The organism is Pseudoalteromonas sp. SD03, from assembly GCF_040937955.1.
GTDB classification, from domain to species: domain Bacteria; phylum Pseudomonadota; class Gammaproteobacteria; order Enterobacterales; family Alteromonadaceae; genus Pseudoalteromonas; species Pseudoalteromonas tetraodonis.
Window position 1 is genome coordinate 2,881,770 of the sequence record NZ_CP162514.1, and the last position, 461,373, is coordinate 3,343,142.

Genomic DNA, 461,373 nt, shown 5'->3' on the forward strand with positions numbered 1-461,373 from the left:
TCAAGTAGCTTAATAACGACCGGTGCGCCACCTACCATTTCGAGTAAGTCTTTTACGTCATCTGGCTTGCTAGCAAAGCCTGTTACTGGCATGCCTACGCCTTTGCGTGATAATAATTGTAGAGAACGTAATTTATCGCGCGAACGAGAAATAGCCACAGATTCATTAACCGGATAAACACCCATCATTTCAAACTGGCGTAATACAGAACAGCCATAAAAAGTAACTGATGCGCCAATACGCGGAACAATGGCATCAAAATCTTTTAGGTTTTCGCCGCGGTAATGGATTTCAGGTTGATCTGAGTTTATATTCATATAACAACGTAGCGCGTTAATCACTTTTACTTCATGACCACGTTGCTCAGCCGCTTCAATTAAACGACGCGTTGAATATAAATTTTTGTTGCGAGATAAAATACCAATTTTCATAGTTAAAACCTTAACTAAATTATGTTGAGCAAGCACATATAAGTATGTTTGCTACTCAAGTAATTCTTATAATAAATGTGATAAAGCCGGATCAACGACTATACGATTTTCCATAGCTGTGCGTCCTAATAACATTCTAAACTTCATTGACGCACGACTTGTTAATGTAATTTCTATTGGCCAACTAAATTCGCCAGCATGTAATGTAGTTTCAATAAAGTAACGCAATTCTTTTTGGCCACTAGAGCTGGTAACGTACTTCATTTTTTTAACTTTGGCATTGCAGGTAATTTGCGTTTGCTCGTCTTCTTGCAATGGTTGGGCTATAAATTTAACCCATTTTTCGCCTTCCACTTCATATTCTTCAATATTAATTGCATGAATACAGGAAGTACGCGCACCGGTATCTATTTTTGCTTTAATTTGCTCGATGCCCAGCTCGGGTAAACTCAACCACTCACGCCAACCAACTGTTATTTTTGTCGTCATAAATGTGCCCTTAGTAAAAAAAGTGTTTTATACGCTACAGCAAATAAAACACCAACAAAATAAATTAATCTACTCGATAAGCCGATTTGATTGACCTTTTAAGTTAACTCGTTTAACAATGCAGCTCTTACGTATGCATTTAACCATAAGCTAAAACATAAGTTTTTGTTGCTAAACTCAGTTTAACATATACAAAGTAAAGCTAAATTTTATTTATTTAACTAGGGTCTGTTGACCTTTACGAATTAATATTTGTTCAAACTAGGGGCAATTTAATCGCGGCGCGAGGTTTGTAACCTAGTGGGCTAAGTAAAAATCGAGCAACAAAGAGTTAACTGCCCCTAGGCAGAACCCTTCGGGCAGCGCCTATTTGGCATTGATGCTGTGTTATCGTCTATGTATGGGGAATAACCACACTCTGCCTTGCCTAAATACCAAATAGACTGCTGAAAATTTAACCTTGAAAGATAAACAGATCCTAAATACATTACAGTTAACTGTATTAAAAATATACTATCGATGAGAAATTATTATGATTAATGGCTTACTTCATGCGCTTATTCTTGATGAAAAAGGCGGTGCACGCCCCATAGAAAACAGCAAGCAATTACACCAATGGCAACCTACTGATGGAAAACTGTGGGTGCATATGGACTACAGCCAAACAGATGCGGTGGATTGGTTAAAAAACTGCGGGCTGTTAAACGACTATGAACTGGAATCACTCACTGCTGATGAAACGCGTCCACGAATAACGCCAACAACTAATGGCCATATGTTATTTTTACGCGGGATCAACTTAAACCCAGCACAAAGCCCTGAAGACATGGTATCTATTCGGTTATTTATAAATAACGATGTGGTGATCACCACGCGTAAGCGCCGATTATTATCAGTGCAAGATATTCTAGCCTCGTTGAATAATAATGAGGGACCATGCAGTATTTCTGAATTGGTGTGTACATTAGCGCACAAGCTCACTTCACGTATGCAAACAGTAATTGATGAGCTAGATGAAAGCTTAGATGATTTTGAAGAGGAAATTGATGAGCCCAGTAAAAAGTTTGATAACCAAGGCTTGTCGCAACTTCGCCGTCAAACCATCGCGCTAAAACGTTACTTAAAACCACAAAAAGAAGCACTCAGTAGCATGGTTAATAATCATTACCCATGGCTTTTTGACGATGATAAAGCCAAGCTAAATGAAACCACCAATTTACTTATTCGCTATTTAGAAGAGCTCGATAGTTCAATAGAGCGCGCACTTGTTATCCAACAAACCATTACAAATCAGGTCTCTGAGCAATTAAATCAGCGGATGTATGTAATGTCGGTGGTAGCTGCTTTATTTTTACCGCTGGGCTTTTTAACGGGATTATTGGGGGTCAATGTCGGCGGTATACCTGGAACAGAAAGCCCCTATGCATTCACTGCATTTGTGGTGTTTTTAATTGTTTTAACTGGTGGGATTGGTATTTACTTTAAAAATAAAAAGTGGCTGTAATTATAATACAGATCCAATAAGACACAAAAAGGCGAACATATTGTTCGCCTTTTGCATTGGTAATCCTTACTCTTGAAAGTAAGTGCCCCAACCGTCGTATTCAACATCGCATTCAACAGCAAGTTGCGCGAGTTTGTCAACGTCTTCCATTATCACGTCGACATCTAATTCGGCTTCAACAACAATGTCAAAACTCCAAATTTTTTCACCGTCTTCAAGCTCAAGTTCTGCTGGCTCTTCTACATCGTAACCTAGTTTAAACGCAGCCAATGCCGCTTGTTCTAACTTAGTAAAGTCTTCACATACAAAGTGGTGTTCTACTTCATAAAGAATTTCTGGATCGGAACCATCTTCAAGTAGTGAAGTTACGATGTCTTCACTTATTTCACGCCAGTTTTCCATTATTTCTCTCTCACTTGAGCATCTAATTCTGTTATTTTAGCAGCCATAATACTGTGCACACTTTTAGCATGTTCACGGGCACTGATACTGTTATCAAGTGCTATGGGGGCTAACATTTCAATGTAAATTGTACCATTATCCCAGCGATTTAGTTTAATGGTTTTATCGGTTGTGTTCATACATACTGGCACAACAGGCACCTCTGCACTCATTGCGGTATGAAATGCACCGGTTTTAAAGGGGAGTAAACCACGACCATAACTACGCGTCCCCTCAGGGAACATCCACACCGATAAGCCTTTTTGTTTTATTTTAGCCGCTGCTTTTGAGATTGTGCCAGCAGCTTTTGAACGATTTGAACGGTCGATTAAAATATTACCCGACAACCAATAAAGCTGCCCAAAAAATGGGATCCATTTAAGACTTTTTTTGCCAACGCTCACACAATTTTTTGGTACCATGGCTGGAATAGTAAATAAATCGTAGCTATTTTGATGATTCGCTACATACACAGCAGGCCCCACCTTAAGCGCATCGGGATGATATTTTAGTTCTAATTTAACCCCAAGCATTTTAGCCATTGAGCCAAACCAACTTGCAATAACATGCACATTATTAGGATGAAATGGTCTAAATATTGATAACAACAAACCAAAAAAACAACTTAATAATATAAACAACAGCATTATTAAAATACGTATAACAGCTAGCAAGTGCGCCTCTCCAATATAACCACAATCATGTATTGCTTTATTATAACGTTATTTTGTTGCGCAGACGAGAAAATAGCGCACAAGCGTTCGCTGAAATAAAACAGTCATAAAAAAACGGCTTACCTAAGTAAGCCGTTATCTAGTTTAGTCTAATTTTTCGAGTGTTTTAACTTTGCTCAGTATCTGAATTTGGCTCATCAACTTGCTGAGGTGTTAACTCTACCACGGCTTCATCAACGCGCTGTAAACCACGAGGTAACTTGTTCCCTCTGCGGCCTCGCTCGCCATGGTAATGCTCAAGGTCGCTTGGTTTAAGCGTCAATTTACGCTTACCTGCATGCAGCGTAACACTGCTGCCTTGCGGCACAACAGCTAATACTTTTACAAACTCTTCGCGCGCTTGTACTTTAGCGCCCGGAATAGAAATAATCTTATTGCCCTTCCCTTTACCTAGCTTAGGTAAATCACGCAGTGGGAATAACAACATTCGCCCCTCGTTAGAAATTGCCATACAGTAATCACTGGCAACGTCATTAACGCGAATTGGCGAAAGTAACACACCACCTTTTGGCACACTCACTAAGGCTTTACCGTTTTTGTTTTTACTGACTAAATCTTTAAAGTCAGTAATAAAGCCATAACCGGCATCAGAAGCCATTAGCAATACTTGAGCGTCTTCACCCATAACTACGTGCTCAAAGCTTGCGCCTGAGGTTAAGTTAAAGCGCCCTGTCATAGGCTCGCCTTGGCTTCTTGCAGAAGGTAGGCTGTGGGCATCGGTCGCAAATGCACGCCCTGCTGAATCTAAAAATACCGCAGGTTGATTACTTTTACCTCGCGCTGATGCTCTATAGCCATCACCGGCACGGTAATTTAATCCTTCTACATCTAAGTCATGACCCTTACCAACACGTGCCCAGCCTTTATCAGATAGAACAACAGTCACAGACTCTGAAGGGATTAAATCTTTTTCGCTCAGTGCTTTGGCTTCCACACGCTCAATAACAGGTGAGCGACGATCGTCACCATACATTTCTGCGGCTTCTTGAATTTCTTTTTTAAGCAACGTCGACATGCGACGGTCTGAGCCTAATGTTTGCTCTAATTTGTCACGCTCTTTGGCTAATTCGTCTTGCTCACCACGAATTTTAAACTCTTCTAGTTTTGCTAAATGGCGAAGTTTTAATTCTAAAATGGCTTCCGCTTGAATATCGGTTAACTCAAAGCGTTCCATTAATAATGGTTTAGGCTTATCTTCAGAGCGGATAATTTCTATAACTTCGTCAATATTTAAAAAGGCAGCAAGCAAGCCCTCTAAAATATGTAATCTTGCGAGTACTTTATCGAGTCGATATTGCAAACGACGACGCACTGTTTCACGTCTAAAAGTCAGCCATTCAGTTAAAATACTACGTAAGTCTTTAACTTGTGGACGGCCATCTAAGCCCAGCATATTTAAGTTTACGCGGTAATTTTTTTCAAGATCGGTTGTTGCAAATAAGTGCGCCATTAATGGCTCAGCTTTAATTCGGTTTGAACGCGGCACAATCACAATACGGGTTGGATTTTCGTGATCAGACTCATCACGTAAGTCAGCCACCATTGGTAACTTTTTAGCGTTCATTTGCGCTGCAATTTGCTCAAGTACTTTTGCACCCGAACATTGGTGCGGCAAAGCGGTAATGACGATATCGCCCTGCTCTTCACAATACACTGCACGCATTTTAATTGAGCCACGGCCGGTTTTATAAATTTTGTGAATATCAGCTTTAGGCGTAATTATTTCAGCATCGGTTGGGTAATCTGGCGCATGCACTAAATCCAGTAACTCTTCGAGCTCTGTTTTTGGCTTATCAAGTAATAAACAACAGGCACTGGCCACTTCACGCACATTATGCGGTGGTATATCGGTTGCCATACCCACAGCAATACCAGTTACCCCATTAAGTAATATATGCGGTAAGCGCGATGGCAACACTAAAGGCTCATCCATGGTGCCATCGAAGTTTGGCGTCCAATCAACGGTCCCTTGGCCTAATTCTTTGAGTAATACCTCAGAGAATTTAGATAAACGCGCTTCGGTATAACGCATTGCCGCAAATGACTTAGGATCATCAGCTGCACCCCAGTTACCTTGCCCATCCACCAAGGGGTAGCGATAAGAGAACGGCTGCGCCATCAGTACCATGGCTTCATAACAGGCACTATCACCATGAGGATGGTATTTACCTAATACGTCACCCACGGTACGGGCTGATTTTTTGTATTTTGCATTTGCCGATAATCCCAACTCACTCATCGCATAGATAATACGACGTTGCACTGGTTTTAGGCCGTCACCAACGTGCGGTAAGGCACGATCCATGATCACGTACATTGAATAATTTAAATAGGCGTCTTCGGTAAAACGCCCCATTGTTTGTTGTTCAATTCCTTGCATTAGCAAGGTATCTGTATCACTCATTAAAGCTTACCTAGTTTTTCTTATAGCTTACGCGGTAAATTACGTTTGCGTAATCATCGCTTACCAATAGACTGCCATCATTTAATTGTGCAAATGCAACAGGGCGTCCAAATGTCGTTTCGTCTTGCATAAAGCCGGTGATCAGTGGCGTATACTTTGTTACCTTGGCATTTTCTATAGTTGCCACTGCCACTTTATAACCGACCTTTTTAGAGCGGTTCCATGAACCGTGCTCTGCTACAAATAACTGTTGTTTATAGCTATCAGGGAACTGCTTGCCGGTATAAAAATGAATACCTAATGGCGCAACATGCGCACCTAATGCCAATGCAGGTTGAGTGTAGTCAGCAATGTTTTTGCCTTCACCAAACTCCGGATCAACAATAACGCCGCCATGCACGTATGGAAAACCAAAATGTTCTTCTTCTTTAGTGATGCGGTTTAGCTCATCGGGTGGAATATCATCCCCCATCATGTCTCGGCCATTATCGCTAAACCATAGCATTTGCGTGCTAGGGTGAAAGTCAAAGCCTACAGTATTGCGCACACCTTTGGCTAAAGTGGTTATTTCTTTGGTGTCCGTGTTTAACGAAAAAATACGACCAAACCGAGGTTCTTCTTCGCAAATATTACAGGGAACACCCACCGGAATAATCAGCTCGCCGTTTGGCGCAAAGCGTAAAAACTTCCAGCCATGGTGGCGCTCTGACGGTAAATCGCTATAAAACACTTCATACTCAGGGTTTTTGAGGTGCTTATCGATATTTTTAAAACGAATAATACGGTGCACTTCACCGACATATAAGTCACCGTCTTTAATCGCTAAACCCGAGGGCATATTCAGTCCCTCTGCAATCACTATTTTTTTATCTGCAACGCCGTCGCTGTTATGATCAATCAATGCATACACATTACCCGCATTACGCGAACCTGCATACACTATACCTCGGCTTGATACTGCAATTTGCCGAGCATTTTCAACATCATCAGCAAATAAGCTTATTTCAAACCCTGGGGCAGCCGTCAGCTTGTCGAGAATATTTTTCGCCATCACTGGCGATGACATAAAGCCGACTAACAACAGTGTGCTAAATAGTCTTTTCATTTGCCTCTCCTGTAGCCCAAAGGCTTATTAAACTTGTGCTTTGTTACCGTGATCTTCAAGCCATTGGCGGCGATCTGATGAACGCTTTTTAGCAAGTAACATATCCATCATTTCCATTGTTTGCTGCTCTTCATCAAGAGTAAGCTGCACTAAACGACGGGTATTTGGATCCATGGTTGTTTCACGCAATTGTAGCGGGTTCATTTCACCCAAGCCTTTAAAGCGTTGCACGTTTACCTTACCGCGTTTTTTCTCTGCTTCTATACGCGCTAAAATGCCCGTTTTTTCATCTTCATCAAGCGCGTAATAAACATCTTTACCAATATCAATTCTAAACAGCGGTGGCATAGCAACATACACATGCCCAGTTTTTACCAATTGTGGGAAGTGGCGCACAAATAAGGCACACAATAAAGTGGCAATGTGCAGTCCATCCGAGTCAGCATCCGCTAATATACATATTTTATTGTAACGCAGCCCTGATAAATCACTTGAATCGGGGTCAATACCCAATGCCACTGAAATATCATGCACTTCTTGAGAGGCCAAAATTTGCCCTGATTCTACTTCCCAAGTATTTAAAATTTTACCTCTTAGTGGCATGATTGCTTGGAACTCACGATCTCGCGCTTGTTTAGCTGAGCCACCCGCTGAATCACCCTCTACTAAAAACAATTCCGTGCGGTCATTATCAGCAGCACTACAATCGGTCAGTTTGCCTGGTAATGCAGGGCCTGAAGTAACACGTTTACGAACTACTTTTTTAGCCGCGCGTAAGCGACGCTGTGCATTTGAAATACACAATTCAGAAAGTAACTCTGCAGTGTCAGTGTGCTCATTTAGCCATAAGCTAAAGGCATCTTTTACGACACCCGATACAAACGCAGCACATGAACGTGATGAGAGTTTTTCTTTGGTTTGCCCTGCAAATTGTGGGTCTTGCATTTTTACCGACAATACATAACTACAACGTTCCCAAATATCATCTGGGGTGAGCTTTACACCACGTGGTAATAAGTTTCTAAATTCACAAAATTCACGCATCGCCTCTAAAAGCCCTTGGCGCAGGCCATTTACGTGGGTGCCACCTTGTGCGGTAGGAATTAAGTTTACATAACTTTCGGCTGTTGACTCACCGCCTTCAGGCATCCATACAACGGCCCAATCAGCGCCTTCAATAGAACTTGAAAACTCACCTACAAATGGGTCTTTAGGCAGTATCTCATAGCCTTTAACTGCTTCTACTAAGTAATCTTTTAAGCCGGTTTCATAAAACCACTCTTGGGTTTCTTTCGTTTGTTTATTTACAAACTTAATACGCAAACCTGGGCATAGTACCGCTTTGGCTTTTAATAAATGGTTAAGCTTAGTCAGTGAAAAGTTAGCAGAATCAAAATAGCTGGTATCTGGCCAAAAGCGCACGGTAGTACCGGTATTGCGTTTACCCACTGAGCCAATAACATTTAAATCTTCAACTTTATCGCCATGCTCAAAAGCCATTCTAAATTGCTGTGCGTCACGGCGAACCGTTACTTCCACACGGGTAGATAGCGCATTAACGACCGAGATACCTACCCCATGCAAACCACCAGAGAACTGGTAATTTTTATTTGAAAACTTACCACCTGCGTGTAATTTGGTGAATATTAGTTCAACCCCAGGAATACCTTCTTCAGGGTGAATATCTATCGGCATCCCCCGACCATCATCGCTCACTTCAAGTGAGTTATCTTCATGCAAAATGACATCAATACGCGTCGCATGCCCGGCCATTGCTTCATCAACACTGTTATCAATAACCTCTTGGCCTAAATGATTGGGGCGCGATGTGTCTGTATACATGCCTGGGCGGCGTTTTACCGGCTCTAATCCATTAAGTACTTCAATGGCTTCGGCGTTATAATTTTGTTGAGTCATAGTTTTTATCTTTATATACGCTAATATCTGATTTTAAGAAAATCGACAATGCTTGAAAAAGCTCGCTCAAAGCCATTAAAGCTATGATCGCCGCCAAATTCAATTAACTGTTTACATTGTGAGTAATACTTTATTGCGTGCTGAAAATTTAACACTTCATCCCCTGTTTGCTGTAATAAATACAACAGTTCAGGGTGTTTTAACTCTGTCACCGTTAATGCTTTTAACGCATCTATATGACGAGATTGTAATTGGTAATTATAATCTTGATACGGATTATAATTAGGCCCAAGTATAGGCTCTAATAATGTATATGGGGCAACGGCAGGATTAATTACCACCGCAGGAATTTGATAACGCTGCGATAAATACGTGGCAAAAAAACCACCTAACGAGCTGCCCAATAATACGGTATTCGGTGTTAATAGTTGTTCAAGCGCTATAATCGCCTCTATAGGTTCATGATTTAAGCGTGGCACACAATAATCAACATCATAGTGTGCCATAAGCTCACCAAAGCGCACAGCTTTATATGATTTTTCAGAGCTATTAAAACCGTGAATATAGATTACTCGTTTAACCATACCACGTCCGTGCGTATATGCACCTTTTGTTGCTCAGCATTTAAGTGCAGCATACGATAAGCCGCCCCTTTATCTTCTTGCTGCCAAGTAGCACTGTGCTTTGTAAACTGCACGGAACTGGCCGGTGTCGCGTAAATATCAAGCTCTCTAAATTGCTGTTGGTAGTCATTGTGAACATGCCCATGAAACAGCGCATCAACGCGGCCATTATTAACTAATAAATTTAATAGCTGCGGCCCATTTTCTAGCATGTGTTTGTCTAGGTAGCCATTAATAGGCAGTGGGTTGTGATGACAAAATGCAATATGACGATTATCTGAATCGACTAAACACGCCATAATTTCCTCTAAATGCGAGGGCGTCACCCACCCAGCAGGGGTATTTCCTTTAGAATTAATTAATATCAGTTCAAACCCTTGCGCCACAATATGTTTAGCGCGTTGTATTTGCCCGCCACTAATTAAATTGAGCTGATCAATTTCATCATGATTGCCGGGAACCCAAAATACGGGGCAATCAAGGTCACTATTATGAATCAGTTCAGCAAATAATAAATAGGAATTAAAGCTGTGATCTTGGGTTAAATCGCCACCAAATATCAAGGCATCAGGCTGCTGTTTTGCTATATCTGTAAGTGCCCTAGTAAAATGTTCTGCGGTGTTAACCCCAAAATACTCGCCCTGCTTATCGCTAAAAAGGTGACAATCCGTTATATGGGCTATACGAAGCTGGGCTTGCTCAAAATAATACGTATCATCAAACCAAGCCATTATTTACATCCCAATTAAGTGTTGATTGACCTCGCTCTACACAGGCAACCAACCAATCATATAAAAAAGCATTCAACTGATACTTTTCATCTTTTTGATGCATCTTAGGATTAGGGTAGCCATAGGAAGGTTTGATTCGTTGGTGGTAATCATGGTGGACAATTTCGGCTACCTTAGCATCATTATATAAGCGCACTGTTAAATACAAAGGCGAAATACCACTTACCATTCCTGATAACTGTTTAATAGATACATCAAGGGTGTACTTGGCATTGTCATCTATGTTGATGGCAAATTCACTGTGGCCCAGTTTGATTTCTCTAACACTGCCAATCGCTCGTTCACTAGGTAGTAATTTTAAAAGGCGTACGTAATTATGCTCACAAAGTGTTAAATACTTTGGAAGGCTTTGAATGTATCGATTAGTCGTTAAAAGTGCTGTCAAAATACCGCCATTACTATTAAAAAATTAAAAACTATGCCCACTTCTTACGTATTCTGTCGCGATTTAGTGCTAACCATTGCAAGCAAATTACCGTAGCCGCATTATCTATCTCGCCACGATTGAGTCGCTCAAATGCTTCATCTAAATCCATAATATGCGTTTTAATATCTTCACCTTCGGTGTCTAAGCCATATATACCGGTATTAATTTGGCTTAAGTCGGCGTGAGCTAAATATAAATATAAACGCTCTGTAGTACCGCCGGGGCTTGAAAGGTAAGACAACATAAACTCAAGTTCTGTTAAATTAAGCCCGGCTTCTTCAAACGCTTCTTTTTTAACAACCGACTCGTAATCTTCACTGCCATCGGTCATGCCCGCTATACATTCTAACAGCCAAGGCGTGTGTTTGCTTTTAATTGCGCCAATTCGAATTTGTTCAATTAGCAGCACTTGCTCAGTTACTGGGTCATAAGGTAAAACTGCGACCGCATCTCCGCGTTCAAGAATTTCTCGACGAATTACCTCAGACTCTCCACCCGCAAATAAGGCATGCTTAAATTGATAAAGGTTTATTTTAAAAAAACCATCATACAAATTTTCAATTGGTTTTAATCTCACATCGTCATGGGTAAATTTAATACGACTTTTATTCGCCATCTATTCTTTCCTTTTTGAGGGTGCAAATACATCAACGTCATTTAGGTATATATTCTGTTACACTTGAGAACGCTGTTTTACTAATTTTTTTTTTAGTTATTAGTTAAAACAGGTTAACATGCTACTAGTACAAAAATTGTCTAAGGACCGAACATCACATGAAAAAGAACATCCTTGCTGCACTGGTTAGTTTATCATGCGCATTGGGCTCAACCGTAGCCAATGCAGAAGATTTACTTCAAGTTTTTGAAATCGCAACAGCCAACGATCCTACCGTTTTAAAAGCAAAAGCCCAAGCTGATGCACAATCATACCAAAGCGATCGTGCTATGAGCGCACTATTACCGCAAATTGGTTTAAGCATGAGTTATGAAAAAAGTGACTCGACCTCTTTTCAAAGCGTAGGCGATTTATCAAACCAAGTTAAAGTCGAAAGTGAAACGGACCAATTCAGACGTGGTATTAGCTTAAGCCAAACGCTATTTGATTTGGGCGCGTGGAATTCACTCGGCATTGCTGACAAACAAGCACTGCAAGCTAGTGGCCAGTACGATTTTGCTAAACAAGATTTAATAGTACGTGTGGCTGAAGGCTATTTTAACGTATTAAGCGCTATTGATAACCTTGAATTTGTACAAGCTGAAAAACGTGCCATTGAGCGCCAACTTGAACAAACTAAACAACGTTACGCTGTAGGTTTAACGGCTATTACCGATGTACATGAAGCACAAGCACAATTTGATAACTCAGTAGCGCAAGAAATCATTGCTAATAATGCGGTAGAAACAGCCCGTGAGCAACTACGTGAGATCACCGGTAAATACCATGCAAAGCTAGATATGTTAAACACCGAAACGTTTTCTACTGTTAAGCCAAGTACGCCTGCAACTGATTTAGTTAAAATAGCGAAAGACAAAAACTTAAATCTGCAAGTATCAAAAATAACGGTTGATATCGCTAAAGAGCAAATTGAACTTGCTAAAGCAGGGCATTATCCAAAACTAACTTTAAATGCTAGTTACGGCGACTCATTAACAGATAGCGAGTTAAATGGCGCTAGTTTTGACGACCAGCCTCGTTCAGATTCAACATCTGTTGGACTTAACTTTAGCGTACCACTTTACTCTGGTGGCGCAACGGTTGCTGCAACAGATCAAGCACGTGCATTTTACGTTGCTGCGAGCCAAGATTTTGAAACGGATTATCGCGCAGTAACTCGCTCTGTTATTACTTCTTATAACCAAGTGGTATCTGATATTGCGACCTATAAAGCGCTTGAACAAGCGGTTATTTCAGCACAAAGCGCATTAAAAGCCACGGAAGCGGGTTTTGAAGTGGGTACACGTACCATTGTTGATGTGCTCGTCAGTACGCAAAACTTATACAACGCAAAGCGTAATCTTGCTGATGTGCGTTATCGCTATGTTGTGTCAACGCTTCGTCTAAAACAAGCAACAGGCACATTAAGCCGCGAAGACTTAGTGGGTATAAACCAAGGTTTAAACACGGTTAACTAAACACTATATTTCATTATATAACCACTAAAGCCAGCTTTTTGCTGGCTTTTTGTATTTTTGAGCGCATAGCGTTAAACTAGCCTTTTATTTTTTAGAGAAATTTTTGTGGTCAACTCATCCCCTTTTAAAGCCTCTTTTTTAGGTCCTCGTTATTGGCTAACTTGGATTGGTGTCTTATTTTTATATCTCATTTCATGGTTACCGCAAAAAATACAATTAGCTATGGGTAAGCAGCTAGGACGCTTGGTTCATAAATATATGAAGCGCAGAAGGCATATTGCTGAAGTTAATATTAAACACTGTTTCCCCACGATGAGCGAAGTCGAGCAACAACAGCTGGTACTTAAAAATATGGAAAATACCGGTATTGCTATGGTTGAAACCGGTATGGCTTGGTGGTGGCCACAATGGCGGGTCAAAAAAGTATTGGGATCAATAAAAGGGCTTGAGCACTTTGAGCGCGTACAACAATCAGGAAAAGGCGTTTTATTACTTGTTCCACATATACTTCATCTTGAAATGACAAGTCGTGTAATGGGTTTGAAGTACCAAGGTATTGGCTTTTACCGCCCACATAATAATCCGCTTATGGAATACTTTACTACCAATGGGCGTCTTCGCTCTAATGAATACATGGTTGGAAAAAAAGACGTAAAAGGATTATTAAAATCATTAAAAAATAAAAAACTGTGTTATTACTTACCCGATCAGGATTATGGCCGTAACCGCTGTGAGTTTGTGCCTTTTTATGCAGTGCCTGATACAGCAACAACCACCGGAACACTAATGTTTGCAGGTAGTAAAAACTGCGAAACAATGAGCTTAATTGCTTATAGGGATAACAACGGAAAGTATCACTTAGAAATCGTGCCTGAGCTTGAAAACTTCCCAAGCGGCGATAATAAAGCCGATGTAACACGTGTTAATCAGCGCATGGAACAATCAATAAATGCCGCCCCTGAACAATATATGTGGTTGCATAGACGCTTTAAAACACGACCCGATAAAGACGCCCCCTCTTTTTATTAAAGATGGGTTATTAAAATAACAAAGATGAGTGACAGCCATGTGGTTTTGGATTAGATATATACTTTTAGCTTTATTGTTAATTGGTGCAGCCATTTACTTTTTACTAAATGGTACGTCGTCACTTAATTATCAACAAACCACCAACGCTGCTGCTGAAGGGTTATCGCGGTTTTATGCATCAATTCGAGATAGAATTACTGTCAATAAAGACAATGACAAATTTGTCATTCAACTCGAAAAACCCGATCTTAGCCTCGACAGAGCGCTAAACCAACGCTCTTTTGTAGTAGAGCCTATGCCTTTAAATTGGAATGGAGAAGTAGGCCCGCGCCGCTTTCAACGTGACTCAACCTTGCGTACTGTACTGACCCAATATGCTAATAACGAAGGTATTACTTTAATGTGGTACTTAGACAAAGATTACGTAATAAAAGATCACTTTCGTATAGATAGCAGTTTTAACTCCGCTTTATACCGCGTTAGCCGCTCTATTAATGATGACTTTTCAAATGAAGTGTATGCGTTTTTCTGCCCTAAACAACGTGCAGCGGTGATTACCGAGCTACCGTCTGAATTTGTACGCTCAAACTGTTTAAAGCTAAGCAATTAACTACATTCGGTTTAATTTTGTTGATATGCGCTCAAATATTGCTGAGCGCATAACATTAAATTGCTCAATCTAGCCCAAATATTGCCTTCCAAACCGTGCTAACATTATTGATATTTTCACTAAACTCTTCGCGTTTAACGCAGCGACCTTGCTGGTCTAAGCTCAATACATGATAGCGTGAGCGATAGTCTATATACGCTTGAATAAGCTGCTGTTTTTGAATATCGCTGATACAGCCAATTTTAGCCGCATCAGTTAAAATTCTCACATTGTCAGAATTATCGCATAAGTGGGTAAACTCATGGGCATGTTTTAATACCAAGTATTGCGTTATAAACTCAATATCGGTCATGGCACCCACATCTTGTTTTAAGTCAAATTGCTGCGCGTTGCCTTTAGCCAAATGGCCACGCATTTTTTCGCGCATTTTAATCACGTCTGCTTTTAAAGTATCTTCATCACGTTGTTGGCACAATATCTCGGCGCGAATTTGTGCAAATCGTGTTACTAATTCAGCTTGGCCTAAAATCAGCCTCGCTCTAACCAGCGCTTGATGCTCCCATGTCCATGCTTGCGTTTGCTGATAATGATTAAAGCTTTCTAGGTTAATAGCTAATAGCCCTGATGCACCTTCTGGACGCAGACGAGTATCTAACTCATATAAAATACCTGAGGCGGTACGGGTATTAAATAAATGCATTAATCGTTGTGCGAGTTTTAAATAAAACTGCCTTGAGTCAATCGCTTTATCACCATTGGTGTAACTTGTACCATCATGGTTATGCACAAAGACTAAATCGAGATCAGAGTCATAACCCACCTCAAAACCGCCAGTTTTACCATACGCAATAACCGCAAACCCCTTGTTTTCATCATCGGTGTTAGGTGGCATACCAAAGCGTTTTACGCAGTGGTACCACGCAATATTTACAGCCTGATCGACTATCGCTTCAGCCAATGCTGTTAAGTGATCGCTTACTTTCATTACATCAATAACGCCCGTCGCATCAGCTGCGGCAATGCGTAATTGATGGGTTTGCTTAAACTGACGCAGCGCTTCCATTTGCTGCTCTAAATCATCATGTTCAATGCGTAAAAAATACTGTCTTATTTCATCTTTATACGCAGTTAATGGGGTTGGCTTGTAAAGCACAGCAGGGTCGATAAGTTCATCGAGCAAAATTGGATACAGTGAAATATGCTCGCCAATCCATTTACTGTGACAACAAAGTAAAACCAATTGTTTTAGCGTTCCCGGATTTTCATACAGCAACTCTAGATAAGCGGTGCGCGAAATAATTTTATTTAATATTTGGCATACCGTTGCAAAGGCGCTAGCACTGGCATTAAAGTCGTTTAACTGTTTAAGTAATGCCGGCATTAATTTATCAAGAATATCGCGCCCACGATTGCCTACTTTAGCTTTAGAAAGTCGTTGTTTAAAGTCGTATAATGGTGTTTGCCATTCATCTCTGGGCTCATTTAAAAAGCTAACATCGCCGTGATCCCAAGCACTAATAAACGCCCCTTCACAGGTATCAAGTGGTTCAGTTTCTTCGCCTATAACCTGTGTAAATTCGTTATGTATTTGGCTCATCACATGTTCTATTTTCACAAGCGTAGCCGCAAAATCTGTCTGAGCGAGCAACACATTGAGTCGCTGTTGATTTAGCTCATCATCGGGCAGTGTTTGTGTTTGTTGATCATCAAATATTTGTAGGTATTGCTCTACTTTGCGTAAGTATAAGTAATTGCTTTTTAAATCTTTAGCTTCAAGCTCATCAATAACTTGGCTTAGTGTTAACTCTTTTAATGCAATTAATAAAGATTGCGTTTGTAAGTTTGCCTCTCTGCCACCTCGCACCATTTGCAAAGCCTGAACGATAAACTCCACTTCGCGAATGCCACCACCACCTAACTTAATATTATTGGTTAAGCGCTTACGACGCACCTCTTGGGCAATCATAAGCTTCATTTTTCTTAGCGACTCAATAACCGAGAAATCAATATAACGGCGATACACAAAAGGCTTTAATAACGTATTAAACTCCTGCCAATAAATGTTAGGCGTGCCAATTAAGCGCCCTTTTAACATCGCGTAGCGCTCCCAATCACGCCCTTGCTCTTGGTAGTAATCTTCAATGGCATTAAAGCTCATTACCAACGGACCACTTTCCCCAAATGGTCGCAAACGCATATCTACGCGAAAAACTTGGCCATCGACCGTACATTGATTAAGTGCTGTAATTAGCTTTTGGGCAACTTTAGTATAAAAGACAGATGCTTCAAGCGAGCGACGCCCACCTTGGGTTTTAACATTGCGAGGATATGCAAAAATAAGATCGATATCAGATGAGTAATTGAGTTCTTGTCCACCTAGTTTACCCATTCCTAATACCATTAACGGTAACGGGTTGTTGTGCTCATCTAATGGCTCACCATTGGTTTTAGCGACATTTTTATAGGCCCATTGATTAGCACTGTCGATCAGTTTATTAGCAAGTTCACTAATGTATTTAATACTATTTTCAATCGGGTTTTTGCAGCATAAATCTAAAAAAGCCACCTTTAACCAGTATTTTTCTCGGTATTGGCGCAGTAACTTATGGCACTCACTCTCTTCTATTTTAGTTATATCTAGCTGTGCAAAAGGGTCTAAAATTTCTCTATTTTTAATTTCGTGCTCACACAGTAACCAAGACAGTAGCGCAGGTTGAGAGCTTAAGCTGCGCCAAGCAAAATCACTTAACGCCAATAGCCGTATTATCTGCTGCTGGTTTTGTTGCTCTGGGTACAGCGCGGCAAAGCGTGTTTCACCGAGTTTTTGTAATTCAATAGGAAGCTGCGTGTCGTTACTCATCAATACCCTCTTTTATCTCACCAATAACCATACTAGAATGGTTAAAAACCTATCAAGGTAAATCTATTTAGGAACACCATGTCATATTTGTCATTATCTAACACTAGTTTAGTTGCGATTGCTATTAGTTTTGTGGTTATTTGTGTCATCATCATCAGTTTAAGAATTGTTACTCAAATAAAAGCAAAACAAGCACTTAAAGAAGAATTGGCGCAGCATGATAACTTTGCAATGGGGATTAGTTTTGCCTCTGAAATATCTGTTGTTATAGCCACCATGGCCTTTTTATTTGATGAAATTAGTATTAGCACCGCACAATCAAACCCATTAAAAGTGATTTTGTTAATTGTGCTGCTCTTTTCATTTATTAAAATGGGGCATTTAATCCATCGTAAATGGATATTACGCCGCTTTAATGAGGAAGCCGCAATACTAAAGCAAAACGTCTGTGCTGCGCTGGTTGACTCGGGGATGCTTATTGCCAATTGTATTTTAGCGCTGGGTTTATATACATGGACACATACTCAGGGGTTTAGTAATTTATTAATTGCCTCAGTAAGCTTTTTTGTGTTGCAAGGAATGTTTGCTTTGGACAGTAAAATACGTGAATACCGCTTTGCTAAAGCAAATCAAGGCGCCTCATTGCAAAGTAATTTTGGCTTAGAAAATACCTCTATTGGTATTCGCTATGCGGGTAAGTCAATTGGATTAGCACTTGCGGCGTATGCTGGTTTATCTAGTGCGGCCTTTCAAAATGGTAAAATGGTAGAAAACTTATTTACCTTGGTAATGCATTGCGGTGTGATGTGGCTGTTACTATACTGTTTAACGTATATTATAAAAATCATTTCAATGCCTAATATCGACACCGCACTTGAAGTCGATCATCAAGATAATATTGGTATTGCGTGTATTGAATTTGCTGTATTTTGTGCTATTGGTTACTTACTTATAAGTATGTTTTCAATTTAGTACCAAACTGGTTAAATTAAGCCGTTACTAAACGTCCCTATTTAATAGTCTGGTAAATTAACAGGGACTTTAGGCATATGGAAATAAAAACAGCGAGTTATCTCTTAATTGATATAGACAACGAGTTTAGCCATTCATTTATTAAACACTATATAAACTCAAATGATCCAGCTAAAAAAGACATCGTTATCGCCGGGGCTAATACCCAAAAGCTGGTTAAAATGATGTTTGATGAACTCGTTAAGGATTATTGCTATTGCGATATTGAAAACGAAATAAGCATTTCTGAGCTGGCCAGCTACCTACACGAACACCACAATATTCAGGGGGTACTGTTTAACCAAACAGATTACTTGCTCGCCGATGATACACAGCGCTTTATTTATAATTCACTGCATGAAAAACGCTATATGGTTATTCAAACAGAGCAAGGGTATGAAATTAAGCCCATAAAAGATGAATGCCATTCAAACCATTTATCGTGTGATACCGACATAGCTCAAACTGCACAAGAGTTAACAGAGCTTTTAACCCCCGAATATGAAAAATAAATAATTGCACCCAAGCCTTTGCTTACTTACCATAGAGAGATATAACTTCTATGTAAAAAAGTGATTTGCCATGCGAGTGCCCCATATTTATCAATCATCACCGATTGCTCTCAACACCCCTTTAAATCTTGACGATGACGCTGCAGGCCATGTAGGTCGTGTGCTACGAATGAAAGTGGGCGAGCAGGTTTCTATGTTTAATGGTGAAGGGGGTGAATTTCTCAGTGAAATTATTGAAGTGAGCAAAAAAACCGTGGTTGTTATGCCCCTTGAATTTAATCCTCATGACGTTGAATCGCCATTAAAGATTCATTTAGGCCAGTGTGTATCTCGTGGTGATAAAATGGATTTTACCATTCAAAAGTCGGTTGAATTAGGGATCACTGAAATAACACCTATTTTTAGCCAGCGATGCGGCGTAAAACTCAGTGGCGACCGCCTAGAAAAAAAACACCAGCAATGGCAAAAAATAGCCATTGCTGCTGCAGAGCAGTCTGGGCGCAACTTTGTACCAATCATTAATCCTCCCGTAGATTTAAAACACTGGCTTGAACAGCAAACCGATGCAATTAAATTAACCTTACACCCGCGCGCCGAGCACAGCATTAAAACCATTACTGTTCCTGATGGTGGCGTGCGATTTTTAGTGGGCCCTGAAGGGGGATTTACCGATGATGAAATGGCGCAAACTAAACAACAAGAATTTGTAGATATTCGCTTAGGTCCGCGAGTACTTCGCACAGAAACAGCAGCGTTAACCGTTTTAAGTGCACTGCAATTACAATTTGGCGATTTAGCTAATTGAAATAACTAAAAGCACCCACATATCAAGATTACAGTTGTAAAAAACACATAAATTAAGGCACAGCGCATGGCAATTAAGTTAGGTATTATTTCAGATCCTATTAGTGGATTTAATATTAAAAAAGACACCGGTTTTGCAATGATGATGCAAGCACAAACCCGTGGCTACGAAATTTACTACATGGAAATGGATGATTTATCGCTGCGTCAAGGCAATGCCTACGCCACTGCAGCCAAAGCTCAAGTTTTTGATAACGCTCAAAAGTGGTACCAACTTGAAGAAAAAGAAACCATAGCGCTGGCTGATTTAGACGTTATTTTAATGCGTAAAGATCCGCCTTTTGATACTGAATATATTTACGCAACGTATATTTTAGAGCGTGCAGAGCAAGCAGGCACATTAGTGATTAATAAACCACAAAGCTTGCGCGACGCCAATGAAAAACTCTTTACAGCTTGGTTTAGTGAACACACGCCAGATACATTAGTAACACGCAGCCAAAAACAAATCCGTGAGTTTTTAGCCCAGCATAAAGATATTATTTTAAAACCGCTTGATGGCATGGGTGGCGCCTCTATTTTTAGAGTAAAAGCCGATGATGCTAATATAGGCGTAATATGCGAAACCTTAACCGAGCATGGTAGCCGCTTTGCCATGGCGCAAAATTATATCCCAGAGATCACTCAAGGCGATAAGCGCGTATTGGTTGTTGATGGTGAAGTGATTCCTTATTGCTTAGCGCGTATTCCACAAAATGGCGAAACACGCGGTAATTTAGCCGCAGGCGGTCGTGGTGAAGCACGCCCAATTAGCGAATCAGATCTTAAAATTGCAAAGGCGGTCGCCCCTACTTTGAAAGAAAAAGGCTTAATATTTGTTGGTTTAGATATTATTGGTGATAAGTTAACTGAGATTAACGTAACAGCGCCAACCTGCGTAAAAGAAATTGAAGCCGCTTACGATATTTCAATTACCGGCATTTTATTTGACGCCATAGAGAAAAAGCTTAATAAATAAATTATCACTGAATCAGTTCAAAGATATAAAGCGATGACGCTTATCGTGTCATCGCTGAAAACTCGAATAAATTTTTAGTGTTAAAACATGGGACTATGCCATACTCAAGATTCAATAACTAAAAGGGTAAAACTTATGCAGTCATTAGAAAATCACTTTTTAATCGCAATGCCATCAATGCAAGACCCTTTTTTTAAACGTGCCGTCACTTATATTTGTGAACACAACGAAGAAGGCGCTATGGGATTGGTGATCAATCAGCCGATTGATGTCACCGTAGGTGAGTTACTCGACAAAATTGATATTGATAACGATAAATCTCAACATGCCGCGCAAGTGACTGTGTTTGCTGGCGGGCCGGTAAAAACAGACCGTGGTTTTGTACTACATTCACCTAAACCTGGGTACTCGGCAAGCCAAAAGTTGAGCAGTGATATTATGATCACCACCTCAAAAGATGTGTTAGCCACGTTAACCACAGCCCAAGCACCCGAGCAATTTATTATTACTTTAGGCTACTCCGGTTGGGAACAAGGCCAATTAGAGCAAGAGCTATTAGACAATAGCTGGCTGATCATTAAAGCCGATCCTAAAATAATTTTTGATACTCCAGTGGAAAAGCGCTGGGAAATGGCAGTCTCTATGCTTGGTTTTGATGTTAGCCAATTAAGCCCCGAAGCTGGACATGCCTAATAACATAAAAGATATACATGACTAAAAAAATAGTAAAGCCACAAGGTGAGCGCACCGTTATGGGATTTGACTTTGGTACCAAGAGTATTGGTATTGCTATTGGTCAAGAGCTCACTGGCAGTGCGACCAGCTTAAAAGCGGTGAAAGCCCAAGATGGCATCCCTAATTGGGATGACATTGCTGTGCAAGTAAAAGAATGGCAACCCGATTTAATGGTTGTCGGGTTACCGCTAAACATGGATGGCACCTCGCAAGAGGTTACCTTTAAAGCTAAAAAGTTTGCTAATCGTTTGCACAACCATTACGGCATTGCGGTTCATACTCAAGATGAGCGCTTAACGACTGCAGATGCAAAGGCACGGTTGTTTGAACGTGGTGGCTATAAAAATTTAGGTAAAGGTAACGTAGATAATATGTCTGCGGTGATCATTCTAGAGAGTTTTTTTGAAGCCAGTTATGGTGAGTAAAGTACTTAAACACACATAAAAAAAGCGCCTAAGGCGCTTTTTTTATGTGTGTTAAGACTAAGTCATATTGCCTTTGTCATCAAGGCCATCAATGGTCACACCTTGTAAGAAGCCTGCGCCTTGTTGCTCGTTATTACGTAGTTTAATCATCAAGCGTAAGTCATTTGGCGAATCCGCATGATGCAGCGCATCGGCATAATTAATACGTTGCTGTCTGTAAAGCTCAAACAGCGCTTGGTCAAAGGTTTGCATGCCCATCTCTGTTGATTTAGCCATGGTTTCTTTAATGCCACCAATATTACCGTTTTTAATTAGCTCACTGACCATTGGCGTATTAAGTAATACCTCAATGGCAGCAACACGCCCTTCCCCATCAGAGGTAGGAATAAGTTGCTGAGCAATGATAGCGCGTAAATTTAATGCTAAGTCATATTTAAGCTTATCGTGCTTTTCTTTTGGTACTAAGTGCATAATGCGGTCAATGGCTTGGTTAGCATTGTTAGCATGCAAGGTGGCAACACATAAATGACCCGTTTCTGCAAAGCTCAACGCATATTCCATGGTTTCTTGCGAACGAATTTCACCAATTAAAATAACATCAGGCGCTTGGCGCAAAGAGCTTTTAAGTGCCGATTCAAAGCTTTCAGTATCTAAACCCACTTCACGTTGAGTAATAATACTTTTTTGATGTTCATGCACAAATTCAATCGGATCTTCTATGGTTAAAATATGCCCACGTTGATTGCGATTTCTATAACCAATAAGTGCCGCCAAAGACGTTGATTTACCGGTTCCCGTACCACCTACAAATAACACAAGTCCGCGCTTTGACATAATCACATCGGTCAATGCAGAAGGTAATCCAAGCTCTTTAACGTCGGGAATCTTAGTGACGATTCGGCGAATAACCATGCCCGCTCTGTCGCGTTGCCAAAAAGCCGAAATACGAAAGCGCCCTTCGCTAGTTGCAATCGCAAAGTTACATTCTTTAGTGTTATGAAACTCTGCTTTTTGTTTTTCACTCATCGCTGATTCAACTAACTCTAGCGCTTGCTCATCTGTTAATTTATCGTCATTAAGAGGAGTTAGCTCGCCGTTAATTTTAGCGCTAATAGGAAGTTGGCTCGATACAAATAAATCAGAGCCTTTTTTGTCGATCATTATTTGTAAAAAGTGATTTAAAGATAAAGTCATAATAATTCCTTAAGCGCTAAACTGCGTCTTATCTTGCGCTTTTGTATACGCCGCTGAGTGAGTGATAATGCCACGGTTAACTAAGCTTGTTAAACATTGATCCATGGTTTGCATGCCTTGCGACGCACCTGTTTGAATTGATGAATACATTTGTGCAATTTTATCTTCACGGATTAAGTTACGAATAGCAGGCGTTGCCAACATAATTTCGTGTGCAGCCACTCGCCCTCCCCCTACTTTTTTTATCAGTGTTTGCGAAATAACTGCACGTAATGACTCAGAGAGCATAGAGCGGATCATATCTTTTTCTTCGCCAGGGAATACATCAATAATACGGTCAATGGTTTTAGGTGCAGAGGTCGTATGCAAAGTACCAAACACCAAGTGACCGGTTTCCGCAGCGGTCATAGCAAGGCGAATAGTTTCTAAATCTCGTAACTCACCCACTAAAATAACATCAGGGTCTTCACGGAGTGCGCTGCGTAGTGCGTTAGAAAAGCTATGTGTATCACGATGAACTTCCCGCTGATTAATTAAGCTGAGTTTATTATCGTGAACAAATTCGATAGGATCTTCAATAGTCAGCACATGATGATGCTTAGTTTGGTTAATGTAATCGACCATCGCCGCAAGCGTGGTCGACTTACCTGAACCTGTAGGGCCCGTGACTAACACTAGGCCTCGTGGGTTATCTGAAATTTGTTTAAATATTTCAGGTGCGCCTAAATCTTCAAGAGTGAGTACGTCACTCGGGATAGTACGAAACACAGCAGCAGGGCCACGATTAGAGTTAAAGGCATTTACACGAAAACGTGCTAAATTAGGGACTTCAAAAGAAAAATCCACTTCGAGATTTTGTTCATAGTCCTTACGCTGGTTATCGTTCATAATGTCATAAACCAGACTGCTGACTTCTTTATCTCCAAGTGCTGGTATATTAATACGTCGCACATCGCCATCAACACGTATCATAGGTGATACCCCTGATGATAAGTGCAAATCTGATGCTTTATGTTGCACACTAAATGCCAATAATTCGGTGATATCCATTTATGACTCCACAACTAACTGATAAATATATGGTTACAATAGCAGAACGACTCACATCCGCCTACGCTAGAATTGCAGAGGCAGCGCACAAAGCACAACGTAATAGTAACGATATTACGTTACTTGCAGTATCTAAAACCAAACCCGCTACTGATATTATGGCAGCTTATGAGCAAGGGCAACGTCAATTTGGTGAATCTTATGTTCAAGAGGCTGTAGATAAAATAGCGCAACTAGACACATTTAGCGATATTGTTTGGCATTTCATTGGCCCTATTCAGTCAAATAAAAGTGCTTTAGTCGCTGCCAATTTTGCTTGGGTGCAAAGTGTAGACAGACTTAAAATAGCCAAGCGATTAAACAGTCAACGCCCTGAGACAATGCCGCCACTGAATGTACTTATTCAAGTGAATATTAGCGAAGAAGAAGCAAAGTCTGGTTGTCACCTCAATGAAATCAATGAGCTGGCGCAATATATAGATCAATGTGCCCATTTACAGTTGCGCGGACTGATGGCTATTCCCGCTAAAAGTGACGATGCAAACACGCAAATTCAATATTTTGAGCAATTACAAACTTGCTTTGATAAACTACAGACCCAATATCCTCATATAGATACGTTGTCGATGGGGATGAGTAACGATGTAGAGGCTGCCATAGCGGCAGGTTCAACCATGGTGAGGATCGGCACAGATATTTTTGGAACACGAACTTAAAAGGTGATAACAGACATATGTCAGATAAAAAAATCGCATTTATAGGCACAGGTAATATGAGCTACGCCATCATTGGTGGCATGGTAAAAAACGGCTTTAACGCAAATAATATTATTGCGACTAACCGCAACCAAGAAAAACTAGCTAAGGTAGCTGCCGACTTTAAGGTGCAAACCACCAGTGACAATAACGAAGCTATGCGCGATGCCGATGTCATTGTTTTGTCTGTTAAACCACAAATGATGGGCGATTTATGCCAATCATTTCAAGATTCAGGTGTCGACTTTAGCGATAAATTATTTATCTCAGTCGCGGCAGGCTTAACCGTTAAGCGCTTACGTGAAATGCTTGGTCAAGATGTAAAAATGGTACGTTGTATGCCAAATACGCCATCATTACTTGGTCGTGGTGTATCTGGCTTATATGGTGCAGGCGAAACCCAAAGCGAGCATGAGTTTGTACAGCAAGTATTTGAATGTACAGGCATTGTTGTATGGGTTGAAAAAGAGTCGCAAATAAACGACGTGATTGCTGTTACCGGCTCTTCACCGGCTTACTTTTTCTTATTTATGGAAGCCATTGAAGAAAAAGCCAAAGCGCTTGGGTTTAGTGATGAAGACGCACGCCGCTTAGTGCAGCAGACCGCCCTTGGCGCAGCTGAAATGGCACTTAGCCAAACTGATATTAGCATTTCACAATTACGTTCAAATGTGACATCAAAAGGCGGTACCACGCATGCAGCCGTTGAGCATTTAAAAGCACAAGGTTTAACTAAAACCGTAGGCGATGCAATGGATGCGTGTATTGCGCGTGCAGTGCAAATGGAACAAGAACTTTAAAACCATTTTTTATTGAAGGTTATACTATGAATGCCATGCAATTTTTAATTAGCACCTTGTTTGATCTATTTTTAATGGTGGTACTACTGCGTTTTTGGCTACAGTGGGCAAAAGCCGACTTTTACAACCCAATGAGCCAATTTGTGGTCAAAGCCACTTCGTTTGCAGTTAACCCGCTGCGAAAAATCATTCCAGGGCTAGGCGGGCTTGATTTAGCCTCTTTGTTGCTGGCATTTATAGTGGCTGCGGCAAAAATAAGTACCCTAATGTGGCTTATTTATAGCTCTTGGGCTATTCAGCCTGTGCTTATACAGGCGCTAATAACTGTTTTAAAAGAAGGTTTAAATTTAGTCTTTTGGGTGTTAATCATCCGCGCTATTTTAAGCTGGGTAAGCCAAGGCTATAACCCAATTGAAGCGGTATTCCATCAGCTTACTGAGCCAATGTTAAAGCCCATCCGTAAAATTTTACCGCCATTAGGGGGATTAGATTTATCGGTACTGGTACTAATCATCGGCATTCAGTTTTTACAAATGCTGCTAATGGACCTTTTAGCTTAAGCATAACGTAATATAAAAGAGGCCTAGTGCCTCTTTTTTACATACTCAGGAGTTAACTATGCAACGTTTAATAAAGTTTTGTTTTATTGCTTGTCTCGTTTTAGCATTTAATGCGCACAGCGCACAAGAACAAGGCGCTCAATATAAAGAACTAGGCCCTTGGCAAGTTCATTATATAGCCTTTCCATCAACGTTTATTCAGCCACAAATAGCCAAAACATATGACTTGGAACGCAGTGGCTACAAAGGTATTGTTAATATTTCCATCTTAAAAAATGATACTGATAAAACAGCGCAAAAAGCGACATTACAAGGCACCGCTAGAAATTTATTAGGCAATAAACAAAGCCTCAACTTTAAAGAAGTCGTTGAAGGCGATTCTGTTTATTACCTAGCACAAGTAGATTACACCAACGAAGAAATTTTACGTTTTGAAATTGAAATCCAACAAGGTAACCAGTTCCAAACATTAAAGTTTCAGCAAAAATTTTACGTAGATTAAATATGACCAACACCTTAGTACTTGCAACCGGCAATCCCGGCAAAGTAAATGAGCTGGCTAACATGCTCAGCTCGCTTAATATTAATGTAGTACCACAAAGCGACTTTAATGTCAGTGACGTGGCCGAAACAGGCACCACGTTTGTAGAAAACGCGATAATTAAGGCGCGTCATGCAGCTAAAATAACTGGATTACCGGCTATTGCTGATGATTCGGGATTAGAAGTTGATAGCTTAAATGGCGCACCCGGTGTTTACTCTGCTCGCTTTGCAGGTAAAGGCGCAAGTGATCAAGATAATATCGATAAATTACTGGCTGATTTAGGCGATAACCCTAACCGACGCGCTCGTTTTTGGTGTGTGTTAGTACTGATGCGTCACGCGGACGACCCTACCCCACTTATTTGCAGTGCTAGCTGGGAGGGCGAAATTACCCTTAGCCAACACGGTGAAGGTGGCTTTGGCTACGATCCTATCTTTTTTGTGCCATCAGAAAATTGTACCAGTGCAGAGCTGACAAAAGCGCAAAAAAATGCACTGAGTCATCGTGGGCAAGCACTTAAAATGTTACTGCAAGAGCTACAACACAAAGGCGGCCTGTGAACCTTCCTCCACTGAGTTTATATGTGCATGTGCCATGGTGCGTGCAAAAATGCCCTTACTGCGACTTTAACAGCCACGGACAAAAAGGTGACATCCCTGAAGCTGAGTATGTGCAGCATTTAATCGACGATTTAAAAGCTGATTTACACTTAGTACAAGGGCGTAAGATTCACAGTATTTTTATAGGTGGCGGCACACCAAGCCTATTAACCGGCGCGGCATACACCCGTTTACTCAAGGAAGTAGATAGCCTAATTGGCTTAAGCGATAACTGTGAAATAACCCTTGAAGCAAATCCCGGCACAGTAGAAACTGGCCGTTTCAAAGATTATGTAAAAGCAGGCATTAACCGTATCTCTATCGGCGTGCAAAGCATGCAGGACGATAAGTTAAAAGCCCTAGGTCGAATTCATGGTGCCGATGAAGCCAGTTATGCTGCACAGCAAGCCAGTGAAGCAGGGTTAAATAGCTTTAACCTTGACTTAATGCATGGCTTACCAGGGCAGTCTCTTGATGATGCACTGAGTGATTTAAAACAAATTATTGCGCTCAATCCACCGCATATTTCTTGGTATCAGCTCACCATTGAGCCCAATACGCAATTTGCTTCAAAACCGCCGACTTTGCCACAAGATGAAACCTTATGGGATATTCAAGAGCAAGGCCAAGCATTATTAGCACAAGCTGGCTATCAGCAATATGAAATATCAGGGTATGCAAAACCTGGCTATCAATGCCAACATAACTTGAATTATTGGCGGTTTGGCGATTATCTTGGCATTGGCTGCGGCGCTCATGGTAAGGTTACTGATGCGAAAACGGGGGTGATAACACGCACTGAAAAGGTAAAACACCCTCGGGGCTATATGGATATTATTAAACCCTACTTGTACAAAAGCTGGCAAGTAGAGCAAGACGACTTAGCGTTTGAATTTTTTATGAATCGCTTTCGTTTAATAGAGCCATGCCCTATAAATGATTTTAATGCGCTGACGCAGCAACCACTGCAAAGCCAACAGCATGCACTAGATAAAGCCATTAATGCCGGTTTACTAACAAAAACAGACAGCCACTGGCACGTTACACTCCAAGGGCAACGTTTTTTAAATGATCTACTTGCGTTATTTGTTTAGTGACAATAATAGGTTTCTAACAACAAAAGGGAAACGAATGCGTAAACTTACTCTAATTGCTGCCACCATTAGTGTGGCACTGCTTGCAGGTTGCCAACAAGCAACACAACAATCAACGCCTGCACCTGCGGTTCAAGCTCAACCTGTTCAAAGTGAAATTGACAAAGCGAATGCTTTTTTTGAAGACACTTTTAATCGTGATGTAATGAGCAGCCCGGTTTATCAAACCTACATGGGCATCAAAAAAGATTACGATAAATGGGATGACAACAGCGAAGAAAAAGCCCTTAAAGACTTGGCACAAGCTAAAGCCGATTTGGTCACACTCAACAGCATTAATCGTGCGCAATTAGATACAGCAACCCAAGTAAGTTATGATTTAAAAAAACAAGATTTAGAAGCCAGCATTGCTGATTTCAAATGGCGTTACCATAACTACCCTGTAAACCAAATGTTTGGTACGCACTCTATGGTGCCAGCTTTTTTAATCAACCAGCATCAAATTAGCAACGTAAAAGAAGCTAACGATTACATTGCTCGTTTAAATGGGGTACCGGGTGTATTTGATCAGCTTATTACTGGCTTAGAAATTCGCGCCGATAAAAACATCATCGCGCCTAAATTTGTATTTCCACACGTCATTGATTCAAGCAAAAACATCATTAAAGGTGCGCCGTTTGAACAAGGTGAAGATTCTACGCTTTTAGCTGACTTTAAACGCAAAGTTAATGCCTTAGAAATAGACCAAGCTGAAAAAGATGCACTTATTAGTAAAGCGACTGAAGCATTAAAAACAGCGGTTAAACCTGCTTACTCTAAGTTAATTAACTACATTGCACAGTTAGAAAAACGTGCTGATGACCGTGACGGTGCTTGGAAATTCCCTGATGGCGAAGCGTTTTACAATAACGCACTGAAACGCACCACCACGACAGACCTTACAGCAAAAGAGATTCATGCCATTGGCCTTGCTGAAGTATCACGTATTCATGATGAAATGCGTGCCATTAAAGATAAAGTCGGTTTTGAGGGCGACTTAAACGCCTTTATGCAGTTTATGAAAACCGACAAGCAATTTTATTTAGCTAACACTGAAGCTGGTAAAGCACAGTACCTAAGTGAAGCTAAAGGCTTAATTGATAACATGAAAACACGCTTAGATGAGCTGTTTATTGTAAAACCAAAAGCCGACATGATTGTAAAACGTGTTGAAGCATTCCGTGAAAAAGCGGCAGGTAAAGCGTTTTATCAACAACCTGCGCCAGATGGTTCTCGCCCAGGTATTTACTACGCCAACCTATACGACATGGAAGCAATGCCTACTTACCAAATGGAAGCCTTGGCTTATCATGAGGGGATTCCGGGTCACCATATGCAAATTGCCATTTCACAAGAACTTGAAGGTGTACCTAAGTTCCGTAAATTTGGTGGTTACACAGCCTACATTGAAGGCTGGGGGTTATACTCAGAATTACTACCAAAAGAAATGGGCCTTTACGAAGACCCGTATTCAGATTTTGGTCGCTTAGCCATGGAATTATGGCGTGCATGTCGTTTAGTGGTTGATACCGGTATTCACGCAATGAAGTGGACGCGTCAAGAAGGTATTGATTACTACGTTAACAACACCCCTAACGCCACTTCTGACGGTGTGAAAATGGTTGAGCGTCACATTGTAATGCCATCTCAAGCAACGGCTTACAAAGTAGGTATGCTGAAGATTTTAGAACTACGTGAAGATGCTAAAATGCAACTTGGCGATAAGTTTGATATCCGCCAGTTCCACGATGTAGTGCTTAAAAATGGCCCTGTACCATTAAACGTACTAGAAAACTTCGTTAATGAGTGGATTGCCAGCAAACAAGCTTAATTTTTAAGTATTTACTTAAAGGTATAAAAGGTCGCAATTGCGGCCTTTTGTTTTATAAAGCAAAAAATTAAGCTAGGATAAAGTTGGAACTCAAGGAGAACAGAATGGATCTAAGCATACAGCTACTCAATGCGCGTATTAAACAACAGCAGTTTGATGAGCTAGATAACGATTTTAAAAAGCTCACTGAGGCACAGCAAGTAATACAGCTTAATTACCTGTTTGAAAGTGCGCTACGCATGAGTATTAAATACGATTTTATGCAAAACCTCGCCGTGCGTATTTTAACCACTAATACGCCACCAGCGCCGTTTATTGAAAAACTAACCAGTTTAGACGCGCTGAGCTTTTTTACGCCTGCACTTAAATTAAATAAGGGATTTATTAGTACAGACGACTCTGGCAATAACGCCCTGCATAATGTATTTAAGCAAGCAATGCCCACACAACTGCCTTTTAACTATGTTCGCTCGTTAATGTTATTTGAATCTAACGAAGAGTTACTACATGCATTAGCACATACAAATAAGCAAGGGCTCACTCCGGTTGCCAGTTACATCGCCTATGCACATAAGCCAAACATTCCGGTAAAACATGAATTTTCGGCCTTGCTCGCATTAATGGAAATAGAGCAAAAACAAAATCCTGCAGCAAAATTACAAATACTTGAGGCATTAAAAAATAATCCCCCAAGCGAGATAACCTTGCTACTGAGCGCCGCTTATTTACAGCGCTCTACTGAACAAGTGGCGGCTCTAATCTGATAAGTAATATTCTACGCTGGTAACAACACGTACGTTTTTAATTTGCGGCGTGTTTGAATCCCGATCGCTAATGCTAAACTGCCCTTGGCGAGCGGTTTTAATTTTACCTAAGCGTGAATTTGAATCTTTAGCAAACTTATCTGCCACTTCTCGGGCTTTTTCTGTGGCTTCTTGCACCATGGCTGGTTTTATATCGTTAAGCCCAGTAAAAATATACTCAATACGGGTTTGATAGTTGTCTTGCACAATAGCTATATTTTGTTTAGCTAGCTGACTCACTTTGCTCAGTGCGTTTTTAACTTTATCAGGAGCATTGGAGTAAACAATAATATTTGAGCTAATAACATACCTAAACTTTTGATTATCATTCGCGTATTCACGGGCTTGCTTATCTATAATAGATTGAGTGCCTGTCGATATTTCTTGATCATCAAAGCCGTGTAACTTTAAAAAGGCAATCACCGCATCGTTTTTTTGCTCAACTCGCTCAACAAGCTTTTCAAGATTGTTGTCGGCATCGTTAAACTGCAAAGGCCAAATAACGGTATCAGCCACAACTTCACGTTCAGCTAATCCTTTTACCTGCACCGTGCGCTCCATCCCTTTAATATCAAGCGCAGCCCCTTTTATAATAAAACCCAATGCAATTAGGCCAATGCTTAAACACGCTGCTGCCATAACAACGGTTACATTCGATATTTTATTCACCTTAGTCTCCTTGACCGATATCAATAATAAGCACGTTCACGCTCGAAAAAACACTATAAACAGGTTACATTGAGAAGGTATAGATAGCAAAACTTAATCAGCCAAGGAAACGCAATGAGTCTAAAACGTATTAGCCAGTTTTTTAATCCAAGCTCAGTCGCTGTTATTGGGGCATCAAACACCCCTACTCGGGCTGGTAATGTGGTAATGCGTAATTTATTACAAGGCGGGTTTAAAGGGCCCATCATGCCTGTTACACCCAATCATACTGCAGTGCATGGCGTATTGGCTTACTCAAGTATTGAAGCCCTCCCCAAAGTACCTGATTTAGCCGTTATCTGTACCAATAAAAACACCTTAATGAAAATTATTGAGCAGCTAGGTACGCTGGGGTGCCAAAGCGCTATTATTATTGCTGATGGCCTAACAGGTACCCAAAAACAAGAACTTAAAGATAACGCTGCAAAGCATAAAGTGACGCTGCTTGGCTCAAATTGCTTAGGGTTACTAATTCCGCATATAGGTTTAAACGCGAGTTTTTCGCACACTGTTGCCACGCCAGGTAAACTGGCTTTTGTGTCGCAATCAGCGGCTGTTTGTTCAACGATTCTTGATTGGGCTAAAAATAAAGAAATTGGCTTTTCATACTTTGTATCTATGGGAGATTGTTTAGATATTGAGTTTGACGAAATACTCGACTTTTTAGGCCGCGACGCTAAAACCAAAGCTATCCTACTTTACATAGATAACATTAATGATATTCGCAGCTTTATTTCTGCCGCGCGTGCGGCGGCATTTTCTAAGCCCGTGATCGCTATTAAAACAGGCAGAACCAGTGCAGGCGCTCTTGCCGCTGAAATACACACCGGCGGAAAACAAAGCTCAGATGCAGTATATGATGCCATGTTTCAACGTGCAGGGATGTTGAGAGTAAATGATTTACGCGAACTCTTTGCCGCCACTCAAACCTTGGCAATGCACCCCAAATTACTGCAAGTAGAGCAGCTAACTATATTAACTAATGGCGGCGGCCCTGGAGTGATGGCCGTTGATGAACTTATTCAAAGCTCAGGTAAACTTGCTCAGCTTAGTGATGAAACGCGCGAAGCACTCAATAAAGTGATCCCACATTCAGACACAACATCAAACCCTGTCGATATATTTGGCGATTCTGCGCCAGTGCGTTACAAACACGCATTAGAAATACTGCTTAATGCTAAAGAAGTTAAAAACTTACTGATCATTCATACTCCATCGGCATTGGCCCCGAGTGAAAATTACGCTCAGGTTATTGTTGAGGCACTGAACAAATTACCAAAAATGGCACGCCCGTATGTGATCACTAATTTCATGGGAGAAGATGCCGCCTTCGCAGCCAGACGCATCTGCGCAAATAACGCCATTCCGACCTATCGTACCCCAGAAGGCGCAGTAGGTGCCTTTATGCATTTAGTAAGCTATCGTCGTAACCAAAAACATTTAACCCAAACGCCAGAATCAAACACCGATGATGCGACTATTAATAAAGTAGCAGCGAAAGCAGCTATTAAAGAGTTTTTAAATGATGAGCAACATTACTTATCAACCCATCAAGCGAGTCAAATTTTAAGTAGCTACGGTATAGACTGTATCCAAACTGAAGTAGCCTACACCCCTACCGAGGCAAAAGAGCAAGCAATAGAGCTAGGTTTTCCGGTCGCATTAAAATTGATGAGCCCCAGTATTCCCTCTAAGTCTGAAGTCGGTGGCGTAGTACTCAACCTCAATGATGCACAAGAGGTCGAGCAAACGGCATTTGCCATGCTGTTAAGAATAAAAAACACCTACCCTGATGCTATTATTGATGGCTTTTCATTACAAAAAATGGCACCGAGAGCAGGCGCCAATGAGCTGCGCATAGCCATTAAAACAGAGCCTAATTTTGGGCCAGTTATTTTATTAGGTGAAGCTGGCACAGGGCTTGAGTACGCTCAAGCGGCGGTGGCCTTGCCACCACTGAATATGAACCTAGCTAAATATTTAATTGCCGCCGCCCATGATAAGGGAGTTCTTAAAGATCGCATTCTGCCAGAAAAAGTAGATAAATATCGTTTATGTGCGCTACTGACCCGAATTTCTCAACTCGTTGTCGATCAACCCGATATCACCTCATTAGAGCTAAATCCTATTTTAGCCAGTAATGGGCAGTTTTTAGTCCTTGATGCCACCATGAACTTAAATCAGTATCAGGTTCAGGCGCACCGAAAACGTTTATCAATCCGCCCTTATCCTATTGAGTTGGTTGAAACCGTGACCCTAAAAAATAAGACCTTAGCAACGCTCAGACCAATCAAACCAGAAGATGAGCAGGCACATCAAGAGTTTGACCGCTCCTTAAGCAAAGAAGATAGGTACAAGCGCTTTTTTGGTGAATTGCCACAATTTAACCATGATCAACTCGCTAAAATGACGCAAATTGATTACGACCGCGAAATGGCGTTTATTGTTACCCAAACACAAGACGAGCAACAACACACATTAGGGGTTTCGCGAGTGATTATGGATCCCGACAACTTACAAGCAGAGTTTGCCATTGTGGTACGTTCTGATTGCCAAGGACTTGGGTTAGGGCGTATTTTAATGAACGCGGCTATTTCTCACTGCAGACGCCAAGGCGTGAAAACGGTTGAAGGTATCACCCTGCCAGAAAATACCGGCATGATTGAGTTGGCTCGTAAACTCGGGTTTAAAATAAGTCGTGATTTTGAAGAAGGCAGTATCAATATGCTGCTCACATTGTAATAGGTACTATGCGTAAACTAAGACAAACCATAAACCAAGTATTTGAAGCGTCAGGTAAGTATCAGCGAGCGGGACACATTTTAGATGTCATACTGATCAGCATAATTATGATTAATGTGGTGGCGATTGTGCTTGAGTCGGTGCACAGCATCGCAACCGAGTACTATAGCGAGTTTTTAATCTTGGAGCTGGTATCAGTGGCTATATTTAGTGCTGAATACCTAATACGTGCTTGGACTTGTGTCGATCGCGTAAAGTACGCCTCCATGAATTGCTCAAACACACAAAAACGGATTCGATATATTTTATCACCTCTGGCAATTATCGATTTAATTGCCATTTTGCCTAGTTTATTAATGTTTTTCTTTGCTATCGATTTACGTTTTTTACGGGTACTGCGGTTGTTGCGGGTATTTAAGCTCACCCGTTACTCTCGAGCAATGCAATTGTTATTGCAGGCGTTTATTGATGAGTCGAGTTCATTACTGGCGGCATTTTTTATTATGTCTGTGGTACTTATTTTAGCCTCTTGCGGTATTTATTTATTAGAGCACGACATTCAACCAGACAAGTTCGGCTCTATTCCTGCAGCCATGTGGTGGGCAATGGCAACCCTAACTACGGTTGGTTATGGCGATGTTGTGCCTATAACGCCTATTGGTAAACTATTTGGTGGCGTAATCACTTTGGTGAGTATGGGGATGGTTGCCATACCAACCGGTTTATTAGCGTCGAGTTTCTCAGAGCAAATACGCAAACGTCGCCAGCTATTTGAAGATGCCACCCACGAGAAAATAACCGATGGTAAGCTCACTGATGAGCAGATGCATCACCTTGAGGAGTTACGCTACAAGCTAGGGCTAAGTAAGCTAGAGGCCAATAAAGCGATAAAAGCAGAGCTTAATAAACGCAGCTCACACTTATTTTGCCGTCACTGTGGTAAGCGTCCTTAATAAAATAATGTATTAAGCGGCGCTTTAAGCTTGTGAGAATACAGGGTGCCAATCGTGCTCAATAAGCTCAAGCACCTGCTCTTTTGGCACCGCTTTACTAAACAAGTAGCCTTGAAAGTAGCTGCAACCTTGCGCTTTTAAAAAGGCCAGCTGATGTGCGCTTTCAACCCCTTCAGCAATACACTCTTTACCTAAACTGCTTGCTAAAGTTAGTGTAGATTGAATAATCGCTTCGTTATCCAAATCAATACCAATATCTTGCACAAAGCTGCGATCTATTTTTAATACATCAATCGGAAAGCGCTTCAAATAGGTTAACGAGGCATACCCTGTTCCAAAATCATCCATGTACAACTTACAGCCTAGTTGTTTTAATAAGTCCATATTTTTAAGCGCATGTTCTGAGTCGCGCATTAAAATAGACTCTGTTATTTCAAATACAATAGCCTCGGGCGGCAGTGCTGCATTGTTTAGTGCTTGACGAATTTCAGGGACGAGTCCGATAAATTCAAAATCCAGTGCTGAGAGGTTAATTGATAGGTATAGATCAGGACACACTTTACGCCAACGAGCTAACTGCACCAAAGCACGCTTAAATGTTTGTAGCATTATTTTAGTGATTAAACCTATATTTTCAGCTACGTTTGCAAACTCTTGCGTACTCGCTAACTGATTATCAGGCCAGCGTAGTAACACCTCAAAGCCCACTGTTTTTTGCGTAGACGCATTAATAATGGGTTGATAATAATTACAAAATTCATGTTCATGATAAGCTTTGATCAACTGTGATTCTAAATGCATCGCTCTTTCAACACGTTGATTCATTTCTTGTTTGTAAAACTTATAACACCCTTCCAAGCCATCTTTAGCATAATAAAGCGCCACATTTGATGCTTTCAATAGTGCTTTATAATGCGCGGCATCATCAGGGAAAATAGCCACACCAATACTTAGGTGCACATTGACGCTTTGCTGATTCATAACAATGTCTTTACTCACGCAATCCATTAGTTTGGTGCATATAAGTAATACTTCTTCTATTTGCTGAATATCTTCAACTAGAATTACAAATTCATCACCGCCTAAACGCGCGACGCTATCACAAGGACGTAATGCTGTTTTCAAGCGGTTCGCCACCAGCTTTATTATCTCATCGGCGTTTTCTGTGCCAAATGAATCATTAAAATACTTAAACCGTTTTATATTAACGTGTAACAAAGCCACTTTACGCTGATGGCGGCGCGCCTGATCGATGGCATGTATAGCTCTGTCGTTAAACAAGGTTCTGTTTGGCAGCCCAGTAAGTGAATCGTAATTAGCCAGTATATGCAGTTCGCTCTCAGCTGACTTTTGTGCATGAATATCCGTTAAAATAATCACAAAACTACTCAGCCTTTGGCTTTCATCAGCCACGGCGCTTATTTTAACCAGTACATGGCGTTGCTCTTTGTTTGCCAGAACGACAGTGTCTTCACATGAAAAATGTTCGCCCACTTCAAGCTTTTGCATAATTCGTAAATAATCAAAATAGCTACTGCGGGACATTCCCAAATTAAGCGCACGGGTTGAACGAGGCTCTGCTGATAAGCCAAAAGCGCTTTGCAGTGATTTATTTGAGGCACGTATATTAAAGTTTTTATCTAAGATAAACACCCAATCTCGGGTTTGTTCAAACGCGGCGGTAAATAACCGTGCATGCTCTTCAAACACCCTTTCGCGTGTCATATTGGTATACGTACCGGCTACTTTTTGCGGCGTTTGTTTGTCCCACTCAACCACCTTGCCAAAATCTTTGTACCAGCGCCAATGACCTTTGGCGTGGCGTAATCGGTAGGTACAATTAAAATATCCTTTATCTGTTGATAAAAATTCTAACCACTCCAACCTAAAAATAGCACGCTCTTGAGGGTGAATCTTTTCTAGGTAGTCATCTAAACTCACCGAGTCATCCTCGTAGCCTAATTCGTTGACTAATCTAGGCTGATAAATATTTAACTGGCTCGCCTGCCAATCCCATACACCCGACTCACTTCCCTCTAGCGCAAGCTTTAAACGCGCCTCACTGTCTTGGCTTTCTTTGTGTGCTGCCAATAAGATACGCTGTATTTTGTTGCGCCTCATTACCCATGCAGTCACTATGGTGATCAATAAAACGGTATAAAGCGCTAAAAAGTAAGGGGCACGCCATAGCGGATATTTCACTTTAATATTTAACGTGGCTGGCGCAGTATAGTCGCCGGTCAGTGGATCTTTTGCCCAGACTTTTAACTGGTAACTGCCGGGGTTTAATTTAGGAAACACCACTCGATTATTTCGGGTATAACTTTTTTTGCCTTTATCAAGCTGATATTCGTAAATAATGCGCTCTTGGAAGCTGAATGACATCGCTGAAAATGCAATTTCAAGCCCGATATCATCATGATTTAAAGTGATATTTTTTAATGGCTGCTGTAAATTTATAGACAAATCTCGAGACATTAAGTTAATGCGCGTGATATTGACGTGATCTAATAAACCTTGGCTATTTTTATTGTCTTTAGGATCAAAGTAGGTAAAGCCCTTGAGGCTACCGAAGGCAATTCGGCCATCCGCTAACTTAGCCATAGCGCCATTATTAAACTCAGCAGAGAGCACCCCATCTGATGTTGTAAATTGCTGAAAATGAATTGTTTCAGGATTTAGTCGCCATATTCCTTTATGACTACTCATCCAAATCATTCCCTCTTCATCAAGAACCATATCGTACAACAAGGTGCCTAGTTTATTTTTATCTAAATCAATTGTGTGTACTAACTCATAGGTCGTTGCATCAATACCAATCAGCCCAAAATTAGATAACGATAGCCAAAGTATGCCTTGCCCATCTACCACGTAAGAAAGAATACTAACGGCTACATTATCATGGTGTTTAGGCACTTTATAAATAGTGTTTAAACTTAAATCATTGGGGTTAAATTGATATAAAACGCCACCACTAAAAAATAATGGCTTCTCGGGTTGGTTCGGTAATGGGGGTAAAAAGCCATGCGCTAAAAAAGGGTCAAATTGTGCTAATTCGCCTTTTAAGTGAACTAATTGTCGGCTATCAATATTATATTTAAACATGCCATGATCTGGGTGTACAAAATACAAATCTCCGTTTGGTAGCAATGTCAGGCCATGCATCCAATCATTTAAAAAAATCTGATTGGTAGGACTGTTAGTTCTTGGTTGGGTAAGTTGCTGAGTTTGCGGGTCAAAAATGAATAATCCTCGGTTTGAGTGCAACCAGAGTTTATCTTTGTAAGGCATTATTTTGAAAATAGTAAACTCTGTGGTCAGTAAATCGACTTTATAATCTTTTAAATACACCTTTGAGCGATTACTTTTTAAATCAACCGCAGTTAAACCATTGTGTGTGCCTAACCATAGCTTTTCTTGGAACTCCTTAATTGACCATACCGAATGATGTGATAAACCATCCCCAACCAGTGCATTCCCCTCTACATTATAAAACTTGTAATTGTCGCCCGATAAATAAAACGCACCATCGGTTTTAGTGGCTAGCCACATTCCGCCCGATTTATCTTTCACCATATCAATAATACTGTTATCGGCGAGGGTGTACTTACTCTGTTGGATACGTTTATTTTTAACCACTTTTTTAGTGGTTAAATTAAAACAAAGCAGGCCTTTATCTGTTGCTAAATCGAGCACTCCTTGCTGATTATCAATATCCCAAACATTCAAATCGGCCAGTAATTTTTGGCTTGTAAATGATTGCTCGCGGTTGTTAAACATTGCCTCTAAATTACTAATATCAACAGCGTATAAGCCCTTAACTGCACCTACAAGCAACTGATTGTTATTACCTAGCGCAAATGATTTCACATTATTTTGATAAATATGTACATCCGTTTCGCTCAAGTGCTCGAGTGGCCTTACCTGCTGTGTTGCGATGTTAAAAACATACGCGCCGTCTGTGCTACCGATAAAAATATAACCGTTATAATGAAACAAAGTACGCACAAACGCATTTTCAAATTGCTCAGGAAGTGTAAATAAGGAGGTAATAGAGCCGTTGTCTATATCGAGTTTTGCAAACTCTCGGCCTTGTCCAATCCATAAGATTTTATCATCGGTGGCTAACATAGTAAAAACGGACTGCTGTAGTATTTGCTCTTCTGTGACAGGTTTTTCTATGTATTGTTGGTAGGTATCCGTTTTCGGATCGTATCTAAACAAGCCTGCTAATAAGGAGGCAATCCAGATATGCCCTTGTTGGTCTTGATATATGCGATCGATGATCGCCTCTTCTAACTCACCATTTGGGCCATTGATTGGAATAACTTGATAGCCATCGTATCGGTTAAGACCTCCTTCAGTAGAGAGCCATAAATACCCATTGTTATCAATAAGCATGGTATTAACGTAACTTTGAGATAAGCCTTCGCTTGGGGATAATCGTTTTACTTGCGCTGTTACTTCAACGCTTATGAGCATAAACAGCACAAATATGGCTGTGATAAACCCATTAATACTCATACCCATGCTTGTCCTATTACTAATTTATGTTTTATTGATATTTCAATGCGGTAATATTTCGGTGCTTATAAGCATCAAATAGCGTTAATAATGCAGGAGTATATGTTAACACTTGGTTAAAACCAAGTGATTGATAAAAATCAGTAAGGCGTTGATAAGCAAAGGTGTAAACAGGTTCTGTTTGCGCATTTAAAAGGGCAACTAATAACTGGGTTGCCACCCCCTTTGAACGATAAGAAGGAGCCACGAACACCGTTGATAAAAATAAAAAAGTGGGCTTATTCTGTAACCGGCAGGCGGCAATAATCGTATTATTATCGTAAGCGACCCAGACTTGATCCTGTTTGTTAGCACGGCCGCGGACGTTATGTAACGTATAAAACTTATTAACTAAGGGCGTTTTAATTGATTCTAATTGTTTAATTACAAGCATAGTAGGCAAACCCTAGCTAAGCATAATTGCCAAATACTGCTCAAATTTTTGTTTTAAAACACCTTGCTCTGCAACAGGACGACTATGCAGAGTGTCGTACACTTGCTCACGCGTTTTTTTACCGCGCTTAATTTGATAAGCCCAAAATGAGGCCTCGTAATCTAACTGAATTTGATACTTTTGCTCTCGCGGCAAGTTACACAGATTAAAACTCATATTCACTCCAATTATTAGGGGCTATAAACTTATTGTTGCCTGCATGAATACAGGTAAGAGCCGTGAGCAGCACACGGAGGCTTTTACTAGCCCACTAGGTTAAACAACTCGCGCCGAGCGCCCCTAGTTTGAACAAATTTTCATCCGCAAAGGTCAACAGCCCCTAGCTCAATAAAACGTAGATTATACGTTTAAACTTATAAAAAACTAACTCTATAACTAATAAAAATAAGCGACTGTAAATAATTCAACGTAATCAATAATTGTTGGTGGTAACTTTTGCAAGATTACTAATGCAAACTGTGCAAAAGACAGACAATTTGTTACTATGGCTGCTTATTATCTTGCCGCAATTAATTGGAAATACTGACGTGCTTAAACGCTTTAACGGATTGCTGGTATTACTGTGCTTAGTTTTTAGTAATATGTCTTTTGCGCACAGTTATAGCTACACATTTAATCGCCCGCAAAACACTCAACAAGCAAACTATACCATTGAGCTATTACAATTGGCCTATGCAGATATGGGCTTTAAACTAAATATTGTCGATTTTAATCGTCAAAATGCATTATTTGCAGCGGATAATGGCATGTTAGATGGACAGCTTGCTCGCGATATCAGTATTGAAAGTGCCTATAAAAATTTAATTCGAGTTAACTATCCACTCTTTAAATTTAACCTTGAACTTTATAAACGCTGTGAGCCCAGCTCCACTAAAACCATAGATAGCGTTGCTATTATTTCCAGTTACCCTGTGCAACAGCGATATTTAGACAGTATTGATTTTCAAGGTAAGGTAATTGAAGTTAAAAATAATAATACGCAGCTTAACTTACTGATCCAGCAAAAAGTACAAGGAGCGTTACTTATTGATTTTGCGATGGCAAATAAAACCATTCCCCCCTCTTTAGGCTGCTATGAAAAACAAGTAGTTGCAACCTACCCGCTTTATCATTATTTACATAACAGTCATGCGGATATTGCTCCCCAGCTAGAAGCAACACTGGATAAGTTACACAATAACGGCACAGTTGCAAAACTCAGGTCAAAATACAACCTACATTTTTAAAAATCAAAACCTTGTTGATCTGCTTGCGGTGATGATTGTGCCACTTTATTTTTTTGCTGTAAGTAACGTTTATAGCGCTGCTGGCATAAACTCAATACTTTTTTCTTTTGGGAATTCGTTAACGAATTCCAAGAAAAACGTTCATCGCGACTGCGATAGCAGCCTTTGCAATAACCGCGATTATTAACTAAGCAAATACCTTTACAAGGGCTAGGAATATCAAATATTTCAATTTGTTGCATTTTACCCTCCGGTATTAAAAGCATAGCCTGAGTATAGCGCTATTTTTGTGCAAAAAAAAAGCAGCAAATAAATTGCTGCTTTGTTGTTAGCTTAAACTGTTAATTACTGCTCACAGCTTTGTTCATCTACTTGTGTTTTTCGATGAAATGGCTTGGCATACATAGCTAAAACCAAAGCCCTTAACTCTTCTGGCACCTTGGCCAAACGTTCTTCAAACTGTGCTGCGTCATTTTTATTGATCACCGCCTCAGTGCAGCCAGCAGCAATAAAGTTGCCTGGGTGTAAGTAAAACGAATCAATAATTTGCTTATCAATGGTTTTTGCCAGTTCATCGGCACTGTCACAACCTGACTCAATGGGCTGACCAAACGATAAATGCACATGCCCTTTGGCTGAACTAAACCCTTCAACAATGCTGGCAATATCTTCACCCGCCGATTTAACATACTTGCCATGATGTTGTTTATGATATAGCTCTTTTGCCTTGGCAATTGCACATGGTTCGTATTGGTAAGAGATTGCAACCGGCACCACTTTGAGCTCTTTAATGTATTCGCCAAATTCTTTCTTTTGTTTACGGCCATTAAGTTGCAACATTTTTAAAAGCGCAGGATCAGTTTGATCAACCCCATCTTTAGCGCGCCCTTCTTTTTGTGCAATCCAAATTGAGTGCCCGCTACTGAGTGAATCATAAATATAAGCCGATAACTGAGTAAGCGCTTTTAACATCTCTTTTGGGGCTTTCGCTGAGCGTTTCACAATAAAACTTTTATTTAAGCGCATAAGCTCAGTAATGTAAGGAATCTGCAGCAAGTTATCGCCAATCGCAATTCTCACTGTTTTCATTTTATGCTGGAATAAGCCCCAATTAACCAGTGCAGGATCAAGTACAATATCTCTGTGGTTTGAAACAAAAAGATAGGCTTGATTAGGGTCTAAGTCTTCTAAGCCAGAAAAAGTGACTTTTGAGGTGGTACGTTTTATTAATTTATTTAAGTAATGTGCCACTTCATTTTGTACATCTTCAACCGTTTTAACTTTGCCCCACTTTTTGCGCAACTGATGCTTTATTATAGCGCGTGCTAAAAACCCAACTGCGGATATAAAGCGTGGCAAATTGTATTTTGCAATTACATCAATAAACGCATTATCGTTAATTAATCGCGTTAATGAGGCGGCAACTTCATCGTCATTGTAAGGTCTTATATCTGCGTACTTATCTTCTAATTCAATCATTTACTGCATCTACAAAGTTAAAAACGGCGCGTTAAAACGCCCCGCTGTGTCTGATTTTGATTATAACTCAATCAAAAATACGAAACTAGCAATACTAAAGTTCGATTTACTGAGTTTTCATAGCGTTATAGTTTAACGCCGAGCCAAGCTGTCTTGCTAACAACGCATACGTATAAACTATGGCTATTAATTATTAATTTAAATGGGTAGACCCTACTAACAGCACTTTGTTCAAGTTAACTTAGCAAGGCAGTTGATCATAATAACATGCAAGTTAACCGTCAGTGGGCAGACCACATTTAAATATGGCTCTACAACTGCTAATGTAAACGCAACATGATAAACCCAATAACATTCAAATAGATGATACTCTTTTTATCACAAGCATTTTGCGTACAGGGGTTATTATTCCCTTAACACATACACTATTAGGACACACCGTGAACATAACAATTCTTGATAACGCTACACTGGCAAACACCTCACTTGATTGTATCTCAGCACTGGGAAAGCTTACCGTGCATCAGCTAACTAGCCCAGAGCAAGTGCTAGCACATAGCCAAAATGCAGAGGTGTTAATCACCAATAAAGTAGTGATTAATCGTGACACCATGGCACAATTAACATCACTCAAACTTATTTGTGTTAGTGCCACCGGCACCAATAATGTTGATTTAAATGCCGCGAAAGATTTAGGCATTGCGGTAACCAATGTTGCTGGTTATTCAACCCCCTCGGTTGTGCAGCATACCTTTTCGTTAATTACTAACTTATTAGGCAATACTCATCGCTACCAAGCGGACTGCCAACAAGGCGCATGGCAAAAAAGTGAAATGTTTTGTCGCCTTGATTACAGCTTTAATGACATTCAGGGTAAAACATTAGCCATTATTGGTGGGGGAACTCTGGGCAATGCTGTATCTAAAGTGGCTGAAGCCTTTGGTGCTCATGTCATTGTTGCAGAGCGCAAAGGTGCTGAGTGTCGCCAAGGACGCACGCCTTTTGAAACCGCAATAAAAACAGCGGATATTATCAGCGTACATTGCCCACTTAATGATGAAACGCGTGACTTAATTACGCTTAATGAATTAAAAATGATGAAACCAACTGCGCTTATTATTAACACCGCGCGCGGGGGGATCATTAACGAAGCCGACTTAGCACAAGCCTTAAAAACCAATGTGATTGCTGGTGCAGGTGTTGACGTACTAACCAAAGAGCCTGCTGAGCACAACAATCCACTGGCCAATTACACGGGAGATAACTTACTACTAACCCCACATATAGCGTGGGCCAGTACCGAATCTATTGTGCGCTTGGTTAAAGAAGTGAGTTTAAATATCGCTGCATTTAGTCAACAAGAGTCGCGTAATCGCTTGGTTTAATGCCGTTAAATTAAGTTAGTCAAAATAACTAAAAAGTGGCTTTTTAATTTTATTTCTTAAAAAAGCCACTAACTCAAAAATCACTTTAAAAATAAGCAATTGATTTTTAAGGATTAAAAAACTGGCCTAGTCTTTGCTCTAAAGTCTGTAATTAATCATCTAGGATAATAAAAAATGAAAAAAACACTTTTAATCGCCGCCCTCACCGCTCCTTTTTTAACTGGCTGTGTTATTGCTGTATCCGATGGCGAAGCGGAAGGTCATTGGGCTGGTAATAGTTCTTCTAGCTGGCAGGCAACACATAAGAATAATCGTGAAATTATTTCAGGCTTGGCAATGGATAGCTCTTATCAGTCGGTATTAAAAACCCTAAAAACACCTGACTTCACCGAATTACTCAAAAAAGAAGAGGATGTTTACCAAGTCTTATTTTATGCAACGCACAGCATCCATTCAGATGGTAAAATGACTAAAGATGAATGCACACCGTTGGTATTTAAAAATGATAAATTAGTTGGTATTGGTGCCTCAGCACTGCAAATGCTGACAAACTAAGTAACTACAGCATTTATTGGGCGCTAATTTGATTGCGCCCTAACTTTTTCGCGTTATACAAACCGGAATCAGCTTCTTCTAACAATGCTTTTTCAGTGTAAGCTTGGCTACTCTCACTAGAAGCAATACCAATGCTAATGGTGACGTGTGTAGCGTTTAAAGACGCATTATGTTCAATATTCAAATCATTAACGGCGTTACGTAACTTGTTGGCAAAAGCGATTGCACCTTGCTGATTGGTTTCTGGTAATACGGCCACAAATTCTTCACCGCCGTAACGCGCAACAAAATCACTGCCACGCTCACATTGCGCGGCTAACGTTTTTGCCACTGTTTTTAAACATTCGTCTCCAGCTCGGTGGCCATAGTAGTCGTTATAACGTTTAAAATGATCAATATCTATGAGTAAAACGCACAAAGGAGAGTAGTTACGCTTACTTCTACGCCACTCTCTTTCTAAGTTCTCATCTAAATAACGTCTATTGGGTATTTCTGTTAAGCCATCAATAGAGGCAAGCATTTCTAGCAAATCATTTTTTTGCTTAATTAATAACTGGTTCCGCACTCTAACTTTCACAATAGCGGCACTAAATGGCTTACCAATATAATCCATTGCGCCGAGCTCTAGCCCCTTTGCCTCATCTTCATGACGGTTGTTTGCAGAGATAAAAATAATAGGAATAGCCTGACTTATACTGTTCTCTTTTAGCTGTACGAGTACTTCATAACCATTCATACCAGGCATCATGATATCTAAAATGATTAAGTCTACTTGTGTGTGTTTAACAAACGCCAGCGCGTCTTCGCCGCTTGTCACTAAGTAAACATCATGCTCATCACTTAAGGTTTTTTCTAAAATGATTCGGTTAAGCGCATCGTCATCTACAATTAATATTTTTGCTTTATTTATCATTGCTTACATCTAAAATTTTTATATAAATATGAACTTGTTTTAACTGTATTATCAGCTCTTTAATTGCAGCATTGGCGCTCTTGTCGCCCACTTTTAATAATTGCTCAGTATGTTGAGCACATAATAACAATCGGTTAAACCCTAAGTTTCCTGCTATCCCTTTTAGACTATGCACTAAGCGTACCATTTCAATAGTAGGTATGTCTTTTTGAAGCTCAGCTGAATATGACTCACTTAACACCGCTAACTTAGTAAGCATGCTTTGCAATAGCTTCTCATCATCATTGAACTGTGTCAAAGCGAAGGTTTTATCAAAAAAGCAAGGCTTAGATATGCCTAAATCAGCTATCGATGCAAATAAAATAGGCGCAACCACGGGCTTAGTTAAATGTTTATTCATACCACTATTCAATGAACGTGCAATATCGGCAGGCTCACAATGTGCAGTTAATGCAAAAATAGGCAATTGCTGGGCGTCAAACTGTTGGCGTATTATTTGGGTTGCTTGATAGCCATCAATACCCGGCATTTGAATATCCATTAAAACTAAATCGGGGCGTAATATATTCACCCATTCAACTCCCTGTTTAGCATCACTAGCAGTCACAACATTCACTTCGGCTTTACACAATATACTGCTAATAATGTCGAGATTGAGCGGGTTATCATCTATGGCTAATACTAAGGTTCCCGCTATTTCTTCTTGTGGTTTATCCGCTTTATATTGAGTTACTTTCTTTAACTTTTCAGGGGTTAAACTAAGTAACCGCTGCGCCAATGCACTGCGCGGTAAATACTGGCTAATAAAAGAGTCATTTATTGAAAGTTGATTCGGTTGCGAGTGCTCTATAACGATGAGTGAAGTAGTACGAGTGTTTAATACTGCTTTTATTGCTGACGTGAGAAAGGCAGGTACGTCATCAGCATCGATTACAATGCTATGCGCTTGTTGCAAACAATCAGGATCAGTTACGACTATTTCAAGAGCTTGATTATTGAAAAAAGGATGCGCGGTAATAACCTGATTAAGCAACTGACTCTTCGCGCTGGTGATCAGTAATAGCCTATCTGTAAAGCTTGCTGATTTCTCGGTATCTGTCGCTAAATCAAGCGTGAAGTAAAAATGACAGCCATGGCCTTTATCACTACTGATTGCAATTTCACCTCCCATTAATGCCACACTATGCTTTACAATTGCCAGCCCTAAGCCAACCCCTTGATGCAAGCGAGTAGATGATTCATCACCTTGTGTAAAGGCATCAAATAAACGGCGTTGATCCGCTTGAGCAATCCCCACTCCCGTATCGATAACCTGAAAACAAATACGCTGCTCTGTATGGCTCTGGCTCGGCTGTAATGTCATTTTTAATGTCACACTGCCTTTATTGGTAAACTTAACGGCATTGGTAAGTAAGTTACCTAATACTTGTTGCAAACGAATTGTATCGCCGACTAAAAATGGAGAAATTTGCGAGTCTATGTCGATTTTTAGCTGTATCTGTTTTGTTTGGCATAAAGGTAAAATTAAACTTTCGCAGGTATCAATCAAATCAACTAAGCACAATGGCGCTAATTGCAGCGTTGCTTCTTTACTTTCAACACGGGCAAAATCAAGCATACTATTTAGCATCTGCAACAAATTATTGGCCGCATATTTTGCTTGGCTAGTTTGTTGAATTTGCCGCTGTGTTAACCCGTGCTCTGCGAGCATATCCAATAATCCCAACACGGCATTGAGGGGGGTGCGTATTTCGTGGCTTAAATTAGCAATAAAACGGCTTTTAGCTAACGTGGCACGCTCTGCATCATCTTTGGCTTTGGTAAGTTCTGTAACATCTTGAATATGAATAACATAATAAAGCGGCTGACTATTTTCATTCCAAATTAACGACATACTCAACTGTAACCAGGCATTTAATTGGGTATGAGCCAAGGTTAAGTGAAACACCCTTTTCTTATTATTTAATAATTGCTGTAGTAATGCTTCAAGCTCCTGCCATTGCGTATTATTAAAAAGCGCATAAAAAGGAGTATCGGTTAATTTATCATGCTTGGAAAATAATTTTCGTGCGGCTTTGTTTACCTGTAAAATAGCGTACTCAAGCGAGAGTAAAAACACCCCATTTGCGGCAAATTCAATTGCGCTTCTAAATATAGATTCAGACTCTTTTAATGCATACAAAGTATGTTGTTGTTCTGTAATATCACGACCAACCCCCATAGTTCCTAATAATTGTTGCTGTTCATTGTAAAAGGGAGCAATGGTTAACTGATAAGTTCGCTCAGCAACATCTATGCGCTGCTGAATTTGCATTCTATGCTGTAATACTTGATATTCCAGCAAACTAATTTGTTCATACTCGTTACTTATGTTGTGTATTTGCTGCCCAAGAAGTTCACCTTGAGTTTTTCCAATAAACAACTCAAACGCTTTATTACAGCCTAAAAAAATGCCTTCTGTATTTTTAAAATAAATAAAATCAGGCACGCTATTAAGTACTGTGTTTAATAACGCTAAATGACGCTCTTTTGCTTGGTCGCTATGTTTTAGCTTTTGCGATTGTTGCCGTACTTGATCATCTAACTTTTGATTAGCATTTTGCAAAGAAATAACTAAATGTTCATTTTTCGCAAAAATAGCTTTTACCCGAGCAAACCAAGGTTGCCAGTTTAACGGTATTTGGTAATTTAAATACCCGCTATTGTCATCGTTATGATGCTCTAAATAACGCATCAACTCGGTCATAGGTTTGATAAATATACGTTTGCTTAACCAAAAAAAGATGTAAAACATCAAACATAAAAATAAGGCTAACGAAATAAACTCTATCAATACTTCATACACAATACCGCTTGAGAGAGTGTGCTTGTCAGCAAGAAACGCCAGATGAATAGGGTTCTTTTTCGAAGGCTGAATTAAAAATAATGAGTCTGCTCGCGCATTACTCTTTTGTGAGGGGCTATTAATATTAGGCCAATAGGTCGATAACTTTATGGCTTGATTAATTGGCTGCTGTGAACTGGCAATAATTTCATTCTCTTGGTTGATAAAAACATACTCGCCTTGCTTTGAGGTTATTTTTTTCAACCAACTAGAAATAGCCTGTAAGTCATATATTAAAACAATATAATCTGAGGAGTTAAGCTCTCGCTGTCGGCCAACTGCAAAATATGCGTTATTGTCTACTTTAATAACGGCACTTGAAGTGAGTTTGTTCGCTGAAGGTAAAGGTTTAAAGTCGCCATTAAGTACCTGCGTTAAAATATAACTTTGTGTATTGTTACGCCGAGCTAAATAAGCAAAGCCGCGCTCATCAACATAGGCTACAGAATGCAGCGACGAAAGCAGCGCTAGAGCAGTATTGAAAGACGGAGCCAGCGACATGACTTTTTGCCAGCGTGATAATGCCTGTTCGGAATAGCTAAATTGGCCTTTTCCTACTATTTCGCCATTAAAATGTGCTATCTGGCTATAATAATAATGCGCGTATTGATTAATGTTTTTTGTGAAGGCCTGATTCGCTGGTTGTGGGGCATGTTTGTCATACATAATAAACATCGCATTAAGTAAATCGTCGATGGCTTGCATATCATGATCAAGCTGCGCCGATAACGCACTAAAATCGGTGGTCTTTTTTGTTATTGCACGGTCCATTTTTATATCATAAAAATGCAAACACAAAAAAGAGGCCACCAATAAAGGGATTGCTAACGCCACAAAAACAGAGCGATGATAATGTTTTAGCGGTAAAAAATTCAACGACCTACCTAATTATTAGCTCAAAAATCAAACTGTAGACTATAGAGCCAAGATGTTAAGCGCAAGTTATAAATTTTCCTCGGCGAACGAAGCCAGTCGACTGCGTACTACCCCATTAAGATTTACGGTAGCGCCACCTTCAAAGTGCTTAAACCGCTCTACAATATAGGTAAGCCCCGAAGTAACCGCCGTTAAATAATTACTGTCTATTTGTGCCAAATTCCCAGTACAAATTAGTTTTGTTCCTTCTCCGCAGCGGGTAATAATGGTTTTTAGCTGAGAAGCTGTTAAGTTTTGGCTTTCATCTAAAATCACCACCGCATTTTGAATACTGCGTCCGCGCATAAAGTTCACCGACTTAAACTGAATGTTGGCTTTTTCCATAATGTAATTACGGCTCGAAATTGGGTTTTCATCACCTTTATGCAGCACTTCTAAGGTATCTGTTATGGCAGCCAACCAAGGCGCCATTTTTTCTTCCTCGGTACCAGGCAAAAAGCCAATTGATTCTGCAATTTCAGGGGTATTACGGGTTACAATGACTTTGTCGTAAATACCTTTTTCAATCACCATCTCTAGCGCACACGCAAGTGCCAGTAAAGTTTTGAGGTATTCTATACTTAAAATAGACACACCGACCGACCGAGTGATAACATTATTTATCAAGCAATATTTCCAGCTCGATGTGAAAAATAAAGGTATACTTAAGTCAGACCATGAAAAATTATAAAAATAAGTGCATTCTTAACATCGACAACCCAATTTTCGAAAGCTTAGCCCCAAAAGGCAGCTTTTTACAACATTGTTTAATCAACTCAAAATGGGATGATGAAAATGAAAACACATCATCTCTAGCACATTACAATTTACGATTGGCGATATCAAAATTACTACAACTGATAGATGAAAATGAAGCAGAACATCAAGCCTTGGTCCATTTATTAGTAAGTAACCCAGTGACTATAACCATCAAAGATCTAATCAAAGGTTACAAGTCAATTGAGCTAGTGATAATTAATCACTTTCCTTTAAGCAGGGCCAAGAACTACAGCACATTAGTCAGAAGTTTTTTTAAGTCATTCAGTGACCCCATAGAAAATGGTTTTAATGCGACAGAATTGGCTTATCAAACACTATTATCAACAAATGTAGACTTTAAGAAAAACCCTAACATTGACCTTTTTACCATTGGTTTGAAAAACAAAATCAAGTTTACCATTATTGATCCCGATACCTTTCCAAATCTATTTGTAATGGATTCGGTTTTACACAATCTTTTAATCAACTTAGAAAGCACTTCAAAAGAAACTCCTTTTGAGTATTCTGTAATTGTTAGCTTTAAGAAATTGTTACGTGAAATTGACCAGTGGCCTAAAAATTCTCAAATAAAAACATTACTTAACTCTCCATTAAGCCAATTAACGCCAGATAACATTAACGAAGCGCTAATCGATTTTGAGAAAAATTTACATAAGGCATTGCCAAACAGAAAGTTGAATCAGCTAAGTACACTATTTAGACAGAAACTATTTGATCATGGACTAACTGCTCCTGAGCTAAAAAAAGCAAAAGACCTCTTCAAAACCAACTTCAACAGCTCAGGCCAATTAAAATTTAAGCCACAATATACCGTAAATTGTTCGGGCGTAGATCACAGAATTGACACTTTCATACTCGGATCTATTTTACCATCTGGAAGTGTTGGTGAATGCAGCCTAAACAAGCTTGAGACTGACTCAACTGTTATCCCTAATGATAGCGATATGATAAAAGAGCTAGTAGAAGTCCTAATGCTGATTCAAAAAGAAGGCTATAATCACGCTCGATTACTTATTGCTAAAAAGCCCGAAGACTTGATTACTTATAATGTTTCCAAGGGTTTAATAGAGCTAGAGTTATTGATCACCAATCACTTCCCTGACGAAAAGCACGAAAAACTAAAACTCATTCGCGATTTCCTGATCTTATGCGAAACCCCTACTCAAAATGGAAGGTTACTAAAAGATTTTGAGATTGATTCGACTATTAACCCAAGAGAAAAAATTAAAACAATGGCTTTTCAAGGTTATTCCAAAACTAACGGCAAAAAGAGTAATGTTACCGTTAAATTTAACCTGACTAAATTAAAGCCCTTATTAAAACTGAACAGCGTGCTAGTAACGGCGTTAAACAACCTACAAACTTACACAACAACCACGCCGATGCCTTCCACGTCTTTATCTGACATAGAGCGAACTTTAGGCTATATCGTTGATACATCATTTGAGGTGGCTCAAGTAAGGCATATCCTTACTAGCCCAATATCTGAATTAGAGCAAAGAGATTTCAGATTAGGTTTTGCTCAGCTTGAAGATATCATTGAGAAACAGGATATAAAACTAAAGGCAGCTAAAAGCCAAGCTATAAGAACATTCCTAAGTAAACATGCAGGAAAAATTAACAATCTAATCGAAATAAAAAACTGTGGATTTAAATCTCGGTTCAGTGCATCGGAAGAGCTGGATTCGCAAAAATTAATAGAACCTGTCGATGAAAATGGAGACGTCTTACCTAGCCCTATCCTTAACCAGCATCAGTCACTATCTGAGCTTCGTAAAAATGTACAGGAGCATTTTGAAAAGCCAATAAACCAGATACTGAATGCATGTAAGAAAGAGGTTGAATACTACAAGCAACTTATAGCCACTTTTGACAAATACACGGAAAAAGACGTAAACGGCTTCTATATCAAAGATATTCCAGAAACAGTTACAACGCTAGTTAAAGACAACCAAATTGAAGACGGTAGGAAAGCCCTAAAATCACGAGTAAGCGCGATTAAAAAGGAATTTACTAGTGAATTGGTAATGGGAGCCTACCTAAGGCATCAACTATCAATAGGGGTAATGAAAACCACTTACTGCCTACAAAAGTCAGAGTTAATTCCACCATATGTGCAGCATTGGTTTCGAAATACTGCTACTGGTATGAAAGAATTTTTCTGGTCAGGTTTATTTTTGCCTAAAAATATTCTGCTTGTGTGCTTTATAAGATTAGTGATCAGAACAACTTGGAATAAAGATGTAATAGCAACATTGACTCGTGCAAATTTTCCAGAGCAATTATCAGAAGGTGCTTTTGTTCTTGCAGGATTCAAAGGAAAAGTAGGTAAAGAGACTTCGCCTGTTACGATTGAATCGCATGAAAAAGAAATTCGTGAGGTGGTTAGTTTTCTTACTCAACATCATGCCAACATGGTACGAATGGGCTTTAAACCAGAAAGTATTTGGGATACTCCGGGTTCGACAAAATTAAATTTCCTGTCAGCAGATATTTTAGACAGATTACGTGAACACTACACCCTTCCATTTTTTCGCATGGAGTTGCTAGCTAAGCATCAGATAAATCTTCGGAAAGGTATCGACGGTAGCTTAGTTAACTCACAACGAGAACGGAATCATGCAACCAGTAAGGTAACTTCTGGTTATCTAACTCACCCTATAGCAGTGATTGAATATGAAGCCAATAATGCAGACTTCCAGCGAAAATTTGAGACAACGGTTCAGTTTAGACACAAAGAAGCATCAATAGAGAAGTACGGCCTAGATCGCAGCAATATTGACGAAGATTTAATCGTAGCACCAGCGAAGCATAAAGAGGATCTGCCAAATTGGTTCGTTTTAGCAGACGGCTCATCTTGTACAGATATCTTTGCTTCTGTTGACAAGTCTAAGCAAGATAGCCTCTGTAAAGGTCGAAAGTGCCATACAGGAGAAGGATGTGAGTTCAATCGCGTTGAACTGGGTGTTGATGAATTTGTACAAACACTGCGACATCAAGCTTATTACATTGCACGTGGAGAGGTGTTATTGGCAAAGCATGGTAGAGAATATTTTGAGGAGTATATTGCACCGGACATGCGATTTACGTTTGGATTAGTGAAATATGTAGAGTTATCCAATCCTCTAATGTTCAAAGATGCTAAAGGGAGATTAGAAAATGAACAGTAATCTTAAGTACCAATTCTTAAAAGATATAAAGCCAGAAGATATACTGGAAGAGCATGATGATCTACTTTTAGAAAATGCAAAACTGTTACAAGTTACAGATGAAAAACTCGCTATTGACGGTACTGTTTTACATTATCATGCGAAGATCACTGGAGCAAAAGCTAATGAAACGCTGCTGCAAAAAGGATCTGTAGATCTACGAGATATATGGGTTCCCGGTGCTGCGGGATGGCAGCACCCAGTGCCTATATTGGTTTATCCTGACTACGCCAAGGCGCTCATTGAAATCGTCGATATTTATGCAAACAGGGCCAAGCATACACCAACATTTGTAAAAACAGGGGTAATGTCACAACTCAACGTTGCAGCGCAATTCATTGAATATATGTGCTTACATGGTCATCTTGTTTTAAATGGAGTAAATCAAAAGCAAATTGATAAGATGAAGGTAACGCTCAAAGAAGGCGGTATCCCAACTACACTAGCCTTGCATGAACGAGTTAACTCATTTGTCGATTTGTTAATCGAGAATGACGAATTAGAGCCATTTTTAATCAAAGACGGTAATACCGAAAACTCTAAAGTAACGAGTATAAGAGTGCCTAAAATTGCCCAATGTATCGGGGCAGTCAGTCTTGAAAATCAAGTTCCAACTAGTGTTTACCAAAAAGTAACCGAACACCTAAAATCAAAGGGTGTTAAATTCGATATTCGTTTAGCATCCAAAGGAACTCCTGCCCCTTCGCAACCAGCCGTTAAATCATTAAATAATTGGTTTGGTACTTGGAACAGATTTGCAAAGTTAGACAACGAGGATAGATTGCAATTTATTCCTTTTACTAACCCTAATCAGCTTTCTAAGATGCTTGGTAAAGTTGCGGGTAGAACAAGGAACTTGGATCTGCAACATGTCATAAATTTATTGGGCGGCTCTCATCTGTGGGTATATGAATATTCATCTAAAATAATTTCATTGGTAAGTGAAATTACTAAATTAAAAAATAAGTGTATTAACGAAGGGGTGCGCCCAAGAACACTCACTGAGGGTAGATTTCCTGAATTTTTAGCAAGTTCTAGTAAGGTTAAGGAGCTAGAGAAACTAATCGGCATAGAAATTCACAAATCAAGTTTAACAACTTCAGACACTGATTCTGATGCGTCCTCTGTAACCGAGATAATAACGTTATTGATGACCTCTTGTTATGTCATATTGCAAACTTATAACGCAAGAAGACAAGCAGAAATCCAGCACCCACTGATTGGTATTACGGAAGAATTCTTCCGCTGCAAAGATAAAAAATTTAATTGGTATCAAGCGTGCTTTTATAACGAGAAAAATGGTGAACGCCGCTGGTACACAACCAATAATGGCAGCACTAAAGCAATCAAGTGCTTAATTAAACTGAAACAAGCATGGGGAGCTGTTGATGTTGACGGCTTGTTTAATGTACCAAGTTTTCGAATTGATGATCATGGAAACTTCAAACACTATAAATATCACTTTAACAAGGGCAAAGACTCAAAGGTCACTGGCAATGCATTCCTAAAAATGACTTTGGGTGAATCTGAAATACACTCTGATACCCACCCTTTCAGACGCATCTACGCAATAATTTATCACTATCAATATAAAAATGCAGACTTACTGGCCTTGTGTCATCAACTAGGTCATATCGATCCCGAACAAACAACGGTGTATGTGACAGAGCCAGCAGCAAGAGAAACACATGAGCAACTTCATCATAAAACTAAACTGACTCGAAATGAGAAAGCAGAATCTACTATTGCGATAAAAGAAGAAAATAACGCTCTAGATAAAATCATTGCTGAAGTAGGCGTTGAAACAACGGCAAAAGACATTCTGACTTTGCTCATGGGCACCGAAGAGATGGCTGGCAAATATACATCTTATTTGAAAAAGGTTTACCGGGTTTTACAAAAGAGTGTCAGGTTCAATAACTATACAAAAGATAAATATGGGAAAGACTTTAGCGAATTACCTGACGAAGAAAAAAGTAATGAAATTGCTCAAGTTCTTGATGCTAGAGGCCACAAACACAAACCTAAACCACACGCAACTTGCCATAAAAAAGAGAATGAAGCTAAAAAGCATAAGTCTCCTTGTGAGCCATCTGTTTGTAAGGGCTGTGCATACCAAGAAGTAAAACGAACTCAACTAAACATAATGAAAGAAGACTTAATTGCGCTAAAGGCTGTCCTAACTGATTTTTCAATGCTTCCTATTGAACGTATGCGAGCAAAGGAGCAAAGCGATAACTTATCTATTTTGATAGAAAGCCATGAACGCGCAATGGAAAGAAGTAAGAGTATTTTCAAAGGGGGGCAACCTAATGGCTAAGACAAATCAAAACCAAGATCCTCAACAAAAAGAAGCCTTTGAGCGTATTGAACGAAAAGTAGAAATACTTGAAAAGTGGGCAAACGAAGGCATCCCTTTTGTATTGGTTCAAGGTAATAAACAAGTTGATGACAAAGGAAAATATGTCCTTGAATTCTTTCCTACCAGCCCTACAGGACTTAGAAATTGGAACGGTAAACAAAATAGTAAGGAAGTTGTTAAGCAATATGATATTCCGCCATATACAACGTCTGCAAAGTCTTTAGATGCTATACCCACGAGCTTAAAATTAAAAATTTATGGCGATAAAAATAAACTTAACCTTTGGGAAAGGCTGAAGTTTAAGGCCAAGCTGCAAGCCAACACTAAAGAAAAGAACGCCCTACAAGAGCTAGAGGAAGAGCTGAAAATATCTAAAGCTAATCACCAAGGGCTGGCATACGAGTTAATTGAACTTCGAGTGACTAACAAACACTTGGAAGAAGAAAACTGCACGCTAGAGAACCAGATTGAAAGTGTACGTTTGTCTATAAAATCCCAGCTTGATCTGAAGAAAAAACAACTTAAGCAGTCTGATCTAAAGAGCAAGCAGCTTAGCATCGAAAATACAAAGCTGAAAAAGCTTTTAGACGAACATGGTATCGACTACGAAAATGCTGACGAAAGAACCTCTATTATTGATTTTCCGGGGAAGTAAATCATGGTGAATAAGCGCAGAAAATCTTCTCAGGATATCGGTAAACAGAATGCTAAAAAGATAGCAGATTGGGTAAATACTTCGCCTGTTATCCCTTTGTATCAAGGTCGGGTTAACAAGATTCAAATTTTCAAGATGCATAATGTGCCTAAATCAACACTTGATACAAATGAAGATCTACAAAAGATATTTGCGCCTGATGGTCCAATAGAAAAGCTAGTACAAGAACAAAAAGGGCTGGAGATTGAGCAACCTGATGATGTGGTAGAAGAAAATTCAGCAAAAGAAGATTTAGAAAACACGGTTTCCAATAATGAGCTTGAATTGAAAGTTAAGGCATTAGAGACTCAGCTTAACTCTATTCAACTAGATCTTGCTTCGGAACAGTTTTTGTTGGCAACAGGTCGGTATATTCCAAAGCTATACATGGATGTTGGTGACGTGTGATGCAAATAAATAATATATCGTTTAACGAAGAAGTTAAGCAATTAATAGGCGTAGTCACTTTAGTTCGGCACTATACACAAGATAAACGTGGTATCTCATCTATATTTTTATTAAAGGTTGCACGTGAAAAAATAGTCGTTAAGGCTGAATTCGGTGCGATTACGTCAATCCCGCAAACAGGAGAAATCTGGAGAGCGACTGGTGATTATTCCTTTGATAAGGAATATGGCTCACAGTTCATTGTAGATGAGGCTTTAAAGCTGCCCCCCAACGCAGAAATTTCAACTGAGGTACTTTGTGATTTCCTTATCTACAACGCCCATTTTGTCGGTATAAATAGCTATTGGACGAAGAAACTTAATCTCGCTTTTGGTGAAGATTTATTTGCAGTTTTACAAAGTTACTCAGCTAAAAAGTTATCTAACTGTAAAAAGCTAAAAATCTCACCAGTTATGGCTCAAAATCTTTGTGATGGTTGGGCTAAGGCTGTTGGTGAAAGTGAATTAAATCTATTTTTTGAACGACACAAATTACCAGTTGAGTATGTTGAAAGTACTCGTCAACTACTAGGCCGTGACGCAATTAGCTTGATAAAAAAGAATCCATATCTGCTCTATCCTATAACATCTGTAAATGCTGCAAAGCGGACATGGAAGTCACTAGACAAAAAAGTAAGAGCTAACTTTGATATCAATTTAAACGATAAGCGTAGAGCTATTTCATTTGTTGAATCACTACTTTATTCAGCACATAGCAATAACGGTGATATGGCGTTACCTGCTAATGAAGTCAAAGCTGAACTGATTGAAGCAGGCATTGGGCTTGAACTTAATGAAATTGAAGACTGTGCTTTTCAGACACTTTGTTTCAACAAACAAAATGACACTATACAAATCTTAGGTCATCAGGCGATTGAAAAGGCAATTAATGCATTACTTCACAGGCGTTTATCTAAGATAAAGCAGCTATTTGATACGAATTCGTTGGCGTTTGACGAAACGTTATCAATATTAGATCACCACAGTGTTGAACTAAATCCTCTTCAGTTACAGGCATTAGGTAATGCCTTTAATCGACCTGTTTCTTTTATTGTAGGAGAAGCTGGTACAGGAAAGTCTTTGCTATCCCAGATCATCATTGATGTATGCCTTAATAATGGTATTAACGTTTGGAGAGTTAATTCAGTTGTTTGTAATGGAGACAATATACTGCCTAATTTAAAGGGAGAATCTATTAATCGCTTCATTTCACAGGCAAAAAAGCGAAACCTAAAAGGCGCATTGTCAGGAGCACTTATACTGATAGAAAATTCAAATTCAGTTGATATGTTAACGTTATATAAACTATTAAAGGTTGTTCCTCTTAATGCTCACATTTGTTTTATTGGCGATAAATACAAATTGCCACCAATTGGTCCGGGAGCTTTTCTCAAACAGGCTGCTGACTTAAAACATGATGCGATTACAGGGCTTTTTGAAGTCTACGGTTCGACATCGAATTCAGATATCCAACGGATCTCTAACTCTTTATTTAATAATACTGCATCATCAGTATTCGATGCTATTACCGCATTTGACGTGTCAAAAGAACAAAGCCTAAGTATGTACCATACTAAAGATAAATCTCACGAGATGCTTAGTACCATTACAATCAATATTTGGTTCGAATTGACTTCAATGTTAAGTGATGTACCTAAGATCATTTGTTCGAATCCTCAGTTATGCGATGACATAAATTCTCAAGTTCAGCGGATTCGTTTTGACCGGAAAAAAGTAGCAAAGCTAGAAATTGGTGAATCTGTTTTCTACGCGGGGGAGCCAATTATTTTTGCCAAATCTAATAAGTTTATTGATGTATCGGTTGGTACGTTAGCAAACATAGTAGAAGTATACGAAAAGCCTGTCGTTGCATATGGGCGTGAGTGTTGGATGAAGATAGACATTGGTGGTGATTGTATTGATTTGTCATTAGATGATATTGAAAGTATTGCGCTTTGTTATGCAATTACGGTGCACAAAGTTCAGGGGAATCAATTTACTCATTCCTTAGTTATTTTGGATAATTTCTATTTGATTGATAAATCATGGCTTTACACATGTATAAACGCATCTAGAGAGTCGATGTTATTTATCGGTAATAGGAATCAACTAGTCAATACGGTTGATGCCGCAGAGTTTAGCGCTAATAGGCATCATGGTGTTCCACTAAAGTTGGAGGTTTCAGATGAGTAACGGTATTACTGAAACAAAAGTACACTATGATCGTCAAGACCACTATGTTTACCAAGATATCAACGGAGAGGTTCTTTGGGCACCTACAGATTTTATCATTGAGCTGGATAGAAACCCCAAAACTATACGCACTTATCGAAAGGCTATCAGACGATTATTTAAATTTTTGAACTCTGGTAAACATAAAATAAGCTGGCTTGAAATGAATGACTCTCGCATGAGGGAATTTAGGACGTTCTGCTTGAAAGAAACGACAACAGATTCACGATATCGAGGTGATGAAAACGTTGCTAAACAGACGGTCAATAGCGACTTTTTGATGCCAATCTATAACTTTTATCATTGGGTACAAAAGCAAGGTACATATCACCCAAATATTCTTGGTTTTGATCCGGCCAATAAGTTTTCATATCAGATAACATCATCATTACTTTTGAAGGAAATCGCCGTATCTAGAAATGAAAAGCCAAACAATAATTCACTATATCCAGAATTATTTAGAGATTGTGATACCAGAAGCCGAAACAGAAAAGATGCAAGTGAGTATGAGCTAGAAGAACTTAACAATTACATAATTAATGAATATGAGGGCTATGAGCGAGCGTCACTATTGCTAATTGCGCAGATCATGAATGAAACGGGTAGCCGCCCGATTTCTGTTAGTAGCTATCGTAGGCTTCAATTTTCTAAAGAAATCATCGAAAGAGAGTTCTTCCTCAACAAGCAAGATAGTTTATCAATTGTTCCAAAGCTGGCTAAGCAAGGAAATACTATGCCAGTGAGCTTTAGGTTCTCTACAGTGCTCGCTGTCAGGAATTTCATTGAGAATGATTTGGAAGAGTTTCTCACCAACATTGATACTGGCAACTATGAAGGTCATTTATTCTTAGACCCCAACAGCTTTCAACCATTAACCGCTGAGAATATCAGCAAGATCTTCAGTGAAATCACCACAGAACTTGGCTGGCCTAAAGGTAAATCGATTTATTCATTACGCCATAAATTTTCCGGAGATAGTCTTGATAAACATTTGGACGCTGCATTAGAGTTAGGCTTTAGTGCTAATGAAACTGCAATTGCACTTCAGATGGAAAGGGAAATGACCCACCGCAGCGCAGGCTCTCTAGAAGACTATATTTCGAGTCGTAAAAGAACTATGCAACAAACTGATTCATTTAAAAAGTCTTTAAAGATTAACGAACTAGAATCAGACAAAACTCGCCTTGAGCTAGAAAGGCAAAAAGCGATAGAAAGCGCAGAGCAAAAAGATGCAGAGAATCAGGCACTGTTATTAGAAATTCAAAAGCTACAAAGCCAACTAAAAGACGGCGATATTAATTAGTAAATATCTGAATCGGGGATCTCAAGATCTCCTAGATCACCAACCTGCGAATAAAAGGGATGAGTCTCAAATGTAATTTCATCATCATCAGACTCGTTACCTTCCGAAACGGCATAGTCAAAGCTTGTAGTATCGGATTCTAATGAGTCGAGAACGTCACTAAGTTTTGGGTACTTGAATGCAAGATTCTTATTCATCGTAAACCTCTATAGTTCGCCCTGAGTAGTTATAGTATAGAGTGAGGGTCATAGACTCTCCAGTTCAAATGCTAAGAAGTGGTGATTACGATTGAGTTTTTGAAAAAGTAACCTATGAGAGGTTACTTTTGATAGGAGTACAAAATAGTAACCGTTGAAAGGTTATTATTTGGCGGCAAACAAAACCTATAGTAGATTTCAATTCTAGTTTTGGAGTTTTTTTGAATACGCAAGCTTAAGGCCATAATTAGTGAAAATAAAAAATCCACACACGCTCAAGCAAGCTTTAGCAAATATGAAGCTCGAAAACTTGTCTCCATCTCCTGAAGTTAGTGTACTTCTGCAACAAGCATTAGTGGATGAGAACATTGACACAGAGGACATAATAAGCCTATTACGTGCTGCGCACCGTACTGATGAAGTACGTTAGTATACTGAATATTAATCGTCACGGTTAGCAATTACAAAACCGTGACCGATAACATCCAATAGATAACGTAATAATTGAGAAAATTATTTCTTCTACTTTAAGGTCAATTTTGAATATTACTATAATGGCACTTGTTGATTGAAGAGTATGTAAATGAAAACCATAGGTAAACTTGCTAAAGAACTTAACATTAGCATTGAAACAATCCGTTTCTATGAGCGCCAAGGTCTGATAGAGCAACCTTTAAAACCAGAGTCTGGTTACAGAATGTATGGCGATGCCCTTACCAGTCAACTCAAATTTATTCTGAAAGCTAAAGCATTAGGGTTTACGCTGAAAGAAATTGAATCGCTTATGTCACTAAGTGACAGTTGCGCTGATATTGAGTCGATGGGGTTGCAAAAACTTAATCTCATTCGTAATAAAATTGCTGATTTACAGCGATTAGAGAAAGTAATTCAAGATATGACAGATTCTTGCAAGGCCAATCAAGACCCTCAATCCTGCCCGGTAATAAATTCACTTAAATAGCTATTGACCCCGTACTTATGTACGGAGTTTATACTACCTTAAAAATTGAGGTAGATAGTTATGATCAATAAAATTCTAGATAAAGTAGGTTCTGGTGGCGTTTGGCTAGCCGCCCTTAGCTGCACAGCATGTTTTCCTGCACTCGGCTCATTGGCATCTGCTCTTGGGTTAGGTTTTCTTTCACATTTTGAAGGGATAGCGGTGAACACCTTATTGCCATTATTTGCTTCACTAGCGTTGTTAGTTAATTTCTATAATTGGTATCAACATCGAGATTCATTGAGAGGCGTTTTAAGTGTCATTGGCCCAATTGCAGTATTGCTGACCCTTTATCCTTTATGGCAATACGACTGGAGCACTTACTTATTTTACTTTGGGATCATTTGGATGGTCGTAATGTCTATTTTAGATATTGTTAAGCCCATTAAGGAACCAGTATGCAAGGTATAGAACTAGAATCTAAAATCACTTGCCCTGAATGTGGATTTAGCAAAGTTGAAACCATGCCTACAAACGCTTGCCAATGGTATTACGAATGCGAAAGCTGTAAAGCACTACTTAAACCGTTAAAAGGTGATTGTTGCGTTTATTGCTCTTATGGAACAGTTAAGTGTCCTCCTATTCAAGAAGGCAATGCATGTTGCTCAGGTAAGTAGCCTAGTATTCGGTGGTTCTGTGTCAACCAAGTAATATCTTAAATGCGATTGCGATTAACACTAAACCACCAAATAGTTCAGCTTTAGATTCCAGCCATACGCCACTTCTTTCGCCGATATTCACACCAATCCAGCTAAAGGCAAACGTCGTGACGCCTATTATCAAGCAAGCTACGGCTATATCTACCTCAAGCAATGTGATTGCATAACCTGCCGCCATTGCATCAATACTGGTGGCAATAGCAAGAACAAATAGCACACGATGAGTAACATTAGCAATATCTTCTTCAATTCCTTCAGATTGGGACTCATAAATCATTTTGCCACCGATAAATACTAGCAAAATAAAAGCTATCCAAGGTGCATAATCTTCAATCCAAGATGATAAACCTTTACCGCTGTAATAGCCTAAAAGAGGCATAAAGCCTTGGAAAAAACCAAAATAAGCAGCGGCTTTAATAAAGAGCTTTTCAGCATTTACTACTTTTTTAGAACCTAAGCCTATGGATACTGCAAACGCGTCCATACTGAGTGCTATAGCTAATACAAATACTTCAAACAAACCGATTAAACCTGAATAAAATTGTTATAAGATTACGTGACGTATAATTAGTTACTTGACTGATGTTAAACACCTAAGATTTACTGACAATTTTTCTATTATCAAAGCCTTATTTTTACACCAAATTTCAGCCAGATATTCAGTAACAGTGCCAACACTTGAAGGAAACAGAATATTCCCCGCCACTTTGGCGAAAGGTCCATCAGTTTCGAGTAGAACTCTATCTTGAGGTATCCACGATATTACTTTTTTAGCTCTGGCTGAAGTTAGCATGGCTGGCCCAATAGAGAAGAAACAGCCTAGCTCGACGGCTTCTAGAACTTGCTTCTTAGTACCTAAAAACCAATGAAGAATAGAAGTACCAGCATTGGGATGTAACTTAAGTTGTTCAAGAACTTCACCAGTCGCGTTAAGACTATGGATAGTTAGTATTTTGTCATCAAAGCCTTCACATTTTTTTAGAATATGCGTGAAAACCTCTAATTGATCATCAAAGTAATCAGCGTAACCTTTTGAGCCATCCAGTCCAATTTCTCCAATATATCTAGTTCTATCAACTAGCTTATCGAATAGTGCTAATTCATTTTTTCTTAGATGAGCAAGTTGAGGGTGAAGCCCCAAGGCCGTCTTACAGTGTTTTATGCCACTTGTTAACTGGACAGTACCTTCAAAAGCTGAAGGCACCGTAGTTACTGATAGCACGTAATAATTACTGCTTTTTATGTCGTTCAATACCTCTTGATGATCTGGATATAAATCAACGTGGCAATGAAGATCCATCATGACGATTTATCCGCTTGGAGAAATAATTCAACCTCTGCCAATCCTCGCTTAATAGTTGATTCTAATTTTTCTCGTATATCTTTTTCTTGTGGTATTGGCCCTGAACTTCGAAGCCAAGAACGATAGTTATCGGATTGTTTCAATCTAATAATGGCAGTTTGAACCGCTTGGAGATCATCGCGAGTATCTTTTTCTTTGATAAGATCTCTCAACCGCTTTGTCTTGTATGGCGCATCTTGTGTAAAACCAGCATGAAAAACTGACGCTCTTCGAATAAGGCAAGGTACACAATGCCCACACTGTTTATGTTCTCTGTGCCAATGACTGCATGAAACACTTAGGGGAACTGCTTTTCTAATTGCGTCTTGATCAACACATTCCGCTAACATTTCACCTTTAGTTTTGAATTGATAGGGGTTTACAAATTTGACATGAAACCCAGTGTCTCTAAGCAAAGATTCAAGCCTGCTTAGAAAATTAGGATGAGTAGTTCTAGTGCTATGGCTACCAATCCGTCTTCTGGTAAGCGGCGGATTTATAGAAATATAGCCATTCTCTGGGACGACAATAGTTTCAATACTGCTATCGCAATTAGCATTTCTTAAGGCTGATATACCAAGTACCGCCATAGCTAGGAAGTTAAAGCTTCTTCCCCTCATACTAATGTCAGTTTTACCTTCTAAGTGCTTAATAATATGGGGAGACATTGAATAGGACAATTCGCCGAATGGCGGGGATAATAATTGCTTAATGTCTTCTTGCTTAGCGCCATCACCACGATAAGCGTGACTAACCAAGAGAGGCTTTAAATCTGATTCTCCGTTCAAAATATCAATTGCACCAACTGCGCTATCAAGACCACCAGAAAAAAGGCAAACAGAGTTGAGTCCAATTAATGATTTTGCTTTTGCTTTCGCTTGCTCACTTGTTTTAGGAGTCGGCATCGGCATAGTTGTTTTTTCAAAAGTAAACAGCCATTGATCGCCTGTAAGAAAGTTGAGCAAAGAACTCAGTTCAGGTTCTACAAAATTCCACATATCCTCATCAGTTACAGGAACATGCAAATGCATTTTTCTAGCCCATGCATTTTCTGCATTATCCCTTAATTCAAATGTATCAGCAGCGGTAACGGCGGTAGCAATTGTTATCAGATCTATTGAATCAGCATCTACATTCAATCCTAAATCACGAACTGTTTGTAGTAGTTGTTTTGACACCAAGCTGTGCTTAGTGATGTCATTTTGATGCGTATGAAACATTTGGACAGGATGACAATCATCAGAAAAGTCAGGCAAGTTAGCAGGGTCATGGTTAAAGTAAAAATTAGTCATTAAAGCTCTCCCATTCATCAACCGTCATAGCAATAGCATCGGCTTGAATTTTAGTAATATTTTCTTTGCTAATAGTACTGGGGTTGCCATTAGTTACTTTGTCTAACTGCTCTTGTGTAATCACTTTTATTAGTTCCCTTAATTCAACTTCCATTTGATGATGCTTGCTTGCTGGCTCAACATGAAACCAAGCTCTGCCCATGCCTTCAACCACATCCTGAAAAATAAGGTCTGTTAAATAACAGCCTATGGCTTCTTGGATAACTTCGTCAGTAAAACTGTTTGGGTCAAATTCTTCTGTATCGGGGAGTGCTTCTTCTAGTGCGTAATCCAACGCAACTCTTACAGCATCCGAATCGGCATTATCAGGCGCTAAATGGCTAGCAATTTTGTCGATTGCTTGATCAGTCGATAGCCCAGTTAGATCACCTAATGATAAGCTTTGATTATTAACCGTTACGGTGTCGCCACGCATGACACCAAGCAATCCAGAACCAGCAGTTATGCCGCTTGATAGTCTCCTGCTTGTGCTTTTACCTCCGCCAGAGCCTTTTCTAGAGTAACTTTTTAATGAACGCCTTAGATCTGAGGTTGAGCCACCTGTTTGCGCATATTTACCAAATGCTCTTCTGGCACTGGCAAACCTATTTGGAGGCGGTGTTGCTGTAGGTGAACCACCGATTTCTTGTTGAACCTTGTCATTGTCAATATCATTGCTATTGTCATTCTGATCATCAGCTTGATTATTATCAGAGCCAGCTTGCTCATCCCCATCAGTACCTGATGCAGGTTCTATTGTGACAGGATCTCCTTGCTCTGCCCAAGATGGAATAAGTGGACTCTTATTATTTGGTCCTGTTGACGATGCGGACGTACCCATATTACTTAGTTCCCTCTAGTTCTTTTAAAATTGGATTAAGCCATCTTTGGCGGGGCAAGCTTTTTAAAAATGTAAGAAGACTTAAGCTACATTTATCATCCTGCTTGGCAAGTAACACAGCCCCATAAATGCCTGTTGGTCTTTCGGTCCAATCACCAATCAACTTAAAGTTTTCAATCAAACCATCCATGACTGACATGTATTCTTCCTTCGGAGTTGTGGTAATCGCAGTAGAGTTAACGCCACTGACCCTTACCTTTTGCTTCATTAATTCTTCTACGAGTTTTTGAGCGGCTCCAGACATTACCGAATTAACAGCCCCCATTGGAATGCTTTCTCTGCTCAGATATGCCGCTGGTGTCAAATCCATTTCAGTGAACATGGGAGGTAATTTCGACCATTTATCAATAAAAGCTAGGTCGAGTTTCCACTCTTCAGGTAAATTAATTTCGTCAAATTCGACTTCTGAATTTTCAAGATCCGCTAATACTTTTGGATATCCGTTTTCCTTATCAATTAATTCATAAAGCTTGTTGGTAGCCTGAGTGCCTAAGCACCTCTCAAAAATTACCAGCTTAGTGATAGTTTTTTCATCAAGCTGCATTCCTCTGCGATGAGCGGTTTTCTTTCTCATCTTAACCTGATTGAGTAATCGCTTAACTATGCGAGGGTTGCCGTTAATGTTTGTGGATTCAGCTAATAGTGGAGCTAACTGTTCAGCAACCACAAATTTACTTCTGAGTTCGGAATGCTTTTCAATCTCGTGATCTTGAAGTAGCTCGTCAACGGTAATTTGTGGTTGTTTCCACGACAGCCTTAATGACTCTTCAAGGGCACATCTTATCGTTTCTAATTGCGCATCGGTAACGCCGTGATCTTGAGCAGTAAGCATCATTAAATATGCCCTTATCTCCAGAACGCCGGGTCTTGGTACATGCACAGGAATTTGAATAAGCTTGTCTAAATAATCAGTTTGATGTCGTTGAGATGCACCTTTGTGATACTCAGGCACTGCCAAGCGGATCATGTCCTCATCGGCGGCAATAACAAATGCAGTATTGGGTAAAAATAGAAATAACCTGATCGCCTCAAGGGTCGAAATAGCATTAAATGGAGAGCAGCGATCTAAATTATCGACATAGACAATAAGTGGCTTATCAAACTCCTTTAACAGATCAGAATATGCTTTTCGGAATTCTTTAATTTCTTTAGGAGGTGAAAATGATTTATTATCTTTGATCAAACCTTTGTTTTTCTTCGCGACATCCTTAGCGCCATCGACAGCACCTTTTACATCATCAACATCCAGTTCACCATCGTCACCACCACTGAATAGTCCCATGATCTTCTGTATACCACCCATAGTTGGTATACCAGCTAATGCTGCACCACCATCCATTAGCAATCCCATCAGTCTGATCTTATCTATTCGTCCAGCAAACTCTTTTGCTTTTGCACTGAGATTTTTATCGTCTGCTGCTTTTTTAACTAAAGTAGATGCAATTGTTTCTAGTAACGCCGCTTTAGCGTCATCATACCCTTGGAAAGTCCATGCATCGAAATGTACTTGGATATATTCTTGTTCATCACTTTCCAGAGAAGCCTTAGTAAGTTCAAGAATCGTCGATTTTCCAGCGCCCCAATCACCAAAAACGCCTATACTAATAGGCATTAACTCCTTTTCTGTTATAAGATCTTTTATTGACTCAGCCGTTTCATTAAAATTTAAGAAATCAATTTTTGATTCTTTATCAGACCACATAACGTCTCCTTTTATTTATTATTTCTTTTGTTCCATTCTTTCAATAGTTCGGTGAACCGTGGGGCGGCTAACAGAATATTTCTTCGCTAATGCAGAGATCGATTCACCATTTAATTTATCTTTATATAATTCTTTCGCTTGTTTGTCTGATAAAGCAGGCAATCTGCCCATGTGTTTGCCTTTAGCTTTAGCCTCTTCACGACCTTCTGTGGTTCTGGCTTTTATAAGATCCCGCTCAAGTTGAGCGAATATGTGGCTACGCATAATGTTTGAGATTATTTCTCATCAAGCCAGATTGGGTGAGTACTAGGAAATCTTCGTCAGATTTGAGCCTGAAGCAGTCGTAAACGATGGTACAAAATTACTTCAGCTAAAATTCACTTTGATACGAAACCGGACATTAGGCTTAGCGTATCTCATGACAAGTGTTCCAACAATATAGTCGTTGCTCTTACTTTTAAATTTAAATCTTGTTTTAGATCCTCTGTACAATTAGTAACACACCAACGCGACTTTAATGTGGAATTAGGATCATCGGTTAATTTATTCTATCTAGATAGCTCTTCTATTTTTTATCTTTGATAAACATCGGTATAAAACGGGCAGTCCAAATAATGTTAGCAGTGTTTGCTGTCACTACCCCCCAACAATTATTTTCTTGGAATAGCTATTTGAGTTACTTCCCAAACTTTTCATATTGAATAATTTTTATTTGACTCTATAGCCACTATAGATTTTATACTTATTTTAATATTATTACGGAATGTTAAATATGTCAGAAAAATGTAGTGGTCAGTGTCAATCATCTTCTACCAATGAAGATGTAAAAATTGATACACAATTAGATAACTATAGTGGCGCGTTTGTCAGTACATTTAAAGTACCTCAAATGGACTGTCCTTCAGAAGAGAGATTGATTAGGTTAGCACTTGACTCAATTGAGCCTTCAGTTGGGTTGCAATTTGATATTCCTAGCCGTTTAGTCAAGGTTTTTCATGATGAAAATTTAGATGAGATAACAAAAAAATTACAACAACTCAATCTCGGTGCAGAGTTGGCATCAACTAAAGAAAGTTGCAGCACCGAAGCTGCAAAAGCAAAAGATCTAGCCCAAAAAAATGAGATGAAAGAAGCATCAACCCTAAAATGGTTGTTAGCCATTAATGGAGTCATGTTTTTTATAGAAGTAATTGCTGGGTTGATTGCACAGTCTGCTGGCCTAATTGCAGACTCATTAGATATGTTTGCTGATGCTGCTGTGTATGGTTTGGCTATTTATTCGGTAGGTAAAAGTATCAGCATGAAACTTAGAGCGGCACATATATCTGGTGTGCTTCAAGTTATTCTAGCGCTAAGTGCTTTGAGCGAAGTCGTAAGACGCTTTGTTTACGGTAGTGAACCGATCTCTTCTTTAATGATGATATTTGGTGGAATAGCACTAATCGCTAACATTGCTTGTCTATTTTTAATATTTGGTAATAAAGAAGACGGCGCTCATATGAAAGCAAGCTGGATTTTTTCCGCAAATGACGTTATTGCAAATGTTGGGGTAATCTTAGCTGGCTTTTTAGTTACAGTAACAAGCAGCCGTTATCCAGATTTAGTGATTGGTTTGATTATTGCTGTTGTAGTTTTAAACGGTGCTCGCCGTATCTTACAGCTAAAGTATTAAACAAATTCATCATGGCTATTTATTTAAATTTTAAAACCATTAATAGCATCTTTATAGCTAGTTTAAGTCTGCTTCAAACGGCTAAAGGGAAATGAAGTTATGAAAAACAATGCCTACATTCCGCCATTACGATTTCATTGGTTAACTAATTTTTATGACAGCCTCGTTGCTATCACCACGAGAGAAGCATTTTTTAAAAAACTGATTGTAGATAAAGTTGCCAACGTCAAAGGAAACAACCTACTTGATGTTGGATGTGGAACCGGAACGCTAACAAAATTAATAGCTGAAAAATCACCTAAATATACCGTAATAGGCTTAGGTGCAGACCAAACCGCTTTAGATATTTCACAGAAAAAAGTTATAGGCAAGGATCTTAATATTTCTTTTAGACAGGGCTTTGGACAAGAAATGCCTTTTAGTGATAATTCCTTTGATATCGTAGTTTCAAGTTTGTTTTTTCATCACTTAAGCCGTTCAACTAAGCGTGCGACATTAACTGAAATTCGTCGGGTACTTAAACCGGGTGGCATTTTATTAATTGCTGACTGGGGAAAGCCGACTTCAATATTTCAACGGATATTGTTCTTTGTCGTTCAGTTATTAGATGGTTTTGAAACTACAAAAGATAATGTAGATGGAGTCCTTCCTTCTTTAGAGGTTGAATCAGGGTTTACTCATGTTTCAGATTTAAACATAGTCCCAACGACTTTGGGAACTATCAGACTGATTGAAGCGAACTAGATAACAATGAACCTAATGCGTCCGTCATATTTTAAACCATATATATCATACGTGATAATGATTTTAATCGCGGTGCAATCTGTGTTTTTTTCGCTAGAAGAGCTTGAAGTAAACTTAATTGAAAGTTCTTTTAATACATCACTAACTGAGTCTATTACCCCGCTAGAATCTCCAGAAACCTCCAATTTATTTGAGGTGAGTAATAGCCAAACTTTAATTGATAATTGTAATTTTTGTTGCTGTTGTCACTTATTTTTAAATGCAGATTATTCTTGTAATATTTTACAAAAAATAGAATATTTCCTTACCTACGCCTTAGTTTCTCCTGAGCTAAAAGGCTATATGTCGGTGCCATTCCGCCCACCTAAATACGCCTAAATTTTATAGAAAATTAAGAAAGGTCAAATGTTAATGACCTAAATATCACATATAAATTTATAGGAAAGTATACATGGCACTTAATACCTGTGAGCATCGCAAGATAGCAATTTTGAGGTGTGTAACACCTCAGCTTAAATATATCGCGTTTCTCGCGTTGTCACTTTTTACATTTAATGTTTATGCCTTTGAAAAGCAGTTAAATCTTCAAGAGGCAATTCAGTGGACGCTTAAACAAAATCCTGAACTCAAAATATTTGATTTCAAACAAACCGCATTAACAGGACAAGAACAAACAGCAAGTTTAAATCCCGCTTATGAACTAGAAGTTGAAGCTGAGAACTTTGCAGGCTCAGGTGAATTTAATGCATTCGACAGTGCTGAATTAACAGTCGCTCTATCTTCGGTTATCGAAATGGGAGATAAACGCTCAGCGCGGATTGGACTTGTTTCAAAATCAAGAGCACTACTCAATGCTGAGAAAGAAGTCTCTGCGCTTAATTTAATGGCTCAAGTCACTGAGAAGTACGTGGAAGTACTTGCAGCCCAACAAAGAGTGATATTGGCAGATAATGCATTGAGCTTAGCACAAGAAACGTTAGAGATTGTATCTCAGCGTAACCGCGCAGGTGCTACTCCTGAGGCTGAAGTGAAACGTTCAAAAGCAGTTATTGCTCAGGCTAACCTCACCCTTCAATCTGAACAAAAGCGCTTGGAATATCTAAAGCTTTCTTTATCAGCTTACTGGGGAGAAACATCAGTGTCATTCTCTAGAGTAACTGGAGATCTGTTTCAGTTTGGCAATGATAGTGATTTTAGTAGTCTCTTTGCGAAATTAGAGAAAAACCCTGCTATTCAAGTTTATGCAAGTGAGCAGCGACTAAAAGAGGCCGAATTACAGTTGGCTAAAACAGAGTCAACGGCCAATATCAAATGGTCTGTTGGTGTTAGGCGCTCTCAAGAAGCCAATGATACGGCACTGGTCGCTGGCTTTAGCTTACCTTTGTTTGCTGAAAAGCGAAATTCTGGTGCAATCGCTAGTGCGCTAGCAGAGCGTGACCAAGTTGCCATAGAGAAAGAGGCGACTAAGTTGAGGTTTAGAAATCACTTACTACGAGCATACTCCAATAGAAAACAAGCCATATTAACAGCTAATTCATTAAAGCAGTCGGTTATCCCAATGCTTGAAGATGCACTGGAAGATACTCAAGACGCCTATCAAAAAGGTCGATATGGATATCTTGATTATGTATCGGCTAGACAAGAGCTGTTAAATGCTCGGCGAACCCTCATTGATGCGGCATCTGCTGCCCTAATTTATGGCGCAGAGATAGAAAAACTAACAAACGAAGCGCTGTCACTCTAAATAAACATCACTTTAAGTTTAATAACAATTTATTGATTCAGTTATTAACTGAATCGTTTAGGAATTCAAAATGAAAAACTATTTACTCGCACTATTGATTTTTATTGGGTATCTATCACCCATTCAAAGTGTTATCGCTAGTGAAGATGAACATGAAGGCGAAGAAGGCATTAGCAAAATAAACAATAACATGGCAAAAAGGCTTGGTGTTGAAACAGCCTATTTAGCTTCAAAAACGTTGAACCAAACTATCCCTGTATACGGCGCTACGACGATAGGCGCTGAACAATTATTTCAAGTTGGCGCTAGATATAACGGCGTTATAAAGACAATTAACTCCACTGTTGGTGATAAGGTAAAAAAAGGAGATCTATTAGCCGTTATTGAATCTAATGAAAGCTTAAATACCTATAAAATAACATCCCCTGTTTCTGGGACTGTTTTACAGCGAAATGGAAATATTGGCGGTATCACGCAAAACACTAGCTTGTTTGAAATCGTCAATTTTGACACCTTGTGGGCTGAATTTAAGGTGTTTACCAGCCAATATAATCAAATCAAAGTCGGTCAACCTGTTGATATTGAGCATGGTGAACAGGCATTCAACTCAACCATCACCAATATAATTCCAGCTAAAGATCAGTCTTATGTTTTAGCACGTGTACGTTTAAATAACACTGAGCTAAACCTAACCTCAGGCCAATTATTAATGGGCAGCGTAAAGATAAACCGATTTGAGGTGGATTTAGCCGTCGAGAAAGTTGCGATACAAGAACTGGGAGGACAATTTGGTGTCTTTGTAAAAGAAGATGAAGAGTACGAGTTTGCGCCACTTGTGCTCGGACGTTCAGACAAAAACTATATCGAGGTCATTGATGGCCTCAGTAAAGACGCTGAATATGTAAACAAAAACAGTTATCTGATAAAAGCGGATATTTTGAAATCTGAAGTAGAAGACGACGATTAGGAGACGCAATATGATTGAATCAATTTTGCGTCTTGCAATAAATAGACGCTATTTAGTATTAAGTCTGCTGATGGTAATCATCGGCGTTGGCATGTGGAGTTATCAAAAACTTCCCATTGATGCTGTTCCAGATATAACAAACGTGCAGGTACAAATAAACACTTCTGCCCCCGGTTATTCACCTTTGGAAGCGGAACAAAGGGTGACCTTTCCTGTAGAAACCGCCTTAGCCGGATTGCCAAAGCTGTCTCACACCCGCTCCCTGTCAAGATATGGATTATCTCAAGTAACCGTTATCTTTGAAGAGGGAACCGATATTTATTTTGCTCGCAACTTAATCAATGCAAGATTAGCTGCGATAAAAGGCGTTATTCCCTCTGGCTTAGAGCCAGAAATGGGTCCTATTTCGACAGGGCTTGGCGAAATATTTATGTATACCGTACAAGCTTCTCCTGACGCTAAAATGCCTAATGGAGAGCCTTATACCGCTATTGCCTTAAGAGAAATACAAGACTGGATCATTAAACCGCAATTGGCTCAAGTTAAAGGCGTCATTGAGGTCAACAGTATCGGCGGCTACAACAAGCAATATCACATAACGCCTAAACCCGAAAAATTACTTTTTCATCAGGTAACCTTTGAAGAAATATCTGATGCATTACGTAAAAACAATGACAACCGTGGCGCAGGTTATATCGAACAAAACGGACAGCAAGTTTTAGTACGCTCCATTGGGCAACTAGCGACAATAGATGAGATCCTCAATGTCATCATCAAAAAGAACGATGGTATTCCTGTAAAAATAAGTGATGTTGCCAATGTTGCTATAGGCAAAGAACTTAGAACAGGGGCTGCTACTCGTAATGGCATTGAGACAGTGCTTGGTACAACCATGATGCTGATTGGTGAGAATTCTCGCACCGTTGCTTTAGAAGTGGAACATAAGCTCAGCGAAATACAAAAATCTCTGCCAAAGGGCATTACCGCAGAGCCTGTTTACGACAGAACAACGTTAGTAGATAAAGCGATTGCAACCGTTACCAAAAACCTCGTTGAAGGTGCGCTTTTAGTTGTTGTTGTGTTATTTATTCTACTTGGAAATTTACGTGCAGCTCTCATTACCGCTGCTGTTATCCCTATTTCCATGTTAATGACAATCACAGGTATGGTGCAAGCAGGAGTATCTGCCAATTTAATGAGTCTCGGCGCATTGGACTTTGGCTTGATAGTGGACGGGGCTGTAATCATCGTTGAAAACTCTGTCCGTAGGTTAGCACAGGCCCAACACAACGGTCATAGGCAAGACTTAAGAGAACGCCTAAATACCGTTTTTGAAGCCACTTCAGAAGTGATACGTCCAAGCTTGTTTGGTGTGGCAATTATCACTGTTGTTTACATCCCCATTTTCACGCTAACTGGCGTTGAAGGGAAAATGTTCCACCCTATGGCGGCAACTGTCGTTATGGCGTTAATTTCCGCAATGATCCTTTCAGTTACACTGGTTCCTGCTGCTGTAGCTGTGTTTATGAAAGGTAAAATCAGCGAAAAAGAAAGTGTAGTTATTCGTTCAACCAAGTCTATTTATGAACCATTGTTAAAAATGGCGATGAAATTTCGTTGGATTATTGTTTCATTCTCAACGCTGTTAATGGGGTATAGCCTTTGGTTAGCAACTACGCTTGGGACAGAATTTGTTCCTCAATTAAATGAAGGTGATATTGCACTACAGGCATTAAGAATTCCATCGACTGGCCTAGAGCAATCAGTAGAAATGCAAGAAGTACTTGAGCAACGTATTAAAGCGTTTCCTGAAGTTGATAAAGTATTCTCGCGCATCGGCACACCAGAAGTAGCAACTGACCCAATGCCACCGAGTATTGCTGATATCTTTGTTATTTTAAAACCACGTAAAGATTGGGCCGAACCTTCAAAGCCAAAGAGTGAATTAGTTGAAGAAATGGAAGAGGTACTGAAAAACATTCCGGGCAACAACTATGAATTCACTCAGCCTATTCAAATGCGTTTCAATGAATTGATTTCTGGCGTTAGAGCTGATGTCGGCATCAAAATATTTGGTGATGATTTGGATCGGTTATTACTCACCGCAAAAGATATTCTAAATATAGTGAAAACCGTGGACGGTGCTGCTGATGCCCGAATGGAACAGGTCACAGGTGTTCCATCTTTATCAGTAATTCCTAAACGAGAAGCGCTTGGTAGGTATGGTTTGAGCGTTACCGAACTGCAAGACTGGGTTGCTACTGCAATTGGCGGTGAATCTGCGGGGATCATTTATGAAGGAGACAGACGATTTGAGTTAGTTGTTCGTCTACCGGAGCAAATAAGAACGGATATCGATAGCTTGAAGCATCTGCCGCTTCCACTTGAGAATGGTAACTATGTGCCACTTGAAGAAGTTGCAGAGCTTAAATCTGAGTCTTTACCTGCTCAAATTAGCCGTGAGAGAGGTAAAAGAAGAGTTGTGGTTACCGTCAATGTTCGTGGTAGAGATTTAGGCGGTTTTGTCAAAGAAGTGAAAGCTAAAATTAATCAGGAAGGAGAAATTCCAGCAGGATACTGGCTTGATTATGGCGGAACCTTTGAACAGCTAGAGTCAGCGAGTAAAAGATTAAGCTTAGTTGTGCCGATCACACTAATTGTTATCTTAGGTATTTTGGTTATTGCATTTGGTTCATTAAAAGATGCATTGATCATTTTCAGTGGTGTACCGTTAGCATTAACTGGGGGCGTAATTTCTCTTTATTTAAGAGACATGCCTTTATCTATTTCGGCAGGTGTCGGCTTCATAGCATTGTCAGGTGTTGCCGTATTAAATGGCTTGGTTATGTTGGCTTTTATTCGAGATCTTTGGCATGAAAAAGGCGACCTTTACGTAGCGATCATTGAAGGTGCCATCATTCGTTTAAGACCTATTTTAATGACGGCACTGGTCGCAAGTTTAGGTTTTATTCCAATGGCGTTAAACACTGGAATTGGTGCAGAAGTGCAACGACCACTAGCAACAGTTGTTATCGGCGGTATTGTATCTTCTACAATTTTAACTTTGTTTGTATTGCCTATTTTATATCAATGGGCGCATGGCGCTGAGAGTAGTAAACAGCAATCTGACGAAATTTAAAAACAAAAAAGCAGCTTAATTACTAGGTTATGCCTAATTAAGCTGCTTTTTATATTGTATGCCCAACATTTTATTGATAAAGCTTACTGCGCTTCATCCCGACAATTTTCATTTAAAAACTCAAACTCTATCGTTGTATGCGATAAATGATAGGAAGATAATTTAGCTGCAACTTCTTGTTTAAGCCTAATTAATTCTTTAACGTCAAAGTTGTCACTCAGCTCAAGGTGCGCTGTTAAAACGTGACTTTCACCATCTAGTGACCAAAAGTGCATGTGGTGGATACCATTAACTTCAGGAAATTCCATTAGTGATAGTTTAATACGCTTTTGAGTCTCTTTATCGGGTGCAGCTTGAAGAAATAAAACGAGTGTTGATTTCAGGTTTTTGAAAACATTAAACAAGATGAACAGCGTGAACCCTATTGATAAAAGGGGATCTAATATCGGCAGTTCAGCGAACAACAGTACGATAGAGACTATAAGAACGGCAACCCATCCAAGTACATCTTCAAGAAGGTGCCATGTCAGCACTTTCTCATTTAATGTTTCACCCGCTTTTAATTTTAATACAGCATATCCGTTAACGGCAACGCCGAGTATCGCTAGCCCTAACATCCCCTCGACTACAGGCATTTCAGGATTGGACAGCCTTGGAATTGCTTCAAATAAAATCCAAATTGAGCCAATGATTAAAACAATACTGTTTATCAATGCGCCAAAGAGAGTAAGTCTACGATAACCATAACTAAACCTATCTGATGCTTCTTTATTTGAAAAACGACTCAATAACCAAGCAAACCCTATAGACAGGCTATCACCCAAATCATGAACTGCATCTGCCATTATCGCCGTACTGTTAGTGAGCCAACCACCTATAAATTCGATAATAGTGAATGTCACATTAAGGAAAAATGCCCAACCAATACGGTCATCTTTACCATGTTGATGACTATGATTATGGTTGTGCATTTTGTACCTCTAGTACTTTTCTATTTCTTAGTTTTGATACATTCATATTAATCAAGTGACGTATCAAGCGTTGATATATCCAGCGTTTGAACCCCGACAAGTTAGTCCCTTTTTCGAGATAGAACTCATCAGGGGAATCATAAAGCCCAAAGTCATCATGAATACCTTCTTTTTGAATATAGGTATTTTCTCCACGCCAATCTGTATCTGGTGATGAAAAGCACTTTGTTGCAACACCATAACCACAAAAATCATCTTTTACTTGGTCAAATTTCTCCTGTAGAGAGCTTAAGTATTGCTCATCCAATATAAAGCCCTCTAAGTTTATCCAACGCCCTTCAAAGTAAACTTCTACCCAACTATGAATGATGTATTTAGGTGCTAACCAAAATACATAGCTTGGGATAGCACCTTTTTGTAGTTGCTGGTCTATGGTAAACCCATGAAATCGGCATTGAATGCCTAGTCCACGCAATAGTGCCATTAACAGATTACCCTTAGTATTACATTGTCCATAACCATCTGCTAGCACATCGCTTGCTGCAATATCATCGCTTTCATTATAACCAAAGAAAATCTCATCTTTTACAAACTGATAAGCGGCACCAATTTTGTTGAAGTTATCCAAGTTTTTCCACCTACGTTGATCGATCAAGGATTGGATATCTTTGTGTTCAAAATTAACGATATTCGTATTGTTTAAATATTTCTCAGTCATTTTTTATATATCCTTTTCGTTGCATACTTATACTATAGACTCTATAGTAACTATAGAGTCAAATGTCTGGGGGAAATTGATGAAAATAGGCGAATTGTCTAAAAAATCGGGCTGTTCAATACAAACGATTAGATATTATGAAAGAGAAGGATTACTGTTAAATCCAAACCGTTCAGAAGGTAATTTCAGGCTGTATGATAGTAAAGCACTTAAACAATTGGAGTTCGTAAAACATTGTCGCAGCCTAGATATATCACTCAATGATATTAAACGTCTTATCGAATTAAAAAATAAGCCAGAAGAAAGCTGCTCTAGCGTTAATGCATTAATTGATCAGCAACTTGCACTAGTGAATAAACGCATGAAAGAATTAAGGGCGCTTAAAGCTGAATTACAACAGATGGCTAGTGCTTGTGGTTCGAACAATACTATTGAAGCATGCGGGATCATTAAGTCACTAGATAAACTCTGTTAGAGGCATACGGGCAGAATATAGAACATTAATCGACTATTGCATGTCCTAAATGTGGACAGATAAAAACGGAAGAAATGCTGACAAATTCATGTCAGCGGTATCACAAGTATGAGTCACACAAGGTTTTGCCAAACTATTGAATGGTGACTGGTGTGTTTACTTCTCATATGGAACAGCAAAATTCCGCCAATTCTAGAACGACAAAATTAGTTGCAGCCGTTAATGCACTAGAGTGTTTAAATTGAAGTTTATTATTGACTCTTCAACGTCTGCTTTACACTCTGAATTTTCGTTAATAACTCAAAAGCTAACTTCCGCTTTTGGCTAAGTGAAATCATAAGGTATTCATTGATGCTAATGTCCGCAATGTCGGAGGAGCTGCCGTTAGCAAATAGCATCAAATTATCGTAATATAACTGATTGAGTCTCAGATATTATGATTAAAAAATCATACTTTCATAAAAAGAGAGATTGGCGGCATCCCTTTAAAACCTTTCAGTCTAAAATGAGATCAATCTCAATCATTATGCACAGTCACAAATACTCCACATAGGTTGATCATGGCAGTGGCAAACGGATTATCATTTTTGGTATTGAGAGAGCCGTCGATAATATTCAAACAAGCACCTTTCTTATGGATGCTTTCAATTGCCTCAAGAATAGATTTTAACGACCGTCCCAAACGGTCGAGGCGAGTAACAATAACTTCATCACCTTCCCTGATAAAGTCGATGAGTTCCTAAAGCTTTTCTTCATTTCGAATCGAAGCACCAGACTGTTTGCCTTGGAATATTTTTTCACAGCCCTGAGCGTCCAACTTGGACAGTTGAACATTTAAATCTTGTTCTTTAGTTGAAACTCTTGCAAAACCAACTTTCATATATACGAAACCTGTAACTTTCGCACACCTTAACAATTAAATGAACGAAAGTATATTAAATAAATTTCGTACATGAACGTAATAAAAAATAGAAATTCGTACACTACGGATAGAAAATGAATGACAATTCTAACTATAAAGTGACTTAATTATTTCACACGCTTCACTTGTACACGAGCTTGCCATTTGTTGAAGCTCAGCTTGTAGTGCTTTGAGTTCTCCCATTAGATTGTTAACTAAAGCCAATTTAGCCTGTGTCTATCATAAGTTCAAAACTTAAACTTTAGATATAAGCTGAAATTGAGTCAATCGTATTACAAATACTCTTATTGATACTGGCTCATTACTTGCACTTTTTCGAGAACATGACCACATGTAGAGAATAATAGGCTAACAGTGGGAAATATTTACACTATCAATGTAAGGATTACTTATGAAATACTCAAGATTTGCTGCAATGATCATCACCTCAACCATTGCTATGTTTGTCATGATGTATCTCAACACTTACGCAGTATCACATATATGGTTTAGTGAAACGCGTATCTATATGGCGTTGTATATGGGAGCAGGTATGGCAATGATCATGCTGGCCTTTATGCTTGGCATGTACAGTAACAAGAAGCTCAACATGGCTATTTTTCTATTGGCGACAATACTGTTTGCCATATGTCTTTATCTTGTTCGCTCTCAAAGCACAATTTCTGACACTGCTTACATGAAAGCGATGATTCCTCATCACTCCATTGCTATTCTTACTAGTGAGCATTCAACTTTGGAGGATGTACGCGTGCGTGAATTGGCAAATGGTATTATTAAAGCCCAACGAAAAGAAATAAAAGAAATGGAATGGCTGATTAAAGATATTTCTGAAAATGGAAAGGTCAGCTCACAAGCTCAGGCTGAGCAACGACCGCTCCCAAAGTTTGAAGGCACACTGAACAAAGGAGACTAAGATGACTAAGACAGCTACCCTGTACAGAATGGTCACTGACGAACATATCTGCCCCTATGGTTTAAGGTCGAAAGATTTGCTGGAGAGGCAAGGGTATGATGTAGAAGATCATAAGCTCACGTCAAGACAACAAGCTGATGACTTCAAAGCTAAGCATGATGTCAAAACTACGCCACAAACCTTTATTGAAGGAAAGCGTGTCGGAGGATACGATGACTTAAGAGAGTATTTTGGTAAAGATGAAGCAGGTCAAACTGGCACAACCTACACGCCCGTTGTAGCCATTTTCTCGATAGCTGCACTTCTTGCTGTCGCATCTCAACATTTTGCTTCCGGCTCATTTATCTCCATCAGAACACTGATGCTATTTATAGCTTTTTCAATGACGCTCTTAGCGGTGCAAAAACTGAAAGACCTATACAGTTTCACAAATTCGTTTATTACTTATGATTTACTAGCGATGAGATGGATAAGATATGGTTATATTTATCCCTTCATTGAAGCATATGCAGGTATTGGTATGGTTGCCCAACTACAGCCTCTCGCAGTGGCACCATTTTCATTGTTTATCGGCACAGTTGGAGCAATTTCAGTTTTCAAAGCCGTTTACATCGACAAACGCCAGTTAAAGTGTGCCTGTGTAGGCGGCGATAGCAGTGTGCCACTTGGATTTGTATCGCTATCTGAAAACTTATTTATGATCGCGGGAGCATTGATTATGCTGCTGATGTAAAGGTATAGCTCTATTCGGCGGCCCCTTAACTGTTAATATTAGACCTAGGATGCCAGCCCACACCTTTCTAATTCATATGTAACATTTTTTCTGTCGTACTGGCATCAAGATAACCAGAACTGAGCAAACAATCTCAAAGGTTGTACAAAATAACACTAAAGTTTTTTCATTAAGTTTTATTGTTATGCTCTTGTGGTGGCTTTCGCCACCACTTTATTAGTTTTCAAGTTCCACCATATCTTTCGCTGCAATGTCACCAGACACTAGCTTTACAGTTGCGAAATGATCATTCACAATTTTAGTAATTTGTACCGTTCCTACCTTTTCGATAGTGTAGGGATCTTCACCTTCACTCAATACTATTCTTTCATGGAATCTAATAACACTGTATTTTTGCCCAACCTCTGCGCCATGCTTAGCACCAATACAGATTAGAGTTCGATTATCAGAACTTTCTACTACCTGACCTCTCATCATGTATTTATGATAAAAAGTGGTATTGGAACAACCCACTAAATATAAACCGAATGTAAGCAATAAAAGAGCTTTTATATAGGGTGTTTTCATCACTGTTACCTCATTTGACTAACTAATTATCTATACACTTTTTTATGAATTCATTTGTTTTTCCGGCCAGCCCCCGAAGGTGCTTGATGACAACTCCAAGGCTTATGAACAGAGTTATCTTTGATGTTCTGATCAACAAATTTATAGTAACTTTCTTTAGTATGTGTCCACCAATCATCATGAACATCTGCGCCATACTTACGGATTACCTCCTCAATCCCATCAAGGCTTACGTTTGCGGCATCATAGGCAAGGTGTATTTCACCTTCTTTGATGTTGTAACTAACTTCATCTATACCAAAAAGCTGATCTATTTCTTTTACTAACTCGTCACAGCTTTCTTCTGTGACATTGCTAAGCTTTAGGTTTCGAACAACTAAATTTTGCTCTTTAACGCCAACTCTATGATTTAAATCGCTCATAATTTTTCTCCTAATGTTTGTGTGAATGCTGTTGATTGCTATCTTTCATTTCTTCCATTTTACGGTTCATCTGCGGCATCATGTTCCCCATCATTTCTAAATGATGTTCAGCCATCTTGATTTGTTGATGCATTGGCATTTCTTCCATGTTTTTGTGCATGGATTGCATCATCTTCATCATTGAACGGTGATGTTCAACCATCATCTGCTGTTGCTTTTCAGGATCTTTTTCAGTTTTAATGGCATGGACTTCCTTTTTCATTTCCATCATCTTTTTGTGCATTTCTCCCATGTTCTCATGTGGTATTGCCATGCCTTGATGCATATCAGCTTTGTTCGCACCTTCATGCTTATGCTCATTGTTTTGGGCAAATGAGCTAGTGGTTATAAGTAGTGAACTAATAAATAAAATTGATTTAGTTAACGTTTTCATGATTTTTACCTTCTACACTTTTATTAAAATTTGGGATCCAACTTGGTGTCGATTCCATATACCTGTGGTACTCCGAACCAAACTCAGCAATCGCTTGTGCTTCTTCGCGTTTCGCTAGCTTGACGTAAACAACGACTAAGATCGGAAACATCGCAAGTGTTGGGATTGTCGGCCACTGCAATAAAAAGCCGAACATGATTAGAATGAAAGCTACATACTGTGGGTGGCGACACCTTGCATACCATCCAGTTGTAGCCAATTGATGATGTTTTTGCGCGTGATGCAATACATTCCATGCTGAAGACAACATAAAGAAACCTGCAACAATTAACACCATACTCACTATATGAAATGGGTCCCAATGGGCATCACCTTGAAATCCAAAGAAAGTATGTAATAAATGCCCATTTTCATGCGCAAAGAAATTTACTTCTGGATAGGTCTCCGTCAGCCACCCCGACAGAAAATAGATAGTTAAAGGAAAGCCATACATTTCAGTAAATAGGGCAACAATAAAGGCAGAGAACGCGCTTAGACTTCTCCAATCAGTTGATGTTTTTGGTTTGACAAAACTAAAGGCAAAAAAGATAAAAATTGCTGAGTTCAGTATCACCATTGACCATAAGCCATAATCATATGTTTCATTCATCACTGCTCTCCTTTTTATGTGATTCCTTACGTGCCTTTTCTAACCCTTGTATGTAGCCATCGCGATAGGCTGCATTTTTATCCGTGAGTTCTTGAAAGCTCTCTTCCTTTTTTTCATCAGGCGCATGTGAATGATCGTGACCATGTTTACCATGACTGCCATGCATAAATACGTGCATCAAGGGGCATAGCAATAAAATCAAGTAGGGAAGAAATTGCAGCATATGTTGACCATGCTCAAGCACTAAGAAGTAGGTCACTGCGGCAATAAGTGCCAGTGCAGCCCAGCCTGTAGGTGTTGACCAAAAATTAGGGTGTTGATTTTTCATATTGCCCTCCTAAACGACTTTTAAGACACCGCGATACATTTGCATCTGACAGTGAAACTCATGCTCTCCCGGTGATAAGTTCAATAGGGTAATTTGAGTAATTTCATTTAATTTAAGCTGTTCGCTTATATCCAATGAAGGAATAAGCATTGTTTCAGCGCAGGGGGATTGATCTTTGCGCATAAACTTCAGAGTGACAGGTTGGCTAGCAGACACCTGAATTGAGGATGGGGAATACACACCATCCCTCACTTCAATGAGTACTTCATTACCTTGAACGATTGTTTTATTGGGTTTATATAGCCAAAACCACCAAACAATCAGCGCGATTAACATTAAGCCTAATAAGTTAATAACCATCATTGTGATTCTCCTTAATGCTCTTTTGCTTTAAAAAAGCGAAGTCGATTTGCATTTGACACTACAGTCAATGACGAAAACGCCATTGCAGCACCTGCAATTACAGGGCTAAGCAGAATGCCAAAGAAGGGATATAGAACCCCCGCAGCAAAAGGAATCCCGGCTACGTTATAGACAAACGCGCCAAACAAGTTTTGTTTGATATTTCGTAAAGTAGCTTTGCTTACCGCTATGGCATCAGCAAGGCCATGAAGTGAACCACGCATTAGGGTAATGTCAGCACTTTCGATAGCTACATCAGTCCCTGTGCCTATGGCGAAGCCAACATCGGCTAACGCTAGCGCAGGAGCATCGTTGATGCCATCTCCTGTCATACCAACAATTTCGCCGCCTTCTTGTAGCTCTTTCACCTTGTTGGCTTTATCTTCTGGCAGCACTTCAGCAAGAAACTCACTAATACCCACTTTTTTAGCTACGGCGGCAGCGGTTTCCTTGTTATCACCCGTTAACATGATGACGCGTATACCATTAGCCTGAAGCCGTTTGATAGCAGAGATTGAGTCTGACTTGATAGGATCTGCAACAGCAATGATTGCTGCAAGTTCACCATCTACAGCAAAGTACATAGGTGTTTTGGCTTCTTTGGCTAAAGACTGTGCTTGTTCAACAAAGCCTGTGAGGTCTATGCCTTTTAACTTCATTAGTTTATCGTTTCCGAAAAGCAGGGCTTTGTTGTTGCAGCTTGCTTCTACACCAAAACCCGTAATGGCGTTAAAGGCTTCAATTTTTAGTAACTCAATATCCTGATCTAACGCACTTTCAACAATCGCTTGCGCTAAAGGATGCTCTGAGCCGCTTTCTAAACTTGCTGCAAGCTGTAGTACGTCTTTTTCGTCAGTAGCTTTTGCTAAAATAATATCGGTTACCTTAGGTGCCCCTTCAGTAATAGTGCCCGTTTTATCTAAAATCATGGCAGTGATTTTAGAGGCGGTTTGCAGTGCCTCACCGTTGCGAATAAGCACTCCGGCTTCTGCTGCTTTTCCTACTCCCACCATGACAGACATGGGTGTTGCCAAGCCTAAAGCACACGGGCAGGCAATAATAAGCACAGTAGTTGCTGAAACGATGGCAAAAGCAATGGCTGGCTCAGGTCCAAAGTTAAGCCATGCTAGCGCACTTAACACAGAGGTGATCATCACGACAGGTACGAAAAAAGCTGAAATAACATCGGCCAAACGGCCAATCGGCGGTTTCGAATTTTGTGCTCGTTTCACCATATTGATGATCTGTGCAAGCGCCGTGTCTTTACCAACGCGTGTGGCTCTAAATAAAATCATGCCTGATTTGTTCAAAGTACCTGCGACAACCTCATCTTCTTCAGCTTTTTCAGCAGGCATAGGTTCGCCTGTCAGCATGGACTCATCAATAGAGGTGTGTCCTTCCAATACCACGCCATCGACGGGAATTTTTTCACCCGGTTTTACCTTCACAATATCGTTAAATAAAACCTGCTCAATACCTATCTGAACTTCTTTGTTGTCACGAACCACGGTTGCTGTTTTGGCTTGCAAGCCGATAAGACGTTTAATGGCCTCAGAGGTTTTACCTCTGGCTTTGATTTCTAATGCTAAACCTAAATCAATTAAGCCAATGATCATGGCGGTAGCTTCAAAATAAACATGCCGTGCCATCAATGGAACAGCGTCAGGTGCAAACACGACAACCATCGAATACAACCAAGCCGTGCCTGTTCCTAAAGCAATTAGGGTGTCCATATTGGCTGAATGATTTTTGAAGCTCTTCCATGCTCCTACATAGAAATGCTTGCCTGAAAAATACATAACACCAAAAGTTAAAATGCCTACAACCAACCAAGAAATTCGTTCAAGGTTTGTTTCAACCGTCATTTCTCCAACTACAATGCTGTAGATCATCAAAGGAACGCCGAGTGAAAGGGCAATAAACGTATCGCGCATTAGCTTTTTGTAATATGCAAAATCCGCAGCCTCTTTCTCATCAAGCGCATCTGTTGCTGAGCTATCATCAATTGGCTTCGCGTTATACCCCACTGACTCAACAGCTTTGATCAACTCTTTTGTTTTAGCTGTCCCATAAACTGTTACTGTCCTATCAGCAAAATTCATTTCCGCACTGACGACTCCAAGAGTTGCCTTCAACGCCCCTTCAATTTTGCCTACACAGCTAGCACACCCAGCACCTTCAATGATAAGCTGTTGGTTATGTGATACTTTCTCCAACGTATTCTCCTTACTTTTACACGAAGAGGATTGAGCTTTTGCCTGACAGCAACAGCCTGATTCAGTTTTTATATTTGTGTTAGTAGCCACCCTTTTTCCTCCTATGCTTTTTTAATTTGCTCAAAGTTTTCGATGAGATGACAAACCATGTTTGCAGTCGGTGCTTTGTCTTCCATTTCTTCCCATCGAGAAAGCGCAGAAGACATTTTTCCTCGAAGTGCCAACATTGCTTGAAACTGCTTTTCTGTTTCTTCAAGCCGCTCTTTGATCAGGCTTCTGACTAATGGGCACGCACTTTTACCATCTTCAGATTCATTAATAATTTCCTTGATATCTGCAACGGAAAAACCAAGGTTTCTGGCACTTAAAATGAATTTAAGTCTCGATACTTCTTTATTCGAGTATGACTTGTAGCCGTTCACTGACTTAGCAGGTTTTAACAATCCTAATCTGGTGTAATAGCGCACCGTATCAGCAGTCGTTCCAAGGCTTTTTGCCAGCTCCGCAACTTTCATATTCACTCCTCAGTTTTTTAGCTAAGTTTGTACTCTCATCTTCAGCTTAGACCTGTGTCTAAGACACAGGTCAAGTACTAATTCTAGTGAATAAGCTAAAAACTAATTTTTTGGTAAAAGAGAAATCTCGGTCAAAATCGACAGCATTAAGTACTGTAAATAGCAATAGTTTGAGCATGTTCATCATGCCTCCAAAAAATATTGTGCTAATTGTTCAAAACGGTTGGTAATTTAAACCAATCAGTAAATCGTTTTATTTTTGATGGGACTGGCGAAAAAAAGGCGCACTGATCCCGTGATTAGCCAATAATTGGTGGACGATAAAGTAAGAGATGGATACCAGATTTTGGTAGGGGTATACGCTGTAGAATTAGCTCAGAATGAATATTGCAAATACCTTCGTCTTGCGCTTCCACAAGATAGGCATTTAAATGAAAGCTTGTACAAAAACCGCCTTCACAACAAACACAATCACCAGCTTTACATTTTTCACAGTCTTCATCACCATGACGGTTTTTAGAATCTTGCGAATTTTCAGTGTGATAGTGACTATTGTCATTCATTGATTGATGATGCATATTTTTGCTTGGTTGTATAATATGCGTGTCGGAAGATCCATTTTGATGTTCTTCACAATTCATTGGTTTAGCAATAGCAAAGCCATGCTGCGTAAGCAACAGAGTAATTACCACTATTTTAAACCACTTGAAAAGTCCAAACATTTTAATTCCTTATTTATCACCTACAATATTAGCCACTTTATAAAAATAATTTTATGATCTTGATCAACCTTTGAACTAAAACCTAAACTTTTTACTTTTTACTTTTTACTTTTTACTTTTTACTTTTTACTTTTTACTTTTTTAAACAGCTTTAACTTCACAAGTATAAAAGGGGTGTCTAATTTATACTCATGAGATTGAAGCCAAGCATGAGCACCATTAAAAGAAATAAAAACCCTACGCTCATAACTAGGTATTGAGTAATGGATCATTTTTCCAATTGTTCAGCTTTAAGCGCAGTACTTTGCAACAATCGGTTCTATCCCGGGCACATCCAATTCCCGTTCATCAAAAGTGATAAAATGGCCTATTGTACGTCTTTCAATGGCGATGTTTTTTGCCTTGACTCTTTAACCTTAACCATTCGCCAACTTTACTTCTTAGCTGATATTCCACCTTGATAGGTATACACCAGACTGGCACCGATTGAAAACAAGAAGTAGCTTACTATTACTGCTCTTAGTTCTTTCCAAAAAAACTATTAGCTAGGCCTTTCCTAACATAACTAAAATGGTTTAAATCCCAAAAAACGAAAGCTACCATCAATATAGTTGCGGTAGCTCTCATCAAGTCAATATAGTATTTCTTCACATCAGAGCCAGAACTTGATACCTGCAACAAAAGCAGTATCACGAGTACTTTGCCCATTTAACTTCGCAAAGTCGGCTGTATTACCAAATTTATTTGTCCACTCAACGCCAACATAGGGAGCAAACTGGCGGGTAAACTCATAACGAACCCGAAAACCAATAGTACTGCTCGATAAACCACTACCAAGGTTATTTTGGACGTCGTCCTTACCGTAAAGCGTTAACTCTGCACGTGGTTGAACAATTAACTTTTGTGTGAGTAATAGCTCATATTCCGCTCTAAGCGATAGTGCTGTATTGCCTTTTTCGCCCAAGTAGCCAGTCATGTCGAGATCAAACCAATATGGAGCAAGCCCCCTAAGGCCAAAAGCTAGCCACTGTCGGTTTTCACCGTCTTTATTGTAATCAAACCGAATCCCTGCTTGTGTATCCCAATATGTTGAAACAGCATGGCCCCATAAAATATCTGTTTGGTTCTCCTCTAGATTTCCTTTGCTAAAATCACCCTCGGTTTTTATGACTAACCTGTCAAAAGTAGTGCCATACCATGCCTGAAAGTCAAAAACACCTGCGTTTGTTTGCTCATTATATTCAAGACGATCCCCTAGTAGCGCGTAAAATGAATGCTCATCTGCCAAAGTCAGTCGTTTGTCGCTACTGAGTGCATAAGGACCTTCAGTCAAAGTTGTACCTGCTGCATAAGCATGGGGGTCTCTAGCATCTTTAGGTGCATCTCCACCTTGTGCTTGCATTTTAGAATCACCCATCTCAGTCATCTCATCTTTTGCAGATACAGATACACTTATAAGGGGCAAACCTATTAATAATAGTCTTAACGTATTGGTTAGTATTAATTTTTTCATGATACAACTACCTCTCTAAACATACCTGCATCCATGTGGAATAATAAATGGCAATGCCATGCCCAGCGACCTACGTCATGAGGTGTTGTTAAAAAACTAATTCTTTGCGCTGGTTGTACAGGGATAGTATGGCGACGAACCTGTACATCACCTTTTTCATTCTCCAAATCGCTCCACATACCATGCAGGTGCATGGGATGTGTCATCATTGTATCGTTTTGTAAAATAACTCTTAAACGTTGATTATGCTTCATGTGAACTGGCGTGCTTTTTCCAAATTCCAAGCCATCAAATGACCAGCTATAACGCTCCATGTTTCCAGTTAAATGTAATTCAATTTCAGCCTCTGGCTCTTGCTGGTTTGTAATTCCCTCAAGAGAATGTAAATCTGCAAGTGTTAAAACACGGCGTCCATTTTTACGTAAACCTATACCGGGATCATCAAGGTTTGTTCTAGGCATATCAACACGCATATCAACAGAAGCTCCATACTCTGTTTTTGCATGACGCACTTTAGTGCTAGCAACAGCTAATGGGTTTTTAGTCATTCCATGTTTACTATGATCCATTGCCATCGCTCCATGACCCATTGCACTATGATCCATTTTATTAGAATTCATGCCCGACATGTCTGCCATACCTGCCATCGCGGAATGCTCACCACCTTGGGCCATATTCCCCATCATATCTGTCATCGTTAACCATTCAACGGGATCTAGAGCAGGTACTGGTGCATCAATATTAGGTGCCATTGATAAAGTACCTTTAGCATAACCTGAGCGATCCATGCTTTGTGCAAAAATCGTATATGCATCATTTTTTGGCTCGACAAGTACATCATAAGTTTCACCGGGACCAAATCTAAATTCATCTACTGTCACAGGTTCAACATTTTGTCCATCAGCTTGTACAACTGTTAACTTCAGCTCAGGTATTCTTACATCAAAAAACGTATTGCTAGAACCGTTAATAAATCTAAGCCTAACCTTTTCGCCAGCTTTAAACATTCCACGCCAGTTTGTCAAAGGCGCACAACCATTCATTAAAAAAGTCATTGCAGATGCTGATAAGTCTGCAAGATCTGTAGGGTTCATTCTCATTTTATTCCACATTTCCCGGCGTTGTAGCGCATTTGAAACGCTGCTATTTGAAATGTCATCAAAAAACTCTGGAACAGTAGGTTGATTAAAGTTAAATACATCGCTTTGTACTTTTAACTTGCGGAACAAATCCATTGGGTCATCATCAGTCCAATCAGACAATTGGATAACATGCTCATTGTCAGCACTAATAATATCCTTTTCTCTTGGCTCAATAATTAATGCGCCGTACATACCTGTCATTTCTTGAAAGCCACTGTGTGAGTGATACCAATATGTGCCGCTTTGTTGCAGCTTAAATTTATAAACAAAGGTTTCACCCGGCATTATACCTTTAAAGCTAATACCCGGTACGCCATCCATTTGATACGGAAGAATGATCCCATGCCAATGAATTGAACTCGGCACTGATAATTTATTAGTTACCCTGATAGTAACGTCATCACCTTCTCTGAGGCGCAAGGTAGGAGCTGGTATTGAGCCATTGATTGTTGTAGCCATTCTTACAACACCTGTGAAGTTTACGGGTGACTCATCTATCACCAGATCTATTATTTCTCCACTTAGTTCGGGCACAGTACCTGTTATTGTTCCAGCCACTAAAGATGAAGCAGCATGAAGAATGCTTGGAAAAGCAGCTAATATACCGCCAGCAGCTAAACCTTGTACAAAGCGTCTACGCGGTGTAGAAATTTGATGTAATGGATCTTTAATTCTCATTTTACTCTCCGAGGTTTGACCAATAAATTAGTGTGACCAATGAATGTGCGTAATTTTCCATTCACCGTTTTGCTTTTCGAGAACCATTGTTTCCATCCCTTGATAATCACGTTCTTCACCATTGTAAGTACCTTTAGTTTGACTACGCGAGGCAGAGATAGCTGTATTTCCAAGTATCGTCACTTGATGTTCAAGTGTGTCGCTCTTCATCGCTGCTAAATACTTCATATCCGACAACATATGATGATGAGCATATTCATCAGCGCTCCTTTCAACGCGGCCTCCCTCGAAAATGGTGACATCATCCGCTAACTGCGCTCTAGCCTGTTTTTGATTGCCAGTTTCAAGTGCTTGATGAAATGCCAAAACAACTTTTGCGGCTGGTGTATCTACACCTTTAAACAATCCTTTGTCTTTATTCTTATCACCATGAGCGTTTGCTGCGAAACTAAACGTCATTAATAAAACGAGTAGGATATTTATTGTTTTCATTTTCTTTTTCTCTTTTAGGTTTTAATTTGCAGGACCAACAACACTAGTAAGCCCAGCAGTTACAGATAAAATGGCAAAAGCTACTACCATTTCTATCGAGATAGATTTAGATAAAGCCTCTCTGCCTTGACTATTTTTAAGTTGTGGAACGAGTATTAGTTTATGTTTAGCAGCAAGTGCCAAAATAGACACTACAAGGGCCAATTTAAACAACAGTGTTTGTCCGTAACTTGAGCTTATTAGTGCATCAAGACTTCCGACCAATTGAATCACGAGCCAGAGGCCTGCTACCAACAATAGGCTCAATGTAAAACTTGCTTGTTTGCCAAAGCTTTCCATCAGCAAATGAAGTTCTGCATAACTTAGCTGATGGCAAGCCTGTTTTAGTGGCAATAACGCCCCAAACCACCATGCCATAACGAGCACATGCAAAATAAGCAAGCCTTTTTCAATTGTGCCTAACTCAGAAATATGACCCAGTAACGTGAATGAGTATGCAAGGATTAATAAACTCAACATTAAAGCGCTTTGTTTTAAGTACGAGTTCACAGCGAGTTTGAACCTTAAAGCTAAAGCGATTATTGCGGTAACTAGCCCAAGCGCTCGAAGCAAAGCTCCAGTGCCGACAGAGGAGTCCCACATAATAGCCAATATATCAGCGTCTATCGCCCCCTGAATTCCCTCTTCTGCCATTGCACCAGTACTGGCAAAGAACCAAGTAATATTAGCGATCAAAGCCATAACTATATAAGTTCTTGTCCACGTTAAATTCGCTATTACAGTATTAGTATGAGATTCATTATTCTCAAATATTTGCCTGAAAAATGTATAACCTGCAATACAGGCAAAGCCGACGTAAAATACAATTTTTGACAGTACAATGACTGTATTCCAGATATACATTTCCATATCAATCACACCGCCTATTTTAGTGAACCATAAAGCCGAAGCTATGTTTCATTTTATGACCATCGTTACCTAAGAAGGTTACATCCACAGTATAGTTTGCAGGAGCTAATTTAGGTAGTTTCCATGTAAATTTGCTAGTAGCGACTTTAGAAGGCTCGAATCCAAATTTAAATTCTTCGCCTTGTTTATTGGCCAATGAAACTTTTACAACACGTACCTCTTTGGTGAACACCAAAGTTAACTCTTCTGGAGGATTCATTAGCATTGCATTATCAGCAGGCACACTTTTTTCAAGATGCACATGCGCAAATACCGCACTACTAAAAACGACACTGATTACGGTTAAAAATTTAATTAGTTTTTTCATATTTACCTCTATTTTAGTTTATTGAAATTGCTATTTATGGTTTCTTAACTTCGCTAAGCATTACTTTTTAGCTCCGCCTTAGAAAGCTCCTTGTTAAAGGCGTTTAATTCTGGCTTTTTAACGATTGAGTAAATTACTGGGAGCACAATAAGAGTGAGTAGCACAGCACTTGTCATTCCGCCTACCATAGGTGCAGCAATACGACTCATAATCTCCGAACCTGTTCCTGTACCATATAAAATGGGCATCAAGCCGATAATGATTGTTGCAACTGTCATCATTACTGGACGAACTCGTAAGCCTGCACCGTGCAATAATGCATCTTGATATGCATCATCAGAGATAGGTTCAGCTCGCTCTTCAGCTTTTTCCTTAAGCTCAGCAAGTGCCTGATTGAGATAGACCAACATTATCACACCAATCTCAACCGCTACCCCAGCTAGAGCAATAAAGCCCACGCCAACAGCCACAGAGAAGTTAAACCCTTCCAGATACATCAACCATAAGCCACCAATCATCGCCATCGGCAAGGTAACGATAATGATAGCCACCTCACTAAACGCTCTGAAGTTTAAGTAAAGTAGAATAACAATAATGGCGAGTGTTAAAGGCAATACATAGGTGAGCTTTTCTTTCGCTCTTTCCATATATTCGTATTGCCCAGCCCAAGTAATTGAATAACCTGCTGGTAGTTTTAGATTATTAGCCAAGTGTATTTTTGCACTTTCAACATAAGTACCTACGTCAACACCGTCTATATCGATAAACGTCCAGCCATTTAAACGAGCATTTTCACTCTTAATCCCCGGCGGACCGTTCTCAACTCGAATATCTGCGACATCACCTAGTGCAATGCGTTGACCACTTGGTGTTACAACAGGTAATCGTGATAGCTGCTCAGGAGAGTCTCGATAGTCTTGCGGATAGCGTAAGTTAACAGGGTAACGCTCTTGACCTTCTACCGTTTGGGTAACGTTCATACCACCAATAGCTGTAGAAACCACTTGTTGAACATCTTCGATGTTTAACCCAAAGCGACTTGCCTTATCGCGTGAAATATCAACCTTGATATATCGTCCACCTGCAACTCGCTCTGAGTAAACTGATGCTGTGCCTGTAACTTCGGGTAAAATTTGCTCTATTTGTTGGCCGATTTCCTGAATCACATCAAGCTCTGGTCCGGCGACTTTAATACCCACAGGCGTTTTTATGCCTGTTGCTAACATGTCGATTCGGGTCTTGATTGGCATAACCCAAGCATTCGTTAAGCCCGGAAACTTAACCAATTTATCAAACTCAGCTTTTAACGATTCAGTAGTCACACCCTCTCGCCACTGCTCTTGTGGCTTCAATTGAATAAAGGTTTCAATCATGGTTAAAGGTGCAGGATCGGTTGCAGTTTCAGCTCTTCCTACTTTACCAAATACAGTTTCAACTTCTGGCACAGTGCGAATAAGCTTGTCTGTTTGCTGCAATAACTCCCTTGCTTTACCAATTGAAATACCGGGATAGGTAGTAGGCATATACATGAGATCGCCTTCATCCAATGGCGGAATGAATTCACTACCAATTTTATCGACAGGCCAAAAGCCAACGATAGTCACTAATATTGCTGCTACTATTGTCGATTTTGGAAACTTCATGACTTGCTTTAAAACAGGCATGTAGATAGCAATCAATAATCGGTTTAACGGGTTTTTCTTTTCAGAAACAACTTTGCCTCGAATAAAGTAGCCCATCAAAACAGGCACCAATGTGATCGCCAAACCTGCTGATGCCGCCATTGCATAGGTTTTTGTATAGGCGAGCGGAGAGAACATTCTTCCTTCTTGCGCTTCCAAGATAAATACAGGTAAGAATGAGACTGTAATGATCAGTAAGCTAAAAAATAGTGCAGGGCCTACTTCACTCGCAGCCTTAGCAACAATTTGCCAGCGATTTTCATCTGTTAGTGGTGTTTTCTCCATATGCTTGTGCATATTTTCAATCATCACTATTGCACCATCAGTCATCGCACCAATCGCAATAGCGATACCGCCTAAAGACATAATGTTGGCATTGATGCCTTGCATATACATGATAATGAACGACACCAAGATACCTAATGGCAGAGTAATAACTGCCACAATAGATGAGCGAAGATGAAATAGGAAAGCCACACAGACAATAGCCACGACTGCAAGCTCCTCTAGCAACTTGCTCCAAAGGTTATCAACAGCACGATCTATTAACTTCGATCTGTCATAGACAGGGACAACCTCCACCCCCTCTGGTAAAGAAGATTTGAGCGACTCAAGCTTTTCTTTTACCCCATTTATGGTTTGTTGAGCATTTTCACCAAAGCGCATAACGACAACACCACCAACAACTTCGCCTTCGCCATTAAGTTCTGCGATACCACGGCGCATTTGAGGACCAAGGTTAACGTTGGCAACATCTCCAATACGCAACGGCGTGCCTTGTTCGTTAATACCAAGTGGAATTTTCTCTATATCACTAACTGATTGAATATACCCCGTTGCGGTAACCATATATTCAGCTTCAGCCATTTCCACAACGGATGCGCCAGTTTCTTTGTTCCCTTTTTGTAAGGCTATTTGTATTAAACTTAGAGGAATATCGTAAGCTCTCAATTTGTCAGGATCTACTTGCACCTGATATTGCTTAACCATACCGCCAACGGCGGAAACCTCAGACACGCCCGGAACAGTTTGTAGTTCATACTTTAAAAACCAGTCTTGAATACTTCTTAATTGGCTTAGATCATGGTTTCCTGACTTATCTGTTAAAGCGTAGATGTATACCCAACCCACTCCTGTCGCATCAGGTCCTAATTGTGGTTTTGCCGAATCAGGCAGGCTTGATGCTACTTGGCTTAAGTATTCAAGTACTCTGCTTCTAGCCCAATACAAATCAGTATCATCATCAAAAATGATATAGACGTAGGAATCACCAAAAAATGAGTAACCACGAACAGTTTGCGCCCCCGGCACTGATAACATCGCTGTAGTAAGGGGAAACGTCACTTGATCTTGCACTACTTGTGGTGCCTGTCCCGGATAGCTCGTCTTAATTATCACCTGCACATCAGAAAGATCGGGGAGTGCATCTACTGGTGTTTTTTGTAATGAATACAAACCACCAAACGCGATAATTAAGGTAATCAACAAAACAAAGAAACGATTGCCGATAGACCATCTAATAATTGATTCAATCATTATTTTTCTCCCACTTAATGATTAGAATGATCAACAGCAGCTTTATTTTCCTTGCCGTGTTGTTCATCTGATTCAAGAGAAATGTCAGTGATAACTAAGTCATCTCTAACCTCAAAAGTGAAAGTGACATTATCACCGACATTGAAATCAACCATTTCTATATTGTCCGCGACGATAAAATCCATCGTCGCAGCAGGTCTATCCCATTTCTCTATTGGGCCTCTGCTAATATTTAGAACACGCGTATCAACATTAATAGAATTAATTAGACCTGATACTGTTGCAAAAGATACTTCTTCACTCATATCACCAGGCTCACTCATGATATGAATTCCAGTAATTTCATATCCACCGTCTTCGGTTTTGCTCACTTCAAAGTGCAAAGATTGACCTGACTTTAATGAGTCAATATCGACTTTTTCAGCCACAGTAAAATCCATAACCATTTCAGGCCAATCCCAAGCTTCAGCAGGGCCATGTGAAATATTAACCATGCGGTGCCCTGCCATAACACTATTAACATCCCCTTGCATCCAAACAGAGTTAGGCACTTCATCATGAGTCATTCGTTTAAAGTCAGAGCTTTTACTTGATTCAGAATCAATCAAGAATTGGGCAGATGTCACCACAACGTCATCTTCATTTAAGCCGTCTAATATTTCGATGCTGTCGATATCAACCCGGCCAATAGTCACTTCAATAGATTTAAATTGCCCATCACCTAACGCAAGTACTACTCTGTCCTGTTTACCTGTTCTAATAACGGCTTCTTTAGGCACGAGGATGGTGCTATCAGCTTGATTAGCGTGAATAGAGACTTGTGCAAACATATTTGGTTTTAATTGATAGTCTGTGTTATCAAATTTCAATCTCACTCGGAGTGTGCGTGTTTTACTGTTCAATGTTGGATAAACATAATCAACGACACCAGCCCAGTCCTCACCGGGTAAATAATCCAGTGTCATTGATACAGGAAGTCCTTTTTTAATTAAGGCTGCGTCACGTTCAAACACTTCTGCTTCAACCCAAACTTGATCTAGCTGGCCAATGCTTAATAAGGTGTTTCCCGGCTTTACATAAAAACCTTCTCTAACCTTCAAACCATCGACAACACCTGCTTGTGGTGAATAAAAGGTAATTGTTTGCTGAACCTTTCGTGTCTTTTCTAGCTTTTGAACAAAGTCTGCTGAAAGCTGTAACGCTTTTAGGCGATCTTTGGCTGCTGAAATTAAAGAACTATTGTTGCGCTTTAACGCTATTAACAGCTCTTCCTGAGCATTAACTAACTGAGGAGAATATAGTGTATAAAGAGGCTGCCCTTTCTCTACAGGGTTACCTGCTGCTTTGATGTAAAGTTTATCAATCCAGCCATCAACCCGTGGGTGGATATGAATTAGCTTATCTTCATCATATTGAACATAACCTACCGTTGAGATTTCAGTATGCATATTTTTCAGTTCAACAGGTGCAGTGCGAACCCCAAGGTTATTCACTACATGAGGCGCAATTTTTACTGCTCCGGGGCCAAAGTCATCACCAGATGATTCTTCCTCATACACAGGTATTAAATCCATCCCCATAGGCGACTTACCGGGCTTGTCCCGGCGGTAATTAGAATCCATCGGTGCAACCCAATACAGAGGCTTTTTTTCTCCTGATGTTGCTTCATTACTATTACTGTTTGAGCCAGTACCTTGATATAAACTCAATGCTCCAGCACCAAGTGCTGCCCCAATGATGATGGCAATAATTGTTTTTGTATTCGTTGACATTATTTTTCTCCAAATTGCTGACTGGATAAGTGCTGATTAGTTTTGTGTGAAGTTTGCATCGACTTATGTTCAGCATTTGAGTTAGATTGAGAATGCGCAAAGAAATAGTTGATACGAGCAACTGTTTTAAGTGCGTCAACATCAATTCTTAAGGCTGATATTCTGGCATTTAATTCTGCGATTCTTGCTCGAACAACTTCGGCAAAATCGCCATCATCATTTGTATAGGCTGTCAATGACGCTTCTGCTTGGTCATGAGTTTGTTTAAGGAGTTGTTCTTGATAGATAGATTGTCTATCTGATAAGCGTTTAAGCTGTCTTAGTTCTTTTTCTAAAACACTGATCATTTGCTTTGTCAGTAATAGTTTCTCGGTTTTAATAGTCTCTGAATCTGCAATAGAAGCTGCAACTTGCTTATCTTGTCTGTTCTCGGTAAACAAGGGTAAATCAAACGTTACCCCAACAGAAAATAAATCAGCTCGGCTATCACCAGAGGGCATATTGTCGCGATAGGCATAACTAGCATTAACACCCCATTGCGGCTCATATTGCTGTTTGGCTAACTCAATTCCTTTTTCTGAAGCTTTGCGTTTTATATCAATTGCAAGTATGGCTGGGTGATTCGAAAGCTCCTGAGCCAATAGATTTCTTGAGTAATTAGATGCTGTTAGGACTGTTGGATTATTCAGAGTAATTGCAGGTAACTTTTTAGAAACCCTAAACTCTAATGGTTGCGCGTCAAAGTTGAATGATTCATTCAAACGATCCGCATCGTAAATATGAAGCCACTCATTGAGACGAGCGATTGTCGTTTCTAGTTTCTGCTTTTGCGAAGTTAATCTGTCATCTAACTGCACGATTTCCAACTGAGCACGAATAACATCTTGCTGTCTAGTTTTACCAACAACGTTTGAATAGCTAGCTTTAGCCACTTCCGCCATCTGCTCAAAGAGAGACCAATCATCTTCAATCAATTTAATAGTTTGTTGGGCTAAGTAAGCATCTAACCAAAGTTGTGACACTTGGCTTTTCAACTTAGCTTTACGATCCTCTCGTAACAGTGGAAATTTCGTGGACTCAATTTGTAACTGGTCTTTCTTGATCTCTAGACTGTCGCCTCTCGGAAACATTTGAGAGACGCCAACCTTTAGCTGAGTCATTCCTTCCTGATCTAAATCCCAAGTATCTGTTGGTAAATTCATTATCCCTAGCGATACTTTCGGATCAGGCAAAGTACCTGAAGCAATACTTCTATTTTCAACTGCACTTTGTTTCAATCGGCTACCATGAAGCCAAGGATCATTTTGCTGAGCTAAGGTGATAGCTTGTTCAAGCGACACTACTTTCTCAGCTTGAGCTGAGAATACAGATAAGCCGAGTATTAATGCAGTTGAAAGTGAAGTAAGGTTTGAAGAGTTCAATTTCATTAGAATTGCTCCTCGTATGTCTTAACTTTTGCATAGACTTTGCTCGTTCCATCTTTAAATAGAATTAACACGTTGTATGGCATAAAGCGGTCATCGACTTCCATACCGGGAGAGCCAACTGGCATTGCTGGAACTGAAAGCCCAATCGCATTGGGATGTTCTTCTGATAAGAACTGCTGAATAAATTTAGCAGGTATATGACCTTCAAAGGCAAATCCATTTCTACTCACTGCCGTGTGGCATGAACGGTAATTAGGTTTGATACCATACTTAGTTTTGATGTTGCCGATGTTTCGGAAATCTTTGGAATGCGCAACGATCCCTTTGTCTTCAATATGAGTTATCCATTTTTTACAACACCCACAAGTAGGGGTTTTATAAACGATTAACTCCAAAGGTGTTACGTCGTGATTGTCTGCATGGTTATGTTCGTTGGCGTTTGCAAACGCAGGTGAAAGCAGCATTACTACTGCTATTTTTAAATACTTATTGATCATTTTTGCCCCCAGACATCGCTGGAAAATATCTATAGCGCTACGACGCTATATTGACTAACAGAAAAATTAATTACATGTGCGAGAAATTTGGACGCACTAATCCTGTATTAGGCAAAAATTGGTGGACGATAAAGGGAAGTGGAAATTGAATGAGGTTGTTTAGATTGCAGAGCAGCTACAGATTCACTGAATATTTGAATATCTGTCGAATCAATACTGGAATTTAGGACTGTCGTAGATGAGCAAGCATTTGCAGGACAAATACATTCAACGTCACAACAATCTTCTGATTGACCATTACTGCTTTTATTCATATCACCATGATCCATGTTCATGTTCATGTTCATGTTCATGTGTGATTCGTGAGAACCTGATGACATTTCGCAAGGCATAGCAGAATACGCAAATGCTTGCCCTACAAAGGCAACCAGCATAAGCGTCATTACTAAGACTTTTGAAAATGCTTTAGACATAAAATTCTCTTACAAATATACATTTCTAATACTAATGCAAATTTTTGACTAAGTCAATTGATGCTGTATAAACATTTATGAATATTTGATTATCGTCAAATTTTTCAAAGAGGTAAGTGACAAATAATAATCTCATCAGACTTCTTATCTTCGCTATTCAATGGCTTTTATTTTGAGACTTAAGTTGCTCTCTCATTTCTAAAACTCGATCTGCCGAATAAGCTCCTGCTCTCATAACAACCAGTTCAACAAATGAAATATCAATTAACTTATGGTCAGCATCAATCACATAACAACTCCCACTATGTGTGTATATTTCTAACTTATCTTCATCAGCAGATTTGCTAACAATCTTTGAAGTCACGATTTGCTGAAATGGCCGAAACCTGAATGTTTCATCTTCAATAACCCCCCCTGATAAAAACTCGCCAAGAAATATTTTTTCAAATTCTTTATAGTCGTAAACAGATACTATGTAGGCATCCTTTAAATATATTCTATCCAACGTATTCCCTTACTAATAACTAGCCGGGAGCATATCTCGCAGCTCTAATAACTCATTAGGAGAATACATACACTCATGCATTAAATTAAACTCAAATGCATTTACATCAAACTCTTTAGATTCAGCATCTAAGATATAAAAGTCAACACCAAAGCACTTACTTTCTAGACCATTGATTTCCAAAACCTTTATCGTGAATAAAGCATCTCCTTCTTTACCATTTTCATTTTCGTCAGCAAATGTGCCGTAAAGCACCCGTTCAACTTTTTCCTCTGTATCAGATTGAATTGAGATAAGTTTTGCGTTGGTTAGTTTTACTCTAGGTCTCATGCTTGAACTCCTTTCATATCTTCTACAGAAAAAGGACGAAAAAAACTTAGATATTTAACCCCATCAACTTTAAGCAAATTGTTGTCAGCATCAAAATGTGACAGAACACTAGATTGATACAACGAAATGTATTTTTCATAATCGATTGTGTTAAAAAAGTTGGTATCAACGCGCCTCGCATAAAAAACAAGATCTTGCTGTTCGATACGAACAATGAACTTCTGATCGCCATCTAGATTTTTGACTCGTAGACATAAATCAGGTTTGTGCCAATCAGATACAAAGGAAGGAATCAATGGGAAGCCATATACCAAATAGCGCATACCTTCGATTTTGAAGGTTGTTGGATTGAACTGAGCCTTATTTACTTTGCCGCTACTGAATAATTCAAGTGTCAACACCAGCCAGTGCACATGCTTAGAAAATGTATTTCCTTCAGAAATACAGCCTTCAAACTCACCATTATGGTTTACATGATTGATGTACATGTATTTTCTAATGTCATCCAAGGAAAGCTTTTCAAACGGAAACTTGCAAGCGATTAGCCTGAAATAACAACCATGAACTTTTAAATCTGCATATTGAACTATCAACGGATCATCAAAGGCATCAAAGTATGGTCGCCACTCTAAGCGGAAGTCTGCACCTGTATTTACAATAAACTTGGCATTTTCAGGCAACCCTAAAACTTGGTATATCACTGAAACTAACTCTAATGTTTCGATATCTACCAGCATCAGGCTTTCAATACGGTTTGCCATTGACTCAATTTCTTTATGAAGCGATTCAATAATTTCTTGATCATCGTATTCGTTGATCATTAAATATTTCAGGGAATCGTGCTTTAGAATTGAGTCCAGCTTTTTCTTTTCAAATACTTCAGAGAGATATTTATGGGTATCAGAAAAATAAGGGCAGTTATAAACACCTCTAGCCCACAGGCCTTGGGCGTAAAGATCAGGAAACTCTAATAACTCAGCAAACTCTTTTGCTTGTTTATTGAGCTTATTCTTTAATTGATAAAGTGAGATCATTTAGTTCTCCAAACAACTTTCCAATAAACAATGGCCTACCAACACATTGCTTTATTTATTGTTCAAATAACCAAATTTTTACGGATGCTCCGCTTCACTGTTCACGTTTTTCAAGGCGAAAAACATGTGTAGGCGTAGGCTGTCCGTTCAGCCTTCATATTATAATATCGCCAAAAAACAAAATGACAACTTACGTATTTGTACAACTTTAGGTAGATATTTTGAGTTTGAACTCTGAAAAGCTAAGCCCAAACAGGGATACGACCATCTCTTCATTTATATTGGAGCCGGGAAATTTTTTTTCAAAATTTCCAATAATGCTATCTAGGTGGCTAGCTAATATTTTTACTAAAAATATTTCCGAGTTTGGTGAGAGTGCAGACAGTGCTATCAATGGGTTGTCAAAGGATTCAGCTTTTATTTTTACTAGTAAATCGCTGTAACTGTCACAGCCGTAAAGACAAATAGCTAGGGCTTCTTGGGCTTGTCCAAGGGGAATAGTTAATAATTTAGATAATCGTTTTGCCTGCCTTTTTATATTTACTAGCAGGTCTTCTTTATTAAAAGACATCAATACACCAAAAAACGGCAACGCTAGGCCACGCACCTATGTCACTCAGTTTTTGTGAATATTTAATCTTTTAGTTCAGAGTAAATCCATTTCGTCCTGTTTTCGTGGGAACGGGCTTCTCTGAAAAGCCACTGCAAAAAGCAGTGGCTATTGTCGCAATATTATAAGGAAATGTGAATTGTAGTTTGATGCCTACATGTTCTTTTCAGTGAATTCAGCCAAGCTACTACGCTCTACTTCATCAAATATCAATACTGAGCCTTTTTCATAGTTTCTATACACGTTAACAGCCGCGCTAGCACCTGAAGATGCGGGTGTGACAAACTTATCATCAATCTGGGCTAAGTTGCCCAACACGATTGTGCGACAATTTTTGCCACCACGGCTTAACATGCCCTTAATTTGCGCTCTAGTCATGTTTTGAGCTTCATCAATGATTAAAACAGCATCGTCTATTGAACGACCTCGGAAGTAAGCCATACTAGTAAATTCTATATTGGCTTTTTCGATCACATGCTCAACAGTTGCACTAATATTACCTTCATTGTTATCACCTGAATGCATTGATATAAGCGCATCTGTTATACCTGCTAATAACGGCATTGATTTCTCTGTCAGGTCACCGGGTAAAAACCCCGGATCATCGTCCATAAAGTCTCTGGAGCGCACCACAACGATTTTTTTGTACTTTTTTAACTCCAATACTTGATGCAGCGCCGAAGCAACTGCTAAAAAAGTTTTTCCGGAGCCAGCAGGGCCAAGGATGATATTTAAGTCATAATATGGATCTGTTAATTGGCTTAAAGCTACTGCCTGACGCTGATTTTTAGGCAAAATGCCCCATACTTTTTCTTGTTTACGAGGCAATAACTTTGTGAATACCTCAGTATCTGTTACTTCTGAAATTCGCCCAATGTGTCCAGCTTCATCGTACCAATACATGTTTGGCTGAACTTCATCATTAAATAGACTTATTGGGAAAGTATAAACTTCTCCTGAAACCTTGAAGTCTTTGTCTGATTTAATTCGATCAAAAAGATCTCCTTTAAAGGCTTGTACCCCTGTGTATAAAAGATCAATATCTGATATTTGATTATCTACGGCAACGTCTTCTGCCATGACCCCTACGGTTCGAGCTTTCAAGCGCATATTAATGTCACGGCTAACAATTACTACGTCTTTATCTAAGTCCTTCTGAAGATACAGTGCATAGTTAATTATTCTATTGTCAGCGTCACTTCCAATACCGTGCTTTAACTCTTTAGCCATATCGAGCTGGGTATCAATTCCAATAAACAGTTTTCCTCGTTTAGCTGTTTCAGTAGAAGGTAGTGGAATACCAGCTTCCATCTCTTCTGCACTGTGCCCATTTATTATATCTTCAAGCATACGAATACATACACGAGCATCAGCACTAACCGATTTGTTAGTTCTTTCTTTTAAGTTATCTAATTCTTCTAGAACTGTTAGACAGATGTATACGTCTTCACTGTACGCAAGAAGTGACTTTGGATCATGAACTAGTGCCGATGTATCCAATACTCTTGGGTTTTTGTTTTCACTTGGATTATTCATTTTAGTTCTCCTTTGAGAACGATTTTCATTAATTAGCATTTTAGATTTACCTTAGCTTTATTATTTTTGTTTGTGCCTCTTGCAGGTTAAATCCATTATTTATATTTATTGATGAATGGTTCTATTCTTTAAGTCACACTTAATGACATGTTAGAGAGATTAGATCTTAGCCTGTTATAAATACTCAATTTATTCAGTAAGAATAAGGTCTGTAGATAGGTCTGCACAAATATTGAAAAAAAGCTTGCAGTAATACCTGTTTTACCACATCCCGCTGGACCGGTTAAAATAACAAGCTCAATAGACGTGTCGAGCAAGGCATCAAGAGCCATTGCTTGGTAAATATTTTTTGGTTTTATTCCCCATGCACTTTGATGCATCAATCGCTCTGCACCAATATCTTTAATGGTAATATGCTCACCATCATACGATTTAACTCTAGCGGCAAACTGATCGCCATCATCAAGTAAATATTCATTACAAAACACATCAGGAATTAAATCTTTAGGGATATGATGAACTGTTTCACGTCCGTGTTGCTCAGTGCTACACTGACCGACATGCTGCCAAAAATCGCCCTCAATTTTTTTATAACCACTGGTGAGTAAATCAATATCGTCAATTAACTGATCAGTACGATAGTCTTCAACATATTTAAGCCCCGCCCCTTTGGCTTTTAAGCGCATGTTAATATCTTTAGTTACTAATATGACTTTTTTATCGCTGTGCTGGTTTTGTAAATGCACCGCACAATTAATAATACGGTGGTCGTTTTCATTGCCCGGCAAACCAGAAATAGAATCGGCAAATAAATGGTCGTTTACAATAATTAAGCTGCCTGTCGATCCGCCTTTTTTATTCCTTGGCAGCGCCACACCTTGTAACATTTGTTCGGGAGTTGCCTGACTCAACACCCCATCAAGGCCACGAATAGCCACTCGCGCATCGCGGCTCACATCGTGTTTTCTATCTTTTATATGATCAAGTTCTTCCAATACGGTCATTGGGATAACCACTTGGTGCTCTTGGAATGACAAATACGCGAGGGGTTCGTGAAGTAATACATTGGTATCTAGCACATACATTTTACTATCAAAATTTGAAGCTTTTCCCATAGTACTTTCCTTACGTTTTATGATTTTTATGCTATACCCAATAAACTAATCAGTGGTTACTAATAAACTTGATTAATTACTTAGGTATAATTTGAGTTTAGTCTATTTGTCATAAAAGTCTGTTTTATGACAAATATCATTTAGTTTGAATTTTCCACAAAATCGACGCACTAATGAGCGCTTAGGGTTGGTAATAATTCATACTTATAAAATTAATTAAAAGTCAGGCAAATAGCGCCTTGCAGTGGTGTTATCTAACAGGTAACATAGCCGCCTTTTTCTTCATAGACGAGACATACATGAATTTTTCCTTAGGTCAGCGTTGGATAAGTGACACAGAGTCAGATTTAGGATTGGGCACCGTTGTTGCCATTGATGGCCGCCAGGTCAGCATTTTATTTCCTGCCAGTGGTGAAAACCGTGTTTATTCTTCTGCAGAAGCTCCGGTAACCCGCGTAGCATTTAATCCTGGTGATGTGATCCGAAGCGTTGAGGAGTGGGAATTACAAGTTGAGTCAATTGAAGTACAAGGCGAATTACTGTGCTATCACGGTGAACGTGTTGATACCGGTGAAAAAGCACAATTAAAAGAAACTTTTTTAGATCACTTTATCAAGTTCAATAAACCGCAAGACCGCTTATTTGCAGGCCAAGTGGACCGTTTTGATCGGTATACTTTGCGCTATCAAACTTGGTTACATCAGTTTGAACGTCAGCAGTCACCTATTAAAGGCTTAATTGGTCAACGCGCTAATCTTATTCCGCATCAGCTTTATATTGCTCAAGAAGTCGGTAAACGTTTTGCACCGCGGGTATTACTGTCTGATGAAGTAGGCTTAGGTAAAACCATCGAAGCGGGCATGATTTTACATCAACAAATTATCACCGGTCGTGCCAGCCGTGTACTTATTGTTGTGCCTGAGAACTTACAACACCAATGGTTAGTAGAAATGCTACGCCGTTTTAATTTACGTTTTTCTATTTTTGATGAAGAACGCTGCGACGAAGCGTTTGCTGATTCACCTAATGTATTTGATACCGAGCAACTGGTACTTACTAGCCTTGAGTTTTTAACCAAGAAAAAACGCTGGTTTGAACAAGCTACGTTGGCCGACTGGGATTTATTAGTAATCGATGAAGCGCATCATTTAAGCATTAACAACAATAAACCCAGTGCCGAATACCAACGTATGGCTGAGCTGAGCCAAGATATTCCAGGGCTAATTCTTCTTACCGCTACGCCAGACCAACTGGGTCATCGTAGTCATTTTGCTCGTTTACAACTGCTCGACCCAGATCGTTTTTACGACTATGACGTGTTTAAAGAAGAAGAAGCAAACTACAAAGACGTTGCCGAAGCTGCTAATCAGTTATTACAAGAACAAGCACTGGATGACAGCGCAAAGGCCACATTAATTGAGCTATTAAAAGAAACAGATATCACCGATATCCTTGAAAAAGCCCAACAAGGCGACCTTGCTGCACGCAAAGAAATACTCAATATGTTACTGGATCGCCATGGCACTGGGCGCATATTATTTAGAAATAGCCGCAGTGGCATTGATGGCTACCCTAGCCGTAAATTACATGCCTACCCAATGGCATTACCTAAGCAATACAAAACAGCAATGACCGTACTGGGTAATATGAGTGGCATTCAAAATGCCGAGCTCAGTGCGCAACGTGCACTTTTCCCTGAAAAAATATTTCAAGAATTTGAAGGTGAAAGCGCAAGTTGGGGATTATTTGACCCTCGCGTAGATTGGTTAATTGAAACGCTAAAAACACTCAAGCGTGAAAAAGTACTGCTTATTTGTGCTAAAGCCGAAACAGCGATTAGCCTTGAGCAAATATTACGTGAACGCGAAGCAATTAAAGCGTCTGTGTTCCATGAAGGTATGTCGATTATTGAACGTGACCGCGCTGCGGCATTCTTTGCCGATGAATACGATAACGCACAAATATTACTGTGTTCAGAAATTGGTTCAGAAGGTCGTAACTTTCAGTTCTCACATCACTTAGTGTTATTTGATTTACCACTCAACCCCGATTTACTTGAGCAACGTATTGGTCGATTAGACCGTATAGGGCAAACACAAGATGTGAACATTCACGTGCCTTATTTTGAAAACACGGCACAAGAAGTACTACTGCGTTGGTATAACGAAGGCTTAGATGCGTTTGAAAGCACATCAACCACTGGGCAGTTGCTGTATAAAGAGTTTAGCGAAGATTTACTTGAGTACATTGCAGCTCATAATTGTGATGAAGATGAGCTAGATCCACTCCTTGAGCAAGTAGCACAAAAAAATGCAGTATTACGCAAGCAAATGGAAAGTGGCCGAGATCGCTTACTAGAGCTACATTCATCGGGACAAGGTGCTGCTGACTCACTTGTAGCTGACATTGAAAAGCTCGATAACCAGTTTGAACTGCCAAGCTACATGATCAACGTGTTCGACACCTTTGGTGTAAGCCAAGAAGATAAAGGTGAAAACACCATTATTTTAAAGCCCACTGAGCACATGTTAAACGCTTCGTTCCCATCGCTAAAAGACGATGGTATGACAGTAACCTTTGACCGCGATACCGCGCTTTCTCAGGAAGATGTGCACTTTATTAGTTGGGATCACCCTATGGTGCAAGGCACTATGGATATGATTTGTGATGATGATTTTGGTAGTTCATCGGTGGCGTTACTTAAAAACAAAAAGTTACCACCAGGCACCTTTTTTGTTGAGCTAATATTTGTTGCCGAAGCCATGGCACCAAAAGTCCTGCAAGTGGGTCGCTTTTTACCCCCTACGCCAATTCGTATTTTACTCGATAAGAGCAGTAATAACTTAGGTGAAAATGTTGGTTTTGATGGCTTTAATCAGCAACTATCTGCGGTAGGTCGTCAAACAGCAAGTAAATTAGCCGGTGCATTGCAAAGTGCGGTTCATCCAATGATCAATACCGCAAAAGACATGGCGCAACAAAAGCTGGATGTTATTCGTGCCGAGTCATTAGCAAAAATGCAAACATCGTTGAGCGAAGAGCAACAGCGATTAGTTGCACTGAAACAAATTAATCCAAACATTCGCCAAGAGGAAATTACCTTTTACGATAAACAACGCAATGAGCTCACCGCACATATTGAAAAAGCGCAGTTAAAACTCGATGCGATTCGTTTGATTGTGGTTTCGCACTAGAGAACCTAGCTGTCAGTCGTTAGTTAAAGATTACTAACGTGTGTGTATAAAAAGAAAGCGCGATATTTATATCGCGCTTTTTACTTGAGCCTTTGCCCTCGCTCCACTAAAATAGCGCACTTCAAAATCACTGAGGTCTGCCGTGTTAGTTAACTACAATCCCCCTATGAGCCCGTATTTAACTATACTGTTTCAAGATGATGATTTACTTATTGTAAATAAGCCTAGCGAATTACTCACCGTCCCAGGTAAAGACCCAAAACATGCCGATAGCTTAATAAATCGCGTCAACCGTGTTTTTCCTAGTGCTAAAATTGTTCACCGTTTAGATATGGCTACCTCAGGCATACTTTGCTTAGCAATGAACAAAGCCGCTCACCGCCATTTAAGTATGCAATTTCAAGAGCGCGAAACAGCAAAACGTTACATTGCACGAGTATACGGACAACTTGAAACTGAAACAGGCTCCGTTGACTTACCGCTTATTTGCGACTGGCCGAACCGTCCTAAGCAAATGGTTGATCATGACAATGGCAAACCTTCGCTCACTCATTTTAAAGTCCTTGAACGTGAAGCACAGGCAACCCGTGTAGAGCTTACTCCTATTACAGGGCGCTCACATCAGCTGCGCGTGCACATGCTAAGCTTAGGCCATCCTATTTTAGGCGATCGCCTCTACGCCCATAAAGACGCACTTGCTGCTGCTCCTCGGTTACAATTACATGCACAAATGCTACAACTCAAACACCCTGTAACGGAGCAAGTACTTACTTTTGAAGCTGAGCCCGAGTTTTAACACGGTTTAATCTTTTAGCTATTTACAGTAAATAGCTAAACTTTAAGAGCACTACGCCGATACATAAATAAGATTTAAATTAAAAGCTTATTATGTTTATTACGCAGATGTTTAAAGTCATTATTACTACTCTTGTGCTTGGCTGTACGTTAATCAGTTTTCAAGCGCTTAGTGCTGAGTATATTGCTCCCCCTCCTTTTTCAAAAAATATTGATGCGGATATCTCTCGCCTAGCCCAAAGTGATGAAGTAAAGCCTATTTTAGCTGGTGATACTGAGTTTTTAACTTTATACAGTGAATATATGAGTGCGGACTTTAGAGGTGTTGTAATACTTATTCCTGACTGGCAATCAACGCCAACAAACAATGCAGGCATGAACTTTTTACGTAAAGAACTGAATAACCACGGGTATACCTCTTATGCGATGACAGTGCCTGATATTGATTGGCAAGCAGCTCAAGATGATGCAGCAAAAACGATTAATGATCCTGTGGGCACAAATAATGAAACAGCCAACGCAAATACTAAGCCTGACACCAGCACACAAAAACAGCCCCATCATGCTGACTATGTTGAACAAGTAAATACTAAAGTGGTAGATAACTATAAATTAAAACTAGTCGCTCGCTACGAAGCTTTATACCAACAAGCTGCGATGGAGTCTGAGAATATTGTTGTTATTGCACAAGGCACCAGTGCTGGGGTGTTGTTGGAGCACTACGCTGAATTTTCAGACTCAAAAATAAGCGCCTTCATTAGTTTAAGTAGCTACCTTCCTAATACAAAACGTAATGCAAAGTTAAGCCAAATAACATCCTTGGTCACCCCCGCTTTGTTGGATATTTATTTTGCTACAGACAGTAATGATATCTTAATGAACCTTAAAAACCGTCAGCGTTGGGTTAATCGAAATGCAAAGTTTGATTATCGCCAACGTCAGTTGTTTGGATTACGCGATGCGCCGCAGCAACATGCACGGCTAAGCAAAGAAATAGACGGGTTTTTACGCCGCCTTTTTTAAATACTCGTATGCCGCTTGAATATCTTGGCTTTTTTTAACCGCGACTTCCATCATATGCTTAGGTAAACCTTGCGATACGAGCTTATCAGGATGGTGCTGAGCCATGAGCTTTCGGTAGGCTACTTTAATATCACGTTGCGATGCGTCTTTATTTAACCCTAATAAGGCCAATGCTTGCGAACGGTTCATATCATTACTTGGTGGTACATGATGTCCTGAACCTTCACGGTAGCTGCTACTTTGACTTTGCTGCTGTTTAAAACGCTGTTGTTGCTGCCTAAAGTTAAACTCTGCTTGATAACGTTTTAATACAAAGGCAAAGTGTGCTTTAGACACACCTAGCTGCTTACTAACTTCTTGCAGTAATTGCTTTTCTTGTGCAGCAAGTACCCCGTCAGAAAACGCCATTTGAATTTGAATTTCTAAAAATAACTGCAGTAAATCGTAACGTTTAGCAAAACGTTCTTTAAAATCATAAACCGTATCTTTGAGTGAAAAGTCGCTGTCTTTACCCGATTGAAACGCCTGCTGCGCTTCACGGCGCTCTTCGCCTTTTAAGCCCATTTCATCCATAAACAGCGTCGCTGCTTTAATGTGGGTTTCGCTAACACGGCCATTCGACTTGGCAATATGTCCCATTACCGCAAAGCAACTCGAAAAAAACAACGCTTGGCGTTCGTTAACATCATCGCCTTTAAAAAGGTTAGAAAAGCCGCCAGCTTTATCAAAGTCTTTTTTTAAGCTTTTATCAAACATATGGCCTAGGTATAAGCCTAAAATGGCACCAAATATTTTGCCAAACATAAAACCAAAACAGAAACCGAGAATTTTTCCCCACATTTTAAAACTTACCTCTAATGTTTTATATTTAGCTTATGGCGCTAGTTGTTGGTTAAGAGCCGATAAACGCTCTGGTGTGCCTATATCGTCCCATTGGCCAATATAGAGTTCAGTGGAGACTAAATGTTCATTTAATTTTTCACGTAGCAAAGGGCCTAATGGCCGAATGCCTGGGGCTAGCCCCTCAAAAAAGTCAGCTTGATAACGCCCTATCCCTGAAAAGGTATACCGCTGGCTATTTGTCGGTAAGTGGCTCAGTGCAAAATCGCCATCAGGATTATGCGCAGGGTTTTCAACCAATACAATGTGCGCCTCTTTAGGCTGTAAATGTAGCTGCATTAATGCACTGATATCGTAGTCGCTGTAAACATCCCCATTAATCACAATAAATGATTCATCAAGTAAAGGAAGCGCTTGAATAATACCGCCTGCGGTTTCAAGCCCGCCCGTCACTTCTTGGCTATAGGTTATAGTCACGCCCCACGCGCGCCCATCTGCAAAATAGGTTTTTATTTTATCTCCTTCCCACGCAAGGTTAATTATTATTTGAGTAATACCTGCAGCCTTTAGGCGCATAATATGATGCTCAATCAGTGGTTTTCCCGCTACACATAACATAGGCTTAGGTAACTCTGCGGTGAGCGGCATCATACGTTTACCGCGCCCAGCGGCTAATATCATCGCCTTCATGGTTGTTCCTCTTTTAACCGCTGTTGCACCTTTGGCACCACGCTAGTTTTTATCAAAGCCGATAAGTCGCTAAGCTCAGGGTATTGTGCCGCCACCTCTATTACGTATTCAAGTGTAGGGAGTATATTTGCTAAGTAACCTTGTTTACCATCACGCAAATATAAACGACAAAAAATACCCGCCGCTTTTAAATGGCGTTGCAAACCCGTTAAATCAAACCAATATTTAAATTCTGCAAATGACTCGTTAGTTATTAAACCTTGGCGTTTAAATTCGTCGTAACCAAACTCAAGTAAATGATTCAGCTCGTCTTTAGGCAATTTAAAGTAGCAGTCTCTTAAAAGTGAGACTAAGTCGTAACATAATGGGCCTTGTACCGCGTCTTGATAATCAATAATCGCCCATTGCTGCTCGCAGCGCATAATATTACGACTGTGATAATCCCGGTGCATTGTGACTGTGGGTTGCTCAAGCAGTGTATTTATTAGCAGCGCTGTGCTTGTTTGCCAAGTCTGTTGCTGCTCTGCACTGAGCTCTGCGCTAATAAAATCATTAACCAGCCAATTTTTAAAAATATCCAACTCTAATGCAATAAAGTCACGGTCATACGGATTCATTGACGGCGCGGCTGGAATTTTTGCCCACTTGGCACTTAAACTGATCAGTTGCTGGTAATACTCGCTGCGATTGGCATCATCAAGCAAGTCAGCTAAATGGGTGCTACCTAAATCACTTAGAATAAAAAAACCTTGCTGCTCGTCACTATGAATAATGGATGGTAATAAAAACCCCTGCTCAGAAAACACCTTGTTTAATGCAATATAAGGGACGTTGTTAACTTTTTTTGGATCTGAGTCCATCACAATAAAGTTTTTATTTTCAGCGTTTAACCTATAATAACGGCGAAAACTGGCATCTGCAGTTATTGCATTAAGCGCATAGGATTGCTCACCAAAGTGAGTATTAATAAACTGTTGTAAACTCTCAAAGCGTGTCATTTTATAAGCTATCTATTTTTCACTAATTACTTTGCCATTGTTTTCCTTTATTATGTATAGCTTGTAACTAATCACAGAGCATAAAGGTCGATAAATGAGCAAAACCTGGGGCATTTTGATGCTAAGCGTACTGAGCGCACCATCGCTTGCCGAAACTGAACTGACACACAACTTTTGTGGCACTTCAATGCAAACCAGAGCTTGGCAACCGCTTGCTGGCCTTGAGCTTGGAACGGTTGATATCAGCGCTGATGACGTTGAGCTTTTAGGCACACAAAGCGCTGAATTTACTGGCAATGTTGATATTAACACCGTTAACATGAGTTTGTCCGCACAATCAGCACTGATTGATAAACAACGTGGCCTGCTTAATGCCACTGGCCCAATTACCTATCGCGATTATGTAAGCCACGTACAAAGTTCGGGCTTAAATGCCGATTTAAATAACTCAGCATTTAGTTTATTAGGCGCACAATACAGCCTAACACAACAACAAGGTAAAGGCGGCGCGGAAAAGCTCACCATCGATAAGTCTGGCTTAATGCTGATGAATGCAAGCTTTACTGCGTGCCCAGGTAATACGCCTGTGTGGGCTATTGAAGCCGATGAAATAAACTTATCACGTGAAGAAGGCTGGGGCGAAACCTACAATGCCGTGCTACGTATTTTAGATACGCCGGTACTCTATTTACCTTATTTTACTTTCCCACTCGATGAGCGCCGTAAGTCAGGCTTATTAACGCCCAGCTTTTCAAGTTCAGATCGCTATGGGTTAGAAACGATTACGCCTTATTATTGGAACATTGCCCCTAATTATGATGCCACTATTACCCCGCGTTATATGTCACGTAAAGGGCTACAGTTACAAACTGAATTTAGATATTTAACCCCAGAGCACCAAGGTTTAGTGGCTGTAGAATATTTAAATAAAGATGACTCAGAGCCTGAACTTAACGAGCGCTTTTTGTTTCATTGGCAACAAAAAAGTTATATTGGTGAAGACTGGCGAGCCAGTATTGATATTACCAATGTTAGTGATGACAACTACCTAACTGATTTAAACTCCGCTTATGCCAGTAAAACCGATACGCAGCTTTATCGTACCGGCTCGCTAACCCATATGGGCGAAATGTGGCGTACTGATATAAAAGTGCAAAACTTTGAAGTACTAGGTGACCACTTAGAATCATACACGGCGTTACCACAAATTAGCTTTACCCAAACTACCCCATGGAAAATTGATTATTTCGATTTTAGTGTTTCAGGCGAGCTGAGCCATTTTACTAACAGCTCAGCGGTAATTGACCAAGCTACTCGCGTGCACATCGAACCTAAAGCACGCTTTGATTACAAAGAATATGCTTGGTCGTTTTTATCTGAAGTAAGCTTGCTTCAAACTAACTATAAACAAGACGGTGATTTACAGGGTACACAGTATAGCGATAATGTTTCGCGTACTTTGCCTAAAGTGCGCTTATATTCTCAGCTTAACTTTGAGCGCGACACCTCAATTTTTATTGACGATGGTATTCAAACTCTAGAGCCACAAATTCAGTATTTATATACGCCTAATAAAGATCAGTCTGACATTGGCTTATACGATACCACCAAGTTACAAGATGACTTTTTTGGTTTATTCAGGGATGCGCGTTTTTCAAGTGTTGACCGAATTGCCGCAGCTAATCAATTTACGCTCGGGGCTACAACGCGTTTATTTGATAAGAAAAATGAAGAAGTATTTAACTTCAGCGCAGGCCAAATATTTTATTTAAGTGATTCAGCCAAGCCTACAGAGCAAGGGCTTAATAGCGATAGTAACTACAATGCCTTGTTTGCAGCGCAAACCATGTTACATTGGCACCGCCGCTGGTATTTATCGGGTGGTATTCAGTACGACACGGATGGCAAGCAAATTATCCAGTCAAATTTAACCTTAGACTACAAAGGTGACGATAATCAGCTGGTTCAATTGAACCATCGCTATGCAAATGATGTCTCAGGAAATACAATCGAGCAAGCGGGCTTATTTACAAGCATCCCTATCAGTGACGAGTGGCAATTTATTGCAAGTTACCATCGCGATCTTGATAATAACCGCAGTATTGAAGTATTTAGTGGATTACAGTATGAATCGTGCTGTTGGGCGTTCCAAATTACTGGCCATCGCCAAATTGAAACTGATTTAAATCAGTCAATTGGGCAACCCCAAGCCACTTTTGATTCGAGTATTCGTTTGAATTTTGTATTAAAAGGGCTTGGTAGTAAAAGCCGTTACGATGCTCAAAAATTATTACAACAAGGTATTTTTGGTTATCGTAGGCCGTATTTTCTTAATGACTAAACTGCTTTATTTATAGTAAAAATTTACAAATAACTATATCAATTTAGCCGTATTTAGCATTACAACAGTACTATTAGTAAGAGTAGTAAAAAGAATATGAATTTAAAAAAATTATTAACATCAGCAGTTTTAACGTTCAGCTTATGCCAAAGTGCATTTGCCGCCCCTGTCGAAATAGATAAAGTAATTGGTATTGTAAACCAAGGCGTTATTTTAAAAAGTGAAGTAGACACCATTGTTGATCGCGTAAAAAAACAAGCAGAAGAACAAAACCAACAGCTGCCAAAAGACGAAACACTGCGTGTTCAGGCGATTGAGCGTTTAGTAAATCAAACCTTGATGATGCAGATGGCTGAGCGTATGGGCTTAGAAATTTCAGATAGCCAGCTTGACCAAACCCTTGCCAACATGGCTAAAGAGCAAGGCGGTACAATTGCTGATTTGCGTCGTACTATTGAAGCGTCGGGTGAGAGCTTTCAAGCTTACCGCGAAGAAATTCGTAAAGAGATAACCACGCAACAAGTTACGCGTGCAAACGTAGACCGCCGTATATATGTAAGCGATCAAGAAATTGATAACCTACTAAAAATTATGGATAGCCAAGGCCAAAATGCCGAAGAATATGATATTGGTCATATTCTTATCGATATTCCAAGTGGTGCAAGTGCAGACGACGTAAGCTCAGCAAAAACACGCGCAGACAAAGTTATTGAGCTGCTGCAAGACGGCCAAGAATTTAAGCGTATTGCCATTTCATCATCAAGTGGCTCAAAGGCCCTTGAGGGCGGCCAATTAGGCTGGATGGGCATTAACGAAATGCCATCGTTATTTGCAGAAGCTGTAAAAGGTAAAAAGAAAGATGCGATTATTGGTCCACTTCGTTCCGGTGCGGGTTTCCACATCATTAAAGTACAAGACGTACGTGGGCGTCAAGTAGTTGAAACCACCGAAGTTAAATCTCGTCATATTCTTATTAAGCCTTCAATCATTTTAAGTGAAGAAAAAGCACGCACTATGCTAGCTGGCTTTGTTAAAGATTTACGCGCCGGCGATGCTGACTTTGCAGAACTTGCTAAAGAATACTCACAAGACCCCGGTTCAGCACTTAAAGGTGGTCAATACGATTGGACTGATCCAACCACCTACGTGCCTGCGTTTAGAGATACGTTACTATCACTTGATAAAAACGAAATCAGCGAACCATTTAGAAGTCAGTTTGGCTGGCACATTGTGCAGTTACTAGATAAACGTGTTGCAGATAAGACCGAGCAAGCTAAACGTAATCGTGCACATGGCATGTTGTTTAATCGTAAATTTAAAGAGGAAAGCTTTAACTGGCAGCAAGAAATGCGCGAACAAGCCCATGTTGAAATTTTCCCAATAGACGAATAATTATGACCTTAAGAATTGCGGTAACCCCAGGTGAGCCTGCAGGCATTGGCCCAGACTTGCTATTAAAACTGGCACAGCATAGCTGGGATGCGCAACTAGTAGCGATTGCAGATGCATCGCTACTAAAACAGCGCGCTAAGCATTTAGGTTTAAACATTAAATTAATTGAATTTGATGAACAAGCCAAAGCAATGCCAACAGCAGCAGGTAGCTTATATATTAAGCAGATTGATTTAGCAGAGCCCGTTGAGCTTGGCGTTCTTAATGACGCCAATGGGCAATACGTTTTAGATACATTACGTATTGCCAGCGAGAAGAATATGGATGGCACATTTGATGCCATTGTTACGGGGCCTGTTCATAAAGGTATTATTAACCAAGCCGGCATTTCTTTTAGTGGCCATACTGAGTACTTTGCTCAGCAATCAGGTACAGCCGATGTGGTTATGTTATTAGCCACTGAAGGTTTGCGTGTTGCCCTAGTAACTACACATATTCCGCTTGCTTATGTCTCTCGTGCTATTACGCAAGAGCGACTAGTTAAAGTGGCTAATATTCTTAATCATGACTTAAAAACGAAATTTGGCATTGAGCAACCACGTATTTTAGTCTGTGGCTTAAACCCACATGCCGGTGAAGATGGCCATTTAGGCCGCGAAGAAATCGACACGATTACGCCTACGCTCGACCTACTAAGAGCTGAGGGGATGAACTTAATCGGACCTTTACCAGCCGATACGTTATTTCAAGATAAATACCTAAATGAAGCCGATGCAGTGCTGGCTATGTATCACGATCAGGGATTACCTGTGCTAAAATACAAAGGATTTGGTAAGTCAGTGAATATAACTCTCGGCCTTCCATTTATTCGCACCTCAGTCGATCACGGTACTGCGCTTGATTTAGCCGGTACAGGCGATGCTGATGTTGGCAGTTTTGAATTAGCGATCCGCGAAGCAATTAAGCTCGCCCATGAAAAAGCACAGAATCAATGACCGATAAAGTACACTTAGGACACCGCGCCCGTAAACGTTTTGGCCAAAACTTTTTATTCGATGAGTCAATCATCGACAAAATCGTCACCGCTATCGATCCTAAACCGCAAGATAATTTAGTAGAAATTGGCCCAGGTCTAGGCGCTATTACCGAGCCTGTTGCCGATTTAAGTGGCCATTTAACGGTTGTTGAGCTAGATAAAGATTTAGCCCAGCGTTTAATTGAACACCCATTTTTAGGGCCAAAATTAACCGTAAACCAAGGCGATGCAATGAAGTTTGATTTTGCAAGCCTGGTTAAAGATGACAAAAAGCTAAAAGTATTCGGCAACCTGCCGTACAACATTTCAACGCCTTTATTGTTTCACCTGTTTGAATTTGCCGATCATATTGAGCACATGCACTTTATGCTGCAAAAAGAAGTGGTAAAGCGCATGGTAGCAGGCCCTGGTAGTAAAACCTTTGGTCGCTTGAGTGTGATGACTCAGTATTATTGTCATGCGATGCCTGTGGTAGAGGTACCGCCTGAGTGCTTTAAACCGGCACCTAAAGTCGATTCTGCGGTTATTCGCTTAATTCCTAAAAAGGCACAGCAGCGCACCGCTAAAAGCGTTAAAATATTAAACACCGTTTGTTTAGAAGCGTTTAATCAGCGCCGTAAAACGTTGCGTAACAGCCTTGGCAACCTTCTAACCCCTGACGAATTAACCAGCATTGGCATTGATATTACTTTGCGAGCTGAGAGCCTGTCGTTACAACAATTTATTGATATAGCTAACTGGATTTATGACAACAAGCAGTAATATAGGATCACCTGTAAAGGTATCTGTTGAAACGTTTTATGTAGAAGAGCAATCGCAACCTGAACTAGATAAGTTTGTGTTCGCCTACTCCGTTACTATAAAAAACCACAGTTTATGCAGTGCAAAGCTACTTAGCCGTTATTGGCTAATTACTGATGCCAATGGCAAAGAAGTAGAAGTGCAAGGCGAAGGTGTGGTCGGTGAAACCCCAGATATAGCCCCAGGTGAAAGCTACAAATATACCAGTGGTGCAATAATAGATACACCGGTAGGCACCATGCAGGGACATTACACTTTACGTAACGAGTTTGGTGCTGAATTTAAAGCACCCATAAACGTATTCCGCTTAGCCTGCCCTAATATCCTACACTGATAAAAACAGGTAACAATGGCCGACTACGCAATAGGTGATTTACAAGGCTGCTTTGACGAATTTAGTTTATTGTTGAAGCAAGTCGACTTTAACCATAGCAAAGATCACCTATATTTAGTGGGTGATATTGTCGCTCGCGGCCCAGACTCTAAAGCGTGCCTTGATTATATTTATCAACATCAAGACAGCGTTAGCGTCACATTAGGCAATCATGACTTACACATGATTGCCTGTTATTTAAATAACGTTACACCTAACCCCAAAGACAAACTCACTGCACTGTTTAACAGTAGTAAACTGCCCCACTACATCGCGTTTTTACAAACTCAGCCTTTAGCGCTTTATTTAGAACAATATAATTGTTTTATTTCTCATGCAGGCCTTAACCCTGATTGGTCGTGCGAGCAAGCCATTAAGCACGCTCAATTTGCGCAGCAATGCTATGGTGCTGATAACGCTAAGTTCTTCTTAAAAAACATGTATCAGCCTCACCCGCTAAAATGGACTGAGCAACTTGATGATGCTGCTAAATTTCGTTACATCGTTAATTATTTCACTCGCATGCGCTTTATTACGCCTGATAATTTGCTCGATTTTAATGCAAAAGAAGCAACAACAAATTCATCATCACTAATTCCTTGGTTTTCTCATCCTGCCATTATGAACGCTCAACATGACCTAATTTTTGGACACTGGGCAGCACTTGAAGGCAAAACGCCCTACAACCACCTTTATGCTCTAGACACGGGTTGCGTATGGGGTGGCTCAATGACACTAATAGAACTGCAAAGTAAGCAAAAATTTTCAGAAAAATCACAACTTTTGTCTAAATAAACTGAAAAAAGTTAATACATCTGTTAAGTTTAAGAGTGGATGTTAAATTGTATAATTACAAAACATTCACAATAATGTGTAAAAAATAGCAATGCTCTTATAATTGAGTTAAACATAGACAGTAAACGAGTGTTATTGCCTACATTATTTTTTATCTTTAATAAAAGACTTAGTTTGTAATTAAGTTTTGCGGTAAATTTAGCAACTAACTATTAACAGTAAAAATTAATTATTTTTAATTACTTAACTTATTGTTGAAAGCGCCGATAAGTTTTAATAGACGTATTTTTGAATGGAAAACCATATGAATCTAACAGTGAGTCAACGTATTTGGGGTGGTTTTATATTTATCACTTTATTACTTTTAATTATTGGCGGTAACTCTTTAATAAAAATAGCAAATATAGATCGTTCAACTCAAAAAGTTAATCAGCTATCGCTTCCTGCATTAAACAAGAGCGCTCAGTTACAAGCAGAATTTATTTTGATGAGTAAAGCCGCTCAAGCTAGTTTCCATATAACATCGGCTCAAGAACTCGCCACGTTAAAAGCGCAAATAGAAGAGCAAAAACAAATATTTAATAAATTGCACCGCGAACTACAACAAGTTGTTAAAGACGATCCACAGTTAAACAAAAGCAGCCTTGAAGTTGAAAAAACCTACCAGAGCTTTTCAAATATCATAAACAGCCTGCTTAAAGATAAAAACACCCAGCTAGTGCTTAACAAAAAGCTCAAAGCTCAATTAGAAACCGTTGAGCTTGCGGCAGAAGATGCAAACTCTATGGTGCTTGATATTATTGATATTGATGGTTTAGAGGATAATCATCCACGCGCTTATCAAGCAGCTAATAATCTAGAAAATAACTTTATGTCCGTGGTTACCAGCAGCACCGACATGCTAACCGTTAAAACGCTTAACACGCTCGATATTATCAAAAACGAGCAAGTGTATTACTTTGAAGAAGTCGTTCGTACCGTTTCATTAATAAAGCCGGCGATAGAGCAAAGTCACAGCAGCTTGTTTAATGACTTAAAGGGTTATGTAGATACCCTAGAGAGCAATATTTTAGGTAACGATAGCCTTTCAGCTAATAAAAAACGCCTTATTGACGCAATAAGCACAACCGAGCGTGAATTAGCAGAGTCTGAAAAAGCGACTAAAACAGCGCTTAGCCAAATTGACGAATTAGTATTACAAGCCAGTGGCGTTGCATTTACATTACAAGAAGGCGTACGTAGTGACGTAAACTCAGCTAATTTATGGACATGGATAGGTATGATCATTGCGACTATTATCGCTGTGCTTGTAGCCATCATTACGGTTAACCGTATTACTAAGCCATTAGCGGAAGTAAATCGTATTCTAGATATTGTTGCCAGTGGTGATATGACTCAACGCTTAGATGACAGCGCAAAAGATGAATTTGGTGAGTTATCGAAAAGTTGTAATACCTTAATTGATAGCTTACGTAGCTTAATCACCGGTATTATTTCACGTTCAACACAACTTGCAGCCGCTTCTGAGCAAACCTCAACAATTACCGGTGAATCAAGCAAAGCAATCAGTAATCAGCAAGCGCAAGTAGAGCAAGCAGCAACCGCAACCACTGAAATGAGCAGCACATCACAAACAGTGAGTAATAGTGCGCAACAAGCACTGAGCGAAATTAAAAATGCCGATAAAGAAGCGGAGCGCGTTAAAGGTATTTCAAATCAAAATAAAGCAACCATTGAGCAACTCGCCTACGAAGTAGACGAAGCATCAAGTGTTATCAATAAACTACACAAAGATAGCGCATCAATTGGTAGTATTTTAGATGTTATTCGCGGTATTGCCGAGCAAACTAACTTACTCGCACTTAATGCAGCGATTGAAGCCGCTCGTGCCGGAGAGTACGGCAGAGGCTTTGCTGTGGTAGCTGATGAAGTAAGATCGCTTGCGAGTAAAACACAAGAGTCGACCCAAGAAATTCAATCTATGATTGAATCACTACAGTCGGGCGCTGAAGAAGCGGTTAAAGCTATGGAAAAAGGTAAAGAACGCGCGGTTTCGTGTGTTGAGCAAAGTGACTTAGCCAACAGTGCACTGGACTCAATTACCCTTGCAGTATCACAAGCGCATAATGTCAGTGAAGAGATATCAACAGCAGCACAAGAGCAACAACAAGTATCACAAGAGATCAGTGAGCGCTTAGAGTCTATTGTTGCTATTGCCGAGCAAACAGCAGAAGGCGCTGTACAAACGAATATTTCAAGTTCAGAAGTGGCTAAATTAGCCGAAGAACTAAGAATATCAGTAGAGAACTTTAAAGTATAAATATCGCGCTGTAAGTAGCCTTAGAGCTACTTACAGCTCATACCCTAGTAAGTCAGCGTAAAGCCCCCTTATTCCTCTTCAGGCATACTTAAACAGCTCATAACCGCACTCTAAATACACAACACCAAACGACTTAGCCCGTAAAGTCATTTAATGCTCATACTCTTTATGTTTTTTAGTTATAAACAACTGATGCCATTATCTACGGAATAATTCGTGGTGCTTAACAAAAGCCAATTAGCGATTTAATTCAATGGGTATCATTACGGTGATATGGTTTAGGTGGATGATAGAGCAGATTTTAAAAACAAAAAACCCAGCATAAGCTGGGTTTTTACATTTCTGAAAGAAAACTAAATTACTTGATTTTAGCTTCTTTGAAAATCACATGTTTACGAGCCTTAGGATCGAATTTTTTGATTTCCATTTTTTCAGGCATGTTACGCTTGTTCTTGTCGGTAGTGTAGAAAAAACCAGTACCAGCAGTTGAAACTAAACGGATCTTATCGCGCATAATTCAGTTCCTTAAACTTTTTCGCCACGAGCACGGATTTCAGTAAGAACCGTGTCAATGCCTTTTTTATCGATAATACGCATACCTTTAGTAGTAGTGCGTAATGTTACAAAACGTTTTTCACTTTCAACCCAAAAACGGTGTGTTTGTAGGTTAGGTAGGAAACGACGTTTAGTCGCGTTTCTCGCGTGTGAACGGTGGTTACCAACCGCTGGACGCTTACCTGTAACTTGACATACTTTAGACATGTCTATATATCTCCAATAACTTCGCTCGAGCTTAATTTTCCCTAAGGCCATGTATTTGTGCCCTAGAGATAAATCGAAGGGCGCTCTTTATACAGCTTTTACAGGCAAAGATCAAATACTGATCTTATCCAACCAGCTCATGTGTAAATTTGATAGCGGCTAATTATAAAGATCGAATGCCCTTAGGGAAAGTAAAAACTGCATTTAAATTAAACTAATTTGCCAAAACGCACTAAACCGCTCATTTTTAGCACATATCTGAAGCGATAAACTCAAATCAGTCCCCGTTCGGCAAACGAAACACTGCTTTCACCACCAATAATAATATGATCCAACACATTTATGTCGACTAATTGCAGTGCTTGGCACAACTTATTGGTAATGAGCTTATCGGCCTGACTCGGTTCTGCAATACCACTGGGGTGATTATGTGAAAAAATAACCGCCGCCGCATTATTTTTCAGTGCCGCCTTTACCACTTCACGCGGATATACACTGGCCGCATTAATTGTGCCGTAAAATAATATTTCATCTTTTAATAAACGATTTTGACTATCAAGGTACAACACCATAAATACCTCTTGCTGCAATCCACGCATTTGCAGCGTTAAGTAGTCATAAACGGCTTGTGGGGAGTTAAAAACGGCGTCGCGCACAAAGCCCTCTTGCATGTATCGCTGGCTTAGTTCAAGTACTGCTTGTAGCTGAACATATTTAGCCATTCCCAAGCCTTTTTGCGCACAAAATTCATCCATACTGGCATTAAACAAATTATGCAGGGTTTTATTTTCGTTGATCAGATGCTGCGCCAACTCTATGGCATTCATGCCGGGTAGGCCCGTGCGCAAAAATATAGCTAATAGTTCAGCATCAGAGAGTGCCTTTGCGCCCTTTTCTAGCAGTTTTTCTCGCGGGCGGAGCGAATTAGGCAGTGACGTTAATTGCATGATTCATCCTTGAAAGATTACTGTACTGTATAACTGTAATGCAAAATCAAAAATTAGCGCGATAAAACGCATTTTATCTTAGCTGTCACGCTCAAGATTTGTTATTTTAGCCACCATATTTTATAAAATTGATGAACAACCATGATTAATTTAACAAATAAAAAAATAGTGCTGGGTATTAGCGGTGGAATTGCAGCGTATAAATGTGCTGAACTCGTAAGACGCTTAAAAGACCATGGTTGTGACGTTAAAGTAGTAATGACCGAATCAGCAAAACATTTTATCACCCCGCTAACCATGCAAGCTGTGAGTGGTGAAATAGTGTCTGACTCATTACTAGACCCTTCAGCCGAAGCCGCTATGGGGCACATTGAATTTGCAAAATGGGCTGATTTAATTTTAGTTGCCCCTGCCACCAGCAATATTATTGCGAAAATGGCCGCAGGGATTGCTGACGACTTGCTCACGACTTTATTACTGGCGACCCCCGCAAAAGTTGCCATAGCGCCGGCAATGAATCAGCAAATGTACGCACACCTTGCAACGCAAACTAATATAGCCACTTTAAAGGCTCGTGGCGTTGCTGTTTGGGGACCAGGTAAGGGTGAGCAAGCTTGTGGTGATGTCGGTGCTGGTCGAATGCTTGAACCGCATGAATTAGTGAGTTTATGCACTGAACCTGCGCAACCACAACTCTTAGCAGGTAAAACAATTACAATTACTGCAGGTCCAACCCGTGAACCTCTCGATCCTGTTCGTTTTATATCAAATCATAGCTCTGGAAAAATGGGCTATGCACTGGCGCAAGCTGCGTTATCATTTGGCGCACACGTGAACTTAATTTCAGGCCCGGTAACTATTTCAGCACCGCAAGGCGTTAATTTAATTAATATAGAAAGTGCTGAACAGTTACTGAATGAGTCACTCAAATATGCGCCTCACTCAGATGCCTTTATTGGTTGTGCCGCTGTGGCCGATTATCGTGCAGCAAGTATCGCCACGCAAAAAATGAAAAAACAAGGCGATGAACTCACTCTTAGCTTAGTTAAAAACCCAGATGTAATAGCCGCGGTTGCAAACCTCACACAAAACCGCCCTTACACCGTCGGCTTCGCCGCAGAAACGCAGAACGTTGCTAATTACGCAAAGGGGAAACTAACCAATAAAAACCTCGATATGATTTGTGCCAACGATGTATCGCACAGTGATGTAGGCTTTAATTCTGAGCGCAACGCACTCACCCTGTATTGGCAAAATGAACAACTCGACTTACCTGAAACCAGTAAAATAGAAATAGCGGTTAAAGTGATCGAGCAGCTCGCCAAACGATTATAAAAAGGCTGGAAACAAACTGAATAAAACATTAACATGATGACGCCTTGTGACCTTTTAGTGTAATTTTACTGCGCTAAAATAGCTTAACGCTTGCGCATTACTAATGTATCGCTGTAATACGTGCAAAAACACCCCATTGAGTATTGCGCGCTGTAACACTTGGCAAAAAGCTGTGTTATCGCACATTTATGTTGAAAAAAAATAACTATTAAAAAGGAATGTTCATGCCTGCGACAAAAAAAAGTAATCGCAAAGAGCAAATACTGCAAGCACTCGCACAAATGTTAGAAACCAGCCCAGGCCAGCGTATTACAACAGCCAAACTTGCCGCAGAAGTTGGCGTATCTGAAGCCGCTCTTTATCGCCACTTTCCTAGTAAAGCGCGCATGTTTGAAGGGTTAATTGAATTTATTGAAGACACGCTGCTATCACGTATTAATCTTATTTTAGATAACGAGAAAGAAAGTAAAGCACGTGTATACAACACCCTATTACTGCTGCTAACGTTTGCCGAAAAAAACCCAGGCATAACCCGTATATTAACAGGCGATGCTCTACAGGGTGAACAAGAGCGACTTCGTGAGCGTGTACAAGGCTTGTTTGAAAAGCTAGAAACCCAATTCAAACAGATTCTTAGAGAGCGTAAATTACGTGAAGGTAAAAACTTTCAAAGTGATGAACTGACGCTAGCTAACTTTTTACTTGCCTACGTTGAGGGTAAAATGAACCAATTTGTGCGCAGTAATTTTAGTGCACGACCTAGCGAGCAATTTGAAAAACAATGGCCAGAGCTTCAAAAAATTTGGTTATAAGGTTTTAGTTAATTTTGCTAGCAAGGTTATTAAATTAAACTATTTAGCCATTTCTTATAATCTATTCCACATAAACTCTGTGTTCTTTTTATAAATTAGACTTAAAAATAAATTTGAACACAGAGCTGAAAGTAAAAAAATTGAAAACCACAATTAAACTTCCGCTTCCCTAACTTTTTACGGATACTTAGCACCTCGCATTCCGTAGCTGATACGACTCTATAAAAGTGGACACTTATTTAAGGAATAAGTGTTATGAAAATCAAAACTAGGCGTAGTCATTCAATTGAATTTAAAACAAAAGCAGTTGAACAATCGTTAGACTCTCCAGATACTGTTAATGTAATAGCTCATCGGCTGGGCATTAACCCTGTCTTATTATCTAAATGGAGACGAAAAATGACGTCAAAAAGTACATCTAACCCAATTAAAAACCAAGGCCCTGATAAGTCATATAAAGATTTGGAGCGCCAAGTGCGTAAGCTTGAAAAGCAATTGGAAGATGCGCAGTTGGAGAACGATGTGTTAAAAAAGGCGAAGGCCTACTTGGACAGCCGAAAAGAATAAGATTTGAGTATATTCACCAAGCTGCGACAGCTAAGAAAACGATAAAAAAATTATGCACATGGTTGTCAGTATCAAAAGCTGGATATTATAAATGGCTAAAGCAATCATTAAGTCAACGTGCGTCAGAAAACGACTCATTGCTTGAGTTTTTGAAAAAAGTAAGTAGTGATGAGCACTGTATTCCGGGCTACAGAAAGTTGTGGAAAGCCGCTATAGATAATGGGTATGAGTGTAGTAAAGGCCGTGTGCAGCGATTACTGCAGAGTATGGGTTACCGCTCAGCCGCGGGTAAACGCCGATATACCGGTAGCGGAAAAAAGCAGGGGCATATCACTGCAGAAAACTTATTGGGTCGTGAGTTTAGTGTTGATGAACCCAATACGGTATGGGTGTCAGACATAACGCAAGTTCGTTGCAGAGAGGGTTGGCAGTATTTATGTGTAATTTTAGATTTATACTCACGCAAAGTCGTTGGTTGGGCAACAAGTCGAGTTAACAGCGCAGACTTGGTGATTAGAGCGTTAAAAAAAACATGGGATGCACGTAAACCTGATGGAAGTCGCTTATTATTTCACTCAGACCAAGGCAGCCAGTATCGTGCAAAAGAAACAATATCGTGGTTGAACAACCGACAGGTAACAATTAGCATGTCGAGAAAAGGGAATTGCTGGGATAATGCCTGCTCAGAAAGCTTTTTTGCCCAGTATAAAAAAGAATGGATGAACAATTTAAATGAACTGAGTCGTAGTGAAATGACAGTACAAAGTCGCTTTTATATCGAAAACTACTACAACTCAGTAAGAATGCATGGCACGCTAGGAAATGTGAGTCCCATGCAATACGAGTTAATGAATTAAAAACCCGTGTCTACTTTATCGGGGTCGTATCAACCTTTTACCTTTTACCTTTTACCTTATATTTTTAACCTCTCATCTCTGCCCTGCTACCACTTATCGTATCTACTCGAATTGTTATTAAAACTCGTTACAATAAAATAATGTTAAAAAACGAGAACCTATAATGAAAACGCAACTCACTCTTGTAGGCTGTGCACTTATTACCAGCTTAACGAGCGCCAGTGCTTTAGCTAATAAGCCACTAGAATTTAAAGATGTATTTGATTTTAAATCTGCAAAAGGCACGCAGCTTTCTGAAAATGGTCAAATCCTTTCTTTAAGTGCAACCCCTTATCGCGGGAATGCTACAGGGAAAGTCTACTCACTCAATAGCAATAAGCTTATTGCTGAGGTGGAACGAGGAACCCGTCCTACCATTAGCAAAATGGCAAACTGGGTCGCATTTACGCAGGTGCCTACTCTGCTTGAAAAAGAAACCACTAAGAAAAAAAGTGACTTAAAAAATAACTTAGTATTAGTCAACACCCAAACCGGTGAGCAGCAAAGCTTTAATGATGTAAAAGATTACGTACTAGCTAATAACGGCCAGTGGCTGGCCTATCGCAAAAATGAAAACGCTGAAGAAGACGATAAAAAGCTCGACAACGATAGCGCTATCACTGCCGACAAAAAAGATAAAAGCTATCCGCTGGTTATCATCAACTTAAGTGATAAACGCACTCATACTCTTGAAAATGCCTTTACCTATGGCATCAGTGCCACCAGCGATCAGCTATTGGTGAGTCAAAGCTATGTGGATGGCGGCAATAATCAAATTACCTTATTTTCACTCGATAATTTTACCAGCACCGTATTAATTGATGAGCCTGGTGTGGTTGCTAGCAAAATAGCGTGGCACCCAATCGAAAAAACCGTTGCGTTTACCTTAGGCAACTATGTAAACGATGATAAGCGTCGTCGTCAGTACGAATTAACGCTATGGCAAAACGACACGCTAACCACTGTGCAGTCACCTAACCCAGAATGGTTAATGGGCAAAACCGCGACATTAACTTGGGCCGAAGATGGTACACGTTTATACTTTGAAAACCGCCCAAAACTCGCAGCAAAAATTAAACAAAAAGAATACACAGATGAGTCATCACTGTATGACTTTGAGGTAATTCGCGACCATAAAGGGTTAAATGTATGGCACAACAATGACGCGCAAATTAAACCTCGCGAAGAGCAGCAATGGAATGAAAATAATAAAAACCGTCATTACACGGCGGTATACCATGTAAACTCACAGCAAGTCGTTCAGTTAAGCACGCCAAATATGCCTGAGCTGTCGCTTAATACTGAGCGTGCCACTTCATTGTTAGGCTACTCAAATTTAGCGCATCTTGAAAAAGTAATGTATGGCGGTTTTTTTGCTGACTACTTTGCTGTTGATATAAACACGGGTAAACAGACTCCTATCATTAACGACTATCCATTTAGACCGAGCCTTGCGCCCAATGGGCAGTTTGCTGCTTACTTTGATAATAACCAAGTACAGCTTAAAAACTTAGGTAATAATAAAGTGAGCGTACTCAGCAAGGCGATTAACGCCACGTTTGCCGATGACAAACACGACTATCCATCCAAGCAGCCTGGTTATGGTTTTGCAGGCTGGCTGAACGATAGCAGCGAAATACTGGTTTACAGCAAATACGATATTTGGTCATTTAACGTCAATACCAAGCAAGCTAAACGCTTAACTAATGGTAAAAAAAGTAACACGCAATACAGAGTGATCAAACTTGATAAAAACCAAGTAGCCTTTAACAACAATGATACGCTCCTGCTTTCTGCAATTAATTTACAAAGCAAGCAAAGTGAAGTGGCAAAACTTAATTTAGCAACTCTTGAAGTCACTGAATTACTTACAGGTAATAAGCGCTTTGATGTAATTAAAAAGGCCAAACATGCCGATAAATACTTATTTACTGAGCAAACCTATCAGCAATTTCCAGACATTTATCAAACAGACTCTAACTTTAAACAACCACAACGCGTAACTAACCTTAACCCTCAGATAAGCAACTTTGCTTGGGGACAAGCACCTGAACTCATTAGCTATAAAGGCTTTGATGGTGAAGATTTACAAGGGGTATTAATCAAGCCTGCCGGCTACAAAAAAGGCGATAAAGTGCCTGTTGTGGTGTACTTTTACCGCTACATGAGCCAGCGCATGTATGACTTTCCAAAAATGGAATTAAATCATCGCCCTAATTTCCCGATGTTTACCTCAAATGGCTACGCCATTTTTTTACCTGACATTCGCTTTGAAATAGGACACCCTGGTAAATCCTCAACGCAAACCATGATCAACGCCACCCAAAAGCTGATTGATTTAGGCATTGCCGACCCAGATAAAATAGGTTTACAAGGCCACTCTTGGGCGGGTTATCAAAGTGCATTTATGATCACCCAAACTGATATGTTTAAAGCAGTGGTATCGGGCGCGCCAGTGTCTAACATGACCAGTGCTTACAGTGGCATTCGCTTAAAATCTGGACTTGCACGCCAATTTCAATACGAAACAGGGCAAAGCCGTATTGGTAAAAATTTATTTGAAGCACCTGAGCTTTATATTGAAAACTCACCGGTATTTTTTGCCGATAAAGTAAACACGCCTATTTTGATTATGTTTGGCGACAAAGATGATGCGGTGCCATGGCATGAAGGCGTGCAATATTACTTAGCGCTTCGCCGCGCAGGTAAAGACGCTACATTTTTACAATATGAAGGTGAACCGCATCACCTAAAGCAATTTCCGAATCAGGTCGATTTTTCAGTGCGTATGATGCAGTACTTTGATCATTATCTTAAAGGCAAACCGGCCGCTAAGTGGATGAAAGAAGGTGAAGCGTTTATCGAAGAGTAACCACTAGAAGTTAAAAACCCCGATTGCACTGCGTGATATCGGGGTTTTTAACTATGTAACTATCACCACTTAAAAGAGAGTGTCCAAAGTAATAATGTCCCCGCCATATCTCTAGCTGAAGATCTACTCGCAATCACTGCAATGCAGAACTGTATTTTGCATACAAAAATAGCGCAAGCTAGATAACCCTTTATTTTATAGTTATTTACTCGGTACTTTTATATGAGCGGGTTATGAGTAATAATCAGTCAATAAAAAGACACAGTCTAAGAGAAATAAAGCATGCTAGATTTTTGGTACAAAGGACTACCACAGTATCCAAAAGATCATAAAGACTTTTGGCGCACACGCTTAATTGCTCATTCATTATTAACGGCAACCTGCTACTTTTTAGTTTTAACCCTACTCAACCTGTTCTACTTTCACAGTTACGATATTGCCGCCATTGATGCATTAGGCTTAGTTATATCATTAGCTATTTATGGCTGGTTTAGTAAAACTGCAAATGTAAGTGCTGCGGCATGGGCGGTTACATTTATGGTTGTTAGTTTAATAATGACATTTGTTATCTCTGTCGGTGGCCTTGCTCACTCTTTATTTTGGGCAACACTTATTCCCCCTTTTGCGTTTTTTTTAGTGGGTAGAAATTGGGGAAGCATTTTTAGCGCCATTGCTTTTTGTATTTGTGCTTACCTAACTTATAAGCAACAACAGCTAACCGTCACTATCGGGCTGGGCTCTTTATTTAATATCATTGAGGTCAGCATTGCCCATATCTTAATTTTCAGATTTTATGAAAAAACACGTTTTTCTGCATATGCGCATTTAACAACCCGTAATATAGAGATTCAACATCTCGCTGAAACAGATAAACTCACAGGGCTTTATAATAGGCAAAAATTTGATTATGCATTGTCGCAAGTCATTACCAGCAGCAAAGAAACAAAAACCACAAACTGCTTATTCATTTGTGACATTGATCACTTTAAGAAAATAAACGACGCCTATGGTCATTTAGTCGGTGATAAAGTGTTAGCTGAGTTTGCTAAACTAATTAAAAGTAGCATGCCCAACCATTCATTAATTGCGCGTTGGGGGGGAGAAGAGTTTACTATTATTTTGCCAAATACCTCACTGACCAATGCATTAGCACAAGCAAACGCGTTAAAAGACTATATTTCGACACACCCTGTTGCCAACATTCAGCTAACCATAAGCATAGGGGTAGCTACCATCAGTTCTGATGATTCAGTTATTAGCGTGTTAGAACGTGCCGATGGCGCACTATACGAAGCTAAAAATAATGGTCGTAATTCAGTTTATTTTAGCGACAATAAACTAACAATAGTCGCTTCAGCTAGCCTCTTATAACTAAGGAAGGTACTCAATTAATGTATCGACACACACCAAACTAATTATAAAGAACCAATAACAGCACAAAAAACCAGACTAAAACCCCATTAAAACTGACTTTTAAACTCAGTTCGCGTATTCTTAACCCCCTGATTTGAATAACCCCTATACCAAAATGAGCAACGCCACTCCCCCCTTCTCTATTTCAGCTAGCATGACTCACAGTATGGTAAATATTAGTGAAGTTTTAGGTAAGATCAGTGCCTTATATTCTCCTGCAATGCTTGAGCACTATAAGCAACAAAAAACCGCCTCCCTGCAAATCAATAACCTTGATATTCAATCAATATCATCTGGCCTATCAACCCCAGATAGCTTATTAGCCTTGCATCGAAGCTTAATCAAAGATCTGAGTGAAAAATCGGGCAGTTATAGGCAGCAAAGTTTAGCGTTAAAAAGTGGTTTGCAAATGGCACCACAAGCAATGCGAGTACCACAAATGGTAGAGGAGTTATTTGCTTGGTTTAAAACAACCGCGCATCATCCTTTAATTAGTAGTGCAGTATGCCACTATGAATTACAGTTTATTCAACCTTTTACACAGGGTAATACTGAAATAGCGTGTACGTTGCAAACCCTGCAATTATCGCAGTGGCATTCGCTATTTTCACTAATAAACATTAACAATGTTATAGCGACAACTCGCCAACATTACTTTGAAAGCATTAACCTGAGTACCAAGTCCGGTGACTCATCCGTGTTTATTGAGTATATATTGGAAGCATTACTAGCGGCACTAAACTCATTAGAAAGTGATTTAAAATCAATAACAAAAACCAAAAAAACCCAACAACCCCCTCAAGTTAAACAGGCTGTAAATGTAGACTTACAAGCCCCCCAAGTCATCGCTTTAATTAATGTATTTACCCAAAGCGAAAAGCCATTAAACCGACAAGAGCTACAAAATAAGCTTGGATTAAAAGACCGTAAACATTTTAGAGAGCGCTACTTAAAGCCAGCCATTGATGCTGGAATTATAGAAATGACTATTCCCGAAAAACCAAATAGCAAAATGCAGCAGTATAAACTTACCCAGACGAGTTAAAAACTTAAGTTATAAACAGAGCAGGAATAAACGCCACCTCAAAGATGAAGTGGCGTGTTAATACGCTGTTTGCAGCGAAATTTTATAATTGATTAAAAACGACTACGCGTACTGCCCGGCGGCAAATCCACAGCTCCACGCATATTGGAAATTATAGCCTCCTAGCCAACCCGTTACATCGGTTACTTCGCCAATAAAGTATAAGCCTTTGGCTTTTTTAGCCTCAAATGTCTTTGAACTTAGCTCGTCGGTATCTACGCCGCCTAAAGTAACCTCTGCGGTTCTGTAACCCTCGGTACCATTTGGTTTAATTTGCCACGCATGAATATAATCAGCAAGCGCGTCTATTTGGCCATGCGTTAGTTGATTAATATTACAATCTGGAATGGCGTTACTGGCGTGGAGTATTTCTACAAAGCGTTTAGGTAGGATAGTCGCGAGGCTATTTTTCAACGATTTTTGCGCTTGTGTTTCTCGCCAATCAGCTAGCTGTTGCTTTAAATCAAGTTCAGGCAGTAAATTGATCGTTACCGCCTGACCTGCTCGCCAAAACGAGCTTATTTGCAATATAGCAGGCCCAGATAGCCCACGATGAGTAAATAAAATATTCTCTTTAAATACGGTGCCATCTTCGCTTGCAACTTCACAAGGGATACTAATACCCGAAAGCCCTTCAAAACGGTCTTTATCGTGCTGATGTAAGGTAAAGGGAACTAAAGCAGCCATAGTCGGCAATATCTTTAAGCCAAATTGCTCTGCTATTTTATAGCCGATTGGCGTAGCACCCAGTTTAGGCATGGTTAACCCACCCGATGCAACCACAAGCGACTCACAAGTAAGTGTTTCTTGTTCAGTGGTCACACTATAGCCGGTGGCTGTTTTAGCGACATTTAACACTTCGCTGCGCAGTTTAATAGTAACGCCCGCCCACTCACACTCGGTTAGTAAAATATCAACAATGTCTTGTGCGCTATTGTCACAAAATAATTGCCCGAGTGTCTTATGGTGATATGCCAAACCATGTCGGTCTACAAGCTCTACAAAGTCGTGCTGCGTGTAGCGACTTAAGCACGATTTTACAAAATGGGGGTTAGCGCATAAATAGTTGCTAGGGCTTGCATTTTCATTGGTAAAATTACAACGCCCACCGCCACTAATTAAAATTTTACGTCCTGGCTTTTTACCCATATCAAGTACTGTGACGCTTCGGCCGCGATACCCTGCTTGTGCCGCACACATTAAACCAGCGGCTCCGGCACCAATCACTATCACATCAACGTGAGTCATTTAGTTATCTCTTAAAAACTTTTGTGAATTATAACAAAGTTTCAATAATAACCAGATAGCCAGAGCGTGTTTATCTTGAGCGTAAACAGGACGAAGAAGCTTTGCTCGATTTTTACTTAGTCCACAAGGTTACAAATCGCGCGCCGCGGTTAACCTCTTCCTAGATTGAACTTATTTTAACCCGCAAAGGTCAACACGCCCTTTTGTATTGTTTTTAATTTATCAATAAAAGTTAATTAATGATAAAAAACACCAAAAAAATCTAATACATTAGGATCGTCAATAGCAATAAAACAAATACAAAACAACTGAAAGCGCACTAAATACGCGGTTATAACTAAATGAAATAGGTACATACGTATTTAATATTTCAAAATAGTTAACAGATCATTTACCTTTGTACCCGCTTTGTGGATTTTCACAAATAATAATAAAACTAAGGGTAATTATGACTTCTAATAATTCATTCAAAAAATGCGCTGTTGCGCTAACAATAAGTACACTCTTTGCTGCCAGCTCAAGCATGGCAAACCCAGCGCAAGCAATCGCACCTTCAATGGCAGAAACCTCAGCTAAGTTACAAAATCAAGGTGGTTTTGAGACTCAATTCATTATTAAATATAAGAATAACAACGATATGATGAGTACCTCAACCGCTGATGTATCACCAGCAATGATGAATAAAAAAGCGCAAAGCTTTGTAAAAAACTTCACCTCAAAAAAAGGCAAAGTTAAAGCCAAGTATGTCCGCGCAATGGCACTCAATAACCATCACGTAATGCGTGCCGATAAAAAACTCAACACCGAAGAAGCTCAGCAGTTCATGCAAGAAATGGTTAATTCGGGTAATGTTGAATATATTGAAGTCGATCAAATGTTAAAACCATTTGCGACACCAAATGACCCGCGTTTTGATGATCAATGGCATTACTATGAGCAAGCCGGTGGACTTAACTTACCAACAGCTTGGGATACGGCTACAGGCAGTGGTGTGGTTGTCGCTGTGCTTGATACGGGCTACCGCCCTCACGCTGATTTAAACGCTAATATTTTACCAGGCTACGATATGATCTCTAATCTATCAGTCGCCAATGATGGCAATGGCCGTGACAACGATGCTCGCGATCCAGGGGATGCGGTTGCAGCTGGTGAATGTGGTAATAACGGTGCACAAGGCTCTAGTTGGCATGGTACTCACGTTGCAGGCACTGTCGCTGCAGTAACGAATAACGGTGAAGGCGTTGCTGGTGTTGCTTATGACGCCAAAGTAGTACCAGTGCGTGTATTGGGTAAATGTGGCGGTTTAACCTCCGATATTGCTGACGGTATCATTTGGGCCTCAGGTGGTAATGTATCGGGTACATCAGCAAATGCTAATCCTGCTGATGTAATTAACATGAGTTTAGGTGGTGCGGGTGCATGTAGTTCAACCACGCAAAATGCCATTAATACCGCTCGTAACAACGGCACAGTTGTTGTTATTGCTGCAGGTAACGATAACGATAATTCTGCAAACTACAACCCAGGTAACTGTAATGGTGTTGTTAATGTTGCATCAGTTGGCCGTAATGGTGGCCGCGCTTATTACTCAAATTACGGAAGTAATATTGATGTGGCAGCACCGGGTGGCGCGCAAAGCTTTGCCAATGACTCTGAAGGTGTTTTATCAACTTACAATTCGGGTTCAACAACACCATCAAGCGACAGTTATGGCTTTTCGCAAGGCACCTCAATGGCGGCTCCTCATGTTGCGGGTGTTGCTGCACTGATCAAACAAGCAAAACCAAACGCAACTCCTGATGAAATAGAAAGTATTTTAAAAACAACCACTCGTCCATTCTCTGCTACGTGTACCAGCTGCGGTACAGGTATTGTTGATGCGGCCGCTGCGGTTGCTGCAGCATCTGGTGGTACACCGCCAACAACGGGTGATAACGAACTTTTTGATGGAGAAGTCAAAACCGGTTTAAGCGGTGCGGCAAGTGCACAAGACTTTTACACTATGACAGTACCAAGTGGTGCAACCAATGTTACTTTCACTATGAGTGCTGGCACAGGGGATGCTGACTTGTATGTACGTGCAGGTAGTAAACCAACCTCAACCACTTATGATTGTCGTCCATATAAAGGTGGAAACAGTGAAGAATGTTCTATTGATAATCCAACAGCCGGCACTTATCATGTAATGCTGCGTGGTTATTCAGCCTACAGTGGCGTGAGTTTAGTCGGTAACATTACGGGTGGTTCAACAGGTGGTGGTTCAGGCACACCTCAAGCAGGTGGTGGCACGGTGTCTGATATCACAGCAAATGCAGGTCAGTGGAAACATTACACGCTAGATGTACCGGCGGGTATGGCAAGCTTTACTGTTACAACGTCAGGCGGCACCGGTGATGCAGACTTATTTGTAAAATTTGGTAGCCAGCCAACAAGCTCAAGTTATGATTGTCGTCCATATAAAAATGGTAACGCCGAAACTTGTACTTTTAGTAATCCTCAAGCGGGAACATGGCACTTAAGTGTTAATGCGTATCAAACATTCTCTGGTTTAACGCTAAGCGGTCAATACCAGCCATAAAACATCCTCTCTTTAGATAAAAAAAGCCGATACACTGTATCGGCTTTTTATTCTCTGATTAAAGTCGTCAGTGTTAAAGCGTTGCTAAAACAGCTTCAGCACTGCTTATTACAAACTCTTTGTCTTGTTCTACAAATAGACCAGTAACAACACCATTATCAACAACCATCGCGTATCGTTTTGAGCGTATTCCACCAAAGCCTGCGGTATCTTTTTCAAGCCCTAAAGCACGGGTAAAACTAGCATCACCGTCTGCAAGCATATCTATATGCTCTGCATTTTGTGACTCACCCCACGCTTTCATCACAAATGCATCGTTTACCGATACACAATAGATAGCGTTAATACCTTTAGCCTTAATTTTATCGGCTAGCGCGATATATCCAGGTAAATGAGCATTCGAACACGTTGGTGTAAAAGCGCCTGGCACTGCAAATAACACGACTTTTTTATCTGCAAATAATTCATTGCTTGTCAGTGTTTGCATACCGTCATCGGTTAGCTTAGATAGACTAACTGCGGGTATTGTTTGACCTTGTTCAATCATGTTAAATCCTTTGGGTAATTACGTAGACTTTTAGCATACAGGTTAATATTTACGGTTTCGAGTTTATACCGCGATTAAACTGCATCACTGTCTAAACCCAATCCCTTTCTAATTGTTGCCATTTGCAGCTCTAGCTGCGAGCGAATATCAGACACCAACTCACTCGACTCATTTACTTGGCTTTTCATATTATGCATTGATTGGGTAAAGTCACTAAGGAAATTGCTTTGCTGTTTTGCAAGCTCCATTGCTTCAACTGCAACTGTGTTTGCCTGCTGAGCATTATTTGCGACCCCTTCAGAGTTTGCTTGAAGCTCTTGGGCATTTTCGGTTTGTAGCTGTGCATCCTCAGTTAACGCATTAATTTGTGAATAGACCATTTGAGAGTTCTCACTTAATAACGCCAGCTGATCGTTAATCTCTTTTAACGAACCTTGGGTTTGCATGGCTAATTGCCTTACTTCATCAGCAACCACCGCAAAACCTCGGCCTTGCTCACCGGCCCTTGCTGATTCTATTGCAGCGTTCAGTGCTAATAAATTGGTTTGTTCAGCTATGGTGCGAATAACCGTTATTATATTACTCACTCCTTGTACGCCGCTCAGTAACTCTTGCACACTGTGCATACCTTGTTCAATACGTTGCTGTGTATCAGAACTCGCATTAAGCATATTTTTAGCAAAACCAACACTTTGCTGCATTGCCTCATAAGTACTTTGAGCATTTTCAGCAGCTTGAGCGTTAATATGATTAACCTGCTCACCTATGTGTTGAATATTTACTAGTAAACTTTCATTTTTAACAACTTGTTCGTAGCTAGTCGCGCTTTTTGACCCTATTTTTTCTAAATGCTCACTCATTTGCTCCATGAAGTCACTAACGACACCAAGCATACTCGCTCTTTCTTGCGCCTCCAGACGCTGGCGCTCAATTAACTGGTTAAAATACTGCGCTATTTCACCAACCTCTGTTTTAGGATTATTCACTGTAATATTTTTTAACTCATTACTTTCGATTAAAAATGCAAACCCATCTCGCAGTTGCCGCAAAGGCTGTAAAACCTGTTTACGTTGCACCCAATAAACACCAAAAGCTAATATTACTAAACCACCTATTGCAATTCCAAACACCCAAAATACTTGTTGTTTAACGGTATCTTGCTGCGCTTTTAATGTTTGCTCTGCCTCAATCACTGTTTTTGATAACACGCTAATTTGTTTACGTAACTCATTCGTTCCAGAATTACGCTGCTTTGCTTGCGATAAAGTACTGCTTAAATCACGTAAATAGCGCTTAGGCCAACTAACCAACTCCGCTTTTATATCAGCAGCCAAATCCTCTGGCTCCTCATCTACAAATAAAGCAAATTCATCAACCTCAGTCATCACTCCTAAATTAGGCAACTGTGCAATTTTTGCAGCGAGTAAGTTTAAATTTTTTACGCTTTGTTGCAGGCTTTTTTCAATTTCAGGCTGGTAATCATTTAGCAGTTGATAGGTCGATAAAGATAAATTAACCACTTCACTATAATAATCACTCGCCAACTTATTGTAGCTTAGAGCATGACTACTTTGAGTTGATGCTTTTTGTACATAATTTATAAGCGATGACGCTGAGCCCGCCATTTGTCTCAGAGCATTGTCTAAAAGCGCAGTTTCGTTACCTGAGAGCTTTCCTAGTGCTCTGTATTTACCGTTAATGTCTTTATTTAGTGAAAATAGCTGTGTTGAAAGGCGCACTTCTAACTCAGAGGGAAGTACAGTTAGCTGCTGCGCTTTAAGTTGCTCAATTAAAGCTGAAGATTGCGTCAGGTATTGGCTATTGCCTCGTGCCAAGTAGTCTTCTAAAAGGCCAGCAAGATCGACCATTATGGTATTTTTTAATTGGCTATAAGCAATATCTTGTTGTTGAATTTTTAGTAATGTATGACTTGCCCATAACAAGGTAGCGGCGAGCAACACACTGGCTAACGTTAATAAAATAGCTAAAAGACGGGTAAAAAATGATACACGCATAAACATATCTCAAAAGTGACATTCATACAGAGTATTGAATTTTTATGACATTTTTATGTAAAAGACTTAATTAGGGTAATAGTCAGGTGTATTGAGAGATAGATAAAGACTCAATAGAAGGATGTTTTAAGTAACTAATAAAAAACCGCGTATAAACGCGGTTTTTTTAAATTAAGCTTTTAATTAAAGGCCTGCGCGGTCTTTAATAATAGGGATTAAAGCTGAACCAGCATGATTTGCCTCAGCCCAAGCGATATCTGCGCCATCTTCAAGTGAGCTTTTTGATAAGTTTTTAACAATGTACTCACCCGTATCAACCGCATTACTTGCAACAGCGTGACGCAATAAGTTGTTACCATTACAGAAAACTGCATCATAGATATTACGTACTTTCACACGTGAACTTTTTAGTTTGCTACGCAGACGATTTTTATCATCAGCGGCAATGTATTCACAGACTGAAACAGCTAACTGATCATCAGCGCTTACAGGCGCAGTATAAGCGAACGAACCCGCTGCAATAGCAGCAATTACAACTAGCTTTGGTAATTTAATCATTGATTGGACACCCTATATTAATACTTTTTTCGTACTCGACTGTTTAATATTGTACCAACACGCTCAGATTTTCGCAATAATGTTAAGAAACTTTATTCAAAGTTACGAACTTATAACTATATTTATTTTTATCATCGGGCGTCATCAACATTTCATCTTCAATTTGCCAGTTTGCAACACTTTTATAATCAGGAAATTGTGTATCCCCTTCAACATCTAAGTCTATAAAGGTTAAATACAAGCGCTGCGCCTGCGCTAAAAACTGCTGGTAGATGTTTCCGCCACCAATTATCATCACCTCTGCAACATCATTAACAAGCTCAAGTGCAGCTTCTGGTGTGGTTACTGTTTCAATTCCTGATGCGTGATAGTCTTTATTACGAGTAATAATAATATTACGTCGCCCAGGTAACGGTCGGCCTATTGATTCAAATGTTTTGCGCCCCATAATAACGGGTTTACCAGAGGTTACTTTTTTAAAGTGCTGAAGGTCACCAGGTAAATGCCATGGCATTTTATTATCTAAGCCAATGACACGGTTATTTGCCATTGCTGCAATCATTGAAATTATCACACTAAATACCCAATACTTTATTATTAATCAAAGAAAAAGGAGCGTTAGCTCCTTTTAAATATAAACAATTATTAACGCTCGTAGACAACTTCTACGTCGTAATCATCTTCATCCCAATCATCCCAGTCATCATCATCGCCTTTAGTGGCTTTTTGATGGTAGGTATCCCACTTAAATTCAACCTCTTCGTCTGCCACTTCAACAAACTTCTCTTTAGGCATGTTATCAAGTAGCGTCATGATGTCGTGAATTAATGGCTGCGTATTTAATTTATTAATTGCAGCAATACTGTAAATATTTTCAGACTCACCCAACTCTTCTGCAATTTGCTCACATAAGGCTTTGGCTTCATCTTCAGGCAATAAATCAATTTTATTAAATACTAACCAGCGTGGCTTTTCAGCAAGCTTAGGGCTGTACTGGTGTAGCTCGTTGATGATTGCAAATGCATTATCAACAGGGTTAGAGCCATCAACTGGCATTACATCTATAATATGTAAAAGCACACGACAACGCTCTAAATGCTTTAAGAAGCGAATACCTAATCCCGCACCCTCTGACGCGCCTTCAATCAAACCTGGAATATCAGCAATTACAAATGATTTGTTTGCTTCAGGACGAACAACCCCTAAGTTAGGAATCAGCGTAGTAAATGGATAATCAGCTACTTTAGGTTTTGCAGCTGACACACTGCGGATAAAGGTTGATTTACCTGCATTTGGTAAGCCTAGTAAGCCGACATCAGCCAGTAGCATTAGCTCTAACTTAAGGTTACGTACTTCACCCGGTGTGCCAAGTGTTTTTTGACGTGGAGCACGATTAGTACTTGATTTAAAACGCGCATTCCCCAAGCCATGGAAACCGCCTTTTGCAACCACAATTCGTTGACCATCTTGGGTTAAATCCCCTAATGATTCCTGTGTATCAACATCAATAATACGTGTACCAACAGGCACTTTAACGATCAGGTCTTCACCTTTCTTACCCGTACAATTACGGCTTTGACCGTTTGTACCGCGTTCTGCTCTGTGAAAACGCTCAAATTGATAGTCAATAAGGGTATTTAAGTTTTCATCAGCTTGTAGATAAACACTACCACCGTCTCCACCGTCACCGCCATCAGGTCCACCATCTGGAACATATTTCTCACGACGAAAAGACACGATGCCGCTGCCACCGTCACCAGCTTCTGCGCGAATTTCTACTTCATCTACAAACTTCATGATTACTCACTTTAGGGATTGGCTTGTTAATAACTCTATTATATACCTAAGTGGCCTATAGAGCACACTGAGCATAAAAACACTTGGGTATATATTTAAACATGCTTAAAACAAAAAACCCCGCAAAGGCGGGGTTTTTTAACTACCTTACTGATTACTCAGCTACGATAGTTACGTATTTACGGTTTAAAGGACCTTTTTGTTCAAACTGAACTTTACCATCTGCTTTTGCGAAGATAGTGTGGTCTTTACCGATACCTACGTTTGCGCCTGGGTGGAAACGAGTTCCACGCTGACGAACAATGATGCTACCCGCTAGAACTGATTCGCCACCAAAACGCTTAACACCTAGGCGTTTGCTTTCTGAATCGCGACCGTTACGAGTACTACCAGCTGCTTTTTTATGTGCCATTTCTAAGTACCTCTAATTAAGCGCTAATGCCAGTGATTTTAACTTCTGTGAACCATTGACGATGGCCCATTTGCTTACGAGAATGCTTACGGCGTCTAAATTTAACAACCTTAATCTTCTCACCGCGACCGTGTGAAACAACCTCAGCTGTTACTTTACCACCGTTTACGAACGGTACACCAATCTCGATCTTCTCACCATCAGCAACTAAAAGTACTGAATCAAATTCAACTGCTGCACCAGTTTCAACGTCTAATTTCTCAAGACGAATTGTTTGACCTTCAGTCACACGGTGCTGTTTACCACCACTTTGGAAAACCGCGTACATAATTAACTCCGTCTGTGCGCCCTCAAATCGACGCAACTAAAATATTCTTCAATAGGGCGCGAAGTTTACGCTAATGCGTAAAAACTAGCAAGCCTCTTTTTGTAATTAAATGAATAAAAAGTAGCTGCATTGAGAGCAATTCAATATTTCCCCTATTTTATATTAAAATCCCCCTTTGCCAAGCGCTTTTTAACGGTTACAGAAAATAAATTAGCAATAGCAAAGCGAGTCTATGTAGTTCAATTAACCGCCAAGGGTGATTCAAAATTAAACCAGGGTGTTTAATCAATTATTCACAAGGTTAATAGGTCATTTAACCTACTTAAGGGTGTTTTTTTAAGGAATCATCACAAAATATCGAGCTAATGCATTTTTTGTTGTACAATCTGCGCCGTTCACACATTAAAATTGGCTCGGAGATCAATGGATATAAAAGCTATCCAGGCGTTAATCGAAAGCGATATGAATGACGTCAATCAACTAATACATGCGCAAATGCGCTCAGATGTGGCGTTAGTTAATCAACTTGGTTTGTATATTGTTAACAGCGGTGGCAAACGTGTTCGCCCTATGTTGGCTATTTTGGCGGCTAAAGCGCTAGGTTACCAAGGCAAAGATCACATTACGCTAGCAACTATCATTGAATTTATTCATACCGCAACGCTTTTACATGATGATGTTGTAGATGAATCTAATTTGCGCCGTGGCACACCTACAGCAAATGCTGAGTTTGGTAATGCTGCTAGCGTACTGGTGGGTGATTTTATTTACACCCGCTCGTTTCAGCTAATGGTGGGTCTTGGTAAAATGCAAATAATGCAAGTACTGGCTGATGCAACCAACATTATTGCTGAAGGTGAAGTGCTGCAATTAATGAACTGCAACGACCCTGATACCACTGAAGCCAGTTATATGCAGGTTATTTATTCTAAAACCGCCAAGCTATTTGAAGCAGCGACGGGTCTTGCGGCCATTATTACTGATCAAGACGATAGTGTACTAGAAGCACTTAATTTGTATGGCATGCATTTAGGTACTGCTTTTCAGTTAGTGGATGATGTTTTAGATTACAACGCTAATGCCGACCAACTTGGTAAAAACATTGGCGACGATTTAGCTGAAGGTAAGCCGACGTTACCTCTTATATATGCAATGCAACACGGTAGTGAGCATCAAACACAGTTAATAAGAGACGCTATTGAGCACTGTAATGGTATGGAGCACCTTGACGAGATACTGGCTGCGCTCAAACATACCAATGCCCTTGAGTTCACAATGAAAAAAGCCGAGCAAGAAGCTAATAAAGCAATTGCCTGTTTAGATTGCTTAGCTGAGTCGAGTTACAAGCAAGCACTAATTAGCTTAGCTAGAATAGCGGTTGACCGCGACCACTAAGTAATACTGTGTAGATAATTCCGAGCAATAAAAAAGCCTGCAAATGCAGGCTTTTTTTATGGGTTAATTTTGGCTATTACGCCATAAAATCAACACCTTCTTTGATATCTTTTTTCAGCGTTTCAAGCATGTCATTTTTAGCTTGCTCTTCAAATGCGCTTAGAGTGCCGTAAGAAAGAATTTCTTCTACGCCATTTTTGCCTAAACGTACCGGGTGTGCAAAGTACTCTGCATCGCCATTTTCAACAGCAACGAATGCATAATCTACAACGTCTTCACCTTGTAAGCCTTTAACTAAAGACATACAAAAACGTGCTGCAGCAGCACCCATAGATAATGTTGCAGAACCACCGCCCGCTTTAGCATTAACTACTTCAGTACCTGCGTTTTGGATACGAGGAGTTAGTGTAGCTACTTCTTCATCAGTGAAAGTAACACCTTCAACTTGAGAAAGTAACGGTAGAATGGTTGTGCCTGAGTGGCCACCAATCACTGGTACTTTAACACTTGCTACGTCTAAGCCTTTAAGTTCAGCAATAAACGCTTCAGAACGGATCACATCTAAAGTTGTAATACCAAATACACGCTTAGCATCGTAAGTACCTGCTTTTTTGAATACTTCAGCAACAATAGGTACAGTTCCATTAACTGGATTAGTGATAATACCTACAAGCGCTTTAGGACAGTTAGCAACAATGCCTTCTGCTAATGTTTTAATGATACCAGCGTTAACATTAAATAAATCAGCACGATCCATACCTGGCTTACGTGGCATACCCGCTGGGATTAAAACAATATCACAACCTGTTAATGCTTTATCTAGTGCATCTGCACCAAAACCTTCAACTTTTACATCTGTTGGGATATGAGAAAGGTCAACAGCAACACCAGGAACTACTGGCGCAACATCATATAGTGATAATTCTGAACCAGCTGGTAAGCCTGTTTTTAATAATAAAGACAACGCTTGACCGATACCACCTGCAGCACCTAATACAGCAACTTTCATTGGAATTCTCCGTGATTTGAGGAAGGAAATATTTGTGGTTTATAAGATAAAGAAATTAGCGACTAAAAACAAATTTATCCTGCCTATTTTAGCTATATTTTCGACCATAGTTGTAAACTTTGCTGTTTAAACGCAGCAAAACCTAAACAACTGCTGCATAAATATGCATTTTTGTGTAGAATTTGCAGTATCGACAACATAACTAATTAGACACTATGCAACCACAAGACAAACAAGAAGCATTGGTAAAAGCCTTTAAAGCACTTTTAAAAGAAGAGAATTTTGGCTCACAAGGCGAAATAGTTGACGCATTAAAAGAACAAGGCTTTGATAATATTAGCCAAAGTAAAGTGTCGCGGATGTTAAGTAAGTTTGGCGCGGTACGCACCCGCAATGCAAAACAAGAAATGGTGTACTGTTTACCTGCCGAAATGGGTGTACCAACCGCTAAAAGCCCGTTACGCCAGTTAGTTATTGACATTATGCATAACGAAATGATGATTATTATTCGCACCAGTCCTGGGGCTGCTCAGCTAATTGCCCGTTTACTTGACTCATTAGGTAAAGCAGATGGCGTATTAGGAACAATTGCCGGCGATGACACTATTTTTATTGCGCCAGCGAAAGTATCAGAAATAGACCTCACATTAGAGCGTGTGCGTATTTTGTTTGATACGGTTTAAACTCGTTTGGTTATCACTGTTACGGCTATACTAATACGTAGCCGTTACTGGCTTGTTTTATAGCTGCTTTAGAAATCGCACTGAGGGTGCAAAAAACGCAGAGCCCATATCTGCTTGAGTAAAATCAAGCCAATGGTCGTAATACTCCCCCTGCCCTAATCGGCTATTGAGTACTTTCTCGAACGCATCCCCTTTAGCCGAGCACGTAATCATTAACATCCCCTGCTCATACACGTCGCCATAAGGCATACTTTGATTTAGTAATAATGCTTGCCCCTGTTCATCTTTTAATTCACTTCGGGTTGCATGGCTGCTTTCAAGTGCGGGGCTTATTAGGGTATTGTCGAGACGAGTACGCCCCATTATTTGTTCTTGTTCTTGCAACGACAAGTGCTGCCATAACGTTAAGTCATGCTTATAGCGCTGAACATGAATATAGCTGCCTTGATCTTCAAAGCTATCAGGCTTATTAACGAGGGCCGTTACCCGTTTTTGACGACCATGCGGAGTATCGCCCGCATAAATAAAACCATTAAAATCACGGCCATCTAGAAAACGAAAATTACGAATTTGCTCCACCAGCTCAACATCAGGGTTGAAAAGTTTTAATATTTGCAATGCAAACAGGTGGTTTACATCTTCTCTGTCTGAGCGGATTTGTACAAATAAATCGCATGGCCTTGCACTCATCACAAAATCGCTATGGGTGATATTAGGAAAGCTTTGCAGCTCACTTGGCATATAATCGGGCAGAATGTGTGGCCAATATTGCGCGCCAATGGCGACCATACAAGAAAGCATAGATTCAGAGAACTGATCACTAAACTCATCTTCAATATCGCTCACTTTTTTAAGCTTAGCGCGAAGTGATTCGTCGTGACCATCAAGTACATTAAAAAATAAGTGCAAACCGTGTAAGTTTGCTTCAGCACAAATCCCTGATTGCGCTTGCGCCATTGTTATTCCTTACTTTTTAGAGCAAAACACAGCGATTAATTACGATTCAAAAAAATTCACCGTGTGCGGTTTTATTTTTATTATAACCTGTTCATTAATTTCAAATGACTGGCCATACTGGGCTGCAACTTCTATTTCTTGCTCAGCAATAACCACAGTGTATACATAAGCAGAGCCAATAAAGCGACTACTTAATATACTAACCCGCTCAGATTGCTGTTGAGTATCGTTATTACTAGCAAGTTCAAGTTGATGCGGACGCACATAAATAACGCCCTTATCGGCCACGCCATACTGCTGTGGCTGTATTGATTCAACCACCCCAAACTGCGTTTGATATTCAGTGGCGGTTAATACGGTTGCGCTTAAGTATATGCCCTGACCCAGAAACTCTGCAACCTCCTTTGAACGTGGTTTAGCAAAAAGCTGTTCTGGCGTACCTTGCTGCGCAATTTTGCCTTGGTGCATAACCGCAAGTGTATCTGAAAAAGCAAACGCCTCTTCTTTTGAGTGAGTAACAAACACAGCCGATACTTGCTGCGCCTTAATAATGCGCCTAATGTCGGCAATTAACTCAAATCGTACTTGGGTATCAATATTAGAAAATGGCTCGTCAAGTAACAGTAAGCTAGGTTTATATGCTAATGCGCGTGCAATCGCTACTCGCTGCTGTTGCCCACCAGAGAGTTGATGAGGGAATCTATCGGCGCAGCCTACCAAGTGTACCAGCTTTAGCATTTCACTTACGCGTGCGTGTTTATCTGCTTTGCTCATGCCGCTTAGCCCAAACGCAATATTATTAGCCACCGTTAAATGCGGAAATAACGCATAGTCTTGAAACATCATGCCAATATTACGGTGCTCAGGTGAAACAAACGTATTAGCATCACTGACTAGCTTACCATCAATAAATACCTGCCCTTGTTTGGCTTCAATTAATCCTGCAATGGCTTTTAGTGTGGTGGTTTTACCGCAGCCACTGGCTCCGAGCAAACACACTATTTCGTCTTTACCTAAGGTTAAATCTAAATTATCTATCACCTTAGTCCCGTTATATGCATAGCTCACGCCTTGTAAAATCAAACTACTCATTTAGCTACGTTGCTCCATTGAACGGTTAATAAAATATAACGGAATAAACCCCACCACCACAATAAACAAAGCCGATATAGAGGCCAGCTCTAATTGTTCATCGCTTACATACTGAAACACATGAGTTGCTAAGCTTTCAAAATCAAAAGGCCTTAACAACAAAGCTGCGGGTAGCTCTTTCATACACTCGATAAAGACCAATAAACCGGCGGTTAATAAGCCTCGGCGTAATAAAGGTAAGTGCACTAAGCGTAATGTGCGCCCTTGGCTTTTTCCCATTGACTGGCTTGCCATATCAAGGGAGGGACTAATGCGTGAAAAGCTCGACTCAATAGCTCCGTGTGCAACGGCGTAAAACCGCACTATATAAGCAAAAATAATAGTGAGTAAGCTGCCAGTAAGTAATAAACCAATATCTAAATCATAAGGAACTAAAGTGCGGTTGATAGTATTTTCTAATAGGGTGAGTGGCAACAATACCGCTATCGCTAATACTGTGCCGGGTAACGCATAGCCCGTACTGGCCAAACGCCCGGGTATTAATGGATTTGTTTGTTTAGCAATGCGCTGATAAAACACCACTAAAACACTCAGTATAATAGTCACCACACTGACTACAGCCGCCACTTTTAAACTTTGCCATGCATAGCTAAAAAACTCACTATTCCACGCTTGATCAAAATACATAACTGCATATTTGAGCAATACAACCATCGGAATAATAAACGAAATAATTAAAATAAAGCTACAAAACCCCGTTGCTAGCCACGCAGACTTGCCTTTGAGGATATAAAGCGCCTCGCTGTTCACGCTCGATTGACGCTCAAATACCGCTTGGTTACGACGGCTAAAACGCTCGGTGATCAATGCTAAGAACAGCAATAACAACATCACCCCTGAAATTTTTGCTGCTGCAGTTAATGAATAATAGCCAAACCAGGTATCGTATACGGCAGTGGTTAATGTACTGACAGCAAAATAGCTTACGGTGGCAAAATCAGCCATGGTTTCCATGCTGATCAAAGCAAGTGCCGCTACAATGGCACCACGGGATAATACAAGGCTGACTTTAAAAAAGCTTTTCCATGCATTTAGCCCCATTAACTGACTGGCTTGGACTAACTTAAAAGATTGTTCTCGCAGTGCAGTTTTAAAAATTAAATATAAATACGGGTAGAGTACCAGCGCAATCATAACAATAGCCCCTGGTAAGGTGCGTATATCAAAAAACCAGTAATCACTTGGCGACTGCCAACCAAACCACTCTCTTAGAGTTATTTGTACCGGCCCCGCATAATCGAGTAAATCGGTGTACACATAAGCAATAATATAAGTAGGCATGGCAAGAGGCAGCATCAGTGCCCATTCAAATTGTTTTTTACCTGGAAAGCGACAATAAGCGGTGAGCCAACCCAGTGGTAACGCAATAAAGCAGCTAAGTAACCCTACACCTAAAACCAGTAATACGGTATTGCTTATATAGTCCCACAGTACGGTATTCCACAGGTGGGTAAATACCTCTGAGTCGCCTTGTAAAGATTCTAATAGTAGGAAAAACAACGGGGTCGACAGCAATAACCCAGTCGACCATGCAATAAGCTGCCATTTTGACAGCTGAAATTTATAAGTCATTAAAGATCGAACTTCACCTCATCAATTAGCTTAAGGGCTAACGGACGATATTTGCTAATTTCATCAAGCGGTAAGCTGTCTTCCTTAAAGCTTCCCCATGATGCAACCAAACTAGAAAGTTTCACACCTGGCTTAACCGGATACTCCATATTGAGCGAGGCATACATATTTTGCGCCTTATTGTCTGTCATATACTCTATGAGTTTCAAGGCATTTTCAGGATTTTTAGCATACTTAGTAATAACCGCACCCGATACATTTATATGTGATCCTCGGTCAGTTTGATTTGGAAAGTTAATATGAACGGCTTCAGCCCATGGTTTTTGTGCTTCGTCTTGCAGCATTTTTCCCAAGTAATAACTATTACCTAAGGCTAAATTACATAAACCTTCTTTAACCGCTTTAACTTGCGCTCGATCGTTACCTTGAGGTTTACGCGCTAAATTAGCTTTTACACCCTCAAGCCATGTTTTCGTCTGTGCTTCACCATGATGAGCAATCATAGAAGCCACAAGGCCTAAGTTATATGGGTGTTTGCCAGAGCGAGTACAAATTTGTCCTTTGTATTGCGGCTCAGCAAGCGCTTCGTAGGTAAGGTTAGGCAATGCGCCTAAACGCTCTTTTGAAGAGTAAACATTACGCACGCGCTTAGTGAGCGCTACCCACTGACCATCGCCATCACGAAATGCCGCCGGGACATTATTATTAACCAGCTCGCTTTCGATGGTTTGCGTAAGATTTAGCTCTTCTAATTGAATTAAAGCACTAAAGTTTGAGGTTAAAACTAAATCGGCTTTGCTGTGTTTACCTTCACGCTTAACACGTTCTATTAAGCCTTTTTTAGCAAACACCACATTGGTTTTAATGCCCGTTTGCTGTGTAAAATCGTCTAAAATAGGTTTAATTAAAAAAGGTTGTCGAAATGAGTAAATATTCACAACATCGGTTGCAACAGCCGGTGCTGAGGCAATTAACCCAACAACAAGCGCGAGTGTTTTTTTCATATTGTCTTACCTAACTAATAATTATTATCATTAATTTTACCGCGATGAACTAAAAAGTGCACACTTTATATAATCACTTCGTGATAAATACGCCCAAAAAAGAAAACCCTTGTAAGACATCTCTTACGCTTATGACAGCTAATGAGTAAAAACACTCTGTATAACACCACAAAAACATAGCAAGTCATTGTATTTTATATAATTTAAAAATATTTCATTTGTAAGAACCTAAACCATAAGCGGTTTTATCCTACATTTACTGCAAATCACTCTCTATAATTAACCCATAAATAAGCAACGACGCTTACCGAGTAAATAGAAACGGACTAACTACTCGAATACCAAGGTTTGGTTTTTAGGATAACAGGGATTTAAGGACAGGCTCAGGATGAGTATCGCAATGGAATGTTGCATAAGGGATAGCATCAGGATGATGCGTAATGGATAACAACACGAAAAAGTTGTTGCTAAAGGATAGGGAATAAAACGGACAGGCCTTAGGGCAACACAACGGAATGGTAGCAAAAGGAATGCACTCGGATGTGCAATAAGGATTGGTAATAGATTTTACCTTACAGGATGTTTTAGGGATTCATGGAGACAGGCCCGGATAGCCTATATTACATAGAACTAGAAAGTAATATTGTAATAACACGGATCGTAAAAATTGGAGTTGATTAGGTTCAATTGCAGGATGCAACAAAGTTAGAAGATTCCGCAAGCGCGACTAGAGATGGTTCGCGCTTTTCTTTTGCCTGAAAATCAGCGGTCAGCCAAGATTATATACATTCAAACTATGAACAAGCATTAAATCCAGCCTTTTCGTATCAACATCTTGCAGTTTATTCCGGCCTGCCTTTGTTGCGCTTACCGAGTAAATAGGCGTCGCGAAATTTGATAAAATGCTGTTCTAATTTAGTACTCGCATCAACCTCATTCGCTAATGCCAATACCATAATAGCCACTTCTGCCGTACCTAACTGGTGAGCATGGGGTGCTACACGTAATCGGTAATCTGAGAGCTTTTGTGCGGTAATAGAAAGCACGGGCAAATTATCTAGATAAGGACTTTTGCGGATCATTTTTTTAGCTTCACGCCATGTACCATCTAAAAATATAAATAAAGGCGTTTTACCTGCAACAGGCTCTACTTGCGTTACTACTCTATCTGTTTCAACATCTTCAGCAGGAAAAATCACAAAAGGCTGATATTTATCATTATTCAATAATGCTAATAAAGCAGGATCTGGGGAGGTTCTATCCCAGCGAAACGCATAATTGTCAGGGACTATTTCAGCAATTAAACGCCCTGTATTAGACGGTTTAAAACTTTCATTATGATACATCAGTAAACAAACCGCAGCGTCGCAACTTGCGTACTCAGCGCCCTCACAAATACAGTAATGCTTGGCAATTAAGCATTGCTCACAGCGGTCCATCTTACCGCCCCGGGCATTAAACTCGCGTCGAGATTCACTTATTTGCTGGGCACGTAACGCTAAAACTGAATTTTTGAAACCTTGAGTCACTGTGGTTTATTACCTATAAATTGATGGCTGCGCATTGTAGCTAAAATAAAAGGGAATAGATATCTGCGGGCTGCGGGCTGCGATAAAACATCGAGCTTTTTACAAGCATAATTTTTATATTGCAGGCGTGAATTTATCTCGCGCAGGTTTAATTTTGAGGCTTTAAGCCCGTTGCCCGGCACTCGCAGCTCGACATGCTTTAGTCTTTGTTTTTGCACCATAGAGACGCTGCGCTACACAGAACAATCTTTTGCTAAACCCTGAGGCTATAAAAACAAAAAACCCAAGCCGAGGCTTGGGTTTTTTATCGCGATTAACTAAAAGAAATTACTTCTTCTTTTTAACTGCTTTTTTGTTTGGTAAATCAGTGATTGAACCTTCAAAAATTTCAGCTGCAAGGCCGATTGATTCGTTCAATGTTGGGTGAGCATGAATTGTTAGCGCTAGGTCTTCACCATCTGCACCCATTTCAATACCTAGACCGATTTCGCCCAGCATTTCGCCTGCGTTAATACCAATCATAGCACCACCGATAATACGGCCGCTCTCTTTATCAAAAATAAGCTTAGTAGAACCTTCAGTACGTGAAGAAGCAATTGCACGACCCGATGCAGCCCAAGGGAATACTGCTGTTTCAATGCTTAAACCTTGCTCTTTCGCTTCTTTTTCAGTTACACCCGCCCATGCAATTTCAGGGTCAGTGTAAGCAATTGAAGGAATACACTTAGGATCAAAGTAATGTTTTTGACCAGAGATAACTTCAGCAGCAACATGACCTTCATGAACCGCTTTATGCGCAAGCATAGGCTGACCCACTAAGTCACCAATTGCAAAAATATGTTCTACGTTAGTACGTAATTGCTTATCAACGTTAATAAAACCACGCTCATCAACATTCACACCCGCTTTATCAGCGTCTAACATGTTACCGTTTGGTGTACGACCTACAGCAACAAGTACTTTGTCGTAACGTACTGGCTCTGCTGGTGCATTTTTGCCTTCAAACGTAACATATAAACCGTCGTCTTTTGCTTCAACGCCAGTTACTTTAGTTGAAAGCATCACGTTAAACTTGTCTTTAACATGCTTTTGGTAAATTTTTATGATGTCTTTATCAGCAGCAGGAACAAGTTGGTCTGCAAATTCTACAACATCAATTGCAGAACCTAGTGCACGGTAAACCGTACCCATTTCTAGACCAATAATACCACCACCTAAAACAAGTAGTTTTTCAGGAACATCTTTAAGCTCTAGCGCACCCGTTGAATCAATAACGCGATCATCTTCTGGGATGAAAGGTAAGTTTACAGGTTTAGAACCCGCAGCAATAATTGCGTTATCAAAGGTAATGGTTGTTTTACCGTCAGCGCCTTCAACGTCTAAAGTATTGCTACCAGTAAATTTACCGTAACCAGATACAACTTTTACTTTACGCATTTTAGCCATGCCGTCTAAGCCACCTGTAAGCTGGCCAACAACAGACTCTTTCCAAGAACGAACTTCATCTAAGTCAATTTTTGGTGCGCCAAAAGTAACGCCGTGAGATGACATTTCTGCAGCATCATCAATCACTTTAGCTACGTGTAAAAGTGCTTTAGAAGGAATACAACCAACATTAAGACATACACCGCCTAATGTCTCGCGAGATTCTACTAATGTAACTTCTAAGCCCAAGTCAGCAGCGCGAAAAGCCGCAGAGTAACCACCAGGACCACCGCCTAGTACAACAACTTGAGTTTTTAATTCGTTGCTCATGCTATTACCTTTATTGTTTGAACGGGACACAGCCCCAAAATTTAACTGCCATGTTTCTGCAAGGCAGAAAAGGGCATTTGTGCAAATATTGTATCATTGCAAATGATAAAAATCCCAGCTAAAAACAACTGGCTGGGATTTGATTTTACTCACTCTGTAGTGATCACATCACTAACTGGCGTATATCACTCATGTAACTTGCAAGAGTAACAGTAAAGCGTGCAGCAAGTGCACCGTCAATCACTCTATGGTCGTAAGACATTGAAAGTGGAACCATTAGCTTAGGCTTAAACTCTTTACCATTCCACTTAGGCTTCATTTCAGATTTAGACACACCTAAAATTGCCACCTCAGGTGCATTCACAATCGGCGTAAATGCCGTACCACCAATACCACCTAGGCTTGAAATAGTAAAACAACCACCTTGCATATCTGATGAACTTAACTTGCCATCACGTGCTTTAACAGATACTTCCATTAGTTCACGAGAGAGTTCAATAATGCCTTTTTTATCAACATCTTTAAATACTGGCACAACCAAGCCATTAGGCGTATCAACCGCTACACCAATATTGATGTACTTTTTAAGGATTAAGCTTTCACCATCCTCAGAAAGTGATGAGTTAAATGTTGGGAACTCAGCTAATGCTTTAGCTGCTGCTTTCATTACAAACACGAGTGGCGTAATTTTAACACCCAGCTTTTTCTTCTCGTTAAGCGCGTTTTGCTCTTTACGGAACTGCTCAAGGCTAGTGATATCCGCTTCATCAAACTGGGTAACATGTGGAATTTGTACCCAGTTACGGTGTAAGTTTTTACCTGATAGCTTTTGAATACGAGAGAGTTTTTTCTCTTCAATTTCACCAAACTTAGCAAAATCAACTTTTGGCCACGGAATTAATCCAAGCTCACCGCCACCGGCATTGCCTTTAGCTGCAGGTACTTGACCAGATTCAACTTGCTTAACCAGTTGCTTAACATAGTTTTGCACGTCTTCTTTAACAACACGGTTTTTACGACCTGTGCCTTTTACGTTCGCAAGGTTAATACCAAACTCACGTGCTAAACGACGAACCACTGGCGATGCATGAGCATAAGCGCTGTTGTTTTCAAAGCTCTCAGCACTTGCTTTTTCAGGCGCAGCAGTTGGTTTTGACTCTGCTTGAGCCGCTGGCTTAGATTCAGCCTTTGGCTCGTCTTGTTTTGCAGGCGCGTCACTTGGTGCACTACCCGCCACTTCAAATACAAAAATCAGGGAACCCGTTTTAACTTTATCGCCTGTTGCCACTTTAATTTCTTTTACAGTACCAGCAAACGGCGCAGGTACTTCCATAGCAGCTTTATCGCCCTCAACGTTTAAGATAGATTGCTCTTCTTCTACGCTATCGCCAACCGCAACCATGACTTCTGTTACTTCAACTTCGTCATCACCAATATCCGGTACGCTAACTTCTTTAGTGCTTGATTCTGACGCTTTAGATGAAGCAGCTTTTTCAGTAGGCTTCTCTTGCGTTTTTGAATCACTTGCAGGTGCAGTTTCGTTACCACCACCAGCGACTTCAAAAACAAACACTAATGAGCCCGTTTTCACTTTGTCACCAGTATTTACTTTAATTTCTTTTACAGTGCCAGCAAAGGGTGCAGGTACTTCCATGGCGGCTTTATCGCCCTCAACGTTTAAGATAGATTGCTCTTCTTCTACGCTATCGCCAACCGCAACCATCACTTCAGTCACTTCAACTTCATCATCGCCAATATCTGGCACAGTCACTTCTTTGGTTGACGAGCCCGATGACGCAGCCGGTGCTGCTTCCTCGGTTTTTTCAGCTTCTTTAGAGTCAGCAGCAGGGTTTTGCACTTCACCTTCAAAGATGAACACTAAACTGCCTGTGGTTACTGTATCGCCCACATTTACTTTAATTTCTTTTACCGTACCGGCTTGTTCAGCAGGTACTTCCATCGCAGCTTTATCGCCTTCAACACTTAATAGTGATTGGTCAACTTCAACTTTATCGCCAACGCTCACTAGTATTTCGGTTACTTCTACTTCATCGCCACCGATATCAGGTACTTTAATTTCAATACTCATTGCAAACCTCTTATGCGTACAGTGGATTTAGTTTGTTCGTGTCGATGTTGAACTTTTTAATTGCTTCAACAACCACTGACTTTTCAACTTCACCACGTTTAGCAAGTTCAGATAATGTCGCAACTACCACGTAGCTTGCGTTAACTTCAAAGTGACGACGTAGGTTTTCACGGCTGTCTGAACGACCGTAACCATCTGTACCCAATACTTTGTAGTTACTGCTTGGGATAAATGAACGTGCTTGCTCTGCGTAGTTTTTCATGTAATCCGTTGCAGCAACAGTGACTGAATCGTTTAATACGCTTGTAATGTAAGCTGTTTTTTGCTCGCTTTCTGGATTAAGCATGTTGAAACGCTCAACATCTTGTCCATCACGCGTAAGTTCATTAAATGAAGTTACAGAGTAAACATCAGATGCAATACCATAGTCTTCGCTTAAAATTGCCGCCGCTTTACGCACTTCAGTCATGATAGTACCTGAGCTTAATAGCTGTACGTTGGCTTTTTTGCCTTCGTAGCTTTCTAGCTTGTAGATACCTTTACGAATACCTTCTTCAGCACCTTCAGGCATTGCTGGCTGATGGTAGTTCTCGTTCATTAACGTTAGGTAGTAGTAAATGTTTTCTTGATCTTCACCGTACATACGACGAATACCGTCTTGCACAATAACCGCTACTTCAAATGCATAAGTAGGATCGTAAGAAATACAGTTAGGTACCGTGTTTGCAAGAATGTGGCTGTGGCCATCTTCGTGCTGTAAGCCTTCGCCATTTAGCGTTGTACGACCCGCCGTAGCACCTAATAAGAAGCCACGTGCTTGTTGATCCCCTGCCATCCACGCCATGTCACCAACACGTTGGAAACCAAACATAGAGTAGTAAATGTAGAATGGGATCATCGGTAAGTCGTTGGTGCTGTAAGATGTTGCAGCAGCAACCCATGACGACATTGCACCTAGCTCATTAATACCTTCTTGTAGTACTTGTCCTGACGTTGCTTCTTTGTAGTAAGAAACAATATCACGGTCTTGAGGCGTGTAGTTTTGGCCGTGTGGGTTGTAAATACCGATTTGACGGAATAAACCTTCCATACCAAAGGTACGTGCTTCATCGGCAATAATAGGCACGATGTTTTTACCAATGCCTTTATCTTTTAATAAGATATTAAGAGCACGAACAAAGCCCATAGTCGTTGAAATATCACGCTTTTGTTCTTCAAGTAATGGCTTGAATGCGTCAACTTCTGGCAACTGTAACTTTTCAGAGAACTTAGCAATACGTGTTGGTGTGTAACCTTGTAATGCATCACGACGAGCATGTAGATACTTGTACTCAGGTGAATCTTTTTCAAGCTCTAAGTAAGGTAGCTCTTTTAGTTGCTCTTCTGATACTAAGTCATCTAAGCCTAAACGTGAGCGTAAGTGAGCCACATGCGACATATCCATTTTCTTAACTTGGTGCGCAATGTTTTTACCTTCAGCTGCTTCACCCATGCCGTAACCTTTTACAGTTTTAGCTAGGATCACTGTTGGACGACCTTTCGTCTCTTCTGCCTTTTTAAATGCGGCATAAAGTTTTGAAGATTCGTGACCACCACGCTTAAGCGCAAAAATTTCGTCATCGGTCATATCAGCAACTAATGCTGCAGTTTCAGGGTAACGACCAAAGAAATGCTCACGTACGTACGCACCATCTTTTGCTTTATATGTTTGGTAATCGCCATCAACAGTTTCGTTCATTAGTTGCAGTAATTTACCTGTGGTGTCTTTAGCAAGGAGAATATCCCAACCGCTGCCCCAAACAAGTTTAATAACATTCCAGCCAGCGCCTTTAAATAGCCCTTCTAGCTCTTGAATGATTTTACCGTTACCCATTACTGGGCCGTCTAGGCGCTGTAAATTACAGTTAACTAAGTAACATAAGTTGTCCAGCTTTTCACGTGCAGCGAAAGAGATAGCACCACGTGATTCTGGCTCATCCATTTCACCGTCACCTAAAAACGCGTATACACGTTGGTTTTTAGTGTCTTTTAAGCCACGGCCATCTAAGTATTTTAAGAAACGTGCTTGGTAAATTGAAGAAATTGGACCTAAGCCCATAGATACCGTTGGGAACTGCCAAAACTCCGGCATTAATTTAGGGTGAGGGTAAGAAGGTAAGCCTTTACCATCTACTTCCTGACGGAAATTATCAAGCTGTTCGGCACTTAAACGCCCTTCAACAAATGCACGCGCATAAATACCCGGAGAAATATGACCTTGGTAATAAACTAAATCACCACCATCAACATCATTTGGCGCTTTAAAGAAATGGTTAAAACATACTTCATAAAATGCAGCAGACGATTGGTAAGACGCCATATGGCCGCCTAAGTCGAGATCTTTTTTCGATGCACGCAATACAATCATAATCGCGTTCCAACGAATAATTGAACGAATACGGCGCTCAAGATTTACATCACCAGGGTAGGCAGGTTCTTGATCAACCGGGATCGTATTAACGTAGTTTGTGTTAATGCCAGTTGGCATATCAACACCGTCTAAGCGGGCTTGCTCTAACACTTGCTCAAGTAAAAACTGAGCTCGTTCAACACCTTCTTCGCGCACAACTGATTCAAGAGCTTGTAACCACTCTTGTGTTTCTAGCGCGTCTACGTCAATTTTATTGACTTCAGACATATGGAGGTTTCCTTATGTTTAAAATACTAATTTTATGTATTGAATACTTCACTGTTGAATCAAGTTAACAGTGAATGTACTTGCTTAATTTTGTTTGGTGCGTCTCAAACTACGTTCAATTCGCGAGTGCTCTTTACCCGCTTCAAGCAATGCTTCTTCAATATAGGCTAAATGCGCATTACTCGCTAAGCGAGCTTGTTCAGGATTACCGTCAATCACTGCATCCATTAATAAGCGTCTATGCTCGGCTAATTGGCTGCTTATATCTGACTTTTTAAGTAACACCGTTAAATTTTGTAAAACATTCTGCTCAAGTAAGCTTTGCATCCCTCTTACTAAATGCAGTAACACTACGTTATGAGACGCCTCAGCGATGCAAAAATGAAAGTCATTAATCGCTTTGGCTTTTTGCTTTAATTCATCTTTAGCTAATGCAATCTGATCAAAGCTCTGTTTTACTTTTGCAAAATCGTTACTTGTTCCGCGAAGTGCTGCGTAATAAGCCGCAATTCCCTCTAGCGCATGACGAAATTCTAATAAATCAAATTGCGATTCGGGGTGTTTACTGATCAAATCAAACAACGGATCAGTCAGCCCCTCCTCCAATTGATTTTTTACATACGTTCCACCACCTTGACGACGGGTTACGAGCCCTTTTGCCTCAAGCTTTTGAATGGCTTCACGCAACGACGGACGCGACACTTCAAATTGCTTAGCGAGTTCACGCTCCGGTGGTAACTTTTCTCCTGGTGCTAACGACCCCTCAAGAATCATGTTCTCAAGTTGTTGTAAAATAACATCAGATAATTTTGCCGCTTTAATTTTTAAAGACATCAATCAACGTCCGCGTTGTATAAGTGCTAGCAGCCCATTAAAGAAGGCTTTTAACTGAATGACCTGACCAAAAGGTAAATTGGTCATACCAAATTTTGCCATACGTTATCAAAAACCGTAATTACTGTCAATTTACAGCAGTTTTAAAGCCCTAAGGCCAGCGTAACGTAATTTAAACAAAGTTCAAATAATACACAGAATGCAGAGGATAAAGAAAGGTTAATAAGATGAAAAACAAATGGTCAGACCAGTTAATTTGGGTTTTCGGGTTCGGGGTTCGGGGTTCGGGGTTCGGGGTTCGGGGTTCGGGGTTCGGCAATAGGATAAAACGTGGAGACTTTTGCAAACATGTTTTTACATTGCAGGCGAGAGTTTACCTCGCGCATGTTTAGACTCTAGGTTAAAGGTTTAAGCCCGCAGCTCTTAGCCCGCAAGAAAAAGCGTAAAGTGCGCAGCATAAAGCCCCGCCTACGATTAACCCAACACTATGCTTAGCTTAATCTCTGCCTAGAACCTAAAACCAGGCACCAAATATATTTATTTTTTGAACCGCAGAGGGCACAGAGACGCTTCGCGTTCCACAGAGGGAAAAACCATTCATTGTCACTTACTCTGTGTACTCTGCATTCTCTGTGGTAAATAAATTACTTAAAAACTATTACACAAAGAGAAGACAATGAGAGTAAATGAGAAGCAAAAGTAAACCCTAGTGCCTAGAATCTAAAGCCTAATCCCTGCTCTTTAACTTAAACCACCAAATAAAGTCATCAAGGCAATTAACACTAAGTAAAAAAGTACATTTCGCTTAACCAGTTTGATCATACAGGTGGCTTCAAAGGTGCAACCATAGTAGCGCTCTTCAACTTTTTCAGCCGCTAGCGCCGTATAAGTAACCACCTTGCGATTAGGACTTGAAAAGTCAAACACGTAATGTAACCAACAGCTAGTCCCTTTATTAAAGTTACCAATCACTAAATAGCCAAAACTGGTAATACGCGCAGGGAGCCAATCAAGCCAAAACAATAAACGGTGGAGGAGTTTAAAATGCTTAGCAATGACTTCATCGCGGTTGTCACTGACTAAGTCGGCAAAGGTACGTACTAATGCATAAAAAACAGCACCAGCAACGCCCAATACCACAAACCAAAATATAACCGCACAATAAAATCGAAAGTTAACCCAAGCCAGCGTTTGCCCTAAGGTTTCGCCGCCTTGTTGCTCTTGGGTGCGTTTTTGCCCTAATTGCAAAGCATACAAAGACGCAGCGGTTTGATCCCCTCGGGTCAGTGCATTTAAATACGACTTATACAAAGCGCGTTGCTTAGCACAACCAAAACAAACGAGTAACACCGCCACATTAAAAACAAGCTGCCAAAGTGCAAAGTCTGATAAAAAATACACACACCCAACAGCAATCACAGGCAGTAATAGCCAAATTAAAAAACCTGTTGCTGTGCCAAATAAACCTTTATTGGTCAATAAATTAACAGAGCGAGTTAAGTAGCCATTAGCGTAATAACTCATTTGCCAATGCGCAGAGCGAGCACCTAAACGCTCAAGTATCAGTGCAATTATTATTGAAACCAAAATCATGTTGTTACTCGCTTAATTTAGGGTCTGTTGACCTTTGCGGATTATAATTTGTTCAAACTAGGGGCGATTTAATCGCGGCGCGAGGTTTGTAACCTAGTGGGCTAAGTCAAAACCGAGCAACAAAGAGTAAATCGTCCCTAGGCAGAACCCTTCGGGCAGCGCCTGTTTGGCATTGATGCTACGTTATCGCCTATTTATGGGGAATAACCACACCACATAGGCGCTGCCTTGCCTAAATACCAAACAGACTGCTGCAAATTCAACCTTGAAAGGTCAACAGACCCTAGTTATTTAATTAGGTTAAAAAATTTACGCCAGTTAAAACTCTCTCCAGGGTCGGTTTTTCGCCCAGGGGCAATATCGCAGTGCCCTACTATATTACTGGCTGTTATTTTTGGGTAACGCTGCATAATAGCGTGCGCCAATGCAGCTAAACTTTGATATTGACCATCGGTATAATTAGTTGTATCTGTGCCCTCAAGTTCTATACCTATACTAAAATCATTACAATTTTGTTGTCCAGCAAAGCAGGAACGCCCCGCATGCCATGCACGTTTTTCAAAAGGCACATATTGTATAACTTCGCCACAGCGCTTAATAAAACAATGCGCTGATACCCTAAGTCCTGCTAAATCACTGAAGCTAGAATGTGCATTACAATCAATACACCCCATAAATAAATCATCAACGTACGGAGTGTTAAACTGCCCTGCGGGCAATGAAATATTATGAATAACCAACAGCGAAATATCGCACTGAGCAGGTCGCTCGTCAAAGTGGCTACACGCCCGCTGGCTAATATTAGTTATAACGCCTAAAGAATCTATTTTCATAACTAACCAAAATTGATGTATATCAAGATGCTAATAGATTTAACCCTATAAAGATAGCGTAATACTAAACGATAAAATATGATCAACGTGTAAATTAAGCGCTGGCTGATTAGTTTAGTTGTTAGCTGCTTCTATTTAGTAATTAAACAGAGTAAAATTTAGTTAATTTATTATCTATTATGAGCTTTTTCATGTCTATTTCGCATACCCTAATTAGTCAACTTGTTACCTTAGCACTTGATGAAGATCTAAATTACCAAAGCGCTGAACAAGGCGATATTACCGCACAGCTTATTCCTCAAGCAGAGCAAGCCAATGCGAAAGTGATCACCCGTGAAGACTGCATCTTTTGTGGTAAAGACCTAATCATTGAAGTGTTTAAACAAGTCGACCCAAGCGTGGTTGTAAATATATGCGTGAACGACGGCGACTTTGTCAGTGCCAATAGCACTTTATTTACTGCATCAGGTTCTGCTCGCGCTATTTTAACAGCCGAGCGCACCGCACTTAACTTTGTACAAACGCTTTCTGGCACAGCCACAACTACAGCGCATTATGTAAAAGAGTTAAGCGGTACTAGCACGCAACTGCTCGATACCCGTAAAACTATTCCAGGACTTAGAGCGCTACAAAAGTATGCAGTTAAATGTGGCGGCGGTGCAAACCACCGAATTGGTTTATTTGATGCGTTTTTAATTAAAGAAAACCACATAGCGGCCTGTGGAGGAATTAATAACGCGGTTACTCAAGCTAAGCTAAATCATGCCGATAAACCTATAGAGGTTGAAGTTGAATCGTTTGATGAGCTAGAGCAAGCCATTAACGCAGGCGCCGACATTATTATGTTAGATAATTTTAATCCAGAGCAAATACGCCAAGCAGTTAGCATTACAAATAAGCGCGCAAAACTTGAAGTGTCGGGCAATATGACCCTAGAAACACTAAAAGCATACTCGCAAGCAGGGGTCGACTTTATCTCAAGCGGCGCACTTACAAAAAATTTACAATCAATCGATTTATCGATGCGATTTGAGTAAATAATGTAAAATTTATTTATATATTCTTGCGCTAATTGATTGACAGCTTTTAAAAAAGGGCATTAAATAATTCAAATGGATTATTTGTAACAAGTTATTAAATTAATGCGTTTTTTATAAATTTTTTACATACAAAAGCGCAATAAACAGTGTTAGACTCGTTCATATTGACTAGTTTTAAATATTTAATTAGTTATAAAGAGTGAAAAGGTATTTATAAGGGACAGAGTAAAAATAAGCGATAGGGTTTATTTTTATAATTAGCTTGTAACTTACGCGGGTTATAACTAACTTTTAATAGATAAGTTTATGCTCAAGTAAGGGACAAATTAACGAATAACCGCCATGCAGTGTGTTTTAAAGGCCAATATTTTACCGCTTGAACATAGCACTAAATTTGGCAAAATGATTTTATTTTTGTAGTAACAGGTTAAGTGAACAACATAAGTTACAGTTTATAAACTTATACCCGTTTGGCTTACCACAACATTATCCTTTAGGAGAGGAAACATGCAAACAATGACACAACAAAACCAAAAGGGTTTCACCCTAATTGAATTAATGATTGTAGTAGCAATCATCGGGATTTTAGCAGCAGTAGCACTGCCGCAGTATCAAGACTACACAGCTAAATCACAAGTCGGGTCTGCTTATGCTGAGGTAACATCTTTAAAAACGCAATTTGAGGTTGCTGTAAATGAAGGTAAAGCCCCATCAATAACATCTACTGATGCTGGGTTTATCGGCCAAACAGCTAACGGCGGGACATATTGCACCATTGGCATTACAGGTTCTACTGCAATCGAGTGTACTATGAAGAACAGTAATGCAGGAAAAATTAATGGCAAAACCCTAACACTCAACAGATCAGTTGACGGTGTTTGGACTTGTGCAGCTGATGCAACTCTTGAAGCGAAGTTTGTTCCTGGTAATTGTACCCAGTAAACTAACGTGAGCCTTCACTAGGGTAATAGTAATACTATTACCCACTTTTTTAATCTATCCTTCATCCGAACCCGCTATAGCCTGCAACTAAATCAATAAAAAGCTATTTATTTATGAGTAATAAGAATGAAAAATCAAACGAAACCTTTCAATGGGTTGGTGTTAGTGCTAGAGGGAAAAGGCTGGAAGGTGAGCTCACGGGATCTAGCATTGCTTTAGTTAAAGCCCAATTACGCAAACAAGGCATTACCCCCTCAAAAGTAAAACGTAAAGCCAAACCACTATTTGGCATAAAAAGCGTACAAAAAATCACCCCAAAAGATATTGCTTTAGTGACAAGGCAAATTGCCACTATGCTAATGGCGGGTGTACCACTGATACAATCCATAGAAATGATAGGTTCAGGCTCTACCAATAAAAGTGTAAGCAAGCTCATGGGCGCTATTGGTGATGAAGTAAAAGCTGGGTTGCCGCTTTCAAACGCACTTAGAAAATATCCTCGTTACTTTGATGATTTATATTGCGATTTAGTGGCATCAGGCGAACAGTCGGGCTCGCTTGATAAAATATTTGACCGCGTTGCGCTTTATAAAGAAAAATCAGAGGCGCTAAAATCAAAAATTAAAAAAGCCATGTTTTACCCCATTGCAGTATTGGTTGTAGCACTGATTGTTACCTCTATTTTGCTGATATTTGTAGTACCGCAATTTCAGGATATTTTTGCCGGTTTTGGCGCTGAGCTGCCCGCTTTTACATTATTTGTAATTGCTATTTCTGAATTTATGCAAGCAAATTGGTGGATAGCGCTCATTGCAGTGGTTGCCTTTGGTTATATATTTAAAGAAGCACATTTAAGAAGTTTAAAACTGCGTGATGCTACCGACCGCGCCATACTTAAGCTCCCAGTTGTCGGCATGATTTTAAATAAAGCCGCCGTGGCGCGCTATGCGCGTACTTTATCGACCACCTTTGCTGCGGGTGTACCGCTGGTAGATGCGCTTGATTCTGCAGCTGGAGCCTCAGGTAACGCAGTTTACCGTTATGCTATTTTAGAAATAAAAGCCGAGGTAAGCTCAGGTAATCAAATGAACTGGGCGATGCGTAATTCAAAAATATTCCCTGATATGGTAATTCAAATGGTTGCCATTGGTGAAGAGTCAGGATCGCTTGATGGTATGCTGGCAAAAGTTGCCACAATTTATGAGCAAGAAGTAGATGACGCAGTAGATGGCCTATCGAGCTTACTTGAGCCGTTAATAATGGCGGTACTCGGTGTATTAGTCGGTGGCTTAATTATTGCCATGTACTTACCTATATTCCAACTAGGTTCAGTTGTTTAATCGCGTATTTTAAGTAATTTATTCACCACAGAGAATGCAGAGCACACAGAGAAAGTGACAATCAATGGTTTTCCTCTTTGTAGCGCGAAGCGCCTCTGCTCCCTCTGTGGTTCAAAATAGTTTTACAATCGGGCTTTATGCCGCGCACTTTAAGTTTTGGTTAGCGGGCTACGGGTAAAGAGCTGCGGGGTCACATCAACCTTGAACCTAACACCTTTAACCTTAACCTTAACCTTAACCTTAACCTTAACCTTAACCTTAACCTTAACCTTAACCTTAACCTTAACCTTAACCTTAACCTTAACCTTAACCTTAACCTTAACCTTAACCTTAACCTTAACCTTAACCTTAACCTAACATCCTAACCCTAACTTTGCACTTATATAAAACCACTGTATTATCAACACAGAATTTAGTTTTAGGTAAAATAAATGCAAAGTCTTTTTATTGATATCACCACCGCAATGCAAAGCCATTTATGGTTTTACTTAACCACGATTGGCCTAGTGAGTTTATGTATTGGTAGCTTTTTAAATGTGGTGATATATCGCTTGCCAGTGATGATGCAAAAAGAATGGCAAACTGAATGCCGCTTATTATTAGCCGATGAACTAACCAGCCCAAAGGCTAAACAGACCACTGAACACACTACTGACACGTTTAACTTAGTTAAACCCAATTCATGTTGCCCAAAGTGCAAAGCGGCGATTAAGCCATGGCAAAATATTCCCATTATTAGTTGGTTATTTTTAAAAGGTAAATGCGCAACCTGTGATAACCCAATTTCAATTCGTTATCCAAGCGTTGAGGCTATTACGGCTATTTTAAGTTTAGTGGTTGCCTACACCTTTGGCGCTACAGAGCAGGCTTTATTGTACATTGTAGTTACTTGGGCGTTGGTAGCACTGACTTTTATTGATATTGATCACATGCTACTGCCGGACCAGCTTACTTTGCCACTTTTATGGTTAGCACTAATCGCCTCAGTTATGGGTCATACCATTGCCCCTAGCGATGCCATTATTGGCGCAGCATGTGGCTATTTAAGCTTATGGAGTGTGTTTTGGTTGTTTAAATTAATAACCGGCAAAGAAGGCATGGGCTATGGCGACTTTAAATTACTTGCGGTGTTTGGCGCATTGCTAGGTTGGCAATCGTTATTGACCATTATTTTGCTCTCAAGCGTGGTTGGCGCAGTAATTGGCATTGCCCTACTGAGTATTCAAGGTAAAGACAAAGCAACCCCCATTCCTTTTGGTCCTTACTTAGCAATAGCCGGTTGGATCACTATGCTATGGGGAACGCAACTGCAAAACAGCTATTTTAATTTCATTGGCTACTAACTATGAGCAATACACAACATCATAAAAATAACTGGGTATTGGGACTAACTGGCGGAATTGGCTGTGGTAAAACCGCAGTTAGCGATATGTTGGCAGCACTAGGAATTACTATTGTGGATGCAGATATAGTGGCTCGCCAAGTGGTTGAACCCGGCACTGATGGCCTAAAAGCGATTATTGCGCATTTTGGCAATGATATACTCGATGAACATGGCGCTTTAAATCGTGGCGAGCTAAGAGCGCGCATTTTTAGTAACCCTGAGCAAAAAACATGGCTCAATGCCCTGCTGCACCCATTAATACGCACTCAGCTTATTATTGATTTAAAAAACGCGCAAAGCGACTACGTGGTGTTAGTTGCCCCACTATTATTTGAAAATGGGCTTGATGGCTACTGTCATCGTACTTTGCTAATAGATGTTCCCAAAGAGGTGCAAATTACACGTACTACACAGCGCGACAATATAAGCATTGAACAAGCAGAGCAAATTATTGACGCACAAATGTCTCGAGAGCATAAACAACAAAAAGCGGATGATATTTTAAATAATAACCGCGACCTAAGCGATGTAAAACAAGACTTACTTAAACTGCATAATTATTATTTACAGCAAGCTAAGTCTACAATATAAATAAATTAACCCAATCGCAGCGCAATTTACTGATATTTTTATCAGTAAATTGTCTGCTGCGTTGGTACGATTAATGTATTCCTTTCTTTTTTCTGATAAATTGCTGACTAAAGAAGGATTAAATCAGGTGCGCAATGAATATTAACTCACCGTTATTAAGAAAATTTATTACCCTCGGCCGGGTTGATACTGATACCGTAAAAACACGGCAGCAAGATTTTGCGTCAACTGCAGAGCTTATCTCTAAATGTGGAAAAATAGACAGCAAAGATTTAGCTGAGCAATGCATTGATTTATTTAGAGTGCCTTTTTTTGATTTAAAAGATTTTAATGTCGCACAAATATCAGCTGAGCTGGTTAAAGAAAAACTGATCCGCAAACACCATATTTTGCCTTTGGTACAAAAAGGCAGAAAAGTGTATATTGCCGCCTCAGATCCTACCGATTATGGTGCCTTCGAAAACTTTGAATTTAGCACGGGTTTATCGTGCGAAGTAGTTGTGGTTGACTACGTCCAGCTCGATAACAAAATTGAGCAATTACTCGATGCCACTGGCAGTTTAAATTTAAGTGAAGACGAATTTAAAGAGTTCGCTGAACTCGATTCTGAGCAGCACAAGGAACACACACCTAAAGACGATGACAAAGACGACGCCCCAATAATTGTCTACATTAATAAAATTTTAATGGATGCAATAAAAAAAGGCGCCTCAGATTTACACTTTGAACCTTATGAACACAAATACCGTATTCGCTTTCGCATTGATGGTATTTTGCACGAAGTAGCCAGCCCGCCAAATACATTGGCCAGTAAGCTATCGGCGCGAATAAAAGTAATGTCGCGACTGGATATTGCAGAAAAGCGTAAACCACAAGATGGCCGTATTAAGCTTAAGGTAACAGAGCGTAAAAGCATTGATTTTCGTGTTAGTACCATGCCAACTTTGTGGGGCGAAAAAATTGTAATGCGTATTCTTGATTCATCCAGTGCCATGCTAGGTATTGATGTATTAGGCTATGAACCCGAGCAGAAAAAACTATACCTCGATGCACTTGAGCAACCGCAAGGAATGATTTTGGTTACCGGCCCAACCGGTTCAGGTAAAACGGTTTCTTTGTATACGGGCTTAAATATACTCAATCAGCCGGAGCGGAATATTAGTACCGCCGAAGATCCGGTAGAAATTAACCTCGAAGGGGTTAACCAAGTACAAATAAATACTAAAGCAGATATGACCTTTGCTAATGCACTGCGGGCGTTTTTACGTCAAGATCCCGATGTGGTGATGGTGGGTGAAATACGTGATTTAGAAACTGCAGAAATATCAATTAAAGCGGCGCAAACAGGTCACTTGGTGCTGTCAACACTGCATACCAACTCAGCGCCAGAAACGATTACTCGTTTGTTAAATATGGGTGTACCCGCGTATAATGTGGCCAGTTCTATTAGTTTAATTATAGCTCAGCGTTTAGCCCGAAGATTATGCTCTAAATGTAAAACACCAGAGCAGTTACCTCGCGAAGAGCTTATACGCCAAGGCTTTAGTGAACAACAAATTCAAGACATGGTTTTATACGCACCTAAAGGCTGTGAAAACTGTACCGATGGCTACAAAGGCCGTGTTGGTATTTACGAAGTAATGAAAATTACGCCTGAAATTGCCCAAATTATAATGCGCGGCGGTAACTCATTAGAAATTGCTGAGGTATCACTTAAAGCAGGATATAACAATTTGCGTTTATCGGGTATTCGTAAAGCTGCAGAGGGTGTGACCTCACTTGCTGAGATTAATCGTGTCACTAGTTTTTAAATAGAAAGCTTAGCTGTTTATTATAAATTGAGTCGCAAAGCCTATATTAATGTGAGAGTAAATTATGCCAACAGTGGTTAACTGTCCAACCTGTAAAGCAAAAGTAGAATGGTCAGAACAAAGTCCGAATCGCCCTTTTTGTTCAAAACGTTGCCAACTTATTGATTTAGGTGAATGGTCGTTTGAAAATAATAAAATTTCAGCGCCGATTACATCTGCAGATGAGTTCAGCCAAGACATGATTGAAGACATCGAAGCAATGATGGCAAAAAACGAAGATGACTTTTTTAAGTAATAAAACGACTTAAAAACAAAAGCCAGCTAAAAGCTGGCTTTTTGCTTTACTTGAAAGCGCTATGCTCTTTGTTTGCGATGCTTTTTATCTTTACGTTGTTGCATTTTTTCAAGCTGTTCACGTTGCTCAGCATTTAAGACCTGCCAAATTTGATGTTGCGTTTTAAGTTTAATTAATCCCATTTGCTCAGCTTTTACTTGGCGCTCGCCAAGTAGCTCTTTGGCTGCGTTTTCATCAAATGTTGATGCTGATAATAACGCCTCTTTTTTTTCTTTATACGCTTCACGTATTGCTTTACGGGCTTCTTTATTAGCGCCTCTTAGTGCTTGGAGCTGTGTTTTTTGTGTTTCAAAAATCGCTTTTAGTTGTGTTTGTTGATCTTCAGTAAGTGCCAGTTTATCTGCTGCTCGCTCAGAGAGTAAAAAGCGTGCTTGAGAGTGGCCTTGTTTATGGCCATCATCTTTTGCAAGTGCGCTGCCCGCACTGAGCGTTGCTGCTGTTAAGCCACATATAAGTACTAATTTTGATAGCGTGTTTATCTTAGTCATAATCATCACCTTAATATTGAGTTGGTTGTTGGCTGCTAGCCAGTGTGTCCACTATAACCGGCTCAATGCAAAGTAACGCAAAGCAGTGTAAAGGTTATGTAAAGACTAACTTTTAGTACATTAAACGCGTAAAATAAAACCATAAAACAGCGCGTAAGGCTTAATGTATGAAACTATTAATGATTGATGATGACACCGGTTTATGTGAGCTATTAAGCGAGTATCTGAGCGCACAAGGCTTTAGCATACAAACCGCACATGATGGCCAACAAGGATTAGAGCTTGCTTTACAAAACGATTACGCGCTTATATTACTTGATGTTATGTTGCCCTCTATAGATGGCTTTGAAGTACTCAAACAACTCAGGCAAAGTAAATTAACGCCGGTGATTATGTTGACCGCTAAAGGTGAAGACTTTGACCGTATTTTTGGTTTAGAGCTCGGCGCTGATGACTATATTCCAAAACCGTTTAACCACCGCGAACTCCTTGCCCGCGTTAAAGCTATTACTCGCCGTATTGAACACATTAATAGTGTAAGCAATAACAATAATAAAAAGCTCTCTTTAAACGGTATTACTATTAACTTTGCCACGCGTGAAGCCAGTGTAAATAACACCACACTCACGCTTACGGGTACCGAATACGAAATATTGGCTTTATTAGTAAAACACGCCCCTGATGTTATAAGCAAAGAGCAAATAAGCGAAGAGGTACTAGGACGGCGTTTAGCGTCATTTGATCGCTCTATTGATATGCATGTGAGTAATATTCGAAAAAAAATAGCCGAGCATATCGCGGGTGAAAAAATTAAAACTATTCGAGGGACGGGTTATGTCTTTATCCAAGGAGAGTAAATTAACGCGTTTTAGTTGGTTAAGACACCCTCGACATTATTTGTTTTTTAAAGTCTTTGCTTGGTTTTGGCTAACGATCATTGGCACTTTTACTGCGCTATTTTTCTTAAGTAATATTTCACTAATAAACGCCATTAGCCATGATCCACTACAGGGGCCGATGCAAAAAAACCTAGAATATTTGGCACGAGGTATCGAGCGTAGCGCACATAAACACAAGCGCTCTATTCATGACATTATTACTCACCCACGTGTGAGTAAGCGCAAGTTACTTTATTTAAATTCACTAAGTAGCGATGAGTTTTTGATCAGTAAAAAAGTTGAGAATAATATTGATTTTAGCTTACTGAACTTTAGTGAAGGCATGCCACCTCAAATTATTTTTACTGAATATTACCAAGCTTTTGGCCCTGTGCGCATTCGAGTACCTGAAGGCGAATTTGAGTTATATGAAATCGATATAAATCAACAGCGACCGCTCTTTATTCGCTTAAGATTGTTGCCGGTTTGGTTAAAAATTTCTATCGCCATTATCGCCTCACTTACATTAAGCTTTTTATTTAGTCGTAACTTAATTGCCCCTATAAATAGTTTAAAACAAGCCGCAATTAGGCTCTCAAATGGCGATTTAAGTGCGCGCGCGGCAATAAATAGTCAACGAAAAGATGAGCTTGGAGTTTTAGGACGCGATTTTAACCGTATGGCTGATCAATTAGAGCAACTACTTAGCGCTCAAAAGCGTTTACTTGCCGATATATCCCATGAATTGCGCTCCCCACTAACACGCTTAAAAATGGCCACAGGGCTGGCGCAAATGCAAGCGAGTGAGGCCAGCCAATCGTATTTATTGCGTATTGAAAAAGAAGCAAATCAACTTGATAAAATGATAGCCGATGTATTGCAGGTATCGCGCTTAGAAGCCAATAGCCAACCTTTATCACTGCAGGCGCAGTCGTTACAAGTTATTGTTGACCATGTGATTAACGATGCTCAGTTTGAAGCAAAACAGCACAATAAAACGCTGCATATTCAAGGTGATGCTGAGGTAAATATAGAGTGCGACGAAATGCTGATTGCCAGTGCTCTAGAAAATATTTTACGTAATGCAATTAAATACGCACAACATACTATTAGCATCACCTTAAAACACAGTGATATCATCACTATACAAATATGTGATGACGGCCCAGGCGTTCCCGCAGCGCAACTTGATAAACTATGTGAGCCATTTTTTAGGCAATCAGACGCCCGCGACCGAGTCAGCGGCGGCACTGGGCTGGGTTTAGCCATTGCAAAAAATGCGGTGATTGCCCACGGCGGAAATTTAGCTTTATCAAATAAGGACGCTGGCGGATTATGCGTTGAGATAAGCTTACCAATACAAAAGAGAGACCATGTTTTATAGCAATGAAAGCGAGCTTGAAAATAACCTGCCTGCCATTAATGAGTTTTATACTAATACACTCAAAAAAGCCTATTTAAGCACGGCTGCCGGTAAATTATTTTATGCTTACGCTAAGCCTAAACAGGCTCACACTGCCATTGTTATTAGCTCTGGGCGCATTGAAGGACTCGATAAATACAAAGAGCTGCTTTGGGAGCTTTATTGTAATAATTATGCTGTTTTTATTGTTGATCACCAAGGCCAAGGGCGCTCTTATCGGTTATTAAAAAACCCCCATAAAGGCTATGTCAAACAATTTGAAGATTACAGTCACGATCTCAATCAATTCAATCTTGAGGTGGTAAAGCAGCATTGGCAAGGTAAAAAACTACTGCTTAGCCATTCAATGGGCGGCGCTATTGCGTTTGATTACTTAGCACGTTACTCACATGACTTTAGTGGGGCGTTTTTATCTGCGCCCATGTTTGATATTCATACCAAAGGAATACCAAAACCCGTAGCACAGTTTATCGCCGCCAGTGCTTCATTATTAGGGTTCTCAGGGTGTTATGCGTTAGGACAAAGCGATTATACACCTGAAGAGTTTGCGCTTAACACTTTAACCAGTAGCCAAATACGCTATGATCAATTTAGGGCAACTTATCAGCAAACGCCACTATTACAATTAGGCGGTGTTACCTATGGCTGGCTGCATACTGTTTTTTCATTTATTAAAGCGCTCGATAAACTATCCATAACAACCCCGTTATTTATAGCCAGCGCAGAAAATGACGAAGTGGTTGATAACCAAGCCCAGCATAAGCTTGCAAGCCGACATAAAAACACCCTAATAAAGCAGTTTAAAGGGGCTAAGCACGAGCTGTTTTTTGAGCGGGACGAAATTCGCCAACCATTGCTAACAAGCCTTTATAAATTTTGTGATTCAATAGGTTAACTACTAAGCGACAGCGGATCTAGGTGAATCAAAATATCAACTTCAGATTCAAATTGCTGAGTGATCATCAGCTCCACTTCATCTGCCACTTTATGGGCACGAATAAGCGGTAAATTGTCATCAAGCTCTAAATGCAGTTGAATAAACTTAACTTTACCGCCCTGTCGAGTGCGAATACCGTGCACCCCATAAACATCATTATGGTTACGCGCTATTTCAAAAATACTTTGCTTTTCTTCATCGGGTAGCTCTTTGTCCATTAAATGCGAGGCACTTTCGGTTGCTATATCCCAACTGTTATACAATAAATAACCTGCCACACCGATAGCAAACAATGGGTCGGCATACAGTACGCCATAGTAGGCGAGTAAAATAGCAAGCAATACCGCCGCATTTAAAATTAAATCGCCCTTGTAGTGAACGGAGTCGGCTTTGATGGCGATTGATTCTGTGTGCTTTACGACTTTATTTTGCACAAATACAATTACCAAGGTACAAGCAATGGCAAAAATACTCACCCATACACCTAATAATGAGTGCGAAAGCTCTACTGGGTTTATTAATCGCTCGATACCGTGAAACATTAATAAACAGCCCGAGCCCGCAATAAATGCAGCTTGGCCTAACCCTGCAAGCGCCTCCGCTTTACCGTGACCAAACCGGTGGTCATCATCCGCAGGACGCAGTGCATACGATAAAACTAAAAAGCTCATTAGCGTCGCGGTAATATCCATTAATGAATCAGTGAGTGAGCCAAGCATCGACGCCGAACCCGACGCCAGCCAAGCCCATACTTTGGTCGCAATCATTAGGCTCACCATGACCATGGTCACTATGCTTGAAGCTTTGACCCAAAATTCATAACTGCGATTATGCACGTATCTGTCCAAGTGTAAGATGTATTTAATGTTTGTAGTATATCATTTTTTATTCATTGTTCGTGTATACTGAGCCAGTCAAATTAAAGATTTTATAGGGCTTATTGTGCTAGATATTGTTTTATACCAACCTGAAATTCCGCCTAACACCGGGAATATCATTCGTTTATGTGCCAATACTGGCTATTCATTGCATTTAATTGAACCGTTAGGGTTTGAGTGGGATGACAAACGTGTAAAACGCGCTGGACTTGACTATCACGAATTTAGCCATGTACAACGCCATGCCTCATTTGATGCTTACTTAGAAAAGTGCCAACCTAAAAAAGTGTATGCTTGCACCACTAAAGGTAGCCAATTTCATCACCAAGCACAGTATGAAGCGGGTGATTGCTTAGTATTCGGACCAGAAACCCGAGGCTTACCTGATGACATGATTCAAGCACTGCCAAACGAGCAACGCGTGCGTATACCTATGCAAGCCGATAGTCGCAGTATGAATCTGTCTAATGCAGTAGCTGTGTTTGTGTATGAATCTTGGCGCCAGCTTGGCTTTGTAAACGCGCAGTAATTATTTACCAATAATAAAAAACCGACATTATGTCGGTTTTTTATTATTAAAGAATAGTGAAGCATTTATTCTGACTTTTGTTCACGACCTAATAGCGCCATAGCAGCTGCTTTCATGTCTTTATTTTCATAGAGTACTTTGTATATTTGCTCGGTAATTGGCATTTCAACACCAGCGCGTTGAGCTAGTAAGTACACTTCTTTGGTATTTCTAAAGCCTTCAACCACTTGGCCGATTGATGCAATGGCATCATCAACACTCTCACCTTTGCCTAAGGCTAAACCAAAACGGCGATTGCGCGATTGGTTATCGGTACAGGTCAGAATTAAATCACCTAACCCGGCCATACCCATAAAGGTTTCAGGTTTTGCACCCAGTGCACACCCTAAACGCGACAACTCTGCTAAACCACGAGTAATAAGCGCGGTACGAGCATTTGCACCAAACCCCACTCCATCAGAAATTCCCGCACCAATGGCAATCACGTTTTTAACCGCACCACCTAGCTGTATACCAATAAAATCATCATTGTTATACACCCTAAACGAGCGCCCGCAATGCAATAAATCGGCTATTTGTTTAGCAAATGCCGATGATGTTGATGACACCGAAATTGCAGTTGGTGATCCCATCGCCATTTCTTTGGCAAAGGTTGGCCCAGAAAGCACCGCTAATGGCACCTCTTCACCTAGCTCTTGCACTGCTACTTCTTGTAACAAACGCCCAGTATTTGGCTCTAGTCCTTTGGTGGCCCATGCTATTTTTGCATTTGGGCGCAAAGCAGGTTTGATTTGCTTTAATGTGTCAGCAAATGCGTGGCTTGGCACAACAACCAAAACAATATCGCTACTTTGCGTTGCACGCTGTAAATCTGCTTCAAGGATTAAGGTGTCAGGAAAAGGAATATCAGGTAAGTAACGTTGATTTTTTCGCTCAGCTGCAAGCGTCGCAACGTCTTGGCTATTGCGTCCCCATAAAGTCACTTTGTGACCATTTCGGGCTAAACAAATAGCAAGGGCGGTGCCATACGACCCCGCCCCTAAAACAGTAACAGCTGATGTGGCTGTATTCATAAATTAAGCGTCTGCTGTAGCCTGCTCAGCTTGCGCTGTGCGTTGCTGCATGTACTGTGCAAATAATGCGTCAAAGTTAACTGGCGCAAGATTAAGTTGTGGGAACGTACCACGATTTACTAAGTTAGATACCGCTTCACGTGCGTATGGGAATAACACGTTAGGGCAAAATGCACCTAGCATGTGCGCTAATTGCATTTCTTCAACGTCAGCAATCGTAAAGATACCTGCTTGTTGAATTTCACATAAAAACGCAGTTTCTTCACCGATAGATGCCGTTACAGTTAGTGCAAGCACAACTTCGTAAACACCTTCATCAAGCTTGTTAGAGCGCGTATCTAAATCTAATTTTACTTCTGGAGCCCACTCTTTTTGAAAAATAGCTGGCGAATTTGGCGTTTCAAACGATACATCTTTAGTATAAATACGTTGAATAGTAAACTGTGCACCTGCATCAGCTTCTGCTGCTGCGTTTTGATTTTGTTCGTTCATTGTTATTCCTAACCTGTTATTTATTATAATTAATTAAATTAAGCACTGAGCTTAGCATCAAGGTGACCTTGCGCTTCTAGTGCCATCATGTCGTCACAGCCACCGATGTGTTCATCGTTGATAAAAATTTGTGGAACCGTGCTTGCGCCACCGGCTTTGGCGATCATTTCATCGCGAAGCTCTGGCTGAACGCCAATATCAATATTTGTGTATTTTACACCTTTGCTGTCTAACAGCGCTAATGCGCGATGACAAAAAGGACAATATCCTTTGGTGTATAAAACAACGTTACTCATAATTAATCCTTAATCGGTTTAGCTAAGAGATATTAGCGACCGCTTGTTGTTGGCAGACTTGCTGATTGCCACGCACCCATACCGCCAGATAAAACATAAACCTGTTCATAGCCTGCTTTATGCATTGCGGTTGCAACACCTGAAGCAGTCATGCCTGCAGCACATACCACTATAATGGGTTTGCTCTTATACTTTTCAAGGGTCGAGAAATCAGATTCTTTAGCTTTTTCTGGGTTTAAGTGCACAGCACCGGCAATATGGCCGGTTTTAAACTCTTTTTGCCCACGCATATCAACAACCTGGCCGTCTTCGCGGTTAATAAGTAACGTTAACTGCTGAGGATTGATTTGACGAATTGCTGAAAATTTACTTTTTATTGCGCCACTAATAATAAGAAACGCAATCGCAACCCAAGCTAGGCTTAGAATTGGATGGTTTGAGACAAATTCAATATATTGATCCATTCGACTTCCACTATAAAGTTACATACTAAAACGGATGTTTTAGATATTTTAAATTCTTACCAATTGCACTTGCACAATGAGCAGTTACTCATTAGCAAATCAATAGAGCGCTGTTAGGCTACTCTGAATTTTCACCTACAAGATAGGCTTAACTTACCCCACAACCCTATTCAATACTTGAATAAAATAGAGATTAGCCGCGCAAGTATACCCAAATCAGCTAAAAATGCGAGTTTAAGCACGCTTGAAAGCCACAATGCCCTGCTCTTTTTAACTGAAAAATAACCTAGCCCTTTAAAGTTTTCGATTTAGCCAATCCTAATTGAAAATTTTTAATATCTTCTTTTCATTGCTGATCCTAGCTATAAAACGCGGTATGCTAAGACTTGGCATGTTGGCATTAATGTTAGCGTGTATTTTAGCAACGCTAATTTTTCAGGAGTGACTATGACAGAGCATAAAAAACCACTGGTATTAATGATTTTAGATGGCTGGGGATACAGAGAAGATGAGCAAAGCAATGCTATTTTAGCTGCTAACACCCCTGTATTAGATGAGCTTTGGGCCACACGTCCTCATACATTAATTTCAGCATCGGGTTTAGATGTCGGTCTTCCTGATGGCCAAATGGGTAATTCTGAGGTGGGCCATGTTAATTTAGGCGCAGGCCGTATTGTGTATCAAGATTTTACCCGTATCACCAAAGCCATTGATGATGGCGAATTTGATACAACTACTGCACTTGTTGAAAACATTGATAAAGCCGTTCATGCCAACAAAGCTGTACACATTATGGGACTGTTAAGTCCAGGTGGCGTGCATAGCCACGAAGATCATATTGTTGCCAGTATACAACTGGCTGCAAAACGCGGCGCTAAAGAGGTGTACTTTCATGCCTTTTTAGATGGACGCGACACACCACCGCGTAGTGCTAAAGCGTCTATTGAGCGTATTGAAGCCTTATTTAGCGAACTCAAATGTGGCCGTTTAGCCTCACTAATTGGCCGTTACTATGCCATGGACAGAGACAACCGCTGGAATCGTGTTGAAAAAGCCTATAATTTAATCACCTTAGGTGAAGGCGATTTTGATTATGAAGAAGGCGTAAGTGCACTAAATGCCGCTTATGAGCGCGATGAAAATGACGAATTTGTAGCAGCCAGCACGATCACTCCTAAAGGCAGCGAATCTGTAAAAGTAAATGATGGCGACACCATTATATTTGCAAACTTTAGAGCAGACCGCGCACGCGAAATCACTCGCGCCTTTGTAGAACCAGGCTTTGACGGCTTTAATAAGAAAAAATCGCCTGAGCTTAGCGGCTTTGTGATGATGACTGAATACGCAGCCGATATAGATGCGCCTGTTGCTTTTGGCCCCACGCCGCTTAATAACGTACTTGGCGAATGGTTTGAAAAACAAGGTAAAACTCAACTGCGCATTTCTGAAACTGAAAAATATGCTCATGTTACCTTTTTCTTCAGTGGTGGACGAGAGGATGAGTTTGACGGCGAAACCCGTGAACTTATTCCATCACCTCAGGTTGCAACTTATGATTTGCAGCCAGAAATGAACTCAAAAATGCTTACCGATAAGCTAGTAGAAGCAATAAAAAGTGGAAAATACGATGCCATTATTTGTAACTACCCTAATGGCGACATGGTCGGTCATTCAGGTGTATTTGAGGCTGCAGTTAAAGCCTGTGAGGCAGTAGATAACTGTATTGGCCGTGTAGTGGATGCATTGAAAGAATATGGCGGCGAAGCACTTATTACCGCCGATCATGGCAATGCAGAGCAAATGGCAAACCTTAAAACAGGCCAAGCGCACACAGCACATACCAGTGAGCCCGTGCCATTTATTTATGTAGGTCGCGATGCACAAGCTTATTCAGGCAAAGCCTTGAGCGATGTTGCCCCAACCATACTGCATTTAATGGGGTTAGAGCAACCTGCAGAAATGACAGGGTCGCCAATTATGGTGTTGAAATAACCTATGAAAAAAAGCGCATACCGCGTCATTGCGTGTATTTGTGTACTGCATTCATTAGTCACTGGCGTTGCCGTGGCTAATGAAGATCGTACTAAAAAAGACCTATCCCAAGTGCAAGTGGCTTTAGAGCAAAGCCAAGCTGAATATCAACAACAGCAAAAAGAAATAGCTAAACAGCAGCAAAAGCTAAAAGCACATGAACTCGCTATAGCGAAAAACGCTAAAGCACTCAATATGGCTGAGCAATCCGTTAAAAAAACACAACAACAGCAAGCAGAGCAACAACAACGCGCGGTAAAGCTTGAAAAACAACAAGCCCAATTTCAGCGTGTGTTAGCAGCACAGTTAAAAAGTGCTTATATGGCAGGTAGTGATGACTATTCAAAAATGCTGCTTAACCAAGAAGATACCGCTAAATTTGAACGTACGCTTAGCTATTACAACTACTTAAATAAAGCCCGCATAAAGCAGCTTGATGAACTTAAAGCGCTGCAAATAGAAATTGCGAAAAACCAAGCTGAGCTTGAAAAAACAAAAGAAAAGTTAGTTGCTTTATTTGATGAACAAAAAAGGCGACAAGCAGCGCTTCTTGACGCTAAAAATGAGCGCCAAGCCAGCCTAAAAAATCTAAAACAGCAGTTAAATAAAACAAAAAATTCAATTAGTTACTTAGAAGAGAACGAACAAACGCTGATCGCAACTATTAAAGAACTTGAAGAAGAAAAAACCACAAAAATTGAGCTATTGGGCCTAAATAAAAATAAAGGAAGATTAAGCTGGCCGAGTAAAGGCAAACTAACGCACAAGTTTGGCCAACGTAAGCACGGCGGAATTAATTGGAAAGGCGTGTTAATTTCTGCTGCAGAGGGCACTTCAGTAAATAGCATTCATAACGGTCAGGTGGTATTTGCAGATTGGTTAAAAGGTTACGGCTGGGTGATTGTTGTGGACCACGGTGAAGGCTTTATGAGCTTATACGGGCATGCACAAACCTTACTCAAAGATGTGGGTGATATGGTCAGAGAGGGTGAAAGCGTTGCTTTAGTTGGGCAAAGCGGTGGACAAGCCGATTCTGGTCTATACTTTGAAATACGCCACAAAGGGCGTGCTGTTAATCCCATAAAATGGTGCAGACGTATTTAATCTTAAAATAACTGCATCCTAGTAGAGGCAGTTATGATAAACACACACATTTGCCAAAAAAAAGTATCACAAAAAAAATCAATATTTTGGTTTTGTTTGCAGGTATTTTTTTTATTGGCACTTTTTGGCTTTATAAATAATGCTCATGCCAGTTCGGTCAAAGATTTAGAAAGCCAAAAAATAAATGAAATACTGTTTAATATTCATACCTACTACGTTGATGATTTAGCACTGCATAACAGTGAATACATTGAATACAACACCTCTCAATTTGAACGCTTATACTCTAAACTCGATCCCTACTCTAAATATTTAGATAAAAATGAGCTAAATGCGTTATTTGATAATACCAATGGTCGCTATACTGGCTTAGGCATTGAGGTCAAAAATATTGAGCAGCGCACCACGATTGTTAAAGTAATTAATAATTCGCCTGCTAAACAAGTCGGCCTGCGAGCTGGCGATATTATTACAGCAGTTAATAATCAGCAGATTAAAAATAGTCCTATTGATATAGTCGCGCAGCAAATTAAAGACAGCCCCAACAATAAAGTACAACTAAGTATTATCCGAAATAACAATCTAAAACCGCTCATATTTAACCTCAGCAGAAAACAAATAAAACTGGCCAGTGTAACTAAGCAACTACTTGATGCTGGTAGCGGTTATATTGCTATAAATACCTTTTCAAACCACACCTTGCATGAAGTTGCCTTACAAATAGCCGCTATGCAAAACCATTACGGCCACGCATTAAAAGGCCTGATTATTGATTTACGAGATAACCCTGGCGGGACTTTAAAAAGCGCGGTTGCTGTGGCAGATCTCTTTTTACAAGATGGTCTAATAGTAACAACCAAAGGACGTTTTTATGATTCTAATCAGTCGTTTTACGCTAAACGCGGCGATATTTTAAAAGGCGCACCTATTGTTGTACTGATTAACGAAAACTCAGCCTCTGCAGCAGAAATACTGGCTGCAGCACTAAAAGAAAATATGCGTGCAAAAATAGTGGGGAGTCAGTCATTTGGCAAAGGGTCGGTACAATCACTCATTCCATTAGGCGATGGTGATACCGCCTTAAAACTAACTACCGCACGCTACTTTACGCCATCAGGTGAATCGATTGAAGGTATTGGCGTGACCCCGAATGTGGCGATTAATCAAACAACGCTTCCACAAACAAATAAAGCCGTTATAATAAAAAATGAACAATTAGAACAAAACACCGTTTTTAGCACTGAAGATTTAGCCGATATCCAGTTAACCAAGGCAAAACAGCTACTCAACATGCACTAAATTCGGTAAATTATTTTAAACACGACAAAGATAATAAAAATTATAAAACGTGAAAACTATAAATTTAATGGTGTTAGCTGGGCTGTTTTTAGCCTTATTTGCAACATCGAGTGCTGTTAAAGCCAAGCAAATAGCCATAGTGATCGATGACATAGGTTATCATCAACGTGATTTAGAATTCCTGAGTTTACCTGGGCAGTTGTCCTATTCAATATTGCCCCACACCCCCTATTCTCAAATATTTGCAACCCTTGCTAGTCAGTCAAATAAAGAGCTCCTGTTGCATGTTCCTATGCAGGCTTTAAATGGTAAAAAACTCGGGCCTGGTGCGCTCACTTTAAATATGGATAAAGCACAACTTCAACAAACGCTCGGGAATGCGCTGGCCAGTTTACCGCAAGTTAAAGGAGTTAATAACCATATGGGCTCTGCGCTGACTCAACAAAGCCAAGCAATGAAATGGACCATGGAAGTACTCAAAAAACGCCAGCTGTATTTTCTTGATAGCCGTACAACTGAATTAAGCCAAGCTCAGAATGCAGCCAACTTTTTGGGAGTGGAAAACATTAGCCGACATGTATTTTTAGACAATATAACGACCACAGAGCAACTACAATTAAGATTAGAAGAGCTAAAATCAAAAGCAACTAAGTATCAATTTGCCATTGCAATAGCGCATCCCTATCCCGAAACCATCGATTTTTTACGCCACGCTTTGCCGCAATTAAGTGAGCAAGGATTTGAACTTGTGCCAGTATCGCAACTGGTCGAACGTAAATATGTACAAATAGCTCAGCAAGAAGCTATTTCATTAAACTGATGGGGTAAGTAACCCCCCTAACCCATCAGTTAATTTAACTCACTTAAACGCATTATATTTATAAAATAAACGTCGCTACTTTGGCATTTAAATCTGTAGCTCTGTCTTTTAATACTTCAGCTTGGCTTAAATGCGCAGTTGCTGAGGTAGTAATTTCATCGGTTACATCTTTAATGGCGACCGTATTTCGAGTAATTTCATTAGTCACTTGCGTTTGCTCTTCTGCTGCAACCGCTATTTGACCCGCCATATCAGAAATTTCATTCACTGCTAAGGTGATTTCCTCTAGTGCATGAGCTGCTGCATTAACATCATCCACACTATTGTTAGCATACCCCTTACTGCTGTCCATCAAGCTCACTGCTTTTTTGGTCGTATTTTGTAAGGTTTCTATGGTGGTGTAAATTTCTGCTGTGGAGTTTTGCGTTCTTCTTGATAGTACACGCACCTCATCGGCAACCACTGCAAAGCCACGCCCTTGTTCACCAGCACGGGCAGCCTCTATTGCGGCATTGAGTGCTAAGAGATTTGTTTGCTCAGCAATTTCTTGAATGGTAGTCAAAATACTCGATATAGCCTGAGCATGTAAGCTTAGTTCGCCAATGACGGTGGTTGTTTGGTCTATTTCACCCGCAAGTGAATTAATCGTATTTCTGGTTTTATCAACTAACAGCTTACCTTCACGGCTACTTTGCGCTGACTGCTGTGATGCCGTCGCGGTATTTTCGGCATTAGCAGCAATCTCATGGGTTGCACTCGCCATTTCTGTGACCGCAGTGGCAACCATCGCCACTTCTTGCTGCTGACGCTGCAACTCACTGACACTGTTTTGATTGGTGATTAAGCTTTTCTCTGCATCAAAATCTAGATCAGTAGCTAACTGGCGAATATGGCTTATAAGCTCATGCTGGCTACTTACAAAGCGATTAAAACTATCAGCCAGTACCCCAACTTCATCTTGTGTATCAACACTAATACGCTGGGTCAAATCACCGTTACCATCAGCAATTGTTGATAACGCTTGTGATACTCGGCTTAACGGCGCAAGCAACACACTTAATAACCATGAAATAGCCAACACGCTCAACAAAAGTGCCACACTGACTAATACGAGTTGAGTTACTAATAAACTAATTAGCGGTGCCTCTAAGGTTTCTTTATCCAATACAAATAGCAACTGCCAATCGGTATTATTTATATTTTCACCCCAGATTAGCTTCTCTCGCCCTTCATCTTTAAAATAAAGGGGAGTAAATTCACCGTTTTGACTATTAGATAAAATGAATTGGTGATTTATTTTCGAGTCAATATGCGTAATATCTGCCATTACTTTTTTAGTGTCTTTATAGGCAATCACAGTGCCATCTTGATGCATCATGATGGCATAGCCATTTGCCGGTAAAGACATAGTATTAACATCATTAACTAAAGACTCAATCGATAAATCACCCGCTACCACGCCACTTTGTGTGGTTTTAGCAATAGAAACAACCAACTGATTAAACGCAGTATCTAAATAAGGTTTGGTAATTACGGTGCCATTTTTCAGCTGTGCTTGTTTATACCATGGACGAGTGCGCGGGTCGTAGCCGGTTCGATCAATACTTGGATCAGAGTCAGTCATTTTCCCGATACTATCTCCAAAGTAAGTTAATTGAAAACCACCAGACACTTGAGCTTGCTGTAATGCGCTGAGCGTATTGCCCTCAACCTTACTCGCAACTGACTCTATGATCTGCTGACGACTAGCTAGCCAATCTTCAATACTCGCAGCTTGTTGCTTACCAGATTGACTTACATTATCAATACTGCTTTTTAACAGTAACGCTTTTTGAGAGGTGTAGCTATTCCACGATAGCAATACAATAATAACGGCTAGGGCAAGAACCACCGATAGCAAGATCTTTTTCTTTAGTGAATATGAGTTCATATTGAGTGTAAATACTCGCGTTAAATGAAATTGAAAGGCAATAAGCACAGCAATTAATAATTTAATTTAGGCTACGGTTTGAACGACAAGTCGCTCAGGTGCGCGAATATTTTCATATACCCAAATTAAAAACAAACTAAAATCATGTATTTAAATTAAAACCAAACTTATTCATTAACTTTAACTAGGGTATATTTAATTAAAAGATATACAGATGTGACTAGAGGTAAGCAAAATAAGAAAAAAGATACTTTTTGTTAACCTCTTTTTTTAACTAAAAAAAAGCCCCGCATTTTCATGCAGGGCTTTATAACTTTTTAAGTACGATTAACTCATCGCGCTTTGTAATTTTTTCATTGCTGTTTTTTCCAGCTGGCGAACACGCTCTGCTGATACGCTGTATTTTTCAGCCAACTCTTGCAGTGTTGCTTTATCATCTGACAACCAGCGTGCGCTAACGATATCTTGAGAACGCTCATCGAGGGTTTTCAAAGCGCTAAATAATCGCGTATGCGACTGCTCTTGCCATTGTTGCTGTTCAATGTCGTCAGCTAAATCAGCAGAACCATCCGTTAAGTATTGCACTGGTGAGTAAGTACTCGTTGGCGCATCGTCGTTATCGTCGCCTGTTAAGTCAAAGCCCATGTCTTGGCCGCTCATACGCGACTCCATTTCACGAACTTCTTTTTCACTCACACCTAGCTCGCTCGCTACTGTGCTAACTTCGGCTTGGTTAAACCAGCCTAAACGTTTTTTGTTTTTACGAAGATTAAAAAACAGTTTACGTTGCGCTTTGGTTGTCGCAACTTTTACGATACGCCAGTTTTTAAGCACAAACTCATGAATTTCGGCTTTGATCCAATGAACCGCAAATGAAACCAAACGTACACCCACTGATGGGTCAAAACGTTTTACTGCCTTCATCAGTCCAATGTTACCCTCTTGAATTAAATCAGCTTGTGGTAACCCGTAACCCGAGTAGCTTTTAGCTATGTGCGCTACAAAGCGCAAATGCGACATAATGAGTTGCTTTGCAGCACTAAGATCGCCTTCTTCCTGAAGTTTTTTTGCAAGTTCCTGCTCTTGCTCAACTTTAAGCATAGGAATAGTACTAACAGCTTGAAGATAGCCATCCATACTTGCGCTTTGTTGCCCAACTGTAAGTGCCATTGCGTATAAATCTTTACTCATTTTTCACCTCGGTGATAAACATTTGAAACCATCTTAGCACTCTTTTAGTAAGAGTGCTAACTTGAATTTAAAACTTTTTTGAATCATAAATCAAGTGGTTTTTTTAGTGTTAAGTCAGTCTACACTAGGCGACTGAATAACCTATGAATTGATTTAGCCAAAGCAAAGATTAATCTTTTTGCTTTGGCTTTTTTATAATTTTAAACTTAAAACATGACAGTTTTAAGAATTATATTAGTGCCCTAAACCTTATCGGGTTCTATTTCTGAGATGTAACGGTTAACCGATAAGTAAGAACCAATAAAGCCTAAGCTAGTGGCCAACAATACCAACGCGCCAAATTCATTAAGGCTAAGCCCTATTAGCGTAAAGCTGGTTTGATATATCCCTGCAACACTGCTTACCGCAGCAGATAGCCACCACATCATTAATGCTACGCAAATAAAAGCAAACAATCCGCCAATCACGCCATACCAAATGCCAGTCCATAAAAAGGGGGCATGAATAAAGGTATTAGTTGCCCCTACGAGCTTCATTACCTGTATTTCTTCTTTTTTATCCATAATAGATAAACGAATTGTGTTGCCTATAATAAGCGTCACTGAGGTCAGTAATAATAGCGCAATCGTAATTACACTTTCTTTTAACAAACTGAGTAATGCATTTAAACGTTCAAGCCAAGCAATATCAAGCTTACCAAAATCAACTTCGCGTTCACCTTCAAGTTTTTTAAGCAATAGCTTAGCCGCATTAGGTTGGCTATGTCGCTGGGTTGGTGTAACTAAAACCACATTCGGTAATGGGTTACTATCTAGGTATTCTAAAGCTTGACCAAACCCAGACATTTCTTTGAATTCATCCAAAGCCTCAGTGCGAGAAATAAAAGTCACACTTTGTATTTCAGGATATAGCGCTAAGCGTTTAACTAAAGTTTGCGTTTCTTGCTCACTCATACCCTCTTTTACAAACAAGGATATTTCGCTGGCTTGCTCAAAACCACTGCTCACTTGCTGAACATTTTTAACCACTAAGTATAACGTTGCGGGCAAGGTTAAACTCAAACCCAGTACAGCAATGGTCATCATAGAGGCTAATGGCGTGCGCCACATTTCCCCAAGACTGTACACACCTTGGCGAAAAATATTAATAATGAAAAAGTAACCGCCAGAGAATACGGATTTTTTTTGTTTATCATTACTATTTTGACGGCTTTTGAACAGTAAACTCATAATACACCCTCAGCCAGTGGATCTTGGCTCATCCGCCCATCATGAAGCGTTAAGCTACGATACTTCATTCGTGATACTAACCCCAAGTCATGGGTGGCAATTAAAACCGTGGTGCCATGCTTATTAAAATCTTCGAACAGGCGTAATATTTCCATCGATAACTCAGGATCAAGATTACCGGTAGGTTCATCAGCTAATAGTATAGGAGGAGAATTAACAATGGCTCGTGCAATCCCTACACGTTGCTGCTCACCGCCAGAGAGTGTGGAGGGGTGACAGCGTACTTTATCTAACAAGCCCACTTTATCGAGCGCACCATGCACACGCTTGGCAATTTGCTTGTGGTGAGTCCCTTCAATAATTAAGGGCAAAGCAACGTTATCGAACACCGTGTATCGTTCTAATAGACGATGATTTTGAAAAATAATACCAATGTCGCGGCGTGCATACGGAATTTGTCGTGAATTTAACTTATTTAAATCCACGCCATTGATAAACACATTGCCCGCAGAAGGGCGTTCCATCAAGCTAATAAGCTTTAAAAGTGTACTTTTACCGGCACCACTGTGGCCCGTTAAAAAAGCCAGTTCGCCTGGTTTTATATGAAAACTCACTTTTTCAAGCGCGCGATGCCCACCGGCATAGGTTTTACTTACTTGCTGAAAATTTATCATTTTTTTATTATGCCAACCTCATTAAACGTCCTAACGCAATTGGTATTCCTTGCAATTAAAAAGGGAGCAGGCTCCCTTTTGGTAAATTAAACGTCGTCCTCATCTTGGCTAAATAGCGCGTCAATAAAGTCATCGCTCTTGAAGGTGCGTAAATCATCAATACTTTCACCTACACCAATGTAACGAATAGGAATATTAAACTTATCAGCAACGGCAAAAATAACCCCGCCTTTAGCGGTGCCATCAAGCTTTGATAGTGTGATACCCGTTAGACCTACACATTGGTTAAATAAGTTTACTTGGCTAATAGCATTTTGGCCTGTGCCAGCATCAATTGTCAGCATCACTTCATGCGGTGCATCTGGGTCTACTTTTTTCATCACACGGGCTATTTTTTCAAGCTCTTGCATTAAGTTATCTTTATTTTGCAAGCGCCCTGCTGTATCGGCAATTAACACATCAACATTACGCGCTTTAGCGGCTTGAAAGGCATCAAATACCACTGAGGCGCTATCAGCACCAGTGTGCTGAGCTATAACAGGAATACTATTACGCTCACCCCAAACTTGAAGCTGCTCTACTGCTGCGGCTCTAAATGTATCACCGGCAGCAAGCATTACCGATTTACCTTGGTTTTGAAATTGTTTCGCCATTTTACCAATGGTGGTGGTTTTACCTACGCCGTTTACACCTACCATAAGGATAACGAAAGGTTTTTTGTCTGCTGGTATTTCTAAAGGCTGCTCTGCTGTTTTCAGCATAGTTGCCATTTCTTGCTTCATTAATTCATAAAGCGCATCACCATCTTTAAGCTGCTTGCGATCAGCGGCGTCGGTCAGGCTATCGATTAGCTTCATTGTGGTATCAACACCAAGATCGGCAGTGAGTAACTGAGTCTCTAATTCTTCAAATAACTCATCGTCAATTTTTTTACCGCTGAAAATTGAGGCAAAGCCAGAACCAATATTAACGCGTGTTTTCAGTAAGCCTTTTTTGAGGCGAGAGAAAAAACCTTCTTTTTTAGGTTTTTCCGCTTTTATAGCTTCTTCCTTTGCAAGCTCTGCGGTCAGTCGCTGTTGCTCTAGGCGTTCAGACTCCTCTTCAGCAGCCAGACGCTGTTGTTCTAAACGCTCGTTCTCAGCTTGTTCTGCTGCAATGCGCTGTTGTTCTAAACGCTCATTTTCAGCTTGCTCTGCTGCAATGCGCTGTTGTTCTAAACGCTCGTTCTCAGCTTGTTCTGCTACAATGCGCTGTTGTTCTAAACGCTCATTTTCAGCTTGCTCTGCTGCAATGCGCTGTTGTTCTAAACGCTCGTTCTCAGCTTGCTCTGCTGCAATGCGCTGTTGTTCTAAACGCTCGTTCTCAGCTTGCTCTGCTGCAATGCGCTGTTGTTCTAAACGCTCGTTCTCAGCTTGCTCTGCTGCAATACGCTGTTGTTCTAGACGCTCGTTCTCAGCTTGTTCTGCTGCAATACGCTGTTGTTCTAAACGCTCGTTCTCAGCTTTTTCTGCTGCAATGCGCTCTTGCTCTAACTGCATTTGCGCTTCTTGTTCTGCTAAACGTTTGGCTTGCTCTTGTCTTTGTTGCTCTGCATCTGCCTGCTGTTTAGCTAATAGCTCTGCATTAGCGTGTTCAATCGCTTGTTTTTCTTCTGCCGCTGCGCGCTGTGCTTGCGCCTGTTTCTCTTGCTCTAAACGCTCGGCCTCTGCTTCAGCTTGTAAACGCTCTGCCGCAGCTTGCTCTGCAGCTAAACGTTCTTGCTCGGCTTTTTCTGCCTGCTCTTGTGCTAAACGATCTTGTTCAGCTGCAATTCGAGCTTGTTCTATACGCTCGGCTTCTGCTTCAGCCTGTAAACGCTCTGCCTCAGCTTGCTCTGCAGCTAAACGTTCTTGCTCGGCTTTTTCTGCCTGCTCTTTTGCTAATGCTTGTTGTTTATCAGCTTCTGCTTGTTTTTTATCTGACTTGCCAAAACCGAGCCACGACATGAATTTACTTTTTTTTGCCATACTTGCTAATAACCACTTATAAAAATCTGATAAACTAACGATAATGATAGCGTGCTTTTAAGCCTAAATAATTGCTTTTAGCAACACGTTATCCTCGAGGGTGCATAATAGTAACACTTTTAGCGCAGTTGAAAAATGACACGCCGTGATATGATTGCAATATTATCTGAGCTAGATCATAGATACCAATTTTTAGTGAGTTAAATGAGAAAAAAAACCACACAAAATAACACCACTCATAAATCAGCTGATGGGGTTATTAGAATCATTAGCGGCCAATTTCGCGGTCGAAAACTGCCAGTAAAAGATGTTCAAGGTCTGCGTCCTACAACCGACCGAATTAAAGAAACGGTGTTTAATTGGTTGATGCACGATACCCGCGATGCGCACACTCTCGATTGCTTTGCCGGTTCCGGTGGATTGGGATTTGAAGCATTGTCGCGTTTTGCAAAACACACCACATTCATAGAGCTTGATTCACAAGCAGCAAAACAATTAGAGCAAAACATTGCGACGCTTGATGCACAAAACGCGCAAGTCGTTAATACCAATACACTGACGTTTTTAGAGAGAAAAAACACCAGTGACACATTTAATTTGGTTTTTATTGACCCGCCATTTCGCAAAAATTTAGCTCAATCATGCTGTGATTTATTGGAAAATAATCAATGGCTCGACCCCGAAGCATTGATATATGTTGAAGTAGAAACTGAGCTAACCTCGTTTAAAGCACCAAATAACTGGTTGTTAATTAAAGAGAAAAAGGCAGGTCAGGTTTTTTGTAGGCTGTACCAACGCCATATAAATTAACACTGTTTTAGCTGCTGTGTTTCTGTTAATATTATCCTTTACATGTGGTGTTGCTTCGGATTACAATACCGCACCATTTTTGAACCACTTGATCAATGTTTGATCAACTTGAGCAACGCTCATAATTTAGGTAGGTGAATTTTTAATGCCAGTAATTAAAGTAAGAGAGAACGAACCGTTTGACGTAGCACTTCGTCGCTTCAAGCGTTCATGTGAAAAAGCAGGTATCCTTTCAGAAGTTCGTCGTCGCGAGCACTATGAAAAACCAACAGCTGAGCGTAAGCGTAAAAAAGCAGCTGCTGTTAAACGTCACATGAAAAAACTTTCTCGTGATAACGCTCGTCGCGTTAAATTATACTAATATATTAGGTCTTGTATAAATGAGCCTTTTAATAACGCTAAAAGATGCGCAAAAAGATGCGATGAGAGCTAAAGACAAACAACGTCTTAATCCTATTCGCATGGTACTTGCTGCAATCAAGCAACGTGAAATTGACGAGCAAATAACACTAGACGACGCAGGTATTACCTCCGTTATAGTGAAGCTTGTTAAACAACGTCGCGACTCTTACACTCAGTACAAAGATGCTGGGCGTGATGATTTAGCTGAAATTGAAGCCAATGAGATTACAGCACTTGAAGCTTTTTTACCTCAACAATTGAGTGAAGAAGAAATCATTGCTCTCATTGACGCGGCTATTGCTGATACTAATGCAGCAGGTATGCAAGACATGGGTAAAGTAATGGGTATAATCAAAAGCAAAGCCGAAGGTCGTGCCGATATGGGCAAAATCTCAGGTTTAATTAAGCAACGATTAACTGCCTAATACCCCCACATACATTTAGTATGATTGAAGTAAACCGAGCCTTGAGCTCGGTTTCTTCGTTTAGATATTTAGTACTTCAAAAAATTATGCATTTGTGTTCAAATCTTTGCGTATTATAATTCGTTTTCATCACTTTTCTATTTATCTTAGGGCTGTACTTTAAACAATGGCTGGAAAGATCCCACGCAACTTTATCGATGATTTATTGGCACGAACCGATATTGTCGACCTGATTGACTCAAAGGTAGGGTTGAAAAAAGCGGGCAAAGACTATCAAGCTTGCTGTCCTTTTCATAATGAGAAGTCGCCTTCATTTACCGTATCGCAAGATAAACAGTTTTATCATTGCTTTGGCTGTGGCGCTAACGGCAATGCTATTTCTTTTGTAATGGAGTATGACAAACTCGAGTTTGTTGATGCAATTGAGGAACTAGCCAGTTTACTTAACCTTGATGTTCCTCGCGAACAAGGGAGCAGTAATGGACCAGAGCGCACAGCGGCACAAAAACGTTCAGACTATGATCTAATGCTGCATGCAGCACGCTTTTATCAACATCAGTTAAAACATCACAGTAACTCTGAAGCGGTAATCGATTACGTTAAAGGTCGCGGCTTAAGCGGTGCAACCGTTAAAAAGTTTATGATAGGTTATGCGCCCAGCGAATGGGAAGGGCTCTGCCAACAACTTGGGCGAAACCAAGAACAAAAAGAACAATTAGTTGAGCTTAAACTCGCATCTGAGAAAACCCCAGGCAAACAGTTCGACTTTTTCCGTGATCGCTTAATGTTTCCAATTCGTGATAAACGCGGCCGCGTTATTGCTTTTGGTGGGCGAGTAATGCAAGCCGATCAAGGGCCTAAATATTTAAACTCTCCGGAGACGCGCATATTTCATAAGGGCTTTGAACTCTATGGGCTTTATGAAGCTAAACAAGCACACAAGAAGCTTGACCATGTACTGATTGTTGAAGGCTACATGGACGTAGTAGCGCTGGCAGAACAAGGTATTGAATATGCCGTAGCAGCCCTTGGTACAGCGACAACCAGCGAGCACATGCACACTTTATTTAGAACCACAGATAAAGTTATTTGTTGTTACGATGGTGACCGTGCAGGTAAAGATGCTGCGTGGCGCGCACTCGAAAATGCGTTGCCTTACTTAAACGATGGCAAAGCACTGCATTTTGTATTTTTACCCGATGGTGAAGACCCTGATTCACTCGTACAACAAGAAGGTAAAGCAGCTTTTGAGCAACGCCTTGAAAACGCAGATGACTTCACTAAAGTGCTGTTTAATAAACTAAGTAAAGAGATTGATTTAACACTAGATTCCGGTAAGGCTAAGTTACTCAGTGCGGCACTGCCCCTGATTGAAAAGATCCCAAGTGAGTTTTACCAAGAAAATATCCTAGAGCAACTTGGGCGATTGATTGGCCGCACCCGTGAGCAACTCAATAATCACTTAAAAACGCCAAAACAGCAGCAAGCAATTGAACGAAAATTTAAAATTACACCCATGCGCCAAGCAATAGGGATTTTAATTCAGCACCCTAACTTGGCTAAAAGTGTGCCCTATTTACCCGATTTAGCTCAAATGAATATTGCGGGTATTGGCTTATTATTGCGACTACAACATCAAGCATTACAAAAAGATGGCATTACCACCGCACAAATTCTTGAATCATTTCGGGACACCGATGACTACGAGCCATTAACTAAGTTAGCGACATGGCAACATCAAATAAATGAAGAGCGTTTAGAGACTGTTTTCCAAAATACTTTCAAATTTATTGAAGATCAGTGTTTAAATTATCGACTAGAGACCCTATTAATAAAAGACAAGACACAGGGCCTAAATAGCGACGAACGACTAGAATGTCATTTACTAATGACAGCGTTAAAAGCAACGAACAGCTAGTCAGATTTGATTTAGGCTGTTATACTGTGCTATTCACTGCGTCACATTATTCTGGTTAGCCTTTGAGCAAACTCCATGATGGCGCCTGTTGTATCAACTTATCAGAGTGGAAGAAACAATCTCTATGGATCCAACTCCTCAGTCACAATTAAAACTTCTGATTCAAAAAGGTAAAGAGCAAGGTTACTTAACTTTTGCAGAAGTTAATGATCACCTTCCACAAGATATTATCGACTCAGATCAAGTAGAAGATATCATTAGCATGATTAATGACATGGGTATCAAGGTTAGCGAAAACGCGCCTGATGCCGATGAATTAATGATGCAAGAAACCACGACAGACGAAGACGCAGCGGAAGCTGCCGCTGCAGCCCTTGCTACTGTAGAAAAAGAAATTGGCCGTACAACTGACCCTGTTCGCATGTATATGCGTGAAATGGGTACTGTTGAACTTCTTACCCGTGAAGGCGAAATTGTTATCGCTAAGCGTATTGAAGAAGGCATTAACCAAGTTCAAATTTCGGTTGCTGAATACCCAGAAGCGATCACTTACCTACTTGAACAGTGGGATAAGTTTGAAGCAGAAGAGATGCGTCTTAGCGATATTATCTCTGGCTTTTTCGATCCTGATGCAGAAGAAGCACCACCTATTGCTGCCACCAACATTGGTTCTGAATTAAGTGAAAAACAACTTGATGACAGCGACGATGATGACGATGACAGCGATGATGAAGACGAAGAAGAAGTAGATACAGGTCCAGATCCTGAAGAAGCGCGCATCCATTTCGAAAATTTACGTGATTTATACACCAAAGCACGTGAAACATTCGATAAGAAAGGTCGCTCTCATCCAGAGTCTCAAGCCGCTATTTTAGAAATCGGTGAGCTGTTCAGAACCTTTAAACTCGTACCTAAACAGTTTGATCGCATGGTTAATAACATGCGTGAAATGATGGACAGAGTTCGCGTTCAAGAACGTCTTATCATGAAGCATGCAGTTCAAGTTTCAAAGCTGCCAAAGAAAACCTTTGTTAAGCATTTTGCAAACAACGAAACTGACACAGCATGGCTTGATATTGAAATTGCAGCAAACGAAAAGCATTCAGCTAAACTTGAAGAAGTGAAGCCTGAAATACTTCGTTGTATTAGCAAACTTACTTCAATGGAAGAAAGCACTGGCTTAAGCATTGAACGTATTAAAGATATAAACCGTCGCATGAGTATTGGTGAAGCGAAAGCGCGCCGTGCTAAAAAAGAGATGGTAGAAGCAAACTTACGTCTTGTAATTTCAATCGCTAAAAAATACACCAACCGTGGTTTACAGTTCTTAGATTTAATCCAAGAAGGTAACATTGGTCTGATGAAAGCGGTTGATAAGTTTGAATACCGTCGTGGTTATAAGTTTTCAACTTATGCTACGTGGTGGATCCGTCAAGCAATTACGCGCTCTATTGCTGACCAAGCAAGAACAATCCGTATTCCAGTACATATGATTGAAACGATCAATAAATTGAACCGTATTTCACGTCAAATGTTACAAGAAATGGGTCGTGAGCCAAATCCAGAAGAATTAGCTGAACGCATGATGATGCCTGAGGATAAAATCCGTAAGGTACTTAAGATTGCAAAAGAGCCAATTTCAATGGAAACACCTATTGGTGATGATGAAGATTCGCACTTAGGCGACTTCATCGAAGATACCACTATTGATTCGCCAATCGATTCGGCAACAATGGAGTCTCTTCGTGGCGCAACTAACGACGTGCTTGCTGGCTTAACAGCCCGTGAAGCGAAAGTACTACGTATGCGTTTTGGTATTGATATGAATACCGACCACACGTTAGAAGAAGTAGGTAAACAGTTTGACGTAACACGTGAACGTATTCGTCAAATTGAGGCGAAGGCACTGCGTAAATTACGTCACCCTTCTCGCTCTGATTTACTGAAAAGCTTTTTAGACGCTAAATAATCTAGCGTTACATTATAAGTTAATTTAAAAGGCCGCTGTAGCGGCCTTTTTTCTATTTCAAGGAAATAAACATGGCTTGGATCCAAATCCGTATCAATGCCAATGCTGCAACCGCTGATGCAGTAAGTGACCTATTAATGGAAGCAGGCAGTGCTTCTGTTACTTTTATTGATGCTAAAGACACGCCTATCTATGAGCCTAAAATTGGCACTGTTGTATTTTGGGCTGACACCACAGTAATTGGCTTGTTCGAAGCTAATCACGATATGAACGCAGTGGTTGCGTTATTAAAACGCCATGATGAGCTAAAAGACAATTTAGTTTACAAAATTGAGCAACTCGAAGATAAAGACTGGGAACGTGAGTGGATGGATAATTTTCACCCTATTCAATTTGGCGAAAAACTCTGGATTTGTCCTAGCTGGCGCGACATTCCAGACCCAGACGCAGTCAATGTACTACTTGATCCAGGTCTTGCTTTTGGTACTGGCACACACGCCACCACGGCACTGTGTTTAAAATGGTTAGAAAGCCAAGACTTAACTGGTAAAACCGTGGTCGATTTTGGCTGTGGCTCAGGCATATTAGGCATTGCAGCAATAAAATTGGGTGCTGAGCGCATGATAGGGATAGACATTGACCCACAAGCGCTGGAAGCAAGCCTAGATAACGCTAATCGCAATGGTGTTGCTGACAAGCTTGAAGTGTACCTGCCAGAAAATCAACCTGAGTTTACTGCTGACATTGTAGTGGCAAATATTTTAGCGCAACCACTGCGTGAGCTTCATAGTGTTATTTTAGGCTTATTAAAGCCAGGCGGTAAAATTGCGATGTCGGGAATTTTAGAAGAACAAGCACAATCGGTTGCTGACATATACGCGCCCTTTATTGAGCTCGATGAAATTGCCATTGAAGGCGATTGGACCCGAGTAAGTGGCATTAAAAAAGCGTAATAGTGCGTTATTAAAAAATTTAGAGTATTAACTCAAAAGTCGTATCTAAAGCCTGTATTTAACAGGCTTTACTATTTTTTTACATAATAAAAAATAAAGATTTTTTATTATAAAAGTAACAGCCGTTCAAAATTCACACAAATAAACCGCTTCGTCATACGGTTATCAAATGTCAATACGAAAAGAGCAAAAAAAAGTCACTTTTGTTCAATTTATAGCCTTTGATTTTTGCGTAAAAAGCCGTAAACTTAGCGCCCCTTGAAAAGAGGCCTATTGAATATCGTGCGTATCGGTTCATACCAACTTGAGAATAATGTCATTGTCGCGCCTATGGCGGGCATAACGGACAGACCATTTAGACAGCTATGTCGTCGTTTAGGCGCTGGCCTTGCTGTGTCTGAAATGCTGTCGTCTAATCCGAAGGTTTGGAAAACCGAAAAGTCGATGAACCGGATGGATCATTCTGGTGAGTCGGGTATACGTGCGGTGCAAATTGCAGGAGCAGACCCTGAGCTTATGGCACAGGCCGCACAATTCAATGTTGCAAACGGTGCACAGATCATAGATATCAATATGGGGTGCCCAGCAAAAAAAGTGAACAAGAAACTTGCAGGCTCAGCCTTATTACAGTTTCCAGAACTCGTGGAAGAGATTATTGATGCCGTAGTAAACGCGGTTGATATACCTGTGACACTTAAAATCCGTACCGGATGGGATCAGGACAACCGTAATGGTGTAGAGATTGCAAGAATAGCTGAACGTTATGGCATTGCATCACTGGCTGTACATGGGCGCACGCGCGCATGTATGTATAAAGGTGATGCTGAGTACGCCACAATTAGGGATATAAAACGTTCAGTGTCGATACCTGTCGTTGCTAATGGTGATATTACATCACCTGAAAAAGCAAAGCAGGTTTTGGACTATACGGGTGCAGATGCCATTATGATTGGTCGAGCCGCCCAAGGTCGCCCTTGGATATTTAGGGAGATAGACCACTATTTGCGAACTGGTGAACATATGCAGCCACCTGCTATTGCAGAGGTGCGCAGTATTTTAATGGAGCATTTAACCAACCTCCATGTGTTTTACGGTGAGCCAATGGGAGCACGAATCGCTCGCAAACATGTATCTTGGTATTTGCAAACCCATGACAGTGACGGTCAGTTTAGGCGAGTATTTAATGCGCTCGACAATTCAGAGGCACAGGTCGTCGCATTAGAGCAATACTTTAAAACACTAGCAGCTAACTAAGAAAGAAAGAGACTTTATAATGTTCGAACAAAACGTGACTTCTCCATTTATCACTAACCCTCATGTTCAGTCACACGAGAAACCGCAGCCATTGCGTGATGCAGTGAAAAAAGCTGTTCACCACTACTTAAAGCAGCTTAACGGTCAAGATGTGCAAGACGTTTACGACCTTGTTCTTTCTGAGCTAGAAGCGCCATTGCTTGAAGAAGTAATGACTTACACACGTGGCAATCAAACTCGTGCGGCAATTTTACTAGGTATCAACCGTGGTACTTTACGTAAAAAGCTTAAAAAATACGGTATGAACTAATACCAGCTATATTGAAACCGTAATCATTCTAACGAGCTAAATAAGCCCCTAACTGCGTTAAAAATTTTTTATGTAGAATAACTACACAGCAAAATTTTTGCCTCGTTATTGACTTATTTCTTTGTCGTTATAATTGCTTACTAATCCAATACAGCTGGTATAAAGTATTTTGAGTAAAAAGCACCTTAGGGTGCTTTTTTTATTTGTAAAATTTATTAACGAAATTGCAAAATGCTCACGCTTTATGGGTCGTTATAAGTCGTTTTTTGAGTCGTAATCAGTTAAAATACGCGCTTCTAAGCTAGCTCATTAACTGAGGAAATCAAACTACAATGGATACACATCGTCCTATACGTCGCGCACTTTTGAGTGTGTCAGACAAAACCGGTATTGTTGAATTTGCCCGTGCACTAGAAGCACAAGGTGTTGAAATACTTTCAACTGGCGGCACGTGTAAACTACTTGCTGACAATGCAATTAAAGTAACTGAAGTATCAGATCACACCGGTCACCCTGAGATCATGGATGGTCGCGTAAAAACCCTACATCCAAAAATTCATGGCGGCATTCTTGCTCGTCGTGGCCAAGATGAAGACGTAATGGCAGATAACAATATCTCTGCTATCGACATCGTTGTAGTTAACTTATACCCCTTTGCGAATACTGTCGCTCAAGAAAACTGCAGCCTTGAAGATGCTATTGAAAACATTGATATTGGTGGCCCAACGATGGTACGTGCGGCAGCTAAAAATCACAAAGATGTGACGATCGTTGTTAACGCAAGCGACTACGACCGTGTTATTAGCGAAATGCAAAATAACAACGGCTCAACAACCTACAAAACACGCTTTGACTTAGCTATTGCAGCGTATGAGCATACAGCGCAGTACGATGGCATGATTGCTAACTACTTCGGTAAAATGGTTCCTGATTACACAGAAGAAGCCGCTATCGATACTAAGTTCCCGCGTACTATTAATATGCAATTCACTAAAAAGCAAGATATGCGCTACGGTGAAAATTCGCATCAAGATGCCGCGTTTTATGTTGAAAACGACATCACTGAAGCGTCAGTGGCAACAGCGACTCAACTGCAAGGTAAAGCATTATCGTTTAACAATATTGCCGACACCGATGCTGCACTTGAGTGTGTAAAAGAATTTGATGTACCTGCGTGTGTTATTGTAAAACACGCTAACCCATGTGGTGTTTCAATTGGTAATAATATCTTAGAAGCGTACGAGCGCGCCTTTAAAACTGACCCAACGTCAGCATTTGGCGGCATTATTGCTTTTAACCAAGAACTTGATGCTAAGACTGCACAAGCGATTGTTGAACGTCAATTTGTTGAAGTTATTATTGCACCAAGCGTAAGTGCAGAAGCCACTCAAATAGTATCAGCTAAACAAAACGTGCGTTTATTAGAGTGTGGTGAATTCTCAGCTAAAGGCACAGGTCACGACATTAAGCGTGTAAATGGCGGTGTACTTATTCAAGACCGTGATTTAGGCATGGTAACGCAAGGCGACTTAACGGTTGTGTCTAAGCGCCAACCTTCTGAGCAAGAGCTTAAAGATTTATTATTCTGCTGGAAAGTGGCTAAATTTGTTAAATCAAACGCCATTGTTTATGCCCGCGACGGTATGACTATAGGTGTAGGTGCGGGCCAAATGAGTCGCGTTTACTCAGCTAAAATTGCCGGTATTAAAGCCGCTGATGAAAGCCTTGAAGTAAAAGGTTCAGTGATGGCATCAGATGCATTCTTTCCATTCCGCGATGGTATTGATGCAGCTGCAGAGGCTGGCATTACTGCTGTTATCCAACCAGGTGGTTCAATGCGCGATGAAGAAGTGATTGCGGCCGCTGACGAAGCTGGAATGGCAATGGTGTTTACCGGTATGCGCCACTTCCGTCATTAATCGCATAAAGAGCTAACGGGTTCAGTTAGCTCTTTTTGTTTGCACCAAATTCACGTATTCTGCTTATTCTATAACCATGACTAACAATTATAATGTGAAGGATTAGACGATGAAATTTGCACTAAAATCTCTACTGGTTGCCACACTGTCATTAAGCTCAACAATGGCGTTGGCACATAACCATGGCCACGACTCAGCATTAACAAATGCAGTTAAAGCAAGCGAGCGTAGCAGTGAGCGCGATCAATACCGCAACCCTGTAGAAACACTCGAATTTTTTGGCTTTAAACCATCTATGACCGTGGTAGAAATTGCCCCAGGTGGTGGTTGGTACAGTGAGATTTTAGCGCCAGCGCTGAAAGAGCAAGGCACCTATTATGCTGCGCACTTCCCTGCTGATTCATCGGTTGGTTATTACCAACGTTCTCTTGCTGGCTTTAAGGCTAAAATCGCTGAAGATGCCCGCTTTAGTCACGTTAAACTCACTGAGTTTGCCCCATCTACACATTTAGATATTGCTCCTGCGGCTAGCGCCGATATGGTACTGACTTTTCGTAATGTCCATAACTGGTACATGAGCAAAGATAAAGAAGCTGCAAGCAATGCGTTTAAGTCTTTTTACAAAGCACTTAAACCAGGCGGCACTTTAGGTGTGGTTGAACACCGCCTACCAGAAGAGCAAGATGATGAGATGCAAAAATCATCAGGTTATATGAAGCAAAGTGTGGTTATTGCACTTGCTGAACAAGCTGGTTTTGAACTTGAAGCAAAAAGCGATATTAATGCAAACCCTCTTGATACAGCCGATCACCCTAAAGGGGTATGGACCCTTCCACCGAGCCTTAGACTTGGCGAGCAAGATGCCGCTAAATATAAAGCCATAGGTGAAAGCGACCGTATGACGCTGAAATTTAAAAAACCGCTTTAAATAGGATATTCGCCATGAATGTATTAGTCATTGGCAGCGGCGGCCGCGAACACGCACTTGCGTTTAAGGCCGCTCAAAATACAAAAGTTAACACTGTTTATGTTGCTCCAGGTAATGCGGGCACAGCTCTTGAGCCAAAACTTGAGAACGTAGCAATTAACGTTGAAGACCTTGATGGACTGCTAAGCTTTGCACAACAAAATAATGTTGAGCTAACCATTGTTGGCCCTGAAGTACCGCTAGTATTAGGGGTTGTTGATAAGTTCCGTGAACACGGCTTAGCTATTTTTGGCCCAACGGCGGGAGCGGCACAGCTTGAAGGTTCTAAATCGTTCACTAAAGACTTTTTAGCACGTCATGCTATTCCAACCGCTGATTACCAAACGTTTGAACAAATCGACCCTGCGCTTGCCTATTTAAAAGAAAAAGGCGCACCGATTGTTATTAAAGCCGATGGTTTAGCGGCTGGTAAAGGCGTGATTGTTGCTATGGACGAACGCGAGGCTGAAGAGGCTATTCGCGATATGCTTGCGGGTAATGCCTTTGGTGACGCCGGTAGCCGTGTGGTCATTGAAGAGTTTTTAGAAGGTGAAGAAGCGTCGTTTATTGTCATGGTTGATGGTAAAAACGTACTGCCGTTTGCAACCAGCCAAGACCATAAACGCGCTTACAATGGCGATCAAGGTCCTAACACTGGTGGTATGGGTGCATACTCACCAGCGCCTGTAGTAACCGATGAAATTCATCAGCGCATTATGAACGAAGTGATCTACCCAACGGTAGAAGGTATGGCTAGCGAAGGCCATCCGTACACTGGCTTTTTATATGCAGGCTTGATGATAGATGAGACAGGTACACCAAAGGTTATTGAATATAACTGTCGTTTTGGCGACCCTGAAACACAACCTATGATGCTACGCTTACAATCAGACTTAGTTGAATTGATTGAAGCTGCTAACCGTGTAGAGCTTGATAAAACCACCATTGAGTTTGATTCACGCGCTGCAGTAGGTGTTGTTTTAGCCGCTAAAGGCTACCCAGATAGCTACCCGAAAGGCGATGCTATTAGTGGCTTGAAAGTAACTTACCCTGAAGGCGAAAAAGTCTTCCATGCAGGGACTAAGCAAGACGGCGATAGCATAGTGACTGCCGGTGGTCGTGTACTGTGTGCTACTGCACTGGGTAATACAGTTACACAAGCGCAGCAGCGTGCCTATAAACTGGTTGATGAAATCAACTGGGATGGCATGGAATACCGTACTGACATTGCTTATCGCGCAATTGCTCGTGAACAATCATAACGATTGATAACTAACGAGTAAACTTTATAAAAGCGCAGATTATCTGCGCTTTTTACTGCTACACTATAAAAAAAAGTAATCTGGACATAGATTAATATTGGAATTTAAAACCTTGCGCTACCATGCGGTGGCAGTTGTAATACTTATTTTTATCTTTTTTATTATCAGCACATTGGCAACAAACTTTGTGATGCCATCACGCTATACCATAGATAAAATAACCCCTGTTTACCTCGATCATGCTTATTACATAGACAAAAGCAAAACACAAAGTTTTGCAGAAGTAATGACCAAGCAGGCGCTATTTACACAGCAAGAATTTAACGATATACCTTGGAGCTTTGAACAGCAAAATTATTGGTTACGCCTCGATTTAGAAAACAAAAGCAGCCAACAAGAAGATGTGGTTGCCCACTTTGATAACCCGATGGTAGATCATCTCACCATATATAGGCTCAATAGTAACAACCAACTACTCGACACTTATAAGCTTGGCGATAAAGAGCCACGTCTTACTTTATTTAAGTACAGCGTGCCCCACATTCGCTTTAACCTCGATGGCCAATCTACACAACGACTAATTATAAAAATAGATACCGTGGGGATCAGTAAAACCCCAATTCACTTGTATCGCCATAATGTATTTGTTGACTTAGTTCGCTCACAAACAGGCATTTGGGGAATTTTCGCGGGTGTCTTATTAATGGCCTCACTATATAACCTATTACTCTATTTTGGCATTAAAGACCGCGTGTACTTAGTTTATATTGGCTACATTATTAGTGCTATAGCATTAATGGGCACCGTTCTGGGGTTTGGTTTTTATTTATGGCCGCTAGAATGGCAGTTGTTTATTCACGAAAAAATAATTGTCGTTAATTACACTATTGCGTTTTTCACTCTCGCTTTTTGCACCATGTTTTTGCGATATCATAAAGACCGTTGCTGGCGTTATAAATTAAGTGTTGGTTTACTCTGGCTAATGCTAGTGCTCGGTACATTAAGCTTTTTTATTCCCGAAAATATAGCTGCCCCCATATTTTTTGTAATTTTGGGATTACTTTATATCGTCTGCTTTATTTTAATTTATAACAAATTAAAAAGTGGCTTTAGATGGGCTAAGTTTTACGTATTTTCATGGGTGCCATTGATTATTGGTGCAGCCATTCAGCCTTTAGAGCTTACAGGCGTTATCACTTATAGCTTTTCAATACGTCATGCTTTTTTAATGGCCATTTTGTGTGAAATTGTCTTAATGGCCATGGCACTTGCCGATCGGGTTCGTTATCAGCGTGAGCGCGCTTTATATCATGCCACGCATACCCAGCAAACAAAACTGCTCAATAGCGCAAAGTTAAAGTATGCCTTTATGGCACTCAAAGCCCAGCAACGTTCCACCACTTTATGTTTGGTTAAAATACGTCATTTTAACTCACTAAATACCATTATTACGCCCTCCCAAGGATATGAATTAATTAAGCATGTTGCGCACGAATTAGAATGCCAATTGAGCTTTGAGAGAGAATTTTTTAACTTAAGTAGTGGCATTAATCAACCCGCTAAAATTGCTGATTTAGGTAGCGGAGTTTTTGCCTGTATCTCGACTAAAAACCAAAGCCCACACACGCTCGAAGAGTTATTAAAAAGGGTAGTAAATAAGTTACCAAAAACTTATCAAATCAAAGGGCTAGACTTACAACTCAATTACAGCGTGGGGATTAGTGCCTTTGGTAAACGTGATGACTTTGAATTTTGGTTAAAACGAGGCTACTTGGCATTACATAACGCTAAACATAGTCTAAGTAAGGTAAGCTCATCATCTGCGAACAGCAGCTTAGCTATGGACGTTGCGCTTGCTGCTAAGCTTCAACAAGCGATAAGAACGGATCAGCTCGCTCTGTTTTATCAACCACAAATTAGTTTAAAAGATAACAGTGTCAATGGTGCCGAAGCTCTACTACGCTGGCCTAATACTGAGTTTAAAAACATTTCCATAGAAAAACTAATTCTACTTGCCGAACACACCGGTATTATTAATGAATTAACACTTTGGGTGATAGAGCAAGCCTGCAAAGACATTGCAAAACTGGCAAATGAGGGCGTAACTGAACATAGTATTAGCGTTAATTTAAGTGCAAAAAACCTAGCCATTGCCAATTTAACCGAAAAAGTAGAAAACCTTTTAATAAAGTATCAGGTTGCCCCTCATTTATTGAAGTTTGAGCTGACTGAATCAGCGTTTGTCGAAAATCAAGATGCGTTAGTCACCTTAGTTGGTGAACTTGCCACACTGGGCGTTAAGGTGGTGTTAGACGATTTTGGTACTGGTTATTCATCGCTTAGCTACTTAGTTAACTATCACTTTAGTGAACTTAAAGTAGATAAGTCGTTTGTGTATGATTTAACCGATAACCGGGCTCATCAGGTCATTGTGCAAACAGCTATAGATATGGCGCATAACTTGGGCCTTACTATCACGATTGAGGGCGTAGAAACTCAAGAAGTTCACCAGCTGCTCAACACCATGAAAGCCGACCGTACCCAAGGCTACTTGTACGCAAAAGCACTCTCTTATGATAATTATTTAGACTTCTTGAACAGCCAATACCGTCTAAAAATGTTAAGCTCCCCTTTTTAACATCTTTGGGGCCAAGTAAAGATGCAAGGTACACTGCGTAAATTAAAGTCGAGCTTAACAGAACCCGTTCAATATCATTTACCTGTAGGTGATGAACTGGTTGATTTAAATGCTTTAATAGGTAAACAATTGACTCTCACTTTTAGTGGCACAATTTTGTGTTCTAACTGTGGTAAAAAAACTAAAAAAAGCTATTCTCAAGGGCATTGCTTTGTATGTATGCGCAAGCTTGCAAGTTGCGACATGTGTATCATGAAACCTGAAACCTGCCATTACGATCAAGGCACCTGCCGCGAGCCACAGTGGGGCGAAGAAAACTGCATGATCCCGCATTATGTGTATCTAGCTAATACATCAGGTTTAAAAGTAGGCATTACTCGCCACACCCAAATACCTACCCGTTGGATTGACCAAGGGGCAACCCAAGCATTACCTATTTTTAAAGTACAAACTCGTTTACAGTCGGGCTTAGTGGAAGTGGCGCTCGCTCAGTTTATTGCTGATAAAACCAATTGGCGCAATATGCTCAAAGGACAAAACGACGTTCTTGATTTAAAAGCAGCGGCTGCTGAGCTTATTCCACAAATTAGCGAAAAACTAACAGAGCTGAGTGAATTATTTGGCGCAACCGCTATTGAACAGCTTGACCAAGACGTTGTGAATCTTGATTTTCCTGTAAGCGAATACCCAAGTAAAATTAGCTCATTTAACTTTGATAAAAACCCCGTTGTTAGCGGTATTTTACAAGGCATTAAAGGCCAATATTTAATTTTTGATAGCGGCGTTATTAATATTCGTAAGTTCACCTCTTATGAAGTGAGTGTAGGTACAGAGTAACCGTTAGTAGCTTGGTTATAAAATGCTATCCATTGCTGCTGCGTTAATGGATGGCAATAATAATAGCCCTGAATAACATTGCAGCCTATTTCGACTAAGTGTGCCTCTTGCGAGGCATGCTCAACGCCCTCAGCAACCACATCCAATCCTAAACTTGTCGCCATGGCTATAATGGCCGCCACAATTTGGCTATTGCCATACTCATCAGGAATCTTAGCAATAAAGCTCGCATCAATTTTTAATGTGTTAAACGGTAATTTGGTTAAATAACTGAGTGCAGAATACCCCGTACCAAAATCATCCAGCGCAATATGCACGCCCAGCGCTTTGAGCTGTTGTAGTTGCTCTTTTGCCTGTGAAAACGAGCTAATAAAGCTGCTTTCGGTCAGCTCAATTTCAAGTAAGCTGCCAGGTAATTGGTAACGAGTAAGCATCGCTTTAATATTATCAGCCAACTTACCTTGGCTTAAATGACACGCAGAGACATTAATCGCTAAACGTCCGGCATCAATCCCCTGCGCTTGCCAAAGGGTTAACTCTTTACCTGCTTGGTTTATAACCCATAAATCTAAACGCACCACTAAACCTAGCTCTTCAGCAAGCGGAATAAACTGCGCTGGTGAAATAGTGCCTAAATCAGGGTCATGCCAACGCAGTAGTGCTTCAGCTCCCATAATCAACCCTGTTTTTAAACATTGCTTAGGCTGAAAATAAAGCTCAAACTCATTATTTTCTAGCGCATGTTGAAAGCGACTCATCATCGCTAAACGCTCTAAAGATCGTGCATTCATTGAGGGTTGAAACAACTGAAACGAATTGCGACCGACATCTTTTGAGCGGTACATGGCAATATCAGCATGCTTTAATAATGTTTCACTGTCCAAGCCATCATCAGGGTAAACAGCCGCCCCTATAGACGCGGTAACACCAACCTCAAAGCCTTCAAGCTTAAACGGTGTATTTAAGTGATTTAAAATACTCTCAGCAAGGGTGATAGCGCCTTCGACATTGTTTATTTCGCACAATACAATAAACTCGTCCCCCCCTAATCGCGCCAGTGTATCTCCCTCATTGAGGGTGTTAATAATGCGCTCAGAGACTAATTTTAATAAGGTATCACCGGCATTATGGCCTAAGCTGTCATTCACCTCTTTAAAACGGTCAAGGTCAATAAACATTACCGCTAGCATCTGTTTATCTCTGTGCGCTGAGGCCAGTGCCATAGAGAGTCTATCGTTAAATAAACGCCGGTTAGGTAAGCCAGTTAGCTCATCAAAATACGCTAACTGCACCACTTTTTCTTCTGCGCTTTTTCGCTCAGTTATGTCACTAAAAATAGCGGCGTAAATCACATCACTATGACTTGGCTCTTTTATTTCTATAATACTGAGCCACTCAATATAAATATCGCCAGATTTTTTACGATTATGAATTTCCCCCTGCCATACCCCTGTTTTGGCAAGCGAATCCCACATTTTTATATAAAAGTTTTTATCATGACGCCCTGAACTCAACATATTGGGTCGCTTACCTATCACCTCATATTCTTTGTAACCGGTTAAATGGGTAAATGCGGGGTTTACTTGCATAATGACGCCGTTAGCATCAGTGATCATGATGCCATCCAAAGAGGAGTCGATAATTTTATTGGCTAAAAATAAGTTACGCTGCGAATGCTGCAATGCAATATCACGCTGCTGAAGTACTTTTTCAAGCTCACAACAATAAGCCGTTTCAATTTCATTAATTAAGTTTTCAAGCGATAATACACCGTTAATTTGATTATTTTCGCTTACTACTAAATGTCGAATGTTACTTTCAGACATCAACCTGTAAGCATCAAAAAGGCTGTCTTGGGGGCTTATCTGATAAAGGGGGCGACTGGCTAAATCCCAACAAACAAGATGATTGTGCTGCTCGGTGATGAGCTTAAGTAAGTCGCGCTGGGTAATAATGCCATGGGCATTTTCATCCTCATTAAACACCAAAATCACTTTCTCTGCATATTCACGCATCATGCTCACCGCGTCATTGATTGCCAATGAACTCGGTACTATCCGTATGTTTTTATTATATTGATCATTAATAGGTCTAAATTGTAAGTAATGCTCTAGCCCTTGATTGTTTACAATATCCGTAATGCTGATCACGCCGCTGGGAATGTCATTTGTATCGGTTACTAACAAATGCCTTACACCCTGCTTATTAAACACCATGGCCGTCTCGGTTAATAATTGTTGGCTGGGCACACTCAATACAGGGCTCGACATAACGCTTTCAATCGCTAACTGCCTAAGTGAGCGATTAGAAAAGTTAAGTGTTAAACAATCGGTTTCAGTCCATACGCCTATTATTTGTTGCTGTTGTTTTACAAAAATAGCGCTAACATTGTGCGCTCGCATTAGTTTCACCGCTTCAATTAAAGGGGTATCCTTAGCGCAGGCGATCACCTTATTGGTAAAAACATCGCATACTTTTTGATAGCGGCTAGTGTGAGGCATTGCTTCTACTTCCAAAATTAAACCAATTAATGATTATAAATTATTCAGTAAAAAAACAATTTGATTTAGGACAATAGATGAGCATCAGTTACCCACAAATTATTATTTATAATAATGAAATTGAGCTAATAGAGCACGCCAATGATTTACACGACTTTATTTACACTATGGAAGCAAGTGAACAGCAAAAAGTCATTATTTTAGATAAGGTTAGTGGCTATCAAAGCTTAAGCGGCCATTCGCTCACGGCGCTCAGTGCAAGCCAATTAGCAGAGCTAGTAAAAGAATATTTAGCAAAAGAAGGGCAATGCTGCTTAAGTAAAATAGAGCAGCTAACTCCAGATCAGGCATTCAGGTTACTCGCCGAAATCAACTAGCGCTTTAACGTGTGCAATCGCGCTGCGCCCGAGGGCCGACAGTGAGTATCCTCCCTCTAAATAAGAAATAATACCTAAACAATGATGCTGTTGGCTAAATTGCGCTAACTGCTCAGTAAGCCATATATAATCACTTTCAACAAACTTAAGACTGGCCATGTCATCTTCTAAATGTGCGTCAAATCCCGCGCTTATAAAAAGTAGCTCAGGCTTAAATTCTGTTAATTTTGGTAGCCATTGCTGCTCATAAAGTGCTTTTAAATCAGCACCATCACTAGCTATCGGTAAAGGTGAATTTACCAGTGTGGCGTTATTTTTAATGGCGGTATTAGGATAAAATGGATATTGAAATAACGAGCACAGCAACACATTTTCATCATCCATAAAAATATCTTGAGTCCCATTGCCATGGTGTACGTCAAAATCAACAATGGCAATGCGCTTTACCCCTTTGCTTTGTGCATATTTAACCGCAATCGCAAGGTTATTAAACACACAAAAACCAGAAGAGCTATCTCGGTTAGCGTGATGCCCTGGCGGGCGTACTGAACAAAACGCAGCGTCTAACTTACCCTCTAAAATCTCATCAACAGCGAGTAAGCCTGCTCCGACTGCACGCTCAATGGCCTTTAAAGAGTCGGGGCATAACCACGTATCTCCATCTAGATCGCTGAGCCCCTCAGAGGGGATCATGTCTTCTACATGCTTAATATGCTGCTCACTGTGCGCCAATAAATAATGTTCGCGCAGTGCTTTAGGGGCTTGTTTTTGCTCTATAGCCACATCCAGTCCACTAGCAAGTAAACGGTCATTAATCGCATCTAAACGCTCAGGGCATTCTGGATGATCTTCAATCATTTTATGTTTACGACAGTGAGGATGAGAAATAATCGCAGTGCGCATAGCTAACTCCAAAAATAAGTTGCTCATCAAGTATAACAAAGCCACCTTGTGGTGGCTTTGCGACTTTGGTTGATACTAAACGACTCTTTAACCAAAGTTATGGTTATTTAGCTTTTAAGTCGAGGTTTCTAAAATCAAAGCTAAAGTCGGTTACCTGCGTTGAAACTGCATTCATTTTCGCTGATTCTACGCGGTTATCGGCGCTCATAGAAAAGCGAATAAAGGCATCTGCCTCTAATAACTTTTCATCCCACTTCACAATAAAAGTATTACCTGTGTAATGCTTTAGCTCACCTTTAAGGCGTTTTGTATGGGTAAAATCAATGCGTAATTTACCATCTAGTTCTTCAACGATTACATCGCCATACCAATCATCATGTAATGTACCGGTGTAGTTTATATTAGGCAATTGCGGTTGAATATCTGTTGGCGCTTTTGGAGCGGCGTTAGCATAGACTTTTTCTTTACCTGCAAAATGCTTTTTAGCTAACTCTTCAACCCAATCTTTATCTTCAAGCTCGAGTACATCTTCAAGTACTTCATGAGTCACTGCCGATAATGCAGAAAATGCTTGTTGGTTGCTTAATATCACAATCCCCACGTTTTTTTCTGGTAATAAAGTCACCTGCGAGACCATACCTAAAATGCCGCCACCATGTGCCAGCTTTTTAACGCCGTGGTAATCTTCTATACTCCAACCTAATCCGTAGCCTCTAAATTGTTGATGATACGCTTCATAGGCACTTTTAGATGCCATTGATGTAATATGTGGATGCCACATTTGTGCTTGCTGCTTTTCACTAAATAGCTGCTCGCCATTAGGCATTTTGCCACCAGCAAGTTGAGTACGGAGCCATTGGCTCATATCATTTACGCTTGATGCAATGGCGCCTGCCCCTCGAAAGTCTTCAAGGTAATTAACAAAAAAAGGATGCAATTTGCCATCCATTGGGATGTGTCCGATCGCCCAGTTTTTGTTGTTTTTTGCGATACGCGAAAAGCCAGCGCGCGAGTTGGTCATATTTAGTGGCTGTAGAATATTTTTTTCAATGTAGTCGTTCCAGCTCATCCCCGATATACGCGCAACAACTTCACCAGCGGTAACAAACATTAGGTTGTTGTAAGCATATTGACTACGAAAACTGCTCGCAGGTTTTAAATATTTCAGCCCAGATAAAATATCGGCTACCGATTTATCTGTACTTGGCCAAATCATTAAATCGCCTTGACCAAGCCCTAAACCGCTACGATGACTAAGTAGATCGCGTATGCGCATTTCACGAGTAACGTAAGGGTCGTACAATCTAAACTCAGGAAGATGGTCAATTACGCGGTCATCCCAGCTTAACTTGCCTTCATCCACCAGCTTAGCCAATGCTGCACTGGTAAATGCCTTGGTATTTGAAGCAATACCAAATAAAGTGTCTTTATTCACCTTGCTATTCGTATCAAGGTTGGCAACACCAAAGCCTTTAGCGAATACAACTTTGTCATTTTCAACAATGGCAACGGCCATTCCGGGTACATCAAAACGTGTCATTGAGGCGTTGATCACCTCTGAAATTTTATCGGTATCAACCGCTGCAGAGCTCGTAAACGCCCAGCCAGCCAATAATGCGGCTGTGGCTAATTTTTTTAGTTTCATAGTGTTACCTTAGGTTATTATTTTTGTTTAGTCTTGATGAACCGCAAATTCTATTTCGGCGCGCGCTTTATTAGTATCTTGCTTACTCGGGTAAGCTAAAATGCGTTGACTGTAGTGTTCGGGTACGCCCGCCTCAAGTGCGCCGCGGTATACATGCTGCACGTACCAATCATAAGGTAGCAGTGTGTCGTCATGTGTGTTTGCTATGTAGCAGTGTACATTAATGTCATCGTCATCTAGAAGGCTCACGGTTAAATCAACACAGTCGTAATTAGGGCCTTCAATTTTATCTAAGATCTCTTTTTCGGCTTCATTAAGCTGATACACCACCCCATATACCACAGCATCGGGTTCATTGGTGGGCACAATAGTGCATTTACCTGAACCATCTGAAAAGGCCATATTAAAGGTTAACTTATAGCCCTTTAAAAGTGCCGTACCCACACGTTTTGCATTAGGTAAACGTGCCAATAAACGATTAGATGACATATTAGAGCCAAACGAAAAATTATATAACGCCATACTATTCCTTCTTTAAATAACAACTCGCACAGCCAGTGCGATTAAAATAATGCCAATGCCGCGGTCGAACCAATAACCACTTTGCTGAAAAAAATCACGTACACGCGCTTTTGATAACAATAGCGATAAAATAGAAAACCAAGCCCAGGTAGCAAGCGCCATATAAACGCCGTATCCCATTTGTATTATTACCGGTGTAGTTGGGCTAATCACCAAGGTAAACAACGACATAAAAAACAGTGTTGCCTTAGGGTTAAGTGCATTGGTAAAAAAGCCACGTCGAAACGCACGCCATGATGACTCAGCTGCAAGGCTGGGTTTTGCAGTCGGTTCTGATGAGGTATTTGTAGGTTTAGCAGCGCGCAGTGCCTGCACGCCTAAATACGCTAAATACGCGCCCGCTATATATTTAAGCGCCATAAACAACGCAGGTGATTGAGTTAACACCAGCGCAACTCCCAATACACAATAGGCTATGTGTAATAAAATAGCCGCACCAACACCTGCACTTGTCCATAAGGCATTGCGCCTGCCGTGTTGTACACTTTGTTTAAGGACTACCGCAAAGTCGGGCCCAGGGCTTGCTACCGCAAAAAAATGAGCCACCGCAATTAATAAAAATTCATCGATATAGTTCATACTTAACTGGCTTGCTCTGGCGAAAAAGCCAATAATAATGGGTTAGCCGATTGATTAACCAAGGCTTTTATTTCTTTTTGCGCTTTTTTAAATTGGCCTCGTAAATGCGGTTTTAAATGTTTTTTAGAGTGTTTATCTTGCTTAAAGTAGCTCACTAACGCATGCATAAATACGGTATGCGTTTCACTGAGCGCCGCTTCGCGATTTGCATACGGGTTATAACATGAGCCACAGCTACCTTTAAACTGGTACACGGTATTGCTCATCATTACCCCAAAGCCTAAAAAACATGCCAAGGCATCAGTGGCTTGCGGTAAATACTCTTTACCACCTGGGGGCAGCACCCCTACGTGATGAATTAATATGGTGGCAAGCGTACCGGCAAAACTCGCCACTAAGTCTTGCGGTTGATTAATTTGATTGGGATTAAACGACACATTAATAGTATGACTGGCTGGTACTATTAAATGACACTCTTCGCCACGTAAATGCTGACTAAATTCAAAGTGTGGAAACACCTGTGGTTGTAATTGTTGCGGTGCAACCAAGGTTACTGGCCATTCATTCATACCAGCGTATTGCTTAACACGCGCAAACACTTTGCTGGCCATTTCCTCAATACTTGAAACCGAGTCAGGAAAAAACTCAACCGTTGGCAAAATAACTTGGCTGTGTTTGGTAAAAAAATCCAAATCAAAGTTTTCTGCTGCCCATATAAAGGTATCAACCAGCCATTGTTGTTCTTGTTCTGCCAATAAGGGCTTTGATTTAAATAGAGTTAACATTAACTACTCTTGCCCCTTCGCCCATTGCCATGCTTGTGTATTGTATAAAGGCACCGTAGAGAGCGCATGATGATGACTGCCCGTAGACTCTTTCGTTGAGTATGATAAATATAATAATGTATGGGTTTTAGCATCATAAATACGGCGCACTTTTAATGACTTAAACAAAATACTCTTAGATGATTTAAACACGACTTCACCGGATTTACTGCGGTCGATAGACTGTAATTGGTCTGGCGTTATTGGCCCGGTTTGACGACAGGCAATCGACATATCTGATGGGTCTGAAAAATCTAAATTCGCCTCAATATGGCTAATATGACAGGTTACACCGGTCACTAGCGGGTCTTGCTGTGAATTAACCACCACATCTTTAGTGGTAAATAGCCCAAGACTCACTGAGGCAACATCATCAGAACACCCTGCAAGCCCTGCTAAGCATACAATTAAACCACCCATTTTGAGATACTTCATAGCAAGTCCTTCGTTCATATTAAAAATTAAGTTACGCCTTATACTAAACGCTTTCACCGCGATAAAACAAATTTTATCCACCAACTCAATACTGTAATGGTTTAAAGGGTATTTCGCAGCAAGATACACAATAAAAAAGGCACGCCCGAGGGAGTGCCTTTGCAAACAAATACAGCTAAAGGTTATTAAAAGCTATATTGTGCACCTAGATAAACATAACGACCGGCACCGCCGCCGTAGCCACTATAAAAGTTACCACGACCACTTGGGTAAAATGCCCCTTTGTCGTCAAATACATTGTTAATACCGCCAAATACACGTAAGTCACTTTTATCAGTCAGTGCCAGAGTGTAAGACGCTGATAAACTATGCTTTAAAAATGAGCCATAATCTTGATACGCAAGTGGCTCTGGGTTTGCAATACAACCGGCATCGCCCGCAGCACAGCGCTCATCGTTTGCAGCAACATACTCAAGGTAGTCTTTCTCATCTTCTTGGCTTGCTTTAAACGCGCCTACGTAATTTGTACGCCAGCGGATACGTAAATCATCTATTTTCCATACAATCGACATAGCGGCTTTATCTTTTGAGCGCCCATAACCTGCATACTGTGAAGTAACACTGTTACCATCTAACCCTTCATAGGTTTGCGAGTTTTCAATAATGTGATTGTAATCAAGCTTGAATGACAAGTTGCCATAGCTGCCGATGTCATATTTGTAAGTTGCAACCACATCGTAACCGCGCGCAGTTAACTCATCCAAGTTATATTCACGCTGTAGAATTTTTACAATGTTACCTTCGTCGTTACGGGTAATATCGTTACAGTATTCGTTATCACTGCCCCACGCAGCCTCTGAGTCATAACATTCGCGCATGATGTTTTCGTTACTTATTTCATCAATTGCATCAACAATGGCAATATCGTAGTAATCCACCGCTAAGTTAAAGCCATCTAAAAACTCAGGAGATACAGTAATACCAAAGGTATAGGTATCGGCTGTTTCTTCTTTTAAGTTTGGATTACCAGTATTTGGCGAGTAGTTATTGTCTTCACTTTCAAATTCAAAGTTAGGATCATCAGCTAGCTTTTGTGCCAAGGTTGGCTCTAAACGACAGTTATCGTGTCCTGGGTTTGTTGATGTTGCTGTTAGACCATCACAAATATCATCAAATGAATCAAAATCGCCGCGAGGGGGTGATAATAATTCCGTGATAGTCGGCGCACGCTGTGCTCGTGCATAATTGGCACGTAGCATGTATCCATCAATTGGTTGCCATAAAAGGCCTAGCTTATAGCTGGCAACAGTGCTGATATTATCAATGCTGTAATTTGCTAAACGCAGCGACGTTTCTGCCGACAAACTTTTAGCAAATGGCGCATCTTTAAGTAGTGGCACCGCAAGTTCAGCAAATGCCTCATACACTTCTACTTCACCGTAAAAAGAAGGCACAACGTTAAACGTAATACCGCCCGCTTTCATATCATCACTGGTATCTAGGCTTTGTGAATCTTTACGATACTCTGCACCAAATACTGCAGACACATTACCTGCTGGTAATTCGTATAGGTCGCCGGTGATATAACCCATTACCGTGTACTGTTGAATCTCAGTATCAATAATTGGGTTTGTACGGATCCAGTCAGCCATTTCAGAGGTAATAGAACCTTCACCAAATAGATTAAGCGGGACACATCCTTGCGCTCGCGCTTCGGCGTCTTTACATTGAATAGTGCCATCGGCTAGCTTTTCAGCTTGCAGTGCTTGATTGACACGTACCGTGTTTAACTCGTTACTACGGATTTGATGTTGTTTGAATTGCCCGTATCCAGCAGAGATATCCCAATCCCATGTATCATCAAACATCATACCTTGCAGGCCTGCCCAAGTTCGGATGGTCGTACGGTCGTTATCAGTGCTGATATTACCTACTTCACCAAAACGACGATCCCAATAAATGCGGTCTTTGTATGGGTTGCTGTCAATAATTTCTTGTGGCACGTATGGGTTATCAATAGGAATGTAACCTGGCGCAATATCATCGATAGGGTCGCCAGTCACTGGGTCGTAGCGAGGTACGTAAGCCCCTTCGTATTCATCTTCTGGTGACTTATCGTTGAACGAGCCACTCTTACTATATTGAATTAGGAAGTAACTCATAATGTCGTCTGTTACATCATAATCTACTTTTATCGCGGTCGAAAAGTTATCGCTAGGTACATCAAGCATGACGTATTGTGACGAATTTATACCATAAATTTCTTCATTACCTTTCCAGTCATCACGCAGCGTTTGCCCGTCGTACCAAAACTGAGTGTCGTTTCGGCTGCTTTCTAAAAATACACCGCCTAAGGTACCATCGCTTTTGCTTGCCCAATCAGCTTGTGTAATACCACTCATACACTGATAACCATCGGCAGTGTACATTTGATTACACATCAACTCATCATCGTAACTATGCGCGGCTTCTATTTTGGCGCGGTCACGGTCGTAAAAGGTCATGCCAAAATCACGATCCCAGTTTGAGCTGACAAATACATAACCGCGATCATCAGCAAATGACGTTCCGTAGTTTAAATCAAGCGTAAACTCACGACCGCCACCATCTGTTGTTTCACCGCCACGGGCTTGAAATTCAAAGCCTTCTTTTTTTGACTGGGTAATAATATTCACTACACCGGCTACCGCATCAGCTCCATAAGTGGCCGACGCACCACCACTAATAATTTCAACGCGCTCCACCATGCCACTAGGAATGGTATTTAAACTCACATAATTACCACCGTAACTATTTGATACTACACGACGACCATCAATCAATGTAAGCGTTCTATTAGCGCCTAAGTCGCGAAGCTGCACCGTTGATAAACCCGTACCCGAAATACTTGATTGGCTGGTTGTGTTACCAATACTTTCGCTCAGTGCAGGCATGTTATCGATTAATACATCTGAAAGATTGCCTAAACCTGTATCCTGAATTGACGCTCTGTCCATGGTTACCAGCGGGGTTGTTACCGAAAAACTATCACGCTTTAAACGCGAACCCGTTACGGTTATTTTTTCTGGTGCTTCTTGTACCACTTCTTCGCTTGCTTTAGCCGTTGATTGACGAGCAATAGCCTCGTCATTTGCTATTGCATGCCCAGATAAACTGGCTGTTATAGCCAATGCTAAAGCGCATTTTTTTGTTGATATATTACTCACAAACTTCCCTTATTATTTATTATTCCATTAGTACAAATCGTTTTTGATTAACTTTTTAGTTATTAAATTTGTTTTGTACCAATTGGTTTATTTTACTAATAACATGTTGTAAGTAATCGTGAATAAAAGCACAATGAGAGGTGTCTCGTTTATATCCCTATTTTATATCTATTTAATATCTATTTATTTATAATCATACACTTAAGGTTTTCGTGTTAGAATGATGTAAAATCGAATGTTAACCAACTATCGCTTTATTTTGCATTAAACACTGCCTAGTAACGTAATTAATCAAGAGGTTTAAATACACAAACTATGAATACTCAACAGACATTTTCAATTGGAAAATGCCAAATATCGGTGTTTGAAAATAAGCTGTTTTGTGCCGATAAAACCTGTGTATTACAACCTAAATTTATAGAACTACTTGTTTACTTGGTAGAGTGTTATCCAAACGCAGTAACGCGTGAGCAACTAATAGAGAATGTGTGGAGTGGTAATCAATATGTGGGCGAAAAAGCACTGACTAATGCCATATGGCATCTTCGTAAAAGCTTTAAAGAACTCGACCCCGACAATACCTATATAGAAACACTGCGTAAAACGGGTTACCGCTTAGTACAAAAACCAACAACGCCAGAGCCTGTTAATAGCATTAACAATACGCCGCTTCGCTCTGGGTATATTTACGCTACCGTACTTGCTATTGTTATATTATTAGGTAGCTATTGGGGTTATAGCGCCCTTTTTGAAAACGCAAAGCAGCCACTTGCTCAATCGCAACATGCAGCACGTTTGTACGATTACATTGAAACAATTACCACCAGCCCAGGAAGAGAGTTGTTTCCGGCTATTTCTAATGACAGTCATTTTTTAGCGTATTCGTGGCGCCGCCCTGGTCATAAAGCCAATTTATACTTACGTGATCTTCATTTACCAGAGCAAGCTGCAATAGCACTTACCGACACCCCATTCATTGAGGGCAGAGCGGTATTTAGTCCTGATTTAACGTTTATTTATTATTACCGCCGTATAGCAGCTCAAGGTTGTGAAGTCATTCAGCAAAATATCGCCTCGGGCAATATCACTGTTATAGGGCTGTGCGGAAGTAAAACCAGTACCGATATAGACATTAATGCCACAGGCACTAAGCTGGTTTATATAAGTGAAGATGAAAAAAATAATAATTTTACTCAGCTTAACCTTGTCGATTTAACCTCATCACCATACACAGTTACTCAAGTCCCTTGTACGTCAGCATGCCAATATACCGATGAGTCGGTTGTGTTTTCACCAGATGCGACACAGCTGGTGGTATCGCGTAATTTACCAACGGGTTTTGAAGAACTATTTTTAATCGACATAAAAACAGCTCATGCTAAGCAATTAACTTCAGGTTTTGTTGATATGAGAGGCGTTGATTGGCATCCCAATAAGCCACAACTCGTCTTTTCGGGTGTTAAAAAAGGCAAGCGCCAAGGTTATTTTTATAACCTCAAAACACAACAAATGATCAATGCGCACATTGATGGCTTAAGTTACCCAGAATATGCACATGATGGCAGTTTGTATTTTCATCAATGGAATATCGACTCTACATTAATGCGTGTAGAAACCAGTAATGCGGTTGCAAGTTCGCCTTTTCCGGTATTATCAAGCGACTTTAATACGCGCTTTCCTGATTACAGTAAAGCCAGAAAAAAATTAGTTTTTGTATCTAACGAATCGGGCTCAATGGAATTATGGACTGCAAATCAAGACGGTACCTCACGAAAACAGCTTACTAATCTCAGTGCAAATATTTACAACCCGGTGTGGTCACCTGATGGTAATTACATTGCCTTTGTCGCTTCTCATCTTGGTGAGCATGCGCTATACCTTTATGACTTTAACACCCAATCAAGTCAGTCATTACCCACAGGCTTTAGTTACCATGGAAAACCGAGTTGGGCTGCAGATAGTAAAAGCCTATTGGTAGCGAATGATCAACACGTTTATCGCTTCGACTTAAAGGGTAATAAACTCGCAAAGGCCATAGATTCACCAACACTATACGCTTATGAAAACAAGCAAGGCGCTTTAATTTTTGCCAACCAAGCAACTAATCAACTATGGATAAAAGACCCAGATAGCCAAACTGAGCAACCACTTATTAGCGAAATTAATTTATCGAATCATAATTCGTGGTATTTTTTTGAAGGCGACACCTTAGCGCAATCGCGTATTTACTATTTTAATGTAAAACAAGGTGATTACCGTTTGAGTTATTACGACTTCTCAACCAACAGCCATCATGACGTAATACGCCTTCCCGAACGCGCATTTAGTCGCACCTCTGGCTTAACCTTTATTACAAATACCAACTGGCTTGTGTACTCTTCGTATAAGTCACCACAAATTGACATAAAACGTATCAACCAAAAATATTTGCCATAATAAATCTAAAATTAAACACGCTACAGGTCTTGTAATTGCTTAAATAGTTTATTGCTAAAAATATGTTCAAGCCACATTTTTAAAAATTAAGCGTTATGGGGTTAGCGTGTACAAACCCGTTTGGTATAATTAAATAAACCAATCTAAAGAGGATACGTTAAATGCCACACATTATTATTGAACACTCAGAAGATCTGCCTTTACTACCTCAAGTTCTTGTGGAAAAAATCCATACAACAACGTTTGAAAGTGGCTTATTTGATTTAGAAACAATAAAAACTCGCGCTATTGCTTATCAGCATTATCAGTTAGGTGTGGGTAAAGAAGGGTTTATTCATATTGCGGTGCATATTATGGCTGGGCGTTCCATTGAGCAAAAGCAACTACTAAGTGAGCAATTACTAGCCTGCTTGCAAACGTATTGCAGAGCCTCTGACAGTTTAAGCGTAAATATTTACGAAATGGATCACGAGATTTACCGTAAAAACTAACCGCCATTACAGCATCATAGTTATAGGCGAGAGCTCTATAACTATGATGGTTTCCTCGCTCAACTGATTTTTTAATTAAATCGTGTTTAAAGCGTAAACTTACCTAGTAAATCCCTTAAAATATTCGATTCTTTATTTAAACCGTTACAAAGCTGCTCTGACTTTTTCATATTTTCTTTGGTTTGCTCTGCCGAATCGGAAATCATTACAATATTTTGGCTAATTTCTGAGGTTGCTAGTGTTTGCTCTCGCGTTGCAGTAGCCACTGAGTTGTTTAACTCGCTTAGTAGTACAATTTCCTGTGAAATACCATTTAATGTATGGCCGGTTTCTTTTAAGCGCTCGGCATTTTCTAGGGTGTTTTTGCTGCCCAATTCAATCGCTGTTACCGTGCTTGACGCTTTAGCATTTAACGAATCAATCATCTCATTAATTTGCTCCGTAGACTCCGCGGTACGTTGCGCAAGCGTTCTTACTTCGTCAGCAACTACCGCAAAGCCACGGCCCTGCTCACCCGCTCTAGCAGCCTCAATAGCCGCATTTAACGCCAATAAATTAGTTTGCTCAGAAATCCCTTTAATTACATCTAATACATGAGAAATTGATTTAATCTCTGTCGAAAGCTCTAACACCGAGGCCACAGAGTTGGCCATTGACGCTTCTAGTTGTTCCATTTGTTTAATCGTGCTTTGCACAAACTCAACCCCTTTGTGCGTCGTTTCTTCGGTTTTAGTAGCAATATCTGCTGCATTACTGGCACTACCAGAAATATCCTGAACCGTAACCTCCATCTCATTAACGGCTGCCGCCACCGTTTGCGTACTCGATGATTGCACTTCAGCTAAATTTGCCGCACCTTGCACTTGCTCAAGCACATCTTGGGAAATACCTTTAACATGAATTGCCGACTCAGAAACCTGTTTGAACATATAATGTAACTGCTCTAAAAACAGATTAAACTTAACCGCTAAGTCTGAAATTTCATTATTATCATCAGTAGGGAGTCGTGCTGTTAAATCGCCATCTTTTTCCGTTAATGCATTCACCGCTGCAGTAATGTTTTCGATTGGCCTAAATATTTGCCCTACTAACACGCGTGCTAACGCTAAACCTACAAGCGCAATAATTACACCAAAAATGATATTAGTATTAATAGCACTATTAATTGCGCCATATAATTGCTCTTGGGGAATTTCAGCGACTAGATGCCAACCTAATGAATTTACTGGCGTACTTGAGACAACATAGTCATCACCATCAATTACTTTACTTTGAATTGCCCCATTTTTAATCGGCGCCAAGTCAACAGATTGCCCTATTTTAGTTTTATTACCATGCAGCATAATCTCGCCACTACCAGAGACCAAATAAACAATGCCGCCCTCACCTATTCTATATTCACTTATGAGATCCACCATAGAATCGAGCGAACGGCCTATTCCGGCAATTCCTTGTCTTTGCCCATCAAGCTCAATGGCATAATTAATAAATACCATCACCTCAGAGCTGCCTTTATCTATGTCGAGCGCTACTTCAAATGGTCTATCCGATGCTAAAAAAGCATCAAACCAAGTATCGCTACTATCTATTTGCCTGGAAATACCTTCATCGGTGTAATAGTTATGGGAGTTTTTAGAAATAATATATGCGTTACTGGCTTGGTTTTTATTTTTTATATGTTTGAGGTAATCAATGAATTTACCTCGGCTTTGCGCATCTTCATTATTATTCATCCATTGCTGCACAAATAAGTTTTGCGCTATTTCTTTGCCTACAACAATAGGTGTAGAAAGTTCCAGCTCTATTTGGCTTTTCACCTCACTAAGCGCTGTTGGTAAATCTACTTTGGCTAGTTTGTCTTCTGTATTTGAGCGAATACTATTTGAAAATATTAGAGTAGATATTGCTAAAGGAGCAACAACAGCCAAAATAAGGCTGAGGTATACTTTTCGTTTTAATAACATAGAGCACCTAAGGGGTAACAAAGCGGTATTTTATATACTGCACACAATTAACAGTAGCGACATTAAAGGTCACAAAATAAAGATTTTTATAATAAAATCCCATAACACTTTAATAGTAGATTCAACTGTGTTTATTGCAATGTATTCTATAGAATTAATAAAAAAATCAGTGTACTGGTAAAAATACGATAGAAGTAATAGAAATGAAGTTTTATAAACTAGGAAGGTGAGTTTCTATTTACTTGGAAAGCTTTGAAAAGTGGTGGCCCCTCCCAGACTCGAACTGGGGACCTAACGATTATGAGTCGTGTGCTCTAACCAACTGAGCTAAGGGGCCATCTTTGTATAACTGTAAGCAGTTAATTTTTGAAGCGTTTAGCCACAGAGCGACTAAAGCGGGTTGCAGTATAAAAAGTTTTTAGGGGCTTGTCACTAGCAAAAAGCTTTATTTTAACAATCAAGGGGCTAACTGCTCAAATAGTAGGCTTTGAGGTTTTGTTAGTGATGAGTTTTGTAAAACAAATCCATTTATTAATAGCAGCCTGAGTAACTAATACACATACCTTTGGGAGCACTTAGCAACTCAGTATTAAATGTCCTGCTATGCTGCTACATTATTTTTTGGCAATAATGTAAATCGCATGAATTAATCCAGGGAAATAGCCGAGCAAAGTTAGCAAAATATTTAACCAAAAATGCATCCCTAGTCCTACCTGTAAAAACACACCCAGTGGTGGTAATAAAATAGAAAAAATAATTCTAATGATATCCATAATTTAATCCTTATAATGTTAGCAAAGCAAAAAGCCCAGCAGGGCTGGGCTTTAGTATAGTGTATTATTCTGCAATAACAGTTAATTCATCAACTACCTTGCGAACATCTTCAGCGTTTTTAGCAATTTCCATCGCTAATTGCTTTTCAGCATCAGACTCAACTGTACCTTTAAGAGTTACCACACCATTATCGGTATCAACATCAATGTCTGTACCACCTACTTCAGAATCAAATAAGTAACGTGTTGTGATCACTGTAGTGATTTTAGCATCTGTTAAATCACTTTCAGTGTCGTTACCCATCATTTCAGAATCATGCTTCTTCATGTCGGTGTTTTTTACCACAGTTAGACTGTTTTCAACGTCAGTTACACCATCTAGGCTTAGCACGAGTTCTTCAGCAAGCTCTTTATCTACTTCGCTGTTTACTTTACCTGTTAGCATTACCTTGCCGTTTTTTACGTCCGTGTTGATATCAAAGTTATTTAGATTGGTGTTCATAAGCAATACTGTTTCTGCTTTCCCATCAATCCAAGCATCTTTACTTTCGTTTTCCCAACTGCTTGCCTGAGCGCCCATTGCGGTTGTTCCTAATACTAGGGCTGCAATCATAGACTTATTAAATGTTTTCATAATCGTTCTCCTTTTGATTAAAGACACTTAAGCTAATGCGAGCATCGGGCCAACATTTTTTAACCTTTAATTTCAATAGGTTAATTTAAAATAGTAGATATTGGCTTAAACCTACTAAGTAAACATTTACAGACTATTGCGTAAAAGTTTCTCGAATAGCGAAACTTACTAAATAATTGTATATTTGGTTAATCTGTCGTTAATATAATAAAGAATCAAAAACCCAAAATCATAAACCACTGAATTTAAACAATTTAATATTTGGTATAAGGCTTGCTTTGAAATAACCAGCAATCATAAAAGGATAATTTAAATGTCTGTTAAAATTGAAGACCGCCCTATTGAGCAAGTTCGTGAGCAAGTGATTGATCAGCTCATTTATAACTACAGCCATGGTGTTATTTCTGTAGAAGCATTTGAAAGGCGCTTAGACGACGCCATGGCAGCGAGTGACAATAAAGCACTTATGGATCTCGTTGAAGATTTAACCTTAAATACTGACCAGCAATATAAGGCGCAAAAGCACTCTCAGTTTGCACCTAATTATAGCGCGCAGCATGAGACTGATGAAGAGCCACTTACATTAAGAAGCATTCTTGGTTCAAGTGAACGAAGCGGCCAATGGGTAGTTCCTCAAAACATTTATATAGAAAACTACATGGGGTCAATCAATCTTGATTTTACAGATGCGATTTTTACCCACCAACATGTCACTATTCACGTTAATTGTTATTTTGGCAGCGAAGAAATATATGTACCAGAGCACGTTAATGTAGTTTCTAAAATGTTTTGTATTTTAGGCAGTTTTGAAAATAAAACTGTTTCACTTAATAAGCGCCAAGGGCCAACGATTCACATTGAAGGAAAAACTGTTTTAGGCTCTGTGGAAGTTAAAGTTAAACGCACTATTAAAGAAAAATTTATTAGCTTTGCAAATGATCTAAAAACTCAACTTGGCATGAATGGTAAACATTATTAAATATGCTAAACATTGAATGAAGCCATAATCGTTGGCTTCATTCATATTATAAGTCGTTATTTCGCTCACTAGGTACATCACTCATGTACTCTACAAACTCAACTTCAAACCCTGCAGGGTCAATATAATAAATGTTTTTTCTAAATGGATTTACAGCACCTTCTTTACTTATTGCAAAGCCCGCATGTTTTAGGCGCGCTATTACTGCATTTAAGTTATTGGTTACATAGGCAAAGTGTGCCAAACCAATTTGATGTCCTGATAGGTCGCGGTTTTTCCCTTCACCGTGATCGCTTATAGCAATATATTGATCGTTATCACCAAAATGTACCCAGCGCCTTGCTTTACCATACCAAGTTCCTTCCCCCTCACTTCTAATTGACCAATAGGGAAACGCTGCTTGGTAAAACTTAAGCATGGCATTTATGTCACTAACAACTAAATTTACGTGTTCTAATTTCATAACTTTCTTCCTATTAATTGAATATAGAACATCATAAAACCTCAAGTTAACTTTAGGTAAAGCGCTAATTTACAAATTTATTGCTTGTTTTTATTTCAATAAATATATTGAAAGATCATGCCTGTACAAAAAACACTCACAAGTATTTAGGCTTTATGGTTTACTTTATGGCAAAAACCGCTAAAATACGCCGGCTTAAATATATAAACGTTCTTTTACAACCCAAAGGTAATACCATGCATCCAATGTTAAACATTGCGGTTCGCGCTGCGCGTAACGCAGGCAAGCTTATTCTTCGTGCAAGTGAAGACTTATCAAAAGTTGAAGTGCAACAAAAAGGCACTAATGATTTAGTTACGAACATTGATAAAGAAGCCGAAGCCGTAATTCGTGACACTATTTTACGTTCTTACCCTGATCACTGCATCGTTGGTGAAGAGTTAGGCGAACACAAAGGTAAGGATGCTGATTACCAATGGATTGTTGACCCACTTGATGGCACAACTAACTTCATCAAGGGTATCCCTCATTTCGCAGTATCTATTGCACTTAAAGTTAAAGGTCGTTTAGACCAAGCCGTAATTTACGATCCAATTCGTGGCGAACTTTTCACCGCTTCTCGTGGTCAAGGCGCACAGTTAAACAGCAAACGTTTACGTGTATCTAAAACGGTTGAACTTGCCGGTTCTGTTCTTGCAACAGGTTTCCCTTTCAAACAAAAACACCACTTAGATGCCTATTCTGAAGCGTTTAAAGCATTATTCGTACATACCGCTGATATTCGTCGTGCAGGTTCTGCAGCACTTGATATGGCGTATGTTGCAGCGGGTCGTGTTGATGGTTTCTTTGAAATTGGTTTAAAACCGTGGGATACAGCAGCAGGCGAGCTATTAGTTAAAGAAGCTGGCGGCATGGTTGTTGATTTTGCTGGCGGTAATAACTACAACGTGAGCGGTAACGTTATTTGTGGTGCACCTAAGCTAACACAAGCGATTGTTCGTGAAATGCGCCCAGTATTATCTGAGTCGTTATTACGTTAATCGTAATACCGCACTAAAAAAAGGAGCCGAGGCTCCTTTTTTGCTTTTTGTTAGCCACTTTTTTTACTATTGGATAAACGCACAACAGCGGGTGCAGGCCTTCTTCGATTACAAATAAATAAGTAGCTGTGACGATAACGTTTTGCTTCTTTTTTAGCATCTGTGGCTAATGCCGCTACTTGATGGCTATTTTTACACTGCTGCAGATCCGGCTCAACTAAACCTATCGATAATGTAAGTAAAGGTACAAACTGCTTTTCGCCCTCTCGATTAGTTGCCCAATACCCTTTTCCAGCAATATGCTCTGGCGTAAAAAATACGCGTGACTGCAATTCAAATTGCGTGATAATGGTATTACAAACCTCCACCGCATCTTTTTTTTCAAACACCACCATAAAGTCATCGCCACCAATATGCCCGACAAAGTTAGCGCTGTGCGCACACGCTTTTACAGTCACATCGGCCAGAAGTTTTATCACGCTGTCCCCACTGGCATAACCATACAGATCGTTAAATTGTTTAAAATGATTTAAATCGATATAAGCTAGTGAAAATGGCTGTTTATGTTGCAGACGCTGCTCTATTACTTTACTAATTGCCACATTACCCGGTAACATGGTTAGAGGGTTAGCATGTTGGGCGTGGCGGATTTTTTCAGCGGTAATGTGCTTTAATATGTCCCTGAGCGGTGCCAAACCTAAATATTTATTATTACTTGTGATAACAATATGGCGACGAATATCAAAGTCTTGCTCTGTTATTTGCTGAGAGACAATATCAAGCATTTGATTTTCATCAACCACCAAAGGCTGTTTATCCATTAACTCAGTGACTTCACATTTATCATAAAGTGCATGCCCGTATGGCGCGGCAAACACTTCTGTTAGCTGATCTTTGTGTAACAGCCCTATTGGCTGCTGATTGCTATTTAAAACGGGTAAGCTAATTATGCGCTTGTCTTGCTCAAAAAGCGCATGAGCCTCTTTACAACGCGTGTGACTGCTAATGGCAGGCTGAGCAACAGCAAGCACCCCGATAGCCATTGATTGTTCAAACTTTGACCCTGCTTGAGTCAATGTAAATGCTTGTAACTGCTTACAGTTATAGTCATAGCTTGGTTGTTGGCTGGGTCTTTCTAACAAAAATCCCTGAACATGACTTATGCCTATACTTTTAACTAAATCGAGTTCTTCAGTACGCTCAATTCCCTCTGCAATCACCGCTGTATTTGTTGCCCGTGCTAACACCACAATTGATTTTAGAAATTCTTTTTTAACTTCGCTTTGATCGCAATGATCAATAAAGTAACGATCAATTTTTACAATATCTGGGCATAACTGCGACCATTGCTTTAGACCGGAATAACCTGCACCAAGATCGTCAATAGCAATAGTAAAGCCTAGCTCTCGATAATGAGCAATGGTTTTTAACAGTAAAAAGCCATCATCTACTTTTTCTTGTTCGGTGACTTCAATCACCACACGATTAGCCGCAAGACCAAACTGTTCAATTAAATGTAAGGTTTCGCCTTTAGGGTGGCTCGGATCGAGTAGAATTTTTGGGCTGACATTTAAAAATAACTTCCCTTGTAGATTTAGTTTTACAAAGTTTTCTATGGCGCGAGAACGGCATAAAAGCTCAAGCTCTGAAATTAATTGATATTTATGAGCCGTTTCGAATAGCTTATTTGGCATCGCTAATGGGCTATTTTTAGGGCCTCGACTCAGCGCTTCATACCCAATAATAGATTGCTTAGTTATATCAAAAATAGGTTGGAACAAGGTTGTTATTGCTCCTTGTTGTAAGATTGACTCTAAGGCTTTACGTTGCTCAGTCACTACTAGCTCTGATCAAAATTAAATAAGAGTAATAAAATATCAAGCTCGTATGACAATTATATGTCTTACACGCTAAGCAATAAAAAACCGCTCACAAGGAGCGGTTTTTTAAAAAGGATAATTTAATCTCAATTAAGGCATTGAGTCTAAATCGGCACCTTCTTTTTCAATCACCTCTGGTATTAAATCTTCTTTACTTACGCCCATGGCAATAGCCACCGAGCTGGCAACGTAAACTGAAGAATAAGTACCAATAAATACACCAAATAATAGTGCAGTAGCAAAGCCATGAATAGTTTGGCCGCCCCATACAAAGAGTGCAATCAATACTAAAATAGTGGTAATTGATGTAACTAAAGTACGATTAAGTGTTTGCGTAAGTGACAGGTCAATAATTTCAATGGTGTCGTCAATACGTACTTTACGGAAGTTTTCACGGATACGGTCTGATACAACAATGGTATCGTTTAGTGAGTAACCTATCACGGCAAGTATTGCAGCCAAAATAGTTAGGTCAAACTCTAAACCAAGCACCGAGAATAAACCAATCGTAATGATTACATCGTGTAATAGTGCACCCACCGCACCTACAGCAAAGCGCCATTCAAAGCGAAATGCCACGTAAATTAAGATACATATAAGCGCAGTTAACATGGCAAGGCCACCCTGCTCTTTTAAGTCTTCACCTACGCTTGGGCCTACAAACTCAATACGGCGCATTACTACGCTATCATCAGCTTGTTTAAGGGCAGCAATTACTTGGTTACCAATCACTTCTGCTTTTACATCATCACCGCGAGGGGCTAAACGGACCAGTATTTCTTGGCTTGAGCCAAAAAGCTGTACCGATGCATCAGCAAAGTCGTTTTCAGCCAGTACATTACGTACTTTTTTCAGATCGGCAGGTTGTGAAAAACCTACCTCAACTGCTGTACCGCCGGTAAAATCTAAACCGAAATTTAAGCCTTTAACAAAAAGTGACGCCAGCGACGCTATGATTAATAACGTAGAAAAGCCCATTGCCACTTTTCGAAGAGACATGAAACGAAGGGTTTTTCCGCCCAATCTTAAAATTTGCATGTCTGCTCCTTAAATTGAAAGTTTATCAACACGTTTACCACCAATAAATAGGTTGATCACCGCACGGGTACCTACAATTGCTGTAAACATAGAGGTTAAAATACCAATTGCTAGGGTTACCGCAAAGCCTGCAACAGGACCGGTTCCAACAGCAAACAAGATAATCGCCGCAATTAATGTGGTGATATTGGCATCAAAAATAGTACTGAAGGCGCTATCGTAACCAAAATGAACCGCTTGTTGAGGGCTGCGGCCATCAGCGAGCTCTTCACGAATACGCTCAAATATAAGTACGTTCGCATCAACAGCCATACCAACGGTTAGTACAATACCTGCGATACCCGGCAGGGTAAGCGTTGCACCTGGAATTAACGACATTACACCAATAATAAGTACTAAGTTGGCAGCCAGTGCGATATTCGCAACAAGACCAAAACCTTTGTAGTAAATAAGCATAAAGGCCAGTACAAACGCAAAACCTAAGGCTACAGCGGTCATACCTGCTTCAATGTTTTCTTGACCTAGGCTTGGCCCAACCGTACGTTCTTCTACTATTTGAATAGGCGCAACCAGCGCACCCGCGCGAAGTAGTAAACTTAAGTTATGTGCTTCAGCGGGGTTATCAATACCGGTAATGCGGAATGAACGGTCAAGACGCGCTTGAATGGTTGCTACGTTAATCACTTCTTCCACTTTAATCGGTGGAAGTGCTTTACCTTCGCTATCTTTTTTACCCGATGGCTTGTACTCAATAAATACGGTAGCCATACGTTTACCAATAGCACGTTTGGTGAAGGCATTCATTTTTGCCCCACCTTTACTATCGAGTTTAATGCTTACTTGAGGACGCTGGTACTCATCTGCACCTGACTGCGCGCCAGTAATATGGCTACCTTCAAGAATAATGCGCTTTTTTAGTACCACAGGATAACCATCACGGCTCATGATCATTTCAGTACCCGGTGGGATACGACCTTGAGCAGCGGCGCTTATGTCAGCATTTTCGTCAACTTCACGAAACTCAAGCGTGGCCGTAGCACCTAAAATCTCTTTAGCGCGAGCGGTATCTTGAATCCCTGGTAATTGAACAATAATACGTTCAGCACCTTGGCGCTGAACGTTTGGCTCTGCAACCCCAATTTGGTTGATACGATTACGAATAATCGTTTCGTTTTGCTTGATAGCATAGTCACGAATTTCTTTTAGCTTTAGCTCACTCATAGTGGCAAAGAATGCGTTATCGTTACTGCTATCATCAATGTAAACGTTTAATGGGTAACGGCTTTCTAAAAAGCGCTCTGCGGCTTCTTTATCTTCTTCGTTACGCATTTCTACACGCATACGCTCTGAACCTGCTACGCGGCGCACACTACGATAACGTAGTTTTTCTTCGCGCAGGTCGCTACGAAAATCTTGCTCCATTTGCTCAAGCTGATTATCAACCGCAGTGACCATATCGATTTCCATGGTGAAATGTACACCACCACTTAAATCTAGGCCTAACTTCATTGGGTTACCGCCAAGCGACTTTAACCAAGCCGGTTGTGCCGGTGCCATATTGATAGCTGAGATATAATCGTCACTAAGTGAGTTACGCAGTAAGTCTTGCGCTTTAAGTTGGTCTTCAACGTTTTTAAAACGAACAAGAATTTGCCCGTCTTCGAGTTTCGTCGATTTAGCGCTGACGTTATCTTTTTTGAGGATTGCGTTTACTTTGTCTACAACACTGAGGTCGACATCGGTGCCTTTAGCGCCAGAAACTTGTATGGCCGGATCGCGGCCATACAAGTTTGGTGAAGCATATAAAAGGCCAATGGCTAACACAGCTAAAACAAGTAAATACTTCCAAATTGGAAACTTGTTTAACACGGGGCCGTCCTTATTATTTTTATAGCGACTTCATTGTGCCTTTAGGCAGTACAGCAGATACTGCTGATTTTTGAACAGTTACTTCTGCTTGCTCATTTAATGAGATCACGATGAAGTCTTTATCTTCAGCAATTTTTACGATTTTACCCACTAAACCACCTTGGGTTAGTACTTCATCGCCTTTTGCCATCGCGCTCATTAAGCTTTTATGCTCTTTTACGCGCTTTGCTTGCGGGCGGTAAATTAAAAAGTAAAAAACCAAACCAAAAATCGCTAACATAATTAGCATTTCCATACCGCCGCCTGCTGCAGGTGCGCCAGCGCTTGCATGTGCGTTTGAAATAAATAAACTCATAATACTTCCTCTTTAATTTTTAAATTTTAATTTGTTGTATCAGCCAGCTCTGGCACTTCTTGGCCTCGGCGAGCGTAAAAATCGTGTACAAATGTCTCTAGTTGACCTTCGCTAATAGCATTACGCAAACCTTCCATAACACGTTGATAGTATCGTAAGTTATGGATAGTGTTTAGTCGTGCGCCAAGAATTTCGTTACATTTGTCTAAATGATGCAAATAAGCACGCGAATAATTGTTACAGGTATGGCAATCACACTCTGGATCAAGTGGGCCAGTATCTGTTTTATGCACTGCGTTACGGATTTTTATGATGCCAGTAGTAATAAATAAGTGACCGTTACGTGCATTACGCGTTGGCATTACACAGTCAAACATATCTATACCACGGCGAACCGATTCAACTAGGTCTTCTGGCTTGCCAACACCCATTAGGTAACGCGGTTTGTTTTCTGGCATTTTATAAGCACAATGATCAAGAATATTAATCATTTCATGTTTAGGCTCACCCACCGATAAACCACCGAGTGCATAACCATCAAAACCAATCTCTTCAAGGCCTGCTTGTGATTGTGCACGAAGCTCAGGATACATACCGCCTTGAATAATACCAAACAATGCTGATGGGTTGTCGCCATGCCCTTCTTTTGAACGCTTAGCCCAACGAAGAGAAAGCTCCATAGAGTCTTTGGCTTCTTTTTCGGTGGCAGGATATGGCGTACATTCGTCAAATATCATCACGATATCTGAGCCAAGATCACGCTGCACTTCCATTGACTTTTCTGGCGACATCATAATTTGGTCACCATTTACAGGCGATTGGAACATCACGCCTTCTTCAGTGATTTTACGCATTGCACCAAGGCTAAATACTTGGAAACCGCCTGAGTCAGTTAAAATTGGGAAGTCCCAATTCATAAAGTCGTGTAAATCACCATGCTGTTTAATGATTTCAGTACCAGGGCGCAACATTAAGTGAAATGTATTGCCCAAACAAATTTGTGCACCCGTTGCTTTTACTTCATCAGGTGTCATACCCTTAACCGTGCCGTAAGTACCTACAGGCATAAACGCCGGTGTTTCTATTACACCTCGGTCAAAAATCAAGCGGCCGCGGCGCGCTTTACCATCAGTGCAGTCTAATTCAAATTTCATAATATCCTCTGTGTCGGAAAAACAGTCCAACAAGCTATAATTTAACCGCTCGATTCTACCCTTTTTACCACCCTATTACTATTAGCAGTGAGAAATTCACTATACCTAGGAGTAAATAAAAACCGATAACGCTGTAAATTATTTCCGGGTCAAAAACATCGCATCGCCATAGCTAAAAAAGCGATACTGTTGTTCAATCGCCGTATTGTAAGCGCCCATAATGTTGTCTTGCCCTGCAAAGGCACTAACTAACATGATCAGAGTTGATTCGGGTAAATGGAAGTTAGTTACCATGGCATCAACAACGTTAAATTGATAACCCGGAAAAATAAAGATATCGGTATCGCCAAAGTAAGTATCTAGCTTGCCGCCATGTATTTTTGCTGCAGACTCAAGTGAGCGTACTGAAGTTGTACCTATAGCAATCACACGTCCGCCTTTGGCTTTGGTGCTTGCAACCGCATCAACCACATCTTGTGGCACTTCAATATATTCAGAGTGCATGATGTGCTCATCAACACTCTCAACTCTTACAGGCTGAAAGGTGCCAGCACCAACGTGCAAGGTTACAAACGCCATTTGCACGCCTTTATCTTTGAGCGCAGCCATGAGTTTATCGTCAAAATGAAGACCTGCCGTAGGTGCAGCAACAGCGCCTGGCTTTTCGCCATATACCGTTTGGTAACGCTCACGGTCGGCTTCGTTATCTGGGCGGTCAATATAAGGAGGAAGCGGCATGTGACCCACATCATTTAAAATATCGAGCACATTTTCACTGCGGTCAAACTCAAGCTCAAATAAGGTATCATGGCGTGCCACCATAATAGCTTTTGCTTTGCCCTCTAAAATGAGTACATTACCTGGCTTTGGGGATTTACTCGCACGAATATGCGCAAGTACGCGGTGTTCGTCTAATACGCGTTCAACGAGTACCTCAACTTTACCACCAGACTCTTTTTGACCAAACATACGCGCAGGTATAACCTTGGTATTATTAAAAACCAGTAAATCGTTTTCGTTTACAAGCTCAAGTATGTCACTAAATATTTTATGCTCAATCTCACCAGTTGGCCCGTTTAGGCTCAATAAACGGCTACTCGTTCTATCTGCTTTAGGAAAACGAGCAATTAATTCATCAGGTAAGTCAAAGCTAAAATCAGCTACGCGCATTGTTAGAATTCCACATCATTTAAAATCGCGCCAAGTGTATACCCAAACCACCTCAAAATGCGAGTTTCAGTTGGAATTAAAAGCGATTTAGGCAAGGCATTGATTGCAAATAATAGTGGTTCTATTATTAATATCAATAACGCAGTATAAATCGCTTTTAAGCCAACCCGTGGGCGTTTCACAGGGGCATACTCTCATCGTTGCTACTTCTTGAAAGGGATTACCATTACTGCAAAGTATCGCCTTGATATTAAGCCCCTGTGAAGCGCTGAATTCTGCATTTTGAGGTGGTTTGGGTATTTAACTATTAGTAATGAAGCTCAAGATATCCCACATATTCTCCCTAATTAGCCACCAATGAACTACATTTAAAATAGCGGTTAAATACGCTTGTTCTTATCGCTAAATATCATTACTCTTACTGTTTTATGATCTGCATCTCTCGGAGTGGTACCTACGTGGCAAAACAGCTTAAATTGCTAATATTGAATGCAAGTAATGATGAGCGCCAGACTATTCGTGCCACGTTAGAGAGGCTTAATGTGTTTGAGTTCATTGAAGCATCAGACAGCCAAGACGCCCTAAAAATATTAAAAAATCAAAGCGTAAATATAATCATAACCGGCTTAGATGTAGGTAAAATTGATGGTTGGCGGTTTTCCCGTATGATCCGCTCTGGATTACTAAACACGCCTAAAAACACGCCTATTTTGCTAATTCCGCCGATTTATTGTGAGCGTATCGCCGAAACTACCGCACGTAGCTATGGCATAGATGCGGTACTGCCTTTTGAGCGCCAAGATATTCTGCCGCAAATACTCGCAAATGTGTTGTCGAGCCATTTAGAAAAAAGTAGTCGCTTAAACCTGTTGTTATTAGAACCCTTTGCCAGCAGAGCAAACGACATGAGTGAGCAATTAAAACTTAACTTTGCTATCACCCATGTTACAACTGAGAAAGCGGCGCTAAGTGCTTATAATCAGCAGCCTTTTGCTATCGTGCTACTGGATGCCACAGCGGCACAAGCAGAAAGCTCAAATCAATTAGTCGAAAAAATTCTGCAGCATAACCCTCAGCAAGCCATTGTTACTATTATTGACAAAAACGATGCCGATTACGCCGAGCAGTTATTACTTTCAGGCGTTACCGACTTTATTCGCGCCCCTTACGACCCCTCATTTTTAAATAAAGTCTGTGACCACGCCGCTCGTCGTGAAGACTTTATGGTCAGCTATGCTGAGTTTGCCAATAAAGTGCAGCAATTAAGTATTAGTGAAGTAAAGTATCGCGACCTGTTTTCAGCACATCAACGTATTTTATTGCACCTAAATACCGTGGTGCTTGAGCTAGACCAGCAAGGCAATATTCGCTTTATAAACCCTGCATGGGAGTCTTTGAGTGGTTTTGGGGTTAAATCGACCTTGAAACAACCATTAACTGCATTTTGTACCAAAGAGTATAAACAGTCGTTACAATCCACTATTGATGACATTTTACAAGGTGGCGCAAATAAACAAAAAATAGAAGTTAAACTGCAACAAAAAAATGGCAATTCGGTGTGGGTTGAATGCCGCCTCCAGCTAATAAAAAATAGCAGTAATAACGCGACCATTACCGCCACACTCGATAATATTCATGAACGTAAGCAAGCTGAGCTTCAATTACGCCATTTAGCATTGCATGACACGTTAACCGGCCTACATAATCGTTATTACTTTGACCAACAACTTAACTATATTTGCCAAAGCGAAAATACCTATGCAAATATTGAGCATGCGCTGATTTATATCGATCTTGATCACTTTAAAATAATCAACGACAGTAAAGGCCACCAACAAGGCGATATTGTTTTAAAAGAAGTGGCACAACTGTTTATTGCCAATATTAGTAATGAGCACCTGATCTGCCGTGTGGGTGGCGATGAGTTTGCGGTGATCCTTAAAAACACCAATTTATTAGATGCACATTTAATTGCAGAGGGGATTTGTAGTGCCATTGAGGGCAACCAATTTAAGTCAGAAGATCAAGTGTATTCAATTAGCTGCTCTATTGGCTTAACCCAAATTACTGCTGATAACTGCGATCCAAATGAATGTTTAAAGCAATCAGATATTGCGTTATATATTGCTAAAAATTTAGGCCGTAACTTAGTACATTGCTATTCAAAACAAGATGGTGAAAACAATGCGCTGCAAACGGGCTTAGAATGGGGTCATGGTGTACGCCAAGCTCTACAACAAGACAGTATAGAACTTCATTATCAACCCATTTGGGACTTTAAAACTAATCAGGTTGCTTACTTTGAAGTACTACTGAGATTAAAGCTCGACGACGAACTTATTTACCCAAATCAATTTATTCCCTCATTGGAAATGCTTAACGACACCTTTTTAATGGATCAATGTGTTATTCGTAACAGTATTGCGAGTGTTGCTGCGCACCCAGAGCTTCTTCAGGTTGCAATAAATTTATCGGCACAATCATTTTTAGATGAGCGTTTACTGCCGTTAATAGAGTCGAGCCTCGAAAAATATCAAGTGCCTCCGTCAAAAATTATTTTTGAAATAACCGAATCGGCTAGCATTAATAATTTGGCTGCCACCCGTAAAATGATTGAACGGTTAAATAATTTAGGCTGCCACTTTTCGATTGATGACTTTGGTACCGGATTTAGTACCTTTAATTATCTTAAACAATTACCAGCCCAACATGTAAAAATTGACGGCTCATTTGTCCGCGATATGCTTAACGATTCCATTGATTTAGCGCTAGTAAAAGCCATAAATGACATCAGTCGGTCACTAGATAAGCGCTCTGTGGCTGAATATGTGGAAACCGCTGAAGTATTTTTTGCACTCAAAGAAATAGGCGTAGACTACGGGCAAGGCTATTTTATTGCTCGCCCTGTCCCTATCGACAAGGTACTGATTGAATTAGAAAAAATAAAGAACAACCCTATTTTTTATCAAGATACCCTCACATCACTATAAACATTAATAAACAAATTTAAGCAATTTATTACTACCAAAATTGCCCATCTAACCTATACTTTGCTTATCGGCAGCACAATGTCATGAAAATTAAGTGATTACCTTAATTTTACATGACATCTTTATTTCTTATCGTCTAGATGTCTATACTCTTAAAGATGGACATTTGGTCATAAGGAGGATGTTTATGACGCAACTAATCACGTTATTATTGTTTATACACTTTGCTATTGCGCTTCAATGTTACAAGTATGCCCAGATTAAAGGCTACCCTGTAAAAACCTTTACAGTGCTTGGACTGGTGCCTTACTTCAATGTTGTTGTATGGGTTTACTTATTGTTTTTACCGCCTCTAGAGAGCTACCATGGCCAGCACAAGCAGCCACTTTAATTCCCTGTGTTATTGAGCGTATTATCTCTAATACGCTTTTTTTACGTTACTTAAAATCAACACTGCACTGCTTTTTCAAAAAGACCTCTAACTGTTGGCTAAACAATTTAAAGTCACGAATCCGCCCCGTTGTTTTGCGCCACAGTACACCAATATCACGATAGGCATCACCTTGTGATGGCGTAGCAAGCATGTTTTTGTTTTCTAAAATACCCGCGTTAATCGCCATTTGCGGTAAAAAAGTCACGCCAAGTTTATACTCAACCATACTCAATAAAGTATGTAAGCTAGCTGCCTCAAAGGGATTTATACAGCTAGAGCGGTTTAAATGGCACGCGCTGAGCGCATGCCCAGTCATACAGTGCTCTCGCTCAAGTAAAAATACACTCGCTTCTGGTAGTAAATTAAAGTCTTCAATGCCTTTAGCTGGTGTGTAGTCTTTATGGTGCACTAAGCTAAAATGATCTTGTGCAAGTACTTGTGTATGAAATTTATCGGTTTCGTAGGGCAGCGCTAATAGTGCCAAGTCAATTTGCCCATGCTCTAACTTATCAAGTAGCTTGTCGCTGGTATCCTCCACTAAAACTAACTCTAAGTCAGCAAACGTTTGCTGACAAAAGTGATAAAGAGGCGCTGCAATAAAGCTCGCAATCGTGGGAATAACACCTACCGTTAATGTGCCGCTAAGCGGCGTTAAAAAGCTTTTGGTAAGCTCTTTTAAGCTAATAGTGTCGTTAATGATTTTTCTTGAACGCTCAACAACCTCTTCACCAATAGTGGTAAACATAAGACTGCGATTTTCTCGTTCTATAAGCTGACACCCTAAGGTCTCTTCTAAATTTTGAATTGCAGTGCTCAGCGTTGACTGGCCAATAAAGCAGGCACTTGCTGCGCGGCCAAAATGTTGATGCTGATGCACAGCTAATAAATACTGTAGCTGCTTTATACTAGGGAGATTGGTCATTTTTCTTTCCACAAATAAAAAGACCCCAACACCAAGGGCGTTGAGATCTTTTCAAGCTAAAAGTCTTTTAAGTACTTTTTATTAAACCCCAAAAGCGGTTCTTAGTACGTAGAAAATAACAATAGCAAGGGCAGCACCAACTGGCAATGTAATTACCCAAGAAACTACAATATTTCTTATTACACCCATATTAAGTGCGGCAATACCACGTGCCATACCTACACCCAACACGGCACCCACTAGGGTTTGTGTGGTTGAGATAGGTAAGCCTGTGCCCGATGCAATAACAACGGTAGATGCAGCGGCTAATTCAGCAGCAAAACCACGGCTTGGTGTTAAATGTGTAATTCCTTCACCAATGGTTTTAATTACTTTTTTGCCTAAAATAGCAAGACCGGCAACAATACCTAAACCACCCAGTGGTAATATCCACCAAGCAATAGCCGCTTTCTTCGCGATTTCACCATTATTTTCAACAATGTTTACAACAGCAGCTAGTGGTCCAATTGCATTAGCAACATCATTAGAACCATGAGCAAATGCCATACAACAAGCTGTTAGCACCATAAGTACTGCAAACACTTTTTCTACATTGTTAAACTGCATTTCTCTATCCGCTTTAGGATCGATATTTAAACGAGAAATCGCAATTTTACCAATAACAGCAACTAGTACCGCTATACCTATAGAAATAGCAAAACCTTCAAAGGTACCTAAATTAATACCAATGTGCTTTAAGCCTTTTTTAATGGTCACAAGTGCCATAATAAAGCCAGCTAAACCCATGTATATTGGTACAAAGCGCTTGGCATTTTTAAGTGGAGCGTCTGTATCAAATATCAGCTTTTGCGCACTCATAAATATTAAGTACGCTATAAAACCTGATATCGCCGGCGTTACAATCCAGCTACCTACGATACCGGCAACCTTACCCCATTGAATAGCCTCTGTGCCTACTGCAACCAGAGCAAAGCCAATAATAGCGCCAATGATTGAATGAGTCGTCGATACCGGCCAGCCTAAAAACGAGGCCATTAATAACCAACTGCCCGCGGCAAATAAAGAGGCGATCATACCTAAAATCATCAATTCAGGAATGTCGGCAAATGGGGCCGCATCAATAATCCCTTTACGAATTGTTGATGTTACTTCACCACCGGCTAAATAAGCACCTGCAAACTCAAAAATCATCGCGATAAAAATCGCTTGTTTAATGGTAAGTGCTTTTGAACCTACTGATGTACCCATCGCGTTGGCAACGTCATTTGCGCCAATACCATAAGCCATAAAAAAGCCGACTGCTGCGGCAATTAAAATTAATACCGTGCCGTAAGATGCAATGATATCCATTGTGTAACCTTAATCTTTCGTGTTTGAACTGATTTTAAATTAACGAGCTAACATCAGCTCAAGACGTGATCCTACGCGCTCTGCAATATCTGCAAGCTCGCCAACCCATTCAATGATTTTGTATAAAAACATTACATCTACTGGATTTAGCTCACTTTCTACTTTACGTAGTTGGCGGCGTATTCTAATTTGCATTTCATCCGTGTCTTGTTCTATGGCATCCAATTCTACGAGCATTTTTTCAACCAGAGTAACTTCTCTGCCTTTAAAGCCCGTTTCTAACAATTCTTCTAATTCATTAATCGCTTTAGATGCTTGTTTTGTTGCATCAACACAACGAGTTACATACGCCAAAAAGTCTTCTTGAATCTCTTTTGGTATGATCATCTCACGACCAATTACACGCCCAGCAATGTCTTTTGCCTTATTAGCAATTTTGTCTTGTTGGGTTACTAATTCGAGAAGGTCTGTACGCTCTACCGGCATGAATAATCCGCCAGGTAGTTGTAAGCGTATAGTTCTTTTCATTTCATCGGCTTCACGTTCTAAATTACGAATAGTTAAACGTAGCTCTTCAGCTTGTTGCCATTCTTCTTTAAAAACATGATTAAAAAAAGGTATCAAACTTTCGCTTGCTTGATGCGCTTTTCTGATGTGTTCTTCTATTGGTTTTATAGGTGATTTTGCAAAAACACCTAAAAAATTTGTTGGCATAACTGACCCTTTAATCAATTCAATATGCTGTTCAGCGTGAATTTTACAGCATTAAGCTAGATTGTGAACGCTTTTTCTCATTCAATTATTTACAAAAAATAAAAAAGGCAGTGTATTACTGCCTTTCTTATTTTCTAGTTATTCGTATCACTACAGTGATTTTTCAATATCTTCTTGAGATGTATGACGAATATCTTTACCGTTTACAAAATAAATGACATATTCAGCGATGTTTTGACAACGATCACCGATACGCTCTAATGAGCGAACAGACCATACTAAATCCATAATTTTTGGAATTGAGCGCGGATCTTCCATCATGTACGTCATTATTTGACGGGTGATAGCTTCATATTCTCTATCTACTTTAGCATCCTCTTTATGCACTTCAAACGCACGTTGCACATCCATACGTGCAAATGCATCTAAAACGTCATGCAGCATTTTAGATACTTGGCGACCCATATTTTCAATATTTACTAACAAATCTTGTTGATCCTTAGTAAATGAGTCTAGTGCAACTTTAGCAATTCGCTTAGCTTCATCACCAATTCTTTCTAAATCAGCAATGGTTTTTGCTATTGCAATTACTAAACGTAAATCACTGGCTGCCGGTTGGCGCTTAGCAATAATACGGGTGCAATCTTCATCAATACTGACTTCCATTGCATTAACTTTGTAGTCGTTTTCACGTACTTTTTGTGCCAATACCGCATCGTTTTTGCTAACTGCATCAAGCGCGCTATTAAGTTGTTGCTCAACCAACCCACCCATACTCAGTACATGGTTTCGCACATCTTCTAACTCTTGGTTAAAACGACCAGAAATATGTTTATTAATGTTGTGTTCCATAATGACCTTCTTTAATAATTCATTGTTTTAGCGTTTTAACCCGACTAGCCGTAGCGTCCGGTAATATAATCTTCAGTTTTTTTCTTCGTTGGTGTGGTAAATAACGTATTGGTATCTGAATACTCAATGAGCTCACCCATATACATAAACGCGGTTTGATCAGATACCCGCGCTGCTTGTTGCATGTTATGAGTAACAATAACCACAGTAAATTTATTCTTTAAATCATTAATTAGTTCTTCAATCACTAAAGTTGAAATCGGGTCGAGTGCTGATGTTGGTTCATCAAGTAATAATACTTCTGGCTCTATCGCAATTGAGCGAGCAATAACTAAACGCTGCTGCTGACCGCCCGATAAACCAAATGCGCTATCGTGAAGTCTGTCTTTTACTTCATCCCAAAGAGCCGCACCACGCAATGATTGTTCGACCACTTCATCAAGCTTACGCTTTTCTTTGATCCCTTGCAGGCGAAGACCGTAAACCACATTCTCGTAGATTGATTTAGGAAACGGGTTTGGACGCTGAAACACCATGCCAACATTACGACGAAGCGCAGCAACATCTACGCTTTTGTCGTAAATATTTTGCCCGTGCAGCATTATTTCGCCTTCTATGCGACAAATATCAACCAAGTCATTCATACGGTTAATACAACGCAGCAAAGTTGACTTACCACAACCCGACGGACCGATAAATGCCGTTACTTGGCCTTTCGGAATGTTCATATTTACTTTACTCAGTGCTTGTTTATCACCGTAGTAAAGGTCGAGATCTTTAATTTCTAGCGCTTTTTGTTCGTCTGTTAAATTATTTAAATCTAACTTCAAGCTTGGCTTTGCTTGGTTTACTTTTGGAGCGACTGTAATCATGTTTGTTACCTATACTAAATTAATGCTCAAGCGATCTGAATTTTTCACGTAAATGGTTGCGTATACCAATGGCGGTGATGTTAAGGGTAATAATAACCGACACTAACAAAAAGGCCGTTGCATATACCAGCGGACGCGCCGCTTCAACGTTAGGGCTTTGAAAGCCAACATCGTAAATATGAAAACCTAAGTGCATGAACTTTCTATCTAAGTGTATGTAAGGGAAGTTACCATCAAGCGGCAACGTTGGTGCCATTTTTACCACACCCACCAGCATAAGCGGTGCAACTTCACCCGCAGCACGAGCAACCGCTAAAATTAACCCCGTCATAATAGCAGGACTGGCCATAGGAATAATGATTCGCCATAACGTTTCTACCTTAGTCGCGCCCAGTGCTAATGAACCATCACGTACTGTGCTTGGAATACGAGATAAACCTTCCTCGGTTGACACAATTACCACTGGCAGAGTTAATATAGCCAAGGTGAGTGCCGACCACATCACACCGGGTGTACCAAATACAGGCGTAGGCGATGACTCTGGGTAAAATAGTTGGTCAACACTGCCACCTACCATATACACAAAGAAACCTAGACCGAATACACCATATACAATTGACGGAACACCCGCTAAGTTAATAACCGCAATACGGATCATTTTAGTAATTGCGTTTTTAGCTGCATATTCATGCAAATAAATAGCGGCAACCACACCAAATGGCGTCACAATCACAGCCATTAACATCACCATGAATACCGTACCAAAGATAGCAGGAAATACACCGCCTTCGGTATTGGCTTCACGTGGGTCATCTGAAACAAACTTGCCTAACTGCACAAAGTAATGGCCTAGTTTAGCAAAAAAGCCCATATCGTTTGGAAACCATACATCCAACACTTGATAAAGCGGGATAGTAACAATCTCACCACGCATATCTTTCACAGTTACTTGGTCACGCTTAGCTTGGTTACGCAGTGCAAATAACTCTTTTTCAAGCTCACCATATTGCGCACGTAAATCAGCACGGGCTTGAGCAAGTTCAGCGACGCGCTCATCAGTTAGCTCGTTATCAAGCAAATAGGCTTTTTCCTGCAAACGTAAACGCTCTAACTCGTAGTTTATATGACCAATATCACCATTTTGTAAATCCAGTGCTTCGTCATTTAAGTCAACCGCACGCTCTACAAGATCATGTAATGTTTCAACTTTATCTGTAGTTATTGTTTCACCGTCTTTAATTACTGATTCTACATAACCGTAAAAGTTACCGTTTTTGCTACGCTCAAATACCGCGAGTGCTTTTGGTGCTGAGCTTTGTGTAATATCAGTTTCAAGTATCCAGCGAAAGTCTAAATCTACATACTCACGGTTACCGGTTTTAATTAGTAAACGCTCAACCTCGTCTTTTTCAAATTTAGAAACATCAATACCGGTTGCCGCTAAACGCGACTTAGGTACTAATTCACGGTCGTAAATTTCACCAATAACGGTTTGTTTAGTAATCGAGCCTTCAAGCTCATATTGCATAACTTGAGATGGCCAAAAAAAGCTTAATCCCTTCCATGCAATCATGGCGAGTAAACCAATTACTGAAATTAAACTGATGCTGACGGCACCACCGGTCATCCAAATCCAAGGAGAACCAGACCTAAACCACTGCTTTACCATGTCGTGTTTCTCCACTTACATTGAGCTGTATTTTTCACGCAGCTGCTGACGAACAAACTCAGCAACTGTGTTGAAAATAAAGGTGAATATGAATAATACAAAGGCGGCTAAGAATAGAATTCGGTAATGCGAACTCCCTACTTCCGACTCTGGCATTTCGACGGCGATATTAGCGGCTAAGGTACGCATGCCTTGGAAAATACTCCAATCCATAATTGGGGTATTACCGGTAGCCATAAGTACAATCATAGTTTCGCCTACGGCACGGCCTAATCCCATCATTACTGCAGAAAAAATACCTGGGCTGGCGGTTAATAACACCACACGAATTAGGGTTTGCCACTGCGTAGCACCTAATGCTAACGAGCCATTTGATAAATGTTTAGGCACACTAAATACCGCATCTTCGGCAATTGAGAAAATAGTTGGAATAACCGCAAAGCCCATCGCGATACCCACTACTAATGAATTACGCTGATCGAAGGTCATGCCTAATTCATTAGTTAGGTATTGACGCACATTGCCATCAAACATCCATAACTCAATACTTTCGCTCATCGCAAATGACAACCAACCAATAAATAACACCACAGGAATTAATAAAATTGAATGTGAGCCTTCAGGAATTTTATGGCGAATAGCTGCAGGTAATTTAGTCCAACCTAAAGCGGTTGCTAAAATACCTAATGGCAGTAATACGAGTAAGCCAACAATAGCCGGCAGGTGCTCTTCAATTAAAGGCGCTAACCACAAGCCAGCTAAAAAGCCGAGTATTACCGTTGGCAGAGCTTCCATTATTTCAACGGTCGGCTTAACCACGCGACGTAATTCGCTCGACATAAAGTAAGCGGTGTAAATAGCGGCTGAAATAGCAATAGGCACAGCAAATAACATTGCATACATAGCAGCCTTTAAAGTACCAAATGAAATTGGTACCAGTGAGAACTTAGATTCAAAATCATCACTTGCAGACGTTGATTGCCAAATATAACCCGGCTCAGGATAACCCTCGTACCATACTTCTTGCCAAAGCGCTGACCACGTTACTTCTGGGTGTTCGTTATGAATTTCTAATACCGTTAGCTTGTTATCAGCCAAAATCAACGCGGCATTTGAACGCGGAGCAATAGCAAACTGTTCAATTGCACCTTCACTGACTTTACCTTGCCACAACTTTGCTTCACTGGTTGTGTAATAAACACCTAGCTCACCATTTTGACCAGTTGTAAAAAAGGTACGGCGGTAGAATTCAGTAAAAACATTGAGCTTACTTTGCTTAGTGGTTTCAAACGAACGAATTTTTTGAAACTCGCGACCTGAGTCAGTGTTTACTTCAAACCACTGCGATATTTCACCATTATCATTGGCCAGCATGAGTGAGTTAGCACCAGCTAATAATTGTGATGACACAATATTAGCGTTTTCTTCGTTGGCAGATAATAATTGGATTTGCTCTACTTCACTTGGGTAGCGAGTATCGAATACGTAAATTTGATTAGCAGAGCGAACAAATGTGCGGGTGGTATCCGGCGACATTAATAACTCATCTACGCGACCATCAACGTTCAATTCGGTACGTTCAACTTGCCATTCGACTTCACCGGTAAACATATTTTCTTCGGCTACAAAGCTGCTAAATACCACTCGTTTATCGGCGGTAAGTGCCACAACGGCTGTTTTGTCCTCATAATGGCTAAAGGCAAAACGCTTAATAGCAGCACCTTGTTCATCAACTTCTAACGCCATCTCACCCAATGGATAACCTAAACGCGGGCTTAATTTACGTTCATTATTAGGGAAGGTGACTAAAAACTTAGGCGCAACAATAGTCACGGTGCCATTTTCTAAGCCATACGCATAATGACCTTGAAAAGGAGCACTATTTGCAAAGCTGGTTACCTTCGCAGGTAAAGTGGCATTAAGTGTTTTTAGTTTTTTACCAAAGTTTGCTTTATCAACACTATAGAAGTTAACTTGACCTTGATTATCAAGTAAGTAAGCAACCTCAGTTTGCTCTTCAACACCAAGCCCAACTATTTGCTCAGCATTAGCAACATTAAAGCTAGCGCGCTTTTCAACTTTAGCTGACTCGAAAATAGGCTGCACTACATAAAGAAGGTAAAAAAAGATCAATAGCAGTGCTATTAATACCATTATACCGCCTGCGGTTATGCCAAACTTAGCAAACCGGTCTTTAAATAGACGGCTTCGATCCGTATTAAAAGTCGGTTTATTCGGATTTGAAGTCATCAAAACACCCTTATATCTTAACGTTGGGCGCATTATATTTCATCAAAGTGACAGTAATGTTACAGTCGTAATAATTCTTTACTGGAACCACGAAATAATATTAAAGTATTGTTTTATTAAATAATTGTATTTATTTATGTGTTATTAATAAACTAAATCAATTATTAATTGGACAAACTATTTATCCAAGACAATACTCAATGGGCATCTAATATAACAATAATAAAGTAACCTATTAAGATATAACAATCCTTTTGTGGTTAGCTTTTACATACATTAAGAATCACATACATTAGATCGCATCACTTAATGCCTATGCATTTATTTTTTCATTTGGGCTTAAAAAGAGAACTATTATGAAGCAGTTGGTAATAACCATTTTAGGGGAAGATCGCCCCGGTTTAGTAGAAAGTATTTCATCGGTTATATTGGAAAACCACGGTAATTGGTTAAGCAGTAATTTAAGTCATTTGCTTGGCCACTTTGCTGGCATTATACAAGTTGAGGTGGCTGAAGAGCATTTACAGGCATTTCAAGATGCGCTTAATGGGCTTCCTAAATTAGATGTCCGTATTGAAAAAGGCAACACCGAAATTGAGCCTGTTGAACTCGAGCAGCTTAATTTTGTGATCACCGGGAACGATCGTCCCGGTATTGTCCAAGAGTTGGCAAGTGTTATTCGTCATAAAGGCGCTAATATTACGAACTTAAACTCAAGGCAGCAAAGTGCGCCAAACTGGGGGGTGCCAATTTTTAGTGCCGTTGCCACCGTTAGCCTGCCTAATGGGCTTAACAAAGACGAAGTAATTAACGCTCTTGAGTCAATTACGAGTGACTTAGTGGTTGATGTAGAGCAAAGTTAAATCAGTACTACTAGTATGAACACGAAAAAGGCGCTAATTACAGCGCCTTTTTTATGCATAACACCCAGTGCTACATATCTACATGACGGTTAATACTTTGCATCATCTGCTTCAGACCTTGCTCTTCGAGCTGTAAGATCTCCCCTAGCTTTTCTTGAGCCTCTGATGACTGCGCTTTATCTGCCAAATAACTATATGCATTTAATACTTTTTGATGCTGCTGAGATAAATACTCTTGAATTACTTGCTCATCTAACTGGTTACTGCGATCTAAATCAGTAAAGTTAATAATTTCTGAGTGCTCTGAAAAATATTCATAACAATACGTATCTAATGTGTTTATTTGCGTGATGGCTTTAAAGCCAATTAAATCCTCAGCGAGCTTTTTTTCATACTCAACACAATAATCAATTAGCTGTTTGTTATGCTCCCCGAGTAGGTCCTTTACACTAAAAAAATTAGCGGCCATTTGTGTGTGAAATTGAACGGTCCAATCGAACACTTCTTGGATTGTTTTAACTTGCATGTGCGTTCCTTACTATTTAACCCTAATGATTAAATAGATGCGTGAATCATGCCAATAAAAAACACAATAAAATCATCAGGTAAAGTAAAGCTGGGTAACTTGCACTGATTTTTTACAGTACAAGTTACACAACCAGTGTAAAAATTATAGGTTTCGCTTTCGCCATAATAAATACACAGCAGGCAATACCAGCAATGTTAAAACAATGGCGCTAAACATACCGCCAACCATGGGGGCGGCTATTCGACTCATTACTTCACTCCCCGTGCCTGTGCCATATAAAACAGGTAACAGGCCAATCACTATGGTTGCTACCGTCATCATTACCGGGCGAACGCGCAAACCGGCGCCTTCTAATATGGCATGCTTAAGCTGCTCAATACTCATGCTTTTTCCTAATTGAGAGGCGGCCTGTACCTGCGCTTTATAGGCTTGGTTTAAATACACCAACATAATAACGCCTATTTCTACGGCCACCCCAGCAAGGGCAATAAAGCCGACCCCCACAGCAACAGAGAAATTAAAGCCTTCTAAATACATGAGCCAAATACCCCCTATCATCGCCAGTGGTAATGTCGCCATAATAATAAATACTTCAGTGAAGCTTCTAAAATTCAGGTAAAGCAGTACCACAATAATGGCTAAGGTTAACGGCAACACATAACTCAGTTTCGCCTTAGCGCGCTCCATGTATTCATATTGCCCTGCCCAAGTTATAGAATACCCTGCGGGTAAAATTAGCTGCTCGTTTAGTAACTGCTGAGCACTTTCTACGTAGCTGCCAATGTCAGTATCTTTAATATCAATAAAGCTCCAACCATTTAAACGGGCATTTTCACTTTTTATGCCAGGAGGGCCATCGCTAATGTATACATCAGCCACGTCGGCAAGTGCAATGCGTTGCCCAGCAGGGGTTACAATAGGCAGCAGCATTAACTCCTCTGGTGAATCACGATACGCTTGCGGATAACGAATATTAACTGGGTATCGCTCTTGACCCTCAACCGTTTCAGTCACGTTCATTCCCCCAATGGCGGTTGCGACCACTTGCTGCACATCTGCAATATTTAAACTATAACGCGCTGCTTTTTCACGGTTAATATCGACCTTGATATAACGCCCACCCGCTACTCGCTCTGAGTAAACCGATGCGGTACCTGGAAGATCTTTAAGCAGTACTTCTATTTGTTGACCTATTTTTTGAATTTCACTCAAATTCGGCCCCGCGACTTTTATACCCACTGGGGTTTTAATCCCTGTAGCCAGCATATCTATTCGCGTTTTAATTGGCATTACCCAAGCGTTTGTGAGTCCTGGGAACTTTACTAAAGCATCCAGCTCTTGTTTGAGCTTTTCGGTGGTCATGCCCTCGCGCCACTGATCTTTAGGCTTAAACTGTATAAAGGTTTCAATCATGGTCAGTGGTGCCGGATCGGTTGCCGTTTCCGCTCGTCCAATTTTACCAAATACGGTTTTCACCTCGGGCACAGTGGCAATCAGCTTATCGGTTTGCTGTAATAGCTCGCGCGCTTTACCAATAGAAATCCCAGGGTAAGTGGTTGGCATATACATTAAATCCCCCTCATCAAGAGGTGGAATAAACTCACTGCCTATTTTATTAACCGGATAAAAGCCCACTAAAGTAATAATCAGTGCCACTAACAAGGTGCTTTTGGGGAATTTTAAGACTGTGTTTAACAGTGGCTTATAACTATTTACCAATAAACGGTTTACCGGATTTTTATTTTCAGATATCACCTTACCGCGAATAAAGTACCCCATCAGTACGGGTACTAAGGTAATTGCTAAGCCGGCAGATGCCGCCATTGCATAGGTTTTTGTGTAAGCTAATGGCGCAAACATTCGCCCTTCTTGAGCTTCTAAAATAAACACCGGCATAAAGCTAACTGTAATGATTAATAAGCTAAAAAATAATGCAGGCCCTACTTCACTGGCAGAATCAATCACCACTTGCCAACGATTTTCATCGGTCAGCGGTTTTTTCTCCATGTGTTTATGCATGTTTTCAATCATCACAATCGCACCATCGGTCATGGCACCTATCGCTATAGCAATGCCCCCTAACGACATAATGTTGGCATTAATCCCTTGCCAATACATAATAATAAAGGCGGTGAGTATGCCTAAGGGCAAGGTAATAATAGCCACCAGCGATGAGCGTACATGGAATAAAAACACCACACACACTAAAGCCACTACAATCAGCTCTTCCGTCAATTTAGAGGTGAGGTTATCAACTGCGTCTTTTATTAAGTGAGAGCGATCGTACACAGGTACAATTTCAACCCCCTCAGGCAGGCCTTTTTTAAGTGACTCCAATTTAGCTTTGACGAGCTCTATAGTTTTTTGCGCGTTTTCACCAAAGCGCATCACTACTACGCCACCAGCCACCTCGCCTTCGCCGTTAAGCTCGGCAACACCACGGCGCATTTGAGGACCTAAACGCACATTAGCAACATCACGTAACTGCAGTGCAGTACCGTTAGCGTTTATACCTAGAGGAATCGCTTCTAAATCAGCCACACTTTTTACATAGCCAGTGCTGGTAACCATGTATTCGGCTTCTGCCATTTCAACAACTGATGCCCCCATTTCTTGGTTGCCTTGCTTAATGGCAGTTTGAATAAGGCTTAGCGGAATACCATAGGCACGTAACTTATCGGGCTGTACGTTAACTTGGTATTGTTTCACCATGCCACCTACCGATGCTACTTCGGATACACCGGGCACAGTTTGCAGTTCAAACTTTAAAAACCAATCTTGTAAACTGCGTAGTTGGCTTATGTCATACTTACCTGTGGTATCAGTGAGTGCATATAAATACACCCAACCAACTCCTGTGGCATCGGGGCCTAGCTCTGCAATTGCCGTATTAGGTAAACGCGCAGATACTTGACTTAAATATTCTTGAACACGACTTCGCGCCCAGTATAAATCGGTGTCTTCGTCAAAAATAACGTACACGTAGGAGTCACCAAAAAACGAAAAACCGCGTACTGTTTGCGCCCCTGGTACCGATAACATCGCCGTGGTTATAGGAAATGTGACCTGATCTTGCACTACTTGCGGCGCTTGCCCAGGGTAAGATGTTTTAACAATAACCTGTACATCAGATAAATCGGGTAAGGCATCTACTGGGGTGTTTTTTACAGCATACAAGCCGCCACCAATCAATATAGCGGTCAGTAACAGTACAAAAAAACGATTAACAACAGACCAGCGAATAATTGCAGTAATCATAACCACTCCTACTCGTGCTGACTGTGCATAGCATGCACAGAAGTCATTGTATGGATCACAAACTCACCTTGCTCAATACTAAAGGTAAATGTAACTTCATCATTTAGCTTAAACGTCTCAATGGTTACATTTTTTGCTAACACAAAGTCCATAGTTGCAGGTCCGCGCCCCCACTTTTCAATCGCCTCACGGCTAATATTCATAACCCGCGTGCTAGGGTCTATGCTATTAATTACTCCATTCACAGTAGCCATACTTGGGGCACTATCACTCATTGTCATGGTGCTGTGCGAAGGTGCTTGCATACGCTTAAAGTCAGAGCTTTTACTCGACTCTGAATCAATTAAAAACTGCGCAGAAGTAACCACTTCATCTTCAGCCATAACACCCGATAAAATCTCAGTATGAGTCGCATCGCTTCGCCCTAAGGTTACTTCAACCGATTTAAAACGCCCCTCACCAAGCGCAATTACAATGCGGTTTTGGCTACCAGTGCGAATAACCGCCTCTTTAGGCACAATTAACTGCTTTTCAGCTTTTTGGCTATGAATACTCACTTGCGCAAACATATTTGGTTTTAACTGATGGCTTTCGTTATTAAAGCGCAAACGCACTCGTAAAGTACGATTTTTAGCATCTAAAGTAGGGTAAATATAATCCACTTGCCCTTGCCAACGTTGACCACTTAAATAATCGAGTGTCATGGTTACCGGTAAGCCAACACGAATAAGTTCTGCTTGGCGTTCAAATACCTCAGCCTCAACCCACACTTCGTCAAGCTGAGCAATACTCATCATTGATGTATCTGGTTTAACGTAAAACCCTTCACGAATATTAAGCTCATCAACAACGCCACCTTGGCGAGAATAAAAAGTAATATTTTGTAGCACTTGCTGACTTTTTTGTAAGCGTGAAATAAAACCCTCAGACACATTAAGCGATTTTAAACGTGCTTTAGCCGCCCGAATTAACACCGGATTATTGCGCTTTAACGCTAAAACAAACTCTTCTTGGGCATTGACTAATTGCGGTGAATACAAGGTATAAAGTGGCTCATCTTGTTTAACCTGATCGCCTGCGGCCTTCACATATAATGTCTCTACCCAGCCCTCTACCCGCGGATGAATATGAATGAGCTGGTCTTGGTTATACTGTACATAGCCTACCGTGTTGACTTCATTTTCCAGCGCTGCAAACTCCACCGGTGCCGTGCGTACACCTAAGTTATTGATCACGGTAGGTGAAATTTTAACACTGCCGGGGCCTTCATTTGCATCACTGTCTGACTCTTCATAAACAGGCACTAAATCCATACCCATAGGTGATAAACCCGGTTCATCACGACGATAATTACTGTCCATTGGTGCCACCCAATAAAGCGGCTCTTTTTTACTACTGGTTTTGTCATTGCTTGGCATAGTGTGCTCAGCTGGCAAGCTCAATAACACCCCGGCCGTCAGCGCTGCACTGCATATAGCCACCAATGACAATTTAAAATTAGTATTCATAGGTTAGCTCCTGCTGTGATAAGTTTTTTAAGCTGGCGTCATCAGCACTGGCGTAATAATTTAACCGTGCAATAATAATTTTTTGATCAACGTGAATATTAAGTGCGTCTATTTTGGCATTTAATTCGCTGATCCGCGCTTGCATCACATCCGAAAAATTACCATCATCGCGGGTATAAGCATTAAGGGTCGCTTGGGATTGCTCGGCCATTTGCGGCAATAATTTAGTTTTATAGAGCGCTGCTCGCTGACTTAATCGTGTTAGTTGGCTAACTTCCTTAAAGTACATTCCTTGTAGCTTTTTAAGAGCAATTAATTTTTGTGTTTTTGCCTCTTCGCTATCAGCAACAGCGGCATTAACGAGTTGGTCTTGGCGATTATCGGTAAATAGCGGTAAATCTATACTCACTCCTACAGAGAAAAGGTCGGCTCGCGAGCCCCCCATTGGCATATCATCGCGATAACCATATCCCATATTCACACCAATTTGCGGTTTATAGCCTTGCTCAGCCACACTTATTTGAGTTTGCTTTGCCTCTATTGCATTATCAATCGCCATAATAGCGGGGTGCTTTAATAGCAATGCCATTAATTGCTGAAACTCTAATTCCGTGTAGTTTTTTAACGCTGCAAGCGCTGAAAAGTCATCACCAACAGGCTGGCTTAGCATGTCGATGGGCAACCATTGTGTTAACCGCTTTTTAGCACCTTGTAGCTGTTGATCAAGTTGCATTAGTTTATCTTCAAGGCGGGTTAGCTCTAATTGCGCACGAATAATATCTTGTTGGCGTGTTTTACCCACCGAGCTTACATAACTTGATTCGGTAATATCGATTAACTGAGTAAACAAGGCTTTGTCCTGCTCAATAAGTGCAATAGTTCGCTGCGCTCTGTAAGCGTTGAGCCATGACTCGGTCACTGTGGTTTTTACCTGCGCGAGTCTATCTTTACGAAGCCAAGGCTCTGCCGCAGCCGACTGAGACAGTGCTTTTTGCTGCAATGCTAAACTATCGCCTCGGCTTAACGATTGGCTAATTCCTACTTTAAATTGGGTCATATTCTCTTGATCAAAAGCAAAACCATTGGTTGGTAAGTTCATTAACCCTAGCGTGAGTACCGGATCAGGTAAGGTACCTGCGGCAATACTTTTTGCTTCAATTGATGTTTGTTTTTGTTTGCTGGCTTTAAGCCAAGGCTCATGGTTTAAGGCATAGTTAATTGCCTCATTTAAACTCAGTTTAGCACTGTGTACAGAGAGACTAATGCTCAATAAGCTGCTCACAAAAACAGCTTTTAATACTGCGAAGTGATTCATCACTTGCTCCACTTAAAATTAAAAAATAAAAAACGATTAATTTTTTAAGCAGATAGATGACAAAAAGCTAAATGACTAGATTTTAAACACACCTATCCTGCGGTTATGCATGCATAGGAGGACGATAAAGAGATCGTGCAAAATTAGGTTGGCGCTGCATGACAGCAAGGTGCACTTTTTCAGAGGGTAATTTGGAAGCTATAAATAGCGAGTTTACATGCAAGGCCGAATGCGAATTACAAGCACTCATTGGGCAACTGCAATCTTGGGTTAACGTGCTTTGCTCACTACAGCAATCCATAGACATGGTTGTTGTATCAGCGTCGTCACTCATTGCCATTTCACTATGCTGCATCGATGCATGGGTTGCCATGTTCATATGCGGCACATCACATACCATAGATACAGACGCAACAGCTTGACCCACAAAAGTGAGTAACAAAGTTAGCGTGAGTAAAATACAGTAAATACGTTGCAATGAAATAACCTAAAAGTAAATAGACGCTAAAAGTTTATGGTAACTGGCTTTAAAACTCAATCATTAACTGGTTTTTACCATTGGCTTTATCAAGCTACTAGCCGCAATGGCGAACAGGCAATAGCCGGTAAAATACCAAAAACCAGTACCAAACTCAGCATGCATATTAAGTAAGTCTTCTGAGTTCGCGTTTGCATTACCAGCCATGTAAGCCACGATTAATGCAATAACAAACACATCCACCATACTCCATTTACTTAAGCCAATTATCACTTTACCAAGCTTGTACTTAAACGAAGTCTCCTTCAGTGCACAATAAAACAATTGAAGCAGCAGCTTAATTGTTGGGATCACTATTGAAAAAAACGCCACTAATATCGCCACTAAGTAGTTTTTGTTATCGGCCAGTTCGTTAACGGTGCCCCAAATACTACGCGTTTTTTGATAAGCGCTGATCTCGCCTTCAAGTTTGTCTAATCCCAACATACTCGAGATCATCATTAGCATATTACGGGTGTTTTGATTTCCTTCATCTGCCAGCATTTCAATACCGGCTTGAGCAAGTTTAGATTTATCAATTTTGCCTTCCATACTCAACACCGGCTGGGTCACCCCGGGGATCAATAAAGCTAAGGCAATTAAAATAGTCGTGATAGGTAAAAGTAAACGCATGGTGTAATACTAAGTAAAATCAATATGTGCCAATCATACCCAAACGTTTTGCGTTAGTCTTGTTCAATAATGGTGGCTAATAACTCATCCGCATATTGGCGCGCATCTAACATGGCTGTATACACCAGCTCTATATCTGATGCAGGGCGAATAGTCTCTAGCAACTTTTTAGCCAATTGCCAGTTATCTTCTTCTACTGCTTTTATTAAATGTAATGAGTTCCCCATCATGCCATCAAAACTTAAAAGTGCACCAGATAACTCAGCCCCTAAACTAAACTCTTTGGCAATAGCTTCCAGTTCCATATCTAAAATAGCATCAAGCACCGACATCAAGCCGACTAAATAGCCTTGCTCTGCAATAATCTTTCCGCCGGGCTCTAAAATCAATTGCATAAACTGCGCTCTACATAAACCTAAACGAGTAAGCTCACTAGGTTTGTCTGAGCCAAGTTCGCTCAGCGCCAGTACTCGTACAAACTTTCTAATAGAATCTTCCCCTAAATACACAACCGCTTGTGGAATTGACGTAATCACTAAATTTTTATTAGCAGAGCGGGCATTAACTAGTTTGAGAACACGTGCGGTTAAACCCACATCTTTAGAAATACGTTGATTAATTTCGTTAAAATCCAAGTCAGGACGAGATGTGCAGCGCAATAAATCAAAAACCGCCATTTTTAACGGCTCAACATTACCGTAACTGAGCATTTCTGGCCGTGCAAAAAAGAATCCTTGAAAGTAATCGCATCCAGCTTCTTTAAGCTGCCTAAATTCGTCATAGGTTTCAATTCGCTCTACCACTATTTTAACCTCAGGGTGATTGCGTTTGAGCTTTTTAAGTAGCATGGTGGTTTTTATTATAGGCTCTTCTACTTCAAGCTTTATATAATCAACCAAACTGAGCAAAGGTTGCCATTTTTCATGCGCGTCATAATCATCTAACGCAAATACATACCCTGCTTTTTTTAGCTCAGTTACTCGTTGAGTAACAAGCTCGATATTTTCAGTACGCTCAACAATTTCAATTACAGTATTTTCAGGCTGCAATAATGTAGGTAAATCCTCTAAAAGCCCTTCGCTAGATAGGTTTATAAACACGGTCTGATTAAGCGCCAGCTTTTCCACCCCAACCAGCATTAACGCATTAAAAAAAAGTCGCCCAGTGGCCTGCCCGTCGGTTGTTCCCGCAGGAAAGGCATTATTAACTGAATCGCGATAAAGTAACTCAAAGGCAAAAATGCTTCTATCAGCATGAAAAATGGGTTGCCTAGCAATATATTGAGTGACCAAAATAGATGAATTTTTTACGTCTGGATTATTTGGCATTACCCTTCCTGTTTTGCAGTGATGTAAGCGTTATTTTTATTGTTATACCTAACCAGTATAGTGAAACTTTAAAGACTTGCTGCAATTTTAATTCGAATAAAAAACAAGCAACTAAGCCTAAATTTATATTCTTAAAATAAAAACCTTTATTAACCTTATTTTTTATAAGGTTTTGCTGCTATCAGCCGCTCTGAGCATACCCAAAGGTTATGGTTATAAGGTATAATGCGATTATAAATTTTTTATAAACTCACAAGAGCCCCTAATATGAGCATTGAACAAGCCTTAATAGAGCGTAGCAACAACCAATGTGAACTCTGCGCAGCAACAGATAACTTAACTGTATACGAAGTACCTCCAGTTACCGAAGCTCATTCAGATAAATGCATTTACACCTGTCAAACATGTAAAGATCAAATTGAGGGCACCCGCGATTTAACTCCTACTCATTGGCATTGTTTAAATGACAGCATGTGGAGCCAAACACCGGCGGTACAAGTTGTTGCTTATCGCATGCTGACACGACTAGCAGCCGATAATGGCTGGGCACAAGACGCACTTGATATGATTTACCTTGAAGAAGACACATTAACATGGGCTCAGCAAGCGCTTGCTGAAGATGATGATATTAAACACATTGATAGTAATGGCGTAGTGCTACAAGCTGGCGACACCGTTACGTTAATAAAAGATCTAGATGTGAAAGGTAGTAGCTTAACAGCAAAACGCGGTACTGCTGTGCGTAATATTGGCTTAACCAGCAACCCAGAACATATTGAAGGGCGTGTTGATGGACAACGTATTGTAATTTTAACTAAATACGTTAAAAAATAAGTAACGAATCAAGGCGCCTAGCGTCTTTTTTTATATCTCAACTTTCTGTATTGGCTGTATTTACAAGTTAAGCGATGATTAAGTAACTTAGCCGTATGCTACTGTTTATATCCGTAATTATATCTAGGAACTGTTATGTTCTCACCAAAGCCAAACTCAATCTTAAAGTCGGTTGCAGGCCTATGTTTTTTAGCAAGTGGCACACTTATGCTTAGCGCATGTAACGATGACACCGCACAGCAAAATAGCGCTGTGAAACAAACAACAGCCTCTCTACCAGTACAAGTTAGCTACCTAGATCGCAGCCTATTAGCGCCTAATTCACAGCTAACCGTTACCTTGGTTGATGTGTCAAAAATGGATGTAGCAGCAACCGTTATTTCTGAGCAGGTAATTGATTTAGTAGGCGCACCTCCGTATAAAGTAGAGCTTGAATACAACCTTGAAAAAATTGATCCAGCCCATCGCTACAGCGTGCGCGCAACCATTAATAATCAAGGAAACTTACTATACACCAGCACAACAAGTAACTCGCCTTTTGCTAATACGGCCTCATCAAAGCCTTTAGAAATTATTGTTTCAAAAGTAGCGTCAAAGCCAGACGTTGACTTAGTAAATACCTACTTCAAAGCCGTTTTAATCGATGGCAATCCCGTTGAAGTGAATACTAAAGAGCCATTTATTCAATTTAATAGTGACAACACTGTGCACGGTTTTTTAGGGTGCAATAACTTTAATGGCGGTTATGAAGTATCGAAGCAAACGGTTACTTTTACGCAGTTAGCAACCACGCAAAAAATGTGTCATGAAAATATGGAACAAGAAAGCGCCATGGCGGGTGTGCTGCAAGCAGCAACGCAATGGCAAATTAACGGTGAAAAATTAGTATTACAAAATGAGGCAGGCAAGCAACTTGCAACCTTTAACGCTGTTTACTTTTAATTAAGCGTAACAATACTCCGCATCTAAGCATATCAGTATAAAGCCCAGTTAAACTAGGGTCTGTTGATCTTTCAAGGTTAAATTTGCAGCAGTCTGTTTGGTATTTAGGCAAGGCAGAGCCTATGTGGTGTGGTTATTCCCCATAAATAGGCGATAACGCAGCATCAATGCCAAACAGGCGCTGCCCGAAGGGTTCTGATTTACTCTTTGTTGCCTACATGGATGTAGGTAAGGGGCGTGAGCAGGACGCGGAAGCTTTGCTCGGTTTTTACTTAGCCCACTAGGTTACAAACCTCGCGCCGCGATTAAACCGCCCCTAGTTTGAACAAATTTTAATCCGCAAAGGTCAACAGACCCTAGGCTTATTTATTTTTATTCGGCAACTAACTGCTCGCTGCGATAAAAGCCACTTGGCTTACTCAACAAGCTTACTAGTTCAGGTAACACGTCATCCATAGTTTGTTTCAGCTTCCAGGGTGGATTTATCACTATCATTCCAGAGGCGGTCATACCATGTACTTCTGTATCTGCTTCAGTACCTAATTCAAATAATTGAATATTTTTAATGCCCGCGTCAATTAAACCCTGCTCCATATTATCAATACGTTCTCTGTCCACAACCGGATACCAGATCATGTAAGTCCCTGTTGCAAAGCGTTGATGTGCTTTAACAATGGTTTGTACTACCGTATTGTAATCGTCTTTTATTTCATAAGGTGGGTCTATTAACACACAGGCTCTGCGCGAAGCTGGCGGTAACAAACCAATTAAGCCTGCAAACCCATTTTCGCCGCGTACACGAATAGAGCGCTTACCTTGCATGTTTTCTTCAAGTAAGACTAAATCTCGCGGATGCAGCTCAAAAAACCAGCCCTTATCTTGACGGCGTAAAAAGTGCTCGGCTATTTTTGGTGAGCCTGGGTAAAACGCCAGCGATGCGCTCTCATTAAATGATTTTATTAGCTCAATATAGTCATTTAAGGCACTGTGTTGGCTAGTATGTTGCCACAGTTTTTCAATGCCATCTTGGTACTCTTGGGTTTTTTGCGCGTCAGGTGCAGCAAGCTCAAAAAAACCAGCCCCCGAATGCGTATCAATATAGTCAAGCGGCTTATCTTTAATTGTTTGATAACCCAGTACTTGCGCTAACACTAAATGTTTAAGTACATCGGCAGGGTTGCCCGCATGAAAGGAGTGTCTGTAACTAAGCATTATTTATTTTCACCATACGCTATTTAATAAAATCAGTGAACCATAAGCACACTACTTTGACAATCGATACCAGCAAAAGCGGGGGTTTACGTGAACCGCTTCTGAATGAAAAAGCCAATAGCGTGAATTATCCCTTAACATAGAATAAAAATCACCTAAAACCAGCGTAAATGCTGGCAAATAAACACACTTTGCTTTACATTTGCATGACATTAATTACAGTTATATGAGCGCATTTATGAACAACAACACTCTTCAACAACTCGAACAACTGATCGACCAACTAATTACCCGTAATAATCAGTTACAAACTGATATTTCAGAGCTTAAAGAGCAAAACAGCAAGCTACTTGATGAAAATGAGTTATTGCAGTTAGAAGCCCTTGAAAATGAAGAAAAACAAAAAGATGCAAGTACTACCTTGTCATCATTGTTAGATAAATTACAAAGCGCGCAACAGGCAAGCTAATGTCTGAGCTGCAAAACCAGCGAGTCACTGTTGAATTGCTTGGTAAAGAGCAGCAATTTGCTTGTCCTGCGGGGCAAGAAGAGGCACTAAAAGCGGCCGCCAAAAATCTGAATGATTTAGTTGAACAAATGAAACAACGTTCAACAGTCAGAAACGATCAAAAAGCATTACTTATGGCTGCCTTAAATTTAAGCCACGAATTGCTTGAAGCGAAAACTCAAAAATCAGTTGAGCTTGAATATCAAGATCAACTGATTGATAAATTGAGTCAGTACTTAAGCTCGAACTCTGAGCACACTAAATAAAAGCGCATTTTGCGCTTTTATTGTTTTTACCGTCAAAAATACAGCTAGAGATAAAGATGCAACTATTTTTAAGTAAAGCTCAAAAAATAGGTAAGTGCTTACTGCCTTTAATTTGCTTGTTTATGCAAACAAAAAGCGAGGCAGCAATTGAGTGGCAACCGTTGTCAGCTAATATTCAATTTCTTAAGCAACCTGAAAGGCTTCGTTTTTACGACTCTAACCAAGTATTAATTGAAGGCAGTGAATGTGCATTACTCGTTGATGCCAGTGGTAACTTTGCGGCAGTAGAACAACTGGTAACTGAGCTAAAACAACGTCTAAAGACGCCTTTGTGTTATTTAGTTGCAACCCACTTTCATGACGATCACTTACTGGGGATGGCGGTTATGCAGCATTACTTCCCAGACGCAAAACTTATTACTCACCAACAAGTCGCTAACGACTTTTCGCTTTACCAGCAAGCTTTAACAGACAAGCTAGAGGGATTCGAGAAAAGCATTGAGCTGAGCTATCAACGATTAGCCACCTTACCCGATGCTGAGCAAGTTCAATGGCGAGAAAAGCTTACCCGCGCTAAAAAGCGCTTATTTCGCTGGCAAGACTATCAATTAACACCACCAAAAATGAGTATTAGTGAATCTAAAACGTTAGATTTAGGTGGCTATACACTCACTATAAACCCGCATCAGGCACATACTAATGGCGATTTAACACTACTTGCCGACAAAGGTAAAACCTTAATTGGTGGTGATATCATCGATTGGTTACCTTACCCTGGGCATGGCGAGCTTAAGCAATGGCAACGCTTATTAAAAAAATATATAAATAATAATACGCTGTCACTTTTTATTCCTGGGCATGGCGGTTTAGTCGATAAAGTTAAACTAAAACAGTCACTCACGTTTTTAGAAGCGATTACGGAGCATGCTAAAAACAACCCTGAAGCCAGTATTGAGCAATTACAAAAAAACTTCCCTAGTGAGGCACTAAAACCTTATCAACAAGAACCACTTGATATAAAATCAAGTCACTTATTTTTGCAATCGGGATTACTTCGCGCTAAAAACAGTCAATAACTGAACACAATGGATTGTGTTAAAATATGGAAATATATTTTTTAAAAAGGAACAAAATGCGTCACTTGATCTTATGCTTTGCCATTGTATTGCTATGCAGCTGTAAAACCACTCAGCAAGAGATCATTGCGCCTGCAGTTCCCACACCTGTAGAGTCAAAACCGGCATTATCAAATACGCCGACCTCTAAAAACACTCACAAAGTCATTAATAAAAAAGCCACCCCCAAAGCCCCTGAAATAGCTCAACCCACAGAGTTATGGGCACATATTGCTGATAACTTACATTTACCGGTTGAGCAAAATCAGGCGTTAAAAAAACGCATTAACTGGTATTTAAAACAGCCTAATTATTTAAAAATAGTGTCTCGACGTGCAGAGCCTTTTTTATACCATATTGTAAAAAAAGTTGAGCAAAAGCGCTTGCCGATGGAGCTCGCCTTGTTACCGTTTGTAGAAAGTGGCTTTAGACCTACCGCACGCTCAAGCGAGCACGCTGTGGGAGTGTGGCAACTCGTTGCAGCAACCGCGCATCATTTTGGGGTTAAATCAGATCAATGGTACGACGGACGCCAGGATGTATTAGCCTCAACCGATGCGGCACTTGATTACTTGAGCTATTTACATAAACGTTTTGATGGTAATTGGCTACATGCACTTGCGGCCTATAATACCGGTGAAGGCCGAGTTAAGCGCGCTATAAAACGCAATCAAAAACGAGGTAAATCAACTGACTTTTGGGCACTAACACTGCCAAAAGAAACCGCTGACTATGTACCAAAACTATTAGCACTGAGCTATTTAGTGAAACACCCTAAGGCAAATTTTAAACGGCCAAAGCTTCCTTATAAAGCACTGACTACCTCGCTAAATGTGGCAAAACAGTTTGATTTTTCAGTTATGGCCAAGCTCTCTGGCATGGGCGCCAAACAACTGCATGCCCTTAATCGGGGTTATTTAAAAAATCAAAGCTCTCCCCATGGACCGCACACTCTGTTACTCCCTATTGAGCAACAAGCTTTATTAAAAAACCGCTTTTTTAAAGCCAATTTTGCAGGCGAATACATCGTTAAGAAAAATGACACGCTGTACGGTATTGCTAGGCATTTTGGCCTGCCTTTAGAAGTATTAAAACAGCTCAATAATAAGCAAAATAACTTTATTGGCGTTGGCGAAAAGCTTATTTTAGGGGAGCCGCAAACTTTGCCTGAGTCACTCACTATTAACTATAAAATAAGCCCTTATCTAGAACAAAAAGAGCAAATCATTCCAACCATCGAGGTAGATTACCACGTAAAACCCGGTGATAACCTTTGGAATATAAGTCAGTTATACGGCGTTGCTCATAGCGATTTAGCGCGTTGGAATAAATTATCTGCCTCAAGCGTATTAAAGCCTGGGACTCAGTTGGTTTTATTTATACCTCAAGCCGCGACACCAAAAACTACGCCGGCTAAAAAAGATCTGTTACTCGACTTACAAAATACATTAAATCATCCCCGTTAAGTTTCTAAAGCGCAGTATTTCGCGTAAAATTGCTTTTTAATTTATTTAAATCTTAAAGAGACATGCATGCAAATCAGTAAAAATTCTGCCGTTGAATTTCATTACACCCTAAGCGAAGCGGGTGAAAAAATCGAAAGCAGCCTAAACGACGCGCCATTAAGTTATATTCACGGCAGCGAAGGCATGCTTCCAGGTTTAGAAACCGCACTTGAAGGTAAAGCCGCTGGTGATAAATTTAGCGTTACGTTATCTCCAAGTGAATCATACGGTGAGCGTGTTGATGACTTAATTCAGCGCATTCCGCTTAAGCACCTTCAAGGTGATGTAAAAGTATGGAAACCAGGCATGACTGCTATGGTGCAATCAAACCAAGGTCGCCACCAAGTAACCATTGTAAAAGTAGGCCGCTTTAATGCTGATTGTGATTTAAACCACCCATTTGCTGGTAAAACGCTGACTTTTGATGTTGAGGTTGTCTCAGTTCGAGAAGCAACAAACGAAGAGATTTCTCACGGCCATGTTCATGCTGAAGGTGGTTGCGGCCACGCACATTAATTGCTAATTAAAGGAACAAGTATGTCAAAAGTTGCAATAGTAACCGGTGGCTCTAAAGGCATTGGCTTTGCTGTGGTTCAGCGATTATTAGCGAGCGGCTATCAGGTTCATAACCTAGATATTGAACCCAGTAAGAGTGGTGTTTTTCATCAATGTGATGTTAGTAATGTAACCGCCGTACGTCAGTGTATACAGGCTATTATTGAAAAAACACAACGCATTGATGTACTTGTTTCAAATGCTGGCAAGCACCTAAGTGCCACAATTGAGCAAACCGATGAAGCGACATTCGATGCGTTAATGGCACTGAATGTTAAAGGTGCGTACGCGGCTATACAAAGCGTATTACCAGCCATGAAAGCACAGCAAGATGGCGCTATTGTGTTAATTGCCTCAGATCAGGCCATTATTGGCAAACAAAACTCATTTGCTTATAACCTGACTAAACATGCATTGGCTTCGATGGCTAAAACCACCGCCTTAGATTACGCAAGCTTTAATATTCGCACTAATGCCGTGTGTCCTGGCACCATAGAAACGCCGTTATTTCATAATGCGATTGATGCATACTGCAAAAAAAGTGGCGCAAATAAGGCAGATATTGTTGCCGAAGAAGCAGCTTTACAACCACTTAATCGTTTAGGCCAAGCCGATGAAGTTGCAGCACTGGTAAACTTTTTAGTAAGTCCAGAAGCCAGCTTTATTACCGGCAGTTTGCAACGCATTGATGGCGGTTACACAGCGCAATGAGTACTAAAATTATTGACCCGCATGTGCATTTTTTTAATTTGCTGGAGGGTCAATACACCTGGCTGCAAGGTGCTAACCCACCCGCTTGGCCTAACTTAGATAAAATAAAACAACCGATTAGCGTTGCTGAACTAATCAAAAGTACGGACTTTGAACTCGTTGGTTTAGTGCATATAGAAGCTGGCTTTGATAATGAGCAACCTATTAATGAATTAAACTGGTTAGCAAAGCATATAAAAAGGCTACCTTACAAAGCGATTAGCTTTGCAACAATTAACCAGCCAAATAACGCATTTAAACTAGCACTTAAACATCTAAAACATTCATCCCTTGTCGGCATTAGAGATATCACTGAAGGTCATGATGCCACGCGCTTATTGAACCCTCATTGTCTCGATAACCTGCGCCACTTGTGCCACTTAAAACTGCATTTTGAAGCGCAATTTGAAATAGAAAACCTCAACATCACCGAGCAACTTATTTCTTATGCCAACCAAGTTAGTGACTTACAAATAATCGTTAATCACGCGGGGCTTGCACACAACCTTGCTAACTGGCAACGCGCCATTGAATTACTCGCACAACAGCCTAATGTTACGATGAAGTTTTCAGGCTTTGAATTGCTTATGCTTAATAGCGAGCAGCAAAGGCAGTGTTTAACACATATTTTAAAGCATTTTGGTATGCAAAGAGTGATGTTTGCCAGCAACTTCCCCGTGTGCCAAATTAACATTAACTACAATGAGTTATGGCATCATTATCGAAGCCTATGTAGCGATGATCTTACATGGCAACATTTGAGTTACAAAAATGCAGCGCGCCTCTATCAACTCTAAATAAAAACCGCTATATTTAGCTCAACAGTTTAAAAAACGAGCATGCGTATGGCCATTTTTAATTCATCTTCTCTCAAATACACATTACTCCCTTTTTCGCTAGCCGCTTTATTAACAGGTTGTGGCGGTGGAGGTAGCGACAATGCGACCAACCCAACAACAGACAATAGCGGCTGGACTTCTGGTGTATTTGCTAGCTCAGGGCAATTTAAAGGTCAATGCCAAGCAATTAATGAAAAAAACTGGCTACGCTCTTGGAGTAACGAAACCTACTTATGGTACGACGAAATTATTGATACTAATCCGGCATTAACGTCAGGCGTCATTGATTACTTTAATACTTTAAAAACGGAGCAACTGACTGAGTCGGGTGCGAAAAAAGATAACTTTCACTTTAGTTTGCCAACCGATGAGTGGCAAAGACAAAATCAATCAGGCCTAAGCTTTGGTTATGGCTTTAATATAAAAATAATCGCTGGTAGTGCGCCGCGCCAAGCAATTGTTAGCTATACCGAGCCAAATACCCCTGCTAGTAATCAAAATATTATTAGGGGCTTTGAGCTTTTAGAAGTTGATGGTGTTGATTTTATTAACGCGACCTCATCAAGCGAGGTAGCTATTATTAACGCAGGTTTATTCCCAGAACAAACAGGTAAAGTTACCGAATTTGTATTTAGGGATATCAGCACTAATGAAAATCGCATTGTTACGCTCACATCTCAAAATATCGAGTCGCAACCAGTAATGAACGTACGTACTGATTTAGCAAACGGCGATGTGGGTTACTTTCAATTTAATAGCCACAACGCGATAGCCGAAACGCAGCTTTACAACGCCTTTAACCAACTCGCTGCCAGCAGCATTAAAGATTTAGTCATTGATGTGCGCTATAACGGCGGTGGTTTGTTACAAATGGCCAGCCAAGTAGGCTATATGGTGGCAGGTAGCAATACCCAAGGCAAAATATTTGAACGCACTATTTTTAACGATAAATACCCCAATACCAACCCTATCACAGGGCAAACACTGACCCCCATGCCCTTTACAAATCGTTTTGTCGGGTTTGAAAATAACCCTGCAATAGCTGCAGGCACCCCATTACCAACGTTAAATTTAGATCGGGTATTTGTACTCACCACCAGCAGTACCTGCTCAGCCAGTGAGGCTATAATTAACGGGCTGCGCGGAGCCGATGTTGAAATCATTCAGATAGGGGCTGGCACCTGTGGTAAACCGTATGGCTTTTACCCAACCGATAACTGCGACACTACTTATTTTACCATTCAATTTACTGGCGAAAATAACAAAGGTTTTGGTGAATATTCAGATGGCTTTGCACCGCAAAATACCATTGATAATGCGCGCCAGCCCGTACTTATTGCAGGCTGTGCTGTTGCCGATGACTTTAGCAAACGCTTAGGTGATGCAAGTGAAGGCTTACTTAATACCGCACTTAGTTATAGAGCAACCGGCAGTTGCCCAGCCCCAAGCTCAATAAATAGTGTTCTCGGTTTTGCGCCCACTATCGCCACCGATATGCCTGAAGTAAAAGACGCGCGAATTCAGACTGTACTTAAACAGAATATTATTCTTAGCGATAACATGAGATAAGCAATGAAGATTTTATTAGCAATAACTGCAATTTCGCTATTTTTAAGTGGGTGCTTAGCACAAAGCTCAGAGCCCACACCTAAATTGCAACATGCGTTACTAATTGAGCCTAATAGCGCTAAAGTAGCCGACGCAATTGCGCAGCTGCTGCATAGCTCGCAGGTTCAATTAGCAGACGATGTTTTTGTCACCTCAAGCACGGTTACCCTTGAGCAACTTAATCATAAAGATCCTCAGGGCAACCCTATTATGGGCAAGCAACTTAATATGCCAGATCAATTTGAGCTCGTGACTAAGGGAGAGCACTGTTTTGTTCGCCACCTTGATAGCAAAGCAACCATTGAACTAAAACAAGTACTTTGTAAAATAAACCCACAGCGATAAAAAAGCCGGTAAGTGACAACTCACTTACCGGCTATTTCTCAACAGAGTAAACTATTTTATTTCTACGCGTTGTGAGCGCATTACAATTTCATCGTTAAGCTCAATCCCAAGACCTGGTTCTTCAGATACTTCAAAAAAACCATTTTTAGGTTGTGGATCTTGTAAGCATAGCTCTCTATTCCACTTTTTAATCGCGTAAGTATGATGCTCGTGAATTAAAAAGTTAGGGATCGCTGTTTCTAAGTGCAATGATGCCGCCGTTGCAACCGGCCCTCCACATACGTGTGCCTGAATACGCACATCAAAAATATCAGCGTAATCACATACTTTTTTAGTTTCGGTAAAGCCACCACATAAGCCGATATCTGGCTGTAGTACATCAATACTTTGATCTTCTAAATAAGGACGTACACCCCAGCGGTTATACAAGCGCTCGCCGCCTGCAATAGGCACAGCCACTTTGTCAGCCACTTTTGCATGTAATGAATGGTTTAAGTAATTCACCGGCTCTTCAAAATACATACAGTCAAATTCTTCTGCAATTTCACCAATTTGAATTGCCGATGTCGCCCCTGGTAAGCTATGACATTCAAAAATAATATCTACTTCGTCACCCACGGCCTCTCGAATAGCCTGCATACGTGCGCGGTATAGTTTCATTTCTGGACGAGAAATAATATTTGTGCGGTCGTAATAGGTGTTGCCGTCTTTATCGTATTGAATTGGATCGACCTTTACCGCATCGTAACCTTCCGCCACCGCTTTTAGTGCCGCTTCTGCATATTCTTGTGGCTGTACCAGCGCTTTAAATTCACTGTCCCAGTCAAACTGCAGCTGTGATGCATAAGTACGCAGCTTGTCGTTAACTTTACCGCCAAGCAACTGATAAACCGGTAAACCCAATGCTTTACCTTTTATATCCCAAAGCGCCGTATCAATCGCACTCATTGCTGCGTAAACCACCGGCCCACCACCTAGACCCCAAAAACTTTCACGCAACATGCGCGACCATAGTTTTTCAGTTTGAAACGGGTCATGGCCAATTAAAAAGGCATCGGCCATTTCTTTGATCATCGCAGCAGCGGCACTGTGGCCTAAATCGTATGCAAGACCTGCTTCACCCACACCGCTAATACCTTCATCGGTATGAATTCGAACAAATACCGGCGTCCATGCAGGACGATCAGGGCAATGAATATCAAAGACTTCAACGCGATTTACTTTCATAAAAATTCCTTATTAACCTTCAGTGGGTTATTTTGCAAAACTAGGATCAAGACGATACGCTTTTCGTAACATGGCAGGCCATGCTAGCTGGCCCCCTGTACTGCCGCTGTGAACGACGTTCGCTTGGTTATAAATGTTATCAATAATAGCTTGAGGCACAGCCACCGCTTCTTGCGCACTTGATTGAATGGCTAACTGTATTTCACAGGCACGCTGAAGGTCATAAAAGCGCATAAACGCATCGCCTACCGTTGGGCCTACTGTTAAACCGCCGTGGTTGACCAATAGCATATGATTGGTGGTGCCTAAATCTGTTTGCAGGCGTTTACGCTCATCGTCATTCACCGCTAAACCTTCATAGCCATGGTAAGACAGAGACGGCAATGAAAACATCGAATACTGACTTAGCGGTAACAGCCCTTCTTTTTGTGTTGCAACCGCAATCGTTTCTTTGGTGTGCAGGTGTATAACGCAATGGGCATCCTCACGTACTTCGTGAATGGCACTGTGAATAGTGAACCCCGCCGGGTTAATATTAAAGGGTGTATCGTCAATAATGCGGCCATTTAAATCTACTTTGACTAAGTTAGATGCAGTGATCTCATCAAACGTTAAGCCAAAGGCATTCACTAAATAATGATCAGTGCCCGGTAGGCGAGCAGAAAGGTGCGTATAAATTAAATCCCCCCAACGAAAATGGTCAACTAATCGATAACATGCGGCTAAATCAACACGTAGTTGCCACTCTTGTTCTGATACTTTATTTTTTAAATTGAGCTGGGGTAAATCAAACATAACAAGCCTTTTAAAACACAGCATAGCGCTAGTGATTGTAGATGTTTAGAAGTCTAAATGAGTATTAGCATGATGGCAATCACCAAATAAAAAAGCCACACATAGGTGTGGCTCTTTTTAATTAGCGTTAACGGTTATTGTACTTTTGATAGGTAATCGGCAATCGCTTCAAATTCTTCATCAGTCACAGTCGCAACCATCGCTTTCATCGCCATAGACATACCGTTGTTACGAGCGCCTGACTTGATGTCTTTCATTTGCGCTACTAAATATTCTTTGTTTTGACCATTTAGTTTAGGGTACATCGCCATAATAGGTGCTTTACCTTCTGCACCATGACATGTTTGACAATTTTTAGCTGTGTAAAGTGCAGCGCCATCTGCAGCGGCTGCTGAAAATGAAAAACTTGCGGCTAAACCAATACCCGCGCCTAATAAAAGTGTTTTTATCTTGCTCATTGTATTTACTCTTCTTTTTACGGTTAAAAAAAACGGTTGTGATTATTGTAGTCAATAAATCTTTAAAAAGCATACGTCCTTGGTAAGGTTTGACGATCAATCAGAACAAATACGTGTATCCCTCATAAAACACATACTAGCTTGCTGTAACTGAGCAGATACTTAATAGGCTTACCAAATAAGATCGTCTGGCACTTCAAAATCAGCATACGGATCGTCTTCATCTTTGGCTTTATTTTCAGGCTCAACATGAAACACAATATACTTTTCATCCACCTCAGCCACTTTACGCGCAGGCTCATCTTCTAATACGTAAAACTGACCTTCTAACACACAAATAGCTAAACGCCCGCCCGAGAGCGCCTTTTGCGTTTGCTCATTCACATCAAGCCCTTTCACTTTATTTTCATAAGTGAAGTTAAAGGTACGCTCACCGCGAATTGACTCTTGATTATGATGCTCTAAAATTTGCTTAACACGGGCGACTTGCTCGCGCTGCTTTAATTCTTCTTGGCGCGCTTTATTGAGCTCTTCAGCTTTTTGCTGCTGCTCCAACTTAGTTTGCTGAATATGCTTTTGTAAATCGTTCGGGTTGCTCGTCGCTCCCTTCTTTTGCTTTTTCTGTTGCTTGCGCTTTTCTGATTTAGCAACTTTAGCTTTATGTGATGTTGTTAAACCAGCTTGGAGCAATTGCTCTTGTAGTGACCCCATGGCGTGTTCCCACTAAAAACGAATATTAATGCTATTTTAATCACCAACGAGCGTAAATAACAGCGCTATTGGTATTAATCTAACAAACTACTGAAAACAAAGCATGATTTAGCGCAATAAAGGTTAATTTATGAAAACCCTAGCAGTTTTGTATATAATGCAGCTCAACTAATAAGCAATGTATATGGCAGTTAATGCGCTTACCTCACCTACTCATCTGTTCAGTTTTCATTTTTTTTGTTTTATACGCACCACAGCCATTATTAAGTTTATTTGCTACTGAATTTAATGTTGCTCCTGCTGTTGCAGGCAGCTTAATGACGGCCACTATGTTGCCTTTAGCTATTGCCCCTTTGGTGTATGGACTGTTTTTAGCTAAGCGAAACCCTTTATTGATATTACGCTTCGCTATGTTGTTACTGGGTGTGGGTTGTATCTTATTTATTTATGCCCCGAGTTTTGAATTACTTCTACTGGTAAGGTTTTTACAAGGACTGACTTTACCTGCCGCATTGACTGCCATGACCAGCTTTATTGGTATGAGCTATCAAGCCGATACATTACAAAAAAATATGACGCTATATATAGGTAGTACGATTGTCGGTGGTTATTTTGGTCGTGTATTGGCTGCGCTCTTTAGCGATGTTTGGTCGTGGCAGAGTTTTTATTACCTAATAGCAGCCATGCTGATTATTCTAGCGTTAAGTATTCCCCATAAACGTTTTAATCTCGTTAAATCAACCGAGGTTTTATCACCATTAGATTATATAAAACAACTTAAAGAGGGCTCTGCACTTAAGCTCTATGGTGCCATTTTTTGTATGTTTTTTTGCTTTGCAGCATTATTAAACTACTTGCCTTTTATTTTAAAAAATACCTTTTTAATTAATAACACGCGCGACATTGGCTTTGTTTATAGTGGCTATTTGGTGGGTGCTTTGGCTTCTATTTTCACTCCTTGGCTATTAAAAAAAATGACTTCAGCCTGGCGATTGTTGGCCGCGGTATTCGTGTTTTATAACCTCAGTATTGTGTTATTAATGAGTCATTCACTGTTGTTGTTTTTAATTGCATTCACACTCTTTTGCGGCGCTATGTTTGTGATTCATTCCACAGCGGCACCACTGGTTAATAAAATCAGTCACGCACCGCCAAGCGTTACCAACGGGTGCTATGTATCATTTTATTACAGCGGCGGCGCACTGGGCTCGTTATTACCTGGGGTGGTTTATCAAACTCATGGACAAACGGCGTTTATGGCAACATTACTCGCTGTGTGTTTGTGTGGACTGGGGCTTATTTTGTGGGCTCAGCGCGATGGCAAAAACATCACCCGCGGCTGATGCTCAGTAAAGTCAAAAAAACGCAGTAAATCAGGCTTAGTTAATAACCATGTTTGGGTATTTTCAAACGGGTGGCAATGAAATAAATCGCCAAACCAAATATCTTGGTCAAGCCAAAGCGTTACATCTCGTTGTTTGTCGTTCATTAAGCTGAGCATTGACACGCAACCGGGTGCAACCTTTAAGTACTTAGCCAAGCGCTCATTAGAGGCGAAGCCTAAGCGCGATAGCCCTTGCTGTTTAGCAAGTGACTTTAAATCCAACTGTTTATCATGCGCGGTGATCACTAAAAAATGACGCTTACCTTCGTTGTCTCGCAAAAATAGGTTTTTTAAGCGTGTTCCTGGGCGATTTACCATCAGTTTATCGGCATCTAAACTGCCATGTAGCGCTGGATGTTCTATTACGTCATATTCTATATTTAGTTGGGCTAACACTGCCGCTAGTTTTTGTTTATCCGCTAACATATTACAAACAACGCCCTCTTAATTGCACACTTAAATCACGCCATAGTACTTCGTTTATTTCATGCTTATCTGCACAATAGTTACGCTGTGCTAGTTCTTTATTAAGAAACTCTACCGCTTGATCTTCTAATTGTAATTTTAAAACACTCGACTCTTCAAAATGCTCTTGCTCAGCAAAACGCTGAACATCACTGCGGGTTAGTCTTTTATTGATATTAATTTGCTCACGACTTTTAGCCTTTACAGAAACCACATAAGCAAAAAGCTTGTTACCTTGCTCATCAAGGGTGTCATAAAATTGTTTATTATTAATTTCGTAGGGCGGTTCATCTACTGAACTGGCACAACCAAAAAGGAAAATCATGAAAACTAACGCGTATTTTTTCATTATGTATTGTCGTTTTAGTAAATATTGAGCTCGAGTTTAACAAAAATTAGTTAAAACGGAAAAATTTGTGAAAAAATACTTGACCAAAATCGTAAAAATATTTAAAGTTCACCTCGCTTGAGACTCAGCACTTAAGCATTTACAGTCTATGTAAATTAGGAATGTGGGGCTATAGCTCAGCTGGGAGAGCGCCTGCCTTGCACGCAGGAGGTCAGCAGTTCGATCCTGCTTAGCTCCACCACTTTCCTACTCTCTCCTTTAAGTAATATCCTTATTTTTATATTCTAAATAAATTTCTCTGTTAATAATTTTTTGCCCTGTTTTAATCTTTATGTTTGCTTAGTTGTTTGATTTTGCTAAATCGAGATCAAAAATGCCGAGCAAAAGCCCGGCATTTTTATCGTTTATTAGGTTGGGTAAGTTATTCGCGAACTTGACCAACACCATTAACTAAATATTTCTCAGTCGTTAGTGACTCAAGCCCCATTGGACCATAAGCATGCAACTTAGTCGTTGCAATACCAATCTCGGCGCCTAAACCTAGTTGTGAGCCATCAGAGAAACGTGATGACGCATTAACCATAACAACCGATGCATCCACACTACGTTGGAATAACTCTGCCGCAGCATCGTTTTTAGTACAGATAACTTCGGTATGATTTGAGCCAAATTGAGCAATGTGCTCAACGGCTGCATCAAAGCTTGGCACTATACGAATAGCAATTTCTAAATCTAAATATTCTTCACCAAATTCGTTATCTGCAAGCACAGTGGCATTATCAAAGTACTCAGCCGCTTTGGCATCAGCATTTATTTTTACGCCTTCTTGGCGAAGCACTACCGCGCAGAGGTTTAAAAACTCATCAGCAACATCTTGGTGTACTACTAACCCTTCTAAGGCATTACATACGCCAGTACGTTGAGTTTTACCGTTAAGTAGTAGATTAAGTGCCACTTCTAAGTCTGCATCTTTATCTACGTATAAATGACACACGCCTTTAAAGTGCTGAATAACAGGAATTGTACTGTTTTCTGTTACATAGTTAATAAGCCCTTCACCGCCACGTGGGATAATTAAATCAATACTGTCGCGTTGCTGCATTAATTCCATTAGTAAAGCACGGTCAGGATCTGGAATAACTGAAATTAGCGCCGTTGGCAAACCATGTTTAGTAAGCACGCTGTGCATTACACTAGCAATGGCTTGTGAGCTTTTAAGCGCTTCTTTACCACCGCGCAAAATAACACCATTACCCGACTTAAAGCACAATGCACCCGCGTCAGCCGTTACATTAGGTCGTGCTTCGTAAATCATACATACCACGCCCAGTGGTACACGCATTTTTCGAATTTTAATGCCATTTGGACGTTCAGTGATATCACGTAACTGGCCAACCGGATCATCAAGTGAAACAATCACTTCGATACCTTCAGCCATCGCTTCAATGCGCTCATCATTTAATGTTAAACGGTCTATCATTGACGCTGCTAAATTATTGTCACGCGCAGCGCTTAGGTCACTTTCGTTTTCTTTGATTATAAATTCTTTTTGATCTCTTAATGCCGCTGCCATATCGGTTAACACGTTGTTTTTAGTCTCGGTATCGAGTAAAGCAAGTGTATGTGCAGCTTTTGCTGCTTGGCGTGATATATCCGTAATTAAACTCATGACTTCTCCAATAATGCGATATCTTTTTCTGAAATAATTGGTCCAATTGAATCCTGCATTTTTTCGCTGAATTCACTCTGCTCGTTGTCTGCAATAAAGTTTAACAAACAGCTACTGTAATTTGCTGTGGCTTTAGCTAAACGCGTACCATCTTCACTGCGAACTAAGATAGTATCGCCCACAGCAAACTCGCCATGTACTTCCTTGATCTCATCGCCTCGTAAACAGCCGTCTTCGCCTTCTAGTGAATCATCAAATGACCCATCGACAACCACTTCACCTTGTTCATTTGCGGTATGTGTCATCCAGTGAATAGAGTCTTGCATTGGTTTTTCATAAGGCAAGAACACACTACCTGGATTTTCGCCCGCTAATAAACGAGTAAAGGTTTCTTCTTTAAAGCCATTAATAATATACGTTGCAATACCATGTGATGTGGCTTTTTCTGCCGCTTCAATCTTGGTTTTCATACCACCGGTGCCTACTGCACTGGTAGCACATCCTGCCATAGCATAAATAGAATCATCAATTGATTTTATTTCAGGCAATAATACGGCATCGTCATGCAGATTTGGGTTTTTGTCATACAGCCCATCTACATCTGAAAAAATCATTAATGCGTCAGCGTCAGCGGCAGCTGCCACCATAGCTGATAAGTTATCGTTATCACCCACTTTTAAATCATCTGTTGTCACCGCATCATTTTCATTAATGATAGGTAGCACGCCGTGTTCTAACAAGGTAAATACGGTTTCACGGATACTCTGATAGCGCTCACGGTCACGTAGGTCACCATGAGTTAATAGTAGCTGCGCCGAAGGAAAATCAAAGAAACGATCCCACATGGCCATCATTTCTGTTTGCCCTGCTGCTGCCATGGCTTTTTTCATAACAACTGAGCGCGGCTTCTCTGATGGAAATAAATGCGAGCCTGCCGCTACAGAGCCTGATGACACTAAAATAACCTCTATACCACGTGCGCGACAGTGAACGATAAACTGTGCGATGGTTAACAAGTAGCGTGAACGACAGCCATCTTGATCGGGTGCAATTAAGGCACTGCCCACTTTAAGTACGATACGTCGCCAATTTAACTTTTGCATAAATGCTCAACTTTCCATTTTATTTGTATTCATCACACTGATGAATGAAACCAGGTCGCTATGTTTAAAACATAACGTCGAATTTGTTTATCATTGCCCACACTTTTTTTACACACGCGTACACCGTCTCTAAAACCATTGTTTTAAATTGAGATGCAAAAAATAAATAGTATTAACCCAATAAAATTGGATTGTACTAACTAAAAAAATATAAAGTGTTGTTTATGTATCGCTGTAAAAAGCTGTGTGCGGCTTTTTTATTAACAACATACATAGAGCCTCTTAAGTCTGGTACACCAACAGATAGGGTGATGACTTAAGGACCGAGATTTAACCGCCACGATGGGGATTAAATATTGAAAGGTAATAATTCAACTCAAACTTTAATTTATATGCGTTACGCAGATAAACACCTTGAGCAAAACTATACCAAAGAGTTCGGTAAATGATATTTTACGTTCGAACATTATAAAACATCGCTGAAACAATCACTAAGAGAGTTAAGATGTTTATATCTAACACGTTTACTTACTTAAACAATAAACTTTATTAGATAACTAATTATTCGAACACGAAGTATAATACGTTAAAATAGCCGCTTAGATCAAGGCTAAAATTAAAGCTAAATAGGTCATAACAGACAAGGCATGCACATTTTGCAATAGATATCATAAAGTTAGACTACTATAAATAGTAATTATAGAGACTATAACTTTGATAACACTCTCACAAAAGACGTTAACACTAAATAAATAAACATTATTTATTAGCTAAATTTAATTTACACGTGTATACCCACTGTATTACTGGTTGGTAACCGTTATACTTTTAAACATTATTAAAATTAAGGAGTTTTTACTCTATGTCAGCAATTTATATAGCCGGTATTGCACTGTGTTCAGTGTTAGCCCAATGGGTCGCTTGGGCGTTTAGAGTACCCGCTATTCTGTTTTTATTGCTTACAGGGCTTTTATTAGGGCCATTTAGTGGCGTATTAGACCCTGATGCATTATTAGGTGATTTACTTTTTCCTGTGGTCTCTTTGAGTGTCGCTGTGATTTTATTTGAAGGGTCCTTAACTTTACATTTTCGAGAACTTAAAGGGATCAGTAAAGTCGTCAGAAACCTCTGCTCTATTGGTATGCTTACAACTTGTATTGTTATTAGTTTTAGCGCCTATTGGTTACTCGAGTTAAATTGGCGAGTTGCTGCAGTACTTGGCGCAGTGCTTGTTGTTACGGGGCCAACCGTTATTGCTCCATTACTTAACTCGATGCGACCTACCCAGGATATCGATCGTATTTTACGCTGGGAAGGCATAGTAATAGACCCCATTGGCGCTTTATTTGCAGTACTAGTGTTTGAAGCCGTAATGCTGGTTGGTCAGGGTGAAGTACTTAGCCATACTATCGTTGCACTGGTTAAAACCGTTGGCGTTGGTTTAAGCATTGGTGTGGTTTCGGGTTGGATCACGACGCAACTAATGCGCCGAGAATGGCTGCCATTTGAGCTACATAAGTTTGGTATTTTAGCGTTAGTGTTAATTAGCTTTTCTATTTCAAACCACATAAGCCATGAGTCAGGCTTACTGGCTGTGACGGTGTTTGGCATTTGGTTAGCTAATCAAGATGACTTGGAAATAGATTCGGTACTCGAGTTTAAAGAAGATTTGTCGATGATTTTAATCTCGACTTTATTTATTTTATTGGCCGCAAGACTACAACTCTCTGATTTAATGATGCTCGACAGCGACGTATTTATATTTTTAGCTATTGTGCTATTTATTGCGCGCCCATTGTGTATTGCTATTTCAACCTTTGGTACAGACTTACCGATGAAATCACGCCTAGTACTTGCTTGGATTGCACCTCGCGGTATTGTTGCAGCAGCCGTTGGTTCAGTATTTGCGCTGAGTATGATGGAAGCGGGAGTGGCCGATGCCGAAAAAATGGTGCCACTCATATTTACTGTTATTATTGTTACTGTGGTACTGCAAAGCTTAACGGCTATCCCTGTTGCGAAACTACTTGGAGTGCGTCAACCATCCCCTAATACTATTTTAATCATTGGTGCAAACCATGTATCGCGTGCAATTGCACGTGGCTTAAAAGAGCAAAATATTCCTGTTCATCTATCAGATCCTGCTTGGGAGAACTGTAGAATGGCGCGCATGGATGGCCTTCCTTGTTATTACGGTAACCCGCAATCGGAGCATGCTGAACGTTATTTACCTTTAACCACGATTCGCAGTGTTTTAGCGCTTTCACCTAATCGCCACCACAACGCATTAGGGGTGCAGTACTTCTCTCATTTATTAAATGAAAAAAATGTATTTTCACTACGTTCCTCTTCATCACATGCTAAAGCAAATAAAGACAGCGCGACGTTTTTATCACGACAAATTCTGTTTGGTGAAAACGGCGCATATGCACGCTTAAGCAGTGTTATTGCCAAAGGCGGTAAAGTGAGTGCAACACGTATATCTGAAGAGTTTAGCTGGCAGCAGTATTTAGAAATGAATCCTGAAGCGATCCCACTGTTTATTCTCAAAGGGGATAAAGACAGTGATGAAGACGCACCAGTGAAAATGAGGCCTTTTACCAGTGATATGGAAAAGCCACCACAAGAGGGTGAACGAGTAGTTGCATTGCAACCGCCTAAAATATCGCTATTAAAAGATCCGGCCAATAACAAAGCCAAAGACAATAAAAAAGACGAGTAATAACTAAAAAGCGAGAGTGCTAAAAAAGCACTCTCGCTTTTTTATTTACAAACCTAAACTCTGATTAAGAGATTTACTAACATATTAAATCATAGTCATAATTAGGTTTATTTTCTCTAGCTGGAGTTTAGGTTACATAGGTAAGCGCGCGCGGGTAACGACACTAGCTGGCATTTTTTCAGCAAGTTTAGTTAATGCTCGCTCTATTTTTTTATGTGTCGCTTTATCGGCTACCGTGGTGTTAAACAGCCAACGATAAGCATCTTCAAAGTCTCTTGGACTACCATAGCCTTGATTAAACAAGCCCACTAATCGTAATTGCGCTTTTAAGTTACCTTGCGCTGAGGCCTCACGGAGGTAGGTTATTGCCATGGCTTTGTCTTTTTGGACTAACTGCCCAACATCGTAGTAGCGACCTAGTTGCTCTAATGCTGCCGCTAAGCCCTGCTCAGCCGCTTTTTTCATGTAATACACACCTAGAGCTACATCACGCTCAACACACACCTTGTAGGCAAGCATATCACCGTATAAAAATTGATACGACGGCAATGCCATTTTATTGGCTCGCGCTTCTATATCTTGCACTAACTGGCAATTATCTGCCTTCACGCGGGCTAGATGAGTGTTCTCATTAATTAAAGCTATTAACTCAGATTCAGTATACAGCGGCACAGCTGCAGGGCTTTCTTCAGCTAAGCTATTGCTTATATTAAATAAAGAAAGTGTAAGTAGTGATAATGACCACACTGAGCAACGAGAAGATAAACGCATATTAACCACTTTAAAAATAAACTTACCAAATAATATACAAAGATCGTTCCACTATTAATAGGTATGCTTTTTTATAGACATAAAAAAAGCTGCACATGGCAGCTTCTTTTCAACATAAACCCAATTATGCAAATGGGCTACGAAGTATCATGGTTTCAACACGATCTGGACCTGTAGAGATAATATCAACAGGAACGCCAGTGATTTCTTCAATACGTTTAATGTAATCAATTGCTGCTTTAGGTAAACCTTCAATCGATGTTACACCCACGGTATTATCAGACCAACCAGGCATTTCTTCGTATACTGGTGTTACTTTATCGTAACCTTCAGCCGCTAATGGCGTAACGTTAGTCACAGTACCATCTTCAAGCTTATAACCAGTACAGATTTTAAGTGTTTCTAAACCGTCTAAAACGTCAAGTTTAGTTAAACAAAATCCTGAAATGCTGTTAATTTGAACTGCACGGCGCATAGCCACTGCATCTAACCAGCCAGTACGACGTAAACGACCAGTAGTAGCACCAAACTCATGACCTTTGTCACCTAAATGCTTACCTACTGGGTCTTGTTTTTCAAGGCCATCGTAAAGCTCTGTAGGAAAAGGACCTGAACCTACACGTGTTGTGTACGCTTTAATGATACCTAGTACATAATCAAGGTGTAATGGGCCAAAACCCGCACCTGTAGCAACGCCACCAGCAGTAGTGTTTGAAGATGTAACATAAGGGTAAGTACCGTGATCGATATCAAGTAATGTACCTTGTGCACCTTCAAATAAGATGTTGTCACCGGCGTTACGCGTTTGATCTAAAAGCTCAGTTACATCAACTACCATTGCTTTTAAGATGTCAGCAACAGCCATTGCGTCATCAAACGTTTTTTGAAAATCTACTGCATCTACTTTGTAGTAGTTCACTAATGTGAAGTTGTGGTATTCCAATACTTCTTTTAACTTAGTAGCAAATAATTCAGGATTGAATAAATCGCCAACACGTAAACCACGACGTGCTACTTTATCTTCATACGCTGGACCGATACCACGACCCGTTGTACCGATTGGTTTATCGCCACGCGCTGTTTCGCGAGCTACATCTAATGCAACATGGAAAGGCAATATTAGCGGACATGCTTCACTGATTAAAAGACGTTCGCGTACTGGTACGCCACGCTCTTCAAGCATGCCAATTTCTTTCATTAGCGCTTCTGGTGATAAAACAACACCATTACCAATCACACATTTAACATTGTCACGTAATACACCCGATGGAATAAGGTGTAGAACTGTCTTTTCACCGTCGATCACTAAGGTATGGCCAGCGTTATGACCACCTTGATAACGAACTACTAAAGATGCTTTATCTGTAAGGAGGTCAACTACCTTACCCTTACCTTCGTCACCCCATTGGGTGCCTAGTACAACAACGTTTTTACCCATTGCAAATTCACTTAGAGAAAATTAGGACGAGATTTTACCAGAAAACTAAAGCAAAGTTCACCCCGTTTAGCTTATTTTTTCCTCGTGCCCTTAGTAAACATCAGTGTTTAGCTAATAATCACATAAATAACAGTGATTTATAAGATTAAAATTCAGATAACAAAAAGCCCTGCAATTGCAGGGCTTTTTAAATTTAACTAAAGCTGTGATTACTGAGCTTTCGCGCCTTTCATGTATTGGAAGAAGTCGCTATCCGGTGATAACACCATCACGTCTTGCTTTCCTTTGAAAGTTTGCTTGTAAGCTTCTAAAGAGCGAACAAAGCTAAAGAACTCAGGGTCTTTATTATAAGCACTAGCGTAAATCGCAGCAGCATCAGCATCGCCTTGACCACGAACAGAACGCGCATTACGTTCTGCATCAGCAAGCATTACTGTTACTCGGCGGTCAACACCTGCACGAATCGTCTCTGCTTTTTCCTGACCTTCAGAACGGTGCTCTTTAGCAACGGCAGTACGCTCAGCACGCATACGTTGGTAAATAGAGCTACTCACCTCTTGAGGTAAGTTAATTTGCTTAACACGTACATCAAGTACTTCAATACCCAGCTCACTAGCACTTTCAGAGGCTTGTACTAACGCTTCTTCCATCAGCTCGCTACGTTCACCCGATACAATTTCACGAATAGTACGAGTACCAAAGTTAGTACGTAGGCCATTATTTACTTTTTGCTTAAGCAGTGTTTCAGCGTATTGCTTATCACCACGTGCACGCAGGTAAAAAGAGCTAAAGTCGTTAACACGCCATTTTACAAACGAATCAACAATTAAGTCTTTTTTCTCGCTAGTTACAAAGCGATCCGGTGTGCCATCTAGCGTTTGAATACGCGCATCAATGCGGCGCACTTGGCTAAAAAATGGCACTTTTAGATGTAGACCTGGACCATAAACTACCGCTTGATCATCACTGTCTTTTTGTACTTTACTAAATAAAAGTACAATCGCCTTTTGGCCTTCAGAAACCACAAATACTGACGAGAAACACATTACAATGGCAGCTAATAGGATTACTAAACTAAAGTTTTTCATTATGCTTATCTCCCGTCGTTGAAGCGATCATTGTTAAAGCGATCGTTACCACTATTAACAGTGCTGTTACGTGACGTATTTACCTTGTTACGTAAATCGTTAATATCGCTTGAGCTAGGTAAAGCAACGCGTGTTGATGAACCCTGTTTTTCCATGATTTTATCAAGTGGTAAATACATCATGTTGTTACCGCCCTTAACGTCAACCAATATTTTAGAGCTATTACCTAATACTTCTTGCATTGCGTCTATGTATAAACGCTCGCGTGTTACTTCTTTAGCTGCTTGGTATTCTGGAAGTAATTTCTCAAAACGAGCCACTTCACCTTGCGCTTCTAAAGTAATACGCTCTTGGTAACCTTCAGCCTCTTGCGTCATACGCGTTACTTGACCACGCGCACGCGGTTCAATTTCACGGGCATACGCTTCGGCTTCACGAATAAAGCGTTGTTCATCCTCTTGGGCTGCAATTGCATCATCAAACGCATCTTTAACTTCCATTGGCGGACGTGAATCCTTGAAGTTAACGTCAGTTACGATTAAACCTAAGTTATAAGGTTCGATGATTTGATTTAGCTCATCCCAGGTATTTTGACGCACAACTTCACGGCCGTTAGTCAGTACTTGGTCCATTTTTGAATGGCCAACAACATAACGAAGCGCACTATCTAATGCTTCTTCAAGGCTGCTGTCAGCGTTAGTGACACTAAACTTGTATAAGTATGGGTCGATTACTCGGTACTGTACTTCAAACTCAACGCTTACTACGTTTTCATCTTCAGTTAGCATAAAGCCTGATGCTGATAACGAACGAACAGCTTCGATATCGACTGGAATAACCGTCTCAACAAAGGTCATTTTCCAACGCAAGCCTGGATCTGCAATTCGGTCAAACTTACCAAATTGAAGAACGACACCGCGTTCAGCTTCTTTCACCGTATAAATACCGCTTAACGCCCACACAATGGCAGCGATAATAAGTACAAATGAAATACCGGCTCCGCCAAGTCCACCGCCGCTACCATTGCCGGATTTTTTACCGCCAAATAAGCCGTTAAACTTGTTACTGAATTTACGGAACACCTCGTCTAAATCAGGTGGGCCTTGATCACGTCCGCCTTTGTTATTCCACGGATCTTTGTCATTGCCATTATTACCCGGTTCATTCCAGGCCATAGCTATACTCCATTGTTATCTAAATAAATTCGGAAATTGTGTTAAATCTAACAAATCTTATGCATTTCTTATACTAAAACCGACATTAATCTTTCAGTTTTTAGTCGCAGCTAATAAAACTTTCAATCTCTGGGCCAAAATCTTTAATCAAACGATTCCACTCAATCATAGGTAATCGCACATCTAGCAACCAATTACCTTGCTCATCAAAACGTTCGTTATGTACTGCACTTAAGTTAAATAAAGATGCTCTTAAACGTCCATACTGAGGAGCCAGTATTAAAGTTTCACTCAACATCTTTTTAGCTAGTAGGTCACTAATAGCCTCACTTAGCAGCTCGCAACCTTCACCTGTTTTTGCTGATAACCATACCCTTATAGGTTGGCCTTCGTCATCGCGATCAATACGTGGGGTTACATCATCCAGCGCATCAATTTTGTTGTATACAAGTAATTGCGGTACATCATCAGCTTCAATTTCTTTGAGTACTTCTTGTACCTGTTCAATATTTTCTTTTCGACGAGGGTCGGCTACATCTATCACGTGTAATTGTAAATCAGCCTCTCGCGTTTCTGTCAGCGTTGCTTTAAATGCAGCCACTAAGTCATGCGGTAAGTGGCGAATAAACCCTACAGTATCCGCTAAAATAACCGAACCAACATCGCCAATATCTAATTTGCGTAAGGTTGGGTCTAGTGTTGCAAACAACTGATCAGCGGCATACACATCAGAATTTGTAATACGGTTAAATAAGGTTGATTTACCCGCATTAGTATAGCCCACTAAAGAAACCGTTGGGATCTCATTACGAGTACGTGCTCGTCTACCTTGCTCACGTTGTACGCCAACTTTAGCCAAACGGGCGCGTATATTTTTAATACGTGCACGTAATAAACGTCGATCGGTTTCTAACTGCGTTTCACCAGGACCACGTAAACCAATACCGCCTTTTTGGCGTTCAAGGTGGGTCCAACCTCGGATTAAACGAGTCGACATATGACGAAGCTGCGCTAACTCAACTTGAAGTTTACCTTCGTGAGTACGTGCGCGCTGAGCAAAAATATCAAGGATAAGTGTGGTTCTATCAAGCACCCGACATTGGCAAACACGCTCTAAATTACGTTCTTGAGACGGACTTAACTGATGGTTAAAAATGACAACATCGGCATTGTGGATTTTGACAATTTCAGCTATTTCTTCTGCTTTGCCGGTACCGACAAATAGCTTCGGATGTGGTGCTTGACGGCTGCCTTGCACAACCGCCAAACTACTAACACCAGCAGAAGATACCAACATTTCTAATTCGTGGAGATCTTCACGATCCCCCTCTTTAGGTAAGTCGATATGGACTAAAATTGCCTGTTCGCCAGATTCATAGCGGTCAAACAAGCATTACGCTCCTAATTTAAAAGTTTCCAGCTTCAGGTTCTTCAGTGTCTTCATTTCCCTGAACACCTTGGAAGTTGACTGCGCGTGCAGGTACAACTGTAGAAATTGCATGTTTATACACCATTTGGTTAACAGTGTTTTCCAGCAAAATTACAAATTGGTCAAATGACTGAATTTTACCTTGTAATTTTATGCCATTTACCAAAAAAATTGATACTGGAATGCGCTCACGGCGTAGTGCATTTAAAAATGGGTCTTGTAACGATTGGCCTTTTGCCATGTTATTATTCCTTCGTTCTAGGTGTTATTATAATTAAGTGGCTGAACTGATTTAACAAAGATAAATTTTGTTCAACTACTACTAGCTTAGCGAACTTACTACACGATGCAAGTTTTCTTCATCACCTGTTGTTAACCATGTAACATCAGGCCAGCTTCTTAACCACGTTAATTGACGTTTAGCCAATTGACGTGTGGCTGCAATGCCGCGAAAAATCATTTCATCATGATCAATTTCACCCGCAAGGTAATCCCACATCTGTCTATAACCTACACAACGAATAGAAGGCATATTGGGATGTAAATCCTCACGTAGATATAGGGTCGAAACTTCTTTTTCAAACCCCTGTTCAATCATTATTTTAAACCTTTCTTCAATTCGATGATGTAATTCACTGCGATCATCGGGTGCAATTGCAAATTGATGAAAAGTATAGGGTAATGCTGGCTGCTTTTGCTTTTGCAATTCAGTCATCGTTTTACCTGTTATACGGTAAACTTCCAAAGCACGATTAATTCGCTGCGAATCATTTTCACTCATCTTTTGTGCGGCTTGCGGATCAACTTTAACCAGCTCTTTGTATAAATAAGGCCAGCCATGCTCTTTAGCTTGTGTTTCTAGTTCGGCTCTAACGTTTGCATCGGCCTCAGGTAATGGCGACAACCCATCAATTAGCGCTTTGAAGTACATCATTGTACCTCCAACCAATACAGGCACTTTACCTTGTTGATGAAATTTATCAATTTTTTCTATAGCATCACGTCTAAAATCAGCAACCGAATACGTTTCACTCGGATCAAGTAAGTCAATTAAATGATGTGGGGCACGAGCTAATTCGTCGGCATCAGGCTTAGCCGTACCAATATCCATACCTTTATAAACAAGCGCAGAATCAACGCTAATAATCTCAGTATTTAAATACTCACACAGTGAAATTGCCAATGCTGTTTTACCAGCAGCGGTTGGGCCCATTAAAAATATGACCGGTAAATTACTCAACACGAATACCTTAATTAAATTGCGTTAGATAAGAGTTTAGATCTATTTTAACTGCTTTTTCTCGCAAGCGTTCAATTGTTTGCGGATTATTTTGTAAGCGCGCTTGCTGCTCTAAAAAGGCATTGCTCGCATAGAACCGTGCGGGAATTATATTTACCTGCCATTGTAGCCATTCATCAATACTTGCTAACTGAGCCTTACATCCCTCAAGCAATGCATCTATTGCAGCACTTACATCTAATAAGTACAGACTTGTAGGCAACTTCTTTACCATAACAAACTGCTTTTCTATTAATAACTCAAAACCTAGTAAGGTAAACCAAGACTGCTGAGCAGCAAGAAGCGCCGTGTCTTGTTTTGATACGTTGACACGCACAGGCAATAGGAGTGCTTTACCTTCAAGGCTGCCGTGCTCTTTTATTTGTGTATGCCAATCATCCGCTAATGCGTATTTAAAGTGTGAACAATAAAGTTGATTTTCATTATTGAACACGCAAACGCCCTTTTCAATGCTTATTATATCGACAGTGCGCAGTGCTGTATCTGATACTTGCGTCTCATTAGATTGTAGAAATGCTGACGCAGTATCAAAGTGCTGCGCTTGTTGCTCATTCACGCCCTGATAAAACGCATTCACATCATGGTAATTTTGGCTTTCAATACGCACCTGTCTACCCGCACCTTGACGACTGCCACTATAAGAGGCATTACTTGTAGATGGCGAATGACTTGGTTGTAATGACGACTTAGGATAATCAAAAAGTTCACTATTGGTCGTGTGTTCTTGGTTAAACGATGTAACCGGTGATTGATGCGTGTGAGCGGCTGGCGAATTAACAAACTCAGCTTGAAGTGGCACCACAACTTGTTTGATAGCTTGTAAAATAAAGTCATGTACCAAACGACCTTGATGAAAACGTACCTCATGCTTTGCCGGGTGCACGTTAACATCCACTTGGCGTGGGTCTATATCAATGTAAATCACAAATCCGGGAAGTTCTTGCTCGCCACTGACCTCTTCAAATGCTTGACGAATAGCATGCAGAATAAGTTTGTCGCGCATCATACGATTATTGACATAGGTATACTGAGTAGTATTAGCCGATCCAACTGGCAATACCCAACCGTGTAGTTGCAACCCAGCCTCACCCGATTGAATATGCAACCCTTGCTCAGCAAACGCTTTACCCGCCACTTGTGCGACTCGCGTAATCGCTTGAGCGGGATCAGTTTTAGCGCGATACTGGCGCACCACTTTTTCATTATGGGTTAATGTAATTGATACATCAAAACGGCTCAGCGCAATACGCTTAATAAGCTCATCAATATGACTAAATTCGGTTTTTTCAGTGCGTAAAAACTTACGTCTCGCTGGGGTGTTAAAAAATAAATCTTTAACTTCAATTGTGGTACCGCTAGGGTGAGCAACCGGCTTTACCTCTACGGCCATATCTCGGCCTTGTGCAAAGGCTTGCCACGCAGCTTCTTGATTTTCGGGTTTAGAGCTTAAGGTTAAGCGAGATACCGAACTAATAGATGCTAAGGCTTCCCCCCTAAAACCAAGAGAACAAATATTTTCTAGGTCGTCTAGGGACTTTAGTTTACTGGTTGCATGGCGAGAGAGCGCTAATGTGAGCTCATCCTTTGCAATACCCGCTCCATTGTCGCGAATACGAATTAACTTGTGGCCCCCGCGTTCAATATCTATTTGAATACGTGTCGCGCCTGCATCAAGGCTGTTTTCTACTAACTCTTTAACCACCGATGCGGGACGCTCAACAACTTCACCCGCCGCAATTTGGTTTGCTAAGCGCGCAGGTAATATTTCAATACTCATAACAACCTTAAATGTGTGCGCTTTTAAAATTAACTCTGAGGAATATCAAGTTCCTGACCAATAAATAGCGTATTTGAACTGAGCTTATTAACTTGTTTTATTTTACTGATACTCACGCCATATCGACCTGCCAACATGCTCAGTGACTCACCAGGACGTACTTTATGTTTTGTTGGATACTGAGACTTTAATGACGCAAACAGTGAGTCGTCAGGCGGGTTACGTAAATAGTAATTTTTAATTGAGGTAAACATGGCTTTAGCTAAGCGCTCTTGATGATTGGCACTTTTAAGCAGTCGCTCTTCACGTGGATTAGAGATAAACCCAGTTTCAACCAAAATAGACGGAATATCTGGCGACTTTAATACTGCAAGGCTGGCATGTTGCGGCTCTTTTTTATGAAGTTTAGCCACCTTTCGTAGCTCTTTAACTACTTCCTCAGCCACGTTTAAGCCGGTTTTCATGGAGTGATCCATCGACATATCAAGCAAGGCTTGCGCTAAGTACTTTTCATTTGCAGCATCTTTAATTACATCGGCAGCACCGCCAAGTAACTCAGAGTGTTTTTCTTTATCCTCAATCCATTTACCAATTTCTGAATTGGCACGTCGCAGCGACAACACCCATACAGAAGCACCATTTGGCCCAGGGCTGGTAAACGCATCTGCATGAATAGAAACAAAAAAGTCTGCTTTTTTCTGACGTGCGCGGTTGGTACGTGTATTGAGTTTTACAAAGTAATCGCCACTGCGAACCATACGCGAAATCATGCCTCGCTCAGCATCAATCATCCGCTCTAAACGCTTGGCAATTTGCAGTGTAATGTCTTTTTCGTAAGTGCCTGACGGGCCAATGGATCCAGGGTCTTCACCGCCATGCCCTGCATCAATAGCAATTACAATATCGCGCTCTTGGCTTAATTGGCGTTTTTTAGCCGCCGTTTGCGCAGGGGTAATTGCACCTTTAGCTTGGCTTTTATCGTATAAATCGACCACCAATCTATTTTTATAAGGGCCTGTGGGGGCTAGTGCAAATATAACCGGTTTAACTGGCCCATTTAATTCAAACACTAAACGCACGCTGTGTTTATTTTTAGGTTTCGAGTAACGTAACTTACTAACAATTTGGTGTTTTGGTGGCACACCTGGCAATGTTTTCAACTCATCAGTGTTTTCTAAATCAACCACTAAACGGCTTGGATTTTTTAGCATAAAGTAGCTGAAATCGGGTTTATCGTCGAGATCAAACACCACCCGGGTGCTATCAGGGGATGGCCAGACACGCACACTATTAATAGTGTTTTGCGCCCACAATGGCAAGCTCACTGTAAAAACCATGAGGTAAATAAAAAGTTTAACTAAACCACGACTCATTTTGATAATCACTGCCTTAACTATTTTATTATCTATTATTTAGTTTTTCGACAATTGCTACACCACGCTCACTAGCACTGTTAATAACAATTTTACGCTCATCACCTACATAACTTAGCGTAGCATTTAGATCGGGAACAGGAATAAATTCTCCGCCTTTTTCCGGCCACTCAACAATACAAGTTGCCGTTTCTGAAAAATAATCACGAATTCCCATAAATTCAAGCTCTTCTGGGTCACCTAATCGGTATAAGTCAAAATGATAGACATTGCCACGCACAAGCTCGTAAGGTTCAACAAGTGTATAAGTGGGACTTTTAACCTTACCTGTATGACCAAAACCTTGCACTATACCGCGAGTAAATGTCGTTTTACCGGCCCCCAAATCACCATGCAAATAAATAACTGCGCCCTGTTCTATTATGGCAGCTAATTTATTACCCATAGCAACAGTGGCATTTTCATCGACTAAATGAAAATCAAAACTACACGACATGATTACCTCAAAATTTACGAAAAGCGCATATTTGTTAATCATACCAGATTATTTATTTAAGGTGATACTGCCTCTTTTTTAAAGATAAAAAAACCGGCCTGAGCCGGTTTTTAATTAGCATAGACTTTACAGCCCTAATTTCTTCTCAAGGTAGTGGATATTTGTACCACCGTTTTTGAAGTTTTCATCTGCAAGAATGCGTTTATGCAATGGCGTATTCGTTTTAATACCGTCGATTACCAACTCATTCAATGCATTACGAGCGCGAGCAATAGCAACATCACGGTTTTCACCGTAAGTGATCAGCTTACCAATCATAGAATCGTAATGTGGCGGTACCGTGTAATCAGCATAAATATGGCTGTCCCAACGAATACCTAAACCACCAGCTGGATGAAAGCGAGTGATTTTACCTGGTGATGGAATAAAGGTTTCAGGGTCTTCAGCATTAATACGACACTCAATAGCGTGGCCACGAATAACAACGTCGTCTTGAGTGAATGATAATGGCTGACCAGCGGCAATTTTTAGCTGCTCTTTGATTAAATCCACACCGGTAACCATTTCAGTCACTGGGTGTTCAACCTGAATACGGGTATTCATTTCAATGAAGTAAAACTCGCCGTTTTCGTATAAAAACTCAAACGTACCTGCACCACGATAACCAATTTCGATACACGCACGTGTACAACGCTCACCAATGAACTTACGTACTTCTGCAGTAATCCCTGGTGCTGGCGCCTCTTCCACTACTTTTTGGTGGCGACGTTGCATTGAACAATCACGCTCACCTAGATGAACCGCGTTACCTTGACCATCGGCCAATACTTGCACTTCAATGTGGCGTGGGTTTTCAAGGAATTTTTCCATGTAAACCATGCTGTTGCCAAAGAACTGCTTAGCTTCTTGCTGCGTAAGCGCAATCGAGTTGATTAACTCAGCCTCGTTGCGTACAACACGCATACCACGACCACCGCCGCCGCCAGCTGCTTTAATAATTACCGGGTAACCAATACGCTTAGCAATTTGCATGTTGCGTTCTTTATCATCCGATACCGGACCATCAGAACCTGGCACACATGGAACACCGGCTTTACGCATCGCTTCGATAGCTGATACTTTGTCGCCCATTAGGCGAATAGTGTCGCCACGAGGACCAATAAATACAAAGCCACTTTGCTCAACTTGGTCGGCAAAGTCGGCATTTTCGGCAAGAAAACCATAACCTGGGTGAATAGCGACCGCATCAGTTATTTCAGCTGCGGCAATAATGCGTGGAATGTCTAAGTAACTTTCAGTTGCTGCTGGTTTACCAATACAGATGGTTTCATCTGCTAGTAATACGTGCTTAAGATCGCGATCCGCCGTTGAATGCACAGCAACCGTTTTGATCCCAAGCTCTTTGCAGGCGCGCAATATACGAAGTGCAATTTCACCTCGGTTTGCAATGACTACTTTATCTAACATGAGAGTTGGCCTTTTACGTTGCGCTATTATTCAATGATGAATAAAGGTTGATCAAATTCTACTGGCTCGCCGTTTTCTACTAAAATAGCTTTTACTGTACCGGCTTTATCTGACTCAATTTGGTTCATCATTTTCATTGCTTCAACGATACATAATGTGTCGCCAACTTTAACCTGTGAACCGACTTCAACATATGCTGGCGCTTCTGGAGAAGCTGCTGCGTAAAAAGAACCTACCATAGGTGATTTAACTTGGTGTCCTGTAGGACCTGCCGCTGGTGCTTCAGACTCTGCTACAGGTGCTGCTGGTGCAGCCGCAGGAGCGGGTGCTGGAGCATATTGCTGTGGAGCAAATTGCGCGTATGCAGGGCCGGCACTCATGTTGTTACGGTTAATACGTACTGATTCTTCACCTTCAGTGATTTCTAGTTCTGCAATACCTGATTCTTCTACTAATTCAATTAGTTTTTTGATCTTGCGAATATCCATAAACGACCCGCCTATTAGTTTGTTAGTTTAAATTTAGTTTGAGTTTTGCAATCGGCTCACCGCTGCATGTAAAGCAGCGTGATAGCCCATTGCACCTAATCCACAAATAACGCCTTGCGCCACATCAGAAAAATAAGAATGATGGCGAAACGTTTCACGTGCATGCACATTACTTAAATGCACTTCAAAAAACGGAATATCAACGCTTAGCAATGCATCACGTAATGCGACGCTTGTGTGCGTAAATGCTGCAGGGTTAATAATGATGTAATCAACCGCTTGCCAAGCATCATGAATGCGTTCAATGAGCGCTTGCTCACTATTACTTTGAAAATGCGTTAACGCCACATCTAAACTATTAGCAGCGCTGTTTAACTCGCTCATAATATGCTCTAAAGAGTGCGAACCGTACTTATCGGGCTCACGCTTTCCTAGCATGTTTAAATTTGGGCCATTTATAACTAAAATCTTTAATTTTGCAGCCATAATACGCGATATATCCTATAAGTAATGAGTTAAGCGGTTACTAACTAATTTTTCACTAAAAAGTAAGCTGAAAAAAGTAAGATAGCAACAATTTCTCACGTTAACCAACTATTATAGTGATTTCGAAGTAAATAGCAGCAAAATACTGGTCTAATCTCTATTTTGGGGACGTATCTTAAGGGGGAATAATGGCACAACATTAACAATCATGTTGTGCCATATAGAATGGTTATTCAGCGCTGGCACGCACTGCAGCAAGGTGCTTAGCGAAATCATCCGCATTTAAAAAGCCAGTGACACGTTGTGCACTTAGCTCTTCACCTTGAGTATTAAAGAATAAAATACTCGGTAAACCAAACACTGAATATGCTTCCATTAGCTCAATTGTTTCATTATCGCTTTGGGTTAAGTCAATTTGAATCAGTTGGTAATGGCTAAACTCACTTTGTACTTGCGGGTCGGGAAAGGTGTAATGCTCAAACTCTTTACACGCTACACACCAGTCAGCGTATAAGTCCACCATAACCATGCGCCCTTCGCTATTTGCTTGTGATACGGCTTGTTTAAGCTCGGCTAAATTGGCAACGTGTTTAAACTCATTGCTTTGCGAGGTTGTTTGTAAACTCACGGCTTGTGTTGGCCAAAAATAGTTTTGGGTTAAATTAAAGCCAGTAAGCATCAATAAAACAGCCATAAACCACAATAAGGTTTTTAATTTGCCTTGAGTTTGGGCGCTTTGCCAATAGTGGAAATAAAGCGCTGTGGCGATAGCTAATAAGCCTGCCATAAGCATAATAATTTCAATATCTATAATGCGCTCTAGCAAAATAAGTGGCACAACTAACATAATAAAACCAAATAAGGTTTTAACTTGTTCCATCCAGCCGCCAGCTTTCGGTAATAGCTTACCTCCCGATGTACCTAATAATAACAGCGGTAGCCCCATACCTAAACTCAGTACGTAAAGTGTTAGCCCGCCGACTAGGTAATCGCCGCTTTGTGCCACAAATAATAATGCGGCTGATAAAGGCGCTGTAGTGCAAGGAGATGCAATAAGCCCTGATAAAACCCCCATCAAGAACACCCCAATATAGTTACCGCCTTTTTGGTTGTTGCTCACTTGGGTTAGCTTGTTCATCATGCCGCTGGGTAACTTTATTTCGTACCAACCAAACATCGACATAGCCAGCAGTACAAATAATAAGCTAAAGCTAATTAATACATATGGATGCTGTAAATAGCCTTGCACTTGCCCGCCTAACGCAGCAACCACAAGCCCTAATGCTGCATAGGTAACCGCCATGCCTTGAATATAAACAAATGATAGGGCAAATGCTTTTTTGGTAGATAGGTTCTTTTGACCCGCAATTAAGCTAGATAAAATAGGGAACATCGGAAATACACACGGTGTAAATGCCAAACCCACACCCACGGCAAAGAAAATAGCTAAGTTAACCATTAAGCTTTGGCTGGCTAACTGCTCTGTAAATGTGAGCTCTTTATCAGGTGTTGATGCAGTTGCTGGTTTTTCTGCAGATTGGCTAAGTGCTGCAAATGCACTGCTTGCTGCGGTACTGTCATTAGTATTAGTTTCACTTGCCAGTACACTTAATGGAATGCTGATGATTTCAGGTGGATAACACAGCCCTGCTTTTGCACAGCCTTGATAACGCACCTTAACAACGCCATCTTCACTCACATTACTTAGTTTGCTGATAACGCTAAGAGAATTAAAAAACACCTCAGTTTTGCCAAAAAATTCATCTTCAATTATTTCACCAGCGCCCAACTCAGGCACGTCAATGCTGGCACCTTTGGCAATAATTTCTATTTTATCTTTATATAGGTAATAGTCATCAGCGATATCCCAACCAACAAATAACGTACTTCCTTGCTGGTCAAAATCAAATACAAACGCTTCATTTACCGGTAAAAATGTGTGCTGAGTCGGTTTTAGAAAATCATCAAGGGTATTTTGTGCCGCCCAAGCAGGCGCCATTAATACGCTTAATAAAAAAAATAAAATAAAGCGCATTAATGAAGCACCTCGTCCATCCAATTAAAGTAAGCCAAGTTACCCGTTGCTACATCAACAACTTGTATTTCTGGTACTTCGTAGCTGTGAAGATCTTTTAAGGTTAAAAATACATCGTTCATTTTGTCAGCCTTAGTTTTAATTAGCAGCTTTACTTCAGTTGCTTCAGCTACTTCACCTTCCCATATGTAAATAGAAGTCATGGCCGGTAAAATATTTACACAAGCAGCTAATTTCTTTTCAATTAGCGCCATAGCCAATAAACGGGCTTCATCGTTATCTTTGCAAGTGGTAAAAATAAGTTTAAATTGCGTTGTCATAGTGAACCTTTACTTGTTTACAGGGGTCTAGCCCCATAGTAGCTGATAGCGGGTATAATGTGTAGACACGAACTCTGTCTACATTTTGGGTCTTTGCAGTAAATTGATTTAAACCCGCTACCTATAACTTTACTAACATTAACGTTTATTACTTACTCTTATTAGCTTGAAAATAGACCCGACAACCCTCACTTATATTTCATTAGCACCTTAATAAGTGTCATTTTTTTTAGAGAGTCTTATGTTTAGAATTTTATTTTTGCTGTTTATCATCATCCCTATTATTGAAATTGCCTTACTAATTCAGGTTAGTGACGTGATAGGTGGCTTCGCAACAATCGCTTTAGTGGTACTAACCGCGATTGTGGGTGCGAAAATGGTGAAACAGCAAGGAATGGGCGCACTACAAAACGTACAAGTGCAAATGGCTCAAGGGCAAATGCCTGCTAAAGAATTGTTTACCGGTATTTGCGTAATTATTGCAGGGGTACTTTTATTAACACCCGGCATTATGACAGATGTATTTGGCTTACTACTCCTTACCCCTGCTATTCGTAACAAATTAGCTGCAGGACTTGCTAGTCAAGCAACTGTAAGAATGAGCGCTAGCATGCATCAAACTGGCACTTCAGGGTTTTCGCAAACTCATCAATCAATGCATCATGAGCAAGATGAAAACCGCCCTAAGACCATAGATGGTGAATACGAGCGAAAAGATTAAAAATTTATCATTTTTTCTCTTGGAATTTTTCACTCCACCCCCATTAATGAAAGCAAATTAGATACACTTTTTTCTGTACTGTTCAGAAACTGTTAGGAGAACTAAAAACATGAACATTCGTCCTTTACAAGATCGCGTAATCATCAAGCGTCTAGAAGAAGAAACCAAGTCTGCTGGCGGTATTGTATTAACTGGCTCTGCAGCTGAAAAATCAACTCGCGGAGAAGTTGTTGCCGTAGGTAATGGTCGCGTTTTAGAAAACGGTGACGTTCGAGCATTAGAAGTGAAAGCCGGTGACACTGTGTTATTTGGCTCATATGTTGAAAAAACAGAAAAGATCGAAGGTCAAGAGTACCTGATCATGCGTGAAGACAATATTTTAGGCATTGTAGGCTAAACCTACTTTTCGTTTAACACACATTTTAAGAATTTAGAGGAAATTAAACATGGCAGCAAAAGAAGTACTGTTTGCAGGCGACGCACGTGCAAAAATGCTAACTGGCGTAAATATTCTAGCAAATGCAGTAAAAGTAACATTAGGCCCTAAAGGTCGTAACGTTGTATTAGACAAATCATTTGGCTCTCCTGTGATCACCAAAGATGGTGTATCTGTAGCAAAAGAAATCGAACTTGAAGACAAGTTTGAAAATATGGGCGCACAAATGGTTAAAGAAGTAGCGTCTAAAGCAAATGATGCTGCTGGTGACGGTACCACTACCGCAACTGTGCTTGCTCAGTCTATTGTAAACGAAGGTCTTAAAGCGGTTGCTGCGGGTATGAACCCAATGGATCTTAAGCGCGGTATTGATAAAGCAATCATTGCTGCAGTTGCAGAACTTAAAGCGCTTTCTGTTCCATGTGCTGATACTAAAGCGATTGCACAAGTAGGTACTATTTCAGCTAACTCTGATAAAGAAATTGGTGAAATCATTGCTGATGCAATGGAAAAAGTAGGCCGTAACACAGGTGTTATTACGGTTGAAGAAGGGCAATCACTTGAAAACGAATTAGATGTTGTAGAAGGCATGCAGTTTGACCGTGGTTACTTATCTCCATACTTTATCAACAACGCTGAAAAAGGCGCGGTTGAGCTAGATAACCCATTTATCTTACTTGTAGATAAAAAAATATCTAACATCCGTGAATTATTACCAACATTAGAAGCGGTTGCTAAAGCAAGTAAACCTCTGCTCATCATCGCAGAAGACCTTGAAGGTGAAGCGTTAGCGACACTAGTAGTGAATAACATGCGTGGTATTGTAAAAGTATCAGCGGTTAAAGCACCTGGTTTTGGCGATCGCCGTAAAGCAATGCTACAAGATATCGCGGTATTAACTGGCGGTACTGTGATTTCTGAAGAAATCGGCCTTGAGCTTGAAAAAGCAACAGTTGAAGACTTAGGGACAGCTAAACGCGTAGTAATCACTAAAGACGACACAACAATCATTGATGGTGCTGGTGAAGAAGACGGTATTAACGGCCGTGTTGCACAAATCAAAGCACAAATTGAAGAAGCGACTTCAGACTACGATAAAGAAAAGCTACAAGAGCGCATGGCTAAATTAGCTGGCGGTGTTGCAGTAATCAAAGTAGGTGCCGCTACTGAAATTGAAATGAAAGAGAAAAAAGATCGTGTTGAAGATGCATTACATGCAACTCGCGCAGCGGTTGAAGAAGGTGTTGTACCAGGTGGCGGTGTTGCCTTAGTGCGTGCTGCTAGCAAATTAGCAGATTTACTAGGCGATAACGAAGACCAAAACCACGGTATTAAAGTGGCACTTCGCGCGATGGAAGCACCACTTCGTCAAATCGTTACAAACGCAGGCGACGAAGCATCTGTTGTTATTAACGCAGTGAAAGGCGGTGAAGGTAACTACGGTTACAACGCAGCCACTGGCGAATACAACGACATGATTGAAATGGGTATCCTAGATCCAACGAAAGTAACCCGTTCTGCATTACAATTTGCAGGATCGATTGCCGGTCTAATGATCACCACAGAAGCAATGGTCGCTGAAATTCCTAAAGAAGAAGCGGGCGCTCCTGATATGGGTGGCATGGGCGGAATGGGTGGTATGGGCGGCATGATGTAAATCATTCCCTCACACACCTAGCTCAAATAAAACCCAGCTTCGGCTGGGTTTTTAGCAATAGAGATAAAATAAATTCACTAAGACAACAATAAAATTATCTCAGTGTATTCCAATGCAACTGAGTTCCTGCAAGCTATACCCAGAGTAAATTTTATTTAACATGATTAAGGATATTAAGTTGAATACTAAACCTGAAATAATCATCTCATCACTGGATGCAGATCGATTGTATGCGCTAATGGAATCGTTACCTGCGAACAGTTTTGCGGGTGAAAAAGAACTTGAAGCAGAACTTGGTAGGGCTAACATCGTTGAGCCACACGAAGTTCCCTCAACCGTGGTAACCATGAATTCAACAGTGAACTTTGTTGTTGAATCTACAGGTGAGGAGTTTACTTTAACGCTTGTTTACCCGAAGAATATTGACTCAAGTGGCAACAAAATATCAATCTTAGCCCCTGTTGGTAGTGCATTACTTGGCCTTTCACAGGGAGATCAAATTGAATGGCCAAAGCCAGGCGGTGGGTTAATAACAGTAACTATTAAAGAGGTAACTTATCAACCAGAAAGAGCTGGCGAGCTTCATAGATAGACTTTTAAATCCTCATAATTTTAAATTAATAAACAAATTTATATAAAAAATCCAAGCAAGGCTTGGATTTTTTATATTGAGTTACTGCTGACTAATGTCGTATAGCCTTTGTGCTTGACTATTAGAGGCTTTACTTACTTCTCTAAAGTCTTCGGCATCGGCAGCATTTTGCCCTGATATTTCTCGGATCCGTTCCGCTAGTTTTTTAACATTGACGGTTACTTGAGCCTGCTCTTCTGTGGCTACGGCAATACTTGCTGAGCGCCCTTTAATGTCGTTAAATGCATCAACTATATTTTCATATTGCGTGCGTGTTGTATTTGAACGATCATTGACCACTTCTGAGAACTCTCGGCATTCTTGAATAACACTGACTCCTTTTGCAGCCGCTTGTTGTAACTGACTTATCATGGTTTCAATCTCACCAGCTGATTGTTGCGTTCTTTGTGCCAGTGTTCTAACTTCATCAGCAACGACCGCAAACCCCCTTCCAGAATCACCAGCACGAGCAGCCTCAATAGCAGCATTAAGCGCAAGCAAATTAGTTTGCTCAGAGATATTCATAATCACATCTAATACCGAACCAACCTGCTGTGAATCTTCAGAGATTTGTGATATTGCATTGGACGACTCAGTTAGTTTATTGAACAACAGCTGGATAGATTCTGCGTTTTGTTCAATAACATTAAATCCAGAGTTTACAAGATCTGATGACTTAGCGGTAATATCTGCAACGCCACCAATATCTTCTGATGCCGATGAAGCCGCTATCGACATTTCATTGATAGCCGTGGCTAACAGTTCATTTTCTTGCATTAGTTCATGTGCGCGTTGCTGACTATTACTACTCAAGTTATCAATAGATTCAGCATTGTTTTTTACTGAGGCCGCCTCTTCTTTAATCAGCCCAAGAATTTTAATAAGATGATCACCGTAATCATTAATAGCTTCGCAAAGATGACTCATTTCATCATCCCCTGATATTGGTAATTTAGAATCTGTTTGCCCTTGCATTAATGACCTAACTTGCGCCGAAGTCTGCTCTATTTGCTCAACTAATCGCTTACCAAAGACTAATAATGCCGATATAAATATAACAATGAGTACAATGAATGAACCATACAAATAATATGTCAGCGTATTAGCTGCTTTTTTTGCAATCGCTGTTGGAATTACCACGCCAGAGCGCCACTTTTGCTCCGGCAGTGAGAATGTCACTAGAATTGAGCTATCCCCCTTTATGACACCTGAACTAAACTCAGCTACGAGTCTATCTTCATTTTTCAAGGCGTTAACTAAAGGCTGTAAAGAGCTATCTTTACTTACAGCTTGTGAAAAATTTAGCATGGCTAAATTCGTATCTCTAAATGCAGGAATAGAAACAAACTGCTGCGCACTATCAATAATAAAACTGTAGGTACCGGTTGCTTGGTTTTCAGCAAGTAGTGACTTTTCAATATGAGAAAGCTCTATATCTAAAGTAGCGACTCCCCAAAACTGATTATTACGCTCAATTTTAACGGAACAAGTTACCATAGGCACATTCGAGACTGCATCAACATAAGCCTCAGACCAAACACATACGCCTGGTTGAGCGTTAGCAGCACTTGTATACCAGCTTTCTTGTTGATATGGACTGCTATCAGCTTGGTTGTAGTCATCTAATAAAGTGTATTGACCATTATCGCCCTTAGCCCAAAACAAAGATGCCCTTTGTGCTGATGCATCTAACATATTTGGCTCTGGCCATATTCCACCACCGGCAATACCTGTACCACTAGCAATTAACGGTGCCAAATTTTTAATAAATTGATCTTTATCAAGGGGAAGTGTTTGAGCAACAACAGATAAGCTTTTAGTTAATGCTGCACTTTTTCCTAAATCCTTAGCAAATGATTCTCCGATTACTTTAGCCTGTAACTTAGCTGCAGAAATAGCTTCATTTTTTATAATAGGCGTTATCACCCATTGCATAATTACGGTTAAAACGAGCAAAGAGAAAACGATAAGTAATAAGCTTCCCGCATACATTTTTTTCTGTATTAACATTTTTAACCTCAGTTACAACCAACAGCGTTAACTAAGTATAAGAAGGTTAATGGATTTATCAAAAAAAGAACAAAATTAATATGAATGCTTTTATCTTATGGTTTTATATTATTAATTAACCGCCTCACTATACAAAACAGATCGCTAGGTAGCATACCTCGCTCTCCATTTTTTTGCCCAGCAATATCACCCGCTTTAGCATGCAGTGTAACACCATAGCAAGTCGCCTCAGCACAATCTAACCCTTGAGCAAGTAATGCCCCTACAATACCAGTAAGAACATCACCGCTACCGCCAACAGCAAGCGCAGGGCTTCCTTCTTCACAAACCCAAGTATGCTTACCATCGGCTATTAAAGTTCCTGCGCCTTTTAAAACACAAACTGCTGAGTAACGTTTAGCACATTGTTGAACATAGCTGAACCGATCAGACTCTATCTCCCCAGTCGTCACCTTTAATAATCGAGAGGCTTCGCCCGGATGCGGGGTAAGTACACACCGCGTGGGCATTTTCGGTGAAGCTTGTTTAGCGAGTAAATTAAGTGCATCAGCATCAATAACTAAAGGCATATTATTACGTGTACAATACTCAATGACTTGATTAAAGTTATTTTGTGCCCATTCGTCTTGTCCAAGGCCTGGGCCAATAACAGCACAGCTTGCCCACTCCAATGCGTGTTGCAAGTTATTACTACTTACCATAAGCTCTGGTCGGCCAAAACTGACTGGCATAATTGAGCTTTCATGGGTATGCACTCTGACCATTCCAGCACCAGCTCTAAGCGCTGCCTCGCTTGTTAACCTGATAGCACCTGCAGTTCCTTGATTCCCACCAATACACAGTAATTTTCCATAACTACCTTTATGACTATTCAAAGCACGTGGGCCTAAGCCTTTAAAAGTATTGATATTAATAAGCTTACCCGAAGGGCTTGCTAATTCTACGAATGACTCGCCAATAGCCAAGTCATCAAAGATAAGTTCACCAACATACTGTTTACCCGCAGCCGTTGTTAACCCTTGTTTTACCCCTACAAAAGTAATTGTTTTAGTGGCTTTAATTGCAATACCTAAAGGTTGGCCTGTATCAGCATTTATACCTGATGGCACATCAATACTAAGTATTGGTTTAGTGCTTTCATTCGCCGCTTTAATTATAGTGGCAACATTATCGCGTACCGTATTTTCAAGACCAGTGCCCAGTAATGCATCAATGATTACATCACACTCATCGAGTGCATCAGCGCTAAAGTTACAAATTTCACCACCGGCATCAATCCAGCGCTTTTGTGCTTTTGCAGCATCGCCGGTTAATTCTTTATTTTCATCTACGGCACACACCACTACATGTCTATCGGCTTGCTTAATAAGGCTAGCCGCAATATAGCCATCTCCTGCGTTATTGCCACTCCCTACGAGTACTAGAGTCTGCTGTGCATTGAATGATTTCCAATTTAAAAATGCGGCATGCCCCGCTCGTTCCATTAGGGTAAACAGATCACAACCACTGGCTTTTGCAGCATTACCCTCATGCTCTCTTATTTGCTGTGCTAAATATACGAATTGCTTAACGCTGGAAGATGAAGGTAATAACGACATGATAGGCTCTATAAAAATAAGTGTTGATTAAGTAGACTTTGGGCTCATTGGTTTTTTTTCAAGTAAGATCAGAAATGTATCAATCAGAATAAGGGCGCAACCCCCTTATTTGAGTATTTATTACCAATTTATATGGATTTGCTACCTGATACCGATACGTTATTCTTAGCGACAACGCAGTAGCATGTTGTGGTACCTACAGCGGTAGAGTATGTATTAGGCTCTAAGGTGGTGGTCGTCGCGTTCTTTTACCCATAGGTTTCGAGATACTCAACCCATGATACAGTGGTCAAGTTAACGCTGTGCAGCTGATAGCTGACGGCTTATAACTAATATTTTCACTTTCCTACAGACGTAAAAAAGCTCGACTATTGCTAGTCCGGCTTTCTTTAATTTGGAGCCTGGTGATGTCGTAGTGCCCACAGCGGTAGAGAGCCACATAGCAAATGCGACACTATCTTTGTGTCGGGGCGGCCTTGTGTGAGGCTTGCCTTCGCGCTGTTTTGTTTGATGTATAGGAATACGAATGCCGTGAAGTACAGGATGTACGAGAGCGGCCACTACTGAGTTCGGCATGGGCTCTTGGTTTTTTTATTAAATCCCAAACAGCAAAAAACCCGCTACATTGCTGTAACGGGTTTCTTTAATTTGGAGCCTGGTAATGTCCTACTTTCACATAGCAAATGCTACACTATCATCGGCGCTGTTTCGTTTCACTACTGAGTTCGGCATGGGGTCAGGTGGGTCCAAAACGCTATTGTCACCAAGCAAATTTGGTGTAAGTTCGATTTAATCGAGCTTACTAAAATTTGGAATTTCTGATAATAAAGAGTCTTCAAGTAATCTACTTTAGTTATATTAACTTCTTCGCTTAAACTATCACATAAAACGCGTTTGGCGTTGTATGGTTAAGCCTCACGGGTAATTAGTACAAGTTAGCTTAATGGCTCACACCACTTCCACATCTTGCCTATCAACGTTGTAGTCTTCAACGGCCCTTCAGAGACTTTAAAAGTCTAGTGAGAACTCATCTCGAGGCCTGCTTCGCGCTTAGATGCTTTCAGCGCTTATCAGTTCCGAACGTAGCTACCGGGCAATGCCATTGGCATGACAACCCGAACACCAGCGGTTCGTTCACTCCGGTCCTCTCGTACTAGGAGCAACCCCTCTCAATTCTCAAACGCCCACGGCAGATAGGGACCGAACTGTCTCACGACGTTCTAAACCCAGCTCGCGTACCACTTTAAATGGCGAACAGCCATACCCTTGGGACCGACTTCAGCCCCAGGATGTGATGAGCCGACATCGAGGTGCCAAACACCGCCGTCGATATGAACTCTTGGGCGGTATCAGCCTGTTATCCCCGGAGTACCTTTTATCCGTTGAGCGATGGCCCTTCCATTCAGAACCACCGGATCACTATGACCTACTTTCGTACCTGCTCGACGTGTCTGTCTCGCAGTTAAGCTGGCTTCTACCATTACACTAACCGTACGATGTCCGACCGTACTTAGCCAACCTTCGTGCTCCTCCGTTACTCTTTGGGAGGAGACCGCCCCAGTCAAACTACCCACCAGGCACTGTCCGTAACCCCGATTCAGGGGCCAACGTTAGAACATCAAAACTACAAGGGTGGTATTTCAAGGACGACTCCACAAAAACTAGCGTCTCTGCTTCTAAGTCTCCCACCTATCCTACACATGTAGGTTCAATGTTCAGTGCCAAGCTGTAGTAAAGGTTCACGGGGTCTTTCCGTCTAGCCGCGGGTACACAGCATCTTCACTGCGATTTCAATTTCACTGAGTCTCGGGTGGAGACAGCGTGGCCATGGTTACACCATTCGTGCAGGTCGGAACTTACCCGACAAGGAATTTCGCTACCTTAGGACCGTTATAGTTACGGCCGCCGTTTACCGGGGCTTCGATCAAGAGCTTCTCCGAAGATAACCCCATCAATTAACCTTCCGGCACCGGGCAGGTGTCACACCGTATACGTCATCTTGCGATTTTGCACAGTGCTGTGTTTTTAATAAACAGTCCCAGCCACCTGGTCACTGCGGCTCCAATCAGCTTAAAGAGCAAGTCTCATCACCAATCGGAGCGTACCTTCTCCCGAAGTTACGGTACGATTTTGCCTAGTTCCTTCACCCGAGTTCTCTCAAGCGCCTTAGTATTCTCTACCTGACCACCTGTGTCGGTTTGGGGTACGATTCGGTATAATCTGAAGCTTAGAGGCTTTTCCTGGAAGTATGGCATCAGCAACTTCATCACCTTGGTGACTCGTCTCGTGTCTCAGCCTAACAGTAACCCGGATTTACCTAAGTCACTAGCCTACACACTTTCACATGGACTACCATCGCCATGCTTGCTTAGCCTGCTCCGTCCCCCCATCGCAATTATACCAAGTACGGAAATATTAATCCGTTTCCCATCGACTACGCCTTTCGGCCTCGCCTTAGGGGTCGACTTACCCTACCCTGATTAACATGGGATAGGAACCCTTGGTCTTCCGGCGTGCGGGTTTTTCACCCGCATTATCGTTACTCATGTCAGCATTCGCACTTCTGATACGTCCAGCATACCTCCCGGTACACCTTCAACCGCTTACAGAACGCTCCCCTACCACTCAAAATAAATTTTGAATCCGCAGCTTCGGTGCATAGTTTAGCCCCGTTACATCTTCCGCGCAGACCGACTCGACCAGTGAGCTATTACGCTTTCTTTAAAGGATGGCTGCTTCTAAGCCAACCTCCTGGCTGTCTGGGCCTTTCCACATCGTTTCCCACTTAACTATGACTTTGGGACCTTAGCTGGCGGTCTGGGTTGTTTCCCTCTTCACGACGGACGTTAGCACCCGCCGTGTGTCTCCCGGATATTACTTTACGGTATTCGGAGTTTGCAAAGGGTTGGTAAGTCGGGATGACCCCCTAGCCTTAACAGTGCTCTACCCCCGTAAGTATTCGTCCGAGGCTCTACCTAAATAGATTTCGGGGAGAACCAGCTATCTCCCGGTTTGATTAGCCTTTCACTCCTAACCACAGGTCATCCCCTAACTTTTCAACGTTAGTGGGTTCGGTCCTCCAGTTGATGTTACTCAACCTTCAACCTGCCCATGGCTAGATCACCGGGTTTCGGGTCTATACCTTGCAACTATTCGCCCAGTTAAGACTCGGTTTCCCTACGGCTACCCTAATCGGTTAACCTCGCTACAAAATATAAGTCGCTGACCCATTATACAAAAGGTACGCAGTCACCCAACAAGTGGGCTCCTACTGCTTGTACGTACACGGTTTCAGGTTCTATTTCACTCCCCTCACAGGGGTTCTTTTCGCCTTTCCCTCACGGTACTGGTTCACTATCGGTCAGTTGGGAGTATTTAGCCTTAGATGATGGTCCACCTATATTCAGTCAAAGTTTCACGTGCTCCGACCTACTCGATTTCACTTAAAATGCGTTTTCATGTACGGGACTATCACCCTGTATCGTGGCACTTTCCAGAGCCTTCCATTAACACATAATAAGCTTAAGGGCTGTTCCGATTTCGCTCGCCGCTACTATCGGAATCTCGGTTGATTTCTTTTCCTACGGGTACTTAGATGTTTCAGTTCTCCGCGTTCGCCTCGTTAACCTATGTATTCAGTTAACGATACCTGCAAGCAGGTGGGTTTCCCCATTCGGAAATCCTAGTCTCAAGTGCTTTTTACTAGCTTGACTAGGCTTATCGCAAGTTAATACGTCCTTCATCGCCTCCAACTGCCAAGGCATCCACCGTGTACGCTTAGTCACTTAACCATACAACCCAAACGGGTCTTTGTTTTGTGACAGTTTAACTTCGCCAGAAGTTAATATTGAATACTAAAGTAGATACCAATCAACAAACGTTAAACGTTTATTAAATGGCACTGAATGATACTGCTATCATTCTTTTTTACTTTTGAAAACTCTGTACAAATACAATGTATTCATACGAATTTTATTATCAGCTTTTCCAAATTTTTAAAGAGCATATTAATTAGTAAACCCAAAGGGTAAAACTAACTAACAATCATCTGTGTGGACACTACGAACAAATAAGTTCTAAATCGTATAAGGAGGTGATCCAGCCCCAGGTTCCCCTAGGGCTACCTTGTTACGACTTCACCCCAGTCATGAATCACTCCGTGGTAAACGTCCTCCCGAGGGTTAGACTATCTACTTCTGGAGCAACCCACTCCCATGGTGTGACGGGCGGTGTGTACAAGGCCCGGGAACGTATTCACCGCGTCATTCTGATACGCGATTACTAGCGATTCCGACTTCATGGAGTCGAGTTGCAGACTCCAATCCGGACTACGACGCACTTTAAGTGATTCGCTTACTCTCGCGAGTTCGCAGCACTCTGTATGCGCCATTGTAGCACGTGTGTAGCCCTACACGTAAGGGCCATGATGACTTGACGTCGTCCCCACCTTCCTCCGGTTTATCACCGGCAGTCTCCTTAGAGTTCTCAGCATTACCTGCTAGCAACTAAGGATAGGGGTTGCGCTCGTTGCGGGACTTAACCCAACATCTCACAACACGAGCTGACGACAGCCATGCAGCACCTGTATCAGAGTTCCCGAAGGCACCAAACTATCTCTAGTAAGTTCTCTGTATGTCAAGTGTAGGTAAGGTTCTTCGCGTTGCATCGAATTAAACCACATGCTCCACCGCTTGTGCGGGCCCCCGTCAATTCATTTGAGTTTTAACCTTGCGGCCGTACTCCCCAGGCGGTCTACTTAATGCGTTAGCTTTGAAAAACAGAACCGAGGTTCCGAGCTTCTAGTAGACATCGTTTACGGCGTGGACTACCAGGGTATCTAATCCTGTTTGCTCCCCACGCTTTCGTACATGAGCGTCAGTGTTGACCCAGGTGGCTGCCTTCGCCATCGGTATTCCTTCAGATCTCTACGCATTTCACCGCTACACCTGAAATTCTACCACCCTCTATCACACTCTAGTTTGCCAGTTCGAAATGCAGTTCCCAGGTTGAGCCCGGGGCTTTCACATCTCGCTTAACAAACCGCCTGCGTACGCTTTACGCCCAGTAATTCCGATTAACGCTCGCACCCTCCGTATTACCGCGGCTGCTGGCACGGAGTTAGCCGGTGCTTCTTCTGTCAGTAACGTCACAGCTAGCAGGTATTAACTACTAACCTTTCCTCCTGACTGAAAGTGCTTTACAACCCGAAGGCCTTCTTCACACACGCGGCATGGCTGCATCAGGCTTGCGCCCATTGTGCAATATTCCCCACTGCTGCCTCCCGTAGGAGTCTGGGCCGTGTCTCAGTCCCAGTGTGGCTGATCATCCTCTCAAACCAGCTAGGGATCGTCGCCTTGGTGAGCCATTACCTCACCAACTAGCTAATCCCACTTGGGCCAATCTAAAGGCGAGAGCCGAAGCCCCCTTTGGTCCGTAGACATTATGCGGTATTAGCAGTCGTTTCCAACTGTTGTCCCCCACCTCAAGGCATGTTCCCAAGCATTACTCACCCGTCCGCCGCTCGTCATCTTCTAGCAAGCTAGAAATGTTACCGCTCGACTTGCATGTGTTAGGCCTGCCGCCAGCGTTCAATCTGAGCCATGATCAAACTCTTCAATTAAAAAGTTTTATGTCTTTCGACAGCTCAATGAATTCTGAATTTATTTAATATCTTTCGATATTGAATTGACTGTGCAGAATAATTACCTAAGTAACTATTCTGTTGGTCACTCAGTTTAAATTGAGACTCTAAATTTGTTTGCCTCACTACCTAAGTAGCTTGGCTGTTAGAACTCAATCTGTACGAGTGCCCACACAGATGATTGCTTTATATTGTTAAAGAACGTTGCGATTAAAGAGCTTAACTTTATCTCGCTAGGGCTGCGCATGTTACGCTTTCCTATTTTTTTGTCAACACTTAATTTTGTTAAACTTGAAAGTTTTCGAAACTAAGTTTTACTCGACTCACTGAGTAGCTCGTGCCTCGCTATGCGTTGCGCTCTGCCGTCTCAGTGGGGTCGCATTATAGGGAGATCCGAAAACAGATCAACCCTTTTTTGAAGAAAACTTGAAATAAATGACTGTTCGCTGGATATTTGAACGATAGATACTAAAAACACAACATAACTATCAATTTATTAACAATAAACGCGGTATTTAAGCGTTTAACTGTGAGGTAGCCCTTAAATGTGTAAAGAATGATCATCATGATCACCAATAGGAGAGTAACCGCTGCAGATCTTATATCTTTAGCTTGATCCGATGGAACATTAATCTCTGTACTTATACGATCTGCTAATGCTTTTATGGCTATAGTTGGATTTAATCACTCGACTATGAGAATTAACTCGCTTTAACTATTCGTGCGAGTTCTGCTAAATTTTAAACAAAATAAAGCCCCGCTTTTGCGAGGCTCTTACTTATGCTACACCGTATTGATCTCGGTATGCTTTTACTGCCGCTAAATGCTCATCCATGGTTCCTTGATTTTCAAGGTAACTGATTAGATCAGCCAATTTAACAATAGAAGTTACTTGAGTATTAAAGTCACGCTCTACTTCTTGTATAGCTGAAAGCTCAGCTTTACCTTTTTCTTGGCGATCAAGTGCGATTAAAACACCACTTAAATCTGCGCCATTTTCAGCAATAATTTCCATAGATTCGCGAATTGCAGTACCTGCAGTGATCACATCATCAACTAGCATTATCTTACCTTTAAGATCCGAACCTACTAAGCTGCCACCTTCACCGTGTGCTTTTTTCTCTTTCCGGTTAAAGCAGTAAGGCACATCTTTGTTGTAATGATCAGCTAACGCAACTGCGGTAGTTGTTGCAATTGGAATACCTTTATAAGCGGGACCAAATAGTACATCAAATTCAATTGCTGCATCTTCAAGTGCCGCTGCATAAAAGCGACCTAAGCGAGCAAGATCACGACCGGTATTAAACAAACCTGCATTAAAAAAGTATGGACTTGTACGGCCAGATTTTAAGGTAAATTCACCAAACTTTAATACCTGCTTTTCTAAAGCAAATTCAATAAACTCTTTTTGATATTCTTTCATCGCTGATTACCTATTTATGCTAGTGCTTGTTTTTGTACATCAATAATTTCACGAATTGAGTGCTTAGCGAGTGTAAGTAGCTCATCAAGTTCGTCAAACGAGAAAGGCTCGCCTTCAGCAGTCCCTTGTACTTCAATAATTTTACCTGTTTCAGTTAAAATTACATTCATGTCGGTTTCAGCGTCAGAGTCTTCAAGGTATTCTAAATCGCTAATCGCTTGGCCTTTATATATACCAACTGAAATAGCCGCGATCATATGCTTAAGTGGATTTGAATTAATCATCCCTTTTGCACGCATGTAAGTAAGTGCATCAACGAGTGCGACACATGCACCACTAATTGATGCAGTACGTGTACCACCATCAGCTTGAATTACATCACAATCAATAGTAATTGTGTTTTCACCGAGTGCTTTTAGATCTATTGCTGCACGTAAAGAGCGAGCAATCAGACGCTGTATTTCCATTGTACGACCGCCTTGTTTACCTCGCGTCGCCTCACGACTATTACGTGTGTGTGTTGCGCGCGGTAACATGCCATATTCTGCGTTTACCCAACCTTTACCTTGGCCTTTCATAAAGCGTGGCACGCCAGCTTCAACTGTCGCGGTACAAAGTACCTTAGTGTTACCAAACTCTACTAATACTGAGCCTTCAGCATGCAAAGTATAGTTACGTGTAAACGTAACCGGTCTAATTTGATTAGGTGTTCTTTCGCTTGGACGCATTGACGATCCCCTTAATTCTGAATTTGCCACATTATATGTGGATGTGAATACAGATGCCATGTTGATTTAGATTAAAGTGTGTTTAAAAAACACTCAGTAGGCTAAATTTTCTTTAGAGCTTAAGCAGTGTTACGGTATAATCATTACACTATTGTATTTAAAAATGTAGGAAATCATCCATGATCCACAGTATGACAGCTTATGCGCGTCGCGAAATAAAAGGCGAATGGGGCACTGGCACGTGGGAAGTTCGTTCAGTGAACCAACGTTACCTTGAAACATTTATTCGTGCACCAGAGCAATTTCGTGGCATGGAGCCCGTTATTCGCGAGCGTCTGCGTAAGCACTTACAGCGTGGTAAGGTAGAAGTCTTCTTAAAATTTGTCGCAAATCCCGCACATGTTGGTGAATTATCAATTAATCAGTCGCTGGCGGAGCAGTTAATTAATAGTGCTAAGTGGGTTCAGCAACAAAGCAGTGGTGACATTAACCCTGTGGATATTTTACGTTGGCCTGGTGTTATGGAAGCACAAGAAATTGATATGGATAGTGTAAATACAGCTCTTATTAGTGGTCTTGACCAAGTAATTGAAGACTTTAAATCTGCGCGTGGCGATGAAGGTGCAAACCTTGAAGAAATGATAACTACACGATTAACCGCCATTTTAGAGCAAGTTGATATTGTTGAAGCACATATGCCAGAAATTACTAAGTGGCAACGTGAAAAGTTAGTACAAAAGCTTGAAGATTTAACAACAAATATTGATGAGTCACGCCTTGAGCAAGAACTGATTTATCTTGCACAAAAGCAAGATGTTGCCGAAGAGCTAGACCGTTTAAAGTCGCACGTTAAAGAAACTCGCAAAATCCTGAGTAAAGGTGGTGCTTGTGGTCGTCGTTTAGATTTTATGATGCAAGAGTTTAATCGTGAAGCAAACACGTTAGCATCTAAATCTATCAATAGTGACATCACCAACGCAGCTGTAGAGCTAAAAGTCCTGATTGAGCAAATGCGTGAGCAGATCCAAAACATAGAATAGTATTTTCAGCTGCTCTCAGCTGTTCACAACCCCCTAATAAACCTAGCTTTTGCTAGGTTTTTTGTTTTCCATGGTTCATAATAGTTTCTTATTGTTTGCATCCAAGTGGTTACCAAAACGGTTACTAAACGTTTTGGTAACCACTTAATCAAACTTCTAGTAACCACTTTCCGGTGATTGAATGAACCAAAAAGAGCTAAAGTCTGCCATTAAGAATACAACATCTGTAAGAGTACGTGTTGTTACAGGACTATATGTAAAGCCCAATAAAGAAAGGACTGGTGGAGCATGGGAAGTTAGATACACAATAAATAAAAAGCGATCATTTATGACGCTAACTGAAGGCCGCTTTCCTGAGCTGTCATTGGCGGATGCAAAACTGCTCGCCAATAATGTTCTACAAATGGTAAAGCAAGGAAAAGACCCTTTACAAAAGCGCATAGAAAACAATAAGAAAACCATTATTACTGTTACAGATTTATTTGATAACTGGTACGAGGGAGCAAGTAAAAAGCTTAAACATCCTAATGTAGCCTTACGTTACTTCACTAATGATATAAAGCCTGAATTAGGGCGATTAAGAATCGAGGATGTAAATGCTAAACATATACAAGATTTAATAAATAAGATTTTAAATAGTGGACGGCCTTCCATCGCAAACAAGGTTTTACTTCAATGTAAGCAGCTATTTAAACACGCTCAAAAACTAGACTGCACTGATAGAAACCCTGCGGCAGCTTTTGACGCAGCCGACGCTGGTGGTGCGGGTAACAGTCGCAGCCGAATACTAAGCACTGAAGAGATAAAAATTATATTTAGTTCTTTTGAAGAGAATAGCCATATTTTTACAAGAGATAATTACATAGCATCTATCTTACTTCTTGCTTTAGGAGTTAGAAAAGGTGAGCTCATCGCTGCAAAATGGAGTGAGTTTGATTTCTCAAAAAATAGTTGGTCTTTGCCTGAATCAAGAAGTAAGACAAGTGTAGCTATAAAAATACCTATAGCATCTGCATTACTACCATTATTTGAAGAGCTAAAAGTACGTTCTTGCGGATCTGATTATTTATTCCCTTCGAGGCGAGCAAGTAAAAGAAGAGCTTATATCTCCGATGATACCCTCAACCATGCTTTGGCTAAAATATTTGGTAAAAAAGTCGATGGCAATAAAAAACCATACCCAAACATCTTAGGTAATAAAGGTATTGAATACTTTGTAATTCACGACCTAAGACGCTCATGCCGTAGTCTACTTGCTCAGCTGGGTGTTCCAGACAATATAGCTGAGCGCTGCTTAAATCACAAAATTAAAGGTGTAGAAGGGGTTTATAACCGATATGACTACTTCGACGAGCGCCAAAAAGCACTAACAGCACTAGCTGAACTTTTAATCCCGTTAACACAAAAATAGTTAAGAAATCCAAAATGGCTAAATCAAAAATAATATCTATTACTGGTGTAACAAGTAATGAAGCTAAGCAACAATTTGAAAACCTTAAGAAGATGGTATTACCTGAAATGCTGCTTGATAGATTAAACAGCGATACTCTAAAACAAGATAATAAATTGAAAACGGCATTAGAGTCTTTCTTCTCTGGTATTGAACTCCTTAATTTATTAGGCCATAGAGTTAAAAAGCTAAAAGTTAATAAAGAGTTATTTCCCGACAATGAGCAATCTATGCTTAAAGAGGTAGATAACGAACTAAAAATTATGGCGAAAACACTAACGGCATCCTATACCTCAAAAGAAAAGCAATTTAGTGATGCATTAACCAGTGCTCTTCTTATTGGTTACCATACTGGCGCCCATGATATGAGAGTTAACTTGGAAAGACATGCTAATAAGGGGTTTCAAAAGAATGTCCTTGATCCTCAAAAAGGTGGTAAAACTAAAACGGAAAAAATTACTCCTTTAAGAGATATAATTAAGGAAATGGCCTCATTTCTTTATGAAAATAATAGTATAGGCAAATTCAGTAAGGAAAGTGCGACGGCTGCAATCTTTCAATTACTTTATCAATTTAACCTCACTAACAAAGCATTAGAGTGTTTCAGCACTTTTAGTAACAATGAAATTAAAGAGCAATTTGTAAGGCGTCAAATAAAGCATATACAAAAAAGCTCTTCATTACGGCAGCCATCAGTAAATAAGCTGGTGGAAGTTCTTAAGTCAGAGTATAAACCAACGAAAATAAAGAAAAAATTAAAAATAATTTAATTATAAATTTCAATAACTAACATCAAAAAAAAAGCCCTATGCTTAGCACATAGGGTTTTATCAAATCAATATTCCATCAAAATTCTCCCATCAACAACGATGAACCGGAGAATACATATATGAACAAACTAACTAAACCAACAACGCAATTTACTGATCGTCTCGTAAGAGAAGCTGAGCGTGTAAAAATCACATCAGTTTCACGGACCAGTGCATGGAATCTAGAGAAAAAGGGCTTATTTCCTAAACGTCGTAAATTGCATGCCGATAGCGATAGAGTTTGCTGGCTTTTAAGCGAGCTTCAAGAGTTTGTTCAATCTCGTGAAGTTATAAACATGAGCTCCACTTTATGAACAATAACACCCTACCAGATCTTGCTATGTATATTGACGATGCTCGGATGATAAAGAAGCCTGAGTTGCAAAAGCTTCTTAACATCAGCAGGTCAACACTTGGAAGGTGGGTAAAGGCAGGCCACTTCCCCCCACCAGCTCATGTAATTAACGGGCGCTATATGTGGCACTTTCAAGATTATAAGAATTGGCTAGCTAATAAGAACCCCAAAAGCAGGTAAATAATCTGCTTTTTTTTGCCTACTGATGACGCACTTTGAAGCAAATTGATCAGTAAAAATACGCTTAGTCACAATCAATAAATACATCTTACTTATTATATTTAAAGAGCTTTTACTGATAGAGCGCTTATCTCCTCGCAGCGGATATTAAATAATATAAGAAAGATACCTATTAATAACTAAACTAAATAGATATGACAATGACCTTTAAAATAACAGCAACTAACTCGTTAGAATTCATATACAAAAATCATAGCTACCGAGTATTTAAACCAAAAACTAAAGGGCAAAATTTAAAAGCATTAACTAAAGTCTTTCAGCACTGTGAATGTATGCTTTCCCATTATTCTAAAGTTTTAGTAGCAAGAATAGATTTAAGTACTCAGTCTTATTCTATTAATAATCAGATGTTCTTAAAGTTTATTAAAAAACAGTTGTCGGTACTTACAAAACAATATAACTGCAAAGTAAGTTACATATGCACTAGAGAGAGAAATACATCTTCAAATCATCATTATCATTTAGCTGTGTTATTGAGTGGCCACAAAATAAAGCATAGTAGCAAGCTCACCTATCAATTAAAGCATGCTTGGGAGTCTGAAGGGTTAGGCTCGGCTTCATTCGTTAAACATCCATACTACCTAATGCACAGGGGTAATAAATTCAGTATAGAACCGGCTCTATACCGCTTAAGTTATTTTACTAAACGTGCCACAAAAGAAGCTAACATTAAGGGTCATAGCTACTTATTTAGTAAACTTGAATACTCAACAGAGCACGTTGATAGACGCTTTAACGATATGCTGCTCGTAAATCCAGCTATTACATACCAGCAAAATAAAGAAGCGGCTCTAATAAACCCAGATAACTCAGAGGCTGGTGGTATCAAGTTACTAAAAAGACTATCAGGTATAAGCATTACACAGCTAAAACGACCTAAACTTCATCACTTATTAATGTGCAACGATCACCTTAATCAAGCTAGTAGCGATCACCTATCCGTTCAGCACTCTATGCACCGAAGTATATATACGCAAAGTGATCGATCACCCTATGTGAATTTACAGCAAAAAACTTCATAAAGTGATCGCATTGAATGGCACCAAAACTATATAAGCAATTGATTTATATAACCCCGCCATGGTGATAAACACATAAAACTTTAATTTTTAGAAACTTTAAAGAAAATAAATTTTCAAAAAACAAACCCCTTGAACCGAAGGTTAACCGAACATGATCGATCATAAAAAGGCAAAAATGAGTAAGTTTAATTTAAACAGTTTACCCAAGTGCGGCGCTAAAACACGTTCAGGTAGTCCCTGTAAACGCTTAGGCAACAAGCGTAATGGTCGATGTAAATTGCATGGTGGTCGCTCTACAGGTGCAAAAACAGCTGAAGGCAAACTTGCCGTACGAACTAACCCTATCAAAAATGGAGCTGGTTGGAACGTCATACAAGGCTATGATCCAGAGTTAAATGAATACTCTATCGATGCATACCTCCAGTTGTTCGATATGGTTAAACTAAACAATACAGATAGCAGCGAGTTAAACGCATTAATAGCGCAACACAGAGTTGCATTAGAATGCTTTAAATATCGGGTTCTTGAGTACTATGGCGTGGATAGCTTTATCATTATCCAATCGGCACTTGATGCATATTACAAAGATACTGATAGTCAACATCTCCATTTTCATATCCACACGAAGATAGTAAAAGCACCGTACTTCCACCAGCATATGAGTGAAGCAAGAAAGCAATTCTTACTTATTAATAAAGGCTTTAAGTTTAATTGGTAGTCACCCGTCAACGGTTGACGGGTGACTTTTGAGGGTAAGATAATAACTAATTTTCAATGACTAACAAGTAAGTTGTGTGCTTATACATCAGTTATATAGCTAGCTTTTGGTTAATAGATATATAGTGATTACTGTACTAAAATTAACTTTACATGATCATTGATTGTTATTATCTCTTGTTGTAATGTCCAGTCAACAACTTACCCTTCTTCCACGCAGACGATACACAGACCTCTGGAGTTGGGCGTTCTAACCGACCTTAGCGTCGGTTTTTTCATTTCTGGGCTACTAAAACGTGAACACAAGAATTTATATTGACGGATACAATCTTTATTTTGACTGCCTTAAGGGTGGTCCTTTTATATGGTTAAACCCTGTTTCTTTGTCTGAATGGCTTTTAAAGCGTTGCGGAGTGAGTGCGTCTTTTTTTGATGGTCTAGCTGTAAAATTTTTTACCGCAGAAATATCCCAAAGGGCTGCATCTGGTAAAGCTCACTTAACGAACAACTTTCTTACCATCTTGCCTTACACAATTATTGTGGTTCTAAGCTAAAAACCATCAAAAGTAGCTATGCCATCGATAAGACCAAATTTCCTATAGTTGAAAAGGATAACCTAGGTAAAGAAAAAGAACTTAGCGAGTCTGAACGTGTAAAAATATGAAAAATGAAGGAAAAGCAAAGTGATATAAATGTAGCACTCGAAGCCGTCTATGATGCAATTACTGACTTATTTATAGAACAAGCTGTTTTCGTAACTACTAACAAAGACATTGTTCCAGCACTAGAAAAAATTAAATACCACAATACATTAAAAGTAAGATCGCCTATCAAGATTAGCTTAATAATCCCTAGAAAAGTAGAAGGAATACTTGATACTCTAACTGACTCTCAAGTTGAAAAAAGCTTATCTAGACTTGAAAGTGAATTAATAGACCACTACATAAGGCCAATAATTTACCATACTTAGAAGGATCACCAGCTAATAACATGGACGATGAAGAAGTACTTGCAATCATAGAGCAGCATTTGAGTGCTTACGCCATTCATAAGTACAACCTAAATAATAGAAATAGACAGCAAGCATAGTCATTGACCTTATTGACAGATTAAAACACTAAACTGGCGGCTAGTTATACTTTATCGCTCAAACTGACTTAATAAACTAACTTGTACTACTCATATTTAATCTTACAGTTTTAACGAATAGCTTAGCAATGAGCAAGAAATAAAGAGTTAGGTTAATTCTTTACAAATCATCTATGTCAATTTCGATTTCTTTTTCATGCTCTCGCTCTCGAATCAGCTCAATCAACTCGTCGTCTTCTTCAATTACTGATGAAAAAGGTATTTCATCATCAATCGCATCGATCACTTTAACCGATTTTAATATACCATTTGCATTGTGATCTTTATTCATGGACTAACACCTCAGAGCCTAATAATTATTGTAACTATAGCTACTAAGGACAGCTTTTAGAAGATATGCAGCTGTCATATTTAATTGAATATGGCAGTTTAAATTCAAGTTAACTCACCTAAATTAAGAAAAATAACTCATAGAGAGTACTTAAGAGCTATTTCCTCATTTTCCCAAAAAATAAAATATGAGTTTCTAGGTAATAACTCATACCCTTCCACTTCCTGTGCGCCAACTCACACGCCTACAACTTGTGAAGAAAAAATCATCTGCCATTTATTATTAAGCTTAACAAATGTCATTCCGTTAACATCTTTTATCCCAGCTCTCGTAGAGTAAGTGACGGATATTTATCGACGTTTTGATTACCTAAATCCATATTAAAATTATTTAACTAACTATCATAAACAACTACTTTTGAAAGTATTCTAGTTGGCATCACTGGAAAAGAGTCTCTCTTAGTCCATGGTTTACCTAGTTTGAACCTTGAACCTCTTCTAAAGCGCGCATGCTCATCATCTAAATAAGTCTTTGTAAACTCAACTCCAAATACGTTCGGAAACCATGAGTGCAACGTCCTCTTTTATACGTTATTAATAAGCCGTCAACAGTTGACGGTTTACATAAAGCACGACTACAGCCCTTTAAAACCCTGTTATAAACGTATCTAAAAAACGTTTAAATTTATCGGTAATAATGAGCAGTACTTTTTTGCGTTGTAATAAGCTAGGTTTAGTTTCGAGTTCGTCTGCGAAGTCATCCTTCATAGCATTGCATCACTAAGTGCATAGCGAGTTGTCAGCGTCCTCACTTATACATTCTTAACAAGCCGTCAACCGTTGACGGTTTACACAAAACACGACTACAGCCCTTTAAAACCCTGTCATAAGCTTATCTACAAAACGTTTAAATTAATCGGTAATAATAGGCAGTACTCTTTTGCATTGTAATAAGCTGGGTTTGGTTTTGTAGATACTAAGAAATTAACCTTTAGGCTATATTTAATCCTCAATAATCCAACTATCTATAATATCAGTCAATAAATCTTGCTTTAGTTTACCTAAGGCATGATGCTCTGGATAATTAGAAACTATCGCTTTTATCAATTCTTTTTGAAGCTGCTCCGTATCATCTTCAATTAAGTTAGCAATCGACTCAATTGCACTTTGAGGATAATACTTTACCAAATCTAAAGTTCGCTCAATGTCTCTGGAATGTTTTGCGTAATAGCCTTGCATATTTGGGGATGGATGTTGAAATCTTGCTAACTTATATAAAGCTAAAGAGTTTTTGATTTTTTTATTTTGCAATGCTGAATCAGTTAATTTAATTTTTTGATACATTGTTGAATCATTACTCATGAAATAATCGGTTAAATCACCGGGTTGTACTGATTCGAATATCGTAATATGTTCTACATTATCTTCAGGTATGTGCGGATGCAGTAAACTAAAATCCAATATTCCTTGCTCCAAATCAAGTACACTTTCATCCGACTTACTATGATTACAGCTATGACAAACAGGGATTAAATTAAATAGAGATACAGCAAAAAAAGGAAATATAGACTTAGGTAAAAAATGATCTAACTCAGGGCGACCTTTAAATTCATTACCCTCAAAAACAGTGTGTGTATAATTACGATTGCAATAAGGACAGAGCGTATTCTCTGTACTTTTAGTAATTTCATAGGCTCCCCAACCATCAAAACTTCCAATAAGCTTGTCATATTTAAACTTATCCATACAAAAATATAGAAATGTTTTAAACTCGATGTCTATTCCTATACAAGCAAGATCTAACTCCATTCTGGGATTAGCTCGGTGAGCAGCTGGACCATCGGCAACGAAGTGCTTACGTAGCAAACTGTAATTCAATTCACCATTAATTAGGTAAAAATCCAGCAGCCCCAGCTCTTCTAGTTTTTCAGATAGAGCATCTCTATTAACCTCAACTCTCTTATTTTTACTAATAAAACTTGTTAGCTGATTTATAGCAGAGCTCTTAAATAATAAAGACACCTTCTTTATTGTTCCACTTTTTTTAACTGTTTTCCAAAAGTAAAATGCATCATGAAACAAAGAGTGGAAAACGACTGGAACCTGTTGTTTCATTAAATCAGTTAACTCAACTAACATCTCAAGTTGTTGTGGTGGAGAACTTAAAAACAGACGATTACCTTTGGTAAATAACCAAGCCATATATTGATTGTCAGGTAAAGGGTTTCCCTCAGAGAATATATCTAACTGCTCTATACACCAATCAAAATGTTTTCTGTTTACATTTTCTGAAGCTCTAAAGGTAATAGAAAACATTTATTCCTCATCCACTATGAAAAGAGCCTGCAAATCTTCTAATTTGTTTTTTAAATCAGGGTTTGACTGACTGTATCTGACTAATTTAGTGATCATTGCAGAATCAACATTACTTTTCTGACTAAAAGAAACTAACCGTTTTTTTAATTCTTTCCTTAATAACCTATCACCAATATGTGAAACCAATAATTCCGCACCTAAAAGTTTATCTTCAAATGATGCATCAGGTAAAAAAGATTCAGACTTATGATCGTTAATAAAACCAACTAAACGTTCTATTTCAATTTTAGCAGCTTCACCAATCGTGCTCTCTAAAAAGAAGCTATCAGCTAACATTTCATGAATATTAGCTGCAAAACTATCATTAAGACTCCGATTATTCCCTAAAGCTAAAGCTTTTCCATCTAAAATGTCAGATAAAACAAAAGGGCTATGTGACGAAATAATTACTTGTGGCTCAACCTTTAATTCAAGGAAAAGAGAGCTCAGTAAATAAACTAAACACCTTTGCCATTCAGGATGAAAGGAGTTCTCGGGCTCATCCAATATAACCACGCTGTTAGGCTCTTGAATAAGGGCTAGTTTTATTTCATTAAAGAAATGTACTGCGGTTACTTCCCCCGAACTCAATCCATCTATTTTTATAGGTAGCCCAGGGGCCTGAAATGCTCGTTTCAAATTAGGTAAATCGACCCAACCAGTTCCACAAATGAAGTCTATTCCATTACCATCGTCCACATTGGCTAATTCAATAAACAGATGGGATCCATGTACATCATTAAATCCAGCCTCAAAGGAATCTATACTTAACTCAAATCCCTTAAGATGTAAGCTTAATTTATCGACCAATTTATCCCAGCCCTGTCTTTCAATATATTTATTGATATCTTTTTCGAAAGGCTGAAATACCTTAAATCGTGTTAATAGTATTTTTAAACAAATCATCAAACCATCTAAGTGAGGAACGATTGACTTTTTTATATCAGACTGAACCGCACTTACTGAAATTAAGAATAAGTAAATTAAAATAAAGTCATCTTTTATTAAATCATTTTTCCTTGATATATACAGAATAAATTCATTATAAAGTTTCACATAAGAAGTGTTTTTACTGAACCCTTCAAACTCATAATGCAAATCAACATTTTCGGTAATATTTTCTTTAAAATCACTATAAAGAAATAACAATCGTGAAAACTGATTTTCTGAAATATATGCAAGCTTTGAGATATCTGTCATATCTTTTGCACTATCAGAAAATCTTTTGGCAAGTTCACTGTCACTTACACCTGTAATAAGCTTTTTAAAAGGGTTTGAAGATATTTTTAAGCTTGTTAGACCTGTAGAAGATGACGTACCAGCGGCAACATCACTCAGTGGATGATATAGAACAGTTTGACCAAAAGACTTTGCCAGCTCTCGGGGTATAAAAGCCAGATCCTGTATTCCATTATTTTTAAGGGAATAGCTCGTATAACTGGGTGATAATAAGTAAAATTGGCTTCCTTGATTAGTCATTTGTTCTAAAATACAAAAACTATTTGCACCTACCTGACCCATTTCTTTTGGAAAAAAACCTGTCGTATAGATATAACTAATTAATTCGATTAAGTTTGACTTACCCGTACCATTTTTACCTATTAGGGCAGTAAAAAAATCTAAATGCCTAACAGGATTTTTTAATTGAGTACTGTATTGAAAAAAATCAGTACGCTCAATGCTTATTTCTTTATCATTTCTTTTAACATCATAATTTAGTGAGAAGTGCAGGCTTTTATCTATAATGTTTTTATATTCTTCAACCCATAAATAAACGAGTTTAAATTGTCCGTCAGCTATTAACTCCATCACATACCACCATAAAACGTATTAACAAAGCCTTTTAGCTTCTCAGCTAGCCTTGGTATTACTTTCTTGCGTTGCAGCACGCTTGGGGGCTTTTCCATTGTTGCTACTATGTCTTCACGCAATGGTTCTTGGTTGCTGAATATCATGCGTTCAACAAGCTCTTTTACATTTTCAGATATCAAGTGTTCTTCTTCAGCCATTACTTGGGTGGCTTTTTCTTTTTCAACTTCCCAATAGGCGGCAAAGGCATCATCAACTTCTTCGGCTGATTGTACATTTGGCAGGTTTTCTTGAATGAATTTATCAATCAGCTCTTGCTTACTCCGCAGTTCAGGATCACCACCAATGGTTTGCATTAGTGCTTTATACTGCTGCTGGTACTCTTCATCAGAGTCAGATTGTTTAAGTTTGCTAAGTAGCTTTAAGATGTAAGCAACATTCACTTCATCCATCGCTAACAGTTCAAGTTCAAAGTCAATCTCTTCTAATATAGACTCTTTTTCAGGGGCGGTATTGGTTTTAACCTTGTCGTATAAATCTAAGTACTTACTTTTATAGTCTTCATATTCTTGTTCTTGAATAAAAACATCATCAAATTTAAAGTCAGCAAACGTTGAAAGCACATTGCGTAAACGCATTAACTCCCTGAACGCTTTAATAAACTCAAGTTCTGCGTTTTCATCTTCAAGGCTATCAACACTCGCCGTATCAGGTGCAATGGTTTGCATTTGGTCTAACGCTTGATTAAACATTTTAATGAATTCTTCATACGGCGGCATGATCACCGTATCTTTAGCATCCTTGTTTGAAAACAGCGCTAAGGCATCATCTGTGCGCTTTTTCAGGTTACGGAAGCTAATGATGTTACCTTGCGACTTTTGCTCGTTTAAAATGCGATTGGTGCGTGAATAGGCTTGAATTAGCCCGTGATACCTAAGGTTCTTATCAACATAGAGGGTATTCAAGGTTTTACTATCAAACCCTGTTAAAAACATATTTACCACAAGCAAAATATCAACTTTTCGCTCACGAACTTTCTTCGAAATATCATTGTAGTAATTGTAGTAAGACTCACTATCTCTAGTAGTATAACTACTGCCAAACATTTTGTTGTAGTCGCCAATAAACTCTTCTAGTCTGTCTCGACTATGGCTGGCTATACCTTCATACTGGGCTTTAGGCTCTGCAACTTTATCCAATACAACTTCGTCTAAGCCATCAGCATCTGGGTCTTCTTCGTTAGCGGCATACGAAAAAATAGTGGCTATTTTAAGGTTATGTTTACCTTCCGCTTTTTTCTGTGCAAATAGCTCGTAATACTTAATTAATGCAGGCACGCTTGAAACACAAAACATGCCGGTAAAGGCTTTGCTATGAGTTTTACGATTATGCTGAGCAATAATGTAATCGGTAATTTTTTCTAATCTAACGTCAGATTCCATTAGCTCTTTGGTGTCGATACCTTCAACGTCTATATCAACTTCATTGGCGCTGTCTTTTTTCTTGTAACGGCCAACATACTCAACGTTAAATTTAAGTACGTTTTCGTCTTTAATCGCATCAACAATAGTGTATTTGTGTAGTGGCTTGTGGAATAAGTCACTGGTAGTGTATTTACGAGAAAACTTAGACACCGCATTTTCAGCAAAAATAGGCGTTCCAGTAAAACCAAACATTTGATGATTAGTAAAAAACTGACTAATTCGCTGGTGAGTATCCCCAAACTGACTACGGTGACATTCATCAAAAATAAATATCACGTTTTTGTCTTTTATCGGCTCCATTCGGCTTGAATAACGTTTATTACTAATGGCGTTATTAAGCTTCTGGATGGTGGTTACAATCAGTTTTTCATTGCGGCGAGTATTAACCTTGCCACCTTTAGCTTTAGTTGATAACTGCTTCTCACCGCCTTTCTCAAGATAATAAACATCTTTACCGGTAAACTGGTCAACTAACACTTTGGTTTTGTCTGTACCGTCTACACAGCCTTTGATGAAACTATTAAATTCCTTGGCTGTTTGATAATCCAAGTCTTTTCGGTCAACCACAAACACTACTTTATGAATGGTGCTATTACCCGTAAGTAACTGGGCAGTTTTAAATGAGGTAAGCGTTTTACCAGAGCCAGTAGTATGCCAAATATAACCATTTTGTTTTTTTATTGATTGATTACTGGCTTTTAGGGCTTCACGTTCAGCTACTCGGTCAATAATCGCTTCGGTGGCGTATATTTGATATGGGCGCATCACCATTAATATGCGGTCTGTTTCGTTCAGTACCACGTATTTAGTGATCATATCGATTAAGTGCTTAGGCGTTAAAAACACCTTAGCGAATTGGTCTAACTCGGTATAACGATCGTTATTTTCTTTTGCCCAAAAGAAGGTTTGTTTAAAGCTTTGCTTGCGATTATTAGCGTAATATTTGGTATTTACGCCATTGGAGATAACAAACACTTGTACATATTGGAACAAGGCATCCTCAGCCCAATAAGAATGGCGCTGATAACGATTGATTTGATTAAACGCTTCTTTAAGCTCTAAGCCACGGCGCTTCAATTCTATTTGAACAAGCGGTAAACCGTTAACCAAAATGGTTACGTCATAGCGGTTTTTATAACGGCCTTCTACGGTAACTTGTTGCGTTACCTGAAAATGGTTTTTACTAACATCGTCATCAATAAAACGAATGTAACCTGCGGTGCCATCGTCTTTATTTATTTGCAGCCTATCACGCAGTATTTTCGCTTTATCAAACACATTACCTTTAGCTAAAGCATTACGAATCTGCTTCAGTTCATTTTCACTTATTTCAAAGCCATTAAGCTTTGAAAGCTGCTTCTTTAAGTTCGCTCTAAGTGAGTTAATATCGGTGATACTGACCTTTTCAAATTGCTGCTTACCATCAACCTTTTTAGCAAGCTGAGCAACTAAGTTATCTTCTAATTGTTGTTCTGACTGATAGGCCATATTAACTTCCTTTTCTTATAGGCATAATCAATTTCTTCCTAGACAAACATCTGTAGTAACAAACCTTTCTTAAAGGTTTGAGTTAGCTCTATTTGCTCATTTATTGCTTGAAGCTTGTTATCTAAAGTATCCAGAAAATCAGCTATTTTTTCTTGCTCTTTAACCGAAGGTAATTCCCACTTAAGTTTTAAGAACTCTGACTTACTTAACACCCTGTTTCGACCAGCACCACCGGGGGAAATCAAATCCAACATGTATTTAAAGCGCTTCAACTGAATAATGTGTTTGAAATATCGATGTGTTGCTTCATTCTTTTTAAAGGTATATGTCGGGAAACGGTGAGATACAAGACCTCCATCATCTTCAGTTTTGGCAATAGCAATCGCCCCTTCCCAAGCGAAAGTGATATTAACAACCAAGTCATTTGGACGGACAACAAATAACTTTTCCATCACAATGGCTTCAGGATCAGAGTCAGGCTTTTGAAAAGTACCTTTCATATGGCTTCTAATCCCTAACGCTAAATATTTCTTACTAGGCTTTGGTATCTCCCTAACTTCAGGACTAAGCACTTGGTTCATTGTTTTTTCTTGCCAATCAGGGAAGGCTTTACCGCTTTCATCTTTAAAGCGAATTTCTTGCTTGAATAGCTGTTGCATTACACCTTTTTTGTATTGAGCTAACAAGATATGTTTTTCTTTTAGAAGACTACTTTTTCTATCTATTGAAGAAAGGAAGTCTGCAATTTTTTGTTGCTCTTCAATTGTTGGCAATGCAAGCTTTAATTTAGATAATGACTCTTGGTTGATATTAGTATTTGCACTCGTAGTACTCATTCTTAGCAATGAATTTCTAAATTTTGGAGTCCAAAAACAAAAACGTTTAAATCCATGTTCAATATTGTCATTGCTGCGAAAGCGAATAAGAAATCCACTATAGACAGCATCTTCAATATCATGCTCACAAACTGCTGTTTCACCAACACCTTGCCTCTTAACTGAAGAGCGTATGAATAAGGTATCCCCTTTTTTGAGGGAGTAGAGTCCTCGTTCTTTTTCTGTTGAATTGACCAGATCAAGTTCTGGCAAGCCTATAGAGTTTTGACCAAAAACATCCATTAAGTTAACAAATGGCATGCCATGCCCAAAATCTTCAGCAGTTTTATTAACTCCGTTTTTAAACTCACCTAAATCAGATAAATTATATTTTTCCCAACTAGAGTCAAACTCAACAAATCTTAATGGTGGTTTTAATGACAAACTCATTATCTAACTCCCTTGATGCCTAGTTCCTTATAAAACACCTCTAATTTAGAGTCTATAGAGTCAAGTTCAACATTTACGTTTTCTATGTCCGTTAATAAACTTGCTAGATTGATATCTTCTTCTTCTTCAAAAGTGTCTACATATCTAGGAATATTGAGATTGAAATCATGTTTCTCAATTGTTTCGTAATTTGAAGTCTTTTGAATTGGTGCAACATAAGCAAATTTATCTTGGGCTTGACGGCTATCAACTGCTGATAAAATTGCTTCTAGATCTTCACTACGTAAATAGTTTTGATTACTTGCTTTTCCATAGTTTTTGCTGGCATCTATAAATAATATATTATCGCTGTGCTGTCGGTTCTTTTTAAGTACTAAAATACATGTTGGAATGGGTGTGCCGTAGAATATATTAACTGGTAGCCCTATTACTGCATCTAGGTAATTTTTATCTTTAATCAGATGTTTACGAATATGACCTTCAGCAGCACCACGAAATAACACACCGTGCGGCAATACAACTGCCATAGTGCCATTTTCATCGAGCTGATGAACCATGTGCTGAACAAAGGCAAAATCAGCCTTACTTTTAGGTGCTAATTTACCGTAATCTTGAAAGCGTTCATCTGTTAAAAAGCCTGCTGAAGCACTCCAATCAGCTGAAAATGGAGGGTTTGCCACTACTGCTTCAAAGCGCTTCTCAAGGTGCTGTGGCTGTTCAAGAGTATCGTCTTGTTGAATATCAAAGTTACGGTAATGCATACCGTGTAAAATCATATTCATACGAGCTAAGTTATATGTAGTCGGATTTGATTCTTGCCCGTATACTTTTATGTCTTTATAAGACTCTTGATCTTTATATTCATTTATGACTTTTAAAAGCAAGGAACCAGAACCACAAGTTGGATCGTACACGCTACCAATTTTTTCTTTGCCTAACGTAACAATTTTTGCAAGCAACTTAGATACCGCAGGTGGCGTGAAAATAATGTCGCTTACGAAAAATAGAAAATCGTTACCACCTTATATTTAAAGACTTTTTGAGTGGTAACAGTTTTATCGAAATATTTTCTGAAAAGGCAATCGAATAAGTAGGAGGTGTAAAATATTGTTACCTATTTGGAGAGGTTGAATTTTTAAATATTATTTTATATCTAGAATTTGCTTTTGAGTATATTGATGAAATGGACAATCAAGAAGAAGCTTAAAACTGTTTTTCGACGTATAAACCTGGTGTGCCATTGGCGCCACCAGATTTTATAACAGAGCATTTAGTACGACAGTTCCCAAGCACTTAAGAGAGTTTTAAATATTATCGGCATTTCTGTTTCGAATTGCTCTTTTGTAATTTCATCACCTACACGCTTTGCAAGCTTCGTTTTTTTCTTGCCATTCATTTCTGATACTTGCTCTTCCGAGCGCTTCCAGTCTTCATAAGCTGGGTAGCACTCCTCAAGAGAGCCATACTCTAAAACCTGTATTTGACCTCTATCGTTAAAGGCTTTGAAACTTTTTATAAAATCGTCAAATCCTGCCTTTGCTTTGTCTGTTGGGGCATCACATAGTATTACCATTTTCTCTTCAAAGATCGATTTCTCTAAAGGTTTGAAAGCTTTCTTAATCGCATTAATTGAGCGTTTTGCTTGGTGAGTATCACCTTCAGCGGAAATAATTTGAATAGTTGGCTTATCCGAGTAGAAGCGACGAATAACTCTAGTTAAAAGTTCGACTTCACTGGGACCTTCAACAATGACGAAGTTACGAGGCAACAGTAAATCTGCTGGGCTACCCCCTAGTAATTCAAAAACTACGTATGGTTTGTCAAAAGTGTCTACTGATTTAAAGTTAGTAATACTGTCTTCTTTTTCTACTTTGAATATTTTTTGAGATGGATGTTCGTCTGCTACAAATACTGAGGAGTGAGTATTTATAAAAACTTGGTCTAGGTCCTCACAAAGCTCCAGTAATACATTTTTCAACTTTCTCTGCGCTGTTGGATGAAGATGTAATTCAGCTTCATCTATAAAGAAAAGAAATGACTTTCCTGCATCATCGCGATTTTTTCTATACTCTGCATAAGCCTGAATTATTGCTAGCATCAAAGCTCGTTGCATACCGTCGCCTTTTTCTGAGGCGTAAGTTTCAACACCATCATCGACCCTAGTTTGAAAGTTTTTCAGTAAATCGTCAAATTCAGGGCTAGTTACCTCAAAACTAACCTTAGTACATTCTGCGAATTGTTTTTCAAGGTGCGTTTTGACACTATTTCCGAGCTTGTCAAACTCTACTTTCACGGCTGAATCCTCATTATCGAATAGCTCGTCAAACTTGCTTCTAAAGGCTCGATACTGGGGGTCATCTTGAAGAATTTCTTCAAGAACAGATGAAAGCATTATCCCTACAGGAGTTTTAGATGAATACTTTGCTACTTCATCAAAATATTGTTTAGTGTGGATATATTCAAACTTAGGTAAGAAATCGTTAAGAGCTTTATCAAAACCGGCGGGGTTTTTGGCTAGCTCCACGCCCCTGATAGTCAGCGTTCTTTTACTAGGCTCACCGCTCGTTCGTTTTACAGAAAGCGTATTACTACCATCTAAAACGTTTAAAATTTTCGTTTTGTTGGTCTCATTTCGCATATTCTCAGCACCATGCTGAGCTCCTTCAAACTCAATTTCAACTGAAATTTCTTTAGAGGTATTTCTGTTGGGATATAAATCGATTAGAGACTTACCCTTTGGTAAACCTTTGAAGAACCACTCTACAGCTTCAAAAAGATTTGTCTTACCGGCATTGTTTTGTCCTACAAAGACATTGAAATCGTTAAAGTCGAAAACCGCACTTTCGATTGACCTAAAATTATTTATAGTTACTTTTGTTATCTTCATCTTCCCTGATCCTAATTTTAAATTGAAAAAAGTATTAGCTTACTTTCAAAAAAAGCCTCAAGAAGTACATACGCACCGCTAAAGCTAATAAAATCCTAGTAGATAATACTGTAAAGTAAAATATGCTTTTTACTGAATATCTTTGTTTGGCTTTTAAGATTACTCAATTTTAGCCTAGGTGCTTAAGCCTTTCTGCAAAGTTATTTCGCTCAGCTAGTACTTCATCGTACATGTTATAAATTTGCTGAATATGTTCCCACAACGACTCATACTTAACTTTGTACTCATCAGCTAATGCTTTGTGTTGACTGTTTAAAATTTTCAATGACTTAATTTCTTTCTTAAGCTTTTCATTTTCTGTGCCTAACGTAATCGACTCGGCTTTATGTTTCTGACGCTTTTGCGCAGTCTTAATATCTGGGATTTTTTCAGGGTTAAACTTGTAGATTGCAGAGTTTGAAACACCTAATCTTTTCGCTACTTGGCTAACATTAATTTTTTCTTTATTGGCTGCCATTTCCGACAAGGCCTTATCAATTTTGTCAGCCATTGTGATCTCAACTGATTCACTCATATTAGGCTTCCTTCACTTTTATCGTTAACTGGTCAATGATGATATTAGCGGCTTCAAGGTTGTCATTTAATGCAGTACTAAAAGCGTTAAATCTTTGCTTTATTTCTACCGGAAACTTCTCAAATGTAGCTAGTTGGGATTCACATCGCTTTTTAACAACCAGCCAATGCGGCAAGTGTCTAGGTGTTGCTATGTAGCTATCACAATTTACACAGTGACTCGGATCTGCGGCATTACGAACCTTGCACTCCCCACCCTTAGTGCAATAGCCATGTGATACACCCCTGAAATTATTGGTATGCTTAGCAGCAAATGTTATCAACTCTTCCATATTTTTAAAATGTGGCGCGTTCCCAGTGGTTAGGTCATCAGCAAGAATTTCTGATAACTTGGCTATAAAATTTTGGCCGCCTTTTCCTGCTAATCTGCCATCATTGGCTGCGATAACCATATCTTCCATCGCTTGTGAAATCATGAATTCTGAGAAACTATCAGTTAGTCCAATCAATTCCTCCATAGACTCATAGCCCCGCTGGCTATAAACCAATGTCATCATATTTTCTAGGTGTTTATATTGATACTTAATGTCATCTAGATCCCCGAGACGATTAGCAACTATAAACCAAGCGAATGTATGTCTAAATTGATGAGCGGTGAAATTAAACAAGTCACCCACTGCATAAGGCTTTTTGAAATTTCTATGGTTTGAGCCAACTGATTGATAATTACAGTCCATACGCTCCAGCTCTGAAACATCTTGTTGACTAAGGCGTATACTAAAAAGCTTATTAAAATTATTGAATGAGCTTTTCCCAGGTTTAGTATTTAAAGAAAATTCACACGCTTTTTTGTGAGGTATTGTTCCAAATAGAGTTTTAGACTTGAGTCCAAACTCTAGGTTAATAGCTCTTTTGGTTGGTAACACATCGCTATGATGCCTTAGAAGTAATTCTGCTCTTTGGCGAAAGATAGAGCAAACCTTTGAGAGTAGATTTACAGCGCGGTAGGTAACTTCATTGGTTATCCACTCTACACATTGTATTTCATCAGTAGTTTTAGATAAAAAGGACTTTATGAAATATTTGCCATTACGCTCAATAGCTGCATCATCGTTAAGTGCCAAAGCTTCGTTATAACGCATTCCTGTATAACTAATTACTAAAACAAACGTATATTTACGAAGATTTTTTATTGCTTCGTGATTTTCGTTTAGCCACGATGACCCATAATTACTCAGACCATCTATATGAGTCGAATTTTTAAAACCTGTTTTTGGTAGCGTAGAAATAGAATTATTGAGTTGTGTCTGAAGCAAGTACCAATCATCTATAATTTGCTCAGCGGCATTAAGATGCACTTCACATAGTTTTAGCGCTTGCTTCATGACTTGTATTGGGATGATTGAATGCTTGTTTCTGCGCTGTTTTTTAAGCAAAGTATATGGTATAAGATATTCATTGGTTAGGTCAAAAAACAGCCCATTTTTAACCACAGAATATCGTTTCAACCAGTAAAGAGCTGTTAGCAAGGATTGAGCAAACGAAGGGTGCTTCTGCAAGTTAGAGACTCGTACGAGTTCAATAATTATGTTCCGTAAACGAAGTTCTGGTAGGGAGCCCAATACAGAAAAACTCTTAATACCATACCCCTCAAGCCATTTAGCAAGTCGTTTCAAATTACTGATATTTCTTCGAATAGTCTCCCAGCTAAGGGGGTCCATTCCTTGCCCTGTTCCTTGAGTATACATACCAAGTGTTAAAGCTTTCAGTTGATATTGAAATTCTGCCCCGACGCCATTAAAGGTAACCGATAGTTTATTACCTTCAGAAAGCCAAGAGTCGTCACCAAAAAGTGTTTTTTGTTCCTTATTTAGGCGTATAAAACTCCATAGCAATATTGAAGAAAGTAATTCTACCCGCTTCTCATCATAAGGGAGTAAGTGGATGAGACCGTCAACTTTCAAACAATGATTTATAGCGGTGAAAGTGTCAGACATTTATCCCCCTCAAGCTGTTAGCTGATGTAATTGCAAACTCCCAAAACGGGTGCATACCTTTATTCATCAGTAGCTCCTCACCTTTATTCAGTGCACTCTGACTTCTTTTAGCTACTTGAACTAGAATGTCGTCAACTCTTTGTTGTAATGCGTTTATTGCTTCTTGCTGAAATTCGTTGTTATCAATATCAGAAATACTGGCGGACATCTCCGAAAGCACATATTTTTTATAACTTAATAGCTGCCATACATGCTCAGGATCAGCAACTGTTCTAAAGTGTTTGCACCAAATGCAAGCTAGAAAGTCGCTACACCATGCGTTGCTTTTTGACTGTTGAAGATGTCGGTGCGTTTTATTATATTGCTTAGCTTCTTCATCATTACCACGCGATGAGCACTGTCCAGAAGGTGTTTTTTGTGTGCTACCATCATCTACCATTAGTACTCGGATCTCAGAATCTATTTCTCTGCCAGTAAAGTAACGTTGCATCACATCAACTGCTGTGTGTAACGTTTCTTGAGACTTTTGCTCACTAATTCGCTGATAATGTTTGATGAAAGTATCAAACGTATGCAAATTCACTGCCTCATAAGCTCGCATTTGCTTAGCCACATCGCGATAAATATGGTTAGCACCACTTTTTCGAATCCGCATAGAGTTATATGCAACGCGGCATCCTAACCTTTTCAATAACGTCTTGATGTATGAAACAATGGTTCCACTTTTGATTCGGCTCACATTTGTTTTATCTTTGGTAATGAATAAGAACGGTTGCACAGCAGGAGTTGCGAGATGTCGGTAATCTTTAGTAATAGTATCTCTAACAAATAAAATATCACGCATTACGCTATTTACAGCTCGTCCATCCAAAGAGTAAGTATCAATGTCATACCCTTTTCTTGGCTTTTGCAGCAGTAAGGTTATACTTTTTTGAGCAGTCGGTAGGGCTACATCGGTAATATCACTCAATTCAATATCAACCATTGGTGATGTGTTCCAGCAGCTTTTAATTTGAATTCGAGCGAAGTATAAGGCCAGTAACTGCTTGGAGTTCTGAGCCTCATTAATCCCTTTCTCAATAAAGAATATGAGTTCTCTCAACTCACTGTCGCTGTATAAGTCTTCAATTCTTAACCTTCTTGCGTGACGCTGATGCTTTTTGTAAGATATTTTAAAAGCTTCTATCGTCTCTTGGCCTGTAATAGTCATAAGCCATCGCATTGTTTCCGTATATGATGCACCACTACGAATACTTATAGATTTACTTTTAACTGCACTTTGTAGTTGCTCAAATATAGATTTTTGGATAGAGCTCTGGTTCATGCCTAAACATAGAAACCCATGCTCTAAAACTTCTTTTTTATAATTTGGAATCAGATAATTAACTATCAGGCGCTTGAGTTTAGAAAATCTAGTATGGAGAGTTTCGATGTTATAATTTTTTTCAGGCAATAACGCTATTTCTGATCGGTGCAACTGCTCAATTTCGAGCATCAAACTAGGACAAGTTAAAGCAACCTCACTATAGTCGATGCATCGGAAACTTTCGTATCGTTTAAAATAAAATGGCAATAAATGAGCGATATAGTCATGACGGTGTATCTTCTCGCCTAAATGTTGCTCTAGCAATAGTAAAAGCTCTGAAAACTGGTCTTTTCTTAAGGCAGCTTTAGCTTCTTTCAATAGCGAAAAATTATTTGCCTTAAAGTTATCGAGTCCATGCTCTTTGAATGCATAAGGTTTTTCCTCAGAAAACCGACGGATACTAGTAACAATAGCTAAAAACCGTCTGGTCATAGCCTCAATGCTATGCTCTAAGTCACCCTTAAACTTTTCAGAATCTGCAACGGCCTGAAGTTGTTTGATTAAAACCGGTTCTGACTGTGCTAAATCAGTTACGTCAATAGACTTTCTGTTGATTGCAATTTTGACTGTTGAAAAGCGCTTTGGGTAATTTACTCTAAGCACTGAAAGTAAAGCTGATTGAAGAACTTTGTTCCGATCTTCTATTGGGTGTTCATGAAAGACATTTTTAAAGTGCTGACTAGATTTAAACCAACTTAAACCATGCCTTGATATTAAATCAGCTAGTTTCGGTGCTTTATCAAACAACAGATGTAAGCACATTAGCGCTTTCTGTGCATTGAACCTAGTTGTACTACCAGCTAAACCAGACTCCAAGTTCCAGTTAGTTAAAGCCTCATGTAAGTCACTTCCTAACTCGAAGTTTTTTCGATACCAATTTAATAGATCAATGTTAGTATCAAAAACAAATACACTGCTGGGTCTGGATTTTACTTCACTTATCGTACTGGCAAAATGAAATAAGCAACGTCTAAATAGGACGTCATCTTTAGGCTCAAGATAACCTGCCTTTACCTCTAACTTGAGCCAATAATCCCTATCGATTAACGAGTTAATGTCCTCAACCAGCCTATGACAATGACTATGTAAAATTTCATATCGCATCAGTATTCGTTTAAAAAATTGGATATGTAATTTTACGCGCTTACTGCTTTCAGCAGTCACATTGTCACTCAACTGAGTTTCTAAGCGAGAGAATTTTAGAGCACCATTAAGCATTTACTTCTCCTGAAAAATCAGGGTTAAATGCCACTTCTTGTAAAGGCTCAACAAGTTCTCCAAATAACTTATCTACCCAACTTGCCATTTGCTTATCAAACGTTAATGAACGTGCGAAATTGATGTACTTTTGAGTCGTTGAAAAATCTGCATGGCCCATCAACTGCATTAACTTGTATTGCACAAAGCCAATGGGCAGATTCTTATGAATTAGGAAACCAGCAAGGTTTGTTGCAAAAGTTGAACGTAAGTCATGAAAATCACGTTTTAGTGTTTTCCCGAATGGCGCTAATTCCTTACGCACTTTTGAGATCACATTGCCTATAGATTTACGAGACATGAAATCACCAGAACGGTTAATAAACAGTGGTGCATCATCACAGTTACCATGTTCAAGCTGCCACTTAGCTAATCTATCTTGATGTTCTTTGCCGTTACGATATTGCCAAAGTGATGTCATCAAGCCTTTTGACACCATTATCGTGCGCTCCTTATCGTACTTGCCGATTATGGTTAAGTAATAAATTGCTTTATTACCCAAGGCAGGGTCAACAACATGACTAGCACTAAAAGTGGCTATTTCTTCTGCACGTAAGCCGCATTGCACTGCTAAATCCACTCGCAATTTAGCACCTTGCTTTGCGAGCTCTCTGCTAGCATAGAGCAGCTTAAGTTCCTCTTGGCTATAAGGCGATAAACCCGCATCACCTAGTTTCTTTTGCTTGTACTTTTTAGGGATAAGTAAGTCAGTGGTGGTAATGGTAAATCCTTTTTCATCGCTACCGTAATCGGTGAATAGCAAGTCTAAAACGCCGTCCTTACGCTTTTTCTTAATAATCTTGGTTTTGTATTTGAATGGCACTTTATCAATTCTTTTTTGCTTTCTTGCCCACTCGTAAAACTGCCTCACATGGTTGATGTACAGGTTTGCAGTATCTCGCTCAATACCCTTTGCAATCACTTGTTCTATAAGATGCTTGCGATACCGATAAACAGGCAACCAGTATTTTGCTTTATCGCTGTCACTCACAGCATAAACCTCTTGCCAGTCCACATTATTCTTCTCAACCCATTGCAAGAATAAACTCATAGAATTCGCTAACGACTGCACGGTTACAAGTGACACACCACCAAGTGGATTCTTGTTTCCGCCTCGCTTAGGGGGCATGAATAAACCTTTATACCTGTGCTCAAGGAACAAATTTATTTCAAGAGCATCCTGTAGCCTATTAAGCGATAACACTCTTGGAAAACGCTCAATAAAACGGTCCTCGTGAAACATAACTTCGCGATAACCTTGCTCATTAACATCAGAAATGTAAGGCAGACTACCTAGATTAACGGTTCGATTAACAATATTAGGGTAGATTACACTCAAATAGACTGCTCCATTGAAATACTGCAAAAAATATAGCGACAAGTTTTGTTTTAGTCAAACACAAAATTGCAGTATGTCGTTACTGCAAAAATAAATTGACGTATGCTTTAAGATAATCCACCATTGCAAGATGAATGAAGCTTCCATCAGAGACAAAAAGTTGCGCAACTTAGAGCAATCAAGCCGCGCGTTTTTGAAAGCTTTTAGAAGATGAAAAAGTGTTGGTAAAGGTAAAACTGAGACCTTATGAAAGCGCAAACAAAGCACGTTGCACAGAGCTTACTACTCCATGAACTCGCTGATATTCGCTTGGGGCATCCATTCAGAGGCTCAATCAAGCAATACGCGGATGGGACAGTCAATGTCATCCAGGTTAGGGATACTGAAATAACGGGCGAAATTAACCACGATAGTATTGTTAAAACTCACTTAAAAACGAAAAAGCAACCCGACTGGTTACAAAACGGAGATGTGCTATTTGTAGCAAAAGGTGCAAAACACCACTGTGTTCTAGTTGAAAATATAAAAGAGCAAACGGTCTGCTCGCCTCACTTTTTTCTAGTGCGATTGAAGCCTGAATATCGTGCTTTAATTTCACCTAACTTTCTGTGTTGGCAATTAAATCAACAACCTGCACAGCGCTATTTTAAAACAACCGCTGAAGGTTCTATGTATTTGAGTATTCGAAGGCAGGTTTTAGAAAGCGTACCAATTAAGCTACTAGAGATTGAAAAGCAAAACCGGCTCACTGCACTACATCAATGTGGCGTAAAAGAGCAAAAGACACTGAAAAAGTTAATACAAAATCGGCAACAACAATTAGAAGCCATTGCATTGCAAGAGCTAGGCATTTGATTACTGAATAGCCGAAGAAAAATTAAATAAAATTTGGGAATAGAAACACATGATAAACAATGTTCAAATCAATCAGGACGATATCAACAAAGCAGTATGGGCCGCTTGTGACACCTTCCGTGGCGTTATCAGTGCCGATACCTATAAAGACTTCATCCTCACCATGCTGTTCTTAAAGTACATCTCTGATGTATACAAAGATGAATACAACAAGCTCATTGCTCAGTATGGTGATAACCCAGACTTAATTCATGCCATGATGTCGAAGCAGCGTTTTGTATTACCTGAGGGCGCGAGCTTTTGGGACTTATACGAAAAACGCTATGAAGCAGGCAATGGTGAGCGAATCGATAAAGCCCTTCATGCTATTGAAGAAGCCAACGGCAGCAAGCTTAAAAACGTATTCCAGGACATCAGCTTTAACACTGACCGCCTAGGCCAAGAAAAACAAAAGAACGACTTACTTCGTCACCTACTTGAAGATTTTGGTAAAGACATTTTAGATTTAAGCTCAGAACGTGTGGGTAGCTTAGATATCATCGGCAATGCCTATGAATACCTTATCAAACACTTTGCGGCTGGTAGTGGTGCTACCGCTGGTGAATATTATACCCCACCCGAAGTTTCGACTCTTTTAGCAACGGTTTTAGAGCCAGTTGAAGGCGACCAAATATGCGACCCATGTACAGGAAGTGGCTCACTACTTCTTAAATGTGGCGCTATGGTGCGTAAAAACTCTGGCTCAAAAAAATACGCCTTATTTGGACAAGAAGCGATTGGTTCAACATGGGCATTAGCCAAAATGAACATGTTCCTACACGGTGAAGATAACCACCGCATTGAATGGGGCGACACCATTCGAAACCCACTACTAAAAGAGAAAGACGGTAACGGCTTACTGCACTTTGATGTAGTGACGGCAAATCCGCCATTTTCATTAGATAAGTGGGGACATGATGATGCCAGCAACGACCCTTATGGGCGATTTAGACGAGGTATTCCACCAAAAACCAAAGGTGACTATGCATTCATCAGCCACATGATTGAAACCCTTAAGCCTGAAAGTGGCCGTATGGGTGTAGTCGTGCCTCATGGTGTGTTATTTAGAGCATCGAGCGAAGGCAAAATTCGCCAACAACTGATCGAAGAAAACTTGCTTGATACCGTAATCGGTTTGCCAGAAAAACTGTTCTTTGGTACAGGCATTCCAGCAGCGATTTTGATATTCAAAAAACACAAGACCGACAAAAACGTATTGTTTATTGATGCGAGCCGTGAGTTCAAGTCAGGTAAAAACCAAAACCAATTAACTGAAGAAAACATTCAAAAAATCATCGACACCTACAAGGCTCGTGAAAGCGTTGATAAATACGCCTACCTAGCCAGTTTTGAAGAAATCAAAGAGAACGACTTTAACCTCAACATCCCTCGTTACGTTGATACCTTTGAAGAAGAAGCTGAGATTGATTTAGTAGCAGTGCGCACTCAGCGTGTACAGCTTAAAAATGAGCTGCAAACCCTTGAAGCAGAGATGGAACGTTACTTAAAGGAGTTGGGTTATGGTGCCTAATGGATGGACATTAACAAGCTTAGGAAAGTTATGCGATATCAATCCTAAAAAGATAAAGAAGCCTGAAAATGGCAAAGTTTCTTTTATTGCCATGAACCAGTTATCAGAAGAAGGCCAGTTAATTTCTCATTTACCGAGAGAGTATGAAGAAGTATCTAAGGGATTTACCTCGTTTAAGGATGGTGATGTATTGGTTGCTAAGATCACGCCCTGTTTTGAAAATGGAAAAGGGGCGCTAGTTCATGGACTTACTAACGGTGTGGGCTTTGGGAGCACTGAATTTCATGTGCTGAGAGCTAAGGAAAACACATCCCCTGAATTTATATATTACCTTACCAGAACTAAGGAACTTAGAGTCAGAGGTGAAAATAATATGCAAGGCTCAGCAGGTCATAGGCGTGTCACTTCTGATTATTTCAATGCATATAAAGTGCTAACACCACCACTCCCAGAACAACGCAAAATCGCAAAAATCCTATCCATTTGGGACAAAGCGATTAGCACCACCGAGCGCCTAATCGACAACAGCAAAAAGCAGAAAAAAGCTCTAATGCAGCAACTGCTCACTGGCAAAAAACGCCTACTTGATGATTCAGGTAAACCGTTTGAGGGTGAGTGGGAAGAAAAACGTCTTTCAGATTTAGGGAATATTTCCTCTGGTGGAACACCGAGTACAACAAAGCCTGAATATTGGGATGGTGATATAAACTGGGTAACACCTACCGATATTACTAAGCAAGATAGTATCTACATTGAGTCAACTGCTCGACTAGTTTCTATGGACGGTATTAAAAACAGCTCTGCAAAACTTCTCCCTAAGGGCACACTGCTTGTTTGTACTCGTGCAACGATAGGTGAAATGGCAATTGCAAGTCATGAAATGAGCACCAACCAAGGTTTTAAAAACATCGTTCCAAATGAGAATACTAATATTGAGTTTGTGTATTACCTTTTAAATTTCTATAAGCATAAACTAATTAGCAAAGCGAGTGGTTCAACTTTCTTAGAGCTTTCTAAGAGTGCTTTTGAAGGACTCCACTTTCATATTCCTAAATTTCAGGAGCAGCAAAAGATTTCGGCAGTATTACTGAACGCTGACCAAGAAATAGAATTATTAGAACAACAGCTTGCTGACCTCAAACAAGAGAAAAAAGCGCTGATGCAGCAACTGTTAACAGGCAAGCGCAGAGTTAAATTGGATGACAAGGAGGTCGCATAATGGACTGTTTAGAACAACGTAGATTAGAGCAAAATAAAAGACCTGATGATGTCAGAGATGAGTTTGATAGGGATGAAGCAAGGCTAATTCACTCAGCAGCTTTCAGACGTTTACAGTCAAAAACTCAAGTTTTAGGGCTAGGTGAGAGTGATTTTTATAGAACTCGACTGACGCACTCAATGGAAGTAGCTCAAATAGGGAGAGGTATTGTTCAGTACCTTAGTAAAAACAAGCAATTTGCGGATTATCATGAGCACTTACCTAACACTTCATTAATAACGGCTATTTGCTTAGCTCACGACATTGGTCACCCTCCTTTTGGTCATGGAGGTGAAGTAGCTTTAAATTATTGTATGCGTAAGCATGGTGGCTTTGAGGGGAATGGTCAAACGTTAAGAATCCTCGGAAAGCTTGACAAGTATACTGGTGAACACGGATTAAACCCTACGAGAAGGATGCTGCTCGGCATCCTGAAATATCCAGTTGCGTACTCTGAACTTGTTAATGAAAAAGCTTACGAACAAGTCTCTGATAAGAATGCTCCTTACTGGTTATTCGAGGCCCGATTGCAGAAGCCACCTAAGTGTTATCACGATTGCGACCAAGAAATCGTTGATTTCATTTTTGATGGATTTGCTAGGGAAGATCTCGCGAAGTTTACTCAAACAGAGCAACCGATAGATAAGGATGAGCCAGAGAAACCTTTGCATAAGAAAAGTTTATACAAATCTTTGGACTGCACAATTATGAATTTAGCAGACAACATTTCATATAGTTTGCATGATTTTGAAGACGCTTTGTCACTTGGGATGATCACTCAAAGGCACTGGCGAGAGCACTTTGAAGGCAAAGAAGCTTTATTTAATGATTTAGCAAAGCAGCTTGTTAGAAACGATTTAAATTTTGATTTAATTACTGCCGACTTATTTCATAAGGAAAGTCACTGTAGAAAAGAAGCTATCGGTAGCTTGGTTAACTTAATGATTACCAATGCAATTATCGAAAAAAACCAGTCAGGTTGTGAAAATCCGTTGCTTAGCTTGGAGGTTAAATTAGCACCTCAAATAGAAAAGCTTAGGCAGCACATTTTTGACTTAGTATGCGAACAAGTTATTTTTGATGAAAATGTTCAACAACTTGAATTTAAGGGACAAAAGCTAGTTATTGAGCTTTTTCAAACGTTAGCTAAAGATCCCAATAGGTTCTTGCCAAAACCAACTAGAGAAAGATTGAAAAAAGCTGGTGAAGGTTTAGAAGGTGAACATAAAAAGTCAGCTCAGCTTCGAGTTATATGTGACTTTGTGTCTGGTATGACTGATGATTACGCGACCAAGTTCTATGAAAAACTCTTTACTCCAAGTAAAGGTTCAATTTTTGATCGGCTTTAGGAGTTAGAAATGGAAATTCAAAACCTAAAATTCGAAGATAGAGATGAATTTAAGCGTAAAAGCATTGCTGAAAAAGTGATTTCAGTATTACAAGCTAACATCGATATTTCCCCTATGGTAATCGATGGTAGTTGGGGTACAGGTAAAACAGAGTTTTGCCATAAACTCATAAACCTAATGCACGTTAGTGATACGCACCATTTAATCTATGTCGATGCATTCAAAGCGGATCATGCTGATGAGCCATTAATGACTGTTCTCGCTGAAGTAATTAAAGTTTTACCTGATGATGATAGTAAGCAGAGCTTTATGAAAAAAGCTCTGCCTGCTGTGCGGTATGGTCTAAAAACAATTGCTAAAGCGGGAGTTTCACACCTTTTAAGGCAAGATGTAGCTGATGTTGCAGATGATTTCGATAAACAAATTCAAGGGGCCGCAGATAAAGCTATAGATGCGACAGTTGAGTCAGTATTAAAAGATCATGTAAAAGCAGATAAAAATTTAAAAGCGTTACAAGTTGCACTGGCGGACATTGCGGCTATTAAACCGATAATTTTATTTGTCGATGAGCTAGATCGATGCAGACCAAACTTTGCTGTTGATATGCTTGAAATTATAAAACATACCTTTGATGTAGAGGGTGTGAAATTTGTTTTGATTACCAATACTCAACAACTCAAGGCGTCAATAAATCATTGTTATGGGCAGTCAGTAGACGCTCAACGGTATTTGGATAAATTTGTTAAATTCACTATCGCTCTTCCTGAAACAGTCGATACCAATGCTCACCGCGAAAGCATTGCAGCAATTGAGCACTATAAAAATTTAGTTAGATCAAGCCATGTATTGGGTGGTATGAAGCTGTATGAATGTGGCTCAATTAGAACAATAGAACAAATTATTATTGCAAATAGATTGTCATTGCGAGAAGTAGAGACTGTTGTTCGCCATATAGAAATTTATGTAACTCTAGCTCAATCAAATAACCTTCAGAGCAACACAATTTTTGGATATAAAGTGCTTACCATATTGGCTATAGCAATTTATAGCATTCAGCCCGAAGTAGCTTTGTCGATACTACAAAAAAGAATTGATGCGAAAGATATTGGTAACTGTTTTGGTATATCAAGTCTGTCAAATGACATTCAAGGTCGTCCTGATGAGCAGGAACTAATCTGTTATATGCTTGGGTATACTGCTTTGCATAATAAAGAGCATTTTACACCAACAGAAGATGCCGATATATGGAAGCAAGAAAGTGCCCGATACTTTCAAGGTGGATACTGGCGAACAGATGACTTTGCATCTATTTGCGCTGAAGCGATTCAAACGCTGACAATGTGCTAAAGGATTAGAAATGACTACGACAGTTAAATTTCAAGAAGAATTCAGCGCCAAAGTACCAGCTCTTACGCTGTTAACAAACCTTGGCTACACCTTCATTCCACCAAGCGAATGCGAAGCGCTACGAGGGAATACCCTAGCAAGGGAAAAGAAAAGTACTCATCAGGTTATTTTATTGCCTCTAATGCGTGCTTTTTTAGCAAAGCAAACGTTCTCGTTTGCGGGTAAGCAACACACATTATCAGAAGCAGCTATTGATAAAGTCTTGCATGAGCTAAACCCTGCCATGAACTTAGGGTTAAAAGCGGCTAATGAGAAAATTTACAATGCTTTAATGTATGGCGTGAGTGTTACCGAATTCATTGATGGAAAAAAAGCCTCCCCCACCATTAAGCTTATTGATTGGCACAATCTTGATAATAACCAATTCCATTTTACTGAAGAGTTAGTGGTTCAAAATGCCGAAGGCACTGGTAATCGAATTCCAGATATTGTCTGTTTTGTGAATGGTTTGCCACTAGTCGTGATTGAGGCGAAACGCCCGGATTCAAATAAAGAAGGTAAATCGACCAACGCTGAGGCGATTTCTCAGCATATTCGGAATCAAGGTCAGGCTGAAATTCCTCATTTGTATGCCTATAGCCAACTTCTATTAGCAGTAAATGGGCATGAAGGTTTATATGCTACTTGCGGCACTCCTGAAAAGTTTTGGGCGAAGTGGAAGGAAGAACAAATCCCAGAAGCGGAATTTGTTAGGTTAAAAAATCATAAACTGAGCGATGAACAATTAAATGGGCTATTTAAGCATCGTCCTGCCAAAGCGAAAGATGACTATCTATCTTTGGTTTCAGCAGGAGACTTAACTGTTACCGACCAAGATAGGCTTATTGTCAGCTTGTTGCGCCCTGAGCGCCTGCTTGATATGACTCGCCTGTTTACCTTGTTTGATAAAAAAGCTGGCAAGATTGTCGCTCGATACCAGCAGGTATTTGGCATAAAAGCACTTATTGAGCGAATTAACACCTTTGATGACTCAGGTGCTCGTGAAGGTGGTGTTATTTGGCACACCACAGGTAGCGGCAAGTCATTTACTATGGTGTTTTTATCAAAAGCGCTTATTTGGCTTGAAGAGCTGGCTCAATGCCGTGTGATCATAGTTACAGACCGTGTGGACTTGGAAGATCAGCTAAGCCGTACCTTTGCATCTGGTGGTGTATTAACTGACCGAGATAAAAAAGATGCAATGGCGACCACTGGTAAGCGTTTAGCCGAACAAATTGGTAAGGGAAATGAGCGAGTTATCTTCTCGATCATTAATAAGTTTGGCTCTGCGATTAAATACAAAGAATGCTACAACGACAGCCCAAACATTATTGTACTAGTGGATGAAGGCCACCGTAGCCAGAACGGCGAAAATAATATCCGTATGCAGCAGACGCTGCCTAAAGCGGCCTATATTGCTTTTACGGGTACGCCACTGTTGAAGGACGACAAGACCGAAAACAAATTCGGTAAGATCATCCACTCCTATACTATGCAGCAAGCGGTTGAAGATAAAACTGTGACCCCTCTGTTGTATGAAGAGCGTATTCCAGAGCTGAACGTTAACGACAAAGCCATTGATGCATGGTTTGAACGCAGCACTAGTAAACTTACAGATAAACAAAAAACCGATCTGAAGAAGAAGTTTTCTCAAAAAGGGCAGATTTACCAAACAGAAGGTCGTATTGAGTTAATTGCTTACGATATTGCCGACCACTTCCAGAACTTTAAACAGCAAGGTTTAAAGGGCCAATTAGCATGTGACTCCAAAGCCTCTGCTATTCGTTATAAGAAGGCATTGGATAAAATAGGCACAGTTACATCGGTGGTTGCGATGTCGGCTCCAGATACTCGTGAGGGTCACGAGGCGGTTGATCAGGAAAGTAAGGACATTGTGCAAAATTGGTGGAAGGCAAACGTTAATAAAATGGACGAAAAAGCCTACACCAAAGCCATTATTGAAGACTTTGGTAGAGATGATGGCCCTGACATTATGATAGTGGTAGATAAGCTGCTGACAGGCTTTGACGAGCCAAAGAACACTGTACTTTATATCGATAAGCCTCTAAAAGAGCACAACCTAATACAAGCAATTGCCCGTGTTAACCGATTGCATAGCAAAAAGCAGTTTGGTTACTTAATTGATTACCGAGGCATATTAAAAGAGCTTGATACCACGATAGAAAAGTACCAAGACCTTGCAGAACGCACCCAAGGCGGCTTTGATATTGATGATCTGAAAGGTTTGTATAACCGCATGGATACGGAATACAAAAAGCTTCCGGGACTACACAGTGATTTATGGGCAATATTTGATGGTGTTAAAAACAAGCAAGATGGCCCAGCGCTTCGCCAAGCCTTAGCGCCAAAGGTGCAAGAAGTCGATGGTAAGCTTGTCGATACTAATCTTAAAAAACGTGATGACTTTTATTCTGCTCTAACCGCTTTTTCAAACTGTATGAAAGTAGCATTGCAATCAGCAACCTACTTTGAAGATAAGTCTTTTGATAATAAGCGTGACTTGTACAAACGTGATCTAAAAGCCTTTGTCGATTTGCGTAAACAAGTTCGTGAAGATGCTGACGAAACCATTAATTATGATGAATACGCAGAAGATATTCGCAGCCTTCTAGACAAGCACATTGCTGGTATTGAAGTAAAAGAGCCTGATGGTGCGTACTTGGTAGGTAATTTAGGGAAGGACGTTAAGCCACAGGATATGAGCGATGACGAGGCTCGTAACCAGACTGATAAAATCACAGGCCGAATCACTAAGATGATTGAACAAGACTTAGCAGATGATCCTTATGCACAGGAGTATTTCTCTAAGATGCTGAAAAAGGCAATTGAAGATGCCAAAGCGATGTTTGATGCGCCTGTTAAGCAATACATCCTTTTTGCCGATTTTGAACAGGAAGTAAAAGAGCGACAGATAGTAGATATGCCTGATGAGTTTGTGGATGACTCAGGCAAGTTGAATAAACATGCCCAAGCTTACTTTGGCTTATTCAAGCACCTATTTGATGCTGACTTCTTGAATGAAAAATCATTAGACAATGATAAGTTGGTTGCCTTGGCATTTAGTATTGATGACGTAGTCAATACGGCTGTTGCTGAGTATTCCATTAATCATGCGGAAATTGAAAATGCAATCCACATGAAGTTATTACCTATGTTATTTGCTGAACTTGGGCTTGATAACGCGCAAAAGCTAATTGAAGAAGTACTCAAGATCACTCGACTCGGCTTATCAAGAGGCTAATGAAAGTGAATAAGCAAGCTGTTTCTGCCGCAATTTGTGGAAAAGAAAGCCGACCAACAACCAATGAGCCTGGTGTTTTTACCTATGGTAACGACACCATTCACTATGATGTTATTCGTAACACCAAGCCTGCTGATGATGCTAAAAAAACAGCGCGCAAGGTAACTATTAAGGTTCACCCTGATCAACGTGTTGTAGTTACTGTGCCTCATGATGCCTGTGATGAGGCTATTCAGGAAGCCGTTTATAAGCGTGCCAGATGGGTTTGGCAAAGCATTGATGAATTTGCTAAACAAAAAGATACGGTTTTACCTAAGCGTTATGTGAGTGGCGAAACTCAGTTTTACCTAGGTAAGCGCTATGTCTTAAAGATCATCAATGATGCTGAGCAAGTACCTAACGTAAAACTAAGCCGTGGCAAATTGAACGTTACAATCAAGCATGAAGCTAGTAAAGATATTGATGATCGGTTGGTGAAAGTTAAACCACTAATCGACAAGTGGTATCAACACAAAGCAAAAGGAATTTTTCATGAGCGATTAGCCGCGTTACTTCCAAAAGCTACTTGGGTAACAGGCATTCCTTCATTTCGAGTAATGGCAATGAAAAAGCAATGGGGAAGTTGCTCAACCAAAGGCAACTTGATGCTCAATACGCACCTTGTAAAAGCGCCTAAAGAATGCATTGATTACGTCATATTACATGAGCTTTGCCATATAGCTGAGCACAATCACAGCGAAAGATTCTGGCGTTTGTTAACCCAAGTAATGCCGAATTGGAAAGAAGTAAAAGCCAAATTAGATGATATGGCGGAAATGTATTTGAATGAGTGATGCGCGGCTACTGCTAAACTAGATTAGACTTTGAGTCAATTTCTTCATTCATTATTGCAAGGATCTTATCTCTTTTTTCTTTTGGTAATTGATGCAACATAACCACAAAGTTGGCCATTTCTTCCGTTTCGCAAAAGAAATAATTAAGCGGCACATCCAGCTCTTCAGCTATTCGTTTTAAAGTTTGTAAATCCGGAGTATGCCTACCTTTTTCATAATGGTTCATACGCCCACTCGCCGAACTGGGCTCCAGACCAATCTTAATTCCCAGCGACTTCTGAGAAAGTTTTGATCGTACCCGAGCTTCTTTAAGCCGGTATGGCAATGGGTTGATGAATTCCAATGAATATTCATAAGTAAATTTATAATACTTAGATTCTCTAAGTTTTATCCTATCATGTATACTTAGGAATACTAAGTTTAATGATGAGTAACACTCTGTGAATAAGCCATATGCGCAAGATACAAAAGATCTGGCGATTAAAAAAATATTGAACAGTGAAAAACGAGTTCCTGAAGTAGCTAGTGAGCTGGGTATTTCCTCAAGTACTCTGTATCGGTGGATAAAGTTAAAAAGGGAGGAGAAAAACAACTCAAAGAGTAAGTTCTTAATGAAAAAGCTGGAATCTAGGTTGGAAGAAATATCTGAGGAGCGAGAAGTATTGTTAAAGGCAGCTTCAATTTTAGCAAGAGAGATCCGCTAATTCTTCAACGTACTCAAAAAGTGGTTTATTGAGATGATATTAGAGTAAGTTCTTAGCTAAATATAGGTAACAGTTTACGCGGCGGTTTTTAGGTGGCATTTGCTCGATAAAAACGTAGATGACATTATGTAGAATTCCCCCGCCCCTTTGCCGGCTCCAGAAGCAAACTGACCAATAAGATACTCGTAGGCATCTCCGAGTACATCAATGTCAGTTTCATGATGTAAAAAGTCAATATCATCAAGTCGCACCAGAATTTTAGTAACTAGTTCATTTTTCGCTTTTTCTGTTTTCCCTAGCTTATTTGACGTTAAGTCTAGATCATCGAAGAGCCCTGTAAAATCATCTTCAGAAGCAGTCCCCATAGTACTTTGTTCTATATGATTCAGAACTTGAGTTAACCTCTCTATGATGAACTCCCCATTCGAACCCTTTTCAGCTAAGACATGAAAGAGCTCACTCGGTTTCAAAAAGTAGCCAAGATGATCAATAGCTTCCTCTTTAACTGCATCGAGGTACTCTTTCCCTTCGTCTGTATCTTCATCAATTGCGTCAAACTTGATACTATCTTCTTTTAAAATATCATCTGCATACAAGTCCATACGTTCAGACAAATATTTATAAAAAATAAATCCTAAGATAAAGTCCCTAAAGTCATCTGCACTCATATTGCCTCTTAATTGATTAGCAATATTCCATAGTTGTTTTTCCAGCTCTTTTTTATGTTGTTCAACCATTTACTCTATTCTCTTAATTTTTTAGTTAGAGGTAAAACCTCTTTATTGCGATAGTAATGTATTCGCGCTATCTAATCTTCTAAAAAGTAATCGCTATCAAGCGTTTTACTTCAAATACGTGTTTGGTACTAACGCCTAAATTATGACTAAGCATTGCTCTGTAAGTTGTGCACCATCTATAAGCACTATTCGTTTGTCTATTCTACCAATGTAGTCAAAGGCGTCTTTACTAAAACTGCTGGTGGTAATGAATACGCCTTTTTTAGCGCGGTGCATATCAAGCGCCCCCGCAAAAGCTTGTATATCTGGTCTACCCACTGTTTTATTGGTGTAGCGTTTGGCCTGTAAATATATCATTTCGAGGCCGAGTTTATCTTCTTTTATTATGCCATCAATGCCACCGTCTTGAGTATATTGCGTAGCTTGGCCTGCATCTTTGCGTGATCCGCCGTAACCCATGGCGAGCATTAAATCGACTACAAGGTTTTCAAAGAATACGGGGGATGCTGCTAGTATCGCTTTTAGTACTTCGTCACTTAAATTGGTATTGAGCGTATCGACTGCAGCTTCGATAAGCTCTTCAGGGGTTTTATCTGAATTGTTACTGACTATGCTGGTGGCATTCACTTGTGCAGATTCACTTTCGTCTTTAGAACGTGTTTTAAAATCAATGAATGCATCAAATTTGCTTAAGTATTGGTTATTGATTGGCTCGCCAGACTCAATTGCAGCTAGCCCTTTTGGGGTGATTTTACAAAAAGCTCTTTTAGGTTGCTCAATTAAACCCGCTTGCACTAAGTAAGTTTTGGCCCAGCCTAAACGATGATAAGCATAAGTTTGCTTTCCACTGGGAATACGCAGTTTAAGCTGCTCAGCCGATAAGCTTAGGCTTTGGTAAACGCTTGCTTCAATATCTTTGAGCTTTACGGTTTTACCGCTAGCTAAACATTCTAAAAGAGGAGTCATGAAAGATTGGTAATCGGGTAACGACATTGTATTCCCTTGCCAAGCCATATTAGTAGATAACTAAACAGCTAATCCATTGTTCTTATTAGTTGAGATAATATACAAATTATGATTATGGGGCAAAGGTTATGTAAGCAGCTTTACTATGCTTTATAAACAATTAACCCCTCGCAGGGCGCTGAGCTTACGGGTAGCGGGAGGGGTGTTGTTACGCGTAATTATAGAGCTTAAAAGTATAATTTCAAGATATTTGTATATACCTAAGAAGTATACTTGAGTGATAAATACACTTTATAAGTATAAAATCAAACAAACGGATCTAGTAAATCTTCGTCAAACACTAAGCCTTTAAGATTGTTACTGTGGATGATGTTTTTAAACTCATCAGTACAATAAACTTTTTGAGCACCTTCCAGCTTAGACTTAAATAATAACTTGCTTTGTATGTCGTCTTGCTCAAAGGTAAGTAACTCTAAACCGTCTTCAAAGCCATCTTCGTATTTGGTTAAACACATGTCTTTTTGCTCTTGTCCGAAGGTAAGCAAATTAAACAACATCATGTTATTGCCTTCAGCTTTAACGGGTAAAAACTCTCCAAAACTTGCTAAACGCTCTTTCAATAACTCATATACTGGCATCTTCATTATTAGAAATTTGCCTAGCAGCGATATGTCATAGTCTTGCTTTTTAGCTTTACCAAAATAATCAAAATTTAACCCCTCGGGCCATAGATGACTAAATTCGATATTATTTAGTGAGGCTGACATAAACATCTTTAATACAGTATCTGGTTCAAGGTCACTGTGCTTTGAAAGTATTTTTGATAGTTCAACAATATTAAAGTCGATTACGTCGTATGTGTAAGCTTCGTTTTTGATTTGATATACAGTCACTATAAAGCCTTCCAGTTTTCGTCTTTTGGTGCAAGTAAACCTGCGGGTACAGTACCCGTTTTTATTTTAACTTTAACAGTTTTTAGCCTGTTCAAAAATAAAGCTTTAGGCGTAGCCGCATTACCAAAGTTAGTATTTATCCATGTCTCATAATTATATCTGTGTAGCTTTCGATGAGGCGGCGAAGCTGGACTATCCCAATTTTGTTCTTTATTTTTTTCAAAATTAATTAACCATACGCCGTTGATAGGATCGTTAATACCGACTCCATGTAGATGAAGGTTAAGCCTTGTTTGTAACATGTTCGCTGATTGGTACTGCCCTTTGCCACAAATAATATGATGAGCTTCGTGCAGCTTAGTTGGTTTAGGTTCCCCTATTGCAGCCAAGTGACGAGCAAGCTTTTTTGTTGGATGATGCTTTTCTTGTTTTAATTGCGTAACTGAAGAACTCGCACTCAGCTCACGATATTCTTTTAAATCTGTTTGTAAGCGAGCATGAGCTGTAATTCTCTCTTTCTCTTTTTGCAAATGATTAAAGTCACGAGCCATCTTATTTTTAAGCTCTTCGCTCGCCTGCCCCTTTTGAGCTATTCGCTTATTATGAAAATCTTTAGCTTTTAATTCATAATTATAAATAGCCATTTCTAAGGGTGAAGGGTTCTGAGGCCTTTCAGGGTGAGGGTACTGCTGTAATTGTTTCATAAAAACGCTCTTCCTTGATTATTTGATTACGATTGGGTGTATAATACAAAAACTGAACAGTTTATCAATTTTTATGTATGTTTTTCGGTACTGACTTAAGCTCACTTCCTCTTTAGTAAAATAATCTCTATGCACCAGAAACCGACTCCAAGTGGTTACCATAGCGGTTACCAAACACAGTTAAAACAATCTAAATCAATATTAACCCATTGATAAATAAAAAGTTTTAAACACCACCCCATATTCAGATCCAGAATATTGAGTAACTTTTTTTGGCTTTACCACTCACTTGAGCATAATTAGCTAAATAAAGTACAATATAATAATTGAAGGCTTGAGCTGTTTATAGTTCGAGCCTGTTTATTTTTAGATAGAGAAAATAATGGCACACTCTCGCGGAAACTTATTTATTTTATCTGCGCCTTCTGGGGCGGGTAAATCGAGCTTAATAAATGCATTACTGAAAAAACATGCTGATATGAAAGTATCGGTATCACACACCACCCGCGCACCGCGCCCTGGTGAAAACGATGCGGAACATTATCATTTTGTATCGGTTGATGAGTTTAAGGCACTAATTGCCAAAGATGACTTTTTTGAATGGGCACAAGTATTTGACAATTATTACGGTACTTCTAAGCAAGCTATTGAAGAGCAACTCGCCGCTGGCATTGATGTGTTTTTAGATATTGATTGGCAAGGCGCTCGCCAAGTTCGAGAAATAATGGATGACGTAAAAACTATCTTTATTTTACCGCCGTCAAAGCAAGAGTTAGAGCAACGTTTAAATAACCGTGGCCAAGACTCAGCTGAAATTATTGCCGGGCGTATGGCACAAGCTCAATCAGAAACCTCTCATTACGATGAGTATGACTTTGTTGTTGTGAATGATGATTTTGATACTGCTTTAAGTGAGATAGAAAGTATTGTTATTGCACAGCGATTAACGCTAAAAGCGCAAACAACACGTCATCAAACTTTAATTAATGAGCTACTCAAATAATCTAAATTAAGATAAATTAGGTGTTCATGCCCTAAAACAGATAAAAATTAACCACTGGCTATTGGCGAAACCTGCTGCGTGCAGTAAACTACGCCTTTGCTTTTAAATTATTTTGGAGTGCTAAGATGGCTCGCGTAACAGTTGAAGATGCAGTAGATGCAATTGGTAATCGTTTTGACTTAATTTTAGTTGCGGCCCGTCGTGCCCGCCAAATTGCTGTTGGTGGTAAAGATCCACTAGTAGATCCTGAGAACGATAAGCCAACAGTTGTTGCTTTACGTGAAATCGAACTTGGTTTAGTTGATAATTCTTCAATGGATGTTATTGACCGTGAAGAACAACAACACCAAGAAGCGGCAGAACTAGCTGCTGTTGCTGCCATTGTTGGTGGCAACCAATAATCAACCGCCCGGTTTGATTTAGCTAACGGCATAGTATTTCAACTATAGCCGTTGGCAATCCTTTGTTTTCATCGTATATTCGTAACTTATCCTAACTTATTTGCTTCACGAGAACATTGGAGTGTGAATGTATCTTTTTGAAGGTCTTAAAAAGAAAATCTCAAAATACTTGCCAGCAGACGATGTTGAGCTAGTTCAAAAAGCCTATGTGGTAGCCCGAGAGGCCCATGAAGGTCAAACTCGCTCAAGTGGCGAGCCTTACATTACTCACCCCGTTGAAGTAACTCAGATACTAGCTAGCATGCACCTTGACCATGAAACGCTCATGGCAGCATTGATGCACGATGTGATTGAAGATACCGATTTTAGCCAACAAGATTTAGCTGAAATATTTGGTGAAACGGTGGCTGAACTCGTTGAAGGTGTGAGCAAGCTTGATAAGTTAAGCTTTAAAGATAAAAAAGAGTTTCAAGCTGAAAACTATCGAAAAATGATTATGGCAATGACCCAAGATATTCGGGTTATTTTAATCAAGTTGGCTGATAGAACGCATAACATGCGAACATTAGGCGCACTTCGTCCTGATAAACGCCGCCGTATTGCTCGCGAAACTCTAGAAATTTATGCGCCGATTGCTAATCGTTTAGGTATTCACGATATAAAAAATGAGCTAGAAGACTTAGGTTTTCAAGCGCTGTATCCAATGCGTCATCGTGCACTTAAATCTGAAGTGGCTAAAGCGCGTGGAAATCGCAAAGAAGTTATTTCAAATATTCAAACAGAAATTGAAGCACGCCTTGAGGAGTCTGGCATAAAGGCCACCGTATCAGGCCGTGAAAAGCATCTATACAGTATTTATAAAAAAATGCTCAACAAAGAGTTACTATTTAACGAAGTCATGGATATTTACGCTTTTCGTATTGCGGTAGATTCTATGGACACCTGTTATCGCGTACTCGGCGTTGCTCATAACTTATATAAGCCAATTGAAACCCGCTTTAAAGACTATATTGCCGTGCCAAAAACTAATGGCTATCAATCACTTCATACTTCTTTGGTTGGCCCGCATGGTATTCCTGTTGAAATTCAAATCCGTACTCACGATATGGATCACATGGCAGACAAAGGAGTCGCGGCTCACTGGATGTATAAAAAGTCTGGTGACAATGCGGGTCACACTGCGCAGCAGCGTGCTCGCCAATGGATGCAAAGCTTACTAGAGTTACAGCAAAGTGCGGGATCATCATTTGAGTTTGTTGAAAACGTTAAAACCGAACTCTTCCCTGAAGAAATTTATGTCTTTACCCCAGATGGTCGCATCGTTGAACTGCCAATGGGCGCGACTGCGGTCGATTTTGCTTATGCCGTTCATACTGATGTTGGTAATACTTGTGTAGGCGCACGCGTTAATCGTAAACCTTATCCTTTAAGTAAAGCCATTGATACTGGGCAAACAATAGAAATTATTACTAGCTCAGGCGCTCATCCTAACGCAACATGGCTTAACTTTATTGTTACTGGTAAAGCGCGACTGGGCGTACGTAACTACCTTAAAAGCCAACAGCATGAAGAAGCATTATTATTAGGTCGTCGCTTACTTGATTCAGCCCTAGGTGAAAACAAGTTTGATAACCTGCCAGCTGAAAATATTACGCGAGTGCTTGAGGAGCATGAACTCTCTTCAACCTTAGAGCTACTGGTAGAAATTGGCTCAGGTAATTTAATGAGCATGCTGATTGCCAAACGCTTATTACAAAACGATAACGATGATTTAAACGATATTGCTAAACGTGCAAAAGCGACCATTATTGGTACTGAAGGTATGTTAGTTAATTATTCAAAATGTTGTCGTCCAGTGCCTGGAGACGCTATTACAGCTCACGTAAGCCAGGGTAAAGGTTTAACGGTTCATCGCCAAGAGTGTAAGAACATTCGTGGCTGGGAAAATGATCGTTCAAAATACCTAGTCGTAAAATGGGATGATAATCCAGAAAAAGAATACATTGCGGCTTTACGAGTAGAAATTATTAACCACCAAGGTGCGCTGGCTAAATTAACCAATGTGGTCGCAACGACACAGGCCAATATTGTAGAAATAGCTACCGATGAAAAAGAAAGTAATTTATACGTGATAGACTTAGGGATCACAGTTAAAAACCGTATCCATGTCGCTAATATCATGCGTCGTATACGTGTGATGCCGGATGTACAAAAAGTCTATCGTAAAAAATAAAATAGGAACATCATGAATAAAGCATTTATATCAACGGATAAAGCACCTGCAGCGATTGGCACATACAGCCAAGCAGTAAAAGTGGGCACAGCGGTTTATTTATCTGGGCAAATTCCACTTGTCCCTGAAACAATGGACGTTATATCTGAAGACTTTAGCGAGCAAACACACCAAGTATTTAAAAATATTTGTGCGGTTTGTGAAGAAGCTGGCGGCACCATTCAAGATTTAGTAAAAGTAAATATTTACCTTACTGATCTTTCAAATTTTGCCATTGTTAACGAAGTAATGAGCCAATATTTTAAACAGCCTTATCCTGCTCGCGCTGCTATTGGCGTTCGTGCACTACCTAAAGGTGTACAAGTAGAAATAGACGGCATTATGGAACTTCCTTCAACAAACTAACCTCTATAAGCTATGAGCGCCGCTCATAGCTTTTATTCCAATCTGTAACTACACTTTGATGAATTCTTGACTCAAAACTAAAATTCTAGCACTCTGTAATCACGTTATTTTATTAAACCTTACTTTAGTAGTAGAAAAGGATAACTTGTGTTTAAGCTTGCTCATAATGGCAATGTATTGCTCGATACGAGTAAATCTGCACCCGCCAGTGCTGCTTTTATCATTGAAGCAATTGAACAATCGCCTTACAGCGAGTGTGAAATCAATCATGACGCCATAAATAACTATTTCAGCAGTGCAACACCTGAACGTATATTAGTTGTTGCAACACGTCATGATGCCACCTTAAGCGTGGAGATAAGTGATGATAAAATGCTAGCCACGGGCACGCTCACTCTTGCTAAAGGGGGAGCAACACTGAGTTTTGATGAAGCTAAAAAAGAATTAGTTAAAGCGCACGTCGCAAGAGGTTATAAACAAGCATTTTTAGAGCAACTTTTACAAAAGCAATCTGAACTCCCACCTGGCTCCGTAGTCAGTGGTCCACTCGCCAAAGGGCGCTTACCTATAGACGGTAAACCAACTAAATTTAACGCAATGGTTCAAACACTTAAAGATCGTCTCAAAGCCCCTAAATTAAAAGAAGATGGCAGTGTAGATATGCGTGACTTTGGTAAGTTAGCAAGTGTAAAACCAGGTGAATTACTAGTACAGCAACAACCCGCTACACCAGGCCAAGAAGGGTTTACCGTGTTAGGCGATGTATTACCTGCAAAACCCGGAGAGGTTCATACTCTAATTGCAGGTGAGGGCACTGAAATCTCAAAAAATAATCCGATGGAATTACTCTCTACGATTGCTGGCGTGCCGGTTGAAATAAATAATGGCATGCGTGTTGACGATATTTTTACTGTCAACGATGTGTCGGTAAAAACAGGGCATATCGACTTTGAAGGCAGTGTGATAGTGAGTAAAAATGTAGAGCCAGGAATGCGTATTAATGCAACGGGCGACATTACCGTTTTTGGTACGGTTGAATCTGGCGAATTAACCGCAGGAGGCGATATAACTGTAAAACAAGGGGTAATTGGCCATCAAAAGCCTGAAGATAAATCACTGTCTTGTAGAATAATATGCGCAGGCGATGTCCATGCCTCACACTCTCAATATTGTTACATTGAAGCTAATAACATTCTGCTTGAACGTCAAGCTAGCCACAGCTCAATGAAAGCAAAGAGTACAATACAAATTGGTCAATCAGAGTTACCTAAAGGAAAGCTATTTGGGGGTGAAATTCTAGATGCCACTAAACTGATTGCCGGCGAGATAGGTAATGAATCTGGTGCTAAAATGGTAATTAATTTAGCGGCTTCAGCCACTGAAATGACCAAAGAGATTGATAAATCTTTTAGTGAACTAACAGCAACAAATGAACAAGTTGATAGTTTACAAGCGGCTTTAGAAAAAGCAGATTTAATTAAAGATGCAGATAAAAAAAATGAACTCATAAATAAAATTGGCACCACGCAGCTACACCATAGTCAGCAAGCAGAACAATTAGAAAAGCAGGTAGCAGGTTTAGAGCAAAAACTGAATACGTTACTCGATGAAGCCATGTTGACTGTGAATAGCGTTTTACATTCGGGTGTAGAGATCCATATCTTCAATAAACTGCTTAAAACGACCCGTAACTTCCCACCGAGTAGTGTTAAGTTAGAAAATAATAAAATAGAAATTGAATTTAAAACTTAATAATAAGGGGCTGTTAGTAACAGCCCCAACTTTTTATAGTAAACCGTCTACACTTGTATAGGTTTGCGCTGGCCACACACCTACCTGCACTTGCCCTATATGTTGTTTTTGTAATAACAGCATCGCTAAACGAGATTGACCAATACCACCGCCAATTGTCTGTGGAAGCTTACTTTCTAGCAATGCCTTATGCCAGTCAAACTCTAAACGGTCTTCGTCTCCCGTAATACTTAATTGAGTTTGCAATACTTCAGGGCTTACACGAATTCCCATCGATGAGATTTCGAAAGCGTCTTCAAGCACTGGGTTCCATACTAAAATATCACCATTTAATCCCATGTACTGCTCGCATGTCGGGGTTGACCAATCGTCGTAATCTGGCGCTCTCACATCATGAATTTTGCCATCACTCAATGCTCCCCCAATACCAATTAAAAATACAGCGCCATATTCTTGAGTAATCGCCTTTTCACGCTGCTTGGCTGTAAAATCTGGGTACATTTTACGTAATGCTTCACTATGTACAAAAGTAATCTCTGTGGGTAAAAATGGTGTTAAACCAAAGCTGTCACTAACATATTTCTCAGTAGCTTTAATACCTTGGTAAATAGTTTCAACCGTTTGCTTCAAAGTAGATAAAGAACGCTGCGTACTTTCACAAATAACTTGTTCCCAATCCCACTGATCAACATACACAGAATGGATTGGACTTAATGAATCTTCATCAGGTCGCAACGCTTTCATTTGCGTGTAAATTCCTTCACCTTTAGAGAAACCATACTCGCCCAAAGTTTTACGTTTCCACTTTGCTAACGAATGCACGACTTCATAACGGCTATCTGTAATGGCTTTAACATTCACCGCAACAGCGTTCTCGTGTCCACTTAAGTTATCCTGAGTACCGTCACCTACTTTAGCTAAAATAGGTGCCTGTACTTCAATTAAGCCTAACTTTTGCTCTAATTGCTGTGAAAAAAACTGTTTAACTTTACTTATTTGCTGCTGCTGCTGCACATAGTGTGAACTCATAATAATTGGCCTCATTCCCAGTTATTGTATTGTCGACTCAGCGCTTAGTAGCGCTTCAATATGGTTATCGTAACAATTAAACGGTTTAATTCAATAACCCATAACAAAAATAGCTTTAAGATATTAAAATCATTAAAAAAATGGTATAAAAACATTAAATACAACAATACAAAGCAACTAAACCTATGGAAAATTATCAAATCGATAATCTAGACAAACAGATTCTGCATGCATTAATGGATAATGCACGTACACCCTATGCTGAATTAGCAAAGCGTTTCGGTGTCAGTGCAGGAACAATTCATGTGCGGATTGAAAAAATGAAACAAGCGGGGATCATTACAGGTACCCAATTAACCATTAATACCAAACAGCTTGGCTACGATGTATGTTGTTTTATCGGCATTAATTTAAATAATGCCAGAGACTACCCACAAACTCTGATTAAGCTTGAATCATTAGAAGAGGTTGTTGAAGCATATTACACCACCGGTAATTACAGTATTTTTATTAAAGTAATGACTCGCTCGATCGATCATCTACAAGATGTGTTGATCAATAAAATACAAGCAATAGAAGCTATTCAGTCAACCGAAACCCTTATCTCATTACAAAACCCGATTAGCCGAACAGTGGTGCCTTAAGGTGAAAAATCTCGTATAATTTGCCGAAAAAGAGGACTCCCATGCAGAAAACTCGTTATCAAAGAATTGAAAGTGTACTTTCACGTCGTCAAACCGATCTTACCGTGTGTTTAGAAGACGTACATAAACACCATAACTTATCTGCCATAGTCAGAACGGCCGATGCTGTTGGTTGCCATCATGTGCATGCAGTCTGGCCAGAAAAGCAAAAGTGGCTAACCAATAATACCTCAGGTGGCAGTAAGAACTGGTTAGACACACACCTTCACAAAAATATAGATGATGCCGCAGCCAGTATCCGTGCTCATAACCCTGATGTACAAATTTTGGCAACTCATTTAAGTGAAGATGCCGTCGATTTTAGAGAAATTGATTACACTAAACCCACTGCAATTATTGTCGGCCAAGAAAAAACGGGGATCTCAGAAAAAGCGCTCGAATATGCAGATCAAAACATTATTATTCCAATGCAAGGCATGGTGCAATCGTTAAATGTATCCGTTGCAGCAGCATTAATCTTATTCGAAGCACAACGTCAACGTGAGTTAGCTGGGTTATATAATAGAAATATGCTGAGTGAACAAATAAAACACCCAATGTATTTTGAAGGCTGCCACCCAATTATTGCAAGGCAGTGTAAGCAAAAGAACTTACCTTATCCCGCACTTAATGAGCATGGCGAAATCGTTGCGGATGAACAATTTTGGCAGGCATTAAAACATACTTGATGCATATACAGTGTATAAGTACACTTAACTCACTAAATAACAATAATTGAGCCTACTTTGTCTAAACCTAGCTTAAGCCAATACCCAATCACAGAACTTAAAGGCGTAGGCCCTAAAATGGCTGAACGACTTTTAAAGCTAGGCATCACCACAGTGCAAGATATGCTTTTTCATTTACCGCTAAGGTATGAAGACAGAACGCGTATTTATGCTATTAGTGAGCTTACGGCACATAGCCATGTAACGGTTCAAGCAACCATTGAAACAAGCCAAATTACCTTTGGTAAAAGGCGTATGCTGGTTTGCCAAATAAATGATGGGACAGGTAGGTTAACACTACGATTTTTTAATTTTACCGCAGCACAAAAAAACGCATTTAGCGCGGGTAAAATAATTCGCTGTTTTGGCGAAATACGTCGCGGACGTGTTGGCTTTGAAATGAGTCATCCTGAATACAGTATTAGCGACACTTTTGAACAGCAACCAACATCATCAACACTTACGCCAGTCTATTCAACAACCGAGGGGTTAAAGCAACTCTCTATCAGGGCGTTGAGTGAACAGGCAATAGAATTGCTTCAAAAATACGCAGTAGAAGAGCTACTACCTCAACAATGGCAACCATCGCAACTACCGTTAAGTGATGCGTTATTGCTACTGCATCGCCCCCCTAATGATGTTGATATAATTGCGCTTGAACAAGGGACTCACCCAGCACAACAACGGCTCGTTTTTGAAGAGTTGTTGGCTCAAAATCTCAGCCTCTTAAAAGTAAGAGAGCAAGGACAACAAGTTAAAGCTATTGCCCTTGAGCCCACTAATCCATTAGAAGCGCAATTTCTAGCACAATTACCCTTTGCGCCAACCAATGCACAAAGCCGTGTAGTATCAGAAATTAAAACAGACATGCAACACGCTTACCCTATGATGCGACTTGTCCAAGGGGATGTAGGCTCTGGTAAAACATTAGTCGCAGCCCTGAGCGCTTTAACTGCGATAGCACAAGGCTATCAGGTCGCATTAATGGCGCCAACAGAGATATTATCAGAGCAACACGGAATTAACTTTTCCAGCTGGTTTGAAAACCTTGGAATATCGGTTGCTTGGCTAGGCGGTAAAACAAAAGGAAAAGAGCGAGTTAATACCCTTGCAATGATCGCCTCTGGTGAAGCGCAGATGATTGTGGGTACCCATGCTTTATTTCAAGATGAAGTAAAATTTAACAATCTCGTACTTATCATTATTGATGAGCAACATCGATTTGGGGTTCATCAACGTTTATCACTGCGTGAAAAAGGGCGCTTTGGTGATTGTTATCCACATCAACTAGTAATGACAGCAACACCTATACCACGTACGCTTGCGATGACTGCTTATGCAGATTTAGAAACCTCAGTGATCGACGAATTACCACCAGGAAGAACACCAATTACCACTGTTGCCATCCCTGATACCCGCAGAGATGACATCATTAGTCGGGTGAAACTTGCCTGTAATGAACAAGGTCGACAAGTTTACTGGGTATGTACTCTTATAGACGAGTCTGAAGTATTACAATGCCAAGCAGCGGAAGACAGTGCTTTACAATTAAAAGAAGCCTTACCTGAACTTAATATTGGTTTAGTCCATGGGAGAATGAAAGCCACTGAAAAGCAAGCCATTATGAGTGAGTTTAAAACGGGGAACATTCATGTACTTGTCGCAACAACCGTGATCGAGGTCGGTGTTGATGTCCCCAATGCGAGCCTAATTATTATTGAAAACCCAGAGCGCTTAGGTTTAGCACAGCTTCACCAATTACGAGGCCGTGTAGGACGTGGGGCAACCGCATCGCATTGCGTTCTTTTATACCATGCGCCACTTTCTCATACTGCACAGAAGCGATTAGGAGTACTGCGCGATAGTAACGATGGATTTGTTATCGCAGAACGTGATTTAGAAATACGCGGCCCAGGTGAAGTACTTGGAACTAAACAAACAGGTTTAGCCGAATTCAAAATCGCTGATTTAACACGCGATAAACAAACACTCAATCAAGTAAGACCCATCGCACAACAAATGCTTAAGCAATATCCTCAGCATATAGACCCACTTATTCACCGCTGGTTAGGTAATAAATCAAACTACGCACAAGCATAGTCGGTTTTTAAACTTTACTTTTCACTTCATCATCCAGACTTATACCAATTCGCTTAATTAAGCGGTCTATTTTGAGGCAGGAAAAACGGGTTGATAGCTAGGCAAAAAATTCGCTATTTAGTTGTTCTAAATGAGAATTTTTTAACACAGATAGCGACACGTTTAGCCCCGCAAAATGATTGAGTATTATTGCGGATTGGTATTACCCCAAACGGATATATTTTCATAATGCCTTTATCCTCAGGTCTTTTATTGCAAGATGTCGTGGTGTCGTCCACAGCGTTAGAGTAGTCTTTAGGCGCTTATTCTTTTACTTTTACCTGATGCCTTTTACCTTTCACCTACGTTTTTACTTTTCTGCAGACGTAAAAAAGCCCGACTATTTCTAGTCGGGCTTTCTCAATTTGGAGCCTGGTGATGTCGTAGTGCCCACAGCGGTAGAGAGCCATATAGCAAATGTATAGAGTCGGCATTAGGCGCTTATTCTTTTACTTTTACCTGATGCCTTTTACCTTTCACCTCGAACCTGCATTTTCACTTTCCTACAGACGTAAAAAAGCCCGACTATTGCTAGTCGGGCTTTCTTTAATTTGGAGCCTGGTAATGTCCTACTTTCACATAGCAAATGCTACACTATCATCGGCGCTGTTTCGTTTCACTACTGAGTTCGGCATGGGGTCAGGTGGGTCCAAAACGCTATTGTCACCAAGCAAATTTGGTGTAAGGTCGATTTAATCGACCTTACTAAAATTTGGAATCTCTGATAATAAAGTCTTCAAGTAATCTACTTTAGTTATATTAACTTCTTCGCTTAAACTATCACATAAAACGCGTTTGGCGTTGTATGGTTAAGCCTCACGGGTAATTAGTACAAGTTAGCTTAATGGCTCACACCACTTCCACATCTTGCCTATCAACGTTGTAGTCTTCAACGGCCCTTCAGAGACTTTAAAAGTCTAGTGAGAACTCATCTCGAGGCCTGCTTCGCGCTTAGATGCTTTCAGCGCTTATCAGTTCCGAACGTAGCTACCGGGCAATGCCATTGGCATGACAACCCGAACACCAGCGGTTCGTTCACTCCGGTCCTCTCGTACTAGGAGCAACCCCTCTCAATTCTCAAACGCCCACGGCAGATAGGGACCGAACTGTCTCACGACGTTCTAAACCCAGCTCGCGTACCACTTTAAATGGCGAACAGCCATACCCTTGGGACCGACTTCAGCCCCAGGATGTGATGAGCCGACATCGAGGTGCCAAACACCGCCGTCGATATGAACTCTTGGGCGGTATCAGCCTGTTATCCCCGGAGTACCTTTTATCCGTTGAGCGATGGCCCTTCCATTCAGAACCACCGGATCACTATGACCTACTTTCGTACCTGCTCGACGTGTCTGTCTCGCAGTTAAGCTGGCTTCTACCATTACACTAACCGTACGATGTCCGACCGTACTTAGCCAACCTTCGTGCTCCTCCGTTACTCTTTGGGAGGAGACCGCCCCAGTCAAACTACCCACCAGGCACTGTCCGTAACCCCGATTCAGGGGCCAACGTTAGAACATCAAAACTACAAGGGTGGTATTTCAAGGACGACTCCACAAAAACTAGCGTCTCTGCTTCTAAGTCTCCCACCTATCCTACACATGTAGGTTCAATGTTCAGTGCCAAGCTGTAGTAAAGGTTCACGGGGTCTTTCCGTCTAGCCGCGGGTACACAGCATCTTCACTGCGATTTCAATTTCACTGAGTCTCGGGTGGAGACAGCGTGGCCATGGTTACACCATTCGTGCAGGTCGGAACTTACCCGACAAGGAATTTCGCTACCTTAGGACCGTTATAGTTACGGCCGCCGTTTACCGGGGCTTCGATCAAGAGCTTCTCCGAAGATAACCCCATCAATTAACCTTCCGGCACCGGGCAGGTGTCACACCGTATACGTCATCTTGCGATTTTGCACAGTGCTGTGTTTTTAATAAACAGTCCCAGCCACCTGGTCACTGCGGCTCCAATCAGCTTAAAGAGCAAGTCTCATCACCAATCGGAGCGTACCTTCTCCCGAAGTTACGGTACGATTTTGCCTAGTTCCTTCACCCGAGTTCTCTCAAGCGCCTTAGTATTCTCTACCTGACCACCTGTGTCGGTTTGGGGTACGATTCGGTATAATCTGAAGCTTAGAGGCTTTTCCTGGAAGTATGGCATCAGCAACTTCATCACCTTGGTGACTCGTCTCGTGTCTCAGCCTAACAGTAACCCGGATTTACCTAAGTCACTAGCCTACACACTTTCACATGGACTACCATCGCCATGCTTGCTTAGCCTGCTCCGTCCCCCCATCGCAATTATACCAAGTACGGAAATATTAATCCGTTTCCCATCGACTACGCCTTTCGGCCTCGCCTTAGGGGTCGACTTACCCTACCCTGATTAACATGGGATAGGAACCCTTGGTCTTCCGGCGTGCGGGTTTTTCACCCGCATTATCGTTACTCATGTCAGCATTCGCACTTCTGATACGTCCAGCATACCTCCCGGTACACCTTCAACCGCTTACAGAACGCTCCCCTACCACTCAAAATAAATTTTGAATCCGCAGCTTCGGTGCATAGTTTAGCCCCGTTACATCTTCCGCGCAGACCGACTCGACCAGTGAGCTATTACGCTTTCTTTAAAGGATGGCTGCTTCTAAGCCAACCTCCTGGCTGTCTGGGCCTTTCCACATCGTTTCCCACTTAACTATGACTTTGGGACCTTAGCTGGCGGTCTGGGTTGTTTCCCTCTTCACGACGGACGTTAGCACCCGCCGTGTGTCTCCCGGATATTACTTTACGGTATTCGGAGTTTGCAAAGGGTTGGTAAGTCGGGATGACCCCCTAGCCTTAACAGTGCTCTACCCCCGTAAGTATTCGTCCGAGGCTCTACCTAAATAGATTTCGGGGAGAACCAGCTATCTCCCGGTTTGATTAGCCTTTCACTCCTAACCACAGGTCATCCCCTAACTTTTCAACGTTAGTGGGTTCGGTCCTCCAGTTGATGTTACTCAACCTTCAACCTGCCCATGGCTAGATCACCGGGTTTCGGGTCTATACCTTGCAACTATTCGCCCAGTTAAGACTCGGTTTCCCTACGGCTACCCTAATCGGTTAACCTCGCTACAAAATATAAGTCGCTGACCCATTATACAAAAGGTACGCAGTCACCCAACAAGTGGGCTCCTACTGCTTGTACGTACACGGTTTCAGGTTCTATTTCACTCCCCTCACAGGGGTTCTTTTCGCCTTTCCCTCACGGTACTGGTTCACTATCGGTCAGTTGGGAGTATTTAGCCTTAGATGATGGTCCACCTATATTCAGTCAAAGTTTCACGTGCTCCGACCTACTCGATTTCACTTAAAATGCGTTTTCATGTACGGGACTATCACCCTGTATCGTGGCACTTTCCAGAGCCTTCCATTAACACATAATAAGCTTAAGGGCTGTTCCGATTTCGCTCGCCGCTACTATCGGAATCTCGGTTGATTTCTTTTCCTACGGGTACTTAGATGTTTCAGTTCTCCGCGTTCGCCTCGTTAACCTATGTATTCAGTTAACGATACCTGCAAGCAGGTGGGTTTCCCCATTCGGAAATCCTAGTCTCAAGTGCTTTTTACTAGCTTGACTAGGCTTATCGCAAGTTAATACGTCCTTCATCGCCTCCAACTGCCAAGGCATCCACCGTGTACGCTTAGTCACTTAACCATACAACCCAAACGGGTCTTTGTTTTGTGACAGTTTAACTTCGCCAGAAGTTAATATTGAATACTAAAGTAGATACCAATCAACAAACGTAAACGTTTATTAAATGGCACTGAATGATACTGCTATCATTCTTTTTTACTTTTGAAAACTCTGTACAAATACAATGTATTCATACGAATTTTATTATCAGCTTTTCCAAATTTTTAAAGAGCAGAGAATCAAAAACTTCTCAAAATTAAACACACTCTATTCTCAGGTGATTGTGCTACCCGATAAAAGAATATTTATTTTTAAGAAGTAAAGTGGTGGAGCTAAGCAGGATCGAACTGCTGACCTCCTGCGTGCAAGGCAGGCGCTCTCCCAGCTGAGCTATAGCCCCACATATGCTGGTCTTACTGTTTGTATACCGACTTCTTTTTAAGACAAGGCGTAAGTTGAGGCCGTTTAGTTTACTAAACAACGAAGCTTACAACGAAGTATTAAGAAGAAGTGGTGGGTCTGAGTAGATTTGAACTACCGACCTCACCCTTATCAGGGGTGCGCTCTAACCAGCTGAGCTACAGACCCAAACAATAAGTGTTGTTCTCTTTACAATTAACAATCATCTGTGTGGACACTACGAACAAATAAGTTCTAAATCGTATAAGGAGGTGATCCAGCCCCAGGTTCCCCTAGGGCTACCTTGTTACGACTTCACCCCAGTCATGAATCACTCCGTGGTAAACGTCCTCCCGAGGGTTAGACTATCTACTTCTGGAGCAACCCACTCCCATGGTGTGACGGGCGGTGTGTACAAGGCCCGGGAACGTATTCACCGCGTCATTCTGATACGCGATTACTAGCGATTCCGACTTCATGGAGTCGAGTTGCAGACTCCAATCCGGACTACGACGCACTTTAAGTGATTCGCTTACTCTCGCGAGTTCGCAGCACTCTGTATGCGCCATTGTAGCACGTGTGTAGCCCTACACGTAAGGGCCATGATGACTTGACGTCGTCCCCACCTTCCTCCGGTTTATCACCGGCAGTCTCCTTAGAGTTCTCAGCATTACCTGCTAGCAACTAAGGATAGGGGTTGCGCTCGTTGCGGGACTTAACCCAACATCTCACAACACGAGCTGACGACAGCCATGCAGCACCTGTATCAGAGTTCCCGAAGGCACCAAACTATCTCTAGTAAGTTCTCTGTATGTCAAGTGTAGGTAAGGTTCTTCGCGTTGCATCGAATTAAACCACATGCTCCACCGCTTGTGCGGGCCCCCGTCAATTCATTTGAGTTTTAACCTTGCGGCCGTACTCCCCAGGCGGTCTACTTAATGCGTTAGCTTTGAAAAACAGAACCGAGGTTCCGAGCTTCTAGTAGACATCGTTTACGGCGTGGACTACCAGGGTATCTAATCCTGTTTGCTCCCCACGCTTTCGTACATGAGCGTCAGTGTTGACCCAGGTGGCTGCCTTCGCCATCGGTATTCCTTCAGATCTCTACGCATTTCACCGCTACACCTGAAATTCTACCACCCTCTATCACACTCTAGTTTGCCAGTTCGAAATGCAGTTCCCAGGTTGAGCCCGGGGCTTTCACATCTCGCTTAACAAACCGCCTGCGTACGCTTTACGCCCAGTAATTCCGATTAACGCTCGCACCCTCCGTATTACCGCGGCTGCTGGCACGGAGTTAGCCGGTGCTTCTTCTGTCAGTAACGTCACAGCTAGCAGGTATTAACTACTAACCTTTCCTCCTGACTGAAAGTGCTTTACAACCCGAAGGCCTTCTTCACACACGCGGCATGGCTGCATCAGGCTTGCGCCCATTGTGCAATATTCCCCACTGCTGCCTCCCGTAGGAGTCTGGGCCGTGTCTCAGTCCCAGTGTGGCTGATCATCCTCTCAAACCAGCTAGGGATCGTCGCCTTGGTGAGCCATTACCTCACCAACTAGCTAATCCCACTTGGGCCAATCTAAAGGCGAGAGCCGAAGCCCCCTTTGGTCCGTAGACATTATGCGGTATTAGCAGTCGTTTCCAACTGTTGTCCCCCACCTCAAGGCATGTTCCCAAGCATTACTCACCCGTCCGCCGCTCGTCATCTTCTAGCAAGCTAGAAATGTTACCGCTCGACTTGCATGTGTTAGGCCTGCCGCCAGCGTTCAATCTGAGCCATGATCAAACTCTTCAATTAAAAAGTTTTATGTCTTTCGACAGCTCAATGAATTCTGAATTTATTTAATATCTTTCGATATTGAATTGACTGTGCAGAATAATTACCTAAGTAACTATTCTGTTGGTCACTCAGTTTAAATTGAGACTCTAAATTTGTTTGCCTCACTACCTAAGTAGCTTGGCTGTTAGAACTCAATCTGTACGAGTGCCCACACAGATGATTGCTTTATATTGTTAAAGAACGTTGCGACGTTGTCGCTAGGGATGCGTATAATACATCCTTTATCTTTCGAGTCAACACTTAATTTTAAACTTTCTTGCGATGATTTAAACTTAAGTTTTACTTAACTCTCTGAGTAGCTCATGCCTCGCTATGCGTTGGCGTTCCCCGTCTCAGTGGGGTCGCATTATAGGGAGATCCGAAAACAGATCAACCTTTTTTTTAGATCTTTTTACCGTTTGCTCAAGTTTCAAACAAACGAGGCTAAAATAGTACTGAAACGCCTTACTATCGGTTGTTTTTTACACTCTTATTAACTATTTGCTATAAATTTCATTGCTATGTTCAATTAAGACGTTAAGATAGCAAGTTCACAATGTTAAATTAATGTTTATTTCCTGTTTATTGGTAGATCAAAAATGAAATTACCCGATCAAAAATCTTTTATCTTCGCAGTTATTCTTGCTGTTGTTGGTTTTGTTATCGTTAAGTTTGCGCTTGCAAGCCTAGCATTAGACCCTGCACTTCTATTCGGTGCCGGTTTATTAATTGGTGGACTTGTTATTGCTGCAATGTCATCAGTAAGTACAGAAGAAGCCGAAGTAAAAACAAAAACACTTTATGTTGGCAATCTTCCTTATCGTGCAAATGAAGGTGTAGTTCGTACTTTATTTGAAGAGCAAGGCAAAGTATTTAACGTTCGTTTGTTAAAAGATAAGAATACTGGCAAGCGTCGCGGTTTTGGCTTTGTTGAAATGGCACAAGCAGATGCTGATAATGCAATTGCTAAGCTAAACGATAGTGAGTTCCAACAACGTACTTTGAAAGTACGTGAAGCAAAACAAAAACAAGAAGATGATTCTAACTCTTATCGTTCAGAGTCGGATCAAACAGTGTAACTTGCTTAACCGCTAGTTTATCACTACATACATCAGCCGTTGCATAATAGTGCAGCGGCTTTTTTATGCCTGCTTGATTATCACTTAATTTGAGTAAAGAACTAACTCGCTTAGCAATGGCCGCACCAGAGTCTAATAACTGTACTTGCGTATTAAAGTAATCACTGATTGGTTTAGCTAAAATAGGAAAGTGAGTACAGCCTAATACCAGTACATCGATATCTTTATTAATATTTAATCGGTCTAACTCAGTGTGCAACTTATCGATATCTAAGTGCTGGGTAAAAAAGAGAGTCTCTGCCAAAGTAACCAGTTCAACACTACTATATAAACTTGTGGTTATCGATGAGGCATGTTCTTTTATAAGTGCATCAGTATACGGGCTTGATACCGTTGCGGGAGTTGCCAATAAACCTATATGCTTTGATTGCGTTAATTGCGCTGCGGGTTTAATTGCAGGTACTACCCCAACAATAGGAATATCGGTAATTTGACGTACCGAACTTAACGCTGATGTTGAGGCGGTATTGCAGGCTATAACAATTAAGTCGACATTTAGTGACTCATCTTCAATAAATTGAATCAATCCACATAGGCGATGAATGATGGTTTGTTGCGACTGTGCGCCATATGGCAATAATGCATTATCCATAAAATAGCTGTATTGAGCATGAGGAATGCTTTGCTGAATATGCTCAAGCACGGTGGTTCCACCTATACCTGAATCAAATACCATGATGTGCGCTGACAAACTACCATTCCTACTCTTTACTAAGAACGGCAGTTTGCCATGTGGCTTTTGTAAAAGAAAGTAGTTTTACTCAGTGCCTAGCTTTGCAGTAGCGGCGTTTAATTTATCTAAGTTTTCAAACATGGTGTTAGTGTAATCAACCAGTTTATCTATTTCTTGTTGATCTTGATTTAGCCATTGAATGATACCTGATAGCTGACTTTCTAATCCTAGGGTTTGCGCTTTAGAGTAAGCCGATTTTAGATCATCATTAAAAGGGGCAACAGTTTCGGCAATGGCTTTTTCTGATGCTGGCTTAATTTGTTCATACTCTTTAATGGCAGCAACGGTTTTGCTTTGACGTAAGTCCATTGAGAATGCCACCAGCTGTTCATTCCCTAAACTGAGTTCTTGGGCTTGTTCAAATGCTTTATCTAAATCGCCACTGAAAAAGGTTTTACTGACATCTTGTAACTCTGCCATTAAATCATTTATGGCTTGCTGCTCGTCTTCATTAAGCTCACCGTTTACTGACATCAAGAAAGAGAGCTCACGGGATTCAGAAAATTGCGTACTAAATGATTGTGAATCATCTGTTTTTTGATAGCGACTAGATGATTGCGATTGGTAAGCATCTGCAAAGCTAATACTCACCTCATCACCTTCTGCTGTGGTAAATGTATAATCAGCACTATTGCTTAAACTTACATATTGCGCCTGGCTAACAGTAACGCTTGCAGGTTGTGGGTTAAATAAGTTCTGCTCAAATTTATCGAGGCCACTAAAAATACCCTCTTTTGATTTATCAATACCCTCTTCAAGGTCTTGATTGAATACCCCCATGCCTTTTAGTTCATCCACAGCCTCATCAACACCCGTCTGCACTCCTTTACGTGCCTGGCTAAGTATATCTTGTAGTTTCTCATCATTAGCACCATTGGCTTTGGCTTTATTTACCGAGCTTGTTACAAAGTCTAAAACATTTTTAACGACTTCATTAAAATCAAACAGTGGTTTGTCCTTTTTGGTTTCAGCGACCGGCAAACCTAGTTCTTTTGCCATTTTGTCACCTAATACGGCAGCAGCCAGTTCTTTTCCTCGTTGCTGATAACTAGTTAGTGGCGAGTCTATTTTAGGCTGTGGCATTGCTTGATTAGTATTGTATTTATTAGCATTACTGTTTGGAACAAAACTAAAGTTACCTATTTTCATGAGAAGACTCCTATTTAGACTTACTCTTATATCGGCCAAGTAAGCCTATACTGTAGTAAAATGCTCAAAAAAAGCTCACTATATTTGATCAAAACTAGACAAATACGCTTCGCTCCCTACAATAGCGCCGATAAACAGATCTCAACGATAAGGTTATACCGTTAATGGCAGTTATAAATATAGATACCACGCAGTACGATGCACAATTAAATGAAAAAGAGCAGCGTATTACAGAGCAATTTCAACGTTTCGGTGTAAAACAGTTAGAAGTATTTAGCTCTGAGCCCATTAACTACCGCCAACGTGCAGAATTTAGAGTATGGCACGATGGTGACGATCTGTTTCATATTATGTTTGATCAACAAACAAAAGATAAAATACGTGTTGATACCTTTGACCCTGCAGCTCCTTTAGTAGGTGAAATTATGCAGGTGATGATTGATAATTTAAAAGGCTGCGAAGTACTACGTCGTAAATTATTTCAAATAGATTATTTATCAACCCTCAGTGGTGAAATTTTAGTGAGCTTGCTATATCACAAGCCACTTGATGAACACTGGTTAACTGAGATCAATGCCTTAAAGGAAAAGCTAAGTAGCCAGTACAAAATTGACTTTATTGGCCGTGCACGTAAGCAAAAAGAAAAATTGGGCGATGACTTTGTTACTGAGCGCTTAATGGTGAATGGCCAAGAGCTAATCTATCAACAGGTAGAAAATAGCTTTACTCAGCCTAATGCGAAGGTGAATATTAAAATGTTAGAGTGGGCACAAGAGTTATGTAAACCACTAAACAATGATTTACTAGAGCTGTATTGTGGTAATGGAAACTTTTCTATTGCACTTGCTGGTTCATTTAATAAAGTGCTGGCGACGGAAATATCAAAATCGTCGGTGCATTCAGCGCAATATAATATTGCTCAAAACCAAGTAACTAACTTAGATATTATTCGCATGTCGAGCGAAGAGTTTACTCAGGCAATGAAAGGCGAGCGTACTTTCTCTCGCTTAGATGGCATTGACTTGAGTAGTTACAACTGCCAAACCATCTTAGTCGACCCGCCTAGAGCAGGCATGGACACGCTTACGTGTGACTTAGTGGCTAATTATGAAAATATTATTTATATCTCATGTAACCCAGACACATTAGAGCGTGACCTTGAACACTTAACGCAAACCCATGAGGTTAAGCGCTTTGCAATATTTGATCAGTTCCCTTACACACACCATATTGAATCTGGTGTATTTTTACAGAAAAAATAAAATCTAATACTATAATACCAGCGCCTTGATAAGTGCTGGTATTTGCTCTTCACTAAATACTTTAACTTGATTCTTTACCAATAACTTAGCGGTCAGCCCCATGCCTTTTACTTTCACCCCACTATGGCTTCCATCATAAATTGTATTACGGCCACACGAAGGACTAGACTCTTTTAGTAAAGCAAAGCGAATATTATGCTTATTACAAAGGGCTAATGCTTTATTAGCGCCAGCTTCAAATGCACTTGTTACATCCTCAGCAGTATTTGTAATAACTCGATTTTGCTTTATCTCAGCGGGCGCTCTAGGCACGAGTAAACCACCAGCAATCTCAGGACAAAATACAATTAATCTATTTTGCTTTTGCCACAAATTAAGTTGAGGGTGCAATATTGTTTGTCCTTTACCATCATAACGAACTGGCAAACCTAACAAACAACTTGAGATTAAAATTTTTTCCATAATGAATTTTCTTCTCCAAATAAAAAAGCTCCTTTCGGAGCTTTTTTATTTCACTAAACTACTTATTTATTTGCTAAGTAGTTAATAAGTGCGCTTACATCTTCTGGCGATGAAATGCCTGACTCGCCACCTAAGTTAAGCTTGTATTTACCATTAACGATAAACGTAGGAACGCCACGAAGTGCTCCTTTGCCTTTAAAGTAATCTTGGTCGCGTTTCATTTTAGAGCTAAGTGTACGTACCGAGAAGCTTTCAAATAATTTATCAAACTTGTCGCCATCTACGCCTTGCGCTAAAAATACATCTTTTACATCTGCCAACTCATTAAATCGTGCACGCTTTGCATGGATATGATCAAACATCGCTGAAATAATTTTATCTTTTTGAGGTAGTACTTCAGCTGTAGCTAATGCTTGGCTGATCATGGTTTGATGTTCTGGGTCACGTACACCCACAAAATCTACATGGCTTTTCTTAAACTTTACGTTTTTATCTAGCTTAGGTTTGATCTCGGCCAGCAGTGGTTCCATGTTATTACATGCAGGACAGTAAAAAGAGAAAAACTCTTTTACTTCTGGTTTTCTGGTTGCACGATCAGAGACGACATCGTAATGCACGCCCTCTTCGTAAGTGGCAGCAAAACTGGTTGCAGCTAAAGGGAGTAATACAGCAAGTAACCCTGCTTTAACTAATTTGATCATTATTGTGGTGCTCCAAAAATTATAGTTTTAGTAAAAAGCTAATTAACTCATCAAGTTCTTGTTGGCTCTTGATTGTATTAATATTGATTTTGTATTTGTCATTTACGATAAATGTAGGCACGCCAGTTAATGCACCAAGTTCAGAATATTTATTCTGTTTATCTTGCATGGCACGTTCAGCTGCTATGATAGGCAAACTGGCGATGTCGTTATCAAATGTCGTGTTATCAATTGCATTAAGCTCTAATAACTTTTTAACGTCTTTAATTTCAGTTAATGGCGCACGTTGTATATGAATGCTTTTAAAAATTTGCGCTGTTACCGCTTCAGCTTGACCGTGTTTCTTTGCGATTAAGTAAGCAAAGCTTAAATTACTTTGGGCTTGTGGTGAAACGCCTCCCAAAAAGTTGACATGATTTTTTACAAATTCAGCCCCTTCAGGTAAGTTTTCTGCAATCCCTTTGGCTACCGGCTCAAATTTAAAACAATGTGGGCAATAGAAAGAGAAAAACTCGGTTACATTCGGGGTTTTACTTTTTTCAACATCAATTACAGTGTATTGATTACCCGCTTCAAAGTTAGCAGCTAATGCTGCAAAAGGTAAACATAGGATCAGTAAACTTAGTTTTAATTTTTTAAGCATGAATATCTCGTTATACTTCTTTTTAAATAAAAATATTATGGCAATAATTTTAACGGGGCTTCTTGCAAAGCTGCAAACTGCTCTTTAAGCGCTAAAATTTGTTGCTCCCAGTATTTGTCATCTGCAAACCATGAAAAGTTCCGTACAAAAGCAGGATCACTCCAACGTTTTGCAACCCACCCCATGTAATGAATCATACGCATAGCCCGAAGCGGTTCGATCAGCTTAAGTTGTGAGTGATCAAAATCGCAAAACTCTTCATATGCATTCACTAAAGTGTCTAACTGTAACAGCTGTGTTTGTCGATCGCCACTGAGCATCATCCATAAATCTTGAATTGCAGGACCTTGACGGCTATCGTCTAAATCAACAAACATTAATGCATCTCCTGCCCATAGGATATTACCAGCATGGCAGTCACCATGTAAGCGAATGCCTTCTACATTTTTATATTGCTGTTGAGTTTGAGCAATGACTAAATCTAAAATAGTGTAAAAGGAAGTCTCTAATCCCATAGGGACTAACTTACTTTTTTGTAAATGAACTTTAGCTGTATCTAAATATTCATCACAGGTAACGGTCGGTCTTTGGGTAAAGGGTTTCGTTTTGGCTACTTGATGCATACGACCGATTAAACGCCCGAGCACATCGAGTTGATCTAAATTGTCCACCTCAAATAAACGCCCGCCTACACTTGGGAACAAAGTAAACAAATACCCTTGATGTTCAAACAAGCTTTGCCCATTGTGTTTTATTGGCGCCACCACCGGTACTTCAGCGGCGGCTAGTTCAAAAGCAAAGTCATGCTCTTCTTGAATTTGCGCTTTGCTCCAGCGCTCAGGGCGATAAAACTTAACGACGTAACGCTTTGCACCCTCGGCTACAAATTGATATACCCGATTCTCGTAGCTATTTAGCGCTAACAACCCTGACTCAGCATAAATATCCACGCTTTCTATGGCATCCAAAATAAGATCTGGAGTTAAGTCAATAAAGCTAAATTTACTCATATACTTCTTATATAAAAGAAAAGCGGGAATATCCCGCTTTTTTGTTAATAACAGTGCTCGTTTGCCTTTAATAAAGCGACTTATCGTGCCTTAAAAAAGTTGCTTGGCTGCGATATTTTATTATCGGGCTCGTTTATTGGCGACAACACAAAGTTAAACTCGGTCATTGGCGCTTTTAAATCATAAGGATCCATTACCAGTGATAGCGGTACATTATGCGATTCACCAGCGTTTACTGTAAAGGTAGTATCACCTAAGTATTTATAATTATCTAACCCTGTTACATCAATAGAGAATGTTTGCTCGTATTGTGCTTTGTTAATTACTTTTAAGGTGTAGGTGTTTTCAACTAAACCATTAAAATCGACACGATACAACTGATTACGGTCGCGAATAATATCAAAGTCCATGGTTTTACGCATGGCGATATTAGCAACCAGCGCACCGGTAAGTAAGATTAAAATAACACTGTAACCAATCAGCTTTGGACGCAGCGGATGGGTTTTATTCTCCGGTGTTTCTAAATTACGCTCGGTGGTGTAAGAGATAAGGCCTCGAGGGTAATTCATTTTATCCATTACGCCGTCACAGGCATCAATACAAGCGCCACAGTTTATGCACTCATATTGCAAACCATTACGAATATCAATCCCGGTTGGGCAAACCTGCACACACAAGTTACAGTCAATACAGTCACCTAAACCTAACTCTTTAGGGTCTTGTTTACGAGAACGTGGCCCTCGGTTTTCACCACGAGTTTCATCATAGCTTACAGTAAAGGTGTCTTTATCAAACATTGCTGACTGAAAACGTGAATACGGGCATATATGTAAACACATAATTTCTCGCATCCACCCAGCGTTACCATAAGTACAAATAGTAAATACAATGATACTAACTAAGGCATAACCGCCTACATTAAAGGTAACAAATTCAGGCAGTAGTTCGCGAATAGGCGTGAAGTAACCAACAAACGTTAACGCAGTATATAAAGAAAATAATACCCAACTAGTGTGCTTAGCTGTTTTACGCCAGAACTTGTCAAAATCCATCGGCCGTTGATCTAACTTTTTACGTTGGTTAGCGCTGCCCTCAAACTTTTCTTCAAACCAAATAAAAATGAAGGTCCATACTGTTTGCGGACATGTATAGCCACACCACACTCGACCATAAAAAGTGGTAACCAGAAATAAGGCAAACGCTGCTAGCATAAATATAAATGCAAGAATGGTGAAATCTTGTGGCCACAGGGTTAAGCCAAAAATATTAAATTTTTGCTCCATTAGCTCAAATAAAACAGCTTGTTGACCGTTAAAGTTGATCCATGGCAATAACATAAACGCCAGCATGCCTAAAAAGCCAATACGTTGTCTTAGTAATTGATGGAGTCCTGAAACAGCACGCACATAAATACGGTTGCGTGGGTTAAATCTATCTTCTTGACGGCTCAGATCGGGTTTTTGGATCTTAACCTCTGTTGGTATGTTTTTTACTTTAATTTGCTTATCCATTGAAGTTCCTCAACGCCGCTAGGAAATAAAAATTCAGCAATCTTTTTGTACTTTTCGCCTAAGTGTAGCAACTTACATGCTAAACATAATACGCTTTAGGTCGCACTTGTATACTTTCAGATATTTCAGAAATATCTAATTACTCCTCTTATTATACGCATATTGGCTAAAATTACTGACTAGATTGCTAATAATTTATTCAACTTGTGACTTGCTTTTAAGGTGTATTTTATTACACTTGCCGGCTACTAACGTGTTGTTTGGATCAAGGTTTGTGTATTTATGAAGAAATTTTTTATACTAGTGGTTGTGATCCTAGCATTTTTTACCATTGATCACCCCTTGGTAAAAGAGCCTCGTGAGCGCTTACTCGGTGATGGTATAGGCTTGTTAAGCAGCACAACTAAAGTCGATCGTTTTCCTGTCGCAACCATGACAAGAAACAAAATTAATAAACAGTTAGCACTTTCAAGATCCGAAGAAGACTATATTGATAAAACCTTTACCAATGATGAGTCAGTAAAGTTGTTTGAACTACGCTATTGTCGTCAAGGCGATCTAAACCTTTACTTTTATTCAGAACGTTTAACAACGGTATGTCGCATTATCAAAGAGTCATTAGCGCAAGCGAGAGTGAAATAATGGATTTTTCTGGATTAAATAAAAAAGCAAGTAACTCATTTCACAAGCACCGCACTATGCTTAAGCAGTTGGCACAAGGTAAAACACTTAAATGTGAGCATTGCCAGGGTGTATTAACGTTAAATTTAGCCACCAGCGAACCTGGTAAGGGAGTAATACAGTGCAAACAAGGTTGCACTGATATTGAATTAGAGATTGGCGCTTAAGGCTTTACCTACTTATTCATCCCACCCTTCATCGGTATACAAACCACTATTAAGCGCGACAATTTCTATAAGTTCAGCAAAACCTAACGCAAAGTCGCCCATTAATTCATACTGCTGCGCACACAAATGTAATTCATCGATATTATTTTGCTGTGCAATCTTTGCAATCGTTGGTTTATCTAATGCAAAAAAGCTAAGAGTCGCCTGTGCACTTTCAAGCGCTTGCTTGTATTGAATATCTAGTTGCTCACTCTGGAGTAACTTATGAGTATACGTTTGGCTTGCAGTTAAAAAACCTGCAGACCACTGCTGACAAAACTCACGGTCAAACTCAGCGGGTAACTTATAACCAAGTTCAAATACTTGTTCACTTACTTGATGATGTAATGCCATAAACAAAAACAACATGTCTTCATCAAGGTCATTGGCGGTATTAGGTAGAATTTGCTCTAACCATTGATGTACTTCTAATGGCTCAGGTGAACAAATAGTGCCAAATAAATAACCTTGGCTTTGAATAAGGCTCATAGCGCCGGGCTGGGTAGTTAAAAACTCGCTGAGCAGTTTGGCGTGCTGCTCAGTAAACTGAGGTATTTGCATTAAAACTCTTTTTTATAAAATATTAAAATTTAAGTGGATACCGACCTTGGTTATCTGGTCTACCTAAAAACTTCACCGCGTCATGAACTTCTTTCGGTAAAGTGAGATCAGGTTTAACATATCCCGCTACTTTAAAATCAAAATTGGCTTTTAGTGTAGCATCAGCCTCTAACCCTAATCTATTATTTGGCTCAATAAGTATGGCTACATCGCCCGACTTACAACTTAACTTACCGCTTAAATCGCCTATATTAAACCAGCCAGTTAGCCCTTGCACATCAATATCAGGGCTGGCTATTTCACCTTGTAATGATTGGCAATAAGGAGCGCCTGAAACGTATTCATCGAGCTCTAAAATAACGCGTCCTTTAGCAGTAACCGGTAACGGTAAATCAATGCGCTGCATAGCGCGCTCAACCGTTGAACGCACTACAGTATCAGTTATTCTAAGTTCATCATTTGTGAGAGAATAACTAATATCTGCATACCCAGAAATGTCATCACGTTCGCGAGGATTACCAAAACGTAAGTTAGTATTTACTTGAGCTTTAAAGATTGACCAGCCTGATATATCCCAACGTACATTGTTCAACTGTTCACCTTGAAAGCGAAGCTGCATTATTTGACCTTGCCATAGCGTACCAAAAGTTTGCCCTACCTCTAACTGCGCAGGTAAGTAAGGTTTAGCAAAATTTAAAGCCACTGCAGCGGGCAATTTAATAACGCTAAAAACAAGAAAGCTAATTACAAAAACGATGGATAAAATTATTATTTTTTTCATTAACTACTTCTCTAATACTAAACGGCTAACGCGTACATAACCGGATTTATCATTTTGGCTTAAATCTAAATTTTCTACGCTTAAACCATGCTGATTAACCAGCTCGTCAATCCATTGGATTAATTGATTAAACTCCACTGAGTCGAGTGTTAAACGAAGTGAATTATCATTTGGCTGCATTTTACTAATATTAATGCTGTAACGACCGCGCGTATTATTCACTATTTGGCTGAGGTTTTGATTGCTCACCGCTTGCGCTTTACCTGCTGCTTTAAGTTTAACGATACTGTCGTCTACCCATGCTAGCAATTCTTGTTGTTTTATTTGTGATTGTTGCGCATTTTCTATTGCCGTATTTAAGGGTCTAAATATACCCATTACCAAAACAAAAATAATAAATACACCACCCGCAACCATTATTAACTGCTGCTCTTGTTCTTTTAATGAACCCCAATATTTCATGAACTGCTGTTTCATTGTGCACCTCGCAGTCTAATTTCGCCGACGATATAATCACCATCATTATTTAACGACCCCTGCTCAACAGTCACACCTTGCTGCTCAAGAATGGCTTTAACCTTACCAAAGGTTTGAAAGTCTTTTGCACGAGCACGAATACGTAATTCATTACGGCGCTTATCAAAACGTAAGGTTTGCGGTGTAAATTCGCTCACTTGTGAAAATACACTCACCAGCTTGCTGGTTAAATCTAAAAAGCCAGCATCGCTCGTACCTTGCACTTTATCCAGTGCTCCCTGTATTTGATTTTTAATTAAGTGAGGGCGCACCCGCGTGCCTGGAAAGGCTTTTTGAAATCGCTCTACTACTTGTGATTTAGCTACCTCAAGCTGCGAATTAAGCTGATGTAATTCAACCGCTTTAATAGCCACACTCGATAGCAAAGCAATAACACTAATTATGGTGGCACTTTTCCAGTAACCCCACCATAAAGCCGTTTTCTTTTTAATCGTGTAAGGCCCTTGACGCAAATTAAATTTAAGCTGATCTAACTGCTTAGCAAATAATGCTAACGGCAGCTCATAATCACTGGTTTGCGGATGCAAGGTAAGCGTTTCAGGAAATTGCTCTGCAGGGCTGTAATGTTTTATATCAGGGTTACCTAAAGCCGTTAGATATTCCTTTAACCAGCTGCTTTCAACCGCACCGATATGCCAGTCACCTTTTTTAAATAGCCATTGCTTGTTGAGCTCAATTGCCGCTACACAAGGCTCTTCTGCACTGGGCAATAACAAGCCATCCGGCACTATTTTATGAGCAGTGAGCTGGTGTTGCTCAAACACCTCTAACCAGTGCTCAAACCAATCGCGATTCATTAGCGCAACCCTAATTGCATGCTGCGCTTCAACCATTGTCGGCTCCCCTAGCGCTATATAGATATCGTCTATATCACAGGCAATATCCTCTTCGAGCATATAAGGCAGTGCTTGCTCTAGCTTACGGTTCCATTTAGTTGGCAGTATCACCGTTTTTAATTGCACTTGGTCACATGGTAAAAGTACCACGAGCTCTCGGGTTGATGCTTTTTCAGTTAGTTCACTTAACTGGCTGGCATTTTGTAACTCGCCACTGGCTATTATTTCTTGTTCTTGTGGTGAGTATATTAACCAGTTAAGCAAGTCTTGTTCGGTTTGACCCGTGCGGATCAACAGTATCTCTGTCACTGTACGCCTCCAAATTTTCGCGCCAGTATCGTTACCTCGCCATTGCTGGCATACAGTAATGTGGTCATCGAAAAACGCAAATCAACAAATTTTGCCTGCGTTTGTAATTTAAAATATTCACTTTTTAAACTAAAAAGCTTTTCTACTGCTTTGATATTTTTGCCGCCTTGTTGTTTAACAGACTCAAAAAACTCTTCAATATTATCAAAGCCATTTTCAGGTCGCGCTGCAATTACCGCTTGAGCACCCGAAACACTCAGTTCGTCTATTAGGCCACTGAGCAATAAAGCTTGCTCTTCAGTGACTGTATTAACATTAATTGAAAGTAACGTACTACCTGGGATCACACAGACAAAAGGCAGCACTTTTTCCATAACCAAAGGATTAAACCCTTTAATTAAACGCAGTTCAGACACCGATGCAAATAAGCTATTAGCCGTCATATATGGAAACTGACGAGATAAATACTCCCCCTCTTCGGCACCAGAGCGATAGGTTATACTGTTCTCATCAAGCCAATCAAACACACTGTCGGCCATCCCTTCTTCTGATTCATCACTGGGTAAATCATCTATATTTTCTAAAATAGCAAACAACGCTTTATGTGCTGGGTTAGTTTTATTACCGCTATTTGGGTCTGGCTCAACCCCAAGCGCGTTTAAATTTAAACACGCTTGTAAATCAGTCAACTGGCCGCTTAAAGTGCCGTTCTCAACAGGGTACTTTACATCGCCTTGCTTTGCCCAGGGCTGCGCTAATGTGGTTTTTTCAGGATCGTCTTTTTTACTTTGAATTAAACCTTTAATTGCTAGCTCTTCAGCACCATAGGCATACCATTTCGCTTGTTGCTGACTTTGTAAATTGGTACTTCTTTGTACTTGCACCATTAAATTAGCACTCATTTCAACGGCTAAAATAGCTGCAAGCGCTACAATAAATAACACAATAACCAAAGCCGCGCCGCGCGAAGATTGTTGGTTCATCAAGGCGTACCCCGGCCATTAGGTTGCGACGGGTTAGTCCCCTCAGTTACTGGTTTAGGTAGCTCTTTACCGAGTCCTGGCACTAAAAACACACGCCTGATAGGCTCCGCATCCATTTGCTTTATAGTTACCGCAACGGCTTTAGGTAATGCCTTAATTTGCCAGTCTTCTTGCCACTTACCGCTACCATCTAAAAACTCAAATTTAAGCTCTTCGACTGCGGCTAAAATAACTTGGCTACGAGGCTCCATATTATCGAGTTGATCGACATAAATGCGATATACGCGTTCTAACTTGTCATCAATGACGCGATAACCAACAGCTTGTAACTCTGAGCGAGGGAGTAAGTTAATGGGATTCATCCAACCATCACGTACAAAGGCAATACCATCAAGCTGGCTTTCTAAAATGTAGCGTCCAGCAAGTAAGTATCCCTCTTGAAAATCTCCAGCTTCATTACGCACTTGGCGTTTAGTCATTTGGCTAAAGTCTTGATCCATTAGCCTGAAGGCTGTTTGTAACCCATTTAGTTCAGCAATTTTTTCATCTGATGCTTGTTTAGCTCGCGTTGTGGTATCAAGTATTTGGTGGGTGGCCATAATCACAAACGCCAACACACCTAGTGCCACCATCACTTCTAATAATGTAAAACCGCGCTGCTTCACTTAAAGCTTACCTTTATTTAAGTAAGTGCTTAACTCATAAATTGAATTTTCGTACTTATCATCCGTAAACACATTAATAGTGACTTTTACAAAGCTCTTGTCGGCAGTGGGCACAACATCTTGGCGCCAAAACCATTCAATACCCGCCATCATCTCACTGCCGCGGGTACCATTTTTACCTTGCCATTTTTCGCCTTTCGTTCGTTGTTCTACCAATACATTCTCAGCGACCCATGAGCCATACGTTTGTTCTTCAATACTTGATAAGTGATGAATATGCTCACCGGTTGCTTGCATTGCCGCAATACCCGCCATGGCACAAATACTCAGTGCAACTAAGACTTCTAATAATGTAAACCCGTGGTATTTTTTCATTATTGGGGCTCTCGACGAAAATCGACTGGGGCTGCAAATTTACCTTCAATAAAGTACACCGGCTCTGGCTGATCTTTTAATTCAAGCATGAGCTGAAACGCACTTACATCGGCAGAGGATAAAATAAGCACTTGCGGTACTTTTAACTTTTTAAGCTCTAATAAACTGTCTTCATTGTTACCACTCATTAGCTCACGCCAATTTGACTGCTCTAGTAAGTTATCTTGTGCCCAAGGTAGGTCTTCAAGATTAAGTGTTAATTTAAATTGGGGTTCGATCTCAATTGGCTTAAATAAAGCTTCACGATCAAAGCTAATCCATTTTTCGCCATCAAACACTAAAAATTCAAGCGTATTTTGCTCAACTAAAAGGCCTAATTCTATTTGATTAAGCACCGCAAATTCCGATGCGGCATTAATGGTGGTATGCAGCCTATTTGCTTGCTTGTCTAACGCTTCTTCAGCGCCGCCATCTAAGCTGTATACCACCATTTTGGTGGCAAAGGCGATGATCACCAATACCACTAAAATTTCTATTAAACTAAAACCATAATGCTTTGCACTCAGGTGCTTAGGGCTTACCTGCATGGCAAGCCCCAATGTATTATGTTTAAGTGCATGGTAAAGTTATTGGTCATTACTGCTTATCTTCATCCCAATTACCAATGTCATCTTCGGTGGCTGGTTCGCCATCTGGACCCATCGAAAAGATATCAAATTTACCTATTTCTCCAGGGCTGATTAATTGATAATTATTACCCCATGGATCTTCCGGTAACTTGCTAATAAAGCCACCATCAGGAAAACGCTTTGGAATGGGCTCAATACTGGTTTTAGTAACTAATGCCTCTAAACCTTGCTCTGTACTTGGGTAGCTTTTATTTTTAAGCTTGTACAAACTCATAGCATCTTCTAACTGCTGAATATCTAAATGCGCTTTATCAATAGCCGCTTCTTCTTGCTGGCCCATAATATTAGGTGCCACAATCGACATGATCATCCCGATGATAACCAGTACCACCATGACTTCTAATAAAGAAAAACCTGATTGTTTATTCACGTTATTACCTCGTTATTCTAAAAACACTAAGCAAAAATGATTTGTTTAAATCATTAATATAAAAAATACTTAAAGACCTACGGCCTTGTTCATTGCCATAATTGGCTGCAAAATTGCCATTACTATGAAAAGCACAATCACTGCCATAGAGGCAATCATTGCCGGTTCCAATAATTTTAATGACACATTAACCATACTTTCAAACTCGCGATCTTGATTGTTAGCAGCACGCTCTAACATTTGCTCAAGTTCACCGGACTTTTCACCACTGGCTATCATATGTAGCATCATTGGTGGAAACAACTTAGTTTGCTGTAGTGAAGCACGAAGACTCGCCCCTTCACTGACTCTTTCTGCGGCATCTGCCACTGCTTGCTTTATTTTTTCGTTAACCAACACCCCACCTGAAATACGCATTCCTTCAAGTAGCGGCACTGAGCTTGACGATAAAATACTTAATGTACGGGCAAAGCGCGCCGTGTTAATACCTCTAGCAACCTTACCTATGCCTGGCATATGTAATACTTTTGCATCCCACCAAAACCGTACTTTAGGTTTTTTAAGTGCGTATTTAATTCCAATAGCAATCGCCGTGATCGCTAATAAACTAACAAACCAATAATTTTGTACAAAATGACTACCCGCCATGACCCATTCGGTTGTCCAAGGTAATACTTGTTTGGTTTTTTCAAACGTTTTTAGTATTTTAGGCACCACAGTACCTAATAATACTGAAACAATACCAATAGCGAACACGACCAAAATAATGGGATACACCATCGCTTGCGTAATTTGGCTACGCATGTGTTGGCGTTGCTCGGTGTAATCAGCCAATCTGTTAAGTACTTGATCTAAGTGACCTGACTTTTCACCTGCGGCCACCATTGCACGGTATAAATCGTCAAATACATGCGGAAATTCACTCATCCCATCAGCAAGCGTATACCCTTCCACCACTTTAGAGCGCACAGACATTAACATACGTTTTAGCCGTGGTTTTTCACACTGCTCAGCAACCGCCATCACGGCACCCTCAACGGGTAAGGCTGACTGAATTAGGGTCGCAAGTTGACGTGTAATCAAAGCAAGATCTGACGTTGATATTGTCGGCTTAAATAAAGAGCCTAATAATGGCGCTTTTTGACCTCGAACTTGTTTATCATCTTGAGCAGCTGGCACCACCTCGAGGGGGGTTAGCTTTTGATCGCGTAAAAGTTGGCGAACTTGCTTTGCTGTATCCGCTTCTAAAATTCCTTTTTTTTCTTTTCCCCGGCCATCTAATGCACGGTATTCAAACGCCGCCATTGTTAGCCTTCCTCACGGGTTACGCGTAATACTTCTTCAAGCGTTGTTTTACCCGCAAGTACGCGGCTGCAGCCATCTTGACGAATACTTGGGCTGCGTTTACGAATATATTTCTCTACGCTTTGCTCACCTTTACCGCTGTGGATCATTTCACGAATAGTTTCATCAACGACTAATAATTCGTGAATACCTGTACGACCACGATAACCGTTAAAGTTACACTCTTCACACCCTACCGCGCGGTAAATCGTCGGAGCATTATCAAACGGTACGCCGAGTAATTCACATTCACGCTCATCTGCAATATGCCCTTCTTTACAGCTATTGCATAAGGTACGTACTAAGCGCTGTGACAATACGCCGAGTAATGATGACGATAATAAGAATGGCTCAACACCCATATCTTCCATACGGGTAATTGCACCTGAGGCGGTATTGGTATGCAATGTAGACATAACTAAGTGACCAGTCAGCGATGCTTGTACACCAATTTGAGCGGTTTCTAAGTCACGTATTTCACCAACCATAACCACATCAGGATCTTGACGTAAAATAGCGCGTAGGCCACGGGCAAAAGTCATATCAACCTTGGTATTAACCTGTGTTTGGCCAATACCTGGGATTTCATACTCAATGGGATCTTCAACCGTTAAAATATTGCGATCCCGCGAGTTAATTTGGCTCATACCGGCATATAAAGTAGTACTTTTACCAGAGCCTGTAGGGCCTGTAACTAAGATTATACCGTGAGGCTTACTAATTAAATCAGCAAATAGCTCTCGGTTTTTCGCGGTCATGCCTAAATCTTCAAGGTTTAAACGCGCATTGTTTTTATCAAGCAAACGCAATACGACTCGCTCACCAAAGCTCGATGGCATAGTCGATACACGCACATCTACTGCACGCCCTGCAATACGTAAACTAATACGGCCATCTTGCGGTATACGTTTTTCTGCAATATCGAGTTTGGCCATTACTTTAATACGCGATACCAGCAAAGAGGCTAATTTACGATTAGGTTTTAAAACTTCTTTGAGTACGCCATCCACTCGAAAACGAATAACCAGTTCTTGTTCAAACGTTTCAATGTGGATATCAGATGCGCCTTCCTTAATGGCCTCACTCAACATGGCATTAATGAGTTTGATAATAGGCGCGTCGTCATCACCAGCAAGTAAATCTTCAGTTTGAGGAAGCTCATCAGCCAGCGAGAATAAATCAACCTCGTTACCAATGTCTTCCATCATTTGCTGAGTTTCTGAGCTGTCACGTTGATACGATGCTTCTAGTAATAACTCAAATTTATCATCTTCTAGTTGCTCAAGTGTGAAGCCATGTCCTGCAATGCGGCGCACTTCTAGCAATACATCAATATCCAACTCGCCACGGTAGTAAACAACTCGGTTATCCTTATGTTTACTAAGTAACGCACCCACCCGCCTTGCATATGAAAACGGCAAACGCTTTGCAGGCAGCTCAATTAAATCCTCTTGTTCAAGCATTTCATCGTTGTTATGTGCAGCTGGATGAACAACGTCTTGATTAATATCTTCTATCGCATTAGTCATTGTTACGCTCTTGTGCATTTTGTTTGCGTAAATGCTCTTCGTACGTAGGTGGTAACACTAATTCGTCATTCCACTCAGGTAAAATAGGCGTATCAGACATTGGCATTAAGTTAATGCCATCTTCACGCTTTTTAAATTGCTCACCGCGAATAAAGTTATATTTACTAAAGCTGAGCTTATTCATACTAATGCCATCGCGAATAATGGTCGGTCTAATAAACACGATTAGATTACGTTTTCGCTTTGTTGTATTAGTTGACTTAAACAAGTGGCCTAAAATAGGAATGTCGCCTAATAGTGGCACTTTTGAAACGCTCTCTTGTACATCTTCATCAATCAAGCCACCCAATACCACCATACCGCCATCATCGGCCATTACAGTAGTTTTAATTGCGCGCTTGTTCACCGAAATATCGACTGCTGTTGCGCCACTAACACTTGAAACTTCTTGCTCTATGGTCAACTGCACCGCTGAACCATCATTAATTTGAGGGGTTACTTTAAGTTTAATACCCACCTCTTGACGCTCAACCGTTTGAAATGGATTTTCGTTGTTACTACCTGTTTGCGAACCAGTAATGATTGGCACTTCTTGACCAACTAAAATAGATGCTTCTTCGTTATCCATTGTAGTAATAGATGGAGTCGCTAGAATATTCGAATTAGTGTCGGTTGAAACAGCTTGAACAATTGCGCCCCAGTCATTTTTAATTACCCCCATGGCTAAGCCATTAATACCACCGAGTAATGATGCTAGTGGGCCGTAGTCACCTTCAGTTGTTTCATCATATTTGGTGACAGTACCTGATTCAGTACCAATGATATTTTTAGTTACCGTTTTATCACGGGCTTGTTCTGCCGCTACGGCTAACGAACCAACAGGTACTGTTGTACCATTATTAAATTGTAGCATCCCACCTTGCTCTGAAATCCATTGCAGGCCAAAGTTAACGCCATCACCTTCCATGACTTCAATAATAATGGCTTCTACTAATACTTGTGCGCGGCGAATATCTAAACGCTCAATAACCGATTCAAGTGAACGCATCGTATCTGGCTGAGCGGTAATGACGAGTGAGTTAGAATCAGGATGTGCTTCAATACTCGTGTCGTTTCTATTACTACTACGCGCATTGTTGGTTGCTCCGCCTTTTGAATCCTCTGCCAGCGATTTACTCACACCTTGAAGTACTTTGACTAAATCTTCTGCCTTTGCGTAGTTTAGGTAAAATACTTTGGTATTACCTTGGCTTTCAAGTTCGCCGTCGAGACGTTTAATAAGATCAATGGCGCGGGTACGAGCTTGACCTTCACCACTCACAATCACGCTATTAGTTCGGCCATCAGCCACAACTTTAGGAATTAAAAACTCAGGAACGCTGCCCTTGCCACTGTCTTTATAAATATTATCAACTACCGATACCACATCATCAGCTGTTGCATATTTAAGTTTTACAATATCAACGCGCTTATCACCCGCTTGGTCAACAGAGCGAATAATTTCTACCAAACGATTAACAGAGGCTGCGTGTCCTGTTAGCATCATCACGTTAGCGGCATTAAAGTTAGCAACATGACCGCCATCTTTTTGGTCACTAAACTGGCGAACCAAAGGGCCTAACTCTTGTACGCTGACATTTTTAACTCGTACAACCCGAGTGATCATCATATCGCCAGCTGCATCGCTGTCCGTTGTAATTAACGGTACATTGGATTTTTTAGCATCTGAACTTTTTTCTATTTTTATAATGTTGTTATCCATTTCAACAGCTGAATAGCCGTAAACTTCTAATACATTTAAAAAGAATTGATAATAAAGTGCCTCATCCATTAACTCATAACTGCGCACATTAACTTTGCCACGCACGTTAGGATCAATAATGATGGTTTTATTAAGGTTTTTGCCCACAATATTAATAAACTCATTAATATCTGTGCCCTTAAAGTTAGCAGCATATTCAACAGCAGCAACCGACATAGAAAGACTTGCCGCTAAAAAAAGTGCCGCATACTTAGCTAACCCTTTTTTAATTTTTTTGAGGTGTAGCACCTGAACCATTATGTTAAAACTCCAAAGCTAAGTTATTGCAGACTAAAAAGCACATCGATTTGCTCACCATCACGCTCTATGGTGATAGTTGCATCGGTACTATTTCGCAGCTCATTCATTGCTGCCATAGCCTGTTTTAAATCAGTTAATTGATAGCCGTTAATTGCCACGGCCAAATCGTTATTTTGTAATCCCATTTGTTTAAATAATTCAGGCTCTTTACCTGGACTCAAACGGTAACCTATAAGTTCCCCATCATTCATAGCTTGGGCAACACGTATGTAATCAAATAATTTACCAGGCTCTTCTAAAAGCTCTTCGCGGGTTTCTATTAATGCTTCTTTTACTTCAAGGTTGGCAGTCGCATCTATCTGCTCTTCACTTTGCGATGAAGGTGCTAACGGCCCCATCTCAGGCTCATCTCGCGCGGCTAGTACCGGCATAGACACCGTTTTGGTAAAGTCGAGCCCATCAAGCATTAAGGTTTCAAAGCGGCCGCTTACATCTAAAATGACACGGTCTGGGAGTATTTGCGATACCTTTGCACGTGTACCTTGAATAACATCTTCAACTAAGTAACTCGCCTGGCGACCTTGCGATTCAATAATGGCCATCCCCGCTTTATCATCATTACTCACAGCAACAATACCGGTTAAATTTATACTTAAGCGCGTTTCAGGGGCATTATTAATAACTTTGGCTTGGGGGGCAGTATTGGTGTTTTTTGTTACATTTACTTTACCAAATAAAAATTGCCCAATAATCGAATCGACAGACTGGTTATTGCCGCCCGTGACTTGACTAGAGTAGCTACTGGGAGCAAGAGGAGTTGTTACTGGGTGCGGCCATAAAAGCCAAACGAGCTTTGATGACAAAAATGCAATATAAACAATAACTAAAACCATAACTAACACGCTTAATTTAGCGTGTGGCAAACGGTTTAATAGCAGTTTAAATTGTTGAACGTGCTGTTCCATAAGTAGTGTTCTTATTTTAATTTATAGCGAAATCACCCAGCCATAGTACCTTTTCATTTTTCATTCAACAAGCACGCTAATATTAAACTTTGTAAACAGATTAATTTATCTTCCTCATTAGTTACAGAATCAAGCTATAACTTCATGGCATACCTATTTCATGGTAATTTAGCTAATAACCGAATTTACTAGAGATGTTCCATGACAAAGAAAGCTAAACTCAACGACAACTCAGAAAACTCGAGCGAACTTAAAGTCAGGTTAGATAAATGGTTATGGGCTGCTCGATTTTATAAGACGCGAGCAATAGCACGCGAAATGGTACAAGGCGGCAAAGTACATTATAATGGTCAACGTAGTAAGGCCAGCAAAATTGTAGAAATTGGCGCAGTTATAAAGCTAGCCCAAGGCGTTGATGAAAAAACTGTCACAGTATTAAATATACTTGAAAAGCGCCAAAGCGCCCCCATTGCACAGACCTTGTATCAAGAATCTGATGCAAGTATTGCTAAGCGTGAAGAAAATACTATCGCACGCAAAAATAACAGCTTCTTTGCACCTCATCCGGTTAAAAAGCCTGATAAAAAGCAAAGACGCGAACTTTTAAAAATGAAATCAAGTTAGGTATAGCCGCTCATGCAACAAGATTTACTTCATCGCTATTTATTCGACAATCTCGATGTTCGTGGCGAACTCGTACAAATAGACAACGCTTACAATGAAATGATTGCTAAACACAATTACCCAGAGCCCGTTAAAGCATTACTAGGTGAGCTGCTTGTTGCAACCTGTTTATTAACAGCAACATTAAAGTTTGAAGGCGAAATTGCCGTTCAACTACAAGGTGATGGGCCGGTAAAATATGCCGTTATTAACGGTGACGACCAACAAAATATGCGTGGCATAGCACGACTTCAAAGTGAAGTGACAGGGTCAACAGTTAGAGAGCTTATAGGCCAAGGTTACATGGTTATCACTATTACTCCGACGCAAGGGGAGCGTTACCAAGGTATAGTGCCTTTAGAGCATGATACCTTAAGTGAATGTATAGAAAGCTATTTTGAGCAATCTGAACAATTAAAAACGCGCCTTTGGTTTGCAACCGACACCACAGAGGGAAGCGCCAAAGCATGTGGGCTATTTTTACAAGTGCTACCTGTTGATAAACAAAAGTCGATTGAAGATTTTGCTCACTTAGAAGCACTCAGCAATACCATTAAAGATGAAGAGCTATTAGAGCTCGATGCCAATACTATTTTAACGCGTCTTTATCATGAAGATAATCCGCGAGTATTTGATCCTCAACCAATTCAATTTAAATGTGGCTGTAACCGCGAAAAAACGATGACGGCTTTAGTTAATGTTGGCCAACAAGCGCTTTTGGACGATGTTGAAAAAAATGGTGAGATTAAAATTAGCTGCCATTACTGTTTAAAAGATTATGTGTTTAACGAGCAAGATATAAAAAGTATATTTAACTAATCTACTTTTATAAAACACAGCACAAAATAGCCATAATTTTTTATGGCTTTTTTGTGCCTAAAAAATGACACCGGTATCACAAGCTGAGCATTTTTCATGACACCGGTATCATTGAAATTATTCATGTTTTTTCCTTAATTTATATGTTTTTACGGCGTTTATAAGCTCGAATATCCTTAATCCATCTGTTACTATAATTGCAGCTTAAAGGTTACTAAGACCCAGAGCTATCCCGTTCAATCTCACACAATTTAGGTATAAACATGACTTCAAGCGCTACCCGTTTTGTCGATCTAACTGCAGCTGAACTTGTCGAACACGCTATCAGCCGTGGCGAAGGGACTTTAGCCGCCAATGGTGCTTTTGTAGCTAACACTGGTCGTCGTACCGGTCGTTCTCCAAAAGATCGTTTTATTGTTCAAGAATCAAGTACTGAAAATGAAATCCAATGGGGTAATGTAAATCGCCCATTCGATGCAGATAAGTTTGACGCGTTATGGGCACGTGTAGAAGCACATGTGCAAAGCAATGACCACTTTATCTCTCACCTTGAAGTTGGCGCTGATCCAGAGCACTATCTTCCAGTGGTTGTAACAACAGAAACTGCTTGGCACCATATCTTCGCTAAAAACATGTTCATCCAACCAGAATCATACAACAAAGCAGACTTCCCTCAGTGGCAAGTAATGAATGTACCTTCGTTTGTATGTGATCCAGAACGCGATGGTACCAATAGCGATGGCACAGTTATTATTAACTTTGCACAACGTAAGGTGTTACTTGCTGGCATGCGCTACGCGGGTGAAATGAAAAAATCGATGTTCTCTGTGCAAAACTTCCTACTACCAGCGAAAGGTGTATTACCAATGCACTGTTCTGCTAACGTAGGCGAAGCAGGCGATACTGCGTTATTCTTTGGTTTATCTGGTACAGGTAAAACAACGTTATCAGCCGATCCAACTCGCTTCTTAATCGGTGATGACGAGCACGGCTGGGCACCAGGTAGTGTATTTAATATCGAAGGTGGTTGTTACGCTAAATGTATCGACCTTTCTCAGAAAAACGAACCTGTTATCTGGGACGCTATTCGATTCGGTACAATTTTAGAAAATGTCGTACTTGATGAAAATCGCGTTCCTGATTTTAATGATACCAGCCTAACTCAAAATAGCCGTGCAGCTTATCCACTGGAGCATGTTGAAAAACGCAAAGTTGAAAACCGTGCAGGCGAGCCTAAAGCGGTTGTATTCTTAACATGTGATGTAAGTGGTGTCCTTCCTCCAGTATCTGTACTAACCGAAGAAGCTGCAGCATTCCACTTCTTAAGTGGTTACACTGCAAAAGTAGGCTCTACAGAAATTGGCTCTACCAGTGATATCGAATCTACATTTTCAACCTGTTTTGGCGCACCTTTCTTCCCACGTCCTGCAGGTGTCTACGCAGAACTTCTAATGAAGCGTGTACGCGAGTTCGGCGCTAAAGTTTACCTAGTTAATACAGGCTGGACAGGGGGTCCGTACGGTATTGGTAAGCGTTTCGATATTCCAACAACACGTGCTGTTGTTGACGCAATCGTATCTGGAAAATTAGCTGGTGTTGAAACTCAACACATTGACGTGCTAAATCTAGACGTACCAGTTGCAGTACCAGGCGTTGATAGCAAGCTGCTTAACCCAATTAACACATGGGAAGACAAAGCAAAGTATGCTGAATATGCAGCTAAACTAGCCGCTGATTTCACAGAAAACTTCGCAAAATACGACGTATCTGAAGAAATTAAAAATGCAGGCCCTAAGGTTTAATAATTACCTTTAACCTCATAATTGAAACGCCAACCTTGAGTTGGCGTTTTTGATCCTACTTGGTTTATTCCACAAATATCATTTCTTTAATATATTCTGCAAAATCATCTAATAGCTAAAATAAAGACCATAGTCACTTTTCAGCCCAACTTAAATGAGTTTTTCTATATGCATACAGCGATCTTATAAGGCCTTAAAAAAGCTGTAGCTGATTCGTTTAAACATTATATATTTAGGCTAGCAATATATGCGTACATTAGACTTGATAGCGATGTGAAGTACACGCTTCCCCTTCTATATTCAAGGTCACACACGACTATGACTTCACCAACAAAGTAGATTAGTATTGTACACAGTCCTAAGTAATCACGTTGGGCTTAATCGCTGAACTCCCTTAGCATTTTACTCACCACAGGCCTTTAGTGTGTCATTCCTGCGTACGTAAAAAGCCCGACGATTGCTGATCGGGCTTTCTAAATTTGGAGCCATGGTGTGCTACTTCGTAGCAACAACACAATAGAATATCGTGGTGTCAGCTCTGATCAACTCTCTTCCTTTAACCTATTACCTTTTACCTTGACCTGCATTTTCACTTTCCTACAGACGTAAAAAAGCCCGACGATTGCTAGACGGGCTTTCTCAATTTGGAGCCTGGTAATGTCGTAGTGCCCACAGCGGTAGAGTATGTATTAGGCTCTAAGGTGCTCGTCGCATTCTTTTACCCATAGCTTTCGAGATACTCAACCCACGCTACAAAGTACAGGTTGACACTGTGCAACTGATAGCTGATAGCTGACGGCTGACGGCTGATAGCTAATATTTTTACTTTCCTGCAGACGTAAAAAAGCCCGACTATTTCTAGTCGGGCTTTCTTTAATTTGGAGCCTGGTAATGTCCTACTTTCACATAGCAAATGCTACACTATCATCGGCGCTGTTTCGTTTCACTACTGAGTTCGGCATGGGGTCAGGTGGGTCCAAAACGCTATTGTCACCAAGCAAATTTGGTGTAAGTTCGATTTAATCGAGCTTACTAAAATTTGGAATTCTGATAATAAAAGTCTTCAAGTATCTACTTTAGTCTATTAACTTCTTGCTTAAACTGTCGCATAAAACGCGTTTGGCGTTGTATGGTTAAGCCTCACGGGTAATTAGTACAAGTTAGCTTAATGGCTCACACCACTTCCACATCTTGCCTATCAACGTTGTAGTCTTCAACGGCCCTTCAGAGACTTTAAAAGTCTAGTGAGAACTCATCTCGAGGCCTGCTTCGCGCTTAGATGCTTTCAGCGCTTATCAGTTCCGAACGTAGCTACCGGGCAATGCCATTGGCATGACAACCCGAACACCAGCGGTTCGTTCACTCCGGTCCTCTCGTACTAGGAGCAACCCCTCTCAATTCTCAAACGCCCACGGCAGATAGGGACCGAACTGTCTCACGACGTTCTAAACCCAGCTCGCGTACCACTTTAAATGGCGAACAGCCATACCCTTGGGACCGACTTCAGCCCCAGGATGTGATGAGCCGACATCGAGGTGCCAAACACCGCCGTCGATATGAACTCTTGGGCGGTATCAGCCTGTTATCCCCGGAGTACCTTTTATCCGTTGAGCGATGGCCCTTCCATTCAGAACCACCGGATCACTATGACCTACTTTCGTACCTGCTCGACGTGTCTGTCTCGCAGTTAAGCTGGCTTCTACCATTACACTAACCGTACGATGTCCGACCGTACTTAGCCAACCTTCGTGCTCCTCCGTTACTCTTTGGGAGGAGACCGCCCCAGTCAAACTACCCACCAGGCACTGTCCGTAACCCCGATTCAGGGGCCAACGTTAGAACATCAAAACTACAAGGGTGGTATTTCAAGGACGACTCCACAAAAACTAGCGTCTCTGCTTCTAAGTCTCCCACCTATCCTACACATGTAGGTTCAATGTTCAGTGCCAAGCTGTAGTAAAGGTTCACGGGGTCTTTCCGTCTAGCCGCGGGTACACAGCATCTTCACTGCGATTTCAATTTCACTGAGTCTCGGGTGGAGACAGCGTGGCCATGGTTACACCATTCGTGCAGGTCGGAACTTACCCGACAAGGAATTTCGCTACCTTAGGACCGTTATAGTTACGGCCGCCGTTTACCGGGGCTTCGATCAAGAGCTTCTCCGAAGATAACCCCATCAATTAACCTTCCGGCACCGGGCAGGTGTCACACCGTATACGTCATCTTGCGATTTTGCACAGTGCTGTGTTTTTAATAAACAGTCCCAGCCACCTGGTCACTGCGGCTCCAATCAGCTTAAAGAGCAAGTCTCATCACCAATCGGAGCGTACCTTCTCCCGAAGTTACGGTACGATTTTGCCTAGTTCCTTCACCCGAGTTCTCTCAAGCGCCTTAGTATTCTCTACCTGACCACCTGTGTCGGTTTGGGGTACGATTCGGTATAATCTGAAGCTTAGAGGCTTTTCCTGGAAGTATGGCATCAGCAACTTCATCACCTTGGTGACTCGTCTCGTGTCTCAGCCTAACAGCAACCCGGATTTACCTAAGTCGCTAGCCTACACACTTTCACATGGACTACCATCGCCATGCTTGCTTAGCCTGCTCCGTCCCCCCATCGCAATTATACCAAGTACGGAAATATTAATCCGTTTCCCATCGACTACGCCTTTCGGCCTCGCCTTAGGGGTCGACTTACCCTACCCTGATTAACATGGGATAGGAACCCTTGGTCTTCCGGCGTGCGGGTTTTTCACCCGCATTATCGTTACTCATGTCAGCATTCGCACTTCTGATACGTCCAGCATACCTCCCGGTACACCTTCAACCGCTTACAGAACGCTCCCCTACCACTCAAAATAAATTTTGAATCCGCAGCTTCGGTGCATAGTTTAGCCCCGTTACATCTTCCGCGCAGACCGACTCGACCAGTGAGCTATTACGCTTTCTTTAAAGGATGGCTGCTTCTAAGCCAACCTCCTGGCTGTCTGGGCCTTTCCACATCGTTTCCCACTTAACTATGACTTTGGGACCTTAGCTGGCGGTCTGGGTTGTTTCCCTCTTCACGACGGACGTTAGCACCCGCCGTGTGTCTCCCGGATATTACTTTACGGTATTCGGAGTTTGCAAAGGGTTGGTAAGTCGGGATGACCCCCTAGCCTTAACAGTGCTCTACCCCCGTAAGTATTCGTCCGAGGCTCTACCTAAATAGATTTCGGGGAGAACCAGCTATCTCCCGGTTTGATTAGCCTTTCACTCCTAACCACAGGTCATCCCCTAACTTTTCAACGTTAGTGGGTTCGGTCCTCCAGTTGATGTTACTCAACCTTCAACCTGCCCATGGCTAGATCACCGGGTTTCGGGTCTATACCTTGCAACTATTCGCCCAGTTAAGACTCGGTTTCCCTACGGCTACCCTAATCGGTTAACCTCGCTACAAAATATAAGTCGCTGACCCATTATACAAAAGGTACGCAGTCACCCAACAAGTGGGCTCCTACTGCTTGTACGTACACGGTTTCAGGTTCTATTTCACTCCCCTCACAGGGGTTCTTTTCGCCTTTCCCTCACGGTACTGGTTCACTATCGGTCAGTTGGGAGTATTTAGCCTTAGATGATGGTCCACCTATATTCAGTCAAAGTTTCACGTGCTCCGACCTACTCGATTTCACTTAAAATGCGTTTTCATGTACGGGACTATCACCCTGTATCGTGGCACTTTCCAGAGCCTTCCATTAACACATAATAAGCTTAAGGGCTGTTCCGATTTCGCTCGCCGCTACTATCGGAATCTCGGTTGATTTCTTTTCCTACGGGTACTTAGATGTTTCAGTTCTCCGCGTTCGCCTCGTTAACCTATGTATTCAGTTAACGATACCTGCAAGCAGGTGGGTTTCCCCATTCGGAAATCCTAGTCTCAAGTGCTTTTTACTAGCTTGACTAGGCTTATCGCAAGTTAATACGTCCTTCATCGCCTCCAACTGCCAAGGCATCCACCGTGTACGCTTAGTCACTTAACCATACAACCCAAACGGGTCTTTGTTTTGTGACAGTTTAACTTCGCCAGAAGTTAATATTGAATACTAAAGTAGATACCAATCAACAAACGAAACGTTCATTAAATGGCACTGAATGATACTGCTATCATTCTTTTTTACTTTTGAAAACTCTGTACAAATACACTGTATTCATACGAATTTTATTATCAGCTTTTCCAAATTTTTAAAGAGCATATTAATTAGTCAACTCAAAGAGCAAACTAACTAACAATCATCTGTGTGGACACTACGAACAAATAAGTTCTAAATCGTATAAGGAGGTGATCCAGCCCCAGGTTCCCCTAGGGCTACCTTGTTACGACTTCACCCCAGTCATGAATCACTCCGTGGTAAACGTCCTCCCGAGGGTTAGACTATCTACTTCTGGAGCAACCCACTCCCATGGTGTGACGGGCGGTGTGTACAAGGCCCGGGAACGTATTCACCGCGTCATTCTGATACGCGATTACTAGCGATTCCGACTTCATGGAGTCGAGTTGCAGACTCCAATCCGGACTACGACGCACTTTAAGTGATTCGCTTACTCTCGCGAGTTCGCAGCACTCTGTATGCGCCATTGTAGCACGTGTGTAGCCCTACACGTAAGGGCCATGATGACTTGACGTCGTCCCCACCTTCCTCCGGTTTATCACCGGCAGTCTCCTTAGAGTTCTCAGCATTACCTGCTAGCAACTAAGGATAGGGGTTGCGCTCGTTGCGGGACTTAACCCAACATCTCACAACACGAGCTGACGACAGCCATGCAGCACCTGTATCAGAGTTCCCGAAGGCACCAAACTATCTCTAGTAAGTTCTCTGTATGTCAAGTGTAGGTAAGGTTCTTCGCGTTGCATCGAATTAAACCACATGCTCCACCGCTTGTGCGGGCCCCCGTCAATTCATTTGAGTTTTAACCTTGCGGCCGTACTCCCCAGGCGGTCTACTTAATGCGTTAGCTTTGAAAAACAGAACCGAGGTTCCGAGCTTCTAGTAGACATCGTTTACGGCGTGGACTACCAGGGTATCTAATCCTGTTTGCTCCCCACGCTTTCGTACATGAGCGTCAGTGTTGACCCAGGTGGCTGCCTTCGCCATCGGTATTCCTTCAGATCTCTACGCATTTCACCGCTACACCTGAAATTCTACCACCCTCTATCACACTCTAGTTTGCCAGTTCGAAATGCAGTTCCCAGGTTGAGCCCGGGGCTTTCACATCTCGCTTAACAAACCGCCTGCGTACGCTTTACGCCCAGTAATTCCGATTAACGCTCGCACCCTCCGTATTACCGCGGCTGCTGGCACGGAGTTAGCCGGTGCTTCTTCTGTCAGTAACGTCACAGCTAGCAGGTATTAACTACTAACCTTTCCTCCTGACTGAAAGTGCTTTACAACCCGAAGGCCTTCTTCACACACGCGGCATGGCTGCATCAGGCTTGCGCCCATTGTGCAATATTCCCCACTGCTGCCTCCCGTAGGAGTCTGGGCCGTGTCTCAGTCCCAGTGTGGCTGATCATCCTCTCAAACCAGCTAGGGATCGTCGCCTTGGTGAGCCATTACCTCACCAACTAGCTAATCCCACTTGGGCCAATCTAAAGGCGAGAGCCGAAGCCCCCTTTGGTCCGTAGACATTATGCGGTATTAGCAGTCGTTTCCAACTGTTGTCCCCCACCTCAAGGCATGTTCCCAAGCATTACTCACCCGTCCGCCGCTCGTCATCTTCTAGCAAGCTAGAAATGTTACCGCTCGACTTGCATGTGTTAGGCCTGCCGCCAGCGTTCAATCTGAGCCATGATCAAACTCTTCAATTAAAAAGTTTTATGTCTTTCGACAGCTCAATGAATTCTGAATTTATTTAATATCTTTCGATATTGAATTGACTGTGCTGAATAACTACCTAAGTAATTATTCTGTTGGTCACTCAGTTTCGATTGAGACTCTAAATTTGTTTGCCTCACTACCTAAGTAGCTTGGCTGTTAGAACTCAATCTGTACGAGTGCCCACACAGATGATTGCTTTATATTGTTAAAGAACGTTGCGATTAAAGCGTTTAACTTTATCTCGCTAGGGCTGCGCATATTACGCTTTCCTATTTTTTTGTCAACACTTAATTTCTCTAAACTTGAAAGTTTTCGAAACTAAGTTTTACTCGACTCACTGAGTAGCTCGTGCCTCGCTATGCGTTGCGCTCTGCCGTCTCAGTGGGGTCGCATTATAGGGAGATCCGAAAACAGATCAACCCTTTTTTGAAGAAAACTTGAAATAAATGACTGTTCGAACAAAATTACAACTAAACGCTTAAAAAGACAACTAAACTCAAGCATATTTAGCTTCAAATGAGGTTATAAGTTATTTTTTAATGATAACGTGTTGATGTTGATGTTGAAATCGCTTGCAAATAGCATCCGATTTCTTGCTATAACTATTTTAGCTAGTAGAACACTAAGGGCATTTGGCAAAAAACATAGCATATAGGTAAGGCTTTCTTTACTTATGTATTTACTGTTTCAACCTATGACGTTAATCACAACCTTAAGTTATATAATTAGCTTATTTTTACCAATCATAGCTAAATAGCATATATAGGTCAGGGGTAACATGAAGAAAGTATTTAAATAAGCGAACTATTTTTCTGTTAGTAGCAAATAGACTGCCTTTATTGATATGGGGCTGTTGTTTATTATTGATAAAAAAATTGGGGAGGACTTGTCGCGACCCTATTACCGTGTGATAAATTTTAGGTATTAAAAAGCCGAGCATAAGCTCGGCTTTTTGGTGTCTCTTTAAAGACTTACTCTGCAGACTGTGCGTCTTCTTGAACTTCTTCGCTCGCCGCTGGGCGACCAACTAGTTCAATATAAGCCATTGGTGCATTATCACCAGCACGGAAGCCACACTTAAGAATACGAGTGTAACCACCTGGACGGTCTGTATTACGAGGACCGATTTCGCTGAACAATTTACCAACTACTTCATTATCACGCGTGCGGGCAAATGCTAAACGGCGATTTGCTACGCTGTCAGTCTTAGCCAGTGTGATTAAAGGTTCAATTACACGGCGTAACTCTTTCGCTTTAGGCAAAGTAGTTTTGATGATTTCATGTTTCACCAAAGAACCTGCCATATTGCTGAACATCGCTTTACGATGGCTACTGTTACGGTTTAATTGACGACCACTCTTACGATGGCGCATGACCCTATCCTTCTAACTAAACTAATATAGTGATTTAGATTATTCAGCTAGGCTTGCAGGCGGCCAATTTTCTAGGCGCATACCTAGAGAAAGACCACGTGAAGCTAGCACGTCTTTTATTTCAGTTAGAGACTTCTTACCTAAATTAGGCGTTTTAAGAAGCTCAACTTCAGTGCGCTGAACTAAATCACCGATATATTGAATTTGCTCGGCTTTCAAACAGTTTGCTGAACGTACTGTTAGTTCAAGATCATCAACTGGACGAAGTAGAATAGGATCGAATTCTGGCTTCTCTTCTTTCTCTTCTGGCTCAGTTACATCGCGTAAATCTACGAATGCATCTAGTTGCTCAGCTAAGATAGTAGACGCACGGCGGATCGCTTCTTCAGGATCTAAAGTGCCGTTTGTTTCCATATCAATGATTAACTTGTCTAAGTCTGTACGTTGCTCAACACGGGCTGATTCAACCGAGTACGCAATACGTTCAACTGGGCTGAATGATGCATCAAGCAGCAATCGACCAATTGGACGCTCATCGTCATCAGAGGATAAACGACTAGATGCCGGCACATAACCACGACCACGCTCAACACGAATACGCATGCTGATCTCGCTGTTATTTGTAGTTAAATTACAAATAACATGATCTGGGTTAGCAATTGTTACATCGCCATCGTGCTGAATATCTGCCGCAGTCACAGGGCCTACACCAGATTTAGTCAGGGTCAGAAAAACTTCATCTTTGCCTTCTAACGTTACCGCTAGACCTTTAAGGTTTAGTAGTATTTCAATGATGTCTTCTTGTACGCCTTCTTTCGCGCTGTACTCATGCAATACACCGTCGATTTCAACTTCAGTTACTGCACATCCAGGCATAGATGATAACAGTATACGGCGTAAGGCATTACCCAAAGTGTGACCAAAGCCACGCTCGAGTGGTTCTAAAACTACTTTAGAACGCGTTGGGTTTATAGCGTCGATATCGACTAACCTTGGTTTTAGAAATTCTGTAACAGAACCCTGCATTTTATCCTCTCTTAACTCTTAACTTTACTTAGAGTAAAGTTCGACGATTAGTTGTTCATTAATGTCCGCAGACAGATCTGAACGCTCAGGTAGGCGCTTGAAGCTACCTTCCAATTTCTTACCGTCAACTTCAACCCAAGTCGGCTTTTCACGTTGCTCAGCCAACTCTAGAGCAGCGATGATACGTGCTTGTGTCTTAGACTTCTCACGGATTACAACAGTATCTTCTGGAGTAATTACGTATGAAGGAATGTTCACAACACGACCATTAACTAGAATCGCTTTGTGGCTTACTAACTGACGTGCTTCAGCGCGTGTGCTAGCAAAACCCATGCGATATACAACATTGTCTAAACGTTGCTCTAAAAGCTGTAACAAGTTTTCACCTGTATTACCTTTAAGGCGAGCAGCTTCTTTGTAGTAGTTACGGAATTGCTTTTCTAATACACCGTAGATACGACGTACTTTTTGCTTTTCACGTAATTGTAAACCGTAATCAGATAAGCGTCCTTTACGAGCGCCGTGCTGACCAGGTGCAGTCTCAAGTTTACACTTAGAGTCGATAGCTCTTACGCCGCTCTTAAGGAACAGGTCAGTACCTTCACGACGACTCAGCTTGAGCTTAGGGCCCAAATATCTTGCCATGTTATTTCTCCTAACCTATTGTTAAACGCGACGTTTCTTCGGTGGACGACAACCATTGTGTGGTATTGGCGTCACGTCAGTAATGTTGGTGATACGGTAACCAGCAGCATTCAAAGCACGTACAGCAGATTCACGACCTGGACCTGGACCTTTGATGAAAACTTCTAGATTTTTTAAACCGTATTCTTGAGCAGCAGTACCTGCACGCTCTGCAGCAACCTGAGCAGCAAATGGAGTAGATTTACGTGAACCACGGAAACCTGAACCACCGGCAGTAGCCCATGATAGTGCATTACCTTGACGGTCGGTAATCGTTACAATAGTGTTGTTGAAAGACGCATGAACATGAGCCATACCATCAGCAACTTGCTTTTTAACCTTTTTACGACGAATTGGTGTCTTAGCCATTTTACTATCCCCTTATCGCTTAATAGGCTTACGAGGACCCTTACGGGTACGCGCGTTAGTCTTTGTTCTTTGACCACGAAGTGGTAAAGAGCGACGGTGACGTAGGCCACGGAAACAACCAAGGTCCATAAGGCGCTTGATATTCAAAGTAACTTCACGACGAAGGTCACCTTCTACAGTGTACTTGCCAACTGCTTCACGCAATACGTCAAGTGTTTCGTCTGAAAGTTCACCGATTTTTGTGGTCTCGGCGATACCAGTCGCTTCTAAGATAGCCTTAGAGCGAGTCTTACCTATGCCATAAATAGCTGTTAAACCAATAACTGCATGTTTATGATCAGGGACGTTAATGCCAGCGATACGGGCCACTAACACATCTCCTATATTTGAATTTGGTAATCATCTGTTTGAAAAGCCCGTAAGGATACTCAAACGAAGACCAAATCACAACTAAAAACACAGGCCGAGAAACCTCAGCCTGCACGACTGTTTACTTAGCCTTGCCTTTGCTTATGCTTAGGCTCACTGCAAATTACGCGTACTACACCAGCACGTTTAATAACTTTACAGTTACGGCATATTTTCTTAACGGAAGCACGTACTTTCATTGCTCAACTCCGTAAACTGACCTTATCGACCGTAGCCTTTAAGGTTCGCTTTTTTCAGCACAGAATCATACTGATGTGACATCAGATGCGTCTGTACTTGTGCCATAAAGTCCATGATTACTACAACGATAATCAAAATTGATGTACCGCCGAAATAGAATGGCGTTTGCCATGCCATAGTCATGAATTCGGGCACCAGACAGATAAAGGTTATATACAAAGCACCTGCCAATGTCAGGCGTGTCATCACTTTATCAATGTATTTAGATGTCTGCTCACCTGGACGAATACCTGGGATAAATGCGCCAGATTTTTTCAGGTTGTCTGCCGTTTCACGCGGGTTAAAAACCAACGCTGTGTAGAAAAAGCAGAAGAAGATGATAGCCGCAGCTAAAACCATTGCATACAAAGGCTGACCTGGAGTCAACGTTGTAGCAATTGCTTGTAGCACATCAGCAACCGGACCTTCACCCTGGCCGAACCAGCTTGCAATTGTACCAGGGAACAGAATTATACTGCTAGCGAAGATTGGTGGAATAACACCCGCCATATTTACTTTCAGAGGTAAATGCGTGCTTTGAGCAGCAAATACTTGACGACCTTGTTGACGTTTGGCGTAGTTAACAACGATACGTCGTTGTCCACGTTCAAAGAATACAACAAGATAAGTAACAGCGAATACTATAACCGCAACCATCAACAGTACAAAAACATTCAAATCACCTTGGCGCGCCATTTCGGCTGTCGAACCAATAGCAGACGGCAGGTTAGCTACAATACCAACAAATATTAGAACTGAGATACCGTTACCGATACCACGTTCTGTTATCTGTTCGCCCAACCACATAAGGAACATAGTACCGGTTACTAAACTCACCACTGCGGTGAAATAGAATCCCATACCTGGGTTAACAACTAACCCGTTCATCATGCCCGGTAAGCTTGTGGCAATACCGATTGATTGGATAGTAGCAAGCACAAGCGTGCCGTAGCGTGTGTACTGGCTTATCTTTTTACGCCCTTGCTCACCTTCTTTCTTAAGCTCTATAAACGGCGGATACATATGCGTTAATAGTTGCGTAATAATCGAAGCCGAGATATACGGCATGATACCCAGTGCTAACACTGAAGCTCGCTCAAGCGCACCACCGCTAAACATGTTGAACATCTCAACAATGGTGCCCTTTTGTTGCTCGAAGAAATCGGCAAGTACAGCGGCGTCAATCCCAGGGATCGGCACAAATGAACCTAGACGGTAAATTATGATAGCACCCAATACGAAGAGTAATCGGCGCTTCAATTCCGAAAGTCCACCTTGTGCACTTTGTGTATCTTGACCTGGTTTAGCCATTAGTACTTCCTTAGTCTTCTACCTTGCCTCCGGCAGCTTCGATAGCTTCGCGTGCACCTTTAGTAGCCTTAAGGCCTTTAACGGTAACAGCGCGTGAAACTTCGCCAGATTTAACAACTTTAACGAACTGAACGTTCTTTTTAACTAGACCAGCTGCTTGTAACGCGCTTAGGTCTACCACATCGCCTTCAACTTTAGCGATTTCGTATAGGTTAATTTCTGCAGATACTAATGATTTGCGAGAAGTGAAACCGAACTTAGGTAGACGACGTTGCATAGGCATTTGACCGCCTTCGAAACCAACGCGTACTTTACCGCCAGAACGTGATTTTTGACCTTTGTGACCACGGCCACCAGTCTTACCAAGACCAGAACCGATACCACGACCAACACGTTTTGGAGCAGTTTTTGAACCTGCAGCAGGTGAAAGTGTATTCAAATGCATCGAATTACCCCTCTACCTTAACCATGTAATAAACCTGGTTAATCATACCACGTACACATGCTGTGTCTTCTAACTCAACAGTGTGATTGATACGACGTAAACCAAGACCGCGTAATGTAGCTTTATGCTTCGGTAAACGACCGATAGAGCTTTTTACTTGTGTTACTTTTACAGTTTTATTAGCCATGGTTTACCCCAAAATCTCATCTACTCGAAGACCACGTTTTGCAGCGATCGACTGAGGAGAATTCATGTTCTCAAGAGCTGAGATCGTTGCACGTACAACGTTGATCGGGTTAGTAGAACCGTAACATTTAGAAAGTACGTTCTGCACACCAGTCACTTCAAGTACTGCACGCATAGCACCACCTGCAATGATACCAGTACCTTCAGATGCTGGTTTCATAAACACTTGTGAGCCAGCATGACGTCCTTTAACAGGATGCTGTAATGTGTTGCCATTTAGGTCTACGTTGATCATGTTACGACGTGCTTTTTCCATTGCTTTTTGAATAGCAGCTGGAACTTCACGTGCTTTACCATAACCGAAACCTACTTTACCTGCGCCATCACCAACTACAGTTAGTGCAGTAAAGCTAAAGATACGACCACCTTTAACTACTTTAGACACACGGTTCACCGCGATTAGCTTTTCAGCTAAATCAGGCTGTTGTTGCTTTGCTTCTACGTTAGCCATTGTCTACTCCTAGAATTGCAAACCGGCTTCACGCGCAGCATCAGCTAGCGCCTTCACACGGCCGTGATATTTAAAGCCACTGCGATCAAAAGCAATCTTTTCGATGCCTTTGTCAGCCGCACGTTCAGCAACCGCTTTACCAACTGCTTGTGCAGCTGCAACGTTGCCTGTGCCTTTAACTGTTTCGCTAATAGCTTTCTCAACAGTAGAAGCAGCAGCCAGTACATTACCCTCAGCGTTTACAACTTGAGCGTAAATGTGACGTGGCGTGCGGTGGATAACAAGACGCGTTGTGCCTTGTTCAATATAATTTCTACGAGTGCGTTTAGCACGACGTAGACGAGCTGTTTTTTTATCCATCGTCTTACCTTACTTCTTCTTAGCCTCTTTACGGCGTACATTCTCATCTGAATAACGAACACCTTTACCTTTATAAGGCTCAGGTTTACGGTATGCACGAATGTTAGCAGCTGTTTGACCAACTAACTGCTTATCTACGCCCTTAACTAGAACTTCTGTTTGGCTTGGAGTTTCAATCGTAATTCCTTCAGGAACTGCGAAATTAACTGGGTGCGAGAAACCAAGAGTTAAGTCTAAAACTTTGCCCTTAGCTGCAGCACGGTAACCAACACCTACTAACTGAAGTTTCTTCTCGTAACCTTCATGCGTACCAACAACCATGTTGTTGATTAGAGCGCGAGCAGTACCTGCTTGTGCCCATGCATTGGCTACGCCTTCACGAGGTAAAGTTGTAATAACGTTGTCGTTAACTTGTACTTCAACTGCATCGTTGATAGTACGAGTAAGTTCACCGTTTTTGCCTTTAACTGTGATTTCCTGGCCTTTTAATGTAACTTCTACACCGGCAGGAACGTTTATTGGTGCCTTTGCTATGCGAGACATAGTTCCCCTCCGATTAAGCTACAAAACCAATGATTTCACCACCAACGCCTGCACTACGTGCTGCGCGGTCTGTCATTAGGCCTTTAGAAGTTGATACGATAGCGATACCTAAACCACCCATTACCTTTGGTAATTCGTCACGTCTCTTATAGATACGTAGACCAGGGCGACTTACACGCTGGATATTTTCAATAACAGCTTTGCCTTCGAAGTACTTTAACTCGATAGAAAGCTCAGGTTTTACATCACCACTTACTGAGAAGTCTGCGATGTAACCTTCATTTTTTAATACATTAGCTACTGCTACTTTCAGTTTCGAATTAGGCATCGTTACAGATACTTTCTTCGCTGACTGACCGTTACGGATTCGTGTAAATAAATCCGCGATAGGATCTTGCAAGCTCATAGTCTTACTCCCATGATTCTATTACCAGCTAGCCTTTTTAAGGCCAGGAATTTCACCGCGCATAGCTGCTTCGCGAACTTTAATACGGCTCATGCCGAATTTGCGAAGGAAACCATGTGGGCGGCCCGTAATGTTACAACGATTACGTTGACGTGCAGGGCTAGAATCACGAGGTAAAGCTTGTAGCTTAAGTACCGCGTCCCAACGATCATCTTCAGATGTATTAACATCACTGATGATAGCTTTTAGTGCTGCACGCTTTTCAGCGTACTGAGCAACTAGTTTAGTGCGCTTTGCTTCGCGCGCTTTCATAGAATTCTTTGCCATAACCCTACCCTTATTTCTTGAATGGGAAGTTAAACGCTTCTAACAACGCACGGCCTTCCTCATCTGATTTCGCAGATGTAGTGATTGTGATATCCATACCGCGTACACGGTCTACTTTATCATAATCAATTTCTGGGAAGATGATTTGTTCACGTACGCCCATGCTGTAGTTACCGCGTCCATCAAAAGACTTAGCACTCACACCACGGAAGTCACGGATACGTGGGATAGCGATTGAAACCAAACGCTCAAAAAAGTCCCACATACGCTCGCCGCGTAGGGTTACTTTACAACCAATCGGGTAACCTTCACGCACTTTGAAGCCAGCAACAGATTTGCGTGCTTTAGTGATTAAAGGTTTCTGACCAGAGATAGCTTCTAGATCCGCAACAGCGTTATCTAAAATCTTCTTGTCAGCTAAGGCTTCGCCCACACCCATATTTAATGTGATCTTCTCGATCTGAGGGACTTGCATGACAGAGCTGAAACCAAACTTCTCTTGAAGTTCAGCAACTACTTTGTCTTTATATACTTCATGCAGTTTCGCCATCATTCTACTCCAACTATTAGATAGTTTTACCAGTAGATTTAAAGATACGTAATTTCTTACCATCTTCAATCTTGAAACCTACACGATCTGCTTTGCTCGTTTCCGAGTTGTAGATCGCAACGTTTGATACGTCGATAGACGCCTCTTTCTCAACAATACCGCCAGCTTGGTTCAACTGTGGAACCGGCTTTTGGTGTTTCTTGATTAAGTTAATGCCTTCGACAAATACTCGACCAGACTCGGTTACAACTGAAAGCACTTTGCCGCGCTTACCTTTGTCTTTACCTGCTAGTACGATTACTTCGTCATCACGACGGATTTTTGCTGCCATGATAGACTCCTTACAGTACTTCTGGGGCTAGTGAAACGATTTTCATGAACTTTTCATTACGAAGTTCGCGAGTCACAGGGCCGAAAATACGAGTACCAATAGGCTGCAAGTTATCATTTAAGATAACAGCCGCATTGCTGTCGAAACGGATCAATGAACCGTCTGGACGACGAACGCCTTTTTTGGTACGCACAACTACCGCGTTTTTAACATCACCTTTCTTCACTTTACCGCGAGGAATCGCTTCTTTTACAGAAACTTTAATGATATCGCCAATCGCTGCATAGCGACGGTGTGAACCACCAAGGACTTTTATACACTGCACTTTGCGAGCGCCGCTGTTATCAGCAACTTCCAGCTGAGTTTGCATTTGGATCATGTTAATGACCTCCGGTGTAGTAATTACAACTTGTCTTAAATTTGTTTAAAATCAAGACATTTCGATTGAATTCCACTCAAAAAACATACTAGATGTCTCTTAAGGGCGGGCAATTGTATCAGCATTGAGGGGGGAGTGGTAGGTTATTTTTTAATTAATTTAATAGGGATGCTAAATTAAAACGAGGTTTTCTATGCTATTTATCTAATTTACAGGTGGTTATAAAACAAACAAGGCATCTTGTTGATGCCTTGTTTTATATCAGTAATTAAAATTAGCCAAACAAACCTTTTAATTTGTCTTTAATTTTATCTTTAGCTTTGTCTTTTGCATCATCAAGCTTTTGCTTAGCTTCATCTTTTAAAGCATTGCTTACATCAAGCTTTATATTCACGTCATGAAACGGGCCTTTTATGCGTAAAGGAACTTTAAAGCCAGTACTGTCATCGGTTGTACCTTGACCTTCAATAGAGTCCACGACGCCTGTTACTAGTCGATAGTTAACCAGCGTTTGCGGTAAATCAACGTCTCCTTCACCTGAAATGCGTATTAAAGGGCTGATCAACGATAAATCAGTATTTTTGCCTACGCCATTGGTAAAGTTAAAACTACCAGAAAGTGCAGAGAAATCGGTTTTCTCAGATTCTTCAAATCCTGTATCTAATCCCTCAGACACGGCATTAAAGTTGCCTTTAACTAGCTCTTTACCCTTACGCACCATTTCCGCTACGTTTGCTCCCTTAACGGCACCATCCGCGAACTTGAACCCTAGCTTACCATTAAGCGCGTTAATGAATGTTTTTTGGCTTTGCCCTGCCGTGGTTAGATTCCAACTTAAAGAGCCCTTGCCCATTAGCTTATCAAAGCCTGCAGCATCGCTAAGTAATGGCTGTGCGTCTATTTTATCTAAATCGAAGTTGGTTGCTATTTTATAAGGGGTATTTTGAGCATTGATAGTCACCACCCCTTTACCTGTTCCTTCATAAGCCGCAAAGCTGTCTAAACTTAATTTAGCAATGCTATTTTTAAGTGCCATAGTAAACTGATTAGCGCCTAGTTTAATGTCGTTAGCTTTTAAACCACTTGAACGAACAATCACATTTGCATCTAATGCACTTAAGCCACTTAAATCAATTTTAGTATCATCCCACACTATTGGCTCTGCAGGCTTAGACTCGTCTTTTACTGGGGCTTCTTTTTTAGCTACGGTTTCTGGTAAGTAAGGATTTAAATCAAGCATCCCTAGGTCAATATCAGCATTAACCGCTAAACGGCTGCCTAGATTCACCTTACTTTTACCTTTAATCTCGAGAGCATCGAGCGTTGCAACTAATTCTGTTAGGTTAAACTCCTCACTGAGCAAGTGCATTTGGGTATTGATACTAAAGGCATTAAACGCATTGTCTTTAGCGTTTAAGTCAACCCCTTGCCAGTTAGCAATATTTTTAACTGAATCACCGTTAAGTGCTAATAATCCTTTAATATCTTGGCCTTGTTTGGCTATGCTGCCATCAAACGTTAAATCGACTAAACGTGAGTTAAGCGTTTGCTTTACATTAAATGGGGCACCTTCAATCGCTTTTGCTGGAGTATCAAGTTTTACATCAAGCTCAAATCGCTCTTGCATATAAGTAATAGCCCCTTTGACTTCGAGCTGTTTGCGCAGTGAAGGCAGTAATATAGCCAGTTCTAAATCGCTAATTTGTTGTTTAGCACCCGTTTGACCATCTAAATATGTAAACGACCCGCCATAAATAGCGACTTCACCTAATTGAATATCAAAGTTTTCAGGTAGTTTGACTGCCTCACCCGATTGAGTTTGCTGCTCAGGTTGCTTGGCCACTGCATCAAATAACTGCCAGTTAGCTTTACCGTTTTTATCGGTTTCTAGCAAAATATCAGGCTCATTAATGACAAACTTTTCTAGCTTTAACTCGCCACCGAGTAATGAAAGCCAAGGAATATGAACGGCAAGTTGCTGCATACTTGCCATATCAGCGCGAGAGCCGCTAGGCATATTGGCAAAATGCACATCATTAAGCTCTAATTTTAATGCAGGGAATACACTGAGGGTTTTATCGCCCTTTATGGTTAATGTGCGCCCGGTTGTTTTTTCAACCTGCTCAGACACTTTATTAAAAATGGTATCAGTAGGAATTAAAAAAGGTGCAGCAACAATTAACGCTATGCATAGCAATAATATGACACCAATAACTTTAAATAAGGTCTTCATGATCATCCTTTCAAACGTGCAAATAATGTTCTTATCATAGCGGGAGTTAACACTAAAAGCATTGTTAAATAAATAAAAAACATATCAATTAGGGCATCCCTTTTTAAAATCAGGTTTTCAAAACTCATTTTAATAAATTTAAAGATTCATGCCCCTGATTACATTGCTGCAATTGTTCGGTATGATGCGCGCCCCTGTTGTATTTAGCCTAAATAAGCTAAAATGTAGCGACTAAAAAATATATCTAACCGGAGAGTCTACAAGGCATGAAGAAACTGCTAATTTCACCGTCAAAAATGGCATTAGGCGAACAAGAAAGTCAAATTTATCAAAACATTCTGAAGCAATCTTCAGAGCTAAGCCTAAACCTGATGGCCGTGAAAGTGGAAAACCATCCAGAAGATTTTTTAGGTTGGTGTTACGAGCTATTAAGTGCAAGCCGCGACCGCATTAATTACGACTTACTCGAAACCTCACAATTACCATTATTAAAAAAACTGCACGACCAACTTATTTCAGCGATTAGCTTTTTACAGTTAAAAACATTACGGGTAGCACCTTGGCCGGTAGTGAGTATGTTTGTAGAACAACATAAAGAACTGGTGGCACTTGATGAGCAATTACGTTTAACTGCTTATATCTCAGGCCTGCGTGAAAAGCCGTTAAAAGATATGATCCCTGAAGACTTACTCGCTTTTAGCGGTAAGCATATGGCATCACTCGATCCGAGTACTTATAACTTTGATGTAGAATGGTTTGCCTCTACCAAAAGCGCCAAAGGTTTTCACCTGATGCTGGCTGATTTGCCAGGTGCATTCGACGATGCACTCAGCAACATTCCACTTGAGGGTGATGTAGCGCTAGGTAATTACCAACAATTTGTAATTGCTTATTTGAGTGCATTTAATGGTAGTGATGAAAAACCAACTCTGGCGCCTGCCACCCGTTTATTAGCAATGCGCCGCCCTGATGTATTTACACCGATTAGTAACAGTCGCTTAGATGCACTTTGCTCCGCACTTGGTATCACCAAATTAAATAACCGTGACTTTGAGCGTTACTGGCAAGATGTAGTACAAAGCATTCACGCTATGTCATGGTTTAAAATGGCCAATGCAGGTAATGAACTAGAAACTCAGTTAGTGGATATAAAAGCGCTAATACCTTGCTTTTTTTATTATGCAGATACGAATACTGCAGATAACTCTAACTACATTAAGCTACTAAATAAACCTACACGTAGCACTTCGAGCAGCAGTAAAGCGCCACGCCGAGGTAAAGAATCTGCTGAGATTTTAGTGGATCGCGCTCTTGCTGCTGATGATATCCCAGAACATATTCGTGCTAAACGTGACTCTATTATTAGCGAAGTACAAAAAGGCCGTAGTGTAAACGAAACAATTACACTTATGCGTACCATTTTTGGTTAAAACGTATATCAAACGCAATTAGCTTTAATAAACTAGCTTAACGTTAGGGTCTGTAGACCTTTCAAGGTTAAATTTTCAAAGGTCAATAGATCCTAATATAGATAGCCTGGTAGCGCTCTAATGGTGCAGCCAGGCTTTTTTTTGCACCAGCAGTGTGTTCTTTCCTTACATACTTTTCACTAAGCGTCTTTGCGCATAACTTCAACACCTTGTTTTATAGTATAAAATTTATTTTTTATTAAATAAATGGAAGCTGGCACATACAGTGCAATTCCCCCTGCAGTAACGTAATAATACGCCGCCGTTCAAAAGGTTGTAGTCGTTTATAATAAAAAACCTTGGCGTGCAAAATCATACAATGGGAAATGAAACATGCTAAAACTACAAAAAACAATACTCATCGGTGCATTGGCATTAACAGGAATGACATCAACTACTGCATTTGCCGAAGTAACAGCCAATGCAGCCGCTACTTCTAACTACTTATGGCGCGGACAAGAGCAAACTGGGGGCGATGCAGCTGTATCTGGCGGTATTGATTACGCTAATGAATCTGGATTTTATGCAGGTACGTGGGCGTCAAATGCGTCTTGGGCCGATGAAATGACCTACGAACTAAACTTATACGCCGGTTTTGGCGGCGCTATTAATGAAAACGTAAGTTATGACGTAGGTTATATTTATTACGCTTACCCAGATGCGGCATCAGGTGCCGATGCAGATTTTTCAGAAGTTTACGGTAGCATTAGTGTGCAAGGTTTTACATTTGGTGCAGCCGTACTTGCAACATCTGCTGCCAGTGGTGATGGTACTGATTTTGGTGATTCACTGTATTTAAACGCCGATTACAGCTTCGCTGTTGGTAGCAATGGCACTGAAATGGCGCTACACATAGGGCATTACTCAGGCGATTTCATCGGTGATGACAATATTATTGATTATGGTGTATCAGTGTCTAAAGATGGTTTTACCTTTGGCCTATCTGATAACGACATGGACGGCTCAGATGTTAAAGCTTATGTAGCCTACGCTGTCGACTTTAGCCTATAAAAAGAATGTGTTACTTGCTGCAACACTAAGGGCCGAAAGGCCCTTTCTCGTTTTAAATAACTTAACTAGATCTAATCACGCCACACCTTGTTAACAAACCGTTACAATTAATAAATCAACTTACCTCGCTTTTACCTTAGTATATGACTGATAACTATATAGTTCACTATTGAGAAAATCATAAAGGAATAATCATGAAGTCATCTAACGCGCTATCTGCTTGTATCGACATTTTTATCAGCCCAAGCAAGGCTTTTAATGGGCTAAAAGAAGCTAAAGGCTGGTCTTGGCTTGCTTTTGCACTTCTCGCTCTAACCCTTGCAGCCTCTGCTTATACATTTTATACCACTGCAGACTCACAATTTATTTTAGACCAGCAGGTTGCTGCAGCGAGTGTGGATGCCACAATCGGCGAGAAAAAAATGATCCGTCAAAGTATGGAGCAAAGCCTCGATAACCAAGTGTGGTTTGCAATTGGCGGGGGTATTTTCGGCCTTCTTTTTATAAATGCACTCCTATCTGGGTATTACATGTTGATATCTAAGCAAGACCCTGATGCTAATTATAGCTATGGTGCGTGGTATGGTTTTGGTGTTTGGAGCATGATGCCCATGGTTATTTCAAGTTTAGGTGTTGTTGCGCTAGTTCTTACAGCCAGTAACAATGAATTACCTATTAGTTTATTCAATTACGCGTCTATAAATCAGTTATTTCTGGGATTAGAGCTTGGAGATAGCTTCTATAATATGATGGAGAGTTTAAGTATTTTTAGTCTTTGGAGCATAGCTTTGGTTGCTATTGGGTTAAAGTGTTGGACTAATTTCAGCTTTAATAAAGCACTTCTTTTTGCTGCGCTACCGACCATTATCATTTACAGCATCTGGACAATTATTATTGTTGCTTAAAGGAATGTAGGCAAACTTTTCTGCCTACTCATAAATACGGAAATAAAAATGAAAAAAGCGATTATCATTACCCTTGCAATTGCAGCTTTTATTGCTCTTATCGTATCAAAGCAAATTACTGGCGATGAAAAAGCACCAGAGGTAAATGTTGCACAGGTTGAGCAAGGTAGTATTGCAGACTCCATTATGGCCTCTGGCAATTTAGTCTTTAATACTCAAGTGCAGTTACGTTCAGAGGTAACCGGACGAGTCGACAAGGTGTTTGTTGAAGAAGGGCAAAGTGTAAAACAAGGCGACATTTTAATGCGCTTAGATACCACTGCTTTTGAGTCAGAAGTAACACGTAATAAAGCGGTATTGCGAGCTAGCGAAATAGAAATTAAACACAGTAAAACACGCCTTTTGAACTTTGAACGTCAGCTTAAACGTCAAAAAGAGCTTTATGACGTAGGCCTAGCAGGGCAAGAAGTATACGAGAACTTACAAAATGCACGCGACCTTGCCAAAATAGATATTGAAGCCAGAGTAGAGTCTTATAATCAAGCCAAAGCCTCTCTTTCAATCGCTGAAGATAGACTTAGCAAAAGTGTATTTCGTGCTCCAATGAGTGGTTTGCTCGCCTCAGTAAATATTAAAGAAGGCGAAACCGTTATTGCCGGCACCACTAATATTATTGGCTCAGATTTAATGCTGGTTGCCGACCCAAGCGCTATTTTAGCTGAGCTCAGAGTTGATGAAACTGATATTGCTGGCATTAAATTGGACCAGCATGCAGATATTTATGCTGCTGCGTACCCCAATCAACCCTTCACTGGCAAGGTCATTAACATTGGAACCTCAGCAAAAAACCAAGCAGGTTCACAAGGTTTATCATTTCGAGTGAAAGTGTTACTTGATAATACCGATAGGCAACTATATGCAGGTATGAGCTGCCGTGCAGAAATCGCAACAAGCCTTGCTGTGAATGGCTTAAAGCTCCCTATCGAAGCCGTACAAAAAGAAGATGACAAAACGTTTGTATGGCGTTTAAACGACGATAACACTGTAAGCAAAGCCTATGTAGAAGTGGGTATTTCTTCAGATATAGAGCAAGCAATTACCCAAGGTTTAAATAAAGGGGAGCGAATTGTTATTGGCCCTGCACGTCCTATCAGTAAACTAAAAGAAAATGATACGGTAAAAGTTAAGCAAACAACTGCCAAGGATGCGCAATAATGTCGGCGGTAATCAAGCTTGAGCATATTAACAAGCAATACAAAATGGGTGAGCAAATATTTAAGGCCCTAGATGATGTAAACGTGGTCATTAATGAAAACGAGTATGTCGCTATAATCGGTCCTTCAGGTTCAGGTAAGTCAACTTTAATGAACTTATTGGGTTGCTTAGATACTCCAACTACTGGGGATTACTTTTTAAAAGATAAACTTGTAAAAAGTATGACAGAAACCGAGCTCGCTCATCAGCGTAACGAAAGTGTTGGCTTTATTTTTCAGAGCTTTAACTTACTTCCGCGTGCGTCGGCACTTGAAAATGTGATGCAGCCTTTGGTTTATAGGTTTATACCCGCAAAACAACGTAAACAAAAAGCCCTCGATGCACTCAAACGTGTAGGACTCGGTGATAAAGTGGATCATCTATCAAGCCAGTTGTCTGGTGGGCAACGCCAGCGTGTTGCCATTGCACGAGCGCTAGTGACTAAACCGCATATTTTACTCGGTGACGAACCAACCGGGAATCTAGACAGCAAAACTACCACTGAAATTATGGCGCTATTTGATGAGCTACATAATGAAGGCCACACCATTATTTTGGTAACTCACGAACAAGATATTGCAGATCATTGCCAGCGAGTTATTCGCTTAGTTGATGGCAAGGTAGTGAGCGATGTGCGTAAAGGTGAAGGAGACAAACAGCATGTTTAAATCTGCTATTGCAATTATGGAAGGAACAAAAGCAGCACTAATGGCCATTAAAGCCAATGCCATGCGAAGCGCACTCACTTGTTTAGGGATTATAATTGGGGTTGCCGCGGTTATTACAGTGGTAGCCGTTATGCAAGGCTTTACTAAGCAAATTAACGATCAACTCGCAGATATGGCACCTGATGTAACCACAATTAAACCCTTTACCAGCATTGAACAAGAAATGGTGGGCAAAAATGCTAAACTCACTTACAACGATTTTTTAGTCTTAAAAGCCCGAGTAAAAGAGGCTGAAACACTCACTGCACTGATGTTTACTTGGCGTTTTTCTGGTGGCGCTGAATATGGAAATAAAAGCCACTCATCACGAGTAATGGGTACAGAGCAAGATTACCAAAAAGCGTATAGAACCTTTCCAGAACTTGGGCGCTTTATTCGCGCAGAGGATGATGAAAAGCGCCGTCGAGTCGCTTTTATTGGTCCATCCATTATTGAAAAGCTAAACCTGCCAAAAAACCCTGTAGGCGAATATATTAAACTTGGCGGCGAGTGGTTTAGAATTATTGGCGTGGCTGAAAAACAAGGTAGTTTATTGGGGTTCGATCAAGACGATTATATTAATATTCCCATCAGTACCATGAGCGCATTAGAGGGTCCAAGTAGCAGCAGCAATGTACAAATTATGTTTAGACTCAAAGAAGACAGTGATGAAGAATTGGTACTTGCTAAAATCACTCGCATTTTACGCCAATTACATAAACTAAAAGACAATCAAGAAAACGACTTTGAATTTGAAACAGCTGAAAAAGCACGCGCTAACGTTGATAAATTTACAGGTAGCGCTACAGCAATTACCGCAGGGATTGTAGGTATCAGTCTTGTTGTTGGCGGTATTGGTGTAATGAACATTATGCTTGTATCTGTCACCGAACGCACCCGTGTGATAGGCACATTAAAAGCACTGGGGGCGACTCCTGGTTTTATCATGCTGCAATTTTTAGTTGAAGCCGTGGTGCTGTCATTATTTGGAGGCTTAATTGGCTTAGTCATTGGCTATGGTGCTGCCGAGCTCATTTCGCTCTCTGTACCAAGCATGCCCGACGCTTATATACCAGGCTGGGCTATTATGCTGTCGTTTGGTTTTACCTCTTTAATCGGTATTGTATTTGGTTTAGCTCCCGCAATAAAAGCAGCTAGGCTTAATCCCATTGATGCCTTACGTTATGAATAAACACTCAAAATAGCGACCTGTTTGCTTAAAATAGTATCCTAAAATAGCTGACTTTTACTGTTTTAGGATACCTAATAGGCTCTTATCTATTGGCTAAGCCTTGTAATATGATATAAATATTTTATGCGTAGCGCGGGTTTTATAAACCTTAGCAGATAAAGCCTTTGCTGCTATTTTAAACCACACACTCTAAAAATAAGAAGCGAACAGCCATGCAAAATCATAAAAGCCAACCATTAGCCGATTTTATAGAATACCCTCAAGAGGAAATGCTGACGCGTGCGAATGAGTTTTTACAAACGAGTCAACGCCGTCATAGTATTCGCAGCTTTAGTAACCGCCCAGTGCCAAAAGAAATCATCGAAACCTGTATAAAAGCGGCAGGTACAGCGCCTAGTGGCGCAAACCACCAGCCTTGGCATTTTGTAGCCATTAATAGTGCAGATGTTAAAAAACAAATACGAGAGGCCGCTGAAAAGCTAGAGCGCTCATTTTATGAAGGTCGCGCAGGCGAAGAATGGCTTGATGCATTAAAACCCTTAGGCACTGATGCTAACAAACCCTATTTAGAGCACGCGCCATGGTTAATCGCGGTGTTTAGTCAAAAAAAGGGGGGTGTAAATACGGACGATAAAAACACGAATTACTATGTGCATGAATCGGTAGGCCTTGCCACTGGCTTTTTAATTCAAGCCTTGCACCGCGCAGGCCTTGCAACACTTACCCACACACCAAAACCGATGAGTTTTCTAACCGATATTTGTGGACGTGATAAAGACAACGAACGCCCTTATATGTTACTTATTACTGGTTACCCAGATGAGCATGCAACAGTGCCGCTGCACGCCCTAGATAAAAAGTCGATTGATGAAATTGCGAGTTTTATTTAATCGCTTTGACTTGGCATGTAATCAACAGCAAGTACATCACCCTCTTTTAGGCCTGCTATTACGTGTTGCTGGTTATTTATAATACTGCCTAAACGCACGAAACGTTTAACCAGCGTTTCGTTTTCAAGTACATACACCATATTGAGCTGACCAAACTCATGCACCCAACGTGGATCAATTAATACACCTTGGGTACTTTTTATTGGTAACTGTAGTTGAGCATAAAGGCCTGGCATTAAACCAAGTTGCGCATCGGCTTCTAAACGAATAAGCAAGCTGCGCGCCGCGTTATCTGCCACTGGTACAATTTCGCTCACCGTTGCGGGTGTTGTTATATCTAGAGAAGGTAATACCACATTTAAACTGTCCCCGACTCTTAATTTTACTGCTTGTTGTTCACGTACATTAAATTCAAGCTGTAACTGTAATGGGTTATACAAAGTAATCAGCGGTTTACCGGGTGTTGCAGTATCGCCAGGTTCAGTTAGGCGCTCAACGACCACGCCCGAAATAGGGGCAGTAATACGCGTATAATTAAGCGATACCTGAGCTTGCGTTTGCTGTTGCTTAGCAACCGCTAAATTAGCGGTTAAGTTTTCAAACTTTGCTTTGGCGTCATCTAATTCACTAACAGATACTAATCCTTGCGCATTTAAATCAATCATTCTGGCTAGTTGCTTTTTAGCTTGCGTTAACGACGCTTGCACCGCATTAATATTTGCGCTGCTTTGCGCTAACGCCGCTTTAAAATCATCTTGCTTGAGCATAATAAGTAAATCGCCCTTAGCGACTTTATCGCCAGCACGTACTTTTAACTGCTCAACCTGCGCCATAACATGCGATGAAATTTGCGTATTTTGTTTTGCTATTACACTACCTGGTACCTGCTCAGTGCCTGCAATACTTTGCAGCGTTACCGTTACTCGCTCACCTTGATAGCTCGTTATTTGTGATTCTTTTAAGCCAGCAGCTTGCTTGTCAGAAAAGCTGCCTGCCATATAAAACACAGCCATAATAATGACAAATAACGCGGCAAATGTGCCTATAAGTTTTGATTTACCCTGCATGCGCTTCATCCTCTGTGCTTGCAAACACTAAATAATAAACAAGCGGTACTACAAATAATGAAAATAATGTAGACGCCACAATGCCAAAAATAATCGCAATCGCGAGCCCGCTAAATACCGGATCGAGTGTGATCACTAAGTTACCTAATAAAGTGGTACCTGCGGTTAGGAGCACAGGGCGCATTCGCACCGTACCCGCTGCAACAAGCGCCTCTTTAATTGCCATGCCTTGGCCACGAGCTTGATTAATAAACTCAACCAAAATAAGTGAGTTACGCACCACGATACCTGCAAGGGCAATCATGCCTATCATCGCTGTGGCAGTAAATAATACCGGCTCTGGGGCACTTGCTATGGAGCGCTCACCAAACTGATTTAACAGCCAAAAACCTGGCATTATACCTATCACTGTTAACGGAATAGCCGACATGATAATCAGCGATAAACTCGCCGACTGTGTTTGTACCCGTAAAATTATAAATATGGCACTGAGCGCAAACGCAAAGGCAATGCCCATATCTCTAAATACATCAATGGTTATGCGCCATTCCCCCTCGCCGCTAAAGCTGACATGGGTTCCTTGTGGTAGTTGCCATGGGGCTGTTCCGCCATTATTAAAAAAGTGACGACCTACCCACGATGTTTTAACAAACTCATCGTTTGATACATTTAAATCAGCATTCACATCAGCAATCACTTCCGCTGGTGTGCGCCCATTAAGCTCAGCCATAACATAAATCACGTCGCGCTGATCTTTACGAACAATCGTTTTAGCAACATGATGTTGTGTAAATTCACCGAGTTCTGAAAGTGATACTAACGGCCTTGGCGCACTGCTTAAACCAAACTCGTTGCTAGTTTTAGCTAAATCTCTGTCGCCCCTAACCTGAAGTGCAAGTAATTGCGATAGTTGATTTCGCTCGCTATAAGGTAGCTGTAATTTAATATCAACGGGCTCTGTTTCATTGCTCACATAAAGTACACCCACGTTTTCACCTTGAGAGGCAATACTGAGTGTTTGTGCAATATTTTGAGTTGAAACCGCACTGAGTGAGGCCTTGGTTTTATTGGTAACAAAGCGCTGTAATGGCGAGGGTGCCACCATTGAGGTATCGACTTCAACTACATGAGGCTCTTGTTGTAAACGCGCAGCTAACTGCAAGGCAGCGTGAGAATGTGTTTGCTCATCAACAAAAGCATCTCGGTAAACCTCAGCAACTAAGGTACTCAGTACCGGCGGCCCTGGTGGTACTTCAACCACTTTTATTACAATGCCATCGGTTGCTAGCATCGCGAGCTGTTCGCGAAGGCGCATAACTACTCCATGCGATTGATGATCGCGCTTAGACTTATCCACTAACAATACCCTCAGCTCGGCGAGATTCGCTGCATCACGGCGATAATAACCGCGCACCATACCGTTAAAGTCCATACTTGAAGGTTGACCAACATAGGCCGCTATTTCACTTACTTCGTTTAATTGCCATGTGAGTGTTTGGATTTGTTTAGTAAATGCAGCTGTGCGCTCCAGATTAGTCCCCTCTGGCATATCTATCAGCACTTGCAGCTCATTTTTATTATCAAAAGGGAGTAGCTTTAAAGGCACCAAACGCATCACGGGTAACATGGCACTAATGATAAATAATGCTAGGGTTAGCCACAAAACAAGTTTTGCTCGCCCCTTAGAAACCAATAATGGGCTTAATATTCTTTGATATGCACCAACTTTAGGAGCAAGCTCGGAGGGTTGTTCGTTATCAGGCTTGAGTAACTTCATCGCAAGCCAAGGGGTTACAAAAAATGCAACAATGGTAGAAACCATCACGCTAACCGGCACATTAAATGCCATAGGTGCCATGTACGGCCCCATCATTCCGGTAATAAACGCCAGTGGAATAAACGCCACCATAATAGTGAGCGTAGACATAAGTAAGGCACTTCTAATTTCGCTCATTGCGCCAACAATCTGCTGTTTTTTATCGCCTTTTTTATTCAAAAAGCGGCTAATATTATCAATACCTGTGATTGGGTCATCTACCAGTAAACCCAAAGATAAAATAAGCGCAAACAAGGTCACCCGGTTAATGGTATAGCCAAATGCAAAATCCAGAGCCAATGTAATGCCATAACAAATAGGCACAGCCAGCCCTACCACAACCGCCGGACGCCAACCTAAAAACACCCCCACAAATATCACCACAGTAAAGACCGCAAAGACTAAACTTGAAGTGAGGTTATTTACTTTTTCATCGGCAGTTTCGCCATAATCTCTTAATACCGCATAGCTCACCTCAGGGGGTAATAGCGTGCGTGTTAGCTGCGCCATCATTTGATGAACATCGTTGGCAACTGCAACAGCGTTCGTGCCTGTTTGTTTTGCAACGCTTAGTGTTACCATTGGTAAATGCTGCTGGTTTGCCGATTGGGCAAGCCATTGGTAATGCTTAGCTTCACTTGGGCCATCAATAACGTTTGCAACATCAAGCAAGTAAACACTTTTGCCATTAACAACATTCACTACCAGCTGTTCTACAGCAGATTGACTTCGTAGAACATCACCTGCTTGCAATTCAATTTGCTGCTGACCATCAACCACACTGCCTACTTGCGTTAGTTGATTAGACACGCTTAATGCATAAAAAACGTCATTTACGGTTGTTTGGTGGGCAGCCAATGCGCTGGCATTTAAATTAATGGTGAGGGTTCGTTTACGACCAGCAATGACTTTTACTTCACTGGTGTGTTCAATACGCTGTAAACTGTTGGCTATTTCGTTAGCAAAGCGGTTTAACTCGTAATCACCATAAAGTTGTGGGTCTTTACTGTATAGCCCCAGCATAACAATAGGTACATCATCCACTTCAACGGGCCGTATTTGCCAACTTTTGATAACAGAAGCCATAGTATGTTGATAACTGTTAAGTTTTGCATAGGTATCTAAAATAGCTTGTTCGCGGTCATGGCCAACCTCAAAGCGAAGTGTAACCACTGCGGCATTCGTTTGTGTAGTGGAATAAATATGTTCCACACCGCCAAGTTGGGCAAGTAGCTTTTCAAGTGGCTGGGTAACCAATCTGGCTACCTCTGGAGCTTCTACGTTGGGCGCCGATACGTATATATCGAGCATAGGCACCACTATTTGTGGTTCTTCTTCTCGCGCTGTTTGTTGTAAAGCAAATAAGCCAAACAAAATCGACAACACAAAAATAATAACCGGAATACGGCCACTTAAGCTGCTTTTTACTGCGTTATCAATCATGCTCATAACTTTTAGCCCTTGCAAAACAGTCCATATAATGTGCCTAACAAATGCACGGCATTTTGATCAATCACGCGGTAATAAATAGTTTGGCTTTCGCGGCGAGTAGCCACTACATTGGCTTTGCGCAGTGCCGCTAGGTGCTGTGATAACGCAGACTGCGCTAGCGGTACGGCTTCGTTAAGCTGCGACACACTCATTTCGGTATCTTGTAATGAGCATAAAATCATTAGTCGATTTTTATTCGCTAATATTTTTAATAGCTGCTCAGCTTGATCCACATTAGTCGCCATCGCTGTAAAGTCAATTTTCATACTATGCTCTTATTCTAAATTATGCACTTAGTATAAATTGCTAGATAAGAAATGTCTAATATTAGAATTTACTAATTTAATAATATCTAATATAGTAGCTCTGTACTCAATCAAATAAGTGACCTACTATTATGAAACTCAATAACGCACTTCGTCTTATCGCTGGCATCATGATTGTTGTATCAATCCTTTTGCAAACGTATCACGATCCGAAGTGGATATACTTTACCGCTTTTATCGCTGTAAACTTAATCCAATCAGCTTTTACTAGCTGGTGCCCAATGATCACTCTATTACGCAAACTTGGCTTTAAGGAATAATCACCATGCTTACATCTATCCCCGATTTACTAAAAATTATTACGCCTAATCAACGTCGTATCGACGCCGAACAAGCTAAACAGGAGATCAGTGAAAACAAAGGATTACTCATTGATGTGCGTGAACCGGCTGAACATGCAACCAAAGCCGCTACCGGCGCAATTAATATTCCGCGCGGCTTACTTGAAATGAAGTTAATGGAAATAGAAAAAGACGCAGCACGCCCTATTTACTTACATTGCGCTAGTGGTGCGCGTGCAACATTAAGTGCTGAAGCACTGACACGCGTAGGTTATGAAAACGTCACAGTTATTACCTGTAAAGCAGAAGCTGTTTGTCAGGCATTTTAAAGGCCAAAAATTAAATCTCTCGGCGATCAACCGATCGCCGAAAATTAATGTATACCTGCGCCTTACTTCCTCTCATCCAACAAGTTGACTAACATTTGCTCGATATTTTTTACGCTATAGGTAAGCGAGCGGATGAGCTCTACTTGGCTTTGTGGTTCATCGTTATTAGATTGGGCTGGCTGATCTGAAGTGAGGTTATCTTTTTGAGTTAAAATGGCTTCACGAAATTCACTGGCATTAACTACCCCAAGTAACGATACTAATGCACCGTGACCAGACTGCCCTGCAGTTTCAAAGCTTAAGCGGTATAAACCAAATAGTCGCATTAATGGCCCCTGACTTAATCCCACATCAGTGATTTTTTCAAGCGGAATCGATTTTTCTTCTTTAAACAAAATACCGCGTTTAACCACTAGCTTGCGCTCTAGTAAATCGGCCGACATAGCTGCTAATACTCGCCCTGCGACTAGCCACACCAAAAGCAATACAACGGGTAAAAACACAATAGTTACAACTGGAAAAAGGCTAAATATTGCAGCTAAACACATCCAGTACTGTTTGACTTTGTTATCAAAAGTGGCACTTTTTAAAATTATATTAGACATCGTTTTATCACTTTTAAATTATAGTTTTTTTAAGTTACATTAATTACCAACTGTACGCAATTCAATCACTTTGATAGTTAAAATCCTATTACCACTTTGATCGCAAGCGCAATAAATACCATACCTAATAGTCTATCTAACCACACATTTTGCTTGGTAAAGCCAAAGCGCTTTTTAGACACATCAGTAAGTAAAGCCACCAATAAATACCACCCAGTATCTATTACAAAAACGGTTAAGCACATAATAATACCGATGTTTAATGTAAGGTTTTCTGGATCGATAATCTGCGAAAATAGCGCCAAAAAGAAAATTGCCAACTTAGGGTTTAAAAATGCAATCGCAAAACCATCTTGTAACGCCTTAGAACTGCTCACTGCACTTTTTTGAACTTGCAGCTCGCTGTCGTTAGGTTTTGAAAATAGTATTTTCAAACCTAAATACGCTAAATAGGCTGCCCCTAAGTACACTAAAAATTGATACACAGTAGGAAACTGCAACATCAATGCGCCTAATCCCAATAATGAGGCCGCTGCATATAATCCAACCCCAAAACCATGGCTTAACGCTGCCAGCATGCCATTTTTCATCCCGCCATTTAAGCTATGCTTTAATACCACAGCTAAACTAGGCCCTGGCGACATTGCGCCCATCATGCATACCAGTGCTAAGCTAAACCATAATGATAATGCCATTAGTAACCCTTATATTTCTTCATTTTCAATAAGTAATGCATAACCATGCACTTGCCCATAAAAGCCTGTCAATGGCACTGCGTTTATTACTTTCCAGCCGTCTTGGTTTAATTCCTGTATGCGATCATTTAGTGCGACTATATCTACCCCACCCAAAAAACGGGCCTTTCTGAATTCGATTACTTTTTGCATTTTAATCCTTGTTGAACTTATAACATGTATTCAAAATCGTAATGGTGAATCCCTTGCTCAATCCGTATTTTCATACTGCCTGTTAGTCCTGCGAGCTCATCAGTGCCTGAGTCGGGTACCACTTTTAAAATCAAGCTATCTTGGCCTTTATCCATGGTGCCAAAATGCTGCAGTACAAAACCACCTTGCAAACCATCAAGTTCGCCTATTACTTGTTCAATAGCCACATAACCGGCACTGCCTTGGGTGGGGGTCATGGCGCTGAGCATTTCACCTTGGCTAGTTGCGGTTAGGCCACCAGTAAATTGTTTATCAATCGCCATACGACCTAAGTTAACGCCTTGCTGCCCGTGTGCATACCCCTCTATAGGCGCTAATGTAACGGTAAACTCGCCAGTTACCTGTTTAGTTGTCATAACTTTTCCTTATTGATGATTTTTAATACTATTGATTTTTAATCTATTGATGCCATATCTATACCTTAATCATCAATAAGAATCTACTATGCCTACAGACAAGCCTGCTTCAGATAAAGCCGCCTTTAGCGCTTTATTCCCTATATTCAATTTTATTAAGCCTTATAAATGGGTAGTTTTAGGGGCTTTAGTGGCGTTACTTGCCACCGCAGGAGTTAACTTATCGCTAGGGCAAGGCGTTAAATTTGTGATTGATCATGGCTTTATTGCCGGCTCGCAAGCGCAATTACAACAAGCTGTGTTGGTATTAATTGGTTTGATCAGTTTATTGGCAGTGGGTACATTCAGCCGATTTTATTTAATGTCGTGGATTGGCGAACGAGTCAGTAACGACATTCGAAAAGCCGTGTTTAATCGTATTGTTACCTTGCACCCGAGTTACTTTGAAGAAAATCGTAGCGGCGAGCTGATGTCGCGTTTAACCACCGACACCACATTATTACAATCTATTATTGGCTCGTCATTTTCTATGGCACTGCGAAGCGCGCTAATGTTAGTCGGTGGTTTAATTATGCTGCTTGTTACTAATTTAAAGCTTACCTTGGTCGTTGTGGCCTGCGTCCCTTTAGTACTGGTGCCTATGATAGTGTTTGGTAAAAAGGTGCGCAAACTCGCCAGTTCTAGCCAAGATGCTATTGCCGATATAAGCACCTACGCGGGTGAGATCATTCAAAACATAAAAGTGGTACAAAGTTATAGCCACGAACAACAAGAACAATCTGCTTTTGCGCTTGAAACCGAAAAGGCCTTTAATGTGGCTAAAAGCCGAATTAAACAACGTTCGTTTTTAATTGCAGCTGTTATTTTTCTTACCTTTAGTGCTATTAGTGCCATGCTCTGGGTAGGCGGTAGTGATGTGTTAGCAGGCACTATGACGGGCGGTGAACTCGGTGCTTTTGTGTTTTATGCCATTATGGTGGCCATGTCGGTAGCGACCGTTGCAGAGGTTTATGGTGAACTACAGCGCGCCGCAGGAGCCGCAGCAAGATTGCTCGAACTGCTCGCCGTTGAAAGTAAAATACAAAACCCCGAAATTCCACAAGATGATGAGTTACATGCAACAACCAGCAACAGTGCAATTTCACTTGAAGGTATTAGTTTTAATTACCCTTCTCGCCCAGATGTAAGCGCATTAAATAATATCAGCTTAAATATTGAAACAGGTAAAACTGTGGCTATTGTTGGCCCTTCCGGTGCGGGTAAAACTACCTTATTTGAACTATTGCAGCGCTTTTACGATCCAGCCAGCGGAGCGATTAAGTTTCATAATATAGATATTAAAGAGTTGTCGTTAAACACCTTACGCAACAAAATGGGCATGGTGGCACAAAACCCAATTTTATTTAGCTCTGATGTCATGCATAACATTCGCTATGGCAACCCAAGCGCCAGTGACGAGCAAGTTTATGCGGCCGCCAAACATGCACATGCTGATGAATTTATAAAACAGTTACCACAAGGCTATAACAGCTTTTTAGGTGAGCAAGGTGTTAGGCTTTCGGGTGGGCAAAAGCAGCGTATTGTACTTGCCCGCGCCATTTTAAAAGATCCCGAAATACTGCTACTCGATGAAGCTACCAGCGCACTTGATGCGCAAAGTGAGCATCATGTTCAGGCCGCACTTGAGCACTTAATGCAAAATAGAACAACGCTGATTATTGCTCATAGACTAGCCACGGTAAAACACGCCGATATGATTGTGGTAATGGAAAATGGCGAAATAAAAGCCACAGGCACTCATCAGCAATTAATGGCAAGTAACCCTTTGTATCAAAAGCTATGTGAATTACAGTTTAATCTAGATTGATTGCAATTTAGTCGCTACTTTTTATCAAGCCATTTATTCATTGCGGTATCGTAAGCCTCAGTTAGCTTGGTTTTATCGCACTTTGCACCAACAATATAACTATCTGGCAAGTCATTTTTTGGCATAACTCCAGCACCAACGGATACCTTTTTAAAACAGCTATCACCTCGTCGGTAAGTGGTAAATTGCATATTTTGCTGCTCTATTTTTAATAGCGACTTCACCTTCCCTGCATGCTCTTTTGGGACGGTAATGCGCTTTTTCTGAGGGTCATTCTTTGCAGTATCAGAATAGCCAGTTTGTTGCTGTAAAATACTATTGAGCCCTTTTTTCAGGTCGATCTTTTTATAAGACGTTGCGGTTACAGGGTGGGTGTTTATGGAGGTGGTACTTACCGGCTCAGTCGTCTCCTTTGTTTTTTTATTAGTCGCATTTAGTGGTTTTGATTGGGTTGCATTAACAGGCTTGGTTGGGGTTATTTCTGTATTAACATTTTTATTAGCGCTTTGCTGAGTGGCTTGTTGCGTTACTTTAGTTTTGGCAGGCACATTCACCATATACGCTTTAATTGGCGTTAATTGCGGCTGTTTAATTTTAGGGGCTTTTAAGGTAGTTAAAAAAAACAAAACTAACCCATGTAAACATACCGATAAAATAATTGCTGTACGCCAATTTGTCATAAACATGTCCCTATGAAGAACTCCTTATGACAACTAACTTATTTAAAAGTGCCCTTTAAATAAGTACACAAACCGCGCGCAAACGCGGTTTGTAACTACAAAAGCTAACCTTGAGTGTTTGGTACAATTTGAATTTCTACTCGGCGATTTTGCGCACGACCATTCGCTGTGTCGTTAGTCGCTATTGGGCGTGATTCGCCATAGCCACTCGTGCTTACTCGTGCCGCCATAATTTGCTGGTTCACTAAGTAGTTTTTTACACTTTGTGCACGCTGCTCTGAAAGAGTCATGTTGTAACTGTCTTTGCCCGTGCTGTCGGTGTGACCTTCAACACTTAAGTAGGTTTTTTCGTATTTATTCATTACACTTGCTATCGCATTTAGAGTGTCATGAAAGCCCGATGAAATATAAGATTGATCAGTCGCAAACGTAATATTAGAGGGCATCACTAAGCGTAAGTTATCGCCTTCACGAACCACTTCAACTCCCGAACCCGCTAACTCATCACGAAAAGCAGCTTCTTGTTTATCCATGTAATCACCTACAGCAGCACCCGCTAGCGCACCAATAGCTGCACCAATAAAAATACGCTTATCTTTATGATTACCTGTAGCTTTACCTAAAATACCACCCGCGGCTGCACCAATAGCGGCACCTTTACCTGTGTTATTCATTTCACAGCCAGAAAGTAATACAGCAACGACAGTGACACTTAAAAGTGATTTAGTTAACATCATGGTAATTTCCTATTCATTTAGAATTTATTATTGCGATTATGCAAATATATGTATGAACCAACAATGAAGAATAACGTATAAGCGTTGATATTGCCTATCAAATAAGGAAGTAGTGATAGCGTTTCATAATAATGTCATACTTGTTTGTGACAATTTTATGATTTATCAAAAGGCGATGGACACTATGTTAATTGCGATTTTTAGGCAGTTTTTTTTGCTTGGCTGCATGAGCTTTGGCGGCCCTGCCGCGCATTTAGGTTACTTTAAGCACCACTTTGTTGATTCGCTTCGCTGGTTAAGTACAGCGCGTTACGCGCAGCTAATTAGCTTAAGTCAAGCTCTGCCAGGCCCTGGTTCAAGTCAGGTTAGCTTTGCTATTGGCGTAGAACGTGCGGGTGTACTCGGTGGTATCGCTGCGTTTATAGGCTTTACCCTGCCTTCGTTTTTGATCATGGTGCTAATTGCAATAAGTGCACATCAGTTTGATGCTGTTTATTTTGCTATTATTGCAGGTTTGAAACTATTTGCCGTGGTTATTGTTGCTGATGCGACCCTTAGTATGGCGAAGAGCTTTTGCACCAGTGCGGTACTTAAACTTCTGGCAATAATGAGTACTTTAGCACTGATTTTATTTCCTATGTTGGGCACTCAAATCGCCATTTTAGTAACCGCTGCCATTATCGGTGCTTTATGGCCTTTACTTAACTTAGCTAAATCTACAGAAAATGTTAGCAGAGAAAAAACCAACATCAATTGGATTGCTCTTGGCTTATTTGCACTACTACTTGCCATCAGCTTTATCCCACTTGGCGAAAACGCTGCGTTATTCGCGCCTTTTTACCAAGCAGGTGCCATGGTATTTGGTGGTGGACACGTTGTATTACCTGTTTTGCAAGCGGGAGTTCCAACGCTGAGTAATGATCAATTCTTAACTGCGTACGCCAGTGCCCAAGCCGTTCCTGGCCCAATGTTTACTATAGCCACCTACTTGGGGGCACAATTGAACTCTGCACAACCATTAGTGGGTGCGCTAATCGCAACATTATTGATATTTTCACCCGGTTTTTTACTGATGCTGGCGTTTCAAAAAAGCTGGATAAACTTGGCCAGTAATCCTCGCTTTGCCAGCTCAATTGCAGCGCTTAATGCTGCTGTAGTTGGCTTTTTGGCAGCTGCATTATATTCGCCCATTTGGACTTCTGCCGTAAGCAATATTTGGCAAATTGCATTAGTGATTGCTGCGTTTGCATGGTTACGTATTAAAAAGCCACCTATTTGGTGGCTATTGTTATTGTTTATTGGTGTTGGCCTTGGACAGCATTATTGGGCACTTTAATGCTGGGTTTACCTGCCATATTGGCTCCGTCAGCTGGGCTTAATTGCCCACTGACACTTTGATAAGCGCGCAGCCCAAACACAGGTAATACGGCCAGTAAATGGTCCATAATTTCAGCTTGTAAGTGCTCGTACGATATCCAACGTTTGTCTTCACTGAAGCAGTAAAACTCAATCGGTAAGCCATGATTAAGCGGTTGTAGTTCACGCACCATAAGTGTGAGCGAGGTATTGATTTTACTGTGTTGTTTTAAGTAACCCTCTGCATAGCGACGAAATAGCCCTAAGTTCGACACCGGATCGGGAAGTGTGCCTAGTCGAATATATTCTTGCAGTGGTATAGCCGCTTCTATTTGCGCTTTAAAATCGTCATCAACTAAAAAGATGCTGTTCATATCAATGTTTAAAGAACGCTTGATGCGTCGCCCACCAGATTCTTGCATACCGCGCCAATTTTTAAATGAACCGGCCACCAGCATATAAGTAGGGATGGTCGTTATGGTGTTATCCCAGTTACGCACTTTTACAGTATTAAGTCCTAAATCAATTACTTCGCCATCGGCGCCGTAGTTATCTACTTGGATCCAATCTCCATAGGTCACCAAACGATTAGCGGCAATTTGAATGCTGGCGACAAAACCTAATATGGTGTCTTTAAATACTAATAAAGTAACAGCGGCAATAGCACCAAAACCAGAGAGAATATAAGTCGGCGATTTTTCAAGCACAATACTAACAATTAATATTGAACACACAATAAAGGTGATCAGCTTAACCACTTGAATTAAGCCTTGAATAGGTACTTCGCGAGCAAAATCTAATTGGTTATAAATAGCGCCAGCAATGCTCACTATGCTGCTAATAATAAAACCTATATAAATAATTAATAATGCTTGGCCAATGGTTTTAAGGATCTCTTGAGCAATTGCATTAACCGGATAAACACTATCAAATGTGGCTAAAAAAAGTACACAACATAACAAGCAAGCAATTCGTTTATTCAGCTTAGTTAACATAGGTGACAATGAACCAATACGCTCAGGAGAGAGTTTAGTCACCACCTTTTGAATACCCGGTAACATCAAGCGACGAGTAAATAAGTAAACAAATAATAATGAAAGAATGCCAATTGATGAGGCGGTGATTGCGCTGAGAAAAAAAGCATCGGGGACTTTTTCAAACCAAGGAGTAATTAGCTCCTGTAGGTGTGTTTTGCTCATGGTATTTCAATTTCCTTACTGGGTGTTAATTCAGTACTAGCTTGCTGAATATGAATAGCGCTTAATTGCTTATCTTTTACTGTCCATAAGTTATTTAAGTATTGCTGAAACTGGGCCCTGAATGCCTTATCGGTTTGGTAACTGCCAATCATCTGCGTATTTATTGGCATAACCTCAATAGTAATATGAATAGACTCCAACTCGCCTTTTAAAATATTACGACACACATGATCTGACTGACCGCTATACACTAAACTGGTGTTAAGCATAGCGTCAAACTGCTCGTTTAAAACCTCTAAGGCAAAAGCAGTTCCACCAGCCTTAGGTTTTAATAAATGCTGAAAAGGACTTTGTTGATGCTGGTGCTTTTGCGCAGTAAAACGCGTACCTTCTACAAAGTTAACTATGGTTGTAGGATGATGACGAAAGTTACGGCAACTGCGCTTAGTACGCTCGACATCTAAGCCTTTTAAATTCGGATTTTTAGCCAATTGCGCTTTGGTCACTCGTTTCATAAAGGGCATACCCATCGCCCACGCACCAGTGCCAATAAATGGCACGTATTTAAGCTCATCTTTTAAAAAAAACTTAGGGGCTGGCAATGCATCCAACGAGCTCAATACCGCAATATCAAGCCAGCTAATATGATTACTGATTAGCAAATACCAACTGTTGGCGTTTACCTCCCCACTAATATTAACTTTAATATTATTACAGCCTAACCACAGCCCTAAGCGGTTACCTTTGCACCACCCTTTATACGCACTGTGTAATAATTTACTCACTACAGGTATGGGCAGCACTAATTTAACTAACCCTAGGGTAAGCACTAATGCGCCAAATATTATTAAATTAGCAAATAAAACACAGCCAACAATTAAGCCATTTAACCAATTAGGTAACCATTTTTTTAGCATAACTGTCAGCTCATTTTGTTATTTTTGTTTGAGATTAACCAACGTCTGGTTTTTTTCTTCCCACACGCGGTTTAATTCACTTTGAAAGCGTACTCTAAAGTCAGGATCATTAGTGTAATCACCAATTAAGTCGTCACTAACGCCTTTTACTTCAACATGTACATCAATGTGTTTTACTTTACCGGCTGCAAAATCCATAAAGGTAGGAATGCCCTCAGGGTAATGAATAGTGACATTTACCACTTTAGAAATTTGCTCACCCATGGCTTGCATTACAAACGCCACACCACCCGCTTTCGGTTTAAGTAAGTGAGGAAACGGGCTATTTTGACGCGCATGCTTTTGCGCTGTAAACCGCGTCCCTTCAACAAAGTTAACCACACTGACTGGCATTTCTTTAAATTTTTCACAGGCTTTACGGGTGGTTTCTAAATCTTTACCACGCAATTTAGGATTCTTTTTTAATTGGCTTTTACTGGTACGGGTCATAAAAGGAAAGTCGAGTGCCCACCAACACAAACCTAAAACAGGTACGTAAATAAGCTCTTTTTTCAAAAAGAAGTTCAAAAAAGGTATTTTTCGGTTAAACACCCGCTGTAACACTAAAATATCCACCCAGCTTTGATGGTTCGCAATAACTAGGTACCAATCTTTTAATTTAAGCTCTTCAAGGCCAATAACATTAAGTTTAGTTGGCGTTAATAACGTTTGATTTAACGTGTTGAAGGTCACCCAAATAGAGGCACATTGCTTGGCCGTCCAGCTCATTAATTTTTGTAGTGGTTTGATTGGGATTAACTTAACGATGCCACAAATAAAAATAGGCACAAACCAAAAAAGAGTGTTTATTGTATAAAAGAAAATACTAAATACACTGCGAATAACTGACATTACTTCTATTCCTTTAAACATCGCGCAGCCACTAAGACCGCGCTTAACTATGCAACTAAATTAATCTTCAAAATAGGTGTAGCCCTCAAGCCCTGCATTGAGCTCGGCTAGGTACCCTTCTTTACAGTGTTCTGATACATCAAGTTTATTAATTTGAGTGGCAAAGTTATCAGCTAATAACTCGCTATCATAATCAACAAATTTTAATACATCCTTAACGCTGTCTCCTTTAATGGCATTGGTTAATACATATCCCTGCTCATTAAGCTCAACATGGACTGAGTCGGTATCACCAAATAGGTTATGTAAGTCACCTAAAATCTCTTGGTATGCCCCCACCATAAACATGGCAATATGATACTGCTGACCTTGTGTATATTCAGGGATAGGTAAACTAGTTTCAATACCTGCACCTTCAACGTACTCACGTATTTGCCCGTCAGAATCACAAGTAATGTCTTGGATAATCGCGCGCTGAGTAAGCGGCTGCGTTAGATTTTCGATGGGCATGACCGGAAATAACTGCTGAATACCCCATACATCAGGTAATGACTGAAACAATGAAAAATTCACAAACAGTTTATCGGCTAGCTTTTCGTTTAAATCATCCAGCACTTCGCGATGAGCGCGTGCGTTAACGCTTAACGATGCACGAACTCGGTGTAAAATCGTAAAGTAAAGCTGCTCTATTTTCGCCCACTCTAGCATGCTCACTAAACCATGCACGTATTGATCGTGTGCTTCGCTAAATAAGTGCATAGCATCATGATATATTTCAAGTGCCATACGTGGGTTCAAACGTTGTAAGCATTGCCACATTTCATCTAGCACTAATGCGCTGTTTTCCAATGGCGGTTCTGGGTTTAAATGATTCGGTGCTTTTTCTACATCAATGACATCGGTGATCAACACTGCATGATGAGCCGTTAATGCACGGCCAGATTCTGTAATAATAGCAGGGTGCGTTAAGTTATGCTGATCGCACACATCGGCAAATGCATTCACTACATTACGCGCGTACTCTTCGACTGTGTAGTTCATTGAGCAGGCACTGCGTGAGCCTGAGCCTTCGTAGTCAACGCCAAGCCCGCCACCCACATCAACCGTATTTAGCGGTACACCGTATTGAGTTAATTCAGCAAAATGGCGAGCACATTCGCGCAAGGCACGATGGATATCACGAATATTGGCGATTTGAGAACCAATATGAAAATGCACCATTTGCATTAAATGCAACTTGCTATGTTGCTTAAGTACTTCCACTGCACTGAGTACTTGTCCTGCGGTTAAACCAAACTTACCTTTTTCACCACCGGTATTTTGCCATTTACCTTTGCCAACCGAATTTAAGCGAATACGAATTCCAATAGCCGGTTCAATGCCTAAATTATCAATTTCTTCAAGCAATGTGGTTAGCTCTGAGAGTTTTTCAACCACAATTTTAACGCTGTGTCCCATTGCTTGACCAATACAGGCTAAACGTAAAAACTCGCTGTCTTTGTAGCCGTTACATACAATAGTAATAGGCTCTTTCGCCACCCCTAAAATGGCCATTAGTTCAGGTTTAGAACCAGCTTCAAGTCCCACTAGGCCACTTGGGTGAGCTAATAACTTACTCACAACAGAGCGCTGTTGGTTTACTTTGATAGGATAAACACAGGTGTATTTGCCGTTATATTCGCGGTTAGTGCGCGCTTGAGTAAAGGCATTGGTGAGCGTATCTACACGATTTTTTAAAATATCAGTAAAGCGCACCAGTACGGGCAATGTTAACCCTTGCTGCTTAAATTGCTCAGTAAGCTGACTTAAAGAAATGGCAGGTTTTGTTTGGTCGCCATCAGGATAGGCTATCAACTCACCTTGTGCGTTAATATCAAAATAACCATCGCTCCAATGAGCAACATTGTATGTAGCACGTGCTGTTTCTAAACCCCAAGTCATGGCAACTCTTCTTTATTAAATTAGGTGTAAAGGGGCATTTTAATACGTCACTATCTGCTAAGCTAACAAAAATTGAACTTTCCCCTCTTTATAGCTAACTTTATTCGCTAAAGAGAGTAAAATTTGATTGAGCAATAGGCCAAGCACTGGCAGAATTGCCTCCTTTTTTTCATACTCAACCAAAAGTGTAACAACAACTATGGCAAATTTAGATCAAAGTAAGTGGTTTACTGAAATTAGCGACCGCGATGGCAGCGCATTTTCATTACGTATTAACAAAAAGTTAGATGAAAAACAGTCTCCTTTTCAAAAAGTAGAAATGTTTGAAACCACAGACTTTGGTAATTTAATGATCATTGATGGTTGTACTATGGTAAGTAGCCGTGAAAACTTTTTTTACCACGAAATGATCAGCCACCCAGCATTACTGGCGCATCCAAACCCAAAAAACGTAGTTATTATTGGTGGCGGCGATTGCGGTACGTTACGTGAAGTGCTCAAGCACCCAAGCGTAGAAACTGTAACTCAAATAGATATTGACGAAGTGGTTACCCAAATGTCGTTAAAGTACTTCCCAGAGTTATGTGAATCAAATAATGACCCACGTGCTACTGTGATGTTTGACGATGGCATTAAATACATGCGCGAAGCAGCTGGTGAGTCTATTGATGTAGTGATTGTTGATGGTACTGATCCGGTAGGCCCAGGTGAAGGTTTATTTAACCATGCGTTTTATACTAGCTGTTTAAACGCACTTCGCCCTGGTGGAATACTGGTACAACAAAGTGAATCGCCATTAATGCATATGCCACTGTTGGTTGAAATGCGCGAAGCTATGCTAAGTGTTGGTTTTAACGATTTACAAACACTCCCATTCCCACAACCTATTTACCCAAGTGGGTTATGGTCAGTGACGCTAGCTCGCAAATCTGAGGCATTTAATGGCTTTAGAGAAGACGGCGCAGCAACAATTGCACAGCATAGTGAATACTACAATGGCGGCATTCATCACGGTGCACTCGCAACACCTAATTACATGAAACGCGCTTTTGATAAAAAATAATAAGTTATAAATATAAAACAGGGCTCGCTAGAGCCCTTTTTTATGTGTTTAATTACACTGAATACGTTTGCAGTCATCTCGTAATAACCCCACCTTCACTTTATGCTCATAGTCTACAATTTGACATAAAGGACACACAATGAGATTACCTTTACTGCTAGTTGCTTTACTTTCAAGCAGCGCTTTTGCAAAAGAAGCCATGCTGGAATCGCCTGATCAAAAAATTAAAATCACCATATCTGATCAATCTTCATCTCCTTACTATTCTATTAGCTTTAACGGTAAACCTGTTATTACGCAGTCACATTTAGGTTTTAGATTTAAAAGCCAAGCGCCATTTGATGAAGGTTTTGTTATTAGTGAAGTAACTCGCTCACAAACAGATAGTCAATGGCAGCAACCTTGGGGAGAGCGTCAAACCGTTGTCGACAAGCACAATGAAATTGCCGTTACCTTTAATAAACCCGCACCCCACGGTGGCACATACACAGTGCGATTTAAAGCCTTTGATAGCGGTGTGGGATTTCGCTATGAAGTCCCTAAACAAGCCGGTTTTGAAAAAACAGAAATTACTAAAGAGCTGACCGAGTTTGCCATCGCCGGTGCCGATAAAGCCACTGCATGGTGGATACCTGCTCGCGGTTGGAATCGTTACGAATATGTCTACAACACCACAGCCTTACAAGATGCTGCACTCGCTCACACCCCTTTTACTTTTAAAAATGGCAACGGCGTGCATGTCAGTATTCATGAAGCAGCCCTAGTCGATTATGCGGGCATGGTGCTTAACCAACGTCGCCCAGGCACTTTTAGCGCCGATTTAACGCCATGGTCAGATGGTATAGCAGTCAAAAAGCACGGTGCATTTAATACGCCTTGGCGCACCATTCAAATTGGCGAACATGCGGTAGACTTAGTTAATTCAGATATTATTTTAAATCTAAATGAGCCAAATAAGCTCGGTGATGTGTCCTGGGTTAAACCAGGCAAATACGTAGGTATTTGGTGGGGCATGCACATCAATGAGAATACTTGGGGTAGTGGCGAAAAACACGGTGCTACCACAAAAAATACTAAATACTACATGGACTTTGCCGCAAAATACGGCTTTGATGGTGTATTAGTTGAAGGTTGGAACACTGGTTGGGATGGCGACTGGTTTTTTAATGGCGATGTATTTAGCTTTACCCAAGCATATGATGACTTTGATATTGAGGAGCTTACCCGCTACGGTAAGCAAAAAGGGGTGCAGTTAATTGGCCACCATGAAACTTCAGGTAACGTAACAAATTATCGTAATCAAATGGAAGACGCTTTTGCGCTTTACGAGCAATCAAATGTAAGCCAAATTAAAACCGGTTATGTGGCCGATGGTGGCAATATTAAACGCATTGATGAAAACGGCATTGCCCGTTTTGAGTGGCATGACGGCCAATTTATGGTTAATGAGTACTTATACAACGTTAAGCTAGCTGCAAAACATAAAATAAGTATTAATACTCATGAGCCAATAAAAGACACCGGCCTTCGCCGTACTTACCCTAATTGGATTGCTCGTGAAGGCGCTCGCGGCCAAGAATTTAACGCATGGGGCACGCCACCCAATCCACCAGAGCACATTCCAATGCTTGCTTTTACGCGTATGCTGGCAGGCCCAATGGACTTTACGCCAGGTATTTTTGATATGAGCTTTAATGGCTTAGGTGGCGATACAAATCGCCCGCAAACAACACTTGCAAAGCAATTAGCACTTTATGTTGTAATGTACAGCCCAATTCAAATGGCGGCTGATTTACCTAAAAATTATTTAGCTAAGCCCGATGCTTTTCAATTTATTCAAGACGTACCGACCGATTGGCAACAAAGTATTGCGCTTGATGGAGAAGTAGGCGACTTTATTGTATTTGCACGAAAAGAACGTAAACGCGATCATTACACTGGTAATGACTGGTACTTAGGCGCTGTAACTGATGAAAACGCCCGCACCATTGAGGTTAAACTCGACTTCTTAGATAAAGATAAACAGTTTGAAGCGCAAATCTACAAAGATGGTGATAAGGCAGAGTGGAAGAACAACCCTTACGATTTAAAAATCGAAAAACGCACTGTTACCGCAAATGATAAACTCACACTAAAATTGGCCACCAGTGGTGGTACAGCCATTCGTTTTAAAGCACTATAAAATGGTTAAAGCTATCCGCATATAACGGCGGATAGCTTTATTTAGTTTTGATTAACCACTTTAACCGGTAAATATATTTGCGCACTTAAACCACCTTCAGGGCGATTAGAGAGCACAACCTTGCCATTATGCATGTCTATAATGCGTTTAATAATAGCTAAGCCTAAACCACTGCCTTCACTGCCTCGTGCAGCGTCACCTTGCTTAAATGGTTCGAACACTGATTCTAATTCACTCTCAGGAATACCTGGGCCATTATCGTTAACCGCAATAATGACGTACTTTTTATTGCTATTAAAATAACTTTGCACCTCAATATCCCCTTGCGAGTAACGCAGTGCATTTTCAATCATATTCGTCACTACTCGCTTAATAGCCACTGAGCTTATGGGAATATTACCTAGGTTAGGATTGCTTTCAAACGTAATAACACGTTGATGCTTTAATTCACTTTGTACGACTTCGGCTACTAACGCATTGATATCTTCATAGCTTTGTTCTTCACGTTTATGATGGCGTAAATATTCAATAAACTGATCAATAATGCCATTCATATCTTCAATATCGTAAATAATACCTTCGCGTAAATAATCATCTTCATCAACCATCATTTCTGTGGCTAACCGAATACGGGTAAGCGGTGTGCGTAAGTCGTGAGAGACACCGGCCATGAGTAATCGACGATCATTTTCAAGGGCTGCTATACCTCGCGACATTTGGTTAAAAGCGCGCGTTACCTCAATAACTTCGCTTGAGCCTTGTTCTTGTAACTTAGTACTAAAATCACCAACGCCTACTTTTATTGCCGCTTGTTGCAGTGCTTTTAATGGTCGGTTCAAATGCCTTGCAAATAACCACCCGCCTAATACACTTAAAAAGCCTATACTGGATAAGTAAAAAGTTAAAAATTCAAGATTACTTTCTTTAAATCCGGTTAAGGGGACTTTAACCCAATAGCCCGGTGCTTGCGGGGCTTCCACCCAATAAATAAGTGGATCGGTTTGACTAATGCGTACCCGAGAAAACCCATTCAACTGCTCTGACATACTTCGCGATAGCCCTGAATACTCACGACTTTGCCCTAAGCCATTGCGCATCGCTTCACGCTGAGTCATCACCTCAATACCGGTTATTGCAAAAAACTTTTCTGAAACTTCATCGGTTACTTCAACACCATCTTCCCAGTCAATAAATACAGTTTTAATTTGCTTAGCAAGCATCAAATTAACTTGCTCAATGGTGGGTTTAACAACATATAAACTTACTGTGACGTAGGATACAATTTGGTTAATCAGCAACAAAGCTGCTACTAAAAAAACAGTTTGCCCAAACGCACTACGTGGAAACATCCCCATAATTATTACTTTTCACCATCAGGAACAAACACATAACCTAATCCCCATACAGTTTGAATATAACGCGGGTTAGCCGCATCCACTTCAATCATACGGCGAAGGCGTGACACTTGCACATCAATACTACGCTCTAGCGCACTGTAATCACGACCTCTTGCCAAGTTCATTAATTTATCACGACTTAACGGCTCTCGAGGGTGAGATACCAACGCTTTTAATACGGCAAATTCACCACTTGTGAGCGATACGGTATTATCCCCCTCGCTCATTTCTCGTGTGGCTAAATTTAAAGTAAATTTACCAAACTCAATTAAATTCTCTTCTGCTGAAGGTGCCCCTGGCACTTCTTTTGATTGGCGACGTAAAATTGCTTTTATGCGGGCAAGTAACTCACGTGGATTAAACGGTTTAGGAATATAATCGTCAGCACCGAGCTCCAAACCAATAATGCGGTCTACTTCATCACCTTTAGCGGTCAACATCACAATTGGGATTTGGTTTTCTTTTTGACGTAACCGTCTGCAAATAGAGAGCCCGTCTTCTCCGGGCAGCATTAAATCAAGCACCATTAAGTGAAAGTTTTCACGCTCAATAAGCCTATCCATTTGCTGTGAATCTGCGGCTGTTCTAACAATAAATCCTTGCTCTACTAAATAGCGCTCAAGCAAACTGCGCAAACGTTTATCGTCATCAACCACTAATACTTTTACTGTCTCTTGTCCCATAATCTGTTGCTTATTTTTATAATTTATTAATAGTTAATATAAATGAAAAACTTAATAATAAAAAACTAATTAAGTGCTTAGATTGTTACTGAACATTTCAAACCCATTGGTGGCTATTTTATCTCGACAAGCTGCCTTTATTTTAATACCGTGCCACACATGAAAATTAAACAAGAACACGGCGTGAAAACAAACTTAATTACTCGCGAAGGTTATTTACAACTTCAGCAAGAACATGACCATCTTTGGAATGTAAAACGCCCAGAAGTCACTAAAATTGTGAGTTGGGCTGCAAGCCTTGGTGACCGCTCTGAAAATGCAGACTATCAGTATAACAAGCGTCTATTACGCCAAATAGACCGCCGAGTGCGCTATCTACGTAAGCGCATCCCCGATTTAAAAATTGTTGATTACTCACCCGTGCAAGACGGCAAAGTTTTTTTTGGTGCTTGGGTTGAAATAGAAAACGAGGCTGGGGAGTGTAAGAAGTTTAGAATTGTCGGTCCCGATGAAATTTATGATCGCAACGATTACATTTCTATTGACTCACCGATGGCGCGAGCATTATTAAAAAAACAAGTAGACGATGATTTTGAGGTCATGACCCCTCAAGGTGCTAAGCAATGGTATGTAAATAATATTTCCTACCAAAAATAAAACGGCTTAGTTTTGATTCAGATCATATTAACTTTTTATTGTTTATATTATCTGAGTAAGCTATAACTAAAGTAACTCAAGTTATGATGTATTAATTTGAGAGTAGTTAATTAAGGTCGTCACTATGTCAAACATTACAGCGCGCATATTACAAAATGCCCTATTGTTTACACTCTTTATGAGTGTAAGTTTGACATTGCATGCAACACCCAAAAATACGCAAATTGATGCTGGTTTTACACCTGCAGAATTTATTGTTTGCGACTCTCCTGACCAAGCAAACCTCGACACCGATATAGATTCTCATGTCGGTGTTATTGCGCTTAGAGAAATTCAACCACTTCCTTTAGCGTTTTACTTTCATTATGAAAGCAGCCTTTTAGTCACACCTTACAGCCATGCACACCCGCGAGCGCCACCCGTTATTTAGTTTAATAACTTGCTTTTAAACATTATTAAATTTTATAACTAATTAGGTGGATATTATGTCTAACTTTAAAGAACTCCGTACCCAAGATATTTCGCATGGCACTATTGCGAATACATTTACTAATGAAGCTGTCATTGATTTAACTTCACCTGCTACACAAGTGGTGACTAGTTTTACTGATACAAGCCCGATGCGTGCATCGTTTGATACAACAATTGAACAAGCGTCAAAACAGTTAACGACTCAACGCTCTGATTTTATTTTGGTAACTGATGAGCAGCAAAAGCTAGTAGGTATAGTGGCGAGTGCTGATTTACAAAGCTCAAAAATCATGATTTTAGCACAGCGTTTAGGCTTGCCTCGTAGTGAAATTAGCTTGCGCTATTTAATGACACCGCTAAGTAATTTAATGGGTGTAAGTATGAAAAGCTTAAGCTACTCATGCATTGGTGATGCACTGCAAACTATGGAACATCATGGCGCTATGTTTTTATTAGTCACTGCGGCTAATAATGAAATAAGTGGTTTAATTTCAGCACGCGATATAGCACGTAAGCTGCAAATTCCTGTTCATATTAGTCCAATAGCGCACACATTTAGTGAAGTACTCGAAAGTATAGAGCACCCTCACTAAATCAGCTTTTTATTAGTATAGTTCCAACCCCAGTAATGGCATCTTAAAGCAAGTAAAATAGCTTGCTTTAAGAGCTTTTTATTACCTTCCCCTGTGATATTATTCAAGACATTGACGCATCAGTTAACTTCTTAGCTGGTCTTATTTTTTGTATTAAAAGGTTTTTGCATGAGCGATATCTCTGCACGTTTAGCAACTGAGCTAAATGCACAGCAGCAACAAGTGGTTGCAGCAACAAAGTTACTTGATGAAGGCGCAACCGTCCCCTTTATTGCCCGTTACAGAAAAGAAGTGACCGGTGGATTAGATGACACCCAACTACGCCTTCTAGAACAACGTTTATCTTATTTACGTGAACTTGAAGAGCGTCGTGGCTTTATTCTATCGACGATAGAATCTCAAAATAAGCTTACCGGGGAATTAGCAGCTGATATAAAAGCAGCGCAAAGTAAAACCGAGCTTGAAGATTTATACTTGCCTTATAAGGCAAAGCGTCGCACTAAAGGTCAAATCGCTATTGAGGCCGGTTTAGAACCTCTTGCTAATGCGTTATTTAACGACCCAATGCTCGACCCAGAAGCTGAAGCTGCTCACTATATTAATGCCGATAAAGCCATTATTGATACAAAATCAGCCCTTGATGGTGCCAAATTTATTCTAATGGAGCGTTTTGCTGAAGACGCTAAATTACTCGCTAAGTTTAGAAGCCATATTAGTCAAAATGGGGCGATTGAGAGTAAGTTAATTGACGGGCAAGAACAAGCAGGTGCTAAATACAGAGACTACTTTGAACATCAAGAGCCGTTAAAAAAAGTGCCCTCGCACCGTGCATTAGCCATGCTAAGAGCACGTAATGAAGGCATTTTACAGTTAACGATTAACCCTGAGCCAAGTGCTGAAAATCCAGCCCAGTTATGTGCCCAAATGATCAGTGATCATTACCGCCTAGATATTAAAAACAAACCTGCTAGTGCATGGTTATTAACTGTGGTGCAGTGGGCATGGAAAATTAAGCTTGGGCTACACTTAGAAAACGAGTTTTTAGCCGCAATGCGTGAAAAAGCCGAAACCGGTGCCATTGACGTATTTGCTAAAAATTTAAAAGATTTATTAATGGCAGCGCCTGCAGGCCCTCGCACAACACTTGGTTTAGATCCTGGCTTGCGTACTGGTTGTAAAATTGCGGTAGTCGATAGCACAGGAAAACTGCTCGCTACACAAACAATCTTCCCACATGCACCGCAAAATCATTGGGATAAATCACTGCGTACGCTCGAGCAATTATGCCGCCAACATAAAGTTGAGCTTATTGCGATTGGTAACGGCACTGCTTCTCGCGAATCAGATAAACTGGTTGGCGAACTTATCAAAGCCAATGCCGAGCTTAAACTGAATAAAATTATGGTCAGTGAAGCCGGCGCTTCGGTGTATTCTGCGTCTGAATTTGCCGCTAATGAGTTCCCAGATTTAGATGTATCTTTACGCGGTGCAGTATCTATTGCACGTCGCCTCCAAGATCCATTAGCTGAACTAGTTAAAATAGAGCCTAAGTCTATCGGTGTAGGCCAATATCAACACGATGTATCACAAAGCCAACTTGGGCAAAGCCTAATTTCTGTAGTAGAAGACTGTGTAAACAGTGTTGGGGTTGATTTAAATATGGCCTCAGTGCCTTTGCTTGCACGTGTTTCTGGCTTAAACAAAACGTTGGCTCAAAACATTGTAAACTACCGTGACACGAATGGGTCATTTACAAAACGTAGTCAATTGAAAAAAGTAGAACGCTTAGGGCCAAAAGCATTCGAACAAGCGGCCGGGTTTTTACGCATTAATAATGGCAGCGATCCGCTAGATAACTCATCAGTTCACCCTGAAGCATACCCAATCGTTAAGCGTATTTGTGAACATAATCAGGTAGACGTAAATAACTTAATTGGTAACAGTGAATTTTTAAGTAAACTCGCTGCAAACGACTATATTGACGATAAATTTGGCTTACCAACCGTGACTGACATTATTAGCGAGCTTGATAAACCAGGTCGCGATCCACGTCCTGAATTCAAAACCGCGGAGTTTAAAGCCGGTGTTGAAAAAATTAGTGACCTTAAGCCTGGTATGATTTTAGAAGGTGTGGTTTCTAACGTTGCTAATTTTGGTGCATTTGTTGATGTGGGTGTTCATCAAGATGGACTCGTACATATTTCAGCTATTACTAACAAGTTTATTTCAGACCCACGCGAAGTGGTTAAAGCAGGTGACATTGTTAAAGTAAAAGTGGTTGAAGTCGATGCTGCCCGTAAACGCATTAGTTTTACTATGCGCCTAGATGACGACATAGACACCAGCAATAAAGCAGCTGCTGCGGCACAGCAAAAGCCTCGCAGCAATAATACCAACCAAGCACGAGCGCCTAAGCCTAAACGCGATACAGGCAATGCGATGATGGGGAATGCCTTTGCTGACGCCTTTGCTAACGCAAAAGTGAAAAAGTAATTTAAACGATATATTTAAAAATAAAAAAAACCGCCTAGGCGGTTTTTTTTATGCATTTTAAATAAGCTAAATTTGCGCTGAAAATTCGCTCTGAATCGCGGGTGATGTCGCCAGTTGATAAAAGCTAGCAATGCGTCCTGCACGCGCTTCAACTTCAATATCACGCGATTGTTCTTCGCTTTTAGCGGTTTTTACTTCTGAACTTTCACTATTAGAAAACGACGCACTGACTCTACTTTTATCTTCGCTGCTGTCTTCGTCATCAGCTGAAGCTAACTCAGCTTGTGCGGCAGCCATTTTCTGTGTGGCGTCTGCCGCAATCGCTCTGTCGGCACCTGAGGGTTCTGCTGGTGCTAGTGCAGCAGCACGTACCGTTTGCATTTTATCGATGGTTGCTTGCGGATCGCCATTGATAACCCCAACATCAATCGGTACTTCACCACCTACGGCATAATTAGTGCCATCGGGGCCTCTTTGGTATTCGTAACTGGGTGAACCGGCATATTGTCCACCAACAGCCGCATGCGCTTGCTCGTGGGTTCGCACTTCGGTATCGCGAGCTTTGAGCTCTTTAATTTGTTGCTGTTCTTGCTCAAGTTGAAGCTCTTCTTGCTCACTAACTTCTTCGGCAGCTTGCTGTTTTTCTTGCTCGGCATCATCTTGATCACTATCAGCATTGCCTTCGCGTTGTTCAATAATTTTGTTGTCTGCAATTTTGCCGCTTGCAGTATAAGTTGAACTATCGCTGTTACCAGGTAGTTTGGCTTTTTCTGCATCACTTTGAGCTTTGTTTTCAGTACTACCGGCGGTGTTTGCAGCGGCTGGGGGAATGACTTCACGTAACTGATTGTCACGCCGAGCAGTCTCCGTATAAACATTTGCAGTGTTTATATTGATAGACGGAAACGGCGTGACGATATTCATGAGGAATTACACTTTAATATCAACTAAAGTGCCTAGTACATCATCTGCAGTTTGAATTGATTGCGTGTTAGCCTTGGCATTAAACTCTTCAACTTTTAAGTTTACTAATGCATCATCAATTCGTGCAGGTTGGGATACCGGCGCGGTTACGGCTTCTTCAGGGCGAGCAGCCGTTAATTGACGTTGCTGCGCTAATTGAGAATCATCTTGCTGCTCTATGCTGGCACGGTTAATCTCAGCGCTGGCCTTTTCAATACCTTGGCTGGCTCTATTAAACCCTTCAACACCGCTATTAAATACAGATCCAATCGGCATAATAATAAACCTCCAGCAAATAAATATTGTTTAATTATCGCTCAAAAATCACGCAAAATAAAGCTTTAAACCGCTGTATTCATGGCTTTGCTTCAAAGCATTGATTTAACGGCAGATAAAAATTCGTTTTTATGAGAAATAAATGGCGCATGTGATGCTTTGTCTATTACTTCGTACTCAAAGTCAGAATTAAGTGCGACCATTTTTTCAATTGCTCGATAAGGAACGAGAGAGTCTAAACGCCCAAAAATTCCACTAATCGCGACGGGACAGTGAGAAAATAATTCACGTAAGTCTTCACTTTGCAGTATATCTAACCCCACACTTAATGCTTGATTACTCGGCGGCGGTGACTGACTCAATAGTTGTTTTAGCTGTTTTACATCATCTCGCGCCGACTCACTGCCCATCGCTTGAATCGCCAAAAAGCGCTCTATCGTTTTTGAACGCTCTTGCAATAGCTGTTCTTTAAACTGTGTGAGCACTTTAGGTTTAATACCTTCCCAGGGCAATTGCTCTACAAAAAAAGGAGTGGAGGCAACTAAAATAACTTTTGACACTTTTTCTGGCCAATGTTTGGCAATATAAATGGCAAACAAACCGCCTAAAGACCATCCCATCAAAACAGATTGTGGTTTTAATTGCTGACTCACCAGCTGAGCTGCATCATGTAAAGTATACGGTTCCAAAGAGACATCATGAGCACCGTAACCAGGTAAGTCTAAACTACGTACCTTACCAGAATATAAAAATTCTAATTCTGGTTTTATTAACTGCCACACGCCTTGGTTCATTCCCCAACCATGCAACAACACAAATTCATTTTGCATATTTGCCTAACCTTAACCAAACTTAAATCTATGATAGCGTTTTAGGGGGAGTTTGTAATGAGGAGAATCAGCGAATGAAACTTAGCCTAACTGATTGGCTTTTTCCCTCGTATTGCGTGTTGTGCCAGAATCAGATACACAGCTCACTGGGACTATGTCAGTTTTGTTTAGATGACCTGCCTTTGCTAGATTTGTCTGAGTATGACAATTTATTTTACCGCCCAGATATTGTAGAAATGTTTCCTAACTGCAGCTTTGAGAAACTATTTGCCTGCGCTTTTTATCAACCCCCTTTTGATTTATGGCTAAAACAACTCAAATTTAATAATCAAATTCATTACAAAAAAGCACTGCAGCAAGTCATCAAAAAACAACTTACTATTTTTACTAATAAACAGCATTTAGCTGCTGCTGTATTTATTATTTTACCTTTGCACAAGTCGCGTTTTTTTAGTCGAGGATTTAATCAGGTTACCCAAGTATGGCAGCCTTGTTTGTCATCCTTTAAGGTCTTGAATAATGTTTTAATACGCAATAAAAACACCTCGGCACAGTCACAACTGAGCAAAACAAAGCGGATAAAAAATTTACAGCAGGCTTTTTCATGTACTGCCAATTTAGAGGGTAAAACGGTGGTCATTATTGATGATATTATGACCACCGGTGCAACACTCAATGCAGCCACCTTGTCGCTAAAAGAAGCGGGCGCTAAACAAGTCTGGGCATTTACGACCTGTTTAACGCCACTTTAGATTTAGTTACCACTGACGCGAAAGGTATGCCCGAAAAATAAAGCGTTACTTAATAATCGGCTGGTGCCATACCAGTAACCTCTAAATACAGGGTTGTCTGTCATCGCAATCACACTACCTCGACCATAAGAGTGAGCCATTAGCGCAGCACCGCCGGCCACTTGCTCTACATTAACTGCATCAGTAAAACCAGCAAGTAACGGCTGTTGTGTATAGGTGAGTATATTTACAAACGGCGCTTGCGAGGCTTCAAGTAACCAGGTACTGTTTTTAAATACTGGCAGAGTGTCACGCTTAAATGAAAACGTCAGTGGGTGCGTAGTATCTACATCAGTATTAAATATAGCGCCTGCAATACGCTGGCGACCCGCTAGATGGTCTTTGTCTGCATATTTTAAACCTTGAGTATCAAATGCGCTGGCAACATCTTTACGTGATAAGTAGTTTGCTTTTAATAACTGCTGATCAGCTAAGAACTTTGCCCCGCCTTTATGACCCCAAATAACGCCGCCTTTTCTCACCCAGCTTTTAATTGCCACTTTGTCGGTATCAGATAACGTCGAATAATCGCCATGCGCCAAAACAATATGGCTGTAATTACTGAGCTCTAAAGACGCTAAACGGTTCATTTCAACAATGGTAGGCGCTACGCCTACAAAGCGATCTAGGTAATACCACACTTCACCTGCTTCATATTGGCTAACCCCTTTACCGCCAACTAATAACACCTTAGGCGCAGAAACAACCGCCATAGAGCGCGAGCCTAAGTCGGCACCTTTACTGGTTAAGCCTGTGGTAATTGGCTTAATTTCAATATCAAATTGGCTTTGTGCTTGATTTAGCTTTGCCACCCAATCAGTCTCTGTTTGCAGTCCTGCAGGGATAATAATACTGCCAGCATCAAAATTTATCTCATTACTCGTTGATGTTGCGGTTAATGGCTTTAATGCAACACGCGCTTTAATGCCTTGCTGTAATAAACTATTGAGCATTTTTGGGGCAAGCATGTCGTCCCAAGCAAATCCGTAGGCATAGTTTTTAGTTAGCGGCGTTAAAACAGGCTGTTTTGCTTTTTGCCAAGCCGTAGTATCAACCTCTAATCCCCAGCGGCTTTTTACTTTAGCAAATGGTAAATTAAACGCATGCGCTAATGTCCAACCTGATACATCGTAAAAAGTGTTATCGGCAAAGTTTTGTTGTTCACTAAAAATAGCTTTAACTAATCGGTATTGTGGTTGCGCAAGCGGCACAAAATAGCTATTAGCGGTAAAGTTTTTACCTTCAGCTTTTAGTCCCTCTTTAACTGGATAAGCATTAATTTGGTGCTGTTTAAGTATGCTTAAAAAGTCGTTAGTACGTGTTTTGTCTTCACCACCTTGAACAATATAGCCTTGATAGTCTTCATCTTTGGCAAGCTCAACCGCTTTGTTATAAAAGTTAGCCTGATACTCAAGTAAAGCTTGGCGGTTATCAATCGCTGCTTTAAACGTAGATAAGCTGGTTAATAACTGATTCTTAATAGTGAATGCAAACGTCAATGGGCCATTAATAGTGTCTTGAATATGACCGCGAGAACTTGCTTGTTCAAATAAAATACCGACACCACCATTTACATCAGGGTAAGTTGAACCTTTGCCATAATAAAAGTCATCAAAGCTTTCTTCTGTAAAATACAGTGCGTTGTTTTCATCTAAAGTTTTTGCATGATAATTTGCAATTGCTTTGGTTAGGCTCACATTTTCTTCAGGGGTAATGGGGTGTTTACGACTAGGGATCCCTGGCTGGAAAAAATAGCTATTGTTTGGTCCCATTTCATGAAAGTCAGTTAAAATATTAGGTTTCCAATAATGAAACTTGGCTATACGCGCTCGCGACTCAGGGTGCTGCAGTAAAAGCCAATCACGATTTAAATCAAACCAGTAATGATTAGTACGGCTACTTGGCCAGCTCTCTACATGCTCACGCGTTTGCGGGTCTGACGATAAGTTCATTCCACGATTACTATTAGCCCAATTAGCAAAACGTGCTAAGCCGTCTGGGTTAAGTGCTGGGTCGAGTAAAATAACGGTGTTATTTAGTAAGTTATTCATTTCATCACCTTGCGCGGCTGCTAAATAATAAGCCACTAGCAAGGCAGCATTACTCCCTGACGATTCGTTACCATGAACGCTATACCCCATCCACACAACGCTTGGCTGCTCTGCTACTTTATTATTTGAGTTATTTAGGCGAGCTAAATGTGCTTGGCGAGTTTGCTCTATATTTTTTAGTTTGTTAGCTGCGGTAATAGTGAGCATAACTAGTGGGCGCTGCTCGTGGGTACGACCTATTACTTCAAAATTAACTCGATCGCTTTTTTGAGCTAAAATTTCCATATAGCGTACAAGCTGATCATGCCTTACATGCCATTCACCCACTTGATAACCAAGTACTTTTTCAGGTGTTGGAATGCTGGGATCAAATTCAACCTGTTGCTCAAAATAATACGACAGGGGCTTTGCCACACTTGAAAAACTGGCTAGTATCACCATTACTGTTAATATAAACCGCATATAAATCACTCTAAAAATGTTTGTTAATTGCACGCTACCATTGCTTAAAATAGATGCCAACTTTTTACGTTCAACACTAGCCGCAACACGATGAGCGGAGTATGATATGCAGTATCCGAGTAATTTAGTCAAGTATAGACGGTTTTATGATTTCAATTTCCGAAACAGCGCAAGCGCATTTTGCTAAGCTATTAGCAGATCAATCTCAACAAACGAATATTCGTGTGTTTGTTGTTAATCCTGGTACATCACAAGCTGAATGTGGTGTTTCTTATTGTCCAGAAGACGCGGTAGAAGAGAGCGATATTCGCCTAAACTTTAACGGTTTTGACGCTGTTGTTGATGCCGAAAGCGCGCCTTTTTTAGCCGAAGCTGAAATTGATTTTGTTACTGACAAAATGGGCACGCAGCTAACTCTAAAAGCGCCTAATGCTAAAGCACGTAAGCTAGGTGAAGACGCAAGCCTAAATGAACGCGTTCAACACATGTTAGAAACAGAAGTTAACCCACAACTTGCAAATCATGGCGGCCAAGTAAGCTTAGTAGAGATCACCGCTGCTGGTATTGCTGTGCTTCAATTTGGTGGTGGTTGTAATGGTTGCTCTATGATTGATGTCACACTAAAAGAAGGCATTGAAAAAGAAATGATTGCTAAGTTTGATGAGATCACCGGTGTGGCTGACATAACCGATCACGAAGCTGGCGAGCACTCTTATTACTAAGTATTAACCCACTATGCTAAAGCCACTCATTTACCGCTTAGGGAGCGACCCTAAGTTGAGTCTAAAGCGCTTTTTTCGCGGCCTAGCACTGTTTGTGCTGGCCGTGATATTTATCACTTTGGGTTATTACAGTCATTATAGTTTACAAGTCATTGGCATAGTAATTTTAGCGCCGGCATTGTTTTTTGCATTCTGGGGCTACGCGGGTATTTTTGCCAATCGTTTTTCGCAAGTATTGAAAAACATCCCTGCCAAAAATAACGACCCCGATCTGTGGAAATAACGGTTTAATCAAGTAATTGATTATTAGTTTTTAGCTGCTGATATTTAATTATAAGTGTTACACCCCGCATTAGCATAAAGCAACTCATTGCCAACCATAAGCCATTATTTTGCCATTCCTTAAATAGCCAAAACACCCCAAAAAAACCTATTGTCGCCGATAACAGCATACTATTTCGCATTGCTTTAGCACGTGTTAAACCAACGAATATACCATCAAACAAAAAACAACTCATCGCTAAAATTGGCAGCACAATTACCCACGGTAAGTAATGAGTAGCTTCTTCAATAACCTCAGGTACATTAGTCAACAGCTTTATAATAGAGCTGCCAAATAATATAAAAAATACACTATACAAAATGCCAAACAACATGCCCCAAAATACGCTTATTTTTACCCATAGCCTTATCTTTTCAACACTTTTTTGACCTTTCGCTTGGCCTACTTTGGCCTCGCTCGCATAAGCAATTCCATCAAGCGCAAAGCTGACCAACATTAAAAAGTTGAGTAGTACCGCATTGGCTGCCAATGTAGTTTCACCTATACGTGCAGCATAAAAGGTCATAAAGCTAAAACATAACTGCAATACTAAAGAGCGAATAAAAATATCGCGATTTAAACTTAATAATCCTGCCATTTTTTCTATGCTAAACCAATTTGCAACCGCTAAACTTATGCCCTGTTTTTTAGCTAGCTGAACCACTAACAGCAAAGCAAAAATTAAAGCCGTGTAATCCGCTATTAATGATGCCCAAGCCGCCCCTGCAACCGCCCAATCAAGATAAACTACAAAATAAATGTCGAGTACAATATTGGTAATATTAGTGACTAACAATAAATAAAATGGCCCTCGCCCATAATGAACGCCGAGCATCCAGCCTAATAAAACTAAGTTACATAGAGCAGCAGGGGCACTAAAAATACGAATACTAAAATACCGATAGGCCTCATTGAGCACATCACTATTGGCAGCAGATAAATAAGCAATGGCGTGTTTTATAAGGGGGGATAATAAAATCAGAATTAAAGCTACGCTGCTGGCCAATAACAAACTGCGTTTGAGTAAAGCTGCCAACTGAGTTAAATCATTTTTACCGTAAGCCTGTGCCACCAGCCCAGTGGTGCTCATTCTTAAAAAACCAGCAAGCCAAAATAAAATGGAGATCACGGTAGAACCTAAGGCAATTCCCGCTAAATAATGCGCACTCCCCAGGTGACCAATCACTGCCGTATCAACAATTCCTAACAACGGCACAGTAATATTTGATAATATCATTGGACCGGCTAACAACAACAAGCTTTTATGGTGTGCTTTATTATGTATAAGAAATTGTTTCATTTAGTATTATTGTTCCTGATTTGTGGTTCTTTACGTGCGCAAGCAGCTGTTATTCTACAGTATCATCACGTCAGTGAAACCCTTCCCGCGGTGACCAGTGTAAGCGCCAACACTTTTACTAAACACTTAAATTATTTAAAAGAGCATAACTTTAACGTTATTCCACTAAATGAGCTGATTAGCGCATTAAAACAAGGTAAGGCTTTAGACGATAAAACGCTCGCGATTACTTTTGATGATGGATATAACAATAACTACGAACAAGCTGCGCCTATTCTTGAGAAATTTGGCTATCCGTACACTATTTTTGTAAACCCAAAACTCATTGATGAACAAGCGGGTTATGTGATGGGATGGGATAAGCTCAGAGAGCTTGCAAAAAAAGGCGCCCTTATTGCCAACCATAGTGCCGAGCATAACTATCTGCATAAAAAGCGCGAAAATGAAACACAAAGCCAATGGCGTGAACGCACTAAAAACGACATTCTTAGTTCACAGCAGCGTATTAAAGAAGAAATAGGCCACGATTATAAATACCTTGCCTATCCATACGGAGAGTTTAACAATCAGTTACAAGCTCTCGTTACTGAACTAGGCTTTATTGGCATTGGTCAGCACTCTGGTGCAGTTAATCAACATTCTAATTTTAGCCGTTTACCACGTTTTCCCGCATCTGGTTTTTATAGCAAATTAGATACGTTAATTACCAAGCTCAATTCAACTGCTTTTACTATTAATAAACTAACCTATAAAGATAGTGTAACCACACAAAATCCACCGTCGTTAACTATAAATCTAGAGACTGATGACTTTCATAAAAGCCAATTTGCCTGTTATGTATCAAGCATTGGACAAGCTAATTTAAATTGGTTAAACGATAATACGGTTGAGGTGACCTCGCCAAAGCAGCTTAATAAAGGACGCTCTCGCTTTAACTGCACCGCCCCATCAATAAAAAAAGCAGGCAGTTATTATTGGTTTTCACAGCCTTGGGTGATCAATTAAATTCTATTTTTTAATCACTTGATTTAATAACCGCTGGGTCATTTTATCCAGCGGTACGACCTCATTTGCAGCCCCGATATCAATAGCAGCCTTGGGCATTCCCCATACCACAGACGAAAACTCATCTTGTGCCAATGTATAAGCCCCTTGTTGTTTTAACGCCAGTAAACCTTTCGCGCCATCACTTCCCATACCGGTTAATAGTGTGGCAACAATATACTTAGCACCAATTTCAAGTAATGAGTTAAACAGTACATCTACTGCGGGCTTATGCCTATTTACAGGTTCACCATCATCAAGCTGACAATATAATGCACTACCTTGTTTGCTAATGCGTAAATGTAGCCCGCCGGGAGCTATATAAGCGCATCCTGCTACCAGCTTATCGCCTTGTTGTGCCTCTTTTACGTTAATGGTACAAGTGCGCTGCATTCGCTCTGCAAATGAGGTACTAAATACAGGAGGAATATGCTGCGTTATTACAATGGGTGGGCAGTTTTTTGGCATGCGTATAAGTACTTCTTTTATCGCCTCCGTGCCTCCGGTTGACGCACCAATCGCAATCACTTTATTTACTAAAAATTCGGCATTAGTGGGGATGGGTTCTGCTACAGCACTATTTTTTTTATAGCCTCGAACCCGTGCACTGGCTGCCACTCTGACTTTTTGCTGAACAATATCAGCATATTGACTCATTTGCTCCTTAACATTAACTGTTGGCTTAGCAATAAAGTCAACTGCACCAATCTCAAGCGCTTCAAGCGTAATGGGTGAACCTTTTTGTGTGAGTGTAGAAATCATCACAACCGGCATAGGACGTAAGCGCATCAGGTTTTTTAAAAAACTAATGCCGTCCATTTTTGGCATTTCAACATCCAACGTTAGTACATCCGGATTATATTTTTTGATCATCTCTCGGGCTTCGTATGGGTCTTGTGCCCCCCCTACTACCACAATATCTTTTGCCTGTTGCAGTATCTCTGTCAGCAATTGTCTGATCAGTGCCGAGTCATCAATTATTAATACTTTAATCATAGCCATCCTTAAAACAGCTCTATATCAGTGGCTTTTGTTTGTTGTTCAAGATTATGTAAGTAACGCACTTCACGTTTTTCAATCGTATTATTGTGTAAGTTACGTAGCTTTTTAACTTGTACTTTTCCATTATGAGGATTAAAAAATATTTTTCGTGGCCAAGGCCCGCCCATATCATGCGCCACTAAATTTAGCGCTTCTTCTGCTATATATGCATTGGCAAAACTGATATTGCCAATACCAATATCTGTCATGGCGCTAATTATTTTGCCTCCCCCAAACAGTTTTACTTTTAAGTTTGCCCGGGATGCGCCATTTTTAAGCACTTCATTAATTAAATATTCCATAGCCCAATTACCGTAACGACAACTTAAACTATGCGCTTGCTCAATTCGCTCACCTTTTTGAATTGGTAGCATAAAGTGGTTAATCCCGCCTATGCCTAGCTTATCGTCGTAAATACAGGCAGCAATACACGATCCTAGGACGGTGGTGATTAGCTCATCATTTTTAGAAACATAAAACTCACCTGGTAATACCTTAGCGACCACACGATCTCGCGAGGCGTCCCAATAGCGTTTAATATGCTCAAAACCCGCTAATACTGGCTTAAATTGCGTGTGCATGGGCTACTTTTTGATACATGGTTTTCCCTAAGTTTTTAAATAAAACATGCTCTTTACCCATGGTTTCTGAGTGCCCTAAAAATAAATAACCTTGGTCATTAAGAATATCGGCATAACGGTTAAAAAGCTGATCCTTTGTCTCTTTATCAAAGTAAATCACTACATTTCGGCACAAAATCAGGTCAAACGAGCCTTTCATTGGCCAGTCTTGTAATAAGTTTAAACGCTTAAATGAAATACATTGCTGCAGCTTAGGTTTAACCTTATAACTTTGCCCATCTTTACTGGTTAAAAACCAGCGTTTTAGTAAAGCATCATCAAGACCATTTACGTTCGCTGCGGTATAAATACCACTTTGCGCCTTCGCCAGTACATTAGAGTCAAGATCAGTGGCTAATATCTTCACATCCCAATCACTTGGAAAAGCTCCTTGCAGCGTCATTGCTAAACTATAGGGCTCTTCACCGGTAGAGCAGCCTGCAGACCAAATTCGAATGCGCTTAGTCTGTTTATTTGTCTTTAACAGGGTTGGTATTAACTGATCTTTTATAAACTCAAAGTGATGCATTTCACGAAAAAAAGAGGTTAGATTAGTGGTAATGGCATTGATAAATGCATCAAACTCCTGATCTTTATGATTTTTTAAGTAATCGAGGTAGCTTGAAAAGTTTGTTAATTTTCGCTCACGAATTCGTCTTGCCAAGCGTGAGTAGACCATCTCTCGCTTATGCTCTCCTAGTACAATACCGCAGGCGTTATAAACTAAATGAGCCACTTCCTTAAAATCACTATCCGTTAATAAAAACTCTTTCATTATTTGCTCTCATTTAAAAATAAAGCGAGGTTCACGCATACATTGCAGGTGAACCTAACTAAAGTGAGTTTAAAACTCCTCCCACTCTTCAGCCGAGTCTACAAAATTTTCACCTTTGCTTTTATTACTAACGAAGCTATTTTGTTGCTGATGAGATATTTCAGGTGTGCGAATAACAGGCGATACCACTGCCATATCTTGCTGGCCTAATGAGAAAAAGTGCAGTAAATGGCGCATTTCATTGGCTTGTTCCGCCATTGATTCACCTGCAGCCGATGCTTGTTCAACTAATGCCGCATTTTGCTGGGTCATTTCATCCATTTGCGATACAGCTTTATTTACTTGCTCAATACCTGCACTTTGCTCTTCAGAGGCTTGGGTAATATCGGCTATCATTTGCGTTACGCGTTTCACCGATACCACAATCTCTTGTAACGTCACACCTGACTCATTCACAAGCGCGCTACCGTCAGCAACTTTGCCAACACTGTCTCTAATTAGCTCTTTAATTTCTTTCGCTGCACCTGCCGAGCGCTGCGCTAAGTTACGTACTTCACCTGCAACAACCGCAAAACCTCGGCCTTGCTCACCGGCTCTAGCAGCCTCTACGGCAGCATTAAGTGCAAGCAAATTGGTTTGGAATGCTATTTCGTCTATCACTCCAATGATGTCGGCAATTTTCTTACTCGATTCATTAATCGCAGACATGCTGGTTACCGCTTTATTAACCACTTCTCCACCCTGAATCGCCTTATCACAGGTTTCTTCAGCTAAGTCATTTGCCACTTTAGCATTATCGGCGTTTTGGCGAACTGTACTGGTCATTTCTTCCATGCTAGAGGCCGTTTCCTCTAACGATGACGCTTGCTCTTCTGTGCGCTGGCTTAAATCAGCATTGCCTTGTGAAATTTCTTCAGCTCCACTGGCCACCAAAGTGGCTGATGTATTAATTCGGTTAATAACCTCAGTTAGTTTATCTGCTGTCGCATTTGCATCTGTTTTAAGTTTTTCAAACGAGCCTTGGTATTCTTTTTCAATCCGTTTAGATAAATCACCAGTGGCCATGGCATCGAGCATATTGCCAGTATCAGTTACCGCATCGTCAACCACTTTAACTAAACTATTAAGACCCTGAGCTAAACGTAAGAAAAAGCCATCTTTACCTTGCTCAGCTACTCGTGCATTTAAATCACCTTTGCTTGCTGCGCCGACTAATTGAGCAATTTCTTTTTCAATAGCAACTTCTGCGGTTCTGTCTTCCCACTCAACTACCGTCCCAATACGCTCATTGTCTGTGGTGATTATAGGGTTTGCCACTAAACCAAAGGTTCTGCCGCCCACTTTAATTTCTGTACTGTAAGTATCCGTTAACTTAGCCAACATATTTTGCTGATGGGCTGGATTTTTATGAAATATATCAATACTTTGATTAAGTAAGTTCTTGCTATCAAAGTTAGGTAAGTCAGTGCGTATATCATTTTGCGCAACACTCATCATATTTCTCACTGCGCTATTCATATACACAATGACATTCGAGGCATCAGCAATCATGGTATTGGTTGCCACGGTATCTAATGCTTGGCGAACACGTAAGTTTTCTTGCGCTCTAGCACGTTCAGCATCCGCTTTAGACACCTCATCAGTAATATCTTGCCATTCAACAATAGTACCTAAGCACTTGCCATCTTGATTAGTCCAAGGAGAAGCAATGATGTCAAAAATAAGACCAGCTAAATTCAACGTAGTTTTATAAGGAGCATCTAAGTTTTTTAGTCGCTCTTGCTGATTAGCTAGTTCCTGATGAAACTCATCAACACGGATATCCATTAACCCAGCGACTGAAAAACTAGGTAAAACAGTTTGCAACTCTTTTTCACGTGCTTTAAACATTTGCTTGATGCAGTCATTCACAAAAATAATGTTTAAATTTTTATCAGCAATCATCACACTTGCTTGGCATACTTTTAATGCGTTAGCCAAGTCGGCCGCTTTTTTAGAGGTTTTTTCTAGCTCTTTTTGCGCTGTGATATCGGTGGCGTACTTAATCACTTTAAATGGCTTACCATTCATATCGTAAATAGGATTATAAGAGGCATATATCCAAATTTCCTCGCCTTGTTTACCTATTCTTAAATACTCACCACTGTCATACTCGCCACGCCCAAGTTTATCCCAAAACGCTTGATATTCTTGGCTATTTGCATATTCAGAAGTAACAAACAATCTATGATGCTGCCCTTGTATTTCATTTGCCTGATAACCAAATGTTTTTAAAAAATTATCATTAGCGCCAATAATGGTTCCATCTAAATTAAACTCAATAACCGCTTGTGACTTACTGATTGCGGTAATTTGGCCTGCAGCTTCAACCGCTTTTAACTTTTGCTCAGTAATGTCTGTTGCAAATTTAACGACTTTAAGTACTTGCCCTTGCGAGTCTATAACAGGATTGTATGTTGCTTGGATCCAGACTTCTTTGCCATTTTTTCCAATACGCTTAAATTCATCTGAAATAAATTCACCCGCGTTCAAACGCTGCCAAAATTGACGATATTCATCACTTTGCGTTTCGCTAGGGCTTACAAATAAAGAATGGTGCTGGCCTTGAATCTCAGCGAGTGAGTAGCCCATTACACGAAGAAAATTAACATTGGCAGTAATGATTCTTCCATTAGGCTCAAATTCAATTATTGCTAATGATTTATGCAATGCATTTATAATCAAATCATTGCTTGATTTAGACTGTTTTGAATTACTAAACCATCCCATGCTTATCACCACCTTTAAGTTATTTGCTTTATTTAGTTACTATTACCGCTAAATATTCATGGTTGCCTGCAGGTTAATTAGCGCGACCATTTTATCACCCACATTCACTAGCCCTGCGACATATTCACTTTCATTTGTTTGGGTTAAACTTGGCACTGCTTTAGCGTCTTGCTCAGCAATACTGTAAACATCCGCTACGGCGTCTACCGTGATCCCCATCACTTTACTTTCTTGCTCAAACTCAACTTTTACAATAATGACTACCGTTAACGGTCCATACTCAATGGTGGGTAAACCAAAGCGCAATCGTAAATCAATAATTGGCACAATGGTGCCGCGTAAATTAATCACGCCTTTTACGTACTCAGGGGCATTTGGCAGTGCGGTTATATCTTCCCAGCTACGAATTTCTTGCACCGTTAATATATCTACTCCGTACTCTTCTTCAGCCATAATAAAGGTGAGAAACTGCTTAATGCCCTCTTTGCGCTGTAGTTCAATATTGCTATTTAATGCTATTGATTCAGAGAACATGAATCCTCCAAGATGGTCGATGGCTCAATACTCAATGCTTGGCTACCTGGCTTTTTTAACCCTGAAAGCTTTATCAAGCCGCTAATATCTAAAATTAACGAAACACGCCCATCACCTAAAATCGTTGCCCCCGACACACCATCCACTTTGTGGTAATTAGCCTCTAAGCTTTTTATAACCACCTGCTGTTGTGAAAGTAAATCGTCGACAAGTAACCCTACTTTTTGATTATCGTTTTCCACGACAACTAGTAAGGTTTTATCTAACGATTCAATGGCATTTTGGTGATTAAAAATGTCGTATAAACGTAAAATAGGAATGTATTCATCACGTAATCTGAGTACATCTAGGTCTTTACCAACACGGCTTACTTTTGCAATATCAATTTGCAACGATTCTACAATCGAGATCAGTGGAATAATGTAAGTATGCTTGGCTACTTTGACTAATTGCCCATCTAAAATAGCTAAAGTGAGCGGTAGCCGAATAGTAAAAGTAGAACCAATTCCAGCAGCAGATGTCACTTCTACCGAGCCATTTAATGATTGAATATTACGCTTAACCACATCCATACCCACACCACGGCCAGATAAGTCACTGACCTCATCAGCGGTAGAAAATCCTGGCATAAAAATGAGTTCGTTAATTTCATCATCTGTTAGCTCACTGTCAGCGGCGATCACTTCATTGGTAATCGCTTTTTCTTTGATCTTTTGAGTGTTAAGACCTTGGCCATCATCCATAATTTCAATGACGATATTGCCGCCCTGATGAAAGGCATTTAATGTAACCTTACCCACAGGATCTTTTCCTGCTGCAATACGTTTTTCTACCGTTTCAATACCATGATCCAATGAGTTTCTTACTAAATGCACCATAGGATCGGATATTTTTTCCATAACGGTTTTATCTAATTCTGTTTGTTCTCCTATCAGCTTTAACTCCACCTCTTTATTAAGCTTTTGGGCAATATCACGTACTAAACGTGGAAAACGACTGAACACAAAGTTAATTGGCAGCATGCGAATACGCATCACGTTTTCTTGTAAGTCGCGGGTGTTATGCGCTAATTGCGCAAGCCCCTCTTGAAGCGAGGTCACCGTGGTAGGCGTCATTTCTTGTTCGCTAAGCTGATTTAGCATCGCTTGGGTAATGACCAACTCTCCAACCATATTAATCAGTGAGTCGACCTTATCAATGCCAACACGAATGGAAGTTGACTCAGGCGCTGCTTTTGCACTGGTTGGTGCTTTTGGTTTATTGGTTTTGGGTTCAACAACCGTTTTTGGTGTTTCAATAACAGGTTCGTTGACCACTGCAGCTTCTGCTGCTTTACCATCATTAAATAAGCCACCGCAAAGCTCAATTTTAATATCGGCATCGTCCTCAACCCACTCAAAAATTTCTCTAATTGCTTGATCGTCACGGTCAGTGTTTAAGAAAAATCGCCAATATAAAAAGCATTCATCGGTCGTTAAATCTTTAATATCAGGTATGACATCTGTAAACGCTTGTACTTCCAATTCACCAAGTTCAGCTAATTCACTGATCATAAACAGCGGTTCGTTACCCGTTTTAAACAAATGAAAATGCGGTTTAAAATCAATTTGATAAGTATTAATAATGACCTGTTCAACACTGGCTTCTGCCACTACGGCTTCACTTTCAGGCATGCCAAGTAATCTTTCAAACTGCTCTCGTAATGAGTCAGCTTGGCTTAAATCAGGCTCTTCCTGTACTTTAAGCGAATGCAACAAGGCTCTTAAACAATCTACTGATTTAAGTAATAAGTTAATATGTTCACTGCTTATATTTCGCTGACCTTCACGTATTTGATCCAGTAATGTTTCTAGAACATGAGTGAAGTTTGCGATTGAATTAAACCCAAAGGTAGCACTGCCTCCTTTAATAGAATGGGCAGCCCTAAAAATAGTATTAATGGTTTCTAAGTCTTCTTCGCCCGGCACTAAGTTGAGTAATTCAGTCTCCATAACATCGAGGCCTTCAAAACTCTCTTCAAAGAACACTTCAAAAAACTGGCTTAAATCAATACTCACAGTGCACTCCTAGGTTAGCGGATTACTTTTTTTAGCACGGCTAATAGTTGATCTGGATTGAAGGGCTTTACAATCCACCCTGTTGCCCCAGCAGCTTTCCCTTCTACCTTTTTATCCATACCCGATTCTGTGGTTAACATAAGTAGCGGTGTAAACTTGTAATTCGGAAGCCCTCTTAACTCTCTAATAAGCGTGATCCCATCCATAACAGGCATATTTACATCAGAAATAACTGCATCAAAACCTTGCTGCTTGGCAATCGCTAATGCCTCACTACCGTCTTTGGCTTCGGTAACATCAAACCCTGCTGTTTTTAACGTAAAACTCACCATTTGACGCATTGATGCAGAATCATCTACAGCTAATATTCTTTTCATATAGACCTCTAATTAGTACTTTCTGGTGCTAGGTATTCACTTAAACCGAGTTGATCAATGGCATTGGTTAATGCATCACTACTGCCAACCCAGGCAATTTTTTGATTAATAGTAAGGAGATGTTTTTGTAGGGCACATAAAAGTTGAACCGAGGCCGTATCAGCAGACATTACATCGCTAATATCTAAGCAAATATCTCGGCTATTATTAAGTTCGCTTAATAAATCTTGATGTAAAACTTCAACATGAACAATTGAAAGTTCGTTTGGTAGTTTAAGCATTTTTTAAGCTTTTCCTTATCAACTCAATCCATAACAAAAGCTTAGACCGAGATAATGAAAACGCCATAAAAACGACTAAAAAATAACTAATTAATTAAAAACCGTTAATAAAAAACGCGAAAAGGGGCATAAAGCCCCTTTAAAATCGTAAAACCTTTAAAAGCTAGTTTTTGTAGTATTCGGCTATTTTAATAAATTCTGCGGTTAATTTTGTAGTATTAACCAAAGGCACATCTCCTTGTTTAAATTCAGGCTTAAAAATAGCTCTTAGTGCGCCACTGCCATCAACAAGGGCAACAGATGCACTATGATCCACCGCATAGTCGGATTCATTACTATCACTAATTGCGTAAATTAATCCAAGCTCGCGGACAAATGGAAATAAGTCTTTATGTTCACCTGATACAGCTAAAAAATCTGGATTAAAGTAATCTATGTACTCTTTACGTTTTTGAGCAATATCACGTTTAGGATCAACAGATATAAACCATACTTGTAGTGGATACTCAGCCTGCAAATTTTTATAGGCATTGTTGAGCTTAGCTAGCGTCATCGGGCAAATATCAGGGCAACTTGTGTAACCTAAAAACACTAAATTCCACTGGCCTAAAAACTGCTGTTTGGTTACTAACTTCCCTTGTTGATCACTCAACGAAAAGTCAGATAACGGTTTTGCGGTTTCATAAACTAACGCATCAAGATCTTGTAAATTTTTTTTATCACTACAGGCCGATAAAAAGAGTACTGAAAAAACAACTAAACCACACCATAACTGCTTCATATAACTAGCCATTTATCTATAAATAAGATGATAAATAGTATCATCAAATGAATAATCGAAAAACGAAATAAATCCATCGCAGTGTCTTCTTTGGCGGCAAACTTTAAGTTAATTGCTTTGTATATAAATACAATATTGAGAAGACATGCCCCGCTTAGATAAATAAGCCCTGACATGCCAATCAAATAAGGAAACACACATACAATGGCGAGTAATACCGAATATGCAAGCACGCATGTTTTACAAAAATCGATACCATGGGTGACCGGTAACATGGGGATTTTAGCCCGCTCATAATCACTTTTACGCGCGATGGCGAGCGCCCAAAAATGAGGTGGGGTCCAGGTAAATATAATCATCACCAGCAACCAAGGGGCTGCCGCCATTTGATTTGTTTCAGACACCCAACCGAGTAATGGAGGCATTGCACCGGCTAATCCCCCTATAACTATATTTTGTGGTGTGGCACGTTTTAAAAATGACGTATAAATAAACGCATAACCAACAAGTGCAAATAAGGTCAGTATGGCTGTGAGCGTATTTGCCCACAACATCAGCATAATAAAGCCCGCAACGCCAATCACAGCAGCAAAGCTCAGTGCATGTAATTTACTTAAACGCCCTTTAGCAACAGGGCGATGGCGGGTGCGTGCCATTTTGCTATCAATTTCGCTATCAACCACATGATTGATGACTGCGGCGGCCGCAGAGAGTAATCCAATCCCTAATAAACTGATGAACTGAACCCCAACACCTCTGCCAACATCAGGGGCTAGCGCTAAGCCAACCCATGCTGTTAACACTAGCATAGCCACTACTTTAAATTTACTTATTGCCAAATAATCTTGGATTAAGTGGTAACTTTTAGTCAATAACGATGCGCTGTAAACGGGCTGCATTGCTTTTTTATTAATTGTAAGTGCCATAATCATTCCCCTCTAAGTACGTACTTTTAGGTAATAACATAACCTAACCATAGTTAATAACAGTATGGCAGCCATTAAGTTATGCGCCAGTGCCACGCCTAACGGAAAATGAAAATGCACCACGGCTAACCCTAAAGCTATCTGGCAGAATAACGCCACTAACACACTCACCGTACAGCTTTTAATTTTTTGCGAATAGGCATGACTGTATATACGCCACATCACCAAGGCTAAAACAATGCAAGTAACTAAGGCCCATATTCGATGCAGTAAATGAATAGACATACGCGCCTGTTGCGACAACACACCAAATTCATAATTACTGTGCTCAAGGGGGAGCTGAAAGACACTACTGAATGAAAAAGGCTGAGCGTAACTACACAGCGGTAAGCCATTACAATGTGGAGCCGCATAATTAGCCGCTAACCAACCACCAAGGGCGATTTGTAAAATCAGTACCGTTAATGCCACGAGGCTTAATTTAAAGTGAGGTTTTGCGCCCGCATCACCACCCGTAATAGGTTGGCTGGTCAGACGCAAATACAATAGCGTTAATAACGCTAAAATACTAAATCCTCCGAGCAAATGCCCCATAACTATAAGCGGCTGTAGGTTCATAGTAACCGTCCACATACCTAATGCGGCCTGAAAAATAACAAGCAGCAGCAATATCATAGGCAACCTTACAGGCGTGGTTGGGTACTGACGCTTTAGAAAAGCTAAAATAAACAACACTAAAATTAATACCCCAAGCGTGCCTGCAAAGTAGCGATGGATCATTTCTTTCCATGCTTTTGCTTTTTCAAATATCATATCGGGATAACTTTGAATCGCTTGTGCAATCTCTGCTTCGTGTTTAGGCACGGTTAAAAAGCCATAACAACCAGGCCAATCGGGACAACCAAGCCCTGCGTCACTTAAACGCGTGTATGCGCCCAGAGCCACCACAATTAATGCGAATAAACTCGTTGCTAATACCAAATTTTTATAGTTTTTATACATAGCATCCTCTACTTAGCTCGAACGAGAGTAATTGAGTAATTTTTTTAGATCTTTTAATAACCCTTTTTGGATCAAACGGTTTTCTTGTGGTTGAGAACTAAATGGATACTCCAGTACAATTAGCCCCATATGATCGATTAAATACAAACTGGCAGGTTTTAACTGCTGTTGCTCATCAATAACATGCCAACGCGTTGTAACTAGCTCAGGCTGTCCCATAATAGCCATATCAACTTTGTGTTGGTTTTTGCCAAGGGCAACATATAAATTGTCTAAAGCGGCTAATTGCTCTGTGCAAGACGCTTTGCATTGTGCTGAATAATTTAAAGCGATGGTCCATTGCTTAGGATTATGCTGCGCCCAATTGTCTAGCTTAATTTCACGCTCTAAAAATTCACCATGGTTAGTAATTGCTGTAGGTAGCCAATCAAGTTTTAACGCGCTGTAAGCCAGCACTAAGGGAATAGCGCAGCACACAGCAAAGAGTAACAGGGGTTTATTTTTCATTATCTATCCTCTTCCTGCTTGCAAAAATAGCGACCACCACACAGGCAACCGCAATTAAAAACCACTGTACTGAGTAGGCATAATGTTTTTCTGGACTCATAACAACGGCTTCATAATGAGGGGCAGCAATTTCATCAGCTTGACCTTGGCGGTAAGCCATAAAATTCACTAAAGGGCGATTAGATTGGCTACTCAATGCTTGTAAATCAATGATTTGAATTCGTTTGGCTAAATCCGACTGAGTATTGTTATTGGCTAAGGTAAAGCCACTTAAATTATCTTCTTTAATTTGTGCCGTTAACGTAAATTTACCACTAGGTATTGTTACGTTTGGTAGGATTTCTCTTGAACGTTCTGCTTTTACCCAGCCTAAGTTCACTAACAAAAAGCGTGATTCATCAGACAGTTTTAATAATGCCAGTAAGTCGTAACCAACCTGACCATTATAGATTTGATTATCAAGCAACCAATAATTATTAGTGTCAAAATAACCATTTAACGAAACCAATACACCGGTTTTGTTCCACTCTTTTGGCAGCTGTTGTAACTCTGCCCAGCTCATTACGCCATGTTGTTGTATATTTTCAATGGCACTAAGCTGCTGTTGCTTTTGTTCTGCTCGCTGTAATTGCCAAAACCCTAGTCGCACACAAACCAATACCACAATAACAACCAAGCAAATTGTTATTATTGAGCTAAGCTTTTGTTTGTTAAATACAACTAACTGCATAAGGGTATAATCCAGTGATTATTAAAATTATTATTGTTCTACTGTTATTATTTATATTATTTAATTTATTTCGTGCTTTATTAATTATGGTGTCAGGGAAAACCAATGGACGCCCTATGTCTCACTTTTTAGGGCGTCGGGTGTTATTTTCTGTTGTGGTATTAGTGATGGTGATTGCCGCACTAAAACTTGGTTTTATTAAGGCAAATCAGTCTCCCTTAATCACTAAAGCACATACACAAATACAAACAAACACAGCCAAACAACATCAACAAAATGCCAGTACCAAGCTGCAGCTTGAAAGGCAAAGTGCTTATCTTTAGTGAAATGTCCTTTCATAATGCGTAAAAACACCACCAATAAAATAATTGTTCCTAAGGTGACGTGCATGCCGTGAAAGCCGGTTAACAAAAAGAAGGTATTGCCATAAATGCCCGCATCAAGGGTTAAGTTAAGATCGTTATAAGCATATATATACTCTTCTACCTGCAGCCCTAAAAAGCACACTCCGAGTAAAATGGTCGCTCCCAAGCATACTTTGAGTGGGGTACGTTTATTATTTTCCATCGCCACATGGGCAAAATGTAAAGTTACCGACGAGGCCAGCAAAATAAGGGTGTTGATAAGCGGCAACCCTTGCCAGCCCATCGCTTGGGTCGAAGTGCCTCCTGGGGTATTTAGCAATGGCCACATGGCTTCAAACGTCGGCCACAATACTTCATTTGTCATGGCGTTGTTATCCGCACCTCCAAGCCAAGGCACAGAAAACATGCGAGCATAAAAAAGCGCCCCAAAAAATGCCATGAAGAACATCACTTCTGAAAAAATAAACCAGCTCATACCTTGCCTAAAAGAACGGTCCATTTGTGCAGAATAAAGCCCTTGATCAGACTCGTGTATGACATTTTTAAACCAGCTAAACAGCATGTAAAGGAGTACAGCTATACCTACGTATAACAAGTAAACGCCATTACCACCCTCTTTGCCCATATCCATTACGGTTAAGGCTGCGCCTACCGCAATAAAAAATAACGCAACTGCCCCAACTATTGGCCATGGACTTTGCTCTGGTACATAATAATGTTCATATTTTTGATTCATTTTATTTGCTCCTAGTTTTTCACTAGTTTTATAAGCTAGTTATTACTGGCTACTAGCCGCTCGCTAATATCAAATACGGTATAAGACAGGGTTAACTCTTCTACATCACTGGGTAATTCAGTATCTACATAAAACAATAATGTAAACTCCAGCTCTTCACCTGCCTTTAACGGTTGCTGATCAAAGCAAAAACACGCTATTTTGTGTAAATACTTGGCCGCTTTTCCTGGTGCTACCGACGGTATAGCCTGCATTACTTTATCTTCATTACTGTTATTTTTAGCGCTAAACTTAACTTCACGCATAGCCCCAGGCTTTACATCTACACTGTACTCTTTAGATTTAACTTCAAAAGGCGCACCACTTTGCGCATGCGTAGTGAAACTAACGCTGACTTCTCTATTTTCAGTGACCAAGGTACTTTGCTGTGCCTGCTCTAACGAGGGCTTACCATTAAGCCCCGTTATATCGCAAAACACGTCATACAAAGGGACCATGGCAAATGCAAATGCAAACATTGCAATGCAAATCACCACCAGCTTTTTTAATAACGGCAAGTGAGTCATTATTTAATGTCCGGCGGCGTTGAGAACGTATGATAAGGCGCAGGTGAATCAACTTCCCATTCAAGCCCCTCAGCTCCATCCCAAACTTTTGCAGGCACTTTGTCGCCCCCTTTTGCACATTTATACACAACCACCACAAATAATAATTGCGATAAACCAAAGGCAAACCCACCTATACTAATAATGGCGTTAAAATCAGCAAACTGTAGCGCATAATCTGGAATACGGCGTGGCATACCGGCTAACCCCACAAAATGCATTGGGAAAAACAGCACATTTACACTTATTAACGACAACCAAAAATGCCATTTTGCTAAGGTAATATTGAACATGTTTCCGGTCCATTTTGGCAGCCAATAATAAGCCCCCGCCATAATAGAAAACACCGCGCCCGTTACGAGTACATAATGAAAGTGTGCAACCACAAAATAGGTATCATGATATTGGAAATCGGCAGGTGTAATCGCTAGCATCAACCCCGAAAAACCACCTAAAGTAAACAACACAATAAATGCGATACTAAACAGCATTGGCACTTCAAAGCTAATAGACCCGCGCCACATAGTCGCTACCCAGTTAAATACTTTTACGCCGGTAGGTACCGATATCAGCATAGTCGCGTACATAAAAAACAACTCACCCGCCACGGGCATACCAGTGGTAAACATATGATGCGCCCACACAATAAAGCTCAACAAGGCAATGGAGGAGGTGGCATACACCATAGAGGCATAACCAAATAGTTTTTTACGTGAAAAGGTGGGAACAATCGTAGAAATAATGCCAAAGGCAGGCAAAATCATAATATAAACTTCAGGGTGACCAAAAAACCAAAAAATATGTTGGAACATCACCGGATCGCCACCACCAGCGGCATCAAAGAAACTGGTCGCGAAGTATTTATCGGTGAGCACCATAGTAACTGCACCAGCAAGTACCGGCATAACTGCAATAAGTAAAAACGCCGTGATCAACCATGTCCACACAAATAACGGCAGCTTCATCCACGTCATACCCGGAGCACGCATATTTACTATGGTGACCACCACATTAATGGCCCCCATAATCGAACTAATACCCATAATATGCACAGCAAATACAAACATTGCTGTGTTGTCGTTACTATAAGTGGTGGAAAGCGGCGCGTAAAAGGTCCAACCAAATGCAGGGCCACCACCAGGCATAAATAATGAAGCTAATAGGATTAAAAACGCAAACGGTAAAATCCAAAAGCTCCAGTTATTCATTCTCGGTAAGGCCATATCTGGCGCACCAATCATTAGCGGGATCATCCAGTTTGCCAAGCCGGTAAAGGCTGGCATAACCGCACCAAACACCATTATTAAACCATGCACTGTGGTCATTTGATTAAAAAAGTGAGGATCAACCAGTTGTAGGCCCGGCTGAAATAACTCAGCTCGAATAACCATCGCCATTGCCCCACCAATTAAAAACATGGTGAGTGAAAAAACTAAATATAAGCTACCTATATCTTTATGGTTGGTTGTAAATAACCAGCGCTTAAAGCCTGTGGCAGGTTGATGGGCATGATGAGCCTCATTGGTATTAGGTTGTTCTGCAATGCTACTCATTATTTAGCCTCCCCATCAGCATCCAGTGCCGCTTGTATCTCGCTCGGTTGAATTACATCACCAGTGTCATTACCCCACGCGTTGCGTTTATAGGTAATAACAGCTGCTATTTGCTTGATTGATAATTGCTTTGCGAAAGACTGCATAGCCGTACCTGGTTTACCGTGGAGCAAAATATCTATATGCCCTTTGATATCACCTATGACTATTGGGCTGCCTTTAAGAGCCGGAAAAACACCCGGCAAGCCTAATCCTGTTG

Annotated in this window: 414 protein-coding genes, 4 tRNA genes, 9 rRNA genes and 3 pseudogenes (2 of these 430 running past the window's edge); 168 read left to right on the plus strand and 262 right to left on the minus strand. The window is 40.5% G+C overall.

All coding sequences use genetic code 11. The features are described from left to right. Together rimK and ABZP26_RS13480 are read right to left on the minus strand one after the other, a co-directional pair. Positions 1-431 carry the 5' end (the start) of a 30S ribosomal protein S6--L-glutamate ligase gene (rimK, locus tag ABZP26_RS13475; protein WP_008110610.1) on the minus strand. 475 nt of this gene lie to the left of the window's left edge, so 431 of the gene's 906 nt are visible here — the first part of the coding sequence; it begins with the start codon at positions 429-431; its stop codon lies beyond the left edge, outside the window. Between the two features lie 66 nt (positions 432-497). Beyond that, positions 498-920: an ATP-dependent zinc protease gene (locus ABZP26_RS13480; RefSeq protein ID WP_008110607.1), complete on the minus strand. Its 423-nt coding sequence runs from the start codon at positions 918-920 to the stop codon at positions 498-500. A 532-nt stretch (positions 921-1,452) separates the two neighbouring features. Between ABZP26_RS13480 and zntB the strand changes: the two genes are divergently transcribed. Continuing rightward, a complete protein-coding gene (zntB, locus tag ABZP26_RS13485) occupies positions 1,453-2,424 on the plus strand; it encodes a zinc transporter ZntB (RefSeq protein WP_013465832.1) in 972 nt (323 codons plus the stop codon). Positions 2,425-2,490: 66 nt separating this feature from the next. Here the strand turns inward: zntB and rraB are convergent, their stop codons facing one another. From rraB to ABZP26_RS13530, 9 genes are all read right to left on the minus strand, one after another. Further along, entirely contained in the window at positions 2,491-2,826 is a 336-nt protein-coding gene (gene rraB, locus ABZP26_RS13490; RefSeq protein WP_008110603.1) for a ribonuclease E inhibitor RraB, read from the minus strand. Then, a complete protein-coding gene (locus ABZP26_RS13495; protein ID WP_029610024.1) occupies positions 2,826-3,539 on the minus strand; it encodes a 1-acylglycerol-3-phosphate O-acyltransferase in 714 nt (237 codons plus the stop codon). Before ABZP26_RS13495 ends, rraB begins: the two co-directional genes overlap by 1 nt. 166 nt (positions 3,540-3,705) lie before the next feature. Continuing rightward, a complete protein-coding gene (gene parC, locus ABZP26_RS13500) occupies positions 3,706-6,003 on the minus strand; it encodes a DNA topoisomerase IV subunit A (protein ID WP_013465834.1) in 2,298 nt (765 codons plus the stop codon). Positions 6,004-6,013: 10 nt separating this feature from the next. Beyond that, complete coding sequence (locus tag ABZP26_RS13505; protein WP_096038760.1) at positions 6,014-7,108, minus strand: sorbosone dehydrogenase family protein; 1,095 nt, start codon at positions 7,106-7,108, stop codon at positions 6,014-6,016. Positions 7,109-7,135: 27 nt separating this feature from the next. Then, positions 7,136-9,025: a DNA topoisomerase IV subunit B gene (gene parE / locus ABZP26_RS13510; protein ID WP_036980166.1), complete on the minus strand. Its 1,890-nt coding sequence runs from the start codon at positions 9,023-9,025 to the stop codon at positions 7,136-7,138. A 20-nt stretch (positions 9,026-9,045) separates the two neighbouring features. Then, entirely contained in the window at positions 9,046-9,609 is a 564-nt protein-coding gene (locus ABZP26_RS13515) for a YqiA/YcfP family alpha/beta fold hydrolase (protein ID WP_008110593.1), read from the minus strand. Continuing rightward, complete coding sequence (locus ABZP26_RS13520; RefSeq protein WP_013465837.1) at positions 9,594-10,379, minus strand: metallophosphoesterase; 786 nt, start codon at positions 10,377-10,379, stop codon at positions 9,594-9,596. The genes ABZP26_RS13515 and ABZP26_RS13520 overlap by 16 nt, the downstream gene beginning before the upstream one ends. Next, complete coding sequence (locus ABZP26_RS13525; protein ID WP_013465838.1) at positions 10,366-10,824, minus strand: DUF1249 domain-containing protein; 459 nt, start codon at positions 10,822-10,824, stop codon at positions 10,366-10,368. Before ABZP26_RS13525 ends, ABZP26_RS13520 begins: the two co-directional genes overlap by 14 nt. A gap of 31 nt (positions 10,825-10,855) precedes the next feature. Further along, positions 10,856-11,482: an NUDIX domain-containing protein gene (locus tag ABZP26_RS13530; RefSeq protein WP_013465839.1), complete on the minus strand. Its 627-nt coding sequence runs from the start codon at positions 11,480-11,482 to the stop codon at positions 10,856-10,858. A gap of 158 nt (positions 11,483-11,640) precedes the next feature. Between ABZP26_RS13530 and tolC the strand changes: the two genes are divergently transcribed. The 3 genes from tolC (at position 11,641) to ABZP26_RS13545 (ending at position 14,638) form a co-directional block, all read left to right on the plus strand. Then, entirely contained in the window at positions 11,641-12,999 is a 1,359-nt protein-coding gene (gene tolC, locus ABZP26_RS13535; protein WP_013465840.1) for an outer membrane channel protein TolC, read from the plus strand. Between the two features lie 105 nt (positions 13,000-13,104). Beyond that, complete coding sequence (gene lpxL, locus ABZP26_RS13540) at positions 13,105-14,028, plus strand: LpxL/LpxP family Kdo(2)-lipid IV(A) lauroyl/palmitoleoyl acyltransferase (protein WP_368485066.1); 924 nt, start codon at positions 13,105-13,107, stop codon at positions 14,026-14,028. A 37-nt stretch (positions 14,029-14,065) separates the two neighbouring features. Next, the gene (locus ABZP26_RS13545; protein WP_064663509.1) at positions 14,066-14,638 is read left to right on the plus strand and encodes a toxin co-regulated pilus biosynthesis Q family protein; all 573 of its coding nucleotides are present in this window, start codon (positions 14,066-14,068) and stop codon (positions 14,636-14,638) included. A gap of 64 nt (positions 14,639-14,702) precedes the next feature. On the opposite strand, the gene glnE is transcribed toward ABZP26_RS13545, so the two are convergent. Beyond that, entirely contained in the window at positions 14,703-17,498 is a 2,796-nt protein-coding gene (gene glnE, locus ABZP26_RS13550) for a bifunctional [glutamate--ammonia ligase]-adenylyl-L-tyrosine phosphorylase/[glutamate--ammonia-ligase] adenylyltransferase (RefSeq protein ID WP_368485067.1), read from the minus strand. 78 nt (positions 17,499-17,576) lie between these two features. Between glnE and ABZP26_RS13555 the strand changes: the two genes are divergently transcribed. The 6 genes from ABZP26_RS13555 (at position 17,577) to ruvX (ending at position 22,003) form a co-directional block, all read left to right on the plus strand. Beyond that, positions 17,577-18,470 carry a hypothetical protein gene (locus tag ABZP26_RS13555; RefSeq protein WP_013465844.1) on the plus strand — a complete coding sequence of 298 codons (894 nt, stop codon included), beginning with the start codon at positions 17,577-17,579 and terminating at the stop codon, positions 18,468-18,470. A gap of 77 nt (positions 18,471-18,547) precedes the next feature. Beyond that, the gene (locus ABZP26_RS13560; RefSeq protein WP_368485068.1) at positions 18,548-19,021 is read left to right on the plus strand and encodes a hypothetical protein; all 474 of its coding nucleotides are present in this window, start codon (positions 18,548-18,550) and stop codon (positions 19,019-19,021) included. Between the two features lie 70 nt (positions 19,022-19,091). Beyond that, positions 19,092-19,826, plus strand: coding sequence for a 16S rRNA (uracil(1498)-N(3))-methyltransferase (gene rsmE, locus ABZP26_RS13565; protein WP_013465846.1), 735 nt, complete (start codon positions 19,092-19,094; stop codon positions 19,824-19,826). Between the two features lie 66 nt (positions 19,827-19,892). Further along, positions 19,893-20,843, plus strand: a complete 951-nt coding sequence (gene gshB, locus ABZP26_RS13570) for a glutathione synthase (RefSeq protein WP_013465847.1) — start codon at positions 19,893-19,895, stop codon at positions 20,841-20,843. Between the two features lie 135 nt (positions 20,844-20,978). Beyond that, the gene (locus ABZP26_RS13575) at positions 20,979-21,536 is read left to right on the plus strand and encodes a YqgE/AlgH family protein (protein WP_024600819.1); all 558 of its coding nucleotides are present in this window, start codon (positions 20,979-20,981) and stop codon (positions 21,534-21,536) included. A 17-nt stretch (positions 21,537-21,553) separates the two neighbouring features. Next, positions 21,554-22,003 carry a Holliday junction resolvase RuvX gene (ruvX, locus tag ABZP26_RS13580; protein ID WP_033102541.1) on the plus strand — a complete coding sequence of 150 codons (450 nt, stop codon included), beginning with the start codon at positions 21,554-21,556 and terminating at the stop codon, positions 22,001-22,003. A 57-nt stretch (positions 22,004-22,060) separates the two neighbouring features. Here ruvX and ABZP26_RS13585 read toward each other — a convergent pair whose 3' ends face one another. Both ABZP26_RS13585 and ABZP26_RS13590 read right to left on the minus strand, forming a co-directional pair. Then, the gene (locus ABZP26_RS13585; protein WP_013465850.1) at positions 22,061-23,197 is read right to left on the minus strand and encodes a PilT/PilU family type 4a pilus ATPase; all 1,137 of its coding nucleotides are present in this window, start codon (positions 23,195-23,197) and stop codon (positions 22,061-22,063) included. A 9-nt stretch (positions 23,198-23,206) separates the two neighbouring features. Beyond that, positions 23,207-24,247: a type IV pilus twitching motility protein PilT gene (locus ABZP26_RS13590; protein ID WP_013465851.1), complete on the minus strand. Its 1,041-nt coding sequence runs from the start codon at positions 24,245-24,247 to the stop codon at positions 23,207-23,209. 2 nt (positions 24,248-24,249) lie between these two features. Here ABZP26_RS13590 and ABZP26_RS13595 point away from each other — a divergent pair, with 2 nt between their 5' ends. The 8 genes from ABZP26_RS13595 to ABZP26_RS13630 all read left to right on the plus strand — a co-directional run bounded on the left by ABZP26_RS13595 (position 24,250) and on the right by ABZP26_RS13630 (position 31,233). Next, positions 24,250-24,963 carry a YggS family pyridoxal phosphate-dependent enzyme gene (locus ABZP26_RS13595; protein ID WP_128583160.1) on the plus strand — a complete coding sequence of 238 codons (714 nt, stop codon included), beginning with the start codon at positions 24,250-24,252 and terminating at the stop codon, positions 24,961-24,963. Between the two features lie 17 nt (positions 24,964-24,980). Further along, positions 24,981-25,802 (plus strand): pyrroline-5-carboxylate reductase, encoded by an 822-nt coding sequence (proC, locus tag ABZP26_RS13600; protein WP_024600822.1) that lies wholly within the window; start codon positions 24,981-24,983, stop codon positions 25,800-25,802. Between the two features lie 26 nt (positions 25,803-25,828). Beyond that, positions 25,829-26,362, plus strand: coding sequence for a YggT family protein (locus tag ABZP26_RS13605; protein ID WP_008113334.1), 534 nt, complete (start codon positions 25,829-25,831; stop codon positions 26,360-26,362). 58 nt (positions 26,363-26,420) lie between these two features. After that, a complete protein-coding gene (locus ABZP26_RS13610; protein WP_128583159.1) occupies positions 26,421-26,864 on the plus strand; it encodes a DUF4426 domain-containing protein in 444 nt (147 codons plus the stop codon). Positions 26,865-26,866: 2 nt separating this feature from the next. Next, on the plus strand, positions 26,867-27,466 hold the full coding sequence (locus ABZP26_RS13615; protein WP_069439858.1) for an XTP/dITP diphosphatase: 600 nt from the start codon (positions 26,867-26,869) through the stop codon (positions 27,464-27,466). After that, a complete protein-coding gene (hemW, locus tag ABZP26_RS13620) occupies positions 27,463-28,599 on the plus strand; it encodes a radical SAM family heme chaperone HemW (protein WP_058155239.1) in 1,137 nt (378 codons plus the stop codon). Before ABZP26_RS13615 ends, hemW begins: the two co-directional genes overlap by 4 nt. A gap of 37 nt (positions 28,600-28,636) precedes the next feature. Continuing rightward, positions 28,637-30,469, plus strand: coding sequence for a DUF885 family protein (locus ABZP26_RS13625; protein WP_033102538.1), 1,833 nt, complete (start codon positions 28,637-28,639; stop codon positions 30,467-30,469). A gap of 104 nt (positions 30,470-30,573) precedes the next feature. Further along, positions 30,574-31,233 carry a hypothetical protein gene (locus tag ABZP26_RS13630; RefSeq protein WP_128583157.1) on the plus strand — a complete coding sequence of 220 codons (660 nt, stop codon included), beginning with the start codon at positions 30,574-30,576 and terminating at the stop codon, positions 31,231-31,233. Here ABZP26_RS13630 and ABZP26_RS13635 read toward each other — a convergent pair. Beyond that, complete coding sequence (locus ABZP26_RS13635) at positions 31,225-31,941, minus strand: SIMPL domain-containing protein (RefSeq protein ID WP_008467710.1); 717 nt, start codon at positions 31,939-31,941, stop codon at positions 31,225-31,227. The genes ABZP26_RS13630 and ABZP26_RS13635 overlap by 9 nt on opposite strands. Positions 31,942-32,055: 114 nt before the next feature. On the opposite strand from ABZP26_RS13635, the gene ABZP26_RS13640 reads away from it, so the two are divergent. Together ABZP26_RS13640 and ABZP26_RS13645 are read left to right on the plus strand one after the other, a co-directional pair. Beyond that, positions 32,056-34,722 carry a bifunctional acetate--CoA ligase family protein/GNAT family N-acetyltransferase gene (locus ABZP26_RS13640; RefSeq protein WP_024600829.1) on the plus strand — a complete coding sequence of 889 codons (2,667 nt, stop codon included), beginning with the start codon at positions 32,056-32,058 and terminating at the stop codon, positions 34,720-34,722. A gap of 8 nt (positions 34,723-34,730) precedes the next feature. Next, complete coding sequence (locus ABZP26_RS13645; RefSeq protein WP_024600830.1) at positions 34,731-35,675, plus strand: ion transporter; 945 nt, start codon at positions 34,731-34,733, stop codon at positions 35,673-35,675. Positions 35,676-35,699: 24 nt separating this feature from the next. On the opposite strand, the gene ABZP26_RS13650 is transcribed toward ABZP26_RS13645, so the two are convergent. Genes ABZP26_RS13650 through ABZP26_RS13660 form a run of 3 tightly spaced genes read right to left on the minus strand, consistent with a single transcriptional unit; the run spans position 35,700 to position 40,848 of the window. Continuing rightward, positions 35,700-40,205 (minus strand): EAL domain-containing protein, encoded by a 4,506-nt coding sequence (locus tag ABZP26_RS13650; protein ID WP_368485069.1) that lies wholly within the window; start codon positions 40,203-40,205, stop codon positions 35,700-35,702. A gap of 25 nt (positions 40,206-40,230) precedes the next feature. Further along, positions 40,231-40,632 carry a GNAT family N-acetyltransferase gene (locus ABZP26_RS13655; protein ID WP_036956643.1) on the minus strand — a complete coding sequence of 134 codons (402 nt, stop codon included), beginning with the start codon at positions 40,630-40,632 and terminating at the stop codon, positions 40,231-40,233. 12 nt (positions 40,633-40,644) lie between these two features. Then, positions 40,645-40,848 carry a DUF3283 family protein gene (locus ABZP26_RS13660; protein WP_013465864.1) on the minus strand — a complete coding sequence of 68 codons (204 nt, stop codon included), beginning with the start codon at positions 40,846-40,848 and terminating at the stop codon, positions 40,645-40,647. Between the two features lie 425 nt (positions 40,849-41,273). Here ABZP26_RS13660 and ABZP26_RS13665 point away from each other — a divergent pair, with 425 nt between their 5' ends. After that, positions 41,274-41,918 carry a transporter substrate-binding domain-containing protein gene (locus ABZP26_RS13665; protein ID WP_368485622.1) on the plus strand — a complete coding sequence of 215 codons (645 nt, stop codon included), beginning with the start codon at positions 41,274-41,276 and terminating at the stop codon, positions 41,916-41,918. Here the strand turns inward: ABZP26_RS13665 and ABZP26_RS13670 are convergent. Both ABZP26_RS13670 and ABZP26_RS13675 read right to left on the minus strand, forming a co-directional pair. After that, on the minus strand, positions 41,915-42,160 hold the full coding sequence (locus ABZP26_RS13670) for a DUF1289 domain-containing protein (protein WP_013465866.1): 246 nt from the start codon (positions 42,158-42,160) through the stop codon (positions 41,915-41,917). The two genes, ABZP26_RS13665 and ABZP26_RS13670, sit on opposite strands and share 4 nt — an antisense overlap. Positions 42,161-42,263: 103 nt before the next feature. Continuing rightward, entirely contained in the window at positions 42,264-43,397 is a 1,134-nt protein-coding gene (locus ABZP26_RS13675) for a 1-acyl-sn-glycerol-3-phosphate acyltransferase (RefSeq protein ID WP_013465867.1), read from the minus strand. A 440-nt stretch (positions 43,398-43,837) separates the two neighbouring features. On the opposite strand from ABZP26_RS13675, the gene ABZP26_RS13680 reads away from it, so the two are divergent. Next, entirely contained in the window at positions 43,838-44,782 is a 945-nt protein-coding gene (locus ABZP26_RS13680) for a D-2-hydroxyacid dehydrogenase (RefSeq protein ID WP_013465868.1), read from the plus strand. A 174-nt stretch (positions 44,783-44,956) separates the two neighbouring features. Beyond that, positions 44,957-45,337, plus strand: a complete 381-nt coding sequence (locus ABZP26_RS13685) for a DUF3192 domain-containing protein (protein ID WP_013465869.1) — start codon at positions 44,957-44,959, stop codon at positions 45,335-45,337. Positions 45,338-45,350: 13 nt separating this feature from the next. Here ABZP26_RS13685 and ABZP26_RS13690 read toward each other — a convergent pair whose 3' ends face one another. The 3 genes and pseudogenes from ABZP26_RS13690 to ABZP26_RS13700 all read right to left on the minus strand — a co-directional run. After that, a complete protein-coding gene (locus ABZP26_RS13690) occupies positions 45,351-46,250 on the minus strand; it encodes a diguanylate cyclase (protein WP_016900589.1) in 900 nt (299 codons plus the stop codon). Next, positions 46,240-50,010, minus strand: coding sequence for an ATP-binding protein (locus ABZP26_RS13695; RefSeq protein ID WP_368485070.1), 3,771 nt, complete (start codon positions 50,008-50,010; stop codon positions 46,240-46,242). Before ABZP26_RS13695 ends, ABZP26_RS13690 begins: the two co-directional genes overlap by 11 nt. Before the next feature lie 66 nt (positions 50,011-50,076). Then, positions 50,077-50,616: pseudogene (locus ABZP26_RS13700) on the minus strand (PhoH family protein); the annotation flags it as partial. A gap of 110 nt (positions 50,617-50,726) precedes the next feature. Between ABZP26_RS13700 and ABZP26_RS13705 the strand changes: the two are divergent. From ABZP26_RS13705 to ABZP26_RS13730, 6 genes are read left to right on the plus strand one after another with little or no spacing between them, the layout of a single operon-like run. Further along, the gene (locus tag ABZP26_RS13705; RefSeq protein ID WP_182761193.1) at positions 50,727-53,999 is read left to right on the plus strand and encodes a hypothetical protein; all 3,273 of its coding nucleotides are present in this window, start codon (positions 50,727-50,729) and stop codon (positions 53,997-53,999) included. Continuing rightward, positions 53,989-56,358 carry a hypothetical protein gene (locus tag ABZP26_RS13710; protein ID WP_182761194.1) on the plus strand — a complete coding sequence of 790 codons (2,370 nt, stop codon included), beginning with the start codon at positions 53,989-53,991 and terminating at the stop codon, positions 56,356-56,358. Before ABZP26_RS13705 ends, ABZP26_RS13710 begins: the two co-directional genes overlap by 11 nt. Next, a complete protein-coding gene (locus ABZP26_RS13715) occupies positions 56,351-57,055 on the plus strand; it encodes a hypothetical protein (protein WP_182761195.1) in 705 nt (234 codons plus the stop codon). Before ABZP26_RS13710 ends, ABZP26_RS13715 begins: the two co-directional genes overlap by 8 nt. Before the next feature lie 3 nt (positions 57,056-57,058). Beyond that, the gene (locus ABZP26_RS13720) at positions 57,059-57,502 is read left to right on the plus strand and encodes a hypothetical protein (RefSeq protein ID WP_220497001.1); all 444 of its coding nucleotides are present in this window, start codon (positions 57,059-57,061) and stop codon (positions 57,500-57,502) included. Next, on the plus strand, positions 57,502-59,733 hold the full coding sequence (locus ABZP26_RS13725) for an AAA family ATPase (RefSeq protein ID WP_182761196.1): 2,232 nt from the start codon (positions 57,502-57,504) through the stop codon (positions 59,731-59,733). Before ABZP26_RS13720 ends, ABZP26_RS13725 begins: the two co-directional genes overlap by 1 nt. Next, complete coding sequence (locus ABZP26_RS13730) at positions 59,726-61,075, plus strand: hypothetical protein (protein ID WP_250661681.1); 1,350 nt, start codon at positions 59,726-59,728, stop codon at positions 61,073-61,075. The genes ABZP26_RS13725 and ABZP26_RS13730 overlap by 8 nt, the downstream gene beginning before the upstream one ends. Here the strand turns inward: ABZP26_RS13730 and ABZP26_RS13735 are convergent. Beyond that, positions 61,072-61,272, minus strand: coding sequence for a hypothetical protein (locus ABZP26_RS13735; protein WP_182761198.1), 201 nt, complete (start codon positions 61,270-61,272; stop codon positions 61,072-61,074). The two genes, ABZP26_RS13730 and ABZP26_RS13735, sit on opposite strands and share 4 nt — an antisense overlap. Before the next feature lie 250 nt (positions 61,273-61,522). Here ABZP26_RS13735 and ABZP26_RS13740 point away from each other — a divergent pair, with 250 nt between their 5' ends. The 4 genes from ABZP26_RS13740 to ABZP26_RS13755 all read left to right on the plus strand — a co-directional run bounded on the left by ABZP26_RS13740 (position 61,523) and on the right by ABZP26_RS13755 (position 62,889). Beyond that, the gene (locus ABZP26_RS13740; protein WP_182761199.1) at positions 61,523-61,702 is read left to right on the plus strand and encodes a hypothetical protein; all 180 of its coding nucleotides are present in this window, start codon (positions 61,523-61,525) and stop codon (positions 61,700-61,702) included. Between the two features lie 153 nt (positions 61,703-61,855). After that, the gene (locus ABZP26_RS13745; RefSeq protein ID WP_182761200.1) at positions 61,856-62,233 is read left to right on the plus strand and encodes a MerR family transcriptional regulator; all 378 of its coding nucleotides are present in this window, start codon (positions 61,856-61,858) and stop codon (positions 62,231-62,233) included. Positions 62,234-62,293: 60 nt separating this feature from the next. After that, complete coding sequence (merC, locus tag ABZP26_RS13750) at positions 62,294-62,683, plus strand: organomercurial transporter MerC (protein WP_008109712.1); 390 nt, start codon at positions 62,294-62,296, stop codon at positions 62,681-62,683. Continuing rightward, on the plus strand, positions 62,671-62,889 hold the full coding sequence (locus ABZP26_RS13755; protein WP_008109710.1) for a GDCCVxC domain-containing (seleno)protein: 219 nt from the start codon (positions 62,671-62,673) through the stop codon (positions 62,887-62,889). Before merC ends, ABZP26_RS13755 begins: the two co-directional genes overlap by 13 nt. A gap of 22 nt (positions 62,890-62,911) precedes the next feature. Here ABZP26_RS13755 and ABZP26_RS13760 read toward each other — a convergent pair whose 3' ends face one another. The 6 genes from ABZP26_RS13760 to ABZP26_RS13785 are packed head-to-tail and all read right to left on the minus strand — an operon-like array spanning position 62,912 to position 68,471. Next, positions 62,912-63,451 carry a manganese efflux pump MntP family protein gene (locus tag ABZP26_RS13760; RefSeq protein ID WP_008109708.1) on the minus strand — a complete coding sequence of 180 codons (540 nt, stop codon included), beginning with the start codon at positions 63,449-63,451 and terminating at the stop codon, positions 62,912-62,914. A gap of 51 nt (positions 63,452-63,502) precedes the next feature. Continuing rightward, positions 63,503-64,234 carry a Qat anti-phage system TatD family nuclease QatD gene (gene qatD, locus ABZP26_RS13765; protein WP_008109706.1) on the minus strand — a complete coding sequence of 244 codons (732 nt, stop codon included), beginning with the start codon at positions 64,232-64,234 and terminating at the stop codon, positions 63,503-63,505. Beyond that, positions 64,231-65,565, minus strand: coding sequence for a Qat anti-phage system QueC-like protein QatC (gene qatC / locus ABZP26_RS13770; protein ID WP_008109704.1), 1,335 nt, complete (start codon positions 65,563-65,565; stop codon positions 64,231-64,233). Before qatC ends, qatD begins: the two co-directional genes overlap by 4 nt. Next, positions 65,558-66,445, minus strand: coding sequence for a hypothetical protein (locus ABZP26_RS13775; RefSeq protein ID WP_008109702.1), 888 nt, complete (start codon positions 66,443-66,445; stop codon positions 65,558-65,560). The genes qatC and ABZP26_RS13775 overlap by 8 nt, the downstream gene beginning before the upstream one ends. A 1-nt stretch (position 66,446) precedes the next feature. Further along, positions 66,447-68,207 carry a P-loop NTPase fold protein gene (locus ABZP26_RS13780; protein ID WP_024596196.1) on the minus strand — a complete coding sequence of 587 codons (1,761 nt, stop codon included), beginning with the start codon at positions 68,205-68,207 and terminating at the stop codon, positions 66,447-66,449. Positions 68,208-68,225: 18 nt separating this feature from the next. After that, the gene (locus ABZP26_RS13785) at positions 68,226-68,471 is read right to left on the minus strand and encodes a helix-turn-helix domain-containing protein (RefSeq protein WP_033103103.1); all 246 of its coding nucleotides are present in this window, start codon (positions 68,469-68,471) and stop codon (positions 68,226-68,228) included. A gap of 508 nt (positions 68,472-68,979) precedes the next feature. Here ABZP26_RS13785 and ABZP26_RS13790 point away from each other — a divergent pair. From ABZP26_RS13790 to ABZP26_RS13815, 6 genes are all read left to right on the plus strand, one after another. Then, positions 68,980-69,879 (plus strand): cation transporter, encoded by a 900-nt coding sequence (locus ABZP26_RS13790; RefSeq protein ID WP_008109692.1) that lies wholly within the window; start codon positions 68,980-68,982, stop codon positions 69,877-69,879. A gap of 99 nt (positions 69,880-69,978) precedes the next feature. Next, positions 69,979-70,623, plus strand: coding sequence for a class I SAM-dependent methyltransferase (locus tag ABZP26_RS13795; RefSeq protein WP_368485071.1), 645 nt, complete (start codon positions 69,979-69,981; stop codon positions 70,621-70,623). A gap of 57 nt (positions 70,624-70,680) precedes the next feature. Next, positions 70,681-71,001, plus strand: coding sequence for a hypothetical protein (locus ABZP26_RS13800; RefSeq protein WP_008109688.1), 321 nt, complete (start codon positions 70,681-70,683; stop codon positions 70,999-71,001). Between the two features lie 73 nt (positions 71,002-71,074). Then, positions 71,075-72,367, plus strand: a complete 1,293-nt coding sequence (locus ABZP26_RS13805; RefSeq protein ID WP_008109686.1) for a TolC family protein — start codon at positions 71,075-71,077, stop codon at positions 72,365-72,367. 70 nt (positions 72,368-72,437) lie between these two features. Beyond that, positions 72,438-73,334 carry an efflux RND transporter periplasmic adaptor subunit gene (locus tag ABZP26_RS13810; RefSeq protein WP_008109684.1) on the plus strand — a complete coding sequence of 299 codons (897 nt, stop codon included), beginning with the start codon at positions 72,438-72,440 and terminating at the stop codon, positions 73,332-73,334. A 10-nt stretch (positions 73,335-73,344) separates the two neighbouring features. Next, the gene (locus ABZP26_RS13815; RefSeq protein WP_182761201.1) at positions 73,345-76,473 is read left to right on the plus strand and encodes an efflux RND transporter permease subunit; all 3,129 of its coding nucleotides are present in this window, start codon (positions 73,345-73,347) and stop codon (positions 76,471-76,473) included. Positions 76,474-76,556: 83 nt separating this feature from the next. On the opposite strand, the gene ABZP26_RS13820 is transcribed toward ABZP26_RS13815, so the two are convergent. Beyond that, complete coding sequence (locus tag ABZP26_RS13820) at positions 76,557-77,444, minus strand: cation diffusion facilitator family transporter (protein WP_008109680.1); 888 nt, start codon at positions 77,442-77,444, stop codon at positions 76,557-76,559. Beyond that, positions 77,431-78,162, minus strand: coding sequence for a transglutaminase family protein (locus tag ABZP26_RS13825; protein WP_005245162.1), 732 nt, complete (start codon positions 78,160-78,162; stop codon positions 77,431-77,433). The genes ABZP26_RS13820 and ABZP26_RS13825 overlap by 14 nt, the downstream gene beginning before the upstream one ends. Positions 78,163-78,241: 79 nt before the next feature. Here ABZP26_RS13825 and cadR point away from each other — a divergent pair, with 79 nt between their 5' ends. Next, positions 78,242-78,637, plus strand: a complete 396-nt coding sequence (gene cadR, locus ABZP26_RS13830; RefSeq protein WP_016899209.1) for a Cd(II)/Pb(II)-responsive transcriptional regulator — start codon at positions 78,242-78,244, stop codon at positions 78,635-78,637. A 517-nt stretch (positions 78,638-79,154) separates the two neighbouring features. On the opposite strand, the pseudogene ABZP26_RS13835 reads toward cadR, so the two are convergent. Further along, a pseudogene (locus tag ABZP26_RS13835) lies at positions 79,155-79,517 on the minus strand (recombinase family protein). A gap of 433 nt (positions 79,518-79,950) precedes the next feature. Here ABZP26_RS13835 and ABZP26_RS13840 point away from each other — a divergent pair. Together ABZP26_RS13840 and ABZP26_RS13845 are read left to right on the plus strand one after the other, a co-directional pair. Beyond that, positions 79,951-80,472, plus strand: coding sequence for a DUF305 domain-containing protein (locus ABZP26_RS13840; RefSeq protein ID WP_008109672.1), 522 nt, complete (start codon positions 79,951-79,953; stop codon positions 80,470-80,472). Position 80,473: 1 nt separating this feature from the next. After that, positions 80,474-81,205, plus strand: coding sequence for a MauE/DoxX family redox-associated membrane protein (locus tag ABZP26_RS13845; protein ID WP_008109669.1), 732 nt, complete (start codon positions 80,474-80,476; stop codon positions 81,203-81,205). Between the two features lie 216 nt (positions 81,206-81,421). Here the strand turns inward: ABZP26_RS13845 and ABZP26_RS13850 are convergent, their stop codons facing one another. The 25 genes and pseudogenes from ABZP26_RS13850 to ABZP26_RS13970 all read right to left on the minus strand — a co-directional run. Then, positions 81,422-81,772: a hypothetical protein gene (locus ABZP26_RS13850; RefSeq protein ID WP_004589646.1), complete on the minus strand. Its 351-nt coding sequence runs from the start codon at positions 81,770-81,772 to the stop codon at positions 81,422-81,424. A gap of 50 nt (positions 81,773-81,822) precedes the next feature. After that, positions 81,823-82,194: a hypothetical protein gene (locus ABZP26_RS13855; protein ID WP_008467865.1), complete on the minus strand. Its 372-nt coding sequence runs from the start codon at positions 82,192-82,194 to the stop codon at positions 81,823-81,825. A 10-nt stretch (positions 82,195-82,204) separates the two neighbouring features. After that, positions 82,205-82,627 (minus strand): hypothetical protein, encoded by a 423-nt coding sequence (locus tag ABZP26_RS13860; protein ID WP_008467863.1) that lies wholly within the window; start codon positions 82,625-82,627, stop codon positions 82,205-82,207. After that, the gene (locus ABZP26_RS13865; RefSeq protein WP_008467861.1) at positions 82,611-83,276 is read right to left on the minus strand and encodes an isoprenylcysteine carboxylmethyltransferase family protein; all 666 of its coding nucleotides are present in this window, start codon (positions 83,274-83,276) and stop codon (positions 82,611-82,613) included. The genes ABZP26_RS13860 and ABZP26_RS13865 overlap by 17 nt, the downstream gene beginning before the upstream one ends. Next, positions 83,269-83,604: a DUF2933 domain-containing protein gene (locus ABZP26_RS13870; RefSeq protein ID WP_008467859.1), complete on the minus strand. Its 336-nt coding sequence runs from the start codon at positions 83,602-83,604 to the stop codon at positions 83,269-83,271. Before ABZP26_RS13870 ends, ABZP26_RS13865 begins: the two co-directional genes overlap by 8 nt. A 9-nt stretch (positions 83,605-83,613) precedes the next feature. Next, a complete protein-coding gene (locus tag ABZP26_RS13875) occupies positions 83,614-83,967 on the minus strand; it encodes a cupredoxin domain-containing protein (RefSeq protein ID WP_004589267.1) in 354 nt (117 codons plus the stop codon). Positions 83,968-83,978: 11 nt separating this feature from the next. Then, positions 83,979-86,222, minus strand: coding sequence for a heavy metal translocating P-type ATPase (locus ABZP26_RS13880; protein WP_008467856.1), 2,244 nt, complete (start codon positions 86,220-86,222; stop codon positions 83,979-83,981). Between the two features lie 101 nt (positions 86,223-86,323). Continuing rightward, positions 86,324-86,737, minus strand: coding sequence for a MerR family transcriptional regulator (locus ABZP26_RS13885; protein WP_008467855.1), 414 nt, complete (start codon positions 86,735-86,737; stop codon positions 86,324-86,326). Positions 86,738-87,036: 299 nt separating this feature from the next. Further along, positions 87,037-87,459, minus strand: a complete 423-nt coding sequence (locus ABZP26_RS13890; RefSeq protein ID WP_010558026.1) for a hypothetical protein — start codon at positions 87,457-87,459, stop codon at positions 87,037-87,039. 652 nt (positions 87,460-88,111) lie between these two features. Continuing rightward, positions 88,112-88,972, minus strand: coding sequence for a copper resistance protein B (locus tag ABZP26_RS13895; RefSeq protein WP_016899204.1), 861 nt, complete (start codon positions 88,970-88,972; stop codon positions 88,112-88,114). Continuing rightward, a complete protein-coding gene (locus tag ABZP26_RS13900; protein ID WP_013465888.1) occupies positions 88,969-90,792 on the minus strand; it encodes a copper resistance system multicopper oxidase in 1,824 nt (607 codons plus the stop codon). The genes ABZP26_RS13895 and ABZP26_RS13900 overlap by 4 nt, the downstream gene beginning before the upstream one ends. 27 nt (positions 90,793-90,819) lie before the next feature. After that, entirely contained in the window at positions 90,820-91,284 is a 465-nt protein-coding gene (locus ABZP26_RS13905; protein WP_016899203.1) for a DUF4440 domain-containing protein, read from the minus strand. 21 nt (positions 91,285-91,305) lie between these two features. Beyond that, positions 91,306-92,193, minus strand: coding sequence for a copper resistance D family protein (locus ABZP26_RS13910; protein ID WP_016899202.1), 888 nt, complete (start codon positions 92,191-92,193; stop codon positions 91,306-91,308). 19 nt (positions 92,194-92,212) lie between these two features. After that, positions 92,213-92,560 (minus strand): copper resistance CopC family protein, encoded by a 348-nt coding sequence (locus ABZP26_RS13915; RefSeq protein WP_008132134.1) that lies wholly within the window; start codon positions 92,558-92,560, stop codon positions 92,213-92,215. Positions 92,561-92,613: 53 nt separating this feature from the next. Continuing rightward, on the minus strand, positions 92,614-95,778 hold the full coding sequence (locus ABZP26_RS13920) for an efflux RND transporter permease subunit (RefSeq protein WP_016899201.1): 3,165 nt from the start codon (positions 95,776-95,778) through the stop codon (positions 92,614-92,616). 14 nt (positions 95,779-95,792) lie between these two features. Further along, positions 95,793-97,550 carry an efflux RND transporter periplasmic adaptor subunit gene (locus ABZP26_RS13925; protein ID WP_016899200.1) on the minus strand — a complete coding sequence of 586 codons (1,758 nt, stop codon included), beginning with the start codon at positions 97,548-97,550 and terminating at the stop codon, positions 95,793-95,795. Further along, entirely contained in the window at positions 97,550-98,977 is a 1,428-nt protein-coding gene (locus tag ABZP26_RS13930; RefSeq protein WP_016899199.1) for a TolC family protein, read from the minus strand. The genes ABZP26_RS13925 and ABZP26_RS13930 overlap by 1 nt, the downstream gene beginning before the upstream one ends. After that, entirely contained in the window at positions 98,977-99,474 is a 498-nt protein-coding gene (locus ABZP26_RS13935; RefSeq protein ID WP_036956660.1) for a DUF411 domain-containing protein, read from the minus strand. Before ABZP26_RS13935 ends, ABZP26_RS13930 begins: the two co-directional genes overlap by 1 nt. Before the next feature lie 107 nt (positions 99,475-99,581). After that, complete coding sequence (locus tag ABZP26_RS13940; protein WP_010558035.1) at positions 99,582-99,947, minus strand: hypothetical protein; 366 nt, start codon at positions 99,945-99,947, stop codon at positions 99,582-99,584. A gap of 157 nt (positions 99,948-100,104) precedes the next feature. After that, entirely contained in the window at positions 100,105-100,452 is a 348-nt protein-coding gene (locus ABZP26_RS13945; protein ID WP_016899198.1) for a hypothetical protein, read from the minus strand. A 12-nt stretch (positions 100,453-100,464) separates the two neighbouring features. Beyond that, positions 100,465-100,782: a hypothetical protein gene (locus ABZP26_RS13950; protein WP_008109627.1), complete on the minus strand. Its 318-nt coding sequence runs from the start codon at positions 100,780-100,782 to the stop codon at positions 100,465-100,467. Then, a complete protein-coding gene (locus ABZP26_RS13955) occupies positions 100,779-101,816 on the minus strand; it encodes a hypothetical protein (RefSeq protein ID WP_008109625.1) in 1,038 nt (345 codons plus the stop codon). The genes ABZP26_RS13950 and ABZP26_RS13955 overlap by 4 nt, the downstream gene beginning before the upstream one ends. A gap of 208 nt (positions 101,817-102,024) precedes the next feature. Beyond that, complete coding sequence (locus ABZP26_RS13960) at positions 102,025-102,387, minus strand: hypothetical protein (protein ID WP_008109624.1); 363 nt, start codon at positions 102,385-102,387, stop codon at positions 102,025-102,027. A 192-nt stretch (positions 102,388-102,579) separates the two neighbouring features. Beyond that, on the minus strand, positions 102,580-103,962 hold the full coding sequence (locus ABZP26_RS13965; protein WP_008109623.1) for a PhoH family protein: 1,383 nt from the start codon (positions 103,960-103,962) through the stop codon (positions 102,580-102,582). 257 nt (positions 103,963-104,219) lie between these two features. After that, positions 104,220-105,077 (minus strand): annotated as a pseudogene (locus ABZP26_RS13970) (PIN domain-containing protein); the annotation flags it as partial. Positions 105,078-105,376: 299 nt separating this feature from the next. Between ABZP26_RS13970 and rapA the strand changes: the two are divergent. From rapA to ABZP26_RS13985, 3 genes are all read left to right on the plus strand, one after another. After that, positions 105,377-108,271 (plus strand): RNA polymerase-associated protein RapA, encoded by a 2,895-nt coding sequence (rapA, locus tag ABZP26_RS13975; RefSeq protein ID WP_058155255.1) that lies wholly within the window; start codon positions 105,377-105,379, stop codon positions 108,269-108,271. A gap of 142 nt (positions 108,272-108,413) precedes the next feature. After that, positions 108,414-109,067 carry a bifunctional tRNA pseudouridine(32) synthase/23S rRNA pseudouridine(746) synthase RluA gene (gene rluA, locus ABZP26_RS13980; RefSeq protein ID WP_083494664.1) on the plus strand — a complete coding sequence of 218 codons (654 nt, stop codon included), beginning with the start codon at positions 108,414-108,416 and terminating at the stop codon, positions 109,065-109,067. A 92-nt stretch (positions 109,068-109,159) separates the two neighbouring features. Then, positions 109,160-110,089 (plus strand): DUF3530 family protein, encoded by a 930-nt coding sequence (locus tag ABZP26_RS13985; RefSeq protein WP_058155257.1) that lies wholly within the window; start codon positions 109,160-109,162, stop codon positions 110,087-110,089. Here the strand turns inward: ABZP26_RS13985 and djlA are convergent. From djlA to ABZP26_RS14000, 3 genes are read right to left on the minus strand one after another with little or no spacing between them, the layout of a single operon-like run. Then, positions 110,072-110,929, minus strand: coding sequence for a co-chaperone DjlA (djlA, locus tag ABZP26_RS13990; protein ID WP_008113211.1), 858 nt, complete (start codon positions 110,927-110,929; stop codon positions 110,072-110,074). The genes ABZP26_RS13985 and djlA overlap by 18 nt on opposite strands. 33 nt (positions 110,930-110,962) lie before the next feature. Next, positions 110,963-111,619, minus strand: coding sequence for an N-acetylmuramate alpha-1-phosphate uridylyltransferase MurU (gene murU, locus ABZP26_RS13995; RefSeq protein ID WP_368485072.1), 657 nt, complete (start codon positions 111,617-111,619; stop codon positions 110,963-110,965). Beyond that, entirely contained in the window at positions 111,616-112,617 is a 1,002-nt protein-coding gene (locus tag ABZP26_RS14000; RefSeq protein WP_058155259.1) for an aminoglycoside phosphotransferase family protein, read from the minus strand. Before ABZP26_RS14000 ends, murU begins: the two co-directional genes overlap by 4 nt. 94 nt (positions 112,618-112,711) lie before the next feature. On the opposite strand from ABZP26_RS14000, the gene lptD reads away from it, so the two are divergent. From lptD to ABZP26_RS14035, 7 genes are all read left to right on the plus strand, one after another. Next, on the plus strand, positions 112,712-114,958 hold the full coding sequence (gene lptD / locus ABZP26_RS14005) for an LPS assembly protein LptD (protein ID WP_008464121.1): 2,247 nt from the start codon (positions 112,712-112,714) through the stop codon (positions 114,956-114,958). A 96-nt stretch (positions 114,959-115,054) separates the two neighbouring features. After that, complete coding sequence (gene surA / locus ABZP26_RS14010; RefSeq protein WP_008464120.1) at positions 115,055-116,350, plus strand: peptidylprolyl isomerase SurA; 1,296 nt, start codon at positions 115,055-115,057, stop codon at positions 116,348-116,350. A gap of 2 nt (positions 116,351-116,352) precedes the next feature. Continuing rightward, complete coding sequence (gene pdxA / locus ABZP26_RS14015; protein WP_058155260.1) at positions 116,353-117,345, plus strand: 4-hydroxythreonine-4-phosphate dehydrogenase PdxA; 993 nt, start codon at positions 116,353-116,355, stop codon at positions 117,343-117,345. Continuing rightward, entirely contained in the window at positions 117,342-118,148 is an 807-nt protein-coding gene (rsmA, locus tag ABZP26_RS14020) for a 16S rRNA (adenine(1518)-N(6)/adenine(1519)-N(6))-dimethyltransferase RsmA (protein ID WP_368485073.1), read from the plus strand. Before pdxA ends, rsmA begins: the two co-directional genes overlap by 4 nt. Then, positions 118,132-118,521 carry a Co2+/Mg2+ efflux protein ApaG gene (gene apaG / locus ABZP26_RS14025; RefSeq protein WP_008113223.1) on the plus strand — a complete coding sequence of 130 codons (390 nt, stop codon included), beginning with the start codon at positions 118,132-118,134 and terminating at the stop codon, positions 118,519-118,521. Before rsmA ends, apaG begins: the two co-directional genes overlap by 17 nt. 15 nt (positions 118,522-118,536) lie before the next feature. Further along, complete coding sequence (locus tag ABZP26_RS14030; protein ID WP_368485074.1) at positions 118,537-119,355, plus strand: symmetrical bis(5'-nucleosyl)-tetraphosphatase; 819 nt, start codon at positions 118,537-118,539, stop codon at positions 119,353-119,355. A gap of 304 nt (positions 119,356-119,659) precedes the next feature. After that, the gene (locus ABZP26_RS14035) at positions 119,660-121,675 is read left to right on the plus strand and encodes a methyl-accepting chemotaxis protein (RefSeq protein WP_013465904.1); all 2,016 of its coding nucleotides are present in this window, start codon (positions 119,660-119,662) and stop codon (positions 121,673-121,675) included. Positions 121,676-122,033: 358 nt separating this feature from the next. Here the strand turns inward: ABZP26_RS14035 and rpmG are convergent, their stop codons facing one another. The 3 genes from rpmG to radC all read right to left on the minus strand — a co-directional run bounded on the left by rpmG (position 122,034) and on the right by radC (position 123,384). Continuing rightward, positions 122,034-122,189, minus strand: a complete 156-nt coding sequence (gene rpmG / locus ABZP26_RS14040) for a 50S ribosomal protein L33 (RefSeq protein WP_004587947.1) — start codon at positions 122,187-122,189, stop codon at positions 122,034-122,036. Positions 122,190-122,200: 11 nt separating this feature from the next. After that, the gene (rpmB, locus tag ABZP26_RS14045) at positions 122,201-122,437 is read right to left on the minus strand and encodes a 50S ribosomal protein L28 (protein ID WP_008464111.1); all 237 of its coding nucleotides are present in this window, start codon (positions 122,435-122,437) and stop codon (positions 122,201-122,203) included. 272 nt (positions 122,438-122,709) lie between these two features. Continuing rightward, the gene (gene radC, locus ABZP26_RS14050; protein WP_013465906.1) at positions 122,710-123,384 is read right to left on the minus strand and encodes a DNA repair protein RadC; all 675 of its coding nucleotides are present in this window, start codon (positions 123,382-123,384) and stop codon (positions 122,710-122,712) included. Positions 123,385-123,525: 141 nt separating this feature from the next. Between radC and coaBC the strand changes: the two genes are divergently transcribed. The 6 genes from coaBC (at position 123,526) to ABZP26_RS14080 (ending at position 132,324) form a co-directional block, all read left to right on the plus strand. Continuing rightward, positions 123,526-124,719, plus strand: coding sequence for a bifunctional phosphopantothenoylcysteine decarboxylase/phosphopantothenate--cysteine ligase CoaBC (gene coaBC / locus ABZP26_RS14055; protein ID WP_368485075.1), 1,194 nt, complete (start codon positions 123,526-123,528; stop codon positions 124,717-124,719). 224 nt (positions 124,720-124,943) lie between these two features. Then, positions 124,944-125,531: a nucleoid occlusion factor SlmA gene (gene slmA, locus ABZP26_RS14060; RefSeq protein ID WP_008113236.1), complete on the plus strand. Its 588-nt coding sequence runs from the start codon at positions 124,944-124,946 to the stop codon at positions 125,529-125,531. 255 nt (positions 125,532-125,786) lie between these two features. Beyond that, positions 125,787-126,955, plus strand: a protein-coding gene (locus ABZP26_RS14065) for an IS3 family transposase (RefSeq protein ID WP_128860809.1) whose coding sequence is annotated in 2 segments (ribosomal slippage) — positions 125,787-126,057 and positions 126,057-126,955 — 1,170 coding nt in all. Because the reading frame shifts where the segments join, the coding sequence is not laid out codon by codon here. Positions 126,956-127,118: 163 nt separating this feature from the next. Beyond that, positions 127,119-129,866: a prolyl oligopeptidase family serine peptidase gene (locus ABZP26_RS14070; protein WP_368485076.1), complete on the plus strand. Its 2,748-nt coding sequence runs from the start codon at positions 127,119-127,121 to the stop codon at positions 129,864-129,866. Between the two features lie 282 nt (positions 129,867-130,148). Further along, positions 130,149-131,237 (plus strand): GGDEF domain-containing protein, encoded by a 1,089-nt coding sequence (locus ABZP26_RS14075; RefSeq protein WP_290172883.1) that lies wholly within the window; start codon positions 130,149-130,151, stop codon positions 131,235-131,237. 196 nt (positions 131,238-131,433) lie between these two features. After that, complete coding sequence (locus tag ABZP26_RS14080; protein WP_368485077.1) at positions 131,434-132,324, plus strand: Fic family protein; 891 nt, start codon at positions 131,434-131,436, stop codon at positions 132,322-132,324. 102 nt (positions 132,325-132,426) lie between these two features. Here ABZP26_RS14080 and ABZP26_RS14085 read toward each other — a convergent pair whose 3' ends face one another. Beyond that, entirely contained in the window at positions 132,427-133,611 is a 1,185-nt protein-coding gene (locus ABZP26_RS14085) for an NAD(P)/FAD-dependent oxidoreductase (protein ID WP_368485078.1), read from the minus strand. A gap of 448 nt (positions 133,612-134,059) precedes the next feature. Here ABZP26_RS14085 and ABZP26_RS14090 point away from each other — a divergent pair, with 448 nt between their 5' ends. After that, complete coding sequence (locus ABZP26_RS14090) at positions 134,060-136,189, plus strand: S8 family peptidase (RefSeq protein WP_368485079.1); 2,130 nt, start codon at positions 134,060-134,062, stop codon at positions 136,187-136,189. Between the two features lie 73 nt (positions 136,190-136,262). Here the strand turns inward: ABZP26_RS14090 and ABZP26_RS14095 are convergent, their stop codons facing one another. The 7 genes from ABZP26_RS14095 to rplU form a co-directional block, all read right to left on the minus strand. Further along, positions 136,263-136,736, minus strand: coding sequence for a peroxiredoxin (locus ABZP26_RS14095; RefSeq protein ID WP_013465916.1), 474 nt, complete (start codon positions 136,734-136,736; stop codon positions 136,263-136,265). 74 nt (positions 136,737-136,810) lie between these two features. Beyond that, positions 136,811-138,751 (minus strand): methyl-accepting chemotaxis protein, encoded by a 1,941-nt coding sequence (locus ABZP26_RS14100; protein WP_013465917.1) that lies wholly within the window; start codon positions 138,749-138,751, stop codon positions 136,811-136,813. A 183-nt stretch (positions 138,752-138,934) separates the two neighbouring features. Next, entirely contained in the window at positions 138,935-139,309 is a 375-nt protein-coding gene (locus tag ABZP26_RS14105) for a DUF3718 domain-containing protein (protein ID WP_013465918.1), read from the minus strand. Between the two features lie 82 nt (positions 139,310-139,391). Further along, positions 139,392-139,883 (minus strand): type 3 dihydrofolate reductase, encoded by a 492-nt coding sequence (folA, locus tag ABZP26_RS14110; protein ID WP_024601745.1) that lies wholly within the window; start codon positions 139,881-139,883, stop codon positions 139,392-139,394. A 71-nt stretch (positions 139,884-139,954) separates the two neighbouring features. Further along, complete coding sequence (gene cgtA / locus ABZP26_RS14115) at positions 139,955-141,106, minus strand: Obg family GTPase CgtA (protein WP_013465920.1); 1,152 nt, start codon at positions 141,104-141,106, stop codon at positions 139,955-139,957. Positions 141,107-141,260: 154 nt separating this feature from the next. Continuing rightward, positions 141,261-141,518, minus strand: coding sequence for a 50S ribosomal protein L27 (rpmA, locus tag ABZP26_RS14120; RefSeq protein ID WP_008114963.1), 258 nt, complete (start codon positions 141,516-141,518; stop codon positions 141,261-141,263). Positions 141,519-141,534: 16 nt separating this feature from the next. After that, entirely contained in the window at positions 141,535-141,846 is a 312-nt protein-coding gene (gene rplU / locus ABZP26_RS14125) for a 50S ribosomal protein L21 (RefSeq protein ID WP_004587921.1), read from the minus strand. A 423-nt stretch (positions 141,847-142,269) separates the two neighbouring features. Between rplU and ispB the strand changes: the two genes are divergently transcribed. After that, positions 142,270-143,241, plus strand: coding sequence for an octaprenyl diphosphate synthase (ispB, locus tag ABZP26_RS14130; RefSeq protein WP_096038777.1), 972 nt, complete (start codon positions 142,270-142,272; stop codon positions 143,239-143,241). 76 nt (positions 143,242-143,317) lie between these two features. Here ispB and mdh read toward each other — a convergent pair whose 3' ends face one another. After that, positions 143,318-144,250: a malate dehydrogenase gene (gene mdh / locus ABZP26_RS14135; RefSeq protein ID WP_368485080.1), complete on the minus strand. Its 933-nt coding sequence runs from the start codon at positions 144,248-144,250 to the stop codon at positions 143,318-143,320. 215 nt (positions 144,251-144,465) lie between these two features. On the opposite strand from mdh, the gene argR reads away from it, so the two are divergent. Then, on the plus strand, positions 144,466-144,933 hold the full coding sequence (argR, locus tag ABZP26_RS14140; protein ID WP_008114955.1) for a transcriptional regulator ArgR: 468 nt from the start codon (positions 144,466-144,468) through the stop codon (positions 144,931-144,933). Positions 144,934-144,990: 57 nt separating this feature from the next. Here the strand turns inward: argR and ABZP26_RS14145 are convergent, their stop codons facing one another. The 11 genes from ABZP26_RS14145 to ampD all read right to left on the minus strand — a co-directional run bounded on the left by ABZP26_RS14145 (position 144,991) and on the right by ampD (position 160,928). After that, positions 144,991-145,890, minus strand: a complete 900-nt coding sequence (locus tag ABZP26_RS14145) for a Dyp-type peroxidase (RefSeq protein WP_013465923.1) — start codon at positions 145,888-145,890, stop codon at positions 144,991-144,993. A gap of 39 nt (positions 145,891-145,929) precedes the next feature. Continuing rightward, on the minus strand, positions 145,930-146,982 hold the full coding sequence (locus tag ABZP26_RS14150) for an ABC transporter ATP-binding protein (protein WP_368485081.1): 1,053 nt from the start codon (positions 146,980-146,982) through the stop codon (positions 145,930-145,932). Beyond that, the gene (locus ABZP26_RS14155; RefSeq protein ID WP_368485082.1) at positions 146,983-148,614 is read right to left on the minus strand and encodes an ABC transporter permease; all 1,632 of its coding nucleotides are present in this window, start codon (positions 148,612-148,614) and stop codon (positions 146,983-146,985) included. After that, entirely contained in the window at positions 148,614-149,618 is a 1,005-nt protein-coding gene (locus tag ABZP26_RS14160) for a Fe(3+) ABC transporter substrate-binding protein (RefSeq protein ID WP_013465926.1), read from the minus strand. The genes ABZP26_RS14155 and ABZP26_RS14160 overlap by 1 nt, the downstream gene beginning before the upstream one ends. Before the next feature lie 842 nt (positions 149,619-150,460). Further along, the gene (locus ABZP26_RS14165) at positions 150,461-151,147 is read right to left on the minus strand and encodes a tRNA-uridine aminocarboxypropyltransferase (RefSeq protein WP_028835611.1); all 687 of its coding nucleotides are present in this window, start codon (positions 151,145-151,147) and stop codon (positions 150,461-150,463) included. A 327-nt stretch (positions 151,148-151,474) separates the two neighbouring features. Continuing rightward, positions 151,475-152,902, minus strand: a complete 1,428-nt coding sequence (gene lpdA / locus ABZP26_RS14170; RefSeq protein ID WP_013465928.1) for a dihydrolipoyl dehydrogenase — start codon at positions 152,900-152,902, stop codon at positions 151,475-151,477. Positions 152,903-153,065: 163 nt separating this feature from the next. Continuing rightward, positions 153,066-154,991, minus strand: a complete 1,926-nt coding sequence (aceF, locus tag ABZP26_RS14175; RefSeq protein WP_368485083.1) for a pyruvate dehydrogenase complex dihydrolipoyllysine-residue acetyltransferase — start codon at positions 154,989-154,991, stop codon at positions 153,066-153,068. Between the two features lie 10 nt (positions 154,992-155,001). Next, complete coding sequence (aceE, locus tag ABZP26_RS14180; RefSeq protein WP_013465930.1) at positions 155,002-157,668, minus strand: pyruvate dehydrogenase (acetyl-transferring), homodimeric type; 2,667 nt, start codon at positions 157,666-157,668, stop codon at positions 155,002-155,004. Positions 157,669-157,752: 84 nt separating this feature from the next. After that, the gene (gene pdhR / locus ABZP26_RS14185; protein WP_008114937.1) at positions 157,753-158,502 is read right to left on the minus strand and encodes a pyruvate dehydrogenase complex transcriptional repressor PdhR; all 750 of its coding nucleotides are present in this window, start codon (positions 158,500-158,502) and stop codon (positions 157,753-157,755) included. A 741-nt stretch (positions 158,503-159,243) separates the two neighbouring features. Continuing rightward, positions 159,244-160,095 (minus strand): beta-lactamase regulator AmpE, encoded by an 852-nt coding sequence (ampE, locus tag ABZP26_RS14190; protein WP_024601737.1) that lies wholly within the window; start codon positions 160,093-160,095, stop codon positions 159,244-159,246. 287 nt (positions 160,096-160,382) lie between these two features. Further along, a complete protein-coding gene (gene ampD, locus ABZP26_RS14195) occupies positions 160,383-160,928 on the minus strand; it encodes a 1,6-anhydro-N-acetylmuramyl-L-alanine amidase AmpD (RefSeq protein ID WP_368485084.1) in 546 nt (181 codons plus the stop codon). A 191-nt stretch (positions 160,929-161,119) separates the two neighbouring features. On the opposite strand from ampD, the gene nadC reads away from it, so the two are divergent. From nadC to yacG, 7 genes are all read left to right on the plus strand, one after another. Beyond that, on the plus strand, positions 161,120-161,965 hold the full coding sequence (nadC, locus tag ABZP26_RS14200; RefSeq protein WP_290191705.1) for a carboxylating nicotinate-nucleotide diphosphorylase: 846 nt from the start codon (positions 161,120-161,122) through the stop codon (positions 161,963-161,965). A gap of 510 nt (positions 161,966-162,475) precedes the next feature. Next, complete coding sequence (locus ABZP26_RS14205; protein WP_368485085.1) at positions 162,476-162,910, plus strand: pilin; 435 nt, start codon at positions 162,476-162,478, stop codon at positions 162,908-162,910. A gap of 113 nt (positions 162,911-163,023) precedes the next feature. Beyond that, complete coding sequence (locus ABZP26_RS14210; RefSeq protein ID WP_368485086.1) at positions 163,024-164,250, plus strand: type II secretion system F family protein; 1,227 nt, start codon at positions 163,024-163,026, stop codon at positions 164,248-164,250. 431 nt (positions 164,251-164,681) lie between these two features. Next, on the plus strand, positions 164,682-165,593 hold the full coding sequence (locus tag ABZP26_RS14215) for an A24 family peptidase (RefSeq protein ID WP_036956689.1): 912 nt from the start codon (positions 164,682-164,684) through the stop codon (positions 165,591-165,593). Between the two features lie 2 nt (positions 165,594-165,595). Next, positions 165,596-166,225, plus strand: a complete 630-nt coding sequence (coaE, locus tag ABZP26_RS14220) for a dephospho-CoA kinase (protein ID WP_036956690.1) — start codon at positions 165,596-165,598, stop codon at positions 166,223-166,225. Between the two features lie 134 nt (positions 166,226-166,359). After that, a complete protein-coding gene (pilB, locus tag ABZP26_RS14225; RefSeq protein WP_064664023.1) occupies positions 166,360-168,036 on the plus strand; it encodes a type IV-A pilus assembly ATPase PilB in 1,677 nt (558 codons plus the stop codon). Between the two features lie 64 nt (positions 168,037-168,100). Beyond that, positions 168,101-168,331, plus strand: coding sequence for a DNA gyrase inhibitor YacG (gene yacG, locus ABZP26_RS14230; RefSeq protein ID WP_008114915.1), 231 nt, complete (start codon positions 168,101-168,103; stop codon positions 168,329-168,331). Between the two features lie 59 nt (positions 168,332-168,390). On the opposite strand, the gene ABZP26_RS14235 is transcribed toward yacG, so the two are convergent. After that, positions 168,391-168,879, minus strand: a complete 489-nt coding sequence (locus ABZP26_RS14235) for a Spy/CpxP family protein refolding chaperone (RefSeq protein ID WP_368485087.1) — start codon at positions 168,877-168,879, stop codon at positions 168,391-168,393. Between the two features lie 167 nt (positions 168,880-169,046). On the opposite strand from ABZP26_RS14235, the gene ABZP26_RS14240 reads away from it, so the two are divergent. Genes ABZP26_RS14240 through ABZP26_RS14250 form a run of 3 tightly spaced genes read left to right on the plus strand, consistent with a single transcriptional unit; the run spans position 169,047 to position 172,075 of the window. Further along, positions 169,047-169,736 carry a response regulator transcription factor gene (locus ABZP26_RS14240; protein WP_016899750.1) on the plus strand — a complete coding sequence of 230 codons (690 nt, stop codon included), beginning with the start codon at positions 169,047-169,049 and terminating at the stop codon, positions 169,734-169,736. Next, on the plus strand, positions 169,714-171,141 hold the full coding sequence (locus tag ABZP26_RS14245) for an ATP-binding protein (RefSeq protein WP_368485088.1): 1,428 nt from the start codon (positions 169,714-169,716) through the stop codon (positions 171,139-171,141). The genes ABZP26_RS14240 and ABZP26_RS14245 overlap by 23 nt, the downstream gene beginning before the upstream one ends. Continuing rightward, the gene (locus tag ABZP26_RS14250) at positions 171,131-172,075 is read left to right on the plus strand and encodes an alpha/beta fold hydrolase (RefSeq protein ID WP_024601725.1); all 945 of its coding nucleotides are present in this window, start codon (positions 171,131-171,133) and stop codon (positions 172,073-172,075) included. Before ABZP26_RS14245 ends, ABZP26_RS14250 begins: the two co-directional genes overlap by 11 nt. On the opposite strand, the gene ABZP26_RS14255 is transcribed toward ABZP26_RS14250, so the two are convergent. Then, complete coding sequence (locus ABZP26_RS14255; protein WP_368485623.1) at positions 172,072-172,902, minus strand: cation diffusion facilitator family transporter; 831 nt, start codon at positions 172,900-172,902, stop codon at positions 172,072-172,074. The two genes, ABZP26_RS14250 and ABZP26_RS14255, sit on opposite strands and share 4 nt — an antisense overlap. Before the next feature lie 157 nt (positions 172,903-173,059). Here ABZP26_RS14255 and trmL point away from each other — a divergent pair, with 157 nt between their 5' ends. Further along, the gene (trmL, locus tag ABZP26_RS14260; protein ID WP_013465943.1) at positions 173,060-173,524 is read left to right on the plus strand and encodes a tRNA (uridine(34)/cytosine(34)/5-carboxymethylaminomethyluridine(34)-2'-O)-methyltransferase TrmL; all 465 of its coding nucleotides are present in this window, start codon (positions 173,060-173,062) and stop codon (positions 173,522-173,524) included. A 65-nt stretch (positions 173,525-173,589) separates the two neighbouring features. Here the strand turns inward: trmL and gpsA are convergent, their stop codons facing one another. Genes gpsA through ABZP26_RS14280 form a run of 4 tightly spaced genes read right to left on the minus strand, consistent with a single transcriptional unit; the run spans position 173,590 to position 175,849 of the window. After that, positions 173,590-174,597 (minus strand): NAD(P)H-dependent glycerol-3-phosphate dehydrogenase, encoded by a 1,008-nt coding sequence (gpsA, locus tag ABZP26_RS14265; protein WP_013465944.1) that lies wholly within the window; start codon positions 174,595-174,597, stop codon positions 173,590-173,592. 3 nt (positions 174,598-174,600) lie between these two features. Next, positions 174,601-175,089, minus strand: coding sequence for a protein-export chaperone SecB (gene secB / locus ABZP26_RS14270; protein WP_013465945.1), 489 nt, complete (start codon positions 175,087-175,089; stop codon positions 174,601-174,603). A 38-nt stretch (positions 175,090-175,127) separates the two neighbouring features. After that, positions 175,128-175,385, minus strand: coding sequence for a glutaredoxin 3 (grxC, locus tag ABZP26_RS14275; RefSeq protein ID WP_016899746.1), 258 nt, complete (start codon positions 175,383-175,385; stop codon positions 175,128-175,130). A gap of 32 nt (positions 175,386-175,417) precedes the next feature. Then, positions 175,418-175,849, minus strand: a complete 432-nt coding sequence (locus tag ABZP26_RS14280) for a rhodanese-like domain-containing protein (RefSeq protein WP_013465947.1) — start codon at positions 175,847-175,849, stop codon at positions 175,418-175,420. Positions 175,850-176,296: 447 nt separating this feature from the next. Between ABZP26_RS14280 and gpmM the strand changes: the two genes are divergently transcribed. From gpmM to ABZP26_RS14300, 4 genes are all read left to right on the plus strand, one after another. After that, the gene (gpmM, locus tag ABZP26_RS14285) at positions 176,297-177,841 is read left to right on the plus strand and encodes a 2,3-bisphosphoglycerate-independent phosphoglycerate mutase (protein WP_368485089.1); all 1,545 of its coding nucleotides are present in this window, start codon (positions 176,297-176,299) and stop codon (positions 177,839-177,841) included. A 3-nt stretch (positions 177,842-177,844) separates the two neighbouring features. After that, on the plus strand, positions 177,845-178,984 hold the full coding sequence (locus tag ABZP26_RS14290; RefSeq protein ID WP_036956697.1) for a murein hydrolase activator EnvC: 1,140 nt from the start codon (positions 177,845-177,847) through the stop codon (positions 178,982-178,984). A gap of 33 nt (positions 178,985-179,017) precedes the next feature. Further along, entirely contained in the window at positions 179,018-180,283 is a 1,266-nt protein-coding gene (locus ABZP26_RS14295) for a S41 family peptidase (protein WP_215521860.1), read from the plus strand. 67 nt (positions 180,284-180,350) lie between these two features. Beyond that, positions 180,351-181,103: a divergent polysaccharide deacetylase family protein gene (locus tag ABZP26_RS14300; RefSeq protein WP_013465952.1), complete on the plus strand. Its 753-nt coding sequence runs from the start codon at positions 180,351-180,353 to the stop codon at positions 181,101-181,103. 58 nt (positions 181,104-181,161) lie between these two features. Here ABZP26_RS14300 and ABZP26_RS14305 read toward each other — a convergent pair whose 3' ends face one another. The 5 genes from ABZP26_RS14305 to ftsY form a co-directional block, all read right to left on the minus strand. Beyond that, on the minus strand, positions 181,162-183,033 hold the full coding sequence (locus ABZP26_RS14305) for a methyl-accepting chemotaxis protein (protein ID WP_138764330.1): 1,872 nt from the start codon (positions 183,031-183,033) through the stop codon (positions 181,162-181,164). 327 nt (positions 183,034-183,360) lie between these two features. After that, positions 183,361-184,224, minus strand: a complete 864-nt coding sequence (rpoH, locus tag ABZP26_RS14310) for an RNA polymerase sigma factor RpoH (protein WP_013465954.1) — start codon at positions 184,222-184,224, stop codon at positions 183,361-183,363. A gap of 242 nt (positions 184,225-184,466) precedes the next feature. Beyond that, complete coding sequence (ftsX, locus tag ABZP26_RS14315) at positions 184,467-185,453, minus strand: permease-like cell division protein FtsX (RefSeq protein WP_138764329.1); 987 nt, start codon at positions 185,451-185,453, stop codon at positions 184,467-184,469. Continuing rightward, positions 185,450-186,127: a cell division ATP-binding protein FtsE gene (gene ftsE, locus ABZP26_RS14320; protein WP_013465956.1), complete on the minus strand. Its 678-nt coding sequence runs from the start codon at positions 186,125-186,127 to the stop codon at positions 185,450-185,452. The genes ftsX and ftsE overlap by 4 nt, the downstream gene beginning before the upstream one ends. 86 nt (positions 186,128-186,213) lie before the next feature. Next, positions 186,214-188,133, minus strand: coding sequence for a signal recognition particle-docking protein FtsY (ftsY, locus tag ABZP26_RS14325; RefSeq protein ID WP_368485090.1), 1,920 nt, complete (start codon positions 188,131-188,133; stop codon positions 186,214-186,216). A 204-nt stretch (positions 188,134-188,337) separates the two neighbouring features. Between ftsY and rsmD the strand changes: the two genes are divergently transcribed. The 13 genes from rsmD to ABZP26_RS14390 all read left to right on the plus strand — a co-directional run bounded on the left by rsmD (position 188,338) and on the right by ABZP26_RS14390 (position 203,797). Then, positions 188,338-188,943: a 16S rRNA (guanine(966)-N(2))-methyltransferase RsmD gene (gene rsmD / locus ABZP26_RS14330; protein WP_013465959.1), complete on the plus strand. Its 606-nt coding sequence runs from the start codon at positions 188,338-188,340 to the stop codon at positions 188,941-188,943. 145 nt (positions 188,944-189,088) lie between these two features. Further along, a complete protein-coding gene (rpsU, locus tag ABZP26_RS14335; protein WP_002957797.1) occupies positions 189,089-189,304 on the plus strand; it encodes a 30S ribosomal protein S21 in 216 nt (71 codons plus the stop codon). 19 nt (positions 189,305-189,323) lie between these two features. Then, positions 189,324-189,770 (plus strand): GatB/YqeY domain-containing protein, encoded by a 447-nt coding sequence (locus ABZP26_RS14340; protein ID WP_008114877.1) that lies wholly within the window; start codon positions 189,324-189,326, stop codon positions 189,768-189,770. A 166-nt stretch (positions 189,771-189,936) separates the two neighbouring features. Beyond that, a complete protein-coding gene (gene dnaG / locus ABZP26_RS14345; RefSeq protein ID WP_058155287.1) occupies positions 189,937-191,688 on the plus strand; it encodes a DNA primase in 1,752 nt (583 codons plus the stop codon). A 124-nt stretch (positions 191,689-191,812) separates the two neighbouring features. Next, positions 191,813-193,657: an RNA polymerase sigma factor RpoD gene (rpoD, locus tag ABZP26_RS14350; RefSeq protein WP_028835594.1), complete on the plus strand. Its 1,845-nt coding sequence runs from the start codon at positions 191,813-191,815 to the stop codon at positions 193,655-193,657. Between the two features lie 71 nt (positions 193,658-193,728). Continuing rightward, positions 193,729-194,610: a 50S ribosomal protein L11 methyltransferase gene (gene prmA / locus ABZP26_RS14355; protein WP_008114871.1), complete on the plus strand. Its 882-nt coding sequence runs from the start codon at positions 193,729-193,731 to the stop codon at positions 194,608-194,610. 282 nt (positions 194,611-194,892) lie between these two features. After that, complete coding sequence (dusB, locus tag ABZP26_RS14360) at positions 194,893-195,864, plus strand: tRNA dihydrouridine synthase DusB (RefSeq protein ID WP_024601713.1); 972 nt, start codon at positions 194,893-194,895, stop codon at positions 195,862-195,864. Positions 195,865-195,883: 19 nt separating this feature from the next. Beyond that, positions 195,884-196,174, plus strand: a complete 291-nt coding sequence (gene fis, locus ABZP26_RS14365; RefSeq protein ID WP_002957804.1) for a DNA-binding transcriptional regulator Fis — start codon at positions 195,884-195,886, stop codon at positions 196,172-196,174. A 332-nt stretch (positions 196,175-196,506) separates the two neighbouring features. Continuing rightward, complete coding sequence (gene purH, locus ABZP26_RS14370; RefSeq protein ID WP_033103715.1) at positions 196,507-198,093, plus strand: bifunctional phosphoribosylaminoimidazolecarboxamide formyltransferase/IMP cyclohydrolase; 1,587 nt, start codon at positions 196,507-196,509, stop codon at positions 198,091-198,093. 109 nt (positions 198,094-198,202) lie between these two features. Beyond that, a complete protein-coding gene (locus ABZP26_RS14375) occupies positions 198,203-199,021 on the plus strand; it encodes a class I SAM-dependent methyltransferase (RefSeq protein ID WP_013465965.1) in 819 nt (272 codons plus the stop codon). A gap of 14 nt (positions 199,022-199,035) precedes the next feature. Continuing rightward, positions 199,036-200,322: a phosphoribosylamine--glycine ligase gene (gene purD, locus ABZP26_RS14380; RefSeq protein ID WP_024601711.1), complete on the plus strand. Its 1,287-nt coding sequence runs from the start codon at positions 199,036-199,038 to the stop codon at positions 200,320-200,322. A gap of 97 nt (positions 200,323-200,419) precedes the next feature. Beyond that, entirely contained in the window at positions 200,420-202,960 is a 2,541-nt protein-coding gene (locus tag ABZP26_RS14385) for an EAL domain-containing protein (RefSeq protein ID WP_128583764.1), read from the plus strand. A 21-nt stretch (positions 202,961-202,981) separates the two neighbouring features. After that, complete coding sequence (locus tag ABZP26_RS14390; RefSeq protein ID WP_033103716.1) at positions 202,982-203,797, plus strand: DUF2797 domain-containing protein; 816 nt, start codon at positions 202,982-202,984, stop codon at positions 203,795-203,797. Here the strand turns inward: ABZP26_RS14390 and ABZP26_RS14395 are convergent. Then, positions 203,770-206,298: an EAL domain-containing protein gene (locus ABZP26_RS14395; RefSeq protein WP_033103749.1), complete on the minus strand. Its 2,529-nt coding sequence runs from the start codon at positions 206,296-206,298 to the stop codon at positions 203,770-203,772. The two genes, ABZP26_RS14390 and ABZP26_RS14395, sit on opposite strands and share 28 nt — an antisense overlap. Before the next feature lie 77 nt (positions 206,299-206,375). Here ABZP26_RS14395 and ABZP26_RS14400 point away from each other — a divergent pair, with 77 nt between their 5' ends. After that, entirely contained in the window at positions 206,376-206,675 is a 300-nt protein-coding gene (locus tag ABZP26_RS14400; RefSeq protein ID WP_028835587.1) for a DUF4144 family protein, read from the plus strand. On the opposite strand, the gene ABZP26_RS14405 is transcribed toward ABZP26_RS14400, so the two are convergent. The 7 genes from ABZP26_RS14405 to ABZP26_RS14435 form a co-directional block, all read right to left on the minus strand. Further along, positions 206,655-207,578 carry a histone deacetylase family protein gene (locus tag ABZP26_RS14405; protein WP_033103750.1) on the minus strand — a complete coding sequence of 308 codons (924 nt, stop codon included), beginning with the start codon at positions 207,576-207,578 and terminating at the stop codon, positions 206,655-206,657. The genes ABZP26_RS14400 and ABZP26_RS14405 overlap by 21 nt on opposite strands. 103 nt (positions 207,579-207,681) lie before the next feature. Then, entirely contained in the window at positions 207,682-209,223 is a 1,542-nt protein-coding gene (locus ABZP26_RS14410; RefSeq protein ID WP_033103717.1) for a serine hydrolase, read from the minus strand. A 27-nt stretch (positions 209,224-209,250) separates the two neighbouring features. Beyond that, on the minus strand, positions 209,251-209,745 hold the full coding sequence (locus tag ABZP26_RS14415) for a gamma-glutamylcyclotransferase family protein (RefSeq protein ID WP_013465973.1): 495 nt from the start codon (positions 209,743-209,745) through the stop codon (positions 209,251-209,253). A 12-nt stretch (positions 209,746-209,757) separates the two neighbouring features. Beyond that, on the minus strand, positions 209,758-210,384 hold the full coding sequence (locus ABZP26_RS14420; protein ID WP_024601704.1) for a LysE family translocator: 627 nt from the start codon (positions 210,382-210,384) through the stop codon (positions 209,758-209,760). A gap of 2 nt (positions 210,385-210,386) precedes the next feature. Beyond that, positions 210,387-211,169, minus strand: a complete 783-nt coding sequence (locus ABZP26_RS14425) for a hypothetical protein (protein WP_033103718.1) — start codon at positions 211,167-211,169, stop codon at positions 210,387-210,389. A gap of 3 nt (positions 211,170-211,172) precedes the next feature. After that, positions 211,173-211,643, minus strand: coding sequence for a CreA family protein (locus ABZP26_RS14430; RefSeq protein WP_013465976.1), 471 nt, complete (start codon positions 211,641-211,643; stop codon positions 211,173-211,175). Between the two features lie 185 nt (positions 211,644-211,828). Continuing rightward, positions 211,829-214,849 carry a TonB-dependent receptor gene (locus ABZP26_RS14435; protein ID WP_368485091.1) on the minus strand — a complete coding sequence of 1,007 codons (3,021 nt, stop codon included), beginning with the start codon at positions 214,847-214,849 and terminating at the stop codon, positions 211,829-211,831. Between the two features lie 315 nt (positions 214,850-215,164). Between ABZP26_RS14435 and ABZP26_RS14440 the strand changes: the two genes are divergently transcribed. Together ABZP26_RS14440 and ABZP26_RS14445 are read left to right on the plus strand one after the other, a co-directional pair. After that, complete coding sequence (locus ABZP26_RS14440) at positions 215,165-217,285, plus strand: winged helix-turn-helix domain-containing protein (protein WP_368485092.1); 2,121 nt, start codon at positions 215,165-215,167, stop codon at positions 217,283-217,285. Positions 217,286-217,446: 161 nt separating this feature from the next. Then, positions 217,447-217,776, plus strand: a complete 330-nt coding sequence (locus ABZP26_RS14445) for a 5-carboxymethyl-2-hydroxymuconate Delta-isomerase (protein ID WP_013465979.1) — start codon at positions 217,447-217,449, stop codon at positions 217,774-217,776. Positions 217,777-217,862: 86 nt separating this feature from the next. On the opposite strand, the gene ABZP26_RS14450 is transcribed toward ABZP26_RS14445, so the two are convergent. The 4 genes from ABZP26_RS14450 to ABZP26_RS14465 all read right to left on the minus strand — a co-directional run bounded on the left by ABZP26_RS14450 (position 217,863) and on the right by ABZP26_RS14465 (position 221,147). Then, positions 217,863-219,740, minus strand: a complete 1,878-nt coding sequence (locus tag ABZP26_RS14450) for a methyl-accepting chemotaxis protein (RefSeq protein WP_368485093.1) — start codon at positions 219,738-219,740, stop codon at positions 217,863-217,865. 260 nt (positions 219,741-220,000) lie between these two features. After that, positions 220,001-220,077: transfer RNA gene (locus ABZP26_RS14455), tRNA-Ile, on the minus strand. A gap of 277 nt (positions 220,078-220,354) precedes the next feature. Then, positions 220,355-220,513: a YqaE/Pmp3 family membrane protein gene (locus ABZP26_RS14460; protein ID WP_008466367.1), complete on the minus strand. Its 159-nt coding sequence runs from the start codon at positions 220,511-220,513 to the stop codon at positions 220,355-220,357. Positions 220,514-220,577: 64 nt separating this feature from the next. Further along, the gene (locus ABZP26_RS14465; protein WP_013465983.1) at positions 220,578-221,147 is read right to left on the minus strand and encodes a BON domain-containing protein; all 570 of its coding nucleotides are present in this window, start codon (positions 221,145-221,147) and stop codon (positions 220,578-220,580) included. Positions 221,148-221,460: 313 nt separating this feature from the next. On the opposite strand from ABZP26_RS14465, the gene ABZP26_RS14470 reads away from it, so the two are divergent. Further along, the gene (locus tag ABZP26_RS14470; protein WP_013465984.1) at positions 221,461-222,126 is read left to right on the plus strand and encodes a LiaF domain-containing protein; all 666 of its coding nucleotides are present in this window, start codon (positions 221,461-221,463) and stop codon (positions 222,124-222,126) included. Positions 222,127-222,172: 46 nt separating this feature from the next. On the opposite strand, the gene ABZP26_RS14475 is transcribed toward ABZP26_RS14470, so the two are convergent. Further along, positions 222,173-222,589, minus strand: coding sequence for a VOC family protein (locus ABZP26_RS14475; RefSeq protein WP_090493645.1), 417 nt, complete (start codon positions 222,587-222,589; stop codon positions 222,173-222,175). Between the two features lie 236 nt (positions 222,590-222,825). Here ABZP26_RS14475 and suhB point away from each other — a divergent pair, with 236 nt between their 5' ends. Then, positions 222,826-223,629 carry an inositol-1-monophosphatase gene (suhB, locus tag ABZP26_RS14480; RefSeq protein ID WP_010391751.1) on the plus strand — a complete coding sequence of 268 codons (804 nt, stop codon included), beginning with the start codon at positions 222,826-222,828 and terminating at the stop codon, positions 223,627-223,629. 50 nt (positions 223,630-223,679) lie between these two features. Here suhB and ABZP26_RS14485 read toward each other — a convergent pair whose 3' ends face one another. The 6 genes from ABZP26_RS14485 to queA all read right to left on the minus strand — a co-directional run bounded on the left by ABZP26_RS14485 (position 223,680) and on the right by queA (position 231,095). Then, positions 223,680-225,467 carry a GGDEF domain-containing protein gene (locus ABZP26_RS14485; protein ID WP_368485094.1) on the minus strand — a complete coding sequence of 596 codons (1,788 nt, stop codon included), beginning with the start codon at positions 225,465-225,467 and terminating at the stop codon, positions 223,680-223,682. Positions 225,468-225,599: 132 nt separating this feature from the next. Next, positions 225,600-226,547: a protein translocase subunit SecF gene (gene secF, locus ABZP26_RS14490; RefSeq protein ID WP_013465987.1), complete on the minus strand. Its 948-nt coding sequence runs from the start codon at positions 226,545-226,547 to the stop codon at positions 225,600-225,602. Between the two features lie 9 nt (positions 226,548-226,556). Then, a complete protein-coding gene (gene secD, locus ABZP26_RS14495) occupies positions 226,557-228,416 on the minus strand; it encodes a protein translocase subunit SecD (protein WP_013465988.1) in 1,860 nt (619 codons plus the stop codon). Between the two features lie 19 nt (positions 228,417-228,435). Next, complete coding sequence (gene yajC / locus ABZP26_RS14500; protein ID WP_010391747.1) at positions 228,436-228,771, minus strand: preprotein translocase subunit YajC; 336 nt, start codon at positions 228,769-228,771, stop codon at positions 228,436-228,438. 26 nt (positions 228,772-228,797) lie between these two features. Beyond that, entirely contained in the window at positions 228,798-229,925 is a 1,128-nt protein-coding gene (tgt, locus tag ABZP26_RS14505; protein ID WP_013465989.1) for a tRNA guanosine(34) transglycosylase Tgt, read from the minus strand. Positions 229,926-230,063: 138 nt separating this feature from the next. Then, positions 230,064-231,095, minus strand: a complete 1,032-nt coding sequence (gene queA / locus ABZP26_RS14510; RefSeq protein ID WP_013465990.1) for a tRNA preQ1(34) S-adenosylmethionine ribosyltransferase-isomerase QueA — start codon at positions 231,093-231,095, stop codon at positions 230,064-230,066. A 458-nt stretch (positions 231,096-231,553) separates the two neighbouring features. Between queA and ABZP26_RS14515 the strand changes: the two genes are divergently transcribed. Continuing rightward, positions 231,554-234,085 carry an EAL domain-containing protein gene (locus tag ABZP26_RS14515; RefSeq protein ID WP_008114824.1) on the plus strand — a complete coding sequence of 844 codons (2,532 nt, stop codon included), beginning with the start codon at positions 231,554-231,556 and terminating at the stop codon, positions 234,083-234,085. A gap of 187 nt (positions 234,086-234,272) precedes the next feature. Next, the gene (locus ABZP26_RS14520; RefSeq protein ID WP_008114823.1) at positions 234,273-234,476 is read left to right on the plus strand and encodes a hypothetical protein; all 204 of its coding nucleotides are present in this window, start codon (positions 234,273-234,275) and stop codon (positions 234,474-234,476) included. Positions 234,477-234,522: 46 nt separating this feature from the next. Here the strand turns inward: ABZP26_RS14520 and ABZP26_RS14525 are convergent, their stop codons facing one another. The 7 genes from ABZP26_RS14525 to ABZP26_RS14555 form a co-directional block, all read right to left on the minus strand. Beyond that, positions 234,523-235,440, minus strand: coding sequence for a hydrogen peroxide-inducible genes activator (locus ABZP26_RS14525; RefSeq protein ID WP_013465992.1), 918 nt, complete (start codon positions 235,438-235,440; stop codon positions 234,523-234,525). 81 nt (positions 235,441-235,521) lie between these two features. After that, positions 235,522-236,790 (minus strand): inorganic phosphate transporter, encoded by a 1,269-nt coding sequence (locus ABZP26_RS14530; protein ID WP_008114819.1) that lies wholly within the window; start codon positions 236,788-236,790, stop codon positions 235,522-235,524. A 39-nt stretch (positions 236,791-236,829) separates the two neighbouring features. Further along, positions 236,830-237,504, minus strand: coding sequence for a TIGR00153 family protein (locus ABZP26_RS14535; protein ID WP_008114817.1), 675 nt, complete (start codon positions 237,502-237,504; stop codon positions 236,830-236,832). 150 nt (positions 237,505-237,654) lie between these two features. Continuing rightward, a complete protein-coding gene (gene phoU, locus ABZP26_RS14540; RefSeq protein WP_008114815.1) occupies positions 237,655-238,356 on the minus strand; it encodes a phosphate signaling complex protein PhoU in 702 nt (233 codons plus the stop codon). Between the two features lie 44 nt (positions 238,357-238,400). Beyond that, a complete protein-coding gene (gene pstB / locus ABZP26_RS14545; RefSeq protein WP_008114812.1) occupies positions 238,401-239,228 on the minus strand; it encodes a phosphate ABC transporter ATP-binding protein PstB in 828 nt (275 codons plus the stop codon). A gap of 19 nt (positions 239,229-239,247) precedes the next feature. Next, the gene (pstA, locus tag ABZP26_RS14550; RefSeq protein ID WP_013465994.1) at positions 239,248-240,897 is read right to left on the minus strand and encodes a phosphate ABC transporter permease PstA; all 1,650 of its coding nucleotides are present in this window, start codon (positions 240,895-240,897) and stop codon (positions 239,248-239,250) included. A gap of 15 nt (positions 240,898-240,912) precedes the next feature. After that, on the minus strand, positions 240,913-243,147 hold the full coding sequence (locus ABZP26_RS14555; protein ID WP_024601956.1) for an ABC transporter permease subunit: 2,235 nt from the start codon (positions 243,145-243,147) through the stop codon (positions 240,913-240,915). Between the two features lie 356 nt (positions 243,148-243,503). On the opposite strand from ABZP26_RS14555, the gene ABZP26_RS14560 reads away from it, so the two are divergent. After that, a complete protein-coding gene (locus ABZP26_RS14560; protein WP_013465996.1) occupies positions 243,504-244,010 on the plus strand; it encodes a glycine cleavage system protein R in 507 nt (168 codons plus the stop codon). Between the two features lie 70 nt (positions 244,011-244,080). Here the strand turns inward: ABZP26_RS14560 and ABZP26_RS14565 are convergent, their stop codons facing one another. The 7 genes from ABZP26_RS14565 to ABZP26_RS14595 all read right to left on the minus strand — a co-directional run bounded on the left by ABZP26_RS14565 (position 244,081) and on the right by ABZP26_RS14595 (position 253,098). Continuing rightward, positions 244,081-244,536 carry a hypothetical protein gene (locus ABZP26_RS14565; RefSeq protein ID WP_368485095.1) on the minus strand — a complete coding sequence of 152 codons (456 nt, stop codon included), beginning with the start codon at positions 244,534-244,536 and terminating at the stop codon, positions 244,081-244,083. A 144-nt stretch (positions 244,537-244,680) separates the two neighbouring features. Beyond that, entirely contained in the window at positions 244,681-247,797 is a 3,117-nt protein-coding gene (locus ABZP26_RS14570; protein ID WP_368485096.1) for an efflux RND transporter permease subunit, read from the minus strand. Between the two features lie 8 nt (positions 247,798-247,805). Next, positions 247,806-249,305 carry an efflux RND transporter periplasmic adaptor subunit gene (locus ABZP26_RS14575; protein ID WP_368485097.1) on the minus strand — a complete coding sequence of 500 codons (1,500 nt, stop codon included), beginning with the start codon at positions 249,303-249,305 and terminating at the stop codon, positions 247,806-247,808. Then, positions 249,295-250,620: a TolC family protein gene (locus ABZP26_RS14580; protein ID WP_368485098.1), complete on the minus strand. Its 1,326-nt coding sequence runs from the start codon at positions 250,618-250,620 to the stop codon at positions 249,295-249,297. Before ABZP26_RS14580 ends, ABZP26_RS14575 begins: the two co-directional genes overlap by 11 nt. Positions 250,621-250,723: 103 nt before the next feature. Then, positions 250,724-251,098, minus strand: a complete 375-nt coding sequence (locus ABZP26_RS14585) for a hypothetical protein (RefSeq protein ID WP_368485099.1) — start codon at positions 251,096-251,098, stop codon at positions 250,724-250,726. Positions 251,099-251,161: 63 nt separating this feature from the next. After that, entirely contained in the window at positions 251,162-251,770 is a 609-nt protein-coding gene (locus ABZP26_RS14590) for a paraquat-inducible protein A (RefSeq protein WP_036956722.1), read from the minus strand. Between the two features lie 53 nt (positions 251,771-251,823). Next, positions 251,824-253,098 carry an EAL and HDOD domain-containing protein gene (locus ABZP26_RS14595; RefSeq protein WP_024601950.1) on the minus strand — a complete coding sequence of 425 codons (1,275 nt, stop codon included), beginning with the start codon at positions 253,096-253,098 and terminating at the stop codon, positions 251,824-251,826. Positions 253,099-253,365: 267 nt separating this feature from the next. Between ABZP26_RS14595 and ABZP26_RS14600 the strand changes: the two genes are divergently transcribed. Next, a complete protein-coding gene (locus ABZP26_RS14600) occupies positions 253,366-253,932 on the plus strand; it encodes an alkylphosphonate utilization protein (protein ID WP_024601949.1) in 567 nt (188 codons plus the stop codon). Between the two features lie 135 nt (positions 253,933-254,067). Continuing rightward, entirely contained in the window at positions 254,068-254,874 is an 807-nt protein-coding gene (locus ABZP26_RS14605) for an META domain-containing protein (protein ID WP_024601948.1), read from the plus strand. Between the two features lie 372 nt (positions 254,875-255,246). Here the strand turns inward: ABZP26_RS14605 and ABZP26_RS14610 are convergent, their stop codons facing one another. Next, positions 255,247-256,086: a 23S rRNA (adenine(2030)-N(6))-methyltransferase RlmJ gene (locus ABZP26_RS14610; RefSeq protein WP_013466006.1), complete on the minus strand. Its 840-nt coding sequence runs from the start codon at positions 256,084-256,086 to the stop codon at positions 255,247-255,249. Positions 256,087-256,324: 238 nt separating this feature from the next. On the opposite strand from ABZP26_RS14610, the gene ABZP26_RS14615 reads away from it, so the two are divergent. The 9 genes from ABZP26_RS14615 to ABZP26_RS14655 all read left to right on the plus strand — a co-directional run bounded on the left by ABZP26_RS14615 (position 256,325) and on the right by ABZP26_RS14655 (position 263,577). Continuing rightward, the gene (locus tag ABZP26_RS14615; protein ID WP_008466311.1) at positions 256,325-256,555 is read left to right on the plus strand and encodes a hypothetical protein; all 231 of its coding nucleotides are present in this window, start codon (positions 256,325-256,327) and stop codon (positions 256,553-256,555) included. Further along, positions 256,555-256,860, plus strand: a complete 306-nt coding sequence (locus tag ABZP26_RS14620) for a cell division protein ZapA (protein ID WP_013466007.1) — start codon at positions 256,555-256,557, stop codon at positions 256,858-256,860. Before ABZP26_RS14615 ends, ABZP26_RS14620 begins: the two co-directional genes overlap by 1 nt. Before the next feature lie 56 nt (positions 256,861-256,916). Next, complete coding sequence (locus tag ABZP26_RS14625; RefSeq protein ID WP_368485100.1) at positions 256,917-257,936, plus strand: MBL fold metallo-hydrolase; 1,020 nt, start codon at positions 256,917-256,919, stop codon at positions 257,934-257,936. Between the two features lie 56 nt (positions 257,937-257,992). After that, positions 257,993-259,441, plus strand: coding sequence for a transglycosylase SLT domain-containing protein (locus tag ABZP26_RS14630; RefSeq protein ID WP_368485101.1), 1,449 nt, complete (start codon positions 257,993-257,995; stop codon positions 259,439-259,441). A gap of 66 nt (positions 259,442-259,507) precedes the next feature. Then, positions 259,508-259,996, plus strand: coding sequence for a peptidylprolyl isomerase (locus ABZP26_RS14635; protein WP_368485102.1), 489 nt, complete (start codon positions 259,508-259,510; stop codon positions 259,994-259,996). Positions 259,997-260,017: 21 nt separating this feature from the next. Then, entirely contained in the window at positions 260,018-260,746 is a 729-nt protein-coding gene (locus ABZP26_RS14640) for an SDR family NAD(P)-dependent oxidoreductase (protein ID WP_368485103.1), read from the plus strand. Continuing rightward, a complete protein-coding gene (locus ABZP26_RS14645; protein WP_368485104.1) occupies positions 260,743-261,582 on the plus strand; it encodes an amidohydrolase in 840 nt (279 codons plus the stop codon). Before ABZP26_RS14640 ends, ABZP26_RS14645 begins: the two co-directional genes overlap by 4 nt. Before the next feature lie 48 nt (positions 261,583-261,630). Continuing rightward, on the plus strand, positions 261,631-263,193 hold the full coding sequence (locus ABZP26_RS14650) for a S41 family peptidase (protein WP_138764711.1): 1,563 nt from the start codon (positions 261,631-261,633) through the stop codon (positions 263,191-263,193). Positions 263,194-263,196: 3 nt separating this feature from the next. After that, positions 263,197-263,577 carry a hypothetical protein gene (locus ABZP26_RS14655; protein WP_138764710.1) on the plus strand — a complete coding sequence of 127 codons (381 nt, stop codon included), beginning with the start codon at positions 263,197-263,199 and terminating at the stop codon, positions 263,575-263,577. Positions 263,578-263,628: 51 nt separating this feature from the next. Here ABZP26_RS14655 and ABZP26_RS14660 read toward each other — a convergent pair whose 3' ends face one another. From ABZP26_RS14660 to ABZP26_RS14675, 4 genes are all read right to left on the minus strand, one after another. Next, on the minus strand, positions 263,629-264,804 hold the full coding sequence (locus ABZP26_RS14660; protein WP_010391702.1) for a mandelate racemase/muconate lactonizing enzyme family protein: 1,176 nt from the start codon (positions 264,802-264,804) through the stop codon (positions 263,629-263,631). Between the two features lie 27 nt (positions 264,805-264,831). Beyond that, positions 264,832-265,599 (minus strand): class II aldolase/adducin family protein, encoded by a 768-nt coding sequence (locus tag ABZP26_RS14665; protein ID WP_013466014.1) that lies wholly within the window; start codon positions 265,597-265,599, stop codon positions 264,832-264,834. Between the two features lie 134 nt (positions 265,600-265,733). Next, positions 265,734-266,057 (minus strand): c-type cytochrome, encoded by a 324-nt coding sequence (locus tag ABZP26_RS14670; protein WP_010391700.1) that lies wholly within the window; start codon positions 266,055-266,057, stop codon positions 265,734-265,736. Between the two features lie 171 nt (positions 266,058-266,228). Beyond that, positions 266,229-266,768, minus strand: coding sequence for a DUF2058 domain-containing protein (locus tag ABZP26_RS14675; protein ID WP_010391699.1), 540 nt, complete (start codon positions 266,766-266,768; stop codon positions 266,229-266,231). 194 nt (positions 266,769-266,962) lie between these two features. On the opposite strand from ABZP26_RS14675, the gene ABZP26_RS14680 reads away from it, so the two are divergent. Further along, positions 266,963-268,111: an MFS transporter gene (locus ABZP26_RS14680; protein ID WP_010391697.1), complete on the plus strand. Its 1,149-nt coding sequence runs from the start codon at positions 266,963-266,965 to the stop codon at positions 268,109-268,111. Here ABZP26_RS14680 and ABZP26_RS14685 read toward each other — a convergent pair. Together ABZP26_RS14685 and ABZP26_RS14690 are read right to left on the minus strand one after the other, a co-directional pair. After that, positions 268,078-268,578 (minus strand): prolyl-tRNA synthetase associated domain-containing protein, encoded by a 501-nt coding sequence (locus tag ABZP26_RS14685; RefSeq protein ID WP_368485105.1) that lies wholly within the window; start codon positions 268,576-268,578, stop codon positions 268,078-268,080. The two genes, ABZP26_RS14680 and ABZP26_RS14685, sit on opposite strands and share 34 nt — an antisense overlap. Position 268,579: 1 nt before the next feature. Then, a complete protein-coding gene (locus ABZP26_RS14690; RefSeq protein WP_368485106.1) occupies positions 268,580-268,966 on the minus strand; it encodes a hypothetical protein in 387 nt (128 codons plus the stop codon). Positions 268,967-269,131: 165 nt separating this feature from the next. Between ABZP26_RS14690 and ABZP26_RS14695 the strand changes: the two genes are divergently transcribed. After that, positions 269,132-269,207 (plus strand) — tRNA-Ala (locus ABZP26_RS14695). Between the two features lie 180 nt (positions 269,208-269,387). Here the strand turns inward: ABZP26_RS14695 and ABZP26_RS14700 are convergent. Further along, entirely contained in the window at positions 269,388-270,635 is a 1,248-nt protein-coding gene (locus ABZP26_RS14700; RefSeq protein WP_024601938.1) for a glutamate-5-semialdehyde dehydrogenase, read from the minus strand. Then, a complete protein-coding gene (proB, locus tag ABZP26_RS14705) occupies positions 270,632-271,738 on the minus strand; it encodes a glutamate 5-kinase (RefSeq protein WP_013466019.1) in 1,107 nt (368 codons plus the stop codon). The genes ABZP26_RS14700 and proB overlap by 4 nt, the downstream gene beginning before the upstream one ends. 862 nt (positions 271,739-272,600) lie before the next feature. Here proB and ABZP26_RS14710 point away from each other — a divergent pair. After that, complete coding sequence (locus ABZP26_RS14710) at positions 272,601-274,460, plus strand: sodium:proton antiporter (protein WP_013466020.1); 1,860 nt, start codon at positions 272,601-272,603, stop codon at positions 274,458-274,460. A gap of 132 nt (positions 274,461-274,592) precedes the next feature. Here ABZP26_RS14710 and ABZP26_RS14715 read toward each other — a convergent pair whose 3' ends face one another. From ABZP26_RS14715 to cutA, 15 genes are all read right to left on the minus strand, one after another. Next, positions 274,593-275,231 carry a tetratricopeptide repeat protein gene (locus tag ABZP26_RS14715; protein WP_013466021.1) on the minus strand — a complete coding sequence of 213 codons (639 nt, stop codon included), beginning with the start codon at positions 275,229-275,231 and terminating at the stop codon, positions 274,593-274,595. Positions 275,232-275,355: 124 nt separating this feature from the next. After that, entirely contained in the window at positions 275,356-276,669 is a 1,314-nt protein-coding gene (locus ABZP26_RS14720) for an adenylosuccinate synthase (RefSeq protein WP_368485107.1), read from the minus strand. 209 nt (positions 276,670-276,878) lie between these two features. Continuing rightward, positions 276,879-277,757: a protease modulator HflC gene (gene hflC, locus ABZP26_RS14725; RefSeq protein WP_013466023.1), complete on the minus strand. Its 879-nt coding sequence runs from the start codon at positions 277,755-277,757 to the stop codon at positions 276,879-276,881. A 5-nt stretch (positions 277,758-277,762) separates the two neighbouring features. Further along, complete coding sequence (gene hflK, locus ABZP26_RS14730; RefSeq protein ID WP_013466024.1) at positions 277,763-278,932, minus strand: FtsH protease activity modulator HflK; 1,170 nt, start codon at positions 278,930-278,932, stop codon at positions 277,763-277,765. 100 nt (positions 278,933-279,032) lie between these two features. After that, positions 279,033-280,322: a ribosome rescue GTPase HflX gene (hflX, locus tag ABZP26_RS14735; protein ID WP_013466025.1), complete on the minus strand. Its 1,290-nt coding sequence runs from the start codon at positions 280,320-280,322 to the stop codon at positions 279,033-279,035. Positions 280,323-280,338: 16 nt separating this feature from the next. Beyond that, positions 280,339-280,602, minus strand: a complete 264-nt coding sequence (gene hfq, locus ABZP26_RS14740) for an RNA chaperone Hfq (RefSeq protein ID WP_013466026.1) — start codon at positions 280,600-280,602, stop codon at positions 280,339-280,341. An 81-nt stretch (positions 280,603-280,683) separates the two neighbouring features. Then, positions 280,684-281,601, minus strand: a complete 918-nt coding sequence (miaA, locus tag ABZP26_RS14745; protein ID WP_028835550.1) for a tRNA (adenosine(37)-N6)-dimethylallyltransferase MiaA — start codon at positions 281,599-281,601, stop codon at positions 280,684-280,686. 10 nt (positions 281,602-281,611) lie between these two features. After that, positions 281,612-283,438 (minus strand): DNA mismatch repair endonuclease MutL, encoded by a 1,827-nt coding sequence (gene mutL, locus ABZP26_RS14750; protein ID WP_368485108.1) that lies wholly within the window; start codon positions 283,436-283,438, stop codon positions 281,612-281,614. A 29-nt stretch (positions 283,439-283,467) separates the two neighbouring features. Then, on the minus strand, positions 283,468-284,811 hold the full coding sequence (locus tag ABZP26_RS14755) for an N-acetylmuramoyl-L-alanine amidase (protein WP_024601933.1): 1,344 nt from the start codon (positions 284,809-284,811) through the stop codon (positions 283,468-283,470). A gap of 28 nt (positions 284,812-284,839) precedes the next feature. Beyond that, positions 284,840-285,307, minus strand: coding sequence for a tRNA (adenosine(37)-N6)-threonylcarbamoyltransferase complex ATPase subunit type 1 TsaE (gene tsaE, locus ABZP26_RS14760; RefSeq protein WP_013466030.1), 468 nt, complete (start codon positions 285,305-285,307; stop codon positions 284,840-284,842). A 126-nt stretch (positions 285,308-285,433) separates the two neighbouring features. Further along, positions 285,434-286,774 carry an acetyl-CoA carboxylase biotin carboxylase subunit gene (gene accC / locus ABZP26_RS14765; RefSeq protein WP_013466031.1) on the minus strand — a complete coding sequence of 447 codons (1,341 nt, stop codon included), beginning with the start codon at positions 286,772-286,774 and terminating at the stop codon, positions 285,434-285,436. 26 nt (positions 286,775-286,800) lie between these two features. Beyond that, complete coding sequence (gene accB, locus ABZP26_RS14770; RefSeq protein WP_024601932.1) at positions 286,801-287,262, minus strand: acetyl-CoA carboxylase biotin carboxyl carrier protein; 462 nt, start codon at positions 287,260-287,262, stop codon at positions 286,801-286,803. A gap of 33 nt (positions 287,263-287,295) precedes the next feature. Continuing rightward, positions 287,296-287,748, minus strand: coding sequence for a type II 3-dehydroquinate dehydratase (gene aroQ, locus ABZP26_RS14775; protein WP_013466033.1), 453 nt, complete (start codon positions 287,746-287,748; stop codon positions 287,296-287,298). A gap of 229 nt (positions 287,749-287,977) precedes the next feature. Beyond that, a complete protein-coding gene (locus tag ABZP26_RS14780; protein ID WP_024601931.1) occupies positions 287,978-289,783 on the minus strand; it encodes a protein-disulfide reductase DsbD in 1,806 nt (601 codons plus the stop codon). Further along, positions 289,783-290,103 (minus strand): divalent-cation tolerance protein CutA, encoded by a 321-nt coding sequence (cutA, locus tag ABZP26_RS14785; protein WP_013466035.1) that lies wholly within the window; start codon positions 290,101-290,103, stop codon positions 289,783-289,785. The genes ABZP26_RS14780 and cutA overlap by 1 nt, the downstream gene beginning before the upstream one ends. Before the next feature lie 241 nt (positions 290,104-290,344). On the opposite strand from cutA, the gene ABZP26_RS14790 reads away from it, so the two are divergent. The 4 genes from ABZP26_RS14790 (at position 290,345) to rnk (ending at position 293,509) form a co-directional block, all read left to right on the plus strand. Beyond that, a complete protein-coding gene (locus ABZP26_RS14790; protein ID WP_064664113.1) occupies positions 290,345-290,824 on the plus strand; it encodes an FxsA family protein in 480 nt (159 codons plus the stop codon). A 109-nt stretch (positions 290,825-290,933) separates the two neighbouring features. Next, positions 290,934-291,221 carry a co-chaperone GroES gene (locus ABZP26_RS14795; protein WP_008113511.1) on the plus strand — a complete coding sequence of 96 codons (288 nt, stop codon included), beginning with the start codon at positions 290,934-290,936 and terminating at the stop codon, positions 291,219-291,221. A 49-nt stretch (positions 291,222-291,270) separates the two neighbouring features. Then, positions 291,271-292,917: a chaperonin GroEL gene (groL, locus tag ABZP26_RS14800; protein WP_013466037.1), complete on the plus strand. Its 1,647-nt coding sequence runs from the start codon at positions 291,271-291,273 to the stop codon at positions 292,915-292,917. Between the two features lie 178 nt (positions 292,918-293,095). Then, on the plus strand, positions 293,096-293,509 hold the full coding sequence (rnk, locus tag ABZP26_RS14805; RefSeq protein WP_024601929.1) for a nucleoside diphosphate kinase regulator: 414 nt from the start codon (positions 293,096-293,098) through the stop codon (positions 293,507-293,509). Between the two features lie 81 nt (positions 293,510-293,590). On the opposite strand, the gene ABZP26_RS14810 is transcribed toward rnk, so the two are convergent. From ABZP26_RS14810 to rph, 8 genes are all read right to left on the minus strand, one after another. After that, positions 293,591-295,558, minus strand: a complete 1,968-nt coding sequence (locus ABZP26_RS14810) for a methyl-accepting chemotaxis protein (RefSeq protein WP_368485109.1) — start codon at positions 295,556-295,558, stop codon at positions 293,591-293,593. Positions 295,559-295,653: 95 nt separating this feature from the next. Continuing rightward, positions 295,654-297,156: an NAD(P)H-hydrate dehydratase gene (locus tag ABZP26_RS14815; RefSeq protein ID WP_368485110.1), complete on the minus strand. Its 1,503-nt coding sequence runs from the start codon at positions 297,154-297,156 to the stop codon at positions 295,654-295,656. A 653-nt stretch (positions 297,157-297,809) separates the two neighbouring features. Next, positions 297,810-297,924, minus strand: a 5S ribosomal RNA gene (gene rrf, locus ABZP26_RS14820). 136 nt (positions 297,925-298,060) lie between these two features. Then, positions 298,061-300,947: ribosomal RNA gene (locus ABZP26_RS14825) — 23S ribosomal RNA — on the minus strand. Between the two features lie 295 nt (positions 300,948-301,242). Next, a 16S ribosomal RNA gene (locus ABZP26_RS14830) occupies positions 301,243-302,776 on the minus strand. The 16S, 23S and 5S rRNA genes sit together here, the layout of an rRNA operon. Positions 302,777-303,265: 489 nt before the next feature. Further along, positions 303,266-303,469 (minus strand): diacylglycerol kinase, encoded by a 204-nt coding sequence (locus ABZP26_RS14835; protein ID WP_331280066.1) that lies wholly within the window; start codon positions 303,467-303,469, stop codon positions 303,266-303,268. A 106-nt stretch (positions 303,470-303,575) separates the two neighbouring features. Further along, the gene (pyrE, locus tag ABZP26_RS14840) at positions 303,576-304,220 is read right to left on the minus strand and encodes an orotate phosphoribosyltransferase (protein WP_368485111.1); all 645 of its coding nucleotides are present in this window, start codon (positions 304,218-304,220) and stop codon (positions 303,576-303,578) included. A 14-nt stretch (positions 304,221-304,234) separates the two neighbouring features. Further along, complete coding sequence (rph, locus tag ABZP26_RS14845; RefSeq protein WP_008111261.1) at positions 304,235-304,948, minus strand: ribonuclease PH; 714 nt, start codon at positions 304,946-304,948, stop codon at positions 304,235-304,237. A gap of 179 nt (positions 304,949-305,127) precedes the next feature. Between rph and ABZP26_RS14850 the strand changes: the two genes are divergently transcribed. The 8 genes from ABZP26_RS14850 (at position 305,128) to ABZP26_RS14885 (ending at position 311,551) form a co-directional block, all read left to right on the plus strand. Then, the gene (locus ABZP26_RS14850) at positions 305,128-305,988 is read left to right on the plus strand and encodes a YicC/YloC family endoribonuclease (RefSeq protein WP_013466042.1); all 861 of its coding nucleotides are present in this window, start codon (positions 305,128-305,130) and stop codon (positions 305,986-305,988) included. 181 nt (positions 305,989-306,169) lie between these two features. Then, on the plus strand, positions 306,170-307,399 hold the full coding sequence (locus ABZP26_RS14855) for a site-specific integrase (protein WP_128583661.1): 1,230 nt from the start codon (positions 306,170-306,172) through the stop codon (positions 307,397-307,399). Positions 307,400-307,413: 14 nt separating this feature from the next. Continuing rightward, positions 307,414-308,208, plus strand: coding sequence for a hypothetical protein (locus tag ABZP26_RS14860; protein ID WP_128583662.1), 795 nt, complete (start codon positions 307,414-307,416; stop codon positions 308,206-308,208). Positions 308,209-308,327: 119 nt separating this feature from the next. After that, positions 308,328-308,561, plus strand: coding sequence for an AlpA family transcriptional regulator (locus ABZP26_RS14865; RefSeq protein ID WP_128583663.1), 234 nt, complete (start codon positions 308,328-308,330; stop codon positions 308,559-308,561). 47 nt (positions 308,562-308,608) lie between these two features. After that, positions 308,609-308,782 carry a helix-turn-helix domain-containing protein gene (locus tag ABZP26_RS14870; RefSeq protein ID WP_354373803.1) on the plus strand — a complete coding sequence of 58 codons (174 nt, stop codon included), beginning with the start codon at positions 308,609-308,611 and terminating at the stop codon, positions 308,780-308,782. A gap of 200 nt (positions 308,783-308,982) precedes the next feature. Then, entirely contained in the window at positions 308,983-309,864 is an 882-nt protein-coding gene (locus ABZP26_RS14875) for an inovirus-type Gp2 protein (protein ID WP_368485112.1), read from the plus strand. 151 nt (positions 309,865-310,015) lie between these two features. Beyond that, positions 310,016-310,582 (plus strand): HGGxSTG domain-containing protein, encoded by a 567-nt coding sequence (locus tag ABZP26_RS14880; protein ID WP_128583666.1) that lies wholly within the window; start codon positions 310,016-310,018, stop codon positions 310,580-310,582. A 666-nt stretch (positions 310,583-311,248) separates the two neighbouring features. Next, a complete protein-coding gene (locus tag ABZP26_RS14885) occupies positions 311,249-311,551 on the plus strand; it encodes a hypothetical protein (RefSeq protein WP_208597488.1) in 303 nt (100 codons plus the stop codon). Between the two features lie 279 nt (positions 311,552-311,830). Here the strand turns inward: ABZP26_RS14885 and ABZP26_RS14890 are convergent, their stop codons facing one another. The 12 genes from ABZP26_RS14890 to ABZP26_RS14945 form a co-directional block, all read right to left on the minus strand. After that, positions 311,831-312,001, minus strand: a complete 171-nt coding sequence (locus ABZP26_RS14890; RefSeq protein WP_164907919.1) for a hypothetical protein — start codon at positions 311,999-312,001, stop codon at positions 311,831-311,833. A gap of 644 nt (positions 312,002-312,645) precedes the next feature. After that, entirely contained in the window at positions 312,646-312,768 is a 123-nt protein-coding gene (locus tag ABZP26_RS14895; protein ID WP_368485113.1) for a hypothetical protein, read from the minus strand. A 234-nt stretch (positions 312,769-313,002) separates the two neighbouring features. Further along, complete coding sequence (locus ABZP26_RS14900; protein WP_128583645.1) at positions 313,003-314,316, minus strand: HNH endonuclease domain-containing protein; 1,314 nt, start codon at positions 314,314-314,316, stop codon at positions 313,003-313,005. Beyond that, positions 314,317-316,164, minus strand: a complete 1,848-nt coding sequence (locus ABZP26_RS14905; protein WP_368485114.1) for an AAA family ATPase — start codon at positions 316,162-316,164, stop codon at positions 314,317-314,319. It lies immediately after the preceding gene. Further along, positions 316,164-319,136, minus strand: a complete 2,973-nt coding sequence (locus tag ABZP26_RS14910; protein ID WP_128583647.1) for a type I restriction endonuclease subunit R — start codon at positions 319,134-319,136, stop codon at positions 316,164-316,166. The genes ABZP26_RS14905 and ABZP26_RS14910 overlap by 1 nt, the downstream gene beginning before the upstream one ends. A gap of 38 nt (positions 319,137-319,174) precedes the next feature. Beyond that, positions 319,175-320,401, minus strand: a complete 1,227-nt coding sequence (locus ABZP26_RS14915; RefSeq protein ID WP_128583648.1) for a restriction endonuclease subunit S — start codon at positions 320,399-320,401, stop codon at positions 319,175-319,177. Next, positions 320,401-321,390 (minus strand): type I restriction-modification system subunit M, encoded by a 990-nt coding sequence (locus ABZP26_RS14920; RefSeq protein ID WP_368485624.1) that lies wholly within the window; start codon positions 321,388-321,390, stop codon positions 320,401-320,403. Before ABZP26_RS14920 ends, ABZP26_RS14915 begins: the two co-directional genes overlap by 1 nt. Positions 321,391-321,671: 281 nt before the next feature. Further along, entirely contained in the window at positions 321,672-323,288 is a 1,617-nt protein-coding gene (locus ABZP26_RS14925) for an ATP-dependent endonuclease (protein ID WP_368485115.1), read from the minus strand. A gap of 169 nt (positions 323,289-323,457) precedes the next feature. After that, positions 323,458-323,862 carry a hypothetical protein gene (locus tag ABZP26_RS14930; RefSeq protein WP_368485116.1) on the minus strand — a complete coding sequence of 135 codons (405 nt, stop codon included), beginning with the start codon at positions 323,860-323,862 and terminating at the stop codon, positions 323,458-323,460. Between the two features lies 1 nt (position 323,863). Beyond that, the gene (locus ABZP26_RS14935) at positions 323,864-325,858 is read right to left on the minus strand and encodes a hypothetical protein (RefSeq protein ID WP_368485117.1); all 1,995 of its coding nucleotides are present in this window, start codon (positions 325,856-325,858) and stop codon (positions 323,864-323,866) included. After that, the gene (locus ABZP26_RS14940) at positions 325,851-328,442 is read right to left on the minus strand and encodes a hypothetical protein (protein WP_368485118.1); all 2,592 of its coding nucleotides are present in this window, start codon (positions 328,440-328,442) and stop codon (positions 325,851-325,853) included. The genes ABZP26_RS14935 and ABZP26_RS14940 overlap by 8 nt, the downstream gene beginning before the upstream one ends. Then, complete coding sequence (locus ABZP26_RS14945) at positions 328,435-329,610, minus strand: tyrosine-type recombinase/integrase (protein ID WP_368485119.1); 1,176 nt, start codon at positions 329,608-329,610, stop codon at positions 328,435-328,437. The genes ABZP26_RS14940 and ABZP26_RS14945 overlap by 8 nt, the downstream gene beginning before the upstream one ends. 456 nt (positions 329,611-330,066) lie before the next feature. Here ABZP26_RS14945 and ABZP26_RS14950 point away from each other — a divergent pair, with 456 nt between their 5' ends. Genes ABZP26_RS14950 through ABZP26_RS14980 form a run of 7 tightly spaced genes read left to right on the plus strand, consistent with a single transcriptional unit; the run spans position 330,067 to position 340,333 of the window. Beyond that, positions 330,067-330,675 carry a restriction endonuclease subunit S gene (locus tag ABZP26_RS14950; RefSeq protein ID WP_273007821.1) on the plus strand — a complete coding sequence of 203 codons (609 nt, stop codon included), beginning with the start codon at positions 330,067-330,069 and terminating at the stop codon, positions 330,673-330,675. 49 nt (positions 330,676-330,724) lie between these two features. Next, entirely contained in the window at positions 330,725-332,245 is a 1,521-nt protein-coding gene (locus ABZP26_RS14955) for a type I restriction-modification system subunit M (RefSeq protein WP_368485120.1), read from the plus strand. Beyond that, the gene (locus ABZP26_RS14960) at positions 332,235-333,464 is read left to right on the plus strand and encodes a restriction endonuclease subunit S (protein WP_368485121.1); all 1,230 of its coding nucleotides are present in this window, start codon (positions 332,235-332,237) and stop codon (positions 333,462-333,464) included. Before ABZP26_RS14955 ends, ABZP26_RS14960 begins: the two co-directional genes overlap by 11 nt. Further along, entirely contained in the window at positions 333,464-334,852 is a 1,389-nt protein-coding gene (locus ABZP26_RS14965) for an anti-phage deoxyguanosine triphosphatase (protein ID WP_368485122.1), read from the plus strand. The genes ABZP26_RS14960 and ABZP26_RS14965 overlap by 1 nt, the downstream gene beginning before the upstream one ends. Positions 334,853-334,861: 9 nt before the next feature. Further along, positions 334,862-336,199, plus strand: a complete 1,338-nt coding sequence (locus ABZP26_RS14970; RefSeq protein ID WP_368485123.1) for a KAP family NTPase — start codon at positions 334,862-334,864, stop codon at positions 336,197-336,199. Positions 336,200-336,209: 10 nt separating this feature from the next. Beyond that, complete coding sequence (locus tag ABZP26_RS14975; protein ID WP_368485124.1) at positions 336,210-339,500, plus strand: type I restriction endonuclease subunit R; 3,291 nt, start codon at positions 336,210-336,212, stop codon at positions 339,498-339,500. Then, the gene (locus ABZP26_RS14980; protein ID WP_368485125.1) at positions 339,500-340,333 is read left to right on the plus strand and encodes a M48 family metallopeptidase; all 834 of its coding nucleotides are present in this window, start codon (positions 339,500-339,502) and stop codon (positions 340,331-340,333) included. Before ABZP26_RS14975 ends, ABZP26_RS14980 begins: the two co-directional genes overlap by 1 nt. A 13-nt stretch (positions 340,334-340,346) precedes the next feature. Here the strand turns inward: ABZP26_RS14980 and ABZP26_RS14985 are convergent, their stop codons facing one another. Further along, positions 340,347-340,676, minus strand: coding sequence for a helix-turn-helix domain-containing protein (locus ABZP26_RS14985; protein ID WP_368485126.1), 330 nt, complete (start codon positions 340,674-340,676; stop codon positions 340,347-340,349). A gap of 97 nt (positions 340,677-340,773) precedes the next feature. Between ABZP26_RS14985 and ABZP26_RS14990 the strand changes: the two genes are divergently transcribed. After that, positions 340,774-341,037, plus strand: coding sequence for a transposase (locus ABZP26_RS14990; RefSeq protein WP_368485127.1), 264 nt, complete (start codon positions 340,774-340,776; stop codon positions 341,035-341,037). A gap of 74 nt (positions 341,038-341,111) precedes the next feature. On the opposite strand, the gene ABZP26_RS14995 is transcribed toward ABZP26_RS14990, so the two are convergent. From ABZP26_RS14995 to ABZP26_RS15010, 4 genes are all read right to left on the minus strand, one after another. Next, on the minus strand, positions 341,112-341,774 hold the full coding sequence (locus ABZP26_RS14995; protein WP_368485128.1) for a type I restriction-modification system subunit M N-terminal domain-containing protein: 663 nt from the start codon (positions 341,772-341,774) through the stop codon (positions 341,112-341,114). A 135-nt stretch (positions 341,775-341,909) separates the two neighbouring features. Further along, positions 341,910-342,767, minus strand: coding sequence for a restriction endonuclease (locus tag ABZP26_RS15000; protein ID WP_244152577.1), 858 nt, complete (start codon positions 342,765-342,767; stop codon positions 341,910-341,912). Between the two features lie 278 nt (positions 342,768-343,045). After that, entirely contained in the window at positions 343,046-343,633 is a 588-nt protein-coding gene (locus ABZP26_RS15005) for a hypothetical protein (protein WP_128583649.1), read from the minus strand. Then, complete coding sequence (locus ABZP26_RS15010) at positions 343,633-344,337, minus strand: AHH domain-containing protein (protein ID WP_128583650.1); 705 nt, start codon at positions 344,335-344,337, stop codon at positions 343,633-343,635. The genes ABZP26_RS15005 and ABZP26_RS15010 overlap by 1 nt, the downstream gene beginning before the upstream one ends. A 382-nt stretch (positions 344,338-344,719) precedes the next feature. Here ABZP26_RS15010 and gmk point away from each other — a divergent pair, with 382 nt between their 5' ends. The 5 genes from gmk to ABZP26_RS15035 all read left to right on the plus strand — a co-directional run bounded on the left by gmk (position 344,720) and on the right by ABZP26_RS15035 (position 350,131). After that, positions 344,720-345,340, plus strand: a complete 621-nt coding sequence (gene gmk / locus ABZP26_RS15015; protein ID WP_013466062.1) for a guanylate kinase — start codon at positions 344,720-344,722, stop codon at positions 345,338-345,340. Positions 345,341-345,465: 125 nt separating this feature from the next. Then, positions 345,466-345,741, plus strand: coding sequence for a DNA-directed RNA polymerase subunit omega (gene rpoZ, locus ABZP26_RS15020; protein ID WP_008108220.1), 276 nt, complete (start codon positions 345,466-345,468; stop codon positions 345,739-345,741). A 127-nt stretch (positions 345,742-345,868) separates the two neighbouring features. Continuing rightward, entirely contained in the window at positions 345,869-347,974 is a 2,106-nt protein-coding gene (gene spoT, locus ABZP26_RS15025) for a bifunctional GTP diphosphokinase/guanosine-3',5'-bis pyrophosphate 3'-pyrophosphohydrolase (protein WP_013466063.1), read from the plus strand. 12 nt (positions 347,975-347,986) lie between these two features. Continuing rightward, entirely contained in the window at positions 347,987-348,379 is a 393-nt protein-coding gene (locus ABZP26_RS15030; protein ID WP_013466064.1) for a RidA family protein, read from the plus strand. Between the two features lie 147 nt (positions 348,380-348,526). Next, positions 348,527-350,131 (plus strand): DUF342 domain-containing protein, encoded by a 1,605-nt coding sequence (locus ABZP26_RS15035; protein WP_013466065.1) that lies wholly within the window; start codon positions 348,527-348,529, stop codon positions 350,129-350,131. A 33-nt stretch (positions 350,132-350,164) separates the two neighbouring features. On the opposite strand, the gene asnA is transcribed toward ABZP26_RS15035, so the two are convergent. Then, on the minus strand, positions 350,165-351,160 hold the full coding sequence (asnA, locus tag ABZP26_RS15040; protein WP_013466066.1) for an aspartate--ammonia ligase: 996 nt from the start codon (positions 351,158-351,160) through the stop codon (positions 350,165-350,167). A 185-nt stretch (positions 351,161-351,345) separates the two neighbouring features. Between asnA and asnC the strand changes: the two genes are divergently transcribed. Genes asnC through recG form a run of 3 tightly spaced genes read left to right on the plus strand, consistent with a single transcriptional unit; the run spans position 351,346 to position 354,671 of the window. Next, positions 351,346-351,804, plus strand: a complete 459-nt coding sequence (gene asnC / locus ABZP26_RS15045) for a transcriptional regulator AsnC (protein ID WP_013466068.1) — start codon at positions 351,346-351,348, stop codon at positions 351,802-351,804. Positions 351,805-351,845: 41 nt separating this feature from the next. Further along, positions 351,846-352,532 (plus strand): tRNA (guanosine(18)-2'-O)-methyltransferase TrmH, encoded by a 687-nt coding sequence (gene trmH / locus ABZP26_RS15050; protein ID WP_368485129.1) that lies wholly within the window; start codon positions 351,846-351,848, stop codon positions 352,530-352,532. Positions 352,533-352,589: 57 nt separating this feature from the next. Then, a complete protein-coding gene (recG, locus tag ABZP26_RS15055) occupies positions 352,590-354,671 on the plus strand; it encodes an ATP-dependent DNA helicase RecG (protein ID WP_024601821.1) in 2,082 nt (693 codons plus the stop codon). Positions 354,672-355,266: 595 nt separating this feature from the next. On the opposite strand, the gene rrf (ABZP26_RS15060) is transcribed toward recG, so the two are convergent. From rrf (ABZP26_RS15060) to ABZP26_RS15080, 5 genes are all read right to left on the minus strand, one after another. Further along, a 5S ribosomal RNA gene (gene rrf / locus ABZP26_RS15060) occupies positions 355,267-355,381 on the minus strand. A 134-nt stretch (positions 355,382-355,515) separates the two neighbouring features. After that, positions 355,516-358,402: ribosomal RNA gene (locus tag ABZP26_RS15065) — 23S ribosomal RNA — on the minus strand. Positions 358,403-358,705: 303 nt separating this feature from the next. Beyond that, a tRNA-Ala gene (locus ABZP26_RS15070) sits at positions 358,706-358,781 on the minus strand. A 111-nt stretch (positions 358,782-358,892) separates the two neighbouring features. Next, positions 358,893-358,969 (minus strand) — tRNA-Ile (locus tag ABZP26_RS15075). A 76-nt stretch (positions 358,970-359,045) separates the two neighbouring features. Then, positions 359,046-360,579, minus strand: a 16S ribosomal RNA gene (locus tag ABZP26_RS15080). A gap of 620 nt (positions 360,580-361,199) precedes the next feature. On the opposite strand from ABZP26_RS15080, the gene ABZP26_RS15085 reads away from it, so the two are divergent. Beyond that, on the plus strand, positions 361,200-361,679 hold the full coding sequence (locus ABZP26_RS15085; RefSeq protein WP_013464268.1) for an RNA-binding protein: 480 nt from the start codon (positions 361,200-361,202) through the stop codon (positions 361,677-361,679). On the opposite strand, the gene murI is transcribed toward ABZP26_RS15085, so the two are convergent. Beyond that, positions 361,642-362,430, minus strand: coding sequence for a glutamate racemase (gene murI, locus ABZP26_RS15090; protein ID WP_013464267.1), 789 nt, complete (start codon positions 362,428-362,430; stop codon positions 361,642-361,644). The two genes, ABZP26_RS15085 and murI, sit on opposite strands and share 38 nt — an antisense overlap. Positions 362,431-362,496: 66 nt before the next feature. Further along, entirely contained in the window at positions 362,497-363,621 is a 1,125-nt protein-coding gene (locus tag ABZP26_RS15095; RefSeq protein ID WP_033103639.1) for a DUF5610 domain-containing protein, read from the minus strand. A 164-nt stretch (positions 363,622-363,785) separates the two neighbouring features. Here ABZP26_RS15095 and trmA point away from each other — a divergent pair, with 164 nt between their 5' ends. Beyond that, positions 363,786-364,883 (plus strand): tRNA (uridine(54)-C5)-methyltransferase TrmA, encoded by a 1,098-nt coding sequence (trmA, locus tag ABZP26_RS15100; RefSeq protein ID WP_013464265.1) that lies wholly within the window; start codon positions 363,786-363,788, stop codon positions 364,881-364,883. A gap of 9 nt (positions 364,884-364,892) precedes the next feature. Here the strand turns inward: trmA and ABZP26_RS15105 are convergent, their stop codons facing one another. The 5 genes from ABZP26_RS15105 to ccoG form a co-directional block, all read right to left on the minus strand. Beyond that, positions 364,893-365,345: a DUF523 domain-containing protein gene (locus tag ABZP26_RS15105; protein WP_008113397.1), complete on the minus strand. Its 453-nt coding sequence runs from the start codon at positions 365,343-365,345 to the stop codon at positions 364,893-364,895. A gap of 62 nt (positions 365,346-365,407) precedes the next feature. Further along, positions 365,408-366,046 carry a thiol:disulfide interchange protein DsbA/DsbL gene (locus tag ABZP26_RS15110; protein WP_008113400.1) on the minus strand — a complete coding sequence of 213 codons (639 nt, stop codon included), beginning with the start codon at positions 366,044-366,046 and terminating at the stop codon, positions 365,408-365,410. A gap of 19 nt (positions 366,047-366,065) precedes the next feature. Next, positions 366,066-366,689, minus strand: a complete 624-nt coding sequence (locus ABZP26_RS15115; protein WP_013464264.1) for a thiol:disulfide interchange protein DsbA/DsbL — start codon at positions 366,687-366,689, stop codon at positions 366,066-366,068. A gap of 35 nt (positions 366,690-366,724) precedes the next feature. Beyond that, a complete protein-coding gene (locus ABZP26_RS15120; protein WP_013464263.1) occupies positions 366,725-367,699 on the minus strand; it encodes a serine/threonine protein kinase in 975 nt (324 codons plus the stop codon). 80 nt (positions 367,700-367,779) lie between these two features. After that, positions 367,780-369,210 carry a cytochrome c oxidase accessory protein CcoG gene (ccoG, locus tag ABZP26_RS15125; protein WP_013464262.1) on the minus strand — a complete coding sequence of 477 codons (1,431 nt, stop codon included), beginning with the start codon at positions 369,208-369,210 and terminating at the stop codon, positions 367,780-367,782. A 282-nt stretch (positions 369,211-369,492) separates the two neighbouring features. On the opposite strand from ccoG, the gene ABZP26_RS15130 reads away from it, so the two are divergent. Continuing rightward, positions 369,493-369,852 (plus strand): hypothetical protein, encoded by a 360-nt coding sequence (locus ABZP26_RS15130; RefSeq protein WP_013464261.1) that lies wholly within the window; start codon positions 369,493-369,495, stop codon positions 369,850-369,852. Beyond that, on the plus strand, positions 369,852-370,058 hold the full coding sequence (locus ABZP26_RS15135; protein ID WP_013464260.1) for a hypothetical protein: 207 nt from the start codon (positions 369,852-369,854) through the stop codon (positions 370,056-370,058). Before ABZP26_RS15130 ends, ABZP26_RS15135 begins: the two co-directional genes overlap by 1 nt. Before the next feature lie 12 nt (positions 370,059-370,070). Here ABZP26_RS15135 and ABZP26_RS15140 read toward each other — a convergent pair whose 3' ends face one another. From ABZP26_RS15140 to gspC, 13 genes are all read right to left on the minus strand, one after another. Beyond that, positions 370,071-370,658 carry a UPF0149 family protein gene (locus tag ABZP26_RS15140; protein ID WP_013464259.1) on the minus strand — a complete coding sequence of 196 codons (588 nt, stop codon included), beginning with the start codon at positions 370,656-370,658 and terminating at the stop codon, positions 370,071-370,073. 22 nt (positions 370,659-370,680) lie between these two features. Beyond that, complete coding sequence (locus ABZP26_RS15145) at positions 370,681-371,439, minus strand: type II secretion system protein N (RefSeq protein ID WP_013464258.1); 759 nt, start codon at positions 371,437-371,439, stop codon at positions 370,681-370,683. Between the two features lie 3 nt (positions 371,440-371,442). Then, complete coding sequence (gene gspM / locus ABZP26_RS15150) at positions 371,443-371,916, minus strand: type II secretion system protein GspM (RefSeq protein ID WP_368485130.1); 474 nt, start codon at positions 371,914-371,916, stop codon at positions 371,443-371,445. Beyond that, complete coding sequence (gene gspL / locus ABZP26_RS15155; RefSeq protein WP_013464256.1) at positions 371,913-373,121, minus strand: type II secretion system protein GspL; 1,209 nt, start codon at positions 373,119-373,121, stop codon at positions 371,913-371,915. Before gspL ends, gspM begins: the two co-directional genes overlap by 4 nt. After that, positions 373,118-374,104 carry a type II secretion system minor pseudopilin GspK gene (gspK, locus tag ABZP26_RS15160; RefSeq protein ID WP_013464255.1) on the minus strand — a complete coding sequence of 329 codons (987 nt, stop codon included), beginning with the start codon at positions 374,102-374,104 and terminating at the stop codon, positions 373,118-373,120. The genes gspL and gspK overlap by 4 nt, the downstream gene beginning before the upstream one ends. After that, a complete protein-coding gene (gene gspJ, locus ABZP26_RS15165; RefSeq protein WP_013464254.1) occupies positions 374,104-374,769 on the minus strand; it encodes a type II secretion system minor pseudopilin GspJ in 666 nt (221 codons plus the stop codon). Before gspJ ends, gspK begins: the two co-directional genes overlap by 1 nt. Next, positions 374,770-375,144, minus strand: a complete 375-nt coding sequence (gene gspI / locus ABZP26_RS15170; protein ID WP_013464253.1) for a type II secretion system minor pseudopilin GspI — start codon at positions 375,142-375,144, stop codon at positions 374,770-374,772. Beyond that, the gene (locus ABZP26_RS15175) at positions 375,144-375,731 is read right to left on the minus strand and encodes a prepilin-type N-terminal cleavage/methylation domain-containing protein (protein ID WP_013464252.1); all 588 of its coding nucleotides are present in this window, start codon (positions 375,729-375,731) and stop codon (positions 375,144-375,146) included. The genes gspI and ABZP26_RS15175 overlap by 1 nt, the downstream gene beginning before the upstream one ends. Positions 375,732-375,780: 49 nt before the next feature. Continuing rightward, positions 375,781-376,203 (minus strand): type II secretion system major pseudopilin GspG, encoded by a 423-nt coding sequence (gene gspG / locus ABZP26_RS15180; RefSeq protein ID WP_016900325.1) that lies wholly within the window; start codon positions 376,201-376,203, stop codon positions 375,781-375,783. 69 nt (positions 376,204-376,272) lie between these two features. Further along, entirely contained in the window at positions 376,273-377,508 is a 1,236-nt protein-coding gene (gspF, locus tag ABZP26_RS15185; RefSeq protein WP_016900324.1) for a type II secretion system inner membrane protein GspF, read from the minus strand. 2 nt (positions 377,509-377,510) lie between these two features. Then, complete coding sequence (gene gspE, locus ABZP26_RS15190; RefSeq protein WP_024601513.1) at positions 377,511-379,076, minus strand: type II secretion system ATPase GspE; 1,566 nt, start codon at positions 379,074-379,076, stop codon at positions 377,511-377,513. Further along, on the minus strand, positions 379,069-381,135 hold the full coding sequence (gspD, locus tag ABZP26_RS15195; protein ID WP_013464248.1) for a type II secretion system secretin GspD: 2,067 nt from the start codon (positions 381,133-381,135) through the stop codon (positions 379,069-379,071). The genes gspE and gspD overlap by 8 nt, the downstream gene beginning before the upstream one ends. Positions 381,136-381,158: 23 nt before the next feature. Continuing rightward, a complete protein-coding gene (gene gspC, locus ABZP26_RS15200; RefSeq protein WP_013464247.1) occupies positions 381,159-382,103 on the minus strand; it encodes a type II secretion system protein GspC in 945 nt (314 codons plus the stop codon). 201 nt (positions 382,104-382,304) lie between these two features. Between gspC and hslR the strand changes: the two genes are divergently transcribed. Together hslR and hslO are read left to right on the plus strand one after the other, a co-directional pair. Beyond that, positions 382,305-382,727 (plus strand): ribosome-associated heat shock protein Hsp15, encoded by a 423-nt coding sequence (gene hslR / locus ABZP26_RS15205; RefSeq protein ID WP_013464246.1) that lies wholly within the window; start codon positions 382,305-382,307, stop codon positions 382,725-382,727. Between the two features lie 12 nt (positions 382,728-382,739). Then, positions 382,740-383,585, plus strand: coding sequence for an Hsp33 family molecular chaperone HslO (gene hslO / locus ABZP26_RS15210; RefSeq protein WP_013464245.1), 846 nt, complete (start codon positions 382,740-382,742; stop codon positions 383,583-383,585). Here the strand turns inward: hslO and ABZP26_RS15215 are convergent. Beyond that, complete coding sequence (locus tag ABZP26_RS15215; protein ID WP_013464244.1) at positions 383,582-383,710, minus strand: hypothetical protein; 129 nt, start codon at positions 383,708-383,710, stop codon at positions 383,582-383,584. The two genes, hslO and ABZP26_RS15215, sit on opposite strands and share 4 nt — an antisense overlap. 138 nt (positions 383,711-383,848) lie before the next feature. On the opposite strand from ABZP26_RS15215, the gene ABZP26_RS15220 reads away from it, so the two are divergent. Further along, positions 383,849-385,387: a phosphoenolpyruvate carboxykinase gene (locus ABZP26_RS15220; protein WP_013464243.1), complete on the plus strand. Its 1,539-nt coding sequence runs from the start codon at positions 383,849-383,851 to the stop codon at positions 385,385-385,387. Positions 385,388-386,270: 883 nt separating this feature from the next. Here the strand turns inward: ABZP26_RS15220 and rrf (ABZP26_RS15225) are convergent. The 21 genes from rrf (ABZP26_RS15225) to ABZP26_RS15325 form a co-directional block, all read right to left on the minus strand. Continuing rightward, a 5S ribosomal RNA gene (gene rrf / locus ABZP26_RS15225) occupies positions 386,271-386,385 on the minus strand. A 131-nt stretch (positions 386,386-386,516) separates the two neighbouring features. Continuing rightward, positions 386,517-389,403 (minus strand): 23S ribosomal RNA (locus tag ABZP26_RS15230). 292 nt (positions 389,404-389,695) lie between these two features. Continuing rightward, positions 389,696-391,229, minus strand: a 16S ribosomal RNA gene (locus ABZP26_RS15235). 981 nt (positions 391,230-392,210) lie between these two features. Next, on the minus strand, positions 392,211-392,612 hold the full coding sequence (rplQ, locus tag ABZP26_RS15240) for a 50S ribosomal protein L17 (protein ID WP_013466072.1): 402 nt from the start codon (positions 392,610-392,612) through the stop codon (positions 392,211-392,213). A 39-nt stretch (positions 392,613-392,651) separates the two neighbouring features. After that, positions 392,652-393,638: a DNA-directed RNA polymerase subunit alpha gene (rpoA, locus tag ABZP26_RS15245; RefSeq protein ID WP_008115371.1), complete on the minus strand. Its 987-nt coding sequence runs from the start codon at positions 393,636-393,638 to the stop codon at positions 392,652-392,654. A gap of 24 nt (positions 393,639-393,662) precedes the next feature. Further along, on the minus strand, positions 393,663-394,283 hold the full coding sequence (gene rpsD / locus ABZP26_RS15250; protein WP_002959461.1) for a 30S ribosomal protein S4: 621 nt from the start codon (positions 394,281-394,283) through the stop codon (positions 393,663-393,665). A 21-nt stretch (positions 394,284-394,304) separates the two neighbouring features. Beyond that, positions 394,305-394,691, minus strand: a complete 387-nt coding sequence (gene rpsK / locus ABZP26_RS15255) for a 30S ribosomal protein S11 (protein WP_002959471.1) — start codon at positions 394,689-394,691, stop codon at positions 394,305-394,307. Between the two features lie 12 nt (positions 394,692-394,703). Further along, positions 394,704-395,060 carry a 30S ribosomal protein S13 gene (gene rpsM, locus ABZP26_RS15260; protein ID WP_008115377.1) on the minus strand — a complete coding sequence of 119 codons (357 nt, stop codon included), beginning with the start codon at positions 395,058-395,060 and terminating at the stop codon, positions 394,704-394,706. Positions 395,061-395,185: 125 nt separating this feature from the next. After that, positions 395,186-395,299 carry a 50S ribosomal protein L36 gene (gene rpmJ / locus ABZP26_RS15265; RefSeq protein ID WP_002959476.1) on the minus strand — a complete coding sequence of 38 codons (114 nt, stop codon included), beginning with the start codon at positions 395,297-395,299 and terminating at the stop codon, positions 395,186-395,188. A 22-nt stretch (positions 395,300-395,321) separates the two neighbouring features. Beyond that, complete coding sequence (gene secY, locus ABZP26_RS15270) at positions 395,322-396,650, minus strand: preprotein translocase subunit SecY (protein ID WP_008115380.1); 1,329 nt, start codon at positions 396,648-396,650, stop codon at positions 395,322-395,324. A 10-nt stretch (positions 396,651-396,660) separates the two neighbouring features. After that, the gene (rplO, locus tag ABZP26_RS15275) at positions 396,661-397,095 is read right to left on the minus strand and encodes a 50S ribosomal protein L15 (protein WP_013466073.1); all 435 of its coding nucleotides are present in this window, start codon (positions 397,093-397,095) and stop codon (positions 396,661-396,663) included. 4 nt (positions 397,096-397,099) lie between these two features. Further along, positions 397,100-397,282 carry a 50S ribosomal protein L30 gene (gene rpmD, locus ABZP26_RS15280; protein WP_008115384.1) on the minus strand — a complete coding sequence of 61 codons (183 nt, stop codon included), beginning with the start codon at positions 397,280-397,282 and terminating at the stop codon, positions 397,100-397,102. A gap of 3 nt (positions 397,283-397,285) precedes the next feature. After that, positions 397,286-397,792, minus strand: coding sequence for a 30S ribosomal protein S5 (gene rpsE / locus ABZP26_RS15285; RefSeq protein ID WP_008115387.1), 507 nt, complete (start codon positions 397,790-397,792; stop codon positions 397,286-397,288). A 9-nt stretch (positions 397,793-397,801) separates the two neighbouring features. Continuing rightward, positions 397,802-398,152 carry a 50S ribosomal protein L18 gene (gene rplR / locus ABZP26_RS15290; RefSeq protein WP_008115388.1) on the minus strand — a complete coding sequence of 117 codons (351 nt, stop codon included), beginning with the start codon at positions 398,150-398,152 and terminating at the stop codon, positions 397,802-397,804. A 9-nt stretch (positions 398,153-398,161) separates the two neighbouring features. Further along, positions 398,162-398,695 (minus strand): 50S ribosomal protein L6, encoded by a 534-nt coding sequence (gene rplF / locus ABZP26_RS15295; protein ID WP_006794247.1) that lies wholly within the window; start codon positions 398,693-398,695, stop codon positions 398,162-398,164. A 13-nt stretch (positions 398,696-398,708) separates the two neighbouring features. Beyond that, entirely contained in the window at positions 398,709-399,101 is a 393-nt protein-coding gene (gene rpsH, locus ABZP26_RS15300; protein ID WP_016899320.1) for a 30S ribosomal protein S8, read from the minus strand. Positions 399,102-399,122: 21 nt separating this feature from the next. After that, positions 399,123-399,428 carry a 30S ribosomal protein S14 gene (gene rpsN, locus ABZP26_RS15305; RefSeq protein WP_006794245.1) on the minus strand — a complete coding sequence of 102 codons (306 nt, stop codon included), beginning with the start codon at positions 399,426-399,428 and terminating at the stop codon, positions 399,123-399,125. A gap of 10 nt (positions 399,429-399,438) precedes the next feature. Then, a complete protein-coding gene (rplE, locus tag ABZP26_RS15310; protein WP_010392500.1) occupies positions 399,439-399,978 on the minus strand; it encodes a 50S ribosomal protein L5 in 540 nt (179 codons plus the stop codon). 16 nt (positions 399,979-399,994) lie between these two features. Beyond that, positions 399,995-400,309 (minus strand): 50S ribosomal protein L24, encoded by a 315-nt coding sequence (rplX, locus tag ABZP26_RS15315; RefSeq protein ID WP_004589210.1) that lies wholly within the window; start codon positions 400,307-400,309, stop codon positions 399,995-399,997. Positions 400,310-400,319: 10 nt separating this feature from the next. Further along, on the minus strand, positions 400,320-400,688 hold the full coding sequence (rplN, locus tag ABZP26_RS15320) for a 50S ribosomal protein L14 (RefSeq protein WP_008115397.1): 369 nt from the start codon (positions 400,686-400,688) through the stop codon (positions 400,320-400,322). A 274-nt stretch (positions 400,689-400,962) separates the two neighbouring features. After that, positions 400,963-402,921: an AsmA family protein gene (locus ABZP26_RS15325; RefSeq protein ID WP_033102755.1), complete on the minus strand. Its 1,959-nt coding sequence runs from the start codon at positions 402,919-402,921 to the stop codon at positions 400,963-400,965. Positions 402,922-403,187: 266 nt separating this feature from the next. On the opposite strand from ABZP26_RS15325, the gene ABZP26_RS15330 reads away from it, so the two are divergent. From ABZP26_RS15330 to ABZP26_RS15360, 7 genes are all read left to right on the plus strand, one after another. Further along, a complete protein-coding gene (locus tag ABZP26_RS15330; RefSeq protein ID WP_033102756.1) occupies positions 403,188-404,351 on the plus strand; it encodes a hypothetical protein in 1,164 nt (387 codons plus the stop codon). 372 nt (positions 404,352-404,723) lie between these two features. Then, the gene (locus tag ABZP26_RS15335) at positions 404,724-405,401 is read left to right on the plus strand and encodes a TorF family putative porin (protein ID WP_368485131.1); all 678 of its coding nucleotides are present in this window, start codon (positions 404,724-404,726) and stop codon (positions 405,399-405,401) included. 194 nt (positions 405,402-405,595) lie between these two features. Beyond that, on the plus strand, positions 405,596-406,306 hold the full coding sequence (locus ABZP26_RS15340; RefSeq protein ID WP_013466079.1) for a YIP1 family protein: 711 nt from the start codon (positions 405,596-405,598) through the stop codon (positions 406,304-406,306). Between the two features lie 48 nt (positions 406,307-406,354). Continuing rightward, positions 406,355-407,521: an efflux RND transporter periplasmic adaptor subunit gene (locus ABZP26_RS15345; protein WP_033102757.1), complete on the plus strand. Its 1,167-nt coding sequence runs from the start codon at positions 406,355-406,357 to the stop codon at positions 407,519-407,521. Beyond that, positions 407,521-408,228 carry an ABC transporter ATP-binding protein gene (locus ABZP26_RS15350; protein ID WP_033102758.1) on the plus strand — a complete coding sequence of 236 codons (708 nt, stop codon included), beginning with the start codon at positions 407,521-407,523 and terminating at the stop codon, positions 408,226-408,228. The genes ABZP26_RS15345 and ABZP26_RS15350 overlap by 1 nt, the downstream gene beginning before the upstream one ends. Then, the gene (locus tag ABZP26_RS15355) at positions 408,221-409,459 is read left to right on the plus strand and encodes an ABC transporter permease (RefSeq protein ID WP_013466081.1); all 1,239 of its coding nucleotides are present in this window, start codon (positions 408,221-408,223) and stop codon (positions 409,457-409,459) included. Before ABZP26_RS15350 ends, ABZP26_RS15355 begins: the two co-directional genes overlap by 8 nt. A 212-nt stretch (positions 409,460-409,671) precedes the next feature. Continuing rightward, positions 409,672-410,349: a nitroreductase family protein gene (locus tag ABZP26_RS15360; RefSeq protein ID WP_013466082.1), complete on the plus strand. Its 678-nt coding sequence runs from the start codon at positions 409,672-409,674 to the stop codon at positions 410,347-410,349. Here ABZP26_RS15360 and ABZP26_RS15365 read toward each other — a convergent pair. The 3 genes from ABZP26_RS15365 to ABZP26_RS15375 are packed head-to-tail and all read right to left on the minus strand — an operon-like array spanning position 410,346 to position 414,989. After that, positions 410,346-411,416, minus strand: a complete 1,071-nt coding sequence (locus ABZP26_RS15365; RefSeq protein ID WP_033102759.1) for an efflux RND transporter periplasmic adaptor subunit — start codon at positions 411,414-411,416, stop codon at positions 410,346-410,348. The genes ABZP26_RS15360 and ABZP26_RS15365 overlap by 4 nt on opposite strands. Beyond that, positions 411,406-414,681 carry an efflux RND transporter permease subunit gene (locus tag ABZP26_RS15370; protein ID WP_033102760.1) on the minus strand — a complete coding sequence of 1,092 codons (3,276 nt, stop codon included), beginning with the start codon at positions 414,679-414,681 and terminating at the stop codon, positions 411,406-411,408. Before ABZP26_RS15370 ends, ABZP26_RS15365 begins: the two co-directional genes overlap by 11 nt. Before the next feature lie 5 nt (positions 414,682-414,686). After that, the gene (locus ABZP26_RS15375; RefSeq protein ID WP_008467273.1) at positions 414,687-414,989 is read right to left on the minus strand and encodes a metalloregulator ArsR/SmtB family transcription factor; all 303 of its coding nucleotides are present in this window, start codon (positions 414,987-414,989) and stop codon (positions 414,687-414,689) included. Between the two features lie 131 nt (positions 414,990-415,120). Here ABZP26_RS15375 and ABZP26_RS15380 point away from each other — a divergent pair, with 131 nt between their 5' ends. Both ABZP26_RS15380 and ABZP26_RS15385 read left to right on the plus strand, forming a co-directional pair. Next, the gene (locus ABZP26_RS15380; RefSeq protein ID WP_008467276.1) at positions 415,121-415,309 is read left to right on the plus strand and encodes a DUF2892 domain-containing protein; all 189 of its coding nucleotides are present in this window, start codon (positions 415,121-415,123) and stop codon (positions 415,307-415,309) included. A 5-nt stretch (positions 415,310-415,314) separates the two neighbouring features. Continuing rightward, positions 415,315-415,659, plus strand: coding sequence for a rhodanese-like domain-containing protein (locus ABZP26_RS15385; protein WP_008467278.1), 345 nt, complete (start codon positions 415,315-415,317; stop codon positions 415,657-415,659). 62 nt (positions 415,660-415,721) lie between these two features. Here ABZP26_RS15385 and ABZP26_RS15390 read toward each other — a convergent pair whose 3' ends face one another. The 4 genes from ABZP26_RS15390 to ABZP26_RS15405 form a co-directional block, all read right to left on the minus strand. Next, the gene (locus ABZP26_RS15390) at positions 415,722-416,264 is read right to left on the minus strand and encodes a PH domain-containing protein (RefSeq protein WP_013466085.1); all 543 of its coding nucleotides are present in this window, start codon (positions 416,262-416,264) and stop codon (positions 415,722-415,724) included. A gap of 77 nt (positions 416,265-416,341) precedes the next feature. After that, complete coding sequence (locus ABZP26_RS15395) at positions 416,342-416,959, minus strand: LysE family translocator (protein WP_033102761.1); 618 nt, start codon at positions 416,957-416,959, stop codon at positions 416,342-416,344. Between the two features lie 9 nt (positions 416,960-416,968). Beyond that, complete coding sequence (locus tag ABZP26_RS15400; RefSeq protein WP_008109493.1) at positions 416,969-417,151, minus strand: hypothetical protein; 183 nt, start codon at positions 417,149-417,151, stop codon at positions 416,969-416,971. A 17-nt stretch (positions 417,152-417,168) separates the two neighbouring features. Further along, the gene (locus tag ABZP26_RS15405) at positions 417,169-417,567 is read right to left on the minus strand and encodes a DUF3224 domain-containing protein (RefSeq protein WP_033102762.1); all 399 of its coding nucleotides are present in this window, start codon (positions 417,565-417,567) and stop codon (positions 417,169-417,171) included. Positions 417,568-417,655: 88 nt separating this feature from the next. Here ABZP26_RS15405 and ABZP26_RS15410 point away from each other — a divergent pair, with 88 nt between their 5' ends. Then, complete coding sequence (locus ABZP26_RS15410; RefSeq protein ID WP_368485132.1) at positions 417,656-419,434, plus strand: ABC transporter transmembrane domain-containing protein; 1,779 nt, start codon at positions 417,656-417,658, stop codon at positions 419,432-419,434. A 14-nt stretch (positions 419,435-419,448) separates the two neighbouring features. Here the strand turns inward: ABZP26_RS15410 and ABZP26_RS15415 are convergent, their stop codons facing one another. Both ABZP26_RS15415 and ABZP26_RS15420 read right to left on the minus strand, forming a co-directional pair. Next, positions 419,449-420,114, minus strand: coding sequence for a hypothetical protein (locus ABZP26_RS15415; protein WP_033102764.1), 666 nt, complete (start codon positions 420,112-420,114; stop codon positions 419,449-419,451). 104 nt (positions 420,115-420,218) lie between these two features. Next, on the minus strand, positions 420,219-420,851 hold the full coding sequence (locus ABZP26_RS15420) for an OmpA family protein (RefSeq protein WP_016899327.1): 633 nt from the start codon (positions 420,849-420,851) through the stop codon (positions 420,219-420,221). Positions 420,852-421,035: 184 nt separating this feature from the next. Between ABZP26_RS15420 and chrA the strand changes: the two genes are divergently transcribed. Next, positions 421,036-422,187 (plus strand): chromate efflux transporter, encoded by a 1,152-nt coding sequence (gene chrA, locus ABZP26_RS15425; RefSeq protein ID WP_024602198.1) that lies wholly within the window; start codon positions 421,036-421,038, stop codon positions 422,185-422,187. Here chrA and ABZP26_RS15430 read toward each other — a convergent pair. Genes ABZP26_RS15430 through speA form a run of 4 tightly spaced genes read right to left on the minus strand, consistent with a single transcriptional unit; the run spans position 422,147 to position 427,155 of the window. Further along, positions 422,147-423,406, minus strand: a complete 1,260-nt coding sequence (locus tag ABZP26_RS15430; protein WP_016899329.1) for a mechanosensitive ion channel family protein — start codon at positions 423,404-423,406, stop codon at positions 422,147-422,149. The two genes, chrA and ABZP26_RS15430, sit on opposite strands and share 41 nt — an antisense overlap. Then, positions 423,403-424,323 carry an acetyltransferase gene (locus ABZP26_RS15435; protein ID WP_013466094.1) on the minus strand — a complete coding sequence of 307 codons (921 nt, stop codon included), beginning with the start codon at positions 424,321-424,323 and terminating at the stop codon, positions 423,403-423,405. The genes ABZP26_RS15430 and ABZP26_RS15435 overlap by 4 nt, the downstream gene beginning before the upstream one ends. An 18-nt stretch (positions 424,324-424,341) precedes the next feature. Next, the gene (locus tag ABZP26_RS15440; protein WP_008109502.1) at positions 424,342-425,214 is read right to left on the minus strand and encodes an acyltransferase; all 873 of its coding nucleotides are present in this window, start codon (positions 425,212-425,214) and stop codon (positions 424,342-424,344) included. A 60-nt stretch (positions 425,215-425,274) separates the two neighbouring features. Continuing rightward, positions 425,275-427,155, minus strand: coding sequence for a biosynthetic arginine decarboxylase (gene speA, locus ABZP26_RS15445; protein WP_013466095.1), 1,881 nt, complete (start codon positions 427,153-427,155; stop codon positions 425,275-425,277). Between the two features lie 199 nt (positions 427,156-427,354). On the opposite strand from speA, the gene speE reads away from it, so the two are divergent. Both speE and ABZP26_RS15455 read left to right on the plus strand, forming a co-directional pair. Further along, a complete protein-coding gene (gene speE / locus ABZP26_RS15450) occupies positions 427,355-428,218 on the plus strand; it encodes a polyamine aminopropyltransferase (RefSeq protein WP_013466096.1) in 864 nt (287 codons plus the stop codon). Between the two features lie 139 nt (positions 428,219-428,357). Beyond that, positions 428,358-430,400, plus strand: coding sequence for a glycoside hydrolase family 97 protein (locus tag ABZP26_RS15455; RefSeq protein ID WP_016899330.1), 2,043 nt, complete (start codon positions 428,358-428,360; stop codon positions 430,398-430,400). Between the two features lie 41 nt (positions 430,401-430,441). On the opposite strand, the gene envZ is transcribed toward ABZP26_RS15455, so the two are convergent. Beyond that, positions 430,442-431,755: a two-component system sensor histidine kinase EnvZ gene (gene envZ, locus ABZP26_RS15460; RefSeq protein WP_016899331.1), complete on the minus strand. Its 1,314-nt coding sequence runs from the start codon at positions 431,753-431,755 to the stop codon at positions 430,442-430,444. A gap of 5 nt (positions 431,756-431,760) precedes the next feature. Then, positions 431,761-432,480: a two-component system response regulator OmpR gene (gene ompR / locus ABZP26_RS15465; protein WP_016899332.1), complete on the minus strand. Its 720-nt coding sequence runs from the start codon at positions 432,478-432,480 to the stop codon at positions 431,761-431,763. Between the two features lie 183 nt (positions 432,481-432,663). Here ompR and greB point away from each other — a divergent pair, with 183 nt between their 5' ends. The 4 genes from greB (at position 432,664) to ABZP26_RS15485 (ending at position 436,694) form a co-directional block, all read left to right on the plus strand. Beyond that, entirely contained in the window at positions 432,664-433,137 is a 474-nt protein-coding gene (gene greB / locus ABZP26_RS15470; RefSeq protein ID WP_024602196.1) for a transcription elongation factor GreB, read from the plus strand. A 124-nt stretch (positions 433,138-433,261) separates the two neighbouring features. Next, positions 433,262-433,567, plus strand: a complete 306-nt coding sequence (locus ABZP26_RS15475) for a hypothetical protein (RefSeq protein WP_024602195.1) — start codon at positions 433,262-433,264, stop codon at positions 433,565-433,567. A gap of 55 nt (positions 433,568-433,622) precedes the next feature. Continuing rightward, complete coding sequence (locus tag ABZP26_RS15480) at positions 433,623-434,201, plus strand: CBS domain-containing protein (protein WP_013466114.1); 579 nt, start codon at positions 433,623-433,625, stop codon at positions 434,199-434,201. Positions 434,202-434,369: 168 nt separating this feature from the next. Next, positions 434,370-436,694: a Tex family protein gene (locus ABZP26_RS15485; RefSeq protein WP_013466115.1), complete on the plus strand. Its 2,325-nt coding sequence runs from the start codon at positions 434,370-434,372 to the stop codon at positions 436,692-436,694. Between the two features lie 66 nt (positions 436,695-436,760). Here the strand turns inward: ABZP26_RS15485 and ABZP26_RS15490 are convergent, their stop codons facing one another. The 3 genes from ABZP26_RS15490 to bioH all read right to left on the minus strand — a co-directional run bounded on the left by ABZP26_RS15490 (position 436,761) and on the right by bioH (position 438,763). Then, positions 436,761-437,618 (minus strand): putative metalloprotease CJM1_0395 family protein, encoded by an 858-nt coding sequence (locus ABZP26_RS15490; protein ID WP_013466116.1) that lies wholly within the window; start codon positions 437,616-437,618, stop codon positions 436,761-436,763. A gap of 6 nt (positions 437,619-437,624) precedes the next feature. After that, positions 437,625-437,933, minus strand: a complete 309-nt coding sequence (locus tag ABZP26_RS15495; protein ID WP_008112879.1) for a hypothetical protein — start codon at positions 437,931-437,933, stop codon at positions 437,625-437,627. A gap of 92 nt (positions 437,934-438,025) precedes the next feature. Then, positions 438,026-438,763 carry a pimeloyl-ACP methyl ester esterase BioH gene (gene bioH / locus ABZP26_RS15500; RefSeq protein ID WP_028834837.1) on the minus strand — a complete coding sequence of 246 codons (738 nt, stop codon included), beginning with the start codon at positions 438,761-438,763 and terminating at the stop codon, positions 438,026-438,028. A gap of 74 nt (positions 438,764-438,837) precedes the next feature. Here bioH and ABZP26_RS15505 point away from each other — a divergent pair, with 74 nt between their 5' ends. Then, entirely contained in the window at positions 438,838-439,515 is a 678-nt protein-coding gene (locus ABZP26_RS15505) for a ComF family protein (protein ID WP_013466118.1), read from the plus strand. A gap of 2 nt (positions 439,516-439,517) precedes the next feature. Here ABZP26_RS15505 and ABZP26_RS15510 read toward each other — a convergent pair whose 3' ends face one another. Beyond that, entirely contained in the window at positions 439,518-442,067 is a 2,550-nt protein-coding gene (locus ABZP26_RS15510) for a M14 metallopeptidase family protein (protein WP_368485133.1), read from the minus strand. A 146-nt stretch (positions 442,068-442,213) separates the two neighbouring features. On the opposite strand from ABZP26_RS15510, the gene nfuA reads away from it, so the two are divergent. Both nfuA and ABZP26_RS15520 read left to right on the plus strand, forming a co-directional pair. Beyond that, positions 442,214-442,789, plus strand: coding sequence for a Fe-S biogenesis protein NfuA (gene nfuA, locus ABZP26_RS15515; protein WP_013466120.1), 576 nt, complete (start codon positions 442,214-442,216; stop codon positions 442,787-442,789). Positions 442,790-442,802: 13 nt separating this feature from the next. Continuing rightward, the gene (locus ABZP26_RS15520) at positions 442,803-443,072 is read left to right on the plus strand and encodes a hypothetical protein (RefSeq protein WP_016900082.1); all 270 of its coding nucleotides are present in this window, start codon (positions 442,803-442,805) and stop codon (positions 443,070-443,072) included. Positions 443,073-443,076: 4 nt separating this feature from the next. Here the strand turns inward: ABZP26_RS15520 and dinF are convergent, their stop codons facing one another. Beyond that, positions 443,077-444,411: an MATE family efflux transporter DinF gene (gene dinF / locus ABZP26_RS15525; protein WP_368485134.1), complete on the minus strand. Its 1,335-nt coding sequence runs from the start codon at positions 444,409-444,411 to the stop codon at positions 443,077-443,079. On the opposite strand from dinF, the gene ABZP26_RS15530 reads away from it, so the two are divergent. Then, positions 444,391-445,416 (plus strand): polysaccharide deacetylase family protein, encoded by a 1,026-nt coding sequence (locus ABZP26_RS15530; protein ID WP_033102770.1) that lies wholly within the window; start codon positions 444,391-444,393, stop codon positions 445,414-445,416. The two genes, dinF and ABZP26_RS15530, sit on opposite strands and share 21 nt — an antisense overlap. 3 nt (positions 445,417-445,419) lie before the next feature. Here the strand turns inward: ABZP26_RS15530 and ABZP26_RS15535 are convergent, their stop codons facing one another. From ABZP26_RS15535 to ABZP26_RS15595, 13 genes are all read right to left on the minus strand, one after another. Further along, entirely contained in the window at positions 445,420-446,451 is a 1,032-nt protein-coding gene (locus tag ABZP26_RS15535) for a chemotaxis response regulator protein-glutamate methylesterase (protein WP_028834833.1), read from the minus strand. A gap of 8 nt (positions 446,452-446,459) precedes the next feature. Beyond that, on the minus strand, positions 446,460-447,077 hold the full coding sequence (gene cheD / locus ABZP26_RS15540) for a chemoreceptor glutamine deamidase CheD (RefSeq protein WP_013466125.1): 618 nt from the start codon (positions 447,075-447,077) through the stop codon (positions 446,460-446,462). Further along, a complete protein-coding gene (locus ABZP26_RS15545; protein WP_013466126.1) occupies positions 447,061-447,891 on the minus strand; it encodes a protein-glutamate O-methyltransferase CheR in 831 nt (276 codons plus the stop codon). The genes cheD and ABZP26_RS15545 overlap by 17 nt, the downstream gene beginning before the upstream one ends. Before the next feature lie 69 nt (positions 447,892-447,960). Beyond that, complete coding sequence (locus tag ABZP26_RS15550) at positions 447,961-450,660, minus strand: methyl-accepting chemotaxis protein (protein WP_033102771.1); 2,700 nt, start codon at positions 450,658-450,660, stop codon at positions 447,961-447,963. A gap of 48 nt (positions 450,661-450,708) precedes the next feature. Then, complete coding sequence (locus ABZP26_RS15555) at positions 450,709-451,194, minus strand: chemotaxis protein CheW (protein WP_013466129.1); 486 nt, start codon at positions 451,192-451,194, stop codon at positions 450,709-450,711. Continuing rightward, positions 451,176-453,251 (minus strand): chemotaxis protein CheA, encoded by a 2,076-nt coding sequence (locus ABZP26_RS15560; protein ID WP_013466130.1) that lies wholly within the window; start codon positions 453,249-453,251, stop codon positions 451,176-451,178. Before ABZP26_RS15560 ends, ABZP26_RS15555 begins: the two co-directional genes overlap by 19 nt. A 14-nt stretch (positions 453,252-453,265) precedes the next feature. Then, positions 453,266-453,628 carry a response regulator gene (locus ABZP26_RS15565; protein WP_013466131.1) on the minus strand — a complete coding sequence of 121 codons (363 nt, stop codon included), beginning with the start codon at positions 453,626-453,628 and terminating at the stop codon, positions 453,266-453,268. 8 nt (positions 453,629-453,636) lie between these two features. After that, on the minus strand, positions 453,637-453,909 hold the full coding sequence (locus ABZP26_RS15570; protein ID WP_024602184.1) for a lipid asymmetry maintenance protein MlaB: 273 nt from the start codon (positions 453,907-453,909) through the stop codon (positions 453,637-453,639). 163 nt (positions 453,910-454,072) lie between these two features. Further along, positions 454,073-454,690 carry an SCO family protein gene (locus tag ABZP26_RS15575; RefSeq protein ID WP_028834830.1) on the minus strand — a complete coding sequence of 206 codons (618 nt, stop codon included), beginning with the start codon at positions 454,688-454,690 and terminating at the stop codon, positions 454,073-454,075. Next, positions 454,687-455,616, minus strand: a complete 930-nt coding sequence (gene cyoE / locus ABZP26_RS15580; RefSeq protein ID WP_013466134.1) for a heme o synthase — start codon at positions 455,614-455,616, stop codon at positions 454,687-454,689. Before cyoE ends, ABZP26_RS15575 begins: the two co-directional genes overlap by 4 nt. A 12-nt stretch (positions 455,617-455,628) precedes the next feature. Continuing rightward, the gene (locus ABZP26_RS15585) at positions 455,629-456,618 is read right to left on the minus strand and encodes a heme A synthase (protein WP_024602181.1); all 990 of its coding nucleotides are present in this window, start codon (positions 456,616-456,618) and stop codon (positions 455,629-455,631) included. Between the two features lie 12 nt (positions 456,619-456,630). Beyond that, positions 456,631-457,125, minus strand: coding sequence for a hypothetical protein (locus ABZP26_RS15590; protein WP_013466136.1), 495 nt, complete (start codon positions 457,123-457,125; stop codon positions 456,631-456,633). Beyond that, positions 457,115-457,855: an SURF1 family protein gene (locus tag ABZP26_RS15595; RefSeq protein WP_013466137.1), complete on the minus strand. Its 741-nt coding sequence runs from the start codon at positions 457,853-457,855 to the stop codon at positions 457,115-457,117. Before ABZP26_RS15595 ends, ABZP26_RS15590 begins: the two co-directional genes overlap by 11 nt. A gap of 14 nt (positions 457,856-457,869) precedes the next feature. On the opposite strand from ABZP26_RS15595, the gene ABZP26_RS15600 reads away from it, so the two are divergent. Then, entirely contained in the window at positions 457,870-458,178 is a 309-nt protein-coding gene (locus ABZP26_RS15600) for a DUF2909 family protein (RefSeq protein WP_081745118.1), read from the plus strand. On the opposite strand, the gene ABZP26_RS15605 is transcribed toward ABZP26_RS15600, so the two are convergent. The 4 genes in view from ABZP26_RS15605 to coxB are tightly spaced (at most 35 nt apart) and all read right to left on the minus strand, a layout consistent with a single transcriptional unit that may run on beyond the window. Then, positions 458,081-458,956, minus strand: coding sequence for a cytochrome c oxidase subunit 3 (locus ABZP26_RS15605; RefSeq protein ID WP_028834829.1), 876 nt, complete (start codon positions 458,954-458,956; stop codon positions 458,081-458,083). The two genes, ABZP26_RS15600 and ABZP26_RS15605, sit on opposite strands and share 98 nt — an antisense overlap. Positions 458,957-458,991: 35 nt before the next feature. Then, positions 458,992-459,522: a cytochrome c oxidase assembly protein gene (locus ABZP26_RS15610; protein ID WP_013466139.1), complete on the minus strand. Its 531-nt coding sequence runs from the start codon at positions 459,520-459,522 to the stop codon at positions 458,992-458,994. After that, positions 459,522-461,114, minus strand: a complete 1,593-nt coding sequence (gene ctaD, locus ABZP26_RS15615; RefSeq protein ID WP_368485135.1) for a cytochrome c oxidase subunit I — start codon at positions 461,112-461,114, stop codon at positions 459,522-459,524. Before ctaD ends, ABZP26_RS15610 begins: the two co-directional genes overlap by 1 nt. Then, a protein-coding gene (coxB, locus tag ABZP26_RS15620) for a cytochrome c oxidase subunit II (protein ID WP_013466140.1) crosses the window boundary here: on the minus strand, positions 461,114-461,373 show its 3' portion. It continues 883 nt past the right edge of the window; only the last 260 of its 1,143 coding nucleotides appear in the window; its start codon lies off the right edge, out of view — the gene reads right to left on this strand; its stop codon occupies positions 461,114-461,116. The genes ctaD and coxB overlap by 1 nt, the downstream gene beginning before the upstream one ends.

What these genes read in the sequence shown, in the direction of transcription:
- ABZP26_RS13480 (WP_008110607.1), bottom strand. Translation starts at nt 920, where the DNA reads ATGACGACAAAAATAACAGTTGGTTGGCGTGAGTGGTTGAGTTTACCC.
- zntB (WP_013465832.1), top strand. Translation starts at nt 1,453, where the DNA reads ATGATTAATGGCTTACTTCATGCGCTTATTCTTGATGAAAAAGGCGGT.
- rraB (WP_008110603.1), bottom strand. Translation starts at nt 2,826, where the DNA reads ATGGAAAACTGGCGTGAAATAAGTGAAGACATCGTAACTTCACTACTT.
- parC (WP_013465834.1), bottom strand. Translation starts at nt 6,003, where the DNA reads ATGAGTGATACAGATACCTTGCTAATGCAAGGAATTGAACAACAAACA.
- ABZP26_RS13505 (WP_096038760.1), bottom strand. Translation starts at nt 7,108, where the DNA reads ATGAAAAGACTATTTAGCACACTGTTGTTAGTCGGCTTTATGTCATCG.
- parE (WP_036980166.1), bottom strand. Translation starts at nt 9,025, where the DNA reads ATGACTCAACAAAATTATAACGCCGAAGCCATTGAAGTACTTAATGGA.
- ABZP26_RS13515 (WP_008110593.1), bottom strand. Translation starts at nt 9,609, where the DNA reads ATGGTTAAACGAGTAATCTATATTCACGGTTTTAATAGCTCTGAAAAA.
- ABZP26_RS13520 (WP_013465837.1), bottom strand. Translation starts at nt 10,379, where the DNA reads ATGGCTTGGTTTGATGATACGTATTATTTTGAGCAAGCCCAGCTTCGT.
- ABZP26_RS13530 (WP_013465839.1), bottom strand. Translation starts at nt 11,482, where the DNA reads ATGGCGAATAAAAGTCGTATTAAATTTACCCATGACGATGTGAGATTA.
- tolC (WP_013465840.1), top strand. Translation starts at nt 11,641, where the DNA reads ATGAAAAAGAACATCCTTGCTGCACTGGTTAGTTTATCATGCGCATTG.
- ABZP26_RS13545 (WP_064663509.1), top strand. Translation starts at nt 14,066, where the DNA reads ATGTGGTTTTGGATTAGATATATACTTTTAGCTTTATTGTTAATTGGT.
- glnE (WP_368485067.1), bottom strand. Translation starts at nt 17,498, where the DNA reads ATGAGTAACGACACGCAGCTTCCTATTGAATTACAAAAACTCGGTGAA.
- ABZP26_RS13555 (WP_013465844.1), top strand. Translation starts at nt 17,577, where the DNA reads ATGTCATATTTGTCATTATCTAACACTAGTTTAGTTGCGATTGCTATT.
- ABZP26_RS13560 (WP_368485068.1), top strand. Translation starts at nt 18,548, where the DNA reads ATGGAAATAAAAACAGCGAGTTATCTCTTAATTGATATAGACAACGAG.
- rsmE (WP_013465846.1), top strand. Translation starts at nt 19,092, where the DNA reads ATGCGAGTGCCCCATATTTATCAATCATCACCGATTGCTCTCAACACC.
- gshB (WP_013465847.1), top strand. Translation starts at nt 19,893, where the DNA reads ATGGCAATTAAGTTAGGTATTATTTCAGATCCTATTAGTGGATTTAAT.
- ABZP26_RS13575 (WP_024600819.1), top strand. Translation starts at nt 20,979, where the DNA reads ATGCAGTCATTAGAAAATCACTTTTTAATCGCAATGCCATCAATGCAA.
- ruvX (WP_033102541.1), top strand. Translation starts at nt 21,554, where the DNA reads ATGACTAAAAAAATAGTAAAGCCACAAGGTGAGCGCACCGTTATGGGA.
- ABZP26_RS13585 (WP_013465850.1), bottom strand. Translation starts at nt 23,197, where the DNA reads ATGACTTTATCTTTAAATCACTTTTTACAAATAATGATCGACAAAAAA.
- ABZP26_RS13590 (WP_013465851.1), bottom strand. Translation starts at nt 24,247, where the DNA reads ATGGATATCACCGAATTATTGGCATTTAGTGTGCAACATAAAGCATCA.
- ABZP26_RS13595 (WP_128583160.1), top strand. Translation starts at nt 24,250, where the DNA reads ATGACTCCACAACTAACTGATAAATATATGGTTACAATAGCAGAACGA.
- proC (WP_024600822.1), top strand. Translation starts at nt 24,981, where the DNA reads ATGTCAGATAAAAAAATCGCATTTATAGGCACAGGTAATATGAGCTAC.
- ABZP26_RS13605 (WP_008113334.1), top strand. Translation starts at nt 25,829, where the DNA reads ATGAATGCCATGCAATTTTTAATTAGCACCTTGTTTGATCTATTTTTA.
- ABZP26_RS13610 (WP_128583159.1), top strand. Translation starts at nt 26,421, where the DNA reads ATGCAACGTTTAATAAAGTTTTGTTTTATTGCTTGTCTCGTTTTAGCA.
- ABZP26_RS13615 (WP_069439858.1), top strand. Translation starts at nt 26,867, where the DNA reads ATGACCAACACCTTAGTACTTGCAACCGGCAATCCCGGCAAAGTAAAT.
- ABZP26_RS13625 (WP_033102538.1), top strand. Translation starts at nt 28,637, where the DNA reads ATGCGTAAACTTACTCTAATTGCTGCCACCATTAGTGTGGCACTGCTT.
- ABZP26_RS13630 (WP_128583157.1), top strand. Translation starts at nt 30,574, where the DNA reads ATGGATCTAAGCATACAGCTACTCAATGCGCGTATTAAACAACAGCAG.
- ABZP26_RS13640 (WP_024600829.1), top strand. Translation starts at nt 32,056, where the DNA reads ATGAGTCTAAAACGTATTAGCCAGTTTTTTAATCCAAGCTCAGTCGCT.
- ABZP26_RS13645 (WP_024600830.1), top strand. Translation starts at nt 34,731, where the DNA reads ATGCGTAAACTAAGACAAACCATAAACCAAGTATTTGAAGCGTCAGGT.
- ABZP26_RS13650 (WP_368485069.1), bottom strand. Translation starts at nt 40,205, where the DNA reads ATGGGTATGAGTATTAATGGGTTTATCACAGCCATATTTGTGCTGTTT.
- ABZP26_RS13655 (WP_036956643.1), bottom strand. Translation starts at nt 40,632, where the DNA reads ATGCTTGTAATTAAACAATTAGAATCAATTAAAACGCCCTTAGTTAAT.
- ABZP26_RS13660 (WP_013465864.1), bottom strand. Translation starts at nt 40,848, where the DNA reads ATGAGTTTTAATCTGTGTAACTTGCCGCGAGAGCAAAAGTATCAAATT.
- ABZP26_RS13665 (WP_368485622.1), top strand. Translation starts at nt 41,274, where the DNA reads ATGTCTTTTGCGCACAGTTATAGCTACACATTTAATCGCCCGCAAAAC.
- ABZP26_RS13670 (WP_013465866.1), bottom strand. Translation starts at nt 42,160, where the DNA reads ATGCAACAAATTGAAATATTTGATATTCCTAGCCCTTGTAAAGGTATT.
- ABZP26_RS13675 (WP_013465867.1), bottom strand. Translation starts at nt 43,397, where the DNA reads ATGATTGAATTAGAAGATAAGTACGCAGATATAAGACCTTACAATGAC.
- ABZP26_RS13685 (WP_013465869.1), top strand. Translation starts at nt 44,957, where the DNA reads ATGAAAAAAACACTTTTAATCGCCGCCCTCACCGCTCCTTTTTTAACT.
- ABZP26_RS13690 (WP_016900589.1), bottom strand. Translation starts at nt 46,250, where the DNA reads ATGATAAATAAAGCAAAAATATTAATTGTAGATGACGATGCGCTTAAC.
- ABZP26_RS13705 (WP_182761193.1), top strand. Translation starts at nt 50,727, where the DNA reads ATGAAAAATTATAAAAATAAGTGCATTCTTAACATCGACAACCCAATT.
- ABZP26_RS13710 (WP_182761194.1), top strand. Translation starts at nt 53,989, where the DNA reads ATGAACAGTAATCTTAAGTACCAATTCTTAAAAGATATAAAGCCAGAA.
- ABZP26_RS13715 (WP_182761195.1), top strand. Translation starts at nt 56,351, where the DNA reads ATGGCTAAGACAAATCAAAACCAAGATCCTCAACAAAAAGAAGCCTTT.
- ABZP26_RS13720 (WP_220497001.1), top strand. Translation starts at nt 57,059, where the DNA reads ATGGTGAATAAGCGCAGAAAATCTTCTCAGGATATCGGTAAACAGAAT.
- ABZP26_RS13725 (WP_182761196.1), top strand. Translation starts at nt 57,502, where the DNA reads ATGCAAATAAATAATATATCGTTTAACGAAGAAGTTAAGCAATTAATA.
- ABZP26_RS13730 (WP_250661681.1), top strand. Translation starts at nt 59,726, where the DNA reads ATGAGTAACGGTATTACTGAAACAAAAGTACACTATGATCGTCAAGAC.
- ABZP26_RS13735 (WP_182761198.1), bottom strand. Translation starts at nt 61,272, where the DNA reads ATGAATAAGAATCTTGCATTCAAGTACCCAAAACTTAGTGACGTTCTC.
- ABZP26_RS13745 (WP_182761200.1), top strand. Translation starts at nt 61,856, where the DNA reads ATGAAAACCATAGGTAAACTTGCTAAAGAACTTAACATTAGCATTGAA.
- merC (WP_008109712.1), top strand. Translation starts at nt 62,294, where the DNA reads ATGATCAATAAAATTCTAGATAAAGTAGGTTCTGGTGGCGTTTGGCTA.
- ABZP26_RS13755 (WP_008109710.1), top strand. Translation starts at nt 62,671, where the DNA reads ATGCAAGGTATAGAACTAGAATCTAAAATCACTTGCCCTGAATGTGGA.
- qatD (WP_008109706.1), bottom strand. Translation starts at nt 64,234, where the DNA reads ATGATGGATCTTCATTGCCACGTTGATTTATATCCAGATCATCAAGAG.
- qatC (WP_008109704.1), bottom strand. Translation starts at nt 65,565, where the DNA reads ATGACTAATTTTTACTTTAACCATGACCCTGCTAACTTGCCTGACTTT.
- ABZP26_RS13775 (WP_008109702.1), bottom strand. Translation starts at nt 66,445, where the DNA reads ATGGGTACGTCCGCATCGTCAACAGGACCAAATAATAAGAGTCCACTT.
- ABZP26_RS13780 (WP_024596196.1), bottom strand. Translation starts at nt 68,207, where the DNA reads ATGTGGTCTGATAAAGAATCAAAAATTGATTTCTTAAATTTTAATGAA.
- ABZP26_RS13785 (WP_033103103.1), bottom strand. Translation starts at nt 68,471, where the DNA reads ATGCGTAGCCACATATTCGCTCAACTTGAGCGGGATCTTATAAAAGCC.
- ABZP26_RS13790 (WP_008109692.1), top strand. Translation starts at nt 68,980, where the DNA reads ATGTCAGAAAAATGTAGTGGTCAGTGTCAATCATCTTCTACCAATGAA.
- ABZP26_RS13795 (WP_368485071.1), top strand. Translation starts at nt 69,979, where the DNA reads ATGAAAAACAATGCCTACATTCCGCCATTACGATTTCATTGGTTAACT.
- ABZP26_RS13800 (WP_008109688.1), top strand. Translation starts at nt 70,681, where the DNA reads ATGATTTTAATCGCGGTGCAATCTGTGTTTTTTTCGCTAGAAGAGCTT.
- ABZP26_RS13805 (WP_008109686.1), top strand. Translation starts at nt 71,075, where the DNA reads ATGGCACTTAATACCTGTGAGCATCGCAAGATAGCAATTTTGAGGTGT.
- ABZP26_RS13810 (WP_008109684.1), top strand. Translation starts at nt 72,438, where the DNA reads ATGAAAAACTATTTACTCGCACTATTGATTTTTATTGGGTATCTATCA.
- ABZP26_RS13815 (WP_182761201.1), top strand. Translation starts at nt 73,345, where the DNA reads ATGATTGAATCAATTTTGCGTCTTGCAATAAATAGACGCTATTTAGTA.
- ABZP26_RS13820 (WP_008109680.1), bottom strand. Translation starts at nt 77,444, where the DNA reads ATGCACAACCATAATCATAGTCATCAACATGGTAAAGATGACCGTATT.
- ABZP26_RS13825 (WP_005245162.1), bottom strand. Translation starts at nt 78,162, where the DNA reads ATGACTGAGAAATATTTAAACAATACGAATATCGTTAATTTTGAACAC.
- cadR (WP_016899209.1), top strand. Translation starts at nt 78,242, where the DNA reads ATGAAAATAGGCGAATTGTCTAAAAAATCGGGCTGTTCAATACAAACG.
- ABZP26_RS13840 (WP_008109672.1), top strand. Translation starts at nt 79,951, where the DNA reads ATGAAATACTCAAGATTTGCTGCAATGATCATCACCTCAACCATTGCT.
- ABZP26_RS13845 (WP_008109669.1), top strand. Translation starts at nt 80,474, where the DNA reads ATGACTAAGACAGCTACCCTGTACAGAATGGTCACTGACGAACATATC.
- ABZP26_RS13850 (WP_004589646.1), bottom strand. Translation starts at nt 81,772, where the DNA reads ATGAAAACACCCTATATAAAAGCTCTTTTATTGCTTACATTCGGTTTA.
- ABZP26_RS13855 (WP_008467865.1), bottom strand. Translation starts at nt 82,194, where the DNA reads ATGAGCGATTTAAATCATAGAGTTGGCGTTAAAGAGCAAAATTTAGTT.
- ABZP26_RS13860 (WP_008467863.1), bottom strand. Translation starts at nt 82,627, where the DNA reads ATGAAAACGTTAACTAAATCAATTTTATTTATTAGTTCACTACTTATA.
- ABZP26_RS13865 (WP_008467861.1), bottom strand. Translation starts at nt 83,276, where the DNA reads ATGAATGAAACATATGATTATGGCTTATGGTCAATGGTGATACTGAAC.
- ABZP26_RS13870 (WP_008467859.1), bottom strand. Translation starts at nt 83,604, where the DNA reads ATGAAAAATCAACACCCTAATTTTTGGTCAACACCTACAGGCTGGGCT.
- ABZP26_RS13875 (WP_004589267.1), bottom strand. Translation starts at nt 83,967, where the DNA reads ATGATGGTTATTAACTTATTAGGCTTAATGTTAATCGCGCTGATTGTT.
- ABZP26_RS13885 (WP_008467855.1), bottom strand. Translation starts at nt 86,737, where the DNA reads ATGAAAGTTGCGGAGCTGGCAAAAAGCCTTGGAACGACTGCTGATACG.
- ABZP26_RS13890 (WP_010558026.1), bottom strand. Translation starts at nt 87,459, where the DNA reads ATGTTTGGACTTTTCAAGTGGTTTAAAATAGTGGTAATTACTCTGTTG.
- ABZP26_RS13895 (WP_016899204.1), bottom strand. Translation starts at nt 88,972, where the DNA reads ATGAAAAAATTAATACTAACCAATACGTTAAGACTATTATTAATAGGT.
- ABZP26_RS13900 (WP_013465888.1), bottom strand. Translation starts at nt 90,792, where the DNA reads ATGAGAATTAAAGATCCATTACATCAAATTTCTACACCGCGTAGACGC.
- ABZP26_RS13905 (WP_016899203.1), bottom strand. Translation starts at nt 91,284, where the DNA reads ATGAAAACAATAAATATCCTACTCGTTTTATTAATGACGTTTAGTTTC.
- ABZP26_RS13910 (WP_016899202.1), bottom strand. Translation starts at nt 92,193, where the DNA reads ATGGAAATGTATATCTGGAATACAGTCATTGTACTGTCAAAAATTGTA.
- ABZP26_RS13915 (WP_008132134.1), bottom strand. Translation starts at nt 92,560, where the DNA reads ATGAAAAAACTAATTAAATTTTTAACCGTAATCAGTGTCGTTTTTAGT.
- ABZP26_RS13920 (WP_016899201.1), bottom strand. Translation starts at nt 95,778, where the DNA reads ATGATTGAATCAATTATTAGATGGTCTATCGGCAATCGTTTCTTTGTT.
- ABZP26_RS13925 (WP_016899200.1), bottom strand. Translation starts at nt 97,550, where the DNA reads ATGTCAACGAATACAAAAACAATTATTGCCATCATCATTGGGGCAGCA.
- ABZP26_RS13930 (WP_016899199.1), bottom strand. Translation starts at nt 98,977, where the DNA reads ATGAAATTGAACTCTTCAAACCTTACTTCACTTTCAACTGCATTAATA.
- ABZP26_RS13935 (WP_036956660.1), bottom strand. Translation starts at nt 99,474, where the DNA reads ATGATCAATAAGTATTTAAAAATAGCAGTAGTAATGCTGCTTTCACCT.
- ABZP26_RS13940 (WP_010558035.1), bottom strand. Translation starts at nt 99,947, where the DNA reads ATGTCTAAAGCATTTTCAAAAGTCTTAGTAATGACGCTTATGCTGGTT.
- ABZP26_RS13950 (WP_008109627.1), bottom strand. Translation starts at nt 100,782, where the DNA reads ATGAGACCTAGAGTAAAACTAACCAACGCAAAACTTATCTCAATTCAA.
- ABZP26_RS13955 (WP_008109625.1), bottom strand. Translation starts at nt 101,816, where the DNA reads ATGATCTCACTTTATCAATTAAAGAATAAGCTCAATAAACAAGCAAAA.
- ABZP26_RS13960 (WP_008109624.1), bottom strand. Translation starts at nt 102,387, where the DNA reads ATGTCTTTTAATAAAGAAGACCTGCTAGTAAATATAAAAAGGCAGGCA.
- ABZP26_RS13965 (WP_008109623.1), bottom strand. Translation starts at nt 103,962, where the DNA reads ATGAATAATCCAAGTGAAAACAAAAACCCAAGAGTATTGGATACATCG.
- rapA (WP_058155255.1), top strand. Translation starts at nt 105,377, where the DNA reads ATGAATTTTTCCTTAGGTCAGCGTTGGATAAGTGACACAGAGTCAGAT.
- ABZP26_RS13985 (WP_058155257.1), top strand. Translation starts at nt 109,160, where the DNA reads ATGTTTATTACGCAGATGTTTAAAGTCATTATTACTACTCTTGTGCTT.
- djlA (WP_008113211.1), bottom strand. Translation starts at nt 110,929, where the DNA reads ATGTGGGGAAAAATTCTCGGTTTCTGTTTTGGTTTTATGTTTGGCAAA.
- murU (WP_368485072.1), bottom strand. Translation starts at nt 111,619, where the DNA reads ATGAAGGCGATGATATTAGCCGCTGGGCGCGGTAAACGTATGATGCCG.
- ABZP26_RS14000 (WP_058155259.1), bottom strand. Translation starts at nt 112,617, where the DNA reads ATGACACGCTTTGAGAGTTTACAACAGTTTATTAATACTCACTTTGGT.
- lptD (WP_008464121.1), top strand. Translation starts at nt 112,712, where the DNA reads ATGAGCAAAACCTGGGGCATTTTGATGCTAAGCGTACTGAGCGCACCA.
- surA (WP_008464120.1), top strand. Translation starts at nt 115,055, where the DNA reads ATGAATTTAAAAAAATTATTAACATCAGCAGTTTTAACGTTCAGCTTA.
- pdxA (WP_058155260.1), top strand. Translation starts at nt 116,353, where the DNA reads ATGACCTTAAGAATTGCGGTAACCCCAGGTGAGCCTGCAGGCATTGGC.
- rsmA (WP_368485073.1), top strand. Translation starts at nt 117,342, where the DNA reads ATGACCGATAAAGTACACTTAGGACACCGCGCCCGTAAACGTTTTGGC.
- apaG (WP_008113223.1), top strand. Translation starts at nt 118,132, where the DNA reads ATGACAACAAGCAGTAATATAGGATCACCTGTAAAGGTATCTGTTGAA.
- ABZP26_RS14030 (WP_368485074.1), top strand. Translation starts at nt 118,537, where the DNA reads ATGGCCGACTACGCAATAGGTGATTTACAAGGCTGCTTTGACGAATTT.
- ABZP26_RS14035 (WP_013465904.1), top strand. Translation starts at nt 119,660, where the DNA reads ATGAATCTAACAGTGAGTCAACGTATTTGGGGTGGTTTTATATTTATC.
- rpmG (WP_004587947.1), bottom strand. Translation starts at nt 122,189, where the DNA reads ATGCGCGATAAGATCCGTTTAGTTTCAACTGCTGGTACTGGTTTTTTC.
- rpmB (WP_008464111.1), bottom strand. Translation starts at nt 122,437, where the DNA reads ATGTCTAAAGTATGTCAAGTTACAGGTAAGCGTCCAGCGGTTGGTAAC.
- radC (WP_013465906.1), bottom strand. Translation starts at nt 123,384, where the DNA reads ATGCAATTAACGTCACTGCCTAATTCGCTCCGCCCGCGAGAAAAACTG.
- coaBC (WP_368485075.1), top strand. Translation starts at nt 123,526, where the DNA reads ATGATTAATTTAACAAATAAAAAAATAGTGCTGGGTATTAGCGGTGGA.
- slmA (WP_008113236.1), top strand. Translation starts at nt 124,944, where the DNA reads ATGCCTGCGACAAAAAAAAGTAATCGCAAAGAGCAAATACTGCAAGCA.
- ABZP26_RS14070 (WP_368485076.1), top strand. Translation starts at nt 127,119, where the DNA reads ATGAAAACGCAACTCACTCTTGTAGGCTGTGCACTTATTACCAGCTTA.
- ABZP26_RS14075 (WP_290172883.1), top strand. Translation starts at nt 130,149, where the DNA reads ATGCTAGATTTTTGGTACAAAGGACTACCACAGTATCCAAAAGATCAT.
- ABZP26_RS14080 (WP_368485077.1), top strand. Translation starts at nt 131,434, where the DNA reads ATGACTCACAGTATGGTAAATATTAGTGAAGTTTTAGGTAAGATCAGT.
- ABZP26_RS14085 (WP_368485078.1), bottom strand. Translation starts at nt 133,611, where the DNA reads ATGACTCACGTTGATGTGATAGTGATTGGTGCCGGAGCCGCTGGTTTA.
- ABZP26_RS14090 (WP_368485079.1), top strand. Translation starts at nt 134,060, where the DNA reads ATGACTTCTAATAATTCATTCAAAAAATGCGCTGTTGCGCTAACAATA.
- ABZP26_RS14095 (WP_013465916.1), bottom strand. Translation starts at nt 136,736, where the DNA reads ATGATTGAACAAGGTCAAACAATACCCGCAGTTAGTCTATCTAAGCTA.
- ABZP26_RS14100 (WP_013465917.1), bottom strand. Translation starts at nt 138,751, where the DNA reads ATGCGTGTATCATTTTTTACCCGTCTTTTAGCTATTTTATTAACGTTA.
- ABZP26_RS14105 (WP_013465918.1), bottom strand. Translation starts at nt 139,309, where the DNA reads ATGATTAAATTACCAAAGCTAGTTGTAATTGCTGCTATTGCAGCGGGT.
- cgtA (WP_013465920.1), bottom strand. Translation starts at nt 141,106, where the DNA reads ATGAAGTTTGTAGATGAAGTAGAAATTCGCGCAGAAGCTGGTGACGGT.
- rpmA (WP_008114963.1), bottom strand. Translation starts at nt 141,518, where the DNA reads ATGGCACATAAAAAAGCAGCTGGTAGTACTCGTAACGGTCGCGATTCA.
- rplU (WP_004587921.1), bottom strand. Translation starts at nt 141,846, where the DNA reads ATGTACGCGGTTTTCCAAAGTGGTGGTAAACAGCACCGTGTGACTGAA.
- ispB (WP_096038777.1), top strand. Translation starts at nt 142,270, where the DNA reads ATGGATATAAAAGCTATCCAGGCGTTAATCGAAAGCGATATGAATGAC.
- mdh (WP_368485080.1), bottom strand. Translation starts at nt 144,250, where the DNA reads ATGAAAGTTGCTGTATTAGGTGCTGCAGGTGGTATCGGTCAAGCGTTG.
- argR (WP_008114955.1), top strand. Translation starts at nt 144,466, where the DNA reads ATGCAACCACAAGACAAACAAGAAGCATTGGTAAAAGCCTTTAAAGCA.
- ABZP26_RS14145 (WP_013465923.1), bottom strand. Translation starts at nt 145,890, where the DNA reads ATGGCGCAAGCGCAATCAGGGATTTGTGCTGAAGCAAACTTACACGGT.
- ABZP26_RS14150 (WP_368485081.1), bottom strand. Translation starts at nt 146,982, where the DNA reads ATGAGTAGTTTGATTTTACAAGGCGTGAGCTATGCATATAACGGGACT.
- ABZP26_RS14155 (WP_368485082.1), bottom strand. Translation starts at nt 148,614, where the DNA reads ATGACTTATAAATTTCAGCTGTCAAAATGGCAGCTTATTGCATGGTCG.
- ABZP26_RS14160 (WP_013465926.1), bottom strand. Translation starts at nt 149,618, where the DNA reads ATGAAAAAAACACTCGCGCTTGTTGTTGGGTTAATTGCCTCAGCACCG.
- lpdA (WP_013465928.1), bottom strand. Translation starts at nt 152,902, where the DNA reads ATGAGCAACGAATTAAAAACTCAAGTTGTTGTACTAGGCGGTGGTCCT.
- aceF (WP_368485083.1), bottom strand. Translation starts at nt 154,991, where the DNA reads ATGAGTATTGAAATTAAAGTACCTGATATCGGTGGCGATGAAGTAGAA.
- aceE (WP_013465930.1), bottom strand. Translation starts at nt 157,668, where the DNA reads ATGTCTGAAGTCAATAAAATTGACGTAGACGCGCTAGAAACACAAGAG.
- pdhR (WP_008114937.1), bottom strand. Translation starts at nt 158,502, where the DNA reads ATGTCTTTAAAAATTAAAGCGGCAAAATTATCTGATGTTATTTTACAA.
- ampE (WP_024601737.1), bottom strand. Translation starts at nt 160,095, where the DNA reads ATGATTTTGGTTTCAATAATAATTGCACTGATACTTGAGCGTTTAGGT.
- ampD (WP_368485084.1), bottom strand. Translation starts at nt 160,928, where the DNA reads ATGAAAATAGATTCTTTAGGCGTTATAACTAATATTAGCCAGCGGGCG.
- nadC (WP_290191705.1), top strand. Translation starts at nt 161,120, where the DNA reads ATGTCTATTTCGCATACCCTAATTAGTCAACTTGTTACCTTAGCACTT.
- ABZP26_RS14205 (WP_368485085.1), top strand. Translation starts at nt 162,476, where the DNA reads ATGCAAACAATGACACAACAAAACCAAAAGGGTTTCACCCTAATTGAA.
- ABZP26_RS14210 (WP_368485086.1), top strand. Translation starts at nt 163,024, where the DNA reads ATGAGTAATAAGAATGAAAAATCAAACGAAACCTTTCAATGGGTTGGT.
- ABZP26_RS14215 (WP_036956689.1), top strand. Translation starts at nt 164,682, where the DNA reads ATGCAAAGTCTTTTTATTGATATCACCACCGCAATGCAAAGCCATTTA.
- coaE (WP_036956690.1), top strand. Translation starts at nt 165,596, where the DNA reads ATGAGCAATACACAACATCATAAAAATAACTGGGTATTGGGACTAACT.
- pilB (WP_064664023.1), top strand. Translation starts at nt 166,360, where the DNA reads ATGAATATTAACTCACCGTTATTAAGAAAATTTATTACCCTCGGCCGG.
- yacG (WP_008114915.1), top strand. Translation starts at nt 168,101, where the DNA reads ATGCCAACAGTGGTTAACTGTCCAACCTGTAAAGCAAAAGTAGAATGG.
- ABZP26_RS14235 (WP_368485087.1), bottom strand. Translation starts at nt 168,879, where the DNA reads ATGACTAAGATAAACACGCTATCAAAATTAGTACTTATATGTGGCTTA.
- ABZP26_RS14240 (WP_016899750.1), top strand. Translation starts at nt 169,047, where the DNA reads ATGAAACTATTAATGATTGATGATGACACCGGTTTATGTGAGCTATTA.
- ABZP26_RS14245 (WP_368485088.1), top strand. Translation starts at nt 169,714, where the DNA reads ATGTCTTTATCCAAGGAGAGTAAATTAACGCGTTTTAGTTGGTTAAGA.
- ABZP26_RS14250 (WP_024601725.1), top strand. Translation starts at nt 171,131, where the DNA reads ATGTTTTATAGCAATGAAAGCGAGCTTGAAAATAACCTGCCTGCCATT.
- ABZP26_RS14255 (WP_368485623.1), bottom strand. Translation starts at nt 172,902, where the DNA reads ATGGTCATGGTGAGCCTAATGATTGCGACCAAAGTATGGGCTTGGCTG.
- gpsA (WP_013465944.1), bottom strand. Translation starts at nt 174,597, where the DNA reads ATGAATACAGCCACATCAGCTGTTACTGTTTTAGGGGCGGGGTCGTAT.
- secB (WP_013465945.1), bottom strand. Translation starts at nt 175,089, where the DNA reads ATGAACGAACAAAATCAAAACGCAGCAGCAGAAGCTGATGCAGGTGCA.
- grxC (WP_016899746.1), bottom strand. Translation starts at nt 175,385, where the DNA reads ATGAGTAACGTTGTTTTATACACCAAAGGATATTGTCCTTTTTGTCAT.
- ABZP26_RS14280 (WP_013465947.1), bottom strand. Translation starts at nt 175,849, where the DNA reads ATGGATCAATATATTGAATTTGTCTCAAACCATCCAATTCTAAGCCTA.
- gpmM (WP_368485089.1), top strand. Translation starts at nt 176,297, where the DNA reads ATGACAGAGCATAAAAAACCACTGGTATTAATGATTTTAGATGGCTGG.
- ABZP26_RS14290 (WP_036956697.1), top strand. Translation starts at nt 177,845, where the DNA reads ATGAAAAAAAGCGCATACCGCGTCATTGCGTGTATTTGTGTACTGCAT.
- ABZP26_RS14295 (WP_215521860.1), top strand. Translation starts at nt 179,018, where the DNA reads ATGATAAACACACACATTTGCCAAAAAAAAGTATCACAAAAAAAATCA.
- ABZP26_RS14300 (WP_013465952.1), top strand. Translation starts at nt 180,351, where the DNA reads ATGGTGTTAGCTGGGCTGTTTTTAGCCTTATTTGCAACATCGAGTGCT.
- ABZP26_RS14305 (WP_138764330.1), bottom strand. Translation starts at nt 183,033, where the DNA reads ATGAACTCATATTCACTAAAGAAAAAGATCTTGCTATCGGTGGTTCTT.
- rpoH (WP_013465954.1), bottom strand. Translation starts at nt 184,224, where the DNA reads ATGAGTAAAGATTTATACGCAATGGCACTTACAGTTGGGCAACAAAGC.
- ftsX (WP_138764329.1), bottom strand. Translation starts at nt 185,453, where the DNA reads ATGAGTTTACTGTTCAAAAGCCGTCAAAATAGTAATGATAAACAAAAA.
- ftsE (WP_013465956.1), bottom strand. Translation starts at nt 186,127, where the DNA reads ATGATAAATTTTCAGCAAGTAAGTAAAACCTATGCCGGTGGGCATCGC.
- ftsY (WP_368485090.1), bottom strand. Translation starts at nt 188,133, where the DNA reads ATGGCAAAAAAAAGTAAATTCATGTCGTGGCTCGGTTTTGGCAAGTCA.
- rsmD (WP_013465959.1), top strand. Translation starts at nt 188,338, where the DNA reads ATGAGAAAAAAAACCACACAAAATAACACCACTCATAAATCAGCTGAT.
- rpsU (WP_002957797.1), top strand. Translation starts at nt 189,089, where the DNA reads ATGCCAGTAATTAAAGTAAGAGAGAACGAACCGTTTGACGTAGCACTT.
- ABZP26_RS14340 (WP_008114877.1), top strand. Translation starts at nt 189,324, where the DNA reads ATGAGCCTTTTAATAACGCTAAAAGATGCGCAAAAAGATGCGATGAGA.
- dnaG (WP_058155287.1), top strand. Translation starts at nt 189,937, where the DNA reads ATGGCTGGAAAGATCCCACGCAACTTTATCGATGATTTATTGGCACGA.
- rpoD (WP_028835594.1), top strand. Translation starts at nt 191,813, where the DNA reads ATGGATCCAACTCCTCAGTCACAATTAAAACTTCTGATTCAAAAAGGT.
- prmA (WP_008114871.1), top strand. Translation starts at nt 193,729, where the DNA reads ATGGCTTGGATCCAAATCCGTATCAATGCCAATGCTGCAACCGCTGAT.
- fis (WP_002957804.1), top strand. Translation starts at nt 195,884, where the DNA reads ATGTTCGAACAAAACGTGACTTCTCCATTTATCACTAACCCTCATGTT.
- purH (WP_033103715.1), top strand. Translation starts at nt 196,507, where the DNA reads ATGGATACACATCGTCCTATACGTCGCGCACTTTTGAGTGTGTCAGAC.
- ABZP26_RS14375 (WP_013465965.1), top strand. Translation starts at nt 198,203, where the DNA reads ATGAAATTTGCACTAAAATCTCTACTGGTTGCCACACTGTCATTAAGC.
- purD (WP_024601711.1), top strand. Translation starts at nt 199,036, where the DNA reads ATGAATGTATTAGTCATTGGCAGCGGCGGCCGCGAACACGCACTTGCG.
- ABZP26_RS14390 (WP_033103716.1), top strand. Translation starts at nt 202,982, where the DNA reads ATGCAAGGTACACTGCGTAAATTAAAGTCGAGCTTAACAGAACCCGTT.
- ABZP26_RS14395 (WP_033103749.1), bottom strand. Translation starts at nt 206,298, where the DNA reads ATGCCTCACACTAGCCGCTATCAAAAAGTATGCGATGTTTTTACCAAT.
- ABZP26_RS14400 (WP_028835587.1), top strand. Translation starts at nt 206,376, where the DNA reads ATGAGCATCAGTTACCCACAAATTATTATTTATAATAATGAAATTGAG.
- ABZP26_RS14405 (WP_033103750.1), bottom strand. Translation starts at nt 207,578, where the DNA reads ATGCGCACTGCGATTATTTCTCATCCTCACTGTCGTAAACATAAAATG.
- ABZP26_RS14410 (WP_033103717.1), bottom strand. Translation starts at nt 209,223, where the DNA reads ATGAAACTAAAAAAATTAGCCACAGCCGCATTATTGGCTGGCTGGGCG.
- ABZP26_RS14415 (WP_013465973.1), bottom strand. Translation starts at nt 209,745, where the DNA reads ATGGCGTTATATAATTTTTCGTTTGGCTCTAATATGTCATCTAATCGT.
- ABZP26_RS14420 (WP_024601704.1), bottom strand. Translation starts at nt 210,384, where the DNA reads ATGAACTATATCGATGAATTTTTATTAATTGCGGTGGCTCATTTTTTT.
- ABZP26_RS14425 (WP_033103718.1), bottom strand. Translation starts at nt 211,169, where the DNA reads ATGTTAACTCTATTTAAATCAAAGCCCTTATTGGCAGAACAAGAACAA.
- ABZP26_RS14430 (WP_013465976.1), bottom strand. Translation starts at nt 211,643, where the DNA reads ATGAAGTATCTCAAAATGGGTGGTTTAATTGTATGCTTAGCAGGGCTT.
- ABZP26_RS14440 (WP_368485092.1), top strand. Translation starts at nt 215,165, where the DNA reads ATGAATACTCAACAGACATTTTCAATTGGAAAATGCCAAATATCGGTG.
- ABZP26_RS14445 (WP_013465979.1), top strand. Translation starts at nt 217,447, where the DNA reads ATGCCACACATTATTATTGAACACTCAGAAGATCTGCCTTTACTACCT.
- ABZP26_RS14450 (WP_368485093.1), bottom strand. Translation starts at nt 219,740, where the DNA reads ATGTTATTAAAACGAAAAGTATACCTCAGCCTTATTTTGGCTGTTGTT.
- ABZP26_RS14460 (WP_008466367.1), bottom strand. Translation starts at nt 220,513, where the DNA reads ATGGATATCATTAGAATTATTTTTTCTATTTTATTACCACCACTGGGT.
- ABZP26_RS14465 (WP_013465983.1), bottom strand. Translation starts at nt 221,147, where the DNA reads ATGAAAACATTTAATAAGTCTATGATTGCAGCCCTAGTATTAGGAACA.
- ABZP26_RS14470 (WP_013465984.1), top strand. Translation starts at nt 221,461, where the DNA reads ATGTCTGTTAAAATTGAAGACCGCCCTATTGAGCAAGTTCGTGAGCAA.
- ABZP26_RS14475 (WP_090493645.1), bottom strand. Translation starts at nt 222,589, where the DNA reads ATGAAATTAGAACACGTAAATTTAGTTGTTAGTGACATAAATGCCATG.
- suhB (WP_010391751.1), top strand. Translation starts at nt 222,826, where the DNA reads ATGCATCCAATGTTAAACATTGCGGTTCGCGCTGCGCGTAACGCAGGC.
- secF (WP_013465987.1), bottom strand. Translation starts at nt 226,547, where the DNA reads ATGCAAATTTTAAGATTGGGCGGAAAAACCCTTCGTTTCATGTCTCTT.
- yajC (WP_010391747.1), bottom strand. Translation starts at nt 228,771, where the DNA reads ATGAGTTTATTTATTTCAAACGCACATGCAAGCGCTGGCGCACCTGCA.
- tgt (WP_013465989.1), bottom strand. Translation starts at nt 229,925, where the DNA reads ATGAAATTTGAATTAGACTGCACTGATGGTAAAGCGCGCCGCGGCCGC.
- queA (WP_013465990.1), bottom strand. Translation starts at nt 231,095, where the DNA reads ATGCGCGTAGCTGATTTTAGCTTTGACTTACCTGATGAATTAATTGCT.
- ABZP26_RS14520 (WP_008114823.1), top strand. Translation starts at nt 234,273, where the DNA reads ATGACGCAACTAATCACGTTATTATTGTTTATACACTTTGCTATTGCG.
- ABZP26_RS14525 (WP_013465992.1), bottom strand. Translation starts at nt 235,440, where the DNA reads ATGACCAATCTCCCTAGTATAAAGCAGCTACAGTATTTATTAGCTGTG.
- ABZP26_RS14530 (WP_008114819.1), bottom strand. Translation starts at nt 236,790, where the DNA reads ATGGATATCATTGCATCTTACGGCACGGTATTAATTTTAATTGCCGCA.
- ABZP26_RS14535 (WP_008114817.1), bottom strand. Translation starts at nt 237,504, where the DNA reads ATGCCAACAAATTTTTTAGGTGTTTTTGCAAAATCACCTATAAAACCA.
- phoU (WP_008114815.1), bottom strand. Translation starts at nt 238,356, where the DNA reads ATGGAACACAACATTAATAAACATATTTCTGGTCGTTTTAACCAAGAG.
- pstB (WP_008114812.1), bottom strand. Translation starts at nt 239,228, where the DNA reads ATGATTACAGTCGCTCCAAAAGTAAACCAAGCAAAGCCAAGCTTGAAG.
- pstA (WP_013465994.1), bottom strand. Translation starts at nt 240,897, where the DNA reads ATGGTAAAGCAGTGGTTTAGGTCTGGTTCTCCTTGGATTTGGATGACC.
- ABZP26_RS14555 (WP_024601956.1), bottom strand. Translation starts at nt 243,147, where the DNA reads ATGACTTCAAATCCGAATAAACCGACTTTTAATACGGATCGAAGCCGT.
- ABZP26_RS14560 (WP_013465996.1), top strand. Translation starts at nt 243,504, where the DNA reads ATGAAGCAGTTGGTAATAACCATTTTAGGGGAAGATCGCCCCGGTTTA.
- ABZP26_RS14565 (WP_368485095.1), bottom strand. Translation starts at nt 244,536, where the DNA reads ATGCAAGTTAAAACAATCCAAGAAGTGTTCGATTGGACCGTTCAATTT.
- ABZP26_RS14570 (WP_368485096.1), bottom strand. Translation starts at nt 247,797, where the DNA reads ATGATTACTGCAATTATTCGCTGGTCTGTTGTTAATCGTTTTTTTGTA.
- ABZP26_RS14575 (WP_368485097.1), bottom strand. Translation starts at nt 249,305, where the DNA reads ATGAATACTAATTTTAAATTGTCATTGGTGGCTATATGCAGTGCAGCG.
- ABZP26_RS14580 (WP_368485098.1), bottom strand. Translation starts at nt 250,620, where the DNA reads ATGAATCACTTCGCAGTATTAAAAGCTGTTTTTGTGAGCAGCTTATTG.
- ABZP26_RS14590 (WP_036956722.1), bottom strand. Translation starts at nt 251,770, where the DNA reads ATGCGTTTACTTTTACCTATCACGACTATTTTAATTGCCTTAGCTTTA.
- ABZP26_RS14595 (WP_024601950.1), bottom strand. Translation starts at nt 253,098, where the DNA reads ATGCCAAATAATCCAGACGTAAAAAATTCATCTATTTTGGTCACTCAA.
- ABZP26_RS14600 (WP_024601949.1), top strand. Translation starts at nt 253,366, where the DNA reads ATGAGCATTGAACAAGCCTTAATAGAGCGTAGCAACAACCAATGTGAA.
- ABZP26_RS14605 (WP_024601948.1), top strand. Translation starts at nt 254,068, where the DNA reads ATGTTCTCACCAAAGCCAAACTCAATCTTAAAGTCGGTTGCAGGCCTA.
- ABZP26_RS14610 (WP_013466006.1), bottom strand. Translation starts at nt 256,086, where the DNA reads ATGCTTAGTTACAGACACTCCTTTCATGCGGGCAACCCTGCCGATGTA.
- ABZP26_RS14615 (WP_008466311.1), top strand. Translation starts at nt 256,325, where the DNA reads ATGAACAACAACACTCTTCAACAACTCGAACAACTGATCGACCAACTA.
- ABZP26_RS14620 (WP_013466007.1), top strand. Translation starts at nt 256,555, where the DNA reads ATGTCTGAGCTGCAAAACCAGCGAGTCACTGTTGAATTGCTTGGTAAA.
- ABZP26_RS14625 (WP_368485100.1), top strand. Translation starts at nt 256,917, where the DNA reads ATGCAACTATTTTTAAGTAAAGCTCAAAAAATAGGTAAGTGCTTACTG.
- ABZP26_RS14630 (WP_368485101.1), top strand. Translation starts at nt 257,993, where the DNA reads ATGCGTCACTTGATCTTATGCTTTGCCATTGTATTGCTATGCAGCTGT.
- ABZP26_RS14635 (WP_368485102.1), top strand. Translation starts at nt 259,508, where the DNA reads ATGCAAATCAGTAAAAATTCTGCCGTTGAATTTCATTACACCCTAAGC.
- ABZP26_RS14640 (WP_368485103.1), top strand. Translation starts at nt 260,018, where the DNA reads ATGTCAAAAGTTGCAATAGTAACCGGTGGCTCTAAAGGCATTGGCTTT.
- ABZP26_RS14645 (WP_368485104.1), top strand. Translation starts at nt 260,743, where the DNA reads ATGAGTACTAAAATTATTGACCCGCATGTGCATTTTTTTAATTTGCTG.
- ABZP26_RS14650 (WP_138764711.1), top strand. Translation starts at nt 261,631, where the DNA reads ATGGCCATTTTTAATTCATCTTCTCTCAAATACACATTACTCCCTTTT.
- ABZP26_RS14655 (WP_138764710.1), top strand. Translation starts at nt 263,197, where the DNA reads ATGAAGATTTTATTAGCAATAACTGCAATTTCGCTATTTTTAAGTGGG.
- ABZP26_RS14660 (WP_010391702.1), bottom strand. Translation starts at nt 264,804, where the DNA reads ATGAAAGTAAATCGCGTTGAAGTCTTTGATATTCATTGCCCTGATCGT.
- ABZP26_RS14665 (WP_013466014.1), bottom strand. Translation starts at nt 265,599, where the DNA reads ATGTTTGATTTACCCCAGCTCAATTTAAAAAATAAAGTATCAGAACAA.
- ABZP26_RS14670 (WP_010391700.1), bottom strand. Translation starts at nt 266,057, where the DNA reads ATGAGCAAGATAAAAACACTTTTATTAGGCGCGGGTATTGGTTTAGCC.
- ABZP26_RS14675 (WP_010391699.1), bottom strand. Translation starts at nt 266,768, where the DNA reads ATGGGGTCACTACAAGAGCAATTGCTCCAAGCTGGTTTAACAACATCA.
- ABZP26_RS14680 (WP_010391697.1), top strand. Translation starts at nt 266,963, where the DNA reads ATGCGCTTACCTCACCTACTCATCTGTTCAGTTTTCATTTTTTTTGTT.
- ABZP26_RS14685 (WP_368485105.1), bottom strand. Translation starts at nt 268,578, where the DNA reads ATGTTAGCGGATAAACAAAAACTAGCGGCAGTGTTAGCCCAACTAAAT.
- ABZP26_RS14690 (WP_368485106.1), bottom strand. Translation starts at nt 268,966, where the DNA reads ATGAAAAAATACGCGTTAGTTTTCATGATTTTCCTTTTTGGTTGTGCC.
- ABZP26_RS14700 (WP_024601938.1), bottom strand. Translation starts at nt 270,635, where the DNA reads ATGAGTTTAATTACGGATATATCACGCCAAGCAGCAAAAGCTGCACAT.
- proB (WP_013466019.1), bottom strand. Translation starts at nt 271,738, where the DNA reads ATGCAAAAGTTAAATTGGCGACGTATCGTACTTAAAGTGGGCAGTGCC.
- ABZP26_RS14710 (WP_013466020.1), top strand. Translation starts at nt 272,601, where the DNA reads ATGTCAGCAATTTATATAGCCGGTATTGCACTGTGTTCAGTGTTAGCC.
- ABZP26_RS14715 (WP_013466021.1), bottom strand. Translation starts at nt 275,231, where the DNA reads ATGCGTTTATCTTCTCGTTGCTCAGTGTGGTCATTATCACTACTTACA.
- ABZP26_RS14720 (WP_368485107.1), bottom strand. Translation starts at nt 276,669, where the DNA reads ATGGGTAAAAACGTTGTTGTACTAGGCACCCAATGGGGTGACGAAGGT.
- hflC (WP_013466023.1), bottom strand. Translation starts at nt 277,757, where the DNA reads ATGAAAAACTTTAGTTTAGTAATCCTATTAGCTGCCATTGTAATGTGT.
- hflK (WP_013466024.1), bottom strand. Translation starts at nt 278,932, where the DNA reads ATGGCCTGGAATGAACCGGGTAATAATGGCAATGACAAAGATCCGTGG.
- hfq (WP_013466026.1), bottom strand. Translation starts at nt 280,602, where the DNA reads ATGGCAAAAGGCCAATCGTTACAAGACCCATTTTTAAATGCACTACGC.
- mutL (WP_368485108.1), bottom strand. Translation starts at nt 283,438, where the DNA reads ATGAGTATTGAAATATTACCTGCGCGCTTAGCAAACCAAATTGCGGCG.
- ABZP26_RS14755 (WP_024601933.1), bottom strand. Translation starts at nt 284,811, where the DNA reads ATGAGTCGTGGTTTAGTTAAACTTTTTATTTACCTCATGGTTTTTACA.
- tsaE (WP_013466030.1), bottom strand. Translation starts at nt 285,307, where the DNA reads ATGTCGTGTAGTTTTGATTTTCATTTAGTCGATGAAAATGCCACTGTT.
- accC (WP_013466031.1), bottom strand. Translation starts at nt 286,774, where the DNA reads ATGTTAGATAAAGTAGTCATTGCAAACCGAGGTGAAATTGCACTTCGT.
- accB (WP_024601932.1), bottom strand. Translation starts at nt 287,262, where the DNA reads ATGGATATTCGCAAGATCAAAAAACTAATTGAATTAGTAGAAGAATCA.
- aroQ (WP_013466033.1), bottom strand. Translation starts at nt 287,748, where the DNA reads ATGGCTGCAAAATTAAAGATTTTAGTTATAAATGGCCCAAATTTAAAC.
- ABZP26_RS14780 (WP_024601931.1), bottom strand. Translation starts at nt 289,783, where the DNA reads ATGCGCTTTATTTTATTTTTTTTATTAAGCGTATTAATGGCGCCTGCT.
- cutA (WP_013466035.1), bottom strand. Translation starts at nt 290,103, where the DNA reads ATGACAACGCAATTTAAACTTATTTTTACCACTTGCAAAGATAACGAT.
- ABZP26_RS14790 (WP_064664113.1), top strand. Translation starts at nt 290,345, where the DNA reads ATGTTTAGAATTTTATTTTTGCTGTTTATCATCATCCCTATTATTGAA.
- ABZP26_RS14795 (WP_008113511.1), top strand. Translation starts at nt 290,934, where the DNA reads ATGAACATTCGTCCTTTACAAGATCGCGTAATCATCAAGCGTCTAGAA.
- groL (WP_013466037.1), top strand. Translation starts at nt 291,271, where the DNA reads ATGGCAGCAAAAGAAGTACTGTTTGCAGGCGACGCACGTGCAAAAATG.
- ABZP26_RS14810 (WP_368485109.1), bottom strand. Translation starts at nt 295,558, where the DNA reads ATGTTAATACAGAAAAAAATGTATGCGGGAAGCTTATTACTTATCGTT.
- ABZP26_RS14815 (WP_368485110.1), bottom strand. Translation starts at nt 297,156, where the DNA reads ATGTCGTTATTACCTTCATCTTCCAGCGTTAAGCAATTCGTATATTTA.
- pyrE (WP_368485111.1), bottom strand. Translation starts at nt 304,220, where the DNA reads ATGAAAGAATATCAAAAAGAGTTTATTGAATTTGCTTTAGAAAAGCAG.
- rph (WP_008111261.1), bottom strand. Translation starts at nt 304,948, where the DNA reads ATGCGTCCAAGCGAAAGAACACCTAATCAAATTAGACCGGTTACGTTT.
- ABZP26_RS14850 (WP_013466042.1), top strand. Translation starts at nt 305,128, where the DNA reads ATGATCCACAGTATGACAGCTTATGCGCGTCGCGAAATAAAAGGCGAA.
- ABZP26_RS14855 (WP_128583661.1), top strand. Translation starts at nt 306,170, where the DNA reads ATGAACCAAAAAGAGCTAAAGTCTGCCATTAAGAATACAACATCTGTA.
- ABZP26_RS14860 (WP_128583662.1), top strand. Translation starts at nt 307,414, where the DNA reads ATGGCTAAATCAAAAATAATATCTATTACTGGTGTAACAAGTAATGAA.
- ABZP26_RS14865 (WP_128583663.1), top strand. Translation starts at nt 308,328, where the DNA reads ATGAACAAACTAACTAAACCAACAACGCAATTTACTGATCGTCTCGTA.
- ABZP26_RS14870 (WP_354373803.1), top strand. Translation starts at nt 308,609, where the DNA reads ATGATAAAGAAGCCTGAGTTGCAAAAGCTTCTTAACATCAGCAGGTCA.
- ABZP26_RS14875 (WP_368485112.1), top strand. Translation starts at nt 308,983, where the DNA reads ATGACCTTTAAAATAACAGCAACTAACTCGTTAGAATTCATATACAAA.
- ABZP26_RS14880 (WP_128583666.1), top strand. Translation starts at nt 310,016, where the DNA reads ATGATCGATCATAAAAAGGCAAAAATGAGTAAGTTTAATTTAAACAGT.
- ABZP26_RS14885 (WP_208597488.1), top strand. Translation starts at nt 311,249, where the DNA reads ATGAAGGAAAAGCAAAGTGATATAAATGTAGCACTCGAAGCCGTCTAT.
- ABZP26_RS14890 (WP_164907919.1), bottom strand. Translation starts at nt 312,001, where the DNA reads ATGAATAAAGATCACAATGCAAATGGTATATTAAAATCGGTTAAAGTG.
- ABZP26_RS14895 (WP_368485113.1), bottom strand. Translation starts at nt 312,768, where the DNA reads ATGAAGGATGACTTCGCAGACGAACTCGAAACTAAACCTAGCTTATTA.
- ABZP26_RS14900 (WP_128583645.1), bottom strand. Translation starts at nt 314,316, where the DNA reads ATGTTTTCTATTACCTTTAGAGCTTCAGAAAATGTAAACAGAAAACAT.
- ABZP26_RS14905 (WP_368485114.1), bottom strand. Translation starts at nt 316,164, where the DNA reads ATGGAGTTAATAGCTGACGGACAATTTAAACTCGTTTATTTATGGGTT.
- ABZP26_RS14910 (WP_128583647.1), bottom strand. Translation starts at nt 319,136, where the DNA reads ATGGCCTATCAGTCAGAACAACAATTAGAAGATAACTTAGTTGCTCAG.
- ABZP26_RS14915 (WP_128583648.1), bottom strand. Translation starts at nt 320,401, where the DNA reads ATGAGTTTGTCATTAAAACCACCATTAAGATTTGTTGAGTTTGACTCT.
- ABZP26_RS14925 (WP_368485115.1), bottom strand. Translation starts at nt 323,288, where the DNA reads ATGAAGATAACAAAAGTAACTATAAATAATTTTAGGTCAATCGAAAGT.
- ABZP26_RS14930 (WP_368485116.1), bottom strand. Translation starts at nt 323,862, where the DNA reads ATGAGTGAATCAGTTGAGATCACAATGGCTGACAAAATTGATAAGGCC.
- ABZP26_RS14935 (WP_368485117.1), bottom strand. Translation starts at nt 325,858, where the DNA reads ATGTCTGACACTTTCACCGCTATAAATCATTGTTTGAAAGTTGACGGT.
- ABZP26_RS14940 (WP_368485118.1), bottom strand. Translation starts at nt 328,442, where the DNA reads ATGCTTAATGGTGCTCTAAAATTCTCTCGCTTAGAAACTCAGTTGAGT.
- ABZP26_RS14945 (WP_368485119.1), bottom strand. Translation starts at nt 329,610, where the DNA reads ATGCCCCCTAAGCGAGGCGGAAACAAGAATCCACTTGGTGGTGTGTCA.
- ABZP26_RS14950 (WP_273007821.1), top strand. Translation starts at nt 330,067, where the DNA reads ATGAAAGCGCAAACAAAGCACGTTGCACAGAGCTTACTACTCCATGAA.
- ABZP26_RS14955 (WP_368485120.1), top strand. Translation starts at nt 330,725, where the DNA reads ATGATAAACAATGTTCAAATCAATCAGGACGATATCAACAAAGCAGTA.
- ABZP26_RS14960 (WP_368485121.1), top strand. Translation starts at nt 332,235, where the DNA reads ATGGTGCCTAATGGATGGACATTAACAAGCTTAGGAAAGTTATGCGAT.
- ABZP26_RS14965 (WP_368485122.1), top strand. Translation starts at nt 333,464, where the DNA reads ATGGACTGTTTAGAACAACGTAGATTAGAGCAAAATAAAAGACCTGAT.
- ABZP26_RS14970 (WP_368485123.1), top strand. Translation starts at nt 334,862, where the DNA reads ATGGAAATTCAAAACCTAAAATTCGAAGATAGAGATGAATTTAAGCGT.
- ABZP26_RS14975 (WP_368485124.1), top strand. Translation starts at nt 336,210, where the DNA reads ATGACTACGACAGTTAAATTTCAAGAAGAATTCAGCGCCAAAGTACCA.
- ABZP26_RS14980 (WP_368485125.1), top strand. Translation starts at nt 339,500, where the DNA reads ATGAAAGTGAATAAGCAAGCTGTTTCTGCCGCAATTTGTGGAAAAGAA.
- ABZP26_RS14995 (WP_368485128.1), bottom strand. Translation starts at nt 341,774, where the DNA reads ATGGTTGAACAACATAAAAAAGAGCTGGAAAAACAACTATGGAATATT.
- ABZP26_RS15000 (WP_244152577.1), bottom strand. Translation starts at nt 342,767, where the DNA reads ATGTCGTTACCCGATTACCAATCTTTCATGACTCCTCTTTTAGAATGT.
- ABZP26_RS15010 (WP_128583650.1), bottom strand. Translation starts at nt 344,337, where the DNA reads ATGAAACAATTACAGCAGTACCCTCACCCTGAAAGGCCTCAGAACCCT.
- gmk (WP_013466062.1), top strand. Translation starts at nt 344,720, where the DNA reads ATGGCACACTCTCGCGGAAACTTATTTATTTTATCTGCGCCTTCTGGG.
- rpoZ (WP_008108220.1), top strand. Translation starts at nt 345,466, where the DNA reads ATGGCTCGCGTAACAGTTGAAGATGCAGTAGATGCAATTGGTAATCGT.
- spoT (WP_013466063.1), top strand. Translation starts at nt 345,869, where the DNA reads ATGTATCTTTTTGAAGGTCTTAAAAAGAAAATCTCAAAATACTTGCCA.
- ABZP26_RS15030 (WP_013466064.1), top strand. Translation starts at nt 347,987, where the DNA reads ATGAATAAAGCATTTATATCAACGGATAAAGCACCTGCAGCGATTGGC.
- asnA (WP_013466066.1), bottom strand. Translation starts at nt 351,160, where the DNA reads ATGAGTTCACACTATGTGCAGCAGCAGCAGCAAATAAGTAAAGTTAAA.
- asnC (WP_013466068.1), top strand. Translation starts at nt 351,346, where the DNA reads ATGGAAAATTATCAAATCGATAATCTAGACAAACAGATTCTGCATGCA.
- trmH (WP_368485129.1), top strand. Translation starts at nt 351,846, where the DNA reads ATGCAGAAAACTCGTTATCAAAGAATTGAAAGTGTACTTTCACGTCGT.
- ABZP26_RS15085 (WP_013464268.1), top strand. Translation starts at nt 361,200, where the DNA reads ATGAAATTACCCGATCAAAAATCTTTTATCTTCGCAGTTATTCTTGCT.
- ABZP26_RS15095 (WP_033103639.1), bottom strand. Translation starts at nt 363,621, where the DNA reads ATGAAAATAGGTAACTTTAGTTTTGTTCCAAACAGTAATGCTAATAAA.
- trmA (WP_013464265.1), top strand. Translation starts at nt 363,786, where the DNA reads ATGGCAGTTATAAATATAGATACCACGCAGTACGATGCACAATTAAAT.
- ABZP26_RS15105 (WP_008113397.1), bottom strand. Translation starts at nt 365,345, where the DNA reads ATGGAAAAAATTTTAATCTCAAGTTGTTTGTTAGGTTTGCCAGTTCGT.
- ABZP26_RS15110 (WP_008113400.1), bottom strand. Translation starts at nt 366,046, where the DNA reads ATGATCAAATTAGTTAAAGCAGGGTTACTTGCTGTATTACTCCCTTTA.
- ABZP26_RS15115 (WP_013464264.1), bottom strand. Translation starts at nt 366,689, where the DNA reads ATGCTTAAAAAATTAAAACTAAGTTTACTGATCCTATGTTTACCTTTT.
- ABZP26_RS15120 (WP_013464263.1), bottom strand. Translation starts at nt 367,699, where the DNA reads ATGAGTAAATTTAGCTTTATTGACTTAACTCCAGATCTTATTTTGGAT.
- ccoG (WP_013464262.1), bottom strand. Translation starts at nt 369,210, where the DNA reads ATGGATAAGCAAATTAAAGTAAAAAACATACCAACAGAGGTTAAGATC.
- ABZP26_RS15130 (WP_013464261.1), top strand. Translation starts at nt 369,493, where the DNA reads ATGAAGAAATTTTTTATACTAGTGGTTGTGATCCTAGCATTTTTTACC.
- ABZP26_RS15135 (WP_013464260.1), top strand. Translation starts at nt 369,852, where the DNA reads ATGGATTTTTCTGGATTAAATAAAAAAGCAAGTAACTCATTTCACAAG.
- ABZP26_RS15140 (WP_013464259.1), bottom strand. Translation starts at nt 370,658, where the DNA reads ATGCAAATACCTCAGTTTACTGAGCAGCACGCCAAACTGCTCAGCGAG.
- ABZP26_RS15145 (WP_013464258.1), bottom strand. Translation starts at nt 371,439, where the DNA reads ATGAAAAAAATAATAATTTTATCCATCGTTTTTGTAATTAGCTTTCTT.
- gspM (WP_368485130.1), bottom strand. Translation starts at nt 371,916, where the DNA reads ATGAAACAGCAGTTCATGAAATATTGGGGTTCATTAAAAGAACAAGAG.
- gspK (WP_013464255.1), bottom strand. Translation starts at nt 374,104, where the DNA reads ATGAACCAACAATCTTCGCGCGGCGCGGCTTTGGTTATTGTGTTATTT.
- gspI (WP_013464253.1), bottom strand. Translation starts at nt 375,144, where the DNA reads ATGAAAAAATACCACGGGTTTACATTATTAGAAGTCTTAGTTGCACTG.
- ABZP26_RS15175 (WP_013464252.1), bottom strand. Translation starts at nt 375,731, where the DNA reads ATGCAGGTAAGCCCTAAGCACCTGAGTGCAAAGCATTATGGTTTTAGT.
- gspF (WP_016900324.1), bottom strand. Translation starts at nt 377,508, where the DNA reads ATGGCGGCGTTTGAATACCGTGCATTAGATGGCCGGGGAAAAGAAAAA.
- gspE (WP_024601513.1), bottom strand. Translation starts at nt 379,076, where the DNA reads ATGACTAATGCGATAGAAGATATTAATCAAGACGTTGTTCATCCAGCT.
- gspD (WP_013464248.1), bottom strand. Translation starts at nt 381,135, where the DNA reads ATGGTTCAGGTGCTACACCTCAAAAAAATTAAAAAAGGGTTAGCTAAG.
- gspC (WP_013464247.1), bottom strand. Translation starts at nt 382,103, where the DNA reads ATGGAACAGCACGTTCAACAATTTAAACTGCTATTAAACCGTTTGCCA.
- hslR (WP_013464246.1), top strand. Translation starts at nt 382,305, where the DNA reads ATGACAAAGAAAGCTAAACTCAACGACAACTCAGAAAACTCGAGCGAA.
- hslO (WP_013464245.1), top strand. Translation starts at nt 382,740, where the DNA reads ATGCAACAAGATTTACTTCATCGCTATTTATTCGACAATCTCGATGTT.
- ABZP26_RS15215 (WP_013464244.1), bottom strand. Translation starts at nt 383,710, where the DNA reads ATGAATAATTTCAATGATACCGGTGTCATGAAAAATGCTCAGCTTGTG.
- ABZP26_RS15220 (WP_013464243.1), top strand. Translation starts at nt 383,849, where the DNA reads ATGACTTCAAGCGCTACCCGTTTTGTCGATCTAACTGCAGCTGAACTT.
- rplQ (WP_013466072.1), bottom strand. Translation starts at nt 392,612, where the DNA reads ATGCGCCATCGTAAGAGTGGTCGTCAATTAAACCGTAACAGTAGCCAT.
- rpoA (WP_008115371.1), bottom strand. Translation starts at nt 393,638, where the DNA reads ATGCAGGGTTCTGTTACAGAATTTCTAAAACCAAGGTTAGTCGATATC.
- rpsD (WP_002959461.1), bottom strand. Translation starts at nt 394,283, where the DNA reads ATGGCAAGATATTTGGGCCCTAAGCTCAAGCTGAGTCGTCGTGAAGGT.
- rpsK (WP_002959471.1), bottom strand. Translation starts at nt 394,691, where the DNA reads ATGGCTAAGACACCAATTCGTCGTAAAAAGGTTAAAAAGCAAGTTGCT.
- rpmJ (WP_002959476.1), bottom strand. Translation starts at nt 395,299, where the DNA reads ATGAAAGTACGTGCTTCCGTTAAGAAAATATGCCGTAACTGTAAAGTT.
- secY (WP_008115380.1), bottom strand. Translation starts at nt 396,650, where the DNA reads ATGGCTAAACCAGGTCAAGATACACAAAGTGCACAAGGTGGACTTTCG.
- rplO (WP_013466073.1), bottom strand. Translation starts at nt 397,095, where the DNA reads ATGCATTTGAATACACTTTCACCTGCTGCAGGTTCAAAAACTGCTCCA.
- rpmD (WP_008115384.1), bottom strand. Translation starts at nt 397,282, where the DNA reads ATGGCTAATAAAACTGTAAAAGTAACACAAGTAAAAAGCTCTATCGGT.
- rpsE (WP_008115387.1), bottom strand. Translation starts at nt 397,792, where the DNA reads ATGGCTAACGTAGAAGCAAAGCAACAACAGCCTGATTTAGCTGAAAAG.
- rplR (WP_008115388.1), bottom strand. Translation starts at nt 398,152, where the DNA reads ATGGATAAAAAAACAGCTCGTCTACGTCGTGCTAAACGCACTCGTAGA.
- rplF (WP_006794247.1), bottom strand. Translation starts at nt 398,695, where the DNA reads ATGTCTCGCATAGCAAAGGCACCAATAAACGTTCCTGCCGGTGTAGAA.
- rpsH (WP_016899320.1), bottom strand. Translation starts at nt 399,101, where the DNA reads ATGAGCTTGCAAGATCCTATCGCGGATTTATTTACACGAATCCGTAAC.
- rpsN (WP_006794245.1), bottom strand. Translation starts at nt 399,428, where the DNA reads ATGGCAAAGAATTCTATGAAAGCGCGCGAAGCAAAGCGCACTAAACTA.
- rplE (WP_010392500.1), bottom strand. Translation starts at nt 399,978, where the DNA reads ATGGCGAAACTGCATGAAGTATATAAAGACAAAGTAGTTGCTGAACTT.
- rplX (WP_004589210.1), bottom strand. Translation starts at nt 400,309, where the DNA reads ATGGCAGCAAAAATCCGTCGTGATGACGAAGTAATCGTACTAGCAGGT.
- rplN (WP_008115397.1), bottom strand. Translation starts at nt 400,688, where the DNA reads ATGATCCAAATGCAAACTCAGCTGGAAGTTGCTGATAACAGCGGCGCT.
- ABZP26_RS15325 (WP_033102755.1), bottom strand. Translation starts at nt 402,921, where the DNA reads ATGAAGACCTTATTTAAAGTTATTGGTGTCATATTATTGCTATGCATA.
- ABZP26_RS15330 (WP_033102756.1), top strand. Translation starts at nt 403,188, where the DNA reads ATGAAGAAACTGCTAATTTCACCGTCAAAAATGGCATTAGGCGAACAA.
- ABZP26_RS15335 (WP_368485131.1), top strand. Translation starts at nt 404,724, where the DNA reads ATGCTAAAACTACAAAAAACAATACTCATCGGTGCATTGGCATTAACA.
- ABZP26_RS15340 (WP_013466079.1), top strand. Translation starts at nt 405,596, where the DNA reads ATGAAGTCATCTAACGCGCTATCTGCTTGTATCGACATTTTTATCAGC.
- ABZP26_RS15345 (WP_033102757.1), top strand. Translation starts at nt 406,355, where the DNA reads ATGAAAAAAGCGATTATCATTACCCTTGCAATTGCAGCTTTTATTGCT.
- ABZP26_RS15350 (WP_033102758.1), top strand. Translation starts at nt 407,521, where the DNA reads ATGTCGGCGGTAATCAAGCTTGAGCATATTAACAAGCAATACAAAATG.
- ABZP26_RS15355 (WP_013466081.1), top strand. Translation starts at nt 408,221, where the DNA reads ATGTTTAAATCTGCTATTGCAATTATGGAAGGAACAAAAGCAGCACTA.
- ABZP26_RS15360 (WP_013466082.1), top strand. Translation starts at nt 409,672, where the DNA reads ATGCAAAATCATAAAAGCCAACCATTAGCCGATTTTATAGAATACCCT.
- ABZP26_RS15365 (WP_033102759.1), bottom strand. Translation starts at nt 411,416, where the DNA reads ATGCAGGGTAAATCAAAACTTATAGGCACATTTGCCGCGTTATTTGTC.
- ABZP26_RS15370 (WP_033102760.1), bottom strand. Translation starts at nt 414,681, where the DNA reads ATGAGCATGATTGATAACGCAGTAAAAAGCAGCTTAAGTGGCCGTATT.
- ABZP26_RS15375 (WP_008467273.1), bottom strand. Translation starts at nt 414,989, where the DNA reads ATGAAAATTGACTTTACAGCGATGGCGACTAATGTGGATCAAGCTGAG.
- ABZP26_RS15380 (WP_008467276.1), top strand. Translation starts at nt 415,121, where the DNA reads ATGAAACTCAATAACGCACTTCGTCTTATCGCTGGCATCATGATTGTT.
- ABZP26_RS15385 (WP_008467278.1), top strand. Translation starts at nt 415,315, where the DNA reads ATGCTTACATCTATCCCCGATTTACTAAAAATTATTACGCCTAATCAA.
- ABZP26_RS15390 (WP_013466085.1), bottom strand. Translation starts at nt 416,264, where the DNA reads ATGTCTAATATAATTTTAAAAAGTGCCACTTTTGATAACAAAGTCAAA.
- ABZP26_RS15395 (WP_033102761.1), bottom strand. Translation starts at nt 416,959, where the DNA reads ATGGCATTATCATTATGGTTTAGCTTAGCACTGGTATGCATGATGGGC.
- ABZP26_RS15400 (WP_008109493.1), bottom strand. Translation starts at nt 417,151, where the DNA reads ATGCAAAAAGTAATCGAATTCAGAAAGGCCCGTTTTTTGGGTGGGGTA.
- ABZP26_RS15405 (WP_033102762.1), bottom strand. Translation starts at nt 417,567, where the DNA reads ATGACAACTAAACAGGTAACTGGCGAGTTTACCGTTACATTAGCGCCT.
- ABZP26_RS15410 (WP_368485132.1), top strand. Translation starts at nt 417,656, where the DNA reads ATGCCTACAGACAAGCCTGCTTCAGATAAAGCCGCCTTTAGCGCTTTA.
- ABZP26_RS15415 (WP_033102764.1), bottom strand. Translation starts at nt 420,114, where the DNA reads ATGACAAATTGGCGTACAGCAATTATTTTATCGGTATGTTTACATGGG.
- ABZP26_RS15420 (WP_016899327.1), bottom strand. Translation starts at nt 420,851, where the DNA reads ATGATGTTAACTAAATCACTTTTAAGTGTCACTGTCGTTGCTGTATTA.
- chrA (WP_024602198.1), top strand. Translation starts at nt 421,036, where the DNA reads ATGTTAATTGCGATTTTTAGGCAGTTTTTTTTGCTTGGCTGCATGAGC.
- ABZP26_RS15430 (WP_016899329.1), bottom strand. Translation starts at nt 423,406, where the DNA reads ATGAGCAAAACACACCTACAGGAGCTAATTACTCCTTGGTTTGAAAAA.
- ABZP26_RS15435 (WP_013466094.1), bottom strand. Translation starts at nt 424,323, where the DNA reads ATGCTAAAAAAATGGTTACCTAATTGGTTAAATGGCTTAATTGTTGGC.
- ABZP26_RS15440 (WP_008109502.1), bottom strand. Translation starts at nt 425,214, where the DNA reads ATGTCAGTTATTCGCAGTGTATTTAGTATTTTCTTTTATACAATAAAC.
- speA (WP_013466095.1), bottom strand. Translation starts at nt 427,155, where the DNA reads ATGACTTGGGGTTTAGAAACAGCACGTGCTACATACAATGTTGCTCAT.
- speE (WP_013466096.1), top strand. Translation starts at nt 427,355, where the DNA reads ATGGCAAATTTAGATCAAAGTAAGTGGTTTACTGAAATTAGCGACCGC.
- ABZP26_RS15455 (WP_016899330.1), top strand. Translation starts at nt 428,358, where the DNA reads ATGAGATTACCTTTACTGCTAGTTGCTTTACTTTCAAGCAGCGCTTTT.
- envZ (WP_016899331.1), bottom strand. Translation starts at nt 431,755, where the DNA reads ATGGGGATGTTTCCACGTAGTGCGTTTGGGCAAACTGTTTTTTTAGTA.
- ompR (WP_016899332.1), bottom strand. Translation starts at nt 432,480, where the DNA reads ATGGGACAAGAGACAGTAAAAGTATTAGTGGTTGATGACGATAAACGT.
- ABZP26_RS15475 (WP_024602195.1), top strand. Translation starts at nt 433,262, where the DNA reads ATGTCAAACATTACAGCGCGCATATTACAAAATGCCCTATTGTTTACA.
- ABZP26_RS15480 (WP_013466114.1), top strand. Translation starts at nt 433,623, where the DNA reads ATGTCTAACTTTAAAGAACTCCGTACCCAAGATATTTCGCATGGCACT.
- ABZP26_RS15485 (WP_013466115.1), top strand. Translation starts at nt 434,370, where the DNA reads ATGAGCGATATCTCTGCACGTTTAGCAACTGAGCTAAATGCACAGCAG.
- ABZP26_RS15490 (WP_013466116.1), bottom strand. Translation starts at nt 437,618, where the DNA reads ATGAATATCGTCACGCCGTTTCCGTCTATCAATATAAACACTGCAAAT.
- ABZP26_RS15495 (WP_008112879.1), bottom strand. Translation starts at nt 437,933, where the DNA reads ATGCCGATTGGATCTGTATTTAATAGCGGTGTTGAAGGGTTTAATAGA.
- bioH (WP_028834837.1), bottom strand. Translation starts at nt 438,763, where the DNA reads ATGCAAAATGAATTTGTGTTGTTGCATGGTTGGGGAATGAACCAAGGC.
- ABZP26_RS15505 (WP_013466118.1), top strand. Translation starts at nt 438,838, where the DNA reads ATGAAACTTAGCCTAACTGATTGGCTTTTTCCCTCGTATTGCGTGTTG.
- ABZP26_RS15510 (WP_368485133.1), bottom strand. Translation starts at nt 442,067, where the DNA reads ATGCGGTTTATATTAACAGTAATGGTGATACTAGCCAGTTTTTCAAGT.
- nfuA (WP_013466120.1), top strand. Translation starts at nt 442,214, where the DNA reads ATGATTTCAATTTCCGAAACAGCGCAAGCGCATTTTGCTAAGCTATTA.
- ABZP26_RS15520 (WP_016900082.1), top strand. Translation starts at nt 442,803, where the DNA reads ATGCTAAAGCCACTCATTTACCGCTTAGGGAGCGACCCTAAGTTGAGT.
- ABZP26_RS15530 (WP_033102770.1), top strand. Translation starts at nt 444,391, where the DNA reads ATGTATAAGAAATTGTTTCATTTAGTATTATTGTTCCTGATTTGTGGT.
- dinF (WP_368485134.1), bottom strand. Translation starts at nt 444,411, where the DNA reads ATGAAACAATTTCTTATACATAATAAAGCACACCATAAAAGCTTGTTG.
- ABZP26_RS15535 (WP_028834833.1), bottom strand. Translation starts at nt 446,451, where the DNA reads ATGATTAAAGTATTAATAATTGATGACTCGGCACTGATCAGACAATTG.
- cheD (WP_013466125.1), bottom strand. Translation starts at nt 447,077, where the DNA reads ATGCACACGCAATTTAAGCCAGTATTAGCGGGTTTTGAGCATATTAAA.
- ABZP26_RS15545 (WP_013466126.1), bottom strand. Translation starts at nt 447,891, where the DNA reads ATGAAAGAGTTTTTATTAACGGATAGTGATTTTAAGGAAGTGGCTCAT.
- ABZP26_RS15550 (WP_033102771.1), bottom strand. Translation starts at nt 450,660, where the DNA reads ATGGGATGGTTTAGTAATTCAAAACAGTCTAAATCAAGCAATGATTTG.
- ABZP26_RS15555 (WP_013466129.1), bottom strand. Translation starts at nt 451,194, where the DNA reads ATGTTCTCTGAATCAATAGCATTAAATAGCAATATTGAACTACAGCGC.
- ABZP26_RS15565 (WP_013466131.1), bottom strand. Translation starts at nt 453,628, where the DNA reads ATGAAAAGAATATTAGCTGTAGATGATTCTGCATCAATGCGTCAAATG.
- ABZP26_RS15570 (WP_024602184.1), bottom strand. Translation starts at nt 453,909, where the DNA reads ATGCTTAAACTACCAAACGAACTTTCAATTGTTCATGTTGAAGTTTTA.
- ABZP26_RS15575 (WP_028834830.1), bottom strand. Translation starts at nt 454,690, where the DNA reads ATGAAGCAGTTATGGTGTGGTTTAGTTGTTTTTTCAGTACTCTTTTTA.
- cyoE (WP_013466134.1), bottom strand. Translation starts at nt 455,616, where the DNA reads ATGGCACTTACAATTAATAAAAAAGCAATGCAGCCCGTTTACAGCGCA.
- ABZP26_RS15585 (WP_024602181.1), bottom strand. Translation starts at nt 456,618, where the DNA reads ATGTATAAAAACTATAAAAATTTGGTATTAGCAACGAGTTTATTCGCA.
- ABZP26_RS15590 (WP_013466136.1), bottom strand. Translation starts at nt 457,125, where the DNA reads ATGAAAAATAAACCCCTGTTACTCTTTGCTGTGTGCTGCGCTATTCCC.
- ABZP26_RS15595 (WP_013466137.1), bottom strand. Translation starts at nt 457,855, where the DNA reads ATGCAGTTAGTTGTATTTAACAAACAAAAGCTTAGCTCAATAATAACA.
- ABZP26_RS15605 (WP_028834829.1), bottom strand. Translation starts at nt 458,956, where the DNA reads ATGAATCAAAAATATGAACATTATTATGTACCAGAGCAAAGTCCATGG.
- ABZP26_RS15610 (WP_013466139.1), bottom strand. Translation starts at nt 459,522, where the DNA reads ATGACTCACTTGCCGTTATTAAAAAAGCTGGTGGTGATTTGCATTGCA.
- ctaD (WP_368485135.1), bottom strand. Translation starts at nt 461,114, where the DNA reads ATGAGTAGCATTGCAGAACAACCTAATACCAATGAGGCTCATCATGCC.